414 protein-coding genes, 4 tRNA genes, 1 pseudogene and 2 riboswitches (1 of these 421 only partly in view) are annotated in these 454,182 nt (G+C 63.1%); of the genes and pseudogenes, 230 read left to right on the top strand and 189 right to left on the bottom strand.

Features of this window, described 5'->3' with window-relative positions; translation table 11 throughout:
- The 6 genes from ABEA02_RS09835 to ABEA02_RS09810 form a co-directional block, all read right to left on the bottom strand.
- On the bottom strand, positions 1-641 hold the 5' portion of the coding sequence (locus tag ABEA02_RS09835) for a DUF3540 domain-containing protein (RefSeq protein WP_345532748.1). It extends 10 nt beyond the left edge of the window; the window shows 641 of its 651 coding nt (coding positions 1-641); the start codon lies at positions 639-641; the stop codon falls past the left edge of the window.
- A gap of 13 nt (positions 642-654) precedes the next feature.
- Positions 655-1,710, bottom strand: coding sequence for a pentapeptide repeat-containing protein (locus tag ABEA02_RS09830; RefSeq protein WP_345532747.1), 1,056 nt, complete (start codon positions 1,708-1,710; stop codon positions 655-657).
- Positions 1,710-4,367, bottom strand: a complete 2,658-nt coding sequence (locus ABEA02_RS09825; RefSeq protein ID WP_345532746.1) for a DUF2169 domain-containing protein — start codon at positions 4,365-4,367, stop codon at positions 1,710-1,712. Before ABEA02_RS09825 ends, ABEA02_RS09830 begins: the two co-directional genes overlap by 1 nt.
- Positions 4,368-4,383: 16 nt before the next feature.
- Positions 4,384-4,743: a DUF3592 domain-containing protein gene (locus ABEA02_RS09820; protein WP_345532745.1), complete on the bottom strand. Its 360-nt coding sequence runs from the start codon at positions 4,741-4,743 to the stop codon at positions 4,384-4,386.
- Between the two features lie 31 nt (positions 4,744-4,774).
- A complete protein-coding gene (locus ABEA02_RS09815) occupies positions 4,775-7,012 on the bottom strand; it encodes a type VI secretion system Vgr family protein (protein WP_345532744.1) in 2,238 nt (745 codons plus the stop codon).
- A 138-nt stretch (positions 7,013-7,150) separates the two neighbouring features.
- Positions 7,151-8,482 carry a tetratricopeptide repeat protein gene (locus tag ABEA02_RS09810; protein WP_345532743.1) on the bottom strand — a complete coding sequence of 444 codons (1,332 nt, stop codon included), beginning with the start codon at positions 8,480-8,482 and terminating at the stop codon, positions 7,151-7,153.
- Between the two features lie 168 nt (positions 8,483-8,650).
- Between ABEA02_RS09810 and tagH the strand changes: the two genes are divergently transcribed.
- Together tagH and ABEA02_RS09800 are read left to right on the top strand one after the other, a co-directional pair.
- On the top strand, positions 8,651-10,588 hold the full coding sequence (tagH, locus tag ABEA02_RS09805; RefSeq protein ID WP_345532742.1) for a type VI secretion system-associated FHA domain protein TagH: 1,938 nt from the start codon (positions 8,651-8,653) through the stop codon (positions 10,586-10,588).
- An 80-nt stretch (positions 10,589-10,668) separates the two neighbouring features.
- Entirely contained in the window at positions 10,669-11,448 is a 780-nt protein-coding gene (locus ABEA02_RS09800; RefSeq protein WP_345532741.1) for a PP2C family protein-serine/threonine phosphatase, read from the top strand.
- A 1-nt stretch (position 11,449) separates the two neighbouring features.
- On the opposite strand, the gene ABEA02_RS09795 is transcribed toward ABEA02_RS09800, so the two are convergent.
- The 4 genes from ABEA02_RS09795 to ABEA02_RS09780 all read right to left on the bottom strand — a co-directional run bounded on the left by ABEA02_RS09795 (position 11,450) and on the right by ABEA02_RS09780 (position 15,008).
- Positions 11,450-11,911 carry a nucleoside deaminase gene (locus ABEA02_RS09795; protein WP_345532740.1) on the bottom strand — a complete coding sequence of 154 codons (462 nt, stop codon included), beginning with the start codon at positions 11,909-11,911 and terminating at the stop codon, positions 11,450-11,452.
- 2 nt (positions 11,912-11,913) lie between these two features.
- Complete coding sequence (locus ABEA02_RS09790; RefSeq protein WP_345532739.1) at positions 11,914-12,546, bottom strand: flavin reductase family protein; 633 nt, start codon at positions 12,544-12,546, stop codon at positions 11,914-11,916.
- A 198-nt stretch (positions 12,547-12,744) separates the two neighbouring features.
- A complete protein-coding gene (locus ABEA02_RS09785) occupies positions 12,745-13,821 on the bottom strand; it encodes a BMP family ABC transporter substrate-binding protein (RefSeq protein ID WP_345532738.1) in 1,077 nt (358 codons plus the stop codon).
- A 476-nt stretch (positions 13,822-14,297) separates the two neighbouring features.
- Positions 14,298-15,008 (bottom strand): GntR family transcriptional regulator, encoded by a 711-nt coding sequence (locus tag ABEA02_RS09780; RefSeq protein WP_345532737.1) that lies wholly within the window; start codon positions 15,006-15,008, stop codon positions 14,298-14,300.
- Positions 15,009-15,484: 476 nt separating this feature from the next.
- Between ABEA02_RS09780 and ABEA02_RS09775 the strand changes: the two genes are divergently transcribed.
- The 9 genes from ABEA02_RS09775 to ABEA02_RS09735 all read left to right on the top strand — a co-directional run bounded on the left by ABEA02_RS09775 (position 15,485) and on the right by ABEA02_RS09735 (position 25,739).
- Positions 15,485-16,456 (top strand): ABC transporter substrate-binding protein, encoded by a 972-nt coding sequence (locus ABEA02_RS09775; RefSeq protein ID WP_345532736.1) that lies wholly within the window; start codon positions 15,485-15,487, stop codon positions 16,454-16,456.
- 61 nt (positions 16,457-16,517) lie between these two features.
- Positions 16,518-17,573: an aromatic ring-hydroxylating dioxygenase subunit alpha gene (locus ABEA02_RS09770; protein WP_345532735.1), complete on the top strand. Its 1,056-nt coding sequence runs from the start codon at positions 16,518-16,520 to the stop codon at positions 17,571-17,573.
- A gap of 98 nt (positions 17,574-17,671) precedes the next feature.
- The gene (locus tag ABEA02_RS09765) at positions 17,672-18,700 is read left to right on the top strand and encodes an aromatic ring-hydroxylating dioxygenase subunit alpha (protein ID WP_345532734.1); all 1,029 of its coding nucleotides are present in this window, start codon (positions 17,672-17,674) and stop codon (positions 18,698-18,700) included.
- 471 nt (positions 18,701-19,171) lie between these two features.
- Positions 19,172-20,218, top strand: a complete 1,047-nt coding sequence (locus ABEA02_RS09760; protein ID WP_345532733.1) for an aromatic ring-hydroxylating dioxygenase subunit alpha — start codon at positions 19,172-19,174, stop codon at positions 20,216-20,218.
- 217 nt (positions 20,219-20,435) lie between these two features.
- The gene (locus ABEA02_RS09755; RefSeq protein ID WP_345532732.1) at positions 20,436-21,455 is read left to right on the top strand and encodes an aromatic ring-hydroxylating dioxygenase subunit alpha; all 1,020 of its coding nucleotides are present in this window, start codon (positions 20,436-20,438) and stop codon (positions 21,453-21,455) included.
- A 12-nt stretch (positions 21,456-21,467) separates the two neighbouring features.
- Complete coding sequence (locus ABEA02_RS09750; protein WP_345532731.1) at positions 21,468-22,313, top strand: ABC transporter ATP-binding protein; 846 nt, start codon at positions 21,468-21,470, stop codon at positions 22,311-22,313.
- 11 nt (positions 22,314-22,324) lie between these two features.
- Positions 22,325-23,119, top strand: a complete 795-nt coding sequence (locus ABEA02_RS09745) for an ABC transporter permease (RefSeq protein ID WP_345532730.1) — start codon at positions 22,325-22,327, stop codon at positions 23,117-23,119.
- Positions 23,120-23,325: 206 nt separating this feature from the next.
- The gene (locus ABEA02_RS09740) at positions 23,326-24,753 is read left to right on the top strand and encodes an amidohydrolase family protein (protein WP_345532729.1); all 1,428 of its coding nucleotides are present in this window, start codon (positions 23,326-23,328) and stop codon (positions 24,751-24,753) included.
- Entirely contained in the window at positions 24,750-25,739 is a 990-nt protein-coding gene (locus ABEA02_RS09735; protein ID WP_345532728.1) for a PDR/VanB family oxidoreductase, read from the top strand. Before ABEA02_RS09740 ends, ABEA02_RS09735 begins: the two co-directional genes overlap by 4 nt.
- 204 nt (positions 25,740-25,943) lie before the next feature.
- On the opposite strand, the gene ABEA02_RS09730 is transcribed toward ABEA02_RS09735, so the two are convergent.
- Entirely contained in the window at positions 25,944-26,840 is an 897-nt protein-coding gene (locus tag ABEA02_RS09730; protein WP_345532727.1) for an SDR family oxidoreductase, read from the bottom strand.
- Positions 26,841-26,999: 159 nt separating this feature from the next.
- Between ABEA02_RS09730 and ABEA02_RS09725 the strand changes: the two genes are divergently transcribed.
- Positions 27,000-27,905: a LysR family transcriptional regulator gene (locus tag ABEA02_RS09725; RefSeq protein ID WP_345532725.1), complete on the top strand. Its 906-nt coding sequence runs from the start codon at positions 27,000-27,002 to the stop codon at positions 27,903-27,905.
- A 27-nt stretch (positions 27,906-27,932) separates the two neighbouring features.
- On the opposite strand, the gene ABEA02_RS09720 is transcribed toward ABEA02_RS09725, so the two are convergent.
- The 4 genes from ABEA02_RS09720 to ABEA02_RS09705 all read right to left on the bottom strand — a co-directional run bounded on the left by ABEA02_RS09720 (position 27,933) and on the right by ABEA02_RS09705 (position 32,938).
- Complete coding sequence (locus ABEA02_RS09720) at positions 27,933-29,672, bottom strand: tannase/feruloyl esterase family alpha/beta hydrolase (protein ID WP_345532724.1); 1,740 nt, start codon at positions 29,670-29,672, stop codon at positions 27,933-27,935.
- A 130-nt stretch (positions 29,673-29,802) separates the two neighbouring features.
- A complete protein-coding gene (locus tag ABEA02_RS09715; RefSeq protein ID WP_345532723.1) occupies positions 29,803-30,225 on the bottom strand; it encodes a hypothetical protein in 423 nt (140 codons plus the stop codon).
- Positions 30,226-30,719: 494 nt separating this feature from the next.
- Positions 30,720-31,727 carry an adenosine deaminase gene (locus ABEA02_RS09710; RefSeq protein WP_345532722.1) on the bottom strand — a complete coding sequence of 336 codons (1,008 nt, stop codon included), beginning with the start codon at positions 31,725-31,727 and terminating at the stop codon, positions 30,720-30,722.
- 113 nt (positions 31,728-31,840) lie between these two features.
- A complete protein-coding gene (locus ABEA02_RS09705) occupies positions 31,841-32,938 on the bottom strand; it encodes a BMP family ABC transporter substrate-binding protein (RefSeq protein ID WP_345532721.1) in 1,098 nt (365 codons plus the stop codon).
- Between the two features lie 159 nt (positions 32,939-33,097).
- Here ABEA02_RS09705 and ABEA02_RS09700 point away from each other — a divergent pair, with 159 nt between their 5' ends.
- From ABEA02_RS09700 to guaD, 11 genes are all read left to right on the top strand, one after another.
- The gene (locus ABEA02_RS09700; protein ID WP_345532719.1) at positions 33,098-33,580 is read left to right on the top strand and encodes a nucleoside deaminase; all 483 of its coding nucleotides are present in this window, start codon (positions 33,098-33,100) and stop codon (positions 33,578-33,580) included.
- A gap of 257 nt (positions 33,581-33,837) precedes the next feature.
- Positions 33,838-35,301 carry a xanthine dehydrogenase small subunit gene (xdhA, locus tag ABEA02_RS09695; RefSeq protein WP_345532717.1) on the top strand — a complete coding sequence of 488 codons (1,464 nt, stop codon included), beginning with the start codon at positions 33,838-33,840 and terminating at the stop codon, positions 35,299-35,301.
- Complete coding sequence (gene xdhB, locus ABEA02_RS09690; RefSeq protein ID WP_345532715.1) at positions 35,298-37,694, top strand: xanthine dehydrogenase molybdopterin binding subunit; 2,397 nt, start codon at positions 35,298-35,300, stop codon at positions 37,692-37,694. Before xdhA ends, xdhB begins: the two co-directional genes overlap by 4 nt.
- A 90-nt stretch (positions 37,695-37,784) precedes the next feature.
- Positions 37,785-38,885: a xanthine dehydrogenase accessory protein XdhC gene (gene xdhC / locus ABEA02_RS09685; RefSeq protein WP_345532714.1), complete on the top strand. Its 1,101-nt coding sequence runs from the start codon at positions 37,785-37,787 to the stop codon at positions 38,883-38,885.
- The gene (locus tag ABEA02_RS09680; RefSeq protein WP_345532713.1) at positions 38,879-40,438 is read left to right on the top strand and encodes an ABC transporter ATP-binding protein; all 1,560 of its coding nucleotides are present in this window, start codon (positions 38,879-38,881) and stop codon (positions 40,436-40,438) included. Before xdhC ends, ABEA02_RS09680 begins: the two co-directional genes overlap by 7 nt.
- Before the next feature lie 123 nt (positions 40,439-40,561).
- Complete coding sequence (locus tag ABEA02_RS09675; protein WP_345532712.1) at positions 40,562-41,644, top strand: ABC transporter permease; 1,083 nt, start codon at positions 40,562-40,564, stop codon at positions 41,642-41,644.
- Positions 41,641-42,567: an ABC transporter permease gene (locus ABEA02_RS09670; protein WP_345532711.1), complete on the top strand. Its 927-nt coding sequence runs from the start codon at positions 41,641-41,643 to the stop codon at positions 42,565-42,567. Before ABEA02_RS09675 ends, ABEA02_RS09670 begins: the two co-directional genes overlap by 4 nt.
- Positions 42,568-42,570: 3 nt before the next feature.
- Positions 42,571-43,119 (top strand): chlorite dismutase family protein, encoded by a 549-nt coding sequence (locus ABEA02_RS09665; RefSeq protein ID WP_345532710.1) that lies wholly within the window; start codon positions 42,571-42,573, stop codon positions 43,117-43,119.
- Complete coding sequence (locus tag ABEA02_RS09660; protein ID WP_345532709.1) at positions 43,116-43,448, top strand: YnfA family protein; 333 nt, start codon at positions 43,116-43,118, stop codon at positions 43,446-43,448. The genes ABEA02_RS09665 and ABEA02_RS09660 overlap by 4 nt, the downstream gene beginning before the upstream one ends.
- On the top strand, positions 43,448-44,803 hold the full coding sequence (locus ABEA02_RS09655; RefSeq protein ID WP_345532708.1) for an 8-oxoguanine deaminase: 1,356 nt from the start codon (positions 43,448-43,450) through the stop codon (positions 44,801-44,803). The genes ABEA02_RS09660 and ABEA02_RS09655 overlap by 1 nt, the downstream gene beginning before the upstream one ends.
- A gap of 81 nt (positions 44,804-44,884) precedes the next feature.
- Complete coding sequence (gene guaD, locus ABEA02_RS09650; protein WP_345532707.1) at positions 44,885-46,219, top strand: guanine deaminase; 1,335 nt, start codon at positions 44,885-44,887, stop codon at positions 46,217-46,219.
- Here guaD and ABEA02_RS09645 read toward each other — a convergent pair.
- A complete protein-coding gene (locus ABEA02_RS09645; protein ID WP_345532706.1) occupies positions 46,198-47,415 on the bottom strand; it encodes an MFS transporter in 1,218 nt (405 codons plus the stop codon). The genes guaD and ABEA02_RS09645 overlap by 22 nt on opposite strands.
- A 66-nt stretch (positions 47,416-47,481) precedes the next feature.
- Between ABEA02_RS09645 and earP the strand changes: the two genes are divergently transcribed.
- Both earP and efp read left to right on the top strand, forming a co-directional pair.
- Positions 47,482-48,612, top strand: coding sequence for an elongation factor P maturation arginine rhamnosyltransferase EarP (earP, locus tag ABEA02_RS09640; RefSeq protein ID WP_345532705.1), 1,131 nt, complete (start codon positions 47,482-47,484; stop codon positions 48,610-48,612).
- A 53-nt stretch (positions 48,613-48,665) separates the two neighbouring features.
- Complete coding sequence (efp, locus tag ABEA02_RS09635) at positions 48,666-49,223, top strand: elongation factor P (protein ID WP_345532703.1); 558 nt, start codon at positions 48,666-48,668, stop codon at positions 49,221-49,223.
- Positions 49,224-49,390: 167 nt separating this feature from the next.
- Here the strand turns inward: efp and ABEA02_RS09630 are convergent, their stop codons facing one another.
- Positions 49,391-49,627: a hypothetical protein gene (locus tag ABEA02_RS09630; protein ID WP_345532701.1), complete on the bottom strand. Its 237-nt coding sequence runs from the start codon at positions 49,625-49,627 to the stop codon at positions 49,391-49,393.
- Between the two features lie 139 nt (positions 49,628-49,766).
- On the opposite strand from ABEA02_RS09630, the gene ABEA02_RS09625 reads away from it, so the two are divergent.
- The 3 genes from ABEA02_RS09625 (at position 49,767) to ydiK (ending at position 57,218) form a co-directional block, all read left to right on the top strand.
- Positions 49,767-50,048 carry a hypothetical protein gene (locus ABEA02_RS09625; protein WP_345532699.1) on the top strand — a complete coding sequence of 94 codons (282 nt, stop codon included), beginning with the start codon at positions 49,767-49,769 and terminating at the stop codon, positions 50,046-50,048.
- A 106-nt stretch (positions 50,049-50,154) separates the two neighbouring features.
- A complete protein-coding gene (locus ABEA02_RS09620; RefSeq protein WP_345532697.1) occupies positions 50,155-56,103 on the top strand; it encodes an excinuclease ABC subunit UvrA in 5,949 nt (1,982 codons plus the stop codon).
- A gap of 32 nt (positions 56,104-56,135) precedes the next feature.
- Entirely contained in the window at positions 56,136-57,218 is a 1,083-nt protein-coding gene (ydiK, locus tag ABEA02_RS09615) for an AI-2E family transporter YdiK (RefSeq protein ID WP_345532696.1), read from the top strand.
- Positions 57,219-57,228: 10 nt separating this feature from the next.
- Here ydiK and ABEA02_RS09610 read toward each other — a convergent pair whose 3' ends face one another.
- Positions 57,229-59,253: a TonB-dependent receptor plug domain-containing protein gene (locus ABEA02_RS09610; RefSeq protein ID WP_345532694.1), complete on the bottom strand. Its 2,025-nt coding sequence runs from the start codon at positions 59,251-59,253 to the stop codon at positions 57,229-57,231.
- Between the two features lie 266 nt (positions 59,254-59,519).
- Here ABEA02_RS09610 and ABEA02_RS09605 point away from each other — a divergent pair, with 266 nt between their 5' ends.
- From ABEA02_RS09605 to ABEA02_RS09580, 6 genes are read left to right on the top strand one after another with little or no spacing between them, the layout of a single operon-like run.
- Positions 59,520-60,347: a DUF2189 domain-containing protein gene (locus tag ABEA02_RS09605; protein WP_345532693.1), complete on the top strand. Its 828-nt coding sequence runs from the start codon at positions 59,520-59,522 to the stop codon at positions 60,345-60,347.
- A 1-nt stretch (position 60,348) separates the two neighbouring features.
- Complete coding sequence (locus ABEA02_RS09600) at positions 60,349-61,104, top strand: BPSS1780 family membrane protein (RefSeq protein WP_345532692.1); 756 nt, start codon at positions 60,349-60,351, stop codon at positions 61,102-61,104.
- A complete protein-coding gene (gene nadD / locus ABEA02_RS09595) occupies positions 61,094-61,759 on the top strand; it encodes a nicotinate-nucleotide adenylyltransferase (RefSeq protein WP_345532691.1) in 666 nt (221 codons plus the stop codon). Before ABEA02_RS09600 ends, nadD begins: the two co-directional genes overlap by 11 nt.
- 7 nt (positions 61,760-61,766) lie before the next feature.
- Entirely contained in the window at positions 61,767-62,135 is a 369-nt protein-coding gene (rsfS, locus tag ABEA02_RS09590; RefSeq protein WP_345532690.1) for a ribosome silencing factor, read from the top strand.
- 33 nt (positions 62,136-62,168) lie between these two features.
- Positions 62,169-62,639, top strand: coding sequence for a 23S rRNA (pseudouridine(1915)-N(3))-methyltransferase RlmH (rlmH, locus tag ABEA02_RS09585; RefSeq protein WP_345532689.1), 471 nt, complete (start codon positions 62,169-62,171; stop codon positions 62,637-62,639).
- Positions 62,640-62,643: 4 nt separating this feature from the next.
- Positions 62,644-63,267 (top strand): Maf family protein, encoded by a 624-nt coding sequence (locus tag ABEA02_RS09580; RefSeq protein ID WP_345532688.1) that lies wholly within the window; start codon positions 62,644-62,646, stop codon positions 63,265-63,267.
- A 21-nt stretch (positions 63,268-63,288) separates the two neighbouring features.
- Here ABEA02_RS09580 and ABEA02_RS09575 read toward each other — a convergent pair whose 3' ends face one another.
- The 4 genes from ABEA02_RS09575 to ABEA02_RS09560 form a co-directional block, all read right to left on the bottom strand.
- Complete coding sequence (locus tag ABEA02_RS09575) at positions 63,289-64,092, bottom strand: DUF481 domain-containing protein (protein ID WP_345532687.1); 804 nt, start codon at positions 64,090-64,092, stop codon at positions 63,289-63,291.
- 17 nt (positions 64,093-64,109) lie between these two features.
- A complete protein-coding gene (locus ABEA02_RS09570) occupies positions 64,110-65,171 on the bottom strand; it encodes a VanZ family protein (protein ID WP_345532686.1) in 1,062 nt (353 codons plus the stop codon).
- A gap of 3 nt (positions 65,172-65,174) precedes the next feature.
- Entirely contained in the window at positions 65,175-66,644 is a 1,470-nt protein-coding gene (locus tag ABEA02_RS09565) for a high affinity choline transporter 1 (protein ID WP_345532685.1), read from the bottom strand.
- 65 nt (positions 66,645-66,709) lie between these two features.
- Positions 66,710-67,195 (bottom strand): hypothetical protein, encoded by a 486-nt coding sequence (locus tag ABEA02_RS09560; protein ID WP_345532684.1) that lies wholly within the window; start codon positions 67,193-67,195, stop codon positions 66,710-66,712.
- Positions 67,196-67,349: 154 nt separating this feature from the next.
- Here ABEA02_RS09560 and ABEA02_RS09555 point away from each other — a divergent pair, with 154 nt between their 5' ends.
- The 9 genes from ABEA02_RS09555 (at position 67,350) to ABEA02_RS09515 (ending at position 76,964) form a co-directional block, all read left to right on the top strand.
- Positions 67,350-67,991 carry a hypothetical protein gene (locus ABEA02_RS09555; protein WP_345532683.1) on the top strand — a complete coding sequence of 214 codons (642 nt, stop codon included), beginning with the start codon at positions 67,350-67,352 and terminating at the stop codon, positions 67,989-67,991.
- 224 nt (positions 67,992-68,215) lie between these two features.
- A complete protein-coding gene (locus ABEA02_RS09550; RefSeq protein WP_345532682.1) occupies positions 68,216-68,998 on the top strand; it encodes a sulfite exporter TauE/SafE family protein in 783 nt (260 codons plus the stop codon).
- 66 nt (positions 68,999-69,064) lie between these two features.
- On the top strand, positions 69,065-70,747 hold the full coding sequence (locus ABEA02_RS09545; protein WP_345532681.1) for a nitrite/sulfite reductase: 1,683 nt from the start codon (positions 69,065-69,067) through the stop codon (positions 70,745-70,747).
- On the top strand, positions 70,740-71,351 hold the full coding sequence (locus tag ABEA02_RS09540; protein WP_345532680.1) for a DUF934 domain-containing protein: 612 nt from the start codon (positions 70,740-70,742) through the stop codon (positions 71,349-71,351). The genes ABEA02_RS09545 and ABEA02_RS09540 overlap by 8 nt, the downstream gene beginning before the upstream one ends.
- Position 71,352: 1 nt before the next feature.
- Positions 71,353-72,123 (top strand): phosphoadenylyl-sulfate reductase, encoded by a 771-nt coding sequence (locus tag ABEA02_RS09535; protein ID WP_345532679.1) that lies wholly within the window; start codon positions 71,353-71,355, stop codon positions 72,121-72,123.
- A 33-nt stretch (positions 72,124-72,156) separates the two neighbouring features.
- Positions 72,157-73,092 (top strand): sulfate adenylyltransferase subunit CysD, encoded by a 936-nt coding sequence (cysD, locus tag ABEA02_RS09530; protein WP_345532678.1) that lies wholly within the window; start codon positions 72,157-72,159, stop codon positions 73,090-73,092.
- 86 nt (positions 73,093-73,178) lie between these two features.
- Positions 73,179-74,498 carry a sulfate adenylyltransferase subunit 1 gene (locus tag ABEA02_RS09525; RefSeq protein WP_345532677.1) on the top strand — a complete coding sequence of 440 codons (1,320 nt, stop codon included), beginning with the start codon at positions 73,179-73,181 and terminating at the stop codon, positions 74,496-74,498.
- A gap of 115 nt (positions 74,499-74,613) precedes the next feature.
- Positions 74,614-76,236 carry a hypothetical protein gene (locus tag ABEA02_RS09520; RefSeq protein WP_345532676.1) on the top strand — a complete coding sequence of 541 codons (1,623 nt, stop codon included), beginning with the start codon at positions 74,614-74,616 and terminating at the stop codon, positions 76,234-76,236.
- Positions 76,233-76,964, top strand: a complete 732-nt coding sequence (locus tag ABEA02_RS09515) for an FKBP-type peptidyl-prolyl cis-trans isomerase (protein ID WP_345532675.1) — start codon at positions 76,233-76,235, stop codon at positions 76,962-76,964. The genes ABEA02_RS09520 and ABEA02_RS09515 overlap by 4 nt, the downstream gene beginning before the upstream one ends.
- A gap of 50 nt (positions 76,965-77,014) precedes the next feature.
- On the opposite strand, the gene ABEA02_RS09510 is transcribed toward ABEA02_RS09515, so the two are convergent.
- The 7 genes from ABEA02_RS09510 to ABEA02_RS09480 form a co-directional block, all read right to left on the bottom strand.
- Positions 77,015-77,467 (bottom strand): Gx transporter family protein, encoded by a 453-nt coding sequence (locus ABEA02_RS09510; RefSeq protein ID WP_345533627.1) that lies wholly within the window; start codon positions 77,465-77,467, stop codon positions 77,015-77,017.
- A 60-nt stretch (positions 77,468-77,527) separates the two neighbouring features.
- Positions 77,528-77,929 carry a NusG domain II-containing protein gene (locus tag ABEA02_RS09505; RefSeq protein WP_345532674.1) on the bottom strand — a complete coding sequence of 134 codons (402 nt, stop codon included), beginning with the start codon at positions 77,927-77,929 and terminating at the stop codon, positions 77,528-77,530.
- 7 nt (positions 77,930-77,936) lie between these two features.
- Positions 77,937-78,782, bottom strand: coding sequence for an RNase adapter RapZ (gene rapZ / locus ABEA02_RS09500; RefSeq protein ID WP_345532673.1), 846 nt, complete (start codon positions 78,780-78,782; stop codon positions 77,937-77,939).
- 105 nt (positions 78,783-78,887) lie between these two features.
- Entirely contained in the window at positions 78,888-79,112 is a 225-nt protein-coding gene (locus ABEA02_RS09495) for a DUF1289 domain-containing protein (RefSeq protein ID WP_345532672.1), read from the bottom strand.
- Entirely contained in the window at positions 79,109-80,272 is a 1,164-nt protein-coding gene (locus tag ABEA02_RS09490) for a dienelactone hydrolase family protein (protein ID WP_345532671.1), read from the bottom strand. The genes ABEA02_RS09495 and ABEA02_RS09490 overlap by 4 nt, the downstream gene beginning before the upstream one ends.
- Entirely contained in the window at positions 80,272-80,916 is a 645-nt protein-coding gene (locus ABEA02_RS09485; protein ID WP_345532670.1) for a 2-hydroxychromene-2-carboxylate isomerase, read from the bottom strand. The genes ABEA02_RS09490 and ABEA02_RS09485 overlap by 1 nt, the downstream gene beginning before the upstream one ends.
- Complete coding sequence (locus tag ABEA02_RS09480; RefSeq protein ID WP_345532669.1) at positions 80,910-81,590, bottom strand: SDR family NAD(P)-dependent oxidoreductase; 681 nt, start codon at positions 81,588-81,590, stop codon at positions 80,910-80,912. The genes ABEA02_RS09485 and ABEA02_RS09480 overlap by 7 nt, the downstream gene beginning before the upstream one ends.
- 176 nt (positions 81,591-81,766) lie before the next feature.
- On the opposite strand from ABEA02_RS09480, the gene ABEA02_RS09475 reads away from it, so the two are divergent.
- The 8 genes from ABEA02_RS09475 (at position 81,767) to ABEA02_RS09440 (ending at position 88,399) form a co-directional block, all read left to right on the top strand.
- A complete protein-coding gene (locus tag ABEA02_RS09475) occupies positions 81,767-82,831 on the top strand; it encodes an MBL fold metallo-hydrolase (RefSeq protein WP_345532668.1) in 1,065 nt (354 codons plus the stop codon).
- 26 nt (positions 82,832-82,857) lie between these two features.
- The gene (locus ABEA02_RS09470) at positions 82,858-84,684 is read left to right on the top strand and encodes a PHA/PHB synthase family protein (protein WP_345532667.1); all 1,827 of its coding nucleotides are present in this window, start codon (positions 82,858-82,860) and stop codon (positions 84,682-84,684) included.
- A 395-nt stretch (positions 84,685-85,079) separates the two neighbouring features.
- Positions 85,080-85,304, top strand: a complete 225-nt coding sequence (locus ABEA02_RS09465; protein WP_345532665.1) for a DUF433 domain-containing protein — start codon at positions 85,080-85,082, stop codon at positions 85,302-85,304.
- Positions 85,304-85,636, top strand: coding sequence for a DUF5615 family PIN-like protein (locus ABEA02_RS09460; protein WP_345532664.1), 333 nt, complete (start codon positions 85,304-85,306; stop codon positions 85,634-85,636). Before ABEA02_RS09465 ends, ABEA02_RS09460 begins: the two co-directional genes overlap by 1 nt.
- Complete coding sequence (locus ABEA02_RS09455; RefSeq protein ID WP_345532663.1) at positions 85,636-86,427, top strand: MOSC domain-containing protein; 792 nt, start codon at positions 85,636-85,638, stop codon at positions 86,425-86,427. The genes ABEA02_RS09460 and ABEA02_RS09455 overlap by 1 nt, the downstream gene beginning before the upstream one ends.
- 374 nt (positions 86,428-86,801) lie before the next feature.
- On the top strand, positions 86,802-86,993 hold the full coding sequence (locus tag ABEA02_RS09450; protein WP_345532662.1) for an AbrB/MazE/SpoVT family DNA-binding domain-containing protein: 192 nt from the start codon (positions 86,802-86,804) through the stop codon (positions 86,991-86,993).
- Positions 86,990-87,490 (top strand): putative toxin-antitoxin system toxin component, PIN family, encoded by a 501-nt coding sequence (locus ABEA02_RS09445; protein ID WP_345532661.1) that lies wholly within the window; start codon positions 86,990-86,992, stop codon positions 87,488-87,490. The genes ABEA02_RS09450 and ABEA02_RS09445 overlap by 4 nt, the downstream gene beginning before the upstream one ends.
- 90 nt (positions 87,491-87,580) lie before the next feature.
- Positions 87,581-88,399: a mechanosensitive ion channel family protein gene (locus ABEA02_RS09440; RefSeq protein ID WP_345532659.1), complete on the top strand. Its 819-nt coding sequence runs from the start codon at positions 87,581-87,583 to the stop codon at positions 88,397-88,399.
- A 304-nt stretch (positions 88,400-88,703) separates the two neighbouring features.
- Here the strand turns inward: ABEA02_RS09440 and ABEA02_RS09435 are convergent.
- From ABEA02_RS09435 to ABEA02_RS09415, 5 genes and pseudogenes are all read right to left on the bottom strand, one after another.
- Positions 88,704-89,120: pseudogene (locus tag ABEA02_RS09435) on the bottom strand (VOC family protein).
- A gap of 14 nt (positions 89,121-89,134) precedes the next feature.
- Entirely contained in the window at positions 89,135-89,377 is a 243-nt protein-coding gene (locus ABEA02_RS09430) for a hypothetical protein (RefSeq protein WP_345532658.1), read from the bottom strand.
- Between the two features lie 14 nt (positions 89,378-89,391).
- The gene (locus ABEA02_RS09425; protein ID WP_345532657.1) at positions 89,392-89,598 is read right to left on the bottom strand and encodes a hypothetical protein; all 207 of its coding nucleotides are present in this window, start codon (positions 89,596-89,598) and stop codon (positions 89,392-89,394) included.
- Positions 89,595-89,807, bottom strand: coding sequence for a hypothetical protein (locus ABEA02_RS09420; RefSeq protein ID WP_345532656.1), 213 nt, complete (start codon positions 89,805-89,807; stop codon positions 89,595-89,597). Before ABEA02_RS09420 ends, ABEA02_RS09425 begins: the two co-directional genes overlap by 4 nt.
- 10 nt (positions 89,808-89,817) lie before the next feature.
- Positions 89,818-90,546 carry an LOG family protein gene (locus tag ABEA02_RS09415; protein ID WP_345533626.1) on the bottom strand — a complete coding sequence of 243 codons (729 nt, stop codon included), beginning with the start codon at positions 90,544-90,546 and terminating at the stop codon, positions 89,818-89,820.
- 136 nt (positions 90,547-90,682) lie between these two features.
- Here ABEA02_RS09415 and polA point away from each other — a divergent pair, with 136 nt between their 5' ends.
- The gene (gene polA, locus ABEA02_RS09410; protein WP_345532655.1) at positions 90,683-93,469 is read left to right on the top strand and encodes a DNA polymerase I; all 2,787 of its coding nucleotides are present in this window, start codon (positions 90,683-90,685) and stop codon (positions 93,467-93,469) included.
- A 117-nt stretch (positions 93,470-93,586) separates the two neighbouring features.
- A complete protein-coding gene (locus tag ABEA02_RS09405; protein WP_345532654.1) occupies positions 93,587-95,203 on the top strand; it encodes a methyl-accepting chemotaxis protein in 1,617 nt (538 codons plus the stop codon).
- Between the two features lie 202 nt (positions 95,204-95,405).
- On the opposite strand, the gene ABEA02_RS09400 is transcribed toward ABEA02_RS09405, so the two are convergent.
- Entirely contained in the window at positions 95,406-96,257 is an 852-nt protein-coding gene (locus ABEA02_RS09400; protein WP_345532653.1) for a delta-class carbonic anhydrase, read from the bottom strand.
- A gap of 172 nt (positions 96,258-96,429) precedes the next feature.
- On the opposite strand from ABEA02_RS09400, the gene ABEA02_RS09395 reads away from it, so the two are divergent.
- The gene (locus ABEA02_RS09395) at positions 96,430-96,960 is read left to right on the top strand and encodes an MCP four helix bundle domain-containing protein (protein ID WP_345532652.1); all 531 of its coding nucleotides are present in this window, start codon (positions 96,430-96,432) and stop codon (positions 96,958-96,960) included.
- 131 nt (positions 96,961-97,091) lie between these two features.
- Positions 97,092-98,099 carry a sulfate ABC transporter substrate-binding protein gene (locus tag ABEA02_RS09390; RefSeq protein ID WP_345532651.1) on the top strand — a complete coding sequence of 336 codons (1,008 nt, stop codon included), beginning with the start codon at positions 97,092-97,094 and terminating at the stop codon, positions 98,097-98,099.
- A gap of 91 nt (positions 98,100-98,190) precedes the next feature.
- Here the strand turns inward: ABEA02_RS09390 and ABEA02_RS09385 are convergent, their stop codons facing one another.
- A complete protein-coding gene (locus ABEA02_RS09385) occupies positions 98,191-98,490 on the bottom strand; it encodes a DUF2325 domain-containing protein (RefSeq protein ID WP_345532650.1) in 300 nt (99 codons plus the stop codon).
- Positions 98,491-98,721: 231 nt separating this feature from the next.
- Between ABEA02_RS09385 and ssuE the strand changes: the two genes are divergently transcribed.
- The 11 genes from ssuE (at position 98,722) to ABEA02_RS09330 (ending at position 108,353) form a co-directional block, all read left to right on the top strand.
- Positions 98,722-99,327 (top strand): NADPH-dependent FMN reductase, encoded by a 606-nt coding sequence (gene ssuE / locus ABEA02_RS09380; RefSeq protein ID WP_345532648.1) that lies wholly within the window; start codon positions 98,722-98,724, stop codon positions 99,325-99,327.
- A gap of 47 nt (positions 99,328-99,374) precedes the next feature.
- A complete protein-coding gene (locus tag ABEA02_RS09375; RefSeq protein ID WP_345532647.1) occupies positions 99,375-100,331 on the top strand; it encodes a sulfonate ABC transporter substrate-binding protein in 957 nt (318 codons plus the stop codon).
- An 87-nt stretch (positions 100,332-100,418) separates the two neighbouring features.
- Complete coding sequence (gene ssuD / locus ABEA02_RS09370; RefSeq protein ID WP_345532646.1) at positions 100,419-101,606, top strand: FMNH2-dependent alkanesulfonate monooxygenase; 1,188 nt, start codon at positions 100,419-100,421, stop codon at positions 101,604-101,606.
- Between the two features lie 129 nt (positions 101,607-101,735).
- Complete coding sequence (gene ssuC / locus ABEA02_RS09365; protein WP_345532645.1) at positions 101,736-102,515, top strand: aliphatic sulfonate ABC transporter permease SsuC; 780 nt, start codon at positions 101,736-101,738, stop codon at positions 102,513-102,515.
- Positions 102,516-102,526: 11 nt separating this feature from the next.
- A complete protein-coding gene (locus ABEA02_RS09360) occupies positions 102,527-103,366 on the top strand; it encodes an ATP-binding cassette domain-containing protein (RefSeq protein ID WP_345532644.1) in 840 nt (279 codons plus the stop codon).
- Positions 103,367-103,466: 100 nt separating this feature from the next.
- Positions 103,467-103,682 carry a TOBE domain-containing protein gene (locus ABEA02_RS09355; protein ID WP_345532643.1) on the top strand — a complete coding sequence of 72 codons (216 nt, stop codon included), beginning with the start codon at positions 103,467-103,469 and terminating at the stop codon, positions 103,680-103,682.
- Positions 103,682-104,305: an RBBP9/YdeN family alpha/beta hydrolase gene (locus ABEA02_RS09350; RefSeq protein ID WP_345532642.1), complete on the top strand. Its 624-nt coding sequence runs from the start codon at positions 103,682-103,684 to the stop codon at positions 104,303-104,305. The genes ABEA02_RS09355 and ABEA02_RS09350 overlap by 1 nt, the downstream gene beginning before the upstream one ends.
- Positions 104,306-104,599: 294 nt before the next feature.
- Positions 104,600-105,244, top strand: coding sequence for a glycoside hydrolase family 19 protein (locus ABEA02_RS09345; protein ID WP_345532641.1), 645 nt, complete (start codon positions 104,600-104,602; stop codon positions 105,242-105,244).
- Between the two features lie 33 nt (positions 105,245-105,277).
- The gene (locus ABEA02_RS09340) at positions 105,278-105,640 is read left to right on the top strand and encodes a hypothetical protein (protein ID WP_345532640.1); all 363 of its coding nucleotides are present in this window, start codon (positions 105,278-105,280) and stop codon (positions 105,638-105,640) included.
- A gap of 8 nt (positions 105,641-105,648) precedes the next feature.
- Positions 105,649-107,247: a peptidoglycan-binding domain-containing protein gene (locus tag ABEA02_RS09335; protein ID WP_345532639.1), complete on the top strand. Its 1,599-nt coding sequence runs from the start codon at positions 105,649-105,651 to the stop codon at positions 107,245-107,247.
- A gap of 338 nt (positions 107,248-107,585) precedes the next feature.
- A complete protein-coding gene (locus tag ABEA02_RS09330) occupies positions 107,586-108,353 on the top strand; it encodes a class II glutamine amidotransferase (RefSeq protein WP_345532638.1) in 768 nt (255 codons plus the stop codon).
- Here ABEA02_RS09330 and ABEA02_RS09325 read toward each other — a convergent pair.
- The gene (locus tag ABEA02_RS09325; protein ID WP_345532637.1) at positions 108,350-108,556 is read right to left on the bottom strand and encodes a hypothetical protein; all 207 of its coding nucleotides are present in this window, start codon (positions 108,554-108,556) and stop codon (positions 108,350-108,352) included. The genes ABEA02_RS09330 and ABEA02_RS09325 overlap by 4 nt on opposite strands.
- Positions 108,557-108,683: 127 nt before the next feature.
- Between ABEA02_RS09325 and ABEA02_RS09320 the strand changes: the two genes are divergently transcribed.
- Positions 108,684-109,781 carry a PA0069 family radical SAM protein gene (locus ABEA02_RS09320; protein WP_345532636.1) on the top strand — a complete coding sequence of 366 codons (1,098 nt, stop codon included), beginning with the start codon at positions 108,684-108,686 and terminating at the stop codon, positions 109,779-109,781.
- Positions 109,782-109,864: 83 nt separating this feature from the next.
- On the opposite strand, the gene ABEA02_RS09315 is transcribed toward ABEA02_RS09320, so the two are convergent.
- Positions 109,865-111,220: a hypothetical protein gene (locus ABEA02_RS09315; protein ID WP_345532635.1), complete on the bottom strand. Its 1,356-nt coding sequence runs from the start codon at positions 111,218-111,220 to the stop codon at positions 109,865-109,867.
- A 238-nt stretch (positions 111,221-111,458) separates the two neighbouring features.
- Between ABEA02_RS09315 and ABEA02_RS09310 the strand changes: the two genes are divergently transcribed.
- Positions 111,459-112,343: a hypothetical protein gene (locus ABEA02_RS09310; RefSeq protein WP_345532634.1), complete on the top strand. Its 885-nt coding sequence runs from the start codon at positions 111,459-111,461 to the stop codon at positions 112,341-112,343.
- Between the two features lie 73 nt (positions 112,344-112,416).
- Here ABEA02_RS09310 and ABEA02_RS09305 read toward each other — a convergent pair whose 3' ends face one another.
- Together ABEA02_RS09305 and ABEA02_RS09300 are read right to left on the bottom strand one after the other, a co-directional pair.
- Complete coding sequence (locus ABEA02_RS09305) at positions 112,417-113,115, bottom strand: hypothetical protein (protein ID WP_345532633.1); 699 nt, start codon at positions 113,113-113,115, stop codon at positions 112,417-112,419.
- Positions 113,116-113,603: 488 nt separating this feature from the next.
- Entirely contained in the window at positions 113,604-115,358 is a 1,755-nt protein-coding gene (locus ABEA02_RS09300) for an ABC transporter ATP-binding protein (RefSeq protein WP_345532632.1), read from the bottom strand.
- A 283-nt stretch (positions 115,359-115,641) separates the two neighbouring features.
- Here ABEA02_RS09300 and cysT point away from each other — a divergent pair, with 283 nt between their 5' ends.
- The 4 genes from cysT (at position 115,642) to ABEA02_RS09280 (ending at position 119,480) form a co-directional block, all read left to right on the top strand.
- The gene (gene cysT / locus ABEA02_RS09295; RefSeq protein ID WP_345532631.1) at positions 115,642-116,478 is read left to right on the top strand and encodes a sulfate ABC transporter permease subunit CysT; all 837 of its coding nucleotides are present in this window, start codon (positions 115,642-115,644) and stop codon (positions 116,476-116,478) included.
- Positions 116,478-117,359, top strand: a complete 882-nt coding sequence (cysW, locus tag ABEA02_RS09290; protein WP_345532630.1) for a sulfate ABC transporter permease subunit CysW — start codon at positions 116,478-116,480, stop codon at positions 117,357-117,359. The genes cysT and cysW overlap by 1 nt, the downstream gene beginning before the upstream one ends.
- Positions 117,360-117,447: 88 nt before the next feature.
- On the top strand, positions 117,448-118,545 hold the full coding sequence (locus ABEA02_RS09285) for a sulfate/molybdate ABC transporter ATP-binding protein (RefSeq protein WP_345532629.1): 1,098 nt from the start codon (positions 117,448-117,450) through the stop codon (positions 118,543-118,545).
- Complete coding sequence (locus tag ABEA02_RS09280) at positions 118,542-119,480, top strand: CysB family HTH-type transcriptional regulator (RefSeq protein WP_345532628.1); 939 nt, start codon at positions 118,542-118,544, stop codon at positions 119,478-119,480. The genes ABEA02_RS09285 and ABEA02_RS09280 overlap by 4 nt, the downstream gene beginning before the upstream one ends.
- A gap of 243 nt (positions 119,481-119,723) precedes the next feature.
- Here the strand turns inward: ABEA02_RS09280 and ABEA02_RS09275 are convergent, their stop codons facing one another.
- Together ABEA02_RS09275 and ABEA02_RS09270 are read right to left on the bottom strand one after the other, a co-directional pair.
- Positions 119,724-120,578, bottom strand: a complete 855-nt coding sequence (locus ABEA02_RS09275; protein WP_345532627.1) for a PDZ domain-containing protein — start codon at positions 120,576-120,578, stop codon at positions 119,724-119,726.
- A gap of 138 nt (positions 120,579-120,716) precedes the next feature.
- A complete protein-coding gene (locus tag ABEA02_RS09270; protein WP_345532626.1) occupies positions 120,717-121,709 on the bottom strand; it encodes a CE1 family esterase in 993 nt (330 codons plus the stop codon).
- 218 nt (positions 121,710-121,927) lie between these two features.
- On the opposite strand from ABEA02_RS09270, the gene pelA reads away from it, so the two are divergent.
- Positions 121,928-123,565, top strand: coding sequence for a pectate lyase (gene pelA / locus ABEA02_RS09265; protein WP_345532625.1), 1,638 nt, complete (start codon positions 121,928-121,930; stop codon positions 123,563-123,565).
- 18 nt (positions 123,566-123,583) lie between these two features.
- Here pelA and ABEA02_RS09260 read toward each other — a convergent pair.
- A tRNA-Arg gene (locus tag ABEA02_RS09260) sits at positions 123,584-123,660 on the bottom strand.
- 116 nt (positions 123,661-123,776) lie between these two features.
- Here ABEA02_RS09260 and ABEA02_RS09255 point away from each other — a divergent pair.
- Positions 123,777-124,187 (top strand): c-type cytochrome, encoded by a 411-nt coding sequence (locus tag ABEA02_RS09255; RefSeq protein ID WP_345532624.1) that lies wholly within the window; start codon positions 123,777-123,779, stop codon positions 124,185-124,187.
- A gap of 64 nt (positions 124,188-124,251) precedes the next feature.
- Here ABEA02_RS09255 and glpK read toward each other — a convergent pair whose 3' ends face one another.
- The 3 genes from glpK to ABEA02_RS09240 all read right to left on the bottom strand — a co-directional run bounded on the left by glpK (position 124,252) and on the right by ABEA02_RS09240 (position 127,575).
- Positions 124,252-125,730 carry a glycerol kinase GlpK gene (gene glpK, locus ABEA02_RS09250; protein ID WP_345532623.1) on the bottom strand — a complete coding sequence of 493 codons (1,479 nt, stop codon included), beginning with the start codon at positions 125,728-125,730 and terminating at the stop codon, positions 124,252-124,254.
- A 123-nt stretch (positions 125,731-125,853) separates the two neighbouring features.
- Complete coding sequence (locus ABEA02_RS09245; RefSeq protein WP_345532622.1) at positions 125,854-126,798, bottom strand: hypothetical protein; 945 nt, start codon at positions 126,796-126,798, stop codon at positions 125,854-125,856.
- Between the two features lie 66 nt (positions 126,799-126,864).
- A complete protein-coding gene (locus ABEA02_RS09240; RefSeq protein WP_345532621.1) occupies positions 126,865-127,575 on the bottom strand; it encodes a hypothetical protein in 711 nt (236 codons plus the stop codon).
- A 489-nt stretch (positions 127,576-128,064) separates the two neighbouring features.
- Between ABEA02_RS09240 and ABEA02_RS09235 the strand changes: the two genes are divergently transcribed.
- Complete coding sequence (locus ABEA02_RS09235; protein WP_345532620.1) at positions 128,065-128,652, top strand: YajG family lipoprotein; 588 nt, start codon at positions 128,065-128,067, stop codon at positions 128,650-128,652.
- A 63-nt stretch (positions 128,653-128,715) separates the two neighbouring features.
- On the opposite strand, the gene ABEA02_RS09230 is transcribed toward ABEA02_RS09235, so the two are convergent.
- Positions 128,716-129,693, bottom strand: a complete 978-nt coding sequence (locus ABEA02_RS09230) for an SGNH/GDSL hydrolase family protein (RefSeq protein ID WP_345532619.1) — start codon at positions 129,691-129,693, stop codon at positions 128,716-128,718.
- Between the two features lie 125 nt (positions 129,694-129,818).
- Positions 129,819-130,319 carry a hypothetical protein gene (locus ABEA02_RS09225; RefSeq protein WP_345532618.1) on the bottom strand — a complete coding sequence of 167 codons (501 nt, stop codon included), beginning with the start codon at positions 130,317-130,319 and terminating at the stop codon, positions 129,819-129,821.
- Positions 130,320-130,332: 13 nt separating this feature from the next.
- Between ABEA02_RS09225 and ABEA02_RS09220 the strand changes: the two genes are divergently transcribed.
- Positions 130,333-131,010: a carboxylesterase family protein gene (locus ABEA02_RS09220; protein WP_345532617.1), complete on the top strand. Its 678-nt coding sequence runs from the start codon at positions 130,333-130,335 to the stop codon at positions 131,008-131,010.
- A 6-nt stretch (positions 131,011-131,016) separates the two neighbouring features.
- On the opposite strand, the gene ABEA02_RS09215 is transcribed toward ABEA02_RS09220, so the two are convergent.
- On the bottom strand, positions 131,017-132,198 hold the full coding sequence (locus ABEA02_RS09215) for a BaiN/RdsA family NAD(P)/FAD-dependent oxidoreductase (RefSeq protein WP_345532616.1): 1,182 nt from the start codon (positions 132,196-132,198) through the stop codon (positions 131,017-131,019).
- A 113-nt stretch (positions 132,199-132,311) separates the two neighbouring features.
- On the opposite strand from ABEA02_RS09215, the gene rng reads away from it, so the two are divergent.
- From rng to ruvA, 6 genes are read left to right on the top strand one after another with little or no spacing between them, the layout of a single operon-like run.
- Positions 132,312-133,766, top strand: a complete 1,455-nt coding sequence (gene rng, locus ABEA02_RS09210) for a ribonuclease G (protein WP_345532615.1) — start codon at positions 132,312-132,314, stop codon at positions 133,764-133,766.
- Entirely contained in the window at positions 133,766-134,380 is a 615-nt protein-coding gene (locus ABEA02_RS09205; RefSeq protein ID WP_345532614.1) for a GNAT family N-acetyltransferase, read from the top strand. Before rng ends, ABEA02_RS09205 begins: the two co-directional genes overlap by 1 nt.
- Positions 134,380-135,045: an HAD family hydrolase gene (locus ABEA02_RS09200; RefSeq protein WP_345532613.1), complete on the top strand. Its 666-nt coding sequence runs from the start codon at positions 134,380-134,382 to the stop codon at positions 135,043-135,045. The genes ABEA02_RS09205 and ABEA02_RS09200 overlap by 1 nt, the downstream gene beginning before the upstream one ends.
- Positions 135,038-135,733, top strand: coding sequence for an alanyl-tRNA editing protein (locus ABEA02_RS09195; protein WP_345532612.1), 696 nt, complete (start codon positions 135,038-135,040; stop codon positions 135,731-135,733). The genes ABEA02_RS09200 and ABEA02_RS09195 overlap by 8 nt, the downstream gene beginning before the upstream one ends.
- A complete protein-coding gene (locus ABEA02_RS09190) occupies positions 135,733-136,350 on the top strand; it encodes a glutathione S-transferase family protein (protein WP_345532611.1) in 618 nt (205 codons plus the stop codon). Before ABEA02_RS09195 ends, ABEA02_RS09190 begins: the two co-directional genes overlap by 1 nt.
- Positions 136,347-136,931, top strand: a complete 585-nt coding sequence (gene ruvA, locus ABEA02_RS09185; RefSeq protein ID WP_345532610.1) for a Holliday junction branch migration protein RuvA — start codon at positions 136,347-136,349, stop codon at positions 136,929-136,931. The genes ABEA02_RS09190 and ruvA overlap by 4 nt, the downstream gene beginning before the upstream one ends.
- Before the next feature lie 9 nt (positions 136,932-136,940).
- On the opposite strand, the gene trhA is transcribed toward ruvA, so the two are convergent.
- Positions 136,941-137,645 (bottom strand): PAQR family membrane homeostasis protein TrhA, encoded by a 705-nt coding sequence (trhA, locus tag ABEA02_RS09180; RefSeq protein WP_345532609.1) that lies wholly within the window; start codon positions 137,643-137,645, stop codon positions 136,941-136,943.
- A gap of 168 nt (positions 137,646-137,813) precedes the next feature.
- On the opposite strand from trhA, the gene ABEA02_RS09175 reads away from it, so the two are divergent.
- Together ABEA02_RS09175 and ABEA02_RS09170 are read left to right on the top strand one after the other, a co-directional pair.
- Entirely contained in the window at positions 137,814-138,320 is a 507-nt protein-coding gene (locus ABEA02_RS09175; RefSeq protein ID WP_345532608.1) for a DUF4442 domain-containing protein, read from the top strand.
- Positions 138,317-139,042, top strand: a complete 726-nt coding sequence (locus tag ABEA02_RS09170; protein ID WP_345532607.1) for a UPF0149 family protein — start codon at positions 138,317-138,319, stop codon at positions 139,040-139,042. Before ABEA02_RS09175 ends, ABEA02_RS09170 begins: the two co-directional genes overlap by 4 nt.
- A gap of 2 nt (positions 139,043-139,044) precedes the next feature.
- Here ABEA02_RS09170 and fmt read toward each other — a convergent pair whose 3' ends face one another.
- Together fmt and def are read right to left on the bottom strand one after the other, a co-directional pair.
- The gene (gene fmt / locus ABEA02_RS09165; RefSeq protein WP_345532606.1) at positions 139,045-139,992 is read right to left on the bottom strand and encodes a methionyl-tRNA formyltransferase; all 948 of its coding nucleotides are present in this window, start codon (positions 139,990-139,992) and stop codon (positions 139,045-139,047) included.
- On the bottom strand, positions 139,989-140,492 hold the full coding sequence (def, locus tag ABEA02_RS09160; RefSeq protein WP_345532605.1) for a peptide deformylase: 504 nt from the start codon (positions 140,490-140,492) through the stop codon (positions 139,989-139,991). Before def ends, fmt begins: the two co-directional genes overlap by 4 nt.
- Before the next feature lie 240 nt (positions 140,493-140,732).
- Here def and ABEA02_RS09155 point away from each other — a divergent pair, with 240 nt between their 5' ends.
- From ABEA02_RS09155 to ABEA02_RS09115, 9 genes are all read left to right on the top strand, one after another.
- Complete coding sequence (locus ABEA02_RS09155) at positions 140,733-141,830, top strand: LysM peptidoglycan-binding domain-containing protein (RefSeq protein ID WP_345532604.1); 1,098 nt, start codon at positions 140,733-140,735, stop codon at positions 141,828-141,830.
- Between the two features lie 13 nt (positions 141,831-141,843).
- Positions 141,844-142,920 carry a DNA-processing protein DprA gene (gene dprA, locus ABEA02_RS09150; RefSeq protein ID WP_345532603.1) on the top strand — a complete coding sequence of 359 codons (1,077 nt, stop codon included), beginning with the start codon at positions 141,844-141,846 and terminating at the stop codon, positions 142,918-142,920.
- A 45-nt stretch (positions 142,921-142,965) separates the two neighbouring features.
- A complete protein-coding gene (locus tag ABEA02_RS09145) occupies positions 142,966-143,454 on the top strand; it encodes a Smg family protein (RefSeq protein ID WP_345532602.1) in 489 nt (162 codons plus the stop codon).
- A 186-nt stretch (positions 143,455-143,640) separates the two neighbouring features.
- Positions 143,641-146,298 carry a DNA topoisomerase III gene (locus ABEA02_RS09140; protein ID WP_345532601.1) on the top strand — a complete coding sequence of 886 codons (2,658 nt, stop codon included), beginning with the start codon at positions 143,641-143,643 and terminating at the stop codon, positions 146,296-146,298.
- Entirely contained in the window at positions 146,295-146,702 is a 408-nt protein-coding gene (locus ABEA02_RS09135) for a GtrA family protein (protein WP_345532599.1), read from the top strand. Before ABEA02_RS09140 ends, ABEA02_RS09135 begins: the two co-directional genes overlap by 4 nt.
- Positions 146,699-147,673, top strand: a complete 975-nt coding sequence (locus ABEA02_RS09130) for a glycosyltransferase family 2 protein (RefSeq protein ID WP_345532598.1) — start codon at positions 146,699-146,701, stop codon at positions 147,671-147,673. Before ABEA02_RS09135 ends, ABEA02_RS09130 begins: the two co-directional genes overlap by 4 nt.
- 152 nt (positions 147,674-147,825) lie before the next feature.
- Positions 147,826-148,281, top strand: coding sequence for a GtrA family protein (locus ABEA02_RS09125; RefSeq protein ID WP_345532597.1), 456 nt, complete (start codon positions 147,826-147,828; stop codon positions 148,279-148,281).
- 18 nt (positions 148,282-148,299) lie between these two features.
- Positions 148,300-149,877 carry an NAD(P)/FAD-dependent oxidoreductase gene (locus ABEA02_RS09120; protein ID WP_345532596.1) on the top strand — a complete coding sequence of 526 codons (1,578 nt, stop codon included), beginning with the start codon at positions 148,300-148,302 and terminating at the stop codon, positions 149,875-149,877.
- 9 nt (positions 149,878-149,886) lie between these two features.
- Complete coding sequence (locus ABEA02_RS09115; protein ID WP_345532594.1) at positions 149,887-151,755, top strand: hypothetical protein; 1,869 nt, start codon at positions 149,887-149,889, stop codon at positions 151,753-151,755.
- A 36-nt stretch (positions 151,756-151,791) separates the two neighbouring features.
- On the opposite strand, the gene gatB is transcribed toward ABEA02_RS09115, so the two are convergent.
- Together gatB and ABEA02_RS09105 are read right to left on the bottom strand one after the other, a co-directional pair.
- Complete coding sequence (gene gatB / locus ABEA02_RS09110; RefSeq protein WP_345533625.1) at positions 151,792-153,246, bottom strand: Asp-tRNA(Asn)/Glu-tRNA(Gln) amidotransferase subunit GatB; 1,455 nt, start codon at positions 153,244-153,246, stop codon at positions 151,792-151,794.
- A gap of 77 nt (positions 153,247-153,323) precedes the next feature.
- Complete coding sequence (locus tag ABEA02_RS09105; protein WP_345532593.1) at positions 153,324-153,740, bottom strand: gamma-butyrobetaine hydroxylase family protein; 417 nt, start codon at positions 153,738-153,740, stop codon at positions 153,324-153,326.
- 137 nt (positions 153,741-153,877) lie between these two features.
- Here ABEA02_RS09105 and phoB point away from each other — a divergent pair, with 137 nt between their 5' ends.
- Together phoB and phoR are read left to right on the top strand one after the other, a co-directional pair.
- Positions 153,878-154,585 carry a phosphate regulon transcriptional regulator PhoB gene (gene phoB, locus ABEA02_RS09100; RefSeq protein ID WP_345532591.1) on the top strand — a complete coding sequence of 236 codons (708 nt, stop codon included), beginning with the start codon at positions 153,878-153,880 and terminating at the stop codon, positions 154,583-154,585.
- A gap of 56 nt (positions 154,586-154,641) precedes the next feature.
- Positions 154,642-155,997, top strand: a complete 1,356-nt coding sequence (gene phoR, locus ABEA02_RS09095; RefSeq protein ID WP_345532590.1) for a phosphate regulon sensor histidine kinase PhoR — start codon at positions 154,642-154,644, stop codon at positions 155,995-155,997.
- A gap of 14 nt (positions 155,998-156,011) precedes the next feature.
- On the opposite strand, the gene ABEA02_RS09090 is transcribed toward phoR, so the two are convergent.
- The 6 genes from ABEA02_RS09090 to ABEA02_RS09065 form a co-directional block, all read right to left on the bottom strand.
- Positions 156,012-157,646, bottom strand: a complete 1,635-nt coding sequence (locus tag ABEA02_RS09090; protein WP_345532589.1) for a hypothetical protein — start codon at positions 157,644-157,646, stop codon at positions 156,012-156,014.
- Between the two features lie 383 nt (positions 157,647-158,029).
- Complete coding sequence (locus ABEA02_RS09085) at positions 158,030-158,590, bottom strand: gamma carbonic anhydrase family protein (protein WP_345532588.1); 561 nt, start codon at positions 158,588-158,590, stop codon at positions 158,030-158,032.
- Between the two features lie 16 nt (positions 158,591-158,606).
- Positions 158,607-159,284, bottom strand: coding sequence for a DUF1826 domain-containing protein (locus tag ABEA02_RS09080; RefSeq protein ID WP_345532587.1), 678 nt, complete (start codon positions 159,282-159,284; stop codon positions 158,607-158,609).
- Positions 159,281-159,700: a phosphoribosyl-AMP cyclohydrolase gene (hisI, locus tag ABEA02_RS09075; protein WP_425584671.1), complete on the bottom strand. Its 420-nt coding sequence runs from the start codon at positions 159,698-159,700 to the stop codon at positions 159,281-159,283. Before hisI ends, ABEA02_RS09080 begins: the two co-directional genes overlap by 4 nt.
- Before the next feature lie 29 nt (positions 159,701-159,729).
- Positions 159,730-160,947 carry a zinc metallochaperone GTPase ZigA gene (zigA, locus tag ABEA02_RS09070; protein ID WP_345532586.1) on the bottom strand — a complete coding sequence of 406 codons (1,218 nt, stop codon included), beginning with the start codon at positions 160,945-160,947 and terminating at the stop codon, positions 159,730-159,732.
- 10 nt (positions 160,948-160,957) lie between these two features.
- Positions 160,958-162,013 (bottom strand): CobW family GTP-binding protein, encoded by a 1,056-nt coding sequence (locus ABEA02_RS09065; RefSeq protein ID WP_345532585.1) that lies wholly within the window; start codon positions 162,011-162,013, stop codon positions 160,958-160,960.
- Between the two features lie 495 nt (positions 162,014-162,508).
- On the opposite strand from ABEA02_RS09065, the gene ABEA02_RS09060 reads away from it, so the two are divergent.
- Positions 162,509-163,711: an ATP-binding protein gene (locus ABEA02_RS09060; RefSeq protein ID WP_345532584.1), complete on the top strand. Its 1,203-nt coding sequence runs from the start codon at positions 162,509-162,511 to the stop codon at positions 163,709-163,711.
- A 38-nt stretch (positions 163,712-163,749) separates the two neighbouring features.
- Here the strand turns inward: ABEA02_RS09060 and ABEA02_RS09055 are convergent, their stop codons facing one another.
- From ABEA02_RS09055 to ABEA02_RS08975, 17 genes are all read right to left on the bottom strand, one after another.
- Positions 163,750-164,304: a DUF3299 domain-containing protein gene (locus ABEA02_RS09055; RefSeq protein WP_345532583.1), complete on the bottom strand. Its 555-nt coding sequence runs from the start codon at positions 164,302-164,304 to the stop codon at positions 163,750-163,752.
- Positions 164,301-164,423: a hypothetical protein gene (locus tag ABEA02_RS09050; protein ID WP_345532582.1), complete on the bottom strand. Its 123-nt coding sequence runs from the start codon at positions 164,421-164,423 to the stop codon at positions 164,301-164,303. The genes ABEA02_RS09055 and ABEA02_RS09050 overlap by 4 nt, the downstream gene beginning before the upstream one ends.
- A gap of 40 nt (positions 164,424-164,463) precedes the next feature.
- The gene (locus ABEA02_RS09045; RefSeq protein ID WP_345532581.1) at positions 164,464-164,607 is read right to left on the bottom strand and encodes a hypothetical protein; all 144 of its coding nucleotides are present in this window, start codon (positions 164,605-164,607) and stop codon (positions 164,464-164,466) included.
- Positions 164,608-164,780: 173 nt separating this feature from the next.
- Positions 164,781-165,485: an energy transducer TonB gene (locus ABEA02_RS09040; RefSeq protein ID WP_345532580.1), complete on the bottom strand. Its 705-nt coding sequence runs from the start codon at positions 165,483-165,485 to the stop codon at positions 164,781-164,783.
- Positions 165,482-166,282 (bottom strand): ABC transporter ATP-binding protein, encoded by an 801-nt coding sequence (locus ABEA02_RS09035; RefSeq protein ID WP_345532579.1) that lies wholly within the window; start codon positions 166,280-166,282, stop codon positions 165,482-165,484. Before ABEA02_RS09035 ends, ABEA02_RS09040 begins: the two co-directional genes overlap by 4 nt.
- Before the next feature lie 25 nt (positions 166,283-166,307).
- Complete coding sequence (locus ABEA02_RS09030; protein WP_345532578.1) at positions 166,308-167,363, bottom strand: FecCD family ABC transporter permease; 1,056 nt, start codon at positions 167,361-167,363, stop codon at positions 166,308-166,310.
- Positions 167,360-168,250 (bottom strand): heme/hemin ABC transporter substrate-binding protein, encoded by an 891-nt coding sequence (locus ABEA02_RS09025; RefSeq protein WP_345532577.1) that lies wholly within the window; start codon positions 168,248-168,250, stop codon positions 167,360-167,362. Before ABEA02_RS09025 ends, ABEA02_RS09030 begins: the two co-directional genes overlap by 4 nt.
- On the bottom strand, positions 168,238-169,362 hold the full coding sequence (locus ABEA02_RS09020) for a hemin-degrading factor (RefSeq protein ID WP_345532575.1): 1,125 nt from the start codon (positions 169,360-169,362) through the stop codon (positions 168,238-168,240). Before ABEA02_RS09020 ends, ABEA02_RS09025 begins: the two co-directional genes overlap by 13 nt.
- A 9-nt stretch (positions 169,363-169,371) precedes the next feature.
- Positions 169,372-171,582, bottom strand: coding sequence for a TonB-dependent hemoglobin/transferrin/lactoferrin family receptor (locus tag ABEA02_RS09015; protein ID WP_345532574.1), 2,211 nt, complete (start codon positions 171,580-171,582; stop codon positions 169,372-169,374).
- A 173-nt stretch (positions 171,583-171,755) separates the two neighbouring features.
- Positions 171,756-173,054, bottom strand: coding sequence for an ABC transporter permease (locus ABEA02_RS09010; protein WP_345533623.1), 1,299 nt, complete (start codon positions 173,052-173,054; stop codon positions 171,756-171,758).
- Positions 173,054-173,773: an ATP-binding cassette domain-containing protein gene (locus ABEA02_RS09005; RefSeq protein ID WP_345532573.1), complete on the bottom strand. Its 720-nt coding sequence runs from the start codon at positions 173,771-173,773 to the stop codon at positions 173,054-173,056. Before ABEA02_RS09005 ends, ABEA02_RS09010 begins: the two co-directional genes overlap by 1 nt.
- Entirely contained in the window at positions 173,770-174,321 is a 552-nt protein-coding gene (locus ABEA02_RS09000; RefSeq protein WP_345532572.1) for a DUF2796 domain-containing protein, read from the bottom strand. Before ABEA02_RS09000 ends, ABEA02_RS09005 begins: the two co-directional genes overlap by 4 nt.
- 128 nt (positions 174,322-174,449) lie before the next feature.
- Positions 174,450-175,493: an alpha/beta hydrolase family protein gene (locus ABEA02_RS08995; RefSeq protein ID WP_345532571.1), complete on the bottom strand. Its 1,044-nt coding sequence runs from the start codon at positions 175,491-175,493 to the stop codon at positions 174,450-174,452.
- A gap of 66 nt (positions 175,494-175,559) precedes the next feature.
- On the bottom strand, positions 175,560-176,630 hold the full coding sequence (locus ABEA02_RS08990) for a CobW family GTP-binding protein (protein WP_345532570.1): 1,071 nt from the start codon (positions 176,628-176,630) through the stop codon (positions 175,560-175,562).
- Positions 176,620-177,417, bottom strand: coding sequence for a ZIP family metal transporter (locus ABEA02_RS08985; protein ID WP_345532569.1), 798 nt, complete (start codon positions 177,415-177,417; stop codon positions 176,620-176,622). Before ABEA02_RS08985 ends, ABEA02_RS08990 begins: the two co-directional genes overlap by 11 nt.
- Positions 177,418-177,431: 14 nt before the next feature.
- Positions 177,432-177,884, bottom strand: coding sequence for a Fur family transcriptional regulator (locus ABEA02_RS08980; RefSeq protein WP_345532568.1), 453 nt, complete (start codon positions 177,882-177,884; stop codon positions 177,432-177,434).
- A gap of 68 nt (positions 177,885-177,952) precedes the next feature.
- Positions 177,953-178,273, bottom strand: a complete 321-nt coding sequence (locus ABEA02_RS08975) for a hypothetical protein (RefSeq protein WP_345532567.1) — start codon at positions 178,271-178,273, stop codon at positions 177,953-177,955.
- An 85-nt stretch (positions 178,274-178,358) separates the two neighbouring features.
- Between ABEA02_RS08975 and ubiE the strand changes: the two genes are divergently transcribed.
- Complete coding sequence (gene ubiE, locus ABEA02_RS08970) at positions 178,359-179,096, top strand: bifunctional demethylmenaquinone methyltransferase/2-methoxy-6-polyprenyl-1,4-benzoquinol methylase UbiE (RefSeq protein WP_345532566.1); 738 nt, start codon at positions 178,359-178,361, stop codon at positions 179,094-179,096.
- A gap of 13 nt (positions 179,097-179,109) precedes the next feature.
- Here ubiE and ABEA02_RS08965 read toward each other — a convergent pair whose 3' ends face one another.
- Complete coding sequence (locus ABEA02_RS08965) at positions 179,110-180,294, bottom strand: STAS domain-containing protein (protein WP_345532565.1); 1,185 nt, start codon at positions 180,292-180,294, stop codon at positions 179,110-179,112.
- Between the two features lie 82 nt (positions 180,295-180,376).
- Complete coding sequence (gene dksA / locus ABEA02_RS08960; RefSeq protein ID WP_345532564.1) at positions 180,377-180,784, bottom strand: RNA polymerase-binding protein DksA; 408 nt, start codon at positions 180,782-180,784, stop codon at positions 180,377-180,379.
- 158 nt (positions 180,785-180,942) lie between these two features.
- Between dksA and ybgC the strand changes: the two genes are divergently transcribed.
- The 8 genes from ybgC (at position 180,943) to queE (ending at position 186,757) form a co-directional block, all read left to right on the top strand.
- Complete coding sequence (ybgC, locus tag ABEA02_RS08955; protein ID WP_345532563.1) at positions 180,943-181,374, top strand: tol-pal system-associated acyl-CoA thioesterase; 432 nt, start codon at positions 180,943-180,945, stop codon at positions 181,372-181,374.
- On the top strand, positions 181,375-182,052 hold the full coding sequence (gene tolQ / locus ABEA02_RS08950) for a protein TolQ (RefSeq protein ID WP_345532562.1): 678 nt from the start codon (positions 181,375-181,377) through the stop codon (positions 182,050-182,052).
- A 40-nt stretch (positions 182,053-182,092) separates the two neighbouring features.
- The gene (tolR, locus tag ABEA02_RS08945) at positions 182,093-182,512 is read left to right on the top strand and encodes a protein TolR (RefSeq protein ID WP_345532561.1); all 420 of its coding nucleotides are present in this window, start codon (positions 182,093-182,095) and stop codon (positions 182,510-182,512) included.
- Positions 182,513-182,525: 13 nt separating this feature from the next.
- A complete protein-coding gene (locus ABEA02_RS08940) occupies positions 182,526-183,329 on the top strand; it encodes a TonB C-terminal domain-containing protein (RefSeq protein WP_345532560.1) in 804 nt (267 codons plus the stop codon).
- 26 nt (positions 183,330-183,355) lie between these two features.
- Entirely contained in the window at positions 183,356-184,621 is a 1,266-nt protein-coding gene (gene tolB / locus ABEA02_RS08935; protein WP_345532559.1) for a Tol-Pal system beta propeller repeat protein TolB, read from the top strand.
- A 52-nt stretch (positions 184,622-184,673) separates the two neighbouring features.
- Positions 184,674-185,225 (top strand): OmpA family protein, encoded by a 552-nt coding sequence (locus tag ABEA02_RS08930; RefSeq protein ID WP_345532558.1) that lies wholly within the window; start codon positions 184,674-184,676, stop codon positions 185,223-185,225.
- Positions 185,226-185,309: 84 nt separating this feature from the next.
- A complete protein-coding gene (ybgF, locus tag ABEA02_RS08925) occupies positions 185,310-186,083 on the top strand; it encodes a tol-pal system protein YbgF (protein WP_345532557.1) in 774 nt (257 codons plus the stop codon).
- The gene (gene queE, locus ABEA02_RS08920; RefSeq protein ID WP_345532556.1) at positions 186,080-186,757 is read left to right on the top strand and encodes a 7-carboxy-7-deazaguanine synthase QueE; all 678 of its coding nucleotides are present in this window, start codon (positions 186,080-186,082) and stop codon (positions 186,755-186,757) included. The genes ybgF and queE overlap by 4 nt, the downstream gene beginning before the upstream one ends.
- 3 nt (positions 186,758-186,760) lie before the next feature.
- Here the strand turns inward: queE and ABEA02_RS08915 are convergent, their stop codons facing one another.
- Complete coding sequence (locus tag ABEA02_RS08915; RefSeq protein ID WP_345532555.1) at positions 186,761-186,973, bottom strand: DUF3820 family protein; 213 nt, start codon at positions 186,971-186,973, stop codon at positions 186,761-186,763.
- Positions 186,973-188,412, bottom strand: coding sequence for an exodeoxyribonuclease I (gene sbcB, locus ABEA02_RS08910; RefSeq protein WP_345532554.1), 1,440 nt, complete (start codon positions 188,410-188,412; stop codon positions 186,973-186,975). Before sbcB ends, ABEA02_RS08915 begins: the two co-directional genes overlap by 1 nt.
- Before the next feature lie 175 nt (positions 188,413-188,587).
- Between sbcB and ABEA02_RS08905 the strand changes: the two genes are divergently transcribed.
- The 4 genes from ABEA02_RS08905 to ABEA02_RS08890 all read left to right on the top strand — a co-directional run bounded on the left by ABEA02_RS08905 (position 188,588) and on the right by ABEA02_RS08890 (position 191,487).
- Positions 188,588-189,493, top strand: coding sequence for a c-type cytochrome (locus ABEA02_RS08905; RefSeq protein ID WP_345532553.1), 906 nt, complete (start codon positions 188,588-188,590; stop codon positions 189,491-189,493).
- A 65-nt stretch (positions 189,494-189,558) separates the two neighbouring features.
- Complete coding sequence (locus tag ABEA02_RS08900; protein ID WP_345532552.1) at positions 189,559-190,530, top strand: potassium channel beta subunit family protein; 972 nt, start codon at positions 189,559-189,561, stop codon at positions 190,528-190,530.
- Positions 190,531-190,540: 10 nt separating this feature from the next.
- Positions 190,541-191,134 carry an RdgB/HAM1 family non-canonical purine NTP pyrophosphatase gene (gene rdgB / locus ABEA02_RS08895; protein ID WP_345532551.1) on the top strand — a complete coding sequence of 198 codons (594 nt, stop codon included), beginning with the start codon at positions 190,541-190,543 and terminating at the stop codon, positions 191,132-191,134.
- On the top strand, positions 191,134-191,487 hold the full coding sequence (locus tag ABEA02_RS08890; RefSeq protein WP_345532550.1) for a DUF2782 domain-containing protein: 354 nt from the start codon (positions 191,134-191,136) through the stop codon (positions 191,485-191,487). The genes rdgB and ABEA02_RS08890 overlap by 1 nt, the downstream gene beginning before the upstream one ends.
- 144 nt (positions 191,488-191,631) lie before the next feature.
- On the opposite strand, the gene ABEA02_RS08885 is transcribed toward ABEA02_RS08890, so the two are convergent.
- On the bottom strand, positions 191,632-193,449 hold the full coding sequence (locus ABEA02_RS08885) for a hypothetical protein (protein ID WP_345532549.1): 1,818 nt from the start codon (positions 193,447-193,449) through the stop codon (positions 191,632-191,634).
- 275 nt (positions 193,450-193,724) lie between these two features.
- Here ABEA02_RS08885 and ABEA02_RS08880 point away from each other — a divergent pair, with 275 nt between their 5' ends.
- The gene (locus ABEA02_RS08880) at positions 193,725-194,714 is read left to right on the top strand and encodes a LacI family DNA-binding transcriptional regulator (RefSeq protein ID WP_345532548.1); all 990 of its coding nucleotides are present in this window, start codon (positions 193,725-193,727) and stop codon (positions 194,712-194,714) included.
- 192 nt (positions 194,715-194,906) lie between these two features.
- On the opposite strand, the gene ABEA02_RS08875 is transcribed toward ABEA02_RS08880, so the two are convergent.
- Positions 194,907-196,820 (bottom strand): ABC transporter substrate-binding protein, encoded by a 1,914-nt coding sequence (locus tag ABEA02_RS08875; protein WP_345532547.1) that lies wholly within the window; start codon positions 196,818-196,820, stop codon positions 194,907-194,909.
- Between the two features lie 303 nt (positions 196,821-197,123).
- Between ABEA02_RS08875 and ABEA02_RS08870 the strand changes: the two genes are divergently transcribed.
- The 6 genes from ABEA02_RS08870 (at position 197,124) to ABEA02_RS08845 (ending at position 203,591) form a co-directional block, all read left to right on the top strand.
- Positions 197,124-197,492: a response regulator gene (locus ABEA02_RS08870; protein ID WP_345532546.1), complete on the top strand. Its 369-nt coding sequence runs from the start codon at positions 197,124-197,126 to the stop codon at positions 197,490-197,492.
- Between the two features lie 10 nt (positions 197,493-197,502).
- Positions 197,503-197,817 (top strand): STAS domain-containing protein, encoded by a 315-nt coding sequence (locus tag ABEA02_RS08865; RefSeq protein WP_345532545.1) that lies wholly within the window; start codon positions 197,503-197,505, stop codon positions 197,815-197,817.
- Positions 197,814-200,027, top strand: a complete 2,214-nt coding sequence (locus ABEA02_RS08860; protein WP_345532544.1) for a chemotaxis protein CheA — start codon at positions 197,814-197,816, stop codon at positions 200,025-200,027. Before ABEA02_RS08865 ends, ABEA02_RS08860 begins: the two co-directional genes overlap by 4 nt.
- A 102-nt stretch (positions 200,028-200,129) precedes the next feature.
- Entirely contained in the window at positions 200,130-202,487 is a 2,358-nt protein-coding gene (locus ABEA02_RS08855) for a methyl-accepting chemotaxis protein (protein WP_345532543.1), read from the top strand.
- An 11-nt stretch (positions 202,488-202,498) separates the two neighbouring features.
- Positions 202,499-203,035, top strand: a complete 537-nt coding sequence (locus ABEA02_RS08850) for a chemotaxis protein CheW (RefSeq protein WP_345532542.1) — start codon at positions 202,499-202,501, stop codon at positions 203,033-203,035.
- A gap of 34 nt (positions 203,036-203,069) precedes the next feature.
- Positions 203,070-203,591 (top strand): chemotaxis protein CheD, encoded by a 522-nt coding sequence (locus ABEA02_RS08845; protein WP_345532541.1) that lies wholly within the window; start codon positions 203,070-203,072, stop codon positions 203,589-203,591.
- A gap of 386 nt (positions 203,592-203,977) precedes the next feature.
- Here ABEA02_RS08845 and ABEA02_RS08840 read toward each other — a convergent pair whose 3' ends face one another.
- On the bottom strand, positions 203,978-205,450 hold the full coding sequence (locus tag ABEA02_RS08840; RefSeq protein ID WP_345532540.1) for a DegQ family serine endoprotease: 1,473 nt from the start codon (positions 205,448-205,450) through the stop codon (positions 203,978-203,980).
- Between the two features lie 302 nt (positions 205,451-205,752).
- Between ABEA02_RS08840 and ABEA02_RS08835 the strand changes: the two genes are divergently transcribed.
- Both ABEA02_RS08835 and ABEA02_RS08830 read left to right on the top strand, forming a co-directional pair.
- Positions 205,753-206,667 carry a hydrogen peroxide-inducible genes activator gene (locus ABEA02_RS08835; protein ID WP_345532539.1) on the top strand — a complete coding sequence of 305 codons (915 nt, stop codon included), beginning with the start codon at positions 205,753-205,755 and terminating at the stop codon, positions 206,665-206,667.
- A 139-nt stretch (positions 206,668-206,806) separates the two neighbouring features.
- Positions 206,807-206,995 (top strand): hypothetical protein, encoded by a 189-nt coding sequence (locus ABEA02_RS08830; protein ID WP_345532538.1) that lies wholly within the window; start codon positions 206,807-206,809, stop codon positions 206,993-206,995.
- An 84-nt stretch (positions 206,996-207,079) separates the two neighbouring features.
- Here ABEA02_RS08830 and ABEA02_RS08825 read toward each other — a convergent pair whose 3' ends face one another.
- The gene (locus tag ABEA02_RS08825) at positions 207,080-208,354 is read right to left on the bottom strand and encodes a right-handed parallel beta-helix repeat-containing protein (RefSeq protein ID WP_345532537.1); all 1,275 of its coding nucleotides are present in this window, start codon (positions 208,352-208,354) and stop codon (positions 207,080-207,082) included.
- Between the two features lie 231 nt (positions 208,355-208,585).
- Positions 208,586-208,659: transfer RNA gene (locus ABEA02_RS08820), tRNA-Gly, on the bottom strand.
- A gap of 232 nt (positions 208,660-208,891) precedes the next feature.
- Positions 208,892-208,986: riboswitch (cyclic di-GMP riboswitch) on the top strand.
- Between the two features lie 69 nt (positions 208,987-209,055).
- Between ABEA02_RS08820 and ABEA02_RS08815 the strand changes: the two genes are divergently transcribed.
- The 9 genes from ABEA02_RS08815 (at position 209,056) to ABEA02_RS08775 (ending at position 217,183) form a co-directional block, all read left to right on the top strand.
- Positions 209,056-211,446, top strand: a complete 2,391-nt coding sequence (locus ABEA02_RS08815; protein WP_345532536.1) for a S8 family peptidase — start codon at positions 209,056-209,058, stop codon at positions 211,444-211,446.
- A 47-nt stretch (positions 211,447-211,493) separates the two neighbouring features.
- Positions 211,494-211,703 (top strand): sulfur carrier protein ThiS, encoded by a 210-nt coding sequence (gene thiS, locus ABEA02_RS08810; protein WP_345532535.1) that lies wholly within the window; start codon positions 211,494-211,496, stop codon positions 211,701-211,703.
- 68 nt (positions 211,704-211,771) lie between these two features.
- Positions 211,772-212,557: a thiazole synthase gene (locus tag ABEA02_RS08805; RefSeq protein WP_345533622.1), complete on the top strand. Its 786-nt coding sequence runs from the start codon at positions 211,772-211,774 to the stop codon at positions 212,555-212,557.
- The gene (locus ABEA02_RS08800) at positions 212,557-212,853 is read left to right on the top strand and encodes a YciI family protein (RefSeq protein ID WP_345532534.1); all 297 of its coding nucleotides are present in this window, start codon (positions 212,557-212,559) and stop codon (positions 212,851-212,853) included. Before ABEA02_RS08805 ends, ABEA02_RS08800 begins: the two co-directional genes overlap by 1 nt.
- A gap of 42 nt (positions 212,854-212,895) precedes the next feature.
- On the top strand, positions 212,896-213,588 hold the full coding sequence (gene trmB, locus ABEA02_RS08795; protein WP_345532533.1) for a tRNA (guanosine(46)-N7)-methyltransferase TrmB: 693 nt from the start codon (positions 212,896-212,898) through the stop codon (positions 213,586-213,588).
- A gap of 50 nt (positions 213,589-213,638) precedes the next feature.
- Positions 213,639-214,178, top strand: coding sequence for a shikimate kinase (locus tag ABEA02_RS08790; RefSeq protein ID WP_345532532.1), 540 nt, complete (start codon positions 213,639-213,641; stop codon positions 214,176-214,178).
- Positions 214,160-215,245, top strand: coding sequence for a 3-dehydroquinate synthase (gene aroB / locus ABEA02_RS08785; RefSeq protein WP_345532531.1), 1,086 nt, complete (start codon positions 214,160-214,162; stop codon positions 215,243-215,245). The genes ABEA02_RS08790 and aroB overlap by 19 nt, the downstream gene beginning before the upstream one ends.
- Positions 215,242-216,366 carry a deoxyguanosinetriphosphate triphosphohydrolase gene (locus ABEA02_RS08780; protein ID WP_345532530.1) on the top strand — a complete coding sequence of 375 codons (1,125 nt, stop codon included), beginning with the start codon at positions 215,242-215,244 and terminating at the stop codon, positions 216,364-216,366. The genes aroB and ABEA02_RS08780 overlap by 4 nt, the downstream gene beginning before the upstream one ends.
- A 127-nt stretch (positions 216,367-216,493) precedes the next feature.
- Complete coding sequence (locus ABEA02_RS08775) at positions 216,494-217,183, top strand: transposase (RefSeq protein WP_345532529.1); 690 nt, start codon at positions 216,494-216,496, stop codon at positions 217,181-217,183.
- Between the two features lie 3 nt (positions 217,184-217,186).
- Here ABEA02_RS08775 and ABEA02_RS08770 read toward each other — a convergent pair whose 3' ends face one another.
- Entirely contained in the window at positions 217,187-217,708 is a 522-nt protein-coding gene (locus tag ABEA02_RS08770) for a thermonuclease family protein (RefSeq protein ID WP_345532528.1), read from the bottom strand.
- 427 nt (positions 217,709-218,135) lie between these two features.
- Between ABEA02_RS08770 and ABEA02_RS08765 the strand changes: the two genes are divergently transcribed.
- Both ABEA02_RS08765 and ABEA02_RS08760 read left to right on the top strand, forming a co-directional pair.
- Positions 218,136-222,818, top strand: coding sequence for a glutamate synthase-related protein (locus ABEA02_RS08765; protein WP_345532527.1), 4,683 nt, complete (start codon positions 218,136-218,138; stop codon positions 222,816-222,818).
- Between the two features lie 20 nt (positions 222,819-222,838).
- The gene (locus ABEA02_RS08760) at positions 222,839-224,323 is read left to right on the top strand and encodes a glutamate synthase subunit beta (RefSeq protein WP_345532525.1); all 1,485 of its coding nucleotides are present in this window, start codon (positions 222,839-222,841) and stop codon (positions 224,321-224,323) included.
- Between the two features lie 73 nt (positions 224,324-224,396).
- Here the strand turns inward: ABEA02_RS08760 and ABEA02_RS08755 are convergent, their stop codons facing one another.
- The 5 genes from ABEA02_RS08755 to ABEA02_RS08735 all read right to left on the bottom strand — a co-directional run bounded on the left by ABEA02_RS08755 (position 224,397) and on the right by ABEA02_RS08735 (position 228,240).
- Positions 224,397-225,653, bottom strand: coding sequence for a YecA family protein (locus tag ABEA02_RS08755; protein ID WP_345532524.1), 1,257 nt, complete (start codon positions 225,651-225,653; stop codon positions 224,397-224,399).
- Positions 225,654-225,769: 116 nt separating this feature from the next.
- The gene (locus ABEA02_RS08750) at positions 225,770-226,315 is read right to left on the bottom strand and encodes an REP-associated tyrosine transposase (RefSeq protein WP_345532523.1); all 546 of its coding nucleotides are present in this window, start codon (positions 226,313-226,315) and stop codon (positions 225,770-225,772) included.
- Positions 226,316-226,451: 136 nt separating this feature from the next.
- Positions 226,452-226,949 carry a heme-degrading domain-containing protein gene (locus tag ABEA02_RS08745; protein ID WP_345532522.1) on the bottom strand — a complete coding sequence of 166 codons (498 nt, stop codon included), beginning with the start codon at positions 226,947-226,949 and terminating at the stop codon, positions 226,452-226,454.
- Positions 226,950-227,205: 256 nt separating this feature from the next.
- Positions 227,206-227,817: a hypothetical protein gene (locus tag ABEA02_RS08740; protein ID WP_345532521.1), complete on the bottom strand. Its 612-nt coding sequence runs from the start codon at positions 227,815-227,817 to the stop codon at positions 227,206-227,208.
- Positions 227,818-227,922: 105 nt separating this feature from the next.
- Positions 227,923-228,240 (bottom strand): hypothetical protein, encoded by a 318-nt coding sequence (locus ABEA02_RS08735; RefSeq protein ID WP_345532520.1) that lies wholly within the window; start codon positions 228,238-228,240, stop codon positions 227,923-227,925.
- A 124-nt stretch (positions 228,241-228,364) separates the two neighbouring features.
- On the opposite strand from ABEA02_RS08735, the gene ABEA02_RS08730 reads away from it, so the two are divergent.
- From ABEA02_RS08730 to ABEA02_RS08710, 5 genes are all read left to right on the top strand, one after another.
- Entirely contained in the window at positions 228,365-230,698 is a 2,334-nt protein-coding gene (locus ABEA02_RS08730; protein WP_345532519.1) for a hypothetical protein, read from the top strand.
- A 258-nt stretch (positions 230,699-230,956) separates the two neighbouring features.
- A complete protein-coding gene (locus ABEA02_RS08725) occupies positions 230,957-231,535 on the top strand; it encodes an ANTAR domain-containing response regulator (RefSeq protein WP_345532518.1) in 579 nt (192 codons plus the stop codon).
- Positions 231,536-231,941: 406 nt separating this feature from the next.
- Positions 231,942-233,195 (top strand): CmpA/NrtA family ABC transporter substrate-binding protein, encoded by a 1,254-nt coding sequence (locus ABEA02_RS08720; RefSeq protein WP_345532517.1) that lies wholly within the window; start codon positions 231,942-231,944, stop codon positions 233,193-233,195.
- Positions 233,196-233,264: 69 nt separating this feature from the next.
- Positions 233,265-234,191 (top strand): nitrate ABC transporter permease, encoded by a 927-nt coding sequence (ntrB, locus tag ABEA02_RS08715; protein ID WP_345532516.1) that lies wholly within the window; start codon positions 233,265-233,267, stop codon positions 234,189-234,191.
- A 10-nt stretch (positions 234,192-234,201) separates the two neighbouring features.
- Positions 234,202-234,993, top strand: coding sequence for an ABC transporter ATP-binding protein (locus ABEA02_RS08710; protein ID WP_345532515.1), 792 nt, complete (start codon positions 234,202-234,204; stop codon positions 234,991-234,993).
- A gap of 206 nt (positions 234,994-235,199) precedes the next feature.
- Here ABEA02_RS08710 and ABEA02_RS08705 read toward each other — a convergent pair whose 3' ends face one another.
- From ABEA02_RS08705 to ABEA02_RS08680, 6 genes are all read right to left on the bottom strand, one after another.
- Positions 235,200-235,985, bottom strand: coding sequence for an SDR family oxidoreductase (locus ABEA02_RS08705; protein ID WP_345532514.1), 786 nt, complete (start codon positions 235,983-235,985; stop codon positions 235,200-235,202).
- Entirely contained in the window at positions 235,982-236,635 is a 654-nt protein-coding gene (locus ABEA02_RS08700) for a thiol:disulfide interchange protein DsbA/DsbL (RefSeq protein WP_345532512.1), read from the bottom strand. The genes ABEA02_RS08705 and ABEA02_RS08700 overlap by 4 nt, the downstream gene beginning before the upstream one ends.
- A gap of 45 nt (positions 236,636-236,680) precedes the next feature.
- A complete protein-coding gene (locus ABEA02_RS08695; protein ID WP_345532511.1) occupies positions 236,681-237,253 on the bottom strand; it encodes an SPOR domain-containing protein in 573 nt (190 codons plus the stop codon).
- A gap of 80 nt (positions 237,254-237,333) precedes the next feature.
- Positions 237,334-237,990 (bottom strand): carbonate dehydratase, encoded by a 657-nt coding sequence (can, locus tag ABEA02_RS08690; protein WP_345532510.1) that lies wholly within the window; start codon positions 237,988-237,990, stop codon positions 237,334-237,336.
- 17 nt (positions 237,991-238,007) lie between these two features.
- Positions 238,008-238,604 carry a pyridoxamine 5'-phosphate oxidase gene (pdxH, locus tag ABEA02_RS08685; protein ID WP_345532509.1) on the bottom strand — a complete coding sequence of 199 codons (597 nt, stop codon included), beginning with the start codon at positions 238,602-238,604 and terminating at the stop codon, positions 238,008-238,010.
- An 80-nt stretch (positions 238,605-238,684) separates the two neighbouring features.
- Positions 238,685-242,611 carry a DUF3683 domain-containing protein gene (locus tag ABEA02_RS08680; protein WP_345532508.1) on the bottom strand — a complete coding sequence of 1,309 codons (3,927 nt, stop codon included), beginning with the start codon at positions 242,609-242,611 and terminating at the stop codon, positions 238,685-238,687.
- A gap of 309 nt (positions 242,612-242,920) precedes the next feature.
- Here ABEA02_RS08680 and ABEA02_RS08675 point away from each other — a divergent pair, with 309 nt between their 5' ends.
- A complete protein-coding gene (locus tag ABEA02_RS08675; protein WP_345532507.1) occupies positions 242,921-243,835 on the top strand; it encodes a PhzF family phenazine biosynthesis protein in 915 nt (304 codons plus the stop codon).
- 3 nt (positions 243,836-243,838) lie between these two features.
- Here the strand turns inward: ABEA02_RS08675 and ABEA02_RS08670 are convergent, their stop codons facing one another.
- Genes ABEA02_RS08670 through ABEA02_RS08640 form a run of 7 tightly spaced genes read right to left on the bottom strand, consistent with a single transcriptional unit; the run spans position 243,839 to position 248,515 of the window.
- A complete protein-coding gene (locus ABEA02_RS08670) occupies positions 243,839-244,192 on the bottom strand; it encodes a RidA family protein (protein ID WP_345532506.1) in 354 nt (117 codons plus the stop codon).
- Between the two features lie 10 nt (positions 244,193-244,202).
- Positions 244,203-246,005 (bottom strand): protein-disulfide reductase DsbD, encoded by a 1,803-nt coding sequence (dsbD, locus tag ABEA02_RS08665; RefSeq protein ID WP_345532505.1) that lies wholly within the window; start codon positions 246,003-246,005, stop codon positions 244,203-244,205.
- A 25-nt stretch (positions 246,006-246,030) separates the two neighbouring features.
- Entirely contained in the window at positions 246,031-246,372 is a 342-nt protein-coding gene (gene cutA / locus ABEA02_RS08660; RefSeq protein WP_345532504.1) for a divalent-cation tolerance protein CutA, read from the bottom strand.
- 9 nt (positions 246,373-246,381) lie between these two features.
- Positions 246,382-246,933, bottom strand: a complete 552-nt coding sequence (locus tag ABEA02_RS08655; protein WP_345532503.1) for a DUF2059 domain-containing protein — start codon at positions 246,931-246,933, stop codon at positions 246,382-246,384.
- Position 246,934: 1 nt separating this feature from the next.
- Positions 246,935-247,543 carry a glutathione S-transferase gene (locus ABEA02_RS08650; protein ID WP_345532502.1) on the bottom strand — a complete coding sequence of 203 codons (609 nt, stop codon included), beginning with the start codon at positions 247,541-247,543 and terminating at the stop codon, positions 246,935-246,937.
- A gap of 13 nt (positions 247,544-247,556) precedes the next feature.
- A complete protein-coding gene (locus tag ABEA02_RS08645; RefSeq protein ID WP_345532501.1) occupies positions 247,557-248,207 on the bottom strand; it encodes an alpha/beta hydrolase in 651 nt (216 codons plus the stop codon).
- Positions 248,204-248,515, bottom strand: a complete 312-nt coding sequence (locus ABEA02_RS08640) for a (2Fe-2S) ferredoxin domain-containing protein (RefSeq protein WP_345532500.1) — start codon at positions 248,513-248,515, stop codon at positions 248,204-248,206. The genes ABEA02_RS08645 and ABEA02_RS08640 overlap by 4 nt, the downstream gene beginning before the upstream one ends.
- A 234-nt stretch (positions 248,516-248,749) precedes the next feature.
- Between ABEA02_RS08640 and ABEA02_RS08635 the strand changes: the two genes are divergently transcribed.
- The 8 genes from ABEA02_RS08635 (at position 248,750) to ABEA02_RS08600 (ending at position 259,849) form a co-directional block, all read left to right on the top strand.
- Entirely contained in the window at positions 248,750-250,393 is a 1,644-nt protein-coding gene (locus ABEA02_RS08635; RefSeq protein ID WP_345532499.1) for an MFS transporter, read from the top strand.
- A 104-nt stretch (positions 250,394-250,497) separates the two neighbouring features.
- On the top strand, positions 250,498-251,241 hold the full coding sequence (locus ABEA02_RS08630; RefSeq protein WP_345532498.1) for a metallophosphoesterase family protein: 744 nt from the start codon (positions 250,498-250,500) through the stop codon (positions 251,239-251,241).
- Entirely contained in the window at positions 251,241-252,638 is a 1,398-nt protein-coding gene (locus ABEA02_RS08625) for a serine/threonine protein kinase (RefSeq protein ID WP_345532497.1), read from the top strand. The genes ABEA02_RS08630 and ABEA02_RS08625 overlap by 1 nt, the downstream gene beginning before the upstream one ends.
- An 86-nt stretch (positions 252,639-252,724) precedes the next feature.
- The gene (locus ABEA02_RS08620; RefSeq protein WP_345532496.1) at positions 252,725-253,411 is read left to right on the top strand and encodes a response regulator; all 687 of its coding nucleotides are present in this window, start codon (positions 252,725-252,727) and stop codon (positions 253,409-253,411) included.
- The gene (locus ABEA02_RS08615; protein ID WP_345532495.1) at positions 253,386-254,867 is read left to right on the top strand and encodes a sensor histidine kinase; all 1,482 of its coding nucleotides are present in this window, start codon (positions 253,386-253,388) and stop codon (positions 254,865-254,867) included. Before ABEA02_RS08620 ends, ABEA02_RS08615 begins: the two co-directional genes overlap by 26 nt.
- A 175-nt stretch (positions 254,868-255,042) precedes the next feature.
- Complete coding sequence (locus ABEA02_RS08610; RefSeq protein ID WP_425584680.1) at positions 255,043-255,528, top strand: flavin reductase family protein; 486 nt, start codon at positions 255,043-255,045, stop codon at positions 255,526-255,528.
- A 112-nt stretch (positions 255,529-255,640) separates the two neighbouring features.
- Positions 255,641-257,848, top strand: coding sequence for a putative bifunctional diguanylate cyclase/phosphodiesterase (locus tag ABEA02_RS08605; protein ID WP_345532493.1), 2,208 nt, complete (start codon positions 255,641-255,643; stop codon positions 257,846-257,848).
- Positions 257,849-257,857: 9 nt separating this feature from the next.
- Positions 257,858-259,849, top strand: coding sequence for a sensor histidine kinase (locus ABEA02_RS08600; RefSeq protein WP_345532492.1), 1,992 nt, complete (start codon positions 257,858-257,860; stop codon positions 259,847-259,849).
- Positions 259,850-259,853: 4 nt separating this feature from the next.
- On the opposite strand, the gene ABEA02_RS08595 is transcribed toward ABEA02_RS08600, so the two are convergent.
- The 7 genes from ABEA02_RS08595 to ABEA02_RS08565 all read right to left on the bottom strand — a co-directional run bounded on the left by ABEA02_RS08595 (position 259,854) and on the right by ABEA02_RS08565 (position 265,845).
- Positions 259,854-261,239: an exonuclease domain-containing protein gene (locus ABEA02_RS08595; protein ID WP_345532491.1), complete on the bottom strand. Its 1,386-nt coding sequence runs from the start codon at positions 261,237-261,239 to the stop codon at positions 259,854-259,856.
- A gap of 10 nt (positions 261,240-261,249) precedes the next feature.
- Entirely contained in the window at positions 261,250-261,459 is a 210-nt protein-coding gene (locus ABEA02_RS08590) for a hypothetical protein (protein WP_345532490.1), read from the bottom strand.
- Between the two features lie 24 nt (positions 261,460-261,483).
- Entirely contained in the window at positions 261,484-261,672 is a 189-nt protein-coding gene (locus tag ABEA02_RS08585) for a DUF3460 family protein (RefSeq protein ID WP_345532489.1), read from the bottom strand.
- Positions 261,673-261,698: 26 nt separating this feature from the next.
- Entirely contained in the window at positions 261,699-264,059 is a 2,361-nt protein-coding gene (locus tag ABEA02_RS08580) for a RelA/SpoT family protein (protein WP_345532488.1), read from the bottom strand.
- A 28-nt stretch (positions 264,060-264,087) separates the two neighbouring features.
- A complete protein-coding gene (gene rpoZ / locus ABEA02_RS08575) occupies positions 264,088-264,294 on the bottom strand; it encodes a DNA-directed RNA polymerase subunit omega (protein WP_345532486.1) in 207 nt (68 codons plus the stop codon).
- Between the two features lie 66 nt (positions 264,295-264,360).
- The gene (gene gmk / locus ABEA02_RS08570) at positions 264,361-264,975 is read right to left on the bottom strand and encodes a guanylate kinase (protein ID WP_345532485.1); all 615 of its coding nucleotides are present in this window, start codon (positions 264,973-264,975) and stop codon (positions 264,361-264,363) included.
- A 3-nt stretch (positions 264,976-264,978) separates the two neighbouring features.
- Positions 264,979-265,845, bottom strand: coding sequence for a YicC/YloC family endoribonuclease (locus ABEA02_RS08565; RefSeq protein WP_345532483.1), 867 nt, complete (start codon positions 265,843-265,845; stop codon positions 264,979-264,981).
- A 150-nt stretch (positions 265,846-265,995) separates the two neighbouring features.
- Between ABEA02_RS08565 and ABEA02_RS08560 the strand changes: the two genes are divergently transcribed.
- From ABEA02_RS08560 to rph, 4 genes are all read left to right on the top strand, one after another.
- Complete coding sequence (locus ABEA02_RS08560) at positions 265,996-266,958, top strand: serine/threonine protein kinase (protein ID WP_345532482.1); 963 nt, start codon at positions 265,996-265,998, stop codon at positions 266,956-266,958.
- Between the two features lie 8 nt (positions 266,959-266,966).
- Entirely contained in the window at positions 266,967-267,893 is a 927-nt protein-coding gene (locus ABEA02_RS08555; RefSeq protein ID WP_345532481.1) for a PP2C family protein-serine/threonine phosphatase, read from the top strand.
- A 369-nt stretch (positions 267,894-268,262) separates the two neighbouring features.
- Positions 268,263-269,312: a pectate lyase family protein gene (locus tag ABEA02_RS08550; RefSeq protein ID WP_345532480.1), complete on the top strand. Its 1,050-nt coding sequence runs from the start codon at positions 268,263-268,265 to the stop codon at positions 269,310-269,312.
- A gap of 128 nt (positions 269,313-269,440) precedes the next feature.
- Complete coding sequence (gene rph / locus ABEA02_RS08545) at positions 269,441-270,157, top strand: ribonuclease PH (RefSeq protein WP_345532479.1); 717 nt, start codon at positions 269,441-269,443, stop codon at positions 270,155-270,157.
- 59 nt (positions 270,158-270,216) lie between these two features.
- On the opposite strand, the gene ABEA02_RS08540 is transcribed toward rph, so the two are convergent.
- Positions 270,217-271,836 (bottom strand): ABC-F family ATPase, encoded by a 1,620-nt coding sequence (locus ABEA02_RS08540; protein ID WP_345532478.1) that lies wholly within the window; start codon positions 271,834-271,836, stop codon positions 270,217-270,219.
- Positions 271,837-271,929: 93 nt separating this feature from the next.
- On the bottom strand, positions 271,930-272,571 hold the full coding sequence (locus tag ABEA02_RS08535; protein WP_345532477.1) for a flavin prenyltransferase UbiX: 642 nt from the start codon (positions 272,569-272,571) through the stop codon (positions 271,930-271,932).
- 387 nt (positions 272,572-272,958) lie between these two features.
- Here ABEA02_RS08535 and ABEA02_RS08530 point away from each other — a divergent pair, with 387 nt between their 5' ends.
- A complete protein-coding gene (locus tag ABEA02_RS08530; RefSeq protein ID WP_345532476.1) occupies positions 272,959-273,927 on the top strand; it encodes a hypothetical protein in 969 nt (322 codons plus the stop codon).
- 201 nt (positions 273,928-274,128) lie between these two features.
- Positions 274,129-276,198: a pectate lyase family protein gene (locus ABEA02_RS08525; RefSeq protein WP_345532475.1), complete on the top strand. Its 2,070-nt coding sequence runs from the start codon at positions 274,129-274,131 to the stop codon at positions 276,196-276,198.
- 54 nt (positions 276,199-276,252) lie between these two features.
- Here the strand turns inward: ABEA02_RS08525 and ABEA02_RS08520 are convergent, their stop codons facing one another.
- The 5 genes from ABEA02_RS08520 to ABEA02_RS08500 form a co-directional block, all read right to left on the bottom strand.
- Positions 276,253-276,771 carry a hypothetical protein gene (locus ABEA02_RS08520; RefSeq protein ID WP_345532474.1) on the bottom strand — a complete coding sequence of 173 codons (519 nt, stop codon included), beginning with the start codon at positions 276,769-276,771 and terminating at the stop codon, positions 276,253-276,255.
- A gap of 250 nt (positions 276,772-277,021) precedes the next feature.
- On the bottom strand, positions 277,022-277,255 hold the full coding sequence (locus tag ABEA02_RS08515; RefSeq protein ID WP_345532473.1) for a hypothetical protein: 234 nt from the start codon (positions 277,253-277,255) through the stop codon (positions 277,022-277,024).
- Positions 277,252-279,090, bottom strand: a complete 1,839-nt coding sequence (feoB, locus tag ABEA02_RS08510; protein WP_345532472.1) for a ferrous iron transporter B — start codon at positions 279,088-279,090, stop codon at positions 277,252-277,254. Before feoB ends, ABEA02_RS08515 begins: the two co-directional genes overlap by 4 nt.
- Complete coding sequence (locus ABEA02_RS08505) at positions 279,087-279,368, bottom strand: FeoA family protein (protein WP_345532471.1); 282 nt, start codon at positions 279,366-279,368, stop codon at positions 279,087-279,089. The genes feoB and ABEA02_RS08505 overlap by 4 nt, the downstream gene beginning before the upstream one ends.
- An 88-nt stretch (positions 279,369-279,456) precedes the next feature.
- On the bottom strand, positions 279,457-281,082 hold the full coding sequence (locus ABEA02_RS08500) for a methyl-accepting chemotaxis protein (RefSeq protein ID WP_345532470.1): 1,626 nt from the start codon (positions 281,080-281,082) through the stop codon (positions 279,457-279,459).
- Positions 281,083-281,257: 175 nt separating this feature from the next.
- Between ABEA02_RS08500 and ABEA02_RS08495 the strand changes: the two genes are divergently transcribed.
- The 7 genes from ABEA02_RS08495 to ABEA02_RS08465 all read left to right on the top strand — a co-directional run bounded on the left by ABEA02_RS08495 (position 281,258) and on the right by ABEA02_RS08465 (position 289,245).
- The gene (locus ABEA02_RS08495) at positions 281,258-281,683 is read left to right on the top strand and encodes a DUF2214 family protein (protein WP_345532469.1); all 426 of its coding nucleotides are present in this window, start codon (positions 281,258-281,260) and stop codon (positions 281,681-281,683) included.
- Positions 281,683-282,321 carry a TetR/AcrR family transcriptional regulator gene (locus tag ABEA02_RS08490; protein WP_345532468.1) on the top strand — a complete coding sequence of 213 codons (639 nt, stop codon included), beginning with the start codon at positions 281,683-281,685 and terminating at the stop codon, positions 282,319-282,321. Before ABEA02_RS08495 ends, ABEA02_RS08490 begins: the two co-directional genes overlap by 1 nt.
- The gene (locus ABEA02_RS08485; protein WP_345532466.1) at positions 282,318-283,418 is read left to right on the top strand and encodes an efflux RND transporter periplasmic adaptor subunit; all 1,101 of its coding nucleotides are present in this window, start codon (positions 282,318-282,320) and stop codon (positions 283,416-283,418) included. The genes ABEA02_RS08490 and ABEA02_RS08485 overlap by 4 nt, the downstream gene beginning before the upstream one ends.
- A 12-nt stretch (positions 283,419-283,430) precedes the next feature.
- A complete protein-coding gene (locus tag ABEA02_RS08480) occupies positions 283,431-286,658 on the top strand; it encodes an efflux RND transporter permease subunit (RefSeq protein ID WP_345532465.1) in 3,228 nt (1,075 codons plus the stop codon).
- 177 nt (positions 286,659-286,835) lie between these two features.
- Entirely contained in the window at positions 286,836-287,486 is a 651-nt protein-coding gene (locus tag ABEA02_RS08475; RefSeq protein ID WP_345532464.1) for a protein-L-isoaspartate O-methyltransferase family protein, read from the top strand.
- Positions 287,486-287,818 carry a rhodanese-like domain-containing protein gene (locus ABEA02_RS08470; RefSeq protein WP_345532463.1) on the top strand — a complete coding sequence of 111 codons (333 nt, stop codon included), beginning with the start codon at positions 287,486-287,488 and terminating at the stop codon, positions 287,816-287,818. The genes ABEA02_RS08475 and ABEA02_RS08470 overlap by 1 nt, the downstream gene beginning before the upstream one ends.
- Positions 287,819-287,934: 116 nt before the next feature.
- Complete coding sequence (locus tag ABEA02_RS08465; protein WP_345532462.1) at positions 287,935-289,245, top strand: TolC family outer membrane protein; 1,311 nt, start codon at positions 287,935-287,937, stop codon at positions 289,243-289,245.
- 113 nt (positions 289,246-289,358) lie between these two features.
- Here the strand turns inward: ABEA02_RS08465 and waaA are convergent, their stop codons facing one another.
- Positions 289,359-290,609, bottom strand: coding sequence for a lipid IV(A) 3-deoxy-D-manno-octulosonic acid transferase (waaA, locus tag ABEA02_RS08460; protein ID WP_345532461.1), 1,251 nt, complete (start codon positions 290,607-290,609; stop codon positions 289,359-289,361).
- A complete protein-coding gene (gene waaC, locus ABEA02_RS08455) occupies positions 290,609-291,565 on the bottom strand; it encodes a lipopolysaccharide heptosyltransferase I (RefSeq protein ID WP_345532460.1) in 957 nt (318 codons plus the stop codon). Before waaC ends, waaA begins: the two co-directional genes overlap by 1 nt.
- A 103-nt stretch (positions 291,566-291,668) precedes the next feature.
- Between waaC and ABEA02_RS08450 the strand changes: the two genes are divergently transcribed.
- The 22 genes from ABEA02_RS08450 to ABEA02_RS08345 are packed head-to-tail and all read left to right on the top strand — an operon-like array spanning position 291,669 to position 314,097.
- Positions 291,669-292,454, top strand: a complete 786-nt coding sequence (locus tag ABEA02_RS08450) for a glycosyltransferase family 2 protein (protein ID WP_345532459.1) — start codon at positions 291,669-291,671, stop codon at positions 292,452-292,454.
- 55 nt (positions 292,455-292,509) lie between these two features.
- Positions 292,510-293,643, top strand: coding sequence for a GDP-mannose 4,6-dehydratase (gmd, locus tag ABEA02_RS08445; RefSeq protein WP_345532458.1), 1,134 nt, complete (start codon positions 292,510-292,512; stop codon positions 293,641-293,643).
- Between the two features lie 2 nt (positions 293,644-293,645).
- A complete protein-coding gene (locus ABEA02_RS08440; protein ID WP_345532457.1) occupies positions 293,646-294,593 on the top strand; it encodes a GDP-L-fucose synthase family protein in 948 nt (315 codons plus the stop codon).
- Positions 294,574-295,743 carry a DegT/DnrJ/EryC1/StrS family aminotransferase gene (locus tag ABEA02_RS08435; protein ID WP_345532456.1) on the top strand — a complete coding sequence of 390 codons (1,170 nt, stop codon included), beginning with the start codon at positions 294,574-294,576 and terminating at the stop codon, positions 295,741-295,743. Before ABEA02_RS08440 ends, ABEA02_RS08435 begins: the two co-directional genes overlap by 20 nt.
- Before the next feature lie 11 nt (positions 295,744-295,754).
- Positions 295,755-296,528 (top strand): glucose-1-phosphate cytidylyltransferase, encoded by a 774-nt coding sequence (gene rfbF / locus ABEA02_RS08430; protein WP_345532455.1) that lies wholly within the window; start codon positions 295,755-295,757, stop codon positions 296,526-296,528.
- The gene (gene rfbG, locus ABEA02_RS08425; protein ID WP_345532454.1) at positions 296,525-297,604 is read left to right on the top strand and encodes a CDP-glucose 4,6-dehydratase; all 1,080 of its coding nucleotides are present in this window, start codon (positions 296,525-296,527) and stop codon (positions 297,602-297,604) included. Before rfbF ends, rfbG begins: the two co-directional genes overlap by 4 nt.
- Entirely contained in the window at positions 297,601-298,914 is a 1,314-nt protein-coding gene (gene rfbH / locus ABEA02_RS08420) for a lipopolysaccharide biosynthesis protein RfbH (RefSeq protein ID WP_345532453.1), read from the top strand. Before rfbG ends, rfbH begins: the two co-directional genes overlap by 4 nt.
- Positions 298,915-298,935: 21 nt before the next feature.
- The gene (locus tag ABEA02_RS08415) at positions 298,936-299,982 is read left to right on the top strand and encodes an NAD-dependent epimerase/dehydratase family protein (RefSeq protein ID WP_345532452.1); all 1,047 of its coding nucleotides are present in this window, start codon (positions 298,936-298,938) and stop codon (positions 299,980-299,982) included.
- Positions 299,955-300,785: a transketolase gene (locus tag ABEA02_RS08410; RefSeq protein WP_345532451.1), complete on the top strand. Its 831-nt coding sequence runs from the start codon at positions 299,955-299,957 to the stop codon at positions 300,783-300,785. Before ABEA02_RS08415 ends, ABEA02_RS08410 begins: the two co-directional genes overlap by 28 nt.
- A complete protein-coding gene (locus ABEA02_RS08405) occupies positions 300,782-301,699 on the top strand; it encodes a transketolase family protein (protein WP_345532450.1) in 918 nt (305 codons plus the stop codon). Before ABEA02_RS08410 ends, ABEA02_RS08405 begins: the two co-directional genes overlap by 4 nt.
- The gene (locus tag ABEA02_RS08400; RefSeq protein WP_345532449.1) at positions 301,696-302,613 is read left to right on the top strand and encodes a glycosyltransferase family 2 protein; all 918 of its coding nucleotides are present in this window, start codon (positions 301,696-301,698) and stop codon (positions 302,611-302,613) included. Before ABEA02_RS08405 ends, ABEA02_RS08400 begins: the two co-directional genes overlap by 4 nt.
- Before the next feature lie 4 nt (positions 302,614-302,617).
- On the top strand, positions 302,618-304,054 hold the full coding sequence (locus tag ABEA02_RS08395; protein WP_345532448.1) for a lipopolysaccharide biosynthesis protein: 1,437 nt from the start codon (positions 302,618-302,620) through the stop codon (positions 304,052-304,054).
- Positions 304,054-305,076 (top strand): CgeB family protein, encoded by a 1,023-nt coding sequence (locus ABEA02_RS08390; protein WP_345532446.1) that lies wholly within the window; start codon positions 304,054-304,056, stop codon positions 305,074-305,076. Before ABEA02_RS08395 ends, ABEA02_RS08390 begins: the two co-directional genes overlap by 1 nt.
- Positions 305,073-306,113 carry a glycosyltransferase family 10 domain-containing protein gene (locus tag ABEA02_RS08385; RefSeq protein ID WP_345532445.1) on the top strand — a complete coding sequence of 347 codons (1,041 nt, stop codon included), beginning with the start codon at positions 305,073-305,075 and terminating at the stop codon, positions 306,111-306,113. The genes ABEA02_RS08390 and ABEA02_RS08385 overlap by 4 nt, the downstream gene beginning before the upstream one ends.
- A 6-nt stretch (positions 306,114-306,119) precedes the next feature.
- On the top strand, positions 306,120-307,082 hold the full coding sequence (locus ABEA02_RS08380; RefSeq protein WP_345532444.1) for a glycosyltransferase: 963 nt from the start codon (positions 306,120-306,122) through the stop codon (positions 307,080-307,082).
- Positions 307,083-307,102: 20 nt separating this feature from the next.
- The gene (locus tag ABEA02_RS08375; protein WP_345532443.1) at positions 307,103-308,221 is read left to right on the top strand and encodes a glycosyltransferase; all 1,119 of its coding nucleotides are present in this window, start codon (positions 307,103-307,105) and stop codon (positions 308,219-308,221) included.
- Positions 308,218-308,820, top strand: coding sequence for a sugar transferase (locus ABEA02_RS08370; RefSeq protein ID WP_345532442.1), 603 nt, complete (start codon positions 308,218-308,220; stop codon positions 308,818-308,820). The genes ABEA02_RS08375 and ABEA02_RS08370 overlap by 4 nt, the downstream gene beginning before the upstream one ends.
- Positions 308,817-309,473 (top strand): acetyltransferase, encoded by a 657-nt coding sequence (locus ABEA02_RS08365; RefSeq protein WP_345532441.1) that lies wholly within the window; start codon positions 308,817-308,819, stop codon positions 309,471-309,473. Before ABEA02_RS08370 ends, ABEA02_RS08365 begins: the two co-directional genes overlap by 4 nt.
- Entirely contained in the window at positions 309,473-310,648 is a 1,176-nt protein-coding gene (locus tag ABEA02_RS08360) for a DegT/DnrJ/EryC1/StrS family aminotransferase (RefSeq protein WP_345532440.1), read from the top strand. Before ABEA02_RS08365 ends, ABEA02_RS08360 begins: the two co-directional genes overlap by 1 nt.
- A gap of 56 nt (positions 310,649-310,704) precedes the next feature.
- Positions 310,705-311,787 carry an MraY family glycosyltransferase gene (locus tag ABEA02_RS08355; protein ID WP_345532439.1) on the top strand — a complete coding sequence of 361 codons (1,083 nt, stop codon included), beginning with the start codon at positions 310,705-310,707 and terminating at the stop codon, positions 311,785-311,787.
- A 50-nt stretch (positions 311,788-311,837) separates the two neighbouring features.
- Entirely contained in the window at positions 311,838-312,845 is a 1,008-nt protein-coding gene (locus ABEA02_RS08350; protein WP_345532438.1) for an NAD-dependent epimerase, read from the top strand.
- 1 nt (position 312,846) lies between these two features.
- On the top strand, positions 312,847-314,097 hold the full coding sequence (locus ABEA02_RS08345; protein WP_345532437.1) for a TIGR04372 family glycosyltransferase: 1,251 nt from the start codon (positions 312,847-312,849) through the stop codon (positions 314,095-314,097).
- Between the two features lie 7 nt (positions 314,098-314,104).
- On the opposite strand, the gene ABEA02_RS08340 is transcribed toward ABEA02_RS08345, so the two are convergent.
- From ABEA02_RS08340 to ABEA02_RS08250, 19 genes are all read right to left on the bottom strand, one after another.
- Entirely contained in the window at positions 314,105-314,941 is an 837-nt protein-coding gene (locus ABEA02_RS08340) for an SDR family oxidoreductase (RefSeq protein ID WP_345532436.1), read from the bottom strand.
- Between the two features lie 8 nt (positions 314,942-314,949).
- Positions 314,950-316,020: a zinc-binding dehydrogenase gene (locus ABEA02_RS08335; RefSeq protein WP_345532435.1), complete on the bottom strand. Its 1,071-nt coding sequence runs from the start codon at positions 316,018-316,020 to the stop codon at positions 314,950-314,952.
- Positions 316,021-316,071: 51 nt separating this feature from the next.
- Positions 316,072-316,911: a phytanoyl-CoA dioxygenase family protein gene (locus tag ABEA02_RS08330; RefSeq protein ID WP_345532434.1), complete on the bottom strand. Its 840-nt coding sequence runs from the start codon at positions 316,909-316,911 to the stop codon at positions 316,072-316,074.
- Positions 316,912-316,930: 19 nt separating this feature from the next.
- On the bottom strand, positions 316,931-317,677 hold the full coding sequence (locus ABEA02_RS08325) for a phytanoyl-CoA dioxygenase family protein (RefSeq protein WP_345532433.1): 747 nt from the start codon (positions 317,675-317,677) through the stop codon (positions 316,931-316,933).
- A gap of 26 nt (positions 317,678-317,703) precedes the next feature.
- Entirely contained in the window at positions 317,704-319,248 is a 1,545-nt protein-coding gene (locus tag ABEA02_RS08320) for a TIGR04372 family glycosyltransferase (RefSeq protein ID WP_345532432.1), read from the bottom strand.
- Positions 319,224-320,420, bottom strand: coding sequence for a class I SAM-dependent methyltransferase (locus tag ABEA02_RS08315; RefSeq protein WP_345532431.1), 1,197 nt, complete (start codon positions 320,418-320,420; stop codon positions 319,224-319,226). Before ABEA02_RS08315 ends, ABEA02_RS08320 begins: the two co-directional genes overlap by 25 nt.
- On the bottom strand, positions 320,417-323,050 hold the full coding sequence (locus ABEA02_RS08310) for a hypothetical protein (protein ID WP_345532430.1): 2,634 nt from the start codon (positions 323,048-323,050) through the stop codon (positions 320,417-320,419). The genes ABEA02_RS08315 and ABEA02_RS08310 overlap by 4 nt, the downstream gene beginning before the upstream one ends.
- Before the next feature lie 20 nt (positions 323,051-323,070).
- The gene (locus ABEA02_RS08305; protein ID WP_345532429.1) at positions 323,071-324,129 is read right to left on the bottom strand and encodes an alpha-ketoacid dehydrogenase subunit beta; all 1,059 of its coding nucleotides are present in this window, start codon (positions 324,127-324,129) and stop codon (positions 323,071-323,073) included.
- Entirely contained in the window at positions 324,126-325,112 is a 987-nt protein-coding gene (locus ABEA02_RS08300; protein WP_345532428.1) for a thiamine pyrophosphate-dependent dehydrogenase E1 component subunit alpha, read from the bottom strand. The genes ABEA02_RS08305 and ABEA02_RS08300 overlap by 4 nt, the downstream gene beginning before the upstream one ends.
- Complete coding sequence (locus tag ABEA02_RS08295; protein WP_345532427.1) at positions 325,109-325,768, bottom strand: class I SAM-dependent methyltransferase; 660 nt, start codon at positions 325,766-325,768, stop codon at positions 325,109-325,111. The genes ABEA02_RS08300 and ABEA02_RS08295 overlap by 4 nt, the downstream gene beginning before the upstream one ends.
- A 14-nt stretch (positions 325,769-325,782) precedes the next feature.
- Complete coding sequence (locus tag ABEA02_RS08290; protein WP_345532426.1) at positions 325,783-326,889, bottom strand: DegT/DnrJ/EryC1/StrS family aminotransferase; 1,107 nt, start codon at positions 326,887-326,889, stop codon at positions 325,783-325,785.
- Positions 326,882-328,030 (bottom strand): DegT/DnrJ/EryC1/StrS family aminotransferase, encoded by a 1,149-nt coding sequence (locus ABEA02_RS08285; RefSeq protein WP_345532425.1) that lies wholly within the window; start codon positions 328,028-328,030, stop codon positions 326,882-326,884. The genes ABEA02_RS08290 and ABEA02_RS08285 overlap by 8 nt, the downstream gene beginning before the upstream one ends.
- A gap of 13 nt (positions 328,031-328,043) precedes the next feature.
- The gene (locus ABEA02_RS08280) at positions 328,044-329,039 is read right to left on the bottom strand and encodes a GDP-mannose 4,6-dehydratase (protein ID WP_345532424.1); all 996 of its coding nucleotides are present in this window, start codon (positions 329,037-329,039) and stop codon (positions 328,044-328,046) included.
- Entirely contained in the window at positions 329,036-329,617 is a 582-nt protein-coding gene (locus ABEA02_RS08275; protein WP_345532423.1) for an SIS domain-containing protein, read from the bottom strand. The genes ABEA02_RS08280 and ABEA02_RS08275 overlap by 4 nt, the downstream gene beginning before the upstream one ends.
- Positions 329,618-329,684: 67 nt before the next feature.
- The gene (locus ABEA02_RS08270) at positions 329,685-330,626 is read right to left on the bottom strand and encodes an NAD-dependent epimerase/dehydratase family protein (protein WP_345532422.1); all 942 of its coding nucleotides are present in this window, start codon (positions 330,624-330,626) and stop codon (positions 329,685-329,687) included.
- On the bottom strand, positions 330,623-331,369 hold the full coding sequence (locus ABEA02_RS08265; protein WP_345532421.1) for an ABC transporter ATP-binding protein: 747 nt from the start codon (positions 331,367-331,369) through the stop codon (positions 330,623-330,625). The genes ABEA02_RS08270 and ABEA02_RS08265 overlap by 4 nt, the downstream gene beginning before the upstream one ends.
- A gap of 3 nt (positions 331,370-331,372) precedes the next feature.
- On the bottom strand, positions 331,373-332,176 hold the full coding sequence (locus tag ABEA02_RS08260) for an ABC transporter permease (protein ID WP_345532420.1): 804 nt from the start codon (positions 332,174-332,176) through the stop codon (positions 331,373-331,375).
- A gap of 61 nt (positions 332,177-332,237) precedes the next feature.
- Positions 332,238-333,341: a methyltransferase domain-containing protein gene (locus ABEA02_RS08255; protein WP_345532419.1), complete on the bottom strand. Its 1,104-nt coding sequence runs from the start codon at positions 333,339-333,341 to the stop codon at positions 332,238-332,240.
- Positions 333,342-333,345: 4 nt separating this feature from the next.
- Complete coding sequence (locus tag ABEA02_RS08250) at positions 333,346-334,467, bottom strand: NAD(P)/FAD-dependent oxidoreductase (protein ID WP_345532418.1); 1,122 nt, start codon at positions 334,465-334,467, stop codon at positions 333,346-333,348.
- Between the two features lie 75 nt (positions 334,468-334,542).
- Between ABEA02_RS08250 and ABEA02_RS08245 the strand changes: the two genes are divergently transcribed.
- Genes ABEA02_RS08245 through ABEA02_RS08215 form a run of 7 tightly spaced genes read left to right on the top strand, consistent with a single transcriptional unit; the run spans position 334,543 to position 342,235 of the window.
- Complete coding sequence (locus tag ABEA02_RS08245; RefSeq protein ID WP_345532417.1) at positions 334,543-336,042, top strand: PfkB family carbohydrate kinase; 1,500 nt, start codon at positions 334,543-334,545, stop codon at positions 336,040-336,042.
- On the top strand, positions 336,039-336,731 hold the full coding sequence (locus ABEA02_RS08240) for a nucleotidyltransferase family protein (RefSeq protein WP_345532416.1): 693 nt from the start codon (positions 336,039-336,041) through the stop codon (positions 336,729-336,731). Before ABEA02_RS08245 ends, ABEA02_RS08240 begins: the two co-directional genes overlap by 4 nt.
- Positions 336,732-336,733: 2 nt before the next feature.
- Positions 336,734-337,696: a glycosyltransferase family 2 protein gene (locus tag ABEA02_RS08235; RefSeq protein ID WP_345532415.1), complete on the top strand. Its 963-nt coding sequence runs from the start codon at positions 336,734-336,736 to the stop codon at positions 337,694-337,696.
- Positions 337,663-338,598, top strand: coding sequence for a glycosyltransferase family 2 protein (locus ABEA02_RS08230; protein WP_345532414.1), 936 nt, complete (start codon positions 337,663-337,665; stop codon positions 338,596-338,598). The genes ABEA02_RS08235 and ABEA02_RS08230 overlap by 34 nt, the downstream gene beginning before the upstream one ends.
- Positions 338,595-339,443, top strand: a complete 849-nt coding sequence (locus ABEA02_RS08225) for an NAD-dependent epimerase/dehydratase family protein (protein ID WP_345532413.1) — start codon at positions 338,595-338,597, stop codon at positions 339,441-339,443. Before ABEA02_RS08230 ends, ABEA02_RS08225 begins: the two co-directional genes overlap by 4 nt.
- Positions 339,444-339,495: 52 nt before the next feature.
- The gene (locus ABEA02_RS08220; RefSeq protein WP_345532412.1) at positions 339,496-341,391 is read left to right on the top strand and encodes a polysaccharide biosynthesis protein; all 1,896 of its coding nucleotides are present in this window, start codon (positions 339,496-339,498) and stop codon (positions 341,389-341,391) included.
- 7 nt (positions 341,392-341,398) lie between these two features.
- Positions 341,399-342,235, top strand: coding sequence for a symmetrical bis(5'-nucleosyl)-tetraphosphatase (locus ABEA02_RS08215; protein WP_345532411.1), 837 nt, complete (start codon positions 341,399-341,401; stop codon positions 342,233-342,235).
- A 12-nt stretch (positions 342,236-342,247) separates the two neighbouring features.
- Here the strand turns inward: ABEA02_RS08215 and ABEA02_RS08210 are convergent, their stop codons facing one another.
- The gene (locus ABEA02_RS08210) at positions 342,248-343,489 is read right to left on the bottom strand and encodes a sigma-54-dependent transcriptional regulator (RefSeq protein ID WP_345532410.1); all 1,242 of its coding nucleotides are present in this window, start codon (positions 343,487-343,489) and stop codon (positions 342,248-342,250) included.
- 128 nt (positions 343,490-343,617) lie between these two features.
- Between ABEA02_RS08210 and ABEA02_RS08205 the strand changes: the two genes are divergently transcribed.
- On the top strand, positions 343,618-344,094 hold the full coding sequence (locus ABEA02_RS08205) for a hypothetical protein (protein WP_345532409.1): 477 nt from the start codon (positions 343,618-343,620) through the stop codon (positions 344,092-344,094).
- 4 nt (positions 344,095-344,098) lie between these two features.
- Here ABEA02_RS08205 and ABEA02_RS08200 read toward each other — a convergent pair whose 3' ends face one another.
- Positions 344,099-345,112, bottom strand: a complete 1,014-nt coding sequence (locus tag ABEA02_RS08200) for a tetratricopeptide repeat protein (protein WP_345532408.1) — start codon at positions 345,110-345,112, stop codon at positions 344,099-344,101.
- Positions 345,109-345,489 (bottom strand): hypothetical protein, encoded by a 381-nt coding sequence (locus tag ABEA02_RS08195; RefSeq protein ID WP_345532407.1) that lies wholly within the window; start codon positions 345,487-345,489, stop codon positions 345,109-345,111. The genes ABEA02_RS08200 and ABEA02_RS08195 overlap by 4 nt, the downstream gene beginning before the upstream one ends.
- Before the next feature lie 194 nt (positions 345,490-345,683).
- Here ABEA02_RS08195 and ABEA02_RS08190 point away from each other — a divergent pair, with 194 nt between their 5' ends.
- Together ABEA02_RS08190 and xerC are read left to right on the top strand one after the other, a co-directional pair.
- On the top strand, positions 345,684-346,628 hold the full coding sequence (locus ABEA02_RS08190) for a Nudix family hydrolase (RefSeq protein WP_345532405.1): 945 nt from the start codon (positions 345,684-345,686) through the stop codon (positions 346,626-346,628).
- Between the two features lie 2 nt (positions 346,629-346,630).
- On the top strand, positions 346,631-347,515 hold the full coding sequence (xerC, locus tag ABEA02_RS08185) for a tyrosine recombinase XerC (protein WP_345532404.1): 885 nt from the start codon (positions 346,631-346,633) through the stop codon (positions 347,513-347,515).
- Between the two features lie 64 nt (positions 347,516-347,579).
- Here xerC and ABEA02_RS08180 read toward each other — a convergent pair whose 3' ends face one another.
- A complete protein-coding gene (locus ABEA02_RS08180) occupies positions 347,580-347,993 on the bottom strand; it encodes a hypothetical protein (RefSeq protein ID WP_345532403.1) in 414 nt (137 codons plus the stop codon).
- A 141-nt stretch (positions 347,994-348,134) separates the two neighbouring features.
- On the opposite strand from ABEA02_RS08180, the gene ABEA02_RS08175 reads away from it, so the two are divergent.
- Positions 348,135-349,025, top strand: a complete 891-nt coding sequence (locus ABEA02_RS08175; RefSeq protein ID WP_345532402.1) for an AEC family transporter — start codon at positions 348,135-348,137, stop codon at positions 349,023-349,025.
- Here ABEA02_RS08175 and ABEA02_RS08170 read toward each other — a convergent pair.
- Positions 349,022-349,843: an inositol monophosphatase family protein gene (locus tag ABEA02_RS08170; protein WP_345532401.1), complete on the bottom strand. Its 822-nt coding sequence runs from the start codon at positions 349,841-349,843 to the stop codon at positions 349,022-349,024. The genes ABEA02_RS08175 and ABEA02_RS08170 overlap by 4 nt on opposite strands.
- Positions 349,828-350,388 (bottom strand): thioredoxin family protein, encoded by a 561-nt coding sequence (locus ABEA02_RS08165; RefSeq protein ID WP_345532400.1) that lies wholly within the window; start codon positions 350,386-350,388, stop codon positions 349,828-349,830. The genes ABEA02_RS08170 and ABEA02_RS08165 overlap by 16 nt, the downstream gene beginning before the upstream one ends.
- Positions 350,389-350,553: 165 nt before the next feature.
- On the opposite strand from ABEA02_RS08165, the gene ABEA02_RS08160 reads away from it, so the two are divergent.
- From ABEA02_RS08160 to yacG, 4 genes are all read left to right on the top strand, one after another.
- Entirely contained in the window at positions 350,554-351,228 is a 675-nt protein-coding gene (locus ABEA02_RS08160) for a 16S rRNA (uracil(1498)-N(3))-methyltransferase (protein WP_425584670.1), read from the top strand.
- A 165-nt stretch (positions 351,229-351,393) separates the two neighbouring features.
- A complete protein-coding gene (gene argA, locus ABEA02_RS08155) occupies positions 351,394-352,731 on the top strand; it encodes an amino-acid N-acetyltransferase (RefSeq protein ID WP_345532398.1) in 1,338 nt (445 codons plus the stop codon).
- 12 nt (positions 352,732-352,743) lie between these two features.
- Complete coding sequence (locus ABEA02_RS08150; protein ID WP_345532397.1) at positions 352,744-354,474, top strand: sensor domain-containing diguanylate cyclase; 1,731 nt, start codon at positions 352,744-352,746, stop codon at positions 354,472-354,474.
- Positions 354,471-354,659 (top strand): DNA gyrase inhibitor YacG, encoded by a 189-nt coding sequence (gene yacG, locus ABEA02_RS08145; RefSeq protein ID WP_345532396.1) that lies wholly within the window; start codon positions 354,471-354,473, stop codon positions 354,657-354,659. Before ABEA02_RS08150 ends, yacG begins: the two co-directional genes overlap by 4 nt.
- Before the next feature lie 43 nt (positions 354,660-354,702).
- Here yacG and ABEA02_RS08140 read toward each other — a convergent pair whose 3' ends face one another.
- The 6 genes from ABEA02_RS08140 to ABEA02_RS08115 all read right to left on the bottom strand — a co-directional run bounded on the left by ABEA02_RS08140 (position 354,703) and on the right by ABEA02_RS08115 (position 362,533).
- Positions 354,703-356,247, bottom strand: a complete 1,545-nt coding sequence (locus ABEA02_RS08140; RefSeq protein WP_345532395.1) for an AAA family ATPase — start codon at positions 356,245-356,247, stop codon at positions 354,703-354,705.
- A gap of 90 nt (positions 356,248-356,337) precedes the next feature.
- Positions 356,338-356,985, bottom strand: a complete 648-nt coding sequence (locus tag ABEA02_RS08135; RefSeq protein WP_345532394.1) for a DUF484 family protein — start codon at positions 356,983-356,985, stop codon at positions 356,338-356,340.
- 109 nt (positions 356,986-357,094) lie between these two features.
- The gene (gene dapF / locus ABEA02_RS08130; RefSeq protein WP_345532393.1) at positions 357,095-357,931 is read right to left on the bottom strand and encodes a diaminopimelate epimerase; all 837 of its coding nucleotides are present in this window, start codon (positions 357,929-357,931) and stop codon (positions 357,095-357,097) included.
- Positions 357,932-358,239: 308 nt separating this feature from the next.
- The gene (gene mutY, locus ABEA02_RS08125) at positions 358,240-359,307 is read right to left on the bottom strand and encodes an A/G-specific adenine glycosylase (RefSeq protein ID WP_345532392.1); all 1,068 of its coding nucleotides are present in this window, start codon (positions 359,305-359,307) and stop codon (positions 358,240-358,242) included.
- A 30-nt stretch (positions 359,308-359,337) separates the two neighbouring features.
- Positions 359,338-361,245, bottom strand: a complete 1,908-nt coding sequence (locus tag ABEA02_RS08120; protein WP_345532391.1) for a PAS domain-containing hybrid sensor histidine kinase/response regulator — start codon at positions 361,243-361,245, stop codon at positions 359,338-359,340.
- 1 nt (position 361,246) lies between these two features.
- Positions 361,247-362,533 (bottom strand): cyclic di-GMP phosphodiesterase, encoded by a 1,287-nt coding sequence (locus ABEA02_RS08115; RefSeq protein ID WP_345532390.1) that lies wholly within the window; start codon positions 362,531-362,533, stop codon positions 361,247-361,249.
- 188 nt (positions 362,534-362,721) lie between these two features.
- On the opposite strand from ABEA02_RS08115, the gene ABEA02_RS08110 reads away from it, so the two are divergent.
- A tRNA-Phe gene (locus tag ABEA02_RS08110) sits at positions 362,722-362,797 on the top strand.
- 58 nt (positions 362,798-362,855) lie between these two features.
- Here ABEA02_RS08110 and ABEA02_RS08105 read toward each other — a convergent pair.
- Genes ABEA02_RS08105 through gspG form a run of 11 tightly spaced genes read right to left on the bottom strand, consistent with a single transcriptional unit; the run spans position 362,856 to position 372,189 of the window.
- Positions 362,856-363,341, bottom strand: a complete 486-nt coding sequence (locus tag ABEA02_RS08105; protein WP_345532389.1) for a type II secretion system protein — start codon at positions 363,339-363,341, stop codon at positions 362,856-362,858.
- Positions 363,342-363,373: 32 nt separating this feature from the next.
- Complete coding sequence (locus ABEA02_RS08100; RefSeq protein WP_345532388.1) at positions 363,374-363,754, bottom strand: prepilin-type N-terminal cleavage/methylation domain-containing protein; 381 nt, start codon at positions 363,752-363,754, stop codon at positions 363,374-363,376.
- 2 nt (positions 363,755-363,756) lie between these two features.
- Positions 363,757-364,239 (bottom strand): type II secretion system protein, encoded by a 483-nt coding sequence (locus ABEA02_RS08095; protein ID WP_345532387.1) that lies wholly within the window; start codon positions 364,237-364,239, stop codon positions 363,757-363,759.
- Complete coding sequence (locus ABEA02_RS08090; protein ID WP_345532386.1) at positions 364,236-366,479, bottom strand: secretin N-terminal domain-containing protein; 2,244 nt, start codon at positions 366,477-366,479, stop codon at positions 364,236-364,238. The genes ABEA02_RS08095 and ABEA02_RS08090 overlap by 4 nt, the downstream gene beginning before the upstream one ends.
- Positions 366,480-366,483: 4 nt before the next feature.
- Positions 366,484-367,011, bottom strand: a complete 528-nt coding sequence (locus ABEA02_RS08085) for a hypothetical protein (protein ID WP_345532385.1) — start codon at positions 367,009-367,011, stop codon at positions 366,484-366,486.
- The gene (locus ABEA02_RS08080) at positions 367,008-367,565 is read right to left on the bottom strand and encodes a GspMb/PilO family protein (RefSeq protein ID WP_345532384.1); all 558 of its coding nucleotides are present in this window, start codon (positions 367,563-367,565) and stop codon (positions 367,008-367,010) included. The genes ABEA02_RS08085 and ABEA02_RS08080 overlap by 4 nt, the downstream gene beginning before the upstream one ends.
- Positions 367,562-368,134 (bottom strand): hypothetical protein, encoded by a 573-nt coding sequence (locus tag ABEA02_RS08075; RefSeq protein ID WP_345532383.1) that lies wholly within the window; start codon positions 368,132-368,134, stop codon positions 367,562-367,564. The genes ABEA02_RS08080 and ABEA02_RS08075 overlap by 4 nt, the downstream gene beginning before the upstream one ends.
- 1 nt (position 368,135) lies before the next feature.
- Positions 368,136-368,888 carry a hypothetical protein gene (locus ABEA02_RS08070; RefSeq protein ID WP_345532382.1) on the bottom strand — a complete coding sequence of 251 codons (753 nt, stop codon included), beginning with the start codon at positions 368,886-368,888 and terminating at the stop codon, positions 368,136-368,138.
- On the bottom strand, positions 368,869-370,554 hold the full coding sequence (locus ABEA02_RS08065) for a GspE/PulE family protein (RefSeq protein ID WP_345532381.1): 1,686 nt from the start codon (positions 370,552-370,554) through the stop codon (positions 368,869-368,871). Before ABEA02_RS08065 ends, ABEA02_RS08070 begins: the two co-directional genes overlap by 20 nt.
- The gene (locus tag ABEA02_RS08060; protein ID WP_345532380.1) at positions 370,551-371,735 is read right to left on the bottom strand and encodes a type II secretion system F family protein; all 1,185 of its coding nucleotides are present in this window, start codon (positions 371,733-371,735) and stop codon (positions 370,551-370,553) included. Before ABEA02_RS08060 ends, ABEA02_RS08065 begins: the two co-directional genes overlap by 4 nt.
- Before the next feature lie 22 nt (positions 371,736-371,757).
- On the bottom strand, positions 371,758-372,189 hold the full coding sequence (gene gspG, locus ABEA02_RS08055) for a type II secretion system major pseudopilin GspG (RefSeq protein WP_345532379.1): 432 nt from the start codon (positions 372,187-372,189) through the stop codon (positions 371,758-371,760).
- A gap of 295 nt (positions 372,190-372,484) precedes the next feature.
- On the opposite strand from gspG, the gene ABEA02_RS08050 reads away from it, so the two are divergent.
- The 3 genes from ABEA02_RS08050 to ABEA02_RS08040 all read left to right on the top strand — a co-directional run bounded on the left by ABEA02_RS08050 (position 372,485) and on the right by ABEA02_RS08040 (position 377,118).
- The gene (locus ABEA02_RS08050; RefSeq protein ID WP_345532378.1) at positions 372,485-373,261 is read left to right on the top strand and encodes a PEP-CTERM sorting domain-containing protein; all 777 of its coding nucleotides are present in this window, start codon (positions 372,485-372,487) and stop codon (positions 373,259-373,261) included.
- Between the two features lie 103 nt (positions 373,262-373,364).
- Positions 373,365-376,382 carry an ExeM/NucH family extracellular endonuclease gene (locus ABEA02_RS08045; RefSeq protein WP_345532377.1) on the top strand — a complete coding sequence of 1,006 codons (3,018 nt, stop codon included), beginning with the start codon at positions 373,365-373,367 and terminating at the stop codon, positions 376,380-376,382.
- A gap of 13 nt (positions 376,383-376,395) precedes the next feature.
- Positions 376,396-377,118, top strand: coding sequence for a PEP-CTERM sorting domain-containing protein (locus ABEA02_RS08040; RefSeq protein WP_345532376.1), 723 nt, complete (start codon positions 376,396-376,398; stop codon positions 377,116-377,118).
- Between the two features lie 90 nt (positions 377,119-377,208).
- Here the strand turns inward: ABEA02_RS08040 and epsA are convergent, their stop codons facing one another.
- Positions 377,209-378,018 carry an XrtB/PEP-CTERM-associated transcriptional regulator EpsA gene (gene epsA, locus ABEA02_RS08035; RefSeq protein ID WP_345532375.1) on the bottom strand — a complete coding sequence of 270 codons (810 nt, stop codon included), beginning with the start codon at positions 378,016-378,018 and terminating at the stop codon, positions 377,209-377,211.
- A 445-nt stretch (positions 378,019-378,463) separates the two neighbouring features.
- Between epsA and ABEA02_RS08030 the strand changes: the two genes are divergently transcribed.
- From ABEA02_RS08030 to ABEA02_RS07975, 12 genes are all read left to right on the top strand, one after another.
- On the top strand, positions 378,464-379,357 hold the full coding sequence (locus ABEA02_RS08030; RefSeq protein WP_345532374.1) for a PEP-CTERM sorting domain-containing protein: 894 nt from the start codon (positions 378,464-378,466) through the stop codon (positions 379,355-379,357).
- Between the two features lie 82 nt (positions 379,358-379,439).
- Entirely contained in the window at positions 379,440-380,798 is a 1,359-nt protein-coding gene (locus ABEA02_RS08025) for a hypothetical protein (RefSeq protein WP_345532373.1), read from the top strand.
- Between the two features lie 217 nt (positions 380,799-381,015).
- Positions 381,016-382,647: a ShlB/FhaC/HecB family hemolysin secretion/activation protein gene (locus ABEA02_RS08020; protein WP_345532372.1), complete on the top strand. Its 1,632-nt coding sequence runs from the start codon at positions 381,016-381,018 to the stop codon at positions 382,645-382,647.
- 170 nt (positions 382,648-382,817) lie between these two features.
- Positions 382,818-394,514: a two-partner secretion domain-containing protein gene (locus ABEA02_RS08015; RefSeq protein ID WP_345532371.1), complete on the top strand. Its 11,697-nt coding sequence runs from the start codon at positions 382,818-382,820 to the stop codon at positions 394,512-394,514.
- Positions 394,515-394,699: 185 nt separating this feature from the next.
- Positions 394,700-396,409 carry a DUF2341 domain-containing protein gene (locus ABEA02_RS08010; protein WP_345532370.1) on the top strand — a complete coding sequence of 570 codons (1,710 nt, stop codon included), beginning with the start codon at positions 394,700-394,702 and terminating at the stop codon, positions 396,407-396,409.
- A gap of 10 nt (positions 396,410-396,419) precedes the next feature.
- Positions 396,420-396,827, top strand: a complete 408-nt coding sequence (locus ABEA02_RS08005; protein WP_345532368.1) for an ExbD/TolR family protein — start codon at positions 396,420-396,422, stop codon at positions 396,825-396,827.
- Between the two features lie 12 nt (positions 396,828-396,839).
- Positions 396,840-397,241: an ExbD/TolR family protein gene (locus ABEA02_RS08000; protein ID WP_345532366.1), complete on the top strand. Its 402-nt coding sequence runs from the start codon at positions 396,840-396,842 to the stop codon at positions 397,239-397,241.
- A gap of 3 nt (positions 397,242-397,244) precedes the next feature.
- The gene (locus ABEA02_RS07995; protein ID WP_345532365.1) at positions 397,245-397,865 is read left to right on the top strand and encodes a hypothetical protein; all 621 of its coding nucleotides are present in this window, start codon (positions 397,245-397,247) and stop codon (positions 397,863-397,865) included.
- Between the two features lie 9 nt (positions 397,866-397,874).
- Positions 397,875-399,542, top strand: a complete 1,668-nt coding sequence (locus ABEA02_RS07990; RefSeq protein ID WP_345532364.1) for a putative porin — start codon at positions 397,875-397,877, stop codon at positions 399,540-399,542.
- Between the two features lie 14 nt (positions 399,543-399,556).
- Positions 399,557-400,237 (top strand): hypothetical protein, encoded by a 681-nt coding sequence (locus ABEA02_RS07985; protein WP_345532363.1) that lies wholly within the window; start codon positions 399,557-399,559, stop codon positions 400,235-400,237.
- A gap of 31 nt (positions 400,238-400,268) precedes the next feature.
- Positions 400,269-400,976, top strand: coding sequence for a CAAX prenyl protease-related protein (locus ABEA02_RS07980; RefSeq protein ID WP_345532362.1), 708 nt, complete (start codon positions 400,269-400,271; stop codon positions 400,974-400,976).
- 68 nt (positions 400,977-401,044) lie between these two features.
- Positions 401,045-401,626 (top strand): transglutaminase-like cysteine peptidase, encoded by a 582-nt coding sequence (locus ABEA02_RS07975; protein ID WP_345532361.1) that lies wholly within the window; start codon positions 401,045-401,047, stop codon positions 401,624-401,626.
- Between the two features lie 525 nt (positions 401,627-402,151).
- Here ABEA02_RS07975 and ABEA02_RS07970 read toward each other — a convergent pair.
- The 5 genes from ABEA02_RS07970 to ABEA02_RS07950 form a co-directional block, all read right to left on the bottom strand.
- Complete coding sequence (locus ABEA02_RS07970; RefSeq protein WP_345532360.1) at positions 402,152-402,913, bottom strand: PEP-CTERM sorting domain-containing protein; 762 nt, start codon at positions 402,911-402,913, stop codon at positions 402,152-402,154.
- 25 nt (positions 402,914-402,938) lie between these two features.
- Positions 402,939-404,912, bottom strand: a complete 1,974-nt coding sequence (locus tag ABEA02_RS07965) for a bifunctional metallophosphatase/5'-nucleotidase (RefSeq protein ID WP_345532359.1) — start codon at positions 404,910-404,912, stop codon at positions 402,939-402,941.
- 201 nt (positions 404,913-405,113) lie between these two features.
- Positions 405,114-405,797, bottom strand: a complete 684-nt coding sequence (locus ABEA02_RS07960) for a PEP-CTERM sorting domain-containing protein (RefSeq protein ID WP_345532358.1) — start codon at positions 405,795-405,797, stop codon at positions 405,114-405,116.
- Between the two features lie 72 nt (positions 405,798-405,869).
- Entirely contained in the window at positions 405,870-408,047 is a 2,178-nt protein-coding gene (locus tag ABEA02_RS07955) for a PhoX family protein (RefSeq protein ID WP_345532357.1), read from the bottom strand.
- 121 nt (positions 408,048-408,168) lie between these two features.
- Positions 408,169-408,753, bottom strand: coding sequence for a pectate lyase family protein (locus ABEA02_RS07950; RefSeq protein WP_345533621.1), 585 nt, complete (start codon positions 408,751-408,753; stop codon positions 408,169-408,171).
- 114 nt (positions 408,754-408,867) lie between these two features.
- Between ABEA02_RS07950 and hemA the strand changes: the two genes are divergently transcribed.
- Genes hemA through ABEA02_RS07935 form a run of 3 tightly spaced genes read left to right on the top strand, consistent with a single transcriptional unit; the run spans position 408,868 to position 412,210 of the window.
- Entirely contained in the window at positions 408,868-410,136 is a 1,269-nt protein-coding gene (gene hemA, locus ABEA02_RS07945; RefSeq protein WP_345533620.1) for a glutamyl-tRNA reductase, read from the top strand.
- Positions 410,133-411,215: a peptide chain release factor 1 gene (prfA, locus tag ABEA02_RS07940; protein ID WP_345532356.1), complete on the top strand. Its 1,083-nt coding sequence runs from the start codon at positions 410,133-410,135 to the stop codon at positions 411,213-411,215. The genes hemA and prfA overlap by 4 nt, the downstream gene beginning before the upstream one ends.
- Positions 411,212-412,210: a peptide chain release factor N(5)-glutamine methyltransferase gene (locus tag ABEA02_RS07935; protein WP_345532355.1), complete on the top strand. Its 999-nt coding sequence runs from the start codon at positions 411,212-411,214 to the stop codon at positions 412,208-412,210. The genes prfA and ABEA02_RS07935 overlap by 4 nt, the downstream gene beginning before the upstream one ends.
- Before the next feature lies 1 nt (position 412,211).
- Here ABEA02_RS07935 and ABEA02_RS07930 read toward each other — a convergent pair whose 3' ends face one another.
- From ABEA02_RS07930 to ABEA02_RS07910, 5 genes are all read right to left on the bottom strand, one after another.
- A complete protein-coding gene (locus tag ABEA02_RS07930; protein WP_345532353.1) occupies positions 412,212-413,228 on the bottom strand; it encodes a cupin-like domain-containing protein in 1,017 nt (338 codons plus the stop codon).
- Between the two features lie 34 nt (positions 413,229-413,262).
- Positions 413,263-414,159, bottom strand: a complete 897-nt coding sequence (locus ABEA02_RS07925) for a 2OG-Fe(II) oxygenase (protein ID WP_345532352.1) — start codon at positions 414,157-414,159, stop codon at positions 413,263-413,265.
- Between the two features lie 159 nt (positions 414,160-414,318).
- Complete coding sequence (locus ABEA02_RS07920) at positions 414,319-415,545, bottom strand: MFS transporter (protein ID WP_345532351.1); 1,227 nt, start codon at positions 415,543-415,545, stop codon at positions 414,319-414,321.
- 22 nt (positions 415,546-415,567) lie between these two features.
- Positions 415,568-416,467, bottom strand: coding sequence for a lysophospholipid acyltransferase family protein (locus tag ABEA02_RS07915; protein ID WP_345532350.1), 900 nt, complete (start codon positions 416,465-416,467; stop codon positions 415,568-415,570).
- A complete protein-coding gene (locus tag ABEA02_RS07910) occupies positions 416,464-417,345 on the bottom strand; it encodes a lysophospholipid acyltransferase family protein (protein ID WP_345532349.1) in 882 nt (293 codons plus the stop codon). Before ABEA02_RS07910 ends, ABEA02_RS07915 begins: the two co-directional genes overlap by 4 nt.
- A gap of 223 nt (positions 417,346-417,568) precedes the next feature.
- Between ABEA02_RS07910 and metK the strand changes: the two genes are divergently transcribed.
- The 5 genes from metK to metF all read left to right on the top strand — a co-directional run bounded on the left by metK (position 417,569) and on the right by metF (position 423,033).
- On the top strand, positions 417,569-418,735 hold the full coding sequence (metK, locus tag ABEA02_RS07905) for a methionine adenosyltransferase (RefSeq protein WP_345532348.1): 1,167 nt from the start codon (positions 417,569-417,571) through the stop codon (positions 418,733-418,735).
- Between the two features lie 144 nt (positions 418,736-418,879).
- Positions 418,880-420,121, top strand: a complete 1,242-nt coding sequence (locus ABEA02_RS07900) for a cyclic di-GMP phosphodiesterase (RefSeq protein ID WP_345532347.1) — start codon at positions 418,880-418,882, stop codon at positions 420,119-420,121.
- Between the two features lie 60 nt (positions 420,122-420,181).
- Positions 420,182-420,276, top strand: a riboswitch (S-adenosyl-L-homocysteine riboswitch).
- Between the two features lie 90 nt (positions 420,277-420,366).
- A complete protein-coding gene (gene ahcY / locus ABEA02_RS07895; RefSeq protein ID WP_345532346.1) occupies positions 420,367-421,779 on the top strand; it encodes an adenosylhomocysteinase in 1,413 nt (470 codons plus the stop codon).
- A gap of 31 nt (positions 421,780-421,810) precedes the next feature.
- Positions 421,811-422,173, top strand: a complete 363-nt coding sequence (locus ABEA02_RS07890) for a four helix bundle protein (RefSeq protein ID WP_345532345.1) — start codon at positions 421,811-421,813, stop codon at positions 422,171-422,173.
- Positions 422,170-423,033 (top strand): methylenetetrahydrofolate reductase [NAD(P)H], encoded by an 864-nt coding sequence (gene metF / locus ABEA02_RS07885; RefSeq protein ID WP_345532344.1) that lies wholly within the window; start codon positions 422,170-422,172, stop codon positions 423,031-423,033. Before ABEA02_RS07890 ends, metF begins: the two co-directional genes overlap by 4 nt.
- A 70-nt stretch (positions 423,034-423,103) precedes the next feature.
- Here metF and ABEA02_RS07880 read toward each other — a convergent pair whose 3' ends face one another.
- Together ABEA02_RS07880 and ubiB are read right to left on the bottom strand one after the other, a co-directional pair.
- Entirely contained in the window at positions 423,104-423,505 is a 402-nt protein-coding gene (locus ABEA02_RS07880) for a hypothetical protein (RefSeq protein ID WP_345532343.1), read from the bottom strand.
- Between the two features lie 8 nt (positions 423,506-423,513).
- Entirely contained in the window at positions 423,514-425,064 is a 1,551-nt protein-coding gene (gene ubiB, locus ABEA02_RS07875; RefSeq protein WP_345532342.1) for a ubiquinone biosynthesis regulatory protein kinase UbiB, read from the bottom strand.
- Positions 425,065-425,281: 217 nt separating this feature from the next.
- On the opposite strand from ubiB, the gene ABEA02_RS07870 reads away from it, so the two are divergent.
- The 8 genes from ABEA02_RS07870 (at position 425,282) to ABEA02_RS07835 (ending at position 436,415) form a co-directional block, all read left to right on the top strand.
- Positions 425,282-425,665, top strand: a complete 384-nt coding sequence (locus ABEA02_RS07870; RefSeq protein ID WP_345532341.1) for a DUF805 domain-containing protein — start codon at positions 425,282-425,284, stop codon at positions 425,663-425,665.
- Complete coding sequence (locus ABEA02_RS07865; protein ID WP_345532340.1) at positions 425,665-427,896, top strand: FAD-binding protein; 2,232 nt, start codon at positions 425,665-425,667, stop codon at positions 427,894-427,896. The genes ABEA02_RS07870 and ABEA02_RS07865 overlap by 1 nt, the downstream gene beginning before the upstream one ends.
- Complete coding sequence (locus ABEA02_RS07860) at positions 427,893-428,930, top strand: hypothetical protein (protein ID WP_345532339.1); 1,038 nt, start codon at positions 427,893-427,895, stop codon at positions 428,928-428,930. The genes ABEA02_RS07865 and ABEA02_RS07860 overlap by 4 nt, the downstream gene beginning before the upstream one ends.
- Positions 428,931-429,033: 103 nt before the next feature.
- Complete coding sequence (locus tag ABEA02_RS07855) at positions 429,034-429,972, top strand: hypothetical protein (RefSeq protein ID WP_345532338.1); 939 nt, start codon at positions 429,034-429,036, stop codon at positions 429,970-429,972.
- Between the two features lie 82 nt (positions 429,973-430,054).
- On the top strand, positions 430,055-432,430 hold the full coding sequence (locus tag ABEA02_RS07850; protein ID WP_345532337.1) for a fatty acid cis/trans isomerase: 2,376 nt from the start codon (positions 430,055-430,057) through the stop codon (positions 432,428-432,430).
- A gap of 81 nt (positions 432,431-432,511) precedes the next feature.
- Entirely contained in the window at positions 432,512-433,654 is a 1,143-nt protein-coding gene (hemE, locus tag ABEA02_RS07845) for a uroporphyrinogen decarboxylase (protein WP_345532336.1), read from the top strand.
- A 216-nt stretch (positions 433,655-433,870) separates the two neighbouring features.
- The gene (locus ABEA02_RS07840; protein ID WP_345532335.1) at positions 433,871-434,212 is read left to right on the top strand and encodes a hypothetical protein; all 342 of its coding nucleotides are present in this window, start codon (positions 433,871-433,873) and stop codon (positions 434,210-434,212) included.
- A gap of 13 nt (positions 434,213-434,225) precedes the next feature.
- Entirely contained in the window at positions 434,226-436,415 is a 2,190-nt protein-coding gene (locus ABEA02_RS07835; protein WP_345532334.1) for a primosomal protein N', read from the top strand.
- Here ABEA02_RS07835 and ABEA02_RS07830 read toward each other — a convergent pair whose 3' ends face one another.
- Positions 436,416-438,059 (bottom strand): sensor domain-containing diguanylate cyclase, encoded by a 1,644-nt coding sequence (locus ABEA02_RS07830; RefSeq protein WP_345532333.1) that lies wholly within the window; start codon positions 438,057-438,059, stop codon positions 436,416-436,418. It abuts the gene before it with no gap.
- A gap of 141 nt (positions 438,060-438,200) precedes the next feature.
- A complete protein-coding gene (locus ABEA02_RS07825) occupies positions 438,201-438,674 on the bottom strand; it encodes a hypothetical protein (protein WP_345532332.1) in 474 nt (157 codons plus the stop codon).
- A gap of 430 nt (positions 438,675-439,104) precedes the next feature.
- Between ABEA02_RS07825 and grxD the strand changes: the two genes are divergently transcribed.
- Positions 439,105-439,419 carry a Grx4 family monothiol glutaredoxin gene (gene grxD / locus ABEA02_RS07820; RefSeq protein ID WP_345532331.1) on the top strand — a complete coding sequence of 105 codons (315 nt, stop codon included), beginning with the start codon at positions 439,105-439,107 and terminating at the stop codon, positions 439,417-439,419.
- Positions 439,420-439,440: 21 nt separating this feature from the next.
- On the opposite strand, the gene ABEA02_RS07815 is transcribed toward grxD, so the two are convergent.
- From ABEA02_RS07815 to argH, 6 genes are all read right to left on the bottom strand, one after another.
- On the bottom strand, positions 439,441-440,553 hold the full coding sequence (locus ABEA02_RS07815; protein WP_345532330.1) for a nucleotidyltransferase domain-containing protein: 1,113 nt from the start codon (positions 440,551-440,553) through the stop codon (positions 439,441-439,443).
- Positions 440,550-441,419 (bottom strand): HprK-related kinase A, encoded by an 870-nt coding sequence (locus tag ABEA02_RS07810; RefSeq protein ID WP_345533619.1) that lies wholly within the window; start codon positions 441,417-441,419, stop codon positions 440,550-440,552. The genes ABEA02_RS07815 and ABEA02_RS07810 overlap by 4 nt, the downstream gene beginning before the upstream one ends.
- 77 nt (positions 441,420-441,496) lie before the next feature.
- A complete protein-coding gene (locus ABEA02_RS07805; RefSeq protein WP_345532329.1) occupies positions 441,497-441,751 on the bottom strand; it encodes an HPr-rel-A system PqqD family peptide chaperone in 255 nt (84 codons plus the stop codon).
- Positions 441,752-441,758: 7 nt separating this feature from the next.
- Complete coding sequence (locus ABEA02_RS07800) at positions 441,759-442,400, bottom strand: hypothetical protein (protein WP_345532328.1); 642 nt, start codon at positions 442,398-442,400, stop codon at positions 441,759-441,761.
- A gap of 276 nt (positions 442,401-442,676) precedes the next feature.
- Entirely contained in the window at positions 442,677-443,957 is a 1,281-nt protein-coding gene (locus ABEA02_RS07795; protein ID WP_345532327.1) for a protein kinase domain-containing protein, read from the bottom strand.
- 93 nt (positions 443,958-444,050) lie between these two features.
- The gene (gene argH, locus ABEA02_RS07790; protein WP_345532326.1) at positions 444,051-445,475 is read right to left on the bottom strand and encodes an argininosuccinate lyase; all 1,425 of its coding nucleotides are present in this window, start codon (positions 445,473-445,475) and stop codon (positions 444,051-444,053) included.
- A gap of 64 nt (positions 445,476-445,539) precedes the next feature.
- Between argH and ABEA02_RS07785 the strand changes: the two genes are divergently transcribed.
- The 3 genes from ABEA02_RS07785 to ABEA02_RS07775 all read left to right on the top strand — a co-directional run bounded on the left by ABEA02_RS07785 (position 445,540) and on the right by ABEA02_RS07775 (position 447,797).
- A complete protein-coding gene (locus tag ABEA02_RS07785; protein ID WP_345532325.1) occupies positions 445,540-446,610 on the top strand; it encodes a sensor histidine kinase in 1,071 nt (356 codons plus the stop codon).
- Positions 446,611-447,375, top strand: coding sequence for a LytR/AlgR family response regulator transcription factor (locus ABEA02_RS07780; RefSeq protein ID WP_345532324.1), 765 nt, complete (start codon positions 446,611-446,613; stop codon positions 447,373-447,375).
- Positions 447,376-447,527: 152 nt separating this feature from the next.
- Positions 447,528-447,797, top strand: a complete 270-nt coding sequence (locus ABEA02_RS07775; protein ID WP_345532323.1) for a hypothetical protein — start codon at positions 447,528-447,530, stop codon at positions 447,795-447,797.
- Here the strand turns inward: ABEA02_RS07775 and ABEA02_RS07770 are convergent.
- From ABEA02_RS07770 to ABEA02_RS07755, 4 genes are all read right to left on the bottom strand, one after another.
- Complete coding sequence (locus ABEA02_RS07770; RefSeq protein ID WP_345532322.1) at positions 447,784-448,791, bottom strand: transporter; 1,008 nt, start codon at positions 448,789-448,791, stop codon at positions 447,784-447,786. The two genes, ABEA02_RS07775 and ABEA02_RS07770, sit on opposite strands and share 14 nt — an antisense overlap.
- Positions 448,792-448,856: 65 nt before the next feature.
- Positions 448,857-448,932 (bottom strand) — tRNA-Ala (locus tag ABEA02_RS07765).
- Between the two features lie 66 nt (positions 448,933-448,998).
- Entirely contained in the window at positions 448,999-449,766 is a 768-nt protein-coding gene (gene otsB / locus ABEA02_RS07760; RefSeq protein ID WP_345532321.1) for a trehalose-phosphatase, read from the bottom strand.
- On the bottom strand, positions 449,763-452,018 hold the full coding sequence (locus ABEA02_RS07755; RefSeq protein WP_345532320.1) for an alpha,alpha-trehalose-phosphate synthase (UDP-forming): 2,256 nt from the start codon (positions 452,016-452,018) through the stop codon (positions 449,763-449,765). The genes otsB and ABEA02_RS07755 overlap by 4 nt, the downstream gene beginning before the upstream one ends.
- 159 nt (positions 452,019-452,177) lie before the next feature.
- Between ABEA02_RS07755 and ABEA02_RS07750 the strand changes: the two genes are divergently transcribed.
- Positions 452,178-453,344, top strand: a complete 1,167-nt coding sequence (locus ABEA02_RS07750) for an AraC family transcriptional regulator (RefSeq protein WP_345532319.1) — start codon at positions 452,178-452,180, stop codon at positions 453,342-453,344.
- A gap of 84 nt (positions 453,345-453,428) precedes the next feature.
- Here ABEA02_RS07750 and ABEA02_RS07745 read toward each other — a convergent pair.
- Positions 453,429-454,182, bottom strand: a 754-nt coding sequence (locus ABEA02_RS07745) for a hypothetical protein (protein ID WP_345532318.1), incomplete at its 5' end; no start/stop codon positions are given.

The raw sequence follows: 454,182 nt of genomic DNA, 5'->3' as shown, positions 1-454,182 counted from the left end.
TGAACCTGGCCGCCGTCGAGCTTGACCAGCTCGCGCGCGGTCACAATCGTGTTTTCGGCGCGTATCGTGCAGGTGCCCTCAACGCGTTGATCCATCGTGCCGGCGCGCACCTGGTCGAGCTCTTCGACCTCTCGCAGGCTGTGCCGCGTGGTGATGCGCATGCGCTCCGACACGGCTTCGAGCAGATTGCCGACCCATTCGATCCTGCCCAGGTGCGCCAGGGCAGACTTGCCCAGCCAGCTGAGCTGCTCGACCAGCACATTGCCTTCACGCGCCTGCAGGTGCAGCGTGTCCGCGCTCAGATCCAGTGCCGTGTCCGATCTGACCGACAGGCCATGCGCACCCTGCAGGCTGAGCTTGCCTGCGCTGGAATGGATGGCAATGTCGTGCTCGCTCTCGATGCGCAGCGCCGACTTGTCGAGCCGTTCGAGGACGGCGAGGATCCATGCGCAGCTGCCGTCGGATACCAGCAGCACCGTGTCGCCCACGTTCGGCGCGATCAGGCAGCTTGCCGCGCAACGACTGCGCAGCACGCCCCCTGCGTGGCTGATCTCGTGGATGCCGTCGGCGCTGCGTTCAACCAGTCCGATCAGCTGCGTTGCAGTCTGGGTGGGGCGGAGTTTGCTCAGTGCTTCAGCCATGGGGCCTCCTGTTTCAGTAGCGTGCTACCCAGGCATCGGCCTGAGCGCGTTGGGTGTCTTCGGCCAGGGCGCTGGCACGGTCGGGAATGTGGGCGCCGTCCAGCTGCGAACGGTGCAGGCTGGCGCGGTGCAGGCGCGCGCCGTCAAAACGGCTACCGCGCAGGTCGGCCTCGGCAAAGTCCACATAGGTCAGATCGCAATTGACGAAGTGCGCGCGCTCACACAAGGCACTGCCGAACTGTGCCTGTGCCAGACGGCTGCCGGAAAAATTGGCACCGCTGAGCGTGGCCCGCATGAAGTTGGACTGTTCGGCCCGCACGCGTTGCAGGCTCACGCCCGGCAGCAGCGCGCCGATGAACAGAGCCTGCGTAATGTCGGCGTCGTCGAGCAGGGCACCGGTGAAGTTGGCCTCCAGAAAGCTCGCCTGGCGCAGATTGCTGCCGACCAGTTTGCAGCCCGAGAAATCGGACTTGTTGAACTGCGTCATCGACAGGTTCATGCCGGAGAGATCCTGCCCTGCCAGCTTGGCTTCGAGCATCACGCAGAGCTTGAGGTTCGCGCCCTTGAGCGGCGATGTCGTGAGGTCAGCGCCGACCAGGATCACCTGCTCCAGCGAGGCATCACTGAGATCAACGCCGCGCGTATCGAGCTCAACAAGGGCGCAGCGGAACAGGGTGGCGCCATGGAAGCAGGCGCCCGCGATGCTGGTCTTGGCGATGCTGGCGATCTCGAAGTGCGCGCCGCTGAAATCGGTCTGCGAGAAATCACATTCGGTGACTTGCGGCACCTGCCAGCGGCTGCCCTGTGCCAGGGCGCTGCGCAGGCTGCAGCGGTGCAGGGTTGCCAGGTGCCAGTTCACGTTGTGCAGGCTGGCCTTGTCGAAAGAGCAGTTGGTCAGCAGCGATTCGCGCAGATTCACCCCGCCCAGATTGGCGCCGCTGAAGTCCACGTTCTCGATCATCGCCCCCGACAGGTCGAGGCCTGACAGGTCGGCGCCTGCGAAACTCAAGTTGCTGAGCTGGTCACCGCGCGCTACGGCCTGCACCAGCTCTTCGCGTGTCATTGCCATCAATTACCCCCGCCCGGCTTCTGTTCGTTGCCCCAGCGCGGCCAGGTGCGGGTGCGCAATGCCAGCGTATCGCTGAAGACCGTTCTGCCATCGGCGAACACGCGTGCAAGGTCGGCACTGTAGAGATTGGCGCCTTGCAGGCTGGCCCCCTCGATATGACTGCGGATGAGCGCCGCATTGCGCAGGTTGGCTGCGACTAACGACGCGCCCTGCAAGCTGGCGGCGACGAACTGGGTGTTGATGCAGGAGGCGCGATGGAAGCTGGCGTTGGCGGCCTCGCTGTCGCTCAGGTCAGCGCCGTCTAGCGTGGCGCCCGAGAAGTTGGCGCCATTGAGGCGGCAGCCGCGCAGGTTGGTGCCGATCAGGCGCGCCTGCTGGAGGTCGGCTCCATCGAGCACGCTTTGTTCGACAAAGCGGGCGCCGCTGATGTCAGCGCCTACAAAGCGGGCGCCACTGAGGTCGGCACCGACGAAGACGCATTCGGGCAACTGCGCAGCACTGAAGTCGCAGCCCGCCAACTTGCAGCGGATGAAGATGCAGGCAGTCAGGCGGGCTCCGCGCAGGCTGGCGCCATCCAGTGCAAGAGCATTGAGAACCAGGCCCTTACCGCTCGCTTCAGCCAGGTCGCTGTATGCCAGCAGGGTACCAATGAGGCTTGCACCGTCCAGCCGTGTGCGGTGCAGGGTGACGTGACGCAAGTCGGCCTCGTCCAGCGTCGCACCCGTGAGGTCGGCATCACTCAGATCGGCGTCCGTGAGAATGGCCTTGCCCAGGTTGATGCCGGTCAGCGTCGTACCTTGCAGCTGCGCGCCTTGCAGGCGGGCGTGCGCCAGCACGGCCCCTTTGAAGTTGCAGCCCCGCAGGTTGGCACCCTGAAAATTGCAGCTCTCCAGCAAGGCGTTACTGAAGTCCACGCCTGACAGGTCCATGTTCGAAAAGTCGCCACCGGTGAGCTTGATGCCCGCAAAGCCATGGCCTGCTGCCCGCGCGCGCACTGCACTCTCGCGCCAGCGTGCGGCCATGTCGGCAGCAATGGACGGAGCGGGCACCTGCCGGTGGGCAGTAGCGCGATAGCCAAGCAGCATCTTCTGCTCTGCATCCTGCAGTTTGGCGTGGGCTTCTGCGCTACCAAGCATGTCTGCCATGGCAGGCGAGACCGGGCCGCTTGCTCGCGCGGCTTCCAGTTGGGACTGCAGTGCAGCGATCTGCGCCTTGGCCGAAAAGGCAGGAGGGCCGCTGGTGGCTGCTGCGTGCAGCTGCCGTGCAGCCGAAGCATTGATGCCAAGGCCAGCGTACAGCTTGTGCGCAGCCTGCTCCTGCACTGTTTGCCGAGCCACCATGTCAGCCTTGGTCTGCAGGGCTTCAGCGGTTTTGCGCTTGAGGAAGGCGGGCAATTGTTCCAGTGTGGGAATCGGTTCAGCGGCAGGCAATGGCCCCAGTCCCATGGCCGCCGGGTCAAGGCCTTGCGATGCGGCATGGGCGGCCGCTTCCTGCTGTTTGGCTTCGATACGTTGGCGGGCGCGCTTGCGCAGGAGGCCTTCGCCTTCGATGAGCTGCGTTTCGGCCTGCAGTGCCTCGTCAGCGGCAGGCATGCCGACAGGCAGCAGATCGCTGTCATTCAGAGCGTTGATGGCCCCGTACTCCGGATCCAGTCGACTGACCATGACTTGCCGGTAATGGGAGAGGTCCTTGGGCTGCGAGGCGAACTCGGCGCCAGCCAGGATGTGCGTGATGTCTCGCGCATCCTCTTCGGTCACCTCGACGCTGCCGTGATGGATCAGCACCATGCGCTCCGCATGCGGGAAGAACCACACGGTGGACAAACGCGTACGGACTTCTTCCAGAGCCTCGGTGGGAGGCTGCCCCTTGCGAACGATGAAGCAGCGCATCACCAGTCCTGGCAGGCGACCACTAATGGCGGCGCGCTCCGGGTGCATGTGTTGCAGCAGATATTCTTCGGTGCCTTCAAGCAGGCCAGGGAAGTGTTGATCTGTGGGCGCGATATTGAAGAAGCGGGTGTCGATGTCGCGGGCAAAACCGGGGAAGTCTTCCTTGAGCCAGCGATCATCGTGTGTGCCGGCGAGACGCTGGCGTTGCGGCCACATCAGGTCAACGGGGCCGAAGCTGGCGGGCACGCCATTTTGACTCTCGGTGCTCAAGGCGTGCTGCGGGTATTCGACGTTGGGCAGCGGGCGCAGCTTGCGGCCGGCGATCTCCATATTGTCGATGCCCATGCCCAGGGGGTTGTCGGCCAAAGCGGGGCCGCCCCAGGTGTGTCGCCAGTCCAGCGGCATGCTGGTGAAGGCGTCCGGCGCGGTGGGCTGACGCCGATCCCAGAAGCGCTGACCGTTGACGATCAGGGTCTTTTCGACGGTGCCCAGGCGTGCGCGTACTGCCACGCCGGGTGCCGGACCTCCCGGCGGAAAAGCGGCGCCGGTGACGAGAAACTCGCCATAGCTTTTGGGAATCGCTGCGTCGATGGCGCCTTCCGGCCCAAGTTGCTCGGCGACGAATTTCCACATCGCCACTTCGGGCAGCAGAGCTGCCGCATCACGCAGCGGCAGGAAACCCATTGCGGAGACGCCGAGGAAGAAACGTCGGCGAAACTCGAAGGGCCTGACCATCAGGCTGAGCTTCTGCGGCTTGATCGTTTTCATCGTACGTGAGCCAGTCTCATGGTCCGACGATGACCGCTTGAGTCAGCTTGTCAGGGTTATAACGGATCTGCAGCGTACGACCCGGCACGAACTGGCCCATCTGCACCATCGAGATTTCCTGCTCAAGGATCAACGGAAATGCCGCTTGCCCCACCGGTGAGACGGTCAGTGTAAAACGCACCACCGGATTGCTCGCATAGCGGCGGCCCGTATCGGCAATCGAGACTATCTGGGCCGGCGCCATAACGCCCTGTCCGTCGCGCAGATTCTCCTGTGCGCCGCGGCGCAGAAAGTCGGGCATGAAGAACATGGCGAACACTGCGATACCGGCACCGATGATGACAACGAAGATGCCAATGACGACCGCGCTGGGCATGGCGGATTTCCTTTTCTCTGCAGTACTCATGTCAGGTCAGCACGAAAAGGCCAGCCAGAGTGGCCTTGAGGCCATTGGTCTTGATTTCCGAGGCGATGTTGCCGATCTTGAGCGGCTCGTTCTCGGTCTTGATGGCGGCCATATCAAGTGCCAAGCCTGCCACGATGGATACATCCGCCGCCTTCATGGCTGTCGCCAGTCCGGTGTACTCCATCTTCGCGCCGTTGTACTCCATACCGAAGCCGAGGAAGCCGATCTTGGCCGGTGTGGTCTCGACTATCGAGGTAGGTGTATTCAGCGTATAACCTGCCGGCGCGTTGATGGTCATGGGTGCCACGGAATTGATCGTGAGCCCGGCTGTCACGCTCATCATCACGGAGCCGGTCACGGTCTGGGTCACTGAGCCGGTGACGGTCTCCGTGATCGAACCAGTGACTGTGTTGGATTGATTGCCAGTGATGGTGTTGTCATCGTTACCAATTACGGTGAGCGAGTTGTTGCCGCTCACATTGTGGGTACGATTGCCCGAAATCAGCACATCCTCATTGCCAAATACGGTTTCAGTCCGATCACCCCGCACCTCGATCTGTTCATTGCCGCCAACGATTTCAGTCCTGTTGTTGCCGATCTCGATGAACTCGTTCTGGCTGACTTTCTCGTTGCGGTTGTTCTTGATCTCGATGATGTCGTCGTGACCTATCGTCGTTGTCCGGTCATTGCCGATATCACGCGTCTCATTGTTCTCGATGACGCTGTCCAGATTCTTCTCGGCATGAATATAGACCTGCTCGGAGCCCTTCTTGTCCTCGAAGCGGATCTCATTGAAGTTGTCGGCTGAACCACCGGTCGACGAGCGCGTCTTGATGCCTGACTGCGTCATGTTGTCGGGCAAGGCGTAGGGAGGCATCTGCTCGGCGTTGTAGACGCTGCCTGTGATCAGCGGGCGATCCGGGTTGCCTTCGAGGAATTCGACGACGACTTCGTGGCCGATGCGCGGAATGGAGACAAAGCCCCACTGCTTGCCCGCCCAGGGGAACGACACGCGTACCCAGCAGGAACTGTTCTCGTCCTTTTTGCCGAGACGGTCCCAGTGGAACTGCACTTTCACGCGGCCATATTTGTCGGTGTAGATCTCACTGCCCGAGGGGCCGACGACCACGGCTGTGTGCGGCCCCTTGACCACGGGTTGCGGTGTGCGACGAACAGGACGGAACTGCTGGCTGCTGGGCAGCACGACCAGTTCGCTACTGAAGTGGCTGCCACCAGTGCCATCGGCTTCGTAGCCCTCGGCCTGCATGTGCATGGTGGTGGCGAGAATCAGGTATTCGCGGTTCTGCTCGCTGCGAACATGACCGTCGAGCTTGAAGAGCATGCCGGTGCCTGCGGCGCGCACACTGGTGCGGGCGCGCGCCTGTTCGAACTGGCTGTGCAGTTCGTCGATGCGCACACGCGCGTAATGGTCGCCATGCGGTTGCTTGACGAAGCCGCCGGGGTAGTCGAATTGCTCCAGGTCGGCGTGCTCGTGCTCTTGCTCCTGCGCGGCTTTGGCGTCGAGTTTGACGCTGGGGCGTTCGAAGTCGTAGTCGATGATGCGCGTCTTGCCCGACTGCACGGCCTGTGCGAAGTGCCAGTCGGTGATGTAGTCGCCGGAGTCACGGCGGCTGCCGCCGTGCGAGACGAAGTTGATGGTGCCGAAGCCCGGCACCGGATTGTGGGCGCTGACCGAGTCGGCCAGCACCAGGGTGTTCTTGTTCTCGTCGTGCTCGAAGAAGAAGTAGATGCCTTCTTCTTCCATCAGGCGGCAGACGAAGTCGAAGTCGCTCTCGCGGTATTGCACGCAATAGTCGCGCGGTTCGTAGGTGCCGGTCAGGTCGTTGCGGAATTCGGCGATGGCGCCGTGATCGGCGAACACGTCCTTGATGATGTCCGGCACGCTCCTCTGCTGGAAGATGCGGCAGTCGGTGGTGCGCGTCAGGAACCAGGGCCAGGCATGGATGACGCACTGGAAGGTCTGGAAGCGCCCCCGCGTGCCGCTGTGGGCGAAGCGCGTGACGTAGCCGCAGAGGTAGCGGTGCGACAGGTCGGGCAGGGCGATGCGCACGCTGACCATCTGGCCGAGGATCTTGTCGATGTCGAGATCGGCCTGTTCGGACAGGCATTCGGCCTCGAACTGGCTGATATGGCAGAGCTTCTCGCGCGCGACGATCTTGTGCAGGCGCAGGGCGCTGCCCAGCGGCGTGATCAGTTGGAACTGCGATTCATCGGCCATGGCGACCTCTCCCGGGGTGGTGTTGCGGTGGAATCCGTGTTCTTGCTGCGTCCATCCGTGCGGCGCAGGCAAGCATAGAGCACTTGCCGGGCTGAAGCATACCGGCCGGATGTGTGGCGAGTGTGTTGCTGCTGCCCGTCAGTCGGCGCTGGCGACGACCAGCCAGCCCATGACCGGGTTGCCGCCTTCGTTGCGCAGATGGACTTCTTCGATACGGCGCGGGGTGAAGCCGGTGGTGGCCAGCGTGGCAGAGACGTAGTCCTTGTCGTGGGCGTAGCGGCCATGGGGCTGGATGCGGAAGCCGGCAGGGGCGTCCTCGGCGGCCAGCTTTTCGACCGTAAAGACCAGCAGGCCAGCCGGGCGCAAGGCGGTGCGGGCGGCCTGGCAGACGGCGTCGATGGGACCGAAGTAGACAAGGGTGTCGGCCGAGACGATCACGTCCCAGGCGGCGGTGTGGGCGGCGATGTAGGCGGTCAGCTCGCCCTTTTCGAGCTTGTCGTAGCACTGGCGGGCGCTGGCCTTGGTGAGCATGCCGCCGGACAGGTCTACGCCGTCGAGCTGGCTGGCCAGCGAACGCAGCAGGGGGCCGCACAGACCGGTGCCACAGCCGGCGTCAAGGATGGCGAGCGAGGCCGGTGCGATGTCGGGCAGGGCTTCGCGTACGGCGTCGGCGACGATCTCCGGCGCGCGGTAGGCGAGGTTCTGTTGCAGTTGCTCGTCGAAGCTGTTGGCGAATTTGTCGAAGGTGTATTCGACGTAGGCGTCGGCGGCGCGGTCCGGTACGGCCTCGCCCGAGCAGGCGGCCAGCATGTGGCGGGCGACCGGGTCGTCGGGCGAATCGGCCAGCCACTGGCGGAACACCTCGGCGGCTTCGCGCGTCTTGCCCAGCGTGTAATAGGCCGTCCCCAGCAGGCGTCGGCTGTCGGGGTTGCCGGGCATCTTGGTGATTGACTCGCAGTAGTACTTGACCGCTTCCTTGATCATGCCGCGTGCGGCGAACAGCAGGCCCAGGTTGTTGTAGGCGCTGGCGTTGTCGGGGGCCAGTTCGATGGCCTTGCGGTAGGCGCTTTCGGCGAGGTCCCATTCGCGCCGCAGTTTGTGGATCACGCCGATGTTGTTGTAGACGCCCGGGTTGCGCGGAGCGAGCTTGAGCGTCTCTTCATAGGCCACCACGGCGGCGTCGAAGTTGTTGGACTCCGCGAGCACGTTGCCGAGGTTGAGGTAGCTGTCCGGATGGCCGGGAGACAGTTCGATGGCGCGACGGATCAGCGCGATGGCCTCTTCACTCTTGCCACGCTGATGGCGCAGCACGCCCAGGAAGTGCAGCGCGTCCGGCAGGTCGGGTACGGCTTCGAGGATGCGCGTATAGATGGTTTCTGCCGCATCGAAGCGGGCATCCTGGTGTAGCTGGACGGCGTACTTCAACGCGTCTTCCAGGCTCATCTCCGTGGGCTGGGCTTCCGTCTGCATGCTGCGAATCCGGTCATTGTGCGAGGCGACGATGATCGCTCAGGCGCGCCATTTCCGGAAGCCTGTCCAAAGGGCTGGCAATCCGGGCAATTGAACGCGGCAGGGCTTGTGTGTTGCAATGCCGCCTTGCCGGGCGTCCGGCAGCGACTTCAAGACAGGGGATCGACCGTGCTGCGTATTTCTGTGGCGACCCGGAACGGCAGTGCGCCGTCCACACCGATGTTTGCAGAGTTCAGCGAGCGGGGCGGCGGCATTGGCCGCGATGGCAGCAACGTCTTTGTGCTGCCCGACCCCGACAAGCACATCTCCCGCGTGCAGGCCATGGTCAAGTTCGTGAATGGCCAGTACCTGCTGGCCGACCAGGGTAGCAACCCGACGGCGCTCAACGGCCGCCCGCTCGGCAAGGGCAACGAACACCCGCTCAAGGATGGCGACCAGATCGAGATGGCCGAATGGGTCATGCGCGTCGAATTCCTGTCCGGCGCCCCCAGCTTCTCGCAACCCGTTGCCGCGCCGGCTCCCGCACCTGCTGCCAGTGCCGATCCGCTGGGCCTGTTCGGTGCTGCGCCGGCGCCTGCGGCACCGGCTGGCGCGACGGTCGTGATGAGCACGCCAGCGCCTTTTGCTCCGCCACCTGTTGCCAAGCCATCACCGGCCGCTGCGCCCGATCCGCTGGCGGCCTTGCTCAACACGCCGCCGAGCAGCGCGGCCAAAGACGATCCCTTTGCCGTCTTTGGTGCCGGGCCTGTTGCTGCGCCTGCGCCCAAGGCGCCCGCCGCCAGCGATGGCGATCCTTTCGCGGCTTTTGCGCCGCCCCCGGCGCCCAAGCCCAGGGCTCCGGCGCCTGCAGCCGATACGTCGGGTGATCCGCTGGGAATCGGCATTTCGGCCAATACCGGGTCGGTCGATACGCTGTTCGACCTCAAGGCGGCAGGCAGCGGCCCTTTCGGTGGGGGCGATCCGCTCGCCAACTCCTTGCTGGCCGATCCCCTGCATCAGGCCCCCACTGCCGACGGAGCCGTCGACCCGCTGGCCCTGCTGATGGGCGGCCCGGCCGAAGCCCCCGTAGCGCCGGCTGCGCAGCGCAACGATGCACCCATGCTGGACGAAGCTTTTGTGCCGCCGGTGGCGAAGGCCGATCCGCTGTTCGAGGCGGTACCCGCAGCGAAGGACGAGCCGAAGATTGATCCTGCCAGCGACATTCTCGGCATCCTCGGCGGTGCGCCGTCCGGGCCTGCACAGGCTGAGCCAGACACGGTCATCACCGCCGCTGCACCGCTGGTGCCACCGCCTGCCGCGCGCGTCGAGCCTGTCGTTCCCGCGCCCGCTCCGGCACCCAAGGCCCCTCCCGTGGTGCCCGATCTGCCGGCGGGCGATGTGACCATGGTGATTCCGCCGTCGGCTGTGCCCAAGTCGTCCAAGGTCACCATCGACGGTCTCGGCACCAATCTCAACAACCCGGTCGTGCCGCCGCAGCCCAAGGCTGCCGAGGCCTACTCCGGCAGTCCCGACGCCGTGCTGGCTGCCTTCGTGCGCGGCCTGGGCGTGCCGGGACTGCAGCCGCCCGGGGGCTTCACGCCCGAGTTTGCCGAGCAGGTCGGCCTCATGCTGCGCGAATCGGTGCAGGGCACGATGGCCCTGCTGGCCGCGCGCGCTGCGACCAAGCGCGAGGTGCGTGCCGAGGTCACGATGATCGTGACGCGCAACAACAACCCGCTGAAGTTCTCGCCCGATATCGGTTTTGCCATCAAGCAATTGCTGCAGCCCGAGGGCAAGGGCTTCATGGGGCCTGTCGAGGCGATGGAAGACGCCTACGACGACCTGAAGGCGCACCAGATGGGCTTTGTCGCCGGCATGCGTGCGGCGCTGGTCGGCATTCTCAAGCGCTTCGAGCCAGGTGAGCTGGAGGGTCGCCTGACCGACAAGAGCTTCCTCGACAGCGTGATGCCCGCCAATCGCAAGGCCAAGCTGTGGAACATGTATGAGCAGCGCTTTGCCGACATTCAGCGCGAGGCCTCGGACGACTTCCACACCCTGTTCGGGCGTGAGTTCCTGCGCGCCTACGAAGAGCAGATCGAGCGTCTGTCGAACGAGCGTGGCGGTTGATGACCGGAATGCGCAATATGCATGTCGGGCACGGTGACTGCCTGTCGGCATCCTGATGATGAAAGATACGGAACAGCAACGTGCTAGCGATAGATTCAGCTGAACAGTCCAACACCGGCGGCCGCACCCGTAACGAGGATTTCTGCGGCAGCTGGCAGAACGCGCAGGTCGCCTGCTGGTGTCTGTCCGACGGTGCCGGGGGGCACGGTAGTGGTGACGTGGCTTCACGCCTGGTCGTCAGGTATGTGCTGGAGTCCTTCGCTGCGCAGCCCGTGGTGAGTGCCGAACGCATCGTCGAACTGCTCGAAGGCGCCCACGCTGCATTGATGGATGCCAAGTCGGTCGAAGGCGCCGACAACATGCACGCCACCTGCAGCATCCTGCTCATCAACCGCACGGAATCACTGGTGTCCTGGGGGCACGTCGGCGACTCGCGCATCTACCTGTTCCGCAACGGGCAGCTGGCTTTCCAGACGCGTGATCACAGCCTCGTGCAGACCATGATTGACGCTGGCTACGGCGATACGGCGATGATCCGCACGCATCCGCAGCGCAGCCTGCTGACTTCCGCCATCGGCAACTCGGGCGAGCTGCAGGTCAGCGTGTCGGGGGCGCCCGCGCCGCTGGCGGTGGGTGACGTGTTCCTGATGTGTACGGACGGCTGGTGGGAGTACGTCGAAGAGGGGCTCATGCAGAGCGCCCTGTCGGAGTCGGTCAACCTGCAGGATTGGCTGACACGCATGGCGACAGTCGTCATGCAGACGGCCGAGAAAGGCCACGACAATTTCACCGGCGTGGCCATCGCAGTGCGCGACGACGAGGATTCGCCGACAACGGTGATGCTGCCTCCCGGCGCCTGATCTACTGTCGTGCCACCCACTCCTGCAGCACCGCAGTCGCCTCGTCTTCGAGCAGTGGGCCGACTACCTGTGTCGCATGTGAGGCACGACCGAGTACGTCGATGCTGCGCACGTCCAGCCATGGCGCGCCGCCGATGCGGTTGATGGTGCGGGTGGGCATGGCGTAGACGACGCGCGCGACGCCGGCCCAGAACAGGGCGCCGCTGCACATCGCGCAGGGCTCGCCGCTGGCATACACGGTCGCGCCTTTCAGGGCCTCGGGCCCCATGGTTTGCGCGGCTTCGCGGATCAGCACCACTTCGGCGTGGCCTGTGCAGTCGCCAGTCGTTACCTGGTTATTGCGCGAGACGTGGCTACGGCCGTCGCGCGTGAGCAGGGTGGCGCCGTAGGGGAAGTTGCCCTCGTCCATGGCTTGCCGTGATGCAGCGATAGCGAGCTGCATGTAATGCGTGTCGTCGTGCATGATCAGATCTCGTCGATGGAGGTGGTGCGCCCTTCGCCGCCGTCCGCGCCAATCACGAAGCGGTCGCGCGTGCGCGTGTAGAAGCTGGCGCCGAAGCGGCCAACGGGGAAGAAGTCCTGCAGGCGCACGCGCCAGCGCTCGGTGTCGATGAGGCCATCGCGTGCGTGCAGCCACAACACCTCGCCAATGAAGATCTGGCGGCTCTCGGTTTCCAGCAATTCCCACAGCCGGCACTCGAAGGCCACCGGCGCTTCGACAATGCGCGGCGGTGCGACGGCGTTCGAGGGTTCGTGTGTCAGACCCACGTGCACCAGCTCGCTGGCGTCGGCCGGCAGCGCGTCGCCGCAGCGATGCATTTTCTCGGCGATCTCTTCGTCAGCGATGTGCACGACGAACTCTTTCGAGCGGACGATGTTGTTGGCCGTGTCCTTGAGCCCGCCGTCTTTCTTGCGGTTCACGCTGATCATCACGATGGGCGGCTCTTCACCCAGCATGTTGAACATGCTGAAGGGCGCCGCGTTGACCACGCCCGTCTCGCTGAGCGTGGTGACCAGCGCGATGGGGCGCGGCACGATGAGGCTGGCCATCAGCTTGTAGCGCTGGTACTCGGTGAGGGTTGCGAAGTTGATGTCCATGGTTATCCAATTCGGGCAAGGCCTGCCAAGCTCCGTCATTCCCGCCAGCTTTACGAACGGCGTAGCCGCACGGTGCTCCCCTCTCCTGCTTGCGGGAGAGGGGTTGGGGGAGAGGGCTTTAGCGGGAATCCAGTGTCGTCAGTGATGGTGACAAAGTCGCTGGATTCCCGCCTGCGCGGGAACGACGCACATTCGTGACTACTTGGGAATGCTGCCCTGCACGCCTTCGACATACCAGGTGAGCGACCACAGGTCCTTCTCGGGCAGCACGCTGCCGGCCGGCACCTTGACGCCAGCGGCATTGTCCTTGAGCGGGCCGGCGAAGACTTCGAGCTTGCCGCTGGCCACGGCTTCCTTCTTTTCAGTGAAGATCTTTGCCACGTCAGCGGGTACCGCACTGCCCAGCGGTGACACTTCGATCATGCCTTCCTTCATGCCCCAGGCCGTGTCTTCGGGCTTCCACTTGCCGGCCAGCTTGTCGCCGACCTTCTTCACGTAATACACGCCCCAGTTCACCGTGTTGGCTGACAGGTGCGCGCGTGGGCCGTACTTCGACATGTCCGAATCCTGGCCGAAGGCATACAAACCCTTCTTCTCGGCGACCTGCACGGCGGCCGGCGAATCGGTGTTCTGGTAGAGCACGTCGGCGCCTTGCGAGACGAGCGTCTCGGCGGCCTCGCGCTCTTTGGGCGGGTCGTACCAGGAGCTGATCCAGATGACCTTGGTCTGCGCGTTCGGATTCACGCTGCGCGCGCCGATGGTGAAGGCGTTGATGTTGCGCAGCACTTCGGGAATCGGGTGCGAGCCGACGAAGCCCAGGGTGTTGCTCTTGGTCATCTTGCCGGCCAGCACACCCATCAGGTACGCGCCCTGGTAGAAGCGCGTCTGGTAGATGCCCAGGTTCTTGTCCATCTTGTAGCCGGTGGCGTGATCAAAGCTCACCTTCGGAAACTGCTTGGCCAGCTTCGCCGTCGCCTCCATGTAGCCGAACGAAGTGGTGAAGATCATCGTGCAGCCCTGGTTGATGAGCTGGCGCACCACGCGTGCGGCGTCGGCCGTCTCGGGCACGTTCTCGACGAAGTAGGTCTTCACCTTGTCGCCATAGGTCTTTTCGACCAGCTTGCGGCCCAGCTCGTGCTGCGTGGTCCAGCCCACATCGGCGATGGGGCCGGGATAGATGAAACCGATCTTGAGGGGTTCGGCTGCCAGGGTTGCCTGGCTGAAGGCGAGGGTGAGCAGGCCGAGGGCTGCTGCGAAAAGGCTGCGTCGTTGCATGCGAGGACTCCGTTGCGCGGTTAAGTGTATACACTTGAATCGTGTAACGGATACAAGCAGGTGGCGTGCCAGCTTTAGGGGCTTGCTAATGCCTTGATTTTCATGGAGCGACAGAAATCCACGAAGACCGGACATCGCACACCATCAGTGCGTGGCGCACTCTGCCGGTGAATGTGTATACACTTTGCCGTCCCGAATGGCGAGTGCGACACAGGTGCGGCTTCAGCCGCAAGCTACCGTGGCTTGTGCGACTGAAGTCGCACCTACGGGGTGGGGTTTGGCAGCTTCGCCTCCAGGCGGACAGCGCCTGGCGTTGCTGGTCCAGCGTTTCGCGGTGTTGTGCCATCAGGGCTATGGTGCCGTCCGCATTACCCGGGGGTGTGTGCGTCGTAGGTGCGGCTTCAGCCGCACGCCACGCTGGCTTGTGCGACTGAAGCCGCACTTGCGGCGTAGGGGCTGGGCACTGAACGCGCCTTTTACAGCCCGAGCAAGCTACCCAGGTCCGGCTCGGCCTCTTCCTGCCGGTACTCGATGCGCTGCTCCAGCGTCTCCAGGTGTCGCGCCATCAGGGCGATCGCGCCTGTCGCATCGCCCTTTGCGATGCAGTCGACAATCGCCGCGTGCTCATCATGCTCGCAGCCCGCGTCACCGGGCGGCTCGTAGAGCGCCACGATCAGCGAGCAGCGCGACATCAGGCTCATCAGAAAGCCCTGCAGCACGCGGTTGCCCGATATCTCGGCCAGCGCATGGTGAAAGCTGCCCGCCTGCTGCACCCAGTCGGGGTGCGACTCGCGCAGCATGTGCGCCTCGGTGTCCATCATGCCGCGCAGGCGGGCGATGCCCTCCTTGCTGGCGCGCGCCACTACCAGGGGCACGATGGCGGCCTCCACCGCGCGGCGTGCTTCGAATACCTCGCGCGTTTCCTCGCGCGTGGGCGAGGCCACAACGGCCCCCTTGTTATGGCGCAGGCTCACGATGTGATCGTGCGCCAGCCGCTGCAGCGCCTTGCGCACGATGGTGCGGCTTACCTTGAACAAGGTGCACAGCTCGGGTTCGGGCAGGCGCGTGCCCGGCTTCAGGCGCTGGTGCATCACGGCGCTGAAGACGCTGTTGTAGATGCGCTCGTCGGCGCTGGTGGGCGTGCGCCGCGTGCGTGTTGTGCGATCGGCTTTGTTATCTGTTGCCATGACTATTGCTACCAGCGTGTGGAACACGGAGTGTATCCACTTGAGGCGCCTGCTGTGGCCGTGTGCATCAGTCTGGCGCGGCGTGCGCCATGGCGATGCAAGGCGTGATGCACAGCGCGCTGCGCCTGCCTTGCTGTGCGGCAGGCATAAACTTCATAAACATTTGATTTCTATCAATGCATCAGGTGTGCGCCTGGTGTTGGCACACGCGTTGCTAGAACAACGCGTGGAGTAGAAGCTGGCAATTGCGGTGGTGCTGCGTGTTTTCAGCCTCATTGCAACGGGTCATTGCTCCGGCGACTGCCGGGTTGTCCGGTCGTCGTGCGCTCGCAAGAGCGCTTGTGTTCGTTACGGAACGCAACGGGGGCCGGGCCTGACATGCCGCGAGAGCATCACAGCGCTTCTGCCACAAACCCCCAGCGTGTTCCGGTTCCCTGCAAGGCCTGCCTTGCAAAACTTCTCAACGGAGAACCGACATGTCACGCATCACCCGCCTTCTCAAACACTGTCTGGGCCTTGCAGCCCTCATCACGCTTGCTGCGCCTGTCATGGCGCAGGACAAGGTCACCTTCACCACCTCATGGTTCGCCCAAGCTGAACACGGCGGCTACTACCAGGCCGTCGCCAAGGGCATCTACAAGAAGTACAACCTCGACGTCACCATCAAGATGGGTGGCCCGCAGGTCAACATCGTGCAACTGCTCGCAGCAGGCCAGACCGACTTCATTATGGGCAAGGACTTCCAGGTGCTCTCCGGCATCGAGAAGGGCATCCCGATGACGACCGTGGCGGCCAACTTCCAGTATGAAGTGCAGGGCATCATGACCCACCCTGACGTCAAGAGCATCGCCGATCTCAAGGGTCGCAACATCATGATCGCCAGCAGCGCGCACACTTCCTACTGGCCCATGCTCAAGAGCAAGTTCGGCTTTACCGACGCGCAGGTGCGCCCCTACACCGGCAGCCTGCAGCCTTTCTTCGCCGACAAGACCATGGCCGTGCAGGGCTTCAGCACCTCCGAGCCCTTCGAGGCCGACAAGGCCGGCATCAAGACCAACTTCTTCCTGCTCTCCGAAGAAGGCTATCCGCCCTACGGCAACACGATTGTCGCCATGCAGAAGACCGTGAAGGAAAAGCCTGACGTCACGGCACGCTTCGTCAAGGCCACGCTCGAAGGCTGGGCCAGCTACCTGCAGGATCCGGCTGCCGGCAACGAGCTGATCAAGAAGGACAACCCGCAGATGAGTGACGAGAAGCTGGCCTTTGCCGTCGCCGGCATCAAGAAGCTCAACGTCATGGGCAGCGGCGATGCCGCCAAGCTGGGCGTCGGTGCCATGACCGAAGCACGCTGGAAGAAGACCTTCGACTTCATGGTCGCCAACGGCCTGCTCAAGCCCGATGTCGACTGGAAGCAGGGCTACACCCTGGCCTTCCTGCCCAAGCCCTGATCCGTTCATCACCGATTGCGGCTGCCTGCGCAACACCGCGCGGGCAGCCCGGGAGATTGCCATGCTCTTGACCCGTCATCCGGTCATGCGGCGCTTCTGGTACGCGGTGATGCCCATGGCATCGCTGGGCCAGGGCCCGCAGCCCTTCACCTTGCTGGGTGAAAACATCGTGCTGTGGAAGAAGACCGACGGCACGCCCGCCGCTGCGCGCGATCGCTGTTGTCATCGAACGGCGAAGCTCTCCAAGGGCTTCGTCGAAGGCGACAACATCGTCTGCGGCTACCACGGCTGGCAGTACGACTGCAGCGGCGCCTGCGTCAAGATTCCGCAGTTCACCACCGAGAAGATTCCGAGTGGCGCGCGCATCGACGCCTACCACTGCACCGAGAAGTACGGCTACATCTGGGTCGCGCTCGAAGAACCGCTGGCGCCGATTCCGGAGCTTGCCGAAGAGACCATGCCCGGCTACCGGCGCATCGACCAGTTCCATGAAGAGTGGAACTGCGGCGCGCTGCGCTTCATCGAGAACACCTTCGACTTCGCGCACCAGGCCTATGTGCACAAGGCCATGCACGGCCTCAACGACAAGCCGCAACCGCCGAAGGGTGAGGTCACGCGCAACGCACATGGCCTCGTCATGCACATCACCCAGCCCGTGCGCAATCCCGATTCGGGCAAGGCGCACACCGGCATCAGCGCCGACGAGACGGTGCGCAAGGTCGTGATGGACTGGTACATGCCCTGCGCGCGCCGCATGCACATCACCTACCCCACGGGGCTGGTGCAGAGCATCATCAGCGCAGCGACACCCATCGACGACACGCGCACCATGGTGCTGCAGTGGAGCTACCGCAACGACAGCGAGGCTGACGTGCCTGCCGCCGCGATCAACGCCTTCGACCGCAAGATCCTCGACGAAGACCGCGACATGCTCGCCTTTGTCGACGATGACATGCCGCTCGACACGCGCATGAACCTCGAACAGCACATGGCCACCGACATGCCCGGCATCCACATCCGCCGCGCCTTGATGGAGCTGCTCGCCGAGCATGGCGAAACCGAGCAGAGCCGACTGTTCACGGCACGACCTGCAGTACCCGTGACGGCTCAGGCCTGATCGGAACCCATCAGGCAACAACATAGGCTTGGTGGGAAAACTGGCGAAGGCGACCGTTCTGGCACGCCGGCTGGTTAAGCAAGAAAGGAAAGCACCTCATGCTGGTGACTCAACACCCTGTACTGCGCCGCTTCTGGTACGCAGTCATGCCCATCAAAAAACTCGACGACGGCCCCAAGCCCTTCACCCTGCTGGGCGAGCACATCGTGCTGTGGAAGATGAGTGACGGCACGCCCGCCGCCGCGCGCGACCGCTGCTGCCACCGCACAGCCAGGCTCTCCAAGGGCTATGTCGAAGGCGACAACATCGTCTGCGGCTACCACGGCTGGCAGTACGACTGCACCGGTGCCTGCGTCAAGATTCCGCAGTTCACCAGTGAAAAGATCCCCAGCGGCGCACGCGTTGATGCCTACCGCTGCCAGGAGAAATTCGGCTATGTCTGGGTCGCACTCGAAGAGCCGCTGCTGCCCCTCATCGACACGCCGGAGGAGGGCGACCCCGCCTACCGCCGCATCCACCAGTTCGACGAAGAGTGGAAGACCGGCGCACTGCGCCTGATGGAGAACTCCTTCGACACCGCGCACTTCGCCTTCGTGCACAAGGGCACTTTCGGCCAGAACAACCAGCCCAAGCCCGAGTTCTTCGAAATCCGCGAGACCGACTATGGGTTCGAGGCCGAAGCCATCGTGCCGATCAACAATCCGCCCGAGTCGCACCGCATCACCGGCTCTACGTCCCCGACGACCAAGCGCCACTTCCACAACCAGTGGCACATGCCTTTCTTCCGTCGGCTTGGCCTCGTCTATCCCAGCGGCATCCACCACACCATCTTCACCTGCGCCACGCCCATCGACGACGGCCGCATCCAGATCATCCAGTGGCTCTACCGCAACGACACCGAGGAGCAATGCCCGGCTGCCTTGCTCAACGAGTGGGACATCAAGGTCGTCGCCGAGGACAAGGTGATTCTGGAATCGGTGGACCCCGATGCCCCCTGCGACGTGAGCCTGCTGCTGGAACAGCACATGCCCAGCGACCGACCTGGCCTGCTCATGCGCAAGCGCCTGCTGGCGCTGCTGCGTGAGCACGGGGAGAAGGAGACGTTGTCAGTCACACACACTCGATAGTCGTCATTCGTGCGCAGGCGCACTGCTGTCCTTGATAGATATGGAAAGACGAATTTTGCTGGGGCCGAAAAGCTGGCCCTCATCCCTAACCCTTCTCCCGCGGGGAGAAGGGGATAAAAGCCCTCTCCCCGCGGGGCGTAGCAGGGGTTTCGTGCGGCAAGCCGCACGCCTGCGCAGCCGACTGGCAATGCAGTGCCAGTCGTGGGGCGCGGAGCGGGGTTGGGTGAGGGCTGCTGTTCTGTCCATTCGACAACGCGATTTCGCAAACGAAGCCACCTTCAAGATTTCAAGGCAACTTCGAAATCCATTACGGACAGCAGTGGGCGCAGATGGGAATGACGAGAGAACTGCAGTACCCCCAGTGCCTTGAGCACTCGGCAGCAAGACTCCACGAAGGCGACCGTACTGGCGCGCCGGTGGCAGTGCAGCAGCCCAACAGAGACGCTGCCGCACAAAGCAAGGAGAACGACCATGCTGGTGACCAAACAACCCATGCTGCGCCACTTCTGGTACGCGCTGTTTCCCATGCACGACCTCGACAGCGGCCCCAAGCCCTTCACCCTGCTCGGTGAAGACATCGTCATCTGGAAGAAGACCGACGGCACGCCCGCTGCCGCGCGCGACCGCTGCTGTCACCGCACGGCCAAGCTTTCGAAGGGCTACGTCGAAGGCGACAACATCGTCTGCGGCTACCACGGCTGGACCTACGACTGCAGCGGCGCCTGCGTGAAGATCCCGCAGTTCACGACCGAGAAGATCCCCAGCGGCGCGAAGATCGAGGCCTATCGCTGTGTCGAGAAATACGGCTACGTCTGGGTCGCACTCGCCGAGCCCCTGCGCCCCATCCCCGACTTCCCCGAAGAGGGCAAGCCCGGCTATCGCCGCATCTTCCAGCTCTACGACACCTGGCATTGCACGCCGATGCGCATGATGGAGAACAGCTTCGACAACTCGCACTTCAGCTTCGTGCACAAGGGCACCTTCGGCGACTTCGGCAACCCCATCCCGATCAGCTACGGCCTCAACGAAACCGACTACGGCTTCGAAGCGCAGGTCTCCGTGTCGGTGCTCAACCCGCCCGACGCACACCCCATCACCGGCTCGACCGAACCCCGCGTCACGCGCCACATGGTCAATCGCTACTACCTGCCGTTCTGCCGCCGCATGGGCGTGAGTTACGAATCGGGTATCGACCACATGGTCTACAACTGCGCGACCCCCATCGACGACGAACGCATGGTCCTCGTGCAGTGGCTCTACCGCAACGACAGCGAAGAGCAGTGCTCGACGCAGAAGCTCATCGACTGGGACACGCGCGTCACGCTCGAAGACAAGTACATCCTCGAAGCCACCGACTTCGACGTGTGCATGGATACGCGCCGCCGCGAGGAATTCCACATGCCCTCCGACAAGCCCGGCCTGCTGATCCGCAAGCAGATCCTCGACCTGATGGCGACGCGGGGTGAGGAGGAGGTGCATCGCGGCAACCTCGCGGAACGGGAGGCGGCGAGCGCGTAGCCGTTGCACAAGACAAACGTCATTCCCGCGGAGGCGGGAATCCAGTGGCTCTTCACAAGCAGCGCAAAGTCGCTGGATTCCCGCCTTCGCGGGAATGACGAAGCAGTACCTGCGGCACTGAACATCAGCGCCGGAACCGACGAAGGCGACCATCGTGGCACGCCGGTTGGTGGCGCCAGACGCACACAGCGCTGGCGTCGAGCAAGGAGTCATGACAATGCTGGTTACACAACAACCCGTCCTGCGCCGCTTCTGGTACGCCCTCGTGCCCATGAGCGCGCTGGATGACGGCCCCAAACCCTTCACCCTGCTGGGCGAAAAACTCGTCTTGTGGCGCCAGGCCGACGGCACACCCGCCGCGCTGCAGGACCGCTGCTGCCATCGCACCGCGCAGCTATCGAAAGGCTATGTAGAGAACGGCAACATCGTCTGCGGCTACCACGGCTGGACCTACGACTGCATGGGCAGCTGCGTGAAGATTCCCCAATTCACGACAGAGAAAATCCCTTCGGGCGCCAAGGTGCAGGCCTACCGCTGCAAAGAGAAATACGGCTACGTCTGGGTCGCGCTCGACGAGCCGCTGCGCGATATCCCGCACTTTCCCGAAGACGGTGCGCCCGGCTACCGCCGCATCTTCCAGTTCTACCAGACCTGGAAGACCAGCCCTGTGCGCATGATGGAGAACAGCTTCGACAACTCGCACTTCAGCTTCGTGCACAAGGCCAACTTCGGCATCGTCGATCAGCCGCAGCCCGCGCCCTATGAATTCAACGAAACCGACTACGGCTTCGAGGCCATCACCACCGTGCCGATCCGCAACCCGGAGGCCAGCCACCGCGTCACTGGCACCACCGAGCCGATCACGCATCGTCACCTCGTCAATCGCTACTTCCTGCCCTTCTGCCGCCGCTTCGGCTGCAGCTACCCGGCCAGTGGTGTCGACCACATCATCTACAACTGCGCCACACCCATCGACGACGAAAACATGGTGCTCGTGCAATGGCTCTACCGCAACGACAGTGAAGAAGCCTGCAGTACGCAGGAGCTGATCGATTGGGATGCCGCTATCACCGCCGAAGACCGCGACATTCTCGAAGCCACCGACCCCGACGCCTGCATCGACACGCGTCGCCGCGTTGAATTCCACATGCCCTCCGACAAACCCGGCCTCATCATCCGCCAGCAGCTCATGAACCTGCTGACCGAGCATGGCGAAGCCGAAGTGTTCCGGACCTGACAGGAGATGAACATGCTCATGAAATACAGCGAGATCGAAGAAGACGTGGCGAGCTTCGCCGCAGACGCCGACACCGTGCTGCTCGCCAACCGCGTCGAGAAGACCTACCCCAACGGCACGCACGCGCTCGACGAAGTGCGCCTGCGCATCCAGCGCGGCGACTTCGTGTCCCTGCTCGGCCCCTCGGGCTGCGGCAAGAGCACCCTGCTCAAGATGTACGCCGGGCTCGAAGCCCCCTCGCACGGCCACCTGCGCTGGCTCGGCGCCGACTCCCCGGCCAAGAGCGGCCTCAAGATCGCCATGGTCTTCCAGGAAGCCACGCTGATGCCCTGGGCCAACATCGCCACCAACGTGCGCCTGCCGCTCGACCTCGCCGGTGTGCCCAAGGCCGAGAGCGAGCCGCGCGTGCAGCGCGCGCTTGAAGCGGTAGGCCTTGGCAAGTTCGGCGCCAGCTACCCGCGCGAGCTATCGGGCGGTATGCAGATGCGCGCCTCGATCGCGCGCGCCCTGGTCACCGAGCCCGACGTGCTGCTGATGGACGAACCCTTCGGCGCGCTCGACGAGTTCACGCGCAACAGGCTCGACGCCGACCTGCGCGCACTGTGGTCACAGCGCAATGCAGGCGGGGGCAAGCCGCTGGCCGTCGTCTTCGTCACGCACAGCATCTACGAAGCAGTGTTCCTCTCCAGTCGCGTCGTCATGATGGCTGCGCGCCCGGGGCGCATCGTCGCCGACCTGCCCATTCCCGAGCCCGTGCGCGACGACGAGTTCCGCCTCAGCATGGCCTTCAACGAACACTGCCGCGACCTCTCCGCCCGCCTGCTGGCAGCGAGTGGCGGCGAGCTCGAACACGACTGAGGAGCACACCCATGAAAACCCCGCTCATCCAGAATCCCAAAGTCATGAAGATCGTGGCCCCCGCCCTCGTCGGCCTGTTCCTGCTCGTCACCTGGCAAGTGCTGTGCATGGCCTTCAAGGTGCCCATCTACCTCGTGCCCAAGCCCACCGATGTCGCCACAACGCTGTGGACCGACGGCCCCAGCCTGCTGGGTGCGCTCGCCGTCACGCTCAAGATCACCTTCCTTGCCTTCGGCATGGCGGTGGTGCTGGGCGTGATCGCCGCCTTCCTGTTCGTGCAGAGTCGTGTCATCGAGACCAGCCTCTTTCCCTACGCCATCCTGCTGCAGGTCACCCCGGTGGTGGCCATCGCCCCGCTGATCATCATCTGGGTCAAGGATCCGACCATCGCCCTGGTGTTCTGCGCCACCCTCGTCGCGCTGTTTCCCATCATCTCCAACACCGTGCTGGGCCTGCGCAGTGTCAATCCCGGCCTGCTTAACCTGTTCCGCCTCAATGGCGCCACGCGTTGGCAGACGCTTGTACGTTTGCGCATCCCGAGCGCACTGCCGTACTTCTTCGGCGGCCTGCGCATATCGAGCGGCCTCGCGCTGATCGGCGCCGTCGTTGCCGAGTTCGTCGCTGGCACGGGCGGTACCGGGGCAGGGCTGGCCTACCAGATCATGCAGGCCGGCTTCCAGATCAACATCCCGCGCCTCTTCGCCGCGCTGGTGCTGATCTCGCTCACCGGCATCCTGCTGTTTTCGCTGATGGCCTGGCTGGCGCGCATCTCGTTGGCGCATTGGCATGAGAGCGAGATGGCCTAGAACACGCAGCCGAACCGGCGCCACGATTCCCCCTCACCCGGCCTGACGGCCACCCTCTCCTCGCGGAGAGGGAACGGCAACGCAAACGCGCCAACTCTGCCGTTCCCTCCCCCTTGGGGGGAGGGTGCCCGGAGGGCGGGAGAGGGGAAATGGTTCGTGCCCACCGCCACGCACCTATCAGCATCAAACAGAATTGAAAGGCCGACATGACCAGCCTCCTCATCCAGAATGCCACCGCCATCCTCACCGGCCTCACAGGTGACGCCGCCCGCCACCCCGGCCCCGACATCCGCATTGTCGAGGGCCGCATCGCCGCCATCGGCCGCCTCGCCGTCGAATCCGGCGACCGCGTGCTCGACGCCACCGATTGCGTCATCTACCCCGCCTGGGTCAACACCCACCACCACCTGTTCCAGGCTTTGCTGAAAGGCGAACCGCAGGGCATCAACACCACGCTCACCCCCTGGCTGGCCGCCACGCCCTACCGCTTCCGCGCCGGCTTTGATGCCGACAGCTTCCGCCTTGCCGCGCGCATCGGCATGATCGAGCTGGCGCTGTCCGGCTGCGCCACCATTGCCGACCACAACTACCTCTACTACCCGGGGCAGGACTACGACCCCTCGGCCATCCTGTTCGACGAAGCCGAAAAACTCGGCCTGCGCTTCGTGCTGTGCCGCGGCGGCGCCACGCTCACACGTCAGCTCGAAGCCGAGCTGCCGCAAGCCCTGCGCCCTGAATCGATGGCGGCCTACATGGCCGACATGGAGCGCCTCGCCGCAAAGTTTCACGACCCCGCGCCCGACGCCATGCGCCGCGTCGTCATGGCGCCCACCACGCCGCCGTACTCCATGCAGCCCGACGAACTGCGCGAGGCTGCTGCTGTGGCCCGCAAGCTCGGCCTGCGCCTGCACTCGCACCTCTCCGAGACCGTAGGCTACCAGGACAGCGTCAATGCCATGCACGGTCTCAGCCCCGTGCGCTTCTGCGAGAGCATCGGCTGGCTTGGCGACGACGTGTGGTTCGCCCACCTCGTCAAACTCGACCCCGACGAAATCGCCCTGCTCGGCAAGACGCGCACCGGCATCGCCCACTGCCCGCAGAGCAATGGCCGCCTCGGCAGTGGCATCGCGCCCATCCGCGCGCTCGCCGCAGCGGGTGTGCCCATCTCCATCGGGGTGGACGGCGCCGCGTCCAACGAAGCCGCCGACATGATTTCCGAAACGCATAGCGCCTGGCTCATGCAGCGCGCCAAGGGCGGCGAGGCGGCGGTTGCAAAGTATCGCGGCGGCGCAGGCGAGCAGGGCGCCGATTGGGCCACGGTGGAAGACGTGGTGCGCTGGGGCACCGCCGGCGGCGCCGCCGTGCTGGGCCTGCCCGCCATCGGCAGCCTTGCCGTAGGTCAGGCTGCCGATATCGCCATCTACGACCTCAGCCACAACCCGCGCTACTTCGGCCTGCACGATCCCGCCATCGGCCCCGTTGCCAGCGGCGGTACAGCGCACCTGCGCAGCCTGCTTGTCGGTGGGCGCGAGATAGTGCGCGACGGCAAGCTACCCGATCTGGATATGGCCGAACTGGCGGCGCGGTCACGTGAGGCTGTCAGGACGCTCATCGCGCGAGCGGAGGCGGCATGACGCAAACGATGATCAGGGCAACGATACGCAGCATCCGCATCGAAGCCGACGACATCCGCAGCTTCGAACTGGTGAGCAGCGACGGCACGCCGCTGCCCGCATGGCAGCCCGGCGCCCACGTGCAGGTCGCCCTGCCCGGCGGCCCCGGCAAGACCCTGCAGCGCGCCTACTCGCTGTGCAACCACGTCGGCGAAGCCGGTTGCTACCGCATCGCCGTCAAACGCGAACCCGCCTCACGCGGCGGCTCGCGCGCCATGCACGCCCTGCAGGTCGGCGACAGCGTAGAGATCAGTGCGCCGCGCAACCTCTTCGAGCTCGACCCCGCCGCCCAGCGCCACGTGCTCATCGCTGGTGGCATCGGCATCACGCCGCTGTATGCGATGTTCAATGCACTGCGCGGCGTCGCTGCCTGCGAGCTGCACTACTTCGTGCGCAGCGCAGCCCACGCGGCCTTTGTTGACCGTCTCGGTGATCAAATCAAGCTACACGCCGGACTCGACGCCAACCAGACCGCCAGCGCCCTCGCCGCCATCGTCCAGCCCCACGCCAGCGATTCGCGAACCACTTTCTACACCTGCGGCCCCGCCGCCTTCATGGCCGCCGTCGAGGCCGCCCTCACCGCCGCGGGCATACCCCTCACCCAGTTGCGCAGCGAACGCTTCGGTGCAGAACCACAGCCCGCCAGCGCCAACGAAGCGGGGAGTGGTGGCAGCAACAAAGGCGAATTCCGCATCGTCTTCGCCCGCAGCGGCATCGAAGCCGAAGTCCCCGCCGGCACCCCCATCATCGAAGTCGCCCGCGCCTGTGGCGTCGACATCCCGACCAGTTGCGAGCAAGGTGTCTGCGGTGCCTGTCTCAGTGACGTGCTGGAAGGCGCGCCTGAGCATCACGATGGCTATCTGAGCGATGCCGAGCGTGCGAGCGGCAGGATCATGCTGCCATGTGTGTCGCGGTGTGTGGGGACAAGACTGGTGCTGGACCGATAGGTCGCGTGTGAGCGCGCGATGCCGAGCGGTGAGTCATTGCATCCGCTCGCGCAGGGAGCTGCACCTTGCGTTGACGCCGGCTCCGAATAACCCGTGCTGAAGCCAGAACGACAAAGCCCCCGTTGCCGGGGGCTTTGTCTTCTGGCGCTTGCCGCTGCAGGTCTTGCCATTCGCCTGGAACGCAAGGCCTGGCTGGTGCAGCAATCAGTTGCCGCTCAGCAGGGCCTTGTTGGCTTGCACCCAGTCGGCGAAGCGCTGCGGTGCCTTGCCGGTGAGGCGCTGGTAGTCGCCGGTGACTTCGGCAACGCGGCCGGCTGCCGTGTTGGTGTCGAACGAGGCGAGGGCGCGGGCGAGGGGTTCGGGGAAGCCGGCGCCCACCATGCCCTGGACGATGCCTTCGACCGGGACCGGGATGACCGCGATCGGCTTGTCGAGGGCTGCCGAGAGGATGGCGGCCTGCTCGGCCGTGGTGTGGGCTTCGCTGCCGCTGAGCGTGTAGGTGTTGCGCCCGGATTCGGTCGACACGAGGGCGACGGCGGCGGCGTAGGCGAGGTCGTCACGCGAGATGTTGGCGAGCTTGCCGTCGCCTGCGGCAGAGAACCACTTGCCGCCTTGTGCGAAGACACCCGGCAGGGTGAACAGGAAGTTCTCGAAGTACCAGTGGTTGCGCAGGATGGTCCAGCCCGGGATGCTGCTGCGGGCGATGGCCTGTTCGGTGCCGGCGTGGTCGGCAGCAATCAGCAGGGGCGAGTTGTCGCCGGGTTTGGGGGCCGACGTGTAGATGAGGTGCTGGACGCCGGCTTTTTCGGCTGCGGCGATGGCGCGTTCGTGTTGCTCCTGGCGACGGCCCGGGCGTTCGAGCGAGTCAGTGCTGATGAGCAGTACACGTTGGGCGCCGGCGAAGGCGGCGGGCAGGCTGGCGGCGTCATCGAAATCGGCCGTGCGCACGGTCACGCCGCGTTCGGCAACGGCACGCAGGGATTCGGGCTTGCGGCTGGTGGCGATGATTTGTCCGGGGGCGATGCGCAGGGTGTCGAGCAGGTGGTGCAGGACGGCCTGGCCGAGTTTGCCGGAGGCGCCGGTGATGAGGTAGGTGGTCATTGCTGTTCTCCATTGAAGGTATGGGGGCGTGCTGTGAGGCCTTGGCGGGCCGCAGCGCGTGAATGCGGGTCGCAATTCATGAAGCGAAGCGTAGAGGCTGCGAGTTATCTCCGGAAGCGATAAAATTTAGATTGAATCCATCAATTCCGGAGATGCTTGATGATCGGTGCCCTGACGCTGGACCAGCTGCGTGTGCTGATTGCCATCGAGGAGACGGGGAGCTTTTCGGCCGCCGGTCGCAAGCTGCGGCGCGTGCAATCGGCAATCAGCCATTCCATCCAGGGGCTGGAGGAGAGCCAGGGCGTGCAGATCTTCGACCGCAGCGCCCGCACCCCGCGCTTTACCGAGGCTGGCCGGATGCTGGTGGCGCAGGCGCGCCAGGTCTTGCGGCAGGCGGAGGTATTCGAACTGTCCGCGCGCTCCATGGCTTCGGGCATGGAGCCGGAACTGTCGATTGCGCTGGACAGCTTCGCGCCCACGCCGCCGGTCATCCGCAGTCTGGCGCGGCTGCAGGCGACGTACCCCAATCTGACGGTGACGCTGTTCACCGAGGGGATTGGCGCTGCGGAGCGTCGTGTCCGCGATGGGTCGGCGACGCTGGGCGTATGCGCGCTGTTTCCCGCCTCGGCGCAGGATCTGCAGGCCTCGCCGCTGACCGAGGTGAACCTGGTGCCGGTCGTGGCGCCCGGTCATTCGCTGGCGGCGGAGAAGAGGGTACTCACTCGGGATATTCTTGCCGAGCACGTGCAGCTGATCCTCACCGATCCGCAGCAGAAGTCGGGCCCCAGCTTTGCCGTGGTCAGCTCGCGGGTGTGGCGCTTCGTCGATATCGCCCGCCGGCTGGAATTCCTGCTGGCAGGCTTCGGCTGGGGCACCATGCCCGACCACCTGGTCGCGCCGCATCTGGCCAGTGGCCGCCTGGTCCGTTTGCCGATTGACGATCCGGGCGTGCTACCCGGCGGGATAGGCCTGTTCGCAGTCTACAACCGCAAGCGCCCCCTGGGCATGGGCGCGCGCTGGCTGCTCGACGAGCTGGCGAGTCAGGACTGGTTTGCGGTGGACTGAGACGCCCTGCACGCGCTGCCTGCGGTCTCAGCGATAGCTGTCTGGCGTGAAGTAGTTGCTGCCGATCCACGCGGGCGTGCTGCCGAGGTACTGCGCAGGCCCTGCAATCTGGCTGCTGGCCTGGTTCGCATCGCCCTTGCCGCTGTAGCGCGGGAGCTGGGGGTAGGGAAAGACAGGTCGCGACTGCACCGGCGATTTGACGCCTGACACTGCCGCCATGGCAGGTGGCGGATTCATGCCGCGTGGAGGACCCGCATCCGGACCGCTACCCGTCGGGCTGCCGGGCTGCCCGAAGCTGTTGGCTTTTGCCGGGTCCGCCTGGCTGGCGATGATGGCGCCGGGGGCCTTGCCTTGCTCGACCCACTCGAGCATCGGCGTCAGCAGATCGATCTGGCTCGGTCCTTCACCACCGGAGCAGTGGGCGACGCCGGGCAGCAGGTAGAGGCGCTCGAAGCTTTGTAAGGCCGCATCGCCGAAACGCTGTTGCAGTGCCTCGTGGTAGGCGATGGTCGTCAGCGGCGAGATGTGCGGGTCCCCGAGGCCGTGCCAGAGGATCAGCTTGCGGCCGGCCTGTACGAAGCGCGACAGGTCGGGGTTGGTCGCGTCATACAGGGCATGCACGCCGGCCAGACGCTTGAAGGTGTCGGCGTTGAAACGCACGTCGGCCACCTTGGCGATCTGCGGAAGGCTATTGTCATACAGCACGGGCATGGCGCTCTCGGCGATCATCGTGCTGGCAAAGGACTGATCAGCACTCATCGGCACAAAGACGCCGGCCCAGTTGAGTTCGGAGCCGGGCAGCGGCCCGCCGAGGGTCAGTTTCACACCTGTCTCGGCATCAATCGGCCCGGCGTAGAACTTGCGCACCGCATCGGCCTCTTGCGCGCTCAGGCAAGCGCTGGTGTCAGTCTGACCCGCTGCACACTGGATGCTCGCCGGGTCGAAGTGACAGTTGCGTGGCTCGCTGATGAGCCCGTCTTTCTGACCGTCCAGCGCATCACACTGATCAAGCACGGCCTTGTGCAGCAGGGGCAGGCGGGATGCCACCAGGATGGCCTTGCCATCCGGCCCCGTGTTACTGCGCGCTTGCCAGGCGTGGTAGAGCCCGTTCTGGGTTGTGAAGCTCATGGCCGCCGCACCGGCGATGATGCCGTCGAAATCCTCCGGGTAGCGCTGCGCTGCGATCAGGGCTTCACGTCCGCCATCCGAACAGCCGGTGAAGTAGGCATAGGCTTGCGGCTGACCGTAGTAGGCACGGATCAGTTTCCTGGCCAGCACGGCCGTGAGGTGCTGTGCGCGGTAGGCAAAGTCGATCCGCTTCTGCGCGTCGCGTCCGAAGTCGCCGCTCATGCCCTGGTGCCCCATGTCGGTCGCACCCTGCACAAAGCCCCCCGCATTGAGCGGCACACAGCCATCTGCGGCACCGACCATGCCTGCAATGTTGCCGCACAGGCCGCCGCAGCCGATCTGCAGATAGCGCTGCGTCCAGGTGCGGGTCGGCAGCGCGATGCGGAAGCCGATGCTGGGCGCGAGCGTGCCCTCCACGATGCAGCTGGTGATGCCCTGGCGATCTGCCGCTTCGCTGGCGCGGGTGATGCGACTGCCGCTGCCGCCGATGTCTTCGATCGCTGTCGCCAGCAGTGTGGCGCAGGGCACGCGGGCGGTGACCACCGCCAGGTTATCGGCCGCCGAGGCTGCGCTGAGGGGGACGGAGCTGGCGGCAATTGCGACGAGGGCGTGAAACAGGAAGGTACGCAGGAAGTGCATGAGTGCAACTTGTTCAGGCAGTGGAAAGACCGATGCTAGCAGTCACAGCAGGCAACCGTTTGGCCGCAGTGGCTGGAGAAACAGATCCTTAAGAATATTTACACCGGCTGAGCTGATCGCCAGTGCGGGTTCAACGAGGCCTTGCGCGGGATACGTAACGCCCCGAGCTATTGACGCCTACGCCAAACAGTTCGCAATCGCCGAATTGCGTCACCTGCACTGCAGACGCCGCGAAGTCGAACACGATGCTGCAGGCCTCGGGCGAGGTGCCTGCCTCGCGATAGAGCGCAACGCCATTGACGATGGGGACGAAGACCTTGTCCAGGGTACCTGTACGTGCGGTGGTGGAGCCGCTACGCGAGATGACTTCAAGCGATAGCGTGGCCTGATCGGCGGTGCGCTGGTGAAGGGTGAGGACGGCGCTGTGATCGGCATTGCTGCCGGTGCGGACCCAGGTTCGCGGGGCTGATTCTGCAGCGACGACGCTCACTGTGAGCAGGCAGCCGAGTAGCGAAACAAGCAGCACAAACAGGCGATGACGGAGAGCGTTCATGGGGTGCAGCATGGAGGGAGTCAACAAGCCAGGCATCAATAAGGCCGGCGCACCCGTGGTGCGTGCATTGCTACGGAATATGGCTATGCAGCGAGCCAGCGCGCAACGTGCCAGGCCGCATGAAGCGGCCTGGTTCGTCTCCCAGCGTGTGTGGCGAGCGAACCAGCTCGGTGCTGCTGCTGTCTCCTCTATTCCCCTCTGATGTGGGCTTGTGGATTTGATCTGGTCACCGCCAAGGGTCGGGCTCTGTGCGGTGGGCACTGCAGCCTGTCTGACCCGGGGCGCATTCTGGTTTTCCGTAGGGCGGCGGTCAACGCAAAACAGCGTTCTTTCTGACGGCATTTGACGAGAGGTGGCTTTGCAGAATTGATCGGTTCCTTTTGTCGGAACGATCACGCAAACCACTGATTGATTTGCCGAAATTGCAGATTTTGGTGACAGTTCCGGAACTGTACGGCCTCGCAAATGTATGGCGAATCGCCCGACCAGCCTCGTCATCCCGGCAAGTGTGCATCCACCTTCGCGCACCACTCCGCCTTCTGTTCTGCACTGATGAAGCTGGCGTTGAAGCTGTTGCGGAAGATGCGCGCCCAGGTCGGCGCGTCGAAGTTGAACGCGGCCTGCACGGCGCGCAGGTTGTTGCCGAGATAACCGCCGAAGTAGGCCGGGTCGTCGCTGTTGAGTGTCACACAGAGACCGGCGTCGAGCATGGCAGGCAGGGTGTGGCGCGCCATCTCCTTGAACACACAGAGGCGCACGTTGGACAGCGGGCAGACCGTCAGCGGCCTCTGCGTTGCGGCGAGGCGTTGCACCAGTGCCTTGTCTTCAACGCAGCGCACGCCGTGGTCGATGCGGCTGACCTGGAGCAGGTCCAGCGCTTCGATGATGTAGGCGGGCGGACCTTCCTCGCCGGCGTGGGCGACGACGGGCTTGCCCAGATCGCGGCAGGCCTTGAAGACGCGCTCGAATTTGGACGGCGGGTGACCCATCTCGGAAGAATCGAGGCCGAAGGCGGCAACGTGGGCGAGGTGCGGCTCGGCGAGCTTCAGGGTAGCGAAGGCATCTTCCTCGCTGAGGTGGCGCAGGAAGCTGAGGATCAGCTGCACACTGATGCCCGATTCGTCGCGCGCGGTGGCGATGCCCGCGCGCAGACCGTTGATGACGGTTGCCATGGAGATGCCACGCGCCGTGTGGGTCTGCGGATCGAACATGATTTCGGCATGCACGACGCCATCGGCGGCTGCCCGGCGCAGGTAGGCCAGCATCAGGTCGTGGAAGTCTTCCTCGGTGCGCAGCACGTCGGCGCAGGCGTAGTAGAGATCGAGGAAGGACTGCAGGTTGCTGAAGTTGTACGCCGCGCGCAGCGACTCGACGCTGTTGAAGGGGAAGTCGACATGATTGCGCTGCGCGAGGGCGAAGGCCAGTTCGGGTTCCAGCGAGCCCTCGATGTGCAGATGCAGTTCGGCCTTGGGGCAGCTGAGTACGCGGTCGAGCAGTTTCATGATTCATCCTCACTGAAACGGTCATTCCCGCGAAGGCGGGAATCCAGTGACTGTTGAACGCCGCTGGATTCCCGCTTTCGCGGGAATGACGAAGTAGGGTTTGCGGCAGGTACTTACTTGGGAATCGTACCTTCAACACCTTCCACGTAGACGTTCCACTTGCCCAGATCGGCATCGGTAGGCGTCTTGCCGGCTGCGACGATTTCCTTGCCCGTATTGTCCTTGAGCGGGCCGGTGAAGGGGTGCAGCTTGCCAGCCTTGATCGCATCGCGGCGTTCTTCAGCGAGCTTCTTCACGTCAGCCGGGGTCGAGGGGCCGAAATTCATGATGTCGACCGCGGTTTCCTTGACGCCGTACCAGATGGCGGAGGACTTCCAGGTGCCGGCGATGATCTTCTCGATTTCCTGGTTGTAGATCACGCCCCAGTTGAGCACCGAAGCAGCAAGGTGGGCTTTCGCGCCGAACTTGCTCATGTCCGAGTCCCAGCCGAAGGCATACACGCCCTTCTCCTCGGCTGCCTGCACGATGGCCGGCGAGTCGGTGTTCTGCATCAGCACGTCGGCGCCTTGCGAGATCAGGGTCAGGGCGGCTTCACGCTCCTTGCCCGGATCGAACCAGGTGTTCACCCAGATCACCTTGGTCGTTGCCTTGGGGTTGACGCTGCGTGCGCCGATAGTGAAGGCGTCGATGTTGCGGATCACTTCGGGAATCGGGAAGGAGCCCACCACGCCGAGCTTGCCGCTCTTGGTCATCTTGCCGGCGACCACGCCCAGCATGTAGGCGCCTTCATAGGTGCGCACATCGTAGATGCCGAGGTTCTTGCTCGTCTTGTAGCCGGTGGCATGCATGAAGACGGTCTTGGGGAAGGCCTTGGCGACCTTCTCCATGGCGTTCATGTAGCCGAAGGAGGTGGCGAAGATGACCTTGTTGCCCTTGGCGGCGAGGTCGCGGATGACGCGTTCGGCATCCGCTGTTTCCGGCACGTTCTCGACGAACATGGTTTTGACCTTGGCGCCCTGCTTGGCATCAACGGCCTTGCGGCCCACGTCATGCGCGTAGGTCCAGCCGTGGTCGCCCGTCGGGCCGATGTAGACCCAGGCGGCCTTGACGGGGTCTGCGGCATGGGCGAGCGAGGTGGTAAGCAAAGAGCCGAGGGCGAACAGGCTGACAGCCAGCAGCGCAGGCGCCTTCGTGAACGAGCGGAATGACATCATGGTTCTCCTGAGGTGAAGACCGACGGTAGGTGGCGGACGGAGACACTGTAGTCCCGCATGGGGAGCGATTCCATCAGCGCTGGATTATGAGAGTTATCGGTGCGGTGCGCACCGGATGAGGGCACTATCGGAAACCTGTACTGAGCGGGGTTTGACATGACGCAGAACGACTTTCATTGGTTACGCCGCAGCTTCGAGCTGGCGCAGCAAAGCCGCAACGAGGGTCACCATCCCTTTGCTGCGCTGGTGGTGGGGCCGGACGGCCGTGTGGTGGTCGAGTGCGGCAATGATTCGCGCCCGCCGGGCAACCCGACGCGCCACGCCGAGCGTGTCGCCGCGGCCCGCGCAGCAACGTTGCTGAGCCCCGACGATCTGGCGCGCAGCACGCTCTACAGCAATGCCGAACCCTGCGCGATGTGCGCCGGGGCGATCTACTGGTGCGGTATTGGTCGTGTGGTGTATGGCATGTCCGAGACGGGACTGCTGGCGATCACCGGCAATGACCCGGAGAACCCGACCCTGTCCCTGCCTTGTCGCACGGTGTTCGCGAGCGGCCAGCGCAACATCGAAGTGATCGGGCCGCTGCTGGAAGAAGAGGCGGCAGTCGCGCATGCCGGGTTCTGGCGGCCAGGGGTTTGAGGGGTTTGAGTTTGGCGATTTTCCCCTCATCCTGATGGCCACCCTCCCCGTCAGGGGGAGGGAACAGCCTCAATCGGGCTGGCGCATTGCAGTGCCCTCTCCCTCGGGATGAGGGTGCCCCATCAGGGGCGGGAGAGGGAGAGCGCTGCAACACTCGCCCACATCTCCCGTCGCGGCATACCCAGTATCACCCGCTTCCGCGATCAGCCGGCACGTCGCGTGCTAGCCTCTCTTCATCTCAAACGCGCAGGACGACGATGAGCCAACGCCCCATTCAATTCTGGTTTCGTGGTCAGCTCGTGCCGGTCAGCCAGGTCTCGCCGCAACGCACGGTGCTGCAATGGCTGCGTGAAGACCAGCACGCTTGCGGCAGCAAGGAAGGTTGCGGCGAAGGCGACTGCGGTGCCTGCACAGTCGTAGTCGGCTCGCGCGACGATGCGGCCCCGGGTGGCGTGCGGCTCGAGGCCGTCAACAGCTGCATACAGTTCCTGCCCACGCTGGACGGCAAGGCATTGTTCACAGTCGAAGACCTTGCCAACGGCGATGCCCTGCACCCGCTACAGCAGGCCATGGTCGATTGCCATGGTTCGCAGTGCGGTTTCTGTACGCCGGGGTTTGTCATGTCGATGTGGGCGCAGTACGACACAAGACAGGCCACAGGTGGCGGAGTGCCTTCGCGTGATGAAGTGAATGACTGTCTGTCAGGCAATCTCTGCCGCTGCACCGGTTATCGCCCGATCGTCGATGCCGCGTGTGCGGCGTGGGAAGCGCCCGCGCAGAAGCTGGACCGCGCGCCGCTGCGTGCGGTGCTCGACACCTTGGCCGCGATGACCGCGCTGGAATACGAACACGCCGGTCAGCGCTTCTTCGCACCGCGCAGCATCGAAGCGCTGGCCGTGCTGTGCGAGACGCACCCCGAGGCTCGCATCCTCGCCGGGTCCACCGATGTGGGCTTGTGGGTCACCAAGCAGCTGCGCGATCTCGGCGACATCCTCTACATCGGGGCGGTCGACGAACTCAAGCGCATCACTGTCGCGGCAGATGCAATCGAGATAGGCGCGGGTGCTACGCTGACCGATGCTTTCGCTGCACTGTGTGCGGAGGACGCGCAATGGACTGATCTCGCGCGACGCTTTGCCAGCGTGCCGGTACGCAACGCCGGCACCCTGGGCGGCAACGTGGCAAATGGTTCGCCCATTGGGGACTCGATGCCTGCGCTCATTGCCCTGGGTACGCGTATCGTGTTGCAAAAGGGCGCAAGCATCCGTGAGATGGCGCTCGAAGACTTCTATCTCGCGTACCAGAAGACCGCGCGCGAGCCGGGTGAGTTCGTGCGCGCCCTGCGTGTGCCGCGGCGTCGCGAAGAGGTGCTGTTCCGCACCTGGAAGATTTCGAAGCGCGCCGATCAGGACATCTCTGCCGTGTGTGCCGCCTTCGCCCTGCGTCTCGACGCTGGCGTGGTGACGCAGGCGCGCATTGCCTTCGGCGGCATGGCGGCAACGCCCAGGCGCGCCGCATTGGCCGAAGCGGCCCTGCAGGGCCAGCCGCTCAGCGAGACCAGCATCCGAGCGGCCATGACGGCGCTGGCGCAGGACTACCAGCCGCTCGACGACATGCGCGCGACGGCGGGCTACCGCATGCAGGTCGCGCAGAATCTGTTGTGGCGGCTGTGGCTGGAACACGCCGGTTCGGCGGTTTCTCTTGCGGAGGTGTCGGCATGAGCCAGGTCGTCGGCCAGTCCCTCGCACACGAGAGCGCCACGCTGCATGTGTCAGGCGCCGCGCAGTACATCGATGATCTGCCCGAGCTGGCCGGCACGCTGCACGCGGCTTTCGGTCTGTCGACGATTGCGCACGGGCGCATCACGAAGCTTGATCTTGCCCCTGTGCTGCGCGCGCCTGGTGTGGCAGCCGTGCTCACCGCGAAGGACATTCCGGGCCTCAACGATTGCGGCCCCATCATCCACGATGATCCCATCCTCGCCGATGGTCTCGTGCTGTTCTACGGCCAGCCGATCTTCGTCGTGCTGGCCGAGACGCACGAAGCCGCACGTCGTGCCGCGCGCAAGGCCGTCATCGAATACGAGGCCCTGCCGGCGCTGCTGGACATTGCCGAAGCCGTGGCCGCTGAATCCTGGGTGCTGCCACCTGTCACCATGACGCGCAACGACGCGCAGGCCGCCCTCGCGGCTGCCCCGCATCGCCTGCAGGGCACGGCCCGGCACGGCGGGCAGGAGCACTTCTATCTCGAAGGCCAGATTGCCTACGCACGCCCCGGCGAGCAGGACACGATGCACGTGTTCAGCTCGACCCAGCACCCGACCGAGATGCAGCACGCCGTGGCCCACATGCTGCACTGGACCAGTCACCAGGTCAGCGTCGAATGTCGCCGCATGGGCGGCGGCTTCGGCGGCAAGGAATCGCAGTCCGCGCAGATCGCCTGCGCAGCTGCCTTGGGCGCCTGGAAGACGGGCCGCCCGGTCAAACTGCGCCTTGACCGCGACGACGACATGACGCTGACGGGCAAGCGCCACGACTTTGCTTTCGACTGGGATGTCGGTTTCGACGACAGCGGCCGCATTCTCGGCCTCGCCGTCACCATGGCTTCGCGCTGCGGTTTCTCGGCAGACCTTTCGGGCCCTGTGAACGACCGCGCCCTGTGCCACATCGACAACTGCTACTACCTTGATGCCGTCACGGTGAAGAGCCTGCGCTGTCGCACCAACACGGTTTCGAACACGGCCTTTCGCGGCTTTGGCGGCCCGCAGGGCATGTTCGCCATCGAGTACATCATCGATGACATTGCGCGCGAGTTGGGTCTCGATCCGCTCGATGTGCGTTTTCGCAATCTGTACGATCCGATGCCAATGAACTCTCCCCTCGCCCCAGCGGGGAGAGGGGCAGGGGGAGAGGGGGGCATGCACGACGATACCCTCTCCCCTGCCCCCTCTCCCGCAGGCGGGAGAGGGGAAAGAAACACCACGCCCTATGGCGCCAAGGTCGAGGACAACGTCGCGCCCGCCTTGATCGACGAACTCGCCCGCACCAGTGATTACGCCGCGCGCCGCGCTGCGATCGCGGCTTTCAACGCCAGCAGCCCGGTGATCAAGCGCGGCCTCGCGCTGACGCCGCTCAAGTTCGGCATCTCGTTCAACGCCACCCTCTACAACCAGGCCGGTTCCGTCGTGCATGTGTATGCCGATGGCACGGTGCTGGTGTCGCATGGCGGCACGGAGATGGGGCAGGGGCTCTACACCAAGATCCGCCAGGTCGTCGCGCACGAGCTGGGCCTGCCGGCGAGTGCCGTACGCCTCGCCGCGACCGACACCAGCCGTGTACCCAACACTTCGGCGACGGCGGCATCGAGTGGGGCCGACCTCAACGGCAAGGCGGCGCAGGCCGCTGCGCTCAAGATCAAGACGCGGCTCGCAGCGTTCTTCGCCACACAGCACGGTCTGAGCGCAGATGCCGTGAGCTTCGCCGATGGCGAGGTGCGCGGCGGCAGCCACAGCATGTCTTTCGCCGATCTGGCCATCGCGGCCTATCGCGCACGCCTGCAGTTGTGGGACTCCGGCTTCTACTCGACGCCCAAGATCCACTGGAACAAGGATGCGATGCAGGGCCGGCCGTTCTTCTATTACGCCTATGGCGCCGCTTGTGCCGAAGTCGCCATCGACACGCTGACGGGCGAATCGAAAGTACTGCGCGTCGACATCCTGCACGACGTCGGCAAGTCCCTGAACCCTGCGCTCGATATCGGCCAGATCGAAGGCGGCTTCATCCAGGGCATGGGCTGGCTCACGACCGAAGAATTGTGGTTCCGGCCCAGTGGCGCACAGCGTGGCCGCAACATGACGCATGCGCCCTCGACCTACAAGATTCCCGCCGCGAGTGACGTCCCGCCGGTGTTCAACGTGAAGCTGTTCGACAACGCCAACGTCGAAGACACCATCCACAAATCCAAGGCGGTTGGCGAGCCGCCGCTGATGCTGGCTTTCGCGGTGTTCTTCGCGTTGCGTGATGCCTGCTCGGCGGCCATCGGCAAACCCGCGCCGCTGCAGGCGCCCGCGACGGCGGAAGCGGTGCTGCGTGCCATCGGGGGTCTCGATGCGTAGGTTGGTGCTGAACATATTGAAGCCCAACGCCATGCCCTGTTGTCGGGCTTCGCGTTCGCTCAACCCAACCTGCGCGCCCGAGGGGCATGCATGAACTGGTGGCGCGCGCTTCCCGATGTGCTGACACACGAGGACGCGGTACTGGTGACAGTGGCGCGCACGCAGGGCTCGGTGCCGCGTGAAGCGGGCGCGAGCATGCTGGTCACCCTCGATGCAACGGTCGACACGATTGGGGGTGGCCACCTTGAATGGGAGGCCATGGCGCAGGCACGCGCGATGTTGCTGCAGCCTGTGGCGTTGCCTGCGATGCAGCGCCTGTCGCTTGGTGCGAGCCTGGGGCAGTGCTGCGGTGGTGTGGTGTGGCTGGTGTTTGAGCGGATTAGCCAAGCTGCGCGTGTGGAGTGGTTGGCGCGTGCGCTGCAGCTCGAAGCGGGGGAGAGCTTTCGGCGAACGCTTAGCTCTTGTGATGCAGGGTCCGTCTGGTGTTGTGCGGATGGATTGGAGCGGAATGCGGAGTCGGGTTGTCAGTTGCAGCTTTCCCCCTCTCCCTCAGGGAGAGGGCACCGCAGTCAGCGGGCCGACACGTTGCCGTTCCCTCACCCTGAGGGAGAGGGTGGCTCGAAGAGCCGGGAGAGGGGGGATGGCGCAAAGGGTGAAGCACGTTCCATGAGTGTCACGTCTTCGACCTGGCACTTCACCCAAACCATCGCCTCCAACACCCTCCCCATCACCGTCTTCGGCGCCGGCCACGTCGGTGCCGCCATCGCGCGCCTGCTCGCCACACTCGACACCCGGATCCGTTGGGTGGACCCGCGCGACGACCAGTTCGGCACACCACCCGCCAATGTGGAATGCCTCTCGACCGACGCGCCCGAAGAGGCGGTCGCCAGCGCGCCGGCGGGCAGTTTCTTCCTCGTCCTCACACACAGCCACGCGCTGGATCTCACGCTCTGTGAACACATCCTGCGCCGCGGTGACTTCAGCTGGTTTGGCCTGATCGGTTCGGCAACCAAGCGCGCGCGCTTCGAGCATCGACTCAATGCGCTGGGGCTGGACTGCGCGCGCATGCAGTGCCCCATCGGCATCGCAGGCATCGCCGACAAATCTCCGCAAGCCATCGCCATCGCCGTGGTGGCGCAAGTCCTGCAGGTGAAGGAACAACTCAAACAGGGAGCTGCACACGCATGCTGATTCCACCGCCACACGAACACCCGGCACCGCCGGGCGAACCACGCCTGACGCTGACGGGCATCACCAAACGCTACCCCGGTGTGGTCGCGAATGCCGACGTGAGCCTGTCGGTGATGCCTGGCGAGATCCACGCCGTGCTCGGTGAGAACGGCGCGGGCAAGAGCACGCTGATGAAGGTGATCTACGGTTCGATCCAGGCCGACGAAGGCGAGATCCAGTGGAACGGCCGCCAGATCAGCATTGCGAATCCGGCTGCGGCGCGTGCGTTGGGCATCGGCATGGTGTTCCAGCACTTCTCGCTGTTCGAGACCCTCAACGTTACTGAAAACATTGCGCTGGCGCTGGACGAGCCTTTCGATCTCGAAGCCCTCGCAGTGCGCGTCAAGACGGTGTCGGAGAAGTACGGCCTGCCGCTTGATCCGCAGCGCCTCGTGCACAGCCTGTCGGTGGGTGAGCGGCAGCGCGTCGAGATCGTGCGCTGTCTGCTGCAGGACCCCAAGCTGCTTATTCTGGACGAGCCGACCTCGGTGCTGACCCCGCAGGCCGTGCGCAAACTGTTCGAAACACTCAAGCAGCTGGCCAGCGAGGGCGTGTCCATTCTCTACATCAGCCACAAGCTGCACGAGATCCAGGAACTCTGCGACAGCGCCACCGTGATGCGTGGCGGTCGCGTGACGGGTCACTGCAATCCGCGCGAAGAGACCCCCGCCAGCATGGCGCGCATGATGATCGGTCGCGAACTGCCGGTCTGCGTCTCGGCCGAGTACAGTGGGGAGGTCGGCACAGCCTTCGAGGTGCGCAACCTGTCGCTGGCTTCGGAAGATCCGTTCGGCGTCTCGCTCAGCGAGATCAACCTTTCTGTGGCGCGTGGCGAGATCGTCGGCATCGCGGGCATCTCGGGCAACGGTCAGGCCGAGCTGCTGGCCGCGCTGTCGGGCGAAGCCACCGTGCGCGACGATGCGGTCCTGCTGGGCGACAAGCCCGTCGGTGCGCTCGATGCCGGTCAGCGACGCGATCTCGGTTTGTGCTTCGTGCCCGAAGAACGCCTTGGTCGTGGCGCCGTGCCCAACATGCCCCTGTCGTGGAACGCCATGCTCACGGCGCACCGCCAGAGCGGCATGAAGAAATTTGGTCTGCTCGATTTTGCGGCCGCGCGCGATTTTGCCAGGCGCTGCATCGAACGTTTCGACGTGCGCTGCAATGGCGAACAATCGGTCGCGCGTTCACTGTCGGGCGGCAACCTGCAGAAGTTCATTGTCGGCCGCGAGATCATGCAGACGCCGAAGGTCATGATCGTTGCGCAGCCGACCTGGGGTGTCGATGTGGGTGCGTCGGCCTTCCTGCGTCAGACGCTGATTGATCTGTCGCGCAGTGGCGTCGGTGTGCTGGTGATTTCCGAGGAGCTGGACGAATTGTTCGAGATCAGTGATCGCATTGCCGTGATTGCCGGCGGGCGTCTGTCGAAAGCCATTCCCAAGAACATGACGGATGCCGAGGGCATCGGCCTGTTGATGGCTGGCCCGCAAGCCGGGCAGGATAAGGAGGCTGCGTGAACTTGACCATAGCGCTCGTCATTCCCGCGAAGGCGGGAATCCAGCGACGTTCGCGCAACGCATGTAAGACACTGGATTCCCGCCTTCGCGGGAATGACGGCAAATAAGACCTGACGGGCAATCATGCAAATCCTCGAACCACGCGCCAATCCTTCCAAAGTCATGCAGTGGGCTGCGCCGCCCATTGCGATTGTTCTGACCCTGCTGATCGGCGCGATTCTTTTCTGGGGGCTGGGTGTCAGCCCGCTGACGGCCTTCTACGTCTTCTTCATCGAGCCGCTGGAGACCAGCAATGGCTGGAGCGAACTGTTCCTCAAGGCCTCGCCCCTGATCCTCATCGCGCAAGGCCTGGCGCTGGGTTTTCGCGCACGCATCTACAACATCGGTGCCGAAGGCCAGTTGCTCATGGGGGCAATCTTCGCGAGCGCCATCGCCATATGGTGCGACGGCATCGACGCCTGGTGGGTGTTGCCGCTGATGATTCTTGCCGGTGCGATTGGCGGTGGCTTGTGGGGCCTGCTGCCGGCATGGCTCAAGACGCACTTCAATGCCGAAGAGACGCTCACGACGCTGATGCTGACCTACATCGCCACGCTGTTCCTCAGCTGGCTGGTCAGCGTGCCCTGGCGTGATCCGGGTGGCTCCAACTTCCCGCAGTCCATCATGTTCGGCGACCCGGCGCTGTTCTCGATGATGTTCGAAGGCTTGCGCGTGAATACCTCGGTTTTCATCACGGCGCTCGCGGTGCTGATCTTCTGGGTTTTCGTGGCACGCAGCCGCACGGCCTTCGAGCTGGCGGTGGGTGGGCAGGCGCCAGCGGCTTCGCGCTACGCCGGCTTCTCGGCACGCCGCGCGGTGTGGCTGAGCCTGATCATCTCGGGCGTGACGGCGGGTCTGGCCGGTGCAGCAGAAGTCGCCGGCCCTGTCGGTCAGCTCACGCTGTCGCTGTCCCCCGGTTACGGCTACGCGGCCATCATCGTCGCCTGGGTCGGGCGCCTGCACCCCATCGGTATCGTGCTGTCGGGCTTCCTGATGGCGATGATCTACATCGGCGGCGATGCCGGCCAGGTATCACTGCAGTTGCCTTCAGCCATCACCGGTCTGTTCCAGGGCATGTTGCTGTGCTTCCTGCTCGGTGCCGATGCCTTCGTGAATTTCCGCCTCAAACGACGCAAGCCCACTCTCGCCAAAGGAGCGGCCGCATGATCGAGCACATTGTCCCCATCCTCGTCGGCACACTGGGTGCTGCCACGCCGCTGGTGTTTGCCGGCCTCGGCGAGCTGGTCGCCGAGAAAACCGGCGTCATGAATCTCGGCGTCGAGGGCATGATGCTGATCGGCGCCATCGCGGCGTTTGCAGCTGCCGTGCATACCGATGGCAATTTCGTCGTCGGCCTGTCGGCGGGGGCACTTGCTGGCGCGCTCGCGGCCTTGCCGTTCGCCATTCTCACCCTGACGCTGGGCGCCAACCAGGCGGCCACGGGGCTGGCACTGACCATCTTCGGCGTGGGTCTGTCGGCCTTCATCGGGCAGAGCTTCGTCAGCTACAGCCTGCCGGGCGTGCAGCCGCTGGCGATTCCGCTGCTGTCCGACATCCCGGTGATCGGCCCCGTGCTGTTCAAGCAGGATGTGGTGGTCTACTTCAGTTTCATCTGCTTCGCTGTGCTCGCCTGGGTGCTGGCAAAGACCAAGCTGGGTCTGGTGTTGCGTGCCGTCGGCGAATACCCCGAGGGCGCCCATGCCATCGGCTACCCGGTCACGGCGATCCGCTACGGCGCGGTGCTGTTCGGTGGTGCGATGGCCGGGCTCGCGGGGGGATATCTGTCGACGGTCTACACGCCGCTGTGGGTGCAGAACATGACGGCCGGGCGCGGCTGGATCGCTGTCGCGCTGGTTGTCTTTGCAACCTGGAAGCCAGGCCGCCTCATGCTCGGCGCCTACCTCTTCGGTGGCATGACCATCCTGCAACTGCACGCGCAGGGCTTCGGTGTGGCGTTGCCATCGCAACTGCTGTCGGCTGTGCCCTACATTGCCACCATCGTGGTGCTGGTGCTGATCTCGCGCGACCGCAAGCTGCTGCAGCTCAACCTGCCGGCGTCTCTGGGCAAACCTTTCATCGCCGGTGGCTGATCAATGAACCCCAGGCTGTACTCGTTTCTAGGCAAGCAGAGCGGTCCGTGGCGCGTGCAGCGCATCGTGCACGTCTGCGGCGACACCTTGCCGGACGTTTCACACATCGAGCTTGTTGCCGGCTCACCGGATGTGCCGAGTGTGTGGGCCTTGCGCGGTGTGACCAGCAACGAACGCTACGTCGAGCGCAGCGAGAAGACGCAGCTGGTCGCCGTGCAGCAGGGTCTTGGGCGGCCCGAGGCTAGCCGCGCGGCGCTGATCCCGATCCGCAAGAACGCGGCCTGGTGGGCGCTGACGCAGGACGAGCGCCGTCAGATCTTCGAAGACGTTTCGCATCACAACGCCATCGGCATGGAGTATCTGCCGCCGATTGCGCGGCGTCTGCACCATTGCCGCGATCTGCCTGAAGAGAGTCCCTTCGATTTCCTGACCTGGTTCGAGTTCGCGCCCGAGCACGAGGCCGCCTTCGACAGTCTGCTCACGCGCCTGCGCGCGACGCCGGAGTGGGGCTACGTCGAACGCGAAGTTGAAATCCGGCTGGAGCGTGCATGACCCTGCTGCAGACCTTGGGACTCTTCGTCATCACCGCCCTCGCCGAGATCGTCGGCTGTTACCTGCCCTGGCTGGTGCTGCGGCAGGACAAAAGTGTCTGGCTGCTGTTGCCCGCTGCGCTGAGCCTAGCGCTGTTTGCCTGGCTGCTGAGCCTGCACCCGACGGCGGCCGGACGTGTCTATGCAGCTTACGGTGGTGTCTATATCGGCGTCGCGCTTGCGTGGCTGTGGCTGGTCGATGGCATTCGCCCGACCCAATGGGATCTGGTCGGCAGCGGTGTGGCGTTGCTGGGCATGGCCATCATTCTGTTTGCACCGAGGAACACCTGATGTCGACCTTGCTGTTACGCAACGCCGACATGCTCGTCACCATGGACGCCAGCCGCCGCGAGATCGCGGGGGGTGGCGTGTTCATACGCGACGGGGTGATCGAGGCTGTGGGCAGCAGCGAGGCTTTGCCACAGGAGGCCGATGAAGTCATTGATCTCGCCGGCCACGTGCTGATGCCCGGGCTGATCAACACGCATCACCACATGTACCAGAGCCTCACGCGCGCGGTCCCTGCAGCGCAGGACGCCGAGCTGTTCGACTGGCTCTCGGCGCTCTACCCGATCTGGGCGGGGCTGACGCCGGAGATGATCCGCGTTTCCACACTCACCGCGATGGCCGAGCTGATCCTCTCGGGCTGCACCACGTCGTCAGATCATCTCTACATCTACCCGAATGGTTGCCGGCTGGATGACAGCATCGAAGCCGCGCGCCAGATCGGCATGCGCTTCACAGCGAGCCGCGGCAGCATGAGCGTCGGCCGTTCCAGGGGCGGCTTGCCGCCGGACCGTGTGGTGGAAGACGAAGAGGCGATACTGCGCGATACGCGCCGTCTCATCGAGACGTATCACGATGCCACGCGTTACAGCATGCTGCATGTCGCAGTCGCACCCTGTTCACCCTTCTCGGTGAGCCGCGACCTGATGCGCGAATCCGCCGTGCTGGCGCGCAGCTACGGCGTGCGCCTGCACACCCATCTGGCCGAGAACGTGAAGGACGTCAGCTACAGCCGCGAACAGTTCGGCATGACGCCGGCCGAATACGCAGAGTCGCTGGGCTGGACCGGGGCCGATGTCTGGCACGCGCACTGCGTGCAGCTCGACACAGCCGGCATCGCCCTCTTTGCTCGCACCGGTACGGGCGTCGCGCATTGCCCCTGTTCCAACATGCGGCTTGCGTCGGGCATCGCGCCGATCCCTGCGATGCATGCGGCAGGCGTGCCGGTCGGTCTGGGCGTGGATGGTTGTGCCTCGAATGACGGCGCGCACATGCTGGGCGAAGCGCGCCAGGCCATGCTGCTGGCACGTGTCGGCTTCGGCCCTGCCGCAATGAGTGCGCGCCAGGCGCTCGAACTGGCTACGCTGGGCGGTGCACGCGTGCTGGGCCGCGACGACATCGGCGCGCTGGCACCGGGCATGAGTGCGGATTGCGTGGCGTTCCGGCTGGACGACGTGAGTCTTGCCGGTGGCGCCGTGCATGACCCCGTGGCGGCGCTGGTGTTCGGCACGCCACCGCGTGTGCAACTTTCCGTCATCAACGGCAAGGCGGTGGTGCGCGACGGCGAACTGCAGACAGTGGAATTGCCGGCCGTATTGCGGCAGCATGATGTGTTGGCGCGCCAGCTGGCTGCGGGTTAGTTCGTGTCCTGGCCTCGCCGGCTTGTTGCATAGCGTCCATATCCAGACAAGTTCCATTCAATAGCCCACAGGAGCCGCACCATGAATCCGCACGTGCACGCCACCCTGGTCCGCGGCCGCATCCTGCATTTCTTCGCAGACCCCGGCGAAGACAGCGATCCCGCGAGCTGGCAATACATCGAGGACGGCGCGCTGCTGATCGACGGCGGCGTGGTGCGCGACTGTGGCGAGTGGGACAAGGTGCTCGCGGCGCTGCCACAACACACGCGCCACACCGCGCGCCTCATCGATCATCGCGGCAAGCTGATCGTGCCGGGCTTTGTCGACACCCACGTGCACTACCCGCAGATGCGTGTGCTGGGCTCTTATGGGCGCCAGTTGCTCGACTGGCTCAACGACTACACCTTTCCCGCTGAAGCGAGCTTTGCCGACCCCGCAGTGGCGGAGCGCACCGCGAAGTTCTTTGTCGATCGTCTGCTGGCGCACGGCACGACGACGGCCTCGGTGTATGCCACGGTGCACGCGCATTCGGTCGACGCCTTCTTTTCTGCCGCCGAGGCAAAGCGGCTGCGCATGCTGTGCGGCAAGGTGATGATGGATCGCCATTGCCCGGACAACCTGCGTGACACGGCCGACAGCAGCGCCAGGGATTGCAGTGCGCTGATCGAGCGCTGGCACGGCAAAGGCCGGCTGCGCTATTGCGTGACACCGCGCTTCGCGATCACCTCGACCCCGGCGCAGCTGCAGGTGGCGGGCGAACTCTACGCCAGCCGACCCGATCTGCATGTGCAGTCACACCTGTCCGAGAACCTGGCCGAGATCGCGTTCGTGCGCGAGCTGTTCCCGGACAGCGCGCACTACCTCGATGTGTATGACCGCTTCGGCCTGCTCGGACCACGTGCCATCTATGGGCATGGCATCCATCTGTCCGATGCCGAACTGGCGCGGCTGGCCGCGTCGCAGACCACCATCGCGTTCTGCCCGACTTCCAACCGTTTTCTCGGCAGCGGACATTTCGACTATCGCCGCACGGCAGCGGCCGGCGTCTCCGTCGGCCTGGCGAGCGATGTGGGGGGCGGCACCAGCCTGTCGATGCTGCGCACCATGGGCGCGGGCTATGAAGTCAGCCAGATGCTGCAGGCTCCCACACCCGTGATGCGCAGCTGGTACGGCGCCACGCTGGGAGGCGCGCAGGCGCTGGGGCTGGAGGGCTTCATTGGCAACTTTGCGATCGGCAAGGAAGCGGACTTCGTTGTGCTCGATACGCAGGCAATCCCGGAACTGGCTTTCCGCGTTGCGCATGCCAACGCTTTGACCGAGCAACTTTTTGCGCTGATGGTGCTGGGCGACGAGCGCTGTGTCGCGGCGACCTGGGTGCTGGGCGAGCCGGCGTATCAGGCGGGTGCGGTGGCCTGAGCGCTGCGTTCGCCGCGGCGTGCCTGCCAGCACGAACCGCTCATGATGCCGCCGACCATGATGAACACCGGGACGGCGCCGAACAGGGCGGTGATGGCGCCGAACAGCGAAGGGCCGGTGAGCCCCATCATGTTGCCCATCATGGCGCGCAGGCCGGCGCCCTCGCCGGCGCGGCCGGGCGGCATGGCGCGGTAGATGAGGCCGAGGATGTTGGGCTGGCCAACGCCTGCCGCGAGGCCAAAGACGAAGCCCAGTGCGGCGTGCAGCAGGGCATTGTCGGCCAGCGGCAGGGTGAAGAACACGCAGGCGGCCAGTGCGAAGGAGACGGTCAGCATGCGCCACTCGGCCATCCTGCGCGACAGCCAGGGCAGCAGGGCGCGGATCGCGAAGGTGCCCACCGCGAAGCTCGACAGCACGAGGCCGATGGTGGTGGCCGAGTAGCCGCGAGTCTGACCGAGCACCGGCACCATGAAGGTGAAGGCGTCCCACGACAGCGATACGGTCATGGCGAGGAGGTAGATGCGCAGCAGGCGCGCATCACGAAAGACGGCGCGGGCAATGCTGGGTTCGCTCGACTTCGGCTTGCTCTCGCGCGTGCCGTCCGGCAGGTTGGCGCGCAGGCCGGCCAGCAGGCTGCACACGACGACAGCGGCCAGTGCGCCAAAGGCCATGCGGTAGCCCGAGTGGTCGATGAGGATGCCAACGAAGGTCGGGCCCAGCACCGATGACACCGAATTTCCCATCTGCAGCCAGGCGAGCATGCCGACCCGGTCGCCCTCGTGTTTGAAGTCCATGTAGGACACGCAGACATTCGCTGCCAGCATGTAGCCCGCGAAGCCGGTGCCGGCGAGCAGGCCGGTGATGAGAATGGTCGGCAGCGACTGCACGGTGGCCGACAGCACGAGGCCCGAGATCATCAGCAACTGGCAGATGCGCATGACGCGGCGCGTGCCGACGCGGTCGATCCAGCGCCCCATCTGCAGCGACAGCAGCACAGGCATCAGGCCGAAGGCGCTGAAGGCTATGCCGGCCCAGGCTTCCGATCCACCATGCTTCAGCGCATACAGCGAGGCCGCGACGCGTCCGCCAGATAGCGTGACGTGAGCAAGCAGTGTGACGGTGATGAGGGAGACGATCTGGAACGGGATATGAGCGAAATAAGGCGCGAAATGGCGCGACAGGCGGGAGGGCAGCATGGCAGCATCCTAAGTTCTCAAGCGCCCTGACGGCAAATCCGTCCGACCAATCGCCAAACTGGTGTTATGACTCCCTCGTCAACTGCGTCGCTCACCATCGACCTCTTCTGCGCCGTCATCGACAACTTCGGCGACGCCGGCGTGTGCTGGCGGCTCGCGCGCCAGCTGGCGCGCGAGCACGGTTGCGCCGTGCGTCTGTGGGTGGACCGGTGCGAAGTGCTGGAAGCGATTGTTCCTGCGCTGGTCGGCGCCACGCATTGCGACGGGGTGAAGGTTGGCAGCTGGGAGGACGCGGAGCCGGCCAAGCCGGCGCGATTGGTCATCGAGGCTTTTGCCTGCAATCCGCCTGCGTCCTTCGTGCAGCGCATGGCCGCCGCGCGTCCATCGCCACTGTGGATCAATCTCGAATACCTCAGCGCCGAGGACTGGGTCGAGGGCTGCCACGCCCTGCCGTCGCCGCAGGCCAACGGGCTGCGCAAGTTCTTCTTCTTTCCGGGCTTCACGCCGGCCACGGGAGGCGTAATCAAGGAGAACGGTCTGGACGCCGCGCGGCGGGCTTTCCAGGCGTCACCCGCCGCGCAGGCCGCGTTCTGGCAGGGCTTGGGCGCCGCGCCGCAGCCGGACGCGCTGCGCATCTCGCTGTTCGCCTACGAGAATGCGGCTGTCGCCGGTCTGCTCGACGCCTGGGCCGGCGGTGACGCCCCCGTTTTCTGCGCCGTGCCGGTGGGGCGTGTGCTGCCGCAGGTGGAACGCTGGGCCGGCCTGCCGCTGGCGCCGGGCAGTGTCGTAGCGCGCGGCGCGCTGCAATTGACCGTACTGCCCTGGCTCACGCAGGACGACTATGACCGCCTGCTGTGGGCCTGCGACCTCAACTTCGTGCGTGGCGAAGACTCCTTCGTGCGTGCCCAGTGGGCGCAGCGACCCTTCGTCTGGCACATCTACCAGCAGGACGAAGACGCCCACCGCATCAAGCTGGCAGCCTTTCTCGATCGCTACGCGGGCGGGGCTTCGGCAGGCCCGCTGCGCGATTTCTGGCAAGCCTGGGACGTACAGCAGAACGCCGCCGGCGCCTGGCCGGCCTTGCGTCAGGCTTTGCCCGAGCTCAAGGAACGTGCCGAAACATGGGCCGAACGTGTGGCCTCACACGGCGATCTGGCCTCCAAGTTGCTGATTTTTAGTAAACCATTGCTAGAATAGCGGGCTTTGCAAACTCGCTCGGGCGCCATACGCGCCAGACCTTTGGTGCTCCTATGAAAATCGCTCAAGAACTCCGCTCCGGTAACGTCGTGATGGTTGGCGCCGACGCCCTCGTCGTGCAGAAGACCGAATACTCCAAGGGTGGCCGCAACGCTGCCGTCGTCAAGATGAAGTTCAAGAACCTGCTCTCCGGCGCCGGTTCCGAAGGCGTCTACAAGGCTGACGACAAGTTCGAAGTCGTCCAGCTCGATCGCAAGGAAGTGACCTACTCCTACTTTGCCGATCCGATGTACGTGTTCATGGACGAAGAGTACAACCAGTACGAAATCGAAGCCGAAAACATGACCGACGCGCTCAAGTACCTCGAAGACGGCCTCAAGTGCGAAGTCGTGTTCTACAACGAGAAGGCCATCTCGGTTGAACTGCCGACCAGCGTTGTGCGCGTCGTCGAATACACCGAACCCGCCGTCAAGGGCGACACCTCGGGCAAGGTCATGAAGCCGGCCCGCCTCGCCACCGGCTTCGAACTGCCGGTGCCGGCCTTCGTTGAAATCGGTGACAAGATCGAAATCGACACGCGCACCGACGAGTACAAGGCCCGCGTCAAGTAATCCCACGGCGTCTTGCTAATGCGCGGGGCAATCCTGCGACTCCGATGCTCGCTGTACCCCAGTACAGCTCCGCTTCTCGTCGCAGCCTTGACCCGCTCGCTACGCAATCCGCCGCACGATTCTGCGGACAACAAAAAAGGAGCTTTGGGGCTCCTTTTTTGTTTTCGTCAATCGAGCAGTTCGGACTCGAGGCGCTCCAGTTCTTCCAGTGTGTTGCCGCGCGAGGCGAAGCTGCGTTGCGCGCGCTGGTACCAGTACTCGGCGTTGGAGAGATCGCCTTCCTGTGCGTGCAGGATGCCGTGGAACCAGGCGCCGAGCATCGAATCGTCTGCCTGCACCATGCGGTGTGCAGCCTCCCAGTCTCCGCGACGTGCATGCGTCAGTGCGTGCCGAAGGTTCACCATGCGAGGCTCCTTTTGTGTGGATGATTCTGAGACAATTCCAGGCCAAGCCCCGCTGTGCGTCAAGTAGAGAGAAACCGCATTCCCGCCCCTGTTTCACGCTTAACGCCCCCGACTCTTCCTCACTCGTTTCGCTATTGCCATGATCCGCATCCTCAGCCTCGCTGCCCTGATCTCTCTCACCGCCTGCAGCCAGGAAGAGCCGCGTGAGTCGGACTATGCGAACAGCACGACCGGCATGGTGCCGGGTGCCGCTGCGTCGATCCAGAAGGATCTCTCGCAAGCTGCTGCTGAAGATGTGCAGTCGGCTGCGCAGGCAGAGGTTGCCGAGAGCGCGGCGAAGGATGTGACGTCGGTTGCGCAGGACATCGCCAAGGCCAGTCGTCAGCCGGCTGGTGGTGTCTCGAACAGCGAGTCACGCTGACAGCAACTGGCAGCAGTGAAGGCGCCCCAGGGCGCCTTTTTCGTGCGTGCGCCGAGGTGTCCTGAGACAATTGCGGGCTGCGCAGCAAGCTCACCGGTCCGCCTCCATGCCTCATTTGCACTCCCACCCCTATACCCGCCCCGCCATCCGCATTCGCGGTGCGCGCCAGAACAATCTCAAGAACCTCTCGCTCGACATCCCGACCGGTGAGCTGGTCGTCGTGACCGGCCCTTCGGGCTCGGGCAAGAGCTCGCTGGTGTTCGACACGCTCTACGCCGAAGGCCAGCGTCGCTACGTCGAGACCTTCTCACCTTACGCGCGGCAGTTCCTCGACCGCATGGACAAGCCGCAGGTGGATGCCATCGAAGGTGTGCCACCGGCGATTGCCATCGACCAGAGCAACCAGGTGCGCACCTCGCGCTCGACGGTCGGCACCATGACCGAGCTCGCCGACTACCTCAAGCTGCTCTACGCCCGCGCCAGTCACCTCTACTGCAAGGGTTGTGGCAAGCGCGTCGAACGCGAGACGCCGCAGAGCATCCTCGCCGCCCTCGCGCAGCGCTGTCCGCAGCATGAGGATCCGCGCCTTGCCATCGTTGCACCGCTGGCGATCCCCGACAACTTCACGGCTGACGAGATGCGCGCCCACCTCGATCGCCAGGGTTTCACGCGCGTCACCGAGGATGGCAAGCGCCTGCTCGTCACCGTCGACCGCTTCCGCTTCGGCAACACCGAGGCGAGCCGCGTCTCGGAAGCGATCGAGAATGCGCTGCGACTGGGGCAGGGGCGCATCGAGATCCACCTTGGTGGCGAGGCGCTCGCTGGCGATGCGGCAAGCTCGGGCACGATCTGGAAATTTTCGGCTGATTTGCACTGCGCCGACTGCGACATCCACTACGCCGAACCCACGCCGTCACACTTCTCGTTCAACTCCGCCGTCGGTGCCTGCGAGGCCTGCCGTGGTTTCGGCCGCGTGATCGGCATCGACCCCGGTCTCATCGTGCCGGATGAGTCGAAGACGCTGGCGGGTGGCGCCGTGAAGCCCTGGCAGACCGAGAGCTACAACGAATGCCAGCGCGACTTGATGAAGATGGCCAGGCTGCGCGGCATCGCCACCGACATCGCCTGGCGCGACCTGCCCGCAGAGCATCGGCACTGGGTGATGGAAGGCGAGCCGGAGTTCAAGAGCTGGGAGCGCTCCTGGCCGAAGTACTGGTATGGCGTGCGGCGTTTCTTCGACTGGCTGGAAACCAAGGCCTACAAGATGCACATCCGCGTCCTGTTGAGCCGCTATCGCGCCTACTCGGATTGCCCGGTGTGTGACGGTGCGCGGTTGAAAACGGATTCCTTGTTGTGGCGTGTGGGGAGCCGGGATGAAGCGGACCGCGCGTTGCAGTTCCCTCTCCCTGAGGGAGAGGGTGGTCCGAAGGACCGGGAGAGGGGGGATGGTGGATCACGCACCATTTCCCCTCTCCCGGCGCACGGCGCCACCCTCCCCCCTGGGGGAGGGAACGGCTACGTGCCGGTGGGCCGCAAACGCTTCCGCCCCCAAGGCATGCGAATGTCCGAAGAGCAGCTGCAGTCCCTGCCCGGCCTCTCCATCCACGACGCCATGCGCCTGCCCGTTGAGCGGGCGCGCGACTTCTTCAGCGCGCTGCCGCTCGAAGGCAGTGCTGGCGACGCCGTCGAGCTGGTCATGCAGGAGATCCGCAGCCGCCTCAGCTACCTCTGCGAAGTGGGCCTCGGCTACCTCACGCTGGATCGCCAGAGCCGCACCTTGTCGGGCGGTGAAGTACAGCGCATCAACCTCACGACTGCGCTGGGCACTTCGCTGGTGAACACCCTGTTCGTGCTCGATGAGCCTTCCATCGGCCTGCACCCGCGCGATATCGATCGCATCAACGGCGTGATGCGTCGCCTGCGCGACGCTGGCAACTCGCTGGTTGTCGTCGAGCATGACCCGGCGGTGATGCTCAATGCCGACCGCATCATCGACATCGGCCCCGGCCCCGGTGCGGCGGGTGGCAACATCGTTTTCAACGGCACGCCGGACGAACTGCGTGCGCGCACCGACACACTCACGGCGCAGTTCCTCGGCGGCCATCGTCATGTCGACGCCGGTCTCGTGCGTCAGAGCGTCGATGCGAAAACGCCGCGCCTCCAATTGCTCGGCGCGACAGCCAACAACCTCAGGAAGGTCGACCTTGCCGTGCCGTTGGGGCGTCTGGTCTGCGTCACCGGCGTGTCGGGCTCGGGCAAGTCCACGCTGATCTCCGACGTGCTGTGGCCTGCGCTCAAGAAAGCCAAGGGCGAAGCCACCGAGGCGCCCGGCGCCTTCGACAGGCTGGTCGGTGACTCGCTGATCGAAGCCGTCGTGATGGTTGATCAGAGCGCCATCGGCAAGACCACGCGCTCCAATCCGGCGAGCTACGTCGGTGCTTTCGATGTGATCCGCAAGCGCTACGCGGCATTGCCCGAAGCCGAACAGCGCGGCTACACGGCCGGCACTTTCTCTTTCAATTCCGGCGACGGTCGCTGCCCGACCTGTGGCGGCAATGGCTTCGAGCATGTCGAGATGCAGTTCCTGTCCGACGTGTACCTGCGCTGCCCGGACTGCGACGGCAAGCGCTATCGCCCGGAAGTGCTTGAGATTCGCTTGAACGGCAAGAGCATCGCCGACGTATTGGAGCTGACCTGCGTGGATGCGCTGGCCTTCTTCGCTGGCGACAAGGAGCTCACGAGAGCGATCCAGCCGCTGGTCGACGTTGGCCTGGACTACCTCACGCTGGGTCAGCCCGTGCCGACGCTGTCAGGCGGTGAAGCGCAGCGTCTGAAGCTCGCAGGGCATCTTGCGGAATATGCGGCGAAGAGCGCCAAACGCCGTCATCCCCGCGAAGGCGGGGATCCAGTGACGTTGAAAGGAAAAGCAAAGTCGCCGGATTCCCGCCTTCGCGGGAATGACGGGGCCAAGGGCTCGCTATTCCTGTTCGATGAGCCCACGACGGGTCTGCACTTCGGCGACATCGAGAAGCTGCTGCGCGCCCTGCGCGCTCTTGTTGATGCGGGCAACACGGTGCTGGTCGTCGAGCACAACCTCGATGTGATGCGCGCAGCCGACTGGCTGATCGATCTGGGCCCGGAGGGTGGTGACGGTGGTGGCGAGATTCTCGTCGAAGGCACCGTCGAGGCGCTGATTGCCGAACCGCGTTCGCACACCGGACGTGCGCTGGCTGAGTACAAACTTGACTCCCCTCTCCCTGCGGGAGAGGGGCAGGGGGTGAGTGTCTCCACTGCAGGCAATTGGCCCTCACCCCAACCCCTCTCCCGCGGGGAGAGGGGCTCTATCCTTGCCGAGCCGCGCGCGCCGTACGCTCCTCACGCCTCACGCATCGCTCCTCACCGTGACGAAGTCACCATCACCAACGCCCGCGAGCACAACCTCAAGAACATCTCGCTCTCCATCCCGCACAACAAGTTCACGGTGGTTACCGGCGTGTCCGGTTCGGGCAAGTCCACGCTGGCCTTCGACATCCTGTTTGCCGAAGGGCAGCGTCGCTATCTCGAATCGCTCAATGCCTATGCGCGCCAGTTCGTGCAGCCGGCATCGAAGCCGGATGTCGATGCCATCCACGGCATTCCGCCGACGGTGGCCATCGAGCAGCGCACGAGCCGTGGTGGTCGCAAGAGCACTGTAGGCACGCTGACCGAAGTGCATCACTTCCTGCGCCTGATGTTCGTGAAGCTGGGCACGCAGCACTGCCCGGATTGCAACTGCGCCATCGAGCCGCAGAGTCAGGACGCCATCGCCGCGCGCATCCTGCGCGACTACCGCCAGCAGAAGGTCGGCCTGCTCGCGCCGCTGGTGGTCAATCGCAAGGGCCTCTATACGGATCTCGCCAAATGGGCCAAGGGCAAGGGCTATACGCATCTGCGTGTGGATGGCGAATGGATCCCGGTGTCGCCCTGGCCGCGCCTCGACCGCTTCAAGGAACACAGCATCGAGTTGCCGGTCGCCGACGTGGAAGTGCGCGCCGACAACGAAGCCGAGCTGCGCGAGAAACTCGCCGCGTCATTGCAGCTGGGCAAGGGCACCATCCGCCTCATCACGCCTGCAGGCGACGACATCGTGTTGTCGACGCTGCGTGCCTGTCCTTCGTGTGGCACCAGCTTCCCCGAGCTTGATCCGCGCCTGTTCTCCTACAACTCCAAGCACGGCTGGTGCGAGAGCTGTTGCGGCACCGGCGTCGAGATTCCGAAGTGGATGAAGGACCCCGAGGTCGACGTGGCCGAGATGGAGTTCGCCGGCCTTGACGAGGAAGACGGCGAAGAAGTGGCGTGCCGCGCCTGCAATGGCCTGCGTCTCAACCCGACAGCGCTGGCCGTGCGCTACCGCGATGCGTCGATAGCCGATTACAGCAGGAAGTCGGTCAACATGCTGGGCGAGTGGGTTGGCGGCCTGCAGCTCGAAGGGCGCGAGGCGGGCATCGGTCGTGACATCGTTGCCGAGCTGAAACACCGCCTCGCCTTCCTGCGTGATGTGGGCCTCGGTTATCTCGCGCTGGATCGCGCCGCGCCGACGCTGTCGGGTGGCGAAGCGCAGCGCATCCGCCTTGCCGCGCAGCTGGGCAGCAATCTGCGCGGCGTCTGCTACGTGCTCGACGAACCGAGTATCGGTCTGCACCCGCGCGACAACGGAGTGCTGCTGGACATGCTGTCGGCGCTGCGCGAGAAGGGCAACACGGTGGTCGTCGTCGAGCACGACGAAGAGACCATCCGCCGCGCCGATGAAGTGCTGGACCTCGGCCCCGGTGCGGGCACGCGTGGCGGTCGCCTGATCGCGCAGGGCACGGCGGATCAGCTGATCGCCGCAGCAGACTCGGTCACCGGCAAAAGCCTGCGCGAGCCGCTGCAGCATCCGCTGCATGCGCGCACGGCGCCGACGAAGACGGACCCTGCGATCCAGCTCAGCGGCGCCTCGCTGCACAACCTGCAGGACGTGTGCGTACAGGTGCCGCTGAATCGCCTTACCGTGGTCACCGGTGTGTCAGGCTCCGGCAAATCGACGCTGGCGCGCGACGTGCTGCACGCCAACCTCAAACGCCTCGTCGGTACCGACGAAGGCGATGCAAAGCCCGCTGGCCGCAAGACGGCCAAGCTGATGCCGCGCACGCAGAAAGCGGGGAGTGGTCTTCAGGGTTGCTCAGCCATCGAGGGCTGGCAGGCCGTGGGCCGCGTGCTGGAAGTCGACCAGACGCCAATCGGCAAGACGCCGCGCTCTTGCCCTGCGACCTACGTCGGTTTCTGGGATGAGATCCGCAAACTCTTCGCCAACACCGAGGCGGCGAAGCTGCGCGGCTGGTCGGCGGCGCGTTTCTCGTTCAATACGGGCGAGGGCCGTTGCCCGGCCTGCGAAGGCGCGGGCGTGCAGACCGTGGCGATGAATTTCCTGCCCGACGTGAAGGTGCGCTGCGAGGTCTGTGACGGCGCGCGCTTCAATGCCGACACGCTGTCTGCGACCTGGCGCGAGAAAAGCATCGCCGAGGTACTGGCGATGGAGGTCGACGAGGCGGTCGAGTTCTTCGCTGCGCACAGCAAGGTGAGCCATCCCTTGAAGCTGCTGCAGGACGTGGGCCTCGGCTATCTCACGCTGGGGCAGGCGTCCCCCACGCTGTCAGGTGGTGAGGCGCAGCGCATCAAGCTCGTCACCGAACTCGCCAAGGTCAAGACCGACCCGGCGGCGCGCGCGTCGAAGTACAAGAGCCCGCACACGCTCTATGTGCTCGACGAACCGACCGTGGGACTCCACATGGCCGACGTGGCCAGGCTCATCACGGTGCTGCATCGACTCGTCGAAGCCGGCAACACTGCCCTGGTCATCGAGCACGATCTGGACGTCATGGCCGAGGCCGACTGGCTCATCGACATGGGGCCGGAAGGCGGCACCGAGGGCGGCCGCGTGGTGTATGAGGGCCCGCTGGCCGGCGCGCTGAAAGCCGACACGCACACAGGGGCAGCCCTGCGCGCGTTTCTGAGTCGTCACAAGACGGCTGTGTAGAATCAGCCGAACTTCCAGATGGAGCAAGCACGATGACGCAAAGCCCCAAGGTGTCCGAACTGACCCGCATCCTGATCGCCATCGGCTTGCTGGGCCTGCTGCTGGTGGGCTGCTTCTGGGTGCTGCGCCCTTTTCTGCCGGGGCTGCTGTGGGGCACGATGATTGTTGTGGCCAGCTGGCCGCTGATGCTGCGCCTGCAGACCTGGCTGGGCGGACGCCGCATGATGGCGGTGGCCGTGATGACGACGGGACTGGTGCTGTGCGTGGTGTTGCCGCTGCTGATGTCGGTCATGACGCTCATCAACAACGCGAGTGATGTGGTGAGCTGGGTGTCATCGCTGCGAGATGGCGGGCTGGAGACGCCGCCGGAATGGCTCGCTGGCTTGCCCTACCTGGGGGAGACGCTGGCGCGCGAATGGACCAACTGGCTGGCGGGTGGGCGCCTCAATGCGAGCATTGCCGCGCACGGCAAGGAGCTGAGCAGCTGGTTCATCGCGCAGGCCGGCAGCGCAGGTGCGCTGCTGATGCACTTCGCGATCACCGTGCTGATTGCAGCCCTGCTGTATGCACGTGGCGAAGAGGCTGCAGCCTTTCTGCGCGCGCTGGCCATGCGGTTGGCCGACGTGCGTGGCGTGGCCTTGCTGGATCTGGCCGGCAAGTCGGTGCGCGCGGTGGCGCTGGGTATCGTGGTGACGGCCGTGGTGCAGACGCTGGTTGGCGGCCTCGGCCTGCTGATTGCGGGCGTGCCGTTTGCAGGGCCGCTGATCTCGCTGACGCTGATCCTGTGCATCGCGCAGCTCGGGCCGCTGCTGGTGCTCGGACCCGCCGTGGCGTGGTTGTTCTGGACTGGCCAGATCTGGCAGGGCGTGGTGCTCTGTGTGCTGGGACTGATCGCCATCAGCCTCGACAATGTGCTGCGCCCGGTGCTGATCCAGCGCGGCGCCAACCTGCCGCTGTTGCTGATCCTCGTCGGCGTCATCGGTGGTCTGCTGGGCTTCGGCCTGGTTGGCCTGTTCATCGGGCCGGTGATCCTGGCGCTGGGCTATACCCTTGTGACCGCGTGGGTCGGAGATCGCCTGGCGGTGCGCCAGGAGGTGTTGCCGGAAGCCCCTTGAGTTGCGTGCCTTACATGTCGAGGCTGGCCGACAGGTAGATCATCCTGCTGGTGATATTGGCGGGAGTCTTGTCGCCCAGCGTTGCGTGGTAGCTCTGCACGCCGCGGTCGGGGATCTCCTGGTGCTTCTCGCCAAGGTTGATGGCATTGAGTGCAATTTCCAGCTTGCGATGTTGCCGCAGCATGGTCTGCCAGGCGATGCGCGCATCGAAGCTGGTGTAGGGCTTGGCGACGTAGTTCGTCAGCGGTGCAATGCCATCGCCGCCGGAGATCGGCCCCATGCGCAGCACGCTGATCATGCCGGACCAGTGTGCATCGAGCTTCTGGAACCAGGACAGGCTGGCGACGTATGGCGCGACGCGGTCGTCGATACCGGCGTCGCCCGAGTGGCGATCAATCATCGCGTGCGAGAGAATGATCTCGCCATTGCGCCAGGGGCGTGACTTGAGCTGGTACTCGACACCGCGCAGCGTGATGGTGCGGCTCATGTTCTGGTACTGCAGCGAGCCGATCCAGGATTCCAGCGCGGCCGTGTAGGGGGCCGGCGAGTTCACCGACACGCGTGCGATGTAGTCCTTGATGCGCTCGTTGAACAGGCGCACATCCAGCGTGGTCGACAGGGTGCGGAAGCGGCCGAGGTAACCGATCTCGGCGCTGTCGATGCGTTCCTGCCGCAGGTCCGGGTTGGGCATGTAGGCGCGCACCAGCAGGGCGCCACTGACCGGATCAATGACGCGAATGTCGCCTTCCTTTTCGAAGGTGGGGCGTTGCTGGTAAGCGCGCGCCGCGCCGACGCGCAGCGTGTGCCCCTCGGCGGCCTGCCAGTTGAGGAAGCTGCGCGGCGCGAAGTGCGTCGGTTCGCTGCGGTAGCGTTCGATGGCGGCGCCGATGTTGAGTTGCCAGTGGCGTGCGAGGTCTTCGTCGAGACTCCCGAACAGGCGATACAGGTCGACGGGCTTCGGCTCGCCGTTGGCATACATGTAGGGCGAGCTGGTGCGGTCGCGACGGGCTTCGACGCCCCACACCATCTGCCGCGTCTTGCCGCTGCTGCGGTGCTGGAACTCGAACTGGTCGCGCGAACTGCGCCGGTTGCGGTTCACGTCAATTTGCGTGGGGCCGTAGGGATAGCCGGCAGGAATATGTGCTGTCCAGCCGTCGGTGTAATGGCTCTCGTTGTGGAAGTACTGGGCGAGAAGCTCCTCGTCCTCGCGTGGCGTACCGACCCATTTCAGGTGCAGCGATTGCGCCGTGCCCCAGCTTTTGCGCGAGCCGTTGCTGTCGTACAGCGTGCTGTCATAGCCTTCGCCGCGGCGCAGGTTGCTGGCGCTCGCGCGCAGCATCACCTCGTTGCGGTTCGAGACTTGCCAGTCGCTGCGTAGCGTAAGCAGCTCGCTACGGCGTTCATCGCGCAGATTGTCGAAGCCGCTGTCGTGGCGCGTCGAGAGCGCCAGCTGGGTACGCGTCGGGCCCGCTTCGAAGTGCGTGATGCCGTCGCTGTCGCGGATCTGCGCATTGCCTACCCGCCCGGTGAGTCGTCCGTCGGGCGATTGAGCGGTGTGCCGCGTGATGATGTTGATGACACCCATGAAGGCGTTGGCGCCGTAGGTTGCAGCGTTGGGGCCGCGCACGACCTCGATGCGCTCGATTTCATCCGGCGTGACTGGCAGGTTGGTCCAGTCCACGCCACCGAAGCTCGCCAGTGAATAGATTGAGCGGCCATCGACGAGCACTTGCAATTCCGACGGAAAGTTGTTGCCCAGACCGTGGTAACTGACCCAGTAGTTGTTGCCGCGCTCCTGCCCGGTCTGCATGCCCGGCACAAGGCGGAAGATGCGCGCCAGGTCACGATAGCCGCTGGCGCGGATGAGGTCGCCATCGATGACGGTGACGGAGCCCGGTGCGCGGTCCAGCGACTGCGGCATCCGCGAGGCGCTGATCACCACCGGCAGGTCTTCGATGAAAGGGTCTTCAGGCGGCGCGGCGAAACAGGCCAGCGGCAGGCCTGACAGGGCAAGCGCCAGCCAGCGCAGGGGCACGCGCAAGTCATTGGTTTGGCAGGCGAAACGAAGATGGGGGTACAACGCAGCTTTCACGGCAGGGATTCTAGCCTGCGCTGCGCGCAGGGCTTGATGGAAATGGCGGGCAAGGCCTTCTTGCCCCCGGCTTCGCGCCCTTCTGGACGCGGCCGCCCCGGCGGGGCGGCAAGCCTTGTGCCGACGGGCACAAGGCAACCCGAAGAGGTTTGTACTGCTGCATGGCATTCGATAGCATGTCGGGCTCTGCAAGCTGTACGTATTCCGACATGTCGTCCCAGGATCAGCCTTCCCTTCCCCGTGATGCGGGCCGTGTGCCCCACGCCAGTCATGCCAGCCGCGCCCCGCAGGTGCGTCGCGTAACCGCCGCTCAAGCCGCCCGCTGGCTACTTAGCGGCTGGCGTCTTTTCGCGGCCCGGCCGCTGCAATGGATTTTGCTCTCCGTCATGGTGTTTGCATTGATGGCGGTCATCTCCTTGCTGATCGTGCCGGTGCCAGTGTTTGGCCCCATGGTGCCGCCGGTGGTCTTTGCAATTCTGCTGGCCAGCCTGCTTGATACCGCCGCCCGGCAGGAGAGTGGCGCCACGCCGGGCTTTGCCGACATATACAGCGGCGCCATGCCGCATCTGGGCAGCCTCAGTCTGATCGGCATCTTCTTCAGCATTCCGCTGATCTTTCTGCAGTTGCTTGTCATGCTGGCGCTGGCCGGTGGTTTGCTGGTGGGCGTCTTTGGCGTGGCGCTTGGCAATGCATTGAGTGGCTTGCTCGGCGGCCTGGCGGGCTTCGTGTCGACCGTGCTGGCCGGTGGTGCCGTGCTGCTGGTGCTGTGGTTGTTGATGGCCCTGATCCTGATTTTCTCGCCGGCCATGATCGTGTTTGCGCGCTGCTCGGCCTTCGACGCCATGAGCGCCTCGTTACGCGCCAGCCTGCGCAACATCGGCCCGGTGCTGTTGTTCGGCTTGCTGACCTATCTCTTCTTTGTTGTCGCCATGGCGCCGCTGGGGTTGGGTGTGCTGGTGTTCATCCCCGTGTTTGCCGGTGCCTTGCGCCAGGCCTACCTCGACATGTTCACGCCCGCACCCGGCGTGGAGGCCTGACATGCAGGCAAAGAAACTGCCGGCCGTTGCGGGCTGGCGATGGTTGCAGGGTGGTCTGGCTTTGTGGCGGCGCTTTCCCGTGCCGCTGTCGATGGCGGCCCTGCTCAGCATGCTGCTGACTTCGTTGCCGGGCGCAATTCCCTGGCTGGGCCCCTTGCTGGTCTGCCTGATGGCGCCGTGCATGGATGTGGTGCTGCTGCATGTTTGCCGACAGCTCGCTACCGGGCGGCAGCCCATGTTGCCTGCCGTGCGCGCGAGCCTGCAGCGCAACCTGCGTGGGTTGCTGGTGCTGGGGCTGGTCATGTTTCTTGTTCTGATGGCCGCACGTGGATTGCGTGACCTGCTGGCCGGTCCAGGCATCGAAGCGTTCATGGAAGCCGCTGCGCGCGGTGAGGCGAAGCAGGTGCCGGGTAACGTGCTGAGCGGAGTGCTGGTCTACTGGGTCTGCATGATGCTGATGACGGCAGTCATGTGGGTGGCGCCCGCCTTGACGGCTTTTGCCGATGTGCCGCCCGTCAAGGCGCTGTTCTTCGCCATCGTGGCCTGCTGGCGCAACAAGGCTGCGCTGCTGATGTATGGCTTCGCGCTGATGTTGCTCTCGATTCCCCTGAGCTTCATGTTCCTGCTGGGCCAGCTCGGGCAGCTATTGGCCTCGCTGGTGATGTTCGGTGTGTTCATGCCAGCCTGTCTGGCGAGCAACTATCTCAGCCTGGTTGATATCTTCGGCCCCTTGCCCGAGCCTGACGATGCGCGCTGACGCCGCAGGTGTGCTGGGCATTCTCGGCGGCACCTTCGACCCCGTGCATTTCGGCCATCTGCGTCTGGCGCAGGAGGCGGCAGACTGCCTGCAGCTGGACGGGGTGCGCCTGATCCCGGCAGGGCAGCCACGTCATCGCGGCACACCTGGCGCGTTGGCGGCGGATCGGCTGGCGATGGTCCGGTTGGCCGCTGCGGGTGTGACGCATTTCACGGTTGACGCGGCGGAAGTGCTCAGCGAGCAGCCGAGCTACACGGTGCCGACGCTGGAGCGTTTGCGCGGCGAGCTAGGCGAAACGCAACCCATCGTGCTGATCGTCGGCGCCGACGCATTTGCCGGCCTGCCGCGCTGGCACCGTTGGCGCGAACTGTTCGCGCTGGCCCACATCGGGGTCGCGACGCGCCCTGGATACAGCCTGGAGCCAGAACAGCTGGCGCCTGAACTGGCGGCCGAGTTCGCGAACCGCAGTGCCACGCCGGAAGCCTTGCGCGGCGCTGCTGGCGGTTGCATCGTGCCCTTCAGCATGACGCCACTGGAGATCTCGGCGACCGCCATCCGGGCGCTGATCGGCGCACGTCGGACCCCGCGTTTTCTGGTTCCGGACGAGGTTCTCGACTATATTGAAGCCCATTCCCTTTACCGACAGGCCCCCTGATTACCGCATGGATATCCGCAAGTTGCAGAAGATCGTTGTTGCCGCCCTTGAAGACATCAAGGCGGTCGACATCGAAGTCATCAACACCACCAAGCTGACCTCCCTGTTCGACCGCGTCATCATCGCCAGCGGCAACTCCAACCGCCAGACGCGAGCGCTCGCCAAGAGCGTGCAGGAGAAGGTCAAGGAAGCCGGCGGCGAAGTGGTTTCCGTCGAGGGTGAAGACACGGGTGAATGGGTGCTGGTGGATCTCGGCGACATCGTCGTGCACCTCATGCAGCCTGCTGTGCGCAGCTACTACAACCTCGAAGAACTGTGGCAGGCCACTCCGGCCGCGCGCCGCAAGATGGCAGCGGCAAGTGCCGCGTCCGAGTGATCGCCGGCGCTTTGCCGGTGAGGCGATGAAGGCATGAAACTGTACCTCGTCGCAGTCGGCAACCGCATGCCTGACTGGGTGGTCGAGGGCTATGCCGAGTATGCCAAGCGCTTTCCGCGGGATTGCCCGCTGGAACTCATCGAAGTGCGCGCCGAGCCGCGAACCACAGGCAAGACCCCCGCCGCGATGATGGAAGCCGAGGCCGCGCGTCTGCGTCAGGCCATCCCCTCACGTGCGCGCATCGTCGTACTCGACGAACGTGGCGACGACCTCACCACGAAGAAGCTTGCCGACCGCATGCTGCGCTGGCAGGGCGAGGGTGACGATGTGGCTTTCGTCGTCGGCGGCCCCGACGGGCTGGCGCCGGAGTTCAAGGAAGGGGCGTTCGACAAGGTGCGACTCTCCAGCCTCACCTTGCCGCACGCCATGGTGCGTGTCATGCTCGCCGAAGCGCTTTACCGCGCCTGGAGCGTGCTCAACAACCATCCTTACCATCGCGAGTAGATCCATGTCCTCCCTCACGGCCCTGCCACGCATCTACCTCGCTTCGACCAGTCCGCGCAGACGAGAGCTGCTGCACCAGATCGGCATTGATTTTGACACCCTGTTTTTCCGCGCACCACCGCGCGACGACGAGGATGTGTCGGAGGACACCCTGCCCGACGAAGATGCCGAGACCTACGTCCTGCGCGTTGCGACTGCCAAAGCCGAAGGCGCCATGCGCCGCATCATCTGGCGCAAGTTGCGTCGCCAGGCCGTGCTGGCGGCTGACACAACGCTGGAGCTGGATGGCGAGATCATCGGCAAGCCCGACGATACAGCACACGCCACGCAGATTCTGCAGCGTTTGTCTGGCCGCACGCACCGTGTGCTGACAGCTGTGGCAATTGCCGACGACCAGGTGCTCAACCAGCGTCTGTCGATCAGCACGGTGAGCATGCGCGCCCTGTCGGACGAAGAGATTGCGGCCTACGTCGAGACCGGCGAACCCTTCGGCAAGGCTGGGGCTTACGGCGTGCAGGGGCGTGCCGCTTCATTCATATCGCATATAGAGGGGTCGTACTCGGGCATCATGGGGCTGCCTCTGTTCGAGACGGCCGAGCTGCTGCGCGAATTCAAGTTCGACACCTGAACGACACAATGTGGTCGGGTTTCAGAAGTTGACGCCCAGCCCGGTATAGACGGTCAGCTTGTTGTGTTGTCTGTCGTCAGGCACATGAGCCTGGTATTTGTGTAGCAGCGCCAGTTGCAGGCTGAACAGGCTGTTGATGCTCGTGCTGAGCATCAGCTGCAAAGCCGTGCGTGCGCCGCCGACGCCTACCGTGTGCGGGTAGATGACAAAGCGTTGGCGTAGCCGGCTGTTTTCCGAGATCTGCCAGCTCATGTCCTGACCAACCAGCCATTCCACGCCACGCGCATCTTCCGCTTCGTAGTAAACGGCATCGACCGCGGCCAGACCGGTGTAAACATTGAGCAGGTAGGCTGGTGTACTGACGATGCGATAGCCAATACCGCTACCCAGCGAGGTGCGCCGCGAGATGTCTTCAGCGACATCACGGTCTATCGCAAGATCGCCGTAACCGAACATGGCGTGATCCACATTGCGCTCGCCGCGAAAACCGACACTCACGACGTCCTTGCGATCTTCGTCCTTCGCCTGCTCACGAATCAGCAGGGTGTGTGTCAGCAACCGGCTGTCACGCATGTTGCGCTCGCCTTCCAGCGAAAAATTACCGCGCGTGTAGTGCGTGTCCCCGCGGTTGAGCGTCGCGCCCAAACCGAGATTCCAGCCCCATTTGCCGTTTCCCGTGCCGGTCTCGGGGGATTTGGCAAGTCGGTTGAAGCTGGAGTCCTTGATGGCGTCCGGGGTTTGGGCGGATACGTTGATGGCGTGGAGCAGGCAGGGAATGAGCAGGGCCTGACGCAGGCAGGCGAGGCCTCGTTGGATGACGGACATGGTGAGGTGTTACGACTTCAGCGGCGGTTGGCGATGGCGGCGTTGGCGGTGAGGTAGATCAGGGCGAGGAAGGGCCACAGGAATTCGGCAAGGCGCGTCAGCCCGTGGAAGTTGAGGAAGTGGCTTTCGTGGATGAGGCGCATCGAGGCCAGTTCATAGGGATTGTCGGGCGCGATGTTGACCAGCGCGGTGGCCAGTAACAGGCTCAGGCAGGCCAGCGAGTGTTGCAGCCAGCCCGGCAGACGCCAGGCGACGATCAGGGCCAGGGCGCCGATCAGCAGACCGCGCAAGGCACCTGGCGTGGCCCATTGCAGGGGCTCGGGCGGCAGCATGAAAACATGGTCGGCCAGCGTTCGCACGGCGAGCCCGATCAGCAGTACCAGCATCACCAGCTGACCACGCGGTTCGCGCATGCAGCGGCGCACCAGCAGGCCAAGGGCGAGCAGATTGGTGGCCACTACCAAGGCTTCGATGATGACGAAACGGCGTGCCGAGAAAGCCAGCGGCGCGGGCAGGTCGAACAGCGGGCGCAGGTCGCCGGTGCCGAACAGGGTGCTGGTCGGTTCGAGCTGGGTGAGCCACCACAGTCCGATGAGGATCAGGCCCGTCTCGCCGATGCGGCCGGGCAGGATGCGGCGCTGGCGCCAGCGGCTGAGCTGGCCGTCCGGGTCGAAGAGGTTGCCCCAGCGCAGGGCCAGCAGGGCACCGGCGAGGCCGCCGAGGCTGTTGGCCGCAAAATCGATGTTGGACGCCACGCGCGTGGCGAGGTAGTTCTGTGCGCTCTCCAGCATGGCGCTGAACAGCACGCACAGCAGGGTGGCAAGGAGCAAGCCGATGCCCTTGCGTGTCATGCCGCGTAATGACGCACCCAGCATGAAACCGAGCGGCAGGAAGCCCAGCACGTTGAGCAGCAGGTCGGTCAGCGTGTTGTAGCGAGGGATCGGTGCCGTCAGGAAGGCGAAGGGGGATACGCCGGGGTCGCGCCAGTCGCTGAAAGGGTAAAGGCAGGCATAGGCCGTAAGCAGGGCATAGGCGAGGGCCAGATAGCGGGGCAGTCGCTGATCTGGCCTGCTCATCATGGGTCAGTGCCGCGCTGCCTGCGGGTTGTGCGCAATCCACTGCGGCAGCAGTGAGCCGGCCACCATCGCGACGATGCTTGCCAGCAGGCCGATGAACTGGGGCGGGATCGTATTGGCAAAGGCGATCCAGCCCTCGGGGGCAGGTACCCAGCCGATCATGGGTAGCAGCAGCGAGAGCCACACAGCGCCCCCCACAATGATGGAGAAAATGGCGCCCTGGTTGGTTGCGCGCTTCCAGTAGAGACCGAACGCGAGCGGTGTGAAGGCCATGGCGAGCGTGACCGAGTAGGCCTGCTCGACCATCTGGTAGATGGTCGCCTCGCTGTTGAGCGCAAAGGTGAGAACCAGTGCCGAGAAGATGACCACGATGACGCGCGTCATGCGCAGGAATTTCTCGTCGCTGAGGCCCGGACGCAGGTCACGGATCACGTTCTCCGAGAAAGTGACCGAGGGGGCGAGCAGCGTGCCGGACGCTGTACTCATGATGGCCGACAGCAGCGCACCAAAGAACAGCACCTGGGCAAAGACGGGCATGTGCTGCAGCACCAGCTGCGGCAGGATCATCTGCGAATTGCCGCCTTCAGCCAGGTGTTCCTTCACGAGATCCGGCGCGATGATGGTTGCCGCGTAGGCGATGAACAGCGGCACGAAGGCGAAGAAGAAATAGCCCACGCCGCCGGTCACCGTGCCCCACACGGCCCCCTTCTCGTTGCGCGCCGAATTCACGCGCTGGAAAACGTCCTGCTGGGGAATCGAGCCCAGTGCCATGGTGCTGAATGCGGCAATGAAGGCGACCCACTCCAGAGTGCCGCCGCTGGGCAGCAGGCGCAGTTTGTCGGCGGCCTCCATGTGCTGCACGACGTTGCCGACGCCACCGGCCATATCGCTCACGGCCCAGGCGATGTAGAGCAGGCCCACGACGATGATGCTCATCTGCAGGAAGTCGGTCAGCGCGACGGACCACATGCCGCCATAAAGCGTATAGAGCAGCACAACGCCCGTCCCCAGCACCATGCCCCAGGTCTCGCTGATCTGGCCCTGCGAGAGCACGTGAAAGACCAGCCCCAGTGCGGAAATCTGTGCGGCAACCCAACCCAGGTAGGAGACGGTAATGACAATCGACGTGGTGACTTCAACGCCGCGCCCGTAGCGCTGACGGTAATAGTCGCCCAGCGTCATCAGGTTCATGCGGTAGAGCGGCAGCGCAAACAGCAGCCCGAACAGGATCAGGGCCGTCGATGAGCCGAACGGATCGGCGATGATGCCCGACATGCCATCCTTGACGAAGGTGGCCGAGATGCCCAGCACCGTCTCTGCGCCGAACCAGGTCGCGAACACCGTGGCGACCGTGATGTAGAAGGGCAGATGGCGACCTGTGGTGACGTAGTCGGTGGAGTTCTTGACGCGCGTGGCCGCGTAGAGCCCGACACCGATGGAAACCAGCAGATACAAGGCGACAAACAGGACTAGCATGGGACGACGCTCCGTCAGGCAATTTTGGACAAGCTGTTTGCAGCAATTATAGGGCCAGCATCCTCTCAGGCAGGGTGCTGGCGCCCCGCCTCCTCGCTGGCGATGCGTTCGATGGTGCGCACGAAATCAGGGTCTTCGCCGTGCAGCAGGGCCGGCAGGGCATCACGGAAATCTTCACGCGCGCACCACTCGTGCATGAAGTCTTCCCAGCTCTGCCACATGCGCTGCTGCTTGCGGTTCATCTTGTCCTCAAAGACCAGCATGTAGGCGCTCTCGAACAGGCTCACGAGGATGGAGTAGATCGCCAGCCGGCGCTCGGTCTGCTCTTCGTCCAGCAGTGTGCGGGTGCGCGAGCGCAGCTTGAGGTCGGCATTCTCCAGCACCAGACGCATGAAGCTGCCGTAGTCATCGGCGAGCTTGAGGTAGATCTCCTCTTCCTCGTTGGCGCGCTCGCGGCGCTGTTCGATGATGAAGACGATGATCGCGAAGGGCAGGGCGACGACGGTGACGACGTAGCTTGCGAGTTCCATCCAGTCCTTGAAGTCTGTCATTGCACTTTCCCGCTTGGCGTTGTCGGCATCATGCACCACACGGGTGTCTGTTGTCTGGCGGGTTTGCGCGCAAGCAACATGGGTTTGCGGGAAAGTCCCTGCAGAGCGCCTTGCCGTAAAATCTGCATGACATGTCGAAAAGACGGGGGAGCAAATGAAAAAGTGGCTGCTGGTCATGGCCTGTGTACTGGGCGTGATGCAGGGGGCGCCACAGGCGGCACAGCAGAAGTTTGGCGAACGCCTGGTCAAAAGCATTTCGCTGGACGCCGAGACGCTGCGCAAGATTGACGACTTCAAACCGTCAGCACCGGACCGGAATGAGAGCACGCTGATCAACGCGTTTCTGGCCGACTCCGTGGATTGGAGCGGGGATTCCATACCGGTGACGACGCTGGACAATCCTTACGCCGTTGTCTTGCGCCTCATTGGCCGCGCCCGCTCGGACGGACCGGCGGCCAGTCTGTGGATGGCCGGCTGGGAGATGCAGGAGACATCGAACGGGGTCAGTCCGATCCACAAGAGCCCCGTCAGCGGGCTCAGCGAGACAAACGGCAGGGCGGGGCAGGTCTTCGAGCTGGTGTCGAGCGCCGGGCCGGTGACGTTCCGCGAGTCCAGATTCGCCCGGCCCATCGTGTCATTTGTCCGTTCCGACAACATGATCGTTGATGGTGTGACGGTCGAGGTGTGGAGCGGCATGGCACCGACTTCCGCGACCGATATCTTCATGTCGACCCGCCTGCTCTGGGTTGGAGTTGTCATGCTTGTTCTGTGGTGGTTCTGGTTCCGCCGCGGCTGAGCGGCCCGGGTTTCTCGCACACGCCCCGGATTTCTGCCGCCGGCTCTCAACAGGGCTGGGTGCAAGTCCTGGCCGTGGTGCGGCCACCGGTCTGGCAGGCCGGGTAGCGGCGCCCGCAGGGCCTTCTATTACTTTTACTACTATTGATGTGAGCCGTGCACGGGGTGTGGCGCCCATGTCCCCCCGCTATGATCCGCAAACTTCAACCTAGGCTCGGTGTTCCCATGGACTGGATGTACCCCGTCGCAGGCTTTGCCGTCGGCTCCATCGTCGGTTTGACCGGCGTGGGCGGCGGCTCGCTCATGACGCCCCTGCTGGTGCTGCTGTTCGGCGTCAGTCCGGCTGTTGCCGTGGGTACGGACCTGCTCTATGCCTCGATCACCAAGGCCGGCGGCACGCTGGCACACAGCCTCAAGGGCACGGTGGACTGGGGCATCACGCGTGCCATGGCCTATGGCTCCCTGCCGGCAGCAGCCCTGACCCTGGCTGCCCTGCACACCTGGTTCCCGGGCGGTATCGGCGAGGCCAAGGGCCTGATTTCATTCGCCCTGGGCATTGCCTTGCTGCTGACGGCCGTGTCCCTGATCTTCCGCAAGCACATCCAGGCTTTTGCCCAGCGCCATGCGCCGGCCCAGCCGGATCCGCAACGTACGTTCTGGCTTACCGTGATGATGGGGGCCATACTGGGCGTGCTGGTGTCGATCTCGTCCGTCGGAGCCGGTGCGCTGGGCGTAACCGCACTTTTCTTTCTTTACCCTTCCTTGCCAGCCCATCGCATCGTCGGTTCGGACATTGCGCACGCGGTGCCGCTTACCCTTGTGGCCGGCATCGGCCACTGGTTCCTCGGCAGCATCAACTGGGTGCTGCTGGGGAGTTTGCTGATCGGATCCCTGCCGGGCATCTGGATCGGCAGCCATATTTCCGCCAGGGTGCCCGAGAAAGTGCTGCGGCCGATTCTCGCCGGCATGCTGGTGCTGATCGGCATGAAGCTGATCGCGGCACGCTGAGCGCAGTACTTACGAATACGCAGCGAAGCGCGCACCAATACGATTTCCCGCAGAGAGATTGCGAACATGTACAAATACGACGAATACGACCAGCGCATCGTCAATGAGCGCGTTGCGCAGTTCCGTGACCAGACCCGCCGTTACCTTGCGGGCGAACTGAAGGAAGAAGAGTTCCGCCCTCTGCGTCTGCAGAACGGCCTCTACATCCAGCGCTATGCACCGATGCTGCGCGTGGCCGTGCCCTACGGCCTGCTCAACTCGACGCAGATCCGCAAGCTGGCGCACATTGCTCGCGAATACGACAAGGGCTACGCCCACGTGTCGACGCGCCAGAACTTCCAGTACAACTGGCCGGAGCTCAAGCGCGTGCCGGACATTCTCGAAGAGCTGGCCAGCGTGGAAATGCACGCCATCCAGACCTCGGGCAACTGCATCCGCAACGTGACCACCGACCAGTTTGCCGGCATCGCGCCGGACGAGATCGTTGATCCGCGGCCGCTCGCCGAAATCATTCGTCAGTGGAGCACCTTCCACCCCGAATTCGCCCTCTTGCCGCGCAAGTTCAAGATTGCGGTGAGTGGCACAACGACTGATCGCGCCGTCGTGCAGATGCACGACATCGGCCTGGAGTTCTACCGCGATGCTGCCGGCGGACTCGTAGCCCGCGTGTGGATCGGTGGTGGCCTCGGTCGTACGCCCATCCTCGGTGAAGTCATTGAAGAAGCGCTGCCCTGGCAGCACATCCTGACCTATTGCGAAGCCGCGATCCGCGTCTACAACCGCTACGGCCGTCGCGACAACGCCTACAAGGCGCGCATCAAGATCCTCGTCAAGGCACTGGGCATCGAAGCGTTCAAGAAGCAGGTGCTGGACGAGTGGGCGTTCCACAAGGATGGCCCCAACACCATCACGCAGGCCGAGCTCGATCGCGTCGCCAGGCACTTCACCGCACCGGCCTATGCCACGCTGCCCGTGACGGATGCCGGCTTTGACGCAAAGCTTGCAGAGAAGGCCTTTGCCAACTGGGTCAAGCGCAATGTGCACGCCCACAAGGTGCCGGGCTACCGCGCCGTGACCCTGTCGCTCAAGCCCACGGGCATTGCGCCGGGCGACATCACTGACAGCCAGCTCGACGCGGTTGCCGACCTCGCCGACAAGTACAGCTTCGGTGAGCTGCGTACTTCGCACGAGCAGAACATCATCCTCTCCGACGTCAAGCTGTCTGATCTCTACGCGCTGTGGCTGGAAGCGAAGGCGGCCGGTCTGGCGACGCCGAATATCGGCCTCATCACCGACATCATCTGCTGCCCCGGCGGTTCATTCTGCGATCTGGCTAATGCCAAGAGCATTCCGATCGCCGAGTCGATCCAGCGCCAGTTCGATGATCTGGACTACCAGCACGACATCGGGGATCTGGAGCTCAACATCTCTGGCTGCATGAACTCCTGCGGTCATCACCATGTGGGCCACATCGGCATCCTTGGCGTCGACAAGAACGACAGCGAGTGGTACCAGGTGTCCATCGGCGGCAAGCAGGGCAATGACGCGAGCCTGGGCGAAGTCATCGGGCCGTCCTTCGCGGCCGACGAAGTCGCTGGCGTCGTGCAGCGCCTGATCGATGTCTATGTCGACAATCGCACGCAGGAAGAGCGCTTCATCGACACCGTGCGCCGTCTGGGCCTCGCACCATTCAAGGAGCGTGTCTACGCTGACCGCCAACCGGGCAAGAAGGAAGCTGCGAATGTCTAACCTGATCAAGCTGAACGCTGGCGTGGCCAGCATCGTGGCCGACGACGCATGGCAGATCGTGCGTCTGCCCGCGATTGAGACCGAAGTGAAGAAGCAGGCCGGCAAGGTCGTGCTGTTCAAGCTCACGGGTGCCGAGACGGCCACACCCGGGCAGATCGCCGATACCGTCATTCCGGACGGCAAGGTCATTGTGCCCTTCGTGGTCTGGCAGGCACGTCGTGAAGCACTCGCTGCGCGCGTGGCGGCTGGCGAGGTCGGCGTATGGCTGGAGACGCACGAACTCGTCGAAGACCTTGCTGCGCAGGCTGACGTGAATGCCTTCCCGGTCATCGCCATCCACGTCGAACGCTTTGCCGACGGCCGCATCTATTCGGCCGGCGCGCTGCTGCGCACGCGCTTCGGCTTCAGGAACGAACTGCGTGCCTTTGGCGACGTGCTGCGCGACCAGCTGTTCTTCTTCAAGCGCTGCGGCTTTGACGCCTACCAGATCCGTGCTGACCGCTCGGCGGAAGACGCGCTGGCTTCGCTCAACGACTTCAGCGATCCCTACCAGGGCGCGACCGTGATCGACCAGCCGCTCTGGCGTCGTCACGCTCGGGGTTGAGATGAGTGACACTGTTTCCATCATCCGGCCGCGTGCCATCAACGCTGCGACGAATCCGGAGCTGACCGACGCGCTGCGCATGAGCGTGGCTGTGAAGCGCTCTCAGGCTGTCGAGCTGCTGCATGCGGCGATCGACCTGCACAAGGCGCAGCCCGGTGAAATCACCTTCGCCAATAGCTTCGGTGCCGAGGACATGGTGCTCACCGACATCATCCTCAAGGAGGGTCTGCCCGTCGAGATCTTCTCGCTCGACACCGGCCGCCTGCCTGCCGAGACCTACACGCTGATGGGCGAGGTCGAGACGCAGTACGCTACCCGTCTCAAGGTCTTCTTCCCGGACAGCAATGCCGTCGAAACTTACGTGCGCACGAACGGCATCAATGCCTTCTACGACTCGGTCGAGCTGCGCAAGGCCTGTTGCCATGTGCGCAAGGTCGAGCCGCTCAAGCGTGCGCTGGCGGGCAAGAAGGCTTGGATCACCGGCATGCGTGCGGCGCAGGGCGCAACGCGCACCGATCTGCCCGTGCGCCAGTTCGACGAAGGCAATGGCCTCGACAAGTACAACCCGCTCTCCGACTGGAGCGAGCAGGAGGTGTGGGCCTACATCCGCATCCATGGCGTGCCCTACAACGCCCTGCACGACCAGTTCTACCCCAGCATTGGTTGCGCGCCCTGTACGCGCGCGATTGCCGTCGGCGAAGATGTGCGCGCCGGGCGCTGGTGGTGGGAGGATCCTGCGCTGAAAGAATGCGGCCTGCACGTCAAGAAGTAACCCCATGCCGCCCTGTGCGGCTGAAACACGATCATGACCACTCTGACCAAACAAACCCTCTCCCACCTCGACTGGCTTGAAGCCGAGGCCATCCACATCATGCGTGAAGTGGCCGGCCAGTGCGAACGCCCGGTGCTGCTGTTCTCCGGCGGCAAGGATTCAATCTGCATGCTGCGCGTGGCCGAAAAGGCTTTCCGCCCGGGCAAGTTCCCCTTCCCGCTGATGCACATCGACACCGGCCACAACTACAAGGAAGTCGTGGACTTCCGCGACAAGCGCGCGGCCGAGCTCGGTGAGCGTCTGATCGTGCGTTCGGTCGAAGACTCCATGAAGCGCGGCACCGTGGTGCTCAAGAGCGCGGATGAGTCGCGCAACAAGCATCAGGCCGTGACCTTGCTGGAAGCCATTGCGGAATTCGAGTTCGACGCCTGTATCGGCGGCGCACGTCGTGACGAGGAAAAGGCCCGCGCCAAGGAGCGCGTGATGAGTTTCCGCGACGAGTTCGGCCAGTGGGACCCGAAGAACCAGCGCCCCGAGCTGTGGAGCCTGTACAACGCTCGCGTGCACAAGGGCGAGAACATCCGGGCGTTTCCGATCAGCAACTGGACCGAGATGGACGTGTGGCAGTACATCGAGCGCGAGAAGCTCGAACTGCCCTCGATCTACTTCGCCCACACGCGCCCGGTGGTGATGCGCGGCGGCGCGATCATGCCGGTCAATGTTGAACTCGCGAGCGGTGAAGTGCTCAACCAGCCCAAGGCTGGCGAAGAGATCATCGACATGCAGGTGCGCTTCCGTACCGTCGGCGACATCCCCTGCACGGCGCCCGTGCCCTCGGATGCCGACTCGGTCGAGAAGATCGTTGTCGAGACCGCCACCACCACGATTACTGAACGCGGCGCGACGCGCCTCGACGATCAGACTTCCGAAGCCTCGATGGAGCAACGGAAGAAGGAAGGGTATTTCTGAGTGAGGCGTAAGGAGGGAGGAGTGAGGAGTAAACCCGCTCGCCCTGTAAGCCCCACCTGAATTCAGCCCACGGAAAGCTAAACACAATGAACACTCCTCACTCCTCACTCCTCACTCCTCACCGCGTAGAAGACAACGGTCTTCTACGCTTCATGACCTGCGGCAGCGTCGACGACGGCAAGAGCACCCTCATCGGCCGACTGCTGTTCGACACCAAGACCATCCTCGCCGACACGCTCAACGCGATCGAGAAGACCTCGAAGAAGCGCGGCATGGAAGCCGTCGACCTGTCGCTGCTGACCGATGGCCTGCAGGCCGAGCGCGAGCAGGGCATCACCATCGACGTGGCCTACCGTTACTTCTCGACCGGCACGCGCAAGTACATCATTGCTGACGCACCGGGCCACGAACAGTACACGCGCAACATGGTGACGGCCGCTTCGACGGCCAACCTTGCCATCATCCTCATCGATGCGCGCAAGGGCGTGCTGACGCAGACGCGTCGCCACAGCTACCTCGCCCACCTCGTGAACATCCCGCACATCGTGGTGGCGGTAAACAAGATGGACCTGATCGATCACGATCAATCGAAGTTCGACGCCATCGTCGCCGATTACAAGGCCTTCATCGCCAAGCTGGGCCTGTTCGACGATGGCCGCGACATCCGCTTCATTCCGATGTCGGCGCTCAATGGCGACAACGTCGTGGATCGTTCGGAAGTCATGAGCTGGTACCAGGGCCCGACCCTGCTGGAGCTGCTCGAAGGCGTGCCGGCCGCCGGTGTACACAAAAGCGGCGAGAAGCCCGAAGCCTTCCGCTTCCCCGTGCAGTTCGTCTGTCGCCCGCAGGATTCCGCCAACCCGGACCTGCATGACTATCGCGGCTTCCAGGGGCGCATCGAGTCGGGCTCGGTCAAGGTCGGTGACCTGCTGACCGCACTGCCGAATGGTCGCGAGAGCCGTGTGAAGGCCGTGCAGATCGGCGGTGTCGATATTGCCGAGGGTGTAAGCGAACAGTCCGTGACCATCCTGCTCGAAGACGAGATCGACATCTCGCGCGGTGACATGCTGGTCAAGAGCAGCGAAGTGCCCGAGCAGAAGAAGGAAATCGAGGCCATGGTCTGCTGGCTGTCCGAGACCCCGCTGTCGCCGGCCCGCACCTACCTGATCCGCCACACCACGCGCAGCAGCAAGGCCAAGCTGACGGGCATTGCCTTCAAGGTGGACGTCAACTCCCAGGGGCATGTCGAGGCGACGCAGCTTGCGATGAACGACATCGCCAGGGTCGGCTTCAAGCTGGCTCAGCCCGTGTTCGCCGACGCCTATGCCGACAACCGCGCGACGGGCGCTTTCATCGTCATCGACGAGAGCAACAACAATACCGTTGGCGCCGGGATGATCGTCTGAGCCTTGATGCGACAGACGGTGAAAAGCCCTCGTGGTGACACGAGGGCTTTTTTTCAACTGTTGCCACCCGGTTTGCCGGATGCATAATCCGGCACTCACCCCGAACTGGAGACCCATGGTGCGTCGGACCCTGTTCTTTTTGTTGGCATGCCTGTCGTCCTGGGCTCAAGCCGGCGTGACGATGAAACCCATGGACGGCGTGGCACCTGCCCTCGTTGTCGAACTGCGGCGAACCATTGAGGCGTTCGGCGGCATTCTGAAGCAGGAGTTCGGCTTCACGGAGGACATCGATGCCCGGGTTGTGGTCTGCCCTACGGAGGCTTGTTATTACGAGGTCCTGCGCAAGGATGGCGGCTACAGCCACGAGAGGGCCGAATTGACGGCACGCGCTACCGGCGGCGTCACCGGTGTGGCGCGGAACACGATCTATATCAAGCTGCTGAGCCCGACCGGTTTGTCGCGCGCACGGTTCGTCATGGCGCATGAGCTGACCCACATCGTGCAGGGCAAGCTGATCGGCTCTGCTGCGGGGATGGAGCGCGCCAATCGCTGGATCAAGGAAGGCATGGCCGATTGGGTTGGCGCGTTGGTGGCCAACCGCCTTGGCGATCAAAGCTTCGCCAAGTGGCAGCTCGATCGCATCAATTCCGTGCGTATGGCAAGCAACCCGGTTGCACCGCAGGACCTGGGTGAGGTGAGTTTCATGCAGTGGACGACCTGGACCGATCAGCGTCGCCAGCCCTATGAAATGGCCGACCTGATGTTCATGGCGCTGGCCGAGAAGAAGGAGGCGGAATTCCCCGCCGCCATGATGGGCTACATGCGTTGCATGGGTACCTTTTCACGTGAAAGCACGTGCTTTCGTGACAGCTTTGGTGTGACACAACGCGATTTCCATCGCGAATTTCCGGAATGGTTGCAGCGCGCCTACGCAGGCGGCAAGGCCGTGGAGGTTGTGGCCGGGCGCGTTGCCGCGGACAAGGCTGCGGTCATCGAGGCCGCCCATGCACAGACCCAGCGCCTGCTCAGCGAGCATCTGGGAGAGGGTCTGACGATCAGCATGCGGATTTTTCTGGCGGAAGACAGTGAAGAGATGGCTCAGCTTCTCGTTCGTGAGCTTGGCTACACGGTGGCAGATGCAGAGCGCTCCGTGCGCGGCAGCACATCCATCTGGCAGGGCAGTGTGGCCATCCTGGATGCGGGACGCCTGAGTACGGACGAGCGCCTGGCCGCTTCCACGGCATCGCTGCTGGTGGGGCGCCACCTGCAGCTGGCAGGGAACAGCAGGGGCCAGTTTGCCTGGATGGCATTCGGTCTGCGTGAATACATGGCCAGCCTGTGCCTGGAGACCATGGGTCTGCGTTCGTCGGCGGCCAGCCAGCAGCTGCGACAGGAGCAACTGCGTGCGGCAAAACGTGCGTTGCCCGCACTGGTAACACTGGCGACCACCGACGCCTACCGGCAAGCCCAGCGCGAGCATGGCGCGGCTGTCGTGCTGGGGCAGGTCGTCAGCGCTGCCGAACTGCTGGTCCAGAAGAGCGGCTGGGCTCGCATTGCGGAGTGGGTGCGTGCGACGAAGACGGCGGCGGATCCCGGAGAGGTCTTTGCAAGCAGTTTCGGCCTGTCGGCGGAGCGGTTTTCCGAGCAGCTGGCCGAACGCCTGCGGGTCGCCGATTCGTGGCACTATCGCGCACCTGTGCTGTCCCACTTCAACGCATTCACTCCGGGAATTCCATGAAAAAGACGCTTGTTGCCCTGCTGACCCTTGCTGCCATGGGCAGTGCTTTTGCTGCTGACCAGTCGGCTCCGGCTGCCGAGAAGTCCGGCATGAACGACGACCAGAAGACGCTCTACGCCGTGGGCGTGGTGCTGGGCCAGCAGCTCAAGGTGTTCTCGCCGAGCGCGGCCGAATTGGCACTGATCCAGAAGGGCATCGCCGACTCGGTGCAGGACAAGAAGCTGACCGTCGACATGGAAGCTTATGGCCCGCGCATCCAGCCGCTTGCTCAGGCTCGTCGTGTAGCCTTCACCAACAAGATCGCCGCTGCCGGCAAGGCATTTGCCGACAAGGCTGCCAAGGAACCGGGCGCTGTGAAGACGGCTTCGGGCCTGATCTATGTCTCGCAGAAGGAAGGTACGGGCCCCAATCCCGGCGCTTCCGACATCGTGAAGGTGCATTACCGTGGCACGCTGATTGACGGCAAGGAGTTCGACAGCTCTTACAAGCGCGGCGAGCCGATCGAGTTCCCGCTGACCGGCGTCATCAAGTGCTGGGGTGAAGGCGTGCAGAAGATGAAGGCTGGCGGCAAGGCCAAGCTGGTTTGCCCGGCTGCCATCGCTTACGGTGACAACGGCGCTGGCGCCGCGATCCCGCCGGGCGCGACGCTGCAGTTTGAAGTTGAGTTGCTGAGCTTCAAGGCGGCACCGCCGGCCGCTTCGGCACCGGCTGAAGCGCCGAAGAAGTAACGCGGTATCAAGCTGATCGCCCAGGGGCCGCGAAGCGGCCCCTTGTTTTTTCAGGGGGCGATCGCGGAACCGCTTTGCAGCAGGCGGGCTGCAACGAGGCCGTTGACGCAGCCGAAGATCAGCGCCGCAAGCCCGAAAACTGGCGCCAGATGCCATAGTCCGTCATGCGGGACCAGCCATAGTCGCGCCAGCACCAGTTGGCCGGCGATGTGGGCGTAGGCGGCCAGCAGGCTGACGCTGACCGGCCCGAAGACGCGGCGCGGCAGGCGTGCCGCGAGGGCCAGCACCAGCAGGCTGCTGAGGCTGCCCGCGAGACTGAGGAAAAAGCCGGGAGCCAGCAGTTGGCCCAGCAGCAGGCTGCTGGCGAAGACACGCAGCAGCGCGACCCAGGCCGCATCACGCCAGCCGTGGCGCCACAGCACGATGAGCACCACGATATTGGCGAGGCCGGGTTTGACCCCGGGCAGGGGCGAGGGCAGAGCGGCTTCGGCGACCGACAGCATGATGGCTGCGGTGGCATACCGCGCGATGCGGTAATCCGAAGCGTCAGCGTGAAGCTGCATTCAATAGCTCATCGAGTCGAATTGCCCGCTGCGCCCTTCGAGCATCAGGCTTACCTCGTTGGGTGCGCAGATTGCGATGGCGCCGACGCGACTCAGCCAGCCTTGCTTGACGCAGTATTGACGAGGGCCGGGATCCGAAGCGACACGTGCGCGTCCCGGTTCGATCTCGATACGCGTGACGCCCAGCGGGCCGCGCACTTCGAACTGCCGCGGCGTATCGAGCGACAGGCTGGCGACCTGCTGACCGCCGACACGCACGATGGCCTGACGCGGCGTATCGGGGGACCAGAAATGCAGCGTGACGAAGGCAGTGAATGCGGCGCACAGCACCAGGGTCAATACGTCGCCAGGGCGAAACAGCCGAAGCCAGGACGTGAGGTGCGTGGCGCGCGCGGGCTGCATGGCCGCCTTACTCCGTTTTGCGTGACCGGTGTCGCACCAGCACCGGCACGTGTGGGGCGAAGGCTTTTGCAAGGCGTTCGGCGAGGTAAACCGAGCGATGCTGGCCGCCGGTACAGCCGATGGCGACCGTGAAGTAGCTGCGGCCATCGCGGACGAACGAAGGCAGCCACTCGCCGACGAAGCGCTCGATGTCTTGCGCCATCTTGTGCACTTCGGGCACGTTTTCGAGGAAGTCGATGACGGGTTGGTCACAACCCGTCAGTGGGCGCAAGGCCAGCGTGTAGTAAGGGTTGGGCAGGCAACGCACATCGAACACCATGTCGGCGTCGACCGGGATGCCGTGCTTGAAACCGAAGGACTGGAACAGCAGGGTCAGGCCCTTGTTGGGATCGGCCTTGATCATGTCCTTGATCCAGGCGCGCAGGGTATTCGGCAGGATGTTGCTGGTGTCGATGCGGTGGCCCAGCTCGCCGATATCGCCGAGCAGTTCGCGTTCGTGGGCGATGGCTTCGCCGATGGTGATGCCTTCGCCGGCCAGGGGGTGGCGGCGCCGAGTTTCCGAGAAGCGTGCAATCAGCGTGTCGTCGCGCGAATCGAGGAACAGGAAGCGCACGTCGGCCACCATGTTGCGCAGCAGGTCCACCAGTTGGGGTACAGCCGCGATGCTGGCGCCCGAGCGCACATCGATGGCCACGCCCACGCGCTCATACCCGGTTGACGACAGGTAGCTCACCAGCTGCGGCAGCAAGGTGGCCGGCAGGTTGTCGACGCAGTAGTAGCCGGCGTCTTCCAGCACGTTGAGGGCAATCGATTTGCCCGAACCGGAGAGGCCGCTGATGAGGGTGAGCTGCATGGCAGGACGCTGGGGGATGACGCGCCAAAGATACGCGAAAGACCGCTGGGCGTGTTCACCCCGGCAGTGCGGACTCCTTGCCGCATTGCGCCTTCCGGCACGCAGTTAGCGAGGTTTCGAAGTGGGGGTGCTGGCCTTGAAAGGTGGGAAGCGCGCGTCGTGTTCGCGGCGGCGCTCGTCGCACCTGGCGAGGATCGCGTGCTGTGTCCCGGCGTCCTTGTCGCGCCAGCCGGTAATCTCTTCAAGGGTTCTGAAGCAGCCCAGGCAGACATCCTGATCGTCGAGGCAGCAGACACGGATGCAGGGTGAGGGCGGTGCGTCGGTGGTCATGGTGTAGCGGGTGGGGCCCAGACGACATCGTCGTCTACAGCGTAGAGCATGCAGGCTTCGTTCGTCTTGCGCTGGCAGAACTTCAGGGCCTGCGCTACGGCGTCGCGTGGCGTGCTGGCCCAGCCGACGGTACCGTCGCGCGCAATGGCGAAGGCGCGTGGCCGGTCGCTGGCGAGGAAGGCCGGGTACTGCGCGTTGCGCATGTGGTTGCTGATCCAGGGCACGGCCTGCACGTCGTCGATACGGGCGAAGCCGCTGGGGGACTGGGCGCTCGCCACACGCGGCGCGGCGACGTCGAGCTTCGCCAGGAAACGGTCCAGCAGCGGACGCCAAAGCTGGGGGGCGGCGCTGGCAAGGGTGTGGCCGTCGTCACCGACCGCGGGCAGCATTTCGAGGCGGGCCTGCTGGTTGGTCTGCGCATAGCGGGCGAACCAGCTCTGCACGTGCTGCTTGCTGAAGTAACGGTCGTTCTGCGCATACAGCCAGAGGCCGGGTACCTGGATGCGGCTGCCCGCGCTTTCGAAGACGGCTGCCAGTTTTTCCGGCTGGCAGGGCTCGCCCGGGCGCGTCACGGGATTACCGCCGGCGCCACCGCTGAAGTTGATGTAGGCCTCCAACCCTTCGGGGCGCGTTGCTGCGTAGGCCACCGAGGCGATACCGCCAACCGAGACGCCGGCGACCCAGTGGCGACGGGTGTCGATCCAGTCCTGGCTCCTTGCGTAGGTGAGCGTTGCGCTGATCTGCTCGACAGCCGGGCGCAGCGCCGCGTTGTAGTTGCGATTGCGACATTGACCCGAGGCCTCGGGGTCGGCTTCGAAGGCCGACTCGCCATAGCCGACCCGTGTCGGCACCAGCACCGCAAAGCCGCGTCGCACGAAGTAGGCGGCGAGGTAGTCCATGCGCTGGCGTGGCGGCGAGTCACGGTTCTCGGTCGAGCGCCCGTGGTTGATGATGACCAGCGGGAACGGCCCTTTGCCTTCGGGGCGATAACGCGTGATCTGCATCGTGCTGTTGAGAGGTGTGTCGTTGGCCTGGGTCACTGTGACCGGTACGCGCACCCAGCTTTCGTTGAGCCAGTTCTGCGTGTCCTGCGCGGCAACGAGGCTACAGGCACAGCACGAAAGGCAGGCCGCCAGCAGGCGGCGCCACGGGGGCCGCATCAGAAGCCCCCCTCGCTGAGCCAGCGTTCCAGCTGCGGCAATCTGTCTACGCCCCAGAAGGATTCGCCATCGACGATGAAGAATGGCGAGCCGAATACGCCGCGCGCGAGTGCGCGGTCGTTGGCGAGCCGCGTGGCATCCTTCAGCGATTGCGTCGTCAGTGCTTCAGCCAGCGCGGCGCGGTCAATGCCCAGGCTGCGCGCGATGTCCAGCACCGTATCGAGCTGGTCGATGGGGCGCTCGGCAGTGAAATAGGCACGGAACACGGCATGCGCGAAACGGCGCGCCAGCGCTTCGTCCTGTTGCCCCAACCAGGCGAAGCTGCGGGTCGCATGCAGGCTGGAGACCGGAAAGCCTGCCGGCATGCGCAACGGGATGTCGTGGTAACGGGCTGAACGCTGGAAATCCGTGCGGAAGTAATCGCCCTTGATCGGTTGCTGCGATGGCGGCTGGCCGCCGGTGGCGCGGAAGGCGGCGCCGAGCAGCACGGCATGCCACACGACCCGGCGTCCGTGCCGCGCACCGACAGCGTCGATCAATTCGCTGGCGAGGTAGCCGTAGGGCGAGGAGAAATCGAAGTAGAAGTCGATCGGCGCCAGCAACTCGCCCGCCGCATCGCCCGGTACTGCTGCGACGCTCACCATTCGATGCTCCGTCCGCTCTGGTCGAGGAAGCGACCATTGTCGCCCGGGCCCAGCGAGCCGATGACGTGACGCATCTGCTCGACGGACTCTGTAACGCTCAGCGTGGCATCGGCGCCCCCCATGTCGGTGCGCACCCAGCCCGGGTGCAGGCAGACCACGATGGCGCCCTTGGGGCCGTATTCCGCCGCTGCTGCGCGCGACACCATGTTGAGGGCGGCTTTCGAAGTACGGTAGAGCAGGCCGAAGGCGCTGGTAGTGGTCTGCGCCATCGAGGCCATGCGCGTCGTCAGTGACACGATGCAGCCCTTGGCCGCCGCCACGTTGGGAGCAAAAGCCTGGATCACGCGCATCGCACCCAGCACGTTGGTACGCATCACGCGGTCGAATTCTTCGTCGGACGGCGCAGTGAAATGTTCGGTGTCCGGACCGTAGATGCCGGCATTGACGATCAGCAGGTCAAGCGGTGCGTCGTCGAGGTGCCAGGCCAGCGTGGCGATCGATTCGGCCTGGGTGATGTCCATGGCCTGCAGGTCCACGGTCGGCGGCAGCCAGTGGCGGGCCTGCTCGGGCTCGCGACATGCTGCAATCACATGCCAGCCTTCGGCTGCGTACTGCACGGCCATTTCCAGCCCGATGCCCCGGCTGGCGCCGGCGATCAAGACGCGTGGCTTCACGGTTCAAGCCTCCTGTGGGGAGGTCGATTCTATTGCTCAGCCTGTTTTCGATAAACAGAAACTGCCCTTCGAGACAGGCCAGGGCGAGCACGAACGGCTGCTGCAACGCATCAAGACTGCAGTTTCGGCGTAAGCTGCCGACAAATCCCGGATTACGCATCGTTTCAACAAAGAGAATGTCGAGCAAGCCCGAGAATCCCGCCGCGGCCCGCGCAGCGCTGAGCTACCCGGTCAGCACCCGCCCCGCACCCGGTACCCTGATCCCCATTGCCCCCGGCATCCGCTGGTTGAGTATGCCCCTGCCGTTCAGCCTCAACCACATCAACCTGTGGTTGCTGGGTGAGGGCGACGAGACGGTGATTGTCGACACGGGTCTCGGTGACGCGCCGACGCGCGAGCTGTGGGAGGGCATCCTTGCCTCGACCGGTGACCAGCCCTGCCAGATCGTGCTGACTCATTACCACCCGGACCACGCCGGCTGTGCGCAGTGGCTTGCCGAGACTTGGGGTGTGCCGGTGTGGATGAGTCTGGCCGAATACTTCCTCGGTCACGCCCTGCTGAACGAAAGCGCGGGCTACGACATCCCGGCCATGGTCGCGCACTTCGGTCGTCACGGGCTGGACGAGGCCCGCTGCGAACGCTTCCGCCAGCGCGGCAACGTCTACGCCAAGGGCGTGCCGGGCCTGCCCAGGCAGTTCCGCCGGCTCATTGACGGCGACGAGATCGTGCTTGCCGGCCAGCGCTGGCGACTCATCATGGGCTACGGTCACTCGCCCGAGCATGCCTCGTTGTACTGCGACAGTCTGCGCGTGCTCATCTCGGGCGACATGCTTTTGCCGCGCATCACGACCAACGTCAACGTGCCCGCCGCACTGCCGGAGGAAGATTCCGTGCAACGCTTCCTCGATTCAGTGCATCGCTTTGCCGATTTGCCCACCGATACCCTCGTCCTGCCCTCGCACGGCCTGCCGTTCTACGGCGTGCAGACGCGCATCGCCCAGCTCGATGCCCACCACGCCGAGCGCGACGAGGTCTTGCTGGCCGCGCTCGACACGCCCAAGGCCGCCGCTGAACTGCTTGGCACGCTGTTCGCGTTCGAACTCGACATGCATCAGCTCATGTTCGCCATGGGCGAGACCATCGCGCATCTCAATCACGTCACCCGGCGCGGCCTTGCCACGCGCAGCCAGGGTGACGATGGCATTATCCGGTTTGTTGCAGTTCCTTCCGCCGTTTGCTGAACATAGACATCTGACAGGAGCCGACCATGGCCACCCCCAGTCCAGCCGCTACCGCAACGCCTGACGCTGTTGTGCTGCCCGATCCCGCCGAAATCGCCAGGACCTATGCCGAGGTCGCCGAGCGCAGCTCGCGTCTGCTCGCCGAACACCTCAGCCGCCAGATGGCCAAGGGCATCGAGCCGCCCAGCGATGAACTCGGCATCGCCCAGGCCTTCATGGACATGACAGCCAAGCTGCTCACCAATCCCTACCGCCTCGCGCAGGCGCAGATGAATCTCGTGTGGGACTACGTCTCGCTGTGGCAGAACAGCACCCTGCGCCTCATGGGGCTCGACCCCACGCCGGTTGCATCCCCCGAGAAGACCGACAAGCGCTTCAAGGATGACGACTGGAAGGACTGCTTCCTGTTCGACTTCATCAAGCAGGGCTACCTCATCACTGCGCGCCACATCCACGACACCGTCGCGGGCGTCGAAGGCCTCGACGAGATCACGCGCAAGAAGGTCAACTTCTTCACGCGCGCCTACATCGACGCACTGTCGCCATCGAACTTCGCCGCCACCAATCCCGAGGTCTTCCGCGAGACCGTGCGCACCAACGGCCAGAACCTCGTCAAGGGCTTCAACAACCTGCTGCGCGACATCGAAGAAGGCGACGGACAGCTCAAGATCCGCATGACCGATACCAGCGCCTTCGAGCTCGGCAAGAACGTCGCCACCACGCCCGGCAAGGTCGTCTTCCAGAACGACCTCATCCAGCTGCTGCAATACACCCCCACGACCGACAAGGTCTGGAAGCGCCCGCTGCTCATCGTCCCGCCCTGGATCAACAAGTACTACGTGCTCGACCTGCGCGACAAGAACTCCATGATCAAGTGGGCCGTCGACCAGGGCCACACCGTCTTCGTCATCAGCTGGGCCAACCCCGACGCCCGCATGGCCGACAAGAGCTTCGACGACTATGTGCAGGAAGGCGTGCTCGGCGCCGTCGACGCCATCGTCGAACAGACCGGCGCCAAGGAGATCAACGCCGCCGGCTACTGCCTCGGCGGCACCCTGCTCGGCACCACCATGGCCTACATGACCGCGCACAAGGACAAACGCATCGCCAGCGCCACCTACTTCACCAGCCTGCTCGACTTCTCCGCCCCCGGCGAACTCGGCGTCTTCATCGACGAAGAGCAGGTGCAGAGTCTCGAAAAGAAGATGGCCTCACGCGGCTACCTCGAAGGCAGCGAGATGGCCAACACCTTCAACATGATGCGATCCAACGACCTCATCTGGTCCTTCGTCATCAACAACTACCTGCTCGGCAAAGACCCGTTCCCGTTTGACCTGCTCTACTGGAACTCCGATTCCACCCGCATGCCCGCCAAGATGCACAGCTTCTACCTGCGCAACATGTACATGAAGAATGCCCTGCGCGAACCCGGCGGCATCACCATCCTCGACACCCCCATCGACCTCTCGGCCATCAAGACGCCCAGCTACTTCATCTCCACCATCGAAGACCACATCGCCCCCTGGAAGACCACCTACCTCGGCGCGCAGGTGCTCGGCGGCCCGGTGCGCTTCGTCCTCGGCGGCTCCGGCCACATCGCCGGCATCGTCAACCCGCCCGCCGCCAACAAGTACGGCTTCTGGACGGCGGACAAACTGGCCGATACCCCGGATGACTGGTACGCCAGCGCCACCCAGCAGCCCGGCAGCTGGTGGACCGACTGGCAGACCTGGCTCACCGCGCAGAATGACGAACAGGTGCCCGCACGCGACCCGGCCAAGGGCAAGCTCGAAGTGATCGAGGATGCGCCGGGGAGTTATGTGAAGACGCGGTTGGATAAGAATGTGCGTTGAGTGCAGCTATGCTCGAAGCCATTTTCAGTTTCATATACGCATCTATCGCAGAGGTTTTACTTGGAGTGGTGTTCTACTGGCCGGGGTGGTTAGTACTGAGAATAGTCACGCTCGGTCAATATCCTCCTGAACGGGGCAATCCCCACAACACCGTTTTTGTTGCTGTTGTTGGAATCTGTGCATTACTTGCGACGGTTACTATTGCTTTCAGCTGAGCGAAAGATGAGAGCAAACACAGCGAAGAAGTAGGGTGGGCTGACGAAGGAAGCCCAACGCTTCAACACATAACTGTTGGGCTTCATTGCATTCAGCCCAACCTACGCGACTTGTCTCGTAGCAGAGCGGCCGCCACAATGAGACATCGAAGGCGCTGCGTCTTGCAGAAGGAGGAAACCATGAGCGAACTGCACCGGATTACTGCTGACCTCAAAGTGTGCGGCGGACGCCCCTGCCTGCGCGGCACGCGAGTACGCGTCAAGGATGTGCTCGACCTCCTCGCAGCAGGCACCAGCCGTGACCTGATCCTCGCTGACTACCCCTATCTCGAAGACGGAGACATCACGGCCGCACTCGAGTACGCCTCACAGCAGGTAGACCACCCCGTCACGCTGGCTGCCTGATGCGCTTTCTGGTGGATGCACAACTGCCGCCTGCGCTGGCGCGCTGGTTCCGTCAGCAGGGCTGCGAAGCGCAGCATGTCTTTGATCTGTTTTCTGCGCACGTTCCGGACCTGCTGATCTGGCAGGAGGCGGCCCGATTGCAGGCCATCATCGTCACCAAGGATGAAGACTTCCCGGCGCGCGCCATGCGCGATGCGGCGGGGCCTGCAGTGTTGTGGTTGCGCGTGGGCAATACGTCGAACGCCGCGCTGATCCGTCGTATCGAACAAGTCTGGGATGACGTGAGGTTGGCGTTCGAGAGTGGTGAGCGCCTCATTGAATTGCGCGACTGATGTCCGTTCAGCTCACCGCCCTCTACCGCTACCCCCTCAAATCCTGCCGCGCCGAAGCGCTCACCTCCGCGCCCATCGGCCCGCTTGGCATCGCCCTCGACCGGCGCTGGATGGCGGCTGATCCGGCTGGCCGCATGATTACCGGCCGTGATGAACCGCGCCTCGTGCTGCTGCGTGCCGAAGCCAGCGACACGCAGGTGGAGCTCTCGGCGCCAGACATGCCGACACTGACCGTGCCCTGCGCAGCCATGCAGGAAGCCGCGCCCGCCTGGATACACGGCACCGACTTCACGGCCTGGGCGGGCAGCGTGGATGCAGATGCCTGGCTCACGCAGTTCCTCGGTCGCCCGGCGCGTCTGCTCTACATCGGCGATGAAACCTCACGCCGCATCAAGCGCCGCCCCGAGCTGCCCGTGGCCTTTGCCGACAGCTATCCCATCCTGCTCACCAGCACCGATTCGCTCGCCGCGCTGGACGCAGAGGTCGGCCGCAGCATGGCTATGACGCGCTTCCGCCCCAACCTCGTGGTGTCGGGCGCTGCGCCCTGGGCCGAGGATGGCTGGACGCGGTTGGCGATTGGCGACGTGGAGTTCTCGGTCGAGAAGCCTTGCGAGCGCTGCGTGTTTACGACGGTCGACCCCGACACGGCTGAAAAGTCGAGCGACCAGGAGCCGCTGCGCACGCTGGCGAAGATGCGCAAGTCGCCCAGTGGCGTGCTCTTTGGTACCAATCTCGTTGCGCTCAACGCGGGCGAGATTGCAGTGGGCATGCCGGTGCGGGTGCTGGGCTGAGCGAGTTGCTGGATTTCCGCTTGCGCGCACTGCAGTCCGGCATAGTTCAGCGCGGAAAATAGGGGGCGTGGAATGTGTGGCAAGGGCAAGCTGGGGCCGATTTGCCGTGCCCTCTCCTTGAGGAGAGGGTGGCGCGGAGCGCCGGGAGCGCTGGGATCGTACGCATCCGGGCATGGGCGGTTTGTGGGGCGCGCGACATTTCCCCTCTCCCGCCCCTGACGGGGCACCCTCCCCCGAGGGGGAGGGAACTGCTGCGCCTGAGCCACGTTCAGCCAGTTTCCAATTTGAGTCGCCATAAACTGAAATGACCGTAAAGCTGCGCCGTCGCGGGAATGACGACGCAGCTACACTTGCTGATCTTTCCGGGGGACAACATGGCTACCACACAGATCGTTGAGTTCGATGACTCCGCTGCATTGATCCTGCCGCCAGAGCTGCTTGAGGGCTTGCAGCTGACTGTGGGTGACACCGTCTACCTGACGGAAACGCCCGAGGGGTGTCGACTTACGACGAACGTGCCCAACCTGGTAGGGGACGAGGCTGGGAACGGCGCGCCGCCACGATGAGTTCTGTCATCACCGTGCCCCCTGCGGGCACCCCGCTGCGCGTCGTCCTCGACACCAACGTCGTCATGGCCTTCTGGCATTTCTGCGACCCCAAGCTGCTGTCGTTGCTGGGCTGGCTGCGCGCGCGCGAGGCGGTGCTGCTGACGCGCAGCGAATGTCTCATCGAACTGGAGCGGGTGCTGGCCTATCGCCAGTTCGGCATCGCGCCCGAGAAGCAGGTCGAGGTGCTGGCCGCGGTGCGCGCGGCTTCGGAATGCCTGCCCGACCCCACGGAAGAGCAGATGGCTGCCGCGACCGCGCTGCCGCGCTGCAAGGACCGTGACGACCAGAAGTTCCTGCAGCTGGCCTGGGAGGGTGACGCGCAGCTCCTGATCACGCGCGACAAGATGCTGCTCGCGCTGAACCGCCGCCCGATGTATCGCGAGCGCCTGCAGATCGTCACGCCCGAGCGGCTGATCAAGTCGCTGGTCGAGGCGGGCGAGCTGGCGCCGGCCTGATCCACAAATCGTCACATTGCAGTGCAATGCAGATGCGATAAGCTTTGCGGCAAGGCGGCACTACGCCGCAATAACCAAATGGAGAGTGCGATGGAAAACTGGGTGAACGATCTCAACCACATCCTGCTGCAGAACATTGTGCCTTTCGGTACGCGACTGGCGGGTGCCATCGTCCTGTGGATCGTGGGCGGCTGGGTCATCAAGGTCGTCAAGGCCCTGTCGCGGCGTGGCATGGCGGCGCGTGGCATTGATTCGACCCTGATCGAATACCTCGAATCGGCCATCGGCGTGACCCTGCGCGTGCTGCTGGTGATTGCCCTGCTGAGCCTGTTCGGCATCGAGACGGCATCGTTCGCCGCGCTGATCGCGGCGGCGGGCGTGGCCATCGGCATGGCCTGGTCGGGTCTGCTCGCCAACTTTGCGGCAGGCGTGTTCCTCATCCTGCTGCGGCCGATTCGCGTGGGTGATTTCATCACGGCGGCGGGCATCACCGGCACGGTCACCGAGATCGGCATGTTCGCCACCACCATCGACCAGCCAGACAATGTGCGCACCGTGGTGGGCAACAACAAGCTGTTTGCCGACAACATCGTCAACTACAGCACCAACGATTTCCGCCGCGTCGACCTCACTGCGCAACTCGCGCATGGTGTTGATGTGCATGCCGCAATGGCCGCATTGAAGAGTCGCGTTGCGCAGATTGCCAACGTCGTGCAAAGCCCTGCGCCCGATGTGGAAATCCTCGAGTTCAATGCGGCCGGGACGAAACTGGTAGTGCGCCCCTACTGCCACAACAAGGATTACTGGCAGGTGTACTTCGACACCAACAAGACCATCATGGCGGTCGGTGGCGAGTCCGGCTGGCCGATTCCGGCGCCGCACCAGGTCATGCATCAGCGCCAGGGCTGAGAACTGTTTGACACATGACAAAACGGGCGCTGCGGCGCCCGTTCAAGTTTCGGCGTGGCTTGCCGTAGGTGTCTTGTGAGCGGCGGCACGCTTCCGGCGACGGCGGCGAGGCCCTCTGGTTCGCGTGCAGTAGTACACGCCGCTCACTCCATTCCCTGAATCCGGAATCACGCGGCTGCGCAACCCGCTGGCCGCGTTGGCTTGCTCGCCGTACTTGCGTACTGTCTGCGCGAGCCGCCTTGCCACCGGGCCGCTCGCTCGCCTGCTTCCGGATCCTGCACTTCGGGCTGGATCGTTTTGACGTTCAGTGTGGCCAGCTACGGTTGTGCACGCTTGGCTGGATCAGATCCCATTGGTTGCCGTAGAGGTCTCGAAAGACTGCTACGAGTCCGTGCGCCTGCTCTTGTGGCGGCCGGACAAAATCGATGCCGTGGGTTTTGAAGCGGTCGTAGTCGCGCCAGAAATTGTCGGTATAGAGAAACAGGAAGACCCTGCCACCCGTCTGGTTGCCAAGGGCTGCAAGCTGTTCGGCATTCGAGGCGCGCGCCAGCAACAGACAGGCGCCGGATTCGCCCTACGGTTTGATGACGACCCAGCGCTTGTCCTGCTCGGGCACGAGGGTGTCTTCCACGACAACAAAGCCCAGTTTGTCGACGAAGAACGTCAATGCTTCGTCGTAATCGCGCACGAGCAACGAGACCAGACCAAGCGATTGGTTCATGGACAAGACAGGGACTAGTGGAGCGACTGCACTGCTTCTTTGGCCTGACGCAGCGAACACCTATGCAGTTCGCGATAGCAGCGGATTGCCCAGACGCTGAGCCCAGCGCTTTTCAGACGTCTGACGTCCTCCAGCGTGGCCTGACCCTTTTGCGGGTATTGGCCTGTGCGCCGCAGGCGGGCCAGCTCAAGCTGTGTCCAGCCCTGCGCGACAAAGACCAGCACCACGCCTGCGACGACGATCCAGACCAAAGTCATCCGTTTCCCCGCTTTCAACTGGACGGCTTGTCGCCGCGTCGTTCCTTCTCGTACTCCGGATAGGGCTGCTTTTTCAGATTGTCGAGGCAACGCTGCGCCCCATCGCCGGGTTGCTGGCGGCAGCGTTGTTCGGCACTGGCTTGAGTGCCGGCGTACCAGGACTGTGTGCTGCAAGCGCCGAGTGCCGCCATGCACAGCATGGCGAAGATCCGCTTCATCATTTCTTTCCTCCCACCACCAGCAACACCACACCTGCCGCAATCGCTGCGACGCCGGCCCAGACGGGGACGTTGACGGTCTCCTTCTCCTGTACCGAGAACTCCAGCGGGCCTAGCTTCACGTCGTGTTTTTCCTTGGTGTAGCTGAAGCTGCCCCAGGCGAGGCCGGCGGTGCCGGCGGCAATGAGGGCGATGGCGATCAGTTTGCGCATGGCAGGTGCCTCACAGGTTCAGCATCGCTTCATGCTCTTCGGGCAGCGGCTCGAAGCCACGGCTTTCGTAGTGCTTGAAGATGGCGGCGACGATTTCTTCGGGCTCGTCGATGATCTGGATGAGGTCGAGGTCCTTGGCGTTGATCATCTTCTCGTTGACCAGCGTGGTCTTGAACCAGTCGACAAGGCCGGCCCAGAACTGGCTGCAGACGAGGATGACGGGGATCTGGCGGCCCTTCTTGGTCTGGATCAGCGTCAGCGCTTCCGACAGTTCGTCGAGCGTGCCGAAGCCGCCGGGCATCACCACGTAGGCGGCGGCGAAGCGCACGAACATCACCTTGCGCGGGAAAAAGTGGCGGAAGGTCTGCGACACGTCCTGATACGGGTTGCCGCTCTGTTCATGCGGCAGCTGGATGTTGAGGCCGACCGACAGGCCCTTGCCCGCGAAGGCGCCCTTGTTGGCGGCTTCCATGATGCCGGGGCCGCCGCCCGAGATGACCGAGAAACCGTGGTCGGAGAGCAGGCGGGCGATGCGCTCGGTGAGCGCGTAGTAGGGGTGATCGACCGGTGTGCGGGCCGAACCGAAGATGCTCACGGCGGGCTTGATGGCCTGCAGGCGTTCGGTGGCTTCGACGAACTCGGACATGATGCCCAGGATGCGCCAGGATTCGCGGGCGAGGCGGGTCTCGGCGGAAAGCGACGGGGCGGTGAAGGGGGGCAGTTTGTCCTTGGCTGACATGGCGCGATCCTTGGCGGTTGTGGCGTTCTGGCCGCCTGCAGCGCAGGCGTGCAGGACGGAACTTAGCACGGCTGGGTGCAGGCGGGCGGGCAGCGAATCCCGGATAATGCGCGCTTTCTCTGCCCGGTCTTCCGCCATGCCCAAGCTCCTGCTCGTCGACGGCTCCAGCTATCTCTACCGCGCCTTCCACGCGCTGCCCGACCTGCGCAACAAGGCCGGCGAACCCACGGGGGCGCTGCGCGGCGTGCTGTCGATGCTGCGCACCTTGCGTGAGAGCGTCGGCGCGACGCACGCTGCCTGCGTGTTTGACGCCAAGGGCAAGACCTTTCGCGATGACTGGTACCCGGCCTACAAGGCGCAGCGCCCGCCCATGCCCGAAGACCTTGCGGCGCAGATCGAGCCGATCCACATCTGCGTCAAGGCCATGGGTTGGCCGATGATCGTGCAGGAAGGTGTTGAGGCCGACGACGTGATCGGTACGCTGGCGCGCATCGCCTCGGAACAAGGCTTCGAGGTGCTGATCTCGACCGGCGACAAGGACATGGCCCAGCTCGTCAACGCGCAGGTCACGCTGATCAACACCATGAGCAACGAAACGCTGGACGAGGCCGGCGTGCTGGCCAAGTTCGGCGTGCCGCCCGATCGCATCATCGACTACCTCACCCTGATGGGCGACACCGTCGACAACGTGCCGGGCGTCGAGAAGTGCGGCCCCAAGACGGCCGCGAAGTGGATTGCCGAATACGGCTCGCTCGACAACGTCGTCGCCAATGCGGCGAACATCAAGGGCGTGGTTGGCGAGAATCTGCGCCGCGCCCTCGACTTCCTGCCGCTGGGTCGCAGGCTGGTCACCATTGCGACCGACGTCACGCTCGCCGAGCCGCTGGAGGCGCTGACCTGGCGTGATGCGGATCGCGAGGCGCTGCTGGAGCAGTTCCGTCGCTACGAATTCCGTGGCTGGCTGCGCGAGCTTGAATCAGGCCACCCCTCTCCCGGCGGGAGAGGGGCCGGGGGTGAGGGACAGCCGAGCGCAGCAGCGCGCACAAAGAGTCCAGGCGAGCCCTCACCCCAACCCCTCTCCCAGGAGGAGAGGGGCTTGAGCGACAACGCCGCAGCGCGCGCCAACTATGCCTGTGTGCTGGACTGGGCGACGTTCGACACCTGGCTGGCGAAGATCAACGCAGCCACGCTGACCGCCTTCGACACCGAGACCGACAGCCTCGACAGCATGCAGGCGCGGATCGTCGGGCTCTCGTTCGCAGTGACGCCGGGCGAGGCCTGCTACGTGCCGGTCGGCCACCGCTATGCCGGTGCGCCCGACCAGTTACCGCTGGATGAAGTGCTCGCAAAGCTCAAGCCCTGGCTGGAATCGGCTGCGCACGCCAAGGTCGGGCAGAACCTCAAGTACGACAAGCACGTGCTCGCCAACCATGGCATCACGCTCAATGGCATCGCGCACGACACCCTGCTGCAGTCGGCCGCGTGGGAGAGCGACCGCAACCACGACCTTGAATCGCTGTGCAATCGCCACCTCGGGCTCAACGTGCTGTCCTACACCGACCTCACGGGCAAGGGGGCCAAGCAGATCAGCTTTGCCGAAGTTGAAGTCGGTCGCGCTGCGGAATACTCCGCCGAGGATGCCGACGTGACCCTGCAGGTGCACAACGTGCTGCTGCCGAAGCTGGAACCGGAAGCCGGCCTGATGCGCGTCTATCGCGACATCGAGATGCCCGTGCTCGACGTGCTGTGGCAGATGGAGCGCAACGGTGTGCTGATCGACAGCTTCCTGCTCGCGCAGCAGAGCGATGAACTCGGCCGTCGCATGATGGACCTCGAACGCGAGGCCTACGAGATTGCCGGCCAGCCCTTCAACCTCGGCAGCCCCAAGCAGATCCAGGAACTGCTGTTCGAGCGCGACCGTCTACCCGTGCTCAAGAAGACGCCCAGCGGCGCGCCGAGCACCGACGAAGAGGTGCTCGCACAACTCGCGCTCGATTACCCCTTGCCGCGCGTGATCCTCGAGCACCGGGGGCTGGCCAAGCTCAAGAACACCTACACCGACAAGCTGCCGCGCATGGTCAATCCGCAGACCGGGCGCGTGCACACCAGCTTCTCGCAGACGGGTGCGATCACCGGTCGTCTGGCCAGCACCGAGCCCAACCTGCAGAACATCCCCGTACGCACCGAAGACGGCCGCCGCATCCGCGCCGCCTTCATCGCGCCGCGCGGGCACCACATCGTCTCGGCCGACTACTCGCAGATCGAGCTGCGCATCATGGCCCACCTCTCCGGCGACGAAGGTTTGCTCGGCGCCTTCGCACGTGGTGAAGACGTGCACCGTGCCACCGCTGCCGAAGTGTTCGGCGTGCCCGTGCCGGAAGTCACGTCAGACCAGCGCCGCTACGCCAAGGCCATCAACTTCGGCCTCATCTACGGCATGAGCGCCTTTGGCCTCGCCAAGCAGATCGACGTCGAGCGCAGCGCCGCCCAGCTCTACATTGACCGCTACTTCGCGCGCTATCCCGGTGTGGCGCGTTACATGGAAGAGACGCGCGCCCTGGCGCGCGAAAAGGCCTACGTCGAAACCGTCTTCGGTCGTCGCCTCTACCTGCCCGAAATCAAGTCGTCCAACGTCGGCCGCCGCCAGGGCGCCGAACGTGCGGCAATCAACGCGCCCATGCAGGGCACGGCGGCCGACATCGTCAAGCTCGCCATGCGTGCCACGGCCGACTGGCTCCGTGGCTCCGGCCTGCAAAGCAAGCTGCTGCTGCAGGTGCATGACGAACTGATCCTTGAAGTGCCCGACGCCGAACTCGAACGGGTCAAGGCTGAGTTGCCGCAGATCATGGGCGGCGTGGCCGAGCTGAAAGTGCCGCTGCTGGTGGAGGCTGGCGCTGGCGCGAGCTGGGACGAGGCGCACTGACCCCGTTGTTTTGTCAGGCAATACGGAAGGCGAGCGCCGCCGCAGGGGCTTATCGGCCTCAAGGTCGGACAACAGCGGCCGTTAACCCCGGAGTCAGCACGTCTACCGGAGAGCCCCATGCAGCTCAACATCACGCAAAGGATTTTTGCCATGGCGGCCGCAGCGGTCGTGGCGCTGCTACTCGTCTCCTGTCTGGGCTTTGCGGCTGTTTCGCGATTGTCCAGCACGATTGATCACGCCAATGACAACACGATGCCAAGCGTCGAGACTCTGGCGTCTGTCCAACTCAATCTGATGCGTCTGATGCTTAGCGTGCGCACCCTCATCAGCGCGCCGGTCAACGAGATCGAGAACAGCGTGCAGCGTCTCGAAGCGGCCAGACGCGATCTCGAGAAGCAGCTCGATGCCTACGAGAAGCTCATTTCGGATGAAGAGGACAAGCGCCTGCTTGGCGCCGACCGCACAACGATCGCCGCGTTTGTCGCGACTTTGCCGCCCATCATCGAAAAAGCGCGCGTCTTCGAGCGCGCCAACGCAACCGAGTTGGCTGACCGCACCATGCGGCCCCCTGCAGCGGCGGCCATGGAGGCGCTTGAAGCGCATCGCGCGTACAACGCGAAACTCGCCAAGGTTGAACAGGCAGAAGCCCAACGCGTCGTTACCGTCGAAGTCTGGATCAGCCTGATCGCCGCGGCGCTGGGCCTGGGTGTGATCGTCGGCGTGACGCTGTGGACGCAACAGAGCATTCGGCGCTCTGTCGCGTCGTTCAGCGACATCGTGCTGCGCATGCAGCGCGATAAGGATCTCTCGTTGCGAGCGCCCATCCTGCAGCACGACGAGATCGGCACCATTGCCAAGGCCTTCAACAGCCTCGTCGACAGCCTGCACAGCGGCATGAAAGACGTGGCGCTGAACGCCGGCAAGGTCTCGCAGGCCTCCGGCGAACTCGCGCGCACGGCGTCCGAAGTGGCCAGCGCGGCTGAGCAGCAGAGCTCGTCGGCCTCGCAGATGGCCGCGGCCGTCGAGCAGATGACCGTCAGCATTGCGCACGTCAATGATCGCGCAACCGACGCCAACCGCATCTCGCGAGAATCGGGCAAGGTGGCCGAGGCGGGTGCGCACACCATCGAGCAGACGGTGACCGACATCAACAGCATCGCGACCACAGTGGCCGACACGTCGGGCGCCATCCGCAAGCTGGGCGAACAGAGCAATAACATCTCGAGCATGGTCTCGGTGATTCGCGAAGTAGCAGATCAGACCAACCTGCTGGCCCTCAATGCGGCCATCGAGGCCGCGCGCGCCGGAGAGCAGGGCCGCGGCTTTGCCGTTGTGGCCGACGAAGTGCGCAAGCTCGCCGAACGCACCGCCAAGTCCACGCAAGACATCACCAGCCTCGTCGAGGCCGTGCGCAGCAGCGCGCAGGACGCTGTGGGCGTGATGGACCAGACCGTCGAACGTGTCAGTCGTGGCGTCGAACGTGCCGGTGAGGCCAGCGAAGCGATTGCCCATATCGGTCGCGACAGCCACACTGCCGTTGGCGTGGTTGGCGAGATCGCCGAGGCCATTGCCGAGCAGTCTTCGGCCATGACCAATATTGCCCAGCAGGTGGAGCGCATTGCACAGATGGCCGAAGAGTGCACCTCTGCGGCGTCTGGCAGTGCCGATTCAGCACGCCAGCTCGATGCACTGGCTGGTGCCATGCAGCGCTTCGTGAGTGGCTACCGGCTGTAGAAGGAAGCAACGCAGAAGTTCTTGGGTTTGGTCACAAGGGCGCCCCATTGCGTGCATCCATGCCCTGCGAAGCTGAATCGGGAGCGAGCCGGCGTGACGCGGACTGAATCGCGGCGTAATCGGTGCAGTGGCCGGCTTGCAAATGAGAAAGGGGCTTGCGCCCCTTTCTCCTTCGGGTTGTTGCGACGCAATTGTGCGAGGGCTACTTCATGGGGGAGAGCAGCTTGGTATTGCGAACCAGGTTGCGGACGCCGTGCGCATGATCCTCTTTGAAAACATTGTCACTGCACCACTTGCCAACCGATTCGGCACTCACTTTCAGAACTCGGGGGCGAACACTCCAGGACACTTGCAGCGGCGAACCTTTCTCGTTGTATGCCGGCCCGGTGGTTGACCCGGCGTACTGAATCGGCCTTCCGGTCGACTTCGGGATATTGAGCGCCTGATGGAAGCCATTGACCTGGCCGACTTCCGCCAGTCGATTGAAGTTGATCGCCTTGGAGTCGTTCACCAAGACCATGACTTGTGCTTCAACGCGGAGTTGTGGGTTGATGTCTGTTTCGCTCAGACAGGAGTTTAAAGTCGGGCCTGGAGCCACCATGGCGGTGCTGTGCACGTAGTGGAGTTCGATGGTGTCTCCTGCCTGCAGTCCGCCATGTTCGCTTTTGCAGACTTCTTCGCTGAGGGGTTTCGCTTCGGCGGCGCTGAGTTTTCCGTTATACCGAAACCCGGTGTGTCCGCCGTGGCCGTCGCCGTACCCGGCAAAGGTAGTGAACTCGCCGCCTTTGTGCTCGGCATTGGTGTGAAAGTGAATGTTGCACAAGTTCATTTTCTGGTACGCCGGCGCTGGCGAGAATATGCGTTGATTCTCCCCCTTCTTTTTGCCAAGGTCGCGCGGCGACTGCGGCCCGAAGCCTTTGCCATCAGTATTCCGTTCCAGCTCCATGTCTTGTGCAGCGATCGCGGTAGTTGCCGTATCGGGCGACTCTGTTCTGGCATGTGCCGATCCTGCGAAAGCTGAGAGAAGCACAATAAAAGGCAGGCATTTATGCATTGGAATCTCCTTGTCTGTACTACGAATGAGGAACGCTGACGCCAGCGCTGGTGCACAAGCAGCGCACTCTGTCCGTACGACTATATGACAAGGGAGCGGGGAGGGGGGCATAAAGTAATCGTTGATGGGGCAGCTATTCCTGAAATTAGGATCTATGCCTTGGAGGAGGGATATGTCGACACCTACGATTTCCCAGCGTCTCGTGGTGCTGGCGTCAGTGGCAACGGGGGCGTTGGTGCTTGTCGTTTTGCTGGGCTGGCTGGCGGCTTCTGCACTGGACGACGCACTCGGAGAGGCGTTTGAGAAGACTCTGCCAAGTGTGAAGGCCTTGAGCGATGCAGAGGCGGACACGCTGCGCATCATGCTGGGAGTTCGTAGCCTGATCAGCGCTTCGTTCAATGATATGGACGGGGAAATCCGGAAGACTGAAGAGGCGAAGTCTCCTCTCGCGGCACGCTTCAATGAATACGAAAAGTGGGCGCTCAACGATGAGGATCGGATGTTACTGCAGGCGGACAAAGCACGAGCTGAAGCATTGTTTGCCACACTTCCCCCGATCATTGAAAAGGCGCGCGCGGTCGAGCGCATCGCCCAAATGGCCGAGGAGTGCACGGCAGCGGCTTCGGGCAGTGCAGACTCGGCCCGCCAGCTCGATGCACTGGCCGGCTCCATGCAGCGTTTTGTCGGCAGTTACAGGCTTTGATCGCCCCATCCGCCGGAAGCGGGCTTTCGAGATAAGCAACGCAGAAATTCTTGGTTTTGTTCACAAGCCGGTCCTCATAAAGTGCGTTCCATGCCCTGCGGGGCAAACCATTCACACAGTGAGGACGCACCATGCATTTCAAGAACATCCGTCGTGCCGTACTGGCCAGCCTCGTGGCCTTTGGCGCTTCGGCGGCTTTTGCCCAGGTCACCCTGCTCAATGTGTCGTACGACCCGACGCGTGAGCTCTACGAAGACTTCAACAAGGCCTTTGCCGCGCAGTGGAATGCAAAGACCGGCGAGACCGTCACGATCAAGCAATCGCACGGCGGTTCGGGCAAGCAGGCGCGTGCCGTCATTGACGGTCTGGATGCTGACGTTGCAACCCTCGCACTGGCCTACGATATTGACGAACTCAGCAGCATCGGCAAGCTGATTCCCGCCGACTGGCAGAAGCGCTTGCCGCACAATGCGTCGCCCTATACCTCGACCATCGTCTTCCTCGTGCGCAAGGGCAACCCCAAGGCGATCAAGGACTGGAACGATCTGGTCAAACCCGGTATCGGTGTGATCACTCCCAACCCCAAGACGTCCGGCGGCGCACGCTGGAATTACCTTGCCGCCTGGGCCTATGCCCTGGCACAGCCGGGTGGTAACGATGCCAAGGCCAAAGACTTCGTGAAGGCCATCTACGGTAACGTGAAGGTGCTGGACTCCGGCGCCCGTGGTGCGACGACGACCTTCGTCGAGCGCGGCATTGGTGACGTGTTGCTGGCCTGGGAGAACGAGGCCTACCTCGCCGTGAGGGAGCTGGGTCCGGACAAGTTCGACATCGTCGTGCCTTCGCAATCCATCCTCGCCGAGCCGCCCGTAACCATCGTCGACAAGGTGGTGGACCGCCGCGGTACCCGCAAGCAGGCGCAGGCTTACCTGGAGTACCTCTACTCGCCGCAAGGTCAGGAGATTGCTGCACAGAACTACTACCGCCCGATTGATCCGGCTGTGGCCAAGAAGTACGAGAAGACTTTCGCACCGGTCAAGCTGGTGACCATCGACAAGGTCTTCGGTGGCTGGCAAAAGGCGCAAGCGACACACTTCGCGGACGGCGGTACCTTCGATCAGATCTACGCGGTCAAGTAAGTCTTACCTTCTTTGCTCCAAAAGAGGGCTGCTTCGGCGGCCCTCATCGTATTCTGGCTCGCTTCCCCGATCGGGGGGCGGGCATTTTCGTTCAGGCTGGTGTGACAAGCATCCGCAGCTTGCTGCGCACTTCGATCAGCGAGTGGCGTGCATAGATCACCGGCACGCCCAGCTTGCCTGCCTGCTTGCGCACGCTGTTGAGCAGCTGGTGGTTGAGACGGTCACAGATCACCACGATGAGACGCGTGTTGTCAGGCACCTGGCGGCGCGTGTCGCCAACCGTGCGCCCGGACCAGTGCAGGCAGCGGTGAATGCCCAGCGTGTCGGCCTGGCGCTCCAGCTCCTGGCGGATGGGTTCGATGCGGTCCGCGCCAACGATCAAGGCATTCATCACGGCCTCCCTTCTGCAACGTGTCCAGTGGATGACGCGAGACTAGCGAGTCGATGCCGCACCGCAAACGAAGCATTTTGCAGGCGCTTATTCCTTTGCGGGGACTAAGCAAATCAGGAAAGCTCACATGAGCTAAGCGGGCGGCGCGGCATAACCAACGCAGGATTTCTTCGTTCTGCGTTGTCATGACGAGCTCTAGAGTGGCGGCAATCCAGACAGGCCAAGCACTCCATGAGCATACTTTTCATCTCCGGCAGTCCCTCGGCAGAATCGCGCAGTGCGCGTCTGCTCAACGTTGTTCGCGAACGCGTCGAGCAGCGCGGCATTGCCACGCAGTACCTGTCGGTGCGCGAGCTGCCGGCCGAGGCCTTGCTGCACGCAAACTTCAATGACCCGGTGCTGCTCGATGCTGTAGCGCAGGTCGCCGCGGCCAACGCCATCGTGCTGTCGTCGCCGGTCTACAAGGCGGCATACAGCGGTGTGCTCAAGGCCTTTCTCGACCTGCTGCCGCAGACCGGCTTCGCCAATCGCGTGATCCTGCCCCTCGCTACCGGCGGCAGCCCGGCGCACACCCTGGCACTCGACTACTCGTTGCGCCCCGTGCTTGCCGCACTCGGCGCGCGTGATGTGATTCCCGGTGTCTTCGCCATCGATAGCCAGCTGCAGTGGAATGCCGAAACGGCGCATCTGCAGATTGACCCGGCCATTGACGAACGCCTTGACGCCGCCGTGCGGACGCTCGTCGAACACCTGCAGCGTGCCGAGCGCGAAGCCCTGCTACAGCGCGATGCCAGGGCCGTTCCCGTCCCGTTCTCTGCTGTGCGCTACAGCGCATAGCAACTTTTCGCATCCCCACCCCGATACAGAAAGACTGGAGCACAAGAATGAAACTGATTTCCGCCAAGCGCCGTAGTCTGTTCGGCGCACTGCTGAGCCTTGCGCTTGCCACACCGCTGATTGCACACGCCGACTTCAACCCCAAGCTGTTGCGTATCGGCTTCCAGAAATCAGCCGCCACCCTCGTGCTGCTCAAGGGTAGTGGTGAGCTCGAAAAGCGTCTCGCGCCGCAGGGTGTTGATGTGAAGTGGGTCGAGTTCCCTGCCGGTCCGCAGCTGCTCGAAGGGCTTAACGTCGGCTCCATCGACTTCGGTTTCGTCGGCGAAGCGCCCCCCATCGTCGCGCAGGCTGCCGGCGCCAACTTCGTGTATGTCGGTTTCGAAGGTGAGGCCGGCGCCGCTGAAGCCGTGCTCGTGCCCAAGGACTCGCCGATCAAGTCCATTGCCGAGCTCAAGGGCAAGCGCGTTGCCCTCAACAAGGGCTCCAACGTCCATTACTTCCTCGTCAAGGTGCTGGAGAAGAACGGCCTCAAGTACAGCGACGTGACGGTCAACTTCCTCACGCCGGCTGATGCACGTGCTGCCTTCGAGAAGGGCTCGATCGACGCCTGGGTGATCTGGGATCCCTTCACCGCCGCCGCTGAAAAGCAGATCGGCGCGCGCGTGCTCGCCAATGGCAAGGGCGTGGTCAAGAACTACCAGTTCTTCCTCGCCGAGCGCGAGTTCGCCACCAAGCGTGCCGACGTGCTGAAGGTCGTGCTCGAAGAAGCCAACAAGCAGGGTCAGTTCATCGCGAAGAATCACAAGGCTGCCGCTGCGCAACTGTCGCCGCAGCAAGGACTGCCGGCAGACGTACTGGAGCTGTCGCTGTCGCGCTACGAGCATTCGTTCTACCCGATCACCGAAGAAGCGCTGACCTCGCAGCAACAGATCGCCGACACCTTCCTCGATGTGAAGCTGATCCCGGCACCGATCAAGGTGCGCGACGCGCTGCTCAAGCGCTGAGCCGTATCGACATTCGCCGCCCCACAGCCAGCCGCGCCACAGCCCGGCGGGCTTGCAGCACGACAGAAAAACTCAAGGACGCGCAACATGAAAGTACTCTGGTTCCTCCCCACGCATGGCGACAGCCGCTACCTCGGCACCAGCGATGGTGCCCGTGAAGTTGGCTACGACTATCTGCGGCAGATCGCCCAGGCTGCCGACCAGCTCGGCTACTACGGCGTGCTCACGCCCACCGGCCGCTCCTGCGAAGACCCGTGGGTGGTGACGTCCAGCCTGATCGGTGCGACGAAGAACCTGCGCTTCCTCGTGGCCCTGCGTCCCGGCCTGCATCAGCCGAGTCTTGCCGCGCGCATGGCAGCCACTTTCGACCGCCTCTCCGGCGGACGCCTGCTGATCAATCTCGTGACGGGCGGCGACCCCAACGAACTCGCTGGTGACGGCGTCATCACCTCGCACGCCGAGCGTTACGAGGCATCCGAAGAGTTCATCCGCATCTGGTGTGAAATCGTGGCACGCAGTCACGACTCGGAAGCCTACGATTTCGAGGGCAAGCACCTCTTCGTCAAGGGCGCCAAGCTGCTTTACCCGCCCATCCAGACACCGCATCCGCCAGTGTGGTTCGGCGGCTCGTCCGACGCGGCGCACGACCTCGCGGCCGAGCATGTCGAGACCTATCTCTCCTGGGGCGAGCCGCCCGAGGAAGTGAAGAAGAAGTTTGACGACGTGAAGGCTCGCGCCGCAAAGCGTGGCCGCACGATCAAGTTCGGCGTACGCCTGCACGTCATCGTGCGCGAGACCGAAGAAGAAGCCTGGGCCGCTGCCGACAAGCTCATCAGCCGCCTGGACGACGAGACGGTGGCGCGCGCGCAAGCCGCCTTTGCGAAGATGGATTCCGAAGGCCAACGCCGCATGGCCGCGCTGCACAAGCAGGGTGGTGGTGGTCGCAGCCGCGAAGCGCTGGAGATCAGCCCGCACCTGTGGGCCGGTGTTGGCCTTGTGCGAGGTGGTGCGGGCACAGCCATCGTCGGCAACCCGCAGCAGGTCGCCAACAAGCTGCGCGAATACCAGGAGGCCGGGGCAGATGCTTTCGTGCTGTCGGGCTACCCGCATCTGGAAGAAGCCTATCGCTTTGCCGAACTGGTCTTCCCGCTTCTGCCGCTGGAGCACGGCGCGCCCGATGCGCTGCCGGGGCAGAAGCTGTCCGGACCCTTTGGTGAGGTGGTGGCCAACCACTTCGTACCGAAGAGCTTCGAACCCAAGACATCGGCGAGCTGAGGCTATGCGACACAGGCCCCTACGTCGTCATTCCCGCGAACGCGGGAATCCAGCGACTTTCATCGCGCGACAAACGCCACTGGATTCCCGCCTGCGCGGGAATGACCGAGATTTGTCGGGACACATGCAATGAGCAATCGACCTTCATTCTTTGCACGCCAGCTCCTGCCCTGGGCGGTACCAGTGCTGCTGATCACGATCTGGCAGCTCTCCGCGCAACTCGGCTGGCTGTCCAGCCGCGTGCTGCCCGAGCCCTGGGCCATCCTCAAATCGGGCTGGGTGTTGCTCAAGTCTGGCGAGCTGCATCACCACGTGCTGGTCAGCACGCGTCGCGCGCTCACCGGCCTCGCCATCGGCGGTGGTGCGGGCCTGCTGCTGGGGCTCCTCACCGGAACCTTCAAACGCGCCGAAACGCTGCTCGACACCACGTTGCAGATGATCCGCAACGTACCTCCGCTGGCGCTCATCCCGCTGGTTATCCTGTGGTTCGGCATCGACGAAGCCGCCAAGGTCTTCCTCGTATCGCTGGGTGTGTTCTTCCCGATCTACCTCAACACCTATCACGGCATCCGCTCGGTAGACCCCGCGCTCATCGAGATGGCAAAGAGCTATGGCGTCACCGGCTGGCGCCTGTATCGCGATGTCATCCTGCCCGGTGCGCTTGCGTCGATCCTCGTCGGCCTGCGTTTCTCGCTGGGCCTCATGTGGGTGCTGCTGATCGTCTCCGAGACCATCTCGGCGACCGAAGGCATCGGCTACATGACCATGAACGCACGCGAGTTCCTGCGTACCGACGTGGTGCTGGTCGGCATCCTGCTCTACGCCCTGCTCGGCAAGCTGGCTGATGTTATCGCGCGCGCGCTGGAACGCTTCTGGCTGCGCTGGAACCCCAACTACGCGGCGGCCTGAAAGAGACCATCATGCAGATCAACCCCTCGGAAAATGCCGCCGTCGCCGCCAGTGGTCGTGGCGTTGCGCTCAAGGTCTCCGACCTCGTCAAACGCTATGGCGAACGCGAAGTGCTCAAGGGCGTGAGCCTCGACATCGCTCCCGGCGAATTCGTCGCCATAGTTGGCCGCAGCGGCTGCGGCAAAAGCACCCTGCTGCGCCTTGTGGCCGGTCTGGAGTCGCATCAGGCCGGCAGCATCCACTACGACGGCGCGCAGCAAGACAGCCACCACGACACGCGCATCATGTTCCAGGACTCACGCTTGCTGCCCTGGAAGCGCGTGGTCGACAACGTGGCACTTGGCCTGACACCGCCGGAGTACCTCAACGCAGAGTACGTGCTGGGCCAGGTCGGCCTGCGCGACCGCCGCCACGATTGGCCCGCCAGGCTCTCTGGCGGCCAGCGCCAGCGCGTGGCGCTGGCCCGTGCCCTCGTGCACCAGCCGCGCCTGCTGCTGCTCGACGAACCACTCGGCGCACTCGACGCCCTCACGCGGATCGAGATGCACGGACTCATTGAAAACCTGTGGCACGAGAATGGCTTTACCGCACTGCTCGTCACGCATGATGTTGGCGAAGCCATCGCGCTCGCCGACCGCGTCGTGCTGATCGACGAAGGCCGCATCACGCTGGACTTGCGAATCGACCTGCCACGCCCGCGACAACGTGGTGACGCGCGCTTCGCCGCACTTGAAGAGCGGGTACTCAAACGCGTGCTCGGCCAACAGCACGATATCGGCGATCCGCACGACGAACAGCTTGGCGACCAGTCGCTGCGCCGCAGCGTCGAACAGGTCCGCTGGGCCGTCTGAGTTATTCCCGTCCGAGTCTCTCCGTCCGAATATTTTCGTCCGAGTCCCTCCGTCCGAATTCCCGTTTCATCCATACCCCCAAACCAGAGAAGGAAACATCATGAGCATCCAGGCCATCAACGTCCGTAACCAATTCCGCGGTGTCGTCAAGGAGATCATCCGCGGCGACGTGGTCAGCGAAATCGATGTGCAGACCGCATCCGGCATCGTCACCTCGGTCATCACCACGCGCTCGGTCGACAGTCTCGAACTGAAGATCGGCAGCGAAGTCGTGGCCCTCGTCAAATCGACCGAAGTGTCCATCGCCACCCTGTGATGGACACCGTGCTGATCGTCCCCGGGCTGCACGGCAGCCCGCCCGCACATTGGCAAACCTGGTTCGAGGATCGTGTTGCCGGTTGTGTGCGGGTCGATCAGCACGATCCCGCGACGCCTCACCTGTTGCGCTGGGCCGGCGCGGTGCGCGAACAGCTCGACCGCGTACGTGGCCGGGCCTGGATCGTTGCGCACAGCTTCGGCTGCCTCGCCGCAGCGCATGCGGCCAGCCTTGTGCCCGAGCGCATTGCCGGCGCCATGTTCGTCGCACCTGCCGATCCTGACCGCTTCGGCGTCGAGCGTCTGTTGCCCGACACTCCCTTCCCGTTTCCCAGTGTGCTCATCGCCAGTCGCAACGACCCGTGGATGCGCCTCATGCGTGCGGCCTGGCTGGCTGATCGCTGGGGTAGTCACCTCGTCAATGCCGGCGCCGTGGGGCATCTCAATATCGATTCCGGCCACGGTCCCTGGCCAGATGGTCTGTTGCTGTTCGAGCAGCTGCGGCGCAGCCAGGACGGCATTCCCCTTGGCACGCTGGCACCAGCCAGCGCCGGGCGCCAGCGGCAGCGCCGCGAGGCCTTGCGCAAGCAGGCCCGGATTGAGCGGTCGGGGCAGGGCGGTTGAGGCCTGGCTTAGCGGTGAGTGATGTCGTGCGCGTGTGGCGCAGGACGTTCCTGATCCTGCGGCGTTACCTGCCCTGACGGGCACGAGGGTGACAAAGCCTTGCAATGCAACGTTGGTGCGGTAGCTTGAAAAAGAAGCAGGGACTGCTGACTGAAGAGAGGCGTTGCATTGTCGGTGGCGCCACCATCTGGATCCTTCGTGGTGGCGATGTCGCATGGCGTCGTGAAGTCTTGCCGTCGCATCCCGGCACGAATCCTCCGCGCACTGCGCGGCACACCAGTCAGGGGAGATGTCATGGCCGTCACGCTTCCGCTCGCTGCGCTTGCACCGCTTGCGCCAAGCATTCGCTCCAGTTACCGCGAGGCCTTCACCAATGGCCAGGTCTGGCTCGATCGTTGCGGCATTTCTGAAACCCCTCTGCGGCTCGCACACTTCCTCGCGCAGATCATGCACGAGTCCGGCGGCCTCACCGGCCAGTTCGAATCGCTCAACTACAGCGCCGCGCGCCTGCCCATCGTGTGGCCAAAGCGCTTCAAGCCCACCGGTCCGCTCGATCCCGCTGCTTACGCCCACAACGAACAGAAGCTGGCCAACGAAGTCTACGGCGGTCGCATGGGCAATACCGGCACCAACGACGGCTTCACCTACCGCGGACGCGGCATCATCCAGCTCACCGGCAAGGACGGCTATCGCAACGTCACGCAGCTCCTGCGCAAGCACGATCCGGCCGCTCCCGACCTCGTGGCCAAGCCGGACGAAGTCATCAGTGCGCAATGGAGCCTCGCCGTCGCCACGCTCATCTGGCAGTCCAAGGGCTGCAACGAGAAGGCCGACGAAGACAACATCATCAAGGTCACCATCGCCATCAACGGTGGCAAGGTCGGCCTTGCTGATCGTACCGAGTGGCTTGCACGCACCAAGGCCGTATTCAAGATCTGATTTACAGGAAGACCTCATCAAGGGAGAAATGACATGGCCAGCTTCAAGGAAACGTTTGCAAAGATCGAAGCCGCAATCGGTGACCTCACTTCGCTGGAAGTGACCACCTACAAGGGCACTATCAACATCAAGAAGACTATTGATGCAAAACCTGCAGACAACAAGGAACTCGACTTCTCCGACATCCTCAAGCAACTCACAGTGGACGGCGCTGACATCCAGCTTGTCGCCAGCACACTCTCCCGCCTCGATGGTGACACCACGGCCTTCATCGACAAGAACGCCAGTGCCGCCGAGCTCACCGCGCACGCCCAGCTGCTCGACAGCGCGAACGCCAAGCGCAACGCGCTGATCCAGGTGATCGAGGCCGCGGTCAGCGGCGTCGTCAAGAGGTAGGCGCTGCCGTGCAAGGGGCACAGGGGGAGGAAGACTTCGCCGCGCTGCTCGATCAGGCCACGAGCGCGGGCCACTTGCCGGATCCCTGGCAAGTGGTCCGACCGGACCTGCGCGACGCCAACCGCGCCAACAGTGACCTCTACATCCGTGCCCTGCGCTCGCGCCTTTTCAGCCTCGGCTATACGGACGACAAGGAACTCAAACTTGGCGATCTGACCCCCGTACTCAGCGCCGCGATCCTGCGCTTCCAGTCGGAGGCCAGGCTCAAACCGGACGGTTGGGCGGGACCCGACACCAAACAGCGCTTGCAACAACTCGTCAGCTTCGAAGAAGAGCAGGACCCGGAGGGCTGGGACATCGACGAGGATCCCGGCGACCTTCCCGCCGTGCAGCGCGCGGCCTACCTGCGCCTCTACACCCTTGGTTTCATGGACTGGGAGGACGACGCGCAAGCCCTCGCACGCCAGCCAAGCTGCGATCCGGTCAGCAACCCCGTTGCCCGCGAAGCTCTGCGAGCCTTCCTCGCCCTGGCGCAAAAGCTGGGCCTCGTCGCCGCGGCACCGGCACCGGTTCTCAGCGTGCCTGTACTGCGTCTCCTTTTCGGCCACGACGCCATGATCCGTGCCCTCGCTACGCGCCCGGACTTCATTGCTGACGATGACAACCAAAAATTTATCGACGCCATCGGCCGCGTGGAGCTCTGGTTGCTCGACTACGACGTCAAGCTCGCCGGGGGTGACAACACCCACTACCGGCTCGCTGCGTCGCCGCGCGCCGCAGCAGGCACGCAGCGTGTCGATGCGGTGCAGGACGCGCTCAGCGATCTGCGCCAGCGCTTTCCCAAGGCCAATCTTCCCGGTCCCAGCGGCGGTTTCCTCATCTTCGGCCGCTCGCTGAAGTTCTCATCGCAGTTTTTCGCCCTGACCAACAGCCTCAACAACGCGCATGAAGAAGACGCTGCAAACGAGGCCGAGGTTGAAGACCAGATCCTCGCCGCTGCCAGTTCGAAGGCCGACAGCGAAGACATCATTGGCAGGCTCAACGAGCTCGCCTCCCGAGTGTGGGACGGCTTCAAACGTCTGTGGGGCTTCCTGAAACGTCTGGTCAAAGCAGCCACCATCGCCATCAAGGACCAGGTCTGGCGCATCGCACGCTTCATCTCCGCCAGGGCACGCGGGGCATTCGAATTCGTTCTCAAGGCCATCGAGATTGTCCACCGCGGCAGCGTCTACCTGCGCTCGCGCGTCTTCCCGGCCAGCAGTCCGGATGTTGCCATCCTCGCTTTCGGCCGTGATTTCGATGTCAGCTTCTTCGTCAGCCAGGCTGCCGCGTTCGAAGACGTTCGCTTCATCGTCGACAAGGACGCGGAGGAAACACACTTCTTCGTCGCCGCCAGCCGCATCCTCTCCGCACTCGTCGGCATCATTCTCGAAGTCGTCAAGATCGTTGCCAGCAACATCGCGGGCTGGTTCCTGCTTCTGCTCGCCCTCTCCCGTATCGCTGGCCGCATCAAGGACCTGGTCGAAGCCGTTGGCAGTATCGACGCCGACAGCCTCAAGACCTTCGATACCCGCGACGCAGCGCTTTTCTCCAATCCCGTCAGGTAGGCTCGACCGGAAGTTGCGTCTTCCGCACCAAGCCGGCATAACCCTCGCGTGAATGCCGCGCTGGCTGTACCGGGGCCCGCCGATGGTAGTTGCGGCCTGATCACCCTGCTGGCGCGTGGCCGGCAGGTTGGCAAGACTGGCAATCCTCCCGGCACCACCGCCCCTGCGCTCGCTCAGTGAAGTGTGCCGGCAGACAGGCGGTGTCAACAAATGCGCGCTGGCGTCCGTTGTATCGGAGGTAAGCGCGCCATGTATGCAGTACATATCTGAAATCCAGCTGTGCCGGCGCGCGAACACACCCGATAATCCTTCTGTACTACGTTCTGCCCTGTTCGTGCATGTGCCAGCTGCTGGGAATGAATTCGTTCAAGCCTGCCCGCCTCGATTTCTCGCTGGCGGGTTTCCTGCGCCGTGGTGGCGAGACTGACGAACACGCTGACGGTTGGGGCGCGGCCTGCTTCACCGACCGGGGGTGCGAGCTGCTGATCGACGAGGGCGCCTCGGCGACTTCCGTGGCGGCTGAGCACTTCCAGCGAGAGCATTGCCCCGTGCGCAACGTGCTGGTGCACATCCGCAAGGCCACCCAGGGGGCCGTCAGCCGTCAGAACTGCCATCCCTTCGTGCGCCAGCTGTGGGGCCGTGACTGGGCTTTCGCGCACAACGGTAATCTGGAACGCGACAAACTCGCCGTGCCGCAGTTGTTCCAGCCTGCGGGCGAAACCGATAGTGAGCAGGCCTTCTGCCTGATCTGCGATGCGCTCGTACAGCATTTCGGCGCCGAAGCGCCGACGCATGAGGCCTTGCACGCCTTGCTCAGCGAGACGGCAGACCGCATTGCGCAGGCGGGCACGTTCAATTTCATGTTGTCCAACGGCGAGATCCTGTTCGCACGTTGCGCCACCGAGCTGCATTACGTGCAGCGCGCATGGCCCTTCGGCCGCGCGCGCCTGCTCGACTGCGAACGCGAAATCGAATTTGCGCAGTACAACAATCTCGATGACCGGATGATCATCGTTGCTACGCGCCCGCTGACCGACGAGGCCTGGCAGGCGATTCCGCAAGGCCGTCTGATGGCCTTTATGCAAGGGCAGATGCTGGCGATCTAACGCCGGCGCTCGTGCCACCACTCGTAAGCATCGGTGCTGCCCAGCACGATGGCGAGCAGGCCGAACACGATGGGGGCCACGTGCAGGCCGACGATTGCAGCGCCGACGGCCATCAACAGGAAGATGAGCACATTGCACTCGGTGCAGACATGCGTGTTGGCGCGGAGGGCCTGCCAACGTGTGCGCAGGGTTCTGGCTGCCATGATGGGTCTCCATGAGAGAGGTGATTCCTGCTTCCAGTCTGGGTGGCGGCGCCGGTTTCGCCAGTGCCATCTTTCCCGCATTTGATCTGGCTTAAATCGGCCAGGCCGGCGGCGTAAGATCAGTCGTATGACTGAACGGAAAGACCCTCCCGCTACGACACGTCCGCTCGTTTTTCGCGGGCGGGGGGCTGTCGTGCGTCCAGATGGGCGCTTCGAATCGATGGAGCGCGAAGCCTTCGACGACGGCTGGGGTTCGGCGGAGGCAGAGCCCGGCGTGCCACCGACCGAGCTGATCATCGATGGCGCTAAAAGCGTGATCACCTACAACGAATCGCCCGACGTACCCTTCGACCGTTCGATCAATCCCTACCGAGGTTGCGAGCATGGATGCAGCTATTGCTTCGCACGACCGACGCACAGTTACCTTGGCCTGTCACCGGGGCTCGATTTCGAAACGAAGATTGCTTACAAGCCCGATGCTGCGGTCTTGCTGCGCAAGGAGCTGGGCAAGCGCAGCTACGTTTGCGCGCCGATTGCGCTGGGCGTCAACACTGATGCGTACCAGCCCATTGAGCGCAAACTGGGCATCACGCGCAGCATCCTCGAAGTGTTCGCCGAGTGTCGGCACCCATTTTCCATGGTCACCAAGGGTTCGCTGATCGAGCGCGATCTCGACTTGCTGGCGGATATGGCGCGCGACGACCTTGTGTATGTGATGATCAGCGTCACGACTCTCGACGGAGAGCTGGCGCGCAGGATGGAGCCGCGTGCAGCGGCACCACACAGGCGTCTCGAACTCATCGAGAAGCTCCGCACGGCAGGGGTGCCAGTCGGCGTGCTGTTCGCACCTCTGATTCCCGCGCTCAACGATCACGAGCTGGAGCGCGTTTTCGAAGCGGCCGCTGCACGCGGCGCCGAGGCCGCCGGCTATGTGCTGCTGCGCCTGCCGCATGAACTCGCTGACATGTTTCCAAAATGGCTGCAGACGCACGTGCCTGGCCGCGCAGCACATGTCATGAGCCTCATCCAGCAGATGCGTGGCGGCAAGGCCAACAGTGCGCAGTTCGGCAAGCGCATGCGCGGCGAAGGGCTATTCGCCGATCTCTATGCGAAACGGGCGAAGCTGGCGGCCGAGCGACTGGGGCTTAACAAGATGCGACGCGCGCTCAGCACTGCTGCATTCAAGCCACCACGCGATGAGGGGCCGCAGATGAGTCTCTGGTAGGGCTGAGACAAGTGCTGTGGCAATCCACTATCGCGCGACGGCGGGCGCAGCGATTGGTTTAGAGCGTATTGCAATCCTGATATTCAAATGCCGCTTTGACTCATTCTGCTAACAGCTGCATCTAGCAAGTCGTCAGGGTTACGCGGGTTGCGAACTTCGATGATTGCCTGTCGCAAGTCTTCTTGGGTTACTAGAATGATCTGATGAACAACAGGTTCTGCCTGCCATGTTGCAATTTGATCCTTCGGAAGAGCACATACGAGCATTGCGGTGACTTCACCATTGTGATGACTCGCGCGTAGTGATTTCTCAAGAGATCCGCGACGATCTACCAGTTTTCCAACTTTGGCAGAGAAGTCAGAAATACGAGTCGTGCATTCAACAATCACGAGTCTGCCCGCCGGAGTCATGAGAATTATGTCTGGCGCATCGGTTTCGAGTTGAATAGCGGGACTAAAGCCCTGAAGAAATAGTAACGCAGCTACGCCTCGCTCGAAGCGTGGTGCATCAGAACTTTGCTCCAATACGGCGTGCTTTATTTGTTTTAGCTCCTTGTCGAAATGTTGTACGGCCAACATTCTGTTATTGCGAGCTTTGTTCGGATCGTTGAACCATCGCCGTCGAGTGGTTACCCCGCCAATCGTAAGCATCGCTAAAGTGCTTTCTGCGCGCTCAACACGAATATGCGCCGAGCCTTCCTTTACGCCGCTTTCTGGTTGCCGCCAATTGATTTCAGAAGCTACTTGCCGGCGAGATGAGAGACCATTTCCGGGAGTTATCCAGATCGCCAAGCCAAACCGGCCAACGTCAAAATTTGGATGGGCGCGCAATACCAGCAGTAGGCGATCATCCAGCAACTCTGATTGATTCACAATCAAGTCCAGCGGTGGAACGACGCGGATGTTAATCAGAGGTAAAGATGATGTAGAGGAAGGTATGGATAGAGACAGCCATCTTGCAAGATCTGCGATGCCGTCAAATGGTGGGTCAGATGTCCTGAGTGCGTTATTCAGCTCAAATAGTTCAAATTCCGGAATTTGAGGCAGGGCGTCACCAGAGATTTGTAAGTGCAAATCTGAATACCATCTACTCGGATTAAGATTCTCGGAATTTAGTATGTGGGCATTGGATGCAATGAGTTTTAGCGTTCCTCCCGGAGTCTCTATCTGCCCTGCAGCGGCTTGTTCGAGGGTGGTAAGGAGATCGGCCCGGGTCTGTGCCCGTTGCTGGAACTGTCCTGCAACAAGAAAGTCCGTCTGGATATGAAAGACGGTGTCAGTTTGTGGTGGGATTGGAAAAAGCGATAGAGACGCCGCTGCAATCTGAAAGCCGCCATTGTTGGTGCGAGTAGCGACATATCGAACATCAATGGCGTAAGAGTCACAAACCCAGCTATTTGCCGTTTGGAGAAATCGCTCTTTGAGTGCAAGGCTGTTCACTTGATCTCCTGAAATCTATAGCAACGAAAATCGCGGGTTTTCTGCGGCCTGCGAGTGACCTCGTTCTCCAATTCACGGCTTCTGAAGGTGCTGCATCCATTGTGAGGCAATTCCTCGTATAGAGTCGAAGCTGAATTGTAGTGTGCGTGAGCTGTGAGGCACTGGCAAAGCGTAGTCGTTGCATAGGGGATTGCGTCAGAATGTTTGCGGCTTCCTTGTTCATTCGATTGAGGGATTCATGAAACCACATCGTCTGCTGTGCAGCCTGCTGATCCTGCTCTGTGCGCCGTTGTTGCATGCGCAGGACGTGCCTCCAGAGAAGCTGAGTTATACCTTTGCCGAAGCATTGGCGTTGCCGCGCGTGAAGAGGGAGCTGGACCCGGCGATCCGATTGTCATTCGGCCCCGATCTGCCGGCAGATGTCGTGGAAGGTACACCAGCAGACAGCTATCACAATCGCACGGTCAAGCTTTTCGACGGCTGCGAAGTCGTGATTGCCGACTTGCTCGGTGACCTCATCAAGGAGGCGCGCTCGAAGGGTTACGACGCCGTTGTACGCATCAGACTCGTAGTGCGCGGCAAACCCGACGATACGGCGACGCAGATCATCTGCAATCGCAGTCAGGCGGCGACCTCGACCGAATTGAGCGCGAGTTTTGCGATATCGAAGGCGAAGGCGCGCGAGTTTGCCGAACGCGAGAACAAGCCGGTAGCGTTGCGGCCACCACAGGCCAATGCGCAATACCTGCCGCTGGCTGAAGTGCTTGAAAGTCCGGATGTGCGCAATGCACTGGCCAGCCGCGGGATGGAGATCTCGGTGGGCTGGTTCGGCACGCTGGACTTCTTCGAGCGTAGCGAGCCCGACACGTTCCGTGAGTCGGTGAAGGTCGAGGCGGATGGCGCGCCGGCGGCCTGTCGCCGCGCGGCTGCGCAGTCGCTGCAGGCGATGATGAGAGAGGCTGCGGAAAAGCGTTTCCGTTACCTCGTGCGTGTCGGCAGCTACCTGCGCGATCAGCGCACGCCGGCCGAGGGCGATTACGAGTGCCAGGTGTCGCGGCGCTTTGATTCCTGGCCGCTGATGGCGACCGTGGTGCTGCGCGGGAGCTTTGCCAACCCGCGTTGAGCGGGTGACGGGGCTGCTTAGCGGCGCCCGACAAATATGAAAACGGGCGTCGTCGGACGCCCGTTTTGCCGGGTCAGCGAAGGCGGCGACGTGTGACGCCGGCGATGAGCCCCAGGCCGGTCAGCAGCATGGCCAGCTGGCTGGCTTCTGGCACCGGTGCGGCAGGGGCGTCCAACACGACGTTGTCGACGAACTGGAAGGGTGTGGACGTAGCAGGCGTCGAGCCCGTCAGGTATTGGCGTGTCATCTCGATCTTCAGCTCATGCGTGCCGGCTGTGAGGGTGCCGTCATAGCTGAAGGAGTTCCTGACGGTCGCGCCTGTGCTAACCGAAGCCAGCGACCAGGTGCCGAGCAGGGTGCCGTCAAGGAAGATCTGGTAACGACCGCCTGAGGTGCCGCTGGAGGTGGCCGACGAGTCGCGGTAAAAGGCGAGATCCATGTCCAGAGAGAAGGCGCCAGCATCACTTGCAAAGCTTTGCGTGATGCCGCCACCCGCCCAGAGGCCGGATTGGTAGGTGCCGACCTGACCCGGGCGGAAGCGGCCAGCCTGGCTCAGATTGCCATCGCCGTCCACGTCGAAGTCGACAACGCCGATAGGGTCTTTCGTGGCCGACCAGCTCAGGCCGCCACCCGCGGTCGCGTAGGTCGTCCAGTTGGCGAATGTGCCGCTGGAGAAGTCACCATTGAGAATGAGGTTCTCGGCGTGAGCGGCCGGTAGGAGAGCGATGGCAGCCGCAGCTGCCAGGCCTCCGGTGATTTTCTTTGCGAGCATCGTATCCATCCCTGAGTCAGTTGTTTGTGTGTGGCCCGTCACGTGGGCGCACGCCACCGTAGCAAAACATGTCGGGAGAAGTTATGACGGAAGTCTCAGCGGGAGGACTTTGCCCTTTTGGGCAGGGGACGGGTTTGCAAGTGTTGACGCCACCGGCAATGCGACCGCCGAAGGTGGCTTCGTTGCAGATGAAACTGCCGTTCAACGATTTGTAGATGAGCTGGTTGGCGCAACCAAAGGCGACATTGCTCATTGCGCTGACCGAGCTCGTCTTTGTCCCGCTGCAGATCGCGGTGTAACCCGCGGGCCGTTTGGCGGCTTGTACGCAGGCAGTGCGGAGGCAGTGCGCAGCGCGCCGGGCGTCGCTGCGATGACGACAGTTCCCCTCATTGGATTCTTTGTGTGCGTGTCGGGTGGCTTCTTGCCACCTTCGGCGATCGCAAGCTTGGGGAAAGTTTGTTGCAGTTAAGCTTGCAGCGCCGCGTGCCTTACACCGCTCCGGCTGAATCCTGTAGTCGCCCCTGCTCCATGCGCAACAGTCGATGCATGTCTTTCAGCGAGCGCGTGCGGTGGGCGATGGCGATTACGATGGCGTCAGCCGGCACGCACTGCAAGATGCCGTGCATGACGCGGTCTTCGGTGTCGTCGTCGAGTGCCGAGGTGGCTTCATCAAGGATCAGGATGTCGGGCCGGCGGAACAGGGCGCGGGCGATGCCGATGCGCTGGCGCTCTCCGCCAGAGAGCGCGTGGCCGCGTTCGCCCAGCGGGGTGTGAACGCCCTGCGGCAGGCGCGCGACCAATTCGTCGAGTCCGGCCGCGCTACAGACGCGGGCGAACAGGGCTTCGTCGGACTCGCGCATGAGGGTGATGTTGTCGCGCAGGGTGACGTTGAACAGCTCCACTTCCTGCAGCACCACGGCGACGTGTTGCCCGAACTGCTCGGCGTCGATTTCGCGACTGTCCACCGTGCCGATGCGGATGTGGCCGCGTGCCGGGTCGTAGAGCCCCAGCAGCAGCTTGATCAGCGTGGACTTGCCGCTGCCCGACTGGCCGACCACGCCGATGCGTTCGCCGCGTCGCAGGCTCAGGTTGATATCGCGCAGCGCGGGCTTGTCGCCCCAGTCGTAGTCGAGGCCGCTGATGTGGATGCCATCCCATTCGGTGGGGAAGTGGGCTTGGCGCTTGGACGTGCCTGTATGGCCGGCGTCGTCGAACAGAGGCATCAGTCGCATCAGGTCGGCGTAGCGCTCCACCATGGCCTGGAAGCGGTCGGTGAAGGACGTGGTGGATTGGCGCAGGCCGTTGAAGTACTGCACGTAGGTAATGATGAAGCTGGCGGCGATGATGTCGTGCAGCGTGGCCCAGGCAATGGCGCCGAGAAAGATGCCGAAGGCCACGCAGGTGTGCAGCTGGAAGGCCAGCCACTTCTGCGTGCCTAGCCTCACGCGTTCGTGCCCCAGGTCGCGCGCGCTGGCTTCGCGGCCGGCTACGGCATTGCGCACCATATTGCCGGCGCCCGAGGCCTTGATGGTGAGGATGTGCGTGGCGCCTTCGACGATGCTGCCGCTGGCGTTCTCGACGCTCTGGTTGATGCGCGTGCTGAGCGCGGCCACCTTGCGGTCGTAGTGGCGCTCGATGTACGCCATGCCCAGCATGAAATACACACCAAAGAAGATGAACCAGGGGCTGATGAAGGCGCAGGAGACCGTGACGCCGATGAGGGTGGCCAGCGGGCCGGCTACATCGTTGTGGAAGATGCCCCACTCGCGCACGGCGTCCGAGCCGGTCATCAGCCGTTGCACCTTGTTGCCGGCCGACTCCTGGTGATGCCAGTGCATCGAGAAGCCGACGAGGCGCTCGAAGCCCCATACGCGGGCACGGTAGCGGCAGTTGAGGGCGATCTGGCCGAGGATGCGCTTGCTGCGCAGGCGCACCCAGGCGGTGAGGCCACGCGAGGCGGCCAGCGCGGTGATGACCAGGCACAGTGGCAGCACGCTCTGCCCCGGTTTGTACGCCAATAGCATGCTGATCATGACGCCCAGCAACAGCGGCGGCAGCAGGTCACTGGTCTCGCTGATCAGCACGATGGGCATGTGGATCAGGTAGCGGCGGCGGTCGCTGTCGAGGAAGAAGAACAGCGAGCGCATGACGAACAGGGCCGGATTGCGCGGGCGGACGGCGCTGTCGGCCTGGGAGGAGTGGGCGATGGCAGACGTAGCGTGAGCGGCGGGGGCGGTTTGCATCAGTATCGGGTCGGGCAGCAGTGACGACAGAAGCCGCAGCCTAGCGCGTGCCGCCTGCCCGCATTTGCTCGCCAAGCGCATCTTGCGGGCTTTGCTGGCGGGATTCCATTTGGTGAAACAGGTGGTCCGGGCGTCAGGTAGAGCGTTTGCTTATTCATATTATTCATAAGCAGAGAATGTTTTATTCGTTTTTCTGCTAAGCGTGGCTGGCTAGACTGCCGGCTTTCCCATTCCGGACGGCATCCATGCACGCCAAGTACCTCCGCGCCACAGGGGGCTTCCAATGAGCAGCTCGCACACCCGGCACGTCCTGCCCGGCTTCGGGCTGACACTGGGCTACACCCTGGTCTATCTGTCCCTGCTGATCCTGATCCCTCTCGGCGCGGTCTTCCTCAAGACGACCAGCCTCAGCTTCGAACAATTCTGGAACGTGACAACCTCGCCGCGCGTGCTCGCTTCGTACAAGCTGAGCTTCGGCACCTCGCTGCTGGCGGCATCCATCAATACGGTTTTCGGCCTGCTGCTGGCGTGGTCGCTGGTGCGTTACCGCTTCCCGGGCAAGAAGGTCATCGACGCGCTGGTCGACCTGCCTTTTGCGCTGCCGACAGCGGTGGCCGGCATCTCGCTGGCGGCGGTCTACGCCCCCAATGGCTGGATGGGCAGCCTGCTCGAACCGCTCGGCATCAAGGTCGCCTACACGCCGCTGGGTGTTCTGGTGGCACTGGTCTTCATCGGCCTGCCCTTCGTAGTGCGTACGGTGCAGCCGATTCTTGAGGACCTCGAAGTGGAGCTGGAAGAGGCTGCCGCGAGCCTTGGTGCGCAGCGCTGGCAGACGGTGCGTCTGGTGATCTTCCCGGTGCTGCTGCCGGCATTGTTCACGGGTTTTGCGCTGGCCTTTGCACGCGCTGTGGGCGAATACGGTTCCGTAATCTTCATTGCCGGCAATATTCCCCTGGTGTCGGAGATCACGCCGCTGATGATCATCACCCGGCTCGAACAGTATGACTACGCCGGGGCGACCGCGATTGCCGTGGTGATGCTGCTGGCCTCGTTTGCCCTGCTGTTCGTCATCAACAGCCTGCAGGCCTGGAGCGCCCGCAAGATCGGGAGGGCAGCCTGATGAGCGCCGCCGCACTGCATATTTCCGCCGGACCCAAACACTACGAAGATAATCCGGCAACGCGCGAGACCCCGTGGGTCAAATGGAGCGTGATCGGCATCTCCTTGCTGTTCTTCGCCACCTTCCTGCTACTGCCGCTGTTTGCGGTGTTTGCCGAGGCGTTGAAGAAAGGTTGGGAAGCCTATTTCGCCGCACTCGTCGAACCCGATGCGCTGTCCGCGGTGGTGCTCACGCTGAGTGCCGCCATCATCGCCGTACCGCTGAACATCGTATTCGGCGTCGCTGCGGCCTGGGCCATCGCCAAATTCGAGTTTCGTGGCAAGCAGCTGCTGATCACGCTGATCGATCTGCCGTTCTCGGTGTCACCTGTCATCGCGGGCCTTATATTCGTGCTGATCTTCGGCGCGCAAGGCTGGTTCGGTCCCTGGCTGCGCGAGAACGACATCAAGATCATCTTCGCCGTGCCCGGCATCGTGCTGGCGACCATCTTCGTCACCTTCCCCTTCGTGGCGCGCGAGCTGATCCCGCTCATGCAGGCACAGGGCAAGGAAGAGGAAGAGGCCGCCATCGTGCTCGGCGCGAACGGCTGGCAGACCTTCTGGCACGTGACCCTGCCCAACATCAAGTGGGGCCTCATCTACGGCGTTTTGTTGTGTAACGCCCGTGCCATGGGCGAGTTTGGTGCGGTGTCGGTGGTGTCCGGCCACATCCGTGGGCTCACCAATACCATGCCCCTGCACATCGAGATTCTCTACAACGAATACCAGCTCTCCGCAGCCTTCGCCGTGGCCTCCCTGCTGGCCCTGCTGGCCTTGCTGACCCTGGTCGTGAAGACCTGGGTGGAGAGAAAAATCCAGCAGACATCCGAATCCCATTCCTGATGCAGATCTGCATGTGTTGCGGATGGCGGCCCTGCCTCCGCGCGATGCAGCCTTGAATCAGGAACGGAATGAAATATTGGAGCAAGACATGAGCATTGAAGTCCGCAACATCCAGAAGCGCTTTGGCAACTTTGCCGCCCTCGACAACGTATCGCTGGACTTTCCCAGCGGCGAACTGGTCGCCCTGCTGGGCCCGTCCGGTTGCGGCAAGACGACTCTGCTGCGCATCATCGCCGGCCTGGAGTCGGCGGATAGCGGCACGGTGATCCTTGAAGGCGAGGACGCATCCGGCACCCATGTGCGCGAGCGTCAGGTCGGCTTCGTGTTCCAGCACTACGCTCTGTTCCGCCACATGACGGTGTTCGACAACATTGCTTTCGGCCTGCGTGTAAAGCCGCGCAGTGAACGCCCCAGCGAAGCGACGATCCGCACCAGGGTCACCGATCTGCTCAAACTCGTGCAACTCGACTGGCTGGCCGACCGCTTCCCCTCGCAGCTGTCGGGTGGCCAGCGTCAGCGCATCGCCCTGGCGCGTGCACTGGCCGTCGAGCCGCGCGTGCTGCTGCTCGACGAGCCTTTCGGCGCGCTCGATGCCAAGGTGCGCAAGGAGCTGCGCCGCTGGCTGCGTCGTCTGCACGACGAGCTGCATATCACCTCGATCTTCGTTACGCACGATCAGGAAGAGGCGCTTGAAGTCGCCGACCGCGTGGTGCTCATGAACCACGGCAAGGTCGAGCAGATCGGCACGCCAGACGAGGTGTACGAGAAGCCGGCGACGCCCTTCGTCTACAGCTTCCTTGGCTCGGTCAACCTGTTCCATGGTCGTGTCGAAGGCGAGAGTGTGAATCTGGCCGGCCACGCGCATCCGCATGCGGAAGGCATTTCGGATGGTGCCGAGGTCATCGCTTTCGCCCGTCCGCACGAGCTGGACATCGTGCATGATGCGCCGGGTGCGCAGGGCATTGCGGCCACCGTGACCCGTATCCTCAGCTTCGGCTCCAGCGCGCGCATCGAACTGGCGGCCGATCCGCAGAGCGGTGCCCCGGCGCACGTCGAGGTCGAATTGGGTCGGGCGCGTGTGCGTGAGCTGTCGCTCGTCGAAGGTAGCCGCGTACGTGTGCTGCCTTCGCAGATCAAGGTGTTTGAGCAGCCTGCGGCAGCGCAGGCTACGGGAGTGACGTCATGAATTTCCAGCAGCTGCGCATCATCCGCGAGACGGTGCGCCAGGACTTCAATCTCACCGAGGTGGGCAACGCCCTGTTCACCTCGCAGTCCGGTGTGTCCAAGCACATCAAGGATCTCGAAGACGAGCTCGGTGTCGAGCTGTTCGTGCGGCGTGGCAAGCGCTTGCTGGGCCTCACCGATCCGGGCAAGGAGCTGGTTGGCATCGTCGAACGCATGCTGCTCGACGCCCACAACATCAAGCGTCTGGCCGAGCAGTATTCACAGCGTGACGAGGGCAAGCTCAGCGTGGCGACGACGCACACTCAGGCGCGCTATGTGCTGCCCAAGGTCGTGCAGCGCTTCAAGCAGGCCTGGCCCAAGGTGCACCTCGAACTGCACCAGGGCAGCCCGGCCGAGATCGTTGCGCGTCTGCGTTCAGGGGATGCCGACATCGGCATCGCCACCGAGGCGCTGGATCAGACAACCGATATCGCGACCTTCCCGTTTCACCACTGGCGTCACGCGGTGATCGTGCCCGAGGGACACCCCCTCACCAGCGTCAGCCCGCTGACGCTGGAAGCGCTGACCGAACACCCGCTGATCACCTATCACGATGGCTACACAGGCCGCGCACGCATCGACCAGACCTTCGCGCAGGCCGGCCTGACGCCCGACATCGTGATGTCGGCACTGGATGCCGACGTGATCAAGACCTACGTGGAGCTGGGTCTTGGCGCGGGCATCATCGCTTCGCCAGCCTTCATTCCGGAAAAGGATCGTGGCCTGCGCCTGCTCAACAGCGACCACCTGTTCGGCGAGAACACGACACGCATCGCCGTGCGCCGCGGCCACTATCTGCGCGGCTTCGCCTACGCCTTCATCGAGTACTGCTCGCCTGAGCTGACCGAGGGCAACGTCAAACCGGTGATCACGCCGGGGCGTGAAGCGGACGATTGAGCTGGTGGTGCGCCATGTGAAAGGCCGCCTGAGGGCGGCCTTTTACATGGCGAATAACCCCACCCCTCCCTCCTCTTGTCAGGGGAGGGGGAACGTTCGCGTCCGTCTGGGCTCCTCCCCTTATCAGGGGAGGAGCCAGGTCGAGCCGGAGCTATCGCCTTCCCCTGATAAGGGAGGGGTTTGGATCTGGAGAAGTGAAAAGGCCGCCCGAGGGCGGCCTTTTCACTGCCGTGTCGAAGCAGCCTACTTGCCGCCAACCGGCAGTGTGACCGTAACCGGCTTGCCAGCGCGCGTGAGGCGCAGCACCAGCGGTTTGTCGGTCGTCGCCGCACGTATGGCCTTGGAATATTCCGCCGTGTTCGGGGTCTTCGTACCGTTGACCGAGACGATGGTGTCCTTGGCACGTACGCCGCGGGCCTTGGCAATGGAGCCGTCGTCGAAGTCGGTCACGCGCACTTCGGTACGACCGCTGTTTGTCTGGAATTCCATGACCTGCAAACCGGTGCGCCAGACGCTGCCGGTGGCGGCTGCGGCACCTGCGCCGGCTGCCGTACCACGACTGGCAGCGGTTGCCGGGGCTACGCCGGGGTAGCCCTTGGCGATGGCTTCATTGACCGAGGCGGGGTTGAGACCGGCCAGATGGATGGCGATCTCTTCATGGGTGGGTTTGCGTTCTTCGACCTTCTTGTCCTTCTCGGAACGTACATAGCCTTCCAGCACCAGCGGTTCGACAGCCTTCAGCTTGTCGGCCGCGTCGTAGCTGAGTTCGGCCGTTACGCTGCGGGCGATGCGCACGGCGCTGCGGTCGGCGTTGAGCTTCTGGTAGGTGATTTCATAGGAATAGACGTCCTTCCCAGCCGAGCCGGCCGCAGGGCTGCCGAAGCGTTCGATGACGGCATTGCGTGGCGTGCCGACCGGGAACAGGCGGATGACCTGCTCTTCGTTGGCGTGATAGAGCAGGGGCAGGTTGCCTTGCTTGCTGACCTTGGGGTCGTAGCGGCCGTCATCCGCTTCCTTTTCTCCGCTCGCACAGGCGGCGAGCAGGCAGATGAGGGGCAGGAGAAGCAGCGAAATCCAGTGGCGTGCGATCAGAGTCATGGTCTTGTTGTCCCGATGGAGGATGGGCGGGCGAGGGTGATGCGGGATGTCGATTCTCTCGGCATCCGGCGCGCAGACTTGAGCGAGCCGCAGTCGCATCCCCGAGCTGGGCCGCCATGATACGACTACAACGCTGCTTTATCGTTCGCTGAAGAATTGCCAAATCACGTCAGTCGCCCGGATGGCCGTCGAGGGCGGCTTGTCGGCACCGCCGCGCGGCTTCTGCCCGCCAGGCCACGAGTGTCCGCCGCTATCGGTGACGCAGAGCTTTACGGCACTGCCGTCGCGGCAGCCGCTGTATGCCTCGCAGTAGGCGCCTGGTGTCTCGAAGATCCGTTCGGGTACGGGGCGGCAGCCATCGAGCCGGGCCCATTTGGCCATGGAGTCCGGCACGGCCACGAAGGGGGTGACTTTGTCCGATTTGCGTCCGGCGCCACCGTCGAACAGCTCCAGCTCGTCGTCTCGGGCGTGAATGTGCAGGATGGAGACGGCCTTGTCAGGCGTGCAGCTGCGGGTGTTGTCGGTGCCGGCTACGGCGGCGATGGCGCGGAAAGTGCCCGACATCTCGCAGGCGAGGCGGTAGCTCATCATGGCGCCGTTGGATATGCCGGTGGCGAAGATGCGTCGCTCATCAATACTCAGCCCGGCCTGCAGGCGGGCGAGGAGTTCGCGCACGAAGCCGACGTCGTCACTGTCCTTGTCGCGCGCGGCGCCACAGCAGTGGCCGGCATTCCAGGTCGCCAGCTTGCCGCCCAGGCGGCTGTAACCGTTCGGAAACGCGATGATGAAGCCAGCCTGCTCGGACTTCGCGACCAGTCCGTAGTAGCGGTCGTCGGCCTGGATGTCCATGTTGCCGCCCCCGCCGTGGAAGGCGAGCACCAGCGGTGTGACCTTGTCTCCCTTGTAGCTGGCCGGGATGTGCAGGCGGTACTGGCGTTGTTGGCCGGCGTGTTCCAGCTTCAGGCTGTAGTCGCCGGGCACGGTGGGGATGGATTCTTGCGCCGTAGAGCGCTCCCCCCGGCGTTCGCGCAAGCGGTCGAGCAGGCCGGCCTCCGCAGTGGAAATGTTGGCCAGAAGGCTGACCAGCACGAGGGCGAGGCCGGGCAACAGGGCGTAGCGGAAGGGTTTCATCAGGCAGTCCAGGATGGGGTGCTTCCACTGTGGGCAAGGCGGCCAGCGCGGGCAAGGGCCGGACAAGAAGGCTTACAACTTTGCGCGGGTCCCAGCGCATGCACGCTGGCACCGTGATCCCGACCTTCGGGCGACCGGGCTGGCCGCATGGCTGTCATGGATATAGGGTATACCCGTAATTTCACCAAAACACATACCCTGAACCCCGGAGAAATCTCATGACCGTCCAAGGTACTTCGTCCCCACTGCTGCGCGTCCTGGTGTGCAGCGCGCTGGCGTTGATGGCTGTCCAGGCCATCGCGCAGAGCGCCCCCGCCGTACCGGCGCCGCCCTCGGGCAGTTCGCCGTCGCGCGCTGAAGGGGTGTTGCGCACCGTGGCACTGATCATGGGCGAGCCGAACTACTCCATCGACGGTGGCTACCAGGAGCTGGAGGAAGGCTTCTATTCCGCGCCCGAGCTCTTGCCCGGCGAGCGCATGTTCGCGCCCATCAACGAGATCGTCGTGGCCTTGGGGGGCGAGGCGACACTGGCGGCGGACAGCCGGTCGGCGCTCTTCAGCCTCAACGGGCGCAGCGTGCGCCTGACGGCCGGCAGCACCGACGCCGAGGTGGATGGCAAGCGCGTCACGGCCGACAAGGCGCCCGAGTGGCGCAACGGTAATCTGTGGGTCTCGGTGTGGTGGGTGTTTGACCAGCTGGGCGCCTACAGCAAGTGGGACAAGCCCCGGCAGCGCTTCACGGCCTCATTCATCCTGCCCAACAGCAAGAAGCAGGCGGGCGTGGCGCGTGGTGGTGCGGTCGTCGAAGGCAACCTGGGCGAGCAGAACGAAGCGTTCTGGGCTTCGGCGCAGGGCGTGACAGTGGGCGATGTGGTACTGGGTTACCAGAACGCCGACGGTGGCTGGCCCAAGCTTGAGCGTGATTCCTCGCTAACGGTGCCCGTGAATCGCGCGGCATTGAGCGGCTTCAAGGCCAAGTCCACCATCGACAACGACGCAACCACCAAGCAGATCATTGCCTTGGCGCGCGCATTCAAGGGCAGCGGACAAGTGCTTTTCCGTGACGGCGCGGTGCGCGGCATCGAATACCTGTTGGCGGCCCAGCACCGCAGCGGCGGTTGGCAGCAGTACTGGCCCGAGCCGCAGGGCTACAAGGCCCGCATCACCTTCAACGACGACGCCATCGCCAACGTGCTGGAAATCCTGCGCGACGTTGCGGCACGACGTGGCGACTTCGCGTTTGCCGGGCTCGATCTGTCCCGGCGTGCCGCGGCCGCCTATGACGCCGGGCTGGGCCTGATCCTCAAGACGCAGATCGTCGTGAAGGGCAAACTGACCGGCTGGTGCGCGCAGTACGACGAGAACACGCTCAAGCCGGGCATGGGGCGAGCTTTCGAGCTGCCCTCGATCAGCGGCGGCGAGAGCGTCAACGTAGTGCGCTTCCTTATGAGTATCGACAAGCCCTCGCCGGCTGTCGTGAGGGCCGTGCAGGGAGCCGTGAGCTGGCTGGACGCCGCGAAGCTCAGCGGCATCAAGCGCGTCCGCCGCGAGGACCGCACGCTGGAATATGGCTTCGACTTTGTCGTGGAGAAAGATCCGAAGGCCGAGCCGCTCTGGGCGCGCTTCTACGATACAACCGAAGGCAAGCCGCTGTTTTCGTCGCGTGACAGCAAGCCGCGCGCGAACTTTGACGAAGTGGCCTACGAGCGCCGGGTGAAATACAACTGGTACACCAGCGAAGCCGCCCCCATGTTGAAGACGGACTACCCGGCCTGGCTGCAACGCACGGGCCAGCGTTCGGTCTTGCGCAAGAAGTGGTGGGAGGTGGAACCGGGTGCAGCGGAGGCGGGTGATTGAGCCCGCTGAAGGCGAAACTGGCGCATCCGAGACGATTCGAACGTCCGACCCCTGCCTTCGGAGGGCAGTACTCTATCCAGCTGAGCTACGGATGCGTGGCCCGCGATGATACCGCCGGCGGGGGGCGCCGTCCATGCGCCCAGGTGGCGGGCGGAGCGGGAGTCGCTATAATCGCGGCTTCCCGAATCCTGACATCCGAAAGCTCCCGATCATGAATCGCCCCTCGCGCCTCGTTCTCTCCGTTTCCCTCGTGCTGGCTGTGGCCATGCTCGCCGCGTGCAACAAGAAGGAAGCCGTTCCCGAGGAAGAGACCGCCAAGCTGATCCAGCCCGTGGCGCGTGTCGAGACCGCCGCCGCAGCACCCGCTGCCGCAGGTGGCCCGATCGATGGCAAGAAGATCTATGAAACCGCCTGCGCGGCCTGTCACGCTACCGGCGCGGCCGGCGCCCCCAAGGCCGGCGATAAGGGTGCCTGGGGCCCGCGCATTGCTGCGGGCAAAGAGTCGCTTTACAAGAGCGCTCTGGGCGGCAAAAACGCCATGCCGGCCAAGGGCGGCAACCCGTCGCTGTCGGACGATGAAGTCAAGGCGGCCGTGGATCACCTGATCTCGCTGGCCAAGTAAGTCGGCCCGCATCACGACGCAACGGCAGCCTGGGGCTGCCGTTGTTGTTTGCAGTCCCTGCTTTTCAGAGCGTGCGTTGCACGGCGCTACGCCAGCTGGCGAGGCGCGTTGCCGCTTCATCGCGGCTGATGGCGGGCGTGAAGACGCGTTCGCACTGCCAGCTCGATGCGAAAGCCGTGGCATCCGGCCATACCCCCACGGCCAACCCCGCCAGCGCCGCAGCCCCCAGCGCCGTCGTCTCCTGCACGACCGGCCTCACGACCGGAATGCCCAGCAGGTCGGCCTGCATCTGCATCAGCAGGTTGTTGGCGCAGGCACCACCGTCGACGCGCAGCTCGCTCATCGCCTGCGGGCTGTCAGCCTGCATGGCGAGCACCAGTTCGGCAGACTGCAGCGCGATGGATTCCAGCGCGGCACGTGCGATATGGGCGGCGCCGCTGCCACGAGTGAGCCCGACGATGGCGCCGCGCGCATCCGCATTCCAGTACGGCGCACCAAGCCCGGTGAAAGCCGGCACAAGGTGCACGCCGCCCGTGTCGGGCACCGACGCAGCCAGGGCCTCGATATCGGCTGCGCTGCGGATCAGACCCAGCCCGTCGCGCAGCCATTGAACAACGGCACCGCCGACGAAGACGCTGCCTTCGAGCGCAAAGCCTGCCGTGTTGTCGAGCTGCGCTGCGCGCGTGGTGATGAGACCGTGTCGTGAGGCCGGCGCCTCGCGTCCCGTATGCGCCAGAGCGAAGCAACCCGTGCCATAGGTGTTCTTGACGCGCCCCGGGGCAAAGCAGGTCTGCCCGAACAGTGCGGCCTGCTGGTCGCCGGCGATGCCTGCGATGCGGACCGGTGCGCCAAACAACGACGCATCCGTCTCGGCAATCACCTCGCTTGAACGGCAGATGCGTGGCAGCACGGCGCGCGGGATGGCGAGGATGGCGAGCAATTCGTCATCCCAGTCCCCGGTGTGGATGTTGCACATCAGCGTGCGCGAAGCATTGCTGATGTCGCTGACATGCACGCGCCCGCCCGTGAGCTGCCACACCAGCCAGCTGTCGATGGTGCCGAAGGCCAACTCGCAGCGCTCGGCGCGTCGCCGCGCGTCAGGGATCGTATCGAGCAGCCAGCGCAGCTTGGTGCCCGAAAAATACGGGTCGAGTACCAGGCCCGTGCGCTGGCGGAACAGTGCCTCATGCTCCGCCGCTTTCAACTCGCTGCACAGCGACGCAGTGCGCCGATCCTGCCAGACTATGGCAGGCGCAAGCGGCTCGCCCGTTGCGCGATCCCACAGCACCGTTGTCTCGCGCTGGTTGGTGATGCCGATGGCGGCAATGCCCTGCGCCGTCAGCCCCGCCTGCGCGATGGCTTGCTGCGCACAGGCCAGTTGTCCGCGCCAGATCTCCTTCGCGTCATGCTCTACCCAGCCGGGCTGAGGATAGTTTTGCGGCAACTCCTGTTGCGCAATGGACAGCACGCGGCAGTCGGCATCGAAAACGATGGCGCGTGAGCTGGTGGTGCCCTGGTCGAGGGCGAGGAGGGCGTGGGGCATGGGGGCCTCTGCAACGATGTGCTGCGATTCTTGTCGACCGCGTTCCGCATTGACAGTGCGGCAAGCCCTCAGTCGTGCAAGCGGCTGACAAAAAAGCCCGGCGGTCACCGGGCCTGGGTGGCGTCAGCTTGCGGGTGGCCGAGGTGCATCTGATCCAGCGTTGGGGGCAGGGGCACTGCTTGCGCAAGTGGCGGCGAGTTCGCCGGTCGGCGCTTGCGGGATGGACATCAGCGCGCCACGCAGGGTCTCGACAAGCACGCTACGGCAATCCTGGCGCACGAACTGTGCGCGCTCCAGCTTCTCCGAGCCGCCTTCCATGTAGCGGTAGGTTTTCGACGCGCCGCGGTTCTTGAGCTGACCAGTCAGGTCGCGCAGGGCGATGTCGAGTGACTCGACCATCAGTTGCGTCGTGCGCGCGGCGAGCATGGCGCCGTTGTCGGCGAGCCAGGTTTCCTGCGGATCTTTGGGCAGGCCTTCATGCACGACGCGGATCAGCTTCGCATAGCCCTCTTCGGCCTTGGCGCCGGCCTGTTTGACGATGATGTAGTTGTCCAGCAACAGGGCTTTCTGGTCTTGTGTCATCGAGAACACGGGCGTGCTTTCGATCGTCCACTCGGCGGTCGATTCGGCCGCGTGGGGAATCACCCGCACCGGGATGGCTGCCGGCTGCGTGGCCAGCGCGCGTTGCATCAGCTCGGCGTAGCGCATGCCGTCGAGCGTCTTCCTGTAGGGAATGAGGATCTGGTCGGCGGCGACCTGGATCTTGTCTTTCTCCGACTCGCGCGTCGAATTCACAATCAGACCGTGCACCAGCAGCCCTGCTGCAAAGCCGATCGGGCCTGGCCCGTAAAGCACGCCGTGCCTGTTCAGTCCGGCGTTGTCGTAATTGGCGACGCCGCGGAAGATCAGCTTGTCCTCTTCGGCCAGACGCAGGGCGTAGCCGGTTGGGCGTGGTTTGGGTGGAGCGAGCGTTTCACTGGCCGGGCCGGAGGTCTGGGCGCAGCCAGCGGCAAGCAGGGCGATTGCGCCGCAGAGGCTGCCGCGCAACAGGGTGATCAGGGTCTTCATGGGGCGCTCCTTGGGGGCCGGACAAGAAAAACGCGCACCCGGACTGCGGTGCGCGTTGTGTGGCGATTACTTCTTGAGGGGCTTGAGGATGGCGTCCTTGGTCAGCTCGACGACCTGGTAGTACGCATTGGTCAGGCCGGGGAACTTGGGCGGCTCATCCCACTTGCTGTCCGAACCTTTCTGCAGATCCAGCGGGGTGTACCAGTCCAGCGCGTTGTTGCTGAGGTTCACGAGGAAGCTCTGGCCGACGACGTAGGCCTTGGGGTCGCTGGTCGGGAAGTAATTGGCATAGGTGCGGATGAAGCCCAGCTCGGTGATGTTGATGACCACCAGGCGGTCGACGCCCAGCTTCTGCTTGAGGCTGGCGAAGTCCTTGCGCGCGAAATTGCCTTCGGCGCTGAACGAGGGCAGATCCTTGATGGCCAGCACGGCAGGCACGATCACGACATCCACGCCGCGCGCCTTCAGCACGGCGGCGACTTCTTCTTTCAGCGTGTTGAAGTCATCGGGCTTGAGGGTGTCGGCGTGGCTGGAGAGCGAAGCATTGGCCGCAGCCGCCGCGGCGTAGCACAGCAGGCAGCCAGCGCCCGGGTAGCTCGTTTCGACCTTGGGCAGGACGGCCATGGCGACGCCCACCTTGCCGCTGTTCGGCGCGAGGGCCGATTGCGTGAGCGGCACGGGCAGTTGCGGCGCAGAGATACAGCCCGTCAGCAGCGTGCTTGCTGCAAGCAGGCAGGACAGCAGGGCGTTGCGATAAACGCTGGCGAAATTCTTCATGTAATCCCCGTTATGAATGACGACTTGCGCCGACGCGGCGCGTGCGGCCGCGCGAGTCTAGCAAGTCGTCATGATCCGGGCATGACGCCCGCAAACGGGGTGTGACGTGTTCCCGGTTCCGTGTTGCGCCGGTGCAACACGGAACGAGCGATGCTGCGGCGCAACCTTGGCGCGGCGGGCGTCGTGCCGTCAAGCCATGCATGCACAGCGGTCGTCGGGGGTGTGCCGTCGAGGAACGGGTGGCCCGCGCAGCCGGGAGCTTCGGGAAATCGGGGGTGGCGAGCAACCCTTCGTCCCGGTTGCCTGGCGGGGGTGTTGTTCTGTTTGAAGGTGAGCAGCGGGTCTGTCAGGAAAGTTTGGCGCCGGACAGCGTCAGCCCATTCATGCCGTATGCCTGACCGTGCATTCGGGTACGATCCGCGGGCTTGTGAAGACGGGCAAGTCCACTTGCCGGAAAGTCAATTTAATCGCCATGAAACAGGGGTTTTTATGATCATCAGGATTGTCATGCTTTTGTCCGCAGCGCTACTACTGTCCGGCTGTATGGTGGGACAGCAACTCAGCGTGAACTATGTGCCTGCGGCTTCCCAACTGCCTGCGAACGGTGTTGTTGTGACGGTTGCGGTCTCCGATAAGCGTGACTTCGTCCTGAAAGGCGAGAAAGACGCCGCGTATGTCGGTTCGTACACCGCGGGGTTGGGCAATCGCTGGAGTGTGATGAATCTGGATAACGTGCCCTTGGCGGCGCAGATTGCCAAAGATCTGAAGCAGGAGTTGGTCAGCCTGGGGTACGCAGAGGCGACAGCAGGTCAGAAGGAGCTGCGCGTCACGATTCAGGAGTGGGTGTTTGCGGGCTATCAGAATGCGGAGTTCGAATATGCCTTGCTGGTCGAAGTGCTCGACAAAGGCGGGAAGAAATTGTTCGAGACGACGCTGAAGGGCAGGAAAGACGTCCCTGGTACGATCATGTCGGGAATGAAGGGTGGGATGGAGCGCGACATGCCCGGCATCTACAACGCCATTATCCGGTCTATCGCCCGGGACAATACCGCCGTGCTGGCTGCACTGAAGTCTTGAGGGTGCTGCGCTTTGCGGAATGAAAAAGCCCGGCGTGCCGGGCTTTTTTCTGGAAGGCGCGATTCAGTTGAGCCGGCGGCGCGCAAGTAGCCCCATCAATCCTAGTCCGCCCAGCATCATCAGCACGCTTGCCGGTTCTGGCACGGCTTGCGCGAACTCGGCGCCAATCAGTGCATGCGCGTAGGTCGTCGGGTGGATGTCGTCGAAGTACAGGTAGCCCGCACAACCACCGGCGATGGTTGCAGCACCGGCCGCGATGCAGGGCGTGGTGACGTTGCTGAGGCCGACCGAGGCGGGATCGGCGATGATGCCCTGCATGTACTGCGCGGTGTCGAAGCGGTGGATGGTGAGTCCGAGACCGGTTTCCAGACTGTCCAGCGTGGCATCGAGGCCGGCGTTGTAAGCGCTGCTGAGCATCGAGGCGAAGGATGCGAAGCCGGCGCCATTGGCACTGGCGCGCGGGGTCAGGCCGAGGTCGGGCAGGTAGGGGATGAGGAAGTCATGCGCCCCTTGTGCGGCCAGTGTGGTGATGCCGCTGGCGATGTTGCCAATGGTTTGTGCAACGACGGCGTTGAAGTCCACGCTGACGCCGGCTGCGGCCAGACCGAAGTTGTAGGAGAAGTCGTTCGGTCCGCCCCAGATGACGAACAGGCTGCTGGCGGTGCTCGCAGACGGGCTCCAGCTGGCGATCTGCGAGGCAATGCCGGTGTTGCCGAGTGTCGGTGCGAGCGACGGGATGTCGAGCGCGAGGTAATTCTGTGTGTTGGTCATGGCGCCGCCGACGGCGTAGTTCTGCGCGCTGACGCCCAGTGAAGTCGCGAGGTATTGCACGGCCGTCGGGCCGTTGGAGAAGGTGCCGCTGTATGGCGCGGGCGGGAACAGGCCGCCGGTCAGAGCCAGTGCGTTGCCGGGGTCGGACAGGCTGTCGCCGAAGACGACCAGATTGCTGTAGGTGGTGGCCTGGCTGATTGAGGCAGTGCACAGCAGGGACGAAGCAACAAGCGCGTTGCGCAGATGGCGCAATGGGGAGGAGGTGTTCATGAGGTCTCCGGGAGGGGGTCGAACGGCGGCAGAGGTCACCATTCTAGCGCGTTGCGTTCCGTCACTCGGCACATCCTGATGGCAAGAGAGGGCGCTCATGGCGTCGTGTCTTGCCCGCTGGTCGGTCAGGCATTGGCAGCGGCGGTGGGCTTGCACCACAGTGCATGGCTTGCCATCAATCGGTTTTGCGCCATGCCAGCCAGCTTGTCATTGTGTGTTCGCCTGACTGCCCGGTTTTGCGTTCCCTTTCTGGGATCGCTGGCGCTGGTGGCCTGCGGTGGGGGCGGAGGCGGTGGGGCAACATCGGCGGGTGGCGCGGCCAGTTCGACCGCTGCGTCGTCTAGCCTTGCGTCCAGCAGTGCGGCCTCCAGCAAAGCGTCGAGCAGCGCTGCCAGCAGTGCTGCGTCTTCATCGTCGTCGGTGTCGTCTACAACCTCTGCAAGCAGTAGCAGTAGCAGTAGCAGTAGCAGTAGCAGTAGCAGTAGCAGTAGCAGTAGCAGTAGCAGTAGCAGTAGCAGTAGCTCCAGCTCCAGCTCCAGCTCCAGCTCCAGCAGCGCGGTGGTCGCGTGCAGTCCTGCGATTGCACCTACGCCGGGCAGCCAACGCCTTCTGGCCGCCGGTACCACCTGTGCGGCGCAGGTGCTGGGTTACGCGGAGTATGTGCCGCCCACCTACGCCAGCGTGGCGAGCTGGCCGCTGATCATCGCGTTTCACGGCGATGGCGAGCAGGGCACAGGCAACAGCACGGACATCGTCAAGGTCGACAACAATGGTCTGCCCAAGCAGGTCGGCGCCGATCAGTGGGATGCGGCGCATCGCTTCATCGTCCTGTCGCCGCAGATGAACTGGAGCACGCGCACGGCGCAGCATGTGCATGACTTCATCCAGTTTGCCAAGGCCAACTACAAGGTCGATGCGACACGCATCTATCTGACGGGGCTGTCTGGCGGGGGCGGTCCGCTCTACAAGTACCTCGACACCTATGCCGGCGGGGAGGCGGCGGCCGTCATCCCCATCTCGGCCGTCTACAGCTTCAACACCGCAGCGGCCTGTGGCTGGAAGAACGTGCCGGTGTGGTTCTTCCATGGTGCATCGGACACGACGGTGACTTCGAACAACTCGAAGGTTGCCTTCGACAACCTCAATGCCTGCAGCCCCGCGCCGCTCGTGGCGCCGCGATTTACCGAATTCACCGGGGTGACCCACGATGCCTGGACGCGCACCTACAGCCTCAGCGGCATGGGCACAACGGTGACGAGCGGGCGCACCGCTTACTCACAGAGCATCTATGACTGGCTGCTGCAGTATCACCGCTGACGACGGCTACACGGCCTGGCCCGCAGCGAAACCGCTCGCCCAGGCCCACTGGAAGTTGTAGCCGCCCAGCCAGCCGGTCACATCCATCACCTCGCCGACGAAGTGCAGGCCGGGGTGGGCGCGGGCCATCATCGTCCTCTGGTCCAACGCACGCGTGTCGATGCCGCCGCGCGTGACTTCGGCCTTGCGGTAGCCCTCTGATCCGTTCGGCGTCAGCTGCCAGTTGTGCAGCGCATTGGCGAGCGATCTCAGGGCTTTGTCCGCGCAGTCGGCGAGCGGTTTGCCGGTGAGCCCGTGGCGCTCTGCCCAGGCTTCAGCGAGGCGGCGTGGCAGGTACTGCGCGAGCACATTCTGCACATGCTGCTTGTTGCCAGGCTTGGCTTGCACCAGGGTTTCGTCAAGCCGTCTGCCTGGGGCGAGGTCGATCCGGATGCTGTCGCCAGGCTGCCAGTAGCTCGAAATCTGCAGGATTGCCGGGCCGGACAGGCCGCGATGCGTGAACAGCAGGTCTTCGCGGAATTCGCCATCGTTGCAGCGTGCGTCGACTTCCAGCGAAGCACCGGCGAGCGGTACGAAGGGCGCCCATTCGCTGGCGTCGAAGGTCAGCGGTACGAGGGCAGGGCGTGGGGCGATGAGGGGGATGCCGAGCTGGCGGGCGATGCGGTGGCCGAAGTCGGTGGCGCCTATCTTGGGGATCGACAAGCCGCCCGTGGCAATCACCACTGCAGCCACGTCGATTGCGTCGCCGCTGGTTTCCAGCCGCCAGCGGCCCGCTTCCGGGCGCAGGGCCTCGACCTTGCAAGGCTGGTGCCAGACCACGCCACCCTGATCGCATTCGGCAATCAGCATGTCGATGATCTGCTGAGCTGATTCGTTGCAGAACAGCTGACCCTTGTGCTTCTCGTGCCAGCGGATGCCATACGAGCCGATGAGCTTGAGGAAGTCCTGCGGGGTGTAGCGCGACAGGGCCGAGCGGCAGAAGTGCGGGTTGTCGGACAGGAAGTTGGTCGGACCCGCACCGAGGTTGGTGAAGTTGCAGCGGCCGCCGCCCGAGATGCGGATCTTTTCGCCGATGACTTCCGCGTGGTCGATGAGTACGACGCGGCGGCCGCGCTGGCCGGCCACAGCGGCGCACATCATGCCGGCAGCGCCTGCGCCAATCACTGCCACATCAAATTCGTCCGCCACGAGCCCTCCCATCCGAAGTGCGCATGATACCCGCCGCATTGCGCCTCTTCGTGGCCCGGGCATCCCGGTAGAATCAGGGCAACGACCCAATTCAACCCTTCCGGAAACCCATCATGAGCGAGGAATACCTCATCAACTTCACCCCGCAGGAGACGCGGGTGGCACAGATGTTCAACGGTCAGGTGCAGGAGCTGCACATCGAGCGTGAGCACTCGCGCGGCATCGTCGGCAACATTTACCTGGGCAAGGTCGTACGCGTGCTGCCCGGCATGCAGTCGGCCTTCATCGAGGTCGGTCTCGAGCGCACGGCCTTCCTGCATGTCGCCGATATCTGGATCGATCGCCAGCACGGCGAGACGCAGAAGCCCATCGAGCGCATCCTGCACGAGGGGCAGGGCATCATGGTGCAGGTGCTCAAGGATCCCATCGGCACCAAGGGTGCACGATTGTCGACGCAGCTGTCGCTGGCCGGCCGCCTGCTGGTCTACCTGCCGCAGGACCATCACATCGGCATTTCGCAGCGCATCGAGAACGAATCCGAGCGCGACGCCTTGCGCGCCCGCCTGCAGCGCCTGATGCCTGAGGATGAGAAAGGCGGCTTCATCGTCCGCACCCAGGCCGAGCAGGCCAGCGATGAAGAGCTGACGGCGGACATCGCCTACCTGCGCAAGCTGTGGGCCGAGATCCAGCAGCGCCGTACTGCTGCGACACCCCCCTCGGCGCTGTACCACGACCTCACGCTGGCACAGCGTGTGCTGCGTGATCTCGTCAGCAAGGAGACCGCACGCGTGGTCATCGACTCGCGCGAGAACTTCCAGAAGATGAGCGCGTTCTCCACCGAGTACATGCCGCGCGTCGCGCACCTGCTCGATCACTACCAGGGGGCGCGCCCGCTGTTCGACCTGCACGGTGTCGAGGACGAGATACAGAAGGCACTCGCGCGACGTGTCGATCTCAAGAGCGGGGGTTACCTCATCATCGATCAGACGGAAGCGCTGACGACCATCGACGTCAATACCGGCGGCTTCGTCGGCGCGCGCACCTTCGACGACACCATCTTCAAGACCAATCTCGAAGCTGCACAGGCGATAGCCCGCCAGCTTCGACTGCGCAACCTCGGCGGCATCATCCTGCTCGACTTCATCGACATGGAGAGCGAAGAGCATCGCGTGGCTGTGCTGGCCGAGCTCAACAAGGCGCTCTCGCGTGACCACACCAAGGTGTCGGTCGGCGGCTTCACCTCGCTGGGTCTTGTCGAGATGACACGCAAGCGCACACGCGAATCGCTCGCCCACGTGCTGTGCGAGCCCTGCCCGACTTGCGGCGGCCGCGGCGAGGTGAAGACCGTGCGTACGGTGGCGTACGAAATACTGCGCGAGCTGGTGCGCGAGGCGCGCCAGTTCAACGCCCGAGAGTTCCGCATTCTGGCGTCGCCCTCGGTGGTCGATCTCTTTCTTGACGAAGAGTCGCAGGCCATCGCCATGCTGCAGGACTTCATCGGCCGCGCCATCTCATTGCATGCCGAGTCCAGCTACACGCAGGAACAGTACGACATCGTGCTGCTGTGATGACGCCACTCGCCCTTGTCGGTCAGCGCGTTGCGCTGCGGCCCATCGCACCGGAGTATGCCGATGGCCTGGCGCTGGCAGCGTCCGACGGATTGCAGGAGGCCGCGCGGCTGACCAACATTCCTGCTGCGTCGGGCATGGCGCAGTACATCGAACAGGCGAACGCCGGCCTGGCGGCCGGACACATGCGGCCGTTCGCGACCACGTTGCGTGACAGCGGTGAGATTGTGGGGAGCACACGCTTCTGGCGCATCGAGCCTGGCAATCGCAAATGCGAGATCGGCCACACCTGGCTGGCTTCGCGCTGGCACGGCAGCTTCGTCAACGCCGAGGCCAAGTACCTGATGCTGCGCTACGCTTTCGAGCACATGCAGTGCATACGCGTACACTTTCAGACCGACGTGCTCAACCTGCGTTCGGCAGCGGCCTTGCGCAAGATCGGTGCGACGGAAGAAGGGGTCGCGCGGCACGAACGCATCATGGCCGATGGCCGCATCCGCGATTCGCTGCAGTTTTCCATCATCCACACGGAATGGCCGCAGCTGCGCGAGCGACAGGAGGCGGCGTTGCGTGCGCTTGGCATCGAACCTGTGTTTGTAATGGAGGGCGCGTGATGGCGCTGCAACTCAGACGCCCCGAGGCGATCATCTTTGACATGGACGGACTGCTGCTCGATTCAGAGCGCGTATCGCTTGCGCTCTTCGCACAGGCAGCGCAGGAACTCGGTGTGCGCTGGGATGCGGCCGTCGGCTTGCAGATGGTGGGCCTCAACTCACGCGACTCGAACGGCATCCTTCTCAAGGCCTTCGGTGAGGATTACCCGGTCGATGCCCTGCGTGAGCGTTTCGGCGAGCTCTACGAGGCGACGATCACGGCGGGCGGGATTCCGTGCAAACCTTTCGTGCGCGAGCTGCTGGCGCGCTGCGAGGCACTGCGTATTCCCTGCGCCGTGGCGACCTCGACGCGTCGTGTCCGTGCGGAAGCCAAGCTGATCCGCGCGCAGCTGATGCCGCACTTCAAGGCCCTGGCCTGTGGTGACGAGGTCGTGCGCGGCAAACCGCACCCCGAGATCTATGAACTGGCTGCGAGCAAGATCGGCGCGCAGCCCTCGCGCTGCCTCGCACTCGAAGATTCGAATGCGGGCGTGCGCGCGGCCGTTTCGGCGAGCATGCAGACAGTCATGGTCCCTGATCTGCTGAAGCCTGACCTCGATATCCGTCGTCTTGGCGTGCCGGTCGTGGATTCGCTCAAGCACGTACTCGTAGCGCTGGATGGCTGAGGCCACCGTCGTGAGCGTGCGCAAGCACTTCTGGGTAGACCCCTACTGCACACAGCTCGATACGCATGTCGCCAGCGCGCAGGGCGACGTGCTGACGCTGGTCGATACGATCTTCTACGCCTTCTCGGGCGGGCAGGAGAGCGACACGGGAACGATCGCCGGGCGCCTCGTGCTGGAGGCGCGCAAGGAGGGTCACGAGATTTTCTACACACTCCCGCCCGGTCATGGCTTGCAAGCCGGCGATGCGGTGCGCGTCGAGATCGACTGGGGGCGCCGCTATCGTTTGATGCGCCTGCATTTTGCTGCTGAGCTGGTGCTGGAGCTGACCTGCCGCGCGCTACAGAGCGCGAACAAGCGTGTCGAGAAAATCGGCGCCCACATCGCGCAGGAGAAGGCGCGTATCGACTTCGACTGGCCTGAGAACATTTCGCCGCTGTTTCCGCGCTTGCTGGCCGAAGCGCAAGCCATCATCGACGCGGATACGCCCATCCTCAGTGCGTTCTCGGACGAAGCCGACGAGCGCCGCTACTGGGAGGTTCCGGGCTTGGCGCGTGTGCCCTGTGGTGGCACGCATCTTCGCCGCACGGGCGAGGTGGGCGTATTGCGGCTCAAGCGCAAGAATGTCGGACGCGGCAAAGAGCGCATCGAGATTCATCTCGAAGACGCTGCCGCTGCAAAGGAGTCGTAATGCAGATCATCGGCATGCTGGATTCGCCCTATGTGCGGCGCGTGGCGATTGCCGCCACGATCATGGGCCTGCCATTCGAGCATCGCTCGATTTCCATCCTGCGGCAGATCGACCGGTTCCGGCCCATCAGCCCCTTGCTCAAGGTGCCCGTGCTGGTTTGCGATGACGGCGAGGTCCTCAACGACAGCGGCCTGATCCTCGATTACCTCACCACGCTGGCGCCGGACAAGACTTTGCTGCCGCAGGACCCGCTGCAGCGTCGTCGCGTGTGGCAGCTGATGGGCATTGCACTGATTGCCTGCGAGAAGACCGTGCAGCATCTCTACGAAACCCAACTACGGCCCGCAGACAAGCAGTATGAAGGCTGGCTCGCGCGCGTGCGCGGCCAACTCGCCGAGGCCTGGGGCCTGCTCGAACCTGCTGCGGCGCAGGCCTCGCCCTGGTTGCTGGGCGATAGGCTGACGCTGGCTGACATTACGCTTGCCGTCGCCTGGGGTTTCAACCAGTATGCGCAGCCCGGTCTCAGCGACGCGGCGCGTTACCCTGCGTTGAGTGCCTTCTCGGCACGTGCCGAAGCCTTGCCCGAATTCCTTGCTCATCCGGTGGATAAACAATGATTGGTCGTCTGACTGGCAGCCTGCTCGAAAAGAACCCGCCGCAGATCCTGCTCGACGTGGGCGGTGTCGGCTACGAAGTCGAGGTGCCCATGAGCACCTTCTACAACCTGCCCGGCACGGGTGAGCGCGTGAGCCTTGCGACGCATCTGGTTGTGCGTGAAGACGCGCACATCCTCTATGGCTTTGGCACCGAGGATGAGCGCGCAGCCTTCCGTCAGCTGCTCAAGATTTCGGGTATCGGCGCGCGTACGGCGCTGGCTGTGCTGTCGGGGTTGTCGGTGGCAGAGCTTACGCAGGCCGTGGCGCTGCAGGAGAGCGGCCGCCTGACCAAGATTCCGGGCATCGGCAAGAAGACAGCGGAGCGCTTGTTGCTGGAATTGCGTGACAAGCTCGCCAAGACCCTGCCCGGAGTGGCGAGCGGTGCAATAGCCGTGGGTAACGCGCAGAGCGACATCGTGCACGCCCTGCTGGCGCTTGGTTACAACGAAAAGGAAGCCGCCGCGGCGCTCAAGAACCTGCCGGCAGACATCGGAGTGTCGGACGGTATTCGCGCCGCACTGAAACTGCTCTCCAAAGCCTGATCTGCGTGATCAGCCGGCGTAGCCCAGCACCGCGAAGTAGTGACAGGCTGTGCCGGTCATGACGAACAGGTGCCAGATGAAGTGGAAGAAGCGGTGCCTGGCGCTGAGTGCGTAGAACGCTACGCCGCCGGTGTAGGCAAGTCCGCCAGCCAGCAGCCACAGCAGGCCCGGTAGCGGCACGCGCGCAATCATTGGCGCGGCCGCCACGACGATCAACCAGCCCATCATGAGGTAGAGGCCGATCGAGACATAGCGGTTGGCCAGACCGTTGAACAGCTTCATGACCAGGCCGATGGCGGCCATGCCCCAGATCAGGCCGAACAGCGTCCAGCCCCAGGCGCCGCTGAGCACGCCCAGCGTAAAGGGCGTGTAGGTGCCGGCAATCAGCAGGTAGATGGCGGCGTGGTCCAGCTTGTGGAAGAGGTGCTTGGACGGCCCCGGTGGCAAGGCGTGATAGAGCGTGGAGAAGAGATAGAGCAGCAGCATGGAGGCCGTGAAAATGCTGACGCCGATGAGGCTGGCGGTGTCGCCAGACCGCAGGGTCATGACGATCAGCACAGGCGCGGCGGCGATGCTGAGTAACAGACCGAGGCCATGGCTGATGCTGTTGGCAATTTCTTCGGCAAGGGACTGTGGACGGCGTGACGGGCGGGCTGCCGTGGTCGAGTGGTGGCTGGCCTGGGCGCTGGATTGGATACTGGTTTGGGGGAGCATGTCGCGTTGGTGATGCAGCAAGACCGGAAGCCTTGATGCTGGCACCGTCACGCGCCCCCAGGCCTGCTTCAGATCAAGCGGACGATGGGCCGGCCGGGGTTTTCGTGACAGGCTTCACTGTGCGGATCGGTTAGAGTGGGGCTCCCGACAGCATCCCGCATCCGTTTCATGAGCAGCCCCAAACTCCGCCAGGGTTTCCTGCGCAACGTTGAATTTTCGGCACGTACCACGCGCATCCTCATGAATGCCTGGCCCCCTTTTGTCGGCGCAGGCATTCGCGTAGAGCACATCGGCGCCGATTTTCGCGATGCCCGCGTGCGCATGCACCAGCGCTTGCTCAACACCAACATCTTCGGCACGCATTTCGGTGGTTCGCTGTTTGCAATGACTGACCCGTTCTTTGCGCTGCTGATCCTGCGCAACCTCGGCCGTGACTACGTCGTTTGGGACAGTGCGGCGCACATCGACTTCAAGTTGCCTGCCCGTGGCACCGTGCATGCCACTTTCTGCATCGACGATGCCATACTGAATGACATACGCAGCCGGACTGACGGCGGCGACAAATATGAACCGGTCTTCCAGACCGATATCCTCGATACCCGCGGGGATGTGGTGGCAACTGTCAGCAAGACCATCTACATCCGCCGCAAGCCGAGGCCGGACACCGCACCATGACTCCCGTACTACCCCGCGACGCCCTCTCCGACGATGAAGTTGCCGAGCTCGACAGCCTGCTCGCACAACACCCGGAGTCACACTCTGTTGAAGAGCTCGATGGCCTGATTTGCGCCCTGCTGGTCGGCCCTGATGCCGTGCCGCCCTCTGAATGGCTGCCGGCCGTGCTGGGCGAAGATGCCGTGTTTGCATCGCGTGCCGAAGAGCAGCGCTGTATCGACTTGTTGATGCGCCACTGGAACCACGTCGCCCAGGGCTTTCGTGAAGACTGGTCGGGCGTGACTGCCGAAGAGGGCGCCAACGCCATGTACTTCCCGCTGCTCGACACGCCTGCGGAGAGCGGCCATCCGCTCGCTGAAGGTTGGGCACGCGGTTTCCGTGCGGGTCTGGGCTGGCTGCGGGAACAGCATTGGGATGCGCTGGAAGAAGATGAGGAATGCGTCACCCTTATCAACATCATCGGCGTCTTCGACAGCGGCGAGAAATCGCCGGGCATCAAGCTGACGGCTGCCGAGCGCGACGAGCTCATCAGCGCCGTGGCAGCGGGCATGCAGTACCTCTACGCCTTCTGGCGGCGCTGGCTGCGCGTCATGCAGACGCCACGGACGCCGCATCGCGCCGACCACCAGCCGGGCCGCAATGACAGCTGCCCCTGCGGCAGTGGCAAGAAGTTCAAGAAGTGCTGCGGCGCCCCGGCCGTGGTGGCGCGCAGCCTGAACTGAGCTCAGTTGGCAACGCTGAAGCGGTCTCCCGCCTTGAGCGGCAGGCTCTGAAGGAACTCGCGCGCCGGCAGACGCTTGCCACCGGGCTTCTGCAGCTGGGTCAGGCGCAGCGCGCCTTCGCCGCAGGCCACAACGACACCTGTCGCGTCGGCAGACAGGATACTTCCCGGCTCACCCGTGCCAGCCACGGCTTCGCCTGCCCACAGCTTGATGGTCGCTTCACCCAGTGTTGCGGCACCACCCGGGAAGGGGTCGAACGCACGCAGACGACGCGCCAGTTGCGCGGCGCTCTCGCGCCAGTCGAACAGGCTTTCGTTCTTCGCAATCTTGCTGGCGTAGGTGATGCCGTCGGTCGGTTGCGGTGTAGCCCGCAAGGTGCCGGTTGCCAGTGCCTGCAGGGCTTCCACAATCATCTCGCCGCCCAGCTCGGACAGCTTGTCGTGCAGGCTGGCCGTGGTATCGCTGCCAAGGATGGGCAGGGCGCTGCGTGTGAGCATCGCGCCCGTATCGAGGCCCGCATCCATCTGCATGATGGTGATTCCCGTCTCCTCATCGCCTGCTTCGATGGCGCGATGGATCGGCGCTGCCCCGCGCCAGCGTGGCAGCAGCGAGGCGTGGATGTTCAGACAGCCCAGGCGCGGAAGATCAAGCACCGCCTGCGGCAGGATCAGGCCGTACGCGGCCACGACCAGCACATCCGGCGCACAGGCAGCGAGCTGCGCTTGCTGCTCGGGCGTGCGCAGCTTTTCCGGTTGATCGACCGGAATGCCGGCTGCCAGTGCCACCTGTTTGACCGGGCTGGCCTGCAGCTGCATGCCGCGTCCTGCGGGGCGGTCAGGCTGGGTGAGCACCAGCGGAACTTCAAAACCTGCGTCCAGCAAGGCACGCAGGGCGGTGGCAGCAAATTCCGGCGTACCGGCGAAGGCAACGCGCAATCCGGTGTGACTCATGCGGTGATGCGCGCGCGCTTTGCCATCTTGTTCTTGATGCGGTTCTGCTTGAGCTGCGAGAGGTGCTCAACGAATACCTTGCCGTCCAGGTGATCGATCTCGTGCTGGATGCACACGGCCATCAGGCCCTCGGCTTCCATTTCGAAGCTTTCGCCCTTTTCATTCAAGGCGCGCACCCGCACCCAGCCCGCACGGCTGACTTTCTCGTAGATGCCGGGCACTGACAGACAGCCCTCTTCGCAGATTTGCTCGCCGCTGCGTTCAATGATTTCAGGGTTGATGAAAGCGCGCAGGCCGGATTTGTCTTCCGACGCGTCGATGACCAGCACTCGCTCGTGCACGTCGACCTGGGTCGCCGCCAGTCCGATGCCCGGCGCGGCGTACATCGTTTCTGCCATATCAGCGACCAGTTGTCGGATGCGGCTGTCGACCTGCTTGACCGGGGCAGCGATCTTGTGGAGCCTCGGGTCGGGAAAGTGAAGGATGGGCAGCAGGGCCATTTGTCCGAAAAGTCCAGAAAACCTTGATGAATGAAGAGACTACGTGCAGAATCTAAAGCAAAACTTGAATGTTCGCACGTGTTCGGCTGGTAATTTCCCGCTATTTTCCGGTTTGCGGCGTCCAGCTCAAGTCATATCGTTCCGGTTCAAGTCGTCTTACGCAGTCTGCTCTGGAGCCGTCGTAGCGCCGTTCGGCCTTCGCGGCGCAGTCCCTGTCTCCAACATCAAACGGGGTTGGTCATGAAACGCATCTCTTCCGCGCTGATCGTAGCGCTTGCAGCCTTGTCGGCCGGCACCGTGGCACCCGCCATGGCGCAGACCTCCCAGCAGGCGCCAGCCAAGGGCAGCATCCAGCTCGCCGACAATGCGCCCGACAGCCATACCGTCGTCAAGGGTGACACCCTTTGGGGGATTTCGAGCCGCTTCCTGAAGACGCCCTGGCGTTGGCCCGAGGTCTGGAAGCTGAATGCCGAAGACATCAAGAATCCGCATCTGATCTATCCCGGGCAGGTCATCTACCTTGACCGTAACAACATGACCCTGTCGCTCAAGGCGCCGGGGGATATCGTTCAGCCGGATGGCACCATCAAGCTGGCGCCGCGAATCTATGACACCGCAATCAGTGGTCCGATTACCAGCCTCACGCTGCAAAACATCCAGCAGTTCCTCGTCGAGCCGCTGGTCATCGATGATCCGGACCCTGCAGGCGCCGGCCGAGTGATCGGTATCCAGGAGGATCGCGTGCTTGCCGGCCCCTCAGAGACGTTCTTCGCGCGTGGGCTCGCGCCTGACCAGCCTGCCTGGACGGTGTTCCGCCCCGGCAAGCCGATTCGTGATCCAGTCGACACCAAAAAGATCCTTGGCTATGAAGCCGTGCTGGTTGCCAATGCGCGTGTCACGACGGCCGAGCAGCCTCCGGTCGCCGCAGCCATGCAGGTCGTGACATCGAAGCACGAGGTGACGACGGGCGACCGCCTGTTGCCAAGCACCAAGGAAACGGTGTTTGCCTATGCCCCCCATGCTGCGCCTGAAAACCTGCACGCCAATATCGCGACGATTTATGGCGGCGTGAGCCAGACTGGTCCTTATGGGGTCATCACCATCAATGCGGGTCGTGACAAGGGCATGGAGCCGGGGCACGTTGTTGCCCTGTCGCGTGTGCTTGGCAAGGCCGTATATCGCGGCGCTGAAGGCGGCGAAAAGGCGCAGGAGATCCCGCTGCCGGACGAGCGTTACGGCCTTGCTTTCGTGTTCCGCGTCTTCAACAAGATGTCCTACGCGCTGGTGCTGGAGAGCTCACGTTCCGTCATCGTGGGGGACAAGGCCGGCGCGCCTTGAGCATTGCCTGCCAATGAGCGATCTGGCGCATTGGCTGCGGCTCACCCTTGTGCCGGGCATTGGCCCGGAGCGTCAACGAGACCTGCTGGCAGCCTTCGGGCTGCCACAGCGCATTTTCGAGGCCGGGCGTCATGCTGTGGCGGGCGTCATCGGCAGCAAATTTGCCAACAGCCTGTTCGATCACGACAACGCCGCCGCGATCGAGGCGGCGCTGCGCTGGGCGGAAGAGCCCGGCAACCATATCCTGACGCTGGCTGACAGCGTTTTCCCGCAAGCCCTGCTGCAAACGGCGGACCCGCCAACCTTGCTGTACGCAAAGGGGCGCGTCGCGCTGCTTAACACACCCGGCCTGGCCGTTGTAGGCTCCCGCAACGCCACGGCACAGGGCCTGTCGAATGCCGAGGCCTTTTCACGCGTGCTGGCTGAGGCAGGGCTGGCCGTCGTCAGCGGCCTGGCCTTGGGTATCGACACGGCCGCGCACCAGGGAGCATTGGCTGCCAGGGGGCCGACCGTGGCGGTCGTCGGCACGGGAGCCGACCGGATCTATCCCGCGCGAAATGCGTCCTTGGCGCGCCGTATCGCCGAGGAAGGCCTGCTGATCAGCGAATTTGCGCTGGGTACGCCATCGGCCGCTCACAACTTTCCGCGACGTAACCGAATCATTGCCGGCTTGTCGCGCGGCGTTCTGGTCGTCGAAGCGGCGGTGGGCAGCGGTTCGCTGATCACCGCACGCCTGGCAACAGAGCAGGGGCGCGAGGTATTCGCCATCCCGGGCTCCATCCACTCTCCTCTGTCCAAGGGTTGCCACCAGCTCATCAAGCAGGGCGCCAAGCTCGTCGAGTCGGCGCAGGACGTGCTCGAAGAACTGCACTGGGGTGTTGTCCCGCCCCGCCAGGCTGCGCACGAGGCAGATACGCCTGGAGAAGAGGGGCAATTGCTGGCTGCCATCGGACATGATCCCGTCGACATGGACACTATTCTGGGACGTATTGGCTTGACGCCGGATGTGGTCTTCGCCATGCTGACCACACTGGAACTTGATGGCCGCGTCGAGCGGCTACCGGGTGGCAAGCTTCAAAGAGTCCGATAAGCGGCTCGTCCAGCCAGTTGGAGAGCCGCACTGCCGAGGGTCACGATGATCGATATTCTGGTCTATCTCTTTGAAACCTACGGCTACGCTGACGCCTGTCCGGCCGAGCCCGAGCAACTTGCACGCAAGTTGTCTGCGGCCGGTTTTGAACAAGGCGACATCTCGGAGGCCATTGAATGGCTCTCCGGCCTGCGCGGCATGGCCAGTGAACCGACGGCCAGCTTCGACGCGCAAAGCCGTTCCGTCCGCATCTTCACCGAAGAAGAACAGGCCCGGCTGGACACGGCCTGCCAGGGATTTCTTCACTTCCTCGAAGCCAACGGCACGCTTGATGCGCGTCAGCGCGAGCTGATCATCGAACGCGCCATGGCCCTGCCGGAAGCCGAAGTCTCCCTGTCCAAGTTCAAGGTGATCGTGCTGATGGTGCTGTGGCAGCAACAGGCCAGCATGGACACCTTGATCCTTGACGAGCTCCTGACTGAAGAGACCGACGAGGAAGACGGCGACTGGACCGAGGTCCTGTCGGTCCACTGATTGGCAGGGCTGACGCACGGCCTTTCGGGCCTCGCGCTTGCGCGACGCCCGAGGCGCCGCCTATCATCCGCACACATTGTTCGCCGGGCTTGCCCGGCGAAGTCGATTCTGGCGGCCTGAAACTGGCTGTGCCTGACCCCAGCTTCTGACATCTTTCCCCAGATTTCTCCGGATTCTTTTGAGCGCATGAGCAAACAGCTGATCATTGCCGAAAAACCTTCTGTCGCGCAGGACATTGCGCGTGCCTTGGGAGGCTTCACCCGGCAGGGCGATTACTTCGAAAGCGACGAATACGTGCTGTCGTCCGCCATCGGCCACTTGCTGGAATTGACCGTGCCCGAGGAGTTCGAGGTCAAGCGCGGCAAGTGGTCTTTCGCGCACCTGCCGGTGATCCCGCCGCACTTCAAGCTCAACCCGGTCGAGAAGACGGCTGAGCGCCTGCGCCTCCTGACGCGTCTCATCAAGCGCAAGGACGTCGATGGCCTTATCAACGCCTGTGACGCGGGACGCGAAGGCGAGCTGATCTTCACCTACATCGCCAACCACGCCAGTACGGCCAAGCCGCAGCGCCGCCTGTGGCTTCAGAGCATGACGCCGCAGTCGATCCGCGACGGTTTCCAGGCCCTGCGCACTTCTGGCGAGATGTCGGGCCTGCGCGAAGCGGCGACCTGCCGTGCCGAGAGCGACTGGCTCATCGGCATCAACGGCACGCGCGCCATGACGGCCTTCAACTCGAAGACCGGTGGCTTCCACCTCACCACCGTAGGCCGCGTGCAGACGCCTACGCTAGCCATCGTCGTCGAGCGCGAAGAGCGCATCCGTGCCTTCAAGTCGCGTGACTACTGGGAGGTCGAGGGACACTTCGGCGCTGCTGCGGGTGGTTACGTAGGCCGCTGGTTCGACGAGAAATTCAAGAAGCCCGAGGATGATGAACACGCCAACGCGCATCGCCTGTGGGACGTCAAGAAGGCCGAGGCCGTTCGCGCCAAGTGCGAAGGCAAGCCCGCCAAGGTTGAAGAGGAGGCCAAGCCTTCCACGCAGCTCTCGCCGCTGCTCTATGACCTGACTTCCTTGCAGCGCGAGGCCAACGGTCGTTTCGGTTTCTCGGCACGCACGACGCTGCAGATCGCGCAGGCGCTGTACGAGAAGCACAAGGTCCTGACCTATCCACGTACTGACGCACGTGCGTTGCCCGAAGACTACGTGGCGACCGTGCCGGCCACGCTGGGTGCGCTGCCCAGCGAATACGCCGCCTTCGCCAAGGAAATCATCAAGAACGGCTGGGTCAAGCCCAACAAGCGCATCTTCAACAACGCCAAGATCTCGGACCACTTCGCCATCGTGCCGACCGGTACCGAGCCGAAGAACCTGTCCGAAGCCGAGCAGAAGATCTACGAACTCGTCACCAAGCGTTTCCTCGCCGTGTTCTACCCGGCGGCGGAGTACATGGTGACGACGCGCATCACGCGCGTTGAAGGTGAGGCTTTCAAGACTGAAGGCAAGGTGCTGGTCAATGCGGGCTGGCTCGCGGTGTACGGCAAGGAAGGTGCGGGCGAGGGCGATGAGGCCGCGACAGGCTCGCTGGTGGCGGTAAAGCCGGGCGAGACGGTAAAAACCGACGATGTGCTGGTCAAGGCCAATGTCACAAAGCCGCCCGCGCGCTATTCGGAAGCGACGCTGCTGTCAGCCATGGAAGGCGCGGGGAAACTCGTCGACGACGAAGAGCTGCGTGCAGCGATGGCCGGACGCGGCCTGGGCACGCCAGCGACGCGCGCTCAGATCATCGAAAACCTTATCGCCGAAACCTACATGCTGCGCGAAGGTCGTGAGCTGATCCCGACGGCCAAGGCTTTCTCGCTGATCACGCTGCTGCGCGGCTTGGGCATTGCCGAATTGGCTTCTCCCGAACTGACAGGCGAATGGGAATACAAGCTCGCCCAGATGGAGAAGGGCCTGCTCACGCGTGCCGACTTCATGGAGCACATCGAAGCGATGACGCGCGAGATCGTCGAGCGCGCCAAGAAGTACGAATCGGACACAGTGCCGGGTGACTTCGCTACGTTGAAAACGCCGTGCCCCAAGTGCGGTGGCGTGATCAAGGAGAACTACAAGAAATTCCAGTGCCAGGCTTGCGACTACGCGCTATGGAAGATCGTCGCCAGCCGGCAGTTCGAGATTCCCGAGATCGAGACCCTGCTGGCTACCGGCAAGGTCGGCCCGTTGATCGGCTTCCGCAACAAGATGGGGCGTGCTTTCAACGCCGAGATCAAGCTTAACGACGACAAGCTGCCCGAGTTCGACTTTGGTCAGCCGCGCGAGGACGAAAGCGGTGAGCCGCCAGATTTCTCGGAGCAGACCTCGCTGGGGCCTTGTCCGAAATGCCGCAGCAATGTTTTCGAGCACGGCATGGCCTATGTATGCGAGAAATCGCTGGGCGCGGGCAAGAGCTGCGATTTCCGCTCAGGCAAGATCATCCTGCAGCAACCCATCGAGCGCGAGCACATGGAAAAGCTGTTGCAGGAAGGTCGTACGCCCCTGCTGACGGGCTTCATTTCGGCACGCACGCGGCGCAAGTTCTCGGCTTTCCTCGTGCGTGGCGAAGATGGCAAGGTGGGCTTCGAGTTCGAGAAGCGCGAGCCCAAGGCGAAAGCGACGACGAGCAAGGCCAAGACAGCTGCGGCGGACAAATCCGCAAAGGCCGCAAGCACAGAAGAGAAGCCCGCCAAGGCAACGAAGGCGGCTACTGCCAGCAAAACCAAGGCCGCCGCCAAGCCTGCGACGAAGTCTGCAACGACTGCGAAGGCTGGCACGACCCGCAAGAAAAAAGCTGACGCTGAAACATGAGCACGCCCGCCGACGGCAACATCAGCCGGCGCAGCTTTTTCAGTTTTCTGCTGGTCGGTGGCGGCGCCACGCTGCTGCAATACCTGATCATGGCACTGCTGCTGTGGACGACCAACCTGTCGCCCACCGTGGCATCGAGCACGGGTTTCCTCATCAGTGCCGTGTTCAACTACTGGGCCAATGCGCGTTATACCTTCGGTGGGCAACATGACCACCGCGCCAGCGCCCTGCGGTTTATCGTGACCCTGTGTGCCGGCCTGGCCATCAACGCCCTGTCGCTGGCACTGCTGCAAGCCGCCGGGGCGCCGGTCTGGCTGGCTCAGCTGATCGCGACAGGCATCGTTTTCATCTGGAATTACCTTATCAACGCTATCTGGACATTCAGGAAGAGACAGCCATCATGACGAGCACCGTCGCGCCCACCATCGGCTTGGTGATCCCCTGCTACAACGAAGAAGAAGTGCTGCGTGAAACCACGTCGCGCCTCGTGGTGCTGCTTGAACGCATGCGTAATGAAGGGCTCGTCTCGGCCGATAGCGCGGTTTTTTATGTGGATGACGGTAGCCGCGACAGGACCTGGGCGCTGATTTCGGAACTCTCGGCGGCGCACAAGGATATCTGTGGCATCAAACTGTCACGCAATCGTGGTCACCAGAACGCGCTGTTCTGCGGCCTCATGACGGCGCCGGGCGACGCGCTGATCAGCGTGGATGCTGACCTGCAGGACGACCTCGAAGTGATCCCGCAGATGGTGAAGAACTTCCGCCACGGCGATGACATCGTCTACGGCGTGCGCAAGCGCCGCGATACCGACACCTTCTTCAAGCGCTTCACGGCCGAGGGCTACTACAAACTGATGGCGGCGATGAAGGTCGACATCGTCTTCAATCACGCGGATTACCGTCTGATGAGCCGCCGCGCGCTCGATGCACTCTCGGAGTACCGTGAGAGCAACCTGTTCCTGCGCGGCATGGTGCGCCTCCTGGGCTTCCCGAACTCGGTAGTCGAGTACGACCGTGCCGAGCGCTTTGCGGGGGAGTCCAAGTATCCCCTCAAAAAGATGCTGTCCTTCGCCTGGCAGGGCATCACGTCGTTCTCGACCTACCCGCTGCGCCTGATTACCACCATCGGCACGCTGATTTCTCTGGCCAGCCTTGCCATGACAGCCTGGGCCCTGCTGATGCGGCTCTTCACCGCTGATGCTTTGCCCGGCTGGGCCTCTACCGTCATCCCGATGTATTTCCTGGGTGGCGTTCAGCTTCTCAGCCTGGGCGTGATCGGCGAGTACGTGGCGAAGATCTACACCGAAACCAAGGACCGTCCGCGTTTTCACGTCGACAAGCTCGAAGGCGAAGCCTTTCGTCGGCAGGGCTGAGCCGGAGCGCCGTCTCCCCCGGATTTGCCGCAGCGCACGAATGACCGTGGAGCGGGCGAACGATATAGTCTCGCTCCCGACGTGATGGTCAATCTGGCAAATCGCGTCCACCATGGCGGCCGCAGAGCTGCAAGCAGGACACAGGAGACAGCATGGAATCCGGGGCATCCCCCGTCATCGAAGGCAGCGTGCCCGGCATGGGCCCTGTCTCGACGCAAGCCGGGGGCCTGAAGCATTTGCTTCGGGCATTCATCAAGTATCTGCTGGTTGGCGGCATCGCGTTTGCCGTCGACTTCGCCCTCTTTTCGACCTGCCTGTCGGCAGGTCTGCACTACTTGCCGGCCGTCTGTGTCGGCTTCATCGGCGGGCTGCTGACCAACTATGCCCTGTGCGTGGCATGGGTCTGGCGCGGCACTCAGGCCCGCAGTTTGCGGGATTTACTTGTTTTTGCACTTGTCGGCGTCGGCGGTCTGGCGCTGACCTCGCTCGGCATGTGGATTGGTATTGACGTCCTGGACGCGCCTGAGCGCGCGAGCCGCATCGTCATGGCGGCGTTGGTGCTGGTCTGGAATTTTGGCCTGCGTCGCGCATTCGTGTTTTTCCGTTGAGACCCTGGCTGGCCTGACATGAACAAAACTGCACTCATCATTGGCGCTGGCCCTGCGGGTCTGACTGCTGCTTTCGAAATGCTGTCCCAGCAATCCGGCATTCGCCCGGTGATCCTGGAAGTGACCGACCGCATCGGTGGTATCTCCTGCACGATCAATCACAACGGCAACCGTATCGATATCGGCGGTCACCGGTTCTTCTCGAAGAGCGATGTGGTGATGGACTGGTGGGCGGCGCGCATGCCGCTGCAGGCAGCGCCCTCGCGCGACGACATCGTGCTGAACAAGACCAAGCCTTGGGCCAAAGAAGGTCCTGATCCGGAGAAGGCCGATCGCGTGATGCTGATCCGCGAACGCATTTCGCGCATCTTCTACCTGCGCAAGTTCTTCGATTACCCCATCTCGATGAAGCTCGAGACGGTGACCAACCTCGGCATCTTCCGCACGATGTATGCGGGCTTCGGCTACGTCTTTTCGCAGGTCTTCAAGCGCAAGAGCGAAGATTCGCTGGAGGACTTCCTCGTCAATCGTTTCGGCGTACCGCTGTATCGCATGTTCTTCGAGGACTACACCGAAAAGGTGTGGGGTGTGCATCCGCAGAAGATCTCTTCGGCCTGGGGCGCGCAGCGCATCAAGGGTCTGTCGCTCTCGAAAGCCGTGTTCTCGGCGATCAAGAAGATGTTGCCGGGCGGCAAGGACACCGACCTGCGCCAGAAGAAGACCGAGACTTCGCTGATCGAGCAGTTCTTCTACCCCAAGCTGGGCCCGGGCCAGCTGTGGGAATACGTGGCGGACGATGTGAAGAAGATGGGCGGCGAGATCCACATGCGCCACAAGGTCACCGGCATTCACGTTGAAGGTGGCCGCGTGGTGGCTGTGACGGCCGAGTGCGATGGCGTAGAGAAGCGCTTCGACGGCGACTTCTGTCTGTCGACCATGCCGATCAAGGATCTCGTTGCGGGCTTCCGTGGCGACGCCGTGCCGGCCGACGTCAAGCGCATCGCCTGCGACTTGCCCTACCGCGACTTCATGACCGTCGGCATCCTTGCCAACAAGCTCAAGATCCGCAACACGACCAAGATCAAGACCGTCGGTGACGTGGTGCCCGACACCTGGATCTACATCCAGGAACGCGACGTGAAGCTGTGCCGTCTGCAGATCTTCAACAACTGGTCGCCCTACATGGTGCAGGACCCCGACAAGGTCTGGGTCGGCCTCGAATACATGTGCGACGAAAAGGATGACATCTGGAAGATGAGTGACGCGGATTTCATCGAGTTCGCCGTCAAGGAGCTCATCCAGATCGACATCCTCGACCGCGAAGACATCCTCGACACCTGCCGTATCCGCATCGAAAAGGCCTACCCGGCCTACTTCGGCACTTACGACGAGTTCGATACCGTCAAGGCCCATCTCGACAGCATTACCAACCTGTACTGCATCGGCCGCAACGGCCAGCATCGCTACAACAACCAGGATCACTCCATGCTGACGGCCATTGAAGCTGTGCGTTGCATGCGCGATCCTTCCCAGTCGCGCTCGGTGCTGTGGTCGGTGAACACCGAGAAGGAATATCACGAGACCAAGCAGTCCTGAGGCAGTATCGTGAGCGACAGTGCATCCCCGGTCGAATCGGCCCCTGAGCTGGCGGCAGATTCCCCTGTCGAGTCTGCGCCGCAAGCGCCTATCGTGGCATCGCCGGTGCGCCAGTCATTGATGACGAGATTGCTCACGCATCCGCTCACGCGCTTGTTCAAGCACGCCCTTCTGAGCGCGCTGATGCTTACAGTGGCGTTCTGGCTGTGCTGGCCACGCATGACGGCAACCGGGGAGGCGGGCGGACAGATCAGCAAGACCGATCTGCCCTGGGTGTTCCACACAGTCGGCAGCGGCAATCGCCTGACGATAGACATGCAGGTCGGCTGGCTGACGCCGCGTACCTGGCAAATCATCCCGGACGACAACCTGCGCGCCATGTTCATCAACGGGCAGGTTGTTTCGTTCGCTGGCGTACGCGAAGGCGGCCTGACGGACTACACCCGTGGTTTCGACATTGATCTGGGCCCATATCTGCAGCGCGGGCCCGCCGTCATCGTGTTCCAGGTCGACAACGGCGGCGGCGACGGCGGCATTTCATTCCGGCCGCGTATGGGCTTCTGGCATGCACTGGTATTCGCTGCCGGCTTCCTGCCACTGTTGTTTGGGCTGTCGCGCTGCTTCGGGCTGCGCAAGCTGCAGATCTTCATCATTGCCCTGTCCTTGCTGGTCATCTGCAGCTACTGGATGGCGACGCCCTGGCAGGTGCGGACGCACGATGCTGCCGGAGTCGATGGGCACTATGGCTACGTCGCGTGGGTCGCCCAGAACCTGGCGCTGCCATCGCCGATGCAGGGCTGGACCTTCTACCATCCGCCTGTTTATTACACGCTGGGGGCGGTCGTCTGGCGCTGGGCTCATTGGCTCAACCTGCCTGCGGCGGAAATGCTGCAGGCCTTCTCGATCGCACTCTGGCTGATCTTCCTGACGGCGACGGCGGGCACCCTCCGTCGCGCTCTGCGTGGTCGCTACGTGGCGCTGGCCACGGCAACGCTGGCACTGGCTTTCTGGCCCTCGGGCATCATCCACGCCATCCGGCTCGGTAACGACTCTGCGTTGTTTGCCAGCGCCGGCGTGGCGGGCTGGTTTGCCATCCGCTGGTGGCAGGGGCGCAGGCGTGACGATCTTGTCTACATGGCCCTCACCTGTGCAATTGCCTTGCTGTGCAAGAGCAATGCCATCGCCTTGTGTGCCGCATTGGGGGCACTGGTCTTGAGCACGGCCCTGCGGCGTAATCGTCGCAAGCGGCGCTCAGCCATGCTGGATACGACGCTGTTCGGCGGCCTCGTGCTCAGCGGCCTGTTCGCCAGCTTTGTCGTACGTGTTTATTACTACCTGCAGGGCGCGATTCCGAATTGGCTCATCTCGAACACAGGCAGTCTTCACAGCGGCCTGCTGGTGCCGGTGAACCTCAAGTCGTTCCTGCCGCTCGATGTGCCGACCTTCCTCACGATGCCGTGGATGGCGCCGTTCGACGACGCCAGTGGCCGCGCAAACTTCTGGAACTACCTGCTGCGTTCTTCGCTGAGCGGCGAGTTCGCCTTCCCCGACGCGCTACAGGGTGCTGTGGCCTATGCATGGGGAGCATTGTTGCTGGGCCTCTTCCTGAGCTTTTTCCTGGTGTCGAGCTGGCGTGCGGCGGGTTGCAGTGCCCGCGCGCTGTACCGTGTCCGTCCGTTCGTGTTGCTGGGGATCACGTGGCTCGCAAGCCTTGTGGCATTGCGCATCATGACGCCTTACGCGTGCAGCAACGACTTCCGCTACGTGCTGCCGGTCCTGCTGCCGGCCCTGTTGTTCTGGAGTCAGGCCGGTCGTTTGCAGCGCATTGCGCTACTGCTGATTTCGCTGGGGTCAGCGGTGTTCTTTCTCGGCCTGTAAGGGAGTGGCTGCCGTGCCAGCGGCAGCCTGTCGCACTCAGCCCAGCTTCTTCTTCAGCAGCTCGTTGACCTGCGCGGGCGAGGCCTTGCCCTTGCTGGCCTTCATGACCTGACCGACCAGCGCGTTGAACGCCTTCTCCTTGCCGGCCTTGTACTCGGCGACGTTGGCGGCGTTGTTGGCGATCACTTCGTCGATGATGGGCTCGATGGCCGAGGCGTCGGTGACCTGTTTGAGACCTTGCTTCTCGATCACCTCGTCGGCGCTGGCGCCATCACCGTTCCACAGCGCTTCGAAGACCTTCTTGGCGATGTTGTTCGAGATGGTGCTGTCGGCGATGCGGGCGATCAGGCCTGCCAGCTGCGCGGCAGAGACCGGGCTGGCGGCAATGCTCCGCTCTTCCTTGTTCAGGCGCGCAGCGAGTTCACCCATAACCCAGTTGGCGAGGGGTTTCGCAGCTGCTGCACCGGCCGCTTTGACTGCCTCGACGTAGTACAGCGCGGTGTCGCGGTTGGCTGTCAGTGTGGCGGCGTCATAGGCTGACAGGCCGTATTCACTCTGGAAGCGTGCGGCCAGTTCCTGCGGCAGCTCGGGCATCGCCGCCTTGACCGCCGCTTTCCAGTCGGCGCTGATCTCCAGCGGCAGCAGGTCGGGGTCGGGGAAGTAGCGGTAGTCGTGTGCATCTTCTTTGGTGCGCATCACACGCGTCTCGCCAGTGCCCGGGTCGAACAGCACGGTGGCCTGCTGGATCTTGCCGCCGTCTTCGATGATGCGGATCTGTTCTGCGACCTCGTAGTCGATGGCCTGCTGCAGGAAGCGGAAGCTGTTGAGATTCTTGATCTCGCGGCGCGTGCCCAGAGGCTCACCTTTGCGACGTACCGAGACGTTGGCGTCACAGCGGAACGAGCCTTCCTGCATGTTGCCGTCGCAGATGTCGATCCATTGCACCAACGCATGCAAGGCTTTGGCGTAGGCAACGGCCTCGGCCGACGAGCTCATGTCTGGTTCGGTAACGATCTCCAGCAGTGGCGTGCCGGCCCGGTTAAGGTCGATACCGCTGTGGTCGCGAAACAACTCGTGATCGCTTTTGCCAGCGTCCTCTTCGAGGTGAGCGCGCGTCAGGCGCACGGTTTTTTCGTAGGCCTTGCCACCTTCACCCACCTGGATGGTGATCGTGCCGCCCTGCACGACCGGCAGCTCGAACTGGCTGATCTGGTAGCCCTTGGGCAGATCGGGGTAGAAGTAATTCTTGCGGGCGAACACCGAGCGCGGCGCGACTTCGGCGCCGATGGCGAGTCCGAAGCGGATGGCACGCTCGACGGCGCCACGGTTGAGCACCGGCAGCACGCCGGGCAGGGCGATATCCACCGCGCTGGCCTGCTCGTTCGGCTCGGCGCCGAAAGCGGTGCTGGCGCCAGAGAAGATCTTGGAGGCGGTGTTGAGCTGGGCGTGGGTTTCCAGGCCGATGACGACTTCCCAATCGCTGCGCATGATGTCTTGCTCGAATCCAGTCTGTGAGGGGAGTGCAGGCGGATGCTGCACCAGGTCTGCAATTCTACCGCGTCAGCCCTTCAATGCCGGCTGCAGCCGCCGCTGGCCGGGCGCGGGGTCGCGTGATCGCGGCTGGCGCCGGCGGCTTCCAGCTTCTGCAGGTAGTCGGCCCACAGAACTTCATGTTCCTGCGCGTAACGGTAGAGCAGGTCCCAGGAGTAGAGGCCGCTGTTGTGGCCGTCGGAGAACACGAGGCGCACGGCGTAGTGACCGACGGGTTCGACGGTCGTGATGGCCACGTTGCGCTTGCCGGTCTGCAGGGTTTCCTGCCCCGGGCCATGGCCCTTGACCTCGGCCGACGGCGAATGCACACGCAGGAACTCGCTGGACAAGCGTGCCGCCACACCGTCTTCGAAGTGGATTTCGAGCTCCTGCGATTTCTGGTGCAGGCGCAGTTCGGTGGGGATAGGGGAGGACTGAGGAGCGGAATCAGACATGAGGGTCTTTAATGAGGTTTTATTGCAGCGGAATGACTTGTCACAATTCGGTCATGAATCGGAAATAGACTGCCGGCTAGTAATGACGGCTGTCCATCCGGTAGCCGGGGACTTTTCGCATTCTGACGGGGCGTGAGATGGCTGCCAACATCCTTCTGGTTGAAGACGAACCTGCGATCCAGGAACTGATCGCTGCCAATCTGGCGCGTGCCGGGCATACCGTGGTTCGCGCGCAAGACGCCGAAGCGGCACAGCGCATCGTGCGCGAAGCCTTACCCGACCTTGTGCTGCTTGACTGGATGCTGCCCGGCCTGTCCGGTGTCGATTTCGCGCGCCGTCTGCGTGCGGAAGAGCGCACGCGCAGCATCCCCATCATCATGCTGACGGCTCGCAGTGAAGAAGAAGACCGCGTGCTCGGTCTCGAGACCGGTGCGGACGACTACATCACCAAGCCCTTCTCGCCGCGCGAACTGGTGGCCCGCATCAAGGCCGTGTTGCGCCGTCGCGCGCCGGAAACCACCGAAGATGCCGTCGAATTGGGTGGCCTGCGCCTGGACCCCGCGACGCACCGCGTTACCGCTGGTGAGCAGACGCTGAGTCTCGGCCCGACCGAGTTCCGACTGCTGCACTACCTCATGACCCACCCGGAACGCGTACACTCCCGTTCGCAGTTGCTCGATCAGGTGTGGGGCGATCACGTCTTCGTTGAAGAACGTACGGTCGACGTGCATATCCGCCGTCTGCGCAGCGCGCTGGAGCAGACCGGCCACGAGCGGTTGATCCAGACCGTGCGCGGCAGTGGCTATCGCTTCTCCACCGACCTCGTGGCAGCGCAGCCGGGCTGAGATTCGAACGATCTCGGTCCGCTTCCGTCATGGCAGGACGGCATGGCTGACATCACTTGTCGGCACATGCTCTCGGGGGTTTCACGATTTTCCAACGACGCGATATCTGGCTTTACTGGCTAGGCGCACTGGCGGCCCTGCTGTTTTGCGCGCTGATTGCCGGCGCCTTGCTCGGCATGACGGTCGGCTGTGGCGTTTTCATTGCTGGCCTGCTACTGATGGTGGTCTGGCATCTGCGCTACTTGGCCAAACTGTTTGACTGGACGCGTCAGCCACTAGGCACGCCCGTTCCATCCGCGCTCGGCAGCTGGGGTCATGTGCTGGCGGCGTTGTCGCGGCGTTCGCGCATTGCCTATGACCAGCGCGAGCGTCTGTCGCAGAGCCTCGCGCGTTTCCGTGAGGCAGCACAGGCTATGCCGGACGGCGTCATCTACCTGACACGCCAGCACCTCATCGAGTGGATCAACGTCGCGGCTGAGCGCCACTTCGGCATCGACGCGGTGCGCGACGTGGGCGGTGCCATCACGAATCTCGTACGCCATCCGGACTTCGTCAGCTATGTCGACTCGGGTGACTACACTGAGCCACTGTTGCTGCACCCGCTGCGCAGCGAAGGGCTGACCCTGTCAGTGCAGATCGTGCCTTTTGGCGAAGACCTGATGATGTTGATCTCGCGTGACATCAGTCAGCTCGAACGGCTGGAGACCATGCGGCGCGATTTTGTGGCCAACGTCTCGCATGAGCTCAAGACACCCCTCACCGTGATCAGTGGCTTCCAGGAGATGCTGCACGACGGCTTCGAAGACTTTACGCCGGACGATGCGCGACGCTATCTGTCCTTGGCCATGGAGCAATCGACGCGCATGCAGCGCCTGATCGAGGATTTGCTGGCCCTGTCCTCACTCGAAACCTCGGCCACTGTTCCTGACGACGAACAGGTCGATGTGCAGACCCTCATGCGCATGGTCGGCGACGAGGCACGTGCCCTGTCGGCAGGACGCCACACGATAGAGATCGACGCAGGCCCGTCCGCCAGCCTGTCTGGCAGCGGCAAGGAGCTGCACAGCCTGCTCGCCAACCTCGCCAGCAACGCCGTGCGCTACACGCCCGAGGGAGGCACGGTCCGCCTCGTCTGGCAGGCGACGCAGGAAGGCGGGGAGCTGGTTGTCGAAGACAATGGCCCGGGCATTGCGCCTCAGCATCTGCCACGATTGACCGAGCGCTTCTACCGTGTGGATCGGGGCCGTTCGCGCGAAATGGGCGGCACAGGTCTGGGGCTCGCTATCGTCAAGCACGTGCTGACGCGGCATCAGGGCAGTCTCGATATCGACAGCGAACCGGGGCGGGGCAGCCGCTTTGCGGCGCGCCTACCGGCACGCCGCATTCACTGGAATACGCCGGTCGAACGCTGACCGGCGCAGCAATTTCAGTCCAGGCTGTCGGGGCGCGGCTCCCGCGTGAAGCTCACGCGATCAAAGTTGGCGCCGCGTGAAATCAACTTCTCCATGCGCGCAAACCACGGGCCCTCGGAATACACCTCGACACGACGACCGACGAGGAACCAACCTGCCGGCACGATGAGGCTCTCATCCGTCTTCAGCGAAGGCACGGCAGGGATGGCGAACCCCATGCGGTAACGTTCGCGTGCCGAACGATCACCAAGGTGCAGGCGCACCGCGACGACTTTCGGCGGCCCGGGCAATACGCTCACACCGGCCTGCAGGCTGCCGTTGTTCTGGAACTGCAGCCAGCTGACTTCGGCCAGCAGCATGGGCGCCGCCGGGTCGTTGCGCAGACCCACCAGCTGGCGGTGTTCGACGCGTGATGCACCGCGCGAACGCGAGATGCGGTAACCCGTCAGCGACTGGTCGTTGATGTGCCAATTCTCTTCCTGCACGTAACCGAGTTGGGCGGCACGCGAGCGCAAGGCTTCCGGTGTCAGGTCGGCATCGATGCGGTCGCCGAAGGTGCGGATGACCTGGGTATCCGAAAAGCTGGTGACCCGGCCATCGTTAGGTTGCGAGAACTCGCGCCCTTCCAGGAAGAAGGCAATGGCCTGCTGGTCGACACACAGCAGCACCTCGGCATTGGTGCGCTTGCGCGGAAACTTGCGGCCCGCTGCGGCATGACCCCAGGGGCGATAGAGCGACACCAGCAGGCGCGAGCAGGCAGGCTGCACACAGTCGTCACCGAGTCCCAGCGAGGCTGGTGTCACGCCCTTCTTGAGCTGTGACACCACAGCCTGAATGTGCGCCGCGAGACGCTTGGTGTCGATGTTGCGCGTCTTGGCGTTGGCGGGAATCAGGCCGACCGGGCGCAGGCCGTGATCGGCCTCAACGTCGAGCGCGAACTTGGTGGCCTTGTCCGGGCGAGGCTGCGCTTCCACCAGAATGGTGCAGTAGGGTGCGAAGCGTTGTGCCCAGCGCAAGATCCACACCAGCTCGCGCGGCGTGCGGCCACTGGGGATCGACGCATCGACGAGCAGCAGGGCCACGTAGGCTTCCTGTGCGCTCTGTGCGCCCCACACTTCGTTGAGCGCATCGGCAACGCGCACATCGGCATGGCCGGCGCGCTCTGCCGCAAGGTACAGCGTGTGCAGGTCGCGCCACAGCCCCGGCGGCATTTCGCGGCGGGCGCGGTAGTACTCCATCATGGCCAGCGCTGAATACTGGATGCGACGATGGGTCAGCAGGGCGCGACGATCTGTGAAGCCGGGGTCCAGCGCCGAGCGCTGCGCGACGATGCTGTAGCTCTTGGCCATCGCCGTCCAGCTGGCGACGACGCGTTGCAGTCGCTCGTCTTCTTCGCTGGCAGGTGGCAGCGGGCGTGCCACGTAGCGCTGGGAGGCCTGCGCCATCACGAAATCCAGCGTCGTGCGCATCTCTTCGAGCACCTGCAGATGCTCGGCCGGCTCGGGCGGATGCACGATCATGCCGTCCAGCAGATGCCCCAGAACGGCCAGGGATTCGTCTACGTCGGTGGGATTGAGCGCGCGTAGAACCCCCAGGCATTGCCCGGCCTGCGAGAAATCGACGTGCTGGAGGGATTTGGCTGCGAGCATCTCGGTTCCGGTCGATCCTCGTGAGATCGAGCACTTGTTTGGACGGGAATGACGGGATGTACCGGCAAGCCCGGGTGCCCCGGTCAGGCCTGTACGCTGCATCAAGTATGACAGAAGCGCCATTTCCGGCGCAAACCGCGCCCGGACGGGCGGAAATGTGTCAAGTTCGGCTGGTTGCTGTTTGAGACTTTTGTCTCGTTTTTCAGTGTTTGATCTGCCGCAATGTGGGAAAAGTGTTTGGGTGGCCAGGGCAGCAGCGCAGCCTGGTCATGGCGCGGTGGCCCATGTCCGGGCCAGGTTCGCGCAGGTCCGGGTTTCCTGGCGCACGCCCCGGATGATGTCCCGGGCCTGAATGCCGAGCCCGGTGCGTATCGGCAGACGGATCAGAACTCGTTCTGGATGCGCTTGTAGCCTGCGACCAGCTCGTTGTTGGTGCGCACCACGTCTTCCGAGAACTCGGTGGCCGAGGCCGTGACCTTGGGGATGGTGCCCAGATCCGTGCGGGCGTTGATATAGGTCGTCGAAGGCACGTAGAAGCCCGCTGGCAGATCGCAGCCGTCGACCACCGAGTTGTGGCGTACCACGCAGCCTTCGCCCACCTTGCAGTTGAACAGCACGCTGTTGAAGCCGATGAAGACGCGCGCCCCCACCTCGCAGGGGCCGTGCACGATGCTGCGGTGGGCAATCGAGGTGTGCGCACCGATGTTGACTGACGCGCCTGACTTGGAGTGGATGACGACGCCATCCTGGATGTTGGAATGTGCGCCGATCACGATGGCGTCCATGCCGCCGTCGGGGCGCGTCTCGTCGGCACGGATCACGGCATAGGGGCCGATGAACACGTTCTCCTCCACAACGACCTTGCCACACAGGATCGCGGTGGGATCGACGAAGGCGGAGGGGTGGATCTGCGGCAGATCGCCGCTGGGGTTCCTGCGGATCATGGGGGCTTTCGGTGGCTTACCAGATGGCGTCGAGGGAGAGCACGACGCGCGGCATGGCTTCGGGTTTGACGGCGGGCGAGCGGTGAATCAGGCCGTGGCCCGCATTGCCCTGCCAAGACTCGCCCTTGAGCAGCGCGACGGCGAAGGGCGGCACGCTGTGGATCGCCTGCGCGGCGGTTATGAGACCCGAGGCTTCGTCCGCCAGCCCTTGCGCGGCAGCCCCGAGGAAGCGGCGGTCGGCATGGCGCTCGTCCAGCCACTCGGTGCCGGGGCCGCGATAGGTGCACAGCAGGCGGATGCCCGTGCGGTCGACATGCAGGCGCGGGCACATGGCCTTGTCGAGCACTTCCAGGCGCACTCCGGCGCGCGCGCAGCCCATCAGCTCGCAGTAGAGCTCGACCAGAAAGCGCACGTCGTCCTTCAGCACTTCGCGTCCGGGGTGAGCGTCCCAGGCGTTGAGCGACAAGGTATCGCCGGCATCGACCGCGCAGCGCAGGCCACTGCGCAGCGTGCCCTGCGCGGCGAGCCCGTCGAGGTAATCGACGATCTGCGGGCAGGCCGGGCGTTCGAGCACGGCGATGCGGATGCGTTCTTCGAAGATGCGGGTCAGATCTTCGAGTGCATCGCAGTGCGCCAGCGACGGCGGCGGCAACGCTGAGCGGGAGAGGGCGGGCGCTTCGCAGGCAAGGTTCATGGTGGGCTCTTGAGTAGCGGCGCGGTGCTCAGGATGCGCACCCGGTCGCCTTCGATGCGGTTGTAGAAACAGGACGCTCGCCCCGTGTGGCAGGCGCCGCCGGTTTGCGCCACGCGTAGCAGCACGGCGTCACCATCGCAGTCGAGGCGCGCATCGATGAGCTGTTGCACGGCACCCGAGGTTTCGCCCTTGCGCCACAGGCTGCTCCGCGAGCGCGACCAGTAGCAGACGCGGCCGGTGGCGAGCGTCTCTTCGAGCGCGGCGCGGTTCATCCAGGCCAGCATCAGCACCTCGCCCGTGTCGTGCTGCTGGGCAATCGCAGCGATCAGACCGTCGGCATTCCAGGGCAGGCTGTCGAGCACCTCGCTGAGCCGCAGCAGCGTGTCGGCCGGCGACGCTTCGTGCTGTGCGAGCAAGTTGCGGCTGCGCCCCGTTCTCTGCGCGCTCAGGCGGCCTCCCCTTCTTCCTCTTCAATGCCCTGCCAGTCCGGGAACGGGTCGTTCAGATTGGCCCAGGCAAAAGGTCCGGCTTCCAGCTCCAGCCCGGTCAGCAGGCAGGCGTCAAGCCGTTCGCGCAGGGCATCCTGATCCATGTCGACACCGATGATGACGATTTCCTGGCGGCGGTCGCCGAAGGTCTTGTCCCAGCGTTCCTTGATGCGTGCCTTCGCGGCCTCGTCCTGCGGCCACTGGCTGCGGTCGACCGAGGCCCACCACAGACCGGCTGGGCCGTGGCGGCGCACGGCGCCAGCCAGCGCCCATTCACCGGCCAGATCCATGCGCGAGGCGAGCCAGAAGTAACCCTTGGCGCGCAGCACGCCGGGCCATTCCTGGTGCGCGACCTGCCAGAAGCGTTCGGGGTGGAAGGGGCGGCGCGCGCGGTAGACGAAGCTGGTGATGCCGTACTCCTCGGTCTCCGGCGTGTGCGTGCCGCGCAGCTCCTGCAGCCAGCCCGGCGATTGCGCCGCCTGCTCGAAGTTGAAGAGGCCGGTGCCCAGCACGGTATCCAGCGGCACGCGGCCGAACTCGGCTTCGACGATGCGGGCACGCGGGTTGAATTTCTTCAGGATGCCGTAGAGATCACGCCGCTCTTCCGCGCTCACGAGATCGATCTTGTTGAGCACGATCACGTCGCAGAACTCCACCTGCTCGATCAGGAGGTCGACCACCGAGCGCTCGTCTTCCTCGCCCAGCGATTCGCCACGATCCTGCAGGCTGTCGCGGCTGCCGTAATCGCGCAGGAAGTTGTAGGCGTCGACCACGGTGACCATGGCGTCGAGTTGCGCCACGTCGCCAAGGCTCTGGCCCTGCTCATCGGTGAATGTGAAGGTTTCGGCTACCGGCAGCGGCTCGGAGATGCCGGTCGATTCAATCACAAGGCAATCGAAGCGGCCTTCTTCGGCCAGCTTGCGCACTTCGATCAGCAGGTCTTCACGCAGCGTGCAGCAGATGCAGCCGTTGCTCATCTCGACCATCTTCTCGTCGGTGCGCGACAGCGTGGCGCCGCCCTGGCGCACCAGTTCGGCGTCGATGTTCACGTCCGACATGTCGTTGACGATCAGCGCCACGCGGCGCCCTTCGCGGTTTTCGAGAATGTGCTTGAGCAGGGTGGTCTTGCCGGCGCCGAGAAAGCCGGAGAGCACGGTAACGGGGAGCTTGTTCATGGGGCAGGCCTCAGAAGGGGACGTCGTCGATGATCTTCATGGCCGCTTCGAAACGTGCGTCGGCCTCGGCATCGGGTCTGTGGATGGACGCGTTGATCACCGCGCGGAACTCGGCTTCCGGCAGACGCTCGCCGATGAACACCAGCACGGATTCACGCGGGCTGTCGGGCACCCAGGGCTCGGCGAGGTTGAGCGCCATCAGCATGTGCACGCCCTGCATGATCACCTGGTCGTCATAGCCCGCCAGATGCACCACGCCCTTGTAGCGGAGCATCTGTGCGCTGTACTTGTCGATCAGCGCGCCCAGCGCCAGGCGGAAGCGTGTCGGTGACAGCGGTTCGGTCAGACGGATGCTGAAGGACTGCACATCGTCGTCGTGCTCGTGCGCGTGAAAGTGGTCGAGAAACTCCGGCTCCAGCGACTCGGCGACTTCGAGGCTGAAGGCATCGATGTCGAGGATCTGCGCCAGATCCGTCTTGCCGAAATGCACGGGCACGATGGGCGCGCGCACATTCATCTCGTGCAGTCGCGCCTTCAGTGCCTCGGTGTGCGCGGCGCTGACGAGATCGGTCTTGGAGAGCAGGATGCGATCGGCAAAGCCCACCTGGTCCTGCGCCTCATGGTGCGCATCCAGCTGCTGCATGGCATGCACCGCGTCGACGACGGTGATCACCGCATCCAGCCGGTAGTGCTCGGCCACGCCTGGATCCACGAAGAATGTCTGCGCCACGGGCGCCGGGTCGGCCAGCCCGGTCGTCTCGATCAGCACGCGCTCGAAGTCCAGCGCACCCGCGGCGCGCTTCTCCGCCAGCTCGCCGAGGATGCGCACCAGGTCGTCACGCACCGTGCAGCAGATGCAGCCGTTGTTCATCACCAGCACCTGCTCGTCGGCATTGCGCTTGAGCAGGGCGTTGTCGATGCCGATCTCGCCGAACTCGTTCTCGATCACCGCGATGCGGTGGCCGTGCGGTTCAGACAGGATGCGGTTGAGCAGCGTGGTCTTGCCCGCCCCCAGAAAGCCGGTGAGGACGGTGACAGGGATCAGGTCAGACGAAGTGGTGGACATGCCGGCAAGCCTTTAAATGCAACAGTGTTGCATTGTACGGGTTTGCCTGATTGATGCAACTTTGTTGCAAGTAAAGGTCACAGTGTGTGGTTTGCCCCCTCTTTTTGCTTTCGCCTTATGGTGATCACGCGACCCACCCTTGCAGGGCTGCCCGCTCCACGCCGTGGCAGACTTGATCTGGCGACCACAGATAGCTAGGGGTCCCGAGCCTGTCGTCTTTACGTAAGCTGGCTTTGTCCCGGATTTTCAGCGTGCGGGCGTGAGGACTTCAGTGAGCAGAGGTGTCTGCAATCTTTGATCCTGCCATTCGAATAACTATATGAAAAATATAAAGACTTCAGGTCTTGGCTGCGCGGGAGGAGGGTCGTCTAGGAGACCGGAGTTGTGGCGGCCTTCGCCGATCTCGGGGAGAGAGGAGCACCCTGGCGCATGGTTTTATCTGTTTTTATTTTTAATACGATAATTTATCATCCAAAAAATAATCCAGGATAAATCATGATCTCCTTTCCCCGGACCGCCTTGGCAGATGAGCTGGCGCGCGCGCTTCAAGGCAAGGCCAGCTTCAGCGATGCGCACAACGGCATGTTTCTCGCCGCGCCTCGCCGTACCGGCAAGACGACATTTCTGCGCGGCGATTTGCTGCCCGCGCTGGAGCGTGCGGGTGTGGTGCCTGTGTATGTAGATCTATGGGCTGATGTGGCGCGGGACCCCGGCGTCCTGATTGCCGAGGCGATTGGGCGTGCCTTGCAGCCGCACCTGGGTCGGGTGGCGAAGCTGGCGAAAGGCGCGGGGCTGGAGAAGCTGAGTCTTGCGGGCTGGCTGCAGGTGGATACCAGCAAGATCGGCAAGCTTGATGGGCTGACCCTGGTGGACGCCCTGCGTGCCTTGCATGAGACGGCGGAAAAGCCTGTCGCGCTGGTGATTGACGAGGCGCAGCACGCGCTGACCAGTGAGGCGGGCGAGAACGCAATGACGGCCTTGAAGTCGGCGCGCGATCAACTGAACCGGCCGGGCGAGGTGAACCTGATGCTGGTGATGTCGGGCTCGGATCGCGACAAGCTGCTGCGTCTGGTCAATTCAAGTGGCGCCCCCTTCTATGGCTCGCAGATCCAGCGCATGCCTCTGCTGGATCAGGCTTTCATTGACTTCATCGGTGAGCTGGTCGAAAAACAGCGGCCGGATCTTGCGCCGGTAGATCGGGATTGTCTGCACAAGGCCTTTGAAGGGTTTGGCAGCCGTCCGCAATTCTTCATGGAAGCGCTGGGCCAGGTGCTTAGCCCGCTTGCCAGCATTTCGGGGCGCTTTGAACTGGCGATGCTGGAGGCGGCCTTGCAGCGCCAGCGCGACGACGAGGCACAGATGGAGTCAGATTATCTGGGGCTGAAGCCGCTGGAGCAGGCGGTGTTGTGGCGCATGTTGGAACTGGGGCCGCGTTTTCGCCCGTATGACGCTGAAGCCTTGAAGTTCTACCAGTTCCAGACAGGGAAAGCAGCGAGTGCCGCCAAGGTGCAGAACGCGCTGGAGTCTTTGCGCCAACGCATGCCGGCGCTGGTCTGGAAATCGGCGCGGGGTGAATATGCGGTGGAGGATGCGGCGATGCATCGCTGGTTTGAAGCTCGCAAGACGGCGAATAACTGGCCACCTCGCAGCTTGCAGTCTGATCTGGCCTTCGGTGGCGACGCGGCAGGCAGCGACTGAGGGGTGCTGAGAATGCGCGACCTTTGACGCTGGGGCTGCTACTTCTTCTCCGGCGGCACGTAAGCCTCGACGCTTTGCGCTTCGAGCCGGTAGCTCACCGCGCCGAAGGGGCTGTCGCTTTGCACAGCGAGCAGCTTGCCGGTGACCCAGACGGCGTCCATCATGCGGCCGCCTTGATAGGGCGTGCGCGGGGCGACGTCGATGATCTGGTTGGAGGGTGGCGGTGGCGAGTGGATGCAGGCGCCGAAGTAGGGCACGAGGAGGAAGCTTTTGACGAGCTCCTTGTCCTTGTCCATCGGGATCAGGTAGCCGGGGATGCGCACGGTGGTGCCGATCACGTCTTTGGCGATGGGCGCCTTGTCCCACTCGGCGCGCAGCTGGGCCATGGCTTCGTTGGCGCGCGGGTCGCCGTCGCGCAACTTGGAGAGGTCCAGCTTCTTGAGTGAGGCGTAGGGATCCCAACCCTTGGGGATGAGATCGCCCCAGGTGATGGTGCGCGCACTGCTGCTCGCGGCTTTGCCGTCGGCGGCCAGTGTGGTGAAAGGGGTCAGCGCCAGAGCGCCGAGCAGCAGCAGGAAAGCGAGTGATTTCATAAGCGCGGGTGGAGTCCGTCGGCCAGCGAGAGGCGGTAGGCCCGCCAGGCCGGGATGGCGCTGGCAATGAGACCGTCTGCGAGGATCAGGGCTGTCAGTGTGGCGCCTTCTGCGCTCAATGCAAAGTCCGTCGGTGAGCAGCCAGGGGCCGGCGAGGGTTCAGCCAAGGCTCAGCAGAAGCCAGCCCGTGACGATGCCGCGCGCCGTGGCGAGCAGGCCTGCGATGAGCAGCAGGGCGAGGATGGCGCGCGCGCTGGTGGTGACTGTCGACGTTGTCGTGCACTTCGCCGAGCAGTCGCACATTCGCAGGGCCTTGCGGCACGTTGATGGTGATGCCGTTGTCAAGCAGCAGAGACAGCAGGAAGTCGTGGAAGTGGAACGATATGGCGGTATCAGGCTCGCGGGGGGGCGAGAAAGCTTTTGTTTCGACGATATGGGGAGCCGTGTCGGGTCTCGTTTGTCAGGCGTGAAGAGCTTCAATCCGTAACGGCGAAACGTATCGCGAATTCGACCCAGCTTGCGAGGCGTTCGCTGCCGCGTCGTGCGGGGAGGAAGCGCCAGTTGCGCACTGCGCGTAGTGCGGCGTCGTCGAGCAGGCGGTAGCCGCTGCTCTTGACGACCAGTATGTCGCCGGGCTGGCCATCTATGCCCGCCCAGACGCGCAGCAGCACCGTGCCGCCAACGCCCTGTTCGCGCAGCAGCATGGGGTAATCGGGCTTGGGGTTATAGGCGTAGTCGGGCTGTGCGCTGTGCACCGTTTCCTCTTCGATGCGCGCGGCGGGTGGCGGTGCAGGAGGTGCTTCGACGATGCTTGCCGGGGCTGTCACGGGCTGTGCGGGCTGGCTGTGCGTGTCGTTCGCGGAGCCGGGGGCGGCCAGCGCCGTGAGGACGGCGGTGGGCTTCGCTTCGGCAACGGGCGGCGTGGCGGCAGGTGTGCGGGGTGCGATGGGGTTGGGAGCTGATTCAGGCGGGGTAACCGATGGCGGGGGCGGAGCCATGAGCCAGCGCACTTCGATCAACGCTTGCTCGGGCAGCTCGTGCAGCGGCGTCTCCACCTTCAGGGTGATCTGGCTGAGTGCCAGTGCGGCGATTGCATGCAGCAGCAGGCACAGCAGCAATACGAGGCTGCGTCCCAAAGACGGTCGATGCAGTGCGTTTCGCCAGGGCAGTGCGGGTGTCATGACGTTGTTACAGCAGAAGCTGCACGCCAGGGCAGCACCAATGTGCTGCCCTGGCCGTCGTCGAAGCACTGCAGCTGGATGCCGTACAGCGCTTCGAGCTGTGGCACGGCATCTGCGTGGCTGGGCAGGTCGTTCATCAGCGCGCCCTCAAGCACCAGCAGCAGGCGCGAGAAGGCCTGCAGCGCCTGGTTGATGTCGTGCAGTACGGCGACCACGGCGTGGCCGCGTTGCCGCGCAAAGGCGTCGAGCTTGTCGAGCAGGTCGATCTGCAGGCCGGGGTCAAGTGCAGATAGCGGTTCATCGACGAGGATCAGGCCGGCTTCGCGATCCCACATCTGCGCAAAGATGCGGGCCAGTTGTACGCGCGCTTTCTCGCCGCCGGACAAGGTGTCGCAGCGGCGGCCGAGCAGGTGGCCGGCGTGGGCCTGCATGGCGGCTTCCCGCACGATGTGGGCGAGATCCGGGTCATGGTGGCGCGCTACACGGCCCAGTGCGATCACGAGGTCGCAGTCGAGGCCGAAGGCGACCTCGGTCGATTGTGGCAACACGGCACGGCGGCGCGAGAGCTCGATGAGGCTGCTGCGGGCGAGGAGCGTGCCTTCGAGCGCCGCACTGCCTGCGCTGCATGGCAACTCGCCCGCCATCAGGCGCAGCAATGTGGACTTGCCCGCGCCGCTGGGGCCGAGGATGGCGACGCGTTCGCCGGCCTCGATGTCGAGATGGAACGGGCCGAACGATCTGCGGCCCAGCCGGGTTTGCGCGGCGATGAGACTCAGCAAAGGGGGATTGGTGCGCATCAACATGGCATCGGTGCGTGGCAAATCAGGCAATGCGATGCCGCGAGGCACGCAGGATGATGAGGAAGAAGGGTGCGCCGAGCAGGGCGGTGAATACGCCGACCGGAATCTCCGCAGGAATCGCCACGGTGCGCGCGACGGTGTCAGCGATGATCAGCAGGAGGCCGCCGAGCAACATCGACAGTGGTACGACGCGGCGCTGGTCGGGCCCGACCCAGCTGCGTACGAAGTGCGGTGCGACGAGGCCGATGAAACCGATGATGCCGGTCCAGGCAATGGCGAAGCCGGCAGTGAGTGCGACGAGCAGGATGATCTGTGTGCGCAGGCGCGAGACCTCGATGCCGACATGGGCGGCGGCGGTTTCGCCGAGCGCCAGAGCATTCATCGCACGTGTGAGGCGGCGCACGGCCAGCATCGAGAAGGCGAGCACTCCGGCGAGCACCAGTACCAGCGACCAGCTTGCACTGGCGAGCGAACCGAGCGTCCAGAACGACAGCGAGCGCAGCTGTTCGTCATTGGCCAGGTAGGTGCATAGGCCGATCACAGCTGTGGCTATGGCGTTGAGCGCGATGCCGGTGAGCAGCAGCCCGGCAATCGAGCCGGGTACCAGCCAGCGTGCGGCGTAATCGAGCACCATGCAGACCAGCAATGCGCCTGCAAAGGCTGACGCCGGCAGCAACCAGATACGCCAGCCATCGGGCAGGTTGAGATGCATGCCGGACACGACGACGATGGTCAGTGCTGCCGCGCAAGCAGCACCGCTGGTGACGCCGAGCAGGCTCGGATCGGCCAGAGGATTGCGGAACAAGCCTTGCGTGAGCGCGCCGGAAAGGCCCAGTGCAGCACCTGCGAGCAACGCGAACAGTGCGCGCGGCAGACGCAGGTTCCACAACACGTAGCGGCCGCCCGGCGTGCTGCCTGTGACATCGGGCCAGAACAGGTTGAGCCAGTCGCCACCGCGTACGGGCACGGCACCGCACTGTACGGCGACCACGATTGCCACGCACAGCAGGACCAACAGGGCCACGCCGGGCGACCTGCTGCGGGCCGTAGCGAGTGACGCGGAGAGCGCGAGGCTCATGCTGAAAGCGCCTTGTTGAAGGCCGCGTCGAGTGCGCGCACGGCTGCGGGCAGGCGCGGGCCGAAGCCGAGCATGAAGACGGCATCCTGCGCGATGACGCGACGGGCCTGGCCAGCAGGTGTGCTGACCAGTCCCGGCAGGCGCAGGACGCTGTCGATGCCGCCGCTCGCCGTGAGGCCCTGATCGGTGAGCAGGATCAGGTCGGGCTGCGCCGCGATGGCGGCTTCGGGCGTGAGCGGTTTGTAGCCCTCGAATCCGGTGATCGCATTCTTGCCGCCGGCATAGGTAATCATGGCGTCGGCGCCGGTGTTGCTGCCAGACACCATGATCTGGTTGGGCGCATGAGCCAGCACGAACAGCACCTTGGGTGCTGTGCGCTTGCGCGCCGCGATGGTTGCGGTGGTTGAGCTCCACTCCCGCTGCAGGCGTTGTGTGTGTTGCGCGGCTTGCGGCGCACGGCCGATGATCTCGCCGATGCGCTTGATGCGATCAAGCAGGCCTTCGAAACGGTGGTTGGCTGCGAGCACGGACACCGTGATGCCTGCCGCGCGCACCTGTTGCAGCACGGTGGGTGGGCCGGCTTCCTCGCTGGCCAGCAGGTGGGTCGGCGACAACGCGAGGATGCCTTCGGCTGACAGTGTGCGTGCATAGCCCACACTGGGCAGATTCTGCGCAACGGCCGGGAACAGCGAGGTCGTGTCGACGCCGACAAGGTCGGCACTGGCGTCGAGCAGGTACACGATTTCGGTGAGTCCGCCGCCGACGCTGACCAGGCGTTGGCGCCCGGTCGCGGGTGCTGCGTGCAGGCCGGGCAGTGCGCCAGCCGTGGCGAGCAGGGCGAGCTGTCGCAGAGTGCGGCGACGTGAGGGTGTGGTCAGGCTGCGCACGATGATGCCTCCGGCAGCAGCCCTTCAACCAGCGCGCGCCATTCCGGCAGTTCCGGTTTGCCCGGCTTGCGCTCGCCGAACAGCATGGCGATGTTCTCACCTTGCGCATCGAACAGTTCGAGCGCGGTAACGATGCCGTCGTCGGTCGGTTTGCGGACGGCCCATGCGCTGGCCACGAGGTCGGCGCGCAGGTGCAGGTTGAAGCCGGGGTCAAGCACATTGAGCCAGGGACCCATGACGGCAATTTTCTTCACTGTGCCGGAGTGGATCTGGATCACGCCGGGATTGCCGGTAAACACCATGATGGGTACGCCGCTGGCGGCAGCCTGTTCCAGCAGGCGGTGCACGGCGTCCGGCGCTACGGCACTGGCGAAGCGTGGTTCAGCGAGGCGCAGGGCCTGCGTGCGTGACAGGCCGTACTTGCGCAGCACGCCGAAGAATTCGTGCGTGTCGTGCAAGGCAGCCCAGGCAGCGCGGAAGCCTTCGACGTCGATGGCGCTGTCGGGTTTTTCAGCTTCCCTGGCAGCGGTGGGGACGACCGTGATACCACTGTGCGCTTCGAGGCTGGCGAAGCCATCGACGAGCATCTGCCAGGCGCCGAGATCGGTGCCGGCGCGTGCGAAGATCTTGTGGATTGCCGTGCCTTGCGCATCGAAGAACTGCAGGCTGCGCTGCACGCCATCGGCGGTCGATTCGCTCACGGCAAAGCCGTGTGCCCAGGCACCGTAGAACAGGCGCAGGTCGATCTCGCCGCCGAGCACCAGGCCAACATGTGCGTTGTGCGAGGCCTTGCGATAGACGCCGGTCTTCTCATGCACGCAGGCATGGTTGCGGGTCAGTGCCATGACTTCGCCGAGCGCTTCGAGCGATTCGATGAGGTCCGGCCACTCGGCGCGCAGGCGCACAGCCTGCAGCGTGGCTTCCGCGTCGTCGATGCCGCCGGCGTGCGCGGCGATCAGCTCGCCTTCGGACACGCCGAGCGAGGCAGCGATGTCGCGATGGCGGGCCTTGGCTTCGCGGCGCTGTTGCGTGAAGGCGCGGCGCAACTCAGGCAGGGAAAGGGGAGTGGCTTGCGCTGCAGTTGAACGCGTCGTGGGCGATTGCGTAGACATGTGAGCTCCTCAGAAGTCGTAACGGAGGGAGACCGAGGCGTTGCGGCCCGGTGCGGTGTAGGCGTCCTTGGTGGTGCTGTTGTCGGCTACGCCGTAGGTGTCGGACCAGCGCCAGTACTTCTTGTCGAAGACGTTGTTGAGGCTGGCTTGCACGCTGACGTTCTTGACCGGGCGCCAGGTCGCGCCAAGGTCAAGCACGGTGTAGGAAGGCGTCGCGTAGGCCGGTGTGGTCGTCGTTGAGCTGACGGCGATGCCATTGGTATCCGCTTGCTTCTTGGCACGGCTGTGCGTGACGGTGGCGCGTGCGCCCCACGCCGCCTGGTCGTAGCGAAGGCCGGCGACGACCTTCATCGGCTGGATGGTGTCTAGTGGCGCCTGGACGCCATTGGTCGTTGTCGTGCCGCGGGCGTAGGCAACGCCGGCGTTAGCTGTCCAGCGTTCGAGGAACTGCAGTTCGCTGCGTGCTTCCCAACCGCGGATGCGGGCCTTGCTGTAGTTCACGTACTGGTAGATCGACGGGTCAGACACCGTGCCGGCACCGCTGACCACGGTCTGGCTGATGAAGTCCTTGTACCGGTTGTCGAACGCGGCGAGCGAGTAGCGCAGGGTGTCGACCTTGCCGCGCAGACCGACTTCGACGCTGTTCGAACGCTCCGCCTTGAGGTTGGGGTTGCCGATGCTCTTGTAGCCCGAGGCTGAGTTGGTGAAGCCGTTGTTGACCTGGTCTGGCGTCGGGGCACGGTAGCCCTGTGCATATTGCGCATAGGGGGCCAGCGCGGGCAGCGCACGCCAGACGAGACCCAATCGCGGTGTGGCTGCCTGGCCAGACAGCTTGCTGGTCTCGCCAATGTAACCGTCGCCCGAAGGCGTGAGGGTGTAACGGTCGAAGCGCAGGCCGGGGATCAGACTGACCTTGCCGAGCTCGACTTCGTCCTGCACGAAAGCGCCCAACTGCGTGTACAGCGTGTCGGGGAAGGGCTTGGTCGGAAAGGTTTCGCCGAAGGGCGCCACCGTGCCGTCGCGCACGCCGCTGAATTCCGATCGGCTGGCATCGAAGCCGTAGGTAACGCGCTGGTTCGCCGTGCCGCTGAAGTTGCTTTCCAGCTGGGTAGCGAGGCCCACAACGCTTTGCTTGTAGGTGTTGTTGCGGGTGCGATCGGCTGAGGTGAAGCGGTCTTCAGCCGAGAACTGGTTAACCTTGGCGTCCTGCCAGTAGAGGCGCGTTTCGGCACGCTGTAGCCAGCTGCCATTGACGTCGCCAAAGCGGTGTTCGAGCGATACGCGCTGGCGGTCGATGCGGTCCGTCGTATCGAGATCGATCACGCTGGAGGCCGCGTACGGCGGTACGGCACGGCCCGAGTACACCTCGGTGTTCTGCTCGCGACGTTGCGATTCGGCGGTGAGGCCGATCTTGTGCTTGCCTGTGATTGCGTAGTTGAGCTTGCCGAGCAGGTAGCCATTGTCATAGTCGACGGGGTTGGGCTTGGTGCGATTGCTGTTCTGCGCGTCATTGCTGCCCTTGTTGCCGACTTCGTGGCCCTGACGGTAACTGCCGAGCACCAGCGCTTCCACGTCACCCGTACGGCCAGCTGCGGCCAGCGTGGTGTTGTACGAGTTGTCGATGGACGAGTAGCCCCCACGCATGAAGCCATTACTGGTGCTGCCCGTTTTCAGAATGTCGAGTGGGTCCAGTGTGCGGAAACTCACTGCGCCAGCCACGCCATCGCTGCCGTATTGCGTCGATGCAGGGCCGCGCAGCACTTCAGCGGTCTTGAGGCCATCGACTTCGAGGTAGTCGCCGCGCCCCGTCGAGAAGGAAGCAAAGTTGAAGCTGTTGGGCAGGCGAATGCCATCGACAAGCATCAGCACGCGGTTGCCTTCCAGGCCACGGATGTTGATGCCCTCATTACCCGCACGGCCGGTGGCGGCACCCGCAGCGGTAAAGCGAGTCGCCGCACCACGCACATTGACGTCGAGTTCATCGCGGAAGGCGTCCTTGATGTCGCGCGCATTCTGTTCTTCGATGCGACGTGCGGGCGTGACGGTAACGGTGCTGGGCACGTTGTCGACGCGGCGCTCGGTACGCGTCGAGCTGACTGTTACTTCGTCAAGTTGAGTGACGCCCGGTTGCGAGGGCGTGGATTGCTGGGCCAGCAGGGGGGCGGGAGCGAAGCCCCAGGCCATGCCGAGCGCCAGCGCAAGGGGTGTTTTGCGCAGCACAGTGTTTTCCTTTGAAAGTCGGACACGTGCTGGCGGAGGCTGGCTAGTGGGATCCCGGGACGATCGGCGCGGCAGTGATGAAAGGTTTGCGCTCGATCAAGACGCCAAGTCTAAGTGAGAATTATTCGCAATGACAAGGGTTCTGTGCCGCGTTACAACCGCCCGGGGCGCTATCAAAGGCGTGGGTTGAGGCCATCGGCCAGTGATAGCAGGTAGGCGCGGACAGCGGGAATCAGGCTGGCGACGAGGCCGGCGCCGAAGATCAGCGCAGCGAGTGCCGAGCTTTCGGCGCTGAAACCAAAGGCGGCGGGAGCAAAGCCGTAGTGGCTGAGGAGCCAGGGGCCGGCGAGCGTCCAGCCGAGGCCCAGCAGCAGCCAGCCAGCGACGATGCCCAGCGCCGTAGTGAGCAGGCCTTCGATGAGCAGCAGGGCGAGGATGGCGCGCGCGCTGGCGCCGACCGAGCGCAGGATGGCGAGCTCGCGGCGGCGCGCATCGAGGCTGGCGAGCAGACTGGCGACGAGGCCGGCGAGGCCGACGATGGCGACGGCGGCGAGCACGAAGAACAATGCACGCTCGCCGATGCCGGCGAGTTCCCAGAGCTCGTCGAGCGCCACGCCGGGCAGCACGCCCATCAGGGCTTCATCCTTGCGGGCAGCGATATCGCGCTGCATGGCAAAAACCTGCGCGCGGGATTTGAGGCCCACCAGCACTCCGGTGACCGCCTTGGGTTGCAGGTCGAACTTCTGTGCGAACTCGGCGGGGATGCGGAAGCCGGGCGTTGCGCCTTGTCCGGCGCCCATGCCGGCAATGGGCGCGCCCTGCCAGTCGAGGTGGATCGCTTCCATGGCCTGCAGGCTGATGAACAGCGTGCGGTCGGCCGGTGTGCCGGTGGGCGCAAGGATGCCGGTGACGGTGAAGGGTTTGTCGGCATGGTCGGCACCTTCGATGGCGTCGCTGCCGTGCGTGAGGATGAGGCGGCTGCCGGGCTGGTAACCCAGCTCGCGCGCGACCTGCGCGCCGAGCACCACATCGAACAGACCCTTGAACGGCGCGCCCTGTGTGATACGCAGCGTGGCATCGTCGCCGTAGCGGAACAGCTCGAAGTAGCGCGCCTCGGTGGCTAGCACGGGGAAGCCCTTGTGCGAGTCGCCCAGCGAGACGGGCAGCGTCCAGCGCACGGCTGGGTGCTTCTCCAGCCACTGCGCCGAGGCCCAGCTCATGTTCTGGCTCGCCTCGCCCATGTGGAAGACGGCGTAGAGCATCAGCGAGAGGCTGCTGCCGCGCGGGCCGACGATGAGATCGGTGCCGCTCACCGAAGCGCTGAAGCGCTCGCGTACGTCCTGCCGCACTTGCGACACACCGAGCAGCAGCAGGCTGGCCAGCGTGATCGAGGCCAGCGTGAGCAGCAGCGCGCCGCGCCGGTTCCAGGCGCTGGCGATGGCGATGCGCAGGAGTGGCGTCAACATCGGCATCACGCGCTGACCTCTTGCCCGGCACGGTTCAGCTGCGCCAGTGGCTGCACGCGCGCAAAGCCATCGGCCAGGCGCATGTCATGGCTGACGAACAGCAGCGCGGCATTGGACGCGGCGCACTCGCGTCTCAATAGGTCGAGAAAGCGTGCCTGCCGTGTGGCGTCCAGTGCCGAAGTAGGTTCGTCGGCAATCAGCAGCTCGGGGCGGCCGATCAGCGCGCGTGCGGCAGCGACACGCTGCTGCTGGCCCACAGACAACTCGCTGGCGCGGCGCGACCACAGGGTCTTGTCGAGATCGAGGTGTTCCAGCAGGCGCGTGGCCTCGCTGCGCGGGTCGATGGCGCGCTGGCGACGCAGGGCCGAGAAGCGGCAAGGCAGTAGCACGTTGTCCAGCGCCGACAGGTAGGGCAGCAGGTTGAACTGCTGGAAGAGGTAGCCGATGTGGTCCACGCGCAGGCGGTCGCGCCGCGCGGCACTGGCCTTGGCGTACGACTGGCTGAGCAGCTGGATCTCGCCCTGCTGCGGCAGCAGCACGCCCGCCAGCAGCGACAGCAGCGTGCTCTTGCCGCTGCCGCTCTCGCCATGCAGGAAGACCTGTTCGCCCGCCGCCAGCGAAAAATCCGTCAGCTCCAGCGTGGGCCGGGCCTGACGCGGCCAGCGGAAGACCACATCGCGCGCGGCGATGATGGTCTGGCTGCTGGCGTTGGCGGGGCTGCTCACCAGCTCAGGGTACGCGATTTGCCGTTGAGCTTGGCGGCGTGCTGACCCTTGGCGCTGGCGGCGCGCGCATCCACACGTTGCAGCAGCGAGAAGGCGTCGAACAGATTGACCGTCACGCTCTTCACCGCAGCAGGTTTGTCGCAGCGGAAGACGAATTCGCCATCCAGATCGGCGTGGCCCTCTTCCTTGGCGCCTGCGGCCTTGGCGCCTGCGGCATTGGCGGCCGGTGCCTCGCCGAGCAGCGCGGGGTCAATCACGGCACTGGCGAGCTTCACCGATTGCAGCTTGCAGGCGGCGTCAGCGCTGATGACGAACAGCTTGTCGGCAGCGCGCAGCTTTTCGGCCGCCTTCTTGACGCGCTCCTGCTCGTTGGCGTTCTTCGGCGCACGCTCGAAGCCGACCAGGCTCTCCAGCGGCGCCTCCAGCGCCAGCGTGAGCGTGTTGCCGTCGAGGGCGATGTCGAGTTCGGCCTTGCCGTGCGAGTGGCCGCCAGCCGCGAAGGCGGTGGTGCTGAGGGTCAGGAGCAGCAGGGAGAGGGTGTTGCGCATGGCGGTATCCGGCTCGGTGGTAAGAAGGGAGAGGCATTCAAACACACCGAGCGCTTCTCTTGCAACAAAGTTGCAAATGCATGATGTCGCCGGGCCGGCTCGGGGCAGATTCGGGGTATGGCGGCGCGTCAGGGGCGCATCAGTGCCGTGGGGCTTTCACCCTGGCGCAGACCGTCAAGAATGGCCGCATGCCTGTCGCGCCAGGTGGTGAGGGCCATGCGCTGCGCGGGAAGGTGGAACTGTTCCTGCAGGAACAGGCGGACGAGTTCGCGGGTGGCCTGTTTGACCATCGGGTTGAGTTCGGCGCCACCGGTGTTGAGGCGGTCGGTGAACATGCTGTGCGAGCCGCCCTTGAAGACGGCGAGCAGCTTCTGCGTGCTGCCAATGGCGTCGAAGACCTTGATGCGGTCGATGGCTTCGGAGTGGTAGCCGGGCACGTTGATGACGTCGGCCGTGCTGGTGATGTGCAGGCTGGGCAGGCGGATCGGCTGCAGGATGGGGCTGAAGTCCGGTTCGCCATAGAACGGGGGCGAGGAGATCAGCACGGCGGCCTTGATGCGCGGATCGCGGAACTGCAGCGTCTCGCCGTCGCGCTGGACCTGCGCGCCGCTGATCAGCAGGGTGGTGTTGGCGCCGTAGGAGTGGCCGGCGGCGGCGATGCGGCTGGCATCGATCTGGCGCGCGTAGTCCGAGGCGAGCAACTGGTCGAGGGCGAAGCGCAGATCTTGCACGCGGGCGACGGCCTCGTCGTCACCCGCAGCCTGCATGAGGCGCAGGGCGGTGGTCAGGCGGTTGCCCTGCCACAGGGCACGGTCGCTGCCGACGTGCTGGACGTGCAGGCTGGCCATGCCGTGCGCGGCCAGGTCGCGGCCGATGTAGCTGTAGCCCTCGCGCGAGCCACCCAGACCGTGCGAGAAGATCACCAGCGGAACCGGTGCAGTCTGTGCCGAGCTCGGCAGATACAGTCGCGCAGGCACGGCACGGTCGCGTGTCGGGTCCTGCCAGGCAAGGTCCAGTGTGCTGAAACTGTCGTCGGGGCGCACCTGCGAGGGCAAGGCCGCCATGGCCCATTGCGGCGGCGACATGCAGGCAGCCAGCGTCCACAGCAGGCCGAGCAGCGCGGCGATACGCCATAGGGGATGCCTTACGGAAGTCAGGGGGCGGCGCGGCATAGGGCGTCCTTGTGCGGTCACTGCTTGCTCAGATGCCGGAGCGTCGGCTCAGTTCCCGGTGGTGGATCAGGCGCTGTGCGCCTGCCCGCAAAAGGCAGAAAAGGCCTTCTCGATCACGCTGCGCGGCAGATCATCGACGATGAAGACAAGGCGCGTGCTGTGGTCTTCGTCGGGCCAGGCGGTGAGGCTGTGGCCGGGGTAGCGCTCGTGCTGCACGGCATGCAGCACGCGCGGGGCGTCTTCACCAGCTACGGCTACCAGCCCCTTGACGCGCAGGATGGCGTTGCCGACCACGCTCAGCAGGGTGTCGATGGCTTGCGCGAAGGCGGGCCATTCGAAGGGCTGCTCGAAGCGCAGCACATGGGTCTGCACCGATTCCGAGTGGATGGCGAGCGGTGCGGCCTTGCGCTGACCGAACACGCCGCGCCCGGCCTGCAGGCGGGCCTGTTCGGCGGCGCGTACTTCACCGAGCCACGCAATGGCTTCGGCCGGTTGGGCATCAAGGCGATACGGCGAAAGCCCCGACAGCAAGCCTTCCGGCACGCTGCCGGGCGTGCTGCGCCAGCAATTCACGCTGGGATTGAGTTCTTCAACGCGCGCCTCGGCAAAGGCGATGTCGGTCTCGCTGGCGAGGTCGCACTTGGTGAACACGATGCGGTCGGCGAGCACGATCTGACGCCGCGCTTCGGCATGCTGCGTGGTCTGCCAGTGCACGTTGCGCACGTCCAGGGTGCTGACCACGCCTTCGAGCACATAGCGCTCTGCGAGGAAGAAATCTTCGACAAGCGTGTGGATCACGGGCGCCGGATCGGCGAGGCCGGTGGTCTCGATGATGACGCGGTCCAGAGCGGGAATCTCGCGGCGCAGACGGCGCATGAAGAGGTCGCGCAGCGCCTTGACCAGATCGCCGCGTACGGCGCAGCAGAGGCAACCGGATTCGAGCAGGGTGATCTCTTCTGACACCTGTTCGACCAGCAGGTGATCAAGGCCGACCTCGCCGACCTCGTTGATGAGCACCGCGCTGCCCGCCATGGCGGGGTCGCGCAGGATGGTGTTGAGCAGCGTCGTCTTGCCGCTGCCGAGGAATCCGGTCAGGAGTGTGACCGGCACACGACGTTCGTGTCGCTCAGTGCGCATGACCGAGTGTGGCGACGGCGATCAGCGCGATGCCGCCCAGCATCCAGGCGGTCTGCCACATCGAGGTGGCGCGGTGGCCCTCGCGACGCAGCAGGGGCAGGAGGTCGGAGATGGCGATGTAGAGGAAGCTCGCTGATGCGACGGTGAGCACGTAGGGCAGCAGGGCGCGCGTCTCCGACAGGGCGAAATAGCCCAGCACACCGCCAGCGACGGCAGCCAGGCTCGACAGGCCGTTGAACAGCAGCGCGCGCTGCGTCGACATGCCCGAAGCACGCAGGATGGCGAAGTCGCCAGCCTCCTGCGGAATCTCGTGCGCGATGACGGCAAAGGCGGTGCTCCAGCCCAGTGCCGGATCGGTGAGGAAGGCGGCGGCAATCAGCACGCCATCGACAAGGTTATGGAAGCTGTCGCCCAGCATCACCGAGAACACGGTGTTGCCGCTCACGCCGTGTCCATGACCGTGGTGATGATGGTGGTCGTGCGCCGGGCAGTGGTGGTCATGCCCCTCTTCGTCGGGGTGCGAATGACGCCACAAGGCGATGCGCTCCAGCCCGTAGAAAACCAGCAGACCGACCAGCAGGGTGGTGAAGAGCTGATGCGCGTCGACATCGGCCTCGAAGGCTTCGGGCAGCATGTCGAGCAGGGCCACGGCCAGCAGCACACCGGTGGCAAAGCCCACCATGCGCGGCATCCAGCGGTTGGGCACGCCCATCAGCAGCAGGCCTGCCGCCAGCACACTGAGCAGGCCGCCGGCGAGGGTGGCAAGAATGATGTGGGTAAGCGTCATGAGGGGCGTGCCTGTCAATCCTTGTTGGTCTGGGCGGCCGGGGCGCTGTCTTCTTGCTTGCAGCGATCGCAATGGCCGGTGACGCACAGTTCGACGGCGCGGCTGGCAAAGCCCCTGGGGAGAGCTGGCGGCGTAGCGGGGATGTCATCGAGACAGAACACCTTGCCGCACGCATCACAGCGGAAGTGGGCGTGCGCCGAATGTGTCGGCGACGCGGCATTCGCAATGCTGAAGCGGAAGACGCGCTGGGCATCCGTCACGCGATGGGCCAGGCCCGCTTCGACCATCCAGTCCAGCACACGGTAGAGGGTGACACGGTCGATGCCCGTGCCATCCAGCGCGGTTTCAACGTCGTGATGGCTGAGTGCGCGGTCGGCGCTCTCAAGCAGGCGCAGCACGGCCAGGCGGGCTGGCGTGGCCCGCGCGCCCGTGGCCCGGATGCGGTCGGCGTGGGTCGAGGAACTCATTCCGCCATTGGACCATAGCGACGTTGCTCCTGCAACAATGTTGCGTTATTGCGATTCCCCTTATGGGGCTACTTCACTGCTTCCTTGACCTTGTGGGCGGCTTCGCCGGTCTTTTCGGCCACGGCACCGACGGCCTCCTTGGTGACCTGTTTGGTCTTGTCGTAGACCTTCACGGCGACCTCAGCGGTCTTCTTCCCGATCTTCTTGCCTGTTGTGGTGACGGCGCTCGCCGCCGAGGTGGCAGTGTCCGCAACGACTTCGCCGGTCTTCCTGGCGGCGTCGACCGTGGCGTCCTTGGCTGCTGCGGCTTTTTCGGCCAGTTCGGCTTGTGCGCCGCCCAGCAGCGTGCAGGCCAGCAGCGCGGCAATCAGTGTGTGTTTGCGAGACATGGCGTCCTCCGTTCGCGAGCTTGAAGCATGCCCGTTAGAATAGCGACCTCGGCGCGGGGTTCCCACGCCATTCAGCGGAGCAGTCATGAGCGATCAGAACACCCATTTCGGATTCGAAACCGTGCCGGAGCAGGACAAGGCGCGTCGCGTGGCCGGGGTGTTCTCGTCGGTGGCCAGCAAATACGACGTGATGAACGATCTCATGTCCGCAGGCATGCATCGGCTGTGGAAGGCTTTCACCATCCAGATCGCCGGCGTCCGCGAAGGTGAGCGCGTGCTGGACGTGGCGGGCGGTACTGCGGACCTGTCGCTGGCTTTCGCGAAGCAGGCTGGCAGCAGCGGCCAGGTCTGGCTGACCGACATCAACCACGCCATGCTGAGCGTGGGGCGCGACCGCACGACGGACAAAGGTTTCCTGTTGCCGGTGGCACAGTGCGACGCCGAGAAGCTGCCGTTCCCCGACAATCATTTTGATCTTGTGACCGTGGCCTTTGGTCTGCGCAACATGACGCACAAGGATCAGGCCCTGGCCGAGATGCGCCGCGTGCTCAAGCCGGGCGGCCGTTTGCTGGTGCTGGAGTTTTCGAAGATCTGGCGGCCGCTGAGCAAGGCTTACGACCTTTACTCCTTCAAGGTCCTGCCCTGGCTGGGCCAGAAGGTGGCGGGGGATGCAGACAGTTATCGCTACCTCGCCGAGTCGATCCGCATGCACCCGGATCAGGAGTCACTCAAGCAGCTGATGGGCGAAGCGGGCCTGTCGCGCGTGGAATTCTTCAACTTGGCTGCAGGCGCCGTGGCTCTGCATCGCGGCTACAAACTCTGAGCGTTTGCGGAGATCAGGCGGTTTTGCGGCGTTCGATCGTCGCGACCTGATCAACGCCCATCACGCGCAGCAGCGCTGCGACCAGCGCATTCGGGTGGTGGATCACGGTCAGCTTGCCTTGGCCTTGTAACTGGGCGAGCTGGTTGAACAGCGAGCCAGCGCTGACGAATTCGATACGGCGCGTCTGCGAAGCGTCGATTTCGATGCGTGTGCGTTGCGAGGCGTAGACGGCGAGCTGACGGAAAGCTTCGGGTTGGTTGCCAGCAATGACGCCCGTCATCGGGAAGCGATCCACTGCAGCTTCCGGTTCGGCGGCCACGGGTTCTGGCGCGGCCTCTTCGACAGGCGCGGCGGGCGGTGCTTCGTAGGCTGGCGGCGACTCTTCGAAGGTGATCGCGTAATTGAGCGCCACTTCGTCGAATTTTTCAGCGTTGGCCATCTGCTGGATCAGCGACAAGGCGAGCAACCAGTAGGCCTGATTGCTCTTTTCGCCGATCACCAGCTTGGGTTCAACGAGGGACAGTGCGTGCGCTGAGCCGGCCAGCACAAGTTTGGCCTTGGCTTTTTTCAGTGCTTCGACCGTTTCCATCAGCAGGGCGCAGCCGGAGTCATCGATTCCCTTGATGCGCCCCAATTCGATGCGCAGGCTGCCCATTTTCAGACCGATGCGGACAAGCTGCTCGAACTGTGATCGGGCGTTGCCGGACAGGTTTCCTGACAGGTTTACCGAGGGGGCCGAGCCTGCGGCGCGACGTTCCGGAGTCGGGCTGGGCGTGCTGGCGTCCCAGACTGGAGGCGAGATCTCGAAAGTCTTGGAATAGGCTTCCGACCGAGCGTCGAATGCGGTGCGGTTGCCGGTCAGGCGGTACAGGTCAAAGAGCATGGACCACAGCTCTTCCGAAGCCTTGCCGAGCGCGCCATCGATGGCTGCTTCGAGCACAGCGCGGGCACCGTCCTCGCTGGCGTTGGCGTACAGGATGGCAGCCTCTTCGATGGCTGCATGTTCTTCCTGCGAGGATTCCGTAACCTTGATTTTGCCCGCTGCCGCAGCAAGGGCGCGACCCACGTCGCCAGGGGCGCCAAGGTGGGTGAGATCCATCGTGGTCGTCGTCAGGTCACCCTTGGGGTCGCGTGCGCCTTTGGAAGGGGCGCTCGCCTCCTTTTCATTGGGCTTCTTGCCGAAGAGGGACATCGCCATGGTGGGGTCTGTTTTCTGGGGGCTGTGTTTCGGACAGCCTGCCCGGACAATCTTTCGTAATGCTTACTGGTCGGCTGACAGGTCAGTCGGCGTACATCTTCTGCATGCGTTCGCGGCGCGCCTGGGCTTCCACCGACAGGGTGGCGGTAGGGCGTGCCAGCAAACGGGCGAGGCCAATCGGTTCGCCGGTTTCTTCGCAGTAGCCGTAATCCTCTTGCTTGATCCGCTCCAGCGCCTGGTCGATCTTCTTGAGCAATTTACGTTCCCGGTCACGGGTGCGCAGTTCAAGTGCGTGCTCTTCTTCGACGGTGGCGCGGTCGGCTGGATCAGCGACGGCTTCCTGTTCGCGCATGTGCTCAACAGTCTCGTCTACCTTGAGCTGCAACTCGTTGCGCATGGCAAGCAGTCGGTCCCTGAAGAAGGCCAACTGCTTTTCATTCATGTACTCCGACTCGGGCATCGCCAGCAGCTTGGCTTCGGTCAGTGCCATGGGCATTCCCCCATCTCTTTATGGTCGAACAATAAATGCGGCATTCTGCCCCACTCCGCAGCGCTTTGACAGTGGCGCTACAGGCAGGATTAACGGTCACAAGGGCTGTCCGGTTGAGAGCCGCGCCGATGCTTGGGCAGCGAGGGTACAATACTTTCATGCAAAAAACCGAGACCCATGGGGCGGTCTTCGAGTGGCCTGTCAGGGTCTACTACGAAGATACGGATGCCGGTGGCGTGGTCTATCACGCCAATTACCTGAAGTTCTGCGAGCGGGCCCGTACCGAGTTCCTGAGGCAGCGCGGGCTGGATCAAGGGGTGCTGAAAGCCCGCGAGGGCCTGGTATTCGTGGTGGCGCGTCTGGATGCCGACTATCTGCGCGGTGCGGAACTGGACGATGCGCTGGTGGTTCAAAGCCGGGTCCAGACCGTGGGTCAGGCCCGTGTAATCTTCGATCAGACCATCCTGCGGGGGGATGAGCGCGTTTTTCGTGGCTCCTTCACCATTGCGTGTGTGGATTGGGCGCAGCGCCGCGCGGTGCGTATTCCCGATTCAATCAAAGAACTTTTCCTGCAAGCCGACGAGGACTGAATGATTTCTGCCGATGACATGTCCATCCTGAGCCTGGTGGCGAATGCCAGTCTGGTCGTGAAGTTCGTGATGGGATTGCTGCTGGCCGTGTCCGGCATCTCGTGGTACTGGATCTTCCGCAAGGGTTTTGCCCTGCGTAGCGCACGCAATGCTACGAGTTCTTTCGAGCACCAGTTCTGGACGGGGGGAGACCTTACTGCTTTGTATCGTGCGGCCAGCGCCGACCGGGATTCGGCAGGCCCTTTGGCGCGCATCTTCGAGGCGGGTTATCGTGAGTTTGCCAAGCTGCGTGGGCAGGCCGGGCTGGAGGCTTCAGACATCATTGATGGTTCGCGCCGTGCCATGAAGGCGACGCTGCAGCGCGAGCTGGACGACCTGGAGGCACATCTCGCCTTTCTGGCGTCCGTGGGCTCGGTGAGTCCCTATGTCGGTCTGTTCGGGACGGTCTGGGGGATCATGAATGCTTTCCGCGGGCTGTCGAACGTGGGGGCTGCAACGCTTGCCCAGGTCGCGCCCGGGATTGCTGAGGCCCTCGTGGCAACGGCGATTGGTCTCTTCGCGGCCATTCCTGCGGTGGTAGCCTACAACCGCTACGCCCATGACGTGGATCGTCTGGCCATCCGCTTCGAGAGTTTCACAGAAGAGTTCTCGAACATCCTGCAGCGCCAGATCCGATAACTGGGCCTGAGGCCGAACGCCAGCCCGACGGAGCAAAACCATGCGCCAGCGCCGCTTCATGAACCAGATCAATGTCGTGCCCTACATCGACGTGATGCTGGTTCTGCTTGTGATTTTCATGGTCACGGCACCGATGATGCCGACGGGCACGATCGACCTGCCGAGCGTGGCGAAGTCGACGCCGCCCAAGCCGCAGTCCGCCCCTCTGCAGATCGATATCGCCAGCGAGAAGGATTGGACGTTGCGTGACACGGCAAAGCCTGGCGCCGCGGCGGAGAAAGTCGGCAAGGAGCAGTTGCTGGCGCGCATCAAGACTGCACAGGGGCTGAATCCGGATCAGGCTGTTGTCATTTCGGCCAGCAAGAGCGTGCGTTACGAGACGGTCATGCAGGTCATGGACCTGCTCCAGCGCAACCAGGTTGCCAAGGTTGGCCTGCTGGTGCGCCAGCCGGAGAACTGAGGGACAGCCGGCCATGTACGCCCTCGATATGCCGCCCGCATTGGCGCGCGAGGCTCCGGGAAAGTGGCTCAGCCTGGTGCTCACTGTGCTGATGCACGCCCTGTTGGCCCTGGTGCTGTTCGTGGGCGTGCAGTGGCAGCACAAGGTCATCGAGCCCGTGCAGGTCGATCTGTTCCGAGAGCTGCCTCCGCCGATTCCTGCTCCGCCCCCGCCAGCGCCTGAGCCTGTGCGTCAGACGGTTGCGCCGCAGCCCGAACTTGAGCCCGTGCGCAAGCCCGATATTGTCTTGCCCAAACCGCCGGACAAGCCGGTCAAGAAACCAGAGCCGCCCAAGCCGGAGCCCCCGAAGCCCGAGCCGCAAAAGGCAGAGCCGCGTCCAGTGGCGCCTCCGGGACTGGACGCTCGTCAGCTCGAGCTGTTGAATCGTGACCGCGTGGAGCTCGATACGCGCAAGCGTATGGCGGCGGCGCAAGCCAGTTCCCGAGCCCTTATTCAGGCCGAGGTGGAATCCGAGGGGGTGCGCAAGGCGCAGTTCGACTGGATCAACTTGATCGAGGCCAAGGTGAGGGGCAACCTGACCGGTACCATCCCGCCAGGGGTGACGGGTAAGCCCAGTGCGGAAATCGTGCTGGAACTCTTGCCGGATCGCAGCATCAAAGAGGCCAGCGTGCGAATTGTCCGCAGTTCTGGCAATGCAGTGCTGGACAGGGCGATCGAGGGAGCCATCTACAAGTCTAGCCCCTTGCCCCCACCGCCAAGTCCGGAAGCGTTTCAACGTAACTTCCGTTTCGTTTTCTATCCGTTAGGCAAGCCCTAGCCCCGCATTGGATATACTTGCGCCCCATGCAAAGACGCCAATTCCTCCAGTCATGTCCCGCGCTCGCGTTGGTTCCTGGTCTCGCAAAGGCTGAACTGACTGTCGAAATCTCCGGCATGGGGGCCAATCTGATCCCCATCGCGGTGAGTCGCTTTGGCGGGGAAAACCAGCTGCCCAAGCCGATCTCAGAAGTAATCCGTGCCGACCTGGAACGCACGGGGCTGTTCCGCTTCGTTGACGGAGCTCCGGTTGTCGATCCGGCACGCCCGGACTGGTCGAACTGGCGCGGACTGGGGGCTGACAACCTGGTGGCCGGTTCGGTGCGATCCCTGCCCGATGGCTCTGCCGAGGTTGTGTTCCGGTTGCATGACGTCGTGCGCCAGGCGGAGCTCAAGAGCGCTTCGCTGGCGATCCGGCCGGAAAACTGGCGCATCGCTGCGCACAAGATCGCTGACTTCGTGTACGAGCAACTGATTGGCGTGCCGGGCGTTTTTTCGACCCAAATCGCTTTCATCCAGAAGCAAGGTCGCAGCTATCGTCTGCAGATCGCCGAATACGACGGCAGCAATCCTGCCTCGGCTTTCTCGGACGACGAACCCATCATCTCGCCGGCCTGGTCGCCGGACGGCAAGCGTATCGCCTACGTGTCCTTTGCGCTGAAGAAGCCAATCATCTACGTGCAGACCGTGGCAACGGGTCAGCGTTACGTAGTGGCCAACTTCAAGGGTTCGAACTCTGCGCCGGCCTGGTCGCCGGATGGCCGTCGTCTGGCTATCGTGCTGACCAAGGACGGTATTTCCCAGCTCTATATGATCAATGCCGATGGCAGCGGCCTGCGTCGCTTGACCGAGTCCGTGGCCATTGATACGGAGCCTTGCTTCTCCGCAGATGGCAGGTGGATCTACTTCACTTCCGACCGTAGCAGCGGCCCGCAGATCTACAGAATGCCAGTCGACGGAGGTGACGCGACGCGCGTCACTTTCGAAGGCAGCTACAATGTTTCGCCACGCATCTCGCCCGATGGCAAGACCTTGGCGTACATTTCCCGCAACGGCGGGCGCTTCCAGCTCATGGTGCAGGATCTGGCTACCCAGCAGACGCTGGCTCTGACCGATACCGCCAAGGATGAATCGCCCACTTTTGCACCAAATGGTCGCCTGATACTCTACGCAACCGAAGTAGGGGGTCGAGGCGTGCTGTCGGCCGTGTCGGTCGACGGCAAGGTCCGCTACAAGCCCCTCCAGGCTTTCGGAGACATCCGTGAGCCAGCATGGGGGCCGCTGACAAGCTGATCTGCTAGTATTGCGCCACCCTTGTTCCGAGAAACCAGATACGGGAGTAGACATGAAAATCGCATTGCCCTTGAGCATCCTGCTGGCCGCCGCCCTCGCTGCTTGTAGTTCCACGCCGGAAGCGCCCGCAACGGCACCGGCCGCTGCTCCCGCAGCCACAGCCGGTACCGCATCGACCGCACCGGCCGCCAAGCCTGCTGAACCGGCCAAGCCTGCTGCTACCACGCAAGCCCCGGCCAAGAAGGATCCGTTCGAAGATGCCAAGTTCAAGATGCTGTTCGCCAAGAAGGACATCTTCTTCGAGTACAACAGCTTCGAAGTGCAGCTGGACTACTTCGACATCGTTGAAGCCCACTCCGCCTGGATCAAGGCCAAGGGCGCCAAGGTTCTGCTGCAAGGTAACGCCGACGAACGCGGCTCCAGCGAGTACAACCTGGCTCTGGGCCAGAAGCGTGCTGAAGCTGTGAAGGCCATGATGAAGTCGCTTGGCGTCAAGGAAGAACTGGTCGAAGCCGTCAGTCTCGGCAAGGAAAAGCCGCGTAATCCCGCCAGCAACGAAGCCGCCTGGGCCGAAAACCGTCGCGTGGATGTGATCTACAAGTAATTCGCGACAGCAGCAAAATGAATGCGGGGTGTCCGGTGCTTGCACCGCACACCCCGTTCGTCTTGATAACCGCCGGGTTAACGCATGAACCAATCCATCCTGATCCGTAGCCTGCCACTCCTGCTGGCGCTGCTTGCACTGCCAGCACGCGCTGGCCTGTTCGACGACGACGAAGCACGCAAGCGCATCGAACAATTGCGTATCGACGTGGATGAGCGCACTCAGCGCCTGGAGCAGGCGGCGAAGGGGCAGGCATTGCTGGTTAACCAGATCGAAGCCCTGCGCGCCGAGATCGCCAAGTTGCGTGGACAGATCGAGGTCAACACCAACGATATCGATCAGAACCAGAAGCGCCAGAAAGACTTCTATGTTGATCTGGACACCCGCATGCGCAAACTGGAGGCGGCGATTGCCGAGCTGAACCAGAAGATCGCAGCCAACGCGGCCGCGATTGCCGCGCGCCCGGCCGAGCCGGTGCTGGATCCGGCCAACGAGCCCAAGGACTACGAAGCAGCCGTCGGCTTCCTGCGTGCGGGCAAGCACGTCGATGCGGCATTCGCATTCCGACAGTTCATCAAGAACTGGCCGAAGAGCAGCTTCATTCCCAGCGCGCATTACTGGGCCGGCACTGCGCTGGTGCAGGCGCGTGATTTCGAGGGGGCGGTAGCCTACTTCGACAAGGTCGCCAACAATTGGCCGGATGACATGTTGGCCCCGGATGCGATGCTGGCCCTGTCGAATTGCCAGCAGGAGCTGGGCGACAGCAAGACTTCGCGCAAGACGCTTGAAACCCTGGTCGCCAAGTATCCCAAGAGTGATGCGGCCAAGACCGCCAAGCAACGCCTGACCAAGAAGTGACCGCAGTAGCAGAGACCGTGCAGGCGCCCAGCGAGCGGCGCCTGCGTATCACCGAGATCTTCTTCTCGCTGCAAGGGGAATCGAGCCGCGTCGGCCTGCCGACGGTGTTCGTGCGCCTGACCGGTTGCCCATTGCGCTGCACCTGGTGTGACACCGAGTATGCGTTCCATGGCGGGGGCTATCGCAGCTTCGACGAGATTTTCGACGAGATTGCGACGCATGGCACCCCTTATGTCTGCGTCACCGGCGGTGAACCGCTCGCGCAGCGCGAATGCCTGGGCCTGCTGCGTGAGCTGAGTGATCGCGGTTACAAGGTGTCGCTCGAAACGAGCGGTGCGCTGGATATTTCCGGTGTCGATGCGCGCGTCTCGCGCATCATGGATCTGAAGGCGCCGGGCTCGGGAGAGGTCACGCGCAATCGTTGGGAAAACATTTCGTATCTCAATGCGAGTGATGAGTTGAAGTTCGTGTTGGCAGACAGGGCGGACTACGATTGGGCGTGTGATGTGCTTGCGCAACATCAGCTTATCGGGCGCTGCCCGGTGTTGTTCTCCCCTGTGCAGGGCAAACTCGCGCCGGCCGATCTGGCCGAATGGGTACTGCGCGACAAGCTGCCGGTACGCATGCAGGTGCAGCTGCACAAGGTCATCTGGGGCAACGTGCAGGGACGTTGATATTCAGCGTCGCCTCAGTGGATCGAGCAGGGCGCGCAGGTTGTTGTGATCCAGCTCATGCATCAGCGACAGCAGACGCCCGATCTGACCTTTCGGAAAGCCTTCGCGCGCAAACCATCCCAGATAGTGTCCGGGTAAATCGGCCAGCAAGTGGCCCTTGAACTTGCCAAAAGGCATTTCCGTTGCGACAAGGCGTTCCAGGTCTTCAGGTGACATCAGCGTAGTGCCGGCGCGATTTCTTCCGCGTAATCGTAGAGCGCGCTGAGGATGGCCTCGCCGCGTTCGTCAACGGTCTCGCTGAGTTCATCGATACGGTCGAAATAGGCGCTCAGCGTGCATGTGCTGCCTCCGCCTTCGTGCAGTTGCATGACACGGTGGGTTTGCCAGCGCGCTGCTTCCTGCTCGCTCAGGGATTCCGGGAAGTTGCGTGCGCGGTAGCGGAATACGACTTCTTCGAGGCGCGCGTCGTCGAAGCTGAAGCGCTCGCTGGCGAGCGCACTGGCATCCAGTGAGCGCAGGCGGTTGAGGACGCGGCGATCGGCGTTGCCGACGAAGCCACCGTAGAGATCTTCATCGACGTCAGGTGTCCTGTCCTCGGCGGGGCGGCGGAAAACCTCGGGCCACAGGCGCGCCAGTTCTGGTGCGCGGGCGGCATTGGCCGCATGGCGTTCGGCCTGGGCAAGATCGATGCCCCACTTCTCGGCCATGGGCGCGCTGAGTGTCTTGAGGTTGCCGATCACGATCGGTGACTTGTTGATGTGGATGGTCTTCACCGGCAGGCGCGTGACGCCCTCGGGCAGATCTTCGGCCTTGCTGAACATGCGTTCGCGCATTGTGGCTGCGTCGAGCGTGAAGAGTTCAGAAGGATCATGGGCGAGGTCCCACACGATGACCTCGTTCTTGTTCGTCGGGTGTGCGCCCAGCGGGTAGCACACGGCGATGCAGCCGCGCTCGGCGCCAAACATGCCGGAGACATGCAGGAAGGGGCGTGGGTTGAGCAGGTCGATTTCGGCGAGCACCGCATCCTTCTTGCGCAGCTTGAGGCAGAAGTCCCACAGGCGTGGCTGCTTCGTCTTGATAAGGCGCGCGAGCGCAATGGTCGCGCGCACGTCGGACAGCGCATCGTGCGCCGCGTCGTGTAGCAGGCCGTTGGCAGCGCTGAGGTGTTCGAGTTTGAACGATCTGCGGCCGTCATCATGGTTTGGCCACTCGATGCCCTCGGGGCGCAGGGCGTGTGTGCAGCGCACGACGTCGAGCAGGTCCCAGCGACCGCAGTCGTTCTGCCATTCACGCGCATAGGGGTCGATGAGGTTGCGCCAGAACAGATGGCGCGTGACTTCATCGTCGAAGCGGATGGTGTTGTAGCCCACGCCGATGGTGCCGGGTGCGGCGAGTTCCTGTTCGATAGTGGTGGCGAAGGCATGCTCGGGCAGACCCAGTTCGAGGCAGGTCTGCGGCACGATGCCGGTCAGCAGGCAGGCCTCGGGGTCCGGCAGGTAGTCGGGCGCGGGCCGGCAGTACTGCATCACCGGCGTGCCGATCGCGTTGAGATCCATGTCGGTACGGATGCCGGCGAACTGCGCGGGGCGGTCGCGACGTGGCACGGCGCCGAAGGTTTCGTAGTCGTGCCAGAAGAAAGTGTTGGGCGAGGGCATCGGGCGAGGCTGATGGGTGCAGTGGAACCTCATTCTACCGACCCTTCCCTGACGGGCAGCCCTCCGGTCCTTCCGGACACTGGTTGTGCCCGGAGGCTTGCGCTGTAATGCCCGCGCTTGAGCGTGGCACGGGAGATGCTCGTGTCACGTACAGACAGACAACAGGGAGAGTGTCATGAACAAGTGGATCCGGCGTGGCTGCGTCAGCCTCGTCGTGCTGGCGGCCGGGCTGACGGTCGCCGTGAGTGCCGCGGTGATGTACAGCAATGTGAAGCGCGAGCGTGTCGTTGAGATCAAGCCTTACCCACTGGCCTTGCGCGATGACGCGCAAAGCATCGAGCGTGGCCGCTATCTGTACGCATCGCGCGGCTGTGCCGATTGCCATGGTGCGGATGGCGCGGGCCGCAGCTTCATCAATGACGGCAATGGCATGCACGTTGCGGGCCCCAACATCAGCCCCGGTGCGGGCAATGTGGTGGCCAACTACAAACCGGCAGACTGGGAGCGCACGATACGTCATGGCGTCAAGCCGGATGGACGCCCTCTGCTGATCATGCCTTCCGAAGACTACAACCGCCTCACCGACGAGGATCTCGCTGCTCTGGTGGCCTATGTGCGCCACCTGCCGCCTGCGGCGGGGCAGGGCGCCATTCTGGAGCTGCCTGTGCCGGTACGGGCGCTGTATGCGTTGGGTGTCGTCAAGGACGCGGCCGAGCGTATCGACCACAGTCTGCCGGTACAACAGCCGGTGGCTGAAGGCGTGACAGTCGAGCACGGCGCATACGTGGTCAATATGTGCAAGGGCTGCCATGGCGAGGGCTTGTCCGGCGGCAAGATTCCGGGCGCGCCGCCTGACTGGCCGGCCGCCGCGAATCTCACGCCCGGTGAAGGCTCCACGATGCCGCAGTACGCCAGTGCCGAGACCTTCATCGCCATGTTCCGCACCGGCAAGCGGCCGGACGGCAGCACGATCAGCAAGGTGATGCCCTTCGACGCACTCGGCAAGTTCAGCGAGACCGACATGCGCGCCCTGCATCTCTACCTGCAGGGTGTGCCGGCGCGCGCGTACGGCGGGCGCTGAGCCGGCGCTGACAACCTCGCGGCGTACAATTGCGGACACCGTCTTGTCCGTCGCGAGGAGTTTGCATGGAGTACCGTCGTCTGGGCCGTTCCGGCCTCAAGGTCAGCGCCCTGTCCTTCGGGTCGTGGGTGACCTACTCCAACCAGCTCGACACGAAGCTCGCACGCGAATGCATGGCCGCCGCGCGCGATGCCGGCGTGAACTTCTTCGACAATGCCGAGACCTACGCCGCCGGCGCGTCGGAAACCATCATGGGTGCCGCCCTGCGCGAACTGGGCTGGGCGCGTGAGCACTACGTGGTGTCGAGCAAATTCTTCTGGGGTCTGTCGGACGACCCCAACGGCAAGAACACGCTCAATCGCAAATACCTCCTCGGCGCCATAGATGGTTCGCTCAAGCGCTTCGGGCTCGACTACATAGACCTGATCTATTGCCATCGGCCTGACCCCAACACGCCGGTCGAAGAGACCGTGTGGGCCATGCACGACATCATCAACCGTGGCAAGGCGCTGTACTGGGGCACGTCGGAATGGAGCGCTGACGAGATTCGCGCGGCCTGGGAAATTGCCGAGCGCCACCACCTGCACAAGCCGGTGATGGAGCAGCCGCAGTACAACCTGTTCGTGCGCAAACGCGTCGAGCAGGAGTATCGACGCCTCTACGAAGATCTGGGATTGGGACTGACAACCTGGAGCCCGCTCGCGTCCGGCTTGCTTAGTGGAAAGTATGTGGATGGCATTCCCGCTGGCTCGCGCGGCACGCTCAAGGGCTATGAGTGGCTGCAGGAACGCTTGCGCGACGAGCCGCGCAATGCCGCTGTGCGCAAGCTGCTGCCGCTTGCGCAGGAGGTGGGCTGCAGCCTCTCGCAGCTGGCGATTGCCTGGTGCCTGCGCAACCGCAATGTATCCAGTGTCATCACGGGCGCTTCGCGCCCTGCTCAGGTTGTCGAGAACATGAAGGCGCTGGAGGTCGCGCCACGTCTGACGCCGGAGCTCGTTGATCGGCTGCAGGCGGCGTGCGAAGGCGCGGTGAACTAGGATGAATGGAATGAAGAAGCTGGTCATGGCCTCCAACAACGCGGGCAAGCTGCGTGAGTTTTCGGCACTGCTCGCACCGCTGGGTTGGGAGGTGATCCCGCAGTCGGCGCTGGGCGTCAGCGAAGCCGAGGAGCCGCATCACACCTTCGTCGAGAACGCCCTCGCCAAGGCGCGGCATGCTGCCGTGCAAACGGGCCTGCCGGCACTTGCCGATGATTCCGGTATCTGTGTGGCCGCGCTGGAGGGTGCGCCCGGCGTTTATTCGGCGCGTTTTGCCGGCGAGCCGAAATCGGACGCGCGCAATAACGCATTGCTGATCGAGAAGCTGGCTGGTGTGGCAGATCGTCGGGCGCACTACGTCTGTGTGCTGGTTTTCGTGCGTGGGCCGAACGACCCGCAGCCCATCATCGCGGAAGGCGAGTGGCACGGTCAGATCATCGATACTCCGCTGGGTGAGGGCGGCTTCGGTTACGACCCGTATTTCTTTTTGCCGGCGCACGGCATGACGGCCGCCCAGTTGCCGGCAGCGCAGAAGAACGCCACCAGCCATCGCGGCGTGGCGGTTGAGACCTTGTTGGCGCGTTTGCGCGCAGGAGGTGTGTGATGAAACGGATGACCGTAATCTGCCTGATGAGCCTGACCCCGCTGGCCTGGGCGGCTGACGTACCACCCCCGCCCGATCTGCAGCCCATCGAAGAGCCGCGTGCTGTCCAGCCACCGCCAGCGAGTGCTTCTGAGCCTGCGGTGAAGCCCGGCAGCGAAGTGACCGTGCGCAAGAACCAGGAAGCGCGCATCGAGGAGTTCCGCCTCAAGGGGCGCCTCTACATGATCAAGGTCTATCCGGTCGTGGGTATTCCCTACACGCTGATCGACGAACAGGGGAACGGCGTTTTCAACCGCACTGACGGACGCGGCACGCCAGGGACACAGGCGCAGTGGAGAGTGCTGAGCTGGTAAGCGCGGCGGCCGTTTTGTAGGGGCGGTTTTAACCGCACGATCCTGCACCGCAAACCGCTCGTTGCTTCTGCGTAGTGGCGTTAACAGCTTAAAACCCGCCCTGCAGAGAGCCCGCGTGCCTCGTTTGCCGCAGCGCGTGTCGTCTCACAGCGGTTTGTAACGCAGCGTCCATTGCAGCGTCAGCGGTGCATCGAGTCGCGCTGTGTGACGGCAGCGGATCAGGCTACGCATCGGCCCCATCGGTGCGCGGTATTCGGCAGCGTCGATGGCTTCAACACTGCAGTGGCTGAAGCCCTGTACATCGAAGCCCAGTACTTCTCCCTCGCTGAAGCGGAACCCCTGCGCTGACGATTGCGTGGCCCCCGCTGCGAAGCCCGCAAACTCCATGTCGATACGCACGTCACCCAGGGCGCCCACCGGTGTATAAGTGTCGGTGCGCGTGATGACTCCTGCGTCAAAGCGATAGCGTGTTTCTACCTTGATGCGTGCGTCCTTTACCGGGTTGCGCTCGCCGAGCTTGTCGAGCTCGTTTTGCCGGTATTGCAGTTCCAGTGCCGTGCCTTGCTGCGTGCTGCGGATGTCGCGCGCGAACGAACTGGCAATGAGCTTGCTGCCGTCGGCCAGCGTGAAGCGCGGCAGCTGCTGCGGGAAGCCTGCGTCGGCAGAGCCCTGTACGACGTTGTTGGCAAACGGGATCGGAAAGTAGGGATTGTTCATGTGTTGCGTGGCACCGCCATTCACGATGGGCAGGCTGAACACGCGCAAGCCATCGCGTACGGTCAGCAGTGCGCGGTCGTACTCGCCTCTGGCGAACCAGGTCAGTGTGTAGCGTGGCAGCTTGCGCAGCCAGTCCTCGAAGTCGCTGCGGCCCGGTTTGCCGCGATAGCCGATGCTGTTCCACAGGTTGTTGGTGTAGATGTGTTGATGCAGCAGGCTGAGGTTCTCGCCAAGGATGCGGTGCTTGCCGCGATAGGCGTCGGTGCGGCGGCCCTTGTCCCAGAGGTTGACCGAATGCATGTCACGGTCGTACCAGAAGTTCGCGTACTTGTTGCTGGCGGCCATGGCAAACGTGTAGGCCATGTCGCGTTCTTCAGCGCTCAGTACGTCGAGCCTGGCTGCGGCCGACAGCACTTCGAGGAAGGCTGTGTCGCCGTAAGCGCCGATCGAGCGGCCGAAATCGAAGCCATCGCCCTGCGGGTTGAGGCGCAGCAGGATGACGTCGACTGCGCGGCGCAGCCAGGCCTTGAGCTGCGGCGTCACGGGCATGTCGGTCTCGATGAAGCGCTGACAGATCTCGCCGATCAACAGGATGCTGTAGCGGTCGAAGCGACCCTCGCCATCGGTCTCGTCGGAGAAGCCGAATTCGCCGGAATAGGTCTGGTAGTGATTGACCATGCGTTCGAGCAGGATCTCGCTGGGGCGTGCTTCGTCCCAGCCCAGCAGGTAGCGCAGTCGCGCGATGCTGAAAGCCACGCCATAGTAGTTGGTGGGCAGTTTGATCAGCGTGAAGTCGGGTTGGCTCACGAAACCGCGCCATTCGAGGCGTTCGCGCAGGCGAGCCAGGGTCGCGGGTGATACGGCCTGTTCGAGCAGGCCAGCACGACGCAGGGTGTTGAGCGCCGACAGGTAGTAATAGATGCCCCAGGTCTCGTTGTCTTCGTCGACCGTCATGTCGGCAATCTGGCGATAGCCGGCGAGATAGTTCGCGAAGCGCGGATCGTTGCGTGGTGTGTTGAGCAGCAGGTAGCTCATGCCGATGGCGATCTTGCCGGGCAGGAACTTGTCCTTGCCGTTGAAGGCTTGCGTGCGATCGATGACGAGGGCTTTCTTCTCGTGTTGCAGGCGGTTGAAGAAGTCGTCGAGCTGCGGCAGCAACTCGGTGCTGACGATCTGGTCCAGCGTTGCGGACGGCGTGGTGGTCGCCGCAAGGGCGGCCGGGGGCAAAAGTTGGCTGAGGGACATCAAGAGACCTCCGGCAAAAAGGCGAATGTTCACGAGGCAACTCCTGCGTGAGGGCGAATGGAATGGGGGGACGGCCGGCCGTAAACGGCGCCTGCGCGGCGGGTTTGGCGTGAATCGTTTAACTCGGCGGAGAAGTATTGCTTTCGCGGCTTCGTGATGAATGAGCCGGAAAGGTTTACCTTCGTTTGACCAGTGTGTCGGCTTGCCGCTAAGGTGTGGGCCTTTGTGCGGCCTTCCTCAGGCCGCATTGCTTTCTCAATCGTCGCCAGAGTTTCATGACCAAACGCCCGCCTACGATCAAGGATGTCGCCGCAGCCGCCGGTGTTTCGATAGCGACCGTGTCCAAGTTCATCAACGGGCAGCAGCGTTTCTCGCCGGGCGTGGAAGCGCGTGTCACTGAAACCATCGCTACGCTCGGCTACCGCCTCAACCAGCAGGCGCGCAGCATGGTCACCGGCCGAACGCGCACGCTGGGCTTGGCCATCCTCGACGTACGCAATCCGCATTTCGCCAACATCGTCAAGGGAGCCAACCGCGTGGCCCTGGCGCACGATTACAACTTGCTGGTGGTCGATCTCGAAGAACAGACCTCGCACGAACGTCATCTGCTCGAAGCCTTGTCGGGTCGTGTGGATGGCTTGATCGTCAGTTCGCGCGTGCCGGACGAAGCCATCAGCTGGCTGTCCGATCTCGGCAAGCCGGTGATCTTCTTCGGCAACTTGCAGCGCGAAGGTGTGCACTGCGTGCGCACCGACGGACACCGCGCGGCCAGCATGCTGGGCCGTCACCTCGTTGGCAATGGACGCAAGAAGATCGCGTACCTCGGTTTCACCAAGGCCCGCTGGAATGCCGAACGCGAAGCCGGTCTGCGCGAAGCAGTTGCCGAGGCGGGGCTGTCGCTGATCACGCACAGCGTTGACTGGCCGACCCTGGACGGTGGCCAGCAAGCCTGCTCCAGCCTGCTCTTTGGCGCCGAGCGGCCCGACGCGGTGGTGGCTTACAACGATCTGGTGGCAATCGGCTTCATGCATGAGGCGCAAGCTCTCGGTGTGAACGTGCCGGTGGATGTGGCAGTGGCGGGGTTCGACGACATTCCGGTCGCACGCTTCATGCAGCCTGCGCTGACGACGGTGAACATGCGCAGCGAAGAGCAGGGCGAAGCGGCGATGACGCGTCTGCTGGCGATCCTGTCTGGCAAGGCCGAGGCATCGGGTGACCAGTTGTTTGAGCCACGCCTGGTGCCTCGCGCTTCAACGGCGCGATAAAGCCTTGCTGGCACCGTGATTTTGATGTCTGACGAACGCCTCCAACTCCTCCCGGCCTCCCCTGACAGGGGGGCGAAAGAGGGAATTCGACGAGCAAGGCTCGTCGCCTCTGTAGCCGGTTGGCTGTGCAAAGCCAACCGCGGGCGGGCTGGGGAGGGGCCTGAAAGCAGGTGGATCGTCGGCTGCTGAAATTCATTTTGCAAAGAACCACTGCTGCGGCAGCGCCGGACCGGGGTTTGGATAGGTCCAGCTGACCAGCATCTGCTCGTAGACGTTCTTCAGCTTGAGGCTGCGGATCGCCGTGTCGCTGGGCGAGCGGATGACGCCGATGATTTCGAACTCGTCGGCGGCAATCGCCAGCAGTTCGCGGAACATCGTCTCGGCCTCAGCGGGTGACTTGGCGCTCTGCCACCTTTCGAACAGCTCCATGCGCTTCTTCATGCTCGCGCTGGGCTCTTCACCCTGCTTGCCGTTCGACAGGAACCAGCGTGCCCAGGGCAGACTCATGCGTGATTCCTGCGGGTTCATGGCGACCACCGCACGTGGGTTCATCGTGACGTCCATACCGCCCGGTACGATGTCGACGCTGATGTCGTAGTCATTCGCTGAGGCGCGCTCGTAGAACAGGGAGCGCTCTGAGGGCTGCAGTTGCATCTCGATGCCCAGCTTGGCCCACTGCTTGCGGATCAGGTCCAGTGCGTCGATCTGTTGAGTCTGCGCGACCGAGACAATGGTGGCGAGCGACACACGGCCACCTTCTGGATAGAGCCGGAACCCCTCTGCATCACGCTTGGTCAGGCCCGGCTTGTCGAGCAGCTCGTTCGCCTGGCGTGCGTCGTGCTGCAGGTGTTGCGTGCCGAGCTTCTCGTTGTACCAGCGCGACTGCTTCAGTGGGCCGATCTGCCAGGGCATGCCCTGGCCGAGATAGACGATGTCGTTGACCTCCTTGCGGTCGATGCCGATCGACAGTGCGATGCGGAAATCCTTGGTGCGCATCAGGCGGCGCAGCTTGTCATTCTTCGTCGAATGGTTGAGCCACAGGCCCACGGAGTTGGCGCCCGTACCGGGCAGGCTCAACACCTTGTAGCCGGCCTTGGCCGCATTCTCGGTGAGCACCGGACGATTCTGGATGCCGAAGATGTGGCGGTGCTGGTAATCGAGCCTGCCGCTGACGGCGGCCAGCATGATGGTCTCGGCCTCCGAGATGATCTGCAGCTGCACGCGGTCGATGTAGGGCAATTGCTGGCCGGCGGTATCGACCTGCCAGAAATACGGATTGCGTTCGAGGATCACGCGCGTCGCGTTGCCGCGATAGGGTTCGACGACAACCCAGGGGTCCAGCGTCGGACGCTCGGGATTGCCCCAGCGTGAGGGGGTCTCGATGTCCCCACATTTGTTGCGCATCAGCGAAGCCCAGTCCCTGACGCCTTCCCTTGCGATCAGCTCACCAAGCTTCGCGTTGTAGTCGGGATGGAATTGCGCGCAATACTTTTTCTGATACAGCACGGGGTGCTGGCCCACGGGTGTAGCGAGCTGGTCGAGGAACGAGAGGTTGGGGCCTGCGAAGCGGAACGACACGGTGTAGTCGTCGATGCGCGTGACCTTCACTGGCTGGTTGCGCGTCACGTATTGCTCGGGCGGTGCGCTGAAGAAGGTTTTGTGAAAGACCAGATCGTTCATCGAGAACAGCACGTCGTCAGCCGTGAATGGGCTACCGTCTGACCAGTGCGTACCGGGACGCAGACGGAATACGTACTCCGAGCCATCGGCGCTCAGCGTCCAGCTCTCGGCGAGGTTGGGGACGATCTTGTTGAAGTCCATGGACCAGCGCACCAGGCCTTGCGCACCAACGATGCGCAGGATGCTGTTGTTGTCGGCATTGGCGCGCATGGCCGTGCGCAAGGTGCCGCCGTAGATGCCTCGTGCTTCGAGCGGGCTGACCACTTCGGGCTTTGCGGGCAGGCGCCGGGCCAGCGCAGGTAGCTTGCTGGCGCGCACGGCGGCATCGAGCGATGGCGCCTGGGTCCAGGCTTGCGCCGTGGATGAAGCGCTCGCTGTGGCGAGCGCGAGGGCCAGCAGGGCGAAGCGCTGCAGGGACGAACTCATGCTTGTCTCCTCATCGGATGGGCCTGCTCAGGCAGGCTGTTCTGGCGCCAAAGTAAAACGTTTAACTTCCGAAGTCAAGGCCGTTGGCAAGGGCATCCGGCGCCCGCTTGGCTGCGCTTGTGCGCCGCATCAAGCGTGCCAGTACGAGACTTGACTGATGCGGTTTGCATGGCACTTGACGGTGGTCAAGCGGCTCGCATTCGCCACTCAATGCGAACGGCATTCTCCCGATATGGCAAAGCAATGAGGTTCGCTGGAGCCGTCTTTCTTTATCCAGGGCTCTTGTTGATTCCGGAGGGCGTAATGGCCAAGCAGATCATGATCATCGATGACTCGGCGAGTTTGCGACAGCTTGTCCACATCACTTTGCGCAGTGCCGGATATGAGGTGCTGGAGGCTGCCGACGGTATCGAAGCAATAGCCAAACTGGCCGGCAAGAAAGTGCACCTGGTGATCTGCGACGTGAATATGCCCAACATGGATGGCATAGGTTTCCTCAACGAGGTGAAGCACTCCGCGCAGCTGCGATTCACGCCGATCATCATGCTGACTACCGAGAGTGACGAAGCACACAAGCGCGCCGCGCAGGAGGCTGGCGCCAGAGCCTGGATGGTCAAGCCATTTCAGCCCGCACAGTTGTTGTCTGCTGTCGCCAAACTCTGCTTGCCATGAGGTGTCGGCGATGACGTCAGGGACTTTCAGCCTGAGTGGCCCGCTAAGTATCTACGTGGTGGCAAGCCTGCATGCCGAGCTCACGAGGCAGCGTGACAGCACGAGGCGCCTTACTCTGGACCTTGGTGGTGTAGACGAAATCGACGGTGCGGGCTGGCAACTGCTCCTGGTGCACGCGTGCGATGCGTTGCAGGCCGGGCAGCCGCTGCAATTGACCAATGTGCCCGCATGCGTGCAGGACGTGTTTGCGACGATGGGTCTTGCGGACTGGCTCGCCACCGTCACCGTCGAGGGGCCTCAAGCGTTGAAAGGGCTTGCAACATGACCCGCCAGACCGGCGCCACTGCCGCAATGGACACGGCACTTCTGGAGGCGCGCGAAACCTTCTTCGCTGAAAGTCGCGAGTTGCTGGAGAGCATGGAAGACATCCTGCTTCGCCTCGAAGAGGATCCCGGCGACGAAGAAACACTCAACGCGCTGTTCCGCGTCGCGCATACCATCAAGGGCTCGGCGGGGCTTTTCGATCTGCATCGCATCGTTGGCTTCACGCATATTCTTGAGAGTGTGCTGGATCGTGCGCGCGCCGGGCAGCTCTTGATTGAGGGCGAGATCACAGCTTTGCTGCTGCGCTGTCGTGACCACATTGCAACCCTGATTGATGAAATCGTCATCGACGATCTGCCGCTGGAACGCCAGCAGTTCAGCTGCGCCAATGGAGATGCACTGACGGCGGGCTTGATGGCAGCGCTGGGCGCGCCGGCGGCGACAGACACGCAGGCTGCAGCGCCCCGTGGACTGACAACTGAGAAGCCAGCCGAGGGTACGCGCATGACGCGCTGGCAGATTCGGGCGGGTTTCGGGCGCGATACCTTCCGCCACGGGATGGACCCGGTCGCCGTCATGCGTTTTCTCGCAACGTTGGGTGAAGCGCACGCGATTGAAGCCGGCTTGGCTCCCTTGCCCGAGAGGGGTGAGTACGATCCTGAAGACTGCCTGACACGCTTCAGTGTGATGCTGGACAGCGATTGCTCACGTGAGGAGCTGGAGGCTGCTTTCGATTTTGTGCGCGACGATTGCGAGTTCGCCATTGAGGCCATGCCCGGGCAGCTCGACGCGGACATCCAGCGCATCCATGACTTGCCAGACGTAGCCTTGCCGCTGGGCGAGATCCTTCTGCAAAGTGGAAATGTGGTCCCGGAGGCGCTGGCAGCGGGGTTAGCATTGCAGTTTGGGCAGCCTCCGGACTCACGCCCACAGCTGGGTCAGATACTGCTGAAGAACGATGCAGTCAGCGAGCCAGTGCTGGGTGCTGCGCTAGCCCGACAGCAGCACGGCAGAGAGCCGATAGCGCATGAAAGCAGCTTCATTCGCGTGCGCGCCGACAAGCTTGACCGTCTGATCAATCTGGTTGGCGAACTGGTGGTGGGCTGTGCGGGGGTGACGCTACGCGCACAGCGCAACGGTGACGGCGACCTGTACGAATCGGCAGAAAGCCTGTCTTCACTGGTGGAACTGATACGTGACGATGCCATGCAACTGCGCATGGTGCCGATTGCCGACACCTTCCGCCGTTTCAACCGTGTGGTGCGCGATACAAGTCACGAGCTGGGCAAGCAGATCGTCTTGCAGATCGAAGGCGCCGACAACGAACTCGACAAGTCCATGGTCGAGAAGCTCACCGATCCGCTGACGCATCTGGTGCGCAATGCCATCGACCACGGCATCGAGCATCCGGACCAGCGTGCCGCGGCCGGCAAACCTGCAGAAGGTCACCTGAAGCTGAGTGCCAGACATGAGTCGGGCTGCTTCGTTATCGAGGTCAGCGACGATGGTGCTGGGCTCAATCGCGAACGCATCCTCGCCAAGGCACTGGAGCGCGGACTCGCACAGGTCGGGCGTGACTACAGCGATGCCGAGGTCTGGCAGTTCATCTTCGAACCCGGGTTCTCGACAGCCAGTGCCCTGACCAATCTGTCGGGGCGCGGTGTGGGCATGGACGTCGTTCGCCGCAGCATTCAGTCCCTGCGCGGCAGCATCGAAGTGGAAAGCCGTGCAGGAGCGGGCACACGCATCACCCTGCGCATGCCACTCACCCTGGCCATCATCGACGGCTTCATCGTGGGCGTAGGGCGCGCGCAGTACGTTGTGCCGCTCGACATGGTGGTCGAGTGTGTCGAACTGACGCTGGGCGAGCAGAGCGCCCTGCATCAGCGCCATTACATCAACCTGCGCGGTGAGGTGTTGCCCTTCGTGCGCTTGCGTGACGCTTTTGACCTGCAGCCGGCTGAGTCCGACGCACGCGAGAGCGTGGTGGTCGTTCAGTTCGGCAAGCAGCGGGTGGGCCTTGTCGTCGACGCATTGCTTGGCGAGTTCCAGACAGTCATCCGGCCCCTTTCACGCCTGTTCCAGCGACTTCGCTGTATTGCGGGTTCGACCATTCTGGGCACGGGTGAAGTCGCATTGATCCTTGACGTTGCGGCGCTTATCGAGCGCAGCAGTCGGGACGAGCAGACGCAACTGGCGACTTTGATCTGAAACGACAGAGGAACTGGACATCAACGGCAATCAGCAATCCGGGGCGCAAGCCCGCAGCAATCAGGGCCGACAGCATTGTCGGCCGGAAACAGGAGGCTTCACATGTTCAACAATTTCAAGATCGGCGTGCGGCTGGGCTTTGGCTTTGCGGCAGTCGTGCTCTTGCTCATCGTTGTTTCGTTGATCGGGTATATGCGCGTCACGCAGATCAACGCCCGGGTACTCGATCTTGCGGAGGACAAGTTTCCCAAGACCGTACTGGCCAACGAGATAATCAACGAGGTCGATGTCGTGGCACGCGTCACGCGCAACGCGCTCATTCTGATCGAGAGTCCCGAGCAGCGTCGCAAGGAGCTCGAGCGCATTCCCGAGTCGTCAAAGAAGATCAGCGCCAACATGGAGAAGCTGGAACAGCTCGTCACGTCAGACAAGGGCAAAGCACTCATCGCAGCGACCAAGGAAACACGGTCTGCCTTCCGGGAGAATCTCGCGCAACTCACCGAGCTGATCCAGAACGGCAAGGCTGACAAGGCCCGCGAGCTGCTGTTGGGAAACATGCGTGCGACTCAGACGGATTACCTCAAGGCAGTCTCGGATCTGATTGCGTTCCAGTCCGAGCTGGTTCGCGATACGGGTGATCAGGCGGAGAAGACGGCTGAATCGACGCATCAGATCATCGTCATCGTGACCACGCTGGCCGTTCTGCTCTCTGCGGCGCTCGCCTGGACCATCCTGCGCAGCATCACGGGACCGGTGAGCGAGCTCATGGATGCCGCAGGTCGTATGGCGCGTGGCGATCTGGAATTCGCGCTCAAACATGATTCGCGTGACGAGGTTGGCGCGCTGGTAACCAGCGTTCGGACTTTGCAGGCCAACATCGGGCAATTGATCGTCGAGATGAACCGGATGTCGCGTGAGCATGATCTGGGTGACATTGATGCGCGCATCGACGAGGAGCGTTTCGACGGCGCCTACAAGCAGATGGCTGCTGGCGTAAACAACATGGTGGTTGGCCACATCTCGGTCAACAAGAAGGCCATGGCCTGTATCAAGGCTTTCGGTGAAGGCGACATGGACGCGCCGCTGGAGCCGTTCCCGGGGAAGAAGGTCTTCATCAACGAAACCATCGAGCAGGTGCGCGCCAACATCCGCGCCTTGATTGCCGACGCCAACATGCTGGCGGAGGCCGCGGTGAAGCTGCAGCTGGATACGCGCGCCGATGCCACGCGTCACAAGGGCGACTTCCGTCGCATCGTCGAAGGGGTCAATGCTACCCTGGATGCGGTGATCAGCCCGCTCAACGCCCTGATCGCCGATGTGGGGCTGCTCGCTGATGCCGTGGTGCGTGGCGACCTGGACAAGCGCGCCGATACGAGCCAGCACCGCGGGCAGTTCCGGCAGGTGGTCGAAGGGCTTAACAATGTCATGGACGCTGTGGCGACACCGACGGGTGAGTTGCGCAGCGTGCTGGGCGCGATGGAGCAGGGTGACCTGAGCGTGTCGATGAAGAAGCCTTACCAGGGCACTTTCGACGAGTTGAAGTCGGCCGTGAACAACACCGTCTCTCGCCTGGCGCAGATCATTCGCGAGGTGCGGTCGTCGGCGGACAGTCTGGCATCGGCGTCCGAGCAGATCAGCGCTACCGCGCAATCTCTTTCGCAGGCGGCGAGCGAGCAGGCGGCAAGCGTTGAGGAGACTTCGGCATCGGTTGAGGAGATGTCGGCGTCGATCGCGCAGAACACCGAGAACGCCACAGCAACTGATGGCATTGCGACGCGCGCTGCAACCGATGCCGGCCTGGGCGGCAAGGCGGTCACCGACACAGTGACGGCGATGAAGCAGATCGCAACCAAGATCGGCATCATTGACGACATCGCCTATCAAACGAATTTGTTGGCCCTCAACGCGGCCATTGAAGCAGCGCGTGCCGGCGAGCATGGCAAGGGTTTCGCCGTGGTGGCCGCTGAGGTACGCAAGCTGGCTGAGCGCAGCCAGGTGGCCGCACGCGAAATCTGTACCGTGGCGGGTTCCAGCGTGGGTCTGGCCGAGAATGCCGGTAGCCTGCTTGGCGAGATCGTGCCGGCGATCCAGAAGACCGCCGACCTGGTGCAGGAGATCGCCGCTGCTTCGCAGGAGCAGGCGCGCGGCGCGCAGCAGATCAATGCCGCGATGAGTCAGCTCAACCAGACGACGCAGCAGAATGCCTCGTCGTCCGAAGAGCTGTCGGCCACTTCGGACGAGATGAGCACGCAGGCGCAGCAGCTGCAGTCGCTGATGAGTTTCTTCATCACCGAGGCAGATGGCAAGGCTATCGTTGCGGCCGCAGCCAGCGGCGCGGCGCCGGTAGCAGCTCCGGCACCTCGTGCGGCACGGAGTGCCCGCAGCGCACCGCGTCGCGCCGTGATTCCGCGCAGCGGTGAGCCAGCGAGCACGGACGATGCCGAGTTCGTGCGCTTCTGAGGAGGGGAGCCATGGATATCGCAGGCAGCACAGGGGTGGCGGCAGCGCCGCCTCCGCCGGCTTCGCAATACCTGATCTTCTCGCTGGGAGGCGAGAGCTTTGGCATCAACATCCTGCACATCCGCGAGATCATCGAGTTCGGTGAGCTGACCGAGGTGCCGATGATGCCGGCGTTCGTACGTGGCGTGATCAATCTGCGCGGTGCCGTGGTGCCCATCATCGATCTGTGCGCGCGCTTTGGTCAGGGGCGCACGGAGTCAAACCGCCGAAGTTGCTTCGTGATCGTAGAGCTCGAAGACGCAGAGGCGGACGATCAGGGATTGCAGGAGATTGGGGTGATGGTGGACGCCGTCAATGAGGTTGTCGACATCGCCCCGGGCGATATCGAACCGCCGCCCGGATTCGGTGCCCACATGCGGCCGGATTTCATCGGCGGCATGGCGCGCCATGCCGGGCAGTTTGTGATTTTGCTGGCGCTCGATTCCGTTCTGTCGGTCGATGACATGAGCGCGCTGATGGCAGCAGACACCACTGGTGTGCCCGCCTGAAGCGAGAATCGCGACGTAAGCACGGGGTGACATCGTGAAGCCTGCACCCCCCGATACGCTGGAGGTGTTTCTCGGTCCGGGGGAGCTGTGGTTCGGCGACGCCGCAACGCGGATCCGGACTTTGCTCGGCTCCTGCGTGGCGATCGTGCTGTGGCATCCGCAGCGGCAAGTGGGCGGCATGTGCCATTTCGTGCTGCCCGCGCGCATGCTGGGCCAGCCCGCCAGGCGGCCGGCCTACTATGGCGACGAGGCCATGGCTTGCCTGCTGGATGAGGCACGGGCATGGCAACTGCCGCCTCACGAGTGCCGTATCAAGCTGTTCGGCGCGGGCTCGATGTTTCCTGACGTGATGGCCATGCTGCAGATGCATGGCCATGCGCGGCTGGACGTGCTGGATGTAGCGAGGCGAAACGAACAGACTGCGCGACGCCTTGTACAGGCACATGGCCTGCACAAGGCGTCGGAAGACCTCGGCGGCATCGGCCATCGCAGCGTGGTGTTTGACATCTGGTCGGGCGATGTGTGGGTGCGCCACGCCGTGGCTACCCATGGCTGAACCTCTGTTCGTCGCTGCCCGGCAAGGGAGCCGGGACGATCCCGCAGGTCCTTGCACTCGGGGGGGGCTCAGCGTCGTGTGGCGGTCGAAATCAGCAGTTTTGTCAGTCGGGCGCGGGCAAAAAAACGGGCCACTCATGGTGGCCCCGAACACACGACTTGGAGGAGAGACAAGACATGCAAAGTGCTTGAAAACTGGTCCGCTGCTTCCAACGTGCAGCGTTTTCATGCACTCAACAGGTCATTGGACGAAGCCTACTACTCAAGGTTCCGCAATGCATGAAAAAAATCGTTAACTGCCCGTTGGTACATCGGAGTCCTTGCGGAAAACCCTAGGACGTATGCGTGTTTCCAGGGAGAAACACGCATACGTCATGGCCATGGTTTTTACTTCAACGGCAATGCGACGAAAGCGCGACCGTCTCCGCGTTGCACTAGCAGCAGCAGACGATCACCGCTGTCCTTGATCAGGTCTTGCAGCTCGTCGACGCTGCTAACCGGCTGGTTGTTGGCCATCAGAATGATGTCACCGGTGCGCAGACCTGCACGGGCTGCCGGACCACTCGCCGTCTCGATGAACAAGCCGCCGTCCGCTTCCAGCTTGCGCGCTTCTGCATTCTGCAGCGGACGCAACTTGAGGCCGACCTTGTCGATGCTGGCACTGCCCCTGTCGCCGCCTTTCGCACTGGCCGTGGTTCCCGGCGCTGCCATCAGGGTGGCCTTGATATCCAGCGTGGACTTCTTGCGCCATACCTTCAGGTTGACCGATTCGCCCGGGCGACGTTCTCCGATCAGGCTGCGCAAGTCGTTGTTGTCATCGACCTTCTTGCCGTCGACCTGCAGGATGACGTCACCGACCTTCAGGCCGGCCTTTTCGGCCGCCGAGTTCTTATTGACACTGGTGACGGCGGCGCCCTCAGGCTTGTCGAGCCCCAGGTTGGAGGCCAGGTCCTTGTCGACCGGCTGGAAGGTCAGGCCCAGCAGGCCGCGCTCGACCTTTCCGTGCTTTTCAAGCTGACCCTTCACCTTCATCGCTACGTCGATCGGGATAGCGAGCGAGATGCCGGCGTAGCTGGCCGCACCCGAGTTGTTGATGAGGCGCGAGTTGATGGCGATGACTTCGCCATTCAAGTTGAACAGCGGGCCTCCGGAGTTGCCGGGGTTGATGGCTACGTCGGTCTGGATGAAGGGCACGAAAGCTTCATCGGGCAGACGGCGCGCCTTGGCGCTGATGATGCCGGCGGTGACGGTGTTGTCGAGGCCGAGCGGTGAGCCGACTGCAATCACCCACTCGCCGACGCGCGACTTGTCGGGGTCACCGATCTTCACGGCCGGCAGGTTCTTGGCGTCAATCTTGATCAGGGCAACGTCGGTGCGTTCGTCCGAGCCGACGACCTTGGCCTTGAATTCGCGCTTGTCCGTCAGCCGCACGGTCACTTCGTCAGCGCCGTCGACAACGTGATGGTTGGTCAGTACGTAACCATCGCTGCTGATAATGAAGCCCGAGCCGACGCCGCGGCTGATGCGCTCACGACCGCCACCGCGCGGGCTGGGGTTTTGTGGAATGCCCTGGAATCGCCGGATGAAATCGAAGAAAGGGTCATCCATCGACATTTCGTTGGCCTTCACGGTGCTTGTGACGGCGATATTGACGACGGAGGGGCCGACCTGTTCGACGAGGCTGGCGAAGTCAGGCAGACCAACGCGTCCTGCCACGACCGGCGGGGTCACGGCGGCAGCAGACGATGAAGATGAGCTGGCTGCCTGGGAGCTGCGTACGCCGTTCTCCTGAAGGCAACCGGCAAATGCGACGGCCGCGACGGCGATGACAAGAGCGCTGCGCGAGAGATTCCACTGCATGGATCAAGTCTCCTTGACTGAGAAAGTGTGTGGGACGTAGAGCCGACAAGCTTGCGCGGGGTTCCCGCGCTGTACGAACGCTTACAAATTGGGGTCGGCACCGGCTGCTTCAAGAGGGTTGCGGGCAGAGCGCAGAGCCGCGATCTGGCAGAAGAGGGCCCGGCGCCTCCAGTAGCCGGTTTGCATGCGCAAGTCGATTTGGATCAAACATTTCCCTATGGCTGCCCCTACAATCAGATTTTGGCAGTTCGCCATTTTTGATTGGATTTTTCAATGACGTCTCTTTGCAGGGGAGGTGCCCGATGACCCTGACTGACTTGCGCTACATCGTCGCGCTGGCCCAGGAGCGCCACTTCGGGCGGGCTGCCGAAAAGTGCCATGTGAGCCAGCCGACACTGTCCGTGGCCGTCAAAAAGCTCGAAGAACAGCTGGGAGTCATGCTGTTCGAGCGCAGCGCTGCCGACGTCAAGGTTACGAGCATCGGGCGCCAGATCGTTGACCAGGCCGAACGCGTACTACGCGAGGCAAGCCAGATTCGCGACATCGCCGAAGCCGGTAAGGATCCTTTGTCGGGGCCGTTGCGCATTGGCGTGATCTACACCATTGGCCCCTACTTGCTGCCTTCCCTGATCCCGCTGCTGGCCGAGCGTGCGCCGCGCATGCCGCTGGTGATCCAGGAGAACTACACGGCGCGACTCACTGAAGCACTCAAGCGCGGGGATATTGACGTGGCAATCCTCGCACTGCCGTTCCAGGAGCAGGGCATCGTGACCCAACCCGTCTATGACGAACCTTTTCGCGTGCTGTTGCCGGCTTCCCATCCTTGGGCGGACGCAAAGGAAATCACTGCCGACCGCCTGCAGGAAGAGCCTCTGTTGCTGCTTGGCGCCGGCAACTGCTTCCGCGAACAGGTGCTGGAAGCCTGCCCGCGTTGTGCGCATAGCAGCAGCCTGCAGAAGACGCTGGAAGGCAGCTCGCTGGAAACCATCCGCCACATGGTGGCGACCGGTCTGGGTGTGACGGTTCTGCCCAGCAGCGCAGCCGACCCCTTGATCGGAACCCAGAAACTGGTTGCCGTGCGCAACTTCAGCAAGCCTGAACCATCGCGGCGCGTTGCCTTGGCCTGGCGGGTGACTTACCCGCGCACCAAGGTTATCGACCTGTTGCGTCAGGCGGTGCTGGACTCAGGCTTGCCGGGGGTGAGCGTCGTGCGCTGAGGGGTATCTGCATTGTGCAATGCACAAATTTAATGTCGAAATCAAACATCCGAATTTGATTTACATCAGCTTGAGCCTTACCTTGTGATTGTGCGGCGCAATATTGCGACCGCCTGTTACACAGGAAGTGAGGTTCATCATGACGTACAGTTTCGAAATTTTTGATCTCAGTCTGCACGGTCGCGCCTATTGGAGCGCCGCTGATCTGGAGCGCGTGGGCATGCTTGCCGAGCTGCGTGGCGCAGACACTGCCACGGCGCGCGAATTCGGCACGCTGACCAACCGGCGCGAAATGATCGAGAGCGTCGTCCAGATCGACGTTGCCTGAGCTTTGGCCAAAGAAAAACGCACGCCGCGATGCGGCGTGCGTTCCGGTTTCTGCCAGCCTGCCTGAGCAGGCTGCACAAGGCGCTTACTTCAGTTCGAAGGCACCCAGATCCGGCGCCGCACCCTTGTAGGCGATCCCCACATTGACGCCCTTGTCGACCAGTTTGCTGCTTGACGAGAGCCGGAACAGGCTGGTCGAAGGCAAGCTTCCATCAGCGTTGCGAGCCTTGGTGGCAAGGCTGGTGTCGAGACTGGCAAAGTCGCTGCTGCTGGTAGTGATGCTGTTCCAGGTGTTGTTGGTCGACGTGGAGTTCTTGATCACATCGGCACTGGTGCCTGACAGCGAAGCGTTGTTCTTCAGCGTGTTCTTCTCGCCCGAGGCCAGCGTGCCACCCCAGCTGAAGTTGATCTTGTTCTTGTAGCCGGTGTTGTTGTACAGCGTCACGCCACCCGTGTTGCTGTTCTGGTCGAAGCCCTTGTTGGGGTGGCCGAAAGCGACCGAGTTGGTGATGACGTTGCGCTGCACGGCGCTGTTGCCACCGAGCTTGAAGCCGTTGCCGTTGCCGGCGAAGGCGCTGTCGCTCCACAGGTTGATGCCGTTGTTGAAGGCCCAGCTGTTTTCGATCTTCACAGCTTGCGTGCTGTCGAAGGTATCGAAGCCGTCATCCGAATTGTTCCAGGCACGGCAACCGTAGAAGTAGTTGCCGGCGCCCTGAGTCTGCTTGGAGGCGAAGCCGTCAGCCATGCTGCCGTTCTTCTTCGGGTCGTAGTTGTTGTACGAGTCGGTGTTGATCACCGTTGTGTAAGAGCCGCCCTTGTTGATCTCCAGGCCGCTGTTGCGGTTGTCGTAGAAGGCGGCGTTCTCGAAGGTGTTGTTTGCGCCCGTCACATAGGTGCCCTGGTAGCCGGCACGTGTCACGGCGATGCCCTTGAAGTACCAGTAGTTGCCCGTGAGGTAAAAACCGTAGGAGTCCTGCACCCAGGTCTTGGACGGGAACTGGAAATCGATCACGGCGCGTCCGCAGTTCGCAGCAACCATGTAGATCCTGGCGCTTGACGAGCCCGACTTTGACAGCGTGATGGTGTTCTTGGCGCCAGCCGTGTACTTGATCGGATAGGTGCCCGGCTGCAGCAGGATCATCTGGCCGGCTGTCACCTTCGACAGGGCCGCGCTGAAGCTCATCGGTGCTGAAAAGCTGGTGCCTGCACCGCTGTCAGAGCCGCCGGGGGTGACGTAATAGACCTTTGATGCCGTGAGGTTGCTCGTTTCGGTGCCGCAGCCGGTAATCGTCGGTGCCGCGTGCGCGCTGGTCATCGCCAGCAGGGCAGCCAGGGCGCCCAGCAGTGCTGTGTTTCGCATGATCGTCTCCGTTCTTGGTAGTCCGGGTCGTTGTTGCCCGGTAGCTCGCATCTGCCGCGAGAAGGATTTCAGCGGCTTGGCAAGTTCGTTCACTTTACGATCAAACGTTGGCTCCCTAAAGCTGCAGGGCAGCGCGAGAGCGGTCGGAGCCGAAGCCGCACCAAAGCTTGCGCAGGCGTTGCGACAGAGAGATCGGGCTGGGTGATTTGCTGCGTTGCAGCGGGGCCTGCGTGGAGCGGGCGATGGGAATCGAACCCACGGCTCTAGCTTGGGAAGCTAGGGTATTACCATTATACGACGCCCGCTCGGGCTGACGGCCGCCATCTTACCGCACTCTGAAGGGTGCTGGATTGGCCCGACATGCAGTGGTCTGCCTGCCGCTGTTGTTAAAACAATTGTCACGCCGGGCGCGCGAGGACTGCCTGGCATTGGTCTGAAACCCGCATGCAGCAAGGCTCTGCGGCCAGTCGTGAATTTCTTCACGCGAACTCTCCCTGACTTGACCGCCCGCGCTGCATGACTAAAGTGCAGCCACAGCAATGCATTTGGCACACCCGTCGAAAGGCGGGGTCGCAAAGTTTCCGGTCTAAGGGGCAGCCTCAGGGGTGACCTATGACAGCGGGGCCGCCGGCTGGGAACCGTTCTCCCCACGCGCTCTGTTTGTCATGTTCCCCGGCCGGTATCAGGTAACAGGGGAAACCATGCAGCACATCGCACGCGACAAACGTCCGGTCTCTCAACTCACCCGCCGCCTCGCAGCGCCGTCGCTCCGGCCGCTGGTTGTGGCGCTTTGCGCGGGCTTTTGCACGGCACAGGTGCAGGCAGCTACTTACGCGCCCTGGCTGCGGCAGATCGGTGTGTCCGACGCGATACTCTCGGCCTCCAACTGGGGCACCGGGCAGCTGCTCGGTGTGGTCGATACGGGCATCGTCGCCAATCACCCGGTCTTTGCGAGCGGGCAGGTTTCAGTGTCGCTGAGCGGCTGCGCAGCGGTGTCTTTCCAGTGCAGCAAGGGCGTCTATGACGACAATGGCCACGGCACAGCGGTGGCCGAAATCGCTGCCGGCAACCGCCCGATTGCGTTCTCCACAGGCACCTATGCGGGCTATGCACTGACGGCGGGCAACGTGATCAGCGTGGCGCCGAATGCCAACATCGTCGCTGAAAAGGTGCTCAACGCAAGCGGCTCGGGCTATTCGACCGATGTGGCAAACGGGCTGCGTCGTGCCGCAGACGCCGGTGCGCGCGTCATCAATGTGTCGATCACATACGGCAACACGGCCGACATCGTCTCGGCGATCAACTACGCCGCATCAAAGGGTGCATTTGTCGTGTGGGCGGGCGGCAACAGCAGCCAGAACCTGCTGTCGGGCAGTGCCACTACGGGGCTCACGGCACAGGCCGTGTCGCGCCTGGTCTTCGTCGGCTCGGTGAATTCGGCCAATGCGCTGTCATCGTTCAGCAACAAGCCGGGGGCGGGCGGCATCGTCACCACCAGCAACACGGTGACCAGTTATGCATCGCGCTGGCTGATGGCGCCGGGCGAGGGCATCGTGGCGCCCTACGCACCAGCGGGCACCAACGCCTGGTCCTACTGGTCGGGCACATCGATGTCGGCGCCCATCGTGAGCGGCTCGATGATCCTGCTGCAATCGGCGTGGCCCATCCTGCGCACCAACGGCACCGCCGCACAGCTGCTGCTGGCCACCGCGACCGACCTTGGCGCGGCGGGTACCGATGGCAGCTATGGCATGGGGCTCGTGAATCTGGCGACAGCTTTCAAGCCCTACGGCACGCTCACGGTGATGCAGGCCAATGGCAAGTCGATCGCGGTGAGCTCGCTCAATGGCAGCATGATCACCAGCGGCGCGCTCGGCAGCCTTGCTTCGGTGCAGTCCAAACTGGCGGCATACACCGCGCTCGATGGTTATGCGCGCAACTTCAGCGTCGACCTCTCCGGTCTCATCAAGTCGCCGGCCAGATCTGCCACGACCAACCCACTGCCCACCAACGTCAACAAAGGGCCGACGGCGATGAAGCTGGGTGGTGGCGAAATGCACTATCTTGTGTCAGCCCCGGACAGCGCGGCCAATCACCTCGGCGAATTCGGCTACAACGCGCAATTGCCGCAGGCGCGCGGCGCAGGCTTCGCGTCCTTCACCGATGCGCGTGGCACCAGCATGGCCCTGGGCTATGGCTATCCTGTGCAGTTCGCCTACAACAAGGCCTTGCTGGGTGACACCGATGCCGCACGCCTCGCCGACAGCCAGGGCGCCATGAATCTCACGGCCCTGTCGCAGGGCGGCGGCTTCGCCACCTACGGCATGCGTCTGAGCCCGGAGGCGCGCGTCGCGCTGTCCTGGAGCAGCACTGCTGCGCCGGCCAGCTCGGGCGCGCAGGAGGCCTCGCCAGCGTGGGCCACGCCCTCGGCGACCTCGGCTACCACAGGCTTCAGCTACCAGCTCGGCGAGTCGGTGGTGACAGGGCTGTCACTGGGGCTGCTCAGTGAGCAGCACGGTCTGCTTGGCAGCACCTATGACGCCACCTCTTCGCTGAGCCTGGGCGATGGTCATCACAGCACCAGCCTGACCTGGTCGACCGCCTGGCGCATCTCGCCGAACAACAGCCTGCTGCTCGAAGCCGGCTTCGCACGCACGCGCGCCGGCACGGCCAGCGGCATGTTTGCCGGCACGTCAGCTATCCAGTCGCGTGCCTGGGGCATGAGTTTCGAGAGCCGTCATCTGGCGCGCAAGAACGACCGCCTCGCGCTGTCCGTCAAGCAGCCGCTGCGCGTCACCTCCGGGCAGGTGGGTGTGGTCAGCACCTCGATTGACGATGACGGCGTGGCGCACTACGGCACAGAGTGGACCAGCCTCGTGCCGGAAGGCCGACTACCTGGTGGCCTACGAACTGCCCGCCAGCCGATACGGCAAGCTGGCCTTCCAGCTCGGCTACAAGCAGGACGTGTTCAACGTCAAAGGCAGCAAGGACGCCAGCATCGGGACGCACTGGACCACCCGATTCTGAGCCGCGTCAGACACGGGCACTGCCAGCGTGCGGTGCCCGTCAGGGGCCTTGGGGCGGCATGGTAAAATTTGCGCCTCTGGTTTGAATGTCGCCGTCCGGCGCCGCGCCCCGCATGTCCCACTTCGAAGTCACCCTCAATGGCGAGCCCCGCCAGGTGCCTGCCGGTTGTACCGTGCTGGCCCTGCTTGAGTCGCTCGAACTGGTCGGCAAGCGCCTGGCGGTCGAGCGCAATGGCGACATCGTGCCGCGCGGTGCGCATGCGGCCACTGCGCTGGCAGACGGTGACCGGCTCGAAATCGTCGTCGCGGTCGGCGGTGGCTGAGTCGCCCCTCTTTCACCGCTGCTCCACGATTCCACTTTCCGCATTGGCCTCGAATGTCTGAAACGCTCATGAATGATCCGCTGCTGATTGCCGACAAGTCCTACTCCTCACGCCTGCTTGTCGGCACAGGCAAGTACAAGGACTTCGACGAAACGCGCCGCGCCATCGACGCCTCTGGCGCGCAGATCGTCACCGTTGCCGTGCGCCGCGTAAACATCGGCCAGAACGCGGGCGAGCCCAGCCTGCTCGACGCCTTGCCCATGTCGCAATTCACCTACCTGCCCAACACCGCCGGCTGCTACAGCGCCGATGAAGCCGTGCGCACATTGAGGCTCGCCCGAGAACTGCTCGACGGGCACGATCTGGTCAAGCTCGAAGTGCTGGGTGACCCGCATACGCTGTTCCCCAACATGCCCGAGACGCTCAAGGCGGCAGAGACATTGGTCCGCGACGGCTTCAAGGTCATGGTGTATTGCTCCGACGACCCCATCCAGGCCCGCATGCTCGAAGAGATCGGCTGCGTCGCCATCATGCCGCTCGCCTCGCTGATCGGTTCTGGCATGGGCATTCTCAACCCCTGGAACCTCAAGCTCATCATCGAGCAGAGCAAGGTGCCCGTGATCGTCGACGCCGGCGTCGGCACCGCGTCGGACGCCGCCATCGCGCTGGAGCTGGGCTGTGACGGCGTGCTCATGAACACGGCCATCGCGGCGGCGAAAGATCCCGTGCTGATGGCAGGCGCGATGAAGAAGGCCGTCGAGGCCGGGCGTGAGGCATTCCTGGCTGGCCGCATGCCGAAGAAGTTCTACTCGGCCTCGCCGAGCTCGCCGACTACCGGACTAATTGGCAGCTGATGCTCTACGTTGTCCGCTTTTACGACCGTGCAGATCAGCTTGCCGTGCGCGAGCAATATTTGCAGGCGCCTGTCGACTGGCTGGACGCTAACAAAGATGTCGTGCTGATCGGGGGCTCGCTGCGCGAATCGCCGGGCGCCAAGCCTGATGGCGGCATGTGGTTAGTCGAGGCGGAAAGCCGCGCTGCCGTTGAAGCTCTCATGCAGACGGACCCGTTCTGGGTGCATGGACTGCGCGAGCGCTATGAACTGCACTTCTGGCGCAAAGCGTTCCCGGATCGCAAAGCGCTGATCTGATTCCGACTGACTCACTGACGCCACGACGGCGACACGTTTCTCATGAGCACTGAAGATACCCCTCGCTTCTCAACCCAACCCATCCGCAGCTTCGTGCTGCGCCAGGGGCGGATGTCCGACGCGCAGAAGCGCTACATGGACGAGCTGCTGCCGCGCTTCGCGATTCCCTATCGCAAGGAGACGCTGGATTACGCCGCCACCTTCGGCCGCACCGCGCCTGTGGTGCTGGAGATCGGGTGCGGCATGGGTGACACGACCGCGACGATTGCGGCGGGGCGGCCCGATACCGATTTCATCGGCATCGAAGTGCATGGCCCCGGCGTGGGCAACCTGTGCAAGCTCATCGACGAGCAGCAGCTGACGAACCTGCGCGTCATGCAGCACGATGCGACCGAAGTCGTGCGCGACATGCTGGCGCCTGATTCGCTGGCGGGAATCCACGTTTACTTTCCCGACCCCTGGCCCAAGAAGCGTCACCACAAGCGCCGCATCCTGCAGCCCGCGTTCGTGGCGCAGCTGGCCAGCCGGCTTGCGCCCGGCGGCTACCTGCACTGCGCGACGGACTGGGAGGAATACGCCCAGTTCATGCTCGAAACCCTCTCCGCCGAGCCCCTGCTGCAGAACACCGCGGCCGACTACGCGCCCAAGCCGGATTACCGCCCGCTGACCAAGTTCGAGGCGCGCGGCCTGCGCCTGGGGCATGGCGTATGGGATCTGGTGTTCCGCCGCAAATGACGTCGCCGCGCAGGGCGGCGCCTGTTGTGGATGTCGGCTAAAATCCGCCCGTGACTCTCGACAGCACGTGCAACCTCTATCTGGTAGGCCTGATGGGTTCAGGCAAGACGACCATCGGCCGTGCGCTGGCGCGCCGGCTGGAGCGTCGCTTCGTCGACTCTGACCACGAGATCGAGCGCCGCACCGGCGTGCGCATTCCCGTCATTTTCGAGATGGAGGGCGAGGCCGGCTTCCGCAAGCGCGAAGCGCAGGTCATCGACGAGCTGTCGCAACAGACCGGGATTGTGGTCGCGACGGGCGGCGGGGCTATTCTCGACCCTGGCAACCGCGCCGCCATGTCCGGCTCGGGTTGGGTCATCTACCTCGACGTGCCGACGCACCTGCTGCTCGAACGCACACGCCACGACACCAATCGTCCGCTGCTGCAGGTGGCTGATCCGCGCGCCAAGCTCGACGGCCTGCGCGAGCAGCGCGATCCGCTCTACCGCGAGATTGCCAACCTCATCGTGGATGGCACCCGCAACAACTCGCAGGCTGCGCTGACGCGCATCCTCAAGGAATGGGAAAAACAGTGCGCACACTCGACGTAGCGCTGGGCGACCGCGCCTATCCGATCCACATCGGCAGCGGCCTGCTGACGCAGGCCGAGCTGATCAAGCCCTATCTCAAGCGTCCGCGCGTCGCCATCGTCACCAATGACGTGGTGGGGCCGCTCTATCTCGCGCCGCTGACCGCATCGCTGGAAGCCGCCGGCGTCAAGGTGACGCCCATCGTGCTGCCCGATGGCGAAGCGAACAAGAACTGGGAAACGCTCAACCTCATCTTCACCGGGCTGCTCGAAGCACGTGCCGAGCGCTCGATCACGATGATCGCGCTGGGCGGTGGCGTAGTCGGCGACATGACCGGTTTTGCCGCCGCCTGCTACCAGCGCGGCGTGCCCTTCATCCAGATCCCGACGACGCTGCTGTCGCAGGTCGATTCCTCGGTGGGCGGCAAGACGGCAATCAACCACCCGCTGGGCAAGAACATGATCGGCGCGTTTTACCAGCCGAAGCTGGTGCTGGCTGACGTGGGTAGTTTGAAGACCTTGCCGATTGCCGAGTTGCGCGCAGGGCTGGCAGAAGTCATCAAGCACGCGCTGATCCGTGATGCGAGCCGCGTCGAATGGCTGGAGCAGAACATGGATGGTCTGCTTGCCTGCGATCAGACTCTCATGGCTGAAGCTGTCGAGTGGAATTGCCGCATCAAGGCGACTGTGGTTGCCGCCGACGAAACCGAGCAGGGCGAACGCGCCCACCTCAACCTCGGCCACACCTTCGGCCATGCCATCGAAACCGGCATGGGCTACGGCGAGTGGCTGCACGGCGAGGCCGTGGCGGCGGGCACGGTGATGGCCGCTGAACTTTCGGCGCGCATGGGCTACCTCAGCGCCGCCGATGTGCAGCGTGTCGTGCGCCTGCTCGACAAGGCCGGCCTGCCCACCAAGGGCCCGTCGCTGGGTGGCGCAGCGCGCTACATTGAATACATGCGCCACGACAAGAAAGTGGCGGATGGCGCCTTGCGCCTGATCCTGCTGAAGAAGATCGGCGAGGCCTTCATCAGTGATGCCGCCAGCATCGCGCAGATCGAAGGTGCTATCGAGGCCTGCTGCAAATGACGACGACGCTCGCCACCTACGCCGTCAGTGATTCCAACACACGCGGCCGTACGGTAGCCGAGCCTTCGCCGCCCTCGCGCAGCCAGTTCCAGCGCGACCGCGACCGCGTCATCCACTCCACGGCTTTCCGCCGCCTCGAATACAAGACCCAGGTCTTCGTGAATCACGAAGGCGACCTGTTCCGCACGCGCCTCACGCACAGCATCGAGGTCGCACAGATCGGCCGCTCGCTGGCGCGTGCGATGGGCCTCAACGAAGATCTCGTCGAAGCGATCTCCCTGTCGCACGACCTGGGTCACACGCCTTTCGGGCACGCAGGGCAGGACGCGCTCAACGAATGCATGGCCGAGTTCGGCGGTTTCGAACACAACCTGCAATCGCTGCGCATCGTCGATCTGCTCGAAGAGCGTTACGCCGAATTCAACGGCCTCAACCTCTGCTTCGAGACGCGCGAAGGCATCCTCAAGCACTGCTCGCTGAAGAACGCCGCATTGCTGGGCGATCTGGGCCGTCGCTTCATCGACAAGACCCAGCCCTCGCTCGAAGCCCAGCTCTGCAACCTTGCGGATGCCGTGGCCTACAACAACCACGACGTCGACGACGGCCTGCGTTCCGGCCTCATCAACATCGAGCAGCTCGAAGCCGTCGAGGCCTTTGCGCGCCACAGTCATGCCGTCAAGGCGCAGTACCCGCAGTTGGATGAACGTCGCCTCACGCACGAAACCGTGCGCCGCATGATCAACGCCTTCTCGCTCGATCTCATAGCGACCACGCAAGCCAATATCCGTGATGCTGGCGTGCAGACGCTGGACGATGTGCGCGCCGCCGGCAAACCGCTGGTCGCGTTCTCGCCCGAGATGAAGACCGAGCTGCAGGCACTGCAACGCTTCCTGCGCGAGAACCTCTACTGGCACTACAAGGTGCTGCGCGAGATGGCCAAGGCCAGGCGCATCATCCAGGAGCTGTTCCGCGCCTTCATGGACGACCCGCGCCTGCTGCCGCCGCAGTACCAGCGCAAGGCGCAGGAAGAAAAGGCGAGGGCGGTTGCCGACTACATCGCCGGCATGACCGACCGCTACGCGATGAAGGAGCATCGCCGGCTGTTCTCCATCGGCGAATGAGTCAGACTCTGGTTCTGTGCGCCAACCCGCGCATGGTCATTCCCGCGCAGGCGGGAATCCAGCGACTTTTCCGCGGCGATCAAACGACACTGGATTCCCGCCTGCGCGGGAATGACGGCGTCCGGTCATGAGCCGCCTGCCGCGTCTCCACATCCCTGGCCTGCCGCAGCTGATCCTGCAGCGGGGCAACAATCGCAGCACGATCTTCGTCGACGAAGCCGACTTCCGCGCTTTCCGCGACATGCTGCGCGAGTCCGCGCGCGAGTCTGCTGTGCCCATTCACGCTTATGTACTGATGCCGGATCACCTGCATATCCTCACCACGCCGCCTGAAGCGGGCGCGGTCGGCGCAATGATGCAGCGCCTTGGGCGGCGCTACGTACGCTACTTCAACAACCGCCATGCGCGCAGCGGCACGCTGTGGGATGGGCGTTACCGGTCGACGGTGATCGAACCCGTCGCCTGGCTCTTGCCGGCTTATCGCTATATCGAACAGAACCCGGTGCGCGCGGGTATCGTCGGTGAGGCGGCGCACTACCCATGGTCCAGTTGTCGTCATCACCTCGGGCTGGCGACGGACCCACTGGTCACTGATCACGCCGGCTATTGGGCCCTGGGCAACACGCCCTTTGACCGGCAGGCCGCCTATCGCGCCCTGGTCGAGGCCACGCCCGGCAGTGACGAGCTGGCGGACCTGCGTCACGCCGCACACCGCAGCTGGATGCTGGGTGAGGCCGATCTGGCCAGTGAGGCGGGGGCAAACCGCCGTATTGCGCCATTGCCCAAGGGGCGGCCACGCAAGCAGCCGCCGGACTGAGGTTTACTTCGCGCCGTCGGCCGGGGCGGCACTTTGCGCGTCCGTGGGCTGTTCGACGGTTACGGGCGGCGCCCAGTTGCCGGCTTTGGCGCTGCGTGCGGCGCGCTCCATGTCTTTCAGGGGGCCGTCCTGCGTTGCAGTGGCCAGCCCGGCAGAAACAAGGCGCTCGGCAATGTTTTGTCCTTCCAGCTGCACTTCCGCTTCGTAGGTGCCGTCGCCCAGCGCCGCTGCATCACGCACCAGCACCTTGATGCCGAGGATGTCGCGTCGCAGTACCGATGCACTTTCTTCGCCGGTCGGCGTGGTGATCGCGTCGACCTCGATGCCACGGATGCCGACCTTGACTTCCTTCTCTCCCCAGACAAGCGTGATGTGGCGTCCGTCCGGTACGGATTCCACGAGGTAGAGCCCATCCTTGATGGCGTCAACCGTAGCGGCATCCTTGCCGCTGTTCGGCAGGGTGGCTGCCATCAGTCCGGCTGCGGCCAGTAAGGCAATGGCAACGACTCCCCAGGATTTTTTCATGATGATCGACCTCTCTGTTGTGCAACGCGAACGTTCTATCACTTTCTGCTTGGCGCAACAGCGCCGGCCGAGGGTTACCCGTTTCTCGCCGATAGGCGGATGGGTTCTGCTCGGAATTTATTGATTTTGTTGAAAAAACAGATCGGTTTCGTGGCTTGGAAGAGGTGGCTGGAGCGGGCGTGTTTGAATGGCGAAAGGGGGCGGCGGGTTTGCTGGGAGACCGCCGCCCAAGCAAGCCGACAACGCACTGATCTGGCGCTTTTCAATGTGTCCCCAATTAATTCCCGCACCGAAGAAGGGCCTTAATTTAATTTAACCTGACCCCATTTGTTATTTCTTGGAATGCAGGGTGGCTGGTCTTATATTTCAGGCCTGTGTCAGTCGGTGCGGCCCGCGCCCGACTGGGAATTTAGCCAGGAGTGGATGGATGACCAAGCAAGCACAGGGGCTTTACGACCCCGCCAATGAACACGACGCCTGTGGTCTGGGCTTTGTGGCCCACATCAAGGGCAAGAAGAGTCACGAGATCGTTCAGGGCGGCCTGCAGATCCTGAAGAACATCGATCACCGTGGTGCTGTGGGTGCCGACCCCCTGATGGGCGACGGCGCGGGCATCCTGATCCAGATTCCTGACACCTTCTACCGCGAAGAACTGGTCAAGCAGGGCATCAAGCTGCCGCCCGCTGGCGAGTATGGTGTGGGCATGCTGTTCCTGCCCAAGGAAGCAGCTTCGCGCCTGGCCTGTGAGCAGGAGCTGGAGCGCGCCGTGCGCGCCGAAGGCCAGGTTGTTCTCGGCTGGCGCGATGTGCCGGTTGACCGTGACATGCCGATGTCGCCGCGCGTGCGCGCCAAGGAACCCGTCATCCGCCAGATCTTCATCGGTCGCGGCCCCGATGTGATGGTCACCGAGGCGCTGGAGCGCAAGCTCTACGTCATCCGCAAGACGGCCAGCCACGCCATCCAGAACCTGCAGCTCAAGCACGGTGCCGAGTACTACGTGCCGTCGATGTCGGCGCGTACCGTCATCTACAAGGGCCTGCTGCTCGCCGACCAGGTCGGCGTCTATTACAAGGACCTCGCTGATCCGCGTTGCGTCTCCGCACTGGCGCTTGTCCACCAGCGCTTCTCGACCAACACCTTCCCCGAATGGCCGCTGGCCCACCCGTACCGCCTCGTGGCGCACAACGGTGAAATCAACACCGTGAAGGGCAACTACAACTGGCTGCGCGCCCGCGAAGGCGTCATGAAGTCGGCCGTGCTGTCGGAAGACCTCAAGAAGCTCTACCCGATTGCCTATGCCGGTCAGTCCGACACCGCGACCTTCGACAACTGCATCGAGCTGCTGACCATGGCGGGTTACCCGCTGGCGCAGGCCGCGATGATGATGATCCCGGAAGCCTGGGAACAGCACGAGCTGATGGACCAGAACCGTCGCGCGTTCTACGAATACCACGCCGCGATGATGGAGCCGTGGGACGGCCCCGCCGCCATCGCCTTCACCGACGGCCGCCAGATCGGCGCCACGCTGGACCGCAACGGCCTGCGCCCGGCGCGCTACATCGTCACCGACGACGACCTCGTCATCATGGCGTCGGAAGCCGGCGTGCTGCCCGTGCCCGCCAGCAAGATCGTCAAGAAGTGGCGTCTGCAGCCCGGCAAGATGTTCCTCATCGACATGGAAGCCGGCCGCATCATCGACGACAAGGAACTCAAGGACGCGCTGGCCAACGCCAAGCCCTACCGCGAGTGGATTTCGCGCATCCAGGTCAAGCTCGACGAAGTCGACGGCCCCGAGCCGCAAGTCGAAGCCGCCGCTTCGCTGCTCGACCGCCAGCAAGCCTTCGGCTACACGCAGGAAGACACCAAGTTCCTGATGGCGCCGATGGCGGTGGGTGGCGAAGAAGCCATCGGCTCGATGGGCAATGACTCGCCGCTGGCCGTCACGTCCAACAAGCTCAAGCCGCTCTACAACTACTTCAAGCAACTGTTCGCGCAAGTCACGAACCCGCCGATCGACCCGATCCGCGAAGCCCTGGTGATGTCGACGGTCAGCTTCATCGGCCCCAAGCCGAACCTGCTCGACCTCAACAACATCAACCCGCCGATGCGTCTCGAAGTGTCGCAGCCCGTGCTCGACTTCAAGGACATGGCGAAGATTCGCCACATCGAGACCTACACCGACAACAAGTTCAAGTCCTTCGAACTCGACATCACCTACCCGTATGCCTGGGGCAAGGAAGGCGTCGAAGCGCGTCTCGCTTCGCTGTGCGCGCAAGCGGCCGAGGCCGTGCGTTCGGGCTACAACATCCTCATCGTGTCTGACCGCAAGATCAGCGCCGAGAACGTGGCCATCCCTGCGCTGCTGGCGACCTCTGCGATCCACCAGCACCTCGTCAAGCAGGGCCTGCGCACGCTGACGGGTCTGGTCGTCGAAACCGGTTCGGCGCGCGAAGTGCACCACTTCGCCCTGCTTGCCGGCTACGGCGCCGAAGCCGTGCATCCCTACCTCGCGATGGAAACCCTGCGCGACCTCGCCAAGGACATGCCCGCCGACCTCGGCCCCGAAAAGGCGATCAAGAACTACATCAAGGCCATCGGCAAGGGTCTCAACAAGGTCATGTCCAAGATGGGCATTTCGACCTACATGTCCTACTGCGGCGCGCAGATCTTCGAAGCCATCGGCCTCAACAAGGAACTGATCAACAAGTACTTCGCCGGCACGCCGTCGAATGTGGAAGGCATCGGCATCTTCGAAGTCGCCGAAGAAGCCCTGCGCCTGCACGAAGAAGCCTTCGGCAACTCGCCCGTGCTCGCCAACGCCCTGGACGCCGGTGGCGAATACGCCTTCCGCATCCGTGGCGAAGAGCACATGTGGACGCCGGACGCCATCGCCAAGCTGCAGCACTCGACCCGCTCGGGCTCGTTCCAGTCGTACAAGGAATACGCCCAGATCATCAACGACCAGAGCAAGCGCCACATGACGCTGCGCGGCCTGTTCGAGTTCAAGTTCGACCCGGCCAAGGCCGTGTCCATCGACGAAGTCGAACCCGCCAAGGAGATCGTCAAGCGCTTCGCCACCGGCGCCATGTCACTCGGCTCGATCAGCACCGAAGCGCACTCCACCCTCGCCATCGCCATGAACCGCATCGGCGGCAAGTCGAACACCGGTGAAGGCGGCGAAGACCCCGCGCGCTACAAGAACGAGATGAAGGGCATCTTCATCAAGAAGGGTGAGACCCTCGCCAGCGTCATCGGCAAGAACGTCATCGAGCGCGACATTCCGCTGCAGGAAGGTGACTCGCTGCGCTCCAAGATCAAGCAGGTCGCTTCGGGCCGCTTCGGTGTGACCACCGAGTACCTGACGTCTGCCGACCAGATCCAGATCAAGATGGCCCAGGGCGCCAAGCCCGGTGAAGGCGGCCAGCTGCCCGGCGGCAAGGTGTCGGAATACATCGGCAAGCTGCGCTTCTCGGTGCCCGGCGTCGGCCTCATCTCGCCGCCGCCGCACCACGACATCTACTCCATCGAAGACCTGGCCCAACTGATCCACGACCTGAAGAACGTGAATCCGAAGGCTGACATCTCGGTCAAGCTCGTCTCCGAAGTCGGTGTCGGCACGGTTGCTGCAGGCGTCGCCAAGTGCAAGGCCGATCACGTCGTGATCGCCGGCCACGACGGCGGCACGGGCGCCTCGCCCCTGTCGTCGATCAAGCACGCCGGCTCGCCCTGGGAGCTGGGCCTGGCCGAGACGCAACAGACCCTGATGATCAACGGCCTGCGTGACCGCATCATCGTCCAGGCCGACGGCCAGATGAAGACGGGTCGCGACGTCGTCATCGGCGCGCTGCTCGGCGCCGACGAGTTCGGCTTCGCCACTGCACCGCTGGTGGTCGAAGGCTGCATCATGATGCGCAAGTGCCACCTCAACACCTGCCCGGTCGGCGTCGCCACGCAAGACCCGGTGCTGCGTGCACGCTTCTCGGGCCAGCCCGAGCATGTGGTGAACTTCTTCTTCTTCATCGCCGAAGAAGTGCGCGAACTCATGGCGCAACTCGGCATCAAGAAGTTCGACGACCTCATCGGCCGCGCCGACCTGCTCGACAAGAAGAAAGCCATCGAGCACTGGAAAGCGCAAGGCCTCGACTTCGGCAAGATCTTCCATGTGCCCGAAGTGGAGTCGCCGCGTCGCGTCATCTCCAAGCAGGACCACCTGCTCGAAAAGGCGCTCGACCACAAGCTCATCGAGAAGTCCGCACCCGCGCTGGAGAAGGGCGAGCGCGTCTCCTTCATCCAGCCCATCATCAACGTCAACCGCTCGGTCGGTGCCATGCTGTCGGGCGAAGTCGCCAAGAAGTACGGCTTCGAAGGCCTGCCCGATGACACCATCCACGTGCAGCTCAACGGCACGGCGGGTCAGAGCTTCGGTGCCTTCCTCGCGCACGGCGTCACGCTGGACCTCGTCGGTGAAGGCAACGACTACGTCGGCAAGGGCCTCTCGGGCGGCCGCGTCATCGTGCGCTGCCCCAACGACTTCCGTGGCTTCGGCCCCGAGCACATCATCGTCGGCAACACCGTGCTGTTCGGTGCCATCGCCGGTGAGGCCTACTTCAACGGCGTCGGCGGCGAACGCTTCGCAGTGCGCAACTCGGGTGCTGCAGCAGTCGTCGAGGGCGTGGGCGACCACGGCTGCGAATACATGACGGGCGGCACCATCGTCGTGCTGGGCGAGACCTCGCGCAACTTCGCGGCCGGCATGTCGGGTGGCGTGGCCTACATCTACGACCCGGACGGCCAGTTCGCCAGCAAGTGCAACACCGCCATGGTCGACCTCGAAGGCGTGCTGCCCGCCGCCAAGCAGGCCGAGACCGTGGACCGCGACATCTGGCACGCCGTGACGCGTGGCGGCAAGGGCGAAGAGGACGAAGTCATCCTTAAGCGCCTCGTCGAGAACCACTTCCGCTACACCGGCAGCATGCGCGCCAAGGCCCTGCTGGAGAACTGGGAAGCCTCGCGTGAAGCCTTCGTCAAGGTGATGCCGAAAGAATATCGCCGTGCGCTCAAGGAACTTGCCGTTGCTGCACGCGGCAAGACCGAAACCGCGGCCGTCTGAGAACTGGGGAGAAGAGAGAAATGGGAAAGGTAACCGGCTTTCTGGAGTTCGAACGTCAGGACGAGGGCTACGAAGCCCCCGAGGCGCGCAAGAAGCACTACAAGGAATTCGTGCTCGCGCTGACTGACGACCAGGCCAAGATCCAGGGCGCACGCTGCATGGACTGCGGCATTCCGTTCTGCAACAACGGCTGCCCCGTCAACAACATCATTCCGGACTGGAACGACCTGGTCTACAAGCAGAACTGGCGCGAAGCCATCGACGTCCTGCACTCGACCAACAACTTCCCCGAGTTCACCGGCCGCATCTGCCCGGCACCGTGCGAAGCCGCCTGCACGCTGGGCATCAACGCCGACCCGGTGGGCATCAAGTCCATCGAGCACGCCATCATCGACAAGGCCTGGAGCAATGGCTGGGTCGTGCCGCAACCCGCTGCGAAGAAGACCGGCAAGAAGGTCGCCATCGTCGGCTCCGGCCCCGCCGGCCTCGCTGCCGCACAGCAGCTCGCGCGTGTGGGTCACGACGTCACCGTGTTCGAAAAGCGTGACCGCATCGGCGGCCTGCTGCGCTATGGCATCCCCGACTTCAAGATGGAGAAGAGCCACATCGACCGTCGCGTCGAGCAGATGAAGGCAGAAGGCGTCACCTTCAAGACCAGCGTGTACGTCGGAGAAGCCGACCTGCCCAAGGGCATCGGCAACGACGCCAAGGAAAAGGTGAGCCCGAAGCAACTGCTCAAGGACTTCGACGCCGTGATCCTCTCCGGCGGCTCCGAAGTACCGCGCGACCTGCCCGTGCCGGGCCGCGAACTCGAAGGCGTGTACTTCGCCATGGAGTTCCTGCCGCAGCAGAACAAGGTCAACGCCGGCGACAAGCTCAAGGACCAGCTCAAGGTCACCGGCAAGAACGTCGTCGTCATCGGCGGCGGCGATACCGGCTCCGACTGCGTTGGCACCTCCAACCGCCAGGGCGCCAAGAGCGTGCTGCAGTTCGAGCTCATGCCCCAGCCGCCCGAACAGGAAAACAAGGCCCTCGTGTGGCCCTACTGGCCGATCAAGCTGCGCACCTCTTCCTCGCACGAAGAAGGCTGCGACCGCGCCTGGTCCATCACCACCAAGGAATTCCGTGGCGAAGGCGGCAAGCTCAAGTCCATGGTCACCGCCGTGGTCGAATGGAAGAAGGACGAAAAGACCGGCCAGATGAAGATGAGCGAAGTGCCCGGGTCGGAGAAGGAAATCCCCGCCGAAGCTGTCTTCCTCGCCATGGGCTTCGTCAACCCGGTCGCCGGCCTGCTCGAAGGTTTTGGTGTCGAGAAGGACGCACGCGGCAACGCCAAGGCGACGACGGACGGCGTGGGCTGCTATGCCACCAACGTGCCCAAGGTGTTCGCAGCGGGGGATACGCGTCGCGGGCAGTCGCTGGTGGTGTGGGCGATCCGTGAAGGCCGCCAGGCTGCGCGTGAAGTGGATGCGTTCCTGATGGGGGCGAGTGTTTTGCCGCGTTGAGTTACTTTAGCTTCAAAGAAAAGGGCGCCTTCGGTGCCCTTTTCTTTGGCAAGACGTGCGGTGAAAACCTGTGTCAGTCGAGGTTTGGAAAGTCTATTGGCGGTACGGCCCGTTGACGCCACGCGTTCATATACAGACTTGCAACGTCATTGATCTCTGGGTGAGGGGTTGCAGGATTTGTTGCTTCAAAAGGCTTAATCCAAAGGCAATCTTGGGGTTTCCCGATTTGTTCGTCTCTCAGGTAGTGAGATGGATCATTGCTGAAGAAAACAACATTCGCGGGTGCGGGGTCTGCGTAGCCTTCTTGAGCGAGATCTGCCATGGTTTGGTCAATTTCATCTAGCCATCTTTGATAGGTTTCGGTGTCCGCAGAGGGCAGGTTTACATCGACGAATACGTAGAGTGGTAAGTCATTCTTCTTCGTAAAGGCATCAACGACTAATTGCCGAATGTCGACAATTTCCCCCGGTTGAATGTCCTTACCACCCATGTAGCCGTAAGCACTTTTTCTGCGACGGCTTTTGGCTTCCACCGCTATGCGAATGCCGGAAAATTTATTGGTGCCTACGAACTCTGGATGCTTCGTTGAGTTGTTGGACTCGTCCTCAAACTCCAGCGTGAAGCCCGCCGCGACACTTAACGCTGCGACCCAAAGCTCGTGGCGGGCGCCTTGAAATTCATCAGCGTTGATCAATCGCCTTTTCAGTTCAGCTTCTAGCTTGGCGTTGTCTCGAATCGTGTACAGATCATATGCAAAGCGATACCAAGCAGCACCAGCCCCAATCTGTGATGTCTTTAGACCAACATTGTCACTGGCGATCACTTTGTTGTGATTCTCAACGTAGGCCGCCATCCATTGAAGTGCAGGATGTCGTTCGTTGAGCGGCTTTCTTTCTTCGGCCTCAAGCATGGGCTCGCCAAAGAAATGCAGTGCATGATCGTGAATCGCATCTAGAAACGTATAGATGCCCTCTCTTGTCTGCTGGTAGAGGCCGCCTCCTATGGCGACCATCATTTTGTCCCCGAATGCTTTGATTGCCAACGGTGGACGTGCGTGCCCGTATTGGGCAACAAACTCACGCTCTCGCTCATCTCGTTCGCGAAAAATCTTCTTGGCTTTTTCGGCCAACTGTCTTCGTTTTAGCGATTCGTGAATCTTCTTCGAGGTTTCAGATTTTTGGGTTTGCTGAAAAGTTTGCAGAACCGCTTGTGTGAGAAGCGAGCTCGTTGGTGAAACGACCATTGACGGCTTGCCTTGGCAGCAGTGGCGATACTTCTTCCCACTGCCGCAAGCACACCGTGTATTTTTTGATGAGATTCCTTTGCTCATGGCGAACAACGATACTCCTTGGAAGGCGTATCAACACAAGCCGGGTAGGGTGGGCTCGGTGAGCCCACGCGTTCTAATCGTACATCTAACAACCGCGTGGGCACACCGTGCCCACCCTACATATCGTCGCCTTGCATGCTTTCTGACGAATCGCCAGTCCAGTCCTTCGCATAGGTGCCTTGTTGGACGTAGCGATGGAATGACGACCACTGCCAGTCTTCGACGCGCTCAACCAGACCGTGTTTGACGGGGTTGTGGTGGATGTAATTCGCGCAGCGTTCGAAGTCTGCGTCGTCACGGATCGTGTGCTCGAAGAAGCGCCTTTGCCACAAGGTGCTTTCGCCGTGCTTTTCTTTTGAGGGACTCATCCAAGCTTCGAGGTGGAGGGATTGCCCGAGCGTGAAGGAGACTCTTCGTTTGATGAGCGCCCAGCGTGTCGAGAAGTCGGCGTCATTCGCCGGCAATGTCCAGATGCAATGGAGGTGATCCGGCATCAAGACCCATGCGTCGATGGTGAAAGGGTGTTTTTCACGCGTGCGCTCGATGGCGTCACGAAGTGCGGTGCGTGCGGCATCTTCGATGAGCCACGGACGGCGTCGGTAGGTGACGACGGTGAAGAAGAACGAACCGCCGGCGACGCTTGCTCTGCGGTAGTGGCTCATGTGCGACTCACTCTGGACAGACGAGATCAGGGGCGGATGTAGGGTGGGCTCGGTGAGCCCACGCGTCTGAATCGTAGGTGCGGGAAACGGGATCGTGCGTGTGGGGCACGCGTGGGCACACCGTGCTCACCCTACGTCAGGCGTCGGGCAACGCCAACCTTTCAATCTCCAACCCGAAATGCTTCGCCAGCGCTTCGATGATGATGCCGTGATCATCGCGCGGTGGCAGGCCAGAGACGCCGATGCTGCCGATGATGCCCGTGTCCTTGAGGCGGATCGGGAAGCCGCCGGGTGACAGCGCGTAGTCGAGCGGGCTGAGGCCGTAGCGCGGGGTGAGCTCGTAGTTGTTCTTCTCCATGTTGAGCTTGAAGCTGAACGAGCTGCGGTGGAAGCGTTCGACGACGTTGCGTTTGCGCCGTGCCCATTCGCCGTTGTCGGGGGTCGTACCGGGCATGGCGTAGTAGAAGAGCTGTTGCCCCGTGAGGCCGATGCTGATGGCAGCTTTCTTGCCGCGGGCTTCGAGCAGTTCGACGAGGATGTGGCCGATCTGCCATGCGGTGCGGGCGTTGAAGCTGTCGAACTGCAGGGCGTCTTCCTGCCTGGCGAGCAGGGCGAGTTCTTCGTCGTGGGTCATGTGGGTTCCGGGATCGAGGTGTTGAGGGCGCATCGTACTGCCGGGCATTTCAATGCGGGGGCGCGGCTGAGGCTGGTTGTTCCGCCAAGGTGTTACTCCCCTTGGCCGTCATTTCCGCGAAGGCGGGAATCCCGTGACTTATCAAACGACGCTGGATTCCCGCCTTCGCGGGAATGAGGATATCGGGGGTGTCAAACTCTGAAGGGAACAGCATCGGGTGCCACGGGTGCCTTTTGCTGTGACAGAGCCGGGCTGCCTACTTCTTCAGCGAACCGAACTTCCGCTGGATCGAGCAGGTGAGCAGGGTTCGTGCGCCGGGGATGTCGTTGGTGGTTTCGGCCGACAGGCCGACGGAGTAGTACTTGTCCGGGCTTTCGGTTACGTACCGGAGGTCGACCGGCATGATGCCGACGCCCGGGAAGTCCAGCATGAAGACGCGGTATCGCGCGCGCATGGCGGTGAGGACGGTACGCGGGTCGTTGCTGAGGTAGAAGCCCCAGTAGTCGTCGGGGCGGTCGTCCTTGCCGTAGCTGGGGAAGTGGGAAAGCAGGACACCGGTAACGGTGAGGCCGTTGATGGTCATCGGCGTCTTGAACACGGCAGTGCGGCTGCTGGGGCCGTTGTCGGGCGACTTCGTGGCGAACCAGTTGCCGCCGCTGCTGTGGGCTTCGATCTCGCCGTAGGTCTTGAGGGCCTCGGCGTTTTGCGTGATGTGCCTGAACACGGCGTCATCGCATTTCACGAACTGCTGGAACAGGGCGTCGGCGCCGGGGCTGTCGGGGACTCTGGGTGCGGCGGGGGGATTGGCACAGCCGGCGAGGGTGACGGCAGTCAGGGTGGAGAGCGAGAGGGATCTGAGCAGATTCATGGTGTCCTGATGGTCGTTTGAACGCGATGCAGAGGTGGTGGCGCGGCGTCGAGCATGCCATACGCCTGTTGACTGCGTCTTGTGCGGGCGCAGCGTTCAGGGGGGCTATCGTTCCGGCATCTGTCGCGCCGTGCGGCGCGTGCCATCCAGCGTTACCAGATACTTCTTGCCATTGGGCGCGCTGGCTTTGTATGAGGCGTAGAGGCCGCGCGGTGATTCGGCGTTGAGCTGGGTGCCGGGGATGGTCTTGAGTTCGCGGACGAAGGCGTCGAACTGTGTGGCGCTGACGGCACGGTCGTCGATGCGGCAGCAGGCGGTGGCGGGGGGCTTTGTTGTCGGCTTCGTGTCCGCATGCACGCTGGTGCTGGTCAGCAGCAGGGCGATGAGGGCAATTTGCGTGGTGCGAGGGGCCGTGCGATTCACGTTGGCGGCGTAGCAGGACTGGATTGCAGGTCAGTGTAGCGGTGCGCCGTGTGGCGCGCCCGGATTGCCCGGCCAGCGGCATGGCCGCAGAATGCGCGGCACTAGTCGAGTCCGGAGTTCTGGCATGCGTATCTGCTTGTTCCACGTCCTGTTCGTGCTGTGTGGCCTGATGGTGTCGGGGATGGTGCAGGCTGCCGAGGAGCCTTTGCCACGCTGGCAGGCCGATGCGGCTTTGCGCGAGAGCATGGCGGCGTCGCTGGACGGGCGCTGGGTGCGATTCTTCGAGGGGGATCGCCCACGGTTGCGCGTGCAATCGGCGGACCTGGCGGACTACGTGCTCGATGCGGTGGCAATCGGGCATCGGCCAGAGCGCACGCTGCGCGTGCTGCAGGGCTTGTCGTCGATGATTGATCGCGATGCGACGAGCCGCACCTACGGCAACATGCATTGGTACTACGGCGACACGAAGCTGGTGGATCGCAATGGCATCGAGTTCGCGATGCGGCGGCTGGTGATTGCGCCGCTGGTGTTTGGCGACCGGCTGGATGCGGCGCAGAAGGCGGCGCTGACAGAGGTGCTGTCTTTGGCGCGCACAGGGCTGACGCGGCACGCGGTGGCGATCAGTTACACCAACATCTACCTCATGAAGAGCTGGAACCTGATTGCGCTGGGCGAGGCGACGGGGGACGAGGGGCTGGCGCAGCAGGGGCGCACGATGCTGCGTGACTGGTTGCGGCATACGGCGAAGACCGGGATCAACGAGTTCCTGAGTCCCGGTTATTACGAGGTCGACCTCGACAATCTGGCGCTGATCGCCAACCTGTCGCGCGACGCAGCGACGCGAAAGATGGCGCAGGATGGCTTGAACTATCTGTGGCATGACATTGCCTTGCACTGGTTCGGCCCGGGCCAGCGTCTGGGGGGCGTGCACAGTCGCGACTACGACCGGCTGCTCAACAACGGGCAGTCTTTCCAGGCCAAGGTGGTGGAGGCGGGCTGGTTTGCGCCTGCGTCGGGCAAGGCGGCGCGACGCAGCGAAGATCAGTCGCCGTATCGCTACTACGCGACGCGCTTGCCGTCAGAGGCAGCACGTGCCTGGCTGGCGGGGCCGTTCCCGCGCTTCATCTCGCAGCGCTGGGGTGTGGAGCCGGAGAAGCGGCTGGCGCATTACATGGGTCACAAGGTGGGCATCAGTTCGGCCGAGGCGGGTTACACGGCGGGGCATGACACGGCGCCGCTGGCGATCAATCTGGGCGGCGGTGCGGATGTGCCGATCATCACCTTCCTGATGGACGGGCGGCGTGATTACTACGGCGTGAACAAGACGCTGGAGGCCGGGTCGGGTCACATGAAGGCGCTGCACCTGCGACCCTTCATCACGAGTGTGCAGAACGGGCCGGATGTGTTGTTCGCGAGTGCAATCAAGAATGACACGGCGAACAATGTGAGCCTGGAGTCGGCCTTCACCCTGCCGGCGGATGCGGAGTTCTGGCTCGACGACCAGCCCTTGCAGTTGTTCAACGCAAGCAGTGCCTGGGTGCAGGACTTTGCAGCCAATGGCGAGAGCACGCAGATTGCGGTGAGCGAGCGCACGGGCAAGCCGGTGGTGAGCCTTGTTGATGAAGACGACAAGCTGGGCGTGGGGCTGTCGCAGCGCTTTGCGGTGGAGGCCGGCAAACGCTATCGCCTGACGGCGGCGCTGCAGGGCGGTGACGTCTATCTCTATCTCAACTTCTACGACGCGGCGCAGCGCCTGATTGGTGGTGAAAACGCCTTGCGTGTGACGGGCGGGCAGGGCGTGGCGGTCGAGCGTTCAAATCTGCAGCTGGCACCAGCGGGCGCGGTGCAGTGCAAGGCCTGGCTCTATTCGACCTCGACGAACCGCACGCGCATCAGCGTGACGGACCTGCGTTTCGAGGAGGTGGCGGAGAGCGGCGCCGCACAGCGCGTGCTGGGCGGTTTCGACTTTCGCGAGTTCCGCGCCGAGCAACGAGCCGTGCCCTTGGGGGCGACGCTGCATGTGCGCCGCGAGGGCGTGGTGGCGTCGCTGCGCATTCTCGGCGCGTGGGACGTACAGGGCCGCTCGATTGCCGCCAGCCTGCACAACGATGGTTTGAGCTGGCGGGCGATGCGTCTGGGCGTCGTACATGCGACGGGGCGCGAGGAGGGCGTGGCTGCCGTGGCAGCCTGGGCGCGCGTTGAGGAAGGGCTGGCCACGGAGGAGGCTTTTGCGGCCTATCGGCGCCACATTGCAGCCGCAAGGAGTGTTGCGACTCGCGATGGCGAGGTGCTGGAGGCTGGTCTGGACATCGCACCCTCCCTTCGATTGCGGGCCGACGTGATGCGCGGGCAGCGTTTGCTGCGCGAGGGCATGACGGTGGTGCCGGAGGGGGCTGCGCTGTGGGTGGATGGCAAGGATCTGGCCCGCAGCCTGTTGGGGGACTACCTTCAGGACTAGGGCGTGTTCACAGTCACCCAGCGGATTGCGTTGAAATGCGGGGCTTGCCAGACGAGGCGCGCAACGCAGTATGGCAAGCCCCGTGCCTTGTTCCGTGCGCAATTCAGTGCCCGCGCAACCATCGGATGAATGTGGACACGCTCCGGGGCGCTGGTCGGCGCGTGAAGCAGGCACGCGTTTTGCGCGCTGACAATCGCTACAATGGCATCCGCTTCAAGGATCCGGCGCGAGCCGGGGTTGCATGGTTCGAGGATGGGCATGCTCAAGATTCTGGTTATCGACGAGGTTCAGGAACGCGCATTGGAAATATGCGAGGGCCTGACGCGCGCCGGCCACATGGTGGCTGCTGTGCTGCCCGACGCGTTCGGGCTTGTCGAGCGCATCCAGGATGTTCAGCCCGACGTCGTGCTCATCAACACTGACTCGCCCAGCCGCGACACGCTGGAACATATTGCAGCCATGAACGCGAGCTTTCCGCGCGCCGTGCTGATGTTCTCGGAGGACAGTGGCGACGATGCTATTCGCCAGGCGATGCGGGCCGGCGTGTCTTCCTATGTGGTCGATGGTCTTGAGCCCGCAAAGCTGAGCTCGCTGCTGCGCGTGGCGACAGCACACTTCGACGAGTTCATGGCCCTGCGCCGCGAGCGCGACGAAGCGCAGCGCAAGCTGTCCGAGCGCGTCATCGTGGATCGTGCCAAGGGTGTGCTCATGAAGGCGCGCGGCATGGGCGAGGACGAGGCCTACCACGCCCTGCGCAAGCTGGCGATGGAGCGCGGTCGCAAGCTTGTTGAAGTCGCCGAAGAAGTGCTCGCCAGCGCCAAGCTGCTGCTGGGCTGAGCCAGGCTCTTCCCTCCCTGCTGTTCTCGCCCTCTTCCTGTTTTCCTGTCTGTTTCTGCCCGTCCCTGCGGCCTCCGGCTGCATTTGGTGCCTGTGCGCACGCGCGCATTTCGCCCCCTCGTTTGCCCCCGGGTCAGCCTGACAACGGTGCGCGCTGCACCGCATGGGTGCGTTCCTGAGCAGCCGTCCACCGGGTGGTTTATCTGCTTGCGCATATGCAAGTCATTGAAATTACGTTATTTGCTTTGACTGGCACGCTGCCTGCTAAGAAGAGACCAAGTGCGAGCCAATGGCGGCTGCACGCGGACAAAGGCGTCCGACATGGGAGACCGTCAATCGGTCCGTCATGTCGTGACGCCTTTTTCCGTTTTGCACGTGCAAACCCGGTACCTCAATGGAGATGAACATGACGGAGAAATTTGATGATCAGGCAAGTCGGCGCGGTTTTCTCAAGCGGGGTGCGGCCATGACCGGCGCCATTGCTGCGGCGAGCACATTGCCGTCGTCAGGTGCGTGGGCTGCGGGCTCGGACGCCCCTGAGCTGACGGAAGTGAACATCGGTTTCATTCCGCTGACGGATTGTTCATCGGTGGTGATGGCTGCCGTGAAGGGCTTCGACAAGAAGTACGGCATCAAGATCAACCCCACCAAGGAAGCCTCATGGGCGGCCGTGCGCGACAAGCTGGTGAACGGCGAACTGCACGCCGCTCACGTGCTCTACGGCCTCATCTACGGAGTGCACCTCGGCATTGGTGGCCCGAAGAAGGACATGGCCAACCTGATGACCATCAACAACAATGGTCAGGCCATCTCGTTGTCGAACGCGCTGAAGGACAAGGGCGCCATCAATGGCGAGACACTCGCCAAGCTAGTTGCCAAGAAAGAGAAGGAATACACCTTTGCGCAGACCTTCCCGACCGGTACCCACGCCATGTGGCTGTACTACTGGTTGGCGGCCAACGGCATCGACCCGATGAAGGACGTGAAGACCATCGTTGTGCCTCCGCCGCAAATGGTGGCCAACATGCGCGTCGGCAACATGGATGGTTTCTGCGTGGGCGAACCCTGGGGCATGCGCGCCATTGTCGACAAGATCGGCTTCACCGCTATCACGACACAGGATATCTGGCAGGACCACCCCGAGAAGATTCTTGGTACCACGGCTGAATTCGTGAAGAAGTATCCGAAGACTGCTCGTGCCATGGTCTGCGCGATCCTCGAAGCCTCGATGTGGATCGATGCCAGCGCCAAGAACCGCAGCGAGACAGCTGACGTGGTGTCGGCCAAGTCCTACGTCAATACCGATTCCGACGTCATTCGCGGTCGCATGGTGGGTCAGTATGAAGATGGTCTGGGCAAGAGCTGGTCAGAGAAGAACTACATGAAGTTCTACAACGACGGGCAAGTGAACTTCCCCTGGCTGTCCGATGGCATGTGGTTCCTGACCCAGCACAAGCGCTGGGGTCTGCTGAAGGAAGACGTCGATTATCTGGCTGTTGCCAAGCAGATCAACCAGACGGCGCTCTACAAGGAGGCTGCCGCCATCGTCAAGGCTCCGATTCCCAAGTCCGATATGCGCACGTCCAAGCTCGTCGACGGCGTGGTGTGGGACGGCAAGGACCCGAAGAAGTACGCCGCAAGCTTCAAGATCAAGGCCTGATGGCGATGACACCGGTGCGCCACAAGCGCACCGGTGTCGGTTTCCCGATCTCCCACAGGAGTAACCAGAATGAGTAGCGCCACGATGAGCATCTCGCAAACCCCGACCTTTTCCTCGACCGCACCCGCCAACGCTGCGACGCCCGTGCAGGCTGTTGCCGCAGCACCCGTCGCCCCTGCCGCACCGGCGGCTCCCGTCGCCAAGCGTAGCGAACTGCGTGAGCGGCTGAAGAATATCGCCCGCATCGTGCTGCCGCCCCTCATCGGGCTGGCACTGCTGATCGCCATCTGGGAGGTCGTTGCGATCAAGACCCAGGGCATCCCGACGCCGGCCAAGACCTGGAGTGCTGCCGTGGTGCTGTTCTCCGATCCGTTCTACAGCAACGGTCCGAATGACCAGGGTATCGGCTGGAACATCCTCTCCTCGCTCAAGCGCGTCGGCATCGGCTTCGGCTTTGCGGCGCTGGTGGGTATCCCGGTCGGCTTCATGCTGGGGCGCTTCAAGTTCATGGGCAGCATGCTGGACCCGATCATCTCGCTGCTCCGCCCGGTGTCGCCGCTGGCCTGGCTGCCAATCGGCCTGCTGGTATTCAAGAAGGCCGACCCGGCCGCAACGTGGACGATCTTCATCTGCTCGATCTGGCCGATGATCCTCAACACGGCGCAGGGCGTGCAGCGTATTCCGAGCGACTATATGAACGTGGCCCGCGTGCTGAACCTGTCGGAGTTCAAGATTCTCACCAAGATCCTGTTCCCGGCTGTGTTGCCCTACATGCTGACCGGTATCCGCCTGTCCATCGGCACAGCCTGGCTGGTGATCGTGGCGGCCGAAATGCTGACCGGTGGCGTGGGTATCGGCTTCTGGGTGTGGGACGAGTGGAACAACCTGAAGGTGGAACACATCGTCATTGCGATCTTCGTGATCGGTATCGTCGGCCTGCTGCTGGAGCTGACCTTGCTGCAGATCGCCAAGCGCTTCTCCTACGCCAGCAACTGAGGACTGAATCATGAAACCACTGGTACAAGTTCAAGACGTCGGCATGCGCTTCGAGACCAAGAATGGCACGTTCGTGGCATTGCGCGACATCAACCTCAACATCAGCGAAGGCGAGGTGATCACGCTGATCGGCCACTCGGGCTGCGGCAAGTCGACGCTGCTGAACCTGATTGCCGGCCTGACCCTGCCCAGCTCGGGCGTGCTGATCTGCAATGGTCGCGAAATCGCGGGCCCTGGCCCCGAGCGTGGCGTGGTGTTCCAGAACCACTCGCTGCTGCCCTGGTTGAGCTGTTTCGAGAACGTGATGCTCGGCGTAGAGCGCGTGTTCGGCGCCCAGGAGGGCAAGGCCAAGCTCAAGGAGCGCACGCGCGCCGCACTGGAGATGGTCCACATGGATCACGCCATGCACAAGATGCCCCACGAGATTTCGGGCGGCATGAAGCAACGCGTCGGGATTGCGCGGGCGTTTGCCATCGAACCCAAGATCCTGCTTATGGATGAGCCCTTCGGTGCGCTGGATGCGCTGACGCGTGCCAGCCTGCAGGACGAGCTGATCGGCGTGATGCAGAAGACCGGTGCCACCGTGGTGATGGTGACGCACGATGTGGATGAAGCGGTGCTGCTGTCTGATCGTGTGGTCATGATGACCAACGGCCCGGCGGCAACGATCGGCGAAATCCTCGAAGTGAAGCTGGAGAAGCCGCGCAGCCGTCTGGAGCTGGCGCACGACCCACGCTTTGCCGACTACCGTGCGGCGATCCTTGAGTTCCTCTATCAAAAGCAGATGAAGCACGCTGCTTGAGGCGGTCATGATCCTACTGCGAGGCCGTGATCGGGGCTCATGCGCTGCTCGGAATCCTCATGTATCTCGATACACTCCGGTTCCTCTGCTGCTCTTCACCCCGCTGACGGCCTCTCGCTACGGATCCTGACCACCTCAAAAAATAAACAAAAAGCCGACCTGCGGGTCGGCTTTTTGTTGTGCGTGCTGTGGCGCGTGAGGCGCTATTAGCCGATGAGATTGCGCGGCTTGCGGCCAGCCTTGGAGAACAGGTAGTCGAAGATCGCGTTGGGCAGGACGTTCAGCACACGTGCGACAAGACCCATCTGCCAGGGAATGGTGGCCTGTGAGGCGTTGGCCGCGATGGCGCGTGCAAAGCGCTTCGCAGCTTCCTCTGCCGGCAGGATGAAGGGCATGGGGTAGCTGTTGACGTCGGTCATCGGCGTGCGGATATAACCGGGGCGGATGTCGATGACGGAGACGCCGCTGCCGCGCATCTCGACGCGCAGGCTTTCGAGGTAGCGGCTGACGGCGGCCTTGGAGGCGCTATAGGCTCCGGCACCCGGAATGCCGCGCACGCCGGCGACGGACGAGATGCCGACCAGCCGGCCGTGGCCGCGTGCGCGCATGGCACCTGCAAAAGGCTGGAAGGTTGCGACCACGCCCAGCACATTGGTGCGCAACACGGCTTCAAAGGGGCTGTAGTCCTGCACCTCTTCGGTGAGCGTGCCGACAGAGATGCCGGCATTGGCGATCACGATGTCGGGCAGGCCGAAGCGCTCGAGGTATTGCCTGGCCGCAGCAGCGACGCTGCTGCTGTCAGCGACGTCGGCGGAGAGGGCGATGTGCTGGGCTGCGCCGCCCGGCAGGCTGTCGATCAGCGCGCTCAGCTTGTCGGCGCGGCGCGCCACGAGGCCGAGTTGTGCGCCTTGCCCGGCGTAGTGACGGGCAAGGGCCTCACCGATACCGCTCGATGCGCCGGTCAGGAAGACGCGCAGCGGCGGCTGGCTCACTTCTTGGACTTGCTGGCGCGCACCATGTTGATGAGCTCGGTGGCGGTGGCGAGGTTCTTGGTGTGGGTCTGGTCTTCAGGCATCTTTTCGTCCTTGTTGCGGACGAAGTACTGACCGTCGACGTAAAGCGCGGGCACGCTCTGGATCTTGTATTTCTCGGCCATCTGCGTGGCGCGGCGCATCTGTGCGTCGATGCCGAATGAGCGCCAGGTGTCGTTGAACTTCTTGACGTCGACGCCTTGCTTGGCGAGCCATTCGTTGCGCTTGGCTTCGTCATCCATACGCACATAGTTCTTGTGGATGGCGTCGAAAACGGCGCCGCTCAGCTTGTCGCTGAGGCCCATGGCTTCGAGCGTGTAGTGCATGCGGGCGAGGGGCTGCCATTCCTTGCGGAAGATGACGGGGACGCGTACCAGCACAACGTCCTTGGCTTGTTCGGCACGCCATTTTTCGAGCTTGGGTTCGAGGTTGGCACAGTGCGGGCAGCCGAAGGAGAAGAACTCGACGACTTCGATCTGGCCGTTGGTGCCGCCGGGTTGGGCAGGCGACAGCAGCTCGTAATCCTTGCCAACGGTGGCGGCCTGGCTGATGCCGGCGAGGCCCAGCAGTGTTGCGGCAAAGGCGGCCTTCATGAGGGTGCGGCGGAACATGGTTTCTCCTTGGATATTTGTCAGCAACTACTGTGCAGCAACGATTTACTTGCGCGGCTTGACGCGCACGGGCATCGATTCGATGCCCTCCTGCGCCAGCCGGGCGCGGGCGGCTTCCATATCGGCGTCACTGGCGAACGGGCCGACCCGCACGCGTTGCAGGACGCCCTTGTCGGCCGTATCCACTTTCTGCACGCCGGCTTCCAGCCCCATCAGCGCCAGTCTGGCCTTGAGGTTGTCAGCGTCGGCAGGGTCCTGGAAGGCACCCGCCTGCAGATAGATCTTGTCGGCGGCGACAGGTTCCGTAGCCGGCGTCGAAGCTGCGGGCGGCACGGATGCGGCATCACCGCCTGGCAGAATCTTGTAGAAGTCGTAGCTGGGCTTGTCGACCGGCTTGTCGCCGGGTTTGCCCGGTAGCGAGCGGGGCTCGCTGCTGGCGACAGGCGCGCTTTGCGTGGTGTTCGGCGTCGGCTGCGTGAAGGGCTTGTTGCCGAAGTTGATATAGAGCGCGATGCCCGCAGCGATCAGGACGCCGATCAGCAGGCCGATCAGGATGCCTGCGACCGTGTTGCCGGCTTGCAGGCGGGGGGGAATGCTTGTCCGGGGACGGCGATTCATTGTGTCGTTCCTGAATGGGAGCGAGCCGGAGTATAACCGCGCGGCCAGCATGGGCGCTGGCCGGTGGTCTGCGGGCCGGATCAGACGCGCTTGCAGATTTCCTGCACCGCCGCGGTGTAGCTGTCCAGCAGCTCGCTCTCCTTCTCGACGCTGACGCCCAGGTCACGCAGGATGCCGTCCGCGACACCATAGATCCAGCCGTGCACCGAGACGTCCTGGCCGCGCTCCCAGGCGTCGCGCATGACCGTGGTTTCGCAGACGTTGAGCACCTGTTCGACCACATTCAGCTCGCACAGGCGATCCAGCTTGGAGACGGGGGCGGCATGTGCTTCGAGCTGTGTGCGGAACTTGTCGCGTACGTCCTGCACGTGGCGGATCCAGTTGTCGGCGAGGCCCACGCGCAGGTTGTTGAGGGCGGCCTTGACGCCGCCACAGCCGTAGTGGCCGACAACGAGGATGTGCTTGACCTTGAGGACGTCGACAGCAAACTGCATGGCTGACAGGCAATTGAGATCGGTGTGCACGACGACGTTGGCGACATTCCGGTGCACGAATACTTCGCCGGGCGCGAGACCGGTGATTTCATTGGCGGGTACGCGGCTATCGGCGCAGCCAATCCACAGGTATTCCGGCGTTTGCTGTGTGCGCAGGCGGTCGAAGAAGTCGGGGTCGCTTTGCAGCATGGAAGCGGCCCAGGCACGGTTCTGTCGCAGCAGGTCTTGCGGGTGGTAGCTCATGGGGTCCTCGGGAATACTCAGGGAAACAGGGGCGAGCCTTGCCAGTCGTGGCCGGTGAGGCGTACGTAGCGGCTGCGGTCGTGCAGGCGGAAGGCGCCGGCTTGCCAGAATTCGATCACGCTCGGAACGATGCGAAAACCGGACCAGAATTCAGGGCGCGGAATGTCGCCAAGGCCGAACTTGAGCGCGTACTCGGCGACGCGCTTTTCCAGCGCGAAGCGGCCTTCCAGCGGTTGCGACTGCTTCGAGGCCCAGGCACCGATGCGTGAATCGCGTGCTCGGCTGGCGAAGTAGGCGTCGGCCTCCGCTGCGCTGACCGGTTCGACTTTGCCTTGCACGCGGACCTGGCGTTGCAGGCTCTTCCAGTGGAAGCACACGGCAGCTTGCGGATTGGCTTTGAGCTCCTGCCCCTTCTGGCTGCCCAGGTTGGTGTAGAAGACAAAGCCGGCGTCATCGGCATGCTTGAGCAGCACCATGCGCACGGAAGGCATGCCATCTGTGCCGACGGTCGCGAGCGACATGGCGTTCGGGTCGTTGGGTTCGGTCTTGCCGGCTTCGGCGAGCCAGAGCTCGAAGCGGGCGATCAGTTCGGACGTGGTGGCGTGTTCGGACATCGTTCGATGCTCAGGAAAGGTTGTTGCAGAGGCAGGAATACGCGAGGCATGGCGCTGGGCCATGCCTCGGTGAGGAGTGCTTACAGCAGGACGCGTTCGATGCCGCCGTTATTGGCGCGCTCGACGTACTCGGGCATCCAGTTTTCGCCGAGCAGGCGCTTGGCCATCTCGATGACGATGTAGTCGGCGTCGATGCCGCCTTCCACGTCGTCCTCATAACGCTGCAGACCCTGCAGGCAGGCCGGGCATGAGGTGAGCATCTTCACCTTGCCGGTGAAGCCGTCTTCGCGCAGCTTGTCGGCGCCTTTGAGGATCTCTTCTTCCTTGCGGTAACGCACTTGGGTCGAGATGTCGGGGCGGGCGACGGCCAGCGTGCCGGCTTCGCCGCAGCAGCGGTCGGACTTGATGACCTTGGTCGCGTCGTCGGTGGTGATCAGCGCGTTGACGGTCTTCATCGGGTCCTGCAGTTTCATCGGTGTGTGGCAGGGGTCGTGGTACATGTAGCGCGTACCGGTGACGCCTTCGAGCTTGACGCCCTTTTCGAGCAGGTACTCGTGGATGTCGATGAGGCGGCAGCCCGGGAAGATCTTCTCGAACTGGTACATCGTGAGCTGGTCGTAGCAGGTGCCGCAGCTCACCACGACAGTCTTGATGTCGAGGTAGTTGAGCGTGTTGGCCACGCGGTGGAACAGCACGCGGTTGTCGGTGGTGATCTTCTCGGCCTTGTCGTACTGGCCGCCGCCGCGCTGCGGGTAGCCACAGCAGAGGTAACCCGGGGGCAGTACGGTCTGCACTCCGACGTGATAGAGCATGGCTTGCGTGGCGAGACCGACCTGCGAGAACAGGCGCTCCGATCCGCAACCCGGGAAGTAGAAGACGGCCTCCGTATCGGCCCTGGTCTTCTGCGGGTCACGGATCACCGGCACGACTTCCGGGTCCTCGATGTCGAGCAGGGCGCGCGCCGTCTTGTTGGGCAGCTTGCCCGGCATCTTCTTGTTGATGAAGTGGATCACCTGCGCCTTCATCGCCGGCTTGCCGAGCGAGGCCGGTGGCGCGTCAGCCTGCTTGCGGCCAAGCTTGCCGAGCACGCGGTTGCCGAGGCGCTGTGCCTTGTAGGCCCACTCGATCGACACCTTGCGCAGGATCTTGATGCGCTCGGGCGAGGTCGTGTTGAGGAAGGCCATGGCCAGGGTCTTGGCCGGGTTGAAGCTCTGCTTGCCCATCTTGCGCAAGAGGTTCCTCATGTTCATCGACACGTCGCCGAAGTCGATGTCCACGGGGCAGGGGTTGTAGCACTTGTGGCAGATCGTGCAGTGATCGGCGACGTCTTCGAACTCTTCCCAGTGCTTGATCGACACGCCACGACGCGTCTGCTCCTCATAGAGGAAGGCTTCGATCAGCAGCGAGGTGGCGAGGATCTTGTTACGCGGCGAGTAGAGCAGGTTGGCGCGGGGCACGTGGGTCGAGCACACGGGCTTACACTTGCCGCAGCGCAGGCAGTCCTTGACCGAATCGGAGATGGCGCCGATATCGCTCTGCTGCATGATGATGGACTCATGCCCCATCAGGCCGAAGCTCGGCGTGTAGGCGTGCGTGAGATCACCGCCAGGCATCAGCTTGCCCTTGTTGAAGCGCCCCTCCGGGTCGACCTTGTTCTTGTAGGCACGGAAAGGTGCAACTTCCTCGTCGGAGAGGAATTCCAGCTTGGTGATGCCGATGCCGTGTTCGCCCGAGATCACGCCGCCCAGTGAGCGTGCCAGCGCCATGATGCGCACGACCGCCGCGTTGGCCTCCTGCAGCATCTCGTAGTGATCGGAGTTCACCGGCAGGTTGGTGTGCACATTGCCGTCGCCGGCATGCATGTGCAGGGCGACGAAAACGCGGCCGCGCAGCACTTCCTTCTGGATCGCGTCGAGCTTTTCGATCAGCGGACGGTACAGGTTGCCTTCGAAGATCTCTTCGATGGCTTCCTTCAGCTCAACCTTCCAGGAGATGCGGACCGAGTAGTCCTGCACACGGTGGAACAATATCGGATCCGCAGCGCGATTGGTCAGCTCGCCGGCCTCGATACCCAGTTCGGCAAAGCGTTGTTCGGCCGATGCCAGGGGGGTGTCGAGATTGTCGAGAATCCACTGCCAGCGGCTGCGTACCAACGAGACCGCCTCCAGCGCGCGCGCCCGGCGGTCGCCGATCAGCACTTCTTTTTCTATGTTGGAGTCGTCGACGCGCAACGGCAGCTCGCCGTCGAGGAAGTGGGCGATGGCGTCGGCGAGCTTGAGCTTGTTCTTGATCGACAGCTCGATGTTGATGCGCTCGATGCCGTCGCAGTAATCGCCCATGCGCGGCAGCGGGATCACGACGTCCTCGTTGATCTTGAAGGCGTTGGTGTGCTTGGCGATGGCGGCGGTGCGACCGCGGTCGAGCCAGAACTTCTTGCTCATCTCGGGCGAGGCGGCAATGAAGCCTTCAGCGCCCCGTGCGTTGCAGATGCGAACGACTTCGGACGTGGCCTTGGCGACGGCGCTCTCGTCGTCACCGACGATGTCTCCGATCAGCACCATCTTCGGGCGGCCGTGGCGCTTGGCCTTGGTCGCATAGCCGACGGCCTTCACATAGCGCTCATCAAGGTGTTCGAGGCCGGCCAGCAGCACGCGCTTGTCCCCGGTCTTGGGCAGGCTGTCGATGTAGTCCTTGATCTCGACAATGGCGGGCACGGCCTCTCGCACCTGACCGTAGAACTCCAGGCAGACGGTGCGTGAGTGCGGGGGCATCTTGTGCAAGATCCACACGGCGGACGTGATGATGCCGTCGCAGCCTTCTTTCTGGATGCCCGGTACGCCGCCGAGGAATTTGTCCGTGACGTCCTTGCCCAGACCGACCTTGCGGAACTGCGGCCCCGACATGGTGATGGTCTCTTCGCTCAGCAGCTTCTTGCCCGATGGGTCAAAGCGCTTGAGCAGGAACTCGACCTTTTCCTGATCGTGGATCTTGCCGAGGTTGTGGTTGAGGCGCACGACTTCGAGCCAGTTGCCGTCGGGCGTCACCATCTTCCACGAGGCGAGATTGTCGAGTGCGGTACCCCACAGCACAGCCTTCTTGCCACCAGCATTCATCGCGACGTTGCCGCCGATGCACGAGGCGTCAGCCGAGGTCGGATCGCAGGCGAAGACGAGGCCAGCCCCTTCGGCCGCTTCCATGACGCGACGCGTAACCAGGCCTGCGCCGGTGAAGACGGTGGCATACGGTTCGGTCAGGCCGGGCAGGGTCTTGTACTCGACCTTGCCGAGATCAATGAGCTTCTCGGTGTTGATGACGGCCGAGTAGGGCGACAGCGGTACGGCGCCGCCGGTGTAGCCCGTGCCACCGCCGCGCGGAATGATGGTCAGGCCCAGCTCGATGCAGTCGCGTACGAGGTGGCCGATCTCTTCCTCCGTGTCCGGGTAGAGCACCACGAAGGGGTACTCGACGCGCCAGTCGGTGGCATCGGTGACGTGGGAGACGCGCGCGTAGCCGTCGAAGCAGATGTTGTCCTTGCGCGTGTGGCGGGCCAGCAGCTTCTGGGCGCGCTTGCGCAGGTCGTACGTCTTTTCGAAGTGCGCCGAAAAGGTGTCAATAGCCTTATTGGCAGCATTGACCAGTTGCGCTACCTTTGCAGCACGATCCGGGTCGGTGGCTTCGGACTCCTTGCGGCGGCGTTCGACTTCGTCGAGACGGTGGCGCAGGGCGCCGATGAGGGCACCGCGGCGGTTGCGGTTGTCCACCAGGTCGTCTTCGAGATAGGGGTTGCGCTGCACGACCCAGATATCGCCCAGGACTTCGTAGAGCATGCGTGCCGAGCGACCGGTCACGCGCTCTGCGCGCAGGGATTCCAGCACCTCCCACATCGCCGGGCCGAGCAGGCGAATGACGATTTCGCGGTCGGAGAACGAGGTGTAGTTGTACGGAATTTCGCGCAGCCGGGCCTTGTCGGAAGGCTGTGCGGTATTGAATTCTGGGGAGGCTTGCATTCGGGGCCGTATGGCGGATGGCTCGTATCGAGCGGAGCTGTCTATTTTAAGCTGCCACTGATGCAAGTGCAGCATTTGCCAGCACATCTGTGAAAACATGTGCTGCGCGGTAAAACCTTGCTGGAATTGGGGTAATGTCTGAACGGCAAGGTCCTGAGCCCCGTAGAGGGTGCTGGATGCGCATGCGAAGTCTTCGCGAAGAGCAGCCGGGGAGTGGCTGCTGTGGCCGGGTGCCGCATATGTGGGAATGAAAGAACCGCGTCAGGTGTTCAGCAGCTGGGCGGATCGAAAAGCAGGCAATCGGGCGACATGAAAGCAGAGAAAAAAGCGGTCAGATATTTCATCGCGGATGTCTTTACGCGGGAGACCTTCAGCGGCAACCCGCTGGCTGTCATCCCCGATGGCGACTGTCTGACCGACCAGGAGATGCAGCGCATCGCCTGTGAATTCAACCTTTCCGAGACGGCTTTCGTCTGCGCTCCGGGCGAGGGCGCGCAGTGCGGGGTGCGGATTTTTGCGCCGGCGGTCGAGTTGCCGTTTGCGGGCCACCCCACCATCGGCACAGCGCACGTGCTGGCTTCGCGCAAGCTCATTCCGCTGCAGGATGGCGTAAACGAAATCGTTTTCTCGGAAAAGATCGGCGATGTGCCGATCCGCATCGAAATGCGCAACGGTGAGCCGGCTTTCTGCCAGTTCACCACCGCGATCCTGCCGGAGTTCGGCCCCTCGCTGTCGTCCGAGATCCTTGCCGGCATCGTTGGCCTGATGCCGGAAGACGTCAGTGAAGGTCATTTCGGCCCGGATGCCGTGAGCTGCGGCGTACCGTTCCATTTCGTGCCGCTGGAGCGGCTGGCTAGCCTGTCGCAGCTGCAGCTGGACATGAGCTCGTATCAAATGTGGGCAGCCAGGAGCTGGGCGCGCTCGCTGTGCGTCTTCGTGCGCGACCCTCACGAGCCACGCCGCATCCATGTGCGCGTCTTCTCGCCCTCGTTCGGCTTCATCGAAGACCCGGCCACGGGCGCGGCTGCTGCAGCGCTGGCGGGGTACCTCGCAGCGCGCGAACCGGCGGCGGACGGGGCTTTCCGCTGGGAGGTATGGCAGGGTTACGACATGGGCCGGCCCAGCCAGATCTACATCGAAGCGGACAAGGCCGGCGGCCACATCACGGCCATCCGCGTAGGCGGAACAGCCGTCGTCATTGGCGAAGGCACGCTCTTCGTCTGAGCTTCAGTCCAGCCCGTAAGCGGCGGTGACGGCGATTTCCACCCGCCAGCCAGGCTGAGCCAGACCCGCGACCTGCACACAGGCGCGTGCGGGGGCGGTGCCCGGCGCCAGCCAGGCCTCCCATACCTCGTTCATGCCGGCGTAGTCGGCCATGTCGACGAGGTAGATAGTGGCCATCAGCAGCCGGTCGCGGCGCGTGCCCGCCAGCGCCAGCGTGCTCTCCAGCGCATCGAGCATGCTCTTCGTCTGGCTGCGGATGTCGCCTTCGGTCGTCGCCGGTACTTCGACGAGATAGAGTACGCCGTTGAACAGCGTGGCGTCGGAGTAACGCGGGCCGGGGTTGTAGCGTTCGATCATGGTCAGGGTCTCAGCGTTCGAGCTGGCGATCCAGCACCGACAGCAATGCCTTTGCGTCGCGGAAGCCGACAACGCGCGTATTGAGCTGCCCGTTGCGGAAGAACAGCATGGCCGGCGGCGCATGCAGCTGGAAGGCCTTGAGCAGCGCGCGGTTTTCTTCGTTGTTCTGCGTGACGTCAGCACGCAGCAGGGTGAAGCCGCTGAGCCGATGCGCGACCGCCGGGTCGCGGAAGGTGTAGTGCTCCAGTTCGCGACACGACACGCACCAGTCGGCATAGACATCGAGCATCACTGGGCCGGGCGCTGCGGCGAGGCGGGCCTGCAGCTCGTCCAGTGTTTGCACGGTCGCGAAGCTGGGGCCGACTTGTTCGGCCTGCAGGCGCGATTGCCAGACCGCGAACACCACGGTGCTGGCGGCAGCCAGCCCGAAAAGCGCGCTGGCGATCCGCAGGCGGCGTCGAGCAGCCAGGGCCGCCGTGTGGCTGCGCCGCAAGAGCAGTATGGCCGGCAAGGCCAGCAGCGCGGCAACGCAGAGCCAAAGCAGTCTGGGCGGCAGCACGGGGTAGAGGAGCCACAGCGCGGTAGCCAGCAACAGCCAGCCGAAGAAGCCCTTGACCAGATCCATCCACGGACCGGGCTTGGGCAGCCAATGGCGCGCCATGACGCCGACCACAATCAGCGGCACGCCCATGCCGAGCGCCATGGCGAACAGGGCCACGCCGCCGACGGTGGCATTGCCGGTCTGCGCAATGGACAGCAGGGCGGCGGCCAGCGGGGCGGTCATGCAGGGGCCGACGATGAGGGCCGACACAGCTCCCATCAGGGTGACGCCGGGCAGCGAGCCTTGCTGGCGATTGGCGACGCTGGCCAACCGGCTTTGCAGCGCGGCAGGCATCTGCAGTTCGAACAAACCGAACATGGGCAGAGCCAGCAGCACGAAGACCAGCGCGAAAGCGCCGAGCACCCAGATGTTCTGCAGCCACAGCGCCAGCGAGGCGCCGCTGAGCCCAGCCAGCACGCCAGCCAGTGCATAGGTGATGGCCATGCCCAGCACGTAGGCTGTGCTGAGCTTAAGGGCGCGCAGGCGGTCGATGTTGTCGGCCTTGCCGACGATGATGCTCGACAGGATGGGCACCATTGGCAGCACGCAGGGCGTGAAAGCCAGCAGCAGGCCGAGGCCGAAGAAGGCCAGTACGATGGGCAGCAGTGAGCCGGCACTCAGCAGGCGGCCGAGGCGGCCGCTTTCTTCGTCATCCACGATTACGGCGGGCGGCGTCTGCAGGCTGGCGCCAGGTGTGTCCATCATGCCTGTCGCCGGTCGCTCAAGCCCCGGCATCAGGCCGCCGGTACTGGTCGGCGCCTTGCTGAACAGCGCCAGCTCAACGGCGATGTCGGTGGGGGGGTAGCAGACGCCCAGTGCTTCCGAACAGCCTTGCACCGTGGCCACAAGACGCGGCGATTTGCCGTCGATGCGCACTGGCACGTTCACGTCGAACTGTTCGCGGAAGATGGTCTGGCGGCCGAAGAAGCGGTCTTCGTGCGCCTCGCCTTGCGGGTAGCGGGGCGCGCCTGTCAGCTGCAGGCCATCTTCGCCACGGAACTGGAACTTGTTGAGGTACAGGTAGTAACCCGGCGCCACCGTGAAGCGCAGGCTGGCCGTCTCATCGGCCTGCAGCGTCGCCTGCATGCGGAAGGCCTGATCGGGCGGCAGGGGCTCCTCTACCGCGTGAGCGACGGGGAGGGCGAAACCGAGGATGCAGGCAAGCAGGGAGACGAATGCGACGCGGGCGCGTCGTAACGGCGGACAGTACATGGCGGGCAGGATGGGTCGGGGTCGTTCAGTGACCCGCTTCGTGGTGAGAAGTTTCCGCCAGCACCCAGCTCATGTAGTCCGGCAGGCCATGCGACACGGGCAGGGCAATGATCTCCGGTACTTCGTAGGGGTGCAGTGCGCAGATGGCGGCTTCCAGTGCGCCGTAGCGCGCAGTGGTGGTCTTGATCAGCAATGGGACTTCGCTGCTGTCTTCGACCTCTCCCTGCCAGCGATACACCGACTGGCAGGGGGCTAGGATGTTGACGCAGGCGGCGAGCCGGCGCTCGACCAGCGCACTGGCGATCTTGCGCGCGGTGTCGGCGTCAGGCGTGTTGCAGACGACCAGCAGGACGGAGTTGGGCTGCATTGCCAGCGCTCAGGGCACCTGGCGCGGCGCACCCACGGCAGGCGGCGGCATGGCGGCGTTGACTTCGGGATAGGGCAGCTTGGCGGCCGCCAGCGAGGCGCGGAAGTTCTTCTGCAGTTCGTCCATCAGGCCGCGTCCCCATTCCTGACCAAGCGCCAGGCTCTCCTGCGCGATCTGCGGCGTGACGGCCGAGACGCGCTTGCCGAGCGGGGAGGTGTAGAAGGCCAGCAGCTCGCGCACTTCGGCGGCCGAGAAATGCTTGTGATAGACCTCGACCATGCGGTCGACCAGCTCGCCTTTGGCGAGCGAGCGGGTGACAAAGAGCTTGTCGACTTCCTTGTCGAGAATTTCGAAAGTACGCGGCGTGCAGTTGGTGCAGTTGCGCATCGACTGGCGCAGGGCCTGTTGTGCGAGGCGACCCATCTGCTGGCCGATGCGGGCAGAGCCGGAGGCTTCCATCATCTTGCGGATGTCGGCGCGTTTTTCGGCGGTCAGTTCGTCAGCGTGGGCCGGCAGTTGCAGGCACAGCAGGGCGACGAGACCCAGGAGCAGATATCTCATCTCAGGCTTTCGGGATGGTCTGTGAAAAGCTGTCGCGTGCCGACAGGCGTGTGGTCAGTGCGACGAGGGCGGGGTGCTTGCTGCGCCAGTCGAACGTCGGGAGGCGGAAGTCCAGCCACAGCAGCATGCAGCCCGTGGCGACGTCTGCGGCAGTCAGGGAATTGCCGAAAAGGAATTCGCGGCCCGTGGCCTGGCGCTCCAGCGCAGTGAGGCCGCGTTCTATCTTGCCCTGTTGGCGCGCGATCCAGTCCGGCACCTGCTTGTCTGCGGGGCGGCGGCCTTCGAGGACGATGGCTACGCCGGCATCGCAGACGCCGTCGGCCAGCGTCGCGAGCTGGCGCACGACCAGCGCATCGCGCTTGTCTGCCGGAAAGAGCGGCACAGCGCCGCCCTGCAGTTCGAGGTATTCGAGCAGGATGTTGGAGTCGAACAGCACGTCACCGGCGTCGGTCACCAGCGCGGGCACCTTGCCCAGCGGGTTGAAGTCGGGCACGTGCGTGCTGAGCTCCCATGGCGGATCGTTGATGAACTCCGCTTCCAGTCCCTTCTCGATGAGCGCGATGCGCACCTTGCGCACATAGGGGCTGGTGTAGGAACCGATGAGCTTCATGGTAGCCGTCCTCTCAGGCGCATTCGCAGGATGCGCGGTTGATGATGTCGCGGATGATGTGCAGGCGGGCATGGAAGAAGTGGTCGGCACCGGGCACTACGACGACGGGCACCTCCAGCGGCTCGGCCCAGGCCAGCACGTTCTGCAGCGGCACGGTCTCGTCCTTCGAGCCGTGGATGACCAGGGTGTCGGGGCCGACGGCGGCGGTGTCGTACTGGCGTGCACCTTCGACATGACCGGCAGCTGTGCCGACGAGGATCATGCGTTTGACGGGTGTGCCGGCGTCGGCGAGGCGGTGGGCTACGCGGGTCTGCACATAGGCACCGAACGAGAATCCGGCCAGCACCGTGGTGCCTGCGGCGTCAGGCCAGTTGCGGCGAGCCCAGTCGAGCACGGCCAGCATGTCGTCGGTTTCGCCCTGACCCTGGTCGTGTGTACCGGCTGTCTTGCCGACACCGCGGAAGTTGGGGCGCAGCGCGCAGTAGCCCAGATCGCGAAGCGTACGTGCCAGCGTATAGGCCACCTTGTTGGTATTGGCGCCACCGAACAGCGGGTGCGGGTGGGCCACCAGCGCGATGCCCCGCACGCTGTCGGGCTGGTCGATGAGGACTTCGATGGGGCCGACGGGGCCGTCGACCAGCGTAGGGCCGGCAGGGGCGTTCATACCTTCAGGCGCTCAACGATGCGGCCGTTCTGGATGTGCTCGCTGATGATTTCATCGATGTCGGACTCGTCCACGAAGGTGTACCAGGTGCCTTCCGGGTAGACGACCAGCACGGGACCGTCGTCGCAGCGGTCGAGGCAGCCGGCCTTGTTGATGCGCACCTTGCCCTGGCCCTTGAGACCGAGCTTGGCGATGCGGTCCTTGGCGTACGCCTGCAGACGGCTGGCGCCATGGTTGTTGCAGCAGGAGTCGGGGGCTTCGCGCTGGTTGCAGCAGAAGAAGACGTGGTGCTTGAAGTAGGGTTCCATGTGCAGCGCCATAAGTGAATTTAACCGCAGCATTATAGGGCTTGGCGGCGAGCCTTCCAGCCGCCCTCCGACGCAATCTGCTGCGCAGCACCAATTGATTCGCGGGTTCGCGAATGCTGCAGCGCATGCAGGCTGCGTAAGTTGGCAGTAAGGCTTGGCTCCTAGGCTGCTGGCACGTAGCGATGCGGGTGTGATCGTACGCAGGCATGGCCCACCAACAAGGAGGAGATATTCATGGCTCAGGAAGGCATTACAAAAGAAGAGCGAACAGTCATCTTCGCGTCTTCGCTCGGCACGGTGTTCGAGTGGTACGACTTCTATCTGTACGGCTCGCTGGCAGCCATCATCGCCAAGCAGTTCTTCTCGGGCGTCAATGAGACGACCGGCTTCATCTTCGCTCTGCTGGCTTTTGCAGCGGGCTTTGCGGTGCGCCCGTTCGGCGCCATCGTATTCGGTCGCCTCGGTGACCTGATCGGTCGCAAGTACACCTTCCTTGTCACCATCCTCATCATGGGTGTGTCGACCTTCATCGTCGGCTTGCTGCCGTCATACGCCACCATCGGCATCGCGGCGCCGATCATCCTGATCGGTCTGCGCTTGCTGCAAGGCTTGGCGCTGGGCGGCGAGTACGGTGGTGCGGCCACTTATGTGGCCGAACATGCGCCGCACGGCAAGCGTGGCTTCTTCACAAGCTGGATCCAGACCACAGCAACGATGGGGCTGTTCCTGTCACTGCTGGTGATCCTCGGCGTGCGTACCTGGCTATCGCCCGAAGAGTTCGATGCCTGGGGTTGGCGCATTCCGTTCCTGCTCTCCATCGTGCTGCTGGGCATCTCGGTGTGGATCCGCATGCAGCTATCCGAGTCGCCGGTGTTCCAGCGCATGAAGGCTGAGGGCAAGGCATCCAAGGCGCCGCTGACCGAATCCTTCGGTCGCTGGGACAACCTCAAGGTCGTCATCCTGTCGCTGTTCGGGGCTACTGCTGGTCAGGCTGTTGTCTGGTACACGGGCCAGTTCTATGCGCTGTTCTTCCTCACGCAGACGCTCAAGATCGATGGCACAACGGCCAACCTGCTGATCGCTGCGGCGTTGTTGGCGGGTACGCCGTTCTTCATCTTCTTCGGCACGCTGTCGGACAAGATCGGTCGCAAGCCCATCATCATGGCAGGCTGCCTGATCGCAGCGCTGACCTACTTCCCGATCTTCAAGGCAATCGCCGGTGCAGGTAACCCTGATCTGGCCAAGGCTCAGGCGACCGCGCCGGTGACCGTGGTGGCTGATCCTGCTGCATGTGCCTTCCAGTTCAACCCGGTGGGTACGGCGAAGTTCACGGGCTCTTGCGATATTGCCAAGGGTGCGCTGGCACGTCGTTCGGTGAACTACACCAACGTCGCAGCCCCGGCTGGCACGGTGGCGCAGATCAAGGTCGGCGAAAAGGTCATTGCCAGCTACGAAGGTGCCGGCCTGTCGAAGGATGATGCCAAGGCCAAGGGCGAGGCCTTCAACAAGGAGCTTGGTGCTGCGTTGAAGGAAGCCGGTTACCCGGACAAGGCCGACCCGGCGAAGATCGACAAGTTCACGGTCTGGCTGCTGCTGACGGTGCTCGTGATTTACGTGACCATGGTGTATGGCCCGATTGCCGCCTGGCTGGTCGAGCTGTTCCCGACGCGCATCCGCTACACGTCCATGTCACTGCCGTATCACATCGGTAACGGCTGGTTCGGTGGCTTCCTGCCGACGACGGCCTTCGCGATGGTGGCGGCGACCGGCGATGTGTATTACGGTCTGTGGTATCCGATCGTCGTGGCACTCGTTACGGCTGTGGTGGGCACGCTGTTCCTGCCCGAAACCAAGGATCGCGATATCCACCAGGATTGATGCACCCGGTGCGGTAGAAACACGAATGGCCCGCCACGCGCGGGCCATTTTTCTCTGCGACACCCTCTCCGTGGCCCCTCGGGGCATGTCATGAAATACGCCTCATGAAGTACGCATTCATTGCCGACCTGCACAGCAACATCGAAGCACTCGAAGCCGTGCTGCATCACGCTGCGATGCACGGTGTCGAGCGGCGCGTGTTTCTCGGTGACCTCGTGGGCTATGGCGCGGATCCTGCGGCGGTTGTGGACCGCGTGGCGGCCTGTCTGCAGGACGGTGATCTGGCCGTGATGGGCAACCACGACAGCGCAGTGTGTGCTCGCGAGCGTGACGCCATGAACGACGAGGCGCAGGCCGCGGTGTTGTGGACGCGTGGGCAGCTGAGTGCCGAGCAACTATCCTTCCTGCGCGACTTGCCGCTGATTCTGCGCCAGGACGACATTACCTGTGTGCATGCCAGCGCGGCGGAGCCCGGGAGATGGACCTATGTCTTCGATGGTCTCGCGGCGATGCGCAGCCTGGAGGAGGCGGGCACGCCATGGGTGTTCAGTGGCCACGTGCATGACCCGACCCTGTTCTATGCGGGGCGCGATGGACGTCTTCTGCCCTTTTTGCCCAGCGAAGGCGTCGCCATTCCGGTGCCCGCACACAGGCAATGGCTTAGCATCGTCGGCTCCTGCGGGCAGCCACGCGATCTCCGACCCGGTGCGCGCTATGCGCTGTTCGACAGTGATCAGCAGCGCCTGCGCTTCTTCCGTGTGCCCTACGATGCGACCGTGCCGGCGGCGAAGATCCGCGCGGCGGGTCTGGCCGAGCGCTTCGCGCTGCACCTGGAGGGGCGTGCCTGATGGCATTGGCGGCAGGCGACGAGCTGGACGGTTACCGCATACTCTCACGCCGCCATGCTGGGGGCATGGCAGTCATTTACGACGTTGCCCGGGATGATCTGCCTGCGCCTGCCGTCATGAAGGTTCCGCGCTTTGGTCAGGGCGATACGGGGGCCACCATCGTTGGCTTCGAGGTTGAACAGATGGTGCTGGCGACCGGGGACGGTGACCCGTTACCTCGCCTGTTCGGCCAGGGGGATCTGGCGGCAACGCCCTATCTGGTGATGGAACGCATCGAGGGGACAGTGATCGCCGATCTCGTCGATCAGGCACCGCTGCCGTTCGACGCACTGCGGCGTATCGGCATCGCAGTGGCCGAGGCGCTGGACAGTCTGCACCGACGAGACATCATCCATCTCGACATCAAGCCTTCCAACATCATCCTGCGTCCCGATGGACGTGCATCTTTGATCGACCTTGGTCTGGCGCATCACCGTCGCTTGCCCGACCTGCTGGCCGAAGAGATCCGCCGCCCAGTGGGGTCAGCGCCCTACATCTCCCCGGAGCAGGTGCTGGGCGTGCGCAACGAATCGCGCAGCGACCTCTTCGCCCTGGGCGTGATGCTTTACGAGCTGGCAACCGGCAAGCTGCCCTATGGTGCGCCGAGCGGGCTCTCCGGCATGCGCCGTCGCCTGCATGTGCAGCCTTTGCCGCCCCGTGCGCATCGTCCCGATTTGCCGCCTGCGCTGCAGGAAGTCATTCTGCGTTGCCTCGAGATTGAGCCGGCCAAGCGTTACGCAACCGGACACGATCTGGCGGCTGATCTGCAGCACCCGGAAAGCATGCAGCTTGGCGAGCGCGCGCATCGCAGCGGGCAGGATGGCGTGTTGCAACGCTTGCGTCGCTGGTTCGTCGGCGTGGGGCTGGAGCCCGCGCACATGCAGGGCGCGCCTGTGTCCTCGGGGGCCGGGCAGGTCCCGATTGTGCTGGTGTCTGTGGCGGTAAATCACACCAACGCGCAGGCGCATGCTGCGTTGCGTCGTGAAGCGGAGCGCCTGGCGCGCGGACGGCCCGAGGCGCGCCTGGCCTTCATCACTGTTGTGCGTCCGCCACCCGCGATGGGCACGGCAGAGGACAGCCATAGCGCACCGCGCGAACATCTGCGCGTGCTGGTCGCGTTGCGCAATTGGGCGGCCGAGGTCGATGTGGAAGCGGCACGCGTGACCTGCCACGTTGTCGAGGGAGCCGACCCGGCCGAAGCGGTGCTCGATTACGTGCGCAGCAATCATGTCGACACCCTGCTGCTTGGTGCGCCGCCAGCAAGCCTTGCCGATAGCCGTTTGCTGCAGCCCGTGGCGGTCCGCATCGCGCTGCAGGCGCCTTGTACCGTGGTCATTGCACGCGTGCCTCAGGCATGAGGGGCAGGGTTTCCCTCAGCCGGCTGCTTGCGGGCTGCGTGCTACACTGGCCGCCGCTTCAGACTCTCTGACGGATAACGGACTGCATGCGCATCCTGATTGCCGAAGATGACGAACTCATCGCCGATGCGTTGAGCCGCGCACTCAAGCGTGCTGGCTACGCAGTTGATCACGCGGCGACGGGTAGCGAGGCCGATGCGGCGCTGGCCTCGCAGACTTATGACTTGCTGGTGCTTGATCTCGGCCTGCCGCGCATGTCGGGGCTCGAAGTGCTGCAGCGCCTGCGCGCTCGCAAATCCACCTGCCCTGTCCTCATTCTGACCGCGCGTGACGCGGTGCAAGATCGCGTCAGCGGCCTCGATGCTGGCGCCGACGATTACCTCACCAAGCCTTTTGCCCTGCCCGAGCTGGAGGCACGCGTGCGTGCCCTGACACGCCGCGGTACGGGGCAGTCACGCGTCGTCACATTTGGCGCCTTGCAGTACGATCAGGCCGATCGTTCGGTGACCGTGGATGGCAATGCACTGGATCTGTCTGCACGCGAAGCCGGTGTGCTGGAAGTGCTGCTGTTGCGTGCTGGTCGCCTGGTGAGCAAGGATCACCTCGTCGACCACCTCTGTGGCTGGGGTGAAGAGGTCTCGCTGAACGCCATCGAGGTCTATGTGCACCGTCTGCGCAGGAAGCTGGAGCACAGCGGGCTGAAGATCGCGACCGTGCGTGGCTTGGGGTATTGCCTGGAAAAACCCGATGCGGTTGTCCCGCCTGCTGCGTAGGCTGGGGGGCAAGCGCGGCGATACGCTGGCACCCGGGGCGTCGTACTCGCTGTTTGGCGAGATCCTCGACTGGATGCTGGCGCCGCTGCTCTTCCTGTGGCCCATCTCCATCATCCTGACCTACGACGTGGCGACGCACATCGCCAATCAGCCCTACGATCAGGCGCTGGCCGATCAGGTGCGCGCCATATCGCGGCAGATCCGCAGCTCGGCTGACGGGGGTATCAGTGTCGACCTCAGCGCGTCGGCTAGCCGTCTGCTGCGCTCTGACACCGAGGACACGGTCTACTACCAGATCGTGTCGCCGCAGGGCCGTTTGCTGGCGGGTGACCCGGAAGTGCCTGCACCGGAAACCTCGGAGTTGCGCGCCGGCGAAATCCACTTCCACGATGCCGACATTCAGGGCGAGGGCATCCGTGTGGCAAGCCTGTTGGTTGAGCCGGGGCCGGCGGTTTCCGGGCTGGTGACCGTGCAGGTGGCAGAGACGCGCAACAAGCGCAGCTCTTTGTCCTCGCGCATCGTGTCGGGCGTGTTGCTGCCTCAGTTCGCCATCATCCCGCTTGCCGTCTTGCTGGTGTGGTTTGGCCTGTCGCGCGGCATTGCGCCGCTGGGTGAGCTGCAGGGCCTGATCCGTGCGCGGCGGCCCGGCGACCTTTCTCCAATCGCCCCCGGTAGTGTCCCGGAAGAGGTGCGGCCCCTGATCGTCGCTTTCAACGACATGATGGAGCGGCTCGACACCTTGCTGCATGCACAGCAGCACTTCATTGCCGACGCGGCACACCAGATGCGCACACCGCTGGCAGGGCTCAAGATGCAGATTGAACTCGCCGCACAGGAGCGTGATCCCGAGCAGATCCGCGCCGCGATGCAGCGCGCCCTGAGCGGTGCTGACCGTGCTGCGCGCCTCATCAACCAGCTGCTATCGCTGGCACGTGCGGATGCCAGCTCCGAGAACGTGCACAGCTTTGCCGAAGTGGATCTGATCGCTTTGGTACGCGAGATCGTCGCTGCGAGCGTACCGCTGGCGTTGCGCTCGGGGCTGGATATCGGCGTCGAAGCCGGCAGCGAGACGCTTTTGTTGCAAGGCAACGACATATTGCTTGGTGAGCTGGTCAGCAACCTGGTCGACAATGCCATCCAGTACACCCCTGCTGGCGGGCAGATCACAGTGAGTGTGAGTCGGCAGCCGGCCGGCATCCTGTTGGCCGTCGTCGATAACGGGCCCGGTATTGCTGCGGCGGAGCGGGAGCGCGTGTTCCAGCGTTTCTATCGCATCATGGGCGCCAGGTCCGGTGGCAGCGGGCTAGGGCTGGCTATTGTCAGTGAGGTGGCCGAGATCCATGGCGCCACTGTCACGCTGGCAGACAATCCGGCCGGACGCGGGCTGCGCGTCGAAGTCTTGTTCCCCTTGCACGGCACAGGAACGGAGGGGGAACCCGCCACATATGCGTCGTGACAAGGCGACGGGCTGCCGCGATAATCGCGACTCCCCAGCAAGCCGTCCTGCGGCCCGCCACGATTTTGACAACCAGTCGGCAACGCACCATGTTTCTTCTCTTAACGACCTGCCGTCTCGCGGCCATGGTCTCCCGGCGCGGCTCTCTCCTGTGCCTGATGTCTGGCGCGGCAGCATGAGTCATTCAAGTACGCAGAGCCTGCGCCGTTCACTAGGAATGTTCGCTACGGGTGTCACGGTGGTGACAACGCGTGATGCTGAAGGCGAGCCGGTCGGGCTGACCGTCAATTCCTTCAATTCGGTGTCGCTGGATCCCCCGTTGATTGTCTGGAGCCTGTCGCTGTCCTTGCCGGTCCGTCCGGTATTCGAGGCCTGCACGCACTACGCGGTGAACGTGCTGGCGGCTGACCAGGAGGCGGTTTCGCGGCAGTTCGCGAGTCGCAAACCAGATCGCTTTGCAGGGATGGACTGGCATCCCGGGGAGCATGATGTGCCTTTGTTGAACGGATGCTGTGCCAACTTCGTGCTGCGCAATACCCACATGCAGCCCGGTGGCGACCATGTTGTGTTCATCAGTGAAGTGTTGTGGTTTACCCGGAGCGAGCGTGACCCCTTGCTCTACTTTGGCGGTGCATACCGCGGCCTTTCTCCACTTGCCTGACAGATGTTCATGGCATCATGCGGAGCGATGATGACAGGGGCGAGCCGTCGCTGAATAGCGCGACAGGACTTTCGAATGGACCCACATGGCGACATCGGGGAAGACTTCGGGGATGGACGACGACACCCTCCATTTTGCAGAGGATGATGCGCCTCACGAGCGGGTGACGGCTGCGCAGCTGTGCTGGCGGATTCTGGTCGTAGACGACGATCCCGACGTGCATGCCGCCACCGATTTTGCCCTGCGCGATGTGCGCATACTCGACCGCCCTATCGAGCTGCTGAGCGCCCGCTCCACCGCAGAAGCCCGCGATGTCATGACCCTGGAGCGCGACATTGCCGTCGCACTGCTTGATGTCGTGATGGAGTCTGATGACGCAGGCCTGCGCCTGGTCAAAGTGATCCGTGATGAGTTGCGCCTCAGCGAGATGCGCATCGTGTTGCGCACCGGACAGCCGGGGTACGCGCCTGAGATCCAGGCGATCCGCGATTACGACATCAATGATTACAAGACCAAATCCGAGCTGACGCGCACCAAGCTGTTCACGGCACTCACTGCAGCGATACGCTCTTATCAGCAGATACGTGCCATCAACACCAACCGCAGCGCGCTCGATCAGCTGGTGCGGGCTATCAACCAGCTGTCGCCGACGATGAGTGCCGAGGCTTTCGCGCATGAAGCCCTGGCTCGCCTCGCCTGCGCCCTTGGTTTGCAGCCCGCACAGGGCATCGTCTGCCTGCGCTATGCGGCGGACGATACAGGGCAAAGCGCGCAGGTGCTGGCAGCCTGGGGCGGCCTGACCGCCGAGGTTGGGCGGCGGCTGCCCGAGCTGCAAGACAAGGACCTGCAGCGGGCCTTGCAGCTTGCCATGTCACAGGGCGAATCCGTCGCTGGCGAGCTGTGCGTGTCGCGTTTCCGGGGTCAGCGCAATCGCTTGCTGGTGGGCATGCAGCAAGCGGTGCTCGCAGACGACGACCGCCGTCGCCTGTTCGAGCTTTTCTGCGGCCACCTGGTGATCGGGCTGGACAACGTCAACATGCTGGAGAACCTGCGCGGGCAGGCCTTTACCGACTCGCTGACAGGCCTGCCCAACCGCGCCAGCCTCATCGACATGCTCGATGCCCAGCTGGCGGGTAGCGACTGCTCGCGCTACACCTTGGCCCTGATCGATATTGATCACTTTGCCGAGGCTAACGATGCACTCGGCCATGCCTTTGGTGACGAGCTGCTGCGGGCTGTGGCGCATCGCCTGTCGTCCGCGCTGGACAGCGAGTGCCGCCTGGCGCGCATCTCCGGCGATACGTTTGCGGCGCTGGGCGTTTCGGAACGCCTGATGCCGGCCATGCTGCTGACCCTGTTCGCTGCTCCCTTCGTCATCGAAGGCCAGGACATGATGCTCACCGTGACCATCGGCATCGCGCATCTGGCCGACATCGACGGCAACGGCGTGGACGCCTTGAAGGGCGCCAGCCTGGCGCTGCGTCGCGCCAAGATGGGCGCGCGGGGTGAGTTCAGTTTCTATTCGCGCGAGATGGCGGTCGATATCCGCGAGCGGGTACGTCTGCTGCAGTCCTTGCGTCATGCGATCGAGCGACAACGCCTGTTCCTCGTCTATCAGCCGCAGATCAACCTGCGCACCGGCAAGACTTGCGGGCTTGAAGCCCTGCTGCGCTGGCGTGGTGACGATGGCCAGTTGATTCCGCCCGATCGCTTCATTCCGATTGCCGAACACTCCGGGCTTATCATCAGCGTTGGCGAATGGGTCATGCGCATGGCGTGCTTCCAGCAGGCTGAGCTGGCCCGTCATGGTTATGGCGGCCTTCGCATGGCGATCAATGTTTCGGTCACCCAGCTGCGTCATCCACGCTTCCTGAGTGCGTTCCGCACAGCGCTGGAGGACAGTGGTGTCAATCCTTCCTGCATTGAACTCGAAATCACCGAATCGGTGGCCATGCTGGAAGCGGATTTCCTCGGTCACATGTTCGAGCAGATCAAGGCGCTGGGCGTGCAGATCGCACTCGATGATTTCGGCACAGGCTTCTCCTCCCTCTCGTATCTGCAGCGGCTGAAGGTCAACCGTCTCAAGATTGATCGCAGCTTCATCAACGAAGTGTCCTCGACGACCTCGGCAAAGCACATTCCAGCCCTGGTCGTGCAACTGGGCCAGACGCTGGGGCTGGCTGTGATTGCCGAAGGCGTCGAAGTGCAGGAACAGGCTGATGTGCTGGTGAAGATGGGCTGCGACGAAGCCCAGGGCTACCTGTTCGCCCGCCCGATGGAAGTGCCGCAGCTTCTTGAATGGCTCGCGGCGCGTAGCTGAGGCCTGCACGTGACGACTTCGCTCAGTGGCCTGACCGTGCGACGCGCGATGATCATCGCCGTGCTGGTCGGCGTCATGCTGCCGGCGATGCTGGTAGGCGCCTATCAGGCGCGTGTGTTGTTCGATAGTCTGCAAGCCAACATCAAATCCTTCCTCGCTCGCGAAGGCAGCATCGTCGCGCTGGGTGTGCGCGAGAGCTTGTGGGCACTGGATGTCGAGAGCGCCCGCACGCTGGTGGAAGCCGTCGCCGATGATCCTGCCATCGTCAGCATCGAGGTGCGCGACCTGCAGCACGGCCGCTTCGTATCAGCAGAGCGTGACGAGCATCGCAGCAGTGCCGGCGAGCACGTCATTGAGGTGCCGGTGACGTATCGCAGCGAGCAGATCGGCACGGTGCATCTGCGTGTGACCGAAGCGCGTTTCATGCAGCAGTTGCGCGGCCAGCTGACCACGCTGGGGATCCTGTTGCTGGTCCAGATGGCTGGCAGTGTGCTGCTGATTCTCGTGGTGTTGCATCAGCGCATTTCGTTTCCGCTTGAGCGTCTGGTCATTGATGCGCAACGTCTGGCGACCGGCGATCTGGACGAATCGATCCAGTCCCTGCGCGACGATGAGATCGGCCGCGTGCAGACTCAGCTGGAATCCACGCGCAAGGCTTTGCGCGGGCTGATCGTCTCGCTGGAGCAGAAGAACGTGGCGCTGGAGCAGGATTTGCGCGTGCGCGAGCGCGTGCAGATGGCTTTGCGCAACAGCGAGCAGAAGTTCTCCTCCTTGTTCCAGGATGCGCCGATCCCGCTGGCACTGCTGCGTCGTAGTGACGGTGTCTACCTCGACGTCAATGCGGCGATGGCAATAGAGCTGGGTTTCCGGCCGGACGAGATGATCAATCGCACGGCCGAGCAGCTCAACCTGTACGCAGACCCGACTGAACGCCAGCGTATGTTCGATCTGCTCGAAGCGCAGGGCATTGTCGATGAGCACGAGATCCGCATGCAGACGCGTGAGGGGCAGGTGCTGGACATCCAGCTGCACATGCGTCTTGTGCAGACCAGTGAGGCTTGCATCCTTGTGGCGCTGGTCAACATCTCGCCACTGCGCGCCGCGCAGCGCAAGGTCGAAGAGCTCAACCTGTCTCTGGAGCGCCGCGTTATCGAGCGCACACGTGCGCTGGCCGACACCAACCACGAGCTGGAAAGCGCGCTCGACCGCCTGCAGCGTACACACAACGAACTGGTGCAGTCCGAGAAGCTCGCAGCGCTCGGCTCGCTGGTGGCCGGTGTGTCGCACGAGTTGAATACGCCCATCGGCAACAGCCTGATGGTGTCGAGCACTTTGCGCGATCTCGGGCGTGAGTTCCGCGTGCAGATGGAGGCCGGCCTGAAGCGTTCGGCGCTCGAGCGCTTCGTCTCAGAGACCGAGGCGGCAGCCGACATCCTGACGCGCAACCTCGGCGTCGCGGGCGAGCTGATCGCCAGCTTCAAGCAGGTCGCAGTGGATCAGACCAGTTCGCAACGCCGCCGTTTTTCCCTGCGCGAGGTGGTGCGTGAGATCGTCCTTACGGCGCAACCCGCATTCCGCAAGACGCCTTACGTCATCGAGGAGAACATCCCGGGCGAAATCTGGATGGACAGTTTCCCCGGCCCCTTTGGTCAGGTCGTGACCAACCTGCTCAACAATACCTTGCTGCACGCCTTCGAGGGTCGGGACAGCGGCAAGGTGGTGCTCGAAGCGCGCGAGGAAGCAGGGCGGGTGGTCTTCTCCTGTACCGATGATGGCATCGGCATTGAGGCTGCCAATCTCGGCAAGATCTTTGATCCCTTCTTCACGACCAAGCTGGGCAAGAAGGGCACGGGGCTGGGGCTCAACATCGTGCACAACATCGTGACCGGTGTGCTCGGTGGAGAAATCCAGGTACACAGTGAGTTGGGTGCTGGTACCTGCTTCACACTTGTGTTGCCGGTGCTGGCGCCGGTGAAGCGCGAAGCGGATCGACCGGAATAGCGGGTCAGCCTGTGTGTAGCGGCGCGAGCCGTTCCAATGCACCGGGCTGAGCGAGCCAGCGCTGCAGCAAACGGTAGACCTCGGCATCGAACCGGCGCGGCACTTCGCTGGCCAGTGCCATCGCGTCGCCGCGTTGTTCCCGTGAGCCGAGGTAGCACCAGCGGTCGAAGACGTGAAAGACTTCACGTGCCGCTTCGGCATGGAATTCATGCACGATAGCGACGCCACCCGTTGGCCACTCGCGCAGACGCAGACTATGCAAGGCATCGCGCAAGCGTTTGTCATGCTCGGCTGGGCTTTCCAACCCCTTGCAGACGCCGCGGCATTTACCCAGCGCGCTGCTGTGACAGGCCCCTTTGCCGCGCTCCAACCCCAGTCGGCGCGGACACAGCTGGTGCTTGGCGCTGATATCACGAAGCAGTTTCTGCGCTTCGATGGGGCCACGCAGACAGCCGAAGATGTCGTGCCAGTCTTTCGGGTCGCTGCCCTGCAGATCGCGCACGGACATGATGGGCGTATCGGAAGCTGCGGCACTGTCGAGCTGCCAGCCCCAGGCCGCTTGCTGACGCTTGTTCGATGCTTCGTTCTGCAGCACCTGCAGTTCGAGCAGCCCCGTGTCCAGATCGCCCGCAGCGGGCAAGGTGTCGACGGCGGCGACGCCCTTGGCACGACTGCGCAGTCTTGGATTGTCCTTGTTCGTGAAAATGCCCAGCACTTCGCTGCGCAGGTTGCGAGCGCGGCCGATTTCCAGCGGATATCCTTGCGCATTGCGCAGCACGTAGACGCCGGGTGCTTCGGGCAGCGCTTCCAGTTCGCCGGCGGGAAGGCGGGTCTGAGGTGTGGTCGACAGCGCACGCTGCCAGGCCCGCTCGGTCTGCGTCGCGTCGTGAGCGGCGCGGCTGTCCTGCAGGAACTGCCAGACCACCTGAGCGTCGTCGAGCGCGCGATGGCGCGAGGCGATGGTGTAGCCGTGACGCTCGATGATGGCATCCAGCCCATGCCGTGCAAACTGCGGATACAGCGCGCGCGAGAACTTCACCGAGCACAGCGCGGGCTGGTGGAACGCCTGGCCTTCGCGCTCGAATGCAGCACGCAGGAAGTTGTAGTCGAAGCGCACGTTGTGCGCCACGAATACCGCACCGTCGAGGCGCTGGCGAACGGCGTCGGCGAGCTCGGCAAAGCCTGGCGCATCGGCAACCATCTCGTCGGTGATGCCGATCAGTTCCTGGATGCGATACGGAATAGGGACGCCCGGATTGACCAGCGTGCTCCATTGTTCGAGCAGTGTGTCGCCCTCGGTGATGAGGATGGCGATCTCGGTGATGCGGTCTCGTGTCGGGTCTGCACCGGTGGTCTCGAGGTCCACGATGGCGAGGCGGGGGTAATGCATTGCCGGACCTTCAGGTGTCAGACGAGTCGTTGGCGCGCGTGCGCCGCCACACCAACCAAAGTGGCCACAGTGTGACGACGCCTGCAAAGACAAGCTGCAGTGCCATGCCGTAGGTGACGAAGGGCATTGAGGATTTGATCTGCCGCGCAAGCGCGGTGGTGTCGGTTACGAAGTAGACGACGGCGCCGATAACGACATACAGGACAAACAGCGCCGTCATACGTAGTCCGCGCTCAGTGCTCGCTCAGTGCTCGTTCTGGTAGTAGTAGGCCTTCTGCGGCACGTGCGAAGCCTGATTGGTCTCGCTGGTCTTCAGGTCTTGTGGTTTGTCCCACCACAGGGCGCGGCCACGGCGCTGCTCTTCGCGCTCTTCCGGGTGCTTTTCCATCCATTGGCGCATGAACTTGGTGTGGTCGGATTCGTATTGGGCCATGATCGTCAATCGTAAGTAGGGAGTCTTCAGTTCTTGCGTTCGGCCGGTTTGTCGGCACGCACGCGATAAATGCGGATCACCTCGGGCGCACGGCGCACGGCACGCATGATGCGCGCCAGGTGAAGACGATTCTGTACCTGCAGCACGAAGTTGATGACCGAGTGGGGACCCTGGTCCCCCTGGTCTTTTTCCATGCTGACGGACTGGATGTTCGATTCCTGGTCGGCGATTGCCGCGGCGACGCGGGCAAGTACGCCACGGCGGTGTTCGACGAGTACGCGAATGGTCACGTCGAACAGCCGCTCGGTACCCAGTTCCCATTCGACGTCGATCCAGCGATCGCGGTCAGCTGAATGATTACGCGTCAGTACCGGGCAGTCATTGACGTGAATCTCCAGCCCCTGGCCCTTGCGGATCATGCCGACGATGGGGTCGCCGGGGATTGGGCGGCAGCAGCGGGCCATCTGCACTGCCATCCCTTCACCACCGTGGATGAGGATGGGGCTGTTGTTGCGTGCGCGTGTTTCGCCTTCGACCGGCTCGGCGGCCTTGCCATGCTCGATGTCGAGCAGGCGACGTGCGACGACGGCTGCGAGCCGTTTGCCGAGGCCGATGTCGGTCAGCACGTCATTGCGTTGTTTGAGGCCGTTCTCGCGCAGCAGCTTGTCCCAGGCGATGGTGCCGATGTCGGCCAGCACATGACCGTGCGGACGCAGGGCCTGGGTCAGCAGGCGTTCGCCGAGGCTGGAGGCTTCGGCCTGCTGGGCGTTCTTGAGGAAGTGGCGGATCTCGGCACGGGCTTTACCGGTACGCACATAAGACAACCATGCCGGATTGGGGCTGGCGTGACCGGCAGTGACAATCTCGACCTGATCACCATTTTTCAGTTCGGCGCGCAGCGGTTGCAGTTCGCCGTTGATTCGACAGGCGACGCAACGGTTACCGATATCGGTGTGCACCGCGTAGGCGAAATCGACCGGCGTGGCGCCGCGCGGCAGGTTGTAGATCTTGCCCTTCGGCGAGAAGACGAAGACGTCACCGGGGAACAAATCGATCTTGACGTGTTCGAGGAATTCGGACGAATCGCCGGAGGCAGTCTGCAACTCAAGCAGGGATTGCAGCCAGTTATGCGTCTTGCGTTGCAGGTCCGAGATCGAAGCCGTGTCATCCTTGTACAGCCAGTGCGACGCGACGCCGCTTTCGGCAACGGCGTGCATCTCGGTCGTACGGATCTGCACTTCGACCGGCATGCCCATCGGGCCGATGATGGTCGTGTGGATCGATTGGTAGCCATTCGCCTTGGGGATGGCGATGTAATCCTTGAACTTGCCCGGCACGGGTTTGTAGAGCTCGTGCAGCGCACCCAGCGCGAGGTAGCAGCTCGGCAGATCCTTGACGAGGATGCGGAAGCCATAGACATCCATCACCTGCGACAGTGACAGGCGCTTCTCGACCATCTTGCGGTAGATGCCGAACAGGTGCTTCTCGCGGCCATAGACTTCGGCCTCCACGTTCCAGGCCGGCAGGCGCTCCTGCACGCTGCTCATGAGGCGCGCGACGATTTCGCGGCGATCTCCCCGCAGACGTTTAAGGGCTTGCGTCAGCACGCGGTAACGCATCGGGTAGCTGTGCTTGAACGATAGCTCCTGCAGCTCGCGGTACAGCGTATTGAGGCCCAGACGGTTGGCGATCGGGGCGTAGATTTCCAGCGTTTCGCGCGCGATGCGGCGGCGCTTGTCGGGCCGCACCACGTCCAGCGTGCGCATGTTGTGCAGGCGGTCGGCAAGCTTGATGAGGATGACGCGCACATCGCGCGCCATGGCAAGGAACATCTTGCGATAGTTCTCGGCCTGCGCTTCCTCGTACGAACGGAATTCGATGCGGTCGAGCTTGGACACGCCATCGACGAGGTCTGCTGCGATTTTGCCGAAGGCATTGGCGATATCGTCCTTGTTGATATCGCAGTCTTCCATCACGTCGTGCAGCAGGCCGGCAATCAGCGCGTGTGCGTCGAGGTGCCATTGCGCGAGGATTTCTGCGACGGCAAGCGGATGGGAGATGTAGGGATCGCCGCTGATGCGAAGCTGGCCCTCGTGGGCCGCCGCAGACATGCGGAAGGCGGCTTCGAGCCGCTCGACATCTTCAGCCTTGAGGTAGCGCGAGGCCTGCAGCGCGAGCCGGGCGAACTCGACAGATTCGGCGCTGGCAGGCTCGGCATTGGCCGGGGCGACGTCGTCGGGCACGACGACAGGAGGCAGCGCAGGCGCGACAGAAAGGGGTAGGGGCGGGACTACCGGTGTTTCGGGTGCAGCAGGCTCGTCGGCGCCGGATATTGTCCGTCGCCGGGCAGGGCTATGCTGGGCAGAGGGGTCCGATGCGGCGCGCATGGTGACGACCCTGCCCTTCCCGGATGAATCAGGCCTGGCTGCGGTTGAGGATCTCGCGACCCACCTTGCCGGCAGCGATTTCACGCAATGCGATCACGGTCGGCTTGTCGCGGTCGCCCTCGACCAGCGGGGTGCTGCCCGAGGCAATCTGGCGCGCACGATAGGTGGCTGCCAGGGTCAGCTCAAAGCGGTTGGTGATGCGGTTGAGGGCGTCTTCGATGGTGATGCGGGCCATGGCCTGTTTACTCCGGATCGGCTGCCAGACGGCAGAATTCAATGGATTGGGGTCTCAAGCGTGCGCTTATTGACCGAGGTTGTCGACAAAAACGGCGGGGTGGCGAAGCCGGGTTTGCGGGGTACGCAGCCTCGCGGCCCGCGTAACACTGCGCAGATCTTCCATCGCCGTCTGCAAGTCATTGTTAATTATAGCGTAATCAAAGTCCGCTACGCGCCGCATTTCATCGCGGGCGGCCGCCAGGCGGCGTTCGATGACTTCGGTGCTGTCGGTACCGCGTCCGCGCAGGCGTTGCTCAAGCACGGCAAAGGAGGGCGGCAGGATGAAGATGCTGACTGCTGAGGGGAACAGCTTGCAGACCTGTGCGGCGCCTTGCCAGTCGATTTCGAGCAGTACGTCCTGCCCGGCCGCCAGCTGCTCTTCCAGCCAGGGGCGAGAGGTTGCGTAGAAGTTGCCGTGCACTTCAGCCCATTCGAGGAACTCTCCGCCGTCGCGCATGGCGAAGAAGCGTTCTCGGCTGACGAAGTTGTACGAGACCCCGTCGACCTCGCCTTCGCGGGCTGTCCGTGTCGTGAAGGAGACGGACAGGCGGATGCTGGGGTCCTCCTTGAGCAGTGCTCGCACAAGGGTGGTCTTGCCGGCGCCCGACGGGGCGGAAACGATATAGAGAATGCCGCTCATGCCTTACTCTAGGTTCTGTACCTGTTCGCGCATCTGTTCAATGTAGACCTTCAGATCCACCGAGATCGCTGTCAGCTCGGTCGATACCGACTTCGACGCCAGGGTATTGGCTTCACGGTTGAGTTCCTGCATCAGGAAATCAAGTCGTTTGCCGACGGAACCCCCGGCCTTCAGCACCCGTTCCACCTCGTCCAGGTGGGTTGTCAACCGTGTCAGCTCTTCGGCGACATCCACCTTCTGGGCGAACACCGTCACTTCGGTGCGAATGCGGTCTTCGTCCAGTGTTTCTACTGCTTCACGCAGGCGCTGGGCCATGCGCCTGCGGTACTCCTCAATCGATGCGGGCACCAAAGGAGCCGCTGCGGCCACCCGCTCGCGCATCGCGGCCACCCGCTCCCGCAGCGCCTCAGCCAGTTTGGCGCCCTCGCGCTGGCGGCTGTCGCGCAGTTCGCTCAGCACCTGCTTCGCCAGCTCGGCCAGGGCTTCGGCCAGCTTTTCCTGCGATAAGGTCTCTTCCGCCAGTACGCCGGGCCAGCGCAGCACTTCGCCGCACGAAAGGGGTGCAGCGTCCGGCAGTGCAGCACGAACCTGGGCCTGGGCGCTGGCAAGCCGCGCCAGCATTTCTGGATTAACGGCCAGATCTGACGGAGCCTGAGCGGCCGCCTGTAAGTTGCCACGGCATTCGACCTTGCCCCGTGATAGGCTCGCGCCGATCAGATCGCGCAACATCGGCTCCCCGAAGCGCAATTCCTCGGGGATGCGGAAGTTTGTATCGAGGTAGCGCGAGTTGACGCTGCGCAGTTCGAGGTGGAGCGATACGCTGCCAAGATTGCGGCTCTGGGCGGCAAAGCCGGTCATGCTGTAGACCATCGGGATATTCCGTGTGGGCGGGTTGCTCGGGGAGGGCGGCCTGAAGTCGGATGCCGGCGTTGCCGTAAAGACAAGACCAAGCAAGAAAACCTGCGTTCCGGGTTAGGATTCCGGCCGCAGACCAGCGCGAAGTACCGCGGATATTAACTCATGGCCACGCCAGCGACCCAAACCAACAGTCCTCTGCCACCGGGCTTCCAGCTAGAGCAGTACCGGATCGAGCAACAGCTGAGTCTGGGCGGTTTCTCCATCGTGTACCTCGCGACGGACGATAACGAAGTCCCCGTCGCCATCAAGGAATACCTGCCGAACTCCCTCGCCCTGCGCAAATCGGGCGAGATTGAGCCGCAGATCACGGAAGAGCACCAGGCGGCCTTCCGCTACGGCATGAAGTGCTTCTTCGAAGAAGGGCGCTCGCTCGCCAAGCTGATGCATCCCAACGTTGTGCGCGTGCTCAACTTCTTCCGCGCCAACGGCACCGTCTACATGGTCATGCAGTTCGAGCGTGGCCGCACGCTGCAGGACTTCATCTACCGCAACAAGGGCCATATCAAGGAACGCTTCATCCGCGGCGTCTTCACGCGCCTGCTGAACGGTCTGCGCGAAGTGCACGCCCACAAACTGCTGCACCTCGATATCAAACCTTCGAACATCTATCTGCGCAACGATGGCACGCCGGTTCTGCTCGACTTCGGAGCGGCGCGCCAGACCCTGGCGCAAGACACCCCAATGTTGAAGCCCATGTATACCCCGGGTTTCGCCCCGCCGGAGCAGTTCAACGACCGTGAGAACCTCGGTCCCTGGAGCGACATCTACAGCGTCGGCGCATCGATGTATGCCTGCCTCGCTGGCAGTGCACCTGTGCGCTCGGATGAGCGCATCAAGAAAGACACTTTCGAACCGGCGACCAAGCGTTGGGCTGGCGAATATTCGGTGCACATGCTCGAAACCATCGACTGGTGTCTCAACCTCAATCCGCTGGAACGCCCGCAAAGCGTCTATGCCCTGCAGAAGGCGCTGCTCACGCGTTCCCGCCACATCGCCCCCAAACCGCCAGCGACCCTGATCGGCAAGATCAGCACGCGTCTGCGCTCGCTCATCCAGAAGTCCTGAGCCACAACATGAAATTCTCGATCTATCAGGAAAGCCGCCCTGGCAGCCGCCCCAACAACCAGGACCGTGTGGCCTACAGCTACTCGCGCGAATCGCTGCTGATGGTCGTCGCCGACGGCATGGGCGGCCACCTGCATGGCGAAATTGCGGCGCAGATCGCGGCGCAATACCTCATCGAATCTTTCCAGCAGGCGGCGCAACCGCAGATTCGCGACGAGCTGATGTTCCTGTCGCGTTCGCTGACGAACGCGCATAACGCCATCGTCGATTACGCCTACGACAAGCGCCTGCCAGACGCACCACGCACCACAATCGTGGCCTGCCTGATCCAGAACAGCGTGGCCTACTGGGCGCATGCCGGCGACTCGCGCCTCTACCTCGTACGCAAGGGGCGTACGGTGGCGCAGACGCGCGACCATTCGCGCCTGCAACTGATGATTGATCAGGGTCTCATCACCGAAGAAGAGGCGCTCCATCACCCCGCGCGCAACCGCATCTTCAGCTGTCTTGGCGGCACACATTCGCCGCAGGTCGAGTTCTCCAGTGCCACGCCGCTGTTTGCCAATGACCTCATCGTCATGTGTACCGACGGTGTGTGGGGCAACCTCGAGAGCGACGACATTACGGAGCAGATGGGCGAAGCCAACATCCTCGAAGTCACGCCGAAAATCCTTAACCGTGCTGAAGCCAGAGGCGGTCTGACCTGCGACAACCTCTCCATCCTCTCGATGCGCTGGCACGATGACTACGCTGATGGCACGCCCTCGACTGTGTCGACCGACACCATGCCGGTCGACACCATCACCACCAAGATGGATGGTTTCACGCGCGGCCGCGTGCCGGAAGGCAATGCGCTGTCGGATAACGACATCGAGCAGGCGATCAAGGAAATCAACTCGGCCATCAAGAAGTATTCCCGTTTCGACCCGCGTTAATCAGTTCTCAGCCCTTTGCCATTTCATTAGATTGGCGCGCTCCCGGTCTCTGACAATGAGTCTTCGCGGGCTTTGGCTACGATCATCGCCCTTCTGGGATCCGCGTATCGCCCCGGCACGCGAGACTTTTGCATTTGAGCTCAGCTCGGCCGGTTGCGGGGCAGCGAAAGCTATTTGCCTCGTAACTCCAGCCTAATCAAAAGCCTTCGATTTGCATCGCATAGTTCGGCGCATTTGTCTGTTGCAGGCGCACATCGATTGTCTCGGGTTTTAGTTGCTTTTCAACACGATTGATCGAACACTGCCCGAGTTGCGAAGCAGTGAGGTGTGCTTGGCAACCAATCCAAATCCAACAATATGGAGACAAAAATGAAAGCCATTCACCTGAAAAGCACCATTGCACTGGCGTGCATGCTGGCAGCTTCACACGTAGCAGCCGCTCCGGTTGGCTATGGTGCGGGTACCACCGGAGGTGGTAGCAGCGCCGCCAAGACCGTCAGCACGTTGTCGGCCATGCAAGCTGCGATCGATGCCTATGACGGTAGCAGCGGCCTGGTATTGAACTACACGGGCAAATTCAACTTCGCCACAATCACCGATGTGTGTGCGCAGTGGAAGAAGGCAGCACAAACGCTTGAGATCAAGAACAAGAGCAACATCACCATCAAAGGTGCCAGCGGTTCGTCTGCCAACTTCGGTATTCACATTGCCGGGGCTGCTTCGAATATCATCGTGCAGAACATGACGATTGGTTTGCTCCAAGGCGGAGAGGCTGCGGACTCAATTTCTCTCGAAGGGATGTCGAGTGGTATTCCTTCCAAGATCTGGATTGATCACAACACGATCTTTGCCTCGCTGACATCGTGCGCCGGAGCAGGTGATGCCTCATTTGATGGCGGCATTGATCAGAAGAAGGGCGTCAAGAACGTAACGATTTCGTACAACTACATTCATGACTACCAGAAGGTCAGTCTGAACGGCTACAGCGACAAGGACACCGCCAATGCCGCAGCGACCACGACCTACCATCACAATCGCTACGAAAACATCAAGTCCAGGCTTCCCTTGCAACGTTTTGGGAAGACACACATCTACAACAACTACTATAAGAATGTGGAGACTTCAGGCATCAATGTGCGCATGGGGGGAACATCGCTTATCGAGTCGAATGTCTTCGAGACTGTGAAGAATCCGGTCACGTCTCGCGACAGCTCTTCGATCGGTTACTGGGATCTGCGTAACAACATCAGCAGCGGAATTACCTGGGATACCCCTGACTCCGCAACGGTGAATGCGACGAACTGGGCGACCACCAAAGCGTTTGGCTCAACCGGCTACAGCTATACAGTGACCCCGGCAGCCAATGTGAAGGCCAAGGTCATTGCGACCGCTGGTGCCGGTACCAACCTGGCAGAGTAACGGGCAGTGCGCGCCTGAAGTAGCAGGCGTGACGAGTCAAGGACGGCGCCTGCGGGCGCCGTTTCCATTCAGGATTCGCGGCCATGTGACGCTAGAATCCCGGCCTTACCCATCACCGGAAGTTCGCCATGAGCCGTCCCTCAAGTCGCAGCCCAGATCAATTGCGTGAAGTAAAGATCACGCGCAACTACACCCGCCATGCCGAAGGCTCGGTGCTGGTGGAGTTTGGTGATACCAAAGTGCTCTGCACTGCCTCGGTCGAGGAAAGCGTACCGTCGTTCCTGCGTGGCAAGGGCGAGGGCTGGGTGACGGCGGAGTACGGCATGCTGCCGCGTTCGACGCATACGCGCATGGCGCGTGAAGCGGCCAAGGGCAAGCAGAGCGGGCGCACGCAGGAGATCCAGCGTCTGATCGGTCGCAGTCTGCGCGCGGTGGTCGATCTCAAGGCTCTGGGTGAACGGCAAATCACGGTCGATTGCGATGTGATCCAGGCTGACGGCGGTACGCGTACCGCGTCGATCACCGGCGCCTGCGTGGCGGTCCATGATGCGGTGAGCAAGCTGGTGGCTGATGGCAAGCTTGCGGCGAACCCCTTGCGCGACTGGGTGGCGGCGATCTCGGTGGGTATCTACAAGGGCGTGCCCGTGCTGGATCTTGATTACCCCGAAGATTCGGACTGCGACACCGACATGAACATCGTCATGACGGGCAGCGGCGGCATCGTCGAAGTGCAGGGCACGGCTGAAGGGACACCGTTTTCGCGTGCCGAGCTGGATGCGTTGCTGGCGCTGGGCGGACAAGGCATCGCAGAGCTGGTGCGCTTGCAGAAGCAGGCAGTCGGCTGACCGCCGGCAGCCATGAAAAAAGGCTCGCCGAGGCGAGCCTTTTTTTGTGCTGCAGTCGCTTATTCGACGCCCTGGCTGGCGAGGTATTCCTCGTAGGTGCCGCGGTAGTCGACGACTTGACCATCGGTCTTGATTTCAATGACGCGCGTGGCGACCGATGACACGAACTCGCGGTCGTGCGAGACGAAGAACAGGGTGCCGTTGAATTCGGCGACACCGTTGTTGAGTGACTCGATGGACTCCATGTCCATGTGGTTGGTCGGTTCGTCGAGCAGCAGCACGTTCTTGCGCTGGAGCATCAGCTTGCCGAACAGCATGCGCCCTTGCTCGCCGCCGGAGATGACCTTGACGGACTTCTTCACGTCATCACCCTTGAACAGCAGGCGGCCCAGCGTGCCGCGGATCAGCGTGACGGCGTCGTCGCCTTCGTAGCCACCTTCGCGCACATAGCCGCTGATCCAGTCGGTGAGGCTTTCGCCACTCGCGAAGTCGGTGGCGTGGTCTTGCGCGTAGTAGCCACGCTTGGCTTTCTCGGCCCACTTGATCGTGCCCTTCTGCGGCGTCAGCTCGCCCATCAGCAGGCGGAGCAATGTGGTCTTGCCGACACCGTTCTCGCCGATGATGGCCACCTTGTCGCCGGCATCAATGGTGAGGGAGAGCTTGTTGAACAGCTTGCGGCTGTCGTCGTAGCCGAAAGTGAGGTCTTCGATCTCGACGGCCTGACGGTGCAGCTTTTCCTTCTCGTCGTAGTCGAAGCGGATCCATGGGTACTGGCGTGACGAGGGCTTGAACTCCTCGATCTTGATCTTCTCGATCTGCTTGGCGCGGCTGGTGGCCTGGCGTGCCTTGGACTTGTTGGCCGAGAAGCGGCGCACGAACTCCTGCAGTTCGGCGACCTTTTCCTTGGCGCGGGCGTTGTCCTTGGCCTGTTGTTCGCGAGCCTGCTGGGCGGCTTCCATGTAGTCGTCCCAGTTGCCCGGCCAGATCTGGATGCGACCGTAGTCCAGGTCGGCCATGTGGGTGCAGACCTGGTTCAGGAAGTGACGGTCGTGGCTGATGATGATCATCGTGCTGTCGCGCCCGTTAAGCACATTCTCCAGCCAGCGGATGGTGTTGATGTCGAGGTTGTTGGTCGGCTCGTCGAGCAGCAGGATGTCCGGGTTCGAGAACAGTGCCTGGCACAGCAGCACGCGCAGCTTCCAGCCCGGCGCGACTTCGCTCATCGGGCCGGTGTGTTGTTCGGTGGGAATCCCCACGCCCAGCAGCAGTTCCCCGGCACGTGCTTCAGCGGTGTAACCGTCGTACTCGGCGAACTTGCCTTCGAGTTCGGCCGCATGCATGTAGTCTTCTTCGGTCGCTTCGGGGTTCGCGTAGATCGCGTCTTTCTCCTGCATGGCCGCCCACATCTCGGCGTGACCCTGCATCACCACGTCGATGACGCGCTGTTCTTCGTAGGCGAACTGGTCCTGACGCAGGAAGGCCATGCGCTCGCCTGAGTCGAGCGCGACGTTGCCGGCGGACGGCTCCAGCACGCCCGCGAGGATCTTCATGAAGGTCGATTTGCCGGCGCCGTTGGCGCCGATCAGGCCGTAGCGATTGCCGTCGCCAAACTTGACCGAGACGTTTTCAAACAGGGGCTTGGCCCCGAACTGCATGGTGATGTTGTTGGCGATTAGCACGGCGAAATCCTTGATGCAGACGGCAGGAGAAGCCGTCTCGAAGCGAAGCGCGGGATTGTACCGTGCCGGGGTGACGGTCCCAAGCGTCAGGGCTCAGGCGTCCGGGGCTGCGTCTGCACCCCAGCGCGCCATCAGGCGGTGCGGGACTTTGAGCTGGTCGAGGATGCGCGCCACCACGAAGTCCACGAGATCGTCGACCGATTGCGGGTGGTGATAGAAGCCCGGGTTGGGCGGCAAGATCACGACGCCCATGCGGGACAGGCGCAGCATGTTTTCGAGGTGCAGGGTCGAAAACGGAGTCTCACGTGGCACGAGGATCAGCTTGCGACCCTCCTTGAGGCACACATCGGCGGCGCGTTCGATGAGATTCGACGACAGTCCGGCGGCCACGGAGGCCAACGTACCCATGGTGCAGGGGCAGATCACCATTGCGTCCGGCGGGTTGGAGCCAGAGGCCAGTGGTGCGAACCACTCTTCGCGGCCGTAGACCTGCAACTGCCCCGGGTGCGCGCCGAAGCGCTCGCTGAGCCAGGCCTGCGTCTCATTCGGGCGAGAGGGCAGGGCAAGGTCTAGCTCCTGCCGCGCCACGATTTGCGCGACCTGCGAATACAGTAGCTGTACCCGGCAACCTGCGGCGAGCAGACAGTCGATCAATCGCAGGCCGTAGGGCATGCCCGAGGCGCCTGTCAGGGCCACGGCGATGTTTCCGGTCACACTTGGTGTGGGTGTCGTCATCCTGTGGATGCTACCTGAGAGGGCCCGGCACGGAGATCGGAACGTTCCTTGTCGGCTGGTTTCCGACAAGGTGATTGGCAATTTTCGCAATTTTGATCAGGCCGCCCTTTCGAATCCACTGCCAGAGTGCACGCCCAAATACCTGTCGGTCCGCCCTCTGGAACGTTATTGCGGCGCAGCAAAATGTGTTGTAAGACAAATACTTACGATTTACGCCGCAAAGTTTGAAACGCCCTTGTTAGGTGTTTTTTCCTATGGCACCATGCCGCCACAATGGAGTCGCAAAAGAACGATTCTTGTCAGATTTATTGTTGTACCGGTAACAGGGCCTCGCAGCCGTCGACGGTGGCAGTACCGTCCAAGAAACCAAATCAAGGAGTGGAGATCATGCAGTTTTCTCAAAGCATCAAGGGTGCGGGCCTCAGCGTGTTGCTGACCGTGTTGGTTGCCGCGTGCGGTGGCGGTAGTGGTGGTGGTGATAGCGCTCCCGCTGCTGGTGCTTCTTCGAGCAGTAGCTCGAAGGCTTCGTCGGCGGCTTCTTCTGTAACGTCGTCGACCAGTTCGTCGGTGGCTTCGTCATCGTCCAGCTCGGTGGCAAGCTCTTCCAGCAGCTCCGCGGCTTCTTCGTCCAGCTCGGTCGCCTCGTCGTCCAGCTCGGTCGCTTCGTCGTCCAGCTCGGTCGCTTCGTCGAGCAGCTCGGTCGCTTCTTCGTCCAGCTCGGTCGCTTCCTCGAGCAGCTCAGTAGCCTCTTCGTCGAGTTCATCGAGCAGTGCAGCCTCGGTAACGAAGACTACCTGGACGCCCAGCTACACCAATTTTGCCGCCCAGAATCTTCTTGGCTCGTGCTCAAGCGGCAACTATGCATTCGCGAGTTTGGGCTCAGGTACGGTTGATGGAGTGACTTACTACACGTCATCTACAACCGCGCTCCGCTTCTACGATGCATCCAGCTGTTCCAATACAGGGCCTTTTGCCATCAACTTCAACGGTTCTGCGTTCCCGACGGCAACGGCTTCCACGGCTTGGGCTGCAGGCAATGTCATCGACCTGTCGACGATGACCCGCTACGTTCAGGTGCCCTACACGTCAGCCGCGACCACAAGCCCGTCGCTTACGGTGACTTTCACCAACAGCGGCACGACGGCTGGCACCACCACGACGCAACAGATCGTGATTACCAACGGTAGCGGCAAGGTGCTGGCAGTTGCTTTGGCAGGTGTCGGGTCGACTCAAACGACGATTACCGCGACCGACACCGTGACTGCGGGCAGTTCCGGGTCTTTCTACGTCCTCTTCACCCGCGTGAGTGATACGACGGGCGGTCTTCGCGTCTGGCAAACCGAACTGACCAAGTAAAGCCTGCTGGTTAGCAAGCCGACCAGAAGCCCCGTCCCCGGACGGGGCTTCTGCTTTCCGGGCCTCGGGCGACGATTGGCTTGTTGGCGGATTTGATAAATAGGTAGAATTAGAAGGTTTTGTGGTGCCGTACTCCAAACGGCATGGCAAGTCCCGGAGCGGCGCAAAGCCGCCTGGCAAATAACGACACAGGAGTAGGACATGCTGGAAGAGAACAAACTGCGGCTTGCCGCACTGGGTAGCTTTTTGCTGTCTGCAGCACTGCTGACAGCTTGTGGTGGCGGCGGCGGGGGTGGCGGCAGTACCGCTGGAGGTGCTGCCACGACGAGCAGCAGCAGTTCTTCGTCGGTTGCAAGCGTTTCGAGCTCGTCTGTTGCATCTTCTTCGACCAGCTCAAGCGGATCCGGTGCGTCTGCGAGCTCTGCCTGCAGTGTCTATTTCTGCGAAACCTTTGATACGGCTACCGACAGCACCCTGCTGACCGCCAGCTATCGCGCGCTGGCGACCAACGGCAGCCTGCCCATGTTCATCAACCAGGGTGGCACGGTGACGGTCAGCAGCGGCGCTGTGGTTCTGGACGGTACGCGCTTGTCGATTGGTGCATTGGGTAGCACTGCTACGACGAGCAGCACGACTCCGGGCGGCGAGCTGGATCTCAGCAAGCCCTACAAGATCAGCATCGACATTGGCGCCATCACCGGTACGACCACCAAGGCTTTCCAGGTCTTCGTGGACAACAACACCACCAGCTCCAGCGCCTCACCCCGTGGTTCGGACTCCAAGATCTACAGTTCGACGCTGTCGCTGCTGACTGCGAACACGACCATCACCATTTCGGATTCGATTGGCACCAGTGCTTCGTTCATCACGCTGCGTACCGAATCGGGCGCGCAGGTTGCTGTCAATGCCATCCGCATCGAGTACACCGGTGCCGCAGCGTCCAGCTCTTCGACGGCAAGCAGCACTTCCTCGGCAAGCAGCAGTGCCGTGTCTTCGGCAAGTTCGTCATCGGTGAGCTCGTCGTCGGCGAGTTCGTCATCCAGCTCCGCTGCCGCCAACTCTTCGACGAGTTCGGCGCCGGCAGGTTCGGGCACGATCGCTGTTGCGGCAACGCAATCGACCATGGCGGGCGGCTTCGCCCAGCCGGCAGCAGGCGGCTTGCCCTTGTTTGACGCCAGCGGCAAGATCGTTGGCAGCACGCTGGCTGGTGCGCGCGTCAAGTACGCAAGCAGCTTTGCAGACATGAATACGATCATCGCTGCGGCACGCGTCAACGATGCCGGCACCAAGGTGACGGCTGGCGCCTACCCGCTGCTGATTGTGTATAGCGGTAACGAAGACACCCTGATCAATCAGATCGTGAAGGATCACACCAAAGATGCTTCCGGGAACTGCCCGGTGGCCCACTGGAACGACACCTATCGCGAAGTGCCGCTGAAGGACTACACCGCCGGTATCACCATCATTGGTACCGATGGCTCGTCCGCGAACTTCGGCATCACGATCGTCAACTCCGGCAACGTGATTGTGCGCAACATGAAGATCGGTGCACTGGGCGGGGCGAACAACGATGCCGACATGTTCCGCATCGACAACTCGTCGAATGTATGGCTCGACCACAACGAACTTTTCGCTGTGAACAACGAGTGCAATGGGTCGCCTGACGGTGACCTGACCTTCGAGTCGGCGATCGACATCAAGAAAAACGCGCAGAACATCACCGTGTCCTACAACTACATCCATGACAGCAAGAAGGTCGGTCTGGATGGTCATACCCAGAGTGGCGGAACGTCGGATTACCAGCGCACCATTACCTACCACCACAACTATTACAAGAACGTGAATGCGCGTCTGCCGTTGCAGCGCTGGGGCTGGATCCACGTCTACAACAACCTGTACGACGGCATCACCAGCTCGGGTATCAACGTGCGTGCCAGCGGTCTTGCCAAGATCGAGAACAACTGGTTCCAGAACGCGCTGAACCCGATCACCTGCCGCTACGACACGAATGGTTGTGGTCGCTGGTATCTGCTGGGCAATAACGCCACCAGCGCGGCAGACAATGCCACCTACAGCATCACGTGGGATGACCCGGGCACGGGCGGCGTCAATGCTTCGGACTGGACGAGTACTGCCACTTCGGCAGACATCACTTCGCTGGCGAGCAAGATCACCTATGCCTACACGGCAGCGACAGCGCAGTGCGTGAAGAACAATCTGGCCTCGGTGGCAGGCGTAGGTAAGGGCTTCGCAGCACTTAGCTGCCCCTGATCGGCAAGCGACGCAGGAAAAGGCCGCCCTCGGGCGGCCTTTTTTTATTCAGCCTCAGCCTGGCCGATGCTGGGTCCCGTTGCGCAAACCGTGGTGGCGGGTGTGGAAGTCGATCCACACCACGTCGGCCTGCTCGGTAGGCGGTGGCAGGTGGTCGCGTTCCAGGCGGGCGGCGAGGAACAGCCGGCCCATCATGGTCTGGCGCCAGGCTTCACCATCGTAGAGGTGGTAGAAGCGGGTTTTCTCCAGTTGTGCGTTGGCCACCAGGTGAATGGCTTCGCGCGGCGCGAGCGCCACGACGGAGGCGAGTGTCAGGCGCTGGCTGACTTCGGTGTCCAGCGCTTCGTAGAAGGCTTCGGTCTGCGTCTCGCTGAGCGAATGGTAGTAGTTGAACCATTCTTCCTTGCGCACGAGCAGGTTGTCCGTTTCGGGCTTGGTGAGCCAATAGAGGTTCCAGGCCTGGGTGTCGCCTTGATCCTGCATGATGCGGAAGACGCAGCGTTGCGCGCCCGGAATGGCGTAGTACTCCGGCGTCAGCGGTGCATACATCGGAATGCCGTTCCACAGGACCATGATCGTCAGCCTCTTGAATGCAGCGAAATACGCTGCTCATGGGGGTTATATCGACGGTTCGGTGATGCCCTTGAGTCGTCGTGCGGCTGAAGCCCTTGTCAGAAAGTGGCTGATGCCGCGCGCTCCTCTCTGGGCCAAGCCTTGCGCCAGGGGGCAAGGGAAACTTAGTGGGCAGGCGGGTGTTTTGCTGGTCAGGCCACCCGAATGGCCACGCACAATGTTCCTGAGTCGCTGTTGCCCGGCGTCGCGATCAGGTCTGATCCGGGCGCGACGGGTACCTGATCAAGGCTGCAGGCTGGTTGGCGGGCGGTGTGCTGCTGCAGTTGCCGCAGCTGTCGTGGCAGCTGCCACAGCTGTTGCCGGAAGGCGGGTTGCGGCGGGACAGGCGGGGGGCGAACTGGCGCGCCAGTTGCCAGGCCGCAAGCAGCACGACCAGGCCGACCAGCAGCGGCTCGATGAAGCTGTAGAGGCTTGCCGCACTCATGTCAGCCAGCGGCCAAGCAGGTTGGCGAACCAGGCGGCCAGCCAGGCGAGACCGAACAGGTAGGCAGTGGCCGCGCCGACGACACGCCATGAGCCCGTCTCGCGGCGCATCACTGCGAGCGTCGACAGGCATTGCGGGGCGTAGATGTACCAGGCCATGAGGGCCAGACCGGTGCCCAGCGACCATTGCGCGCCCAGCAGGGGCAGCAGGGCGGCGCTGGCGGCGTCCTGCCCGCCTTCGATGGCGTACACGGTGGCCAGACCACTGACGGCGACTTCGCGTGCGGCGAGGCCGGGGATCAGCGCCACACAGATCTGCCAGTTGAAGCCCAGCGGTGCGAAGAGTGTCTGCATGCTGCGCCCGATGTGGCCGGCGTAGCTGTACTCGACGGCAGTGCCAGCCCAATCGGCAGGCGGTGTCGGGAAGCTGGCGAGGAACCAGATCAACACTGACAGCGCGAGGATGATGCCGCCTACGCGCTTGATGAAGATGCTGGCTCGCTCATACAGGCCGATGGCGATATTGCGCGGGTTGGGCAGGCGCCACGAGGGGAGTTCCAGCAGCAGCGCCGCGCCATGCTGTTCGCGGCGCACGAGCTTGACGACCAGCGCGACCAGCAAGGCGCTGAGTATGCCAGCGAGGTACAGGCCGAACAGCACCAGGCCCTGAAGGTTCAGCACGCCCAGCACACTGCGCTCGGGCACGAAGGCGCCGATCAGCAGGGCATAGACAGGCAAGCGCGCCGAGCAGGTCATCAGCGGTGCGACGAGGATGGTGATGAGGCGGTCGCCGGGATGCGGGATGCTGCGCGTGGCCATGATGCCGGGGATCGCGCAGGCGAAGCTCGACAGTAGCGGGATGAAGGCACGGCCCGAGAGGCCTGAGGCGAGCATCACGCGGTCGAGGAGGAAGGCTGCACGGGGCAGGTAGCCCGATTCTTCCAGGCACAGGATGAACAGGAAAAGCAGCAGGATCTGCGGCAGGAAGACCAGCACGCCGCCAGTGCCGGCGATGATCCCGTCTACGAGCAGGCTCTTCAGCATGCCCGCGGGCAGATTGGTGCCGAGCTGGGCGCCAAGCCAGGCGACGCCGGCCTCAATACCGTCCTGGAACGGCCCTGCCCAGCTGAATACCGCCTGGAAGACGAGAAACATGACGGCAGCGAGGATGACCGGGCCGACTACAGGGTGCAGGGCCCAGCGATCCAGTGCGTCGTCGATCAGTGCTGTGCGGCGCGGCACGCTGACGGCGGCGTTCAACAGGGCTGTGACGCGCGCGTGCAGGTCGACGTCGGTCTCCGGAGCACGAGGAGCAGCGGGGAGTGCAGCGTCGAGTGCGGCGCAGAGTGCATCCGCACCACCCTTGTCGACGGCGACGGTTTCGATGACGGGCAGGTCCAGCTCACGCGCCAGGACTTCACGGTCGATGACGATGCCGCGCCGACGGGCAGCGTCCATCATGTTGAGTGCCACGATCATGGGGCGGCCAAGGCGGCTCAGCTCCAGTACGAAGCGCAGGTGCAATCGCAGATTAGTCGCGTCGACCACCGCGACGATCAGATCCGGCTGAGCCGTGTCGTTGCGCGCGCCCAGCACCACGTCGCGGGTCACCGCTTCATCAGGGCTGGTGGCGTTGAGGCTGTAGGCGCCGGGCAGGTCAAGAACACTGACTTCGCGCCCCGAGGGCAGGGTGAAGCGGCCCTCCTTGCGCTCTACCGTCACGCCGGCGTAGTTGGCGACTTTCTGGCGCGCGCCCGTCAGGCGGTTGAACAGGGCGGTCTTGCCGCAATTGGGATTGCCCAGCAGTGCGAGCCGCAAGGGGGCTGCGGCGCTCATGCCGCAAGCGGGCTGACGCGTACGCGGGCCGCTTCGGCGCGGCGCAGGGCAAAGCGTGTGAAGCCGATTTGTACAGCCAGAGTGGCGTGCTCACCTCGACCGAACAGGCGACCGATCAGGCTGGGCGAGGTGGCTAGCACGCTGACCGCTTCACCCGGGACGAAACCCAGTTCGCGCAGGCGTGCAGCAATGGGATCGCGAGAGGGCTCGGAATCGGGCAGGGCTTCGACCGATTCAACGATGGCGGAACGTCCGCGTGGCAGCATCGAGAGATTCATGGCGCTGAGCATAAACGAGAATTGTTCTTGTTTATATACCCGAGCGAGAAGTCCCGCAAGTTGCCCGGCGTCAACGTCGGCTCGGGTTTCAGACCCGGAAGCGGTTCATCGATGACTGCATGCTGTTGGCGACCCCCGCCAACCCGTGGGCGGCCGAACTGGTGGATCCCGTACTGGCGCTGATTTCTTCGGCGTGCACGGCGATCTGTTCGACCTTGGTGGCGACGTCGGTCGATGCCATCGACTGTTCGCGCAGGCCGGTGGCGATTTCGGCAACCAGCTCGGCGACGTTGCGGGCGATGTCACGCAGCTCTTCCACAGAGGCGCCGGCCGTGTTGGCGAGCGCCACGCCCTGATCGACAGAGCTGACGCCGTTCTGTATCTCGGTCACTGCGTCGCGCGTCGAGACCTGGATGGTGTTGATCATCTGGCTGATCTCGGCCGTGGATTGCGAGGTGCGTTCGGCGAGCTTGCGCACTTCGTCGGCCACCACTGCGAAACCACGGCCTTGCTCGCCGGCGCGTGCGGCTTCGATGGCCGCGTTGAGGGCCAGCAAGTTGGTCTGGTCGGCAATCTCGCGGATCACAACGATGATGTTGGAGATGCGTGCTGACTGACCCTCCAACTCGCCAATGCGCGCGGCTGCTGCACTGACGACCTGGGCCAGGCGCTGGATTTCGTTGACCACGCTATGGATGGTCTGCGCGCCTTCGCCGGCCTTGCGGTCTGCTTCTGCGGCGAGATTGCTGGCGTCGGTGGTGTTGTCCGACACATGCGTGATCGACACCGTCAGTTCCTCGATGTTGGCCGCAATGGCCGAGGCAGCCGCGCTCTGCGCCTGGCTGCTCTGCTCCATGAGGCGCACGTTGTCGCTGAGCTGGCGCGATGCCGCGGCCACCTCGTCGGACTGCTTGCGGGTCTCGGCGACCGAGCTACGCAAAGCATCGCGCATGTGGCGCATGGCATCCGTGAGTTTCCCGATTTCGTCGCTGCTCCCGGGTGGGATGTCGGTGCTCAGGTCGCCATCGGCAATGCGGCGCGTCAGGCTGACGGCGGAATTCAGTCTTGCCGACACCTTGTTCGCAAACCACAGCGAGAAGGCTATGGCCACCACGGTGGACAGCAAAAGCGCCACCCAGGCCCCGGTGTTGGCCGTCTTGCCGGCCGAGCGGGCGGAATCTGCGCGCTTGGCCGCCTCGTCCTGCTTGTATTTCTCCATGGCGTCCGTTGCGTCGCGCACGGCGTTGGCAAGCTTGACCCAGTCGGATTTCTGCAAGGCCACGGCTTGTTCCCGATTACCCGCCTGGACCAGTGCAACGGCCTTATCTACGGCCTCTCGGTAGGCCACCGCTGCGCTGCGGACCTCTTCCAGCAGCTTGCGATCCTTGTCATCGTCGACGAGTTGCTCTTGCACACCGAGTTCCTGTTGCAGCTTGCTGTCGAGGTCTTGCAACGAGGTGGCGAGCTTGCCGCGATCAGCGTCGGACTCGGCGAGCATGAATTCCAGGCTGCGCACGCGGTAGCGCAAGCGCAGTTGCGAAATGGCAGAGGCAGAACGCAGTGACTGGACGGAGTTTCCGGCCAGGTCCTCAGCGACCTTGTTGATGTGACTGATCTGGTATGCGCAGAACAGCAGGGAGAAGACGAGCACCCCGCTGCAGATCACGAAGTTGAGGCCGAGCTTGCCTCGGAATGTCAGTTGGTCGAACCACATGGTGCCACCTCTCTGTTCTGGTAAACGGTACGGGTCGTCGGGGCGCTCATTGCGTGAATGTGTATCGGCACCTTTTCCATGCAACTTGAATTTCTAGTATGTCTTTGAAGTAGTTCTTGACTCCGGACCGATACTGACAATAATGACTGACCAGTTAGTCATTAACGAATTGCTCATGTCCGGATTCCTTCTTCCCTGGCTGCATTTCCTTGCCATTGGCGCCCTCGCGATGGTGCTGTTCGGCGAGTGGGTCACGCTGCGCGGCCGCATCGAAGGTCCGCGTCTGGCCGTCCTGTTGCGGATGGACTTTGCCTACATGCTGCTGGCTGGCCTCGTACTGGCTACGGGGGCGGCGCGCGCCATGCTGGGTGACAAGCCCGGGGCCTATTACGTCGGCAATCCCGTGTTCCATGCCAAGCTGGGTCTGTTCGTGCTCATCGGCCTGATCTCCATCGTGCCGACCCTGAGCTTCTTTCGCTGGCGCAAGGCCGGTGGCGCAGACGAGGTGGCGGTGGCGCAAACGCGCCGCTGGGTGACGGCCGAGTTGCTGTTGCTGCCGCTGCTGCCCCTGTGCGGTGCCGTGCTGGCGAGGGGCTGGTAATGGCGACGGACAAACCCGGCGTGCGCCAGCGCCGCAAGGATGCGCGACCGGCCGAAATGGTCGAGGCGGCGCTCGACGTGTTCGCCGAGCGGGGTTTTGCGGCGACGCGGCTGGAAGAGATTGCTGATCGCGTCGGCGTTTCGAAAGGCACGTTGTATCTCTACTTCGAGAGCAAGGAAGCCCTCTTCAAGGCCGTAGTGGAAGGTGGCTTCGTGCCCGCGCTGGCCGAGGGGGAAGCCTTGCTGGAAGCCGGCAAGGAAGACCCGGAGCGGCTGTTGCGAGAGTTGTTGCGCGGCTGGTGGGATCTGGTCGGCAACACGCGTCTGGCGGGCATCGCCAAGCTGATGATCGCCGAGTCAAGCAACTTCCCCGAACTGACCGAGCACTACCGCCAGAACGTCATCGAGCGCGGCCATCGTTTGATGGTGGCGGTGCTGGAGCTGGGCATGGCGCGCGGCGTGTTCCGCCAGCAATCGGCCGAGTTGCTTTGCCACGTGGCCTTTGCGCCGATGTTGATGGCCAGCCTGTGGCGCCAGTCCTTCGGCATGTGCTGCAAGGAAGACATGAATTACGACGACTACATCGCCCTGCATCTGGACATGTTGATGCACGGCTTGCTGCAGGAGAAAACGCAATGAAGTTCTGGTGGATAGTGGGCGGCGCAGTCGCGCTGGTGGCGTGCAGCAAGCAGGAGGTGCCTGCACCACAGGCGCGGCCGGTGATCGTGCAGATCATCGATGCTGGCGGTGCGCAGCAGGCGGCGCTGTATTCGGGCGAGGTGCGTGCGCGGCAGGAGGGCGATCTCGCCTTCCGCATTGGCGGCAAGATCGTCGAGCGCCGCATCAGTGCGGGCCAGAGTGTGCGCAAAGGCCAGGTGCTGGCACGTCTTGACGCGCAGGATGTCGGCTTGTCGGCGCAGGCTGCAGCCTCTGCGGTGAAGGCGGCCGAAGCAGATGCGGCGCTGGCGCGGGCCGAGCTGGAGCGGGCTGAAGGCCTGTTCGCACAACGCTTCATCAGCCAGAGCGCGCTGGACACGCGGCGCAGCCAGTACCAGGCGACGCAGGCGCGACTGCAGCAGGCGAAAGATCAGGCTGCCGTCTCGGGCAACCAGGTGCGCTATGCCGAGCTGGTGGCAGATCGCGATGGCGTCGTGACCGCGATGAACGTTGAAGTGGGGCAGGTCGTCGCCGCGGGGCAGGCCGTGTTGCGGCTGGCTGATCCGGCAAGTCGCGAGGCGCTCATCTGGGTGCCGGAGTCGCGCGTGGCGGCGCTGCGCATCGGTGACGATGCCCTCGTGCGGCCCTGGAATGCGCAGGACGTCACCCTGCCCGGCAAGGTGCGCGAGATCGCGGGCGCGGCCGACAGCAGCACGCGGACTTTTGCCGTGCGCGTGGCGGTGAGCGGTGCCGACGAGCGCATGCCGCTGGGCTCCACGGTAGCTGTGGGCTTTCTCAAGGATGGCAAGTCGGCAGGCGCCAATGCGCCCGTGCGCCTGCCGCTGGCCGCAGTGGTGCAGCGCGAAGGGCAGGCCAGTGTGTGGATTGTCGGCAAGGACAATACGCCGCAGCCACGTGCCGTCGAGGTGGCCGCTTTCCGCGACCACGAGGCGTTGATCCGCAAGGGGCTGGCGCCGGGCGATCGCGTGGTTGTGGTCGGCGCGCATGTGCTCAAGGAAGGAATGGCTGTGAAGCCTGTCGAGCAGAGTGCGCCGGTGGCGCTGGATGTGTTGCGCTGAGGCGGCAGGCTCATGAAGCTGACTAACACGGACGCCACGTCCTTCAATCTCTCGGAATGGGGCCTGCGTCACCCGCAGCTGGTGCTGTTCTTCATGCTGGTGCTGACCCTCATCGGGCTGGCGGCCTACACGAAGCTGGGGCAGAGCGAGGACCCGCCCTTCACCTTCAAGGTCATGGTGGTGCGCACCAACTGGCCGGGGGCTTCGGCGCGCGAGGTCGAGCAGCAGGTGACCGACCGCATCGAAGCCAAGCTGCGCGAGAGTGCCGACATCGACATCCTGTCGAGCTATTCGCGGCCCGGCGAGTCGCTGGTCATCGTGCAGGCGCACGACTATCTGCCCTCGGGCAAGATGCCCGAGATCTGGTACCAGGTGCGCAAGAAGATCGGCGACATCCGCGCGCAGATGCCGACCGGTGTGAACGGGCCGTACTTCAACGACGAGTTCGGTGACACCTACGGCAACATCTTCGCGCTGGTCGGTGACGGCCTCAGCTACGCCGAGCTCAAGCGCCATGCCGACGCGATCCGTGCCGAGCTGGTGCGCCTCAAGGACGTCGGCAAGGTCAGCTTCTTCGGCGAGCAGGAAGAGCGCGTCTTTGTCGAGTTCTCGGCGGCGCGGCTGGCCAATGCGGGGGTTGATCCGCGCGTGCTGGCTCAGCAGATAGGCGAGCAGAATGCCAAGCTCGGCAGCGGCTATTTCGAGTTGCATGATGAGCGCATCTATTTGCGCCCGGTGGGCGAGTACGACGACCTCGACGATCTGCGCAATCTGCCCATTCGCGTTGCGGGCCGCACCATCCGCTTGCGTGATCTTGCCGAGGTAAAGCGTGGCTATGCCGACCCGCCGCGCGACAAGATGCGCTTCATGGGCCACGAGGCACTGGGCATAGGCGTGGCGATGCGCGACGGTGGCGACATCATTGCGCTGGGTCAGCAGCTCGACGCCGTCACGGCGCGTATCGGCGAGCAGCTGCCGGTAGGTGTGCGCCTGGAGCGCGTGGCCGATCAGCCGCGTGCAGTGCGCGCCTCGGTGAGTGACTTCGTGCATTCGCTGGCCGAGGCCGTGATCATCGTGCTGGCGGTGAGCCTGCTTTCCCTGGGATTGAGAACCGGCATCGTGGTGGCGATCTCGATTCCCGTGGTGCTGGCAATTACCTTTCTGCTGATGCATGTGTTCGGCATCGGTCTGCACAAGATCTCGCTGGGCGCGCTGATCCTCGCTCTGGGCCTGTTGGTCGACGACGCCATCATTGCCGTTGAAATGATGGCGACCAAGATCGAGCAGGGCTGGGCGCGCACCAAGGCGGCGAGCTTCGCCTACACCTCGACCGCGATGCCCATGCTGTCGGGCACGCTGGTGACGGCCGCCGGCTTTCTGCCGATTGCCACGGCCGCGTCGTCGACGGGCGAATACACGCGCTCGATCTTCCAGGTCACGGTGATTGCGCTGCTGGTGTCATGGGTTGCTGCGGTGCTGTTTGTGCCCTTCATCGGTTATTACCTGTTGCCCGAGCATGGCGGGCATGCGCCGAAGGCGTCGCTGTTCACGCGTTTGCTGCGCAAGCTCAAGAGGCGCCGCTCTCCCGAGACCGTAGAGGGGGAGAGGGCCGGTTCGCATTCAGAGCCGGCTTCTCCCCGGAACCCTCTCCCCCAACCCCTCTCCCGCGAGCGGGAGAGGGTAGTCGTGGATGAGCATGACATCTACGCGTCCGGCTTCTACGCCGCTTTCCGCAAGATGGTGGAGTTCTGCGTGGCACGGCGCTGGTGGGTGATTGCCGCAACCGTGGTGACTTTCATCGTGTCGATGTGGGGCTTCGGCCTGGTGCCGCAGCAATTCTTCCCGGATTCCACGCGTCCCGAGCTGCTGGTCGATCTCAAGCTGGCGCAAGGCTCGTCCTATCAGGCGGTAGAGCGTGCCGTGGTCCGATTCGAAGCGGAACTGGCCAAGCAGCCTGGCATCGAGAATTACGTCGCCTACGTGGGCAACGGCAGCCCCCGCTTCTACCTGCCGCTGGACCAGAAGCTGCCGCAGGCCAACTTTGCGCAGTTCGTCATCCTCACCAAGGGGCAGGCTGAGCGCGAGGCGTTGCGCAGCCATCTGATCAAGCTGTTCGCGAACGACTACGCCGAGCTGCGCGCGTCGATCAACCGGCTGGAGAACGGCCCGCCCGTGGGCTTTCCGGTGCAGTACCGCGTCAGCGGGCCTGACCACAAGGAGATCCAGCGCATCGCCAGCGAAGTGCAGGCGGCGATGACTGCGCACAAGGAGCTCTCCAACGTGCAGAAGGAGTGGGAGGACGCCTCCAAGGTCGTGCGCCTCAACATCGACACCGAGAAGGCGCGCATGGCGGGCGTGTCGCGGCAGGATCTGCAGAACCTGTTTGCAGGCATCCTCAACGGCGCCAAGGTCAGCGAGTTCCGCGACGGTATCGAGAGCATTTCGGTGGATCTGCGCGCAGAGCGGCGTGATGCCAACCTGACCTGGTTCTACGAGATGACCGTGCCGGTCGGCACCGGGCGCGGCCTGCCGCTGTCGCAGATCGCGACGCTGGAATACGGCTTCGAGCCGGGCATCCTGTGGCGTCGCAACCGCCTGCCGGTGGTGACCGTGAAGGCCAACCTGTACGGCACGATGCAGCCGGCGCAGGTGGTCAAGGAGCTTGCGCCGCAGATGGAGAAGATCCGCGCCGCGCTGCCGCTGGGCTATCACCTCGAAACCGGTGGCGCGGTGGAAGAGAGCGCCAAGGGCGGCAGCTCGGTGGCCGCCGGCGTGCCGCTGTTCCTGCTGGTGGTGCTGACCGTGCTGATGCTGCAGCTGCAGAACTTCTCGCGCGTGGCCATGGTGCTGCTGACGGCGCCGCTGGGCATGGTGGGCGTAACGGCAGCACTGCTGCTGTTCAACAAGCCCTTCGGCTTCGTGGCCATGCTGGGCACCATCGCGCTGTCGGGCATGATCATGCGCAATTCGGTGATCCTCATCGATCAGATCGATCAGGACGAACAGGCGGGCGTGCCGCGCTGGCAGGCCATCGTCGAAGCGACTGTGCGACGCTTCCGCCCCATCATGCTGACGGCTGCGGCGGCGATTCTCGCCATGATTCCGCTGACGCGCAGTGCCTTCTTCGGCCCCATGGCGGTAGCCATCATGGGCGGCCTGACGGTCGCGACGGTGCTGACGCTGTTCTTCCTGCCGGCGCTTTATGCGGCGTGGTATCGGGTGAGGAGGATTGAGGAGTGAGGAGTGCGGATGAATCCGCACCTACGAAGACGGCAGGTGCCGGGGGCGTAGGGCGGGTTTTAACCCGCCACGGTGTCGCCTAAGGGGCAGTGAGGAGCGGAGCGCTTCTCGCCCCTCCCGAAGCCGCAAGGTAGAATCGGCGCAACTCGCCAGCGCCATTTTTCTGAAGGAAACATCATGGATTTCGAACAGGCCCGTTTCAACATGATCGAACAGCAGATCCGCCCCTGGGATGTGCTGGATCAGGATGTGCTCGACGCCCTGCGCCTCGTGCAGCGCGAGCTGTTCGTCGCGCCCGCGCAGCAGGCGCTGGCCTTTGCCGACGTCGAGCTGCCGACGGCTTGCGGGCAATGCCTGCTGCCGCCCAAGATCGAGGCCAAGGCGCTGCAGGCGCTGGCCGTGCGTCCCGGCGACAGCATTCTCGAAGTGGGTGCGGGCAGTGGCCACATGGCTGCCTTGCTTGCAGCGCGTGGTGAGTGGGTGCGCAGCATCGAGATCGAGCCGGAACTGGTGAACCTCGCCGCCGGCAACCTCGCACGCAACGGCGTCGACAACGTGATCGTTGAAGAAGGTGATGGCCTGGCTGGCTGGCCCAGCGGCGCGCCCTACGATGTGATCATGTTGTCGGGCGGCGTGACCGAAGTGCCGGCCGTGCTGATCGAACAACTCAAGACCGGTGGCCGCCTGTTCGCCTTCGTTGGCAGTGCTCCGCTGCAACAGGGTGTGCTGCTGCACAAGCAGGCCGATGGCAGCGTGATGCGCCGCGTGGTTCTCGAAACCCTGGTGACACCCCTGCGCAACTGCGCAGCCCAGGCGTTTGCATTCTGATGGCGGCCGTGACCCCCATCAGCGCCAGCGATCTGGCCAGCTGGCTGCAGGATGCTTCGCGCCCCGCCCCTTTGCTGCTGGATGTGCGGGAGCCGCACGAGTTTGCCTACTGTGCCATTGCGGGTGCGCAATCCATGCCCATGGGCACGGTGCCGGGGCAGGTCGATACGCTGGATGCAGAGCGTGAGATCGTATGCATCTGTCACCACGGCATGCGCAGCATGCAGGTGGCGATGTTCCTGGCCTCGCGTGGTTTCGACAAGCTCTACAACCTCAGCGGCGGCGTCCATGCCTGGGCGCAGCAGGTTGAGCCGCAGATGCCGACTTACTGAGCAGGGACCGATAGCCGTTACAAAATGTCGCTATTTCGCGGGCCGGTGACCGGCGCGGGATCGATAGAATGCCAAGAGCGGGATCGGACACTCTCAATCACCGGAGAACGGGATTCATGAAACGCATTGCGATGGCGGTACTGCTGGCCTGTGGGGGCTTGAGTACGCAGGCTGCCGACTTGCTGGAAATCTATCGTGACGCGCTGGCCAGCGATGCGCAGTTTGCTTCTGCCCGCGCCCAGTACGAAGCCAACCAGGAGAAGGGCCCGCAAGGTCGCGCCGGCATGCTGCCGACAGTCAACCTGACGGGCAACACGAGCTACACCTGGGCCGACACAATTCTCGCCGCGCCGCGCAGCTACAACTACAACACCAACGCCTACCAGGTGCAGCTGGTGCAGCCGATCTTCCGCTGGCAGAACGTCGAAGCCTATCGCCAGGGCAACCTGCAGGTCGATGTGGCTGAGGCGCAGTTCCTTACCGCGCGGAACGATCTGGCCCTGCGCGCGGCGCAGACCTATTTCGACGTGCTCTACGCCGAGGAGGTGTTGAATTCGGTGCAGGCGCTCAAGTCAGCGACTGCCGAGCAACTGCAGCTGGCGAAGAAGAGCTTTGAAGTCGGCACTGTGACGGTGACTGACGTGAACGAGGCTCAGTCCAAGTTCGACCTTGCTGCCGCACAGGAAATCGCCGCTCAGAATGATCTGGACGTGAAGCGACAGGCGCTGAGCCTGCTGTCGGGCAAGCCGCCACAGAGCCTTGCGCGCTTGCGTCCTGGTGTGCAGATTGCGCCGCCGTTGCCCGCCAATATCGATGACTGGGTCAGGTCTGCCGAGAAAAACAATGCCGCGGTTCAGGCATCGACTCTCGCGGTGGAAATCGCCGAGCGCGATGTCACCAAGGCTCGCGCCGGGCACTTGCCTACGCTGGATTTTGTTGCGACCCACGGCAACTCGCATGCTGGCCGCACCGCCAGTGCGGACACTGCCAGCATGTCGCGCAACAACGCCGTCGGACTTCAACTGTCCGTGCCCATTTTTGCGGGTGGCGCAACGCAGTCCAAGGTGCGCGAAGCGCTGGCGCTGAAGACCAAGGCCGAAGCCGATCTGGAGACCCAGCGCCGCGTGGCGACGCAGGCTGCTCGCCAGGCCTATCTGGGCGTGACCAGTGGGATTGCACAGGTGCGCGGTTACGAGGCGGCGGTCGTGTCGAGCACCAGTGCGGTGGCGTCGAACAAGCTGGGTTACGAAGTGGGTGTGCGCATCAACATCGACGTGCTCAACGCGCAAAGCACCTTGGCAGATACGCAGCAGAAGCTGGCCAAGGCGCGTTACGACACGCTGATCAATCAGCTCAAGCTGAAGGCCGCGACGGGCCCGGTGGAGCAGGGCGATATCGAGCAGGTCAACGCGCTGCTGTCGAAGTAAGGGCAGGGCGCGCTGTTGTAGGAGCGACCGTAGGTGCGACTTCAGTCGCACTCCCTACGACGCGAAGGGCCTTGTCCCCCAGCCGCATTCGCGTCGGCCGGTTGAAACCGGCTCTACGCCAACAGGCCTTCGACCATCTGGACGAGGCGCGCGGTAGCGCCACCATGCTGCGCACAGAAGGCTTTGCCGGCAGCGCCCATGGCCTCGCGTGTCGGCTTGTCGGCCAGCCACTGCAGCGCTACATCAAGGGCTTCCGCTACATCCACACAGCGGCGCGCTGCACCTGCCGCAATCGCCAGCTCGGCCGCTTCGGCAAAGTTGAAGCTCGACGGGCCGATCAACACCGGCGTGCCCGCCGCGCAGGACTCGATGAGGTTCTGGCTGCCGAAGGGTAGCCAGCTGCCGCCGATCAGGGCGACATCGGCGAAGGCGAAGTACGCAGCCATCTCTCCCATGCTGTCGCCCAGCCAGACTTCTGTGTCGGGGCTGAGCGCCATGTTGCTGCTGCGCCGTTCAAGTCTCAGGGCGGCACGCGTCACAAGTTCGGCCACATCGTCGAAACGCTGCGGGTGGCGTGGTACGAGGACCAGCAGCGTGTTGTCGCGCAGCTGCGCCTTGAACGCCTCGACGATCAGGGCTTCTTCGCCTTCGCGCGTGCTGGCGGCCAGCAGAATCGGCCGGCCAAGGGTCAGCGCGCTGAAATGCACTGCCAGCGCGGCGGCCGTGTCCGGAATCGCGACGTCGTACTTGATGTTGCCGCTCACCACGACCTGGTGGCCGCCCAGTGCGCGGATGCGTTCGGCGTCGGCTTCGCTCTGGGCCGCAACGATGTTGAAGCTGCCGAAAGCCGCATGGGCCAGCTTGCCCAGCCGGCCGTAGCCACGTGCGGAGCGTGCAGAAAGGCGCGCGTTGGCGAGCAGCAGGGGCACGCCGAGGGCGCGTGCGCAGAGCAGCAGATTGGGCCACACCTCGGTTTCCATGACGATGCCGCAGACCGGCCGCACCGTTTGCAGAAAGCGCCGCTGCAGCCAGGGCAGGTCGTAGGGCAGCCAGCTCTGGCGCACGCGGTCGAGCTTGCCGAAGAGCGCCTGGCCGGTCTCGCGGCCGGTGGGGGTCATGCAGGTGAGCAGTACCTCGTGCTCGGGAAAAGCGGCCAGCAGCGCCTTGACGAGGGGCTCGGCGGCACGCGTTTCGCCGACTGATACGGCGTGCAGCCAGATCGTCGGCCGTGTGCCGGCGGCAATCTTGCCGAAGCGTTCTGACCAGTGTTGCAGGTAGCCCGGCTGCCTGCGCGCACGCCAGGCCAATCGTCCGACCACCAGCGGCATGCCCAGCAGCCACAGCAAGGTGTAGAGGGTGCGCATCACGGCAGCCAGGCCTGCAGGCGCTGCATGACGTCGTCGGGCGAGGGGATGAGGCCGATGCCGCCGAGGTTCAGGGCGCTGGGCCCGCCATGCACACCCGTCAGCGCCGGGTCGGTCGATACGGCAATCGCCGCGACCGGCACATCCAGCGCGGCGGCGAGGTGAGTCAATCCGGTGTCTACGCCCACCACGCAGCGCGCGGCTTGCATGACCGAGGCCAGTTCGGTAAGGCTGCTGGGCGGCGCCACGCTGGCAGCCGGCATCTGGGCGGCGAGCCGCTCGGCGCGTTCCCGCTCCCGGGCATTGCCGGCCGGCAGCACGCAATGCAGGCCGCGCGCGTGCAGCAGCTCGCTCAAGGCCACCCAGTGCGCCTCGGGCCACAGCTTGTCGTCGCGGCTGGTGGCGGTCAGCAGCACGGCCAGCGGGCCGCCGGGGAGCCACTCCGGCAGGGTGGTGGGGGCTTGCAGGCCGTAGCGCAGGGGCTGGTCGGGGGGGTATTCGCAGGCGGCGGCGGCCAGCCAGCGGTTGCGTTCAACGGCGTGGGCCGTCCGCGGGATGTCATAGCGGCAGTCGTAGGCCAGCGCGGCCAGCGGTTCGCGCGCCACGTGGCGGGTATAACCGCAGCGCAGGCCGTCGGCGAGGCGCGTCAGAACTGCACTCTTGACGAGGCCCTGGGTGTCGATCACGAAGTCGTAGCAGTTGGCCTGCAGGGCCCGACGAGCTGCGGCCATCTCTTGCCAGGTATTGCGGCTGCCCAGCGACTTGCGCCAGCGCCGGATGGCGACCGGGATGACCTGGCGGACGCCAGGGTGCAGGCGGGGGATTTCCGCAAAGCTCTCTTCCACCACCCAGTCGATGATGAGCTTGGGCCACAGGCGCCGCAGGTCACTGACCACGGGCAGGTTGTGGATGACATCGCCCATGGACGAGGTTTTGACCAGCAGGACGGAGCGCATGGGTTCCGGGAGGCTTAGCGTAGAATGGCGGACCCCGGATTATATCGCTGCCCGGCAACGCGCCTCCCGCCCCGCTCTCTGCGCTGCCTGCCATAGCCCATCGATGGTCGACCAACCCACCACCCGCCAGACGCCTCTGTCCGCCGTGCTCATCACGCTCAATTGCGTGGACAGCCTGCGTGCGACCCTCGAATCCCTGCAGTTCTGCAGCGAGATCGTGGTGGTCGATTCGGGCAGCACGGATGGCACGCGCGAGCTGGCCGAGTCGATGGGAGCCCGCGTGCTCGTCGAGAGCTGGCGCGGCTTCGGCCCTCAAAAGCAGTTTGCCATTGACCAGGCCAGCCACGACTGGGTGCTGTGTGTCGATTCCGACGAGATCGTGTCGGACAAGCTACGCGAAAACCTGCTTGCCGAATTGCGCGCGCCGGCCTACAAGGCCTATGAATTCCCGCGCTGCAATCGCTTCATGGGGCGCTACCTCAAGCACGGCGAAGGCTATCCGGATCTGTCTTTGCGGCTGTTTAATCGCAAGCATGCGCGCTGGTCCGACGATGCCGTACACGAGAAAGTGATCACACTGGATGTCGTGGGACAGCTCACGGGCGACCTGCTGCACCATTCGGAAGAGAGCATCGAGAGCTACCTTGCCAAGCAGAATCGCTACACCACGTTGGGGGCGCAGGCGATGCTTGCCGAAGGAGTCGAAGTGTCGCTGAGCAAGCTGCTGCTGAGCCCGGCGTTCCGGTTCTTCAAGTTCTATGTGCTGCGAGGTGGCTGGCGGGATGGCTTGCCCGGGCTCGTGCACATCATGATCGGTTGCTTCAACAGCTTTGCCAAGTACGCCAAGCACTTAGAGCTGGCGCGACGGGGCGATGTGTCGAACAGATAAAATACTGCCCCGCGGCGGCCTGGAGGTCGTCGCGCTTACCAGAGACACTCTGCATATGAATCAGAAAGTTGCACTCATTACCGGCGTAACGGGCCAGGACGGCGCCTACCTCGCGGAACTGTTGCTGAAGAAGGGTTATGCCGTGCACGGCATCAAGCGCCGCACCTCGTTGCTGAACACGGATCGTATCGATCACCTGTTTCATGACCCGCACACCGAGGGCAAGGACTTCACCCTGCACCATGGTGACCTGACTGATTCGAGCAGCTTGTTGCGCATCATCGCGCTGGTGCAGCCCGACGAGATCTACAACCTCGCGGCGCAAAGCCATGTTGCGGTGTCCTTCGAAGAGCCTGAGTACACGGCCAACTCGGATGGCATCGGCACGCTACGTATCCTCGAAGCAATCCGTATCCTCGGGCTGGAGAAGAAGACGCGCTTCTATCAGGCCTCCACTTCAGAGCTATACGGCTTGGTGCAGGAGACGCCGCAGAAGGAAACCACGCCGTTCTATCCGCGCAGCCCCTACGCGGTTGCCAAGCTCTACGCTTACTGGATCACGGTCAATTACCGAGAGGCGTACGGGATCTACGCCTGTAACGGCATCCTGTTCAACCACGAGTCTCCGATTCGCGGCGAGACCTTCGTGACGCGCAAAATCACGCGCGCTATGGCGCATATCGCATTGGGGCTGCAGGATTGTCTCTACCTGGGCAACATGGACTCCCTGCGTGATTGGGGCCATGCGCGTGACTATGTCGAGATGCAATGGATGATGTTGCAGCAGGACAAACCCGAGGACTATGTGATCGCCACTGGCGAGCAGCACAGCGTGCGGGAATTTGTGAATATTTCGGCGGCCGAGTTGGGCATAGAAATGTCGTGGAGCGGCACTGGCGTCGACGAAATCGGTACGGTGAAGTCTGTCGCAGCGGATTCAGCCGCTGCGTTGCTGAAGCCTGGGCAGGTTATCGTGCGTGTCGATCCGCGTTACTTCCGCCCTGCTGAAGTAGAGACCCTGCTGGGTGATGCCACCAAAGCGCGCACTCAACTAGGCTGGGTGCCGCGAACCTCGTTTGCTGAACTGGTATCCGAAATGGTATTGGCTGACCTTGAACTGGCGCGCCGCGAGAAGGAGTCCCTGGGCCGCGGGTTCAAGGTTTATCGCCCCGACCTGGAGGCCAAGTGAGCATGACCGGCAAGATCCTGCTCACCGGCGGCTCTGGCATGGTGGGTCGCAATCTGCTCGATCTGGCACGTGAGCGCGGTGTCAGCATCGTAGCTCCGCGCAGCAGCCAATTGAACCTGCTGGATGCAGTACAGACGCGAGCCATGCTGGCTGAAATCCAGCCCGACCTCATCGTACACGCCGCGGGTCATGTTGGTGGCATCCAGGCCAATATGCGTGAGCCCGTTCAGTTCCTGACGGCCAATTGGGACATGGGCCGCAATCTGGTGACGGCTGCGCGCGAGATGGGTGTGCCGCGCCTCATCAATCTCGGCAGCTCCTGCATGTATCCGCGCAACCGCCAGGAAGCACTGCGTGAAGAAGATGTGCTGACCGGCGAACTGGAGCCTACCAACGAGGGCTACGCAATCGCCAAGATTGCCGTGGCGCGTCTGTGCGACTACGTGCGCCGCGAGACGCCGGCCTGTCAGTACAAGACCCTGATTCCCTGCAATCTCTACGGGGCCTATGACAAGTTCGATCCGGCGCGTTCGCACCTTGTCCCGGCCGTGATCCACAAGCTGCACTGTGCTGTGAAGAATGGTCAGGCCGATGTCGAAATCTGGGGGGATGGCACGGCGCGCCGCGAGTTCATGCATGCACGCGATCTGGCCGATGCGATCCTGCACGCCGTTGTGCATTTCGACAGCCTGCCGGACTACCTCAATATCGGGTTGGGTAAGGATTACTCGGTCAATGAGTACTACCGGGCGGCTGCCGAGGTGATCGGTTTTACCGGTCGCTTCGTGCACGACACCAGCAAGCCGGTCGGTATGGCGCGCAAGCTGACCGACGTGAGCCGCGCGCGTGACTGGGGCTGGCAGGCTGAAACCGGCCTCGTTGAAGGCCTGCGCCTGACCTATGAACACTATCTTTCTATTGGAGTTGCAGATGTCGTATCCGCTGGCTAGTACGAGCTGGGATCACGAGGAGATCGCGGCCATGCAGGCCGTGATCGAGTCGGGCATGTTCACGATGGGTCGCCATGTGGCGGACTTCGAGAAGGCCTTTGCCGAGTTCGCGGGTTCGAAGTTCTGCGTGATGTGCAACTCGGGCTCCTCGGCCAACGTACTGATGGTCGCCGCCCTGCGCTATCGCAAGGATAAGCCCCTGCTGCCGGGCGCCGAGGTAATCGTGCCGGCGGTGTCTTGGAGTACGACCTACTACCCGCTTTACCAGTACGGCCTCAAGCTGCGTTTCGTTGACATCGATCCGCATACGCTCAATTTCAATCTCGATGCCCTGGCAGCCGCCATCACCGACGACACGCGCGCCATCATGGCAGTGAATCTGCTCGGCAATCCGAACGATTTCGCGCGCATCCGCCAGATTGTGGGCACGCGCGACATCGTGCTGATGGAAGACAACTGCGAGTCGATGGGAGCCACCTTCGAAGGCCGTCAGGCTGGCACCTTTGGCATCATGGGCAGCTACAGCGCCTTCTTCAGCCACCACATCTCGACGATGGAAGGCGGCATGATCGTCACTGACGACGAAGAGCTTTACCAGCTCATGCTGTGTTTGCGTGCGCACGGCTGGACGCGCAACCTGCCGAAAGAAAATCTCGTCTGCGGCACCAAGAGCGATAACGCCTTCGAAGAGTCTTTCCGCTTCGTGTTGCCGGGCTACAACTTCCGCCCGCTCGAATTGTCGGGTGCCATCGGTTTGCAGCAGGTGAAGAAGCTGCCCGGCATGATTCGCGAGCGTCGCGCCAATGGTGAGCGTTACGTCGCTTTGATGCGCGAGTTCCCGTGGCTGCGCGTGCAGCGCGAAATTGGTGAAAGCAGCTGGTTTGGCTTCAGCATGGTGCTTGAGCCTGACGCACCGATCAGTCGTGAGCGGCTCGTCGCCATCTTCAATGAACACCGCATTGACGTGCGCCCCATCGTGGCGGGCAACTTCGCCAAGAACGAAGTGCTCAAGTGGATGAGCTACACCATCAGCGGCACGCTGACAGCTGCTGACGAGATCGACAAGCGCGGCTTGTTCATCGGCAATCACCACTTTGCGCTGGATGATTGTCTTGCCACGTTGCAATCGGCATTGCGTAAGGCTTGCTGAGGAGCAGGGACATGAAAGCAGTCATCCTGGCGGGCGGCTTCGGGACACGTATCAGCGAAGAAACTGCCCTCAAGCCCAAGCCCATGGTGGAGATTGGCGGCAAGCCGATCCTCTGGCACATCATGAAGATCTATTCTGCGCATGGCATCCATGACTTCGTGATCTGCTGTGGCTACAAGGGTTACGTGATCAAGGAGTACTTCGCCAACTACTTCCTGCATACCTCGGATGTTACCTTCGATATGCAGAATAATTCGATGCAGGTGCACGAGCGCTACGCGGAACCTTGGAAAGTCACCCTCGTCGACACCGGTGAGAAGACCATGACTGGTGGCCGACTGAAGCGTGTGGCGCCCTATGTGCGCGACGAAGAGGCGTTCTGCTTTACTTACGGCGATGGTGTTAGTGATGTGGATATCACAGCTTCCATCGCCTTCCACAAGGCGGCGGGTGTCAAGGCAACGCTGACGGCGACCATACCGCCCGGGCGCTTTGGTGCGCTCGATCTGCATGACGGGAAAGTGGCGAGTTTCAAGGAAAAGCCTCAGGGTGACGGCGCCATGATCAACGGCGGTTTTTTTGTCTTGTCGCCCCTGGTGCTCGAGTATCTTGAGAGTGACGCCACGGTGTGGGAGCGTGAGCCGCTGGAACGCCTCGCGGCCGAGGGCAGTCTTGCCGCGTTCGAGCACAAGGGCTTTTGGCAACCCATGGATACCCAGCGTGATAAGAACCTGCTTGAAGACATGTGGGCGGCCGAAAGGGCGCCCTGGAAGGTGTGGAAGTGAACGCAGACTTCTGGCGCGGTCGCCGCGTCTTCCTGACGGGGCACACGGGTTTCAAGGGTAGCTGGTTGTCCTTGTGGCTGCAGCAGCTTGGTGCGGACGTCACGGGGTATGCCCTGCCTGCACCGACCACGCCCAGCCTGTTTGAACTGGCAGAAGTGTCGCGAGGCATGCGTTCGGTGATCAGCGATGTGCGTGACGCCGAGGCGCTGACACGCGCGATGCGCGAAGCGGCGCCGGAGATCGTTCTGCATATGGCGGCGCAGCCGCTGGTGCGTTACTCCTACGCCAATCCGGTGGAGACTTACGCGACCAATGTGATGGGCGTCGTGAACCTGTTCGAGGCCATTCGCCAGACGCCTTCGGTGCGCGCCGTGCTCAATGTGACGACGGACAAATGCTATGACAACCGCGAATGGGTGTGGGGTTATCGCGAGAACGAGGCGTTGGGTGGGCATGATCCTTATAGCAGCAGCAAGGCTTGCGCGGAGATCGTGACGGCGGCCTACCGCAGTTCGTACTTCGGCGTCGGTAGCGGCCGTGCTCTGGCTGTTGCGACTGCACGTGCGGGGAATGTAATTGGAGGTGGTGATTGGGCGGCTGACCGTTTGATTCCCGACATGATGCGTGCGGTCGCCGCTGGACGCCCACTGCGGATCCGCAATCCGCATGCGATACGTCCTTGGCAGCATGTGCTGGAACCCTTGTCGGGTTACCTCGCGCTGGCCGAGCGTCTGGTGACGGATGGTGAGGAGTTTGCGTCAGCATGGAATTTTGGCCCGCGTGAAGACGATGCGCAGAGAGTAGGCTGGATCGTCGAGCGCCTCGTGGCGGCCTGGGGCCATGGTGCTGCGTGGGAACAGGAGGGCGCGCCGCAACCGCATGAGGCCGGTGTGCTCAAGCTCGATTGCGCCAAAGCGCGCAGCCAGCTTGGCTGGACGCCGCGCTGGACGCTGGCGCAGGCAATCGACAACATCGTGGCTTGGCACAAGGCCGCGCTCGCTGGCGAGGACATGCGCAGCATGACGCTCGCCCAGATCAACGCTTATCAGCAGTGCAGTACGAAAGAACCTTCATGAGTCAGGAACAACTCCGCCAGCAGATTATCGAGCTGGTCAGACAATATGGTGAACAGGCCACTCGTCCTCGCCCCTTCGAGCCGGGCGCTACCGTTGTGCCGCCTGCGGGCAAAGTGATCGGTGCGCGTGAGATGGAGCTTATGGTCGAGGCCTCGCTGGACGGCTGGCTGACGACCGGACGCTTCAACGACGAGTTCGAGAAACGACTCGCAGCCTTCCTCGGGGTCAAGCACCTGATCACCGTGAACTCGGGTTCATCCGCGAATCTCGTTGCGTTTTCGACCCTGACCTCGCCGCGTCTGGGCGAGCGTGCCATCAAGCAGGGCGACGAGGTTATCGGTGTGGCAGCGGGCTTCCCGACCACAGTAAATCCCATCATCCAGTTCGGTGCTGTGCCGGTATTCGTCGATGTAGAACTGGGTACTTACAACATCGATGCCAGCAAGATCGAGGCTGCCATCACGCCGAAGACCAAGGCCATCATGCTGGCCCATACGCTGGGTAATCCCTACAACCTCGATGTCATCACGGCGCTCTGCAAGAAGTACAAGCTGTGGCTGGTTGAAGATTGCTGTGATGCGTTGGGTTCGACCTACAAAGGCCAGCTTGTCGGGACTTTCGGCGACATCGCCACGCTGAGCTTTTACCCCGCGCACCACATCACCATGGGTGAAGGTGGCGCAGTGTTCACGAACAACTACGAACTCAAGCAGATCGCCGAGTCCTTCCGTGACTGGGGTCGCGACTGTTACTGCGCGCCGGGCAAGGACAATACCTGCGGCAAGCGTTTCTGCTGGAAGCTGGGCACCTTGCCCGAGGGTTACGATCACAAGTACACCTACTCGCACCTCGGCTACAACCTCAAGATCACCGACATGCAAGCGGCATGCGGTCTGGCGCAGCTTGATCGTGCTCAGGGTTTCGTCGAAGCGCGCCGGCAGAACTTTGCCTGGCTTAAGAATCGCCTCAAGAGCTGCGAAGAGTTCCTGATCCTGCCTGAGGCAACTCCTGCTTCCGACCCGTCGTGGTTCGGCTTCCCGATCACTATCAAGCCCGAGGCGAACTGCAATCGCGTCGATTTTCTGACCTATCTGGATCAGTACAAAATCGGCACCCGTTTGCTGTTCGCGGGCAACCTGACGCGTCAGCCCTACATGATGGGCCGTAACTATCGCGTGTCGGGTGACCTGATCAACACCGACATCGTCATGAACAGCACCTTCTGGGTGGGCATTTACCCGGGTTTGACCGAAGAGATGCTCGCGTTCGTTGCCGAGAAGGTGGAGACTTTCCTTGGCGTCAATTTCTAGGCACGCGAGGACAGGCCAGACATGCGTGCGCCGTTGCCACAGGATGACCTTGATCTGGTGTTGTCATTAACCCCGGATTTCTGGCGGCGCAATCGTGGCGCGCGTTGGTTCATCACAGGTGGTACCGGCTTCATCGGATCATGGTTGCTGGAAAGCATCCTGCACGCAAACCGCAAGTTCAACTGTGACATGACGGCCGTGGTGCTAAGTCGTGATCCGTCGCGAGCGCACAAACAGGCCCCCCACATATTTACTTCTTCTGCCTTCACCCTGCTCGAGGGGGATGTGCAGAATTTTGCCTGGCCAGCTGGCCGTTTTGATCTTTGCATACACGCAGCAACCGACGTGGCTGATGTCGGATGTGCAGCGGATCACCTGACTTTATTCGAATCCATTGTGCAGGGTACGCGACGTGTCGTGCAGTTCGCTGCGCAGGCGGGGGCGTCAAATTTCCTGCTCACTTCCAGCGGTGCCGTATATGGAGCCCAGCCGGCAGACCTTGAACGAATTCCCGAAGAGTATGTCGGCGCACCCGATGTCAGGAACCTGCGTTCCGCCTATGGTGAAGGAAAGCGCGCTGCAGAATGGTTCGCTTTTGCGAACGCTCGACCGGACTTCCGGGTCACTGTTGCGCGCATCTTTGCGCTGGTGGGCCCCAACATGCCGCTTGATGGTCACTTTGCTGCGGGCAACTTCGTCCGTGATGCCATACGTGGCGAATCCATTGCGATTCAGGGGGATGGCCGCTCCCTTCGTTCCTATCTTTACGCAGCGGATGCCTGCGCGGGTTTGATCCGCATTCTTGCTTCCGGCCGTGGCGGGCAAGCCTACAACCTCGGTTCAGAGCATGCAGTGTCCATCGCGCAACTGGCTCAATGCGTGATGGAAGCGGCGGATTGCAGCCTGCCAGTGAGCATCGCGCAAGTGGCTGACTTGCAGCAGCCTGCGCAACGCTATGTTCCGGCGACAGGCAAGGCGCAAAACGAACTGGGTCTCGCTGAATGGACGCCGCTTTCCGCCGCTTTGAAAAAAACGATTGAATGGAACAGACTGCAGGAAATGTCATGACTACTTTCGATCCTCTGCAGGTTCGCCGCACCGTGCTGCGCATGGCTTATGCTGGTTCGACCGTGCATATCGGTTGCGCGTTCTCGATAGTTGAATTGTTGACGGTGTTGTATCGCTCGCACCTGAGGTTCGACGGGCACGACCCGCGTGCGACTGGACGTGACTATCTTGTGCTTAGCAAGGGACATGGCGTAATGGCCCAATACGCTTGCCTTCACGAGAGCGGATGCCTGAGTGCTGAGGAGATGCAGCGTTACTTCGGCGACGGCACGCGCCTCAAGGGTTTGGCTGATGCTCACGTGCCCGGCATCGAAGCCACCACTGGCTCCCTTGGCCATGGCCTTTCCGTGGCTGCGGGTCTGGCGCTTGGCGCGAAGCTGGGCAAGACTGATCAGCGTTGCTATACGGTGGTTGGCGACGGCGAAATCAATGAAGGAACGATCTGGGAGGCGATGCTGTTTGCCGCACAGTTCCGGCTCGACAACCTGTTCGTATTGGTGGACAAGAACGGCTTTCAGGCGATGGGGACGACCGACGAAGTCATCGCACTCGGAGACGTCGGCGGCAAGTTCGCGGCATTTGGTTGCGATGTAGCGAAAGTGGATGGCCACGACGAAGGACAGATCGACGCAGCGCTTGTATCGATGAAGGCTATGCAGAATGGGCGCCCCAAGGTCATCGTCGCGAATACCGTCAAGGGCAAGGGCGTTTCGTTCATGGAAAACGACAACCGCTGGCATTACACGCGCCTTGATGCGGGCACCTATGCTGCGGCAATGGCTGAACTGGAAGGTGCCGCATGAGGACTGCTTTCTCGGATGCGATTGTTGCTGCGGCGGAAACTGACTCACGCGTGCTGATGCTGACGGGTGATCATGGCTACGCCCTGTTCGATCCATTTCGCAAGCGTTGTCCAGCGCAATACATCAATTGCGGCATTGCCGAGCAGAACATGGTGGGGGTGGCAGCCGGTCTTGCGAAGGCGGGCTTTCGTCCGGTCGTCTATGGTCTGGCGGCATTTGTGCCGCTCCGTGTCCTCGAGCAGATCAAGATTGATGTTTGTTACGAAGACCTGCCGGTAATTTTTGTCGGCGATGGCGCCGGCTTTGTCTATAGCCATCTTGGGACGAGCCATCAGTCGACCGAAGACATTGCCTGTACGCGTGCCCTGCCCGGTCTAACTGTGTTGTCGCCATCAGATCGCTATGAAGTGACGGCCGCGATGCAGCTGGCGTTCGAAAGCAAGGGGCCGGTCTACCTCCGCCTCGGAAAGTCTGATCGCGGAGATGTACACACAGGTCCCGTGAGTTTTGCGGCGGGCGAACTGCTGCAGGTAAGGAGTGGCAGTGGGCGTGTTGCCGTACTGGCTACGGGCTCCATGGTGCGTACTGCAGTGGATATCGTCGACGGCGGCTTGGTGGCTGATGTGTGGAGCGTGCCCAGTATCAAACCGCTCGACCGCGGAGCGCTGGAGGCCATCTGCGCCGAGGCAGAGTCGCTCATCGTGATGGAAGAGCATTCCGTGCACGGTGGGTTGGGCAGTGTCATTGCCGAACTGGTGGCAGGCCTGTCGCGGCCGGTGCGCGTATGTCGTATCGGGGTCAACGATCGTTTTTCGCGCTATTGCGGAACCTATGATTACCTCTTGCGTGAGCATGAGCTCGACGCGGCTTCGGTCGCGCGCCGCATTGCTGCTTTTGGTGTCGCTGCAGCATGATCCAGGCTGGCGTTCAAATCATCATCCTCGCCCGCGATCGTCCTGATTTTCTACGCGATGCCTTGCGATCGATTTGCACACAGGACACACGGGATTTTTCCGTCTGTATTTCCGACAACTCGGAAACTGATGCAGTCGAGGCGATGGTGGGCGCCGAGTTTCCACAGTTCACCTATGTTCGGCGTCGTCCGGCATTGCCGGCGCTTGAGCACTTTCGACGCGTCATGGAGGAAAGCTCCGCTGAGCATGTGGTGTTCTTTCATGACGACGATGTGATGTGCCCAACATTCGTACGCACGCTGTCAGCGGCACTGGAAGCAGACCCTGGGGTGGCGGCAGTAGCTGGCAATGCCGCGATCCTGAAAAATTCCTGTGTGACGGCCGTTACGACAATGGGTGGCGTTAGCGCGGTGCGCGACATTGCGGGGGCTGAAGCCCTGGCGCGCGCATATCTCGAGCACCAGTCTTCTGGCGTCGCGGCATTTCCCGGTTACATGTACCGTCGCGCCACACTCGCGGGTTTGTGCCTTGATCCGGATCACGGGGGCAAGTACGCCGACGTTTCGTTTCTCATGAAGCTTGCGGAGCGCGGGCGATTGCGCTGGCTACCGCAAGTGTTGATGCACTACCGTATCCATGGTGGCAACGACAGCGGTCGCGAGTCCATTCCACAGGTGCGAAAATTGTTGCATTACGTGTGTAGCACAACGAGTATCCGGCGGGACTCTGCCATCGTCCGCGAATATCGCTATCGCTACTGGTTGCGCTGGTGGCGCGTGCGCAGAACTGCAATGAACCGCAACTCGCCCTGGCGAGAAAGGGTCGTTCAGCGTTATCTCGTGCTAGGCGGATTGCGCTTCGCCTTGACGCGGCCTGACATCTGTTTGCGTTACATGAATCGCCGCGGACGCTGATGCCATGTTGTTGATCGTTGTCGGACGGCTTTTGCAGTTCCTCATAATGTTCGTAAGCGTCAAGCTCATGACGACCTTGTTGCCTCCGCAACAGGCTGGAGTGGCGGCGTTGGTTACGACAACGACTTCGTTCTTTGCGCTGTTCCTGGTCAATCCTGTCGGCATGTTCATCAACAGGCGTCTGCATGCGTGGGTAGAGGCAGGCGTGATGCGCAGACGTTTTCATCTTTACTGCTTGTATCTGGCCGGAGTGGCGTTGTGCTCGGGACTGTTTGTATGGGGTATGGCTGAGGTCGGATGGTTCGACACAGGTCTTGGCGGATGGACGATGGCCCTGCTCGTATCAACGTCTTTACTGTTCAATACGATCAATCAGACACTGATACCGTCGCTGAACATGATTGGCCGCGTGCGGGGTTTCATGGCGTTGACATTGCTGACATTGTTTGGCGGCCTCCTCGCATCGTGGTCGCTGGGGCATTTCAGCGGCTTGCATTCTGCTTTGAGCTGGCTGGCTGGCGCCATCATGGCGCAGGCTGTTTTCGGCCTCGTTGCCTATCGCATATTCTTCAAGCGACCTGAGTCGGCAGTGCCTGACATGCCCCGCGCAGTGCAGCTGAGCAGCCTGTTCGATTTCTGTTGGCCGGTTGCATTGGCGGTAGCGTTCAATTGGGTGCACATGCAGGGTTACAGGTTCCTGCTGGCTGAGGAAGGCGGGCTGGCGGAGCTCGGTTTGTTTGCGGCGGGCTACGGAATCGCTGCCGCCGTGTTGGCTGCAGTCGAGATGATTCTGGGGACGCGTTTGCAGCCTTTATTCTATCGACGCGCAAATTCTGCCGATGTGGCAGAGCGCGGTCAGGCCTGGGCGGCCTATGCGCGGGCATTGGTGCCAGCTGCAACGCTGGCTGCGGCGGCTGTCATGGCTGCAGCTCCCGATTTGACACCCGTGATGCTTGGGCCGGAGTACGTCGGGGCCAGCCGCTATGTCGCGCTGGGGGCCTGTGCTGAATGGGCGCGCATGATGATCGGTATCTTTTCGCTCAACTCGCACTTGCACATGAACACACGCAGGTTGATCCTGCCGAACCTTGGCGGGGCCGTTGTCAGTACGCTGCTGATTGTTTGCCTGCTACCCGCGCAGGGTCTGATGGTTGCGCCGCTCGCTGTGATGGCTGGTGGTTTGCTGATCATCGTGGCCTTGTACTGCTTTGCACGGGCTGGTGCCGACAGGATGCGGCTCGATGTGGCGGGACTGGTGTCTGGCCTTGTTCTTTCGGTCTTGCTGGTGGCCGGTATGTCTGTCCTGCGATCGACACTTGCTGCGGCCGGTTCGCAGCTGCCACATTTGCTTGGACTGTTATGCGTGGCGGTCGTCTGGAGCGCAGTTTGTGCCTTGCTGTTCCGCGACCGAATCGTTCGCCCATTGTTGCGAGAAGCTTGATGAGAATCCTCCTGATCTGCATGCAGTACGACTATGGCGTGGCGGAGCGCGGCCATTCCTACGAGTACTACAATTTCTACCAGAGCTTGCGCGACGCGGGGCACGAGGTGACGCTTTTCGATTACATGGAAGAGCTCAAGCGTCACGGCAAAGAGGCGATGAATCGCAAGCTTCAGGAACAGACTGAAGATCTGCGTCCGGATGTCGCGGTGTTTTCGCTTTACACAGACCAGTTGGTGCCGGAAACCGTGGCAGCCGTGCGCAAGCTGACGAAAACCCTGTGTTTCTTCCACGACGACACTTGGCGCAAGGATTTCTCCCGTTTCTGGGCGCCGCATTTCGACCATTTCACCTCGTCCGATTTCGAAAGTGGGCGCAAGTACGCACGTCTTGGCATCCCGGGTATTCTGCATATGCCCTTTGGCGTCAACGAAGCTCTGTACCGTCCGCTGGAGGTTGAAAGGAGTATCGACGTGGCTTTCGTCGGTGCCTGGCATCCGGTGCGTGAATGGCTCATCAAGCGTTTGCGCCGAGCGGGCATCCAGGTTGAGGTTGCCGGCAGCGGTTGGCCGGCCGGCATTCTCGACCATGCTGCGATGGTGAAGAAGTTCAACATGGCACGTATCAACCTCAACCTGTCGAACTCAAGTTCCTGGGATGCGCGCTATCTGCTGCGCTCACCGCGTGGCGTGCTCAATGCCTTGCGTTCGCCAAAGAATGTCGAGCAGATCAAGGCCCGGCATTTCGAGATCAATGCTTGTCGCGCCTTCCAGTTGTCCTATTACGTGGATGGGCTCGAGCGCTGCTATGCTCTGGGTGAAGAAATGGCGGTGTACCTGGATCCGGACGATTTGATCGAGAAGGTGCGCTATTACCTGGACGATGAAGCCTTGCGCGAAGACATGGCAACCCGAGCATGGCAGCGCACGCTGAGAGAGCACACCTATGCGCAGCGGTTTGCGAAAGTGTTTCTCGCCATGGGCTTTACGCCTGGGCAGGCTTTGCCGGGAGCTGCAGAATGAGCTTGGCAGAACACGCCATCTTCCTGGAGCCGTCTAGTGCTGGCTTTCTCGGTGACAAGCTGTTCGATACCAGCGACCGTCACCTGAATCGTGATGGCACGCTGCTGCCCTTCGCTCGCTTGCGTGAGTACTGGGCGGCGCGTGGGGTCCCGGTGCACACTGCGGACGCTCTGCGCAGCGGTGCGGTGCGAGCACGTACGAATCACTACTGGTCTTTCGGCATGCTTGATGGGTATGGCGAATTGCGTGGGCAGCCTGACGTGCGTTTGCGTGGGTTTGTACTGTTTGAGCCACCGCTTGTTTTGCCGGCCATGTACGCTCGCTTGCCTGCTTTGTCGCAGGATTTCGAGCAAATCCATATTCACAACACAGTGGGGGATCTCTATTCCCTGGATGGCGTCGATGCAGCGAAGCTCAGGCAATTGTTCTGGCCGCAGCCCTACGATGTTGAGCAGGAGCCTTTCTGGTCCCGAACGGAGCGCAGCGATCGGTTCGTGATCATTTCCGGCAACCATAATCCGAAGTTCCGCAAGCCTGAGTATTACAGCAAGCGTATCGAAGCCGTCGGCGCGTTGGCGTCGGTGGATGCGGTTGATCTCTATGGCCGTGGTTGGGAGCGCTGGTTTTCCAAGCAGTCTGCATGGTGGCCGTACTGGTGGAATATCCGCGCAATCCGGCGATCTTTCCGTGGCAGTTGTAACAGCAAGCTTGAAGTACTCAGCCGCTATCGCTTCAGCATCTGCTTCGAGAACACCCCAATGCGCGGATATTTCACGGAGAAGATGTTCGACTGCCTGTATGCCGGTACGGTGCCGATTTATCTCGGCGCTCCCGATATCGAACAGCTTGTGCCACAGGAGACCTTCGTAGATGCGCGGCACTGTACGGATTTCAGGGCGCTGCATCGAAGACTGTCCGCCATGCCCGCGACGGAGTGGCAGGACATGCGCGAAGCAGGTCGGGCTTTCCTGCGGGGCATCGGAAAGCGGCGCTATTTCGATGCTTTGATGAACATCTGCGAAATGCCTTTCGGATAGCGGATCATGGCTGAGCGCATTGCCGACGTTGCCGTCATCATTCCCATGCTCAACGAGGCTGAAACCTTGCCCTTCCTGTTGCGCGACCTGGCCGCGCAGACCGTGCGACCACGAGAGTTGCTGTTCTCGGATGCGGGATCGTCGGATGGTTCCGCACGCATCGTCAGCGCGTGGTGGGAGGCTGCCGCATGGGAGGGAGGTAGTTGTCAGGTGTTGTCGTCACCCGGTGCGTTGCCAGGAGGAGGACGCAATCGTGGACTTGCGCAGTGCACCGCGCGCCGCATTGCATTCATCGACGCCGGTCTGGGCTTGTCGCCGGAATGGCTGGAGGAAATGCTCGAAGCGCTCGATGGCAGTGATGGCCTGGACGCCATTTATGCGCAATGCCGCTTTCAAGGGACGGGGGTACTTGGTGCCGCGCTGTGTGGTCTGTCGTATGGACAAGGCGCCGAGCGGCCAGCCCTGGTTGGCTCGTTGTTCAAGCAGGAGGCTGTGCGGCGCTCTGGCCTGTTTGCGGAACACCTGCGGGCTGGCGAAGACTTGCGCTGGACGAAAGGCTTTGACGCTGCAGGTGGCAAGCGCGGGCGAGCACCGCGAGCGCTGATCCACTACATGTTCTTCCCCCCATCGTTCGCTGCGGCCATCCGCAAGTGGCGTGTCTATGAGAAGTACGCCGTATTGGCTGGTGTGGGCGGTCGATCGCGCTTGCTTAGTTGCCTTTTGCTCGCAATGGGCGTTGCAGGCGTCGTTATTCCTGCGGCATGGTTTCTGGGCGTGCTTTACTTGTTGGGGCGCGGAGTCGCGGACCCGCTGCGTCGCAGTGACCGACGGTTATGGTTGTCGTCGCCTGCAGCTGTAGCGCTGGCCTTGTTGCTGGCGCCTGCGCTGGATGTTGCCAAGCTGTGGGGTGGGATTCAGGGCTGCGTTGCACGATTCTCTGGCGCAGCGTCGCGAGTGGGGGAATCCTGATGCGCAGGCTGGCAGTCGTCGTGTCGAGCGAGATGACGATCAGGGCCTTTTTGCTCGGCCATATTGTTGCGTGGTGCAGGGTGTTTCGATTGACCGTGTTTGCCAACACGAACGATACGGATCTGTTGGCCCGCCATGGCTTGGCGGTGGATGTTCAGTCTGTTGCGATTGTGCGCCCAGTTCATTTGCTGGCAGACGTCAAGGCCTTATGGATGCTGACGCGGCGACTACGCCGCGAACGATTCGATGCAGTCCTGTCGATAACCCCCAAGGCAGGTTTGCTGGCAATGTTGTCGGCCTTCATTGCTCGTGTTCCCGTGCGGCTCCATGTTTTTACGGGCCAGGTCTGGGCAACGCGTAGCGGGGCGGCGCGCTGGGTCTTCAAGACAATTGATCGCCTGACAGCGAGTGTCGCCACACACGTGTTGGTGGACGGCGAGCCACAACGGCAGTTCCTTTTGCGCGAAGGCGTCGTGCGAGCGGACAAGTCGCGCGTATTGCTGCACGGTTCGTTATGTGGTGTCGACGCGTCGCGCTTCAAGCCGGATGCCGCTGCGCGATTATCGTTACGGCAAAGCCTGGGTGTGGGAGCCGAGGAGGTGGCGTTCCTGTTCCTGGGGCGCTTCAATCGCGACAAGGGTGTGCTGGATCTGGCTCGCGCTTTTGCAGGCTTGGCAGCACTTCAGGCGAGTGTCCGTCTCTTCCTTGTCGGGCCAGACGAGGGCGGGCTACGGACAGAGCTGGAGGTCATTCTCTCGGCTTGTCGTGAGCGCGTGCATTTCGAAGCCTTTACTGCAACGCCGGAGGCCTTCATGCAGGCGGCGGATGTGTTTTGTCTGCCGAGTTACAGAGAGGGCTTTCCAACTTCGATACTTGAAGCGGCGGCCTGCGGCCTGCCAGCGCTTGCGTCTCGCATCTATGGCATTGAAGGGGCGCTGCTTGATGGTGAGGGCGGCTTGTTGCATGAACCTGGCGACGTGGCGGCACTGCAGGCCGGCATGGCACGGCTCGCCGCATCCGGTGCCTTGCGTGAGAAATATGCGGTTGCGGCGCGCGAGCGCGCCATGCGCGATTTCGCAGCACCCCAGGTCATTGAGGCCTTTGCGCACTACCTGGTCGCAGTGACGGAAAAATCATGAAGCGTTTGCTCGATTGCCTGACAGCAGGGACCATGTTGCTATGCTTGTGGCCGGTGATGCTTGTCGTGGCAATCCTGGTACGTCGCTATCTGGGTGCTCCTGTCCTGTTCCGTCAACAGCGTCCGGGCTTGAATGGCCAGCCATTCATGCTTTGCAAGTTTCGTTCGATGAGCGATGCGCGTGATGCTCGGGGCCATCTGTTGCCCGATGAGGTGCGCTTGGGTGCATTCGGCCGTTTTTTGCGCAAGACCAGCCTGGACGAGCTGCCGCAGCTGTGGAACGTGCTCAAGGGCGACATGAGTCTGGTCGGCCCGCGCCCGTTGCTGATGCAGTATTTGCCGCGTTACTCGCCTCGTCAGGCACGGCGTCATGAGGTGCGCCCCGGCATTACAGGTTGGGCGCAGGTGAACGGGCGCAATGCGTTGAGCTGGGAAGAGAAGTTCGAACTGGACGTGTGGTACGTGGAGAACCAATCTTTGTGGCTGGACCTCAGGATTCTGTGGCGCACGGTAAAGCGTGTGCTTGGCGGATCGGATGTCAGTGCGACCGGACATGTAACCATGCCTGAGTTCATGGGTAGTGAGGAGCAACGCGAATGATGGATCTTGTCATTGTCGGCGCAGGCGGCCATGGCCGTGAGGTGTTGCAGCTCGTGCGCGACATCAATGCGGTGAAGCCGACCTGGAATCTGTCGGGTTTTGTCGATGATGCCTGGACTGCGCCGCGCGAACTGGCTGGCGTGCCGGTGCTTGGCAAGCCAGATTGGTTGCAGGGTCGCAGTTGCGCCGTGACCGTTGCGATCGGGTCGCCGGCGGTGCGGCGCAAGGTGGTGCAAAGGCTGATGGCTGCGGGTGTGCGTGATTTCGCCACACTGGTTCATCCAGAGGCCCGAATCGGTGCACGGGTCACGATTGGCGCGGGCAGCATGATTGCGGTGGCGGCGGTTGTGACAACGGACGTGCGACTTGGGCAGCATGTGCTGGTGAATACGGCGGCCGTCATTTCGCACGATTGCGAAGTGGCGGACTGGGGAACCTTGGCGCCACGCGCAACGTTATGCGGCGCTGCGCGGCTCGCCGAGGGGGCCGAGGTCTGTGCGGGGGCGACCGTGCTGCAAGGGATTGAAGTCGGTCCGTGGTCGCGCGTCGGGGGTGGTGCCTGCGTCATCAACCCCGTGGGGGCGAATGAAACCGTGGTAGGAGTGCCTGCGAGTTGTGTGCGGGTGCGTGATATGAATTGGCAGGATGCGTGATGAGTGATTTCTGTATGGCGCCGTGGCCGCAATACGACGAAGAGCAGGTTGAAGCTGCTTCTGCGGTGCTGCGGTCGGGCAAGGTGAATTACTGGACGGGAGAAGAAGGGCGACAGTTCGAGCGCGAGTATGCGGACTACCTTGGCCGCAAGTTTGCAGTGGCGGTGGCTAACGGCACGTTGGCCCTGGAGCTGGCGCTGGAGGCATTTGGCATCGGTGCGGGCGACGAAGTGGTCGTGCCGGCGCGTACTTACGTGGCCTCAGCAAGCTGCGCAGTGATGCGCGGTGCGGTGCCGGTGATTGCGGATGTGGATCGCGACAGCCAGCTGATTACCGCAGAGAGCATTGCTGCCGTACTGACGCCTCGAACACGTGCAGTGGTGGTAGTGCATCTGGCGGGCTGGCCTTGCGAGATGGACGAGATCATGGCACTCGCGGCGCAGCGAAACCTGATTGTCATCGAAGACTGTGCGCAGGCGCACGGCGCGTTCTACAAGGGGCGCCCCGTGGGAAGCCTGGGTCATGCTGGCGCATTCTCGTTCTGTCAGGACAAAATCATGACAACCGGCGGCGAAGGCGGCCTGCTTGCACTGGATGACGAGACCGCGTGGCGTCGCGCTTGGGCCTATAAGGATATCGGGCGAAGCTATGAGGCTGTATTCGAGCGAGAGCACGCTCCGGGGTTTCGCTGGCTGACCGAGTCGTTCGGTACCAACTGGCGGCTCACGGAAATGCAATCGGCCCTGGGGCGCATACAGCTGCGGCGCCTTCCGCAATGGCGTGCCCAGCGAGCGGCCAATGCAGCTGTCCTGATCGAGTCCCTGTCGCAACTGCCTGTGTTCCGTATCCCACAACCCGCGGCGCACTGCGAGCACGCCTGGTACAAGTTTTACCTGTTCGTAGAGAGAGACTGCCTGGCGCCGGGCTGGTCACGTGATCGCTTGATGGCCGAGATCGAAGCCGCAGGGGTACCGTGTTCTGTGGGTTCGTGTTCAGAGATCTATCTCGAGAAAGCATTCACCGACAGAGCCTGGGGGCCCGAGGCTCCCTTGCCCGGCGCAAGGGAACTGGGCGAGACCAGCTTGTGTCTCCTGCTGCATCCGACCCTGGACTCGACGGCCATGCATGAAATGGCGCAACGAGTGTCCTCGATTGCCCGGCAGAGCATGAGGTGATCCGGGGGGCGGAATGAGATTATCATTCTCCTTGCCCTGATTCCGGAGCGCACATCATGAGTTGGACCATAGCCATGCTGGCACTGATGGCTTTTCTCGTTGCCTGGGCCGGCGCTGCGGCGATGCGACGCTATGCCATTTCGCGCTCCATGCTGGACATTCCCAATGCGCGTAGCTCCCACACCATTCCGACACCACGTGGTGGTGGCGTAGCCTTCGTAATGAGCTTTCTGCTGTCAGCGCTCTTTCTGCAGCAGATGGGTGTGATGCCGACGGATTTGTGTGTCGTGTACGTGCTGGGTGGTGGCAGCATTGCGCTGCTGGGTTTTCGCGATGATCGCAAGCCAGTGCGCAATCTCGTCAAGCTGCTCATCCATCTCGTTGTCTCCGCAGGGGCGATCGGGCTGCTGCAGCGAAGCCATGACCTGCCATGGATCTGGAGTGGAGAATTGGCAATGGCAGCGGCCTTTGCGGTGTACACGCTTGGTCTTGCCTGGGGTCTCAATCTCTACAATTTCATGGACGGCATCGACGGTCTCGCCGTGTCTGAGGCGATCTTCCTGTCTCTTGGCGGCACGCTGCTGATCATGGTCGGCGGGGGCTCGGCACTGGAGGCGCCCGTATTGGCGGCTGCTTGCCTCGGCTTTGCGATTTTCAACTGGCCACCGGCCCGGCTATTCATGGGTGATGCGGGCAGCGGGTTTCTCGGCTTTGTTTTGACGGTCATTGCGCTGGCGTCAGTCTGTCGCGCGGAGACCAGCATCTGGATCTGGCTCATCCTGGGCGGTGTGTTCATCGTGGATGCAACATTTACGCTACTGCGCCGCATGCTGAGCGGGCGGCGCTGGTATGAGGCGCATCGTACTCATGCATATCAGCACGCAGCCCTCCGCTGGGGTCACCGCCGCGTTACCCTGACGACGCAGTGGATCAATTACCTCTGGTTGCTGCCTTGGGCTCTGGCGTCACAATTCTGGCCTGGCCTGGCGATACTTTTCTGTCTGCTGGCGCTGTTGCCACTCTTGGCTGCAGCCATCATTCTCAAGGCCGGGCAGTCCGTGCCGCCCGTTACGCGCTCAGATGCCTTGTCTCAACATTCCCCAGAGTTGCGGGACTCCTTGCTGGGGCCAGGGCATTGAGACAGGTTGGGCGGAGTGTTTAACTTCCGACTTTCATTACGGATATCTTGATGAAAATCCTTGTGACCGGCGCAGCCGGCTTTATCGGTATGCACTGCGCTGAGCGTCTGCTTCAGCGGGGTGACAGCGTTGTCGGCATCGACAACCTCAACGACTACTATGACCCGCAGCTCAAGCGCGATCGTCTTGCGCGTTTGGCAGGCAAAGCCGGATTCCGGTTCATTGAACTCGATGTGGCGGATCGCGCAGGCATCGAGACATTGTTCGAGCAAGAGAAATTTGATCGGGTGATTCATCTCGCCGCGCAAGCCGGCGTGCGCTACTCACTCAAGAACCCGCACGCCTATGCGGACAGCAATCTTGTCGGCTTCGTCAACATCCTTGAAGGCTGCCGCCACAACCAGGTCGGACACCTGGTCTACGCATCAAGCTCCAGCGTTTATGGCGGCAACACCAAGATGCCATTTTCCGAGTCGGACAGCGTTGACCATCCTGTCAGCCTGTACGCGGCAACAAAGAAAGCCAATGAGTTGATGGCACATACCTACAGTCATCTCTATGGCTTGCCGACCACAGGGTTGCGCTTCTTTACGGTCTATGGACCGTGGGGGCGTCCGGACATGGCGCTTTTCCTTTTCACCAAGGCGATTCTCGAGGGGCGCGCCATCGATGTCTTCAATCATGGCAAGATGCGCCGCGATTTTACCTATGTCGATGACATCGTCGAGGGTGTGATTCGTGTACTGGATCGTCCCGCTGAAGCAGATCCTGACTTCAATGCAGAGGATCCTGATCCGGGGCGTGGTCGCGTTCCCTATCGTGTGTTCAACATTGGCAACAACGATCCGGTCGAGTTGATGGATTTCATCCAGGCCATCGAGAACGCGACGGGGCGTGAAGCGAAGAAGAACTTCCTGCCGATGCAGGACGGTGACGTGCCGGCGACCTTCGCCAACACGGATGCCTTGACAGCGTGGACGGGCTTTTCTCCTTCGACCAGTGTGGCGGATGGCGTCGCGCGCTTCGTGTCCTGGTATCGCGATTACTACAACGCCTGACATGGGCAGCCGATGGCAGGTTTTGCGCAGACGGCTGGAGTTTGAATACACGCGTCTGCGCGCTTATCCGCTGAGAGTGCTCGCGCAGAAGCTCGGTTTGAAAATGCTGGGCAGCGTGATCGGGCTGCTGTTGCTGCCGCTCACTGTCATCCTGCATGTTGCCGGATTCAGACGTGTCGACTTCTTCCTCGATCGTATCGGGCACCTCGCCATCGAGCCTGATTGTTTGCTCAGGGATCAGGCGCTCGGATTGGTTCCGGCCCGCAAGTGGGTGATGCTTGCGCCTTCGCATCGCGTAGCGAACAGCCATCTGCTGCGTTATTGGGAGCCTCACTTCCTGGTGATCCGCAGCCGGCTGCTTTGCTTCGTGATCCAGAGCGCCACGCGTTGGAAGCTGGGAATGCATGATGCCTCCAGCTACATGCGCGCAATTGGTAGAACCCAATCCGCCTATCGCGTGTACCGCGACTGGGGGCGACGTCCTCCCGTTCTGCAGCTTTCGGCTGAGGACATAGAGTGGGGGGCGCAGCAGCTTGAGCTGATGGGCGTGCCGCGGGATGCCTGGTTCGTGTGCCTGCATGTGCGTGAGGCCGGCTTCTCTCCAGTTGATGAAGAGCTCCACCGTCATCGCAACGCAGACATCCACAATACCTGCCTCGCAGTTGAAGAGATAGTCAGGCGGGGAGGCTGGGTCATCCGGTTGGGCGATCCGAGCATGACGCCGATGCCTGCGATGCCGCAGACCATCGACTACGCACACCACCCATTGCGCTCGCCGCGTCTCGATATCTATCTGTGTGCGCGCAGCCGCTTCATTCTCGGCAACACATCCGGCATTGCAATCGTCGGGACAATCTTTGGTGTCCCCTCCGCTTTGGCCAACATGATTCCCATCACGGCCATGGGTTACGAACGACAGGATATTTCGATTCCCAAGCTGATCTGGTCAAGCACCGAACAAGCCTACGTGAGTATGCGTTCCCTGATCGATCAGGGCCTGGGCAGTGCGCAGTACTACTCGCAGTATCTGGCGGAAGGTGTCGTGCCGGAGGAGAACAGTGCCGAGGACATACTGGATCTGACGCTGGAAATGTTCGACAGTCTCGACAGCGAAGTGCGCGACCCCGAGGCGCTCAGATTGCAGGCAGCGTTCTCTGACAGCTTGCGTGATGGTGACTATGCCTACAAGGCGGCATCAAGCACGGGCGCCCGCTTCCTGCGGAAGCATCAGGACAAGCTCAAGGTCGGCTGAGTGGCCATCAGGCCGCTTGGAGCAGATCGCGCAGCGTGCTGTCGAGGCCGGGTGGCGTCATGGCCAGCCTTGTCGCGGTGTGGGTCATGGCGAGGCGATTGTGTACCGGAGCTGAAGACTGGGGGCTCGGGGTTGCACTGACCAGATTTGTATCGCGGCCGACGGACCGCGCCAGCGCAGTAGCGAATTCGGCGTAGCTGCATTCAGTCCCGCCAGAGAGATGTGCGATGCCTCCCAGCTTGCGATCGCCGCAGCGCTTGAGGCCCTCGATCGCGTAGGCGAGCGAGATCGGGCTGAGCGTCATGTCCGAAAATGCATCGATCACCTGATTCGCGCGCAGCTTCGTCAGCCAGCCAGAGAGCAGTGGAACCTGTGCGCTGAATACTTTTGTCATGCGGACGATGGACAGTCCGGCGCCGTATTGCCTGGCGATGTCTGTCAGAGCAGCTTCTGCATCAGCCTTCAAGCTGCCGTAGAGACTGATCGGGCACATCGGTGCATCTTCGGCGGGTGCTTCGTGCTGACCGTTGAAGACAGCATTGGAGGAGAGAAACACAACATGGGCGCCGCGTGAAAGAAAGTGTTCCGCCAATGCGATGTTGGCGTCGACATTGACGCGCTTGGCGAGTGCCGGGTCCTGTTCGCACGCAGCGAATCGGCTGATGGCAGCGCACAGATAGAGCGTGTCGCAATCGGGCAGGCCCTCAAGCCTGATCGATTGGCTCAAGTCCAGCGCAATGCTGCCCTCGCTTCCTTTGCGAGAAGTCGTAGCAACCTGAACGCCGGATTTTTGGAGCGTCTGCGCCAAAGCCCGACCGATCAGGCCGTCTCCGCCGATCAGCAATGCGGATCTCATTTTTGCCGGTCCGCGAGATAGCGTTGGTTCAATTCGGGCGAGATTTCGAGAAGCGGGCGGCCGACGCGCTGTGCTTCCAGATCGTCGAGTGCTTCATTGATGTCGGCCAGTCGGTAGCGCTTGGTGATCAATCGCTCCAGTGGCAAACGGCCCTGGCGATAGAGCTCGGCAAATTTCGGAATATCTTCGTCGGGTTTGCATTCACCCCCCCAGGAGCCCTGCAGGCGCTTGCCGCAAATCAGTTCGAACGGGTCGATGCTGATGCGGCTGCCGTGTGCCGGGTGCGAGGCAAAGACGCACAGGCCGCCGCCGCGACGCACCGATTCAAAGGCCAGTTCGATGGTGGATGAAAGGCCTGTGGCCTCCACCGCGTAGTCCAGTCCTGCGCCTGTAAGTTCGCGAAGCCGTGCGGCGACGTTCTCATTACGTGCGTCGATGGTGACGGTAGCACCAAAGTCTTTCGCCAAGGCCAGCTTGTCGGGGTTGATGTCGATGGCGATGACCTGGCGGCAATCAAACAGCTGTGTCGCCATGAGCGCACTCAGTCCTATGCCACCCAGACCAAACACGGCGAGGCTGCTACCAGGGACCGGTTTGATGGTGTTCGTCACGATGCCCGCACCCGTTGGCAACGCGCAGCCGAACAGCACGCCGACGTCGAGGGGAATGCCCTCTGGCAAGTGGACGAGACGGTTCTCGGCCACCACCGCATGCTCGTTGAAGGTGGTTACGCCGCCCGCGTTGATCTTGCGGCCGGCATGCAGATACTGCGCGCCGCCCCCATCCAGCCCCAGGCCCTTGATCCAGCCCAGCACCACCCAGTCGCCCGGCTTGACCTTGGTGACGCCCTCGCCAACGGCTTCCACCACGCCAGTACCTTCATGGCCCAGCAGATGCGGCAGGAAGCGATCTTCTCCGCGTGCGCCACGCGCCTCCATGAGCTGGCTGTGGCATACGCCGCTGTAGGCGACACGCACCAGCACCTGGCCACGTGCGAGTTCTGGGATCTGGATATCGGCGACTACGGCGAGCGGTTCATTGAGTTTTTCGAGGACGGCTGCGTTCATTTTCATCTGGCAAGGCTCGCTTCAATTACGACGTTTCGTTTCCGGGGGAGGTCACTCGGCAGCAGCCTGATTGGCGGCGAGATAAATCCGGGCTTGCTGGCTCAGTGCGGAGGCGCACAGGGGCTTGTAGTAATCCGCGTGCACACTGCGCTCCCACTGGATCGGCGCCATCGAGTTGACGACGCGGATGTCGCTCTGGAAGCGCGTGATGGCGGAGCGATTGACTTCCTGGCCGTGTACCAGCGACAGGCTGAAAGCCAGTGCCTGACCCGGCCGCAGCGGAACAGGGGTGACGGAGGCGCGAACCTCATCCGACATCAGCTTGGGCGAGTAGAGGAAGCCGAGCTTGTGCTTGACCGAGCCGCGCTCCACGTCTTCGCTCTTGAACTGCGTCACCGGTAATGCCGCCTCCGACATCAGATGGGTCCCCGACACTACGCCCAGCGATCCGAGTTCGCCGTTGTCCGTGAACGGAATGCTGACCGACAGCTCGAACGGACTGGAGCCGTAGTGCGTGTCGCGATGTATGCCGATGTTGTCTTGCGGTTTGCCGGGGCGTGCGATGCGCAGGTACGGAAACTTCTGCACATGCAGGTCCGGCCCGATCAGCGATTTGAAGAAAGACAGATTTTCCTCGATCAGCTTCGGTCCGAATTCGGAGGCCTGATAGAAGCTGGAGAGGGCGGCCTGTATCTCGATGTGTCGTGCATCGTCCTCGACATGCAGGTGGTACTCATCCAGCGACTTGAGACCGGGTACCCATTTCTCCTGCAGTTCGGCGAGCATGGCGGCGCGTACCTCATGCACAAAAGAACGTTCACCTTTTTCGAGTTCCAGCACGAACCAGCCGTTGCGGAGGAAGTGCTGGGAGAGTTCGTCGATGTGGTCCATGTTTGGCTGGTGCATTCGGTCAGTGTTGATAAACGTCTTCGGGAATCAGCATGGTGAACTCCATGCTGACACGAGTTCTTTCACCTCGTGTCACCATGCCGCCGTGCAGCAGATCGTAGTTGAAGACGACTGCGTCTCCGGGCTTGCTCTGAAAAATCTGCTTGTCCGGGTTCTCGTCTGGAGACAGCAGGGGTTTGGACATGCCGGCACGCTCGATGACCGAATAGTCCCAGTCGCGTTTGTGTGAGTTCGGGCACAGGATCAGGCCACTCTTGCCTTGTTCGCAACAGATGGCAATCCAGATCTTGACCCTGCGTTTACCCGTGGGAACAGGGAAGTCGTAGAGCTTCCAGAACCAGTCGTCTGCGTGCAACGAGCCCACGTCAGTGTCGAAGCCGGGGCGAACCAGCCGGATCGAGATGCTCTCGCGCCCCACGTTCTCTTCGTCGGAGATTTCGAAAGCGCCGAGTTGCGATTCGAGCTGCCTGAACAGCGAGGTCGTCCGGATCGCGTCCACAGCAGTCTGCGCAAGGATCCGGGACTGGCGTGTCAGCAATTTGTCGTGGGGCAGCTGCCCGGCGATGGTGTGGTACATGTCCAGCGCTGTTGTTTGCAGCAGTGGGACTTTATCGGGTTCGATCCGTGCGAGGTGATTGGCCAGGTGCTCCGAGATGGCATTCTTCACCAGGACCAGGTCATCGTCTGACAGTCTCAGGCCAGTCGTGAAGCCGGGGCTTTCCTTGACGCTTTCCAGAATGCTGTGCATGGGGTTCTCCAATAAGAGGTCTGCGATTACTGCATGAATTCCGGGTGTTGCTGCATGAAGCCCGTGGCGAGCCGACAGTTGGCGGCAAAGCCGCTGCGCAATGCGAGGTCGCGCAGCGAAGGGGAAGACTGGTCGCCAACACCTTCCATCGCGCCGGTTTCTGCCAGCATCTGTTTGACAGCTGCAGTCAGGACGCTGGGGTTGGCATCATGCACGGCAAGCTTCAGTCGCTCATACAGGGTGCCTGACCACTCGTAGGCCAGATCGCCATGAATCATCTCCCTGAAGTTCAGGAAGCGGCGCTCTGAACGTGAATAGAGGCGCTTGGGCACCACGATATCCTTGCTGGTTGGCGGTAGCGGCCCCATCGGCAACCAGTCGGCCCCGACCACCGGGCGGCCGAACAGCTTGGCCAGCCAGACCAGGCCGGAGTTGCCGGCCAGCATGAATCTGCAGCTCGCAGCCAGGTAGACGTCCATCCAGTCCGAGCGTTCGGCGGAATGCGCATAATCCACAACGCCTTGCATGGCTGGCAGGCGGCTCATTGACGGATCACCCATGCGTATCACCCAGCCTCCGGCGGCAACGATGGCGCGAATGGCCTCTGCATACTTGCGGATGTCGGCACAGCGCGGCAGGTGGAAGCGGCTGCCGCCTTCCTGCCAGAAACCCTGCTCGCGCACGTGCAGGCAGACATACCAGCTGCCATGCGGAATGCCGAGGCGGCTGAGGGCAAGTTTGCCCTGCTCATGGTGCGCATCCTTGAGGCGCAACAAGGGCGGGCGGCTTTGCGACTCCCATATGTGTTCGACCTGCGCCTGCAAGTCGTAGAGGTACATGCAGCGTTCCTTGAGCTGCAGGGTGTGGATGGGCGCAAACCAGCGGAAGGGTGTTTCGGAGCCAGGCGTCTGCGGGCTCTCCACCCGTACTTCGAAATACTCTTTCCAGTAGTCGAGCAGGCAGGCGTTGGCGATGCGGTTTTCGGGCGCAAGGATGATGGCGTGATGCTCAGGCATCAGCCCGAGCATGCGCGCCTTCTGGTACACGTCAAGATGGCACATGTTGCCGATCCATCCCACCCATGGAAGGCCCAGATAGCGTGTGTCGTTGGCCGCATGCTTTGCCGCCAGTGCATTTTCCCGGACCTGCCATTCTGCCCAGGCAGCTCTTGCACGGTCAGGGGCGCCACCTTTCCAGTACAGCCGACCCACCAGTTCCAGCAGCGAGGTTTCAACGGTGTCGGCTGCATAAGCCCGCGCCACGCAATCAGCTGCGTCCGAGAAGCGCCCCAGCTGCTCCAGTGCCTGCGCTGCGATGAGATTGCTGTTCTTCTCCGGCATCGGAGCGCCGAGCAAGGCATCCGCGACGCGACCGGCGGCCTTCATGTCGCCTTTGCCAAGCAATGCGAGCAGGCGATTGGCAAATGCTTGCGTCTCGCCCGATTTCATGCGGTGCGCACGCTTGAGCGTGCGATCCGCCGCTCTGTACTTTCCTGCGGCCAGTGCAACCAGACCGCGGTCCAGCACCTGCGCGTAGCTGTCGCGCGTCAGGAGCGATCTGAAGTATCGCAAGCCAAAGCGCATATTCCGGACCCTTCCAGAGACTGCATGACAGACCGCATCCAGTTCGGGTAGCCGAAGCCGGTGAGGAGAACCGTACCGCCGCGTGCAGCACCGAGCACTTCTTTCGCAGCAATGACCGGACGCCCCGAGCCTGCAGCCCTTCCAGCGGGTACCCATTTACCGAGCTTGAACGGATCATCGTCGAGCAGTCCGCTCACCATGGGCATCAGACCGGTGAAATGCAGAAAATTGGTCTGCGGGTGCGAGGCGCCCATCGCAAAGACCGGTTGGGGGTGCTGGCCAAGCTTCTGCTGCAACGCCTTGCTGAAGGCGTGCCAGCGATCCGCGAACGATGCACAGGCACTCACCAGCGCGCCATCTGCTGCACTGTGAGTTGCCGCATTGACGGATACAGGCGCTGCCCAGCAGAGGATATTGTCGGAGCCGCAATGCTCGCGGGACTGCATGCTGCGGATCTCGAACCCGGATCTTTGCAGGAGGCAAGCCAGATTCCGTTCAGAGAAGTAGCTCAGGTGCTCATCCCAGAGCTCGTATCCCTGCAGACGCTCATCAAGGATGGGGGCAACACTTGGCACTTCGATGAAGAGCAGGCCATCGCTGCCCAGCAGGCTGCGGATTGCCTTGAGGAAACCCGCAGGGTCCGGCACATGCTCCAGGGTATGCCGACAGACGACGGCGGTTGCGTGACCGTATCTGGCCTGGATCTGCGCCGCAGCGGCTTCGTCCAGCGGGACGTTCTCAACGCGGTGGCCGTTGGCGCGACTTTGCTCGGCAAGCGGGCGCGAGGGTTCTACGCCAAGCAGATTGGTAATGCCAGCTTGCCGCAGGTGCGTCAGGAAGGTGCCGTCATTGCTGCCGATCTCGATCAGCAAATCCGTGCTGGCAGGGCACTGCGTAAGCAGCTCAGTAACGATGGCGTCGGCATAGGCAGGAAACTGGCGGCGGGTGCCGCGCGCCACTTCCGTGTAATCCGCACCATGGGTTTCCGATCTCACCTGTACGACACATCCGCATTGTGCGCAGTACTGGAACGCCAGTCTGCGCTGGGGATAGCCGTCAGAAGGGCTGGGCAGGAATACGCCCGTAGAGGGCAGCTCGCCAAAATCCACCAGTGGAAGCAGCCGGCTGTCGCCACAGGCGGGGCAGTGTATATCGGTCATATACGCCCCGTTCGTTTCATTTTCTTGCGCAGGGAGGTCAGGAATGTCCGTGCAACCTCTGCCGGGTCAACATGGGTTCTGAGCATGGTGTCGCAATGAATCAGCTGCTGATGCTCCCAGATGTAGTGATGGACCGGCAGGGAGTGCAGATGCACGTCAGTGAAGGCATTGACATCAAGGGGTTTGCCCGTGCTATCGAACTTTCGTCCAGCCGGCGCGTAGTTGGCGACGTAGACATCGTTGGAGTCGGTTACGACCTTGAGTCGCGAGAATTTGTCCGGGCGGTCGAGAATCTTGCCCATCAGGTTTGCATCGACGACGTAGTAGTCGAAATCAATGTCCTCGCAGATTGCCCGCGCCGAGATAACCAGCGGATGCTGGTACAGCGCATGCACGATGAGCCCATCTGCGGTCGGGAAGTACAGTTCGCGCGGATATTTGTCGAAGTCGTAATTGTCAGATACGACGAGGCGCTGGGTAATGTAGTTGTGCCGGTGAATGAGACCGATGTTTGCGAGATCGCGCGCCGAGATGTCGATGGCTTCGTGATTCTGATAACGTCTCGCGAGTTCGGGCAGCAGGTCTTCCCTGTTCGAGACGATGCTTGCATTGGCACAGATGTCATAACCCTCGCGCAGATAGCGCCGAAGGTTCGATATGGAATTGTTCGACAGAAGCCCATCCACGACGATGAAAAAGATGCCAGCCTTCAAGGCGCGGGCAAAGTGAATGGATGTGTGATCCAGCGCGCCATAGAGGCGGTAGAAGTCCGCATTCGGTTTTGATGAGTGGAAGGGCTGGGTCAATTCTTCCGGGAAGCAGAAGAACACCACGGTCGTGTAGCGGCTCAGCAGCGAGAAGCCACTTGATTGCCGGATGCGGTCTGCGCCCGATGGCGTGGTAACGATCGAGAAGTAGGAGCGGGCATCTGACAGTGCTGGCAGATTTCCCGGCGCAAACAGCGTGCGCACGGTGTACTGCATGAAGTTGTCGATGTAGTCGTTGCCCCAGACAACGGCCGAGAACACGAATCGTTCAGCGGACTCATGCTCGTTGAGGAACGTCTGGGCGCGTTCCGCCGCTTCTGCTTTCAGCTTGGCCAGGGTCGTGACGAGTGCCAGATAGAATGCGCTGTCTGGCGTATCCCGCGCTTCGAGGGACAGGCTGAAGAGCTTCTGTGCGGCGCCCAGGTCTCCGCCGTCGAGTTTGCTCTTCGCAGCATGAAACAGCTCGTGCGCCAGCTCGGGCAAGGATGTGTCCGGTTTGGTGAGCAGTGGACGGAGCCAGGCCTCGGCATCACCGGTCTGGCCGTGTCTCAAGAGGTCGATTGCCAGTATTTCCTGACGACGCAACAAGGTACGTGAGACATCCCCATCGCCAAGGGCGAGCGCCATCTGCCCGGCTTTCACGGCTACCCTGCGCACCGCTGGCGAGCGACGGAGCAGGCCGACAGCAGCGCGTCTGGCCGCCGCGACGCTGCGTCGCTTGACGGCGGCACGTACCCGGGCGATTGCGCGGCGCGGGGGTGACGCGAGCTTCTTGCGCAGGAAAGCAACGACGGCTGCGATGCGCATGAAGAGGCCGGCTTGTTTGCTCACTGACAAAGTCGGGCGAATGACTGCCGATGTCACGAGCTCCTGCACATACTGTTTCTGTCGCTGTTCGGTGTCAGACGTTGTCGTGTGGACCCAGATGGGTGTCTCGAAAAACTGACGATATACGCCATGTCCCTGATAGCGGGCCCATTTTGCGAGCGAGCGCAGGTTCATCGGCCCCTGGATGTGCTGACCGACGCGATGCGCGGCCGGAGAGACCTCGAGAGAGAAGAACTGATCAGTGTCCGTGATCACGACAATCTTGTCGCGATTGCTGACCACAGCAGCCAGATATTTTCCGCCATCAATCGTGCCCACGCTGGTCGCCAGATCGGAGCGGCCAGGTTTGACCAGAATCGGATGCAGGTGCCAGCAGTAAGCCAGGAGGCCATCGTGGTCGAGTCGGAAATAGGTGTGCGACAGGTGGGTTGAATGCTCGTTCTCCCCCCAGATCATGGCCCGTTCAACTTCGTGCAGATTTTCCAGTGCCAGCGCTACACACGCTCTGGGGCTGACCTGCAAGACCGGATCCGGCGCTTCCAGGGAGTCTGCAAGGCAGCGCAGGGTGCCTTCGCGATTTGTGCGCAGCCCCAGTGTCATCACGGCCGGCACTTCCGGGTTCAGGATGTAAGGCAGAAGGCCGCCAATCGAACCGTCGGAATACAGGCAGTCCGGCACGAGAAAGCTGATGTGCGCTCCGACGTGAGCAGCGGCGTTGCTGGCCAGAAGATGCATCGTCGAGACGCGATCAAAGTTCTGTGCCTGACTTGGCGTCTGACTGGAGGGTGGTGGGAGCGATTCAAGGTGCAGGGTCGCCAGCGTTTGCAACCGGCTCCATTCCGTACTCTGCTTGATGCGTGCGCCGTCTTCGACGGTCGTATAGATGAAGTAATGCAGGTCCACTTTGCCTGCCATCGCGGGCAGGTTTCCTGGTGCCAGCAGGGAGCGCAGCGTCAGTCGGCAAAAGAGATCCGCATAGTCTTCACCCCAGAGCACCGTGACCAGATGCAGGACGGGCGTTTTCTGTATCGACATTTGGCGATGTCCCGGGCCGATCAGAAGGGGCCGTTGAACCAGTCTCCGGGCACGTCGTGCGGATACCCGCGCTGTGCACCGAGTGGTGAGGCATCGATGGTGCGTCCCAGCATCCGGGCGACGGCATCTACGATATGTTCGGCGCGTGGGTGGTAGCCCTTGGTCAAAGCGGGGCTGGTGCCTTCCGGAAAGTCTGGCATGGCAATGCGTTGCGGGGCGGCTTTCAGCTTTCCCCAGCACTCCATGGCAACCCTGGCGACGATCTCGCCGGCGACGGAGCCGGTGGCATGCCCCGTGTCGAGCGCGAGCAGGCGCCCGGTGCGCGAGACGGAAGCAAACACGGCGTCCCAGTCCAGCGGACGGATCGTGCGCAGATCCAGCACTTCGCAGTGAATGCCGAGGTTCGAGAGGAAGTCCGCAGCGCGGATGGCCTCGACCGTCATGTAGGACATGCCCACGATGGTCACAGCGTCCCCCTCGCGCACCAGTCGCGCCTTGCCGAGCGGCGTACGGTTAAGTGTTTCGGGCACGTCGCCGTGCACGTTGTGCAGCCAGCGATGCTCGAGGAACAACACCGGGTCATCATCGAAGATGCTCGCTGCGAGCAGACCCTTGGCGTCTTCGGCTGACGCCGGCATGACGACCTTGAGGCCGGGAATGTGCGCGAACCAGGCTTGCAGATTCTGCGAGTGGGTTGGGCCCTGGCCCCAGCCGCGCCCCATGATCAGGCGGATGGTGATCGGCACGCTGTCCTGCCCGCCGAACATGTATCGCCACTTCGCTGCGCCATTGACGAGCTGGTCCATCGCCAGCAGGAAAAAATCCAGACGCTGATGCACCATGACAGGCCTGATGCCTTCGATGGCGGCGCCAATGGCGACACCTGTCATCGCGTTTTCGGCAGTCGGCATGTCGAACACGCGCTCCTTGCCGAAGCGCGCTTCAAGGCCGGCGGTCGTACCGAAGATGGACTTCGGGTCCGTAACGCCCAGGCCATAGACAATGACATTGGGGTCTTCTGCCATGCTTTGATGCAGGCATTCGTTGATCGCCTTGGCAAACGTGATCTGGCGACTCATGATGGACTCACTTCCTTATCCGTGTAGACATCTGAGAACGCTTCGGACTGATCCGGGAAAGGGCTCGTCTCGGCGAACTCGAAAGCCGCCAGCACCTCGGCGTCCAGTTGTGTGTGCAGCGCCGCCAGTTCTTCTGTGGGCACCCCCTGCTGTTGCAGTCGCGCCTCGTAACTGGCAACCGGATCGCGCGCTTTCCAGGCAAGGAATTCTTCTTCTGTGCGATAGCCGATGTCGTTGTCGAAATTCGGGCCACAGTGCTCACGCCAGCGATAGGTGGTCAGTTCCAGGAAGAACGGCCCCTTGCCTGAACGGACGTGCTCGATAGCGGCCATGGCTGCAGCGTAGGCCGCGTCGATGTCGTTACCGTCGACGATGGCTGAGGGCATGCCCAGCCCCTGCACCATCTTGTAGATCTCGCGTCCGGCAGGTTGGCGTACGGAAAGCGGCGAATAGACCGAATACAGGTTGTTCTCGCACACGAACAGCGCGGGCAGGTTGCGCACGATGGCGAAGTTGGCTGACTCGTAGAAAGCGCCTTCCTCGGTGCAACCGTCTCCGAAAAAGATCGCGGCGATCTGCCGGCTCTTCTTCAGCTGCAGGGACAACGCCAGGCCTGTTCCGATAGGCAGGGAGTTGCCGACGATCGCCGTGCTGCCCACGAAGCCTGCCGTGCGATCGGTCAGGTGCATGGACCCGCCGCGACCACGACAGCAGCCCGTGACCTTGCCGTAGATTTCGGCCAGCATCTGCGGCGCGCGGCCGCCCTTGGCTAGATAGTGCGCATGCGCACGGTGCGTGCTGATCGCGAGGTCGGCTGTTTCAAGTGCGGCGCCCACCGCCACGGCAGCCGCTTCCTGACCGATGGACAGGTGCGTCGGGCAACGCATCTTGCCTTGCGGGTAGCGCTCGGCGATGCCTTCCTCAACCTTGCGGATGAGCAGCATGTCGCGCAGCAGGCGTACCGAGAGTGCTTTGTCCATCATGGAATGAACCAGTAGTAGTCGCCGGTGTAGCCGGCTTCCTTGAACAGCTCGCGCCATTCGTCAACGTGCAGGACGGTCTTGGCGGTCAGGTTCCAGGCTTCCATGCGCGCCTTCTCTTCGTCGTCATGGTAGGCATCAATGGTGATGAAACTGCCCTTGCGCGCGACGCGTTCGATTTCCTTGAGGGCCTGGATCAGCTCGGCACGTTCGAGGTTGTGCACGGTCGTGACGGAAATGACCACGTCGAAGGACTTGTCCGGGAAGGGGAGATGCGTTGCATTGGCGACCTGCACGTGCGGGCGCATGTCTTCGATGGCGTTTTCGATGGCGTAGCTGGAAATATCGACGCCTTTGACCGTGATGCCAGGAATCAGCTCTGCCATATCGTGCAGCATGAAGCCCTTGGCGCAGCCCACGTCCAGCACGGAGCTCTCGGCAGTCAGCCCCCAGTGCGCCTGAAAAGTCGGGATCACGGGTTGCCAGAAGCGCGGCATGTAGTTAAAGCCGCCGTAGCCGTGCGAGCGATCGCCGTCAAAGAATTCCTTGCCGAACTTGCGAGCCAGCGCACGATCCGTTTCCGTCTTGGTGGCGCCACGCTCACTGACATTGCGCTTGGTGCGCGGGTAGTTGACCATCAGGTCGATTTCCTTGCCCATCTGCTGACTCCTGATTATGCGAAGTAACTTTTCACTGCTTCGACTACCCAGCTGACTTGTTCGTCATCAAGCTCGGGGTAGATGGGCAGGCTGATCATGGTTTTGGCGAAGCGTTCGGCCTGCGGGAAATCGCCGGCTTTATAGCCCAGATCCTTGGCGGCATCCTGCAGATGAATGGGGATGGGATAGTGAATGCGCGTGTCGACGCCCTTGTCTTTGAGGTGCGCCATCAAGGCATCGCGCTGCTCTGTGCGAATGACAAAGTTGTGATAGACGCACTCTTCCCAGTCCTGATCGACAGGCACCTGCACAAAGTCCTTCAGGCCTTCGCGATAGGTGCTGGCGATCTGACGGCAGCGGGCATTCCACGCATCCAGACGGGCCAGTTTGATCTCGGCGAAAGCTGCTTGCAGGGTGTCGAGGCGTGAGTTGAAGCCCCACAGCTCGCATTCATCGCGGTTGCGCAGCCCGTGGTTGCGCAGTTTGCGCAAGTGGGCCGCCAGCTTGTCGTCGTTGGTGGTGATCAGGCCACCGTCGCCATAGACGCCCAGATTCTTCAGCGGGTGGAGACTGAAACCGGCAGCGATGCCGAGACCGCCAACGCGTTTGCCGTGGTAACGCGCGCCGATGGCTTGCGCGGCATCTTCGATCACATGCAGGCCGTGACTTTGTGCGATGGCATTGATCTCGTCCATGGGTGCGGGGCGCCCGGTGAGATGCACCGGGATGATCGCCCGCGTGCGCGGCGTCACCGCAGCGCGCACGCTGTCCGGGTCAATGTTGAAGTCGTCGCGGACATCGGCAAAGACGGGCTTGGCACCTGCCGCCACAATGACCCAGGCGGAGGCAATGAAAGAATTCGTCGCCGTGATGACCTCGTCGCCGGGGCCAATGCCGAGCGCCTTGAGGATCAGGAACAGCGCGTCCGATCCATCTGCGACACCCAGCGCATGCGCGACGCCCAGAAAGTCTGCCGCTTTGCGCTCGAAGGACTCCAGCCGGTCACCCATGATGTAGCCGCCGCTGCGACCGACATCGAGGAATGCCTGGGTCAGCTCGGTCTCGATGCTGCGGAACTGGCGCGCGAGATCGACGAAGGGAATGGTTTTTTGCTCAGGCATAGAAGTCCCGGATGAGCTGGATCACGAAGTCCTGCTGCTCGCGAGTGATGAATTCGTGCACGGGCAGTGAGAGCGTGTGGGCGGAGATTTTCTCCGTGACGGGGAAGTCACCCGCCTTGTGTCCAAGGAAGGCGGCGGCCGGTTGCAGATGCATGGGCACGGGATAGTGCGCCTTGGCATCCACGCCGCGCTCGATCAGGTAGGCCTGCAGGGCGTTCCGGTTTTCGCACAGGATCTGGTACAGGTGATAGACCTGATAGATGTCCGGCTCACGCGCCGGCACGGTGATCTGCGGAATGCTGCGCAAGCCCTGATCGAAATAGGCGGCGTGACTGACACGCGACTCGGTGATGTGATCAATCTTGCCCAGCAGGTGACGCGCGACAACCGCCTGCACGGTGTCGAGGCGCGAGTTGTAGGCGAAGACCCGGCACTCGTCGCGTCCGACCAGGCCGTGGTTGCGCAGGAGGCGCAGCTTGTCTGCGAGTTCGTCGGAATTGGTCGTGATGATGCCGCCGTCGCCCCAGACATTCAGGTTCTTGAGCGGATGAAAGCTGAAGCAGGCAATCGTACCCAGCGAGCCAGACGGGCGCCCTTTGTAACGCGCCTTGATAGCGTGACAGGCGTCGCTGACAACTGCCAGACCGTGGCGTTCGGCAATCGCTTCGATGGTGTCCATGTCGCAGGGCTTGCCTGACCAGTGGACCGGCATGATCGCCTTGGTACGCGGCGTAATCTTCGCCTCGATCTGCGATGCGTCGATGTTGTAGTCCGCGCCAGCATCCACGAATACCGGCGTCGCGCCGGCCGTGACTATCGCGCCTATGGTGGCGTAAAAGGTGAAGGGGGTTGTAATGACCTCATCCCCCTTGTCGATGCCCAGCGCTTTCAGGCTAAGGAACAGTGCGTCCGTGCCGCTGCCGACACCGATGGCGTGGCGTACACCGTTGAGCTCCGCGTACTCGCGTTCCAGCACATCCACTTCCGCCCCGAGGGTGAAATCGCCGCGAATGACGACTTCGCGGATCTTGTTCAGGATCACGTCGTGATCCGCAAACTGCTGGGCCAGATAGTTGTGGTTGATCGAGATCTGGTTGGTCTGCCGGTATTGCTCGGGCAGGAAGTTGTGCACTGTCGTCATGGGAGCGGGGCCGTCAGGGTTTGTGGATGTAATTCAGCGGGAGTTCGCGGATGGTGGTAAGGTGTTGGCGCACCCAAGCGATGGTCTGGTCGATCCCGGCTTCGAATGTCACTTCGTCACGCCAGCCGAGTTCGCTACGCGCACGCGAGCTGTCCATCAGGTAAGCCAGGTCTTTGCCCGGACGATCTGCGGAAACCTCCGTCAGCGCGTCGAAGGCGATGCCCATGCGTTGGCAGATCAACTCGACGACCTGGCGGATTGTCAGGAAGCGCTCGGACGAGAAGTGATAGATCTCACCCGGCACGCCGCGCTCCAGGCTGGCGAGGATGCCGCGTGCAACATCGCTGCCGTGGATGAAGGCGCGCACCGAGGTGCCGCCACCATGCAATTGCAGCTTCTTGCCTGTGAGCCCATAGATGATGGTGCGTGGCACGATGCGATAGAGTTGCTGGCCGGGCCCGTAAAAATTCGCAAAGCGGTTGAAGATCACCGGGAAACCGTACTGGACATTGTAGGCACGCAGACTCATGTCGATGGCGGCATGGGAGACTGCGTAAGGCGTGCTGGGGTTGTACGCCCAGGTCTCCTTGATGCGGGTTTCCTGGCTGCCATAGACCTCGGGCGTCGAGATGCGCACGTAGCGTTCCAGCCACTCAGCTTGCCGCAGGTACTCGTGCAGTCGGATCTTTGACAGGATGTTGGTCTGATACCACTGTGCGGGGTTCTGCCAGCTCTCGGCAACCATCCCCTGGCCTGCAAAGTCGACGACGACTTGCGGGCGGAAGCGGGCCAGCTCGTCGGCGATGCGCTCGAAGTCGTTGTTCAGATCGGCCTGGATGAAGCGATAGTGATCACGACGCCCGCTCGCGCGATAAGGGAGGAACAAGTCGCCCCCCTCGGTGGAGCGGTTGAAGCCGACGAGCTCGGTCTGATGCTCCAGCGCCTCGGCAACGAATGCTGCCCCAGCGAACGAGTTGGAGCCGAGTACGGCGATGCGCTCAAACCTCATTGCGCGACAGCCTTCGGTTTGTTGGCGCACAGCCACTGCATGAGCATGTGGCCAACCACCAGCTGCAGGTCTTCGGAGATCTGCATGTCATCGATCGGAAAGTGGATCGCAACGTCCGCCAGTGCCTTGCACTTGCCGCCGCTGTACCCCAATACGGCATACGAGTGAACGCCCATCACCTTTGCTCGCTCCAGCACGCTGACGATGTTCGGGGAGTTGCCACTGCCGGAGAGCACGATGAGCACGTCACCTGCGCGTGCCTGTACGGCTAGTTGCTCGCTGTAAATCTTGTCGTAGCCTTCGTCGTTGGCGAGGCAGGTGATTACGGCAGAGTTGGCGGACAGGGACAGCGCCCGGATGCCACCACCAGTCGTGCGTGCTACGCCATAGACAAAGTCGTTGGCGAGGTGAATGGCATTGCCTGCGCTGCCCCCATTGCCGCAGAAGAAAACCTGCTGCCCTGCTGCCCAGGCGTCGTGCATGGCCTGGGCGAGTTGCGCGACCGGAGTCCAGTCAAACGTGGCAAGCACACTACTCAAGCGATCAGCGTAGGCGCTGAAGAATCCGGTTTGTGGCATTTCGATCATTCCCGGTGAGGTCGGTGAAACGGGAGATTTGACGCTGTGCTGCGGGACTCCTGAATTGTTACTGGGGTAGCACGGTTTTCTGCATCCACTTGAGGTTGTGGAAGTGCGGTTCGTCTTTCAGCTCGCCCGCCTTGAACTTCTGGATGATTTCCGTCACGGCATCTTCAACGCGCTTGCGCGGCTTGAAGCCGGTGGCCAGCAGGCGATCGGAATTGACGCGGTAGGAGCGCGGGTCGTTCGATTCGGACACCACGATGTCTGCCGGAATGTGTTTCGCGACCAGATTGGCAATGTCGAGAATCGAGATGTTCTCGAAGCCGGCGTTGTAGATACCCGTGACTTCGGGGTGATCGATCAGGTGCAGGTAGACGTCCGTAATGTCATCGATATGGATGTTCGGTCGAGTCTGCTTGCCACCAAAGACGGTGATGCGCCCATTGGTCAGGGCCTGCATGGTCAGCATGTTGACCGAGACATCCAGACGCATGCGCGGTGAGTATCCGCAGACCGTCGCGGGGCGGACGATCTGTACCGACATGTCGTCCGAGTAGCTCAGCAATACACGCTCGCTGACCATTTTGGTCTTGTTGTATTCGGAGATCGGCTTGAGTTCGAGGTCTTCTGTGACTTGCGGTTCTTCCTTGACGCCATAGACGCTGCCTGAGGAGGCGTAGATGAAGCGCTTGATGCCGTGGCGGCGCGCTTTGTCTGCAAGCTGCATCGTGGCGAGTGCGCTGACTTCCCACGTGAGTTGCGGGTTGAGGTCGCCGCAGGGGTCGTTGGCGATGGACGACAGATGAATGATGCCGTCGATGCCATCGAGGTTGATTGCGTCGATGTCGCGAACGTCGCCCTGGACCACCTTCAGCCCGGGATGTGGCGGCAGGAAATTGCCGAACCAGACCGTATCGAGGACAACCACTTCGTAGCCGCGGTTCAGCAGTTTCGGAACTAGCACGTGCCCCTTGTAGCCGCATCCACCTGTCACCAGAAACTTCATTGTTTGCTCTCCAGGTTAAAGGCCTCAGCCTTTCGTTCAGATTTGACGATCTTGCCGTGTTCCAGATTCAGTATCACGTTGCATTGATGCTGGATCATCGCCAGGTCATGCGAGGCGATGACAACGATCCGCGCCTGATTGACGAGCTGCCTGAGCCTGACCTGCGCTTTCTCGACAAACTCCGCATCGCCCACGCTGAGCCATTCGTCCATCAGGATGATATCCGCTGGTGTGCTGGTCATCACCGAAAACGCCAGTCGCATGGCCATACCGCTGGAGTAGGTGCGCAGAGGCAGGTGGAGATAATCCCCGAGGCCAGCGAACTCAGCGATATCTTCCACCATGCTATCCATGCGCGCTCGCGAAAATCCCAGCAGTCGGCCACGCAGGTAGATGTTTTCCAGCCCCGTTACGTCGCCATCCATCCCCAGCGAAATGCCAAGCATCGAGGCGATCTTGCCTTGCACCTTCAATTCGCCGCGGATGGGCTCATAGATGCCCGCCAGCACCTGTAGCAACGTGGTTTTGCCCGAGCCGTTGTGGCCGATGAGGCCGACGCGGTCGCCGTCATGAAATTCGAAGTCGAGCTCATCGAGGGCGCGGACGACGACATGGTTGGAGGCGTCCTTGGCGAGTATGCCGCCCGTCGCGACATTCAACAGGCTTTTCTTCAATGAGCGATGGCTGGTGAAACCATAAACGGGGAACTCGACAGTCAATCCGCGTGCTTTGATGAAGGCCATGTCTCAGAGCCAGTAAGGGGTGCGGGCGCGCAGCCTTGCGAAGGCAAGGAAGCTGATCGAGGACCCCGCTACGAGCAGCGTGCCGGCAAAGATCCAGCTGGTTGCGTAGATGGGTTCGCCCAACAAGGGTGCCCGAATGATTTCGAGGAAATGAAATAGAGGGTTGAAGTCCGCTACGAAGCGCGTCTTTGCGCTCAGCATGTCGGCCTTCCAGATGATGGGCGACAGGAAGAAGGCAACCTGAACGAGATTGGAGACCAGCTGCGGCACGTCACGGAACCGCGTGCTAACCAGTGCCAGCAGCAGTGATAGCCAGAACAGATTGCCGATCACCAGTAGCAACCCCAGCGGGAAGAGCCAGATATCCTGCATATGTGCGGGAGGGAAGATCAGCAGCACGACGACGACAATCGCGAAGTTGTGCGCGAGCAGGATCAGGTTGCGGGCGATCAGGCGGAAGATGTAGGTGGTAAGCGGCAGCGCGATCTGTTTGATGAAGCCTTCTGCGGCGATGAAGGCGCTGCCGGATTCGTTGATCGAGGCGGAGATGAAGGTCCAGAAAATCAGACTTACCGCCAGGTGCTGCAGATAGCTGCCAACATCCTGCCCCAGCAGTACGCCATAGAGTGGCCCCATGGCGCCGACCATGACCGCCGTACTGATGGTGATCCAGAACGGGCCAAGCATCGACCGGCGGTAACGCTGCCGCGTTTCCTGCCATGCAAGTGCCCACCAGAGGGAGCTCCGCTGGGCTCCTTGAATCAGATCGCGTGCTGCTTTGTGAATAGCCCGATGCTTCTCATTCATGCGTCAACTGTCTCAACTGTTGGTCGATCTGGCTGTTACCCGTTGCGGAGAAAAATCAGGTTCATTGTAGCGCGCAATGGTTTGTGAGCGACATCATGACTGTGCTTTCATTCCCTTGAATTCCATTGGCATTAATCGGGGTGATTTCCTGCCAAGAGGGGGCTGGTTTGCGAGCGAAGAGCAAGACTTCTTCTCCGACGTCTGGTCGGATCTTCATGCCGAGCCACTCGACGTAGAGCATCGCCAGCCCCAGCAGACGAAGATGGAGGGGGAGTTGCCCGACGCGATAGGCCTTGCCGCCGCGCAAACGCACGCTGGCGGCCAGCGTCCAGTTGGCATCCCGGAAGCTGGTCGAGCTGGCAACGTCGGAGAAGCCTGCGCGCAGGCACATTGCCGTCAAGGATTGTTGGCTGAAGATATGCAGATGCCGTGGCGGGTCCAGGTGCAGCCAGTGTTTGCGGAACAGGCGGTGCCCCAGTGATGAAAGATTGGGGGTGAGCAAGGTCAGCTGACCGCCGGCTTTGAGCCAGCTGCGACAGTGGGCGATCAGGCCTTCCGGGTCGCGCACGTGCTCGATCACATGCGACATGATGATGGCGTCGAACGAGTCGGGCGGGAAATCCTGCGCGAGTGCATCGCCATTGATGACCTGGAGGCCGTGACTGGCAGCCAGTTCCGCAGCTTGTGGATCAGCCTCGACACCCACTACGCTCCAGCCCAGAGTCGAGAGGCGTGCAAGCCTCTCGCCATTGCCGCATCCAAGTTCCAGCAGACGTCCGGCACGGAGCGGTTTTTGCCAGAGCACGCTGGCGTCGAAAGCTACGCGGCGATGCGGAATCAGGCTGATGATGCCGGCCCCCAGTCGTGTGACGAGGGATGTACGTGTGCTGCCATAGCCGAAGCGACGCGCCAGATACGCCTGTCGCATGGATTCGTAGAGGCCTTTCAGTCGCGGAGGTGTCACCGACTGGTGCGTGTAATACGTTTGATAGGCGCGCTCCAGGGTCTTTTGGTCGGGCTGCGGGTGCAGCCATTGGTGCTCACAGCCGTGCGCGCAGCGCCACATCTCCCAGTGCCCAGGGGTGCCATGCAGCTGGTCAACAAGGGCGACATAAAGTGATCGGCCTGGCTGGCCACATACGGGGCAAAGCGCGGACGAGGTCATTTTTTCAGGAGGGCTTCAAGGCGAGCAGACGACAAACCTCGTCTGCGATGGCAAGACAGCTGGTCAGGCCGGGTGATTCTATGCCGAAAAGGTTGATGAGCCCCGGCATGCCATGCTTGTCGCAGTGCTGGATCCAGAAGTCGGCCGCAGCATCTCCGGGGCCGCTCAGCTTGGGCCGGATGCCACAGTAGGCGGGCGCCAGTGCGCCCTCGGACAGTGACGGCCAGTACTTGCGGATTTCGGCATAGAAGCCTCGGCTGCGCGCGGGATCGACGCTGTAGTCGATCGCATCGACCCACTGTACATCAGGACCAAAGCGTGCCTGACCACCCATGTCCAGTGTCAGGTGTACGCCCAGTCCGCCAGGCTCCGGCACTGGATAAATCAGACGCGAAAACGGCGCACGCCCGCTCAGCGAATAGTAGTTTCCCTTGGCTAGCCAGGTGTGTGGTATCGCGTTGCCGGAGAGTCCTTCGAGGCGTCGTGCCAGCCCGGGTGCCCAGAGACCCGCCGCGTTGATCACGATCCCGGAAGAAATGAGCATGTCCTCATCGCCGCAGCGCACGTGCAACTGAATCGTATCCGACTCCTTGCGGCCTGCGAGGATCTGACTATGCAGAGCGAGGCTGGCGCCGCCTGCTTCGGCATCTCCCAGCAGTGCCAGCATCAGGGCATGCGAGTCGATGATGCCGGTGGATGGGGAGTACAGTGCGGCCGAGCACTTCAGCTGAGGCTCCATGCTGATGGCTTGCCGCGCCGGGATGACCACTGTATCCGCTACGCCATTCTCGATAGCATGTCGCTGCAACTGCTCCAGCTTCTGTTCGTGCGAATCCTGCGTAGCAACCACCAGCTTGCCGCAGCGTTTGAAGGGGATGCCGCGCGCTTCACAAAATTCATACAGGCGCACACGCCCTTCGGTGCACAGCCGCGATTTGAGTGAGCCGGCGGGATAATAGATTCCGGCGTGGATCACCTCGCTGTTGCGCGAACTGGTCTCCTGTCCGATGCCACCGTGTTGCTCGATGATGATCGTTTCGATGCCGCTTTGCGCCAGCGCACGGGCGCATGCAAGGCCGACGACCCCCGCGCCGATCACGACAGCCCCTGTGTGTTCTCGTTGCATGATGGACTCTGCAAAATCCAGATAGTGAGGTTACATTAACGCTTGGTTTTCCGGTGAGTGATTGACCATTACAGAATGATTGCAACACTTGAACCAAGACTTGCATGTGAAGCTGCCGCGGCCGAGATTCGCGCGCGCGCTGGACAGGATGCCCGCATCGTGTTCGTGTGGGGCAGCTTCAATGTGGTGCATCCGGGGCACCTGCGGCTCCTGAATTTTGCAGCCGAGTGCGGCGACTTTCTTGTAGTCGGCGTTTCCGACGATGGTCGACCGGAGACCTTTCTCCCCGAGCAGTTGCGCCTGGAGGGCGTGCGGGCGATCAGTGCGGTCAACTACAGTTTCGTACTGCGTTGCCCGGCGGAAGTCTTCATTGCCGAGCTCAAGCCTGATGTGGTCGTAAAGGGCAAGGAGCACGAGCAGCACTTCAATCCCGAGCAAGAGGTTGTTGACGCTTATGGCGGGCGGCTTCTGTTCAGCTCGGGCGATGTCCGTTTTTCGTCGCTGGACTTGCTGCAGAAGGAATTGCGCGAGGCGCATTACTCGGCCATCACCAAGCCGCTGGATTTTCCGGAGCGGCATGGTTTCAACTTCGAGCGACTTGCGGGTTACATCAAGCGCTTTGATACTTTGCGGGTGGCAGTCATCGGCGACCTGATCGTCGACGAATACATAACCTGTGATCCACTTGGCATGTCTCAGGAGGATCCAACCATTGTCGTCACGCCGATAAAGAGTGATCTGTTCGTGGGCGGGGCGGGCATTGTTGCCGCGCATGCTCGTGGCCTGGGTGCTCAGGTCGAGTTCTTCGGTATTGCGGGTGTCGATTCGACGGCAGTGTTCGCACAACAGACGCTCGAGTCTTACGAGGTGGCATGTCATCTGATCGCTGACGAGAGTCGTCCGACAACGCTCAAACAACGCTACAGAGCGCGCGGCAAGACTTTGTTGCGTGTCAGCCATCTGCGCCAGCACGACATCAGCCAGGAGCTCATTCGCGACGTGCTGGAGCGTATGCGCCCTGTTATTGAGGCAGCCGATCTGCTTATTTTTTCCGACTTCAATTATGGCTGCCTGCCGCAGGAGCTTGTTGACGCGATTTGTGCTGAGTGCCACAAGTCCGGCGTCATGATGGTGGCCGACAGTCAGGCTTCGTCGCAGATCGGCGATGTCTCACGTTTCAAGGGCATGCGACTCATCACCCCGACCGAACACGAAGCCCGTCTGGCTGTGCGCGACACCAGCGCCGGGTTGGTTGTGTTGGCGGACGCATTGCAGAATCAGTCTCAAGCCGGCAGTGTGTTCATCACGATGGGGGCAGAAGGTCTGCTGATCCATTCTCCCGATACGCCCAGCAATGGATTGGTCACCGATCAGTTGCCCGCCTTCAATGCCGCGCCGAAAGACGTGTCTGGCGCCGGTGATTCGCTCATGATCTGTTCAGCCATGGCGCTCGCTGTCGGGGCCTCCGTCTGGGAGAGCGCATATCTGGGGGCGTTGGCTGCGGCTTGTCAGGTCGGGCGTGTCGGCAACATCCCGCTGCGTAACGAGGAGTTGTTGCAGGAGCTCGCGCAGTGAGGGCTTTGTTGCTCGCTGCGGGTTTCGGCACCCGCTTGCGACCCATTACCGACTCCGTGCCCAAGTGCCTGGTGCGCATCCAGGGCAAGCCATTGTTGCAGTACTGGCTGGACGCCCTGTTGCCGGCGGGCATTGAGCGGGTGCTCGTCAACACGCATTACCTGCCGGGCGTCGTGAATGATTTTGTCGCAGCCTCTCCGTGGCGAGACCGCATCTCCCTGGTGCACGAAGACATCCTGCTGGGTACGGGCGGCACGGTGCTGCGCAACCGTGACTTCTTCGGTCGCGAGGCGTTCATCGTTGCGCATGCAGACAACCTGACGCGCTTTGACGTGGGGGCTTTTCTGGCTGCGCATGCCAATCGTCCTGCGGGGGTGGCGATCACGATGATGAGTTTCGACACCGATGCGCCGCAGAGCTGCGGCATTCTTGAGCTCGATGCTGAAGGCATCGTGCGCGCGTTCCACGAGAAGCAGCCCAACCCGCCGGGCACGCGCGCCAACGCTGCGGTCTACATATTCGAACCCGAAGTCGTTGACTTCATTGCTTCACTGGGCAAGCAGGTGGTCGATCTGAGTCTTGAGGTGTTGCCGCATTATCTGGGGCGGATGCACTGCTTCCATAATGCGGACTACCACCGCGACATCGGCAATCCGGAAAGCCTGCGCCGCGCAGAGCTGGAGTACTGATCGTGACGGCGCGCGTGGCCTGCATCATCGTGAATTACAACTGTGGCGACTGGATTGCGCGCAGTCTGGCATCCATCGCAGCGCAGACGGTTGCACCGTCACGCGTTATCGTCATGGATAACGCCAGCGTTGATGGATCGGCCTTGCGGGCGCAACAGAGTCATCCGCAGTTCGAGTTTCACTTCCTGAAGACCAATACCGGTTTTGCTGTCGCGAACAATCGCGCAGTCGCGATTGCGGACGACTGCGAATGGATTGCACTGGTAAATCCGGATGCCTGTCTGGCGCCGGACTGGCTGGAAAAGTTGCTGGATGCTTCGGCAAGACATCCAGACGCTGCGAGCTTCGCGTCCTGCCTGCTGATGGCGGATGCCCCGGAGCGACTGGATGGCGCCGGTGATGTGATGCATGTCAGCGGGCTGGTCTGGCGTGCGGGACATGGTCGTATGGCATCTGATTCGGATGGCGAGAAGCCCGTGTTCAGCGCCTGTGCCGCCGCTGCACTGTATCGGCGCGAGAGTTTTCTGGCGGCGGGTGGATTTGACGAGAGCTTCTTCTGCTACGTTGAAGACGTGGATCTGGGGTTTAGGCTCCGCCTGGCTGGCGAGTCGTGCTGGTACATCCCTTCTGCGCACGCGCTGCATGCCGGTTCAGTCACAAGTGGTGGCCGGCGCAGTGGCTTCTCGGTGTTTCACGGTCATCGCAACCGGCTTTGGTGCGTGCTGAAGAACATGCCGGCGTCGCTGTTGCCGGCGGTGTTGCCAGCTTTCCTGCTGGCTGATTTCCTGATGTTCCTGCGCTTGTGCGGCGACGGGCATGGTCTGGAATTCCTGCGTGCACGTCTGGCTTCGCTGCGCGCCGTGCCCCGGGTCCTGCATCAACGTCTCCAGGTTCAGCGTCAGTGTCGTGTACGTCCGTCAGAAGTCTGGTCATGGCTGGACAAACGAGTGATCCCTTCACGATGACTGCCCCCACACCTGCCGAACGCGTTTCCGTGCTGATCGTTAACTACAATGCCGGCGCTGGCTTGGCATTGTGTGTACGTTCAACACTGTCACAGGCTGATGAAGTGATCGTGGTTGACAACGCCTCGCACGACGACAGCATGCAGGCCATTCGCGAGCTGGCCAATGAGGACGCGCGCCTTGTGATCATCGCCAATTCAAGCAATCTTGGTTTTGCGCGCGCCTGCAATATCGCGGCCGCAGCTTCGCATGGCGACTACTTGCTCTTTCTGAATCCGGACTGCGTGCTTGCGCCGGACGCGGTGGCCGGCCTGGTGGCCGCCATGCAGGCTGACACGGGGGCAGGTATGGCGGGCGGTCTCCTGCTCAACGCGGACGGTACCGAGCAGGCAGGCGGACGCCGTCTGGTGCCCACTCCCTGGCGGACTTTCGTGCGGGCCTTCGGATTGCGCAGTCTGGCAGATCGCTACCCGCGTCTGTTCAACGGCTACGACCTGCATCGCCAGCCACTGCCGAAGGAGCCGGTTGCGATCGAGGCTATTTCCGGGGCCTGCATGATGGTGCGGCGCGAGGCAATGTGTGACGTTGGCCTGCTTGATGAAGGCTATTTCATGCACTGTGAGGATCTCGACTGGTGCATGCGTTTTCGTCAGAGAGGCTGGCGCGTCCTGTTCGTTCCGTCTGCGCGCGTTACGCATTTCAAAGGTGTGTGCAGCCGTGCGCGACCGGTGTTCGTCGAGTGGCACAAGCATTGCGGAATGGTCAGGTTCTACCGCAGGTTTTTCCGTCATCAGTATCCCGGCGTACTGATGTGGGCGGTGATGCTGGCAGTGTGGCTGCGTTTCGCGGCAGTAAGTTGTGTGCACCTGGCACGCAAGTGGTTCCGGATACGGCCGGCATGACCAAGGTGGCCGTGGCTGGGGCGACGAGCCTGGTCGGGCCGAGCCTGATGGCCGGGCTGAACAGGCTGGGCGTTGCCTCGGTAGCGCTGACGCGTAACATCACCTTGCATGGGGAGCACGACGGTATACGCTGGTGTGCGGCCGGGCAGCAGGGTGAAGCGCCAGTGTGGGTATGCCTCATGCCAATCTGGGGTCTGCCCGAGATCTTCGCGGCCATGCAGTCTGCGGGTGTACGAAGGGTCGTCGCCCTGTCTTCGACCAGTGCGGATTCCAAGCGTAATGCGAGATCAGAGCAAGACAGGCAGCTTGCGCTGGTGCTGGAGCGTGGCGAACAGCAATTGGCCGCTTGGGCCGAGCGCAACGGCGTTGAATGGGTCGTACTGCGCACAACCCTGATCCATGGTGACGGTCGAGATCGGAATGTTGCAGACATCGCCCGCTGGTTGTCGCGCTGGCGACTGTTTCCGCTTGCAGGGGGAGGGCGCGGCCTGCGGCAGCCGTTACATGTTGCCGATGTGGCTGAGGCCTGCTTGCGCCTGATCTCCCGGGAAAGTCTGCCGTGCGGCGTTTTCAATCTGGTGGGCGGTGAGACGCTCAGCTATCGTGAGATGGTGTTGCGGATTGCGAATGCACAGGGTCGGCGTTGCATCATGCTGCCGGTGCCATGCTGGGTGCTGCGTTTTTCTGTGCTCCTGTTGCGCGTTTTGCCGCGTTACCGGCATCTGTCGCCCGATCTTGCAGACCGGATGAATGCGGATCTTGTGTTTGACGGGACGCCTCTGCAGACCTTGCTGGCATGGAAAGCCGGGAACTTCGTTCCGCAGCAGTTAAAATTGCACACTTAGTGGTCCAGGACCTGCCTGGACGTTCTGAAAGCCTATGCGAGTCCTGACCTATATGAAACCTCGTGGCGTGGCGCGTAGCTGGACGGTGTCGGGCTTCGATCTGGCTGCCGTATTGTGTTGCTGGTGTGCGGCCTACCTGCTGCGCTTCAATTTTGCTGTGCCTCCCGATTTCATGCGCCACGGCCTCATGAGCCTGCTGTGGGTGCTGCCGGTCCATGCCGTCATGTTCCGCTATTTCGGGCTTTACAAAGGCATGTGGGTGTTCGCCAGCCTGCCCGATCTCATGCGCATCGTACGGGCCATCGGCGCTTCGATCGCCATCGTCATCGTGGTCGCCACCTTCCTGCGGGGGAACACACCCGTACCGCGTTCGGTGCTGGCCGCATTCCCGATCTTCCTGCTTGTTGCAATGGGCGGCGCCCGCGCCATGTACCGCGCCTGGCGTGAGCATCGCCAGTTTGGTGCGCTGGCGGCCGCCGGCAAACCAGCCTTGCTGATTGGTGGTGGTGACGCGGGTCTCAATGTCATGCGACAGCTGCGCTGCTCGCCTGAGTGGCGATTGGTCGGCGTGCTGGATGACAACGCAAGCAAGCATGGTCGTGAAATGATGGGCCTGCGCGTGCTCGGGCGCGTTGATGAGCTGGCGGCCTGGGCGGCCAAGTTGCAGGCGCGGCACGCCATCATTGCCATGCCCTCGGCTTCGGCGGAGACGCGCAAGCAGATTTTTGCGACCTGTCTCAAGGCGGGGGTGCATCCGCTGGTGGTACCGACCCTGGCCGAGACCATGCGCAGTGGTGAGCGCAGCGCTGCCGAGACCGGCACATTTCGCGAAGTGCGTATGGAAGATCTGCTCGGCCGTGATCCGGTCGCGATTGATTGCCCGTATATCGACAGCATGGTCGGTGGGCGCGTGGTGCTGGTAACCGGTGCCGGCGGCTCCATCGGCTCCGAGCTGTGTCGCCAGCTGGCGCTCTTCCGTCCGGCCCGGCTGATTGCTTACGATGCCAGTGAATTCGCGCTCTACAAGCTCGTGGAAGAGTTTTCTGTGCGGTTTCCCGAGGTGCCAGTCCTGCCCGTGACGGGTGACATACGTGATGCGGCCTGGCTGGACGAGACATTTGCGCGCCATGCCCCTGCACTGGTTTTTCACGCAGCGGCCTACAAGCATGTGCCCTTGATGGAAGACGAGAACGCCTGGCAGGCGATGACCAACAACGTACTGGGCACCTGGCGTGTTGCCAAGGCCGCTGCTGCGCACCGCGTACCGAAGTTCGTGATGGTCTCGACCGACAAGGCGGTCAATCCCACCAATGTGATGGGAGCAACCAAGCGGCTGGCCGAAATGGTCTGCCAGGTCGTGCAGAGCGAGGCGCCGGATACGCAGTTCTGCAGCGTACGTTTCGGCAATGTGCTCGGCAGCAATGGCAGCGTGGTACCCAAGTTCCGCGAGCAGATCGCAGCGGGCGGGCCTGTCACGGTCACGCACCCGGAGATCACGCGCTACTTCATGTCGATTCCGGAAGCTGCCCAGCTCGTACTGCAGGCCGCGACCATGGGCAAGGGCGGCGAGATCTTCGTGCTCGACATGGGGGAGCCCGTGAAGATCACCAATCTTGCGCGCGACATGATCCGCCTCTCTGGTGCCAGCGAAGACAAGATCCGCATCGAGTTCACGGGCCTGCGGCCTGGCGAAAAACTCTACGAAGAATTGCTGGCCGACAACGAACAAACCCTGCCGACGCATCACGAGAAACTGCGTATCGCCCAGGCACGTGCGGCAGACCCCGTGATCATCGAAGAGGTGCTGGCCTGGCTGCGCGCCGGCCGCGTGACCGGTGCGCAGGAAATCAAGCGCGAGCTGCGTCGCTGGGTGCCGGAGTATGCTCCGTACCTGCGACCCAACCTGCAGGTTGTTGGCGCGGGCGAGCGCGCGGCTGAGGGTGGTTGATCAGCTTATGTCTACCTACGTTGTCGGTGACTTGCAGGGTTGTTTCGACCCCTTGCTGAAGCTGCTGGAGACCGCAGGTTTCGATGCGCGTCACGACCGGCTGTGGCTAGTCGGCGATCTCGTCAATCGCGGGGCGCAATCTGCCGAAGTGTTGCGCTTCGTGCGTGATCTGGGCGGCGCTGCCACGGCGGTGCTCGGTAACCACGACCTCTATATGCTGGCTGTTGCTGCCGGCGTGCCAGCCAAGGCGCGCGAGAGTGACACCATCAATGGCGTGCTGACGGCGCCCGACGCCGAGGCACTCATCGACTGGTTGCGACATCTGCCCCTGATGCACGTGGAGGGCCAGAGCGTACTGGTTCATGCCGGTCTGCTGCCCGAGTGGAGCGTGGCGCAAGCGCGTGAATTGGCCGCTGAGGTCGAAGCCGCCTTGCGTGGTGATGCGTGGCGCGAATACCTGCAGCATCTTTTCGGCAACCAGCCCTCGCGCTGGGACGGCGAACTGCGTGGCTGGGACAGGCACCGCATCGTCATCAACGCCATGACGCGCATGCGCTTCCTGACGGCTGACGGCGCTATCGACCTCAAACCCAAGGGCGCGCCTGAACTGGCGGAAAGTGGCTTGATGCCCTGGTATGCCGCACCTGACGCGGCCTGGCGCAGCCACACGCTCTACGTTGGCCACTGGTCGGCACTGGGTGTGCGCGACATGGGCCACGTTGTTGCGCTGGACTCCGGGTGCGTGTGGGGCGGCCAGCTGACGGCCTTCCGCGTCGAAGACCGTGCGACCTTCCAGGTGTCCTGCGAGGCCTGTGGCATTCGCAAGACCAAGGGCGAAGACTGAGCTTCGCCCGGATCAGAGCTCGCCGTTGCGGCGGTTCAGCGAGACGCCCAGCTGCTTGAGCTTGCGGTACAGGTGGGTGCGCTCCAGTCCGGCCTTGTCGGCGACGCGCGTAATGTTGCCGTCCTCAATCTGCAGGTGGTGCTCGAAGTAGAGCCGCTCGAAGGTTTCGCGCGCCTCGCGCAGCGGTTGGTCGAGTGGCAGCGACAGCGCTGTGGTGGCCGTCTGCGAGACGCTGCGCACCGCATCTTCCTGCGAGATCTCTTCCTCCAGTGCGCCCAGGGCCAGCGAGCGGATGGCCGACTTCAAGGCGTGGAATCCGCCGCTCCAGGGGCTGTTGCGCAGGGCGTTGAGAGCGCCAGTCGACAAGGTGCGCGGCGGAATCTCGTTCGCTTCCATCAAGTGCAGCAGGATCTGCTGCGCCATCTCAGGCACTTCATCGCGCAGCTCCAGCAGCGAAGGCGGCACGAGAGAGATTTCGAACAGGCGACGGATCAGGGTGGGGTCCCAGCCTTCGGCCAGCAGTTCGTCCGGATTGCGGTCACTGGCCGCAACCAGGTGCAGGTCGCACTTTTCGAGACGCTCCAGCGCGAAGGCGAGGTTCTTCTGTTGCGCACGGGTCAGTTGCACGATGTTCTCGACGTACAGCATGCCGCCGCGCGCCTGCTCCAGCGTCTGCAGCTCCAGCGGCTGGCTGGAACTGCCGAGATCGATCCAGGTGCTGCCCGGCACCTGCAGGCTGCGGGCGCAGAGTTCGGCCAGCGACCCGGCGCCCACGCGCAGCAGGACGTGGCGAGAACGTGCCGTGATCTGTTCCAGCCGCTTGCGCAAATCGCGCAGCAGCGCCGAGCGCGTGAAAGAGGCGAGGGTCATGTGTGCCCGCGCCCGCGCCGGTTGGCGTTGCAGGCCGCGGCGTACGGCGCTCAGCAGCTTCTGCAGCGCAATCGGTTTTTCAAGGAAGTCGACGGCACCGAAGCGGATCGCCTCAACGGCGGTGTCGATGGTGCCATGACCTGACATCATGATCACGGGCATGGTCAGCAGATGGCCGGCGGCCCACTCCTTCAGCAGGGTGACGCCATCGGTGTCGGGCATCCAGATGTCCAGCAGCACGAGGTCAGGCCGGCCAGCCTGACGCGCGAAGCGCGCTTCGGTGGCGTTGGCAGCCAGCACGACGTCATGACCGTCGTCGCGCAGGATTTCAGAGAGCAGTTCGCGAATGCCGACTTCGTCGTCGACGACCAGAATCTTTGCCACAATCCATCCGTGTGTGTTGAAAAAGCAACGTTGTTTTTTTGCGATAACTGTAGCAGTTCCCAACGTTGCGCGCAGCCGTTCCTCGTCGCATCGACAGCACTTCGTGACGAATGCGCGATTCTGCGCGAATGAAATGGCTTCGCTACGCACCGCTGCGCTACGTGATTACGGCCGTCACCGTTTTCCTGGTGGTGGATTGGTTGCGCTTGCCTGCAGAGCTTGCTGCAGCCCCTGCCGAAACGGCGACGTACGCAGTGTCGTATCAGCCGGACAGGAATGACCGCGTAGTGCTGGAGCGCGACAACGCGCGCAGCCTGTATTTTTCTTGCCGCAAGCTCCCCGCCTTGTGCAAGGCGGCGCAGGTGGCGCGGCTGCCCGACGTGCAGCTCGATATCGTCGAGCCTTCCGTGTGGCAGGGGCGATGGGTGCGTCAGGCAAGTGTGGCGGGGCGCGTCATCGTGGCGGCCGCCAATCAGGAAATCCTGTTCAGCGAGTCACGCACCATCCAGATCTGGCTAAGCGTCTTCTTTGTGGTTTTTTCGGCGTTGCTGTGGGGCGTCAGCATTCTGTCACCGTCGGCCTCGCCTCACGAAGAGCAGGCCTGAGCGTTCAGCCTGGCGGACGACGTGTCGCCAGCCGCGCCGACAAGGCAATCGCGTCGGCTGCCAGCAGATCATCCGGAAATTTGCTGATCAGTCCGTTGAGTACGGCTTGTGCGAGGTCGACCTTGCCGAGACCGCCCAGCGCCTGTGCCGAGTAGTACAGCGCGCGCGGAGTTTGCGCGTCACCCGGATTGCGCACATCGTAGTGGCGCAGTAGCCGCAGGGCCTGCGCATGCTGGCCGGTGCTGTTGGCCTGATGGGCCAGATCCAGCGCGACGGCATTGCTCGGAAAGTACTGGTTGTCGAGCCGGCAGCAATCGCAGGCAACGGACAGTGCGAGCTCCATGCGTTCGGCCGCATGGAGAGCGTTGACGAAGTCGATGCCATGCGCGAGGCCGGCGGTTTTTTGCGTCGGGTCTTCGAGCAGGCGGCGGTGCAGAGCCAGTCGGGCTGCGATGTTGTTGGGCTCCTGAACCACCTTGTTGCGCATCACGCGATGGGCTTCGCCGATCTGATCAAGCGCGGCGCGCAGGCTGTCAGTCAGACCGCTGCGCGTATTGCGTGCGCCGGGGGCCGGGCGATGGCGTGGTGTCACGGGCAGGACCAGTTCGGTCATGGCTTCGTGCAGTTCGGCCTGCAGCGCGTTGAGGCTGCGGTGGCGCAGATCGGTGAGCTGGTTGAAGGCCTGCCACAGGCCGACGAGAACGATGATGCGTGCCAATGGCGCAAGTAGTTGGCGCGTGCCGGCATCGAGACCGATGAGGCTGGCGACAGTGCCGGGTTGGCCGGGCACCCCGCCTTCGGTCAGCAGCAGGGCGAGTACGCCGCAAGCCATCAACCATTGGCCCTGCACGCCCATCAGGGGCAGGCGGCGTTGGGTGGCGGCAAGCTGCAGCGTGCCGGCTGCTACCACCATCATCAGCAGCAGCTGTACCCAGGCCGTGCCGGCCGACGCATCGCCGGGCACGAGAACCACACTGCTGTGCAGAAAGGCCACGATGGCCAGCCACATCACGATCATGCAGAGGCTCCCTTCGTGCTCTTGCGGCTCAGCAGGGCCACGATGCAGAACAGCACTACCAGCGCCATGCGCACGATGCCCGGCAGCACGCCGTCGAGCAGCAGGCCTGATTGCCCGGACAGGGCAAGCAAGGGGAAGACCGGCATCTCCAGCAGGCCAAACAGGCCGAATGCGGGCAGGATCCAGCCGGGACCCTGGAAGTGCTGATCGGCGCGGGTCAGGAAGAGGCTCAGGACGGCCAGCACGAGGGGCAGCAGAAGGGTGATGTCGAGCTTGCCACTGCCGAGCCCGGCGAGGGTGAAGAGTCCGCAAAGACCGGCCACGAAGCACGCGGCAGGTAGCAGGCTGGCCTGGAGGCGGGAGCTGGACTTAGGCATGCAGGAACGGGCCCGAGCAGGGAACAGGGGCGCAGTATATCGCTGCACTGCAAGGCGACCCGTGATGATTGCCCGCATGCACGGGTAATTCCCTAGTGGTCGGGACTGCCAATGGCTTGGGCGGAATGAACCGGCAGACGCACGGCTGGCGCTGGCTCGCGTATCCTCGGTGGATTCCCGTTCGCTGTCTCGCCATGGTCAAGAAAGTCGATGTTTCCGCCGCCGTCATCACCCGTCCCGACGGCCGTTTCCTCCTCGGCCAGCGCGCCGAAGGCACCTTCTACCCCGGCTACTGGGAATTCCCCGGCGGCAAGGTCGAGCCGGGCGAGACGCCGCGCGACGCCCTGGTGCGCGAGTTGTCCGAAGAACTCTCGGTGAGCGTCCGTGAGGCCTGGCCATGGCTGATGCGCGAACATCACTATGAGCACGCCCACGTGCGTCTGCATTTCTTCGAGGTACCGATGTGGGAAGGCGAGCCGTGCGCCCATGTGCATGCCGACCTGCGCTGGCAGCAGGCGGGGGCCTTCACCGTGTCGCCGATGTTGCCGGCCAACGGGCCCATTCTCAAGGCGCTGAGCCTGCCGCGGCGGATGGCGGTGACGCATGCTGGCGAGATCGGCGTCGACGCCCAGCTCGCAGCATTGGATCGCGCACTGGCTGCGGGGTTGCGCTGGGTGCAGGTGCGCGAGCCCTTGCTCGATGCGCCCACCCGTCGCCGCTTCGCCGAAGCCGTACTGGCGCGTTGCCGTGCGGCCGGCGCGCTGGTCGTGCTCAATGGCAGTGCTGATGAGGCGCGCGAGCTCGGCATGGATGGCGTGCACCTGTCCGCTGCTGCGCTGGCGGCGCTTGAGGCCCGCCCGGAACTTGAATGGGTGGGCGCCTCGTGCCACACACGCGAGGAGCTTGAACGCGCCAACGCGCTGACGCTCGACTACGCGGTGCTCGGCGCCATCAAGCCTACAGCGACGCACGCCGACCGGGCCGCGATCGGCTGGGAGCGTTTCCACGCGCTGACGCGCGAGCTGAGCCTGCCCGTCATTGCCATCGGGGGTCTGGGTTTCAACGACTTGCGCGAAGCCCGGCAAGCCGGCGCGCATGGCATCGCCAGCATTCGCGCAGCCTGGGGCGAAGCCCTCTGATCATGAGCCTGCGGCCCGAGGTCGAAGCCTTCCTGCGGCATATCGCCACGCAGCGCCGCCTCAGCCCGAACACCCTGCTTGGGTATCGTCGCGAGCTGCTCGTGTTGCAGGAGATGGCGGGCAGCAAGGCACTTACGCAGCTCGTTGCAGCCGACATCCGTCGCGCTGTGGCAAGACGTCATGCGCAGGGCCTGCAGCCGCGTTCCCTGGCACGCAGCCTGTCGGCCTGGCGCAGCTTCTATCGCTGGCTGGTGCGGCAGGAGCTCGCTACGGCCAACCCCGCACAGGGCGTGCGACCGCCGCGAGCAGGCAGGCCGTTGCCGCGCGCTCTGTCACCCGATCAGGCGGCGGCCCTGCTCGATGGCAAGCCGCAGGATGCTTTCGAGCAGCGCGATCTGGCCATCTTCGAACTCTTCTACTCGTCAGGCTTGCGCCTCGCCGAACTCTCCGGGCTCGATGTCGAGGGCAGCTACGCCGTGGCCGATGGCGAGGTCACAGTATTCGGTAAGCGCAGCAAGACGCGCCGCGTACCGGTCGGTGGCAAGGCGCTGGCCGCGCTCGACGCCTGGCTCAAACTGCGCCCGCAACTGGCCTCGCCCGGTGAGGTGGCCCTGTTCGTCAACACGCGTGGCAAACGCCTGTCGCCGGGGATGATCCGCCAGCGCCTCAAACGCTGGGCCATCCGCCAGGGCCTGCCCGTGCACGTTCATCCGCACATGCTGCGCCACAGCTTCGCCAGCCACATGCTGCAGTCTTCAGGCGATCTGCGCGCCGTACAGGAGCTGCTCGGCCACGCCAGCATCAGCTCAACGCAGATCTATACCCATCTCGATTTCCAGCATCTGGCGAAGGTGTACGACGCAGCTCACCCACGTGCACGAAAATAGGTTGGCGCTGAGCGAAGCCCGACTTGCGCAGTGATACCCGTTGGGCTTCCTGCGTCAGCCCAAGCTACGCAATCATCGATCTTGCGCTGAAGATGACCCCGACCGTAATGACGGCAGACAGCAGCGCGATGACCGAACTGGCCCAAAGCTGTGTGCCGAGACAGAGGTGGTAGCCGACAACGTAGGACGCCACCAGCATGAACAGGATGGACAGCGGGTTCAGTGCCATGAACTTGATCCATGACATGTCACGGAAACCGCCAGCGATCAGGAGCAGGGTCAGCAGCAGGAGGAATGCAGACAGCAAGACGGCAGTGATGGCTTTGCCATAGCCCACCGACACACCTGCAATGGCGTGCGCAACGAGCCTCACGCCGAAAGCGATGGCAAGGCAGCAGGCTGCCGTCAGCAAGACAACACGCAGCGGAGCCACAAAGGCAAACCACAGGAACACAAAGGTCAGCAGGAAGTAATGCATCGTGGAGGTTCCAGTGCGGGGGGATAGGGCGCAAAAGACGCGACCGGAGTCTATCCCGTTGCGATATCTGCAGCATGAAACCTGTACTTGTGTCGGATTTTACGGATGGCGTCTGACGTGGTTCCCGCTTAGCCTTGCCGCATGACCATCTTCCTCCTCCTCATCCCTGACTTCGCCCTGATCCTGCTGGGCAGTGCTTTGCGTCGTTACGCCGGTTTCGCCGATGCCTTCTGGGAGGGGCTGGAGAGGCTGGTTTACTTCGTGTTGTTCCCGTCCATGCTGTTTTTTGCCGTGGCGCGCAGCCACATCGACTTTGCAGCGATGGGGCCCTTGTTTCTCGCTGGCGTGCTGGCCATGGCGGTCGGACTGCTGCTGGGTTTGCTGGCCAAGCCCTGGATGGGGTTGGACGGCCTGCAGTTCGCGTCGCGTGTGCAATGCGCATTCCGCTTCAACACCTACATCGCGATGGCCGTGGCGGGCAAGCTGCATGGCGCAGCGGGCATCACGATGATGGGGGTGTTGTGCGGCGTAATGGCGCCGATTGCCAACCTCGCGGCAGTGAGCCTGCTGGCGCGGCATGGGCAGGGCGGGGTGTTGCGCGAGATCCTGCGTAACCCCTTGATCATCGCGACGGTGCTGGGCCTGCTGTGCAATGTGGCGGGCGTGACGGTGCCGGTGCCGCTGGCAGCCCTGCTGACGCGTTTGTCGGACGCGTCGATTGCGCTGGGCCTGCTGGCAGTTGGCGCTGCGCTCAAGTGGGGCAGCCCTGGCGGGCACAGCTTCGGCCTCGTCTGGCTGGTCGGCGTGAAACTCATGCTGTTGCCGCTGGCGGCATGGTTTTTCGTGCCCTGGCTGGGGCTGACGGGTTTGCCGCGCGACATGGCGGTGCTGTTCGCGGCGCTGCCGACCGCATCGTCGGCCTACATCCTCGCCATGCGCATGGGGGGTGACGGCACCGGCGTGGCCTGGTTGATTTCGGCGACCACCGTGTTGTCGGTGTTCTCGATGACCTTCTGGTTGTCCCTGCTCTAGGACTGCGGCGTCGAGTGCCGCTGAATCCAGCCCAGCCACTGTCCGTGCAGAGCTGGCGAGGCGGCCAGCACGACGCCGCATTTGCGCAAGGGGTCGGCGTACAGCGCACCGCCGCTCAGCGTGCTGGCGCAGCCTCCGGCTTCGGCAAGGATCAGGCGGCCGGCGGCGTAGTCCCATAGCGCTTGCCCGCCGTGCAGGTAGACGTCCAGCCGGCCGGCGGCAACGAAGCACCATTCCAGCGCGCTGGAGCCGAAGTTGCGTTGGGAGTAGTAGGGCTTGTCGCTCACCAGCGCGTCGGCCAGCTTTGGCTCCAGCCGCTTGAAGTCGATGCCGGCCACGGCGGCGGTGAGGGTGCTCGACGGTTTGCGCAGCGGCAAGCGCGTGCCGTTGAGCCAGGCGCCGTCGCCACGGCTGGCGTAGAAGGATTCGTCGGTGATGGGGTTGTAGACGACGCCGAACTGCGTCTCGCCACCGACCAGCCAGGCCACCGAGATGGCGAAGAAGGGGATGCCGTTGGCGAAGTTGGTGGTGCCGTCGATGGGGTCGATGCACCACAGGCCTTCGGTGCCGGCGGCCCAGCAGTCGCGATGCTGGCTGGGGCTCATCTCCTCGCCGATGACGGGGGCATCGAAAAGCTCGGGCAGGCGTTCGGTCAGCGCACGCTGGGTGGCGAGGTCGACGACGGTGACCGAACTGCCGTCTGCTTTGTGCTCGCGGATCGATTTCAGGTAGCGCGGCAGGACGGTTTGCCGCGCCACATCACGGACAATCGACTCCAGTGCGCGTGCGTGCTTGAGTGAAGTCAGGACTCCCTCCATTTGATCGAGCAACCGATGCTGGCGATTTGTTCCTGCGGGCCGGCTCCCGTGGCGGCGACCCGCTGCATGGCTTCGAAAAGTTCGCGGCGGGCGCCCTCGGGCGCTGTCTCGCGGCGCGAAGCATCGAGGCGGCCGCGGTACTGCAGCTGCAGGCCGGCGTTGAAGCCGAAAAAGTCTGGTGTGCAGACGGCGCCATAGGCGGCAGCGACTTCCTGCGACTCGTCGAACACGTAAGGGAAGGGAAATTCGAGCTCTCGCGCCCAGCGCTGCATGTGTTCGGGGCCGTCTTCGGGGTAGGCCTCCACGTCGTTCGACATGATGGCGATGCTGCCGACGCCCAGTGTGGCAAGCTCGCGGCAGTCGCGCACGATGCGGTGGATCACAGCCTTCACGAAGGGGCAGTGATTGCAGATGAACATGACCAGCAGGCCGTTGGGGCCACGCACACTGTCGGGCGTCAGCAGCTTGCCGCTGGCTGGGTCGTGCAGCGAGAAGTCAGGCGCCGGCCGGCCGAAATCACACAGCGGGGTCTCCAGGGCGGGCATGTCCATCTCTCCTTACATTCCCCGTTCAGGGGGAAAAACCGCGAAAATGTCCCTTCACGCGCTGCAGCGCGCTCTCATTCTTTGCTACACAGCCAGCATAGCACCATGGTTCCGCGCTTTTTCTGCCCCCCGTCGCGTTCATTCTCGCTCGCTGAAGGCCGGGTCATGCGCTTGCCGACCGAGCAGGCTCACCACGCGCGCCAGGTGTTGCGGCTGGCCGATGGTGCGCAGGTCGTGCTGTTCGACGGCGAAGGGGGCGAGTACGCTGCGCAATTGCAGATCGAGGGGCGCGACGTGGCGGTGGCTATCGGCCAGCATATGGCCGACGACCGCATGCCGCCGCTGACGATACACATCGTGCAGGGCCTCGCGGTGGGCGACAAGATGGACTGGGTGGTGCAGAAGGGCAGCGAGATCGGCGTGGTCGGCGTGACGCCGGTGGCGGCCGAGCGCAGTGTGCTCAAGCTGGTTGGCGATCGTGCCGCAAAGCGGGTGTCGCATTGGCAGCAGGTGGCGGTCGCCAGTGCCGAGCAATGCGGGCGCAACCGCGTGTTGCAGGTCGGTGAAATCCGCACGCTGGCGACGACGCTGAGCGAGCCCTTCGAGGGCGAGCGCTGGATTCTCGACCCGGATGCCGGTGAGCGCCTGTCGGCCTTGCCTGCACCGGCTGGACCGGTGGCCATCCTGATCGGGCCTGAGGGGGGCTGGAGCCCGACCGAGCTGGCGGCCGCTCATGCGGCGGGTTGCCGGCGCGTGCTGATGGGACCGCGCGTGTTACGGACCGAGACAGCGGGCCTGGCCGTGGCGGCAGCCATGCTGGGGCGCTGGGGCGATTACTGAGGGCATCGGGAACTTCCCGATGGGGCGGGGCGCAGGGTTTGTTCCGCCTGGCGTGATTGAATTGACTTGTAAGGCGTGCGACAGACTCACATGATCCAGTGAGGGGCACGACAGGGAGGATGTCCAAGGGTGGGTGACAGCGAACCGAGAATCTTCAGCGAGAACATGACGGCAGCCGCCCGCATGGGCGATGACGACGCCATCCGTTTTGTCGACTGGGTGCGTGGCGCTGCACCGTACTTCCACGCCTTCCGCGGCAAGACCTTCGTGCTCGCCTTCGGTGGCGAGGTTGCACAGGGCGAACTGCTGCAGGACCTTTGCCACGACGTGAACCTGCTGGCCGCGCTGGGTGTGCGCCTGGTTCTGGTGCACGGCTCGCGGCCGCACATCGAACAGGAGCTGGCGCGGCGCGGTCTCGAATCGAAGTACCACAACGGCCTGCGCGTCACCGATGCGCGTGCGCTCGAAGCAGTGAAGGCCGGCATGGGCATCACCCGTATCGAGATCGAGGCCTGCCTGTCCCAGGGCTTGCCCAACACCCCGATGGCGGGCGCCTGGATGCGCGTGACGGGCGGCAACTTCGTCACCGCCCGGCCGATGGGTGTTGTCGATGGCATCGACATGCACTTCACCGGCTCGGTGCGCAAGGTCATTGCCGAAGAAATCATTGCCGACCTCGATCAGCAGAACGTCGTGCTGATCACGCCGCTGGGCGTGTCGCCCGCCGGCGAGATCTTCAACATGGCGATGGAAGAAGTTGCTGAGGCTGTTGCTGTCGCGATCAAGGCCGAGAAGCTGATCTATCTGTGCGACGCGCCGGGGCTGCTCGATGAAGGCGGCCGGCTCATCGAGGCGATTACGGCCGATGAGGCCGAGCGCATGTTCACCGAAGGCAAAGGCCTCACCGAAGACCTGCACCTGTTCCTGCCGCGTGCGATCCGCTCCGTGCGCAAGGGCGTGGCACGTGCCCACCTCATCGACCGCGACAAGGATGGCGGCCTGCTGCTCGAATTCTTCACCCGCCAGGGCGTTGGCACCATGGTCACGCGTGATCCGCTGCATCGCCTGCGCGACGCCAACATCGACGATGTGGCGTCCTTGGTCTCGATGATTGCACCACTGGAGGCTGACGGTACTTTGGTGCGGCGGCCGCGCGAGCTGCTGGAGCAGGAGATCGAGCGCTTCACGCTGGCCGAGAACGACGGCATGGTCGTAGGCTGCGTCGCGCTCAACCCGTTCCGCGAAGACGGCATGGGCGAGATGGCCTGTCTCGCCGTCACAGCGGAGTACCGCCGTGCCGGTTTGGGTGAGCGCCTGCTGCAGCACGTCGAGCAGCGCGCGCGTGCTCAGGGCCTGACGAAACTCTTCGTGCTCACGACACGGACCGAACACTGGTTCCGCGAACGCGGCTTCGCCGAGGTGGGCCCTGAGGCTTTGCCGGGTCGCAAACGTGATCTCTACAACTTCCAGCGCCGGTCCAAGGTGCTGATGAAGTCGCTCTGAGCCGACTCCGCCATGTCCAGCGCGCGTCGCAACGTTTCCCAACCCCATCTGCCCAAGCCGGCAGGACGCTGGACGGTGTTGAGCCGCTTGTTGGTGGGGGTTGCCGTTGTGCTCGCTGCTGTGGTGGTATGGGTATCCCATCTGGCCGACTCATCGCCGCTGGTCGAGGCCCTGCTGCTTGCTGCGCTGATGGGTGTGATGCTGTGGGGCGCGTTCCGTCTTGCCAATCAACGCGCCACGGCGCGGGTGGCCGAGTTGCACGAGAGCATCCTGCACGCCATTCGTACGCAGAGTACGCCGCAGTTGCCGGCCAATGCTGGCGGCAGCATCGACGCACTGGGCGAGAGCATTCTCGAACTTGTCTCACGCGCGGGCGAGCGCATCGAAAAACTGCGTGATGAGACCGACTGGTACCGACAGATTGCCGATGACGCCATCGGCATTGAGGCCTTCTTCTCGCCACGCGGTCGGCTGTTGTGGCTGAGTCCGTCGACCGAAGCTGTCACGGGTTACTCGCTCGCCGAGTGTTTTGACTCGCGCGACATCATTGATCTGTGGGTCTATGCCAAAGACCGTTCCTTGATGAAGGAGCTCGCGCGGCGCGGCCTGGATGGCGAAGAGCGCGAAGGGCACGAGTTGCGCATGCAGCACCGCGACGGCCGACTGACCTGGTTCTCTTGTCGCTGGAGCGTGCGTCGCGATGACGATGGACGCATCACCGGCGTGCGTTTCTCGGCGCAGGACATCCAGCGCCGCAAGGATGTCGAGCTCAAGCTGCTTGAAACCGTGGCCGCCCTGCGTCGCACGCAGGCGCTCAAGGAGCATTACCTCAAGCGCAGCAACGACGAGAAGATGCGGCTGTCGTCCCTGCTCGACACGGTGGCGCAAGGCATCCTGTTCGTCGATCGCGACCGTCGCGTTGTCTACATCAACCAGCCCTGCATCGAGATGTGGATGCTGTCCTCGCGCGACGCCGTGGTCGGGACGCGCGATGAGCAGATCATTGCCGAAACCGCCGGTTTGCGCGCCAACGACGCGGCCTACATGCGCCATGTTGAAGAAGTCATCGCTTCGCGTCAGAACAGCGAGGCCTGGGATATCGAGCTTACCGATGGCCGCATCATCAGTGAGGTATCGTCCGTCGTCCCGTCATCTGATGGCACGCAGTCCATCGGCCGTGTGTGGGTGTTCGAAGACGTCACCGCTGCGCGGCTGGCTGAGCGTCGCCTCACTGATCTTGCCGAGCGCGATCCGCTCACCGGTCTTTACAACCGCCGTCGCTTCGTCGAAGAGCTGGAGCGTCGCATTGCCGATGCCGAGCGACGCGGCGAAGAGCTGGGACTCATCAGCTTCGACCTCGACGGCTTCAAGGCCATCAATGACACCTTCGGCCACCAGGCCGGTGACGAAGTCCTGATGCAGCTGTCGACCGAGATCGGCTCCATCGTCCGCCGTAACGAACTGTTCTTCCGTCTGGGTGGCGACGAGTTCGCCATCCTGGCTTCCAATGCCGACATCGACCGCATGGTACAACTCTCGCGCCGCGTGCTGGCTCGCGTCAGCGACATGCATTTCGACTTCGGCGGCGTCGAAGCTGCCATTACCGTCAGCATCGGCATCGCGTCAGTGCCCTGGCACGCGCGCGACACCGATGCCCTCATCGCGGCCGCCGACCGCGCCATGTACCAGGCCAAGATGCGCGGCAAGAACCGCTGCGAAGTTGCCGAACCCCTGCACTCATGAACACCCGTACCGTCAATTGCCCCACCTGCAGCAAACCCGTCGAATGGAAGCCCGAAAGCCGCTTCCGCCCCTTCTGTTCAGAGCGCTGCAAGCTCATCGATATAGGCGCTTGGGCGTCTGACACTTATCGCGTGCCGGGTGCGGAGCCTGATCCGGGGCAGGATATGGAAGAGCCCAAGGCGTAGGGCTTGCGCGCGCAGCATACGAGCGCATGATATGTAGACGTGTTTAAGCGCCCATTTTGTTGCGCCAGTTGTATACCGCCTGCTCTAACTCAGAAGCAAAGATCTTCATGTCCCCGTTCGCAGCTTCCCAGCGACCGACGATGCGCGCGATTTCCTTTGGCTCTCGTTGAAGACTATCGGCAAGCGTCGCGTAGCGTTGCTTGATGATATTCGTCGGTTTGTCAGAAGCGTTTTCGAATGATTGCCGCAAGCTGCGTAGCAGCTCAGCCAGCCCCGGCGCCCCTAATTCTTCGACATATTGAGTTGCGCGTCGTTCCAGTGCGACGTAGATCCAGTCTTCTGGCGGGGTTTCGCCAGGGAGAAAAAGCGGACTCATCGTGCGATTGAATCGTTGCGCAGCTTGCTGCACCGCTGGCTCCACACCGCGTGCATCACCGTCAAGCACCAGTACGAATTCATCCAGCAATTGAAACTTTCCGAGCGTTTCCACGTGTTGCGGAAACTGATCCTTACCGGTGTCCCGGCCTACCGTTACGTCGTCTGGGGTGAGATTTAGGCGCGGATTCAATACATCTAGTACACCCAGAATCAATCCTTCTGCCACTTCGTCTTCGCAGAGGATAGAAAGCTTGTCTTGCGATTGACCATAGAAGGCGCGCTGAAAAATGTCTCGGTAAGGCGGTTGAACATGTACGTTGCCATGAGTCCTCTCCAAGAAGATACGCCCTTCCGGTGGCACGCTCTCCAGCACCACTGGGCTGTGTGAGGTCACGATCACTTGCAAATTATTGCGCAGGGCAAGGCGCTGCAGCTCCAGCATCACTTGCTGCTGCGTGTGAGGATGAAGCCCTGCTTCAATTTCGTCGATCAGGATCAGTGCGTCATGTAAGCGAGAAATATCCTTTGAGATTCTTAGCAAAGCTCTCTCGCCAGCAGACATATGGAATTCTGAGTAAGCGGACCCTGTGTCTTCACGGTCTGCAAACAAGAGGTCTTTACCTTTGAGCTGTAACAGCTTCAGACCCCGATACTTGAATGGCAGTACTCGATGTGCAAATGCAACTAGATCGGCGTCTAGTTCATGCTGTTCGAAATTTTTAGAACCAATCTGAAGAATGCTGCGTACTTCTGATGGGCTTGTAAGGTTTGCCAGCGTCCGAAGATAGATATTCCTTTGGGGTTGCGCAGCCTCCTTGCGCCCCATAAAGCTCTTGCTCCAGCTCTTCCCACGTCGCCAAGTCATGCCTAGGCGAGAGCCGTTTTCCGCGAAGTAGTATTCGAATGACGGCGACCCTAATTGGTCGGAAAGCGAGGGAGATTTCAGATTTGGGAAGAGCACCGCAGGACTGTAGTCACGGCTTTCCGATACGTCGTAAGCGCAAGCGCAAGCAAACAGAACTGTGGATTTGCCGCACCCGTTCGGGCCCGCGACAACCGATACCGGATACCCAAAGCTGACGGGTAGTTCAGCAATCCCGCGCAGGTTGCGCAAAAGCACTGACTCCAAAAACTTTGGCATGTGCGTCTTTTTCGCACGCAACTGATCCCACACCTGTTGAAGATTACGACGCAGTAGGCTCATATTCATCCTTTGCTTCAGATTGGCAAAGTGCACGGCATTGTGCGGAGATCGGCATATCAATTTTGAGAGTTAAACACGGCCGCATTTTTTGCGGGCTCAACCCACATACCGCAACACCGCCGCACTCACCAGATCCCCAATCCGTTCCACGTACAGCGTGCCCATCTCGGCAAAGAAGCGTTGCGGGTCTTCGCTGCCGAGGGCGAGCATGCCGAAGACCTGGGCGTCGCGGCGGAGGGGAATCAGTGCCCAGGAGCGCAGCTTGTCAGCGTCTTCGCCGAACCATTCGAGGATTTCGCCAGCTGTGGCAGGGCCGCAGCGTGGGTGTTGCAGGTCGGCGGCTTCGAATCGCAAGGCTTCGCTGACTTCGACGAACTCGGGCAGGGGGCGCTTGAGGATGCTGTTCCAGATGCGCAGCTGAACGTGCGGTACGGCGAAGTCTTCGAGCAGGTGGGTGTAGAGCGACTGGCTGGAGGATTCGAAACTCTCGGAGCGCAGCAGGCTCAGTGTGAGGCGGTGCACCTTGGTGGAGATGGCGTCGTTCTCTTCACCAAAGCCGACGAGCTCGGAGAGCTTGGCCTGCAGCTGGCTGTTCTTCTCGCGCAGCGTGGCGATCTGACGTTCGGTCAGCGAGATGGCGGCGCCGGTGTCGTGCGGGACGTTGAGTTCGGCGAGCAGGTCGGGGTGCTCGGCGAAGAAGTCGGGGTTGTCTTGCAGGAAGTTGAGGACGTCTTGGGCGTTCATGGGCGAGGCTCCAGAAGAGTGGCTTGCTGCGGTAGGGCTGTCAGGATGACCGTGCGTGCCGAGCGCCTCGACTTCGCGGCGCTACGCTCAGGGCGAACGGCGGTTCGGTTCATTTCGGCAGTTCGATTTCGCTGTCGAAGACGGCAACGGCGGGACCGGTCATCATGACCGGTGTGCCGGGACCCTGCCAGGCGATAGAGAGGTAGCCGCCACGGGTCTCCACGCGCACCGGGCTGTCGATCAGGCCGCGCGCAATGCCGGTGACGACGGCTGCACAGGCGCCGGTGCCGCAGGCGAGTGTCTCGCCCGAGCCGCGCTCGAAGACGCGCAGGCGGATCGCGTGACGGTCGACGATCTGCATGAAGCCGGCATTGACGCGGGCAGGGAAGCGCGGGTGGCGTTCGATGATGGGGCCATGTGTTTCGACCGGAGCGGTGTCGACGTTGTCGACGACCTGCACGGCGTGCGGGTTGCCCATGGAAACGGCGGTGATGGCGTAGTCGCGGCCATCGACGGCAAGCGGCTGGATGAGTTCGGCCGAGTCGGAGATGAAGGGCACGCGTGCCGGCTCAAGGATGGGAGCGCCCATGTCGACGGTGACTTCGCCATTGCCTTCGAGGCGCGGGGCGATGATGCCGGACTTGGTCTCGACGCGTATTTCCTGCTTCTCCGTGAGATGGGCATCGACGACGAAGCGTACGAAGCAGCGCGCGCCGTTGCCGCATTGTTCGACCTCGCTGCCGTCTGCATTGAAGATGCGGTAGCGGAAGTCGACGCCGGGCTGCGTGGGGCGCTCGACGATGAGGATCTGGTCGCAGCCGACACCGAAGCGGCGGTCGGCAAGAAAGCGCGCCTGTGCGGCCGTGAGTTCAACGGGCTGATTGATGGCGTCGATGACGACGAAGTCGTTCCCGAGGCCGTGCATTTTGGTGAAGCGGATTTTCATGGGGGGATTATCGCTCAGGTGGGGGATTGGGCGGTGGCGTGGCATTTCCCCCTCTCCCGCCCCTGACGGGGCACCCTCCCCCTCAAGTCCTCTCCCCCACCCCCTCTCCCGCAAGCGGGCGAGGGGGGCGCAGAGCGGCTGCGCCGAACGTAAAGCCGGGGAGGGCACGGCTATCAGTGGTCGTGAGCGTCGCTGTGGTCCCTCAGCAGAAACATGTAACACCAACCCTTTGCAGTTCCCGCCCCATGAGGGGGAGGGTGGCCGGAGGCCGGGAGAGGGGGAAATGGTGGTTCGGGCGCGAGCCTTGTTCAGGCGTCAGGCAGCGCAGCAAGAATCCGTCGTATCGGCGCCGGCAGCCCCACTTCATCCAGATCGCCCGACGCAAACCAGCGCAAACCAGCTTCCGCAACGCCTTGGAGGGACTGATCGAGCTCGACCAGTTCGGGCTGCAGGCTGAGCTTGAAATGGGTGAAGACGTGGAGCACCTCGGGCAGTTCCTGGCTGTCGGCGGGCAGGGGCTGGCCGGTGATGCGCAGCAGGGCGGCGGCGAGGGTTTCGCCGGCAGCCAACTCGGGCAGGCTGTAAAGGCCGCCCCAGATGCCGCTGGGCGGGCGTTGTTCGAGCAGGATCTTGCCGCGATGGCGCAGCACGAGGACGCGGGCCTGGCGTTGCGGCACGGGTTTGCGGGCCTTGCGTGTGGGCAGCTCGGCCTGGCGGCCGTCGCGTCGCGCGACGCAGCTTTGTTTGACCGGGCAGTCGTCGCAGCGCGGCTTGCTGCGCGTGCAGAGGGTGGCGCCGAGATCCATGATGGCTTGCGGGTAGCGCGCGGCGTCGTCGGCAGGCACCAGCGATTCGGCAAGTTGCCAGAGTTGTTGCTCGATGGCGCGCTCACCGGGGAATCCCTCGATGCCGAAGTGGCGCGTCAGCACGCGTTTGACGTTGCCGTCGAGAATGGCGACGGCTTCGCCATGGCAGACAGCGGCAATCGCGGCGGCTGTGGAGCGGCCTATGCCGGGCAGCGCCATGAGGCCGGCTGCGTCGCGTGGAAAGCGTCCGCCATGTTCGTGCACGACTTGCTGTGCCGCACGTTGCAGGTTGCGGGCGCGGGCGTAGTAGCCGAGCCCGCTCCACAGCGCGAGCACGTCGTCGGTGGGGGCAGCGGCCAGCGCAGCCACATCGGGGAAGCGCTGCAGGAAACGCTGGTAGTAGGGGATGACGGTGTCGACCTGGGTCTGCTGCAGCATGATCTCGGACAGCCAGACGCGGTAGGGGTCGCGCGTGTTCTGCCAGGGCAGGTCGTGGCGGCCGTGATCGGCTTGCCAGGCAATCAGCTGGCGGGCAAAAGCGGAGGACTTGCTGCGGGGGCGGGCACTCATGGGACGCGAGTGTAGCCCGCGTGCCGGGAGTCAGGCTGCCGCGTTGCGCGTCTCGGACCAGCGCTGGATGGCGTTACGCAAGGCGTCGATGGAGACAGGCTTGGCGACGTAGTCGTTCATGCCGCAGCCGAGCGCCCGCTCACGGTCTTCGGACATGGCATCGGCACTGACGCCGACGATGTAGGTGTCGTTGCCTTCACTGCGCAGGGATCGGGTGGCCTCCAGACCATCCATCACCGGCATGCGCGTGTCCATGAAGATGATGTCGAAAGACTGGGCTGCGCAGCGTTCGAGGGCTTCGCAGCCATCGGCTGCGCTCAGGATGGACGAGCCGCCCAGCTTGCGCACGAGATTGGTGAGCACGAGGAGGTTGACCGGATTGTCCTCGACGATCAGCACCTGGGTGTCAGAGCCCAGTCGACCATCAGTGCGGACCGCTGCGGCCACTTTCGGCATGTTGCCGGCGTCGCGCAGCAGGCGGGCGGTGAACCAGAATTCGGAACCTTCTCCGACCTGGCTATCGACACCGATCTGGCCGCCCATCATTTCGCTGAGCATGCGGCAGATCGACAGCCCGAGGCCGGTGCCGCCGTAGCGTCGCGTGGTGGACATGTCGGCTTGTTCGAAGGGCGTAAAGATGTGTTCGAGCTTGTCCGCCGGGATGCCGATGCCCGTGTCGCGCACGGCGAAGCGCAGCAGGCTGGCTTCCGTGTCGGCCGCAATCTGGCGGATGGTGACGGCGATCTCGCCCTGCTCGGTGAACTTGAAGGCGTTGCCGATGAGATTGACGAGCAGCTGGCGCATGCGGACCGGGTCGCCGACAAGGCGTGCCGGCACGTCGGCGTCTATCGTCACCGAGAAGCGCGGTCCGTTCTCGTGCAGGCGCACCGAAAAGAGCTTGCGCAGGTCTTCGAGCAGGGCAGGCAGGTCGAAGCACGTCGACTCCAGCTGCAGCTTGCGCGCCTCGATCTTCGAGTAGTCGAGGATGTCGTTGATGATCTGCAGCAGGGCTTCACCGCTGTTGCGCATGGTGTCGACGTACTCGCGTTGCTCCTCAGGCAGCTCGCTCATCTGCAGCAGCTGGGCCATGCCGATGATGCCGTTCATGGGCGTGCGGATCTCGTGCGACATCATGGCAAGGAACTCGCCCTTGGCGTGGCTCGCCGCGTTGGCCGCATCGCGTGCGGCGATCAGCGCTTGCTCGGCGCGAAATTTCTCGGTGATGTCGGTCACCGACAGCACGCGGCCGATGATCTGCGTTGCGTGCATGGCGGGGCGCGTCTTGCATTCGAAGACGCGGCCATCACGCAGCGGAGCGGTGTCGAAGGTTTCGTCTTCGGCATCGCCCATCAGCGGTGCGCGCATCGCCTGACAGTCCTCGGGCGATTCGAGCTGGCCAAGAATGTGGGCGAAAAGTCGCGTGTCGTCGTGGCGTTCGAGCAGCTCGTGAGGCAGGTGCCACAGCTGCGCGAAGCGACGGTTCATGTTGGTGATGCGGCCTTCGCGGTCGAGCACCAGGATGCCATCAGCCGTGGCTTCGAGCGTGGCGCGCAGCTGCGACGCCATGTGCGCCAGCTCCTCCTCGGCCTCGACTTCGTCTTCCACGTTTTCGGCACGCACCACCAGCCAGCCAGCGGCGTCACCCCGGCAGCGATGCACGCTTTTGCGCGCGACCAGCGTGCTGCCATCAGCGCGCTGGTACAGGCCTTCCGCATCAGTGATATCGCTGCCGCCACCGGCACGGACCTCTTCCCAGAAGAACACGTCGGACAGGGCGCACTCGATCTCGGTGATCGATCGTCCGATCAGCTCGTCGCGTGTGTAGCCCAGCTGCTGGATGGTGGCGGCGCTGACTTCGACGATGGCCAGTGTCTGCGCATCGACCAGCAGCAGGATCTCTTGCGACTGGCTCAGCAGGACGGACTCGGGGTGCTGCATGTCACTGGCCTTTGGCCGGATTGGATGAATTCGCGTCGAAGTAATAAGTGACGCGCTTGCGTGGATTGAGATACTCGAACACCGCTGTCGGCAACTGGATGGGACGTACGGCTTTCACGATGTTAAGCGAGGGGTCGTCTTCGAGGTTGATCGAGATTGCTTCCTCCTTGGGCACTTTCGCGTCATACAGCAGCACCCAGGGGCGCAGCGGCTTGGCGGGATTGACCGACTGTACAAGGGCGATGCTTTCATTCGAAAGTTTCACAACGCTGCCCGGCGGGTAGACGCCAAGACAACGGATCATCAGCTGCAGGGCCTGTGCATCGAACTTGGCACGGCGTTGCGAAAACATCAGCGACAGCGCTTCGTGCGGTGTCAGCGCGCGTGAGATGTCGGCCGGGTTGCACAGGTTGTCGTAGTGATTGACCATCGCCACGATGCGCGCCGGCTGCGCAATCGCTTCACCCTTCAATCCTTTTGGATAACCTGAACCGTCGGCGTTTTCGTGATGCTGGGCAATGATGGCCTGTACGCTTTCCGGCAGACCGACGCGCTTTGCGATTTTCAGACCATAGTCGTTGTGCAGCTTGCGCAGCTCACGCTCGGCATGGTTCATCTCGTCGATGTTCTTTTTGAGCACCTTGTCCGGAATTTCCATCAGGCCGATGTCGTGAAACATCGCACCGAGGCCAAGCACACGGGTGTCCTCTGCCGTCATACCCATTTCGCGCGCCAGCATCATCGACAGGATGGCGACGTTGAGGCCGTGGAAATAGACCTCTTCACCGCCGGCCTTCTCGCCCATCACGTGCAGGGCAATCTCGGGCTCGTTGAGGAAGGCGCCGACCATCTGGTCAACAAGCCCCCCGACCTCCTGCAGACAGTCGCGTGGGTTGGAGAGCAGATTGCGGTTGATGTTGCGCATGATGGTGGCGGCCTTGGCGAAGGCTTTTTCCATGTGCGCGAGCTTTTCCTTGCGTTCGGCCAGCAGGCGGGTTCGTTGTACGCGCTCGGCTTCTGCGGGGCTCAGCGGCGCGGTTTCGGCTGCCGGGGCAGCGGCGGCCTCCGTGGCCCCGGTTGTGGCTTCCGGCATCTTGTCTGAGCGGGAGGGGTCGACACGGAATTGCTTGACCCCCAGGCCACGCAGTGTGGAGATCTGATCCGCCGACTTGATGCGGAAGCTGCTGAAGCTGAAAGGATGACTGAACCAGGGCAGATCAATGTGCACATACAGGCCTATGCACAATTGCTCGGGTGTCACGAAGACGTCGTCGGTCCGGGTTTCCATTTGGCGGAACAGTCTGGGTCAAGCCGTGCGGCAGGCGGTTCTGGTGAATTCAACAGATATCGGCCTGCCAGCACGAACATTGAGCCCCTGGAACGCCCGGAGGAGCTTGATGTGGCGCAGTTCCGGCCTCTTGGGGGCAATGTCGGCTTGCGGAAGCGGCTTTGGGTGACTATAATGCTCAGCTCTTTGGCCGGTTAGCTCAGTTGGTAGAGCAGCGGATTGAAAATCCGCGTGTCCGTGGTTCGATTCCGCGACCGGCCACCAGAATTGAAAAGCCCGTCCCTTACCGGACGGGCTTTTTGCTTTGTGGCGCCGGTTTGGCCTACTGCTGGGGATTCTCGCCGCTTGTGGCACCAATGCCCGGCCCGGGGCTTGCTGCCACGGGTACGAAGAACCATTTGCGGTAAGCGCGGCCTTCCTCGTTCTTCACCGATACGTACTCGGGCAGCATGCCTTGCCGCAAGGGCTGTCGCTCCGACAAGCTGTGTACGGCGACGATGCGCCCGTCTTGCAGCGCAAGGCCCCAGTCGCGCAGGCCGGTCATGGGGTCGCGCGGAATCTCGCGCAGATGGCGCACGATGAAGGGGAAACGGCGATCTTCGAGGAGATCTTCGAGGCGCTGCGGGGCCTCGGGCGTGCCCTGCGGGGTGCGGGCCTTGTAGCTGGAGAGGGCCTGTGCGAACTGCTGGCCGATGAACAGCAGCTCGGTTTCCTTCGCGCGTTGTGCGGTCAGGCTCCAGCCGCGTCCCAGCTCGGCAAGCAGAAAGCCCAACGTAGCGAGGGTGAAAATCAGCAGCAGATAGACCATGCCCCGTTGCTGATGGCGCGGGGCGAGGCGTTTCACAGATCCCCCAGTGGTGCGCCATTCGCGGTCATACCGCTTGCACCGCTGCGCACATCGAAGACGCCTTCACCGCCCTCGGGGGGGGCTTCCGTCTGCCAACTGTCACGCATGCCGGTGTAGGGGTCTTCGGGCAAGCTGCGCAGGTAGCGCCTCTCGACGAGCTCGTCCAGCGAAGCCGGGTAGTGCTCAGTGTCGGCGTAGAACTTGTCGATGGCGTCGCGCATGACGGCAAGACTCTGTTTCAGCGCGCCTTCGCGCGCCTTCTCGACATGGTTGAAATAGCGGGGCGCGGCGATCGACAGCAGCACGCCGATGATGGCCATGACGACCAGCAGTTCGATGAGGGTGAAGCCCCCACGGTCGCGGCGCGGAGACATGCTCACCACTCCCGGTAAGGCACGCCGTTGAGGCCTGTGCGTGCCGAACGCGAATGGATATCGAAGACATCCTTGCCTTCCTCAGGCGACTCCGGCGGGCTGGCGTAGCTGCGCAGGGCCCAGGTTTCGGCAGCTGCGAGTCGTGCGTCGTCGTTCATGGGGTCGCGTGGGACGCGGCGCAGGAAGTAGATCTTCTGGCCGTCAGGGCGCTTGATGTCTGTAACGCCGCTGGCGAGCACGTCGAGTGAGGACGGGTAGCCCGAGGCATCGACCGAGCGTTCGATGCGCCCCTCGTCGCCAGCCCTCTTGTACGCGTCGAGTGCTTCACGCACCTGGCGCAGCGCGCTGCGCAGCTCGGCCTCCTTGCTGCGCTGGGCGACGAGGCTGGCGACTGGAAAGGCTGCCGAGGCCAGGATGCCGACGATGGCGACCACGATCACCATCTCGATCAGCGTGAAACCTCGCGTTGCGCGCTTGCGAATCACGGGACGACCTTGATTTCCAGCGGCTCGGGTGTCGTTGTCGGGACGTCGCCGGCTTCGTTGCTGAAGCTGGCCGTACCGATTTCGATACGGGCCGTGCCCGCTGCCTTGGCCCTCAGCCGCAGCTGTCCGGTCGCCACACCACCATTGACGGTCAGCGGCACCGTGCCGCCACCGTCGCCGACTGTTTCGAACAGGCTGGGATCCCAGTTCAGTGCAACGTCGGCCGAGCGCAGTGCGGATGATGCGTTAGCGGTGATGATCACTACTGCCTCCTGACCGGCGCGCACTTCGCGCGGCCCCCCCAGTGTGATCGTTACGCGCTGTACTGTGGCGTTAGGCGGGGGCTCTTCACCTGGCGCACGTTGCGCAGCACGCGCTGCGGCGTTGCCGGTGGCGCCTTGCCCGCCGCGTACGTCGATGGCACGCGCAGCGGTGTTGCTGATGCGTAGCGGCTCGCTGCCGATGCTGCTGTCGGTGCCGGCGGCGAGGCTGGCGCGCGCAGTCTGGTTGGGCTGGATGTTGCGTAGCACGCGCGGAGTGATGAGCAGCACGATCTCCGTCTTGGTATTGCTGTCGTTATTGTTCGAAAACAGGCGGCCCAGCAGGGGAATGCGACCGATGGCAGGCACGTGGGCAGCGCTGCTGCGCTCTTCGTCCGAGATCAGGCCGGCAAGCACCTGGGTCTCGCCGTCACGCAGACGCAGCACAGTCGATGTGTTGCGCGTGCCGATCTGATAGGCCAGCGAGCTCTGCGGGCCAGTGACTTCCTTGACCACGCTTGAGACTTCGAGGCCGACCTTGATCTCGACTTCATCATCGAGGCGCACGATGGGTTCGACGTCGAACTTGAGACCCACATCGAGATAGTTGACCGTTGCTGACACGCCGACGTTGGCCGTCGAAGTCGTAGTGAATACCGGCAGCTTGTCGCCGATGTGGATCTTGGCTTTCTCGCGGTTGCGCACACGGATGCGCGGGTTGGCGAGGATGTTGCTGTCGCTGTCGCGATCCTTGAGGTTGAGCAGCAGGCCGGGATTCGGCACATAGGGTACGAGCTGACCGGTATTGCGCAGGTTGATGTTGCCTGCCTGCAGCTGGCCACCCAGCGTGGTGTTCGACGTGACAATGCTGCCCGATACGGTGGAGCTGGCCGTGGTCGGCTGCAGCAGACCATAGCCGATCTGCTCCGGGAATTGCAGGCCAACGTTGATGAGTCGCGAGCGCAGGACTTCGAGCACTTCGACGTCAAGCATGACTTCCGGGTCGGGGATGTCGATCTGGGCGACGAGACGCTCGGCAAGGCGAACTGCCTCGGCCGAGTCCTTGATGACCATGACGTTGAGCTTCTCATCGATGAAGATGTCGCGCGTCTTCACCACGGTCTTGACCAGGGTTTGGGCCTGTTTGACGTCAGTGTTGGTGAGATAGAAGGTGCGTGTGACGAGGTCCTGATGCTCGCGCTGCTTTGCGGCATTGGCGGGGTAGATGAGCATCGAGTTCTCGTTGAACATCTTGCGATCCAGCCCATTGGTCACCAGCACCATGCGGATCGCTTCGTCGAGCATCACGTTGCGCACGAAGACCGTGACCTTGGTGTCGGCGCGTACATCCCTGTCGAACACGAAGTTCACGCCCGCGGTGCGCGATATCGCTTCGAACACCCCGCGCAGCGCTGTGTCGCGGAACTCCAGCGTGACCGGTTTGGTGTACTGGCTGCGCAGGCCGGGTACCTCTGCACTGGCCGGTTGCTGTACGGTATCCAGGCGGCGCAGCAGCTGGCGCACACCGGAGTGGTTCGGCACACGGGCCATGAGGTCCCGCGCGAGTGCTTCCGCATCGCTGTACTTCTTGCCGTCGAGCAGTGTCTCGGCACGCTTGAGTTGTTCGGCGACGTCGGCGTCGTCGTCGAGCGCGCGGTTGAGGTCGATGGCGCGGCTGCTGCCGGGATCCATGCGCAGTGCGAGGGCGACCTGCCGCCGGGCTTCGGCAGTCTGGCCGCCCTGCCGCGCGCGTTCTGCGGCCGAAATGGCACGATTGACCTGGCCGTCGCGCAGGCGGTAGTACTGGATGCGCAGGTTCTGGTCGCTGGGCGATTCCTTCATCGCCTCGACAAGCAGCTTGAGCGCGGCTTCGGGCTGACCTTCCTCGGCCAGTTTGCGGCTGGCCTCCAGGGGCGAGGTGGCGCAGGCGTTCAGCAACAACAGGGCCAGCAGGGTGGAGAGAAGACGGTGGGCTTGCATGATGTCAGCGTCCGAAAGTCAGTGTCTGCTGCTGGGCCAGCGGCAGGTATTCGAATTGCATGGCGTTGTCGGTGATGCGTAACACCTTGTACTGGCCAGCCACCGTATCGCCTTCGCGCACGATCAGCATCTGGCCGTTGTTGTCGAGGAAAACGACCGGTGTGTTGCCCTCGCGCAGTTGCCCCTGATACTTGAAGCGCAATGGCGGTGCGCTGGGTGCTGGGGGAGGAAGCGGTGGAGGCGGCGGCGGTGCAAAACTCACCGCAGAAAACGGGTCATGCCTGAGCTTGCTGATGGCTTCTCGTGGTGCAAGCGCGCTTTCGATGCGCGAGAGGGGCACTGTCGCGGCTGCCGATGAGCTGCCCTGGCTGCGCGCCGGTTCCTGCGTGCGAGACATGCTGCCTTGCCGCAGCGCATTGCTGCGCACTGTGGATGAGCCGTCCGCTGATCCGTTGTCTTCCAGCGTGCCGGCCCAGACCACGGCGGCGATGCAGGCGAACAGGGCGAGCCAGATGCCGTACTTGCGCATCATGATCCGCTCCGCAGGTAAAGCTGGAAGCGCACGCGTGCCGTCAGTTGGGTGCTGCCAGTGTCGGGGCGGCGCAGTTCCAGACCATCAAGCGACAACGCGGGCTGCTGCCTCAGCAAGGTGTCGATCCAGCTGCGCAGCCCGGCGTAGCTGCCGCTCACCGGCACCTCGATGCGTACCCTTACCAGCGGGGTGCCGGCTTCGACCTGATCACGGTAGTCGGCCTGCGTGGCAATCAACTGCTGACGTGCGGCTTCCTGATGCAAACGCACGAGGATCTGCGGCAACTGGCTGCGTGCCGGGAAGCGCGCGTAGAAATCCGCCAGGACCTCGCGCTGCTCGCGTTGTGGCGTAGCGCCAGGCGCTGTCTGGCGCAGGTTGCGGCGCGTCTGCGTCAGTTCGCTGATCTCGTCGCGCATGGCTGGCGTGACGATTTGTGCCACCGTGACCGTCGCCACCAGCAACATGCCACCCGCAAGACCGGGCCAGCCGCAACGGTGCAGCAGGCGCAGGCTTTCCATCCTCAGCAACTGCGCAGCGAGGCGGAGCTTGCTCATGAGCCTTTGCTCCAGCGCGTGGTGAGACGGAAGTGCACGACCTCGACAGCGCCGCGTTTCTGGAACTGGTAGTTCTGTACCTGCACGCTGGCGAACGCGGGTTGATTGCCCAAGCGTTCGGCGTAAGCAAAAACGGCCTCCAGCGAGCGTGCATCGCCTTCGATGCTGATCTGTGTTTTGCCGTTGTCAGCGTCCAGTGCCAGAAGGGAGACGTCGTTGTTGCCGGCAGCTTCGAGCATCGGCAGCAAGCTTTGCCAAGGCGTGCTGAGGGCGCCAGCGACGCGCCAGGCTGCCTGTCGTTCCGTGGCGGCATTGCGTTCGTTGCCCCGTTCATTGCGCACATTGCTGCGTGGCAGTCTGGCAGTCTGGCGGTCAGCGGCGCGTTGCTGGCGTGCGACCTGTGCTGCAAGCTCGTCGCGACGTTCGGCGAGACTGTCGTAGTCGAACAGTGCCGCGGCAGCCGACAGCAGGCCGGCAAGCAGCAACAGCCAGCCGGACAGCGATGGGCTCGGGCGACGCGCTACGAAGTCCAGCGTGAAAGCTGGCGGGATCTGCCGAAAGAGGAACATGTCAGCGTGTGTCCGCCGTCAGCCACTGCAGTGTCCAGCCTTCAGAGAGCGGAACGGCAAACGACTTCTTGCTGCCGGCAACGTAGAGCGTGCCGTCGTGCAGGGGCTCGTCGCTGCGCGCCAGCATCTGCGCATGCAGGGCGGCGATGCCCGCACCGTCTTCGGCGGCCATTGCCAGGGTGCTGATGGCGACCCAGCCGCGTCGGCGCCACAGACCGATGCTGACGCGTTCCTGCTCGATCAGCGCAAATGCGCCGACGTGGCCGGACAGCTGGCTGCGCAGACGGTTGAAACAATCGACGAAGCTGGTGCGCAAGCTGCGCAGCTGCATGGTGTGACGCTCGCACAGCTTGCCGACAGCCTGCATGAGGCCGGCATCAATGGCAACGGCGGGCACTGCTTCATTGGCATAGGCCGTCTCGGCCACGATGTGCCACTCCGCCGCTTCGGCACCGAACACGTTGCGGAATGCCGCTTTGAGGAAGGCCTGGCGCTCCTCCGGTTTGCGCACGCCAGCGGGGAACTGGACGATCTGCGTACGTGACATTGCACTGTCGAGCACTACGTCGAGCTGCGGGCATTGCAGGTCGGCATCGAAGCTCAGTGCTTCGAGCAGCTGCTCAACCGTGGGAGCGGAAGTGCCATTGGCTGCTGGCCAGGTTTGCCATTTGCCGCCATGCAGGCTGCCGGCCGACACGGAGTAGCCCTGTGGCGACAGGCGCAAGGTCAGGACTTTACGCGATGAACGTAACACGATTGAGTTCCTGTAGTGTGGTATCGCCCGATGCGACCAGTGCCAGGCCGGCTTGTCGCAAGGGGCGGAAGCCGCGGCGCATGGCGGCCGCCTTGAGGGTGCGCAGTGGCGCGCGTTCGGTAATGAGTTCCCGCAGTTCGTCGTCGAGCGGCAGGATTTCGGCAATTGCGCGTCGCCCTTTGTAGCCGCTGCCGCGGCACTGGCTGCAACCGGCGCCGCGCATGAAGTGATAGCCCGTCGTGTCGCTGAGCGCTGATTCCGCGAGCAGAGACTTATCGGGCGTCTCGGCTACACGGCAATGCGCGCAGTTGATGCGCACGAGTCGCTGCGCGACCACGACGTTGAGTGCGGCAACGAGGTTGTACGGGTCTATGCCCATGTGCATGAAGCGGCCGATTACGTCGAACACGTTGTTGGCATGCACGGTGGTGAACACGAGGTGGCCGGTCAGCGCGGCCTGCACGGCGATCTCGGCCGTCTCGCTGTCGCGGATTTCGCCGACCATGATCTTGTCGGGGTCGTGGCGCAGCACCGAGCGCAGACCGCGCGCGAAGCTCAGCCCCTTCTTTTCGTTGACCGGGATCTGCAGCACACCGGGCAGCAGGTATTCGACGGGGTCTTCGATGGTGACGATCTTCTCCAGCCCGCTGTTGGTCTCGCCGATGGTGGCGTATAGGCTGGTGGTCTTGCCGCTGCCGGTGGGGCCGGTCACCAGCAGCATGCCGTAGGGTTCATTGGCCATGCGGCGCAGTTGGGCGCGCGTGGTTTCGTCGAAGCCAAGGGTGGCGAGTGTCAGGCCGCTCATCTCCTCGGTGAGGTGTTCCTTGTCGAGCACGCGCAGCACGGCGTCCTCGCCGAAGATGCTGGGCATGATGGAGACGCGGAAATCGACTTCTCGCCCGACAGCGTTGGCCTTGAAGCGCCCATCCTGTGGCACGCGGCGTTCGGCAATGTCGAGTTCTGCCAGCACCTTGATGCGCGAGATGACCTGCTCGGCCATTTCGCTGCCCTGCACGCTGCCGACGCGGCTCAGCACGCCGTCGATGCGGTACTTCACGTGCAGGCCACCGGCGACTGATTCGATGTGAATGTCGGAGGCGCCCTGACGCAGCGACTCGTAGAGTGTCGAGTTCACCAGCTTGACGACGGGGCTGTCGTCTTCGCTGATGCGGCGTGCAGAGATGTCCTCGCTCTCGCCGCGCGCGGCCATGTGAGCCTCGGTGCTGAAGACGGCTCCGGTCATCTGTTGGCTTTCTTCGACGCGCGCCAGTGCAGCGGCAAGGGCTTCGCGTTCGGTCAGGCACAGCCGGAACGGGCGTTGCACGCGGTGACCCAGCCAGTCGACGAGGGCTGCGTTGAACGGGTCAACGATGATGATCTGCAGGAGCCCGGCCTCGCTCGTGACGGCCAGGCATTCGCGGCGCAGGCTTTCCTCGAAGCCCAGTACATCCAGCGCGGGAGCGCTGTCGATCAGAGTGCGCGCTTCAACGAAGGGCATGTGCAGCAGGCGGGCAAGCGCAGGCAGGGCGCCCGGGCCGTGTCGCTCGCATAGCAGGTTGAGCGTGTCGTTGCCGTGGCGTGCCGCGTCCTGGCGCAGCGCGTTGAGGATGGCGGCGTCCAGCGTCTGAGGCGCAGCTTGTACGAGCGGGCCGGCTGGGGCGTTCACTGGATGCTCTCCGCCAGCTGGAAGATCGGCAGGTACATCAGCACCACGATGAGCCCGATGACTGTGCCGATTACCAGCATCAGCAATGGGCCGATCAGGCGCGTCAGCCAGTCAACCCAGCGTGCGATCTCTTCTTCGTGGAACGCGGCGACGCGTTCGGCCATGTCGCCGAGACTGCCGCTGCGCTCACCGACGCGCAGCAGGCGCTGCGCGACGTTGGTGGTGAGACCGTGGTGTGCCAGCGTGTCACTGAGGCTACGTCCTTCGCGGATCTGCGCCATGGCCGCATCAAGCCTGTCCCGCAGTGCGGTGGCAAGCAGCTCACGCGACATTTCCATGCCCTGGATGACGGTGATACCACCGCGCAGCAGCATGGCCATGGTGCGGTAGAAGCGTGCCAGCTGGAAGACGCGCAAGCGCTCGCCAAGCCCCGGTAGCTTCCAGGCAAGACGGGCGAGACTGGCTCGCGTGGAAGGCAGGCGGATAAAGAGGACGATAGCCACAACGGCAGCGATCAGACCACCCAGCATGGGCAGGGCGTGCTCCGACATCAGCTTGCCCCAGTCGATGAGCAGGCGCGATGCCCAGGGCAGTTCGCCGCCGGCTTCTTCGAACACGCCCGAGAATCGCGGCACGACATAGCCGAGCAGGAACAGCACGACCAGACTGCCGACACCCAGCAGGGTTAGCGGGTAGATCGCGGCGCTGACCATCTTGTCGCGCAGTGCATCGGTCTGTTGTCTGTATGCGATGTAGCGGGCAAGCGCCTGGTCGAGATCTGACGTACGCTCTGCTGCACGCAGCATGGCGATGAAGAGCTCGGGGAACTGGCTGCCCTGGGCCTGTAGCGCGGTGGAAAAAGTCTGGCCATTGCGCAGTGCTGTCAGCAGGGCGTCGAGCGTGCTACGTACGGCGGGACGAGCTTCGCGCTCGGCGAGCGTATCGATGGCTTCGACGAGGGGCAGGCCGGACTGCAGCAGGGCCAGCAGCTCCTGACAGAAGAGTTGCAGTGGAAAGCGCGAACGGCTGCCCCCGAGGGCGAGGGGAGCCAGACTGATCGACAGCACAGACAGGCCGCGCGCATCGAGCTGCGCGCGGAGCTCGGCTTCGCTGCCGGAGTCCACATGCATTTCAGATAGCACCATGCGCGCATCGAGAGCTTTGACGAAGTAGCGTGTCATGAAGGCTCGCTCACGATGGACATCACCAGTTCGTGATGTCTTCGGCCTCGCCTGCGCCGCCGGTCTGGCCATCCTTGCCAAACGAATACAGGTCGAAGTCGCCGCCGTGTTCACCCGGATTGGCGTACTGGTAGGCGCGGCCCCAGGGGTCAGCAGGCAGCCCCTTCTTGAGGTACGGGCCTTGCCAGCGCGCTACACCCGGAGGTAACGCGATCAGTGCGCCCAGCCCCTGTTCGGTCGTGGGGTAGCTGCCTACATCGAGGCGATATGCGTCGAGGGCTTTCTCCAGAGAATCGAGCTGTGCGCGAGCGGCCTTCACTTCAGACTTGCCGATGTGCGCAAAGAACTTCGGCGCCACGTAGCCGGCCAGCAGGCCGATGATGACCATCACGACCAGCAGTTCAAGCAGGGTGAAGCCTCGGCAGGAGGATGGACGCAATGTCGGGCGCAACATGTGGGAGTTGTCGGCAGCGGCGTTTCGAGAGGCACGCAAATTGCCGCACGGCAGTTACAGGATGAAGACATATTTGTTGCGTTTCATCGAACTGCAATCCCTCTGTGGGCTGGAGTCGCATGCCATGACAGGTTTTGTGACCGGAATGTTTCGTCGCCATGCGCTGCATGCAGCATGCATTCGACGTGCCGATCTTCTACGCGTGTAATCCGTCATCCCTAAAGTACGCCCCGACATGTGCCAGACCAACGGAGTCATGGCACCGGGTTTCAGCAATCGCTCAGGGAGAGTCAGGATGTTCCGCAAACTCGCAATCGTTGCACTGCTCGCGGCTGTGCATGGTCAGGCAGGCGCCTTGGGCGCTGGTGACATTGCTTTCACTTCGTTCAACGCAGACGAGGATGGCTGGTCGCTGGTTGCACTGGCAGACATTTCAGCCAACACGACCATCTACTTCAGCGACAACGAATGGAATGGCTCCGCCATCGGTTCAGGTGGTGCTTTCAACACTGGTGAGAGCTACCACCAGTGGGTGAGTGGTTCGTCTGTCATCGCCGCAGGTACGGTGATCCGTTTCGCTGCCGTCGATGCCGTCAGCCTGGCCTCTTCAGTCGGCACGCTGTCGCGCGCTGCCGTGTCGGGCAGTACCAACTATGGTGTAGCCAACTCGAACGAAACGATTTACGCCTACCTCGGTAGTTCGGCTTCCGCGCCGACCAGCTTTCTGGCGGCGGTGACCAATGGAGACTTCAGCGTCGACGGCACCCTGGCCAACACCGGGCTCACGCAAGGTGTCAGTGCGATTCGCCTGAATGCCAATGCAACGTCAGCCACGCCGGACTTCGGTCAGTACGCCGGTACGCGTAGCGGTCTCACGAGCTTCGCTGACTACAAGACGCTGGTGAATAACGCTTCGAACTGGACCGTCGATACGACCAATGGCACCTACATCAATGTAGTGCCAGACACCACGGCCTTCAGCATCAGCCCGGTGCCGGAACCCAGCGAGAACGCAATGCTGCTCGCGGGGCTGGGCTTGATGTTCTTTGTGATCCGCCGTCGCCTGGCTTGATCACGTTTTCGCTCATGAACAGGTCGGGACGCCGTTCGACGGCGACCGGCCTCGTCGTCCGCACAAGGCGGACCAGAGTACTTGTCTGCAGGAGACTGATTCCATGAAAGCATTCCGCAACCGGATGCGTACGTTACTGATCGCTGCGCTGTGCGCGCTGTCCGGTGTCGCATACGCGTCGACGTCGGGTGTCGTCATCAGCCAGGTGTACGGCGGTGGTGGCAATTCCGGTGCTACCTATACCCATGACTTTGTCGAACTCTTCAACGCGGGCAGCACGCCGGTCAGCCTGTCGGGCTGGAGCGTGCAGTACGCGTCGGCAGCCGGCACCACCTGGCAGGTTACCAACCTGGGCGCCGGGACTTTGCAGCCCGGCCAGTACTACCTCGTGCAAATGGCTGTCGGTGCAGGCGGTACGGTGAGCTTGCCGACGCCTGATGCCATCGGCACCACGGCGATGGCAGCAGCGAGCGGCAAGGTAGCCCTGGTCAGCAACACGACAGCGCTTACTGGCAGCTCGCCCAGTTCGGCAAGCCTGGTGGACATGATTGGCTACGGTGCGGCGAATGCTGCCGAAGGCAGCGCTGCACCCGGTCTCAGCAATACGACGGCAGATCTGCGTGTCGCCAACGGCTGCACCGACAGCAACAACAACAGTACGGACTTTGCGACGGGCGCACCCACGCCGCGCAATACGGCATCGGCTTTCAACAGCTGCGGCACGCCGGTCAATGCTCCCATCGTGGCGAGCTGTCCGGCTGCGTCCCTGACCGCCGGTGCAGGCGGTAACGCAGCCTTCAGTGCGACGGATGCGGACAGCATCGTCAATGGCGTCAACATCACCAGCGCCGCCGTGAGCGGAATCACTCTTGGTGCCGTGACGCCGGCATCGGCAGATGGTGGCAGCCTCACTTCGGCGCTGACGGTGGACGCCGCTGTTGCTGCAGGTACCTACAACGTCAGTCTGTCTTTTGCCAACGACGAGGCCCAGTCGACGAGCTGCACGCTGAGCATCACGGTAGCCGGCAGCCAGGCTTATACGCCGATCTACGACATCCAGGGCCCCGGTGACAGCAGCCCGCTCGCCGGCAATAGCGTTACCACGCAGGGTGTGGTGACGGCAGTGTTCCCGCTGCTCAATGGCTACTACATCCAGGACGAGACGGGTGACGGAAACGTCAGTACCTCGGATGGCATCTTCGTCTACTCGCCAGGTGGCATCACGGTGTCTGTGGGGCAGCGCATCCGCGTAACGGGTACCGTGACCGAGTTCAATACCGTGACAGAACTGACCAATCCGTCCAACGTGACGGTGCTGGCTTCCGGCATCAGCATCGTACCGACGCCGGTCGTGCTGCCAGAAGCTTTCAACGGTGAGCTGGAGCGTTACGAGGGCATGCTGGTGCGCATCGATGCACCAATGACCGTTGCGCAGAATTACTTCCAGGGACGTTACGGTCAGATCACGCTGGCTGCGGGCGGGCGTCTCATCAAGCCGAGCAACATCCATCGTCCCGGCAGTGCCGCAGCCCTTGCGCTGGCGGACGAGAACGCGCGTCGCGTGCTGATCCTCGATGACGGCTCGTCGAGCCAGAACCCCAATCCGATTCCCTACATCGGGCTGGACAACACGCTGCGCGCCGGTGACTCGGTGAGCAACCTGATCGGTGTCATCGATCACGGTCTCATCAACAGCGACACCTCTGCCACCGCGCCGCGTGACTACAAGCTGCACCCGACGGTGGTGCCGGTTTTCAGTCGCGACAATGCGCGTACCGCAGCGCCGGCAGCCGTCGGTGGCAACGTCAAGGTGGCCAGCTTCAATGTGCTGAACTATTTCAGCACGCTGGACGTAGCAGGCAGCGGCTGCTACCCCAGCGGCACGCGCAGCGATTGCCGTGGCGCTGACTCGACCACCGAGTTCTCGCGCCAGCAGACCAAGATCGTCGCGGCGATGACTGCCATCAACGCCGATGTTTTCGGCCTCATGGAAATCGAGAACAACGGCAACACCGCCGTGCAGAACCTCGTCAATGCCCTCAACAGCGTGGCAGGTGCCGGCACCTGGGCCGTGGTGCCGCTGCCTGCAGCCGGTACGGGTACCGACGCAATCCGTGTGGCGATGATCTACAAACCGTCGCGACTGAGCCTCGTTGGCGCGTCGATGAGTGACACGGACGCCATCAACAACCGACCGCCGTTCGCCCAGACTTTTGCTGCAGCGAATGGTGAGAAGTTCAGCGTCATCGTCAATCACATGAAGTCCAAGGGCTGCGGCTCGGACGGCGGTGTCGATGCCGACAACGGCGATGGTCAGGGTTGCTATAACGGCCGTCGTCTCCTGCAGGCGCAGCGACTGGTGAATTACTTCATTCCGTTCGTGAAGGCGCAATCCGGTGACGACGATGTACTCGTGATCGGTGACTTGAACGCTTACGGAATGGAGGACCCCATCGACCTGCTGACCAATAGCGGATTGGTCAACGAGGCCGCACGCTTCATCGCTACGCCGTACTCGTACATCTTCGATGGTGAGTCCGGTTACCTTGATCATGCGCTGAGCACGCCCTCGCTTAGCGCACAGGTTGCAGGGGTGACGGAATGGCACATCAACGCCGACGAGCCCTCGGTCATCGACTACAACACCGAGTTCAAGCCGCAGGATCTGTACGCGCCCAACGCCTATCGTTCCTCTGACCACGACCCGGTGGTAATCGGTCTTCAACTCGTGCGAAAGATGTCTGGTACAGCTGGCCGCGATGTGATCAATGGCTCGGCAGGCGACGACGTGATCATCGGTGGCGAAGCCGCTGACACCATCACGACCGGTGCCGGGAAAGACGAAGTCGTCTATCAGGACATGCGCGATGCCGGAGATACCGTCACTGACTTCACTCCCGCCAGCGACCGCATCAACCTTCACGCCTTGCTGGTCAGCCTGGGTTACAGCGGCAGCGATGCCGTCGCCGATGGCTACGTGCGTGTGGTTGCCGTCAGCGGTGGCGTCATCGTGCAGATCGATGTCGATGGGGCTGGCGGCCCCGCCACGTTCAGGCCTCTGGTCCTGTTGCGTGGCGTGAGCCTCGTAGCCATCGACCTTGCACGTGACTTCATCTACTGATCAGGACTCCAAAATGAACGACAGGAAAATTCTGGGCGCCACGCTCTGCGCACTGATGATTGTGGGTAGCTCGTCCGTTGTCGCTGCACCCGCCAACGGCAACTTCTCGGGCGGTTTGACGGGGTGGGAAGCCGCAGGCGACGTGGCCGTGCTGGGCAGCACTGCCTTTGCGCAATTGACCACAGCCACGCTGGGCGGTGATGATCTGCCTGCCGCTGCAGGCGCTTTCAATGTGTCCGGCAACGCGGCCGCTGCCTCAGGGGGACTGGAGAGCTTCCTCGGCCTGTCGGCCGGCGCGCTGGATCCCGATGCAGCGGGCTTCGTATTCGCCAGCGAAGGGTCGGCTATCCGTCAAACGGTCACGGTCTCTGCGGGCGATACGTTGAGCTTCGAGTGGAACTTCCTCAGCAACGAAGCCGGCTTTGCCGCCCAGCCTGACTATGCCTTCGTCGTTATCGGTGGCAACCTCATCCGCCTCGCCGACAGCGCCGGCAGCCTCTCGCCGTCCGCCGTCTATGGCGGCGAGACAGGAACCCGGCACTTCAGCTACACCTTCACGAGTGGCGGCAGCGTCGTTCTGGGGTTCGGGGTGGTCGACGCAGTGGATGGCAGCGTCAGCTCAGCGCTCACGCTGGATGCCGTACAGATCTCGCCCGTGCCGGAACCTACCGCGGTCGCGATGTTTCTGGCAGGTCTTGGTATTGCGGGCTTTGCCGCACGCCGCCAGAAGCGCTGATCCGGTTCTCGCAGCCGCAAACGCAACGCCCGCCAACCTGGTCAGGTTGGCGGGCGTTGCGTTTGCAGTGGGGTGTTGGCGCAAGCTCAGTCAGTTCGCGAACGGATGTTCGTCGGTGCCTTTTCCGGCACCTTGCGGCGCAATCTTGAAGCTGTTGGCAGCCGCCTGTGCGCGATTCGAGACGTTGAGCTTGCGCAGGATCTTCTGCACGTGGTTCTTCACGGTCAGTGGGCTGATACTGAGGATCTGCCCGATCTCCAGATTGGTCTTGCCCTTGCGCACCCAGTCAAGAACCTGCTGCTCGCGCTCACTGAGGCTCGGCGTGCGCGTCGTCGGCATGCCGGACCCCTGGTGCTCGTTGTCACAGACATGCGTCGCCGCCATGTGCAGGTGTGGCAGGAGCAGGTCGAGCATGTAGCGGTAACGCCCAATGTTGCGGGTCGGTACATTGAGGAAAACAAAGAAGCTACCGCGTGCCGGCTGATGTCGGTGACTGGAGCGCAAGTCGGGCATGCCGTGACAGGCGAAGCGGCTGACGCCCAGCGCCTGCATGTCGTGTGTCAAAGACCCTGCGGTGTCGACTTCCAGCAGCAGTGGCTGATGCCCCTGACGGACCCATCGCTGCGCTGCTTTCTGCAGCAGGCTGTCCGGGCCATGGTTAAAGCGACGCACATCCTCCTCGCTGAGCACGGCACGCGAGCAGACCTCGGTACGCAGGTCATGCGACAAGGGGCCTCCCAATCCGTAGAGCAGGGTCTCGTGCGGCAGAAAGGATTGCAGCGAGCCCTGTGCCCACAGGTAGAACTGATGACGTTTGCGCACCTTCACTGCCGTCTCGAAGGTGATCAGCAACCTCTCGAGTTCGAGGTGATCGAAACGCGGTGGTTCGCTGGTCGACATCATCGTTGCGGGTTTTGTCCGGGCAAAGGGAGGCTGGTGCGGGCGCAAGCCAGCGTGCATAGCTTGCGTTGCAAACATGTCAGGCGTTTGCAGTCTGGATTGCAAACCGGTTAAAGCCTTTCGGCTGCATGCCTTGCTCCATCTGTCGGGCGACAGAAGGCTGCATTGCAGTGCTGCGTGCATGTGTCGTCGCACCTGCTGCGGGTGAGCCAAACGGACTATGCGGCGCCGGCCTCTCTCCTGTTTTTTCGTAATCCCTGCCCCATAAAGTGGCGCAATCGAAAAACCAACGCGTACCGGGAAACCCATTTGTTCGAAGTTAGTGCAAAGGGACTATGCCGAACGCGTTTGCTGCGATGCGGACTGCAACCTTCAAAACGTATCGTGGCCCGGTCTCGATAGAGGCCCGGGGTGACCCGGACATTCATTCAAGGAGAGTATCAAGATGAAAATGAAAGCACTTGTGGCCGCCATGGCCCTGGTTTCCGGCGTTGCAAACGCTGGTTATGCGACCTTCGCTGACGCCAACAACCCGGGTTCGCTGATTTTCTCGGCTTACGATGCAACCGCTTCAAGCTTCTTCGACCTCGGCCTGAACACCAGCCAATTCACGGCTGCCAACTTCGGTGGCGTGACGTCGGCTGGCGCAGGCTTCGAGCTGAAGACCCTGCAAGTCACCTGGAACTTCAACACCGGTTCCGTGACCTCGACGGGTCAATACGACGTTTCCTCCCTGCTGGCTGGCGTCAGCGGTGACTGGTCGGCGGCCTGGACGGCTTACCAATCGCATGCTGCCGGTTCGCAGTGGGATGTGTTCGCCGCTGACCGCAATGGTTCGACCGCTGACAAACAGTACTTCCTGACCACGGCTGTGGGCACGCAAACTGCTGTTTCCAACACGACCAATGGCGTTCTGCAGAGCGGTTTCGCCACGATTGCCAACTGGCACGACAACCAGCAACTGACTGGTGGCGGCAATCATGGGTCGGTGGACAACGGCGCCAACGTCATCACCGATACCTCCTCCGGCCTGTATCAAGGCGCCACCAACGCCATGAAGACCAACTGGAACGGCAAGGTGACTACCTGGGCTGCAACCGGCAGCGCTACTTCCGAGTTGGACTTCTACGGTTTGCAAGGTGGCGTGAACGGCGCGGGTTCGACAGCCAAGGTTGGTGTGACCAACTTCAACGGCAAGTTTGCCCTGAACGCCGACACCGGCGTGCTGACCTGGACGACGCAAGTCGCCGTGGCTGCCGTGCCGGAGGCTTCGACCTACGCCATGCTGCTGGCTGGTCTGGGCCTGATGGGCCTGATGGCTCGTCGCCGCGTCAAGTAAGCCGCTCTCCGCAATATCCGCAAGAACCCGCCGGGCTTCGGCCCGGCGTGGTGACGCTCGCCCTCACGACAAGGATCACATCATGAAAATCAAGTTCATCGCTGCTGCCATTGCTGCAGTCTGCGCCCAATCGTCCTTCGCCCTGGACTTTGCTGCCACCAAGGCCGTGCAACTCGCCTTTGAAGCTGGCACGGCTGGCAACCACGTTGTTTACCTGACCGGCGCTTCGGCACTGCGCGCTTCGGTTCCCGGCGCCCTGCAGAAGATCTGTGCTGCTGGCACCTTCACGCAGTTCGACGGTTCGGACAGCAACATCAAGGCCTACAGCTGCACGATTGGCTCAACCCTTGTTCCCGCTGGCATGGCCGCCGGCGACAAGCTGCTGGTGGGTCTGTCGGTGTCGGAGGGTTCGTTCTCGGCCGTCATTTCGCAGAACGCCACGAACTTCACGTATGACTTCGGCGCTGGCACCAAGAATGCCCAGAACAACCAGCTGAACTTCAACACGACGGCCTTCACCAACACCTCCGTGTTCCGCAAGCAGTCCGCAGGTGGTTTTATGGACGTGCAGCCCACGTTGTTCAGCAACCTCGCTGAAGCCCTGCCGAGCCTGAACGTCAGCTACACCACGACTCCCGTGGCGGCTGGTCAGGCTTTTGGAGTCGCCGTTTCGCCCGCTCTCTACAAGGCCCTGCAACACGCCCAAAACCTGACGACTGCAGAAGGTGGCGCTTGTGCCGAGAACAACTACTCGGCCGCTTGCCAGCCCAGCATCAGCAAGACCCAGTACGCTTCGTTGGTCTCGCAGGGCAACGCTGGCTACATTGCCGACTGGAGCATTCTCGGTGTGACGGGCGGTACGCCGGTGAACCTGTGCCGTCGCGTCGCAACGTCGGGTACGCAAGCCGCTTCCAACGCCTTCTTCCTGGGCAAGGGTTGCTCGGTTGGCTCGGTTGAGCCGTCCGGCGCCGCGGAAAACAACCCCGGCGTGTTCAACATCGTCGAGAACTCGGGTTCGTCCAACGTCGCTACCTGCCTGTACGACTCGGCTGCTGCGGACAAGGAAACCAAGTTCGCCATCGGCGTGATCTCGGCTGAAAACGCTGCTGCCACGACGGCATGGCGCTTCGTGAAGCTGGATGGTGTGTCGCTGTTCGAAGGTGTCGCCGGTGGCAAGGCTCGCCAGAACGCCATCGACATGAAGTACGCCTTCCACTTCGAGTTCCAGACCGTGACGCGCAACAGCGCCAGCGCTGCAGCGCAAGGCCTGATCGCTGCGCTGGGTTCGGCCATCTCTGATCCCACGCTGACCGACCTGACCGGCATCACCATCGCTCCGGGCCTGAACGCTGCTGGCGAGTTCAATGCCGACAAGCCCACCCTGATCCAGAAGGCTTCGACCGGTGGCAACTCCTGCGCCGCCGCTACCTACGTCTTCTAATCGCGTAGCGACCCGGCCGTCAGGTCGTGTCGCGCAGGCGGCATCCGCTGCCACGTGATCTGCTTCAAGACAGGCCCCTTCGCAAGAAGGGGCTTGTTGCGTTTCGGGTGTCGCGGCAACGACGCGCTGCCTGACACGACTTTCCGCAACATCACCCGGCTGTAATAGGCCATTTGCGTAACAGGGCACCGCGACACGATGCCCGTCCGAGAGCACGATGAGCGTAACAAGACTTCCCCTGCTGCTGGCCTGTCTGGCGCTGTGTGCGCCGCTGGCGGGGCAGGCGCAGACAGCCGCACCGGGCGCCACGCAGGCCGCCTTGCCGGCGACATTTCTCATCACCGAGTTACTCGTTGAGGGCAACACGGTATTGTCGTCCGCACAGATCGAGCGTGTGGTGGAGCGCTTCCTCGGGCCAGACCGCAAGCTCGATGATGTCTATGCCGCGCAGGATGCGCTGGCCAAGGTGTACGAAGAGAGCGGCTACGTGTCGGCGACCGTGCGTGCCTTGCGCCTCGACCCCATCGACACCGAATGGGGCAAGGGCTGGGTCGCCGTGCTGGTGGTCACCGAGGGACGTGTGGACCGCCTGAAAGTGACTGGCGCGCAGTACAACCTGCCCAGCGCTGTGAGGGATCGCGTGGCTTCTGTGGGTGAGGGCAAGGTGCCCCACTTCCCGACCTTGCAGAAAGAGTTGGCTGAGGTGGCGGGCATGAGCGACCTGTCGGTGACGCCGTTGCTGCGCCCCGGTCGCGACCCCGGCACCATGGAGGTGGAGCTCAAGGTCGAAGACAAGCTGCCCCTGCATGCCTGGGCGCAGCTGTCGAACGAGCAGAGCCCGGATACCTCGCCGCGCCGGATGGAGCTGGGCGCGCGCTATGACAACCTGTGGCAGGCGCAGCACAGCGTGTCCTTCCGCTTCATCAACACGCCGCTGAAGACCAGCGAGATCCAGGTCGGCGTGCTGACCTACAGCCTGCCCAATGGCAAGGGTGACGAGCGCCTGACGTTTTATGGCGTGCGTTCGGACAGCAAGGTCGGCACCGACACCGCGACCGGCGTGGTCGGCAAGGGCTCGACGCTGGGCTTTCGCCAGACCGCCATTGTGCCCGCATCGGGCGAAGGGCATTACGAGCGCCTGAGCTACGGCGCTGACTATAAGCGGCTCGGTGAAGAGTCCGAGGCCAGCGGCTCCAAGCCTGTGCAGTACCTGCCCCTCGCACTGCAGTTCATCGGCATGTATCCCGGTGAGAGCGGACGCTGGCGCATTAGCAGCGGCCTCACAGCGAGTTTCGCGGGCGTGATGGATCGCAAGGTCAATGAATGTTCGAGCGTTGCGGGTGATCGCGACCAGTTCGATTGTCGTCGCGCCGGGGCGAGTGCGAGCTTCCTGGTCTGGAACAGCAGCGTGCAGCGCGAACACAAGCTCGGCAAATGGGGAGCCTTGCAGGGCAAGCTCGGCTGGCAGTTCGCCAGCGGGCCGCTGATCAGCAGCGAACAGTTCTTCGTGGGTGGCGCGGACTCGGTGCGCGGCTACTACCAGAGTGAGGCCGGGGGCGACGACGGTGCGAATGCCTCGCTGGAATACCTGACACCCTCGCTGATCCCCGAGTCATGGAAGTTCGGCCTCAAGTTCCTGACCTTCTTCGATGCCGGATGGGTACGCAAGCAGCAGGTCCTGAGTGGCCAAACGGCGGACTATCGCCTCATTGGCACGGGGCTGGGTGTGCGTCTCGAAGTGGGCAAGACCCTGACCGGCACGCTGGACTGGGGCCGTGCGCAATTGCCGGGGCCGACCAGCAAGGACGGGGCGAACCGGGTGCATGCGCAGGTGAAGGCGGAGTTTTGAGGGTGTTTCCACCAGGTGCAGGTGCGACATGCCACTGCACTGAGGTGGTGGAGCAGAGCGTGTAACAGGCAACGACGACGTCATTCCCGCCTGCGCGGGAATGACGGGATCGGATTGCAGGTGTAGCAAACACAAGGCGCGCGGCGCCAGCAACGGGAAGGGTCGATGACATGAACAATCTTTGCTATCGCGTGGTCTTCAACGACAGTGTCGGTGCCTGGGTGGCCGTGGCCGAGAACGTGGCAGCCCGTGGCAAGCGTTCGCGTGGCAAGGCGCGGCGCGTGGCATCGATTGTGCTGACGGTCAGCGTGGCGGGCATGTCGTTGCCGGCGGCCAACGCGGCGCCTCTGCCTGTCGAAGCCAGCGGTACGCGTGCGGTGACCAACGTGGGCATCAGCAGCGTGACAACTTCGGGCAACACCATGACGGTGACCCAGAGCACCGCGACAGCGATCAAGAACTGGGACTCGTTCAACATCGACAAGGGCTACAAGGTCGACTTCAAGCAGCCCGATGCCAACTCGCGTGTCCTCAACCGCATCTGGGACGCCAACCCTTCTGTCATCAACGGCCAGATCACCGCCAACGGCCAGGTCTACCTCGTCAACCGCAACGGCATTCTGTTCGGCAAGGACTCGCAGGTCGATGTCGGTGGGCTCGTGGCCTCGGCACTGAACATCCGCACGGATGTCTTCACCAAGGGCTTTCTCAGCACGCAGGGCAAGGAAGCGGCCTTCTACTACGCCGGCAAGATGGAGAAGGATGCGGATGGCAAATGGGTCGTGACCGATCTTGATACGCCTGCCGCGTCGGTCGACGCTGGCAGTGCGCCCACTGTGCGTAACGAGGGCCGCATCAAGGCCGCTGAAGGCGGCACGGTGATGCTGTTCGCGCCGCGCGTCGAGAACGCGGGACGCATCGAGTCCACCAGCGGGCAAGTCGTGCTGGCTGCCGGGGCCAAGGTCTATCTGGCCGAGAGCCGTGACACCAATTTGCGCGGCGTGCTGGTCGAGGTCGATCCGTTCGCTGGCGCCGACAAGTCGCTCAGCACGGTGAGCAACACGGGCCTCAAGGAGGCCATGCAGGGGATCATCGCCAACCGCGGCAACATCACGCTGGCGGCCATGGCGGTGAACAACGATGGCTTGCTGCAGGTGAGCACTGCCAAGGCCGAGAACGGGTCGATCTACTTGCAGGGGCGTTCGGGCTGGACGACGCGCGAGACCTTCGACGCGGCGGGTGGCTATGTGGAGCAGAAAGCCACCCAGGGTGGCGAGGTTGTTCTGGGTGGCAACAGCCGTCTGGAGTCCGGTGTCGAGAGCATTACCGAGAGCGAGGTCAAGGCGCGTGCTGCGGCACAGTTCGTGCCCGACCCCAGCGAGAGCGAGGCGGTGCAGAAGTCTCGCCTGAGCGCACTCGAAGACCTCATCCGCAAGCAGTACACGGTGACGGCAACTGACACATTCAAGACCACGCAGGTGAAGATCGACGGGCGTACCGTGCTGATGCAGTCCGGTTCCAGCATTGTCACGCCGGGTGGCAGCGTGGAAGTGAGTGCGGCCGGACAGCGCGCCTACACCGGATTGGCGAATCAGCAGCAGAAGGACGCAGAGTCCTTCCACACAACGACCGTGGCCGATGCCGGCGCACGTATCGTGATGGCCAAGGATGCTGTCATCGACGTGTCGGGCTACAAGGATGTGCAGGTCGATGGCGCCACACGCAACCAGGTCAGCGCGACGCTGGTGTCCAACGAGCTCAAGGATGCGCCGTTGCAGCGCAGTGGTGTGCTGTACCGCGAGACCGTGCAGTACAACCTGCTGGATGCGCCGACGGGCAAGCTGGCCGTAGCGGATACCTCAGGCGTCGTGGCAAGCCGGGCGACCAGCTTGCAGGAGCGCGCGGCGACAGGTGGTGCGGTGAGCTTCCAGTCTGCGGGCGACGTGGTGCTGGGTGCAGGGTCGAAGGTGGATGTCTCGGGCGGAGCGGTTGAGGTCAGCGGCGCCACGATTGCCACGACGCAGCTCTTGATGGGCAACAAGCGCGTCGATATCACCAAGGCCAGTGCGGATGTCGTCTATGACGGGATCGCGACCACCGAGCGCTACGTGGCCGCCTACACCGAGGGCAAGAATGCCGGCAGCGTGACAGTGAATGCGCGTGGTCACACCGTGCTGGACGGTGCGCTGGTGGCGAAGACGCAGGCCGGCACCTATCAGGGCACCCCCGCCACCGCACCGAAGGGCGGCACATTCATTCTCGGCAACTCCCTCGTGCCGCAGCCCGATCTGCGCATCGGATCAGGCGCCAGCACACTAAGCCCCGACTTCTGGAAAGACGCACTCAAGTCCGTTGTCAGCAGCGACAGCTACAACCGCGTGTCGGCCAACGCCTTGTCTGCCGGGGGCTTCCAGTCCGTCACGCTGTATGGGCAGAACATCACGGTCGAGTCGGGCAGCCCGCTTGCGCTGAGATCGGGCAGCAGCCTGAGCTTGCGCGCAGTTGGCGGTGACGTGGACATCCAGGATGACGTGCGTGGTGCAGGCCTCGCTTTCGATGCCCAGGCGGACCAAGCGGGCTCGTCTGGTGGTTCCGTGCGCCTCGCTGCCGGCAAGCGCATCGACGCGACCGGGCTCTGGATCAATGACTACGACAGTGCGCGCAACGGCGCAGGCGTCTTCAGCGGTACGCAGCAGCTCGATGGCGGCTCGATCCGGCTGGCGGCGAGTCGCTTCGGCAGTTTGCAGTTGGGCGATGGCAGCAGCCTCGACGTGTCGGGTGGCGCGAAACTGGGCACCACTGGCACGGTCAGTCTTGGCAATGCGGGCAGCATTGCGCTGGCCGGCGGCAGCGTCTCGATGAGCAAGGCCAGCCTGCGCGGCGAAGCGATGGCATACGGCACCTCGCGCGGCAAGGGTGGCAGCCTGTCGATCAGCGCGGCCGGTATCCGCATCAACGAGGCGGCCGTGAATGCAGCTGACCTGGTGCTGGGCACCCAGCTGTTCACGGAGGGCGGCTTCTCGAAATTTGCGCTGACCGCCACCGACTTCAATGCGGGCATTGGTGCCGGCACCCAGCTTGACCTGACGCGCAACGTGCGCATGCTTCAGGGGGACTTCCGCTCGGTGGCTACTGGGGCTGCGGTCAGCAAGCTGGGCGCGGTGAAGAGGCTCGACAGCAATCTGAAGGATGGTGCAAGTTTCAGTCTTGTCGCGAGTTTCGCCGACAAGGACAGTCTCGTTGCTGGGCTGGTCGAGCGTGGCGTTGTGACGGTGGGTGACGGTGCCAGTATCAATGCCGGCAACGGCGGCAACATCAGTCTGAGCGCACGTCGCCAACTCACCCTGGGTGGCGAGCTCAAGGCACAGGGCGGCAGCGTCCGCCTGACGATGAGTCAGCCGGCCACTTCAGGTGACGACCCCGGTTATGTGGCTGATCAGTCCATTTTCCTCAAAGACAGTGCGCGCATCGATGTGTCGGGCACGGCTATCGTGACGACCAACGCGGCAGGTCTGCGCCAGGGTGAAGTACTCGATGGCGGTAGCGTGACCCTGGATGCGCAGAAGGGCGCCATCGTTGCGCAGCAGGGCGCAAAGATCAATCTCGACGGCAGCAGCGCAACGCTGGACAACGCCACGACGCGTGCGGCCTTCAACGTGGCCAGCAATGCGGGTAGCGTGAACATCAGCTCATCCACTGGTATTGCGTTCGGGGCACTGACGACCGCGAAGGGTGGTGGTGCGAATGCGGCCGGTGGCAGCATCAGTGTGAATCTCTCCGCTGAGTACGACGGTGATCATGCCGCGACGGTGGCGCGCACCCTCACCGTCGGCGAGAACCTGCTGCAGTCCGGCAGCAGTCTCGCAACACAGCTGCAGGCTGCGACGCCCGGGACATCGCTGACAACGCTGTTCGAGGGCAAGCCGCAAGGCTGGGTCGATGCGGCGAGCCTGCGTACGGCGGGCTTCGACAAGGTCTCGCTGAAGAGTGACGACACGTTGCGGTTTGCCGGCAAGGTGGCATTGAGCGCTGCGCGTGAGGTGTCGCTGGCTGGCAAGATCGACGTGTCGTCGGCCGACGTGAAGATCAATACCAGTCACGCGAGTCTTGGCTGGTTGGGGCATTCCAAGAGCAACAAGCTGGCTTCGGATTTCGTGTTCTCTCCCGTGCTGGGCGCGGGCAGCCTCACTGTTGATGCCGGTCTGATCGATCTATATGGCGGCACCATGATCAGCGGTGCCGCTGAAACCACCCTGCGCAGCAAGGGTGATGTGCGTTTGAGTGGCACAGACCGCAGTGTGGGGACGAGTGGCATCGTTGTGGACCCGAACTACAGCACGGGCAACCTCGCCGTGGCGGGCAATCTCAACATCCAGGCCGCGCAGGTTTACGCCACGACGCTCAGCAATTTCAGCGTCAATGTGGCGCCGGGCGGCACGCTCAACATCAGTGGCACAGGCGTTACACCTCAGGTGCCGATGTCGGCCGGCAGCCGTCTCTCGCTTGAGGCCGACACCATCAACCAGGGCGGCGTATTGCGTGCGCCATTCGGCAGCATCGATCTGTCGGCCCGCAAGACACTCAATCTGCAGGATGGCAGTCTGACCTCTGCATCCGGTGAGGGCGCGACGATTCCCTTCGGCACGCTCGTCAATGGTACGGACTGGACAATACAACCGGATGGCGGGACGGCCCGCGTCATCACGAGTGCACCGACACCGTCGGTCGCTTTGCGTGGCCCCACGGTCGAGCAGTCTTCGAAAGCGAAGGTCGACGTATCCGGTGGTGGCGACCTGCAAGCGCTGGAGTTCGTCGCAGGTTCTGGTGGCTCGACCAATGTGCTCGCGCAGGCCAACACCTACGCCATCATTCCCGGTTACAGCAGTGCCTATGCGCCAGCGGATGCCGGCTTTGATCGGCAGGCCGGCACGCAGATCACGCTGAGCGCTTCGGCAGGGGTGCCGGCTGGCACCTACACCTTGCTGCCCGCGCGCTATGCCATGCTGCCCGGCGCCTACAAGGTGACGCTGGTGAGCGGTTATCAGGACGCGGCCAGCAGCCTGCAGATCAATCAGGCGCTGGGCGGCACGGTCGTGTCGGCACGCTTGTCGGTGGCGGGCACAGCCGTCAGCGATTCGCGTACGACGGGTGTGCTGGTCGAATCGCGCGAGGTCACGCAGAAGCGATCCGAGTTCACCGAAGCGCGCGCTTCCACATTCTTTGCGCAGCAAGCGGCAAAGAATGGCACGTCCCTGCAACAGGCGACGCAGGATGGCGGCCAGCTGATCGTCGCGGCGACCGACAGCATCAAGCTGGGCGGCATCATCGCCATGGAAGGTATCAAGGATGCCGACGGCAAGAGGCGTCGCAACGGCATGCTCGATATCAGCCTGCTGGCCAGCACACTGGGGTCAGACGGCAAGCCGACCGCTGACATCGTCGTCGGCAACAGCACGGTGACGCCAGCCAGCGGTGTGAAGACCTTGAAGGTCAACGAAGCGGATATCGCCAGGGTCGGTGCCGAGAGCATCATGATCGGCGGCGAACGCAAGGTCGACAGCAGCGGCAGCGCGCTGACGGTGACGGCGCGAGGCGTGCGCTACAACGGCGCGACGGGCCTGGCCGATGCCGCGGGCACCAAACCTGCGGAAGTCATTCTGGCAGCCACAAACAAGCTGACCGTCGAAGCCGGTTCGGTGATCGAGTCCGCACCGGCTGACACGACGCGCCCTGCCATGCGCAACACGACGGTGGTTGGCGACGGTGCCCTGTTGCGCGTGGCGGCCGACAACAACGTTGTGACCCGCACCGGCGCCAAGGGCGAGCAGGGCACGCTGATCGTGCAGGACAACGTGCAATTGAAGGGCGCCTCGGTGCAGGCCGATGCCACACTGGACAGTCAGCTCGCCAAGAACAGCGCCGCGACGGCAGGCGCCTTCACGCTGGGCGCGAAAGCGCTCACCCTTGGTGGTAGCGGCAGCACGACCGAGGGCACACGCCTGACCGACACCTTGCTGAGCAGTGTGGCGGGCAGTGCGGACAAGCTGACGCTGCGCAGCTACGGCGGCATCGCTTTCGACGAGAGCTTCTCGCTCGGCGCGACAACGCCGGTCAAGCAGCTGACCCTCGATGCGGCAAGCCTGGACTGGAAGGGTGCGGGGGCTGGCAGTGTGCAGATCACGGGCACGCAGCTGACGCTGACCAACACCACGGGCAACACGGCGACCGCAACGTCAGGCAGCGGTAGCCTGCAGCTCAACGCCGTGGGCAACAGTGCCGATGGCAGCGACGCCGGTACGCTGAAGATCGGCAGCGGCAACATGGCCCTGCGTGGTTTCGGTGATACGACACTGGCGGCTTCGCGTGGTGTGGTGCTGGCGGGAACGGGAACGACTTCGGCGGCAGGGCCGCTGACGGTGACGGCTCCCGTCGTCACCGTCGAAAGCGGTACCCGCAAGACTCTGAAGACTGATGGCGCGCTGACACTCGCATCGGGCGGCACAGCCAGCGACGCGCTGGCGGCCGGTGCAGGTGGCACCCTGGTGCTGGAAGGCAGCACGGCCACGGTGGCGACGCAACTCGTCAGCCGCAGCGGCAGCATCGGCGTCAAGGCCTCGACGGGTGATGTCACGGTCAAGGCGACGGGCAGCATCGACGTGTCGAGCCGTGAGACGAACTTTGATGGCAGCACGCAGGCGACCAATGCCGGAAGCATCGTGCTGGAGTCAGGCGCAGGCAATGTGGTGACCGAGACCGGCTCGGTGCTGGACCTGCGTGGTCGTGGCACGGCGGATGCCGGCAGCCTGACCCTGAATGCTGCCAAGGGCACGGTGCAACTGGCAGGCAGCCAGCTCGCCAGCGTGTCGGACGAAGGCAAGGCCGCCGGTGCGACGGGTGGCAAGCTCAGCGTGGATGTGGGCTCGCTCGCCAGCCTCGACGATCTCGTGAAGAAGACGACCAGCTTTGAAGAGCAATGGCAGCTGCGCTTGCGTCAGGGCGACCTGCAGTTGTCCGCAGGCAATACGCTCAAGTCACACAACATCGGCTTGTACGCTGATGCAGGCAACATCCGCATTGGCGGCACGCTGGACGCCTCGGGGCCGTCGGGTGGACGCATCGATCTCGCTGCCCGTTGCGCGCTCGTTGACGGTATTCAGCAGGGTGGCCAGATCGTGCTGGAGAAGAGTGCGGTGCTCAAAGCGCTGGCGACCAGTGCGGGAGGGCGTGGTGGTGATGTGACCCTGAGCGTGTCTGGCGACGATGCGGCCAACACGAAGATCGAGTTCGAGGCGGGTAGTCTGATCGACGTGCGCGGCAATGGCGGGGGGGCGGACGGCAGCGTGACGCTGAACCTGCCCCGCACCACGGATCTGGCGGCGTATAACCCGGTGGTCGGTACGACGGCTGTCGTGGGTGAGGCTTCGGTGTTCACGACGCCGCTGACGGTGACGACGGCCGAGCTGATCCCGGTCAATGCAACTGCCACGGGAGTTCTGGCAACTGCAGGTACGGTAAGCGCCGCTTTTGTGGTCGCTGATGCATCGATTGCTGGTGACGCGTCGACCTGGGCAACGAACGGCACGGTGACTGTGGATTTCGTGGCTCTGGTGAACAACACCCTGAGTGGGGGACGCACAAGCTTCTCGCTCAATGGCAGTGCGCCGATACCGATCAAGAGCAGTGCAGCGAGCAACGCTGCTGCCAATACGCTACGTGCTGGCGGTAGCTATCGACTGAGCTTCCGCAAGGATGGTGGCGGCGCAACGTACTGGCTCATTGAGTCCAGCATTACGCCTGTCAATGCTGCAGGGGTCACCTTGTTGCCTGTGTCTTCGAGCGGCTTCACAGGGCTGGATGGACAGATCGTCTACTTCACACCATCCAGTGACAACTTCGGTGGCAAGGCAGTGAATCAGCTCGCCGGGGGCGTGAAGCTGAAAACCAGCGCGCTTGGGGTTACGACCTTGCTGTTGGCCGACAACGGCACCCTGGGGACAGGAGCGCTGGACGCGGGCACTTCTTACGCTGCCCGTTACGACAAGACAGCCAATCGTTTCTATCTGCTCAGCACTGTCGGCGAGCACGATACGTATCGGGTGACCAGTAGCGCGGTTGCCGGAACGCCCGATAGCAGTGTCGGTATCCGTTTCACACCGACGGTTACGAACGCCACTGGCAACGTCGAACTGCAGATCAACGAACTTGCAGGTGGCCGTCTGTATGCAGCGGATGGCGTTACTCCCGTCTCGGCGGGCAGCCTGATTGCTGGCACGACCTACACGGCGAGCCGTTTGCCCGACGGTACGGGTTACGCCTTGCGGCCCAACAACTATGGGCAGGTGGCGGTCAGCAAGGCTGGCAGCGTCTCGCAGGTAGCGTTCTCCGTCAGCGACACCTCGTCATTAAGCGGTGTCAGCAGCCTGAAGCTGACAATCAATGGCGGATCTGCCGTCACGCTGCTGGATGCAAACGGGGTTGCGATGACGCCTTCTGCGCTGGTTGCTGGCAAGACCTATGTGGCGAGTCAGCAAACGGATGGCAGTTATCGCCTGCTCGACGAGAGCGCCTGGGCCAATACCGTGCCTGTGGTGAACAATGGCGTCGTGCTGGCGGGGGCGCCGACCGTCACGCTAAATGCTTTCAAGGCTTACGACATCAGCACTGTGGATGCTGCTGCGTTGAGCAAGGCACAGGCAGACAACAAGGCCTTCGATACATGGTTGCCGGTGATCCAGGGCGGTCTGGGATCGCTCGACAACGGCAAACTGAGCGTGCGACCCGGCGTCGAGTTCCGTTCGGTTGGCAACATGACGCTGGGCTCCGACATCAACCTCGCGTCAAGTACGGGCGGAGCGCCTAGCTGGCGTTACAGCGGCGACGTGGCAGGTAGCCTGCTGTTGCGCGCAGGTGGCGCGCTGCAACTCAACGGCAGCATCAATGACGGTTTTGCTTCGGCCACCGACGTGATGCCGACTGACAAGCAGAATGGCTGGAATGTGGGACTTGTGGCAGGTGCGGACCTGTCGGCAGCGAACGCCTTTGCCGTGACGCAAGGTGGCGGCAAGGATCTGGTTGTCACGAAGCTGGTGCGTACTGGTACGGGCGACATTCGTCTTGCCGCAGGCGGCAATATTGATCTGTCTTCTGCGACAGCAACGGTCTACTCGGCCGGCCGGCGCGCAGGTGCTGCCGATGGTGAGATGGCGCTTTCCAGCGCTACCAACAAGGTCTGGCTGGCGCAGGATGGTGGCAGCGTGCGGTTCGACGCCAGTGGGGATGTCGTCGGGAGGGCAATCGGCAGCTCGCCGACAGACTGGCTGTGGCGCGCCAACGCAGCCAGGGCCAGCACCGACAAGGCTGCCGCAACGGCCGTGCGTCATGACTATTTCAACTGGACGCTGGGGGCATTGGGTGGTGGCGCTGTGTCGGTGACGGCGGGTGGCTCGGTGCGTGACCTTAGCGTCGCACTGCCGCGCCAGAGCCGTTTTGTTTTCGGTGCGGATGGCAAGCCGACGGGCGTGACAGCGCTGACGCGTGGCAACCTCAGCGTGCAGGCCGGCGAAGACATCCGTGGTGGCAGCTATCTCGTCGAGCAAGGCACTGCCACGTTGTCTGCTGCCGGTGCTGTGACAGCAGGGACGTCCGGCATCCGTCTGTACGCGGCAGATACGCGCGTTGCGGTGAATGCGGGCTCTGGTCTGACGGTTGCTTCGGTGCAGAACGCGGCGGCATTGAAGCAGTCGATCAACAACACGGTCGTGGGGCTGGGCTATACCGCTGCCTGGCTGGACTACAGCGCGAACAGCAGCCTCGCGCTCAAGTCGGCATCCGGCTCGGTGACACTGACGGGTGGGGATTTCGGCTCCAACGACAACGAGAAAGGCTCGGTCCTGCCGGGCACACTGAAGGCTGTTGCGCTGGGGGGTAATGTTTCGCTGGGGACGGGCGCCTACGAACTGCGCATGTACCCGGCTGCGCAGGGGCAGCTCGAAGTGTTCGCCGAGAAAGATGTGCCCATGGCAAATGTCAGCATGGTGGACGCCAACCCGGCGCAGTTGAATAGCGTGATCAATCCTTCGACGAGCAGCACTGCGGTGGTTTCCAGCGCCTTGGGGCGCGCAGCGACGACCTTCTCCGATAACGGCGAGACCCGCTACGGCGCACGCAACACAAGCTCGACGCTGAACGGTTCCCTGCATGATGGAGATGCCCAGTCGGCGAAGATCGTGGCGCGCACGGGGGATGTGACGGGACGCTTCATCATCGCCAAGCCAGTGGAAGTCAGCGCCGGGCGCGATGTCACTAATCTCTCGCTGATTGCGCAGAACATCACCGGTGCTGACGTGACCAGCGTCACTGCCGGTCGCGACATCCGTTACACGATGAACGATTGGAACAGCTATGCCGGCACCGGGTCCTTGCCGCCCACGGCAGAAGCCGCGATTACCGTATTCGGCCCGGGTCTGCTGGAGGTGACGTCCGGTCGCAGCATCGAGCTGGCCAATTCGGCCGGCATCGTCAGCAAGGGACCGGGCGTCAACAGCTACCTGCCTGACACCGGGGCCTCGATCCGCGTGGTGGCGGGCAAGCCGAGCAGCATCGATGCGGCGAAGTTTGCCGAGACGTATCTGGATGCGGGCAGTACGCCGGCCTTTCTTGCCCTGGGCAAGGACGAGCAGATCACCTACGCGACCGCGCTGTTGCGCGAACGCTTCATCTCGACCTATCTCGTCGCGGATAGCGCCTATCTCGCGCAATGGCAGGCCTATGCGGCAGAGCGTGGGCTCAGTGCCGATCTGACGACACCGAGCGCAGCACAGCAGCGTGCGTTCGACCGCTTCCGCTACCAGGTGCTGTGGGCCGAACTGAGCGCCAGTGGGCGTGATGGCTCGGCGATTGCCGCAGACGCCAAGGCGAATCCCGGCAAGTACGGTGCAGCCGACCTGACGCCGGAGAAGCTCTACGGCCGCGGTTACAAGGCGCTGGACCTGATGGCGCTGGGTGACAGCTTCGGCTTCAACAGCAGTGTGCGCATGCTGTTCAGCCAGATCCGCACGCAGTCGGGCGGCAATGTTGATGTGCTGGTGCCGGGCGGCTCTCTGGACGTGGGGCCGACCCAGGCCATGGCAGGCTTCCCCCAGGAGTTCAGCGCCAGCAGCGACGCCGCAGCCGTGAAGCTTGCACGCGAGAAGTTCAAGCTCTGGAACAGCAAGCTGGGCCTGGTGGCCAACCAGGGCGATTCGCACGTCTTTGCGCGCGACGCGATCAACGTGAACACCTCGCGCTGGTTCGCCATTGACGGTGGCGACCTGCTGGGCTGGACCAACTACGGCGACATCGATGCCGGAAAGGGTGCGCGTTCTGCAGTATCGGGTTCGTCTCAGCGTCTCGACGTCGACAAGCTCACTGGCAAGGTGACCCTTGTCGATGGCGGGGCGTCGAGCGGCTCGGGTATCGCCACCATCTTCAACAAGCCAATCATCACGGGTGGCGCGGTGGGGCTGTATGCGACACGTGGTGCGGTGGATGCGGGTGAGGCTGGTATACGCGCGGCGGGCGACCTGACGCTGACGGCGACCGTGCGCGGTGCGGACTTCATCCTCGCCGTGGGCACCGGCGGCGGCAGTACGGCGACGCCCGCTGCACCGGCCATTGCGACGCCAGCGGCGACGAATGCGTCGGACAGCAAGTCGGCGACCGAAGCCGGGACGGCCGCCGGCGAAAAACCGCGCGAGAGGAGTTCGATCCTGACGGTTGAAGTGGTGGCGGCCGACGATGATGCGCCGGCCGCAGGCAAGGCTGAGTGTGGCAACACGGCTGGCAAGCAGAAGAGCGCGGAGTGTAGCGGCGACGGCAAGGCGCGCTGACAGGCAGACAGCGGTATGCAGGGCCTGGGGAGCTGATCGCCAGGCCCTTTTTTATTGCAATCCTGTTTCATGCAAATCAGATCAAATGGTCCGTTTGGCGCAGTCGCTGGATTCGCGCTCTCCGTACCTCTGCAACATTCCTTGCGCATCATCCACGGGCTTTGCAACTGCCCGTGTTTCTCGCCATGCGCCGCATTCTTCGTCCCGCCCTGTTGCTGCTTGCCTGTGTGCCCGCCATTGCCCATGCGTGGTGGAGCCCGGACTGGTCCCATCGCACGAAGGTGGTGCTCAACACCACGGCCAGTGGCGTCGAAACGAAGCAGCCGGTCGTGGATCTGCCAGTGGCGCTGCGCCTGCACTCAGGCAATCTGGATTTCTCGGCGGCCAAGCCGGACGGCAGCGATCTGCGCCTCGTCGCTGGCGATGACAAGACTGCGCTGAAGTTCCACGTCGAGAAGTTCGACAGCGTCAACGAGCTGGCCATCGTCTGGGTGCGCCTGCCCACGCTTGCGGCTGGCAGCGACAAGAACGTGGTGTATGCCTATTACGGCAATGCAGCAGCGAATGCCGAAACCGACGCGGCGGGTACCTACAGTGGTTCGCACCTCGCGGTGTTCCATTTCGGCGAGGCTGATGCGCCGGCAACCGATTCAGTCGGTGGTCTCAAGACCGCAGCCCCGCTGGCAATCGATCCGAATGGCCTGCTCGGCAATGCCGTCAATGTGGGTGGCTCGCCGATTGCACTGGCAGGCGGCGACCGTCTGAAGATGGCGGCCGGTGGCGCGATGAGCGTGTCGATGTGGATCAAGGCCAATGAAGTCACGGGCGGCGTGCTTTACGAACAGGGCAGCGTGCAGCTCAAGCTGGCCAGCGGTGCCTTGGCGGGCCAGGCTGGCAGTGCGCGTGTTGCGGGTGGCGAGGTCAAGCCGGGGCAGTGGCACGCTGTGGCGATGACCATCGGCGCGGGCAAGCTGACGCTGTTCGTCGATGGCAAACAGGTTGCTCAGACCGATGCCGCACTGCCGGAGCTCGCTGGCGACGTGAAGGTGGCGGTCGGTTTCGCGGGCCTGCTCGATGAACTGCAGATTGCAGGTGCAGCGCGCAGCGAGGAGTTCCTGAGACTGGCCACCGCCTCTGCGGCGGCCGAGGGCAAGTTGATTTCCGCCAACATCGAGGCCGAGGGTGAAGAGGCGTCTGAAGGAGGCGAAGAAGGCCACTTCGCGATCCTGATCAAGAACCTGACAACCGACGCCTGGGTGGTGATCATCATCCTCGGCATCATGTTCGTCATCGCCGCCTGGGTGATGGTCGACAAGCAGCTGATGCTCTCGCGTGTGAAGAAGGCGAACGACGGCTTCATGGAACGCTTCCGCGCTGCGGGTGACGACAATCTCCTGACGATTGCACGTGACGCGCTGATGGCGCAGTCGCCGCTCTACACACTCTATGCCGCCGGCGTGCGCGAGATCGAAAAGCGCTTCGCCGCGCGCGCCAGTGTGGGCGCTGCCGCCACGCAAGTGCTGGGCGGTGCCTCCATTGACGCCATCAAGGCGGCGGTGGACGCCGACCAGGTGCGCGAGAACCACAAACTCAACAAGCTGATGGTGCTGCTGACCATCGCCATTTCGGGCGGACCCTTCCTCGGTCTGCTGGGCACTGTTGTGGGCGTGATGATCACCTTTGCGGCCATCGCGGCAGCGGGTGACGTGAACGTCAATGCCATCGCACCGGGTATTGCCGCCGCGCTGCTTGCAACCGTTGCCGGTCTGGGCGTCGCGATCCCTTCGCTGTTCGGCTACAACTGGCTTGCTGCGCAGATCAAGAACCAGACGGCGGACATGCAGATCTTCGTCGATGAGTTCGTGACACGCGTCGCCGAGAAGTACGGCGACTGACGGAGCAGACATGGCTGCTGACGTAAAAGGCGATAACCAGCTGTATGACGATATCAACGTCACGCCCATGCTGGACCTTGCCTATGTGCTGCTGGTCGTTTTCATCATCCTGACCACGGCCTCGGTGCAGGGCGTCAAGGTCAAGGAGCCGGTGACGACTGCTACGAAGAATCTCGCCAAACCGCAGACGCGTGCCATCACGGTGACGCGCGATGGTTCGATGTTCCTCGACGCCTACCCGGTGACGCTGGAGTCGCTGCAGGAAGGGCTGGCGCGCTACAAGGCAGCCAATCCTTCGCTACCCGTGGTGATCAAGGGCGACGCCGATGCGCAGTTCGAAAAAATCATGGCTGCGCTCGATATCTGCAAGCGGCTGGACATCACCGAAGTCGGCCTCGTCACCAAGCGCGCACAGTAAGGCAGCAGAACCATGCAAGTACAGGACGACGCCAAACCCTACGACACCATCAACGTCACGCCCATGCTGGACCTGGCGTACGTGCTGCTGGTCGTGTTCATCCTGATGACGACCGCGTCGGTGCAGGGGCTATCGATGAACCTGCCCAAACCGTCGAACAAGCCCAGCACCGAAAAGCACGAGGTGCGCATCGTCAAGATCACGGGCGAAGGCCGGGTGCTGGTGAATGGCACGGCAGTCAGCATGCAGGAGCTGGAGGCACAGCTCATGCAGGCGCACGCCAAGGACAAGGACATGCAGGTCATGATCCAGGGCGAGGCGCGTGCGCAGTACGCGCTGGTCATCGCCGTGGTCGACCTGTGCAACAAGCTGGGCGTGAACATGGGGCTCGCCACCTCGAAGATCGGTATCTGAGCCATGCAACGCCTGCTCTGCCTGCTGATGCTAGGGGTGCTGCTGACTGCCTGCGAGAAAGGGCCGGAAAAGCCCAAGCAGAAAACCACGGTGACGCTGTTGCCGGATACACCACCGCCTCCGCCGCCCCCACCGCCCAAGGAAGTGCCCCCACCACCCAAGGACGCGCCCAGGGAAGTGAAGATCGAGGCGCCCAAGCAGGATGCTCCGCCACAGACGGAGCAACTGAAGTCGAATGAACCTGCCGGTGATGCACCAAGCAACATTGGTGTTGGTGACCCCACGCGTGAGTACACCGGCCAGCCTCTCGGCGTTGAGAAGGGCGGCCAGCTTGGTGGCGTCGACCGCATGGTCTTCGAGACCTACAAGACGCGTCTGCAGCGCTTGTTGCAGGAAGAGCTCGTGAAGATGAAGGACCTCAAGGATGCGGAATACCGCATCCCCGCGCGCATCCGTCGTGAGGGGGCGCAATGGACGGTCGTGCTGCCCAATTCAACGGGTGATGCGAAGAAGGACGAACTCCTGCGCGAGGCCGTGGCGCGCGCCATCCAGCGCGAAGCACCGCCAGCCTCCACGCCGCAGGGCGGCTTCGACATCCGTGTCTCCAACAAACTTCTGAACTGAACCCTCACCATGAAACGCCAGGACTTCTCCCGACGCCTTCGCCCGCTTGCACTCGCCGTCTTGTTGAGTGTCGGCGCTACCGCCGCCCACGCTGATGATCGCGAGGCGCTGGAGCGCTTGCGCCAAACCACGCTCAACATCATCAACGCGCTGGTCGAGACCGGTGTGCTGACACGTGAGCGCGCCAACGAGCTGATCCGCGACGCCGAGGCCAAGGCCGAGTTCCAGGTGCGTCTCGCGCGTGAAAAAGCTGGCGAACTGCCGCCGCCGGGCGAGGAGAAAAAGCCCGCACCGGTGCGTGTTCAGTACATCCCCGAGAGCACGAAGAAGGAAATCCGCGACCAGATCCGCAAGGAGGTTCTGAGCCAGGCGCGCGAGGAGCACTGGGCAGACCCCAACGTGCTGCCGAGCTGGCTCGACAAGATCAAGCTCGGTGGCGACATCCTGACGCGCTACCAGTTCGACAACTACGACAGCACGAATACCAAACCGCGCGACTACGTGTACTCCAGCCCCGGCGCCACGACACGCCAAGGCAATTTCGCCAACACGGGTGACTCGGTCGGCAACACGACCGACGACATGAGCCAGCTGCGCCTGCGCGTACGGCTCGCGGCTGACATCAAGATGAGCAAGGACACCACGGCCGGTCTGCGCATTGCCAGTGGCAACAGCGACAGTCGCGTGTCGACCACGCAGACCCTGGGCAGCACTTTCAACAAGTATTCGCTGTGGCTGGATCGCGGCTTCATCAAGCATTCCTTGTCAGACTACTTCCATCTGTCCGCAGGACGCATGGCCAACCCCTTTGCGAGTTCCGATCTCGTTTGGGACGACAACATCAACTTCGATGGCCTGTCGCTCAACGTGCGTGATCGTCTCGCAGATGGTTTCGTGCCTTACGCCACCATGGGCGTGTTCCCGCTGGCGACCGAGAGCCAGCCGAAGACAGGCTTCAGCCGCACCCTGCTGGCGGCGCAGATTGGTGCGGCCAATGACCTGAGCGCAAAGACGCGCGGATCGCTGGGTCTTGCCTACTACCGATATCGAAATCTTGAAGGTCGTCCAGATGGCGATTCTTCATATTTGCCGACGCAAACCAATAGCTACGGCAACACCGAATACAGCTCATCGCAACGCCAGAAGGGCAACACACTCGTGCGTCTGAATGCGCCGTCCGATTCGTCCACGACGAACATCTGGGGCCTGGCCTCGAAGTTCGCTCCGCTGCACCTCGGCAGCAGTCTCGACTACGCACGCTCCGACACCCTGCACTTCGTCGCCAGTGCCGACTTCGTCAAGAACATGGCTTTCGATCGCAACGAAATTGAGAAGCGCACGGGCGTTCGCCTCACCGATGGCAGCGCGACGGGTTACCAGTTTCGCATGCTGGTTGGCACGCCGGCTGTGCGCAAGAAAAGCGAGTGGAATGCCAGCCTGACCTTCCGCCGCTTGGGCAGCGATGCCGTGCCGGATGCCTTTGCCGAGGGCACGCTGGGGGGCGGTGGCACCAACGTGCGCGGCTACATCATGGGCTTCAACTATGGCGTCGACAGCGGCACGGTGCTGGGCTTCAAGTACCTGTCGGGCAGCAGCATTGATTCGCCAACGACGCGTAACAGCAGCGACAAGTTCCGCCTCAACACCTGGCAGATGGACCTGGGTGTGGGCTTCTGACCGGAGGTGTGCCAATGAACATGCGTATTGCAGCGTTGATGCTTGTTTGCACTGCACTGGCGCAGCCTGTGCAGGCACAGGAGAAGGGCGGCAAGAGCCAGGAGCAGGTGCGGCGCCTGCGCCAGCAAGTGCAGCAGCTGCAACAGGCGCAGCAGGCCGGGCAGCAGACGCAGCAGCAACTGACGCAGGAAAAAGCTGCGCTCGACGAACAGTTGAAGAAGCGCGCGGGTGAGCTGGGCGGCGCGCGCAAGAAGCTGGCGGATGCCGAGCGCGAACGCGACGAGTTGCGTCAGAGCTTGCAGCGTGCCGAGCAGGAGCGTGATGCGATGAAGGCGCGGCTCGACGAGACGACGGGCAAGCTGGTCAGCACGGAACAATCGCAGCGCGAGACAAACGCCAAGCTGCGCGGTGCCGAGTCGGAGCTGACCGGGGTGAAGACCGCATTCAGCGCTGAGCAGGCCGAGCGTTCGCGCTGCGAGGTCAATAACGTTGCGCTCTACCAGTATGGCCGCGAGCTGCTGCAGGCTTATCGCGACAAGGGCGTCGTGACCTCGATATCTCATCGCGAACCCTTGCTGGGGCTGGGGCAGGTGAAGATGGAAAACCTGCTCGAAGAGTATCGCGACAAGCTGGAAGCACAGCGACGCAAGCAGGCTGAGCTGTCGGTCGCGGGTAATGTCGCTGCCGGAAAGTGACATCAATAAGTGACATCGACAAGTGACGCCGATGAATGACTCCGGCAGCCTGACGGCCGATCAGACCGCAAGTGGCCGCACGGGTTTTGTCGACCGTGCAGTGCTCGCGCGTGCCTTGCCGTTTGCGCTGTTCATGCTGGTGCTGGCGATCCGCGGCGAGCTGCCGCAGCCACTCTCGTTGTGGCTTTACGCCGTGCAGGCCGGACTCGCTGCGCTGGTGCTTGCGTACTTCTGGCGCGAATACAGCGAGCTGCGAGTAGCCCGCCCGTCATGGCAGCCGCAGGCTTGCGCCGCGGGTTTGCTGCTGGGCGTCCTGGTCTTTGTGCTGTGGATTTACCTGGACTTCGCTCCGCTGAATCTCGGTGTGTCTGTGGCCGTTGCGCCACCCATGCTGGACGGCGTGCCTGACTGGCGCTGGATCGCGTTGCGTCTGGCCGGTGCCGCGCTGGTCGTGCCGGTGATGGAAGAACTGTTCTGGCGCAGCTTTGTCATGCGCTGGCTGGAGTCGCGCCACTTTCTGCAGGTGCAGCCGCTCGCGGTCAGCCTGCGCTCCCTGCTGGTTGCTGCCCTGGTGTTCGGGCTGGAGCATCACCTGTGGTTCGCCGGCCTGCTGGCGGGTCTCGTGTATGCCTGGCTGTACCGTCGCTTCGGTTTGTGGACGGCGATCTTTTCGCACGCTGTCACCAACCTGTCGCTGGGGCTGTGGGTCTGGCATTCCGGGCAGTGGCAGTTCTGGTAAGGACCACATTGCGTCGTCTGGCAGCGTGCGTCTGCGCGACGGTTGCGAGTCTGTCGGCAGTTGCCTACATGACCGACTTTTCCACGTCGCTGGTCGAACGCATGCAGGGCCGCTTCGGCGCACAGGCGCCCGAGCGATTCGCCGCCTGGAGCCAGGCTTTGCGCAGTATGAGCGGCAGTGAGCGACAACGTCTCGCTGCGGTGAACGCGCTGGCCAATCGCGCACCCTGGAGCAGCGATGACGTGACCTGGGGGCAGGCCGACTACTGGGCAACACCGGCTGAGTTCATCGCACGCCAGACCGGTGATTGCGAGGACTACGTCATCGCCAAGTATTTCAGCCTTCTCGCGCTGGGCGTCGACCCGGCGAGTCTGCGGCTCACCTATGTGCGAGCCTTCATGGACGGACAGCTGACGCCGCACATGGTGCTGGCCTGGTACGCACAGCCTGATGCCGAGCCCCTGTTGCTCGACAATCTCGACCCGCGACTGTTGTCGGCATCGCAGCGTCCCGACCTGTCACCGCTATTCAGTATTGCTGGCGCTGCGGCCATGCCCGTGCGCGAGGGTAGTCGTGCGCGGCAGATCAGCGACGTGACGCTGAGTCGCTGGGAAGCCTTGCAGAAGCGTGTGGCGCTGGAGCGTGATTGAGTAGCAGAGAGGAATGAAAGGGGGCGGCATCATTAACTGTCAAAGTGCCGTCATTCTCGCGAAGGCGCATTGCTGTGCGGGGATAATCCGCCGACGCTGCGAGGCGCTTCATTGCAGGTGGCTTGGCAAGCCATGTTGGAAACCGAGACTCGAAGTTGCCTGCAGCCGAGGCGGGGCTGGTTCGCCATGCGTAGGGCGGGTTTCAACCCGTCACCACACTCACGCAGCGTGGTCGGGCGGTTTGCGACGCGGGATTGTGCGGTTAAAACCGCACCTACGAAATTCGGCTTCACCGCGTCGGCTTCACCGCGTCGGCTTCACCGCGCGATGCCTGCTTTTGTCTTTCCTTGAATTTCCCCGGACCACAGTGCGCGTTCGCGGGAATGACGGCCCCGTTGCAAGCCTTGAGAGTTCTCGTACCCGGGGCCGTTGTAAGTCAGCGATATGAATACCAATAAAAAGGCCCTGCCGCGTGAGAGCGCAGGGCCGGACCGGGCGGGATGCGACGTCTTTGTCGCGCCAGGCCTACACGCGACGGCGTGTCATGAGACCGAGGATGCCGAGGCCGGCGAGCAGCATGGCGTAGTTGCTGGCCTCCGGCACTGCCGCAACGGCGAAGTTGCCGCCCAGCATGCCGGCGACGCTGCCATCGACGGCCTGCGAACCGGTGCCACCAAGGGTGCTGTGCATGAAGGCCGACAGCGTGATCTGCTGGCCGACGTTGGCGAGGAAGGAAAAGCTCACCGGCGCATCGGGGCTGCTGGCAGCATCGGGTGCCCACAGCCAGCTGCCCAGCGTGGTGCTGCCCGATGTGATGGCGATGTCCATTTGCAGCGTGCTGTTGCTCGATAGACCGAGGGCCGACGCGAGACCGTTGAAGCTCACCTGAACCGGTGAGCCGAGGGCTTCGCCCTCACTGGCGATATTCAGCGTGATCAGCGGCACGGACACGAAAGCTTCCGCCAGCAGGTCCTTGCCTGCGGCTGCCGTCAGATACTGCGTGATGCTCATCGCGTAGCTCTGATTGTTGCCGATGAAGTAGGCATCGGCCACGTAGCCATGGCTCAAGCCTGCCGCATCGAAGCTGTGCGTTCCGATCAGGCCCACATCGCCGCCAGCCGACAGGTCGATGGCGTCGTCGCTGAAGAACTCGCCACCGATCGTGCTGGCGATGTAGCCGCCGGCAGCGAGGTGATCGACGACTTCGAGGCGGGCCGCCTGGGCGACGCTGCAGCACAGGGCCACCGCGGTGGCGCCCAGCAGCTTGAAGAGGATCGTCTGGTTCATGTCATGTTCTCCTGTTCGTCGGCACTTACTGGCGCGTGATGCGATTCAGCGTGCTGGGAGCGACGCCGCCGGGGCTGGCCGTGAAGTAGGCTTCGAGCGCATCGGTATCGACTGCGCCGCCAAGACGGTTGGTGCCACCCATCAAAACCGTGAAAGTGTCACCACCGTCGGCGAGGAAGCTGTTGACCGTGACGCGGTAACTGGTGTTCGCATCGACAGCCACGCCATTGATCTTCACCGAGCCGGGGACGACATAGCTGTTGCCACGAACCGAGGTGGTGAAGATCACGCCCTCGGCTGCGTCGAGGTTGCGATCGAGCGGTAGCGGGAATGAGTGGGTGTAGCTGAAGCCTTGCGAGACCTGCAGCATGCGCGGGAAAGGTTGTGCCGAGCCCCATTGCTGTTCGAGCAGCGCGTAGATCTGCGCGCCGGTCAGCGTCAGGGTCACCAGAGAATTGCCGAAGGGTTGCACGGTGAAGGCTTCGCCGTAGGTCACGTTGCCATCCACCTTGCCGGCTGCGCTGTAAGGCAGATCGGCGCGGATGCCACCCGGGTTCATGAAGGCGATGACGGCCTCACCAAAACCGACGGGCTTGGTGGCGGCCAGTTGTGCATCGGCAATCAGGTCGCCGAGGGCGGATTCGCCGGCGTTGTTCTGCGTGCGCGTGATGGTCGCGGTGATCTGGCCGACGACGCGCGAGGCAGGCACGGCAGCCAGCGCGTCGTAGTGGTTCACGACTTCCTGCAGCGACGCATCGAGTGGCACGGTGTTGTTGGCCGTTGCCGGCACAGGCACCACGATGTTGGCCGCCGTGATGCTGACGACGTCCTTGGTCTTCGTGTCGATGACCATGTCGATGTCGGTCAGGCGGCGTGCGTACTGACCCGCTGAGGTGACACGCACGGGTTTGCCGGCGCTGTTGTTGATGAGGCAGTTGTATTCCTGATGTGTATGGCCGGATATCACGAGATCGATGGCTGGGTCCAGACGATTGACGATATCGACGATGGCGCCCGACATGCCGGAGCAGACACCGCCGCTCAGCGTGGCGAAGCCGCCTTCGTGGATCAGCACGACGATGCTGTTGATGCCCTGTGCCTTGAGCTGCGGCACCAGCGCATTGACGGTGTCGGCTTCATCCTTGAAGGTCAGACCGGCAACGCCAGACGGCGACACGATGGTCGGCGTGCTCTCCAGGGTCATGCCAACGAAGGCGACCTTGTTGCCCAGGAAGTCCTTGACGCCGACACCGGGGAAGATCGTCGTCATTGTGTCGCTCTCGACCACGTTGGCTGCGAGAAACTTGAAGTTCGCACCGGCGAATGCCCCGTTCTTCAGGTCGGCTGCGAGGCCCTTTCCGGAGAAAAGATCCGTGGGGTGGTTGCCGCCGTTCTGCATGCGCAGCAGCTCGGCCTTGCCTTCGTCGAATTCGTGGTTGCCGACGGCGTTGAAGTCGATCTTGATGCGGTTCATCGCTTCGATGGTCGGCTCGTCCTTGAACAGGGCCGAGGTCAGCGGGCTGGCACCGATCAGGTCGCCGGCGGAGACCACGGCGTTGAGCGGGTTCTGCGCGCGCAGCTGGTTGATCTTGTAAGCGAAGCTGGCGACACCGGGGTTGCTTGACGAGCCTTCACGCGCCTTGATGTAACCGTGGAAGTCGTTGAAGCCGATGATCTTGACCTTCAGGGTGCTGCCGACGCCTGAGGCTTGTGCCGCAGCCATCAGCCTGGCGCGTTCGACGGCGCTGATCTTCTTGTCGCGATACAGCTCGAAGCTCACCGTCGAAGCGTGGGCGATGAATGCGGCTTGCGAGCCCCAGGCCTGCTCGTCGTTGAAGAGGTCGTCGATGGTGCAGGCGCCGCTGACGACGCGGTTGCTGACGCCCGTGTCGTAGCTGCCGAAGGTCACATTCACTGAAGTGTCAGGCGTGACGCAAGCGTGCGAAACAGCTGGCAGGGCTGCCGCGAGGGTGAGAGCGAAAAGCGTCTTGGCAAGCATCGGTGATCTCCCGGTGATCGTGTGAATGATGGAATGCGTAGCCAGTCGAGATTAGTGGCGACGCGTTACATGGCATCGTGGCGGGAGGCGGCGCGATGCAGCGCAGACGGACTATTCAATGAAACCCCCATGACATGAAAAGAAGAGGGGCCTGAACTCTGGTGAGTGCAGGCCCCGGTGCCAGGTGGCGTCGAAACGCTTTTACATGCGACGGCGTGCCACAAGGCCGATCAAGCCGAGACCGGCCAGCAACAGGGCGTAGCTGGTGGGTTCCGGCACGGGCACGGTGTAGGTGAAGTTGTCCATCACGACGCCATCGCCCTGGACGGTGACGTAGGCGATGTCTGCATTGGCGAGCTTGATGCCGCGCGTGAAGGAATAGTTGTAGGAGCTCAACAGTTCGTTGTCGTCAATGTCGACGCCGTCGAGGGCCTCCTTGAAGGACTGGATGGTGAAGCTTTCGGAGCTGCCATCTACACCCCATGCCGTAACGGTGAGGTTGCGGAAGTCTCCTGCCTCTTCGTACAGGCTCCATTCGGCTGCGAAGCTGCGCGTCTTGAGACCGCCGAAATCGATCTTCAGGGTCATGTCGCCGATGGTGTCGAAGGAGAGGAAGGATTTGCCGGCGCCCCACAGGCCGTTGATGCCCAGGTCGGCGACGTACTGGCCCGCAGTAAAGTCACCGTTGAGCGAGGAGAAGGTGACTTGCGGGACGTTGGTGACATACGTGCTGCCGCTGCCGAAGAAGAGGCCATTGACGTCATTGAAGTCGACGACCTGCTTGGGGGCTGCCACGTTGTTGAGGTTGCTGATGATGCTGGCGGAGGCCTGGCCGGAAACCAGTACCGTGCTGCCAAGCACGAGGGTGACGAGGATGTTGCGCATGATCTGCTCCCGAATGGTTTGATGTGTGTCGTGCAGCGGGCAGCTCGTGGCTGCCCGCATGTGTGGCAGGACTCAGGCGCCGATCACGCCGCCGTCGTTCCTTGTGATGACCACCACGCCGGAACGCGGGCGACCACCAGGCAGGGGTGTCACGCCGTCCGAAGCAAAGCTCCATTGGCTGGCAGGCCAGTTGGAGAATTGCGTCGGGTTGGCCGCGGTGGATTCTTCGCCCGGGTGCTGGATGCCGACGAACAGGGTCTTGCCATCGGGCGTCATGGTGATGCCGGTGACTTCGCACTTGTTGGGGCCGGTCAGGAAGCGACGGAACTCCTTGGTGTTGGGGTCGGCACACGACAGGCTGTTGGCGCCAATGTTGATCCAGTCACCGCTACCGTCACCGATCTGGTCTGTCTGCACCCACAGACGGCCAAACCAGTCGAACCACAGGCCGTCCGGTGCGCCGATGTCGGCCGATCCAGCGGGGTTGTCGACGATGTCGCCCGAATACTGCGCGTAAGGCGTCTTGGTCGTCACGCTGTCGCCGCACTGCGCGAAGATGTTCCAGGTGAAGCCGGTGGCGAGCACCGTGTCAGCGTTTTCCTGCCAGCGGATGATATGGCCGTAGATGTTGTTGGCACGCGGGTTGGCCGCATCGACGGCGGGGCGGGCAGAGCCCGCAGTGGTGCTGCCATCCGTGGCATTGCTGGTCGGCGAGGCGGACGAGCCGCGACGGTTGTTGTTGGTCAGCGTGCAGTAGACCTCGATCTTGCCGTAGCCATTGAGGCGTGGGCGGGCAGCCGTCCATTCCGGGCGATCCATCATCGTCGCGCCGACAGCGTCAGCGGCCATGCGCGCCTTGATGAGGATCTTGGCGAGCACTTCGGCGTCGTTGGCGCCACTGAAGTTGGGGTTGTTGCGCAAGGCGATGCCGTTGCTGCCCAGTGTGCCCGGCAGCAGCGGAATCCATTGGCCAGTCAGGTCGCTGTTGAACTTCGCAACATAGAGCGTGCCGCTGTCGAGCAGGTTGAGGTTGGCGGCGCGGTTGGTGGCGTTGTACTTGCCGGAGCAGACGAACTTGTAGATGTATTCGTTGCGCTCGTCGTCACCCATGTAGAGGGCCACGTTGTTGGCGGCATCGACAACGTGCTGGGCGCTCTCATGCTTGAAGCGGCCGAGGGCGGTACGCTTGACGGGCACGCTTTCGGGATTGAACGGATCGACTTCGACGACCCAGCCGAAGGCGTTCGGTTCATTGGGGTTCTTTGACACGTCAAAGCGTTCGTCAGCGGTGTGCCACAGGTAGCCGAAGCCGGAGGCGGTGACGCCATAGCGGTTGTAGAGCTTGCCGGTTTCGCCCGAGGCGGCGCTGGGCACCGAACCGGTGGTGGAGCCGAAGTAGCCGTTCCAGTTCTCTTCGCAGGTCAGGTAAGTGCCCCAGGGCGTGAAGCCGTTTGCGCAGTTGTTCTGCGTACCGTAGACCTTGAATCCGTCGGTGGTGCCGGTCTTGACCGAGCCGCTCGGGGTGATGTCGTAGTCGTTGAACTTCAGCAGGTCGTGGCCGGCGGCGGGACCCGAGAAGATCATCGGTGTGTTGGCGGTCAGACGGCGGCCATAGGGCGAGTCCTTGACGACTTGCCACTTGCCGGCGAGCTTGCGCACTTCGAGGATCGAGATGCCGTGAGCGGCCTGTGACTTGCGGCACTTGGCGATGCCGTAGCCCGAGGCTCCGACGAGGCCGTCCGGGTGCAGGATTTCTTCCTGCGTGTATTCGTTGTTGGCGCACAGCACGCCGCGGTCGGAGAGGGCCTTGCCGCGCGACGTGAAGGGGAAGAAATGCATGCCGTCGGTGTGGGCTCCGTACTGTTCTTCCTGTGCGTCAGCGTCTTGTGTGGCGCTGGATTCGAAAGCAGCACCGGCCGGCGTGATCGGGTCGCCCCAGGCCACCAGCAGCTCAGCCGTGTAGCCATCCGGCACACGCACGACGTCGGCCACGGGCAATGTGTCGGCAGCGATGCTTTCGAAGCCGATGCCGACTTGCTGACCCGTGCCAGCGGGGATCGGGGCTGCTTCGACCGTGTTGAGGATGCCTGACATGGTCACACCACCGGCAGCGGCCAGCATGCTGCTGCTGGCGGCACCCTTGATGAAGCGGCGACGGGTCGGCTCGACCTGGTCGATGATGTCGTGGATGGACTGGTTCTCGGACGTGTTGAGGGACACGTCGTTGCTCGGATGGCTGCTGCCTTTCATGTTGTTTCTCTCCTGTTGCAGTTCGGGATTGCGGGACTAGGCGGAACTTGGCAGGACAGGAGGCTAGGGACGGCGTGTTACGCCACCGCAAAGAAAAGAATGAGTCTGCGTTGCAGACGGATCATGGTCTGTTCTGCTTGGCGGAGCGCACGCGCGGATGGCTCTGATGCGTATGGTTGAAGCAGTTGTGGTGGTAGCTGACGTGCAGCTTGCCGGGGTCCTGTACCTGGGCGTCGTTCTCATGCGATAGCAGCATGGTCTTGTCGGACAGCACGAACCTGTTCCACGAGACCGTCACCCGGTCCGAGCTGCGCTTGATGACGACCGAGCCGTCACCGGGCTTATTGCAGGTGTTGTGGTCGATCCAGAGTTGGTGCGACCAGCCATGAAATTGAGGCCGAAGCCCTCGAGCGTGGCGGTGCTGGTTGCACCTACGACGCTCTTGTTCGAGCCGACGGGCACTGCCTTGAGTGCCCGTTGCCCTTGATCGTGCCGGTGATCTTGACGATGCGCGGGCTGTGATCGGCCACGGCAGCCGCGAGTCCGGCAAATGTCGTGATGAAGATGGTTGCGCCTCCAGCGCCGCCCGTGGTGGCCGCGAGGCCGGGGGATGCCCTGCCAATCTGCCGAATTTGGTTTTGTTTTGGTCTGACAGATGGAACGGTGTCGGCCGATGAGGATTGGTGGAGACGCCGGACGATTTCACGCAAGAGTCGTTCTGCGCTGCTGCAAGCACGGCGCCATGCGGCTTGGCGACCGATTGATGACGGGCCGGTTTCACTTGTAGGGCTGTTCCACGGATAATTGCGGGATGCAGCCTTTGCAACTCGTGGCCCTGGGCCTCAACCACCAGACCGCTCCCATCGCCATCCGCGAACGCCTCGCCTTCCAACCCGAGCGTTTGTCGCAGGCGCTGGAGGAGCTGGTCGCGCAGCCACGCATTGCCGAGGCTGCGATCATTTCGACCTGCAATCGCACCGAAATCTATTGCGCCACGCCCGAGCCGCAGCAGGCTGCCAACTGGCTGGCGACCTATCACCACCTCGCTCTGGCCGACATTGCGCCCTACCTCTACACCCACCCGGACGACCAGGCCGTGCGCCATGTCTTCCGCGTCGCCAGCGGGCTGGACTCCATGGTGCTGGGCGAGCCGCAGATCCTCGGTCAGCTCAAGGAGGCCGCTCGCACCGCCGAGACGGCCGGCACGCTGGGCAGCACGCTTCATCGCCTGTTCCAGAAGAGTTTTTCCGTCGCCAAGGACGTGCGTTCCAATACCGCCATCGGCGAGAGCGTGGTGTCGATGGCTGCGGCCTCGGTCAAGCTGTCGGAGCGTATCTTTGGCAGCATGCGCGACACCCGCGTGCTGTTCATCGGCGCGGGCGAGATGATTGCGCTGGCCGCAGCCCACTTCGCCGGTTGCCAGCCGCGCCGCATGAGTGTCGCCAATCGCACGCTGGCGCGCGCCGAGCTGCTGGCGCAACGCGTGCAGGGCGATGCGCTGCCGCTGGCCTCGGTGGGGGAGCGACTGGCTGACTACGACGTGGTGGTGTCCTGCACGGGTTCGCCATTGCCCATCATCGGGCGTGGCATGGCCGAACGGGCCTTGCGCCAGCGCAAGCAGCGCCCGATGGTGATGGTTGATCTGGCCGTGCCGCGCGACATCGAACCCGAGGTGGCGCGCCTGTCAGACGTTTTTCTCTACACCGTTGATGATCTTGCCCAGATCGTCTCGGCGGGCAAGGCCAGTCGCGCTGCGGCCGTGCAAGATGCCGAGCGCATCATCGACGCGGGAGTGGCTGACTTCACCAGTTGGGCCGAGGGCCGAGAGGCCGTGCCGACCATCCGTGCGCTGCGCAGCCAGGCCGAGGCACTGCGCCATGAAGAACTGGCGCGCGCAATGCGGGCGCTGTCGCGAGGTGAGAGCCCCGAGCTGGTGCTCGAACACCTCTCCCGCGGGCTGGTGAACAAGCTGTTGCACGCGCCCTCGCAATTTCTCAATCGCGCCGATGCCGACCGTGCGGCAAAAACAGTGCGCGATGTGTTCCAGCTCGACGCCTTGCCGTCGCGCGACGACGAAAACAATCAATGAAACCAAGTATCCGCAACAAGTTCGAGCAGCTCACGGAGCGACTCGAAGAACTCGACGCGCTGATGGCCAGCGAAGGCGCCACCAGCGACATGGACCGCTATCGCAAGTGGACCCGTGAGCATGCCGACATCACTCCCGTGGTGAAGCTGTGGCAGGACTACCTGCGCGCCGAAGCTGACGAGGCGACCGCACAGGAGTTGCTCTCCGACCCCGAGATGCGCGAGATGGCGCAGAGCGAGCTGGGTGATGCGCGCGCCGCGCAGGCGCGCATCGAAGCCGAGTTGCAGATTGCCTTGCTGCCGAAAGACCCGAACGATGAACGCAACCTGTTCCTGGAAGTGCGTGCCGGCACGGGCGGTGATGAGGCCGCGTTGTTTGCGGGCGACTTGTTGCGCATGTACACGCGCTATGCCGAGCGCCAGGGTTGGCGGGTCGAGATCGTGTCAGTGAGCGAGTCCGAGCTGGGCGGCTACAAGGAGGTGATTGCGCGCGTGGTGGGTGCCGGAGCCTTCTCGAAGCTCAAGTTCGAGTCTGGCGGCCACCGTGTGCAGCGCGTGCCGGTCACCGAGACGCAAGGCCGCATCCACACTTCCGCCTGCACGGTCGCGGTGATGCCCGAGGCGGACGAGATCGCCGAGGTGAACATCAACCCGGCAGACCTGCGTATCGACACCTTCCGCGCGAGCGGAGCGGGGGGGCAGCACATCAACAAGACCGACTCGGCGGTGCGCATCACGCACATCCCGACCGGCATCGTCGTCGAGTGTCAGGATGACCGCTCGCAGCATCGCAACAAGGCGCAGGCCATGAGCGTGCTGGCCTCACGCATCATGGACGCGCAGATGCGCGCTGCGCAGCAGAAGGAGGCGGCCACGCGCAAGAGCCTCATCGGCAGCGGCGACCGCTCCGAGCGCATCCGTACCTACAACTTCCCGCAGGGGCGCATCACCGACCACCGCATCAACGTCACGCTCTACAAGCTCGACGCCGCGATGGATGGCGAGATCGGCGAGCTCATCGACGCGCTGATCACCGAGCATCAGACTGAGCTGCTTGCCGCGCTGACGGAAGAATCGTGAGCTTGCCGCGCACATTGGGTGATGCCTTGGCGCTGGCTCGTGGACGCATCGACAGCGTCGACGCCAAGGTGTTGCTGCGTGAGGCGAGCGGTTACAGCGCGAGCATGCTGATCGCGTTTCCCGAACGTGTGCTGGATGCTGACAAGGCCCGCTTGTTCGCGGACTGGCTGGTGCGTCGCGAGGCGGGCGAGCCGGTCGCACATCTGGTGGGGCACCGCGAGTTCTACGGACATCTCTTTCGTGTCACGGCAGATACCCTGATTCCCCGGCCGGATACGGAGCTGCTGGTGGAGCGGGGGCTGGCCGTGCTTGCGGCAACTTCGCTCTCCCTCGATTCCCTCTCCCCCAGCCCCTCTCCCGCAAGCGGGCCAGGGGAGCCGCGAGCGGCTTCGCCGAGTGCAAGGCCGGGAGGGACCGGCAATGAGCCTGCCCGACGGCAGCAGTTCCCTCTCCCTGAGGGAGAGGGTGGCCGTCAGGCCGGGAGAGGGGGGATGGTTCAGGCGCCCACCGTTCTCGATCTGGGCACCGGCACTGGCGCCATCGCCATTTCCATCGCGCTCGCCAGCGCAGCGCAAGTCACAGCCGTTGATACATCGCCAGCCGCGCTTGCTGTCGCGCAAGACAATGCCCGGCATCTTGGTGCCGCAATTCGCTGTCTGCACGGTTCGTGGTTTGCGCCTGTGGCGGGTAAGCGCTTCGATCTTATCGTCAGCAATCCACCTTACATCGCCGAGGGTGATCCGCATCTCGTGGAGGGCGACGTGCGCTTCGAGCCGCGTAGTGCGCTCACCTCAGGCAGGGACGGCCTCGACGACATCCGTCACATCGTGACGGCTGCACCAGCGCATCTCAACGACGGTGGCTGGCTGTTGCTGGAGCATGGTTACGATCAAGCGGCGGCGGTACGTGCCTTGCTGAGCGCCGCGGGATATGCCGAGGTGCAATCCTGGCGCGACCTCGCTGGCATCGAGCGCGTAAGCGGCGGACGGCGTTGACTCAGAAGAAAGTCTGAGCCGGATACCGCTCGGTGAAGTTGTTGTCCCACTTGAAGTTGGTGAACGACATCGTCACGGAGACTTCGAGGCCTTCGACAAAGTGCCAGCAGCCCACGGGCAGGAACAGGATTTCGCCCGGGCCGATGATGGCTTCCTGGATGCGCGCGTCGCGCATGGCGGGGTACTGGTCGAAATCGATCTTGCGCGCGTCGACATGCGTGAAGCAGTGCTCGTGGTTGTAGATTGCATTGATTTCGTGCGCGGGAATCATGAGGACGCGCTTGGCTCCGATGACCTGCGCCATGAAGTTGTTGGTGAGGTCGTGGTGGAAGGGCGTGATCGTGCCGGCCGGGCCAAACCAGAAGAAACCGCCAGGGTTTTGCGGGTCGAGGTAGGCAGGGATCTGCACAATGTCATTCCATAGATCAGCCAGCGCGACGCGGTTCTGTGAGTCGTTGTTGGCCGTCATGTAGAAGTCATTGGTCTTGCCGGCATTGCGTACGAGCTCGGTGAACTCTCCGAAGCTCATGGTCTGTTGGTGTTTGAGCTTGTTGAGCTCGTAGTGCTCGTCGGAATTGCGGCGTGCCTGCACCTGCACTTCCTTGTCGCCGAAGTGCTGCGCGAAGTAGTCGAGGTTCCAGTTCTGCATGGCAGGCCAGTCTTCCATCATCCCAGTAATGACGACGGGGCGGCCCGCTGTGTAGAAGTCGTTGAAGAACTGCTCTTCCGGGAGCTTGTGAATGCGCGGCACTTCGGGCGAACGCAATTGCTCCATCCTGCGGCGGTTGTCGAGGACCCAGTCTCGCTTGAGCAGGCGGTTCTTGAGGCGTTGTGCACCGGCGATGTAGGGACTTTGCAGCGCGGCGTTGATCTCGGCATGCGCGTCAGGCACGGGGACTCCGGCGCGTACCAGCGTCTCGAACAGACCTTGCGGATGGATTTCCATTATCAGGTTCTCGGCGATCCAGCGTCGCCAGTCGTCGTTCACCTTTACCGCGCCGCTAATTGCGTTCTGCATGGGCTGTCTCTCTGTCGTTGTCTGTATGGTCGGTTCAGCCGTAGGAGCTCTGGCGCATCCACTTGGTCATGATCCACTTCTCGCCGGCGACGACGGGGGCGCCGCCGTGCAGGGTCAGCGGGTCGACCTGTCCCTGCGCATTGGTGTAGCGGAAGTACACCGCCGAACCCTTTTGCGGCGAGACGGCCAGGCCGAGCTCGGGGAAGATGGTTTCTCCGCCGGCCTCGACGTCGTTGAGGTACATCACCATGGTGCTGACGCGCTGGCCGCCCATGGCCAGGTGGGTCAGGCTGCCCTTGTCTTCAGGCGGAAAGAAGTCGAAGTGCGGCCGGTACTCGCCGCCTACACCGTAATGCAGGATCTGCAGACCTTCGCCGTTCCTGATCGGCCAGTTCATGAGGCGTGCGACGCGTTCGTCGATGCGCGTGATGAATTCGTTTTCGCACAGCTCGAAGAAAGTGCCTTCGCTGGTGCGGCGTTCGATGACGTCGTGCTCACCCGTGATCGGATTGACCGTAGTCGAGCGTTTGAGCTTGCTGCGCGAGCGCTCGATGAGCTCGTCGCATTCTTCATGTGAAAGCACGTTGTTGAAGACGATGATCTGTGGCTTCTCCAGACGCAAGGCGACAGTCACTATCCGGTCGCCGACGTCGATGGCGTGACCGGCAGCCACCGGCGCCGGGTCGTACTGGAAGTGATTGGCCGTGCGGCCTTGCTGGGCCGGCACGATGGGCGCAGCGGGCGACTTGAATGGAGCGAGCACGTTGTGCTGCTGCACCGCTTCGGGGTTCAGGCTTTCCACCACTTTCATGGTGGCCGTCGCGACGTCGAAACCGGCGTCGGTCATCGCTTTGATCATGGACTCGGGGGAGCAGCGACGTTTGACGTTTTCAGCAAGCCAGCTTTGCCAGCTGGAGTCGAAGTAAGGCATGGCGGATCCGCGTTTCTGAGCGAGCGACAGGAAGGCGCAAATCTACTCTCTGCCTCTCGCCACGTGAACAGGAAGCTCTGGCGCGGCGCAGCAAAAAGCCCTGAAAAATCAGGTGTTTCAGCAGCTTTTGAAGTATTGGTGTTTTTGCCGTCGCAATGATCAGGAAATACGCTTGACCTTGCGACCTGCCCAGATCGCAAAGAGGCCGACGAAGCATGCCAGCATGCCGACGAGTTCGTAGTGCAGCAGGCGGCCGTCGGGCGCCGTGCTGAGGATCAGCCCGGCGATGAAGGCGGCACTGCCCGAACCGAAATTCTGCACGGCTGAGTTGAAAGCCATGACGCGGCCGCGAAAGCGCGGTTCGGTGGAGGCGGTGGTCATTGCCATGGCCGGGATGAAGCGGCCGCTGACGAGCACGAAGAAGAGCATCGAGATCATGAGCTGCCAGGGCAAGGCCAGTGGCAGCGTGAGCGTGATGAGCATCATCGGTACGCAGGCCGCGATGACCACGGCGGTAAGCACGCGGGCGTAGGGATACTTGTCGGTGAGGCGCCCGAGGATGGGACGCGAGAAAAAGGTACCGGCGCCGCCGACAAGGTAGATCCAGCCAAGCTCGGTCTGCGTCAGGCCGACGTTGGCAACCAGCGAGGGTGCAATGTAGGGAATGATGAGGAAGCCCGAGAACATCAGCAGGAAGGTCAGCACGAAGGCGCGCCAGTGATTGGGCACAGCGAGCAGCTCGCGCCAGCTCTGGATGAGGTTTTGTTGCGGGGCTTCGGCACGTGCCGCGAGGTGGCCGCGTACGCTGGGCACGCAGTACCAGGCGGCAACACCGATCAGCAGGCACAGCACGGTGAGCGCGACGAAGGGCACGCGCCAGCCGAAGTGCGCTGCGATGAAGAGGCCGGCCGGCACGCCCACGACGGCGGCGAGTGAAAAGCCCAGCATCACCACGCTCATGGCCTGACCGCGGCGGCGGATCGGGATGATGTCGCCGACGATGGCCAGCGTGATCGAGCCCAGCACGCCACCGAACACACCGGCGACAGCGCGCGCGGCGAGCATGGCCCAGTGGCCATTGGCCAGCGCACAGCCCAGCGTGGCGACGGCGAGTCCGGCGTACGTAAACAGCAGGGCGTGGCGACGATCAAAGCGGTCGGCAATCGCGGCGGCGAGCAGTGATGAAACCGCAGCGGCGATGGCGTAGGCCGACACGACGAGGCCGAAGTGGCCGGTGTCGATCTGCATCTCCTGCATGAGGTAGGAGGAGAGCGGCATGATGATCATGAAGTCCACGATGGTCGTGAACTGGATCAGCATGAGGATCCACAGCAGGATGCGTTCGCTCAGGGGTTGGTCTGCAGTCGGCGTGTCGGGGCTGGTCATGGGCTGATTGCCTGCGTTGCTTTTAATAGAGCTTGGCCTCGCCCGGCGGGCGGGTCTTGAAGCGTTTGTGCACCCAGTAGTACTCGGCCGGACGTTGCCGCACTTCGGATTCGATCCACGCATTCATGCGCGCCGTATCGGCGACAGCGTCGTCGCTGGGAAAGTCGGTCCACGGTGCGCTCAGCGTGCACACGTAGCCCGTGCCCCAGGGTTTCATGAGCGTCACCACGGGGATAACAGCTGCGTCGGCCAGCCGTGCGACGCGCGACAAGCCCGGAATGGTGGCCGTCTGCACGCCGAAGAAGGGGACGAAGACCGACTCCTTGGGGCCGTAGTCGAGGTCGGGCAGGTAGAAAAACGGGCGGCCAGTCTTCATGGCGCGTACGGCGCCGCGAATGCCTTCCTGGCGCGATAGCAGCATCTGGTTGCCGAAGCGGAGACGGCCGCGCATCAGCAGGCGTTCGAGCAGCTTGTCGAGCTGGGCGGAATAGATGCCGACGCCATCGAGCTCCATGGTCAGGCGTGCGCCGGCTACGTCGAGTCCGACGAAGTGCGGCACCAGCAGGATCATGTTGCGTCCTTCTTCATGCAGCTTGTGCATGTGTTCGAGGCCACGTACCTCGACGAGTCGCCGGATACGCGCTTCGCTGCCCCACCAGATGACGCCGCGTTCCAGCATCGAACGCACTACGGCGACGACGTTGCGGCGTGCAAGGCGGCCGCGTTCGGCATCCGACAGTTCCGGGAAGCACAGGCGCAGGTTGGTGTGCACGACGCGGCGGCGTGGTGCGACGAGCAGGTAAAGCAGGTGGCCCAGCACCCAGCCAACAGCGGCCTGCACGGGCAGGGGGAGCCAGTGCAGCAACCAGATGAGGGGTGCGAGGATGGCAGTGGGCAGACTGCGGAGTACGCTGCGGATCATTGGGGTGGGGGTTCTGCGCCAGCAGGGCGCTTATAGCGGTTGTAGCCCCAGAGGTATTGCGTGGGGCAGCGGAGGATGAGGGATTCGAGGTTGCGATTGATTGCGTGAACGCGTTCTTCGAGCGACCCGGTGATGGCTTCGGTCGGTGGCGAGACGTGGATGCGCCAGCCGCGCCGAGAGAAGCGCTCGCCCCAGAAGAACAGCACGATGGCGTTGTCGACCTGGGACAGGCGAGCTGCGAGCGTCATCGTATAGGCAGGCTTGCCGAAGAAGGGCGACCAGATGCCTTCACCCTTGCCCGGAGCCTGGTCCGGCAGCAGGCCAGCCATTTCGCCTTGTCGCATGGCGCGGATCAGGCGGCGCACACCGGATAGATCCGCCGGTGCCAACGAAACGGCACCCTGCGCCCGTCCGGCACGCAGCAGCGGTTCGACATAAGTCTGTTTGGGCGGGCGGTAGAGAATGGTCACCGGCATGTGCTCGCCAACGTAGAGCGAGGTGATCTCGAAGCAGCCGATGTGGGGCGTCAGTGCGAGGATTGGGCGACCTTCGGCACGCGCGGCCTCAAGGTGCTCCCAGCCTTCCACATCCAGCACCTGAGACAGCACGCGCGGCAGCGGCTGCTGCCAGATCCAGGGCAGTTCGAGCATCATGCGGCCGGCGTTCTTGGCTGCTCCGTGGCGTTCCTTGCGCGTCGGCTCGCGACCCAGAGCACGGGCCAGGTTGCTGCGCAGGTGCTGGCGGTAGCGTGAAGCCAGCCAGTAGGTGGCCAAGCCCGCTGCGCCGCCGAGCCGGTGCAGGGTCGGCAGTGAGCGCTGACCCAGCCACTGAAGCAGGCGGGGGAGCAAGAGCGAGGCGAGACGGTGCTTGGCGAGCATGGCGGCGGATTATCTCACGAGCCCGCCAGCACGGCCGACGGGCTCTTTCCTCCGTCGGAACAAGGGATTAGAATGCTTCCATCCGCCGAGTTAAAGACAACTTGCAGGGCGGGGTCGCCGACACCGTCGGGCTGACCAACAAATTCTGCTAAAGCGTCGCCTGCTGATGACCCCGAAGCTGGCCTCGCGCCACCTACGGGGTTTTTTGTTTCAGGAGCAGAACATGGCGAATGAGTATCTCTTCTCTTCCGAGTCAGTGTCCGAAGGCCATCCGGACAAAGTGGCTGACCAGATTTCCGATTCCATCCTCGACGCCATCCTGGCGGTTGACCCGCGTGGTCGTGTGGCCTGCGAGACGCTGGTATCGACCGGCCTCGTCGTCATCTCGGGCGAGATCACCACCACCGGTCACATCAACTACCGCGAAATCGCACAAGACACCGTGCGCCGCATCGGCTACGACAGCTCCGACATCGGTTTCGACTACAAGAGCTGCGCCATTCTCACCGCCATCAATCGTCAGTCGCCCGACATCGCCCAGGGCGTGAACGAAGGCGAAGGTCTCGATCTCGAGCAGGGTGCTGGCGATCAGGGCCTGATGTTCGGCTATGCCTGCAACGAAACGCCCAGCCTGATGCCGCTACCGATTTACTACGCGCACCGCATCATGCAGCGCCAGGCCGAAGTGCGTAAGGACGGCCGCCTGCCCTGGCTGCGGCCCGACGCCAAGAGCCAGCTGACGGTGAAGTACGTCGATGGCAAGCCGGTCGGCATCGATACCGTGGTCGTATCGACCCAGCACAGCCCCGACGTGTCTCACGCTCAACTGTCTGAGGCCGTGATCGAAGAGATCATCAAGCCCGTGCTGCCCAAGGAATTGCTCGGCGCCAACGTGAAGTACCTCGTCAATCCGACTGGCCGCTTCGTCGTTGGCGGTCCGCACGGTGACTGCGGCCTGACCGGGCGCAAGATCATCGTCGACAGTTACGGCGGCATGGGCCGCCACGGCGGTGGCGCTTTCTCGGGCAAGGATCCCTCCAAGGTCGACCGTTCAGCTGCCTACGCCGGTCGTTACGTAGCAAAGAATCTCGTTGCTGCCGGCCTCGCCGATCGCATCGAAGTGCAGGTCGCCTACGCCATTGGGGTGGCCCGCCCTGTGTCGCTGAACGTCAACACCTTCGGCACCGGCAAGATCAGCGACGACAAGATCGTTGCCCTGATTGAAAAGCACTTCGATCTGCGCCCCAAGGGCATCATTCAATCGCTCAACCTGCTGCGCCCGATCTACGCCAAGACGGCAGCGTATGGTCACTTCGGCCGCGACGAGCCGGAGTTCACGTGGGAGGCAACCGACAAGGCGGCAGCGCTGCGCGCAGACGCCGGTCTGTAAGCTGTTGCTGACCTGACAAAGGGCCGCGGAAGCGGCCCTTTTTGTTTCCCGCGAGATCGCTCAAGCCCGTTGCGGCATTGCCGTAAAAGAGGGATGCGGGCTGCTTTTCCACGTCCGTGCAACGCCTCGCCTCGCCAAACCCTCATGCTCAAACGCGTTCGCGCAGATCAGCTTCGTATCGGGATGTTCATCCATGAACTCTGTGGTTCCTGGCTGGAGCATCCTTTCTGGCGTTCGTCCTTCAAGCTATCTGCTGCCAAGGATCTGGAGCGCATCCGCAAGAGCGGTATCCGCGAGGCCTGGATCGACATCTCAAAGGGGCTGGATGTTCCGATGGATGAAGATGCGGGAGTGACCCAGCAAGAGGCGGAGGCCGTTGTTGAGCAAGAGCTCAATGAAATGGCGCGTGTTCAACGCAGCGTCGAACCCTGCTCAATGGCGGAAGAGCTGCAACGTGCTACGACGATCTGTCACAAGTCTCGCGAGGCTGTGGCGTCCATGTTCAACGAGGCGCGCATGGGCAAGGCGCTGGATGCCGACGATGCCATGCCGCTGGTCGAAGAGATTGCGGGGTCCGTGATGCGGAACCCCGGCACGCTGATCAGCCTGGCGCGCCTGAAGACCAAGGATGACTACACCTACATGCATTCGGTGGCGGTCTGTGCGCTGATGGTGGCGCTGGCCCGCCAGTTGCGCCTGGACGAACAGCAGACCCGCGAGGCTGGCATGGCGGGCTTGCTGCATGACGTGGGCAAGATGTACATCCCGCCCGAGGTGCTGAACAAACCGGGCAAGCTGACTGACAGCGAATTTGTCATTGTGCGCAAGCACCCGGAAGAGGGCTGGCGCATGCTCAAGGAGGGCAAGGGCGTTGGTGAAATCACGCTCGACGTTTGCCTGCACCACCACGAGAAGATGGATGGGACGGGCTACCCGCACCGACTGGCAGGTGATGAAATCAGCCTGTTTGCGCGGATGGGGGCGGTCTGCGATGTCTATGACGCCATCACCTCGAATCGCCCTTACAAGCGCGGCTGGGACCCGGCGGAATCCCTGCGCAAGATGACCGAGTGGTGCAAGGGGCATTTTGACGAGGCCATCTTCCATGCCTTTGTGCGCAGTCTGGGCATCTATCCCACCGGGTCACTGGTGCGCCTGCAGTCTGGGCGTATCGCCGTGGTGATCGAACAGTCGCGCGATTCGCTGTTGGCGCCTGTGGTGCTGGCTTTCTACTCGACCAAGAGCAACGAGCGTTTCGAGCCAGTGCTGATCGATCTGTCGGACAAGAGCATCAAGGACGCCATCACCAGTCGCGAAGACCCGGATAAGTGGAAATTCCCTGATCTCGACATGCTGTGGATGGGAGAACTACCAACTGGCGCTTGAGCCTGGGCCGGATAAGTGGCCAGCCTGTGAATAATCCGGCAGGCTGGCTATAATGACGTACTTTCCGAGGAGCGCTGCGAGGTCGCACAGACCCCAGGCTCGGAACCTGTGCCCGAAGCATCGGGCCGGGTCAGATTCAACGGCGCTCACCTGTTCAACCGTGCCGGGCACGGGTCGAGGGTGAGTCGTTTCAGCAGCACACATTCCCCGTCCTTTGTTCGGCCACACTGTTCCAGGAGAACACCGTGGCGAATGTAACAACCGAGTTCACTGATTACGTCATTGCCGATCTCAAGCTTGCCGATTGGGGCCGCAAGGAGATCAAGATCGCCGAAGGCGAGATGCCGGGCTTGATGGCCATTCGCGAAGAGTTCGCGAAGACCCAGCCGCTCAAGGGCGCGCGCATCACCGGCTCGCTGCACATGACCATCCAGACCGCCGTGCTCATCGAGACGCTCACCGCGCTCGGTGCCGAAGTGCGCTGGGCATCGTGCAACATCTTCTCGACGCAGGATCACGCGGCAGCGGCAATTGCCGCTGCCGGCATCCCCGTTTTTGCCGTCAAGGGCGAAACCCTCGTCGACTACTGGGACTACACCCACCGCATTTTCGAGTGGGCTGACGGTGGTTACTCCAACATGATCCTCGACGACGGTGGCGACGCGACCCTGCTGCTGCACCTCGGCGCCAAGGCCGAGAAGGATCTGTCGGTCATTGCTGATCCGAAGTCGGAAGAAGAAACCATCCTGTTTGCCGCCATCAAGGCCAAGGTTGCGACGGATCCGACCTGGTACTCGACGCGTCTGGCACAGATCAAGGGCGTGACCGAAGAGACCACCACCGGCGTGCATCGTCTGTACCAGATGCATCAGCGTGGCGACCTCAAGTTCCCGGCCATCAACGTGAACGACTCGGTCACCAAGTCCAAGTTCGACAACCTCTATGGTTGCCGCGAGTCGCTCGTCGACGGCATCAAGCGCGCGACTGACGTGATGATCGCCGGCAAGATCGCCGTGGTCGCAGGCTATGGCGACGTGGGCAAGGGCTCGGCGCAGGCACTGCGCGCGCTGTCGGCCCAGGTGTGGGTCACCGAAATCGACCCGATCTGCGCCCTGCAGGCCGCCATGGAAGGCTATCGCGTTGTGACCATGGAATACGCCGCCGACAAGGCCGACATCTTCGTGACGACCACGGGCAACTTCCACGTCATCACCCACGATCACCTCAAGGTGATGAAGAACAACGCCATCGTCTGCAACATCGGTCACTTCGACAACGAGATCGACGTCGCCTCGCTCGAAAAGTACGAGTGGGAGGAGATCAAGCCGCAGGTCGACCACGTCATCTTCCCTGATGGCAAGCGCATCATCCTGCTCGCCAAGGGCCGCCTCGTGAACCTTGGCTGCGGCACGGGCCACCCGAGCTACGTGATGTCGTCGAGCTTCGCCAACCAGACCATCGCGCAGATCGAGCTGTTCACCAAGACTGCCGAATACCCGATCGGCGTCTACACGCTGCCCAAGCACCTCGACGAGAAGGTCGCGCGCCTGCAGCTCAAGACGCTCAACGTGCAACTGACCACGCTGCGTCCGGATCAGGCTGCCTACATCGGCGTGCCGGTTGAGGGCCCCTACAAGGCTGACCACTACCGTTATTGATTGTGAAGCAGTGAGGAGTCAGGAGAGAGGAGTGAGGAGGAAACACCGCGACCTGTTGGCTTGGCAACATGCCATTGCCTTGGTCAAAGCTGTTTATCAACTCACCACTGGCTTTCCTGACTCCGAAAAGTTTGGGCTAACAGCCCAGATGCGAAGGGCGGCGATTTCAATCCCTTCCAATATTGCCGAGGGGGCTGCGCGCAATACGACCAAGGAGTTTCTGCATTTTCTTGGTATTGCGCGTGGTTCGTTGAGCGAGTTGGATACGCAGATCGTCATCGCCCGCGAACTTGCGCTATCGGCGCAGACTGATGAACTTGAAACAAGCATCAGTGATTTGTTTGGCCTTCTGAACGGACTGATCAATTCACTGAAACGCGTGGAGACGCAATGACCTCCTCACTCCTCACTCCTCGCTCCTCACCGAAGTTCAGTATTGAGTTTTTCCCTCCGGCTACGCCAGAGGGCATGACGAAACTTCAAGGTGTGCGCGCGCAACTCGCCGCATTGGGCCCCGAGTTTTTTTCCGTGACCTATGGCGCCGGCGGTTCGACGCGTGACCGCACCCTGCAGGTCGTGCGCGAAATCCGTGAAGCCGGCCTCGACGCCGCGCCGCATCTGTCGTGCATCGGCTCCACGCAGGACAGCATCCGCGAGCACCTCGCCGAGTTCCGTGAGATTGGCGTCAAGCGCATCGTTGCGCTGCGTGGCGATCTGCCATCAGGCATGGCCGATCCGGGCGAATTCCGTTACGCCAACGAGCTGGTCGAGTTCATCCGCAAGGAATCCGGCGACGAGTTCCTTCTTGAGGTGGCGTCGTATCCGGAAGTGCATCCGCAGGCGCGCAGCTTCGATGCCGACTTCAAGGCATTCCTGACCAAGGTGCGGGCTGGCGCCAGTTCGTCGATCACGCAGTACTTCTACAACGCCGATGCCTACTTCCACTTCGTGGAAGCTGTGCGTCGCGAAGGCGTCGACATTCCCATCGTGCCGGGCATCATGCCGATTGCCAGCTTCACCAAGCTGTCGCGTTTCTCAGAGAGCTGTGGTGCCGAGATTCCGCAATGGATGCGTCGCAAGTTCGAAGGCTTCGGCGACGATGCCGAGAGCGTGCGGGCCTTTGGGCTTGATGTGGTGACGGCACTCTGTGAACGCTTGCTGGCGGGTGGTGCGCCGAGCCTGCATTTCTACACGCTGAATCAGACGGGGCTGACGCGCGAGCTAGTGCAGCGGCTGGGGTTGCAAGCCAGCTAAGTGGTGTGCGCTATTGCTGCAACGAAAAGCCCCGTGAGGGGCTTTTCTTTTGGCATTTCACGGGGGCTAGCTATGAGCGAGTCGCTAGATAAAGCAAAAGCAACGCGATTGAATACGCGATACCTATCCATGCTGCCGCCCAAGTGACCGCCATTCCGGCTGAAATTGCCACTGATTTGCCTGGATGGGTTTTGCGCAGATCTTCATTTGCGAAGATGTAATAAGTCGCTACAAAAAACATCAGGATCTGAGCGGTGTATCCCAGAAACTGGGTCGCAAAAAAGACCGCTGTTGCCAAAAAAGGCGTGGCAAATAAAAGAAGAAAGCGAGGTGTGTTTACCTTGTAACTGGTTTTCAGTAGGAGACAGCTTGTCAGAGAGCGTACAAGGATGGCGCAGACAAAGGAGGCTGAGACCATGGCCAAAGCCAATACAGAGAACAGCACACGAAAATCTGGCACTGAGGCGTACATGTATGCAATTAGCGCAGGATGTGCAAATCACCTAGCAGCAACCAGAGTGCCGCTGCACCCAGCACGATCAGCGCGACAATCAGTCGTCGATTCAGCCGCTGCTGTGCCTGCAGGTGCTCGGTCACCATCACGACCTTGCGTGCAATCTCATCCGCATCCTGATTCAGCGCACGGTGCAGCAGGCGCGGCAGCTGGGGCAGGGTGATGGCCCATTGCGGGGCTTCTTCCTTGAGCTGGCGCAGTAGTGCGCGCGGGCCGACCTGCTCGCTCATCCAGCGCTCGAGGAAGGGCTTGGCGGTGTCCCACAGGTCCAGATCGGGGTCGAGCTGGCGGCCAAGTCCTTCGATGTTGAGCAGGGTTTTCTGCAGCAGCACGAGCTGCGGCTGCACTTCCATCTGGAAGCGGCGGGCAGTCTGGAAGAGCCGCAACAAGGTCTTGCCGAAGGAGATGTCTTTCAGCGGCTTGTCGAAGATGGGCTCGCATACGGCGCGGATGGCGGATTCGAATTCGTCGACGCGCGTGCCGGCCGGCACCCAGCCGGCGTCGAGGTGGGCTTGCGCGACGCGCTTGTAGTCGCGCTGGAAGAAGGCGAGGAAGTTCTGCGCGAGGTACTGCTTGTCGCGGTCGGTCATGCTGCCCATGATGCCGAAGTCGAGTGCGACGTACTGGCCGCGCTTGGCGCCCTCGGTGGCGACGAGGATGTTGCCGGGGTGCATGTCGGCGTGGAAGAAGCCGTCGCGGAAAACCTGGGTGAAGAAGATTTCGACGCCAGCGCGTGACAGCTGGCGAAGGTCGACGCCGCGTTCCTGCAGGGTGTCGGTTTGCGAGATGGGCACGCCATGCATGCGTTGCATGACCATTACCGATTTGCCGCAATAGTCCCAGTAAATCTCGGGTACCTGCAGCAGGGTTGAATCCTTGAAGTTGCGGCGTAGCTGCGAGCAGTTGGCGGCCTCGCGCATCAGGTCCAGCTCGTCTTCGAGGTGCTTCGCAAACTCTGCGACGACTTCGCGGGGTTTGAGTCGGCGGCCGTCGGCCCACAGTTTTTCGAGCAGGCTGGCCGCGGCTTCGAGCAGGGCGATGTCGTTGGCGATGATTTTTTCGATGCCCGGCCGCAGGATCTTGATGGCCACTTCGGTGCCATCCGGCAGGGCGCCGAAGTGCACCTGGGCGACCGAAGCCGAGGCGACCGGCGTCATGTCGAAGCGCGAAAAGACCTCGCTGACCGGGCGGCCGTACTCGGCTTCGAGCCTGGCCAGTGCCTCGTCGGTGGGGAAGGGCGGCACGCGGTCCTGCAGGCGGGTCAGTTCGTCGGCCAGCTTCGGGGGCAGCAGGTCGCGTCGCGTCGACAGCATCTGGCCGAACTTGACGAAGATCGGCCCCAGTGATTCCAGCGCCAGGCGCAGCCGTACCTCGGGCGCCTCGGCAAAGCGCCGTTGTGGCAACAGGCGGCGCAGCCACGAGCCCACGCGTGTCGTGGCGGCGTGGTCGACCAGGATCTGGTCGAGGCCATGACGGAGGCCGACGGAGCTGATGCGGGCAAGGCGGAGGAGGCGCACGGGTTGGCGATGAGGCAGGCTGGAAAGGCCGGATGTTAGCACTGGGGCGCGGGAGGGCTGAGGTACTGAGGACTGAGTGCCGAGTCACTCCCCAGCGCTCAGTCCTCAGTACTCAGCACTCAGTCCTTGTTTTGTTGCAGAACGGCTTGCACCAATTCCGGTAGCTGGCACAATCGCAGCTGCAAGACTGCCGTGACAACTCGTACAAAGGTGGCGCATGTCGATGTCCTTCCGGGCCCGGTTCCTGTCTCTGCGTGGCCGCCTGCCGCGCGCCGCATTCAACCTCTCCCTCCTCGCCTGGTTCTGCGTCACGACGGTGCTGTTCGTGTTCCTCGAAGCGCGCTTCGGCAGCCAGAGCACCCTGTTTCTCTACCCGCCGGCCGCCTGGTGTCTGCTGGCCCTTGTCGCCAAGCGACTGCATGACCATGGCCGCTCGCTGCTGAGCCTGTTGTGGGGCTTGATCCCCTTGTTCGGGCCGCTGTATCTGGCACTTGTGCTGCTGTGCTGGCGCGGTTCGCAGGGCGAGAACCAGTACGGTGACGACGTCCTGCAGCGCGGGGCCGACTACCTGCAGGTCGCGGTGACGGGAGTGCAGGCCTGATGAACGCGCCGCAATCCTTCATCAACGACGTCAGTGGTCTCAACCCGGTGCCGGTGTGGGTGGTCAGCACGCCGACCTCCATAGAAGAAGTGCAGGAGGCCGTGAGCCGGACGGCGGTGCCGATTTCCGTCGGCGGCGGTCACTTCAGCATGGGCGGGCAGACGGCCAGTCAGGGCAGCCTGCATCTGGACATGCGCCAGCTCAACAAGGTGCTGTTCTTTGCGCCGCAGGAGAAGATTCTGCGTGTGCAGGCCGGCATCCGCTGGTGCGACATCCAGAAGTTCATCGATCCGCACGGTCTGTCGGTACAGATCATGCAGACCTATGCCAACTTCACCGTCGGCGGTTCGTTGTCCGTGAATGCGCACGGGCGATACGTGGGCCTCGGGCCGTTGATCCTGTCGGTGCGCAAGCTGCGCCTGGTGCTGGCGGAGGGTGAGGTCGTGGATGCCAGCCCGACGCACAACGAACACATTTTCAACGCCGTCATCGGCGGTTATGGCGCGATCGGCATCATCGTCGAAGCCGAGCTGCAGCTGGTCGACAATTGCCGTGTCGAACGTCGCGTCAGCGAGATGCGTGTCGACCAGTACGCCGAATGGTTTGGCCGCAACGTGCGCAATGCGCCGGGCAGCGTCTTCCATCATGCCGACATCCACCCGCCGCATTTCGGTCGCGTAAGGGCCGTCACCTGGAGCGAGACAAAGCGTCCGGTCACGGTGCCGCATCGTCTGCAACCTTACCGCGCAAACCACCGCCTGCTGCGCTACGCGCAGCAGGCGGTGGCTGCGACGCCGCTGGGCAAGTGGCGGCGCAAGCACCTGATCGATCCGTTGGCTGTCGGTCGGCCCGTGCATTGGCGTAACTACGAGGCCGGCCATGACGTCGCTGTGCTGGATCGTTATGTGCGCAAGCAGCAGACCTGGCTGATGCAGGAGTACTTCGTGCCGGCACGCAGGCTGGATGAGTTCGTGCCGAAGATGGCTGAGGTGCTGCAGCGCTTCAAGGCTGACGTGCTCAGCATCTCCATCCAGCATGCTGCAGCCGACAGCGGCTCGCTGATGGCCTGGGCGCGCGGTGAGACCTTTGCGCTGGTGCTGTGCTACAAGCAGCCGGTCGTCTCCAGCGCCCTGGCGGCAACCGCTGTGTGGACGCGCGAACTCATCGACGCTGTGCTGAGTGTGGGCGGCACCTACTACCTGCCGTACCAGCCGCATGCGACGCTGGAGCAGTTCCACCAGGCCTACCCGCGCGCGCGCGAACTGTTCGCCTTGAAGCGCGATCTCGACCCCGACTATCGCCTGCGCAACCTGCTGTGGGACAAGTACTACGCGCCAGGGCTGCGCGGCGTGGTCGAAACGCCGGAACCTTCACCCTCGCTGTTCCGTCGTGTGTATGCCGACGTCGGCACGCGCGATGATTTCTTCCGCTTCCTGCAGAGCATCTTCCGTCTCTATCCGGAAGCACGGTTGCACACGCTGATTCGCGACGCCTGCCGTGAGCACGAGGACGACGCGTCAATCTATCGCAGCGTGCAGCAACGTCTGTCGCAGATCCGGCCCTTCCTCGCCGACCTGCGCTTTGCCTGGCCGGCCCTGCGCCAGCAGAAGAGCGAAGTGCTCGCGCAGACGCTTCAGCTGCTCGGTGAGCGACGCAACATCAGCGGCTATATCGAGGTGGGCACGACAGGGCGCTACATCAGTGCCCTGCGGCGCAGGATCCGCTTTCGCGGCGAGATTCTTTTGCTCGCAGACGAGGCGCCCGGCAGCACGGCAGCCGACATCATGGAGCGCGGAGGCGTTGCGAAGATTGGCCGCCATGCGCCGCTCGACGACCATGCACCGATTCCGCCAGATCTCGTGCGCGACAACAGCGTCGACATGGTGAGCTGCTACCTCGGCCTCAACCGCATCAATCCCGCTGACCTCTCGGCCTTCCTTGCCTCGGTTCACCGCGTGCTGCGGCCGGGCGGTCTCTTCGTGTTGCGCGAGCATGATGTGACGACGCCGGCGCTGGATGATCTGGTGTCGCTGGCGCACACGGTGTCCAACCTTGGCCGTGGTGAAAGCTGGGAACACAACCTCGACGAGCCGCGCCACTTCCGCGCCATCAGCGACTGGGTGCAGCGCCTCGATGCCGCGGGCTTCGGCGACACCGGTGCGCGACTGCGCCAGCAGCGCGATCCGACGCAGAATGTGTTGATGGCTTTCACCAAGCGCGGCTTGTCATGAAGGCGCTGTGGCGCATCCTGTGTCTGCTCTGCGTCGTGATGCTGACGCAGGCCGTGGCGGCACCGCTGGCGCCGCTCGAACATCGGCGCGGGCTGGAACAGACATGGCTGAGTGTCCCCGAGTGGTATCGCGTGCACAGTCCGACGGAGTTCGCGGCTTATCTGTCGCATGACGGCAAACCCAGTGACTTCCCCTGGCTGGGGCATGTGGGGCAGCTGTGGGGTAGTTACGCGGCGGCTACCCGGGCGCAGTTGCGTGATGCGCGTTCCGCACCCAATGCCGGTTACCACCTGACGAACCTAGCGACGGCTGGCGGCACCAGCGTGGAGTACAGCCTGCGTGCCGGTTACGAACTCACGGCAGGGCGCTTGGCCGAGCTGACGCGCGGCGTGGCGCCGACTGCCGAAGAGACGCTGGCCGCGCGAGTGGCGCAGGACTACGCCGACTTCATCCGCACGCGGCCGTGGTACGAGTTCGATTTCTTCGCACAGCTGGCTGCCGTCTGGCGCGATACCGGCGCATGGGGGCCGGATCTGCTGCGCAAGTGGGAGCGCAAGTACGCGCTGACGACGGAATACCTTGCCAAGGGGCTCTGCGCGCAGCTTGTTCGCCTGGTCGCGCCCGCGAGTGCTTCATCAGACAAGCCGACCACCGCAATCGTGGTGGACCGCTGGCTCGATCGCATCGATGGCGCATGGCCAGAGATGCAGCGTCTGCGCAGCTACCAGACAGGCGGACAGCTCTTGCTCGTGCCACGCCATGCGGCCTTCTCCATCATATCGACCGCAATTGCGCGCAGCGGTGCGAACTTCGTCGAGATAGCAGGCAACGGGCCGGAGGCACCGATCCTCCTGAGCGTGCTTGCGGGGCAGGACTGGAAACCCCGCAAAGGGGCGGTGCTGTTGCGGCAGCCTGTACTGACCCAGCCACGCGTCACGCAGGTCGTGTTCAGTGTGCCGATCAGCGCACTGGCCGAGAGCTTGCGCGATCTGGATACCCAGGGTTTGCGCCTCGAACATCTCCACGACTATTAGGGCAGTGCCGGCCCTGGCCGGATGACGATATGCTGCGCACCGCACACTGCCGGGGACGATCGGCAGGTGTTGCAGAAAAAACCGCAAGCAAATGGGAGACGAAATGAAGCAGCTGCTGTGGCGCCTGGTGGTGCTGGGGATGTTTGCAGCCATGCCTTTGGTGAGCTCGGGCATGACCTACACCCGGTTTGGTGACACCCTGATTCTGTCTGGGCCCGTCGAGACCGCCGATATCGAGCAACTGAAAGACCAGCTGGTGCCCGAGGTGCGCAATCTGGTTTTTCGTGGGGTTTCGGGGCGCGGCGGGTATGAGGCGCGGCATCTGGCTGACGTTGTAGGGAGCGCCAAGCTGACGACGGTGGTGCACGGACAGTGTAGCTACATGTGTGTGCGCATGTTCTTGTTCGGCAAGCAGCGCATGTTCTCGGCCGGTACGCGGCTTGAGGCGAGCTTCATTGATATCAGCGCGTCAATTCTGGCGAAAACAGGCCAGGCGGCGGATGTTGACGTGCAGTTCTTCCGGTCCGCTGCAGACATTCCGTACAGGTATCTGGCGCGATATGTTTTTGCGCTGGACTCGGAAAAAGGTGAGCGCCCGTCTTTGCTGGTTTTTCATCCCGACGCCAAGACTTCCAAAGGCAGCTTCATGGGCTGTGAGAAAGGGGATTTCATTCCCGCCTGTGATGCCTTGTCGGACGTCGATGCGCTGAGTGTCGGGATCATTACGACCAGGGAGCGGTTCACGCATCCCGGTCTGCAGGAGCTTGACGAAATCAAGGTGCCCGCTCCAAGCGGGGTGGCCGATCTGCAGGATCGTCCCGCAGTGCCAACGCTGTCTGATAACTGTGCCGGCAAGCGTTACGAAACCTTCCTCCGCATGGAGAAACCGCGCGCCTTCGTGGTTTCCAAAGCAGGTGGTTGTTACTCGGCCGACGCACAGGACATCCTGCCCTACAGACAGGCGATGGAGGCTTGCCAGAAGAAGGGCAAGGACTGCCGCTTCTATGCGGTCGACGACGCGGTGGTGTTCAAGCCATATTGATCGGATGAGTCCGTCGCGTCATTGTCATGATGCGACAGGCCTTCTGCGGTACGCTGAGGGGGAGACTTTCCGGAGGTAACCCATGCGGCGTTGGTGGCTTGTGTTGATGTTGCTGCTGGCCGGCTGCGCCGCCGGCCTGGTACGCGAAGACCTGCAGGCCCTGTTCGGCCCGTCTGACCCGAAGCGTTTCGATACGCCAACACCGGTGACGGGCGATCTGCTCTATCACCGCGATGTGCAGCCTATCCTCGATCAGCGTTGCGTCGTTTGCCATGCCTGCAACGATGCGCCGTGCCAGCTCAAGCTGTCGTCCTGGGACGGGGTGGTGCGCGGCGCCAGCAAGGAGCCCGTGTACAACGGTGCGCGGCTTCTGGAGGCCGTGCCGTCGCGCCTCTACATCGATGCGCAGAAGCCTTCCGAGTGGCGCAGCAAGGGCTTCTTCCCGGTGCTGAACGAACACCGCGGTGCGCCCGCTGCAGAACTGCAGGTGGCGACGCTGGCGCGCATGCTGGACATGAAAGGGCGTCATCCCCTGGTGCCCGATGCGCCCGTGCCCGACAGTCTCGATCTGTCGCTGGGGCGCGAGCAGGTTTGCCCCGCGCCCGAAGAGGTCAAGTCCTACGAACAGAAGAACCCCTTGTGGGGCATGCCTTTCGGTTTGCCAGCGATGAGTTCGGCCGAGGAGTACACGCTGCGCCGCTGGCTGGCGCAGGGGGCGCCATACGAGGGAGCGCCGGTGTTGCCGGCCGAGACGCTGCAGAAAGTGGCGAAGTGGGAGAACTACTTCAACGGTGACAGCCTGCGTGAGCAACTGGTCAGCCGTTACATGTACGAGCACCTGTTCCTGGCGCACCTCTACTTCGATGACGAGTTGGCGGTCAGCGGGCCGGCAGACAAGCCCCGTCGATTCTTCCGCATGGTGCGCTCGACCACGCCGCCCGGGCAGCCTGTGCAGGAGATTGCAACCCGGCGGCCGTTCGATGATCCGGGCGTGAAGCGACCGTGGTATCGCCTGGTGCCAGTCATCGAGTCCATCTCGAACAAGTCGCATATGCCCTATGCGTTGGGCGAGGCGCGCATGAAGCGCTGGAACGAGCTGTTCTACGGCAGCGGCGTCTATCGTGTTGAATCGCTGCCGCCGTACACGCCGGAGACGGCATCCAACCCTTTCCAGACTTTCCACGAGTTGCCGCTCAAGGCGCGCTATCAGTTCATGCTCGATGAGGCGCAGTTCACCATCATGGGCTTCATCAAGGGGCCTGTGTGTCGCGGGCAGACGGCGCTCAACGTGATCAACGATCACTTCTGGGTGTTCTTCTTCAGCCCGGAACATTTCGGCGAGGACGAGGTGGGCTTTCTGAAACGTGAAAGCCGCAATCTGGGTTTGCCAGCGGCACAGGGCAGCGACAGTCTGGTGATCACCCCCTGGCTGAAGTACGCCTATAACGAGCGCCTGTACTTGCTGGGCAAGTCGGCCTACCTCGACAAGGTCTACGCCCCGCCTGCACCGGGGCCGAATCTGTCGCAGTTATGGGATGGTGACGGACGGAATCCGAATGCTTCGCTGACGGTCTATCGCCACTTCGACAGCGCAACAGTGCTGAAGGGTACCGTGGGCGAGAAACCCAAAACGGCATGGGTGTTCGGTTACCCCTTGCTGGAGCGCGTGCACTACCTGCTGGTGGCGGGTTACGATGTGTATGGCAACGTCGGCCACCAGGTCAACACGCGGCTGTACATGGACTTCATGCGCATGGAGGGCGAGTTCAACTTCCTCACCTTCCTGCCCAAAGCCAGCCGCGCGGCCGCACGAGATGATTGGTATCGCGGCGCGGATAACGATATCAAGGACCTGGTCTATGGCAAGTACGCGCGCTTCGACGCCGAGACAGCGGTGCCGTTCAAGGGCGGTGAAAGGCCGGAGCAGGAGTTGATGGGCATGCTGGCGCGCAAGCTGCAGGCCGTGTCGCCGACCGACCAGGCGCTCAGCGGCGTAACGGATCTGAACCTGCGTCGCGAACTGGAGACGCTGGGGCGCGTCCAGGGGAGTGCCCTGAGCTGGATGCCCGAAAGTGCCTTTCTCCGCGTTGAGCGCAACGGCCAGCCTGTCGAGAGCGTCAGTCTGTTGCGCAACACCGGGCGCGCCAATCCGACGCGCCTGTTGCGTGAGGAGAAGGCTCTGCTGCCAGCGGAGAATTCGCTGGATGTGTTGCGGGGTTACGTCGGTGCGTATCCGAATGCCTTCTTCCGTGTGGAGGCAGCTGACCTGCCTGTGTTCCGTGCGGCGGTGGCCGGGTTGCGGAGTGAGGCGGACTACCAGGCGCTGGTTACCCGGTTCGGCGTGCGTCGCACCAGCAACGGTTTCTGGGCCTTTGCGGACACTGTGCACGCGGATGCCCTGCGTCGTGACCCCATTGATGGCGGGCTGTTCGATTTCAACCGGCTGGAGAATCGTTGAGCAGACGGCGCGCGGAAGCTGCTTTGCGCAGGGGGGCGGCGGTACAATCCCGCCTCTGATTTTTCTGCGGGATGACGTGCCATGAGCCGCCCGAACAACGACACGCTGCTGCGCGCCCTGATGGGCGAACCCACCGACTACACGCCCGTCTGGCTGATGCGCCAGGCAGGCCGTTACCTGCCGGAATACCGGGAAACCCGCGCCCGCGCCGGCAGCTTCCTTGACCTGTGCAAAAGCCAGTCCTTCGCGACCGAAGTGACCCTGCAACCGCTGGCGCGCTTCCCGCTGGACGCCGCCATCCTGTTCTCCGACATCCTCACGGTGCCGGACGCCATGGGGCTGGGGCTGTACTTCGCCGAGGGAGAAGGCCCGCGTTTCGAGCGCCCACTGCGCTCGGCCGAGGCCATTCGCGCGCTGCAAGTGCCGCCCATGGAGTCGTTGCAGTACGTGTTCGACGCGGTCAGCGGCATCCGCAAGGCACTGCAGAACAGTGTGCCCTTGATCGGTTTTTCCGGCAGCCCGTTCACCCTGGCCTGCTACATGATCGAAGGTGGTGGTTCGGATGACTTCCGCAACGTCAAGGCGCTGATGTACAGCCAGCCCGAGCTGTTGCACCACATTCTCGACATCAATGCCCGCACGGTGATCGATTACCTCAACACACAGATCGAACAGGGTGCTCAGGCCGTCATGGTTTTCGACACCTGGGGTGGTGCGCTGTCGACACCGGCGTACCGCGAGTTTTCACTGCGCTACCTGCAGCAGATCGTCGATGGCGTGATCCGCACACACGATGGCGAGGCGGTGCCTTTGGTTCTCTTTACCAAGGGCGGCGGTCAGTGGCTCGACGACATTGCCCGCACTGGTTGCGACGCCGTGGGCCTCGACTGGACGACTGATATTTCGCTGGCCCGCGCCCGCGTTGGCCATCACGTTGCCCTGCAGGGCAATCTGGACCCCGGTGCCTTGATGGGTAGCCCCGAGGGGGTTGCCCGCGAAGCGCGACGGGTGCTCGACGATTTTGGTCCGTACCATGGTCACGTGTTCAATCTTGGCCACGGCATCTCCCAATTCACCCCCCACGACAATGTGCGGGTGCTGGTCTCGACCGTTCATGAACACAGCCGGGCAATGCGTGCAGCGCAGGCCTTTTCGTATCAGCAGGCGCCTTTGCTGGATGGGGATGAGGCGCCAGACGAGGAGAGCCTGATCGTCCGGGTCTGAGCCCTGCCCTTGGAGGGCGGCGCGTGAAGGATGTCACGACAGGGCGGGGCGAAAAGCCCCACCTGTACCGCCTGAAACAACATGACAAGTTGATGACGCAGGCCTGTAGGCCCTTGGCGGCCTGCTGACTTATGCACACTTTGCGGATCGCCAGCAAGAAGATTTGTCAACAGCTGGGCGCACCGTTTGTTTTCTTTGTAAGTTGTTGATTTGTAATTGATTTCCCTGTTTTTTGCAGCCCTAGCACGAAATTCGAGCCTTGTGCAAGACGCTGTCTCAATTCTCGCAATTCCTGTTTCCCCACATTTTTATCCACAGGTTCTGTGGAAAACACAAATTGCAGAAATGCGGCAAGCGCTTGGCTCTTCAACTTCATTTTCTTTATCAGAAAGTCGCGCCAGATTGATGAAAGAAAAGGTTTTTGTCGTGCGCTGCATGGTGCGAACGCGGGGCGTGGCGCAAGGCCAGCCGTTTTGCTGCAGAGCACCCATGCCGGAGATGCTGATGAGCCGCGACAATCTGGCGCTCTTGTCCTGTCCGGCAGTTGGTCATTTCTGAGCGAGCGGACGGGATGAGCACTGCGCGAATTGTCCGGATCGCCTTGCCTTTGCCCAAGCCAAGGCTGTTCGACTACCTTTGCGAACAGGGTGCGGGCCTGAGCGTCGGTCTGTGCGCGCGCGTGCCGTTCGGCCCGGGAGAGAAGACGGGAGTGATCGTCGCGCTGGACCCCGCCGATGCTCCGCCACGCGACAAGCTGCGCCCGGTGCGCGAGGTGCTGCGCGAGCTGCCGCCACTGCCCGCAAGCTGGTTGGCGCTGGCCGAGTTTGCGGCGCGCTATTACCAGCATCCGCTGGGCGAAGTGATTTCCACTGCCTTGCCGCCTGGCATTCGTCGCGCAGCGCGCTTGCCGCGCGAGGACGATCCAATCCTGGCGGCTACCGCTGCCGGCCGGACCGCACTGGCCGCAAGCAAGCGACTGACCCGCGCGCTTGCTGCGGTGAGCCTGGTGGCCAGCGCGGGGCCCATGCGCCGCGGCGCGATGCTGACGCAGTTGGGCGGCTTGCCGGGGGCGGCCAGCGAAGGTCTGCGGGACGCGCGCAACAAGGGGTGGCTTGAGGTGGTGGCGGCCGCCAGTGACATTACCGCGTTCGATGTGATGTCGCTCAACAGCGAACAGGCCGAAGCCGTCGCCGCTGTCGAGGCGGAGCTTGGACGTTTCGCGAGTTTTCTGCTGTTCGGCATCACGGGCAGTGGCAAGACCGAGGTGTATCTGCAGTTGATTGCGAAGACGCTCGCACGAGGCCAGTCGGCGCTGATGCTGGTGCCGGAAATCGGTCTCACGCCACAGTTGCTGGAGCGCGTGGCGGGGCGGTTTCCCGGTGCGCGCATCGTGGCTTTGCACAGCGGTTTGGCCGACGGTGCGCGTTCGCGTGGTTTCGTGCAGGCCTTGCAGGGCGAGGTCGACATCGTGCTGGGTACGCGCCTGTCGGTGTTCGTGCCGCTGGCGCGACTGGGGTTGATCGTCGTGGATGAAGAGCACGATGCATCATTCAAGCAGCAGGAGGGATTGCGTTACTCGGCGCGCGATCTGGCTGTGTGGCGGGCGCGCAACGAGAGCCTGCCGATAGTGCTCGGCTCTGCGACGCCGTCGCTGGAGACCTGGCTGCATGCCGATGCCGGGCGTTATACGCGTCTGACGATGGGGCGCCGCGCCGTCGCCGAATCGCCGCCAGATACGCGCATTGTCGATACGCGTCGCATCAAGCTCGATCAGGGCTTGTCGCCGCGCCTCGTGGCGGCCATCGGCGCGCGCCTGGAGCGTGGCGAGCAGAGCCTCATCTTCCTCAACCGTCGTGGCTATGCGCCGGTCGTGGCTTGCCCCTCGTGTGACTGGATCAGTGCTTGCGAGCATTGCTCGGCCAACATGGTGTTCCATCAGGCCGATGCCATCTTGCGCTGCCATCATTGCGGTGCCGAATCGAAAGTGCCGCGCAGCTGCCCGACCTGCGGCAGTCACGATGTGCATGCTTTCGGGCGCGGTACGCAGCGGCTCGAAGAGCGCATTGGCGAGTACTTTCCTGCGGCGCGTATCCTGCGTGTTGATCGCGATGCGATCAAGACACCGGCGCAGTGGGAGGTAGTGCGCGACCAGATCTCAGCGGGCGAGGTCGACATCCTCGTCGGTACGCAGATGCTCGCCAAGGGCCACGATTTTCCGCGCCTCACTCTGGTCGGCATCGTGGGCGCCGACGCCTCCCTCTACTCGTCCGACTACCGCGCGCCTGAGCGTCTTTTTCAGCAACTGATGCAGGTGGCGGGCCGTGCGGGGCGCGCAGAATTGCCCGGTGAGGTGTTGATCCAGACGGGGTTTGCCGAACACCCGTTATTCCTCAAACTGGTCGGGCAGGACTTTCCTGGCTTCGCCGCCATGCAGCTGGCGGAGCGGCGGCAGGCGGGTTTTCCGCCTTACAGCTTTCACGCCGTGCTGCGTGCCGAGGCAGATGCACTGGAACAGGCCATGGGATTTCTCGCGCAGGCGCGCGAGCAGGCCTTGGCGATGAATGCACCGGTTCGTTTGTTCGATCCGGTGCCCATGCGCCTGGTGCGACGCGCGCGGCTGGAGCGTGCACAGTTGTTGGTGGAGGCTGATTCACGCCCCGCTCTGCAGGGCATGTTGAACAACTGGACGATGGTTCTGCATGACATGCGCGTGCCACGCGGCGTGCGCTGGCACCTCGACGTAGACCCCGCTGATCTGTAGTCAGGCCAGCCGCAGCTGGCGCTTCTGCTTGCCGGACTTGGCAAGGTACATGCGCGTGTCGGCCAGCGTGACGAGGATGGCGGCCGAGGCCGCTTCATGTGAATGCGCGAAGCCTGCATAGACACCCATGGCATCGCCATGCGCGGTGATCAGGCCGTCCCGGAGTTCGGCGAGCAGGCTTTCGATACCGTCGCGATCAGCTGTGCAGGCAGCAATGGCAAATTCGTCGCCGCCGAGACGGAACACCTGCGCGCGGCCTTCAAGGCGGGCGTAGACCGTTTCGGCGAAATCCCGCAGCAACTGATCGCCCGTGGTGTAGCCCTCGCGCTCGTTCACGACTTTGACGCCGTCGATGTCGACGAGCACCAGCAGGTGCTCGTTGGGTGAAGGCTCGGAGGCGTAGACAAAACCGTTCTTGAGATAGGCGTCGAAGGCATAGCGGCTGCCTGCACCAGTGAGGCTGTCGATGTTGGCGAGCAACAGCGCCTGGTTCAGCTGCTCCAGGTACAGGTCTTTCTGTTGCAGCGCCAGTCGCAGCCGGTCAGCGAGCGCGAAGGCGAGCAGCAGGGCATCGAGCGTGCCACCGAGCAGGGTGAAGAGCTCACTATCGACGAGATCCGGCATCAGGCCGAGATTGGCCGGCAGGATCAGGCAGGCCGGAATGATCAAGGCGCAGAACGCGAGTACGAAGTAACGTGCTGGGCGGTATCCATTCTTCATGCTTGCGATACCACTCCACAGTGCCAGCACAAGCCATACCGCGATGGTGATGGTGGCTAGACAGTGGGCCCACGCGGGTGCAATGAAGCAACTGGGTGCGAGCAAGGCGGGCAGTACAAAATTGAGGCGGCTCCAGCGGGCGAGTTGGGGGTGATGCATGTCGAGCTTGAGGAAGCTCAGGTAGAACTGCGTGTTGAAAACCGGCAGCAGGAAGAAGGGCAGGTAGTTCCAGCCCAGTGGCCATTGCAGGGCAGTCAGCGAGGCGGGCAGATTGAAGACGGCAGCCCAACCGGCAGCGTACGCAAGCAGGTAGGTGGCGTAGTGCAGTTGGCTGCGGTCGCGTACCGAGGCGAACATGAAGAGATTGAACAGGGCCAGCGCCAGCAGTGTGCCCAGGCAACCGAGTGCGACGGTGCTGCGGAGAGCCACGTGATCGAGGTAGTCGGTTTCCTTCCAAAGCTTGAAATGTGGGTAGGAGCGGAAGTAGGGGCTGCTGAACTCCACCAGCAAACGGTATTGCCCCGGTTGCAGGCGCATCAGTTCGCCGTAGTGCATCAGATATCGGTGCGAAGACCAGTATCCGTTCTGGCGGGTGCGAATGCTGGCGTCGGGAGCAATGAGGTGAAAGCGCAACTGTTCGACGACCGTGTTGCCGACTGCGATGACCCAGTTGCCGGCTTCACCCGGGGGAACCGTGAAGCGCGTATCCAGCACGTAGTTGCCACCGAACAGGCTGGGCGCCTTGATGGCGGGCTGGCTGTCAAGCTCTGCGAGGAGTTGTGCCGTGCTGCCGTAAGTGCCGTCAATGAGCTGACGGTAGGTCGCGCCGGCTTCCAGATCGGCCGTGGCCTGTGCCTGTGCCAGCCAGGGGGCGAGCAGGAAGAGATGGCAACAGGCAATGAGGACGTTCAGACAGGGCTTCATGGGCTGGGAAGCTGGACGTATGGCGGATCACGGGCATGATCCAGGTGCTTCCGACCCTGCCGGTACGACTATAGTTTAGCGAAAAGCGAAATCCCAGCCCGGATTCTCACGATTCTGCGAAGGATTGCCCGACCCTGATGCTTAGAAGCGGTAGCGCAATTGGCCGGCGATCGTGACCGGATCTTTGGTGTAGCGCGGGATGATGATGACAGCCACTTCAACCTGTTTGATCACGGTCACAATCTCCGGGATTGCCATGATCTTCACGCCACCGATGTAACCCGAGATGAAGCCCACCACAGTGCCGACATTCAGCGAAGCATACTCATTGCTGGCCAGGTTCCACTGGAATTCTCGCCCGGCATAGACCGACCAGCGACGTATGCTGTTGTAGTACGTGCCAACAGTGTAGCCGTCAAAGAGCCGTACACCGATGCCGGTGTTGTGCCCGTTCAGTTCATCGTTGCGTTCCGAGTGCCAGGCTTCGAAGCCGCTGACGACGGCATTCGGCAGGGTTTCTGTCTTCGGCACGAAGTCGAAATCGAGTGCTTGTGCAGAAGTGGAAGAGAGGAGTGCGAGAGCAAGGATTGCGAAGAGTTTGCTGATGGTTTGCATGATCGAGATCTCGTTGTTTGGTCAGCGCTATAGCTGCGCATGTGGCAAACAACGGAGGTCGGGATGCTTTCTTCAGCGGGTTTTTTTTCGCGTTTTTTTTCGTGGGTAGAACTCGGGAGACAGGGTTTTTCGCTGCTTTTCCCGGCTTGCCTTGCAGGGCGAATGTGACTTCGCCGCGCTAACGCTTGCCAGTGCTGGCGCGCGTCAGGAGTCATCAGACCGCAATGCCTTTTGGATCGTCGGCGCCTGCTGACGCGAGCTTTCAGAAAGGCGCGGAGAAAAAACTTTTCCGACTGTCGCAAGATGTCCTACAAAAAGCGCGATTCTGTCGACTTGGTCGATGCGAGGAGCGGAACGAGGCTGGACGGTCTGCTTTAATTTCCGATAAAATTAGTCGGGTATTCCGACCTTTCCCGCAGGAGTTTCAAGAATGAGCAGCGTTCAGGACCAGATCCGCCAGACCGTCACCAGCAATCCCGTCGTACTTTTCATGAAAGGCACCCCGCAATTCCCTCAATGCGGCTTCTCGGCCGCTGTGGTGCAGGTGCTCAAGCTGGCTGGTGTGACCGACTACGTGGCGGTCAACGTGCTGGCCGACGACGACGTCCGCCAGGGCATCAAGGAGTACGCCAACTGGCCAACCATCCCTCAGCTCTATATCAAGGGCGAGTTCGTTGGTGGTTGTGACATCGTCAAAGAGATGTATTCGAGTGGCGAGCTGCAGAAGCTTCTGCAGGCAGCCTGAATTGTCTCTCGGACCGTGCCCCTATATTGGTTGCTGTGGGGGCGCGTCCGGCACCTGATCACTGAGGCCGCTGGCGCGCAGCCAGGCCTTGCGAGCCAGGTGCATCGTCAGCAGATGCGGTGGCATGCGCAGCCAGTGCGCACGCACGTAGAGCAGCCAGCGCGCCAGCGGCGTCCATGTGTCACTGGCCAGCGGGTGATTGGCGCGCAAGGCGCGCAAATACAGTGCATCCATTAATGGCGTGCGTTGCTTGCGGACATGCCGCTTCAGTTCATCCGGTAGTGGCGTGCCCAGCAGGGCCGTGCACATCCCCACGGCGTAATGAAGCGGTAGCTCCAGATGCAGAAGGCTGGCGCGCTCTTCCAGTTCGCCCCAGAAGCCTTCCTTGCCACCGAAATCGCGCAGCAGACGATCCAGGTCAGAGAGATCGCGCAGGCCATTGTCCAGCTCGCCTTCGTGGAACAGATGGCAGGCGCTATGCAACACCATGTCGGCCGGGCACAGGACAAAGACGCCGGGCATGCCGTCCAGCTCGATGGCGCGGTCCATCAGCAGACGCGGATCAGGCGGGCGTCGCGCGGTCAACGGCAGGATGTTGTGGTGCACGTCCAGTACGCTCTCACGCCGCATATGCGTCAGCGGCGGGAGCTCGTGCATCCATTCCCGGTAGTAACGCTGGTCGTAGACTGATACGGCACCGCCGGTCCAGCCGTGCAGGGCCAGTGCGGCCTCGGCTTCTGGCAGATCCTCGCGATGGAAGAGCAGGTCGATGTCACCGAACAAGCGCCCGCGTGATAGTGGCAAGCCCGCAGCCAGATAGGCAGCGCCCTTCAGCAAAACAGTGGGCAGGCTGCTTGTGGCCAGCGCCTGGCGAACCCGATCGATTTCGGTCAATCCAGCCAGACGTTGGCGTTGGCCCAGCAAGCGTGCGGCGGCCAGGTGCGCACGCGGTGCGGCGGGTACCCGTTCCAGCAGCCCCGCCTGATCCAGATCCTCCGCCAGACGAGCCAGCACGTTGGCTGTGCGAGCCAGCCGGATGACAGGGTCCCAGTCAGCTTCCCGCCAGCCTGCTACGCAACGTACATCGCGCAGCACAATTAGCAAAGGATCCTGGTTCAGACTGAAGGGCTTCATGTCGTCACCCCGGCCGCTGCGTCGGCCATCGCATTGAAGGTGGCGATGGCTTCGTCGAGCTTGCTATAGCGGAAATGCAGACACTCGCAGACATCCACGACATCGCCCATCAGGTCGAAGCCCTGGCGCCCGAGCGCCGCATAGTTAAAGGCGTTCTCGGCGAGCTGCAGGAAGGCGCCGTGACGTGGCATCGCTTCCATCGTTGTTGTCGCGCCGGCTTCGTAACGCGGAAAGATGATCCAGCGTGGCTGGGCTTGTTCATGCATCCGCTGCACGCTATCGAGCGGCGGGCGGACGTGCGCGACCGTGCCTTTCTTGGTGTCCGGCACGACGGGGCCGAACACGGCATCTGGCGCAAAGCGACGCATGATGTCGATCGAAGCATTCTTGAGGTTGATAGGGCGAGCGAGTGGCAGGACCTGCGCGGTGGCTGGATCGATCAGGGTCATCTCATCCGACAGCAAGCGCCAGCCACGGTGCACCAGCGCAGCGCAGAGCGTGCTTTTGCCCGACCCCGGGGGGGCCGGCAGGATTGCGGCAAGACCGTTGCGTTCGATGACGGCCGCATGCGCCATGAGGTACTGATGACAGTAGTTGGCGACACACCAGTTCATGCCCCATTCGAGCAGGGCGAAAGCCTGTGGGCGCGGCAGTGCGAGGAACGGGGCGTAGCCGTCGTGCTCGAAAATGATCTGTGGCTTGATCCAGCGGCGCAGGGCGTCCGTACCGCGCAGAGTGACATGGAAGTCGGCAAAGCTGCCGGGCGCTTCAACGGGATGGTTGGCGTAAAGTTGGGACAGAGCTGTCGCGACATTCTCGCGCTGGCTCTGGATCGCCATGCGCAGCGGGCCAGTCCGCAGTATCAACGACCCCGAAGCCAAGCGTTCCCGCAAGCTTGACGCAGAGAGGGACTGAAGCGGGACAGGGGGCTGACGGAGGTCGGTCAAGTGGCTTCGAGCTGACGGATACGATCCAGGGCGGTCAGGATGACATGCTCCAGCGTTTCGTCAAGCGCAAGGCCTAGGCGTTGCGACAGCTGCGCGGCCAAGGTCACATCGGGCGTGCCATGCAGGCGGGAGGCCTCGAGCACCTCGGCGGTAAGTGGATCGAGGGCGTGCGTGTCGCCGGTGATGGCATTCCACGCCACCGAGCCTTCGTCCCATTTGCGCAAATGCCATGCCGAACGTACGCCAAGCACGGTGAGATCAGGACTTCGGAACGAAGTTGGTCAGGTAGTAGCTGACTTTGGTGGAGTCCCAGGCCGTAGCGCCAGCGTAGGGCGAGTAGGTGCCCTTGGTGGCCCACTCGCTCCACATGTCGGCCAGAGCCTGAGCGCAGCGCGCCTGGTCGTTGGTGTAACCACCAACCGGGAACAGCACGCCGTTGCAGACGTTGAGGTACGCGCCGACGAACTGACGGGCGATTGCGTTATCGGTTGATGTGTCCTTCAGCACGTCACGGAAGGTGCGCGGCGTGGCGACGCCGGAGACGATCTTGACCTGCGTGCAGCCGGGGCGACCGCTCTGTTGCGGGAAGGCATCGTGGAACTTGGTGTCGCGCCAGACGTTGTGCTGCGTGGTCGCGCAGTTGTCCATGTCCAGGCGGCTCTTCCAGGTGTCACAGCTGTCCGGCGTCTTGCAGTTGCCGAGCTTGGTTGCGGCATGGCTGCGCGCGGCGGACAAGGTTTGCGACGGCGCGACGCAATCGGCGGCGAAAACCGAGGGGCTGGCAAGCGTGGCGATGACCGGTCCCGTCGCGAGGCTGGCGCGGATGAGCTTGCGGCGCGCTTCGTTCTGCAGTTCGGTCGAGTCGCCTTGGGCGGCTTGCGGTTTGTCGTGGGAAGTCATGGTCACGGTTTCCTGGATGCTGATCGCGTTGTTCTGACCCTGCGTGAGCAAGAAAATTTCACGCCATTTTGACGGCCCGTATCTGTGGCGGCGCACAAGTACGTCACGGCCAACGGGACAGAAGCAACTAATTGATCCTTCTGAAGCAATAAGGGTGCCCGGCAAAGTCGGCGCCAAAAATGTTTCGGGATCAACGGTTTGCGCTTGCCTTGCCGGGGTTTTTCGCCGGCCACGCCGTGCAGTGTCAAATCTGTCGACGAGACCGCCCGTGCGTGCTCAGGGGTGCACGGCGCGGGCGCTGGTCAGCATCAGCCGACGTGCCATGGTGGACAGGAAGGCGCGGTAGAAGTGATTGCGGCAATCCGGCGACGCGCGTTCCAGTGCCTCCTCGCGGATCTCGATGACGGTGCAGTCCGAGTCGGCGATGACATCGGCGCTGCGTGTGCCCTGCATGCCGGCAAACAAGGCCATTTCGCCGAAGCATTCGCCGGGCGACAAGGTGTGCAGGCGTTGGCTGTCGAGGTTGATGCAGGCTTGCCCGGCAGCCAGCAGCGCGAAGTATCGGCCTGGTTCGCCGCGGCGCATGACGAGGCTGCCCGCGCTGACCTCGCGCCAGTCGGACATGCGCAGGGTTTCCCATATCTCGACGTCCGTGAAGTGCTCGAGAAAAGGCATTTCGCGCAAGATCTGGTATCGCTGCGTCTCCGAGGCCTTGGGGCGTGTGGCGACAAGTCGCAAGGTGCGCGACGCCTGGGCGAGATCGTGCGAGAACTCCAGCCAGCTGGTGTAGCGGGCGGCCAGCGACTTGTGGGTGGCGCGCGCGACGATGCGGTCGAGTTCCGCCGGAATACCCGGACGAATCGAGGACGGCACGGGCGTTTCGGTGTGGCTGATCATGTAGGCCAGACTCATCGGGTTGCTGCCTGCGAAAGGCAGCTGACCGGTGAGCAACTGAAACATCATGATGCCCAGCGAATAGATGTCGGTCTGGTGAGTCAGCGGTTGTTCGCGCACCTGCTCTGGCGACATGTAGGCGGGCGAGCCGAGACCGACGACCATGGTCTTGTCGGCGTCCTTGAACAGTGCTGCGCCGAAGTCCGACACTTTGACATCTGAGCCGTCCGGCTTGGACAGCATGATGTTGGCGGGCTTGATGTCGCGGTGGGTGACGCCATGCATGAAGGCGTAATCCAGCGCACGCGTGCACTTGAAGAGGATTTCTATGAGCTGTTCGTAAGGCAGCAGCCGATCGGGCGTGCAGAAGGCTTCGAGCGTGCCGCCTTCGACATACTCCATGACGAAGTAGGATTCCTGCTCGCTGAGCACGACGTCGAAGGTTTCGGCGATGTGCGGGTGCTTGAGCTTGCCGGCCAGCGCGGCTTCTGTTTCGAGTTGCTGGCGGTAGGCTGTGCCGCGGACAGGGTCGCGCAGGAGTTCGTTGAAGATGCGCTTGATGGCGACCTGGCGTTGGCGGAAAGGGTCGTAGGCCAGGAAGACGTCGCTCGTCGAACCTTCGCCGATGAGGTGCAGGATGTCGTACTTGCCGATGCGTTCCATGGATATGCCGCGTGCCCAGCCTTTTGCAAGCGGTCATCGTACCGCAGGAAGCGAGCGGCCACGCAAAATTGCGTGGCCGCGTCGCATGCAGTGTCAGGATGACATGCGGGTCCTGGCGCGGGCGATGGCGGCGCGCACCTGTTCGGGGGCCGTGCCGCCGATGTGGTTGCGTGCAGCCAGCGAACCTTCGATGGTCAGCGCGGCGGCGACGTCGGCAGACAGTTTCTCTGCTGCGCCGGCAACGTGGGCCATGCTGGCTTTGAGCTCGTCCAGAGTGAAGTCCGAGAGATCGCAGTTGCGTACCTCCGCTGCGCGCACGGCGAGCGCGACCGCCTCGTGCGCATCGCGGAAGGGCAGGCCCTTCTTGACGAGGTAGTCGGCCAGATCTGTTGCGGTGGCGAAGCCCAGCTTCAGGGCTTCGCGCATGTTGTGCGCCTTGACCTTGATGCCGGGAATCATGTCGGCATAGATGCGCAGCGTGTCGATCATTGTGTCGGCCGCGTCGAACAAGGGCTCCTTGTCCTCCTGGTTGTCCTTGTTGTAAGCGAGTGGCTGGCCTTTCATGAGGGTCAGCAGAGCGACAAGGTGGCCATTGACGCGGCCGGTCTTGCCGCGCACGAGTTCGGGGACATCCGGGTTCTTCTTCTGCGGCATGATTGACGAGCCGGTCGTGAAGCGGTCTGCCAGGTCAATGAAGCCGAAGCGCGGGCTCATCCACAGGATCAACTCTTCAGAGAGGCGCGACAGATGGGTCATCGTCAGTGCCACGGCGGCGCAGAATTCGATAGCGAAGTCGCGGTCGGACACAGCGTCGAGCGAGTTCTCGCAGACAGCCTCGAAGCCCAGTTCGCGCGCTACTGATTCGCGGTCGATGGGAAAGGTCGTACCCGCCAGCGCAGCCGAGCCCAGTGGCAGCCGGTTGGTGCGGCGGCGTGTGTCGCGGAAGCGCTCCGCGTCACGCTGCACCATCTCGAAATAAGCCAGCAGGTGGTGGCCGAAAGTCACCGGCTGGGCAATCTGCAGATGGGTGTGGCCGGGTAAGGGCGTGTCGGCATGGGCCTCGGCCAGGGTCAGCAGGTTGCGTTGGAAATCTGCGATCAGCACCAGAATCTGGTCGATGGCGTCGCGCAGCCACAGGCGAATGTCGGTCGCCACCTGGTCGTTGCGCGAGCGGCCGGTGTGCAGGCGCTTGCCGGCGTCGCCGACGAGCGTGGTCAGGCGGCGCTCAATATTGAGGTGTACGTCTTCAGCGTCGAGAGACCATTCGAACGCACCGGCACGGATTTCGTCCAGAATCTGTGCCATGCCGCGCTCGATATCGGAAAGATCCTTATCGCCGATGATGCTCTGGCGTGCCAGCATGCGTGCATGGGCCAGCGAGCCACGGATGTCTTGCTCGGCCATGCGTTTGTCGAAGAAGACCGAGGCGGTGTAGCGCTTCACCAGGTCGGAAACAGGTTCGGAAAAGCGGCCTGACCAGGCTTTGTTTCCTGCGGAATCGGGAGTTGAATCTGTCATGATCGGGAATTGTCCGATGCTGCTCGCCGCCTGTCGGCGGCACTGGAGCACGTAAAAAAACGAGATGGCGAGTATAAATCAAGCCCCGCAGACCCAGACGGCCCAGCCCTTGCCCGCCAGCGAGGCCGGCGCGCGCCAGCCCGGCGAGACCGCCAAGCTGGCCGTACCGGATTTCCGCAATATCGGCTCGGTTCTGCGCATCGTAGCGGTTGGCAACGTGCTGGTTCTTGTGACTGCGCTGGTCCGCGTCCAGCATTGGAGCGGTTTGGCGCACGACTGGCTGCTGCTGGCAGGGGCGACCCAGGTGCCCCTTCTGCTGGCTGCGCTGACCATGTATGCGCTGGGTTCCTGGTTGCCGCGCCTGACCTGGCGGGAGCTGTCTGTCATCTCGGTTTGCGTCGCCGTCCTGGCGGTAGTGCTGGCGCAGGGCATGGGGCTGCTGCCGGGGCCGGCAGGCCAGCATTTACGGCAGATTCTGTGGGCGGGCGGGGCTGCGCTCTTGCTGGTGGGCTATTTCCGCTGGCGGCAGATCGAACAGACGCCGGCGCTGGACGAAGCACGCATTCTTGCGCTGACTGCGCGCATCCGCCCCCACTTCTTCTTCAATAGCCTGAATGGAGTGCTGGGGGTCATCCGCTCTGATCCGCGGCGCGCCGAGCAGGCGCTTGAGTCTCTTGCTGAATTGTTCCGTGAGCTGATGAAGGACAACCGCGAGCTCGTCACCCTGTGCGACGAGATCGACCTCTGTAATCGCTATCTGGATCTCGAACGCCTGCGACTCGGGGACCGCCTGAAGGTGAACTGGGAGCTCAAGTACGCGCCGCTCAATGCCCGGGTGCCGCCGCTGATGCTGCAACCGCTCATCGAAAATGCCGTCTATCACGGCATTGAACCGAGCGCCGAGCCGGGTACCATTCACATTGGTATTGTGCGCAAGGGCCGTGCGCTGGAGATTGGCATCAGCAATCCGGCGACGACCAACGCGCGCAAATCCGTTGGCAACAAGATGGCGCTGGGCAACATTCGTGAGCGACTGGCGCTGTTCTTTGATTTCGAAGCGGCGCTGACGACCGAGGAGCGCGATGGTCAGTATCGCGTCAGAATACGCATGCCGCTGCGCAAAGAGGACAAGTAAATGGACCAACCCGAAACGCTTGATGTACTTATTGTCGATGACGAGGCCCCCGCTCGCGAACGACTGCGCGACCTGCTGGGTGATATCGCCAACGAACAGCCGACGCGGCTAGTCGGCATGGCAGGCAATGGCATAGAAGCCTTACGCTTCCTCGAAACGCAACGTCCCGATGTCTTGTTCGTCGATATTCGCATGCCGGCCATGGATGGCATCGAGTTCGCCCAGCACGCCACCCGCCTCGAAAACCCGCCGCACATCGTCTTCATCACGGCCTATGACGAATACGCCGTGCAGGCTTTCGAGCTCAACGCCATCGACTACCTGCTCAAGCCCGTGCGTGCCGAACGCCTCGCGTCTGCGCTCGACAAGGTGCGTCGTGTCGCTCCGGTCGGGCATGACAAGATCGACCAGTTCGCCGAGCCGCGCCGCCACCTGACCTGCAGCGAGCGCGGTCGTATCCACCTGATTCCCGTCGGCGAAGTCGTCTTCCTCAAGGCTGAGCTCAAGTATGTGACTGCCCGAACGGCTGAGCGCGAGTACCTGCTTGAAGAGTCTCTGGTGCAGCTTGAGCAGGAATTCCCCGAGCGTTTTGTGCGTATCCACCGCAATTGCCTTGTTGCCCGTCAGGCTGTTGTGGGCTTTGAACGCGCACTGGGTGAAGACGGTGGCGAAGGGCACTGGTCGGTGCGCCTCAATGGCGTGCCAGACGCTTTGCCGATCAGCCGGCGTCAGTGGGCACACGTCCGCTCCGAACTCGGCGGCTGAAAATACCGCATGAAGCTACTGCGCGGATCGATCTTGATGCTGTGATGCCCGACGTATAAGGCATACGTCTGCGCTTCTCACATCAACCTCGAACCGCTCGCTACGCTTCCTGCGGTATTTTGAGTTTTTCCTGCTGCTTCGACTCAGGGCGAATGATGACCACCGAACTTCGTCAGTCACTCTCTGCCTACGCCACTGATTCCCTGAGTACCGATGCATTTGTCGCGCTCTGGCGCGAGCAGGGCGATGGGCTGTGCGATCAACTTCCTCCGGCTTACCGCCGTGCGCTCGACGACATGCTGATGCGCATAGAGTCGAGCCGCTTGTTCTCGGGCGACTCCTGTTCGTTCAGCCGCGAGAGCTTGCTGGAAGCCTTCACACTTTGGCTCGACAGGGCCGAGGCGAAACTCAGTTCTTCTTGAATGCCCACCAGGCTGCGAGGCCGGTGAAGCTGGCGATCAGCGCAACGATGATCCAGAAGCCATGGCCGCTCTCTGCCAGCGGGATGCCGCCTACGTTCATGCCGAGCAGACCGGCAACGATATTGATCGGCAGTGCCAGTACGGTGACGATGGTCAGCACGTAGAGGCTCCGGTTGTTCTGCTCGTTGACGTGTGCTGCGAGCTCTTCCTGCAGCAGCTTGATGCGTTCCTGCAGTGCGCTCATGTCGCGTAGTACGACCGAGAACTCCTCGGTGGATTGGCGCAGCTCCTGGCTGTCGGCTGCGTCGACCCAGTCTGGCGGGGCTTGTAGCAGGCGGAACAGTGAGGCGGGTTCGGGAGCGAGAAGGCGTTGCAGACGTACCAGCAGGCGGCGCAAGGTGCCGAGTTCGGCACGCGTGGTGCCCAACTTGCCGGCCAGTAGCTTGTCTTCAACCTCGTCGATGCGCTGGGTGACGCGCCGTACGACGTTGACCAGCACGTCTTCCTGGTCGCGCAGCAGATGGATTAGCAACGCCATTGGCGAGCGCAGCTGTTCGCCACGTCGCACGGCTTCGCGCAGCGTATCGACCGCGCGCAATGGCTTGCGCCGTGCGGACACGACGAGACGCTGACCGACCGACAGCCAGAGGGTCGAGATCTCTGCTGCTTCGAAGCTGAAGTCGTAGTGCACGTCGTTCACGATGGCCAGCAGGGACGATTCGACGCGCTCGATGCGCGTCGAGTGTGAGCCCTCGCGCAGTGTTTCGAAGTATTCGTCTGGCAGCCTGGCGTGGCTGTCCAGCCATTTCTCGCTGGCGGTGTGCCCCAGGTTGAAGTGCAGCCAGAGGAAGTCTCCCTCGGCGGTGTTGGAGCTCGCCAGCCTGGCTGCGGCTTCATCGCTGTCCAGCTCTTGCGCAGGCCTATGGGGAGACATGCGGAACCCGCAGATCAAGCCGTGCTGATCGCTGCCGTAGCGGGTGTCATGAAGGGACATGAGGAGGTCGGGTGGTGCGGACCCCTGTCATTGTGTGACTGATTTGTTACGGCTGTGCGAAGCATTGGTGGAGCGGAGGAGGATCGAACTCCCGACCTTCGCATTGCGAACGCGACGCTCTCCCAGCTGAGCTACCGCCCCAATCAGGTAAGAATTCTAGGCATCTTGAGCAGGCGCGCCAAGCCGCCAGGTGGTCCTGCGTGATAGTCAGCGTCGCAGGTGGTTCAGGGTGATGAGGAGAAACCACAGCACGTCCTGCTGGCGGCGTGCGTAGTAGCGGGCCGCCGAGTGACGATGCGGCCCCACCCTGATGGTCATCCAGTGCGCTGGAGCTCGCTGGAAAACGACTTCGTCATTCAGGTCGTCGCCAAGGTAAATGGCGGGGCGTCCCGGCATGTCTTGGTCGTTGGCCACGAGGTGGTGCAGCGCGGCAGCTTTGTCGGGGGCGTTGAACGGAACAATGTTGAGTATGCATTTGCCGGCAAAACAATATGCGCTTGCGGGCAAGGCCAGACGGATACGGCGCAACAGCTGGCGAGCGAAGTTCGCATCGGTGGCGAGGCGCGTGTGAAGCGAGAGTGAACAGCCCTTGTTCTCCAGGTACAGACCGGCTCGTTGGATGTCGGCGCTGAAGTGTTGGCGGATCAAGGCATCCCACTGTTGCACCTGTGCCTGGAGTGCTGCTGTGTCGGTGTCAGGCAGGCCTTCTGCACCATGGTTGCCGATGATGCGCGCATCAGGCAGTTGTAGCCGGCTGGCCGCGTCATCGCGGGATCTCCCGGTGAGGATGGCAACCGGGGCGTACAGGCCAAGCGTGCGGAGCGCGTCGCGGATTGCGGGCGGGGTGACGGTTTGTTCCGGGCGGCCCGTGATGGGAGCCAGCGTGCCGTCGTAGTCGAAGGCCAGCAGGGGCTTGCGCGCCAGGATGCGGCGCAGATCGCGCTCCGCCGCCATGGATCGTATGTTGCGTTTCATGCGTCGACGCTACCGTAGGCGCGCACACGGGCCTGCACACGATCCTTGAGTCGCAGGCGTGCGGCGTCGCCGAGCATGGCGCCCGCCCAGCGATAGACGTTGTACTCGCGCACTGTGCTACGCAGGCTCTGCATGCGCTCGCGACGCTCGGCGATGGGCATGTTGAGCGCGCGCAGCATGGCCTGGGCGGTTTCTTCGATGTGGTAAGGATTGACGTGCAGCGCTTCCGACAGCTCACGTGAGGCCCCCGCGAACTGGCTCAGGATCAGCACGCCGTCCTCATCGTCGCGTGCTGCGATGAACTCCTTGCAGACGAGGTTCATGCCGTCGTGGATGCTGGTGACGAGGCAGATGTCGGCCGCGCGGTAGAGCTCCTGCACCTCTTCAGCGCCCTTGTGTTCGGTGAACAGGTAGATCGCTCGATAGCCGTCGCGTGCGAAGCGCGCATTGATCTGGGCAGCGAGCTGTTCGATTTCGACACGGAATGCCTGGTATTCGTCGAGCTCTTCTCGCGTGGGGGCTGCGATCTGAACGAGGGACAGGCGCCCGACGAGCTGCGGTTGTTGCTCCAGCAGACTGCGCAGGGCCTGCATGCGTTCGGTGATGCCTTTGGTGTAGTCGAAGCGGTCGAGGCCCAGTGCAATGAGGTGCTGCGCATCAAGCCCCAGTCGCTGGCGCACATCGCGACGACACTTGGCGATGGTCGGCCAGGCGGCACGTTCACGTTCGGACGGCCAGTGAATGGAGATCGGGTAGCTTTCAATCAGGGTGGGCTGGCCGCGGAACGAAATGGTGGAGTGCTCCTGCTCGATACGTGTTTCGAGGTAGCGGTCGACGGTCTCCATGAAATTCTTGCAGTGGAAGCGTGTGTGGAAGCCGATGATGGTGCTACCCAGCATGCCGTCGAGCAACTCTTCGCGCCAGGGGCAGATACCGAAAGACTCCGGATTGGGCCAGGGGATGTGCCAGAAGCTGATGATGGTGGCATCTGGCAATTTCTCCCGGATCATGCGCGGTGCCAGCGCCAGGTGGTAGTCCTGTATCAGGATGAGGGGGTCCTTGATGCGGGCCTCTGCGATGACGGCAGCGGCAAACTTTTCGTTTACCCGTCGGTAGCACTCCCAGTCGGCCTCACGGAAGGTGGGGCGTACGTGAGCGATATGGCACAGCGGCCACAGGCCGCCATTGGCGAAGCCATAGTAGTAGCCCGCTTCGTCGATGCGGTCTATCCACAGGCGGCGCAGGGTGTAGGCGGGCTGGTGCTCAGGCAGAAGGATGTGATCGCGACTGTCGACCGTGTCGCGGTCGGCGTCGCCGCTACCGTGTGCGATCCAGGTGCCGGAGCAGGCGCGCAGGATCGGCTCTACTGCGGTTACCAGGCCGCTTGCCGGGCGCATCGTGACGATCTTGCCTGCACGGCGCACATGCACGCTGGGCTCGCGATTCGAGGCAACGATCAGTTGCTCATCACGCAGATCGGACTTCAGCATGGATTTGAGACGCGCGGCATCCCATTCCTGCCCTGTGGTGTGAGCGCGCCGGTGCTCGTCCTCAAGCTGTCGCAGGCGTCGGCGCAGTTCGTCGGCGACCTGGCTGAACTCCGGCGACGATGGCTGTGGGGCGAGTGAGCCTTCCTCTCCGCGCAGCAGCGACTTGACGCCACTGACCCAGCTGCGCCAGCTCAGGTTGGCAATCAGCACCGTGGTTGCACTGATGACGGCTCCGAGCACGGCTAGCACGCTCAGCAGGTAGTTGCGTGTGTCGCGACTGCGCTGCTCCTGGAAGCCGAGGTCGTGCAGCAGCACCAGGTGTATGCCGCGCGTATTTTCTTCTTCCACGGAGCGCGTTGCGACATGCATGGCGCGTCCCTGGAGGGTGATACTGGAGTCGAGTCGCGAGGCTGCGTTGGCATCGGCACAACGTAATTCGGGCGGAAACTCCGGAGTTTTCTGCAGCACCGAACCATCGGCCCCGCACAGTGCGATGGCCATCAGCTTCTCGTCGCGTATGGCGCGCTGGAATAGCGGCTGCAGGGATTGCGGATCCTTGCTGCGCAGCGCTTCGTCGATGGAGTCCGACAGGGTTGTCGTTACAAGGCTTGCGCGCATGCCGAGATCGCGCAGCACCCAGCGCATGGTCAAGCTGTCGATCAGTGGAATGCTGAACAGTGCAGTGATTGTCATGACGAGAATCAGTGGCACCACGAAGCGCAGTTGCAGGCGAATCGGCAGGTAAAGATTCAAACGTTTCATTGCGACAGACTTTCTTGATATTCCTGTTTTGCTGCGGCTATTCCGTGTGGCTTTGCTGCACAATTAACGCTGGTTTCGCCGCAACGACCGGCGAACTCTTCCACTCTTTGCCGACAAAATTTTTGACCACCTCGGCTGGATCCACTTGCCAGAAACAGAATGAGTTCTATCAGACCGGACAGTTCCCTCCGTATCGTGCTGCAGTTCGACAAAGGCAGTGGTTACGCGAGAGGCATCGTCGCTGGCGTCAGTCATTTTGCGCGCGCTGGACGTCTGGATTGGCGTCTGACGGTCGCTACGGCGGCTGAAGTGCGTGCCCGAAATATCGAGGCCGATGCGTGGATTGTTGACTTCGATGACGACGAGGCTCGTGCGCGGTTGCTGCAGGGAACTGAGGCAGTGGTGGCGGTGGCGAGTTCCCGTAGTGCTGAGGCGAACTGTCCTCCGCATGTGCCGCTGGTCATGTCCGACAACGCGGCCATGGTCAATATGGCACGGGCACACCTGCAGGATCGTGGCGTGCCGGCCTTGGCGTTTTTCAGCAAGGGAAAGTATGCCGGCCTCAGCTGGGCGCAGGAGCGCGAACAGGCATTTCGAGCTATTCCGGGCGTCGAGGAGGCGAATATCCTCGGTAGTCAGCGCATGCTGAACGCGGGCGATGATGCGCTGCGTAACTGGTTGCGTGGCTTGCCGAGACCATGCGGCGTGATTGCGGTGAATGACTCCAGCGCGCAGGATCTGTTGCACGAATGCGCCGCAGCAGGCGTCAGCGTGCCGGACGAGTTGGCGGTTGTGGGCATCGACAATGACGAGCTTGTAGCCTCGCTCGCTCGCGTGGAGATAAGTTCGGTTGTACAGGATACGGGCCGCGTCGGCCGCGTCGCGGCGCAGATGCTGCATGCACGGCTGCAGCGCTCGGTGTTGCCGGATTACCGCGTCACGGTGCCGCCAGCCCACCTGAGTATCAAGGCGTCGAGCATGTATCAGGAGGGCGTCAACCCCATTGTGACGCGTGCGCGCGCTTTCATCCTCCAGTTCGCGGCGCATGGCATCAAGTCCGATCAGGTTGCGCATCACGTGAATGTCTCCCGCTCGTCGATCGAGCGGATCTTCAGTCGAGAATGCGGATGCTCCGTGCATGACGAAATCCTGCGCGTACGTCTCGACATGGCCAAGCAACTGTTGCGCTCGGGCAAGCTGAGCGCATCGGAAATTGCCGTGCGCAGTGGTTTCCGCACGCTGCAGTACATGCATGTCGTGTTCAAGCGCGAGCTGGGGTGTACGCCCGGAGAGTTCCAGTCTGGTCAGGCGCGACAGACTGTTTGAAGGCCAAAAAAAAGGCGACCCGGATAGCCAGGTCGCCTTTGCCCGATCTTCAGGCCATGAGGACGGTATCTGTCCTTTTGTGGATCAGAAATCCTTGACGATGCCGACGCGGATGATCTTTTCGTCGATCTTGGTGCCGGTGTTGCCGGCAAAGTTGGCCGAGGAGCCGACATACTTTTCTGCCGTCGAGCCCGTGGTGTTGCGCTCCCAGTCGTTCTTGGCGTAGCCGAAGTACAGCGAGGTCTGCTTCGACATGCTGTACCACAGACCGAACATCTGGCCGCGACCGCTGTTGCGGCCGTTGGCGCTGCTGTTGCTGAGGTCGTGATGGTGCGAGATGGCGTAGCCGACACCGAAGTCACCGATCGTGTAGTTGACGACGAAGTTGGTGGTCTTGGCCTGGAACGGGATCAGCGAGCCAGCGACACGACCCTTATAGTTTGCATAGCTGGTAGCAAACTTCAGGCCCTTCATCGGCTTGATGTTGATGTAGTAGTGGTGGAAGATCATGCCGGTTTCGGTCGTGGTGCCGCTGACGTCAGCCGTGCGACGGTGCGTGCCGTCGATACCGCCGTTAACGTAGTCAGTGAACTTGTACTCGACGCCCAGGACGGTCACGTCACCCGACTTCTTGCCGGTGCCCGAAGCCGAGCCGCCGTCGTTGTTGTCACCAGCCTTGCGGTTGTCGCCGCCGGCGAACGTGCCCTTGAACAGGAAGCCCACGGGGCCGAACGACAGAGCCTTCGGATCGGTCCAGAACGAGGTGTTGCGGTTGGTCAGCGACTCTTCGTGCCACTGAGCCACGCCCCACTTCACGCCTTCCCAGTCCTTCGGCGAA

This window comes from Viridibacterium curvum (assembly GCF_039544165.1).
Lineage (GTDB): Bacteria > Pseudomonadota > Gammaproteobacteria > Burkholderiales > Rhodocyclaceae > Viridibacterium > Viridibacterium curvum.
The sequence above is the reverse complement of the archived record's forward strand: the minus strand, read 5'-3'. Positions and strand labels throughout refer to the sequence as shown.

Bases quoted from the DNA above. Each gene is read 5' to 3' on its own strand.
- ABEA02_RS08915 (WP_345532555.1), bottom strand. From the start codon at position 186,973: ATGTCACCTGAAGACCTGGAACGCCTTGTCGCAACGGAAATGCCTTTT.
- ABEA02_RS08300 (WP_345532428.1), bottom strand. From the start codon at position 325,112: ATGATGGACAAAGCACTCTCGGTACGCCTGCTGCGCGACATGCTGCTC.
- ABEA02_RS08480 (WP_345532465.1), top strand. From the start codon at position 283,431: ATGAAGCTGACTAACACGGACGCCACGTCCTTCAATCTCTCGGAATGG.
- ABEA02_RS09390 (WP_345532651.1), top strand. From the start codon at position 97,092: ATGCATTTCAAGAACATCCGTCGTGCCGTACTGGCCAGCCTCGTGGCC.
- ABEA02_RS09415 (WP_345533626.1), bottom strand. From the start codon at position 90,546: ATGTCAGCCAAGGACAAACTGCCCCCCTTCACCGCCCCGTCGCTTTCC.
- ABEA02_RS08255 (WP_345532419.1), bottom strand. From the start codon at position 333,341: ATGACCTCGTCCGCGCTTTGCCCCGTATGTGGCCAGCCAGGCCGATCA.
- ABEA02_RS08025 (WP_345532373.1), top strand. From the start codon at position 379,440: ATGAAAATCAAGTTCATCGCTGCTGCCATTGCTGCAGTCTGCGCCCAA.
- ABEA02_RS07970 (WP_345532360.1), bottom strand. From the start codon at position 402,913: ATGAACCAGACGATCCTCTTCAAGCTGCTGGGCGCCACCGCGGTGGCC.
- ABEA02_RS09725 (WP_345532725.1), top strand. From the start codon at position 27,000: ATGATCGGTGCCCTGACGCTGGACCAGCTGCGTGTGCTGATTGCCATC.
- ABEA02_RS08850 (WP_345532542.1), top strand. From the start codon at position 202,499: ATGGATATCGCAGGCAGCACAGGGGTGGCGGCAGCGCCGCCTCCGCCG.
- ABEA02_RS08635 (WP_345532499.1), top strand. From the start codon at position 248,750: ATGGCTCAGGAAGGCATTACAAAAGAAGAGCGAACAGTCATCTTCGCG.
- ABEA02_RS08140 (WP_345532395.1), bottom strand. From the start codon at position 356,247: ATGAATATGAGCCTACTGCGTCGTAATCTTCAACAGGTGTGGGATCAG.
- pdxH (WP_345532509.1), bottom strand. From the start codon at position 238,604: ATGTCCGAACACGCCACCACGTCCGAACTGATCGCCCGCTTCGAGCTC.
- ABEA02_RS07770 (WP_345532322.1), bottom strand. From the start codon at position 448,791: ATGTCCCTTCATGACACCCGCTACGGCAGCGATCAGCACGGCTTGATC.
- ABEA02_RS09550 (WP_345532682.1), top strand. From the start codon at position 68,216: ATGGACTGGATGTACCCCGTCGCAGGCTTTGCCGTCGGCTCCATCGTC.
- dsbD (WP_345532505.1), bottom strand. From the start codon at position 246,005: ATGTACTGTCCGCCGTTACGACGCGCCCGCGTCGCATTCGTCTCCCTG.
- ABEA02_RS07930 (WP_345532353.1), bottom strand. From the start codon at position 413,228: ATGCAGAACGCAATTAGCGGCGCGGTAAAGGTGAACGACGACTGGCGA.
- ABEA02_RS08360 (WP_345532440.1), top strand. From the start codon at position 309,473: ATGAGTGATTTCTGTATGGCGCCGTGGCCGCAATACGACGAAGAGCAG.
- ABEA02_RS08285 (WP_345532425.1), bottom strand. From the start codon at position 328,030: ATGACGACAGTGCACAACTTCCTGCCCGAGCAATACCGGCAGACCAAC.
- ABEA02_RS07960 (WP_345532358.1), bottom strand. From the start codon at position 405,797: ATGCGCAACATCCTCGTCACCCTCGTGCTTGGCAGCACGGTACTGGTT.
- ABEA02_RS09705 (WP_345532721.1), bottom strand. From the start codon at position 32,938: ATGTCATTCCGCTCGTTCACGAAGGCGCCTGCGCTGCTGGCTGTCAGC.
- ABEA02_RS09730 (WP_345532727.1), bottom strand. From the start codon at position 26,840: ATGACCACCTACCTCATCACCGGCGCCTCCGGCAAACTCGGCCAGGCC.
- ABEA02_RS09785 (WP_345532738.1), bottom strand. From the start codon at position 13,821: ATGCAACGACGCAGCCTTTTCGCAGCAGCCCTCGGCCTGCTCACCCTC.
- ABEA02_RS08520 (WP_345532474.1), bottom strand. From the start codon at position 276,771: ATGGTCCTGTGGAACGGCATTCCGATGTATGCACCGCTGACGCCGGAG.
- ABEA02_RS08585 (WP_345532489.1), bottom strand. From the start codon at position 261,672: ATGGCCCAATACGAATCCGACCACACCAAGTTCATGCGCCAATGGATG.
- ABEA02_RS08610 (WP_425584680.1), top strand. From the start codon at position 255,043: ATGAGTCATTCAAGTACGCAGAGCCTGCGCCGTTCACTAGGAATGTTC.
- ABEA02_RS07965 (WP_345532359.1), bottom strand. From the start codon at position 404,912: ATGCTTGCCAAGACGCTTTTCGCTCTCACCCTCGCGGCAGCCCTGCCA.
- ABEA02_RS08550 (WP_345532480.1), top strand. From the start codon at position 268,263: ATGAAAGCCATTCACCTGAAAAGCACCATTGCACTGGCGTGCATGCTG.
- ABEA02_RS09825 (WP_345532746.1), bottom strand. From the start codon at position 4,367: ATGAAAACGATCAAGCCGCAGAAGCTCAGCCTGATGGTCAGGCCCTTC.
- ABEA02_RS08965 (WP_345532565.1), bottom strand. From the start codon at position 180,294: ATGGCGATGTCCCTCTTCGGCAAGAAGCCCAATGAAAAGGAGGCGAGC.
- ABEA02_RS09765 (WP_345532734.1), top strand. From the start codon at position 17,672: ATGCTGGTGACTCAACACCCTGTACTGCGCCGCTTCTGGTACGCAGTC.
- ABEA02_RS09310 (WP_345532634.1), top strand. From the start codon at position 111,459: ATGAAACCACATCGTCTGCTGTGCAGCCTGCTGATCCTGCTCTGTGCG.
- ABEA02_RS08020 (WP_345532372.1), top strand. From the start codon at position 381,016: ATGAGCGTAACAAGACTTCCCCTGCTGCTGGCCTGTCTGGCGCTGTGT.
- ABEA02_RS08995 (WP_345532571.1), bottom strand. From the start codon at position 175,493: ATGCCGCGCCGCCCCCTGACTTCCGTAAGGCATCCCCTATGGCGTATC.
- ABEA02_RS09740 (WP_345532729.1), top strand. From the start codon at position 23,326: ATGACCAGCCTCCTCATCCAGAATGCCACCGCCATCCTCACCGGCCTC.
- ABEA02_RS09485 (WP_345532670.1), bottom strand. From the start codon at position 80,916: ATGGTGAGCGTCGCAGCAGTACCGGGCGATGCGGCGGGCGAGTTGCTG.
- zigA (WP_345532586.1), bottom strand. From the start codon at position 160,947: ATGAACAAGCTCCCCGTTACCGTGCTCTCCGGCTTTCTCGGCGCCGGC.
- gspG (WP_345532379.1), bottom strand. From the start codon at position 372,189: ATGTTGCGCCCGACATTGCGTCCATCCTCCTGCCGAGGCTTCACCCTG.
- ABEA02_RS08105 (WP_345532389.1), bottom strand. From the start codon at position 363,341: ATGGTCTATCTGCTGCTGATTTTCACCCTCGCTACGTTGGGCTTTCTG.
- xdhC (WP_345532714.1), top strand. From the start codon at position 37,785: ATGAACTGGTGGCGCGCGCTTCCCGATGTGCTGACACACGAGGACGCG.
- ABEA02_RS09645 (WP_345532706.1), bottom strand. From the start codon at position 47,415: ATGCTGCCCTCCCGCCTGTCGCGCCATTTCGCGCCTTATTTCGCTCAT.
- ABEA02_RS08085 (WP_345532385.1), bottom strand. From the start codon at position 367,011: ATGATGCGCAAGTACGGCATCTGGCTCGCCCTGTTCGCCTGCATCGCC.
- ABEA02_RS08270 (WP_345532422.1), bottom strand. From the start codon at position 330,626: ATGAAGTTTCTGGTGACAGGTGGATGCGGCTACAAGGGGCACGTGCTA.
- feoB (WP_345532472.1), bottom strand. From the start codon at position 279,090: ATGAGCGCCGCAGCCCCCTTGCGGCTCGCACTGCTGGGCAATCCCAAT.
- ABEA02_RS09345 (WP_345532641.1), top strand. From the start codon at position 104,600: ATGGCCGTCACGCTTCCGCTCGCTGCGCTTGCACCGCTTGCGCCAAGC.
- ABEA02_RS07830 (WP_345532333.1), bottom strand. From the start codon at position 438,059: ATGAAGCCCTGTCTGAACGTCCTCATTGCCTGTTGCCATCTCTTCCTG.
- ABEA02_RS08900 (WP_345532552.1), top strand. From the start codon at position 189,559: ATGGAGTACCGTCGTCTGGGCCGTTCCGGCCTCAAGGTCAGCGCCCTG.
- ABEA02_RS08205 (WP_345532409.1), top strand. From the start codon at position 343,618: ATGAAATGGCTTCGCTACGCACCGCTGCGCTACGTGATTACGGCCGTC.
- ABEA02_RS09545 (WP_345532681.1), top strand. From the start codon at position 69,065: ATGTACAAATACGACGAATACGACCAGCGCATCGTCAATGAGCGCGTT.
- ABEA02_RS08345 (WP_345532437.1), top strand. From the start codon at position 312,847: ATGGGCAGCCGATGGCAGGTTTTGCGCAGACGGCTGGAGTTTGAATAC.
- ABEA02_RS08335 (WP_345532435.1), bottom strand. From the start codon at position 316,020: ATGAACGCAGCCGTCCTCGAAAAACTCAATGAACCGCTCGCCGTAGTC.
- epsA (WP_345532375.1), bottom strand. From the start codon at position 378,018: ATGTCGACCAGCGAACCACCGCGTTTCGATCACCTCGAACTCGAGAGG.
- ABEA02_RS09245 (WP_345532622.1), bottom strand. From the start codon at position 126,798: ATGAAGACCCTGATCACCCTGTTGCGCGGCAGCCTCTGCGGCGCAATC.
- ybgF (WP_345532557.1), top strand. From the start codon at position 185,310: ATGAACCAATCCATCCTGATCCGTAGCCTGCCACTCCTGCTGGCGCTG.
- ABEA02_RS08170 (WP_345532401.1), bottom strand. From the start codon at position 349,843: ATGGAGGGAGTCCTGACTTCACTCAAGCACGCACGCGCACTGGAGTCG.
- ABEA02_RS07750 (WP_345532319.1), top strand. From the start codon at position 452,178: ATGAGTTCTATCAGACCGGACAGTTCCCTCCGTATCGTGCTGCAGTTC.
- ABEA02_RS08050 (WP_345532378.1), top strand. From the start codon at position 372,485: ATGTTCCGCAAACTCGCAATCGTTGCACTGCTCGCGGCTGTGCATGGT.
- ABEA02_RS09555 (WP_345532683.1), top strand. From the start codon at position 67,350: ATGAAAAAGTGGCTGCTGGTCATGGCCTGTGTACTGGGCGTGATGCAG.
- guaD (WP_345532707.1), top strand. From the start codon at position 44,885: ATGAATCCGCACGTGCACGCCACCCTGGTCCGCGGCCGCATCCTGCAT.
- ABEA02_RS08985 (WP_345532569.1), bottom strand. From the start codon at position 177,417: ATGACGCTTACCCACATCATTCTTGCCACCCTCGCCGGCGGCCTGCTC.
- ABEA02_RS09475 (WP_345532668.1), top strand. From the start codon at position 81,767: ATGTCGAGCAAGCCCGAGAATCCCGCCGCGGCCCGCGCAGCGCTGAGC.
- ABEA02_RS07800 (WP_345532328.1), bottom strand. From the start codon at position 442,400: ATGACTTCCCACGACAAACCGCAAGCCGCCCAAGGCGACTCGACCGAA.
- ABEA02_RS07835 (WP_345532334.1), top strand. From the start codon at position 434,226: ATGAGCACTGCGCGAATTGTCCGGATCGCCTTGCCTTTGCCCAAGCCA.
- ABEA02_RS09440 (WP_345532659.1), top strand. From the start codon at position 87,581: ATGGAAAACTGGGTGAACGATCTCAACCACATCCTGCTGCAGAACATT.
- ABEA02_RS08555 (WP_345532481.1), top strand. From the start codon at position 266,967: ATGAAATTCTCGATCTATCAGGAAAGCCGCCCTGGCAGCCGCCCCAAC.
- ABEA02_RS08370 (WP_345532442.1), top strand. From the start codon at position 308,218: ATGAAGCGTTTGCTCGATTGCCTGACAGCAGGGACCATGTTGCTATGC.
- ABEA02_RS09395 (WP_345532652.1), top strand. From the start codon at position 96,430: ATGTCGACACCTACGATTTCCCAGCGTCTCGTGGTGCTGGCGTCAGTG.
- ABEA02_RS08560 (WP_345532482.1), top strand. From the start codon at position 265,996: ATGGCCACGCCAGCGACCCAAACCAACAGTCCTCTGCCACCGGGCTTC.
- ABEA02_RS08000 (WP_345532366.1), top strand. From the start codon at position 396,840: ATGCAAGTACAGGACGACGCCAAACCCTACGACACCATCAACGTCACG.
- ABEA02_RS07780 (WP_345532324.1), top strand. From the start codon at position 446,611: ATGGACCAACCCGAAACGCTTGATGTACTTATTGTCGATGACGAGGCC.
- ABEA02_RS08605 (WP_345532493.1), top strand. From the start codon at position 255,641: ATGGACGACGACACCCTCCATTTTGCAGAGGATGATGCGCCTCACGAG.
- ABEA02_RS08365 (WP_345532441.1), top strand. From the start codon at position 308,817: ATGATGGATCTTGTCATTGTCGGCGCAGGCGGCCATGGCCGTGAGGTG.
- ABEA02_RS09490 (WP_345532671.1), bottom strand. From the start codon at position 80,272: ATGCGGCCCCCGTGGCGCCGCCTGCTGGCGGCCTGCCTTTCGTGCTGT.
- fmt (WP_345532606.1), bottom strand. From the start codon at position 139,992: ATGAGTCACACCGGATTGCGCGTTGCCTTCGCCGGTACGCCGGAATTT.
- ABEA02_RS09815 (WP_345532744.1), bottom strand. From the start codon at position 7,012: ATGGCCGATGAATCGCAGTTCCAACTGATCACGCCGCTGGGCAGCGCC.
- ABEA02_RS09620 (WP_345532697.1), top strand. From the start codon at position 50,155: ATGCCTCATTTGCACTCCCACCCCTATACCCGCCCCGCCATCCGCATT.
- ABEA02_RS08740 (WP_345532521.1), bottom strand. From the start codon at position 227,817: ATGAATCTGCTCAGATCCCTCTCGCTCTCCACCCTGACTGCCGTCACC.
- ABEA02_RS09600 (WP_345532692.1), top strand. From the start codon at position 60,349: ATGCAGGCAAAGAAACTGCCGGCCGTTGCGGGCTGGCGATGGTTGCAG.
- ABEA02_RS09360 (WP_345532644.1), top strand. From the start codon at position 102,527: ATGCAGATCAACCCCTCGGAAAATGCCGCCGTCGCCGCCAGTGGTCGT.
- ABEA02_RS09230 (WP_345532619.1), bottom strand. From the start codon at position 129,693: ATGAACACCTCCTCCCCATTGCGCCATCTGCGCAACGCGCTTGTTGCT.
- ABEA02_RS08400 (WP_345532449.1), top strand. From the start codon at position 301,696: ATGATCCAGGCTGGCGTTCAAATCATCATCCTCGCCCGCGATCGTCCT.
- waaC (WP_345532460.1), bottom strand. From the start codon at position 291,565: ATGCGCTCCGTCCTGCTGGTCAAAACCTCGTCCATGGGCGATGTCATC.
- ABEA02_RS08200 (WP_345532408.1), bottom strand. From the start codon at position 345,112: ATGATCGTGATGTGGCTGGCCATCGTGGCCTTTCTGCACAGCAGTGTG.
- ABEA02_RS09320 (WP_345532636.1), top strand. From the start codon at position 108,684: ATGACTGAACGGAAAGACCCTCCCGCTACGACACGTCCGCTCGTTTTT.
- ABEA02_RS08775 (WP_345532529.1), top strand. From the start codon at position 216,494: ATGAGCCGCCTGCCGCGTCTCCACATCCCTGGCCTGCCGCAGCTGATC.
- argA (WP_345532398.1), top strand. From the start codon at position 351,394: ATGACGGCAGCCGCCCGCATGGGCGATGACGACGCCATCCGTTTTGTC.
- ABEA02_RS08005 (WP_345532368.1), top strand. From the start codon at position 396,420: ATGGCTGCTGACGTAAAAGGCGATAACCAGCTGTATGACGATATCAAC.
- ABEA02_RS09655 (WP_345532708.1), top strand. From the start codon at position 43,448: ATGTCGACCTTGCTGTTACGCAACGCCGACATGCTCGTCACCATGGAC.
- ABEA02_RS07855 (WP_345532338.1), top strand. From the start codon at position 429,034: ATGAAGCAGCTGCTGTGGCGCCTGGTGGTGCTGGGGATGTTTGCAGCC.
- ABEA02_RS08190 (WP_345532405.1), top strand. From the start codon at position 345,684: ATGGTCAAGAAAGTCGATGTTTCCGCCGCCGTCATCACCCGTCCCGAC.
- ABEA02_RS08890 (WP_345532550.1), top strand. From the start codon at position 191,134: ATGAAACGGATGACCGTAATCTGCCTGATGAGCCTGACCCCGCTGGCC.
- ABEA02_RS08640 (WP_345532500.1), bottom strand. From the start codon at position 248,515: ATGGAACCCTACTTCAAGCACCACGTCTTCTTCTGCTGCAACCAGCGC.
- ABEA02_RS08830 (WP_345532538.1), top strand. From the start codon at position 206,807: ATGACGTACAGTTTCGAAATTTTTGATCTCAGTCTGCACGGTCGCGCC.
- ABEA02_RS07910 (WP_345532349.1), bottom strand. From the start codon at position 417,345: ATGCTCGCCAAGCACCGTCTCGCCTCGCTCTTGCTCCCCCGCCTGCTT.
- rfbH (WP_345532453.1), top strand. From the start codon at position 297,601: ATGAGTCAGGAACAACTCCGCCAGCAGATTATCGAGCTGGTCAGACAA.
- ABEA02_RS08225 (WP_345532413.1), top strand. From the start codon at position 338,595: ATGACCAAGGTGGCCGTGGCTGGGGCGACGAGCCTGGTCGGGCCGAGC.
- ABEA02_RS09580 (WP_345532688.1), top strand. From the start codon at position 62,644: ATGTCCTCCCTCACGGCCCTGCCACGCATCTACCTCGCTTCGACCAGT.
- ABEA02_RS08675 (WP_345532507.1), top strand. From the start codon at position 242,921: ATGAAAGCAGAGAAAAAAGCGGTCAGATATTTCATCGCGGATGTCTTT.
- ABEA02_RS09130 (WP_345532598.1), top strand. From the start codon at position 146,699: ATGACGAGCACCGTCGCGCCCACCATCGGCTTGGTGATCCCCTGCTAC.
- ABEA02_RS08440 (WP_345532457.1), top strand. From the start codon at position 293,646: ATGACCGGCAAGATCCTGCTCACCGGCGGCTCTGGCATGGTGGGTCGC.
- ABEA02_RS09750 (WP_345532731.1), top strand. From the start codon at position 21,468: ATGCTCATGAAATACAGCGAGATCGAAGAAGACGTGGCGAGCTTCGCC.
- ABEA02_RS08275 (WP_345532423.1), bottom strand. From the start codon at position 329,617: ATGCCACAAACCGGATTCTTCAGCGCCTACGCTGATCGCTTGAGTAGT.
- hemE (WP_345532336.1), top strand. From the start codon at position 432,512: ATGAGCCGCCCGAACAACGACACGCTGCTGCGCGCCCTGATGGGCGAA.
- ABEA02_RS08770 (WP_345532528.1), bottom strand. From the start codon at position 217,708: ATGAAAAAATCCTGGGGAGTCGTTGCCATTGCCTTACTGGCCGCAGCC.
- ABEA02_RS08265 (WP_345532421.1), bottom strand. From the start codon at position 331,369: ATGGCCTTCATCAAAGCACGCGGATTGACTGTCGAGTTCCCCGTTTAT.
- rng (WP_345532615.1), top strand. From the start codon at position 132,312: ATGAGCGAGGAATACCTCATCAACTTCACCCCGCAGGAGACGCGGGTG.
- ABEA02_RS09675 (WP_345532712.1), top strand. From the start codon at position 40,562: ATGCAAATCCTCGAACCACGCGCCAATCCTTCCAAAGTCATGCAGTGG.
- ABEA02_RS07825 (WP_345532332.1), bottom strand. From the start codon at position 438,674: ATGCAAACCATCAGCAAACTCTTCGCAATCCTTGCTCTCGCACTCCTC.
- ABEA02_RS08215 (WP_345532411.1), top strand. From the start codon at position 341,399: ATGTCTACCTACGTTGTCGGTGACTTGCAGGGTTGTTTCGACCCCTTG.
- ABEA02_RS09205 (WP_345532614.1), top strand. From the start codon at position 133,766: ATGACGCCACTCGCCCTTGTCGGTCAGCGCGTTGCGCTGCGGCCCATC.
- ABEA02_RS09375 (WP_345532647.1), top strand. From the start codon at position 99,375: ATGAAACTGATTTCCGCCAAGCGCCGTAGTCTGTTCGGCGCACTGCTG.
- ABEA02_RS09780 (WP_345532737.1), bottom strand. From the start codon at position 15,008: ATGGCAACAGATAACAAAGCCGATCGCACAACACGCACGCGGCGCACG.
- ABEA02_RS08805 (WP_345533622.1), top strand. From the start codon at position 211,772: ATGAATGATCCGCTGCTGATTGCCGACAAGTCCTACTCCTCACGCCTG.
- ABEA02_RS07900 (WP_345532347.1), top strand. From the start codon at position 418,880: ATGCTCAAACGCGTTCGCGCAGATCAGCTTCGTATCGGGATGTTCATC.
- ABEA02_RS08280 (WP_345532424.1), bottom strand. From the start codon at position 329,039: ATGAGGTTTGAGCGCATCGCCGTACTCGGCTCCAACTCGTTCGCTGGG.
- ABEA02_RS08295 (WP_345532427.1), bottom strand. From the start codon at position 325,768: ATGGGCAAGGAAATCGACCTGATGGTCAACTACCCGCGCACCAAGCGC.
- ABEA02_RS09020 (WP_345532575.1), bottom strand. From the start codon at position 169,362: ATGTCTACGCAATCGCCCACGACGCGTTCAACTGCAGCGCAAGCCACT.
- ABEA02_RS08465 (WP_345532462.1), top strand. From the start codon at position 287,935: ATGAAACGCATTGCGATGGCGGTACTGCTGGCCTGTGGGGGCTTGAGT.
- ABEA02_RS08010 (WP_345532370.1), top strand. From the start codon at position 394,700: ATGCGCCGCATTCTTCGTCCCGCCCTGTTGCTGCTTGCCTGTGTGCCC.
- ABEA02_RS09175 (WP_345532608.1), top strand. From the start codon at position 137,814: ATGAGCAGCCCCAAACTCCGCCAGGGTTTCCTGCGCAACGTTGAATTT.
- argH (WP_345532326.1), bottom strand. From the start codon at position 445,475: ATGACAGATTCAACTCCCGATTCCGCAGGAAACAAAGCCTGGTCAGGC.
- ABEA02_RS08530 (WP_345532476.1), top strand. From the start codon at position 272,959: ATGCAGTTTTCTCAAAGCATCAAGGGTGCGGGCCTCAGCGTGTTGCTG.
- ABEA02_RS09055 (WP_345532583.1), bottom strand. From the start codon at position 164,304: ATGAAATCACTCGCTTTCCTGCTGCTGCTCGGCGCTCTGGCGCTGACC.
- ABEA02_RS08860 (WP_345532544.1), top strand. From the start codon at position 197,814: ATGACCCGCCAGACCGGCGCCACTGCCGCAATGGACACGGCACTTCTG.
- ABEA02_RS09450 (WP_345532662.1), top strand. From the start codon at position 86,802: ATGGCTACCACACAGATCGTTGAGTTCGATGACTCCGCTGCATTGATC.
- ydiK (WP_345532696.1), top strand. From the start codon at position 56,136: ATGACGCAAAGCCCCAAGGTGTCCGAACTGACCCGCATCCTGATCGCC.
- ABEA02_RS08495 (WP_345532469.1), top strand. From the start codon at position 281,258: ATGTCCGGATTCCTTCTTCCCTGGCTGCATTTCCTTGCCATTGGCGCC.
- gmd (WP_345532458.1), top strand. From the start codon at position 292,510: ATGAATCAGAAAGTTGCACTCATTACCGGCGTAACGGGCCAGGACGGC.
- ABEA02_RS08385 (WP_345532445.1), top strand. From the start codon at position 305,073: ATGAGCTTGGCAGAACACGCCATCTTCCTGGAGCCGTCTAGTGCTGGC.
- ABEA02_RS07775 (WP_345532323.1), top strand. From the start codon at position 447,528: ATGATGACCACCGAACTTCGTCAGTCACTCTCTGCCTACGCCACTGAT.
- ABEA02_RS07955 (WP_345532357.1), bottom strand. From the start codon at position 408,047: ATGAAAGGCAGCAGCCATCCGAGCAACGACGTGTCCCTCAACACGTCC.
- ABEA02_RS08730 (WP_345532519.1), top strand. From the start codon at position 228,365: ATGCGTATCTGCTTGTTCCACGTCCTGTTCGTGCTGTGTGGCCTGATG.
- ABEA02_RS08195 (WP_345532407.1), bottom strand. From the start codon at position 345,489: ATGCCTAAGTCCAGCTCCCGCCTCCAGGCCAGCCTGCTACCTGCCGCG.
- ABEA02_RS07995 (WP_345532365.1), top strand. From the start codon at position 397,245: ATGCAACGCCTGCTCTGCCTGCTGATGCTAGGGGTGCTGCTGACTGCC.
- ABEA02_RS09240 (WP_345532621.1), bottom strand. From the start codon at position 127,575: ATGAAGAATTTCGCCAGCGTTTATCGCAACGCCCTGCTGTCCTGCCTG.
- ABEA02_RS08800 (WP_345532534.1), top strand. From the start codon at position 212,557: ATGCTCTACGTTGTCCGCTTTTACGACCGTGCAGATCAGCTTGCCGTG.
- ABEA02_RS07860 (WP_345532339.1), top strand. From the start codon at position 427,893: ATGAAGGCGCTGTGGCGCATCCTGTGTCTGCTCTGCGTCGTGATGCTG.
- ABEA02_RS09285 (WP_345532629.1), top strand. From the start codon at position 117,448: ATGAGCATTGAAGTCCGCAACATCCAGAAGCGCTTTGGCAACTTTGCC.
- ABEA02_RS07865 (WP_345532340.1), top strand. From the start codon at position 425,665: ATGAACGCGCCGCAATCCTTCATCAACGACGTCAGTGGTCTCAACCCG.
- ABEA02_RS09155 (WP_345532604.1), top strand. From the start codon at position 140,733: ATGAAACGCATCTCTTCCGCGCTGATCGTAGCGCTTGCAGCCTTGTCG.
- ABEA02_RS08410 (WP_345532451.1), top strand. From the start codon at position 299,955: ATGGAACAGACTGCAGGAAATGTCATGACTACTTTCGATCCTCTGCAG.
- ABEA02_RS09515 (WP_345532675.1), top strand. From the start codon at position 76,233: ATGAAAAAGACGCTTGTTGCCCTGCTGACCCTTGCTGCCATGGGCAGT.
- ABEA02_RS09010 (WP_345533623.1), bottom strand. From the start codon at position 173,054: ATGCCGATGTTGACGCCACTCCTGCGCATCGCCATCGCCAGCGCCTGG.
- ABEA02_RS09340 (WP_345532640.1), top strand. From the start codon at position 105,278: ATGGCCAGCTTCAAGGAAACGTTTGCAAAGATCGAAGCCGCAATCGGT.
- ABEA02_RS08980 (WP_345532568.1), bottom strand. From the start codon at position 177,884: ATGAGTTCCTCGACCCACGCCGACCGCATCCGGGCCACGGGCGCGCGG.
- ABEA02_RS09145 (WP_345532602.1), top strand. From the start codon at position 142,966: ATGATCGATATTCTGGTCTATCTCTTTGAAACCTACGGCTACGCTGAC.
- ABEA02_RS08390 (WP_345532446.1), top strand. From the start codon at position 304,054: ATGAGAATCCTCCTGATCTGCATGCAGTACGACTATGGCGTGGCGGAG.
- ABEA02_RS09760 (WP_345532733.1), top strand. From the start codon at position 19,172: ATGCTGGTGACCAAACAACCCATGCTGCGCCACTTCTGGTACGCGCTG.
- ABEA02_RS09275 (WP_345532627.1), bottom strand. From the start codon at position 120,578: ATGACTCTGATCGCACGCCACTGGATTTCGCTGCTTCTCCTGCCCCTC.
- ABEA02_RS08250 (WP_345532418.1), bottom strand. From the start codon at position 334,467: ATGCAACGAGAACACACAGGGGCTGTCGTGATCGGCGCGGGGGTCGTC.
- ABEA02_RS08230 (WP_345532414.1), top strand. From the start codon at position 337,663: ATGGCTGGACAAACGAGTGATCCCTTCACGATGACTGCCCCCACACCT.
- ABEA02_RS07925 (WP_345532352.1), bottom strand. From the start codon at position 414,159: ATGCCTTACTTCGACTCCAGCTGGCAAAGCTGGCTTGCTGAAAACGTC.
- ABEA02_RS08040 (WP_345532376.1), top strand. From the start codon at position 376,396: ATGAACGACAGGAAAATTCTGGGCGCCACGCTCTGCGCACTGATGATT.
- prfA (WP_345532356.1), top strand. From the start codon at position 410,133: ATGAAACCAAGTATCCGCAACAAGTTCGAGCAGCTCACGGAGCGACTC.
- ABEA02_RS07870 (WP_345532341.1), top strand. From the start codon at position 425,282: ATGTCGATGTCCTTCCGGGCCCGGTTCCTGTCTCTGCGTGGCCGCCTG.
- ABEA02_RS09255 (WP_345532624.1), top strand. From the start codon at position 123,777: ATGAATCGCCCCTCGCGCCTCGTTCTCTCCGTTTCCCTCGTGCTGGCT.
- nadD (WP_345532691.1), top strand. From the start codon at position 61,094: ATGCGCGCTGACGCCGCAGGTGTGCTGGGCATTCTCGGCGGCACCTTC.
- ABEA02_RS07795 (WP_345532327.1), bottom strand. From the start codon at position 443,957: ATGGAACGCATCGGCAAGTACGACATCCTGCACCTCATCGGCGAAGGT.
- ABEA02_RS09720 (WP_345532724.1), bottom strand. From the start codon at position 29,672: ATGCACTTCCTGCGTACCTTCCTGTTTCACGCCCTCGTCGCAATTGCC.
- ABEA02_RS08505 (WP_345532471.1), bottom strand. From the start codon at position 279,368: ATGAATCTCTCGATGCTGCCACGCGGACGTTCCGCCATCGTTGAATCG.
- ABEA02_RS09495 (WP_345532672.1), bottom strand. From the start codon at position 79,112: ATGACCACCGACGCACCGCCCTCACCCTGCATCCGTGTCTGCTGCCTC.
- ABEA02_RS08720 (WP_345532517.1), top strand. From the start codon at position 231,942: ATGACGGAGAAATTTGATGATCAGGCAAGTCGGCGCGGTTTTCTCAAG.
- ABEA02_RS08045 (WP_345532377.1), top strand. From the start codon at position 373,365: ATGAAAGCATTCCGCAACCGGATGCGTACGTTACTGATCGCTGCGCTG.
- ABEA02_RS08755 (WP_345532524.1), bottom strand. From the start codon at position 225,653: ATGAGCAAAGGAATCTCATCAAAAAATACACGGTGTGCTTGCGGCAGT.
- ABEA02_RS07980 (WP_345532362.1), top strand. From the start codon at position 400,269: ATGAATGACTCCGGCAGCCTGACGGCCGATCAGACCGCAAGTGGCCGC.
- dprA (WP_345532603.1), top strand. From the start codon at position 141,844: ATGAGCGATCTGGCGCATTGGCTGCGGCTCACCCTTGTGCCGGGCATT.
- ABEA02_RS07880 (WP_345532343.1), bottom strand. From the start codon at position 423,505: ATGTACGCCTCAGTGCCAGATTTTCGTGTGCTGTTCTCTGTATTGGCT.
- ssuD (WP_345532646.1), top strand. From the start codon at position 100,419: ATGAAAGTACTCTGGTTCCTCCCCACGCATGGCGACAGCCGCTACCTC.
- ABEA02_RS09560 (WP_345532684.1), bottom strand. From the start codon at position 67,195: ATGACAGACTTCAAGGACTGGATGGAACTCGCAAGCTACGTCGTCACC.
- ABEA02_RS08165 (WP_345532400.1), bottom strand. From the start codon at position 350,388: ATGCCCGCCCTGGAGACCCCGCTGTGTGATTTCGGCCGGCCGGCGCCT.
- ABEA02_RS08150 (WP_345532397.1), top strand. From the start codon at position 352,744: ATGTCCAGCGCGCGTCGCAACGTTTCCCAACCCCATCTGCCCAAGCCG.
- ABEA02_RS08260 (WP_345532420.1), bottom strand. From the start codon at position 332,176: ATGAATGAGAAGCATCGGGCTATTCACAAAGCAGCACGCGATCTGATT.
- ABEA02_RS08855 (WP_345532543.1), top strand. From the start codon at position 200,130: ATGTTCAACAATTTCAAGATCGGCGTGCGGCTGGGCTTTGGCTTTGCG.
- ABEA02_RS07815 (WP_345532330.1), bottom strand. From the start codon at position 440,553: ATGAAGCCCTTCAGTCTGAACCAGGATCCTTTGCTAATTGTGCTGCGC.
- cysW (WP_345532630.1), top strand. From the start codon at position 116,478: ATGAGCGCCGCCGCACTGCATATTTCCGCCGGACCCAAACACTACGAA.
- ABEA02_RS08645 (WP_345532501.1), bottom strand. From the start codon at position 248,207: ATGAACGCCCCTGCCGGCCCTACGCTGGTCGACGGCCCCGTCGGCCCC.
- metF (WP_345532344.1), top strand. From the start codon at position 422,170: ATGACCTCCTCACTCCTCACTCCTCGCTCCTCACCGAAGTTCAGTATT.
- ABEA02_RS09235 (WP_345532620.1), top strand. From the start codon at position 128,065: ATGATCATCAGGATTGTCATGCTTTTGTCCGCAGCGCTACTACTGTCC.
- ABEA02_RS09535 (WP_345532679.1), top strand. From the start codon at position 71,353: ATGAGTGACACTGTTTCCATCATCCGGCCGCGTGCCATCAACGCTGCG.
- glpK (WP_345532623.1), bottom strand. From the start codon at position 125,730: ATGCCCCACGCCCTCCTCGCCCTCGACCAGGGCACCACCAGCTCACGC.
- ABEA02_RS08565 (WP_345532483.1), bottom strand. From the start codon at position 265,845: ATGGTCTACAGCATGACCGGCTTTGCCGCCCAGAGCCGCAATCTTGGC.
- ABEA02_RS08060 (WP_345532380.1), bottom strand. From the start codon at position 371,735: ATGACACGCTACTTCGTCAAAGCTCTCGATGCGCGCATGGTGCTATCT.
- ABEA02_RS09665 (WP_345532710.1), top strand. From the start codon at position 42,571: ATGAACCCCAGGCTGTACTCGTTTCTAGGCAAGCAGAGCGGTCCGTGG.
- ABEA02_RS08290 (WP_345532426.1), bottom strand. From the start codon at position 326,889: ATGCCTGAGCAAAAAACCATTCCCTTCGTCGATCTCGCGCGCCAGTTC.
- ABEA02_RS08535 (WP_345532477.1), bottom strand. From the start codon at position 272,571: ATGACGACACCCACACCAAGTGTGACCGGAAACATCGCCGTGGCCCTG.
- ABEA02_RS09195 (WP_345532612.1), top strand. From the start codon at position 135,038: ATGGCTGAGGCCACCGTCGTGAGCGTGCGCAAGCACTTCTGGGTAGAC.
- thiS (WP_345532535.1), top strand. From the start codon at position 211,494: ATGTCCCACTTCGAAGTCACCCTCAATGGCGAGCCCCGCCAGGTGCCT.
- ABEA02_RS09540 (WP_345532680.1), top strand. From the start codon at position 70,740: ATGTCTAACCTGATCAAGCTGAACGCTGGCGTGGCCAGCATCGTGGCC.
- rdgB (WP_345532551.1), top strand. From the start codon at position 190,541: ATGAAGAAGCTGGTCATGGCCTCCAACAACGCGGGCAAGCTGCGTGAG.
- ABEA02_RS09085 (WP_345532588.1), bottom strand. From the start codon at position 158,590: ATGATCCGCAGGAACCCCAGCGGCGATCTGCCGCAGATCCACCCCTCC.
- ABEA02_RS08870 (WP_345532546.1), top strand. From the start codon at position 197,124: ATGGCCAAGCAGATCATGATCATCGATGACTCGGCGAGTTTGCGACAG.
- ABEA02_RS08015 (WP_345532371.1), top strand. From the start codon at position 382,818: ATGAACAATCTTTGCTATCGCGTGGTCTTCAACGACAGTGTCGGTGCC.
- ABEA02_RS09680 (WP_345532713.1), top strand. From the start codon at position 38,879: ATGCTGATTCCACCGCCACACGAACACCCGGCACCGCCGGGCGAACCA.
- waaA (WP_345532461.1), bottom strand. From the start codon at position 290,609: ATGCGCACCCTCTACACCTTGCTGTGGCTGCTGGGCATGCCGCTGGTG.
- ABEA02_RS07975 (WP_345532361.1), top strand. From the start codon at position 401,045: ATGACCGACTTTTCCACGTCGCTGGTCGAACGCATGCAGGGCCGCTTC.
- ABEA02_RS09065 (WP_345532585.1), bottom strand. From the start codon at position 162,013: ATGTCCACCACTTCGTCTGACCTGATCCCTGTCACCGTCCTCACCGGC.
- trhA (WP_345532609.1), bottom strand. From the start codon at position 137,645: ATGCTCCCCCAAACCAGTATCCAATCCAGCGCCCAGGCCAGCCACCAC.
- cysD (WP_345532678.1), top strand. From the start codon at position 72,157: ATGACCACTCTGACCAAACAAACCCTCTCCCACCTCGACTGGCTTGAA.
- ABEA02_RS09820 (WP_345532745.1), bottom strand. From the start codon at position 4,743: ATGCCCAGCGCGGTCGTCATTGGCATCTTCGTTGTCATCATCGGTGCC.
- ABEA02_RS08470 (WP_345532463.1), top strand. From the start codon at position 287,486: ATGGCGGCCGTGACCCCCATCAGCGCCAGCGATCTGGCCAGCTGGCTG.
- ABEA02_RS09325 (WP_345532637.1), bottom strand. From the start codon at position 108,556: ATGGCAGCCAGAACCCTGCGCACACGTTGGCAGGCCCTCCGCGCCAAC.
- ABEA02_RS08590 (WP_345532490.1), bottom strand. From the start codon at position 261,459: ATGACGGCGCTGTTTGTCCTGTATGTCGTTATCGGCGCCGTCGTCTAC.
- ABEA02_RS08975 (WP_345532567.1), bottom strand. From the start codon at position 178,273: ATGTCTCGCAAACACACACTGATTGCCGCGCTGCTGGCCTGCACGCTG.
- ABEA02_RS08725 (WP_345532518.1), top strand. From the start codon at position 230,957: ATGCTCAAGATTCTGGTTATCGACGAGGTTCAGGAACGCGCATTGGAA.
- phoB (WP_345532591.1), top strand. From the start codon at position 153,878: ATGGCTGCCAACATCCTTCTGGTTGAAGACGAACCTGCGATCCAGGAA.
- ABEA02_RS09710 (WP_345532722.1), bottom strand. From the start codon at position 31,727: ATGAAACTGCTCGACCGCGTACTCAGCTGCCCCAAGGCCGAACTGCAT.
- ABEA02_RS08940 (WP_345532560.1), top strand. From the start codon at position 182,526: ATGTACGCCCTCGATATGCCGCCCGCATTGGCGCGCGAGGCTCCGGGA.
- ABEA02_RS07755 (WP_345532320.1), bottom strand. From the start codon at position 452,018: ATGAAACGTTTGAATCTTTACCTGCCGATTCGCCTGCAACTGCGCTTC.
- ABEA02_RS08650 (WP_345532502.1), bottom strand. From the start codon at position 247,543: ATGAAGCTCATCGGTTCCTACACCAGCCCCTATGTGCGCAAGGTGCGC.
- ABEA02_RS09350 (WP_345532642.1), top strand. From the start codon at position 103,682: ATGGACACCGTGCTGATCGTCCCCGGGCTGCACGGCAGCCCGCCCGCA.
- ABEA02_RS08745 (WP_345532522.1), bottom strand. From the start codon at position 226,949: ATGACCCACGACGAAGAACTCGCCCTGCTCGCCAGGCAGGAAGACGCC.
- ABEA02_RS08175 (WP_345532402.1), top strand. From the start codon at position 348,135: ATGACCATCTTCCTCCTCCTCATCCCTGACTTCGCCCTGATCCTGCTG.
- ABEA02_RS08880 (WP_345532548.1), top strand. From the start codon at position 193,725: ATGACCAAACGCCCGCCTACGATCAAGGATGTCGCCGCAGCCGCCGGT.
- ABEA02_RS09755 (WP_345532732.1), top strand. From the start codon at position 20,436: ATGCTGGTTACACAACAACCCGTCCTGCGCCGCTTCTGGTACGCCCTC.
- ABEA02_RS08380 (WP_345532444.1), top strand. From the start codon at position 306,120: ATGGCTGAGCGCATTGCCGACGTTGCCGTCATCATTCCCATGCTCAAC.
- ABEA02_RS08415 (WP_345532452.1), top strand. From the start codon at position 298,936: ATGCGTGCGCCGTTGCCACAGGATGACCTTGATCTGGTGTTGTCATTA.
- ABEA02_RS08475 (WP_345532464.1), top strand. From the start codon at position 286,836: ATGGATTTCGAACAGGCCCGTTTCAACATGATCGAACAGCAGATCCGC.
- ABEA02_RS09735 (WP_345532728.1), top strand. From the start codon at position 24,750: ATGACGCAAACGATGATCAGGGCAACGATACGCAGCATCCGCATCGAA.
- ABEA02_RS09420 (WP_345532656.1), bottom strand. From the start codon at position 89,807: ATGCGCAAACTGATCGCCATCGCCCTCATTGCCGCCGGCACCGCCGGC.
- ABEA02_RS08930 (WP_345532558.1), top strand. From the start codon at position 184,674: ATGAAAATCGCATTGCCCTTGAGCATCCTGCTGGCCGCCGCCCTCGCT.
- ABEA02_RS09565 (WP_345532685.1), bottom strand. From the start codon at position 66,644: ATGCTAGTCCTGTTTGTCGCCTTGTATCTGCTGGTTTCCATCGGTGTC.
- ABEA02_RS09745 (WP_345532730.1), top strand. From the start codon at position 22,325: ATGAAAACCCCGCTCATCCAGAATCCCAAAGTCATGAAGATCGTGGCC.
- sbcB (WP_345532554.1), bottom strand. From the start codon at position 188,412: ATGCCCTCGCCCAACACTTTCTTCTGGCACGACTACGAAACCTTCGGC.
- ABEA02_RS08395 (WP_345532448.1), top strand. From the start codon at position 302,618: ATGTTGTTGATCGTTGTCGGACGGCTTTTGCAGTTCCTCATAATGTTC.
- ABEA02_RS09280 (WP_345532628.1), top strand. From the start codon at position 118,542: ATGAATTTCCAGCAGCTGCGCATCATCCGCGAGACGGTGCGCCAGGAC.
- cysT (WP_345532631.1), top strand. From the start codon at position 115,642: ATGAGCAGCTCGCACACCCGGCACGTCCTGCCCGGCTTCGGGCTGACA.
- ABEA02_RS09455 (WP_345532663.1), top strand. From the start codon at position 85,636: ATGTCCGTTCAGCTCACCGCCCTCTACCGCTACCCCCTCAAATCCTGC.
- polA (WP_345532655.1), top strand. From the start codon at position 90,683: ATGCCCAAGCTCCTGCTCGTCGACGGCTCCAGCTATCTCTACCGCGCC.
- ABEA02_RS07920 (WP_345532351.1), bottom strand. From the start codon at position 415,545: ATGACCAGCCCCGACACGCCGACTGCAGACCAACCCCTGAGCGAACGC.
- ABEA02_RS09190 (WP_345532611.1), top strand. From the start codon at position 135,733: ATGCAGATCATCGGCATGCTGGATTCGCCCTATGTGCGGCGCGTGGCG.
- grxD (WP_345532331.1), top strand. From the start codon at position 439,105: ATGAGCAGCGTTCAGGACCAGATCCGCCAGACCGTCACCAGCAATCCC.
- ABEA02_RS08160 (WP_425584670.1), top strand. From the start codon at position 350,554: ATGCGCTTGCCGACCGAGCAGGCTCACCACGCGCGCCAGGTGTTGCGG.
- dapF (WP_345532393.1), bottom strand. From the start codon at position 357,931: ATGAAAATCCGCTTCACCAAAATGCACGGCCTCGGGAACGACTTCGTC.
- xdhA (WP_345532717.1), top strand. From the start codon at position 33,838: ATGAGCCAACGCCCCATTCAATTCTGGTTTCGTGGTCAGCTCGTGCCG.
- ABEA02_RS07990 (WP_345532364.1), top strand. From the start codon at position 397,875: ATGAAACGCCAGGACTTCTCCCGACGCCTTCGCCCGCTTGCACTCGCC.
- ABEA02_RS08620 (WP_345532496.1), top strand. From the start codon at position 252,725: ATGCGCATCCTGATTGCCGAAGATGACGAACTCATCGCCGATGCGTTG.
- ABEA02_RS08405 (WP_345532450.1), top strand. From the start codon at position 300,782: ATGAGGACTGCTTTCTCGGATGCGATTGTTGCTGCGGCGGAAACTGAC.
- ABEA02_RS08100 (WP_345532388.1), bottom strand. From the start codon at position 363,754: ATGTCTCCGCGCCGCGACCGTGGGGGCTTCACCCTCATCGAACTGCTG.
- ABEA02_RS08115 (WP_345532390.1), bottom strand. From the start codon at position 362,533: ATGGAAACCCGGACCGACGACGTCTTCGTGACACCCGAGCAATTGTGC.
- ABEA02_RS07985 (WP_345532363.1), top strand. From the start codon at position 399,557: ATGAACATGCGTATTGCAGCGTTGATGCTTGTTTGCACTGCACTGGCG.
- ABEA02_RS08080 (WP_345532384.1), bottom strand. From the start codon at position 367,565: ATGAGCAAGCTCCGCCTCGCTGCGCAGTTGCTGAGGATGGAAAGCCTG.
- yacG (WP_345532396.1), top strand. From the start codon at position 354,471: ATGAACACCCGTACCGTCAATTGCCCCACCTGCAGCAAACCCGTCGAA.
- ABEA02_RS08310 (WP_345532430.1), bottom strand. From the start codon at position 323,050: ATGTCGATACAGAAAACGCCCGTCCTGCATCTGGTCACGGTGCTCTGG.
- ABEA02_RS09570 (WP_345532686.1), bottom strand. From the start codon at position 65,171: ATGATGAGCAGGCCAGATCAGCGACTGCCCCGCTATCTGGCCCTCGCC.
- ABEA02_RS09810 (WP_345532743.1), bottom strand. From the start codon at position 8,482: ATGCAGACGGAAGCCCAGCCCACGGAGATGAGCCTGGAAGACGCGTTG.
- ssuE (WP_345532648.1), top strand. From the start codon at position 98,722: ATGAGCATACTTTTCATCTCCGGCAGTCCCTCGGCAGAATCGCGCAGT.
- ABEA02_RS09030 (WP_345532578.1), bottom strand. From the start codon at position 167,363: ATGAGCCTCGCGCTCTCCGCGTCACTCGCTACGGCCCGCAGCAGGTCG.
- ABEA02_RS09770 (WP_345532735.1), top strand. From the start codon at position 16,518: ATGCTCTTGACCCGTCATCCGGTCATGCGGCGCTTCTGGTACGCGGTG.
- ABEA02_RS09140 (WP_345532601.1), top strand. From the start codon at position 143,641: ATGAGCAAACAGCTGATCATTGCCGAAAAACCTTCTGTCGCGCAGGAC.
- ABEA02_RS08245 (WP_345532417.1), top strand. From the start codon at position 334,543: ATGATTGCAACACTTGAACCAAGACTTGCATGTGAAGCTGCCGCGGCC.
- ABEA02_RS09465 (WP_345532665.1), top strand. From the start codon at position 85,080: ATGAGCGAACTGCACCGGATTACTGCTGACCTCAAAGTGTGCGGCGGA.
- ABEA02_RS09830 (WP_345532747.1), bottom strand. From the start codon at position 1,710: ATGGCAATGACACGCGAAGAGCTGGTGCAGGCCGTAGCGCGCGGTGAC.
- ABEA02_RS09035 (WP_345532579.1), bottom strand. From the start codon at position 166,282: ATGCGCACCAATCCCCCTTTGCTGAGTCTCATCGCCGCGCAAACCCGG.
- ABEA02_RS09520 (WP_345532676.1), top strand. From the start codon at position 74,614: ATGGTGCGTCGGACCCTGTTCTTTTTGTTGGCATGCCTGTCGTCCTGG.
- otsB (WP_345532321.1), bottom strand. From the start codon at position 449,766: ATGAAACGCAACATACGATCCATGGCGGCGGAGCGCGATCTGCGCCGC.
- trmB (WP_345532533.1), top strand. From the start codon at position 212,896: ATGAGCACTGAAGATACCCCTCGCTTCTCAACCCAACCCATCCGCAGC.
- ABEA02_RS08315 (WP_345532431.1), bottom strand. From the start codon at position 320,420: ATGACCGATATACACTGCCCCGCCTGTGGCGACAGCCGGCTGCTTCCA.
- rpoZ (WP_345532486.1), bottom strand. From the start codon at position 264,294: ATGGCCCGCATCACCATCGAAGACGCCCTCAACCGCATCACCAACCGC.
- ABEA02_RS08180 (WP_345532403.1), bottom strand. From the start codon at position 347,993: ATGCATTACTTCCTGCTGACCTTTGTGTTCCTGTGGTTTGCCTTTGTG.
- ABEA02_RS07850 (WP_345532337.1), top strand. From the start codon at position 430,055: ATGCGGCGTTGGTGGCTTGTGTTGATGTTGCTGCTGGCCGGCTGCGCC.
- ABEA02_RS09405 (WP_345532654.1), top strand. From the start codon at position 93,587: ATGCAGCTCAACATCACGCAAAGGATTTTTGCCATGGCGGCCGCAGCG.
- ABEA02_RS08450 (WP_345532459.1), top strand. From the start codon at position 291,669: ATGGTCGACCAACCCACCACCCGCCAGACGCCTCTGTCCGCCGTGCTC.
- metK (WP_345532348.1), top strand. From the start codon at position 417,569: ATGGCGAATGAGTATCTCTTCTCTTCCGAGTCAGTGTCCGAAGGCCAT.
- ABEA02_RS09270 (WP_345532626.1), bottom strand. From the start codon at position 121,709: ATGAAACCCTTCCGCTACGCCCTGTTGCCCGGCCTCGCCCTCGTGCTG.
- ABEA02_RS08330 (WP_345532434.1), bottom strand. From the start codon at position 316,911: ATGGACCACATCGACGAACTCTCCCAGCACTTCCTCCGCAACGGCTGG.
- ABEA02_RS08615 (WP_345532495.1), top strand. From the start codon at position 253,386: ATGCGGTTGTCCCGCCTGCTGCGTAGGCTGGGGGGCAAGCGCGGCGAT.
- pelA (WP_345532625.1), top strand. From the start codon at position 121,928: ATGACCGTCCAAGGTACTTCGTCCCCACTGCTGCGCGTCCTGGTGTGC.
- ABEA02_RS08580 (WP_345532488.1), bottom strand. From the start codon at position 264,059: ATGCGCGCCGCATCGGACCCCTCTGCCCAGCATAGCCCTGCCCGGCGA.
- ABEA02_RS08485 (WP_345532466.1), top strand. From the start codon at position 282,318: ATGAAGTTCTGGTGGATAGTGGGCGGCGCAGTCGCGCTGGTGGCGTGC.
- ABEA02_RS08435 (WP_345532456.1), top strand. From the start codon at position 294,574: ATGTCGTATCCGCTGGCTAGTACGAGCTGGGATCACGAGGAGATCGCG.
- ABEA02_RS09040 (WP_345532580.1), bottom strand. From the start codon at position 165,485: ATGACACCCGCACTGCCCTGGCGAAACGCACTGCATCGACCGTCTTTG.
- ABEA02_RS08655 (WP_345532503.1), bottom strand. From the start codon at position 246,933: ATGAGATATCTGCTCCTGGGTCTCGTCGCCCTGCTGTGCCTGCAACTG.
- ABEA02_RS08030 (WP_345532374.1), top strand. From the start codon at position 378,464: ATGAAAATGAAAGCACTTGTGGCCGCCATGGCCCTGGTTTCCGGCGTT.
- ABEA02_RS09795 (WP_345532740.1), bottom strand. From the start codon at position 11,911: ATGCACGACGACACGCATTACATGCAGCTCGCTATCGCTGCATCACGG.
- ABEA02_RS08680 (WP_345532508.1), bottom strand. From the start codon at position 242,611: ATGCAAGCCTCCCCAGAATTCAATACCGCACAGCCTTCCGACAAGGCC.
- mutY (WP_345532392.1), bottom strand. From the start codon at position 359,307: ATGAGTGCCCGCCCCCGCAGCAAGTCCTCCGCTTTTGCCCGCCAGCTG.
- ABEA02_RS09700 (WP_345532719.1), top strand. From the start codon at position 33,098: ATGACGCAGAACGACTTTCATTGGTTACGCCGCAGCTTCGAGCTGGCG.
- ABEA02_RS08815 (WP_345532536.1), top strand. From the start codon at position 209,056: ATGCAGCACATCGCACGCGACAAACGTCCGGTCTCTCAACTCACCCGC.
- can (WP_345532510.1), bottom strand. From the start codon at position 237,990: ATGAGCTACCACCCGCAAGACCTGCTGCGACAGAACCGTGCCTGGGCC.
- ABEA02_RS09300 (WP_345532632.1), bottom strand. From the start codon at position 115,358: ATGCAAACCGCCCCCGCCGCTCACGCTACGTCTGCCATCGCCCACTCC.
- ABEA02_RS09605 (WP_345532693.1), top strand. From the start codon at position 59,520: ATGTCGTCCCAGGATCAGCCTTCCCTTCCCCGTGATGCGGGCCGTGTG.
- dksA (WP_345532564.1), bottom strand. From the start codon at position 180,784: ATGGCACTGACCGAAGCCAAGCTGCTGGCGATGCCCGAGTCGGAGTAC.
- ABEA02_RS09200 (WP_345532613.1), top strand. From the start codon at position 134,380: ATGGCGCTGCAACTCAGACGCCCCGAGGCGATCATCTTTGACATGGAC.
- ABEA02_RS08305 (WP_345532429.1), bottom strand. From the start codon at position 324,129: ATGAGTCGCCAGATCACGTTTGCCAAGGCGATCAACGAATGCCTGCAT.
- ABEA02_RS08905 (WP_345532553.1), top strand. From the start codon at position 188,588: ATGAACAAGTGGATCCGGCGTGGCTGCGTCAGCCTCGTCGTGCTGGCG.
- tolQ (WP_345532562.1), top strand. From the start codon at position 181,375: ATGATTTCTGCCGATGACATGTCCATCCTGAGCCTGGTGGCGAATGCC.
- ABEA02_RS09510 (WP_345533627.1), bottom strand. From the start codon at position 77,467: ATGCTGTCGGTCGCCGAAGCCGCTCTGCCCTCGCCCCTGCCCGGGGTC.
- ABEA02_RS08710 (WP_345532515.1), top strand. From the start codon at position 234,202: ATGAAACCACTGGTACAAGTTCAAGACGTCGGCATGCGCTTCGAGACC.
- ABEA02_RS08875 (WP_345532547.1), bottom strand. From the start codon at position 196,820: ATGAGTTCGTCCCTGCAGCGCTTCGCCCTGCTGGCCCTCGCGCTCGCC.
- ABEA02_RS09425 (WP_345532657.1), bottom strand. From the start codon at position 89,598: ATGATGAAGCGGATCTTCGCCATGCTGTGCATGGCGGCACTCGGCGCT.
- ABEA02_RS09715 (WP_345532723.1), bottom strand. From the start codon at position 30,225: ATGAACGCTCTCCGTCATCGCCTGTTTGTGCTGCTTGTTTCGCTACTC.
- ABEA02_RS08525 (WP_345532475.1), top strand. From the start codon at position 274,129: ATGCTGGAAGAGAACAAACTGCGGCTTGCCGCACTGGGTAGCTTTTTG.
- ssuC (WP_345532645.1), top strand. From the start codon at position 101,736: ATGAGCAATCGACCTTCATTCTTTGCACGCCAGCTCCTGCCCTGGGCG.
- ABEA02_RS08865 (WP_345532545.1), top strand. From the start codon at position 197,503: ATGACGTCAGGGACTTTCAGCCTGAGTGGCCCGCTAAGTATCTACGTG.
- ABEA02_RS07915 (WP_345532350.1), bottom strand. From the start codon at position 416,467: ATGATCCGCAGCGTACTCCGCAGTCTGCCCACTGCCATCCTCGCACCC.
- ABEA02_RS09445 (WP_345532661.1), top strand. From the start codon at position 86,990: ATGAGTTCTGTCATCACCGTGCCCCCTGCGGGCACCCCGCTGCGCGTC.
- ABEA02_RS09385 (WP_345532650.1), bottom strand. From the start codon at position 98,490: ATGAATGCCTTGATCGTTGGCGCGGACCGCATCGAACCCATCCGCCAG.
- ABEA02_RS09045 (WP_345532581.1), bottom strand. From the start codon at position 164,607: ATGTGCGACTGCTCGGCGAAGTGCACGACAACGTCGACAGTCACCACC.
- ABEA02_RS09330 (WP_345532638.1), top strand. From the start codon at position 107,586: ATGTGCCAGCTGCTGGGAATGAATTCGTTCAAGCCTGCCCGCCTCGAT.
- ABEA02_RS08670 (WP_345532506.1), bottom strand. From the start codon at position 244,192: ATGATCGAACGCTACAACCCCGGCCCGCGTTACTCCGACGCCACGCTG.
- ABEA02_RS09000 (WP_345532572.1), bottom strand. From the start codon at position 174,321: ATGCGCAACACCCTCTCCCTGCTGCTCCTGACCCTCAGCACCACCGCC.
- ABEA02_RS09170 (WP_345532607.1), top strand. From the start codon at position 138,317: ATGACTCCCGTACTACCCCGCGACGCCCTCTCCGACGATGAAGTTGCC.
- ABEA02_RS09355 (WP_345532643.1), top strand. From the start codon at position 103,467: ATGAGCATCCAGGCCATCAACGTCCGTAACCAATTCCGCGGTGTCGTC.
- ubiE (WP_345532566.1), top strand. From the start codon at position 178,359: ATGAGCGATCAGAACACCCATTTCGGATTCGAAACCGTGCCGGAGCAG.
- ABEA02_RS08515 (WP_345532473.1), bottom strand. From the start codon at position 277,255: ATGAGTGCGGCAAGCCTCTACAGCTTCATCGAGCCGCTGCTGGTCGGC.
- ABEA02_RS08885 (WP_345532549.1), bottom strand. From the start codon at position 193,449: ATGTCCCTCAGCCAACTTTTGCCCCCGGCCGCCCTTGCGGCGACCACC.
- ABEA02_RS09080 (WP_345532587.1), bottom strand. From the start codon at position 159,284: ATGAACCTTGCCTGCGAAGCGCCCGCCCTCTCCCGCTCAGCGTTGCCG.
- ABEA02_RS09400 (WP_345532653.1), bottom strand. From the start codon at position 96,257: ATGCATAAATGCCTGCCTTTTATTGTGCTTCTCTCAGCTTTCGCAGGA.
- ABEA02_RS08135 (WP_345532394.1), bottom strand. From the start codon at position 356,985: ATGAACGCCCAAGACGTCCTCAACTTCCTGCAAGACAACCCCGACTTC.
- rapZ (WP_345532673.1), bottom strand. From the start codon at position 78,782: ATGCAGCTCACCCTCATCAGCGGCCTCTCCGGTTCGGGCAAATCGATT.
- ABEA02_RS08695 (WP_345532511.1), bottom strand. From the start codon at position 237,253: ATGAATCGCCGTCCCCGGACAAGCATTCCCCCCCGCCTGCAAGCCGGC.
- ABEA02_RS08750 (WP_345532523.1), bottom strand. From the start codon at position 226,315: ATGAGCCACTACCGCAGAGCAAGCGTCGCCGGCGGTTCGTTCTTCTTC.
- ABEA02_RS09625 (WP_345532699.1), top strand. From the start codon at position 49,767: ATGATCCGCATCCTCAGCCTCGCTGCCCTGATCTCTCTCACCGCCTGC.
- ABEA02_RS09090 (WP_345532589.1), bottom strand. From the start codon at position 157,646: ATGCTCGCAGCCAAATCCCTCCAGCACGTCGATTTCTCGCAGGCCGGG.
- ABEA02_RS09120 (WP_345532596.1), top strand. From the start codon at position 148,300: ATGAACAAAACTGCACTCATCATTGGCGCTGGCCCTGCGGGTCTGACT.
- ABEA02_RS09125 (WP_345532597.1), top strand. From the start codon at position 147,826: ATGGAATCCGGGGCATCCCCCGTCATCGAAGGCAGCGTGCCCGGCATG.
- ABEA02_RS08075 (WP_345532383.1), bottom strand. From the start codon at position 368,134: ATGTTCCTCTTTCGGCAGATCCCGCCAGCTTTCACGCTGGACTTCGTA.
- gmk (WP_345532485.1), bottom strand. From the start codon at position 264,975: ATGAGCGGCATTCTCTATATCGTTTCCGCCCCGTCGGGCGCCGGCAAG.
- tolR (WP_345532561.1), top strand. From the start codon at position 182,093: ATGCGCCAGCGCCGCTTCATGAACCAGATCAATGTCGTGCCCTACATC.
- ABEA02_RS09775 (WP_345532736.1), top strand. From the start codon at position 15,485: ATGTCACGCATCACCCGCCTTCTCAAACACTGTCTGGGCCTTGCAGCC.
- efp (WP_345532703.1), top strand. From the start codon at position 48,666: ATGAAAATCGCTCAAGAACTCCGCTCCGGTAACGTCGTGATGGTTGGC.
- ruvA (WP_345532610.1), top strand. From the start codon at position 136,347: ATGATTGGTCGTCTGACTGGCAGCCTGCTCGAAAAGAACCCGCCGCAG.
- ABEA02_RS07785 (WP_345532325.1), top strand. From the start codon at position 445,540: ATGGCGAGTATAAATCAAGCCCCGCAGACCCAGACGGCCCAGCCCTTG.
- ABEA02_RS09660 (WP_345532709.1), top strand. From the start codon at position 43,116: ATGACCCTGCTGCAGACCTTGGGACTCTTCGTCATCACCGCCCTCGCC.
- ABEA02_RS08630 (WP_345532498.1), top strand. From the start codon at position 250,498: ATGAAGTACGCATTCATTGCCGACCTGCACAGCAACATCGAAGCACTC.
- ABEA02_RS08760 (WP_345532525.1), top strand. From the start codon at position 222,839: ATGGGAAAGGTAACCGGCTTTCTGGAGTTCGAACGTCAGGACGAGGGC.
- ABEA02_RS09135 (WP_345532599.1), top strand. From the start codon at position 146,295: ATGAGCACGCCCGCCGACGGCAACATCAGCCGGCGCAGCTTTTTCAGT.
- ABEA02_RS09060 (WP_345532584.1), top strand. From the start codon at position 162,509: ATGATCTCCTTTCCCCGGACCGCCTTGGCAGATGAGCTGGCGCGCGCG.
- earP (WP_345532705.1), top strand. From the start codon at position 47,482: ATGACTCCCTCGTCAACTGCGTCGCTCACCATCGACCTCTTCTGCGCC.
- ABEA02_RS09670 (WP_345532711.1), top strand. From the start codon at position 41,641: ATGATCGAGCACATTGTCCCCATCCTCGTCGGCACACTGGGTGCTGCC.
- ABEA02_RS09305 (WP_345532633.1), bottom strand. From the start codon at position 113,115: ATGCTCGCAAAGAAAATCACCGGAGGCCTGGCAGCTGCGGCTGCCATC.
- ABEA02_RS09105 (WP_345532593.1), bottom strand. From the start codon at position 153,740: ATGTCTGATTCCGCTCCTCAGTCCTCCCCTATCCCCACCGAACTGCGC.
- ntrB (WP_345532516.1), top strand. From the start codon at position 233,265: ATGAGTAGCGCCACGATGAGCATCTCGCAAACCCCGACCTTTTCCTCG.
- rsfS (WP_345532690.1), top strand. From the start codon at position 61,767: ATGGATATCCGCAAGTTGCAGAAGATCGTTGTTGCCGCCCTTGAAGAC.
- ABEA02_RS09470 (WP_345532667.1), top strand. From the start codon at position 82,858: ATGGCCACCCCCAGTCCAGCCGCTACCGCAACGCCTGACGCTGTTGTG.
- ABEA02_RS08835 (WP_345532539.1), top strand. From the start codon at position 205,753: ATGACCCTGACTGACTTGCGCTACATCGTCGCGCTGGCCCAGGAGCGC.
- def (WP_345532605.1), bottom strand. From the start codon at position 140,492: ATGGCCCTGCTGCCCATCCTTCACTTTCCCGACCCGAGGCTCCACAAG.
- ABEA02_RS09575 (WP_345532687.1), bottom strand. From the start codon at position 64,092: ATGTCCGTCATCCAACGAGGCCTCGCCTGCCTGCGTCAGGCCCTGCTC.
- ABEA02_RS09460 (WP_345532664.1), top strand. From the start codon at position 85,304: ATGCGCTTTCTGGTGGATGCACAACTGCCGCCTGCGCTGGCGCGCTGG.
- ABEA02_RS09630 (WP_345532701.1), bottom strand. From the start codon at position 49,627: ATGGTGAACCTTCGGCACGCACTGACGCATGCACGTCGCGGAGACTGG.
- ABEA02_RS08120 (WP_345532391.1), bottom strand. From the start codon at position 361,245: ATGCAGCACCCCGAGTCCGTCCTGCTGAGCCAGTCGCAAGAGATCCTG.
- xdhB (WP_345532715.1), top strand. From the start codon at position 35,298: ATGAGCCAGGTCGTCGGCCAGTCCCTCGCACACGAGAGCGCCACGCTG.
- ABEA02_RS08090 (WP_345532386.1), bottom strand. From the start codon at position 366,479: ATGCAAGCCCACCGTCTTCTCTCCACCCTGCTGGCCCTGTTGTTGCTG.
- tolB (WP_345532559.1), top strand. From the start codon at position 183,356: ATGCAAAGACGCCAATTCCTCCAGTCATGTCCCGCGCTCGCGTTGGTT.
- ABEA02_RS08490 (WP_345532468.1), top strand. From the start codon at position 281,683: ATGGCGACGGACAAACCCGGCGTGCGCCAGCGCCGCAAGGATGCGCGA.
- ABEA02_RS08350 (WP_345532438.1), top strand. From the start codon at position 311,838: ATGAAAATCCTTGTGACCGGCGCAGCCGGCTTTATCGGTATGCACTGC.
- rph (WP_345532479.1), top strand. From the start codon at position 269,441: ATGAGCCGTCCCTCAAGTCGCAGCCCAGATCAATTGCGTGAAGTAAAG.
- ABEA02_RS08765 (WP_345532527.1), top strand. From the start codon at position 218,136: ATGACCAAGCAAGCACAGGGGCTTTACGACCCCGCCAATGAACACGAC.
- xerC (WP_345532404.1), top strand. From the start codon at position 346,631: ATGAGCCTGCGGCCCGAGGTCGAAGCCTTCCTGCGGCATATCGCCACG.
- ABEA02_RS08220 (WP_345532412.1), top strand. From the start codon at position 339,496: ATGAAACCTCGTGGCGTGGCGCGTAGCTGGACGGTGTCGGGCTTCGAT.
- ybgC (WP_345532563.1), top strand. From the start codon at position 180,943: ATGCAAAAAACCGAGACCCATGGGGCGGTCTTCGAGTGGCCTGTCAGG.
- ABEA02_RS08825 (WP_345532537.1), bottom strand. From the start codon at position 208,354: ATGCGAAACACAGCACTGCTGGGCGCCCTGGCTGCCCTGCTGGCGATG.
- ABEA02_RS08355 (WP_345532439.1), top strand. From the start codon at position 310,705: ATGAGTTGGACCATAGCCATGCTGGCACTGATGGCTTTTCTCGTTGCC.
- rfbF (WP_345532455.1), top strand. From the start codon at position 295,755: ATGAAAGCAGTCATCCTGGCGGGCGGCTTCGGGACACGTATCAGCGAA.
- ABEA02_RS08700 (WP_345532512.1), bottom strand. From the start codon at position 236,635: ATGTTCCGCCGCACCCTCATGAAGGCCGCCTTTGCCGCAACACTGCTG.
- cutA (WP_345532504.1), bottom strand. From the start codon at position 246,372: ATGCAGCCCAACTCCGTCCTGCTGGTCGTCTGCAACACGCCTGACGCC.
- ABEA02_RS09430 (WP_345532658.1), bottom strand. From the start codon at position 89,377: ATGACTTTGGTCTGGATCGTCGTCGCAGGCGTGGTGCTGGTCTTTGTC.
- ABEA02_RS09525 (WP_345532677.1), top strand. From the start codon at position 73,179: ATGAACACTCCTCACTCCTCACTCCTCACTCCTCACCGCGTAGAAGAC.
- ABEA02_RS08840 (WP_345532540.1), bottom strand. From the start codon at position 205,450: ATGCAGTGGAATCTCTCGCGCAGCGCTCTTGTCATCGCCGTCGCGGCC.
- rlmH (WP_345532689.1), top strand. From the start codon at position 62,169: ATGAAACTGTACCTCGTCGCAGTCGGCAACCGCATGCCTGACTGGGTG.
- ABEA02_RS08595 (WP_345532491.1), bottom strand. From the start codon at position 261,239: ATGCATTACCCCCGCCTCGCCATCGTGGACCTCGAGACCACCGGTGCA.
- ABEA02_RS08780 (WP_345532530.1), top strand. From the start codon at position 215,242: ATGACGACGACGCTCGCCACCTACGCCGTCAGTGATTCCAACACACGC.
- ABEA02_RS08625 (WP_345532497.1), top strand. From the start codon at position 251,241: ATGGCATTGGCGGCAGGCGACGAGCTGGACGGTTACCGCATACTCTCA.
- ABEA02_RS09790 (WP_345532739.1), bottom strand. From the start codon at position 12,546: ATGGACATCAACTTCGCAACCCTCACCGAGTACCAGCGCTACAAGCTG.
- ABEA02_RS08325 (WP_345532433.1), bottom strand. From the start codon at position 317,677: ATGCACAGCATTCTGGAAAGCGTCAAGGAAAGCCCCGGCTTCACGACT.
- ABEA02_RS08500 (WP_345532470.1), bottom strand. From the start codon at position 281,082: ATGTGGTTCGACCAACTGACATTCCGAGGCAAGCTCGGCCTCAACTTC.
- ABEA02_RS08990 (WP_345532570.1), bottom strand. From the start codon at position 176,630: ATGCGCACTGAGCGACACGAACGTCGTGTGCCGGTCACACTCCTGACC.
- ABEA02_RS09505 (WP_345532674.1), bottom strand. From the start codon at position 77,929: ATGCAGCCCGCGCGCGCCACGCACCTCACGTCCTGGCTTCGGCTGTTT.